Below are 453,519 nucleotides of genomic sequence, written 5' to 3' on the forward strand. Positions count from 1 at the left end.
CGCGGTGGCGCGCACGCCTGCGGCCGCGGGGGCACCGGCGGGTCCGGGCCGGGGCGGGAGCAGGCGGCGGCCGGGCGGTGCGGGGACCGACCGGCGGCGGCGAAGAAGGCGGGTGCTGCGCTGGTCGGCGACGGTGCTGGCGGTGGTCATACTCGGCACCGCGGGCGCCGGATATCTGTACTACCAGCATCTCAACGGCAATCTCCAGAAGGGGCGGCGCGCCAACGGCGACGACTCCAAGGCGCACCGGACCGCGCCGAACGCGGCCGGCCAGACCCCGCTGAACATCCTGCTGATCGGCTCCGACAGCCGTAATTCCGCGGAGAACGTGAAGCTCGGCGGCAGCCGGGACCACGCCGGCGACCCGCCGCTGGCGGACGTGCAGATGCTCATCCACCTCTCGGCGGACCGCAAGAGCGCCGCGATGATCAGCATCCCGCGGGACACCCGGGTGGACATCCCCGCGTGCACGGACCCCGACACCGGCAAGGAATATCCGCCGACGAACGACATCATCAACGTCACCCTGGCCCGTGGCGGGGCCGGCTGCACGCTGCTGACCTGGGAGAACCTCACCGGAGTCTATATCGACCACTGGATGACGATCGACTTCGCGGGCGTGGTGCGGATGGCCGACGCGATCGGCGGCGTCGACGTCTGCGTGAACCAGAACGTGTCGGACCACCCGACGCCCACCGTGCCCGGCGGGTCCGGGCTGAAGCTGACCAAGGGCACGCACAAGGTGAAGGGCGAGCAGGCCCTGCAGTGGCTGCGCACCCGGCACGCCTGGGGCGACGACCTGATGCGGGCCCGCGCCCAGCACATGTATCTGAACTCGATGATCCGCACGCTCAAGCAGCAGAACGTGTTCACCGACACCGGCCGGCTGATGGACCTGGCGGACGCGGCCGTCAAGTCGCTGCACGTGTCCGAGGAGATCACCTCGGTCAAGAAGCTCTACGACCTCGGCATGCAGATGAAGTCGGTGCCGACGGACCGCATCACCTCCGTGACCATGCCCAACCTGAAGGACCCGCGCAACGAGAACCACGTCATCCCCGACAAGGAGAACGCCGACAAGATGTGGCGGATGCTCCGGGACGACGTGCCGTTCGACAAGAACGGCGGGAAGCCGGACGGGAAGGGCGGCAAGAAGGACACCGCCGCGGCCAAGCCGGAGAAGAAGCCCTCGCTGGACCCGGCCGCGCTCGGGGTGCTGGTGCGCAACGCCACCCGGACCTCCGACGAGGCCGCGGTGGGGCAGCGGGCGTCGGCGGTCGCCCAGGTGCTCGTCGGCAAGGGCTACGCCCGGGCGCAGGCCGACGCCTCGGGAAGCCTGGCCGAGGACAAGACGCTGGTGCGCTACCCGAGCGCGGACCTGGAGGGTGACGCCCAGGCGGTGGCCGAGGCGCTGGGCATCCCGATCGCCCAGGTGCAGAAGTCGACCGACGTCTCCGGGGTCACGGTCGTCGTCGGCGCGGACTGGCGCTCCGGCCCGGCCTACCCGAAGAAGTCCGAGCCCGAGGCCGGCGACCTGCCGGAGAACTCCGACGCCGTGAACGGCTCGGACACCTCCAAGTGCATGGACGTGTACGCCCCCTACCGCTGGTAGCGGACCGGCTTCCGGGGCCCTGTGGCAGGGGCCCCGGCGCGGGTTCAGGCGTGGACGGCGGGCCGGCGGGAGGCGATGACCTTGCGCGCCAGCGACTTCGGGCTGGTCAGGAAGCCCCAGCCCCAGGACATGTGCATGGTGGCCAGGGCCACGGGGATGCGCAGCCGGGCCGACAGCGGCAGTCCCTTGCCGGCCGGGACCGAGCCCGCGACGATCGCGGCCAGGTAGCCGCCGGGGACCACCAGGCCCCAGGGGGTCAGCGCGACGCCGACGGCGAGGCCCGCCGCGATCGCGCACACCGCCGCCGGCGGGGCGAGGTAGCGCAGGTTGATGGACCCGGCGTGGTAGCGGGCGACGACGTGCCGCCAGCGGCCGTAGTCCTTGTACTGCCTGGCCAGCGCGCGCACCGACGGCCGCGGCCGGTACGACACCCGCAGCTCGGGCGAGAACCAGATGAGCCCGCCCGCCTCCCGGATCCGGAAGTTCAGCTCCCAGTCCTGGGCGCGGATGAACTCCTCGTTGTAGCCGCCCTGCTGCTCCAGCGCCTCGCGCCGGAACACGCCGAGGTAGACGGTCTCGGCCGGGCCGGCCCGGCCGCCGGTGTGGAAGGCCGCGTTGCCGACGCCGATCTTCGACGTCATCGCGGCGGCCACCGCGTGCTCCCAGGCGTTCTCGCCCTCGGCGTGCATGATGCCGCCGACGTTCTGCGCGCCGGTCTCCTCCAGCAGCCGCACGGCGGTGGCGATGTAGTTCGGCGAGAGCATGCCGTGGCCGTCCACGCGGACCACGATCGGATGCCGGGACGCCTTGATCGCCGCGTTCAGCGCGGCCGGGGTGCGGCCGGTCGGGTTGGGCACGGTGTGCACACGGGGGTCCGCGCGGACCAGCTCGGCGGCGATCTCGTCCGTGCGGTCCGTGGACGGACCGAGGGCGATCACGACCTCCATCTCGCCGGCGTACTCCTGCGCGAGGATCGCTTCGACGGCCCCGCGCAGATGCCGCTCCTCGTTGAGGACGGGCATGATCACGGACACTGCGGGGAGCCGCACGTCGGGCTTGGCGTTCATAGGAGCCTCACGTTACCGCGAACGGGGGACACGGATGCGCGCCACCGGGGCCGCGGCGCGGGCTGGAGATCGTATCGGCCTACTGTGCTCCCGGATCCCGCGTACGGCCTCGTCCGGAGGTGTCCCCCTTGCCCAGCCCGCCCCGGTCCCCGGCGCGTCCGCAGCGCCGCCCGCAGCCGCCCCTCCGTGTGCCGCGCCCGCCCGAGCGGGCCGCGCGGCCGGTCCCGCCGCCGCGGCGGCCCCGCTGGGCCATGCGGGCGGTCACCACCCTGTCGGTCGTGGTGCTCGCCTCCGCCGGGATCGGCCACGCGGTGGTCAGCAGCCTGGACGCGGGCATCGCCCGGATCGACGCCTTCAAGGACATGAAGAACCGGCCCCGGGGCGGGCACGGCATGAACGTGCTGCTGGTCGGCACCGACGCCCGGGACAAGATCAGCGAACGGGACCGGCGCGCCTTCCGGCTGGGCGGCCAGCCCTGCCACTGCACCGACACCATGATGATCGTGCACATCGCCGACGACCTGGAGCGGGCCACGGTGGTGAGCCTGCCCCGCGACTCCTACGCCGAGATGCCGGCGCACACCGACCAGAACTCGGGGCGGCGGCACGGCCCGCACCCGGTCAGGCTGAACGCGGCCTACGCCGAGGGCGGCCCGCAGCTGACCATCCGCACGGTGGAGAACATGACCCATGTGAAGATCGACCACTATCTGGAGGTCGACTTCACCAGCTTCATGCGGACCGTGGACGTGCTCGGCGGGGTCGAGGTCTGCACGCCGACCCCGCTGAAGGACCGGTACACCGGGCTCGACCTCGCCGCCGGACGGCACACCCTGCGGGGCGGGCAGGCACTCCAGTACGTGCGCGCCCGGTACGTCGACGGGGACAGCGACCTGGGCCGGATGAAACGGCAGCAGCGGTTCCTGGCCGCGCTGCTCGACAGGACGACCTCCTCCGGGGTGCTGCTGAACCCGATGCGGTTCCGGGACGTGACCCGGGCGGTGCTCGGCTCGGTCCGCGCGGACGCGGGCTTCGGCACCGACGAGCTGCTCGACCTCGGCCGGGCGATGCGGAACTTCTCGCCGTCCTCCTCGGAGTTCACCACCGTGCCCATCGGGCAGCTGAACTACCAGGTCAAGGGCATCGGCTCGACGCTGAAGTGGGACCCGGCGAAGGCGGAGAAGCTGTTCGCGGCGGTGCGCGACGACAAGCCGCTGGCCGAGGACCGCGCGCACCGCTCCCGGGTGCCCGCGCCGGTGCCGGTGGAGGTGGCGCCGGAGACGATCCGGGTGCAGGTGGCGAACGGCACGGGCACGGTGGGGCTGGGCAAGCGGGTCGACGCGGCGCTCGCGGCGACCGGTTTCGCCACCACCCGCCGGCCGGTGACGGCCCCCGCCCACGTGCCGCACACGCTGGTGTTCTACGACCCCCGCTGGGACCGCTCCGCCCGCTCCCTGGCCGCGGCCCTGCCGGGCAGCGAGCTGCGGGCGGTGCCGGGGCAGGGGCCGCTGCTGAAGGTGACGGCCGGCACCGACTTCAAGGACGTCCGCCGGGTGCGGTTCGACGACCCGGGCCGCCCGGAACAGAGCGTGCTGCGGGGCAACGAGGTGGTGTGCTGAGCGGGGCGGCGGGGTGGCAAGCCGCGCGCCGAGGGGGCGAGGCGGTGGCGGCCCGTGCCGGCGGCGGTGAGCCGCGCGTGCCGGGAGGCGGCTGGGCAGTGGCCTGCCCGGGCCGCCGGGCGGCGAGGCAGTGCGCTCCCCGTACCGCGGGGCAGCGAGCGGCCCGCACCGCACGGCGGCGAGGCGGTGTGCCGAGCGCTCTCGGGGGCGCTCAGTCCTCGAAGCCCTCCGCCGCCCGCTGTTCGCGCAGCTCGCGGATGGCGCGGCGGCGGGCCAGGCGGTGGGTGCGGCGGATCTGCGCCTCCTGGTAGCGGCGGCGGTCGCGGTCGGTCTCGGGTATGACCGGCGGCACCCGGCGCGGCTTGCCGTCGGCGTCCACCGCGGCGAAGACCAGGTAGGCGGAGCCGACCTGGGTGGGCGGGGCGGACTCGTTCCAGCGCTCGGCGAGGACCCGGACGCCGACCTCCATCGAGGTCCGGCCGGTCCAGTTCACCTGTGCCTTCACATGGACCAGGTCACCGACGCGCACCGGCTCCAGGAACGCCATCTCGTCCATGGACGCGGTGACGGCGGGACCGCCGGAGTGCCGGCCGGCCACGGCGCCCGCCGCGTCGTCGACCAGCTTCATGATCACCCCGCCGTGCACCGTCCCCAGCAGGTTGGTGTCGTTGTGGGTCATGATGTGGCTGAGGGTGGTGCGGGAGGCGGAGGTGGGCTTGCCCGGGATCTCCGGTTCCACTTCCGTGGCCTGGTCTGTCATGCCCTCCACCTTATGCCGACGGCGCATTCGCGGAATTTGTGTCGGCTTCGCAACAGCGCCGCCCTGATTTTCCGACAGCACTTGTCCGGCACACCACGGCGCCCGGCACACTGGTGCGCATGAATGACTGGCCCGAGGGATGGTCCGACGACAACCGCGGCCCGCGCTATGGGCGCGGCAGTGCCGGCGCGCAGCCGGAGAGCGCCCGCGTGATGCGTCAGGTGCGGCGCGGCCCGGCGGTACCGCCCGGACCGCGCTCGGGGTACGACGGCTCCGGCCCGGCGGCGCCGCCGCACGGTGCCGGGGTACCGCAGCAGCCGTCGTACGTGGACGGCCGGGGCCATGAACCGGGCGCCGGCGACGGGTACGACAGCGGCTACAACACCGGCCAGGTCTACGGCGCCCCCGGCGGCCGCGGCCCGGGCGCTCCGGGGGGCGCGTCCGCCGGGAGACCGCGTCCTGCGCCGAACTGGCGGCGGCGGATCAAGTGGACGGCGATCACGGTGGCGGGTGTGCTGGTCGTCACGTCGGTCGCGACCTACTTCTGGGCCGACTCCAAGCTGCGCCGCGAGGTGGACCTGTCCAAGGTCATCGACCGGCCGGAGGGCGGCGACGGCACGAACTACCTGATCGTCGGCTCGGACAGCCGTGAGGGCATGTCCAAGGAGGACGAGAAGAAGCTGCACACCGGCGGCGCCGAGGGCAAGCGCACCGACTCGATGATGATCCTGCACGTCGGCGACAACGGCGACACGCTGATCTCGCTGCCGCGTGACTCGGACGTGGTGGTGCCGTCGTACCAGGGGTCGACGTCCGGGAAGGTGTTCCCGGCGCAGGGCCGGCACACCAAGCTGAACGCCACCTACGCCGAGGACGGGCCGACGCTGCTGGTCCGCACGATCGAGGCCAACACCGGGCTGCGCATCGACCACTACGTGGAGATCGGCTTCCAGGGCTTCGCCAGCATCGTGGACGCGGTGGGCGGTGTCGAGATCGACATCGACAAGGGCTTCAAGGACAAGTGGTCGGGCGCCGACTTCGAGGCCGGCAAGCAGACGCTGAACGGCCAGGAGGCCCTCGCGTTCGTCCGCACCCGGCACGCGTTCGCCGCCTCCGACCTCCAGCGGACCAAGAACCAGCAGAAGTTCCTCGCCGCCCTGGCCCACCAGGTGGCGACGCCGTCGACGATCCTGAACCCGTTCAAGTTCTACCCGACCATGGGCGCGGGCCTGGACTCCCTGATCGTCGACAAGGACATGTCGCTGTGGGACCTGGCGTCGATGTTCTGGGCGATGAAGGGCGTCAGCGGCGGTGACGGCACCTCGATGAACATGCCGATCTCCGGCTCCGCGGGCGGGAACCTGGTCTGGGACAAGGCCAAGGTGAAGACGCTGGTGGACGAGCTGAACAACGACGAGAAGGTCACCGTCTCCGGGAACTAGGCACCGGGAAGCGGGGGCCGGGGGCGCCGGACCGGGTGCCCCCGGCCGTGCCGTCGCGGGGACTACATACGGCCCGCGCCCGCCATCGCCCGGCAGCTCTCGGCACAGCGGCGACACGCCTCGGCACAGCGCGTCAGCTGCTGGTCGTCCGGCATGGCGGTACACGCCTCGGCGCACATGTCGCACGCCTTGGCACACAGCGCGCACATGTCGGTGTGCATGGGCGAGCGGCGCATCATCATGTCGGCGCACATCCGGGTGGTCTCGGAGCAGTCCATCAGCGCGCGCATGATCTGCATCTGCTGCTGGCCGCCCTTCTGCATGCAGGAGCTCATGGTCTCCTCGCAGATGCTGTGGCAGTCCATGCAGGCGGCGATGCAGTCCTGCATCTGCCGGGTGAGGGCGGGCATCGTCGGCGACTGGGTCATGGCTCCTCCTGAAAAGGCGGGGGCCCGGGGCGGACCCCGTGTTCTTCCGTCCTACGTCCCCTGCCGCCGCCCCGCACGTCGGCCACGATGTGGACCGGAACGCACCACCGCACAAAGAAGGAAGGCGCCCGGACGGACGCCTTCCGAAGAACCACGAACCCCCCGGCGGTCAGGGCAGGTTGCGCGCCATGACGATGCGCTGGACCTGGTTGGTGCCCTCGTAGATCTGGGTGATCTTGGCGTCGCGCATCATGCGCTCCACCGGGTAGTCGCGGGTGTAGCCGTAGCCGCCGAGGAGCTGGACGGCGTCGGTGGTGACCTCCATGGCGACGTCGGAGGCGAAGCACTTGGCGGCGGCGCCCAGGTAGGTGAGGTCGGCGTCGCCGCGCTCGGAGGCGGCGGCGGCCTGGTAGGTGAGGGCGCGGGCCGCCGAGATCTTCATCGACATGTCGGCGAGCATGAACTGGATGCCCTGGAAGTCGGCGATCGGCTTGCCGAACTGCTTGCGCTCCTGGACGTAGCCCTTGGCGTAGTCGAAGGCGCCCTGGGCGACACCGAGGGCCTGGGCGGCGATGGTGATGCGGGTGTGGTCCAGGGTCTTCATGGCCGTCATGAAGCCGGTGCCCTCCTCGCCGATCATGCGGTCGGCGGGGATGCGGACGTTGTCGAAGTAGACCTCGCGGGTCGGGGAGCCCTTGATGCCGAGCTTCTTCTCCGGGGCGCCGAAGGAGACGCCCTCGTCGGACTTCTCCACGACGAAGGCGGAGATGCCCTTGGAGCGCTTCGAGGGGTCCGTCACGGCCATCACCGTGTAGTACTCGGAGACGCCCGCGTTGGTGATCCAGCGCTTGACGCCGTTGAGCACCCAGTGGTCGCCGTCGCGGACGGCCTTGGTCTTCATGCCGGCCGCGTCCGAGCCCGCCTCCGGCTCGGAGAGGCAGTACGAGAACATCGCGTCGCCCTTGGCCAGCGGGCCCAGGTACTTCTTCTTCAGCTCCTCGGAGCCGGAGAGGATCACCGGGAGCGAGCCCAGCTTGTTCACCGCCGGGATGAGCGAGGAGGAGACACAGGCGCGGGCGACCTCCTCGATCACGATGACCGTGGCGAGCGCGTCGGCGCCGGAGCCGCCGTACTCCTCGGGGACGTGCACGGCGTGCAGGTCGTTGGCCACCAGGGCGTCGAGGGCCTCCTGCGGGAAGCGGGCCTCCTCGTCCACAGCCGCGGCGTACGGCGCGATCTTCGCCTCGACCAGGGAACGGACGGCGTCCCGGAGCATGTCGTGCTCCTCGGACGGGCGGTACAGGTCGAAGTCAGCCGATCCGGCCACGGTCTCTCACGCTCCAAAGACGCAGTGATACTGACGCTAATTACCGTTAAGTAACTCAAATTTTAGAGGTCCGGCCCTCACCCGCCTACGTGACCTACGCGACAGCGGGAAAAATGCCCCGCGAGCGGCCCGGATATGCTCGGGCCCGCATGACCGAGCACGACCGACGGACCCGAGCTGGAGCACCCATGAGCCTGAAGATCACCGTGATCGGCACCGGCTACCTCGGCGCCACGCACGCCGCGGCCATGGCCGAGCTGGGCTTCGAGGTGCTGGGCCTGGACGTCGTACCGGAGAAGATCGCCCTGCTGGAACGCGGCGAGACCCCGATGTACGAGCCGGGCCTCCAGGAGCTGCTGCGCAAGCACGTCGCCGGGATCGGGGGATCGACCGGGCGGCTGCGGTTCACCACGGACTGGGCCGAGGCCGGGGCCTTCGGCGACGTGCACTTCGTGTGCGTGAACACCCCGCAGAAGCACGGCGAGTACGCCTGCGACATGTCGTACGTGGACTCCGCGATCGCCTCCCTCGCCCCGCATCTGCGCGGCCCGGCCCTGGTCGTGGGCAAGTCGACCGTGCCGGTGGGCTCCGCCGAGCGGCTGGCGGCCTACCTGGCCGAGCACGCCCCTGCGGGCGCGGACGCCGAGCTGGCCTGGAACCCGGAGTTCCTGCGCGAGGGCTTCGCCGTCCAGGACACCCTGCACCCGGACCGGATCGTGGTCGGTGTCCGCGGCGAGCGCGCCGAGAAGCTGCTGCGCGAGGTGTACGCGACGCCGGTGGCCGAGGGCACGCCGTTCGTCGTCACCGACTTCCCGACCGCCGAGCTGGTGAAGACGGCCGCGAACTCCTTCCTCGCCACCAAGATCTCCTTCATCAACGCGATGGCGGAGGTGTGCGAGGCGGCCGGCGGCGACGTGGCGAAGCTCGCGGAGGCCATCGGCCACGACGACCGGATCGGCCACAAGTTCCTGCGCGCCGGAGTCGGCTTCGGCGGCGGCTGCCTGCCCAAGGACATCCGGGCGTTCATGGCCCGCGCGGGCGAGCTGGGCGCCGACCAGGCGCTGACCTTCCTGCGCGAGATCGACTCCATCAACATGCGCCGGCGCGGCCAGATGGTGGAGATGGCCCGGGAGGCGCTGGGCGGCGGTTCCTTCCTCGGCAAGCGGGTCGCGGTGCTCGGCGCCACCTTCAAGCCGGACTCGGACGACGTGCGCGACTCGCCCGCGCTGAACGTGGCCGGACAGATCCACCTCCAGGGCGGCCAGGTGACGGTGTACGACCCGAAGGGCATGGCCAACGCCCGCAAGGTCTTCCCGACCCTGGGCTACGCCGACACCGCGGAGGAGGCCGTCCGGGGCGCCGACGTCGTCCTGCACCTGACCGAGTGGCGGGAGTTCCGCGAGCTGGACCCGGCGGCGCTGGGCGAGGTGGCGGCGGCCCGGGTGCTGCTCGACGGCCGCAACGCCCTCGACCCGGAACTGTGGCGCCGGGCGGGCTGGACGTACCGGGCGATGGGCCGGCCGACGGCGTGACACCACGGGCCGCAGGTCTGAGGCGCCCCCGGTTCGGCCGAGGCTCAGTCGGCCGAACCGGGGGCTGTGCGCATTGTGCCCCATCGGGGCCGGGGGTCAGGGGCCCTTCGCGCGGTAGCGGCGCATCTTGGCGCGGGCGCCGCAAACCTGCATCGAGCACCAGCGTCCGCGCCCGGCGGGGCTGCGGTCGTAGTACGCCCAGTGGCAGGTCGCGGACTCGCACGCCTTGAGCCTGGTCCAGGTGCCGGCGACGAGTGCCTCGGCGACGGCGGCGGCGACGCGGGAGAGCAGCGGGCCCTGTGCGGCGGGGGCCAGCCGGGCGGAGCCGTCGTGGTCGTCCACGGCGACGTACAGCGGGGCCCGGGCGAGCAGGGTGCCGAGCGGGGTCACGGCGCGGTGCGGCGGGTGGCCGGCGTGGGCGAGCAGCGTGGCCCGCAGCGCCTCGCGCAGTTCGCGGGCCTCGGCGACGCCGTCCTCGGTGATCCCCAGCCGGTCGCGGACCTCCGGCGTGTCCAGCGCGTCGGTGCCCGCCTCGATGTCGAGCGTGTTCACCAGCGTCTCGACCAGCGCCAGGCCGCCCGGAGCGGCGGATCTCTCGCTCATGCTTGCGACGTTACCGCTTCTGCGGGAGCATGCAGTAACGGTTACCGGTTACCCGTCTCTACGGGTAACGCCTAGGAGGTAGTCATGGCTCTCGCCAAGCTCGAATCCGTGGTCCTGGACTGTCCCGACCCCCGCGCCCTGGCCGGGTTCTACGCCGATGTGCTGGGCGGCACGGTGGAAGGGGACGACGACTGGGTGAACCTGCGGGTGCCCGGCGGCCCGACGCTCGCCTTCCAGCGGGCGCCCGGGTTCGTGCCGCCCCGGTGGCCCGCGGCGGACCACTCCCAGCAGTTCCACCTGGACCTGACCGTGCCGGACCTGGACGCGGCCGAGAAGGAGGCGCTGGAACTGGGCGCCAGGCCGCTGGACACCGCCGACCGGTCCCGCAGCTTCCGTGTCTACGCCGACCCGGCGGGGCACCCGTTCTGTCTCTGCGCCGGCTGAGACACCTCGCACAAGAAACCGGAGGACACATGGCACCCGTGGCCCGTTTCCGCAACGTCGTGCTCGACTGCCCCGACCCGCACGGCCTGGCCGCCTTCTACGCGGCGGTGGCCGGGGGCACCCCGGAGCCCGAGGACGACGACTGGGTCGTCCTCCAGGTGCCGGACGGGCCCCGGCTGGCCTTCCAGCGGGCCGAGGGCTACACCCCGCCGGAGTGGCCGCGCGCCGACCGCAACGGCCAGCAGCTGCACATCGACTTCGACGCGGGCCCGACCTGGGCGGACGTCGACGCCGCCCACGAGCGGGTGCTCGCGCTCGGCGCCCGTCCGCTGGACCTGGAGGACCGGGAGAAGAAGGACTTCCAGGTGTACGCCGACCCGGCCGGGCATCCGTTCTGCCTGTCCCGGATCGAGCGGTCGTAGGCGCTCAAGGGGCGTCCGGGTCCAGGTCGCCGATCCGTAGCGTCGGCGCCTCCCGGCGGTGCTGGGCGGCGCGGGCCGTGAAGTCCGCGCTGCGCAGCACCCGCTGGACGTTTCCCCAGGTCAGCAGGGACAGTTCGGTCTCGGACCAGCCGCGCCGGAGCAGCTCGGCGATCAGGTGCGGATAGCGGGAGGCGTCGGCGAGTTCCCGGGGGTGGACCGCCCCGGAGTCGTAGGTGCCGGACAGGCCGACGCACTCGGGGCCGGCCACGTCCCGGACGTGGTCGAGGTGGTCGGCGACGTCCGGGACGGCCGGGCCGGTCTGCTCGGCGGTCAGCGGCACCATGCACAGGCCCTTGGCCCCGCCCAGGGCGGCCAGCAGGTCGTCGGACAGATTGGCGGGGTGCGGGCGCAGGGCGCGGGCGGCCGAGCGGGTGCACAGCACCGGGGTCTTGGACAGGGCGAGGGTGCGCTGGACGGTGGCCGGGCCGGCGCCGGTGACGTCGGCGAGCACCCCGAGCCGGTTCATCTCGCGCACCACCTCCTCCCCGAACCGGGTGAGCCCGGATTCACCGGCCCAGGCGGTGCCGGCGAGGGTGAGGACGCGCAGGCCGAGGGCGTGCAGGACGCGCAGCACGGCGAGCGAGCCGTCCAGCGCGGCGCCGTGCGCGGGGCCGAGCAGCACGGCGACCCGGCCCCGGTTGCGGGCGTCGATGACCTGCCCGGCGGTGCGCACCAGGCGCAGCCCCTCCGGATGGGTCTCGACGACCGAGCGCACCAGGTCCAGCTGTTCCAGGGTCGCCGCGACCGGCCGTTCGCCGACCGGTCCCTCGGGCAGGTGCAGCGACCAGAACAGCGCGCCGACGTGCCCGGCGCGCATCCGGGGCAGGTCCGTGTCGACGGCGGCCTCGCCCAGCTGGAGGTCGTAGCCGGGCAGGTGGCGCAGGGCCCAGGGCAGGCCGCTGTAGCCGTCGGCGACCGGGTGCCCGGCGAGCAGGGCACGGGCCCGCTCCAGCAGGTCCCCGGCCGACACCTCCCCTTCCGGCACGTCCCCGGCGGGCAGGTCCCCCGGCGGAAGGCGGAAGGGGTCGTCCGGCAGGCCGTCGTCCTCGCCGACCTCGGTCGTGCGGGGGATGTCGTCCTGGAGGTCGGCCATGGCGGGCTCCGTACGTCGTCGGCGGCAACGCCGGTCGTGAGCTGCGACGGGCTGTGGCCGGCGTACCGACACGGTCGCACGGAGCGGGCCGGACCTCCTGGTGAGCGGGGCGTTCGGGGGTAATCCGGTCAGCTCTCGCCGGGTGTGCCGTCCAGTTCCCCGATGGTGGCGAGGGAGGGGCCGCGGGTGGCCTGGAGACCGCGGGCCACGTCCTCCGCCGCGCCCAGCACCCGTACCGCGTTCCGCCAGGTGAGCTTGGCCAGGTCGGTGCGGGACCAGCCGCGGTCCAGCAGCTCGGCGAGGAGGTTCGGGTAGCCGGAGACGTCGTCCAGGCCGTCCGGGGTGAACGCGGTGCCGTCGTAGTCGCCGCCGATGCCCAGGTGGTCGATGCCGGCCACCTCGCGCATGTGGTCCAGGTGGTCGGCCACCACGGACACCGTGGCCACCGGGCGCGGGTGGCGCTCCTCGAAGGCGCGGTGCAGCCGCATCGCCTCGGGGCTGGTGTCCAGGTGGTGCAGTCCGTGGGCGCGCAGGTTCTCGTCGGCGGCGGCCGTCCAGTCGACGGCGGCCTGGAGCACGAACTTGGGCACGAACGTCACCATCGCCACCCCGCCGTTGGCGGGCAGCCGCTCCAGGACGTCGTCGGGGATGTTGCGCGGGTGGTCGCAGACCGCGCGGGCGGAGGAGTGCGAGAAGATCACCGGTGCGGCGGAGGCGTCCAGCGCGTCCCGCATGGTGGTGGCGGCCACGTGGGAGAGGTCGACCAGCATGCCGAGCCGGTTCATCTCCCGGACCACCTCGCGGCCGAAGGCGGTCAGGCCCCCGGCCCGGGGCTCGTCGGTCGCGGAGTCCGCCCAGTCCACGTTGGAGTTGTGGGTGAGCGTCATGTAGCGCACGCCGAGCGCGTGCAGGGCGCGCAGGGTGCCCAGGGAGTTGGCGATGGAGTGGCCGCCCTCGGCGCCCATGAGGGAGGCGATACGGCCCTCGGCGCGGGCCGTCTCCAGGTCGGCGGCGGTCCGCGCGGGCGCCAGGTCCGCCGGGTAGCGCTCGAGCATCCGGCGGACGCAGTCGATCTGCTCCAGGGTGGCCGCGACCGGGTCCGGCTGCTCGGCCGGCACGTACACCGACCAGTACTGGGCACCGACCCCGCCCGCGCGCAGCCGCGGCAGGTCGGTGTGCAGCCGGTCGCGGCGGTCCCCGGCGATGTCCAGGGCGTCGAGGTCGTAGCGGACCTGCTCGCGCAGCGCCCACGGCAGGTCGTTGTGACCGTCGACGACCGGGAACTCGCGCAGCAGTTCCCGGACCTCCTCCAGCGCGCCCATGCCGGTCACTTCCCGAAGCCGAAGCCGCTCGCGCCCTCGACCTTGGCGCGCAGCCGCTTGCCCTTCTCGGTGGCCTGGTCGTTCAGGTCCTGCTGGAAGTCGCGCATCCGGTGCAGCAGTTCCTCGTCGTGCGCGGCGAGCATCCGGGCCGCGAGCAGACCGGCGTTGCGGGCGCCGGCGACGGAGACCGTGGCGACCGGGACGCCGGCCGGCATCTGCACGATGGACAGCAGCGAGTCCATGCCGTCCAGGTACTTCAGCGGCACGGGCACGCCGATGACCGGCAGCGGGGTGACCGAGGCGAGCATGCCGGGCAGGTGGGCGGCGCCGCCCGCGCCCGCGATGATCGCCTTCAGTCCGCGGTCGGCGGCCTGCTCGCCGTAGGTGATCATCTCGCGGGGCATGCGGTGCGCGGAGACGACGTCGACCTCGTAGGCGATCTCGAACTCGTCCAGGGCCTTGGCGGCGCCCTCCATGACGGGCCAGTCCGAGTCCGACCCCATGACGATGCCTACAACTGGGCTCATTCGGTGATCGTGCCTCTCAGGTAGCCGGCTGCGTGACGGGCGCGCTCCAGCACGTCGTCCAGGTCGTCGCCGTAGGTGTTGACGTGTCCGACCTTGCGGCCGGGCTTCACGTCCTTGCCGTACATGTGGATCTTGAGCTTGGGGTCCCGGGCCATGCAGTGCAAGTACGCGGAGTACATGTCCGGGAAGTCGCCGCCCAGGACGTTGACCATGACCGTCCACTTGGCGCGCGGGCGCGGGTCGCCCAGCGGCAGGTCCAGCACCGCGCGGACGTGGTTGGCGAACTGGGAGGTGACCGCGCCGTCCATGGACCAGTGGCCGGAGTTGTGCGGGCGCATCGCCAGTTCGTTGACCAGGACGCGGCCGTCGCGGGTCTGGAACAGCTCGACGGCGAGGTGTCCGACGACGCCGAGTTCCTTGGCGATGGTCAGGGCCAGCCGCTCGGCGTGCAGGGCGAGGTCCTCGGGCAGGTCCGGGGCGGGCGCGATCACGGTGTCGCAGACGCCGTTCACCTGGCGGGACTCCACCACCGGGTAGGCGACGGCCTGCCCGTGCGGGGAGCGGACGACGTTGGCCGCCAGCTCGCGGACGTAGTCGACCTTCTCCTCGGCGAGGACGGGGACGCCGGCGCGGAACGGCTCGGCCGCCTCCTCGGCGTTCTCCACGACCCACACGCCCTTGCCGTCGTAGCCGCCGCGGACCGTCTTCAGGACGACGGGGAAGCCCTCGCCCTCGGCCGCGAACCGCACCACGTCCTCGGGGTCGGCCACGATCCGGTGCCGGGGGCACGGGATGCCGATCGCGTCGAGTTTCGCGCGCATCACGCCCTTGTCCTGGGCGTGCACCAGAGCGTCGGGCCCCGGGCGCACGGGAATGCCGTCCGCCTCCAGGGCCCGTAGATGCTCGGTGGGGACGTGTTCGTGATCGAAGGTGATCACGTCGCATCCGCGCGCGAACTCGCGCAGCGTGTCCAGGTCGCGGTAGTCGCCGATGACGACATCGCTCACGACCTGCGCCGCGGAATCCTGAGGGGTGTCACTGAGAAGCTTGAACCTGATGCCCAACGGGATGCCCGCCTCGTGCGTCATACGCGCGAGCTGCCCCCCGCCGACCATGCCGACTACCGGGAACGTCACACCCCTAGCGTATCGGCCACACGGGGGCGGCCGGAGCGCCTCCCTCCCGGAACTCTTACCCGACGCTTTCCCGTCCCTTTCCGGCCTGTTTTCCGGCCGGTTTCCCGGCTGTGGGCCGGTCCATGGGCATGCCGGGGCCCGCGCGGCTAGCATGGCGGGGTTGTCGAACCCTACCGACGGGAGCTGCCCAGCCATGGAACCTCGTTCCGCGAGGCTGCAACGGCTCGTACGCGAGATGGCCAAATTCGGCGCCGTCGGCGGGGCCGGGGTCCTGGTGAACCTCGGTGTGTTCAACCTGGTCCGGAACATGTCGGACCTGCCGGTGGTACGGGCGAGCATCATCGCGACCGTCGTGGCCATCGTCTTCAACTACGTCGGCTTCCGGTATTGGACCTACCGCGACCGCGACAAGGGCGGGCGCACCCGGGAACTGGTGATGTTCCTGCTGTTCAGCGCGGCCGGCCTGGTGATCGAGAACGGCTTGCTGTACCTGGCGACGTACGGCTTCGGGTGGGACACCCCGCTGCAGAGCAACGTCTTCAAGTTCGTCGGCATCGGTGTGGCGACGCTGTTCCGGTTCTGGTCCTACCGCACCTGGGTGTTCCGGGCGCTGCCGGCCGGGCAGGCCGTGGCGGGTGCGGAATCGATTCTGAAGCAGGAACCGCGGCGGCCCGCGCCCCGGCAGCGGGTTCCGTAATCCCGCTTCTCAGCGGACCGTCGCCCGCTGCTCCCCGTCCCTCTTGGGCGCCGGGGGCGTGCGGGAGAGGAACAGCCCGAAGACCGGGGGCTGCGCCTGGAGCAGCTCCAGACGGCCGCCGTCGGCCTCCGCGAGGTCCCGCGCGACGGCCAGACCGATGCCCGTGGAGTTCCGCCCGCTGATCGTCCGCTCGAAGATCCGCGCCCCGAGGTCGGCCGGCACCCCCGGCCCCTCGTCCGTCACCTCGATCACGGCCTGGTTGCCGGTGACCCGGGTGCGCAGGGCCACCGTGCCGCCGCCGTGCATCAGCGAGTTCTCGATCAGCGCGGCCAGCACCTGGGCGACCGCGCCCGGCGTGCCCACCGCCGTCAGGTGCTGCTTGCCGGAGCTGACGATGGCCCGGCCGGCGCTGCGGTAGGCGGGCCGCCACTCGGCGAGCTGCTGCTGGATGACCTCGTCCAGGTCGAAGGCGACCGCGGAGCCGGTGCGCGGGTCGCGCGAGTTGGTCAGCAGCCGCTCCACCACATCGGTCAGCCGCTCCACCTGCGTCAGCGCGATGGTGGCCTCCTCCTTCACCGTCTCCAGGTCCTCGGTGAGGGTGATCTCCTCCAGCCGCATGGACAGGGCGGTGAGCGGGGTGCGGAGCTGGTGCGAGGCGTCGGCCGCGAGGCGCCGCTCGGCGGTCAGCATGCGCGCGATCCGCTCGGCCGAGGAGTCCAGCACATCGGCGACCCGGTCCAGCTCGGGCACCCCGTACCGCTTGTGCCGCGGGCGCGGGTCGCCGGAGCCGAGGCGTTCGGCGGTCTCGGCGAGGTCGGTCAGCGGGGAGGCGAGCCGATTGGCCTGCCTCAGGGCGAGCAGCACGGCCGCGACCACCGCCAGCAGCGCGACCAGCCCGATGATCAGCAGCGTCCGGCCGACCTCGCGGGTCACCGCGGAGCGGGGCTCCTCGACGGTGACCGTCTCGCCCTCCTCGCCCCGCTGCGTGGAGTGGATGGTGTCGCCCTCGGGCTTCTCGCCGATCTCTATGGGCGCCTTGCCGGGCATGCGGATGATCGCGTACTGGTCCTTGCTGACCGGATTGCGCAGTACGTCCGCGTTGACGTTCTCCGCGGCCAGCAGCCGGCTGTCCACGATGCTGGCCAGCCGCACCGCCTCCGACTCGACCCGCTCCTGGGCGCTGTTGCTGATGGTCCGGGTCTCGACGGCGACGAGCGAGACACCGAAGACGGCGATCACCACCAGCACGACGGCGAGGGTGGACTGGATGAGACGTCGACGCATGGTCCGTTACCTGTGGTGATCGCCGGCCCGGACCGGCTCAGCTCTTCTCGAAGCGGAAGCCCACGCCGCGCACCGTCGCGATGTACCGGGGGTTCGCCGCGTCGTCGCCGAGCTTCTTGCGCAGCCAGGAGATGTGCATGTCGAGGGTCTTGGTCGACGACCACCAGGTGGTGTCCCAGACCTCGCGCATCAGCTGGTCCCGGGTGACCACGCGGCCGGCGTCCCGCACCAGCACCCGCAGCAGGTCGAACTCCTTGGCGGTGAGCTGGAGCTCCTCGTCGCCCATCCACGCGCGGTGCGACTCGACGTCGATGCGCACCCCGTGCGTGGCCGGCGGCTGCTGCGGCTCGGCGGACCCGCGCCGCAGCAGCGCCCGCACCCGGGCGAGCAGTTCGGCGAGCCGGAAGGGCTTGGTGACGTAGTCGTCGGCGCCCGCGTCGAGGCCGACGACGGTGTCCACCTCGTCGGCGCGCGCGGTCAGGATGAGGATCGGCACGGTGTGGCCGTCGGCCCGCAGCCGGCGGGCGACCTCCAGGCCGTCCATGCCGGGCAGGCCCAGGTCCAGCACGACCAGGTCGACGCCGCCCTGCATTCCGGCGTCGAGCGCGGCGGGTCCGTCCTCGCGCACCTCGACCTCGTAACCTTCCCGGCGCAGGGCGCGGGCCAGCGGCTCCGAGATGGACGCGTCGTCCTCGGCGAGCAGTACACGGGTCATGAGGTGATGGTAGTCCGCCCGTGTACGGTGCCGGGCCGTGATCGCCTTCCCGGTCTCTTACCTTCGTACGCTGCTGGTACGAACCATTGACCTGGGGATGGGATCGTAGGAGAGACCTTCGAAACCGGTTGCACGGTTCCCGCGACACCTGTGATCCGCGTCTCAAGACCTTCCATATCCGGCAGTGTCCTGCCGTATGGTGACCTGAACGCCTGTAGTACGCACCGGGGACCTTTGGCGGGCAGTCGACGCTGAAGGTCTCTTTTGTGTACGGGCTGGTCCCCCGATCAGCCTCGAAAGGAATGACCTCTGGCCGGGCTCCGGGCGCAGCGACGCGTGTGGGGCGTGGATCCCGGTGGTCGCCGTCCGCCGCCTCCGTGACCCGGAGCCGGAATCCCCCTGGGCGTGGGGGTGGACGGCCGACCTGCCGGTGCCGGCCGCACCCCCACCGGGCGCGCACCCCCCAAGCTCGGCTTCGCCGAGCAGGGGGGACCCCCAATCGCGCGTCCCGAGCAGCAAGGAACGACCATGGCGTCCAGCCTGACGAAGGACTCGGTCCGACCGGGCACCCCCGGTTCCGAGAAGACCTTCTTCGGCCACCCCCGCGGACTGGCCACTCTCTTCATGACCGAGATGTGGGAGCGCTTCTCCTACTACGGCATGAGGGCCCTGCTCCCGCTGTACCTGGTGGCCCCGGGTGGCCTGCACCTCAACGGTGGCACGGCGAGCGCGATCTACGCGGTGTACCTGTCGCTCGTGTACCTGCTCGCCCTGCCCGGCGGCTGGTTCGCCGACCGCCTGCTCGGTCCGCGCAAGACGGTCGCCGTCGCGGGCGCGGTCATCATGCTGGGCCACCTGTGCCTGGCGGTCCCCTTCGCCGCGAGCTTCTACGTCGGTCTGGTGCTCGTCGCCATCGGTTCGGGTCTGCTGAAGGCCAACATCTCCACGATGGTCGGCCACCTGTACAACGGCCCGGAGGACCCGCGCCGCGACGGTGGCTTCACGCTCTTCTACATCGGCATCAACCTCGGTGCCTTCGTCGCCCCGCTGGTCATCGGCACCATCGGCGAGAACGTCAACTGGCACCTGGGCTTCGCGCTGGCCGCGCTCGGCATGGCACTGGGCCTGGTCCAGTACCTGCTGGGCGGCCGTCACCTGAACCCGAAGAGCAGCGAGGTCCCGACCCCGCTGACCGCCGAGGAGAAGACCGCCACGCTGCGCAAGGGCCTGATCTGGCTGGCCGTCGCCGCGGTGTTCTACGGCGTCGTCGGCGGCACCGGTCACTTCACCCTGAACTGGGCGCTGATCCCGCTCACCGTCATCGGCCTGATCGTGCCGATCCTGGTCATCGCCCGGATCCGGCGGGACAAGGACCTGGACGCGGGCGAGCGCTCGAAGGTGTCGGCGTACATCTGGTTCTTCGTGGCCGCCGCCGTCTTCTGGATGATCTACGACCAGGGCGGCTCGACCCTGTCGCTGTTCGCCAAGGACGGCGCCGAGAACTCGGTCCTCGGCTGGGACTTCCCGGTCTCCTGGTACCAGTCGGTGAACCCGGTCCTGATCATGGCGCTGGCGCCGGTCTTCGCCTGGCTGTGGCTGTGGCTGAACCGGCGCGGCAAGGAGCCGAGCACGATCGTGAAGTTCTCTTCCGGTCTGGTGCTGGTCGGTGTGTCCTTCTTCGTCTTCCTCGCCCCGCTGTCGGTCGCGGAGGGCGGTCACAAGGCCGCAGCGCTGTGGCTGGTCGCGATCTACTTCGTGCAGACCGTCGGTGAGCTGACGCTGTCCCCGGTGGGCCTGTCGGTGACCACGAAGATGGCGCCGCAGAAGTACGCCTCGCAGATGATGGGTGTCTGGTTCCTCGCGGTGACCGCGGGCGACTCCGTCACCGCCCTGCTGTCCAACCCGGCCGTCGGCGGCGTCAACCTCGACAAGAAGGGCTTCGTCGCCCTGGAGGCCGTGCTCGCCGTGATCGCGGGTGTGGCGGTGTGGATGTACCGCAACAAGGTCAAGAAGCTGATGGGCAACGTCAACTAGTCCGTCCGGTCCGTCGGGACCGTGCCGGGAGGGCCGCTGCACCCAGGTGGGTGCGGCGGCCCTTTCGTTCATCGGGTCCCGCGTCGTGGCATCAGCGTGAACACCGCGGTGCCCAGCAGGACCGCCGTGCCCGCCACCGGGCCCAGGGCCCGCAGGGCGCCGTGTCCGACGGTGTCGTGGTGGGCGTGATGGTGGGCGTCGTGGCGGGTGTGCCGCCGCCGTCCGCCGTCACCCGGACCGCCGCCGCCTTCGGCACGGCCTCCTTCCGCCCAGCGGGGCGACCGACCACCCACCGGACCGCGCGACGGCCCGCGGGGCGCCGGACAGCGAGGCGAGCGCCAGGAGGACGGCGAGGACGGCCGGGAGGGACGTACGAGGGGGCGGGGAGGGCGCGCGGCGCGCGGCGGCGGGCGGCGGCACCGGGGCGGTGGTGGCGTGCGGTGCGGCCGGGGCCGACGGGGGGCCTGGCCGGGCCTTCTCGAACTCGTAGCGGTCCGGCCGTGGGCGCGGTCCGTCAGCCGCGGGCGGTGCGGCCGCGCCGGGACAGCCACAGGGCACCCGCCGCGCCGGCCAGGAGCACCGCGCCGCCGAGCGTGCCGAGGGCGACGGCGGAGTCCTGGGGACCGGTCCGCGGCAGCTGCCCGCCGCCGGAACCACCGGGGGAGGCTGTTGGCCGGCGTGCGGGTGGTCGTCGTACCGAAGGCCTTGATGGTGGGCGTGCCGGCCGTGAAGGTGACCGTGCCGCTCTTCCCGGGTGTGCAGGTGCCGCTCAAGTCGCTGATTTGGATCGGGGTGTCGGCGGGGATCGCGGCGGTGTCGGCGGGCCCGGTGACGGTGAGCGTGCCCCTGTCGGCGCCGCCCAGCCGGATGGTGGCGCTCGGGTTCATCGCCCCCTTGCCCAGTTCGATCGGGCTGGAGGAGACGCCTTTCTGCCAGGACATCGTGATCTTGTATCCGGCCCCGCTCAAACGCCCGAGCGCGGCGGTTCGTTTCGGGTACGACACGGTCGGTCCCCCCCCATCCGTTCCTGACGGCATATCAGATGGGGCCGTCAAGGTACGCCGGGGGTCGTGAGGGAGGAAGGAAGACGCGTCACACGCCGGAGTCGCGGCGGTCCGGAGCAAACAGCAGGTACAGCAGGTGCGGAGGCCCGGGCACCCGCCGGCACGGCCGGTCGGGGACACGCGTCGGCACGGCCGGGCCGGGAGGCCACCGGCCACGCCAAGGGCCGGAAGGCCACCGCCCTTCGGCGGGCCAGGGCGGTCACCGGCCGCGCCGCGGTCAGGCCGGCGCGCCCAGTTCCGCCCACACCGTCTTGCCCGGTGTGCCGCTGATCCGGATGACGCCCCAGTCCAGACACAGCCGCTGCACGATGAACATGCCGTGGCCGCCGGGCCGGCCGGCCCGGTGCGGGGTGCGCGGGGCGGGCTGGCCGGCGCCCCGGTCCGAGACCTCCACCCGGATCACCTTGTTGTCACAGGTGAGCCGCAGTTCGTCGGGGCCCTCGGCGTGCAGGCAGGCGTTGGTGACCAGTTCGGAGACGACGAGCAGCACATCCTCGGCGGCGGCTCGCCGGTCGGCGGTGGCGGCGGGCAGCCACTCCCACGCGTACAGCGCCTGACGGGTGAAGTCGCGCGCGAGCGGGACGACCCCGCTCTCGCCTTCCAGGCGGAGTCTGCGCACCTGCCGTTCGCGGCTGCGCGGAGTGCCGTCGGTCGGCACGGACGGCGCGGCTGCCCCCGCGGCCGCGCCGACGGCCGGCGCGACTCCCTCGGACGCCCCGGAAGCGCCGCTGGGCTCCGGGCCGCGCTCGCCCGGCGAGTAAGGCCGGGTGGTGCTCATCAGCGCTTCACCTCACCGATTCACCAGTTCACGATTACAAAAGTCCGGTCAGCGGTCCGAGCGGCACCGCGGCCCGTGGTCCCGGCCGAGGAGCCGGACGACGGGCGCCGGCCGCGTCGGCCGTCGCACCACCCGGGGACCGACCGCCCGTCCGCCGGACGCGCGTCCCGTGCGCGTGCCGGCCGGGCCGTCCCCCGCCTTCTTCTGCCCTCTCCTGCCCGACCGATCCCAGGGAACACCCCTGTGTTCGGATGACCCGCGCAACGCCCGCGGGGGCCGGGCGCGGACCCGTCCGTACGGCAGGACACGGCGGCTCAGTCGGCACCGTCGGCCAAGGCGGCCTCCACGGAGTCGTGGACGGTGAAGACCGTCTCGGCCCCGGTGATCTCGAACACCCGGGCCACCACCGGCAGCATGCCTGCCAGGTGGACCCCGCCGCCGGCGGCGTCCGCCTTCAGCCGGGCGCCGAGCAGGACGTTCAGTCCCGTGGAGTCGCAGAACTCCAGGCGGGAGCAGTCCACGACGAGCCGTGAGAAGCCCTTGTCCAGCAGGTCGTCGAGGGGCTCACGCAGAAGATCGGCGGTGTGGTGGTCGAGTTCGCCGGCCGGTGTCACAACGGCGCTGGAGCCCTCTTCCCGCACCTCCACCAGAAGCCGGCCCGACTGTGCGCTGCCGACCGTCCCGTGGTCCATGCCGTCTCTCTCTCCCGAGGTCGTGGCTGCTGATGCCCTCGAACATTACGCCTTCCCTGCGCACTCCGACACCCGAACATCCGCACACAATCGGACATACCGCAACAGAACGCACTTGCGACCCGCTCGGTGCAGCGGGTAGGGCTAGTAAGGACACACACCCCTACACGCCGGCTTCGGAGGCGCCGCACACCGCAGTGCACGTACTGGCTTCGGCAGCCATATGCCGAGAACGATGGAGGACACCCATGTCACCCCGGCTCGACGCATCGCCTACCCCGATCGCGACGTCGACACCCCCACCGGTACAGCTGGATCATCCCATCGACCCCCTCGACCCCTTCGAGGGACTCCCGGAGATCCCCCCCTACGACGAGATCGGCCCGGTCGACGCGCGGGCCCTGTCCAAGACCCTCTTCGAGCGGCTGGAGTCGCTGGAGGAAGGGACGTACGAGCACGCGTACGTCCGCAACACCCTCGTCGAGCTCAACCTCGCGCTCGTCAAGTTCGCCGCCTCCCGCTTCCGCTCCCGCAGCGAGCCGATGGAGGACATCATCCAGGTCGGCACCATCGGCCTGATCAAGGCCATCGACCGCTTCGAACTCTCCCGCGGTGTCGAGTTCCCCACTTTCGCGATGCCCACCATCATCGGCGAGATCAAGCGGTTCTTCCGTGACACCTCGTGGTCCGTGCGGGTCCCGCGCCGGCTCCAGGAGCTGCGCCTGGACCTCGCCAAGGCGGGCGACGAGCTGGCGCAGCAGCTGGACCGCGCGCCCACGGTCGCGGAACTCGCCGAACGCCTCGGCATCTCCAGCGAGGAGGTCGTCGAGGGCATGGCCGCCTCGAACGCCTACACCGCCTCCTCGCTGGACGCCCAGCCCGAGGAGGACGACTCCGAGGGCGCGCTCGCGGACCGCATCGGCTACGAGGACCACGGGCTCGAGGGCATCGAGTACATCGAGTCCCTCAAGCCCCTGATCGCCTCGCTGCCGTCCCGGGACCGGAAGATCCTCTCCCTGCGCTTCGTGGCGAACATGACCCAGTCCGAGATCGGCGAGGAACTGGGCATCTCCCAGATGCACGTCTCCCGGCTGCTGTCGCGCACGCTGGTACGGCTGCGCAAGGGGCTGACCCTGGAGGAGTGACCCGCGCGGCACTTCGCGTGCCCCGATGGGCGGTCCGGCGCCTCGAGGCCGGACCGCCCATCGGGGTCCCCGGTCGCGGGCGGGCCGCCCGACGGCCGGTCAGACGACGCGTACGCCCGCGCGCCACACCCCGGCGACCAGCGGGACGCCCGGGCGGTAGGCCAGGTGGACATGGCTCGGGGCGTCGAGCAGGAGCAGGTCCGCGCGGGCGCCCGGGGCGATCCGGCCGATGTCGGTGCGGCGCAGGGCGGCGGCGCCGCCCGCCGTCGCCGACCACACCGCCTCGTCCGGGGTCATCCCCATGTCCCGGACGGCCAGGGCGATGCAGAAGGGCACGGACGAGGTGAAGGACGAGCCCGGGTTGCAGTCGGTGGACAGGGCGACCGTGACACCCGCGTCCAGCAGGCGGCGGGCGTCCGGCCATTCGGCGCGGGTGGAGAACTCGGCACCGGGCAGCAGGGTGGCGACCGTACGGCTGTGCGCGAGCGCGTCGACGTCCGCGTCCGTCAGGTGGGTGCAGTGGTCGGCGCTGGCCGCGTCGAGTTCCACGGCCAGCTGGACGCCGGGGCCGTGGCCGAGCTGATTGGCATGGATGCGCGGGTGCAGGCCCTTGGCCCTGCCCGCGGTGAGGACGGCGCGGGCCTGGTCGCCGTCGAAGGCGCCCTTCTCGCAGAACACGTCGATCCAGCGGGCGTGCGGCGCGCAGGCGTCCAGCATCTCGCCGGTGACCAGGGCGACATAGGCCGCCGGGTCGTCGGCGTAGTCCGGGCTGACGACGTGTGCGCCGAGGTACGTCACCTCCTCGGTGTGCCGGGCGGCCAGGCGCAGGGCGCGGGCCTCGTCCTCGACCGTGAGGCCGTAGCCCGACTTGGTCTCGAGCGTGGTCGTGCCCTGGCGCAGGGCCTCGGCGAGGTAACGGGTGAGGTTGGCCTCCAGTTCCGCGTCGCTCGCGGCGCGGGTGGCCGCGACCGTGGTGCGGATGCCGCCCGCGGTGTAGGGGCGGCCGGACATGCGGGCGTTGAACTCCTGCGTCCGGTCACCGGCGAAGACCAGGTGGGAGTGGGAGTCCACGAAGCCCGGCAGCACCGCACGGCCGGCCGCGTCGACCCGGTTGTCAGTGGCGGGTGCTTTGCTTGACTCACCGGTCCACACGACCCGGTCGCCGTCGATGACGACGGCCGCGTCCCGGACCAGTCCGAGAGGGGAACTGTCGGCGAGGGAGGGGTCGTTGGTGACCAGCGTGGCGATGTTGGTGATGACGGTGCTGCTCATGGTGTCCTCGTGGGTGGTCGTCAGGCGCGGAGGGCATCGACGGCCCGCGCCAGGGCTTGCGGCACATCGGGGACGCGCGTGTGCACCCCGTCGCGCACGATCTGCCGGCCCCCCACGACCGTGTGCCGTACGTCCGCCGCGCTCGCCGCGAATACGGCCGTCTCGGCGCCCAGCCGGGGCAGTGGTCCGGCCGTCCTGACCGAGTCCAGGGCGATCGTCGTCAGGTCGGCGAGCGCGCCGGGCTCGATGGTGCCGGCCTCGTCCCAGCCGAGGGCGGCGTGGCCGTCGGCGGTGGCGGCCCGCAGCAGGGCGGCGGCCGTCCAGTGGCCCCGGGTGCGGCTGCGCAGCCGCTCGTTCAGCTCCATCGCGCGCGCCTCTTCGAGCAGGTCGATCACGGCGTGGCTGTCGGAGCCGAGACAGAGCGGGGAGCCGGCCCGCTGGAGGGCGACGGCCGGGCCGATGCCGTCGGCCAGGTCCCGTTCGGTGGTGGGGCACATGCAGGTGCCGGTGCCCGAGCCGCCGAGCAGGGCGATGTCCTCCTCGGTGAGGTGGGTGTTGTGCACGCCGGTGGTGCGCGGCCCGAGGACGCCGTGGTCGGCGAGCAGCCGGGTGGGGGTGCGGCCGTGCGCGGCGAGGCATGCCTCGTTCTCGGCGGGCTGCTCCGACAGGTGCACGTGCAGCGGGGCCCGCCGCTCCTCGGCCCAGTGGGCCACGGTCGCCAACTGACCCGCGGGCACGGCCCGTACGGAGTGGATCGCCGCTCCGATCCGTGCGTGATCCCGTTCCTTGAGAACTCCACAGCGTTCGGCCCAGTCCGCCGCGCTGCCGTCGGAGAAGCGCAGCTGGTGGGCGTCCGGCGGCTCGCCGAAGCCGGCGGAGAGGTAGCAGGTGTCCAGGAGGGTGATCCGGATGCCGGCCTCGGCGGCGGCCTCGATCAGCGCCTCGCCCATGGCGTTGGGGTCGGCGTAGCGGGTGCCGCCGGGGGCGTGGTGCACGTAGTGGAACTCGCCGACGCAGGTGATGCCGGCGAGGGCCATCTCGGCGTACACCGCGCGGGCCAGGGCGTGGTAGCCGTCCGGGGTCAGCCGGGCGGCGACGGAGTACATCACCTCGCGCCAGGTCCAGAACGTCCCGGAGCCGACCTGGACCACGCCCCGCAGGGCCCGGTGGAAGGCGTGGCTGTGGGCGTTGGCGAGCCCCGGCAGGGTCAGCCCGCGCAGCACCTCGGCGCCCGGGGGCGGGGTGGCCACGCCCGTGCGCACGGCGCCGATGCGTCCGCCGGCCACGTCCACGGCCACGCCCGGCTCGACGCGGTCGCCGAGCCAGGCGTGCTCCAGCCAGTAGGTTCCCTTGGTCACCGGCAGGCCAGCCCTTCCAGTACGTCGGCGAGTGCGCGCACCCCGGCCACGCAGTCGTCCTCGGCCGCGAACTCGGCCGGGGAGTGCGAGACACCGGTGGGGTTGCGCACGAACAGCATGGCGGTCGGGACGCTCCCGGACAGGATTCCGGCGTCGTGTCCCGCTCCGGTCCCGAGGACGGGCACGGTCAGGCCGGTGTCCTTGCCGAGGATCCGGGCGAGTTCGTCGCGCAGCGCGTGGTCGAACTCGACGACCGGGGTGAAGGACTCCCGGACGACGTCGAGGTCGATGCCGTGCGCGGTGGCGTACTCGCGCGCGGCCCTCTCCACTCCCCCGACGACCTCGTCCAGGGTCTCCTGGTCGGCGGCGCGGGAGTCGAGCCAGCCGCGCACCAGCGAGGGGATCGCGTTGACGCCGTTCGGTTCCACCGCGATCTTTCCGAAGGTGGCGACGGCACCGGCGAGTTCGGCCTCGCGGCGGGCGGCGAGCACGGTCTGGGCGTACGACAGCATGGGGTCGCGGCGGTCGGCCAGCCGGGTGGTGCCGGCGTGGTTGGCCTCGCCCCGGAAGTCGAAGCGCCAGCGTCCGTGCGGCCAGATGGCGCTGGCGACGCCCACCCGGTCGCCGGACAGGTCCAGCGCCCGTCCCTGTTCGACGTGCAGTTCCACGAAGGCGCCGATCCGGGCGAGCCGTTCGGGGTCGGGTCCGATGGCCTCGGGGTCGTACCCGGCGGCCTCCATGGCCCGGGGCAGGGTGACCCCGTCGCCGTCGGTGAGCCGGTGCGCCTGCTCGGCGGTCAGCTGCCCGGCGGTGAGCCGCGACCCGACACAGGCGAGTCCGAACCGGGCCCCCTCCTCGTCACCGAAGTTGACGATGGCGAGCGGTCTGGTGAACCGCGCGCCCCGGCCGCGCAGTTCGTCCAGCGCGGCGAAGGAGGAGACCACGCCGAGGGGCCCGTCGAAGGCCCCGCCGTCCGGCACGGAGTCCAGGTGCGACCCGGTGACGACGGCGTCCCCGGCGGCCGGGTCCCCCAGCCAGGCCCACTGGTTCCCGTTCCGGTCGGCCTCGTACGTCAGCCCGCGCGCCTCGGCCTGCTCCCGGAACCAGTCCCGGCACTCGGCGTCGGCCCCGGTCCAGGCGTGGCGCCGGTAGCCGCCGGAGCCGGGGTGCCGGCCGATGGGGAGCAGCTCGCGCCACATCTCGTGAAAGGAACGCCCGCCGGGCACAGACCCTGGGCCGTGACCCGGGACGGCGGAACCCCCGGACGGTGCCGAGAGGCCGGCCACCACCGGCGCCGGACCCCCGTGTCCGCCCTGACCCGCCGTCACGCCTCGTCACCCTCACGCATCGGCACCCGGACCCCCCGCTCGCCCGCGACGGACTCGGCGATGTCGTACCCGGCGTCCACGTGCCGGATGACGCCCATGCCGGGGTCGTTGGTGAGCACGCGCCGGATCTTCTCGCCGCCCAGCTTCGTGCCGTCGGCCACCGTCACCTGGCCGGCGTGGATGGACCGCCCCATCCCCACGCCGCCGCCGTGGTGGAGGGACACCCAGGACGCGCCCGAGGCCACGTTGACCATGGCGTTCAGCAGCGGCCAGTCGGCGATCGCGTCGGAACCGTCGAGCATGGCCTCGGTCTCGCGGTACGGGGAGGCGACCGACCCGCAGTCCAGGTGGTCCCGCCCGATGGCCAGCGGCGCGGCCAGCTCCCCGCTCGCGACCATGTCGTTGAACCGCTCGCCGGCCTTGTCCCGTTCGCCGTAGCCGAGCCAGCAGATGCGCGCGGGCAGGCCCTGGAAGTGGACCCGTTCGCCGGCCATCCTGATCCAGCGGGCGAGGGACTCGTTCTCCGGGAACAGGTCCAGGATCGCCTTGTCGGTCTTGGCGATGTCGGCCGGGTCGCCGGACAGCGCGGCCCAGCGGAAGGGGCCCTTGCCCTCGCAGAACAGCGGGCGGATGTAGGCGGGGACGAAGCCGGGGAAGGCGAACGCCCGGTCGTAGCCGGCGAGCTTGGCCTCGCCCCGGATGGAGTTGCCGTAGTCGAAGACCTCGGCGCCGGCGTCCAGGAAGCCGACCATGGCCTCCACGTGCCGGGCCATGGACTCGCGGGCGCGGGTGGTGAAGCCGGCCGGGTCCTTCGCCGCCTCGGCGGCCATGTCCTCGAAGGCCACGCCGACCGGGAGGTACGACAGCGGGTCGTGGGCGGAGGTCTGGTCGGTGACGATGTCGATCGGGGCGTTCATGGCGAGCAGCCGCGGGACCAGGTCGGCCGCGTTGCCGAGGACGCCGATGGACAGCGGCTTGCGCTGGTCGCGGGCCTCGGTGGCGAGCTGGAGCGCGTGGTCGAGGGAGTCGGCCCTGACGTCGAGGTAGCGGTGCTCGATGCGGCGCTCGATGGCGCGCGGGTCGCAGTCGATACAGAGGGCGACGCCGTCGTTCATGGTGACGGCGAGCGGCTGGGCACCGCCCATGCCGCCGAGGCCGGCGGTCAGCGTGATGGTCCCGGCGAGCGTGCCGCCGAACTTCTTGGCGGCGACGGCGGCGAAGGTCTCGTAGGTGCCCTGGAGGATGCCCTGGGTGCCGATGTAGATCCAGGAGCCGGCGGTCATCTGGCCGTACATGGTCAGGCCGAGGGCCTCCAGGCGGCGGAACTCCTCCCAGTTGGCCCAGTCGCCGACGAGGTTGGAGTTGGCGATGAGGACGCGCGGGGCCCACTCGTGGGTCTGCATCACGCCGACCGGGCGGCCGGACTGGACCAGCATGGTCTCGTCCTGCTTGAGGGTCCTCAGGGTGCGGACCATGGCGTCGAAGGAGCGCCAGTCGCGGGCGGCCTTGCCGGTGCCGCCGTAGACGACGAGCTTGTCGGGGTGCTCGGCGACCTCGGGATCGAGGTTGTTCTGCAGCATGCGCAGGGCGGCTTCCTGCTGCCATCCCAGGGCGCTGAGTTCCGTGCCGCGCGGTGCTCGTACGGGGCGGGGTCCCGACATCTCTGTCTCCTCCTATGCCTACGACTATTCACATCCTGTAGTCCTGAATAGAGCTAGTCAATACAGGGGAGTGGTCCCGTCCGGGCGTGGCGGGTATCCGGCTGGAGACACCGGAAGCCGGGACAGGACGGAGAGGCCCGTGAAGGACATCGGGGCCGCGCAGGACGTGGGGGCCGGGGCCGCACAGGACCTCGAGGGCGGGGTGGCACCGGAGCCCGGGGGCGAGGCCCGGGAGCGGGCGGCCCGGCGGGACCGGGCGGTGCGGGCGGCCGTCGAGCAGGGGCTACTGGGGCCGGACGCGGCCGTGGTGGGGCTGCTGGACGTCACCGGCATCCGGGAGTCGGCGGCGGCGCTGCGGGCGGCGTTCGGGGCGGTCGTGGCGCCGGGGACGCCGGTGCTGCACGCCTTCGCGGTGAAGGCGTGCCCGCTGGTGCCGGTGGTGCGGCTGCTGCACACGACGGGTCTCGGCGCCGAGGCGGCGAGCCCCGGGGAGCTGGCGCTGGCCCGCGCGGCCGGGGTGCCGGCCGCGCGGACAGGTGCTGGACTCGCCGGCGAAGACCCCGGCGGAGCTGCGCGAGGCCCTCGCCCTGGGGGTCGCGGTGAACGCGGACAACCCGCAGGAGCTGCGCCGGCTCGACGCCCTGGTGCGCGCCGCCCCGTCCCGGTCCCCGCTCGGCCTGCGGGTCAACCCGCAGATCGGCGCCGGCGCCATCGGCGCGACCTCGACGGCGACCCGGACCTCGAAGTTCGGCGTGGCCCTGCGGGACGAGGGGGCGCGCGCCTGGGTCGTGGAGGCGTACGCGCGGCGGCCGTGGCTGTCCCGGCTGCACACGCACACCGGCTCGCAGGGCGTCCCGCTGCCGCTGCTGGCCCAGGGGGTGGCGGAGGTGTACGCGCTGGCGGAGGAGATCAACGCCGCCGTCGGGCGCCGCCAGGTCGACACGATCGACATCGGCGGCGGGCTGCCGGTGAACCTCGCCTCCGAGGAGACCGCGCCGACGTTCGCCGAGTACGCGCGGCTGCTGGCCGCGCGCATACCGGGGCTGTTCGACGGGCGGTACGGGCTGGTGACCGAGTTCGGGCGGTCGCTGCTGGCCCGGCACGGGGCGGTGGTGGCCCGGGTGGAGTACACCAAGGACGCGGGCGGGCGGCGGATCGCGGTCACGCACGCGGGCGTGCAGGTGGCGGTGCGGACGGTGTACGCGCCGGGTGTGTGGCCGCTCAGGATCGCCGCGTACGACGCCGGGGGGCGGCCGAAGGCGGGGCCGAAGACCGTGCAGGACATCGCGGGCCCGGCCTGCTTCTCCGGCGACCTGCTCGCCGAAGGACGCGCGCTGCCCCCGCTGGAGCAGGGCGACTACGCGGTGGCGCTGGACACGGGGGCGTACGGCTTCGCCCACCACTACGCCTACAACTCCCTCGCGCGGCCGGGGATCTACGGCTACGCCCCGGACGGGTACGGGGGCACGGCCTTCGCGACCGTGCGGCGGGCCCAGACCGTCGCCGAGGTGGTGGCCGACTCCGGAGGGGCGCACGCGTCGGCGCTCACCACCCTCCGGGCTCCCGAAAGCCGGTGACGCGCCCCGGCCGCCGGCCGCACGGACGGCGCAACCGCCTTGGAACACACGTCAGTTGACCAACACTAGTACGTCGGACGCATGTTCCACCGGAAAATGCCAAAGGCCCCACCTCCCGCACACACGTTGCGTAGTGTCGGCGTCACTCAGCCGGAGTCCCAGGCGGGAGGAAGCCACGGTGCCCGGAATCGACGAGTGCTTACTGGAAGCGATGCGCCTGCCCGGTGCCCGGGGAGCCGCGCTGGTGGACTGGACGAGCGGACTGGCGCTCGGCGCGGTCGGGGAGGCTCCCGGCGGCGACCACGAGACGAGTGCCGCCGAGGCCGCCGAACTGGCCCGGCTGGCCGCCGAGCACGGCACCTTCGCCGCAAGCCGCGCGGGGCTGCCACCCGTGGAGGACCTGATCGTCAGCAACGGTGACAGCTACCACCTGCTGCGGTTCGTGGACACCTCCTTCGACAGCAGCGTGTTCCTGCACCTGTGGCTCGGCCGCGAGGAGGGCAACCTCGCGCTGGCCCGGATCCGGCTCGGCGAGATGGCCGCCCGGCTGGTGCTGGGATGACCATGGTGCGGATCCCTCCGCCGGCCCTGCCGGTGCGGGACAGACGGGCCGCGCGCGCCCTGTCCCCGATGCTGACCCGGCTCGCCGAGGAGCGGGCCACCGGCGTCCTGGTCCGCGAACACGGCGTCCTGCATCTCGCCGAGGGCCGGGTGGTGCACGCCGAGAGCCCCCTCGCCCCGGATCTCGGCGTGCTCCTCACGGCCCACGGCACCCTCGCGGCCGCCGCCTGGCAGCGGGCCGCCGCCCGGGCCCCGGACCCCGCGCGGGCGGCGGAGGCGCTGCTGCGTTCCGGGGTGCTGCCCACCGGCGCGCTGGAGCTGTGCCACCTGGACGCGCTGTACGACGCGGGGTACTTCGCGCTGGCGCCGAGCGGCACGCCGGGCCGGTTCCGGTACGGCGCCGGGCCCCGGCTCGGCCCGCTGCCCTCGGTGCCGGTGGTCGCGCTGGAGCGCGAGACGCTGCGCCGCCGGCTGCTGCTGCACCGGCTGTGGCCGGACCCGGCCGCCGACAGCGCCCCGCTGATCCGCGCCGACCCGCCGCCCGGCGCCGCTTCCGCCCTGCCGGTCACCCCCCGGCAGCGGGCCGTCCTGGACCGCGTGGACGGCGTCCGCACGGCCGCCGACCTGGCCCGGGACCTGGGCCGGCAGGCCTTCCACACGCTGGTCGACGTCCGCCGGCTCACCGCGGCCGGCCGGATCGCGCCGGTGTCCGCCGGCCCCGCCCCGCCGCCCGCACCACCCCCTCTCCCGGTCACCACCGACCCCGACATCGCGCTGCTGAAGAGGCTCAGGGATGCGCTGGAGGCGCTTTGAACGGCACCGCCCCGCCGAAAGGAGACAGCTGATGGTGACCGAGGACGACCTGCGGGCCGTGCTGGCCGAACTGCACCGGCTGCGCACCCGGGTGCCGCGGCTCACCGGCGCCCTCGCGGCCGGCGTCGACGGCCTCGTCATCGCCCACGACACCCCCGGCGTCGACCCCGAGGGCCTGGCCGCGCTCACCGCCGCCGCGCTCGGGGTCGCCGTACGGACCTCCGACGCCACCGGGAACGGGGCCCTGCGGGAGCTGCTGGTACGCGGCGAGCGCGGCTATGTCGCCACCTACGCGGCCGGCCGCACCGCCGTGCTGACGCTGCTCGCCCAGGACCGGGTCAACGTGGGCCGGCTGCACCTGGAGGGCCGCCGGGCCGGCGCCCGCGTCGGGGAGCTGCTGGACGCCGCCGAGGCCGTACGCCCGCTCCCCGGCACCACCCCCGCACGCCCCCCGGGCCCCCCGGGCCCCCGCGCGCCGCGTACCCCGGCCGCCGATGCCCGTACCGCAACCGACAGCTGAGAGGACCCCCATGTCCGACACCGCGACCGCCCTGAAGCAGGCCCTCACCACCATCGCGGGCGCCACCGGAGCCGCGCTCGTCGACTACACCAGCGGGATGGCGCTGGGCACGATGGGCGACAGCACGGGCTTCGACCTGAACGTGGCCGCCGCCGGCAACACCGACGTGGTCCGGGCCAAGATGCGCACGATGGAACTCCTCGGCGTCAAGGGCGAGATCGAGGACATCCTGATCACCCTGACGGACCAGTACCACCTGATCCGCCTGCTCAAGGGCCGGGGCGGCAACGGACTGTTCCTGTACCTGGTCCTGGACTCCTCCCGGGCCAATCTGGCGATGGCCCGGCACCAGCTGCGCAGGATCGAGGAGGAGCTGGAGGTCTGACGGCGGCGGCTCAGACCAGGGCGGCGGTACGGCGGCGGGCCCCGCCCGGGGCCGCGTCGCCGGCCGCGATGCCCGTGGCCCGCAGGCTCTTGACGGCCTTGCCCGCCGGGCTTCCGCCGCCCCGGCCGAGCCAGTCGACGCGCACCCACAGCAGGGCCTCGGCGGACCGCTCCAGCCGTCCGATCCAGGCGGCCTTCAGCCACAGCCCGGCACCCAGCCCGGCCAGCAGCAGCCCGCCGGCCACGGGCACCGCGAACGCCGAGCCGAGCGCGAGCGCCCAGCCCAGCAGCAGCCACCAGCGGTGCCCCCGGCGCCAGCCGCGCACGGTCACCGCCCGGTCCTGGAGCACGTCGTACTTGCCCGCGCGGGCCGCCCCTCGGGCGAGAGCCGCGTACCGGCCCCGGCGGGCCAGCAGCACACCGGCCGCGCCCAGCAGGAACAGCGCCGCCCCGGCCGTCGTCCCGATCCGCCGCCCGGTCAGTCCCTCGGGCACGGCCCCGAGCCCGGCGGCGACGACCCCGAGCCACCACAGCGGCGCGGCGCCCGCCCGTACGACGACGGCCACCCGTGCCAGTCCCTGCCCTCCGCGTCCTCCGCGCGCCACGTCAGCCTCCCGTGTCACGTGTCCACACAGCGCTTGTGTCTCGCTGGGGAAGCTAATAGCAGAACGTGAGACGAATCTGAGAGCGGCGGGGCCCGGTCACTCCACGAACAGCCCCCGGGCCGCCGCCTTGGCGTCGAACTCCTCCAGCCGGGCCTGGGCGTCGGGCAGGTCGTCGCACAGCGCCTCCAGCAGCACCCGGCCGAGCAGCATCGGCGCGCACGCGGTGTCGAAGGCGAGCCCGGTGCCGACGGCGGCGGGCAGCAGCAGGTCGGAGTGCTTGGCGACCGGCGCGAACGCCGAGTCGGCGACCGTGACCACGGTCAGGCCCGCGTCCTTGGCGTGGGCGAGGGTGTCCACGACCTCGCGCGGGTGCCGGGGCAGCGCGAAGCACAGCAGGGCGGTGGCGCCGGCCCGGACGGCACCGTCGATCCGGTCCTGGATCATCGTGCCGCCCTCGTGCAGCAGCCGGACGTCCGGGTGGACCTTGGCGGCGAAGTAGGCGAACCCGTAGGCCTGGGAGGCGGCGGCGCGCAGGCCCAGCACCGGCAGCGGCCGGGAGGCGGCGAGGATCCGGCCGGCCCGCCTGACCGGGCGCGGGTCGGCGAGCAGCTCGGCCAGGTGCCTGAGGTTCTCGATCTCGGCCTCGACGGCCTGCTGGTACTCGTTGTAGGCGCGGGCGCCGGCGCCGGTGGCCGGTTCGGCCGGGACGACCTCGCGCAGGTGCCGGCGCAGGGCGGGGTAGCCGTCGAAGCCGAGGGCGACGGCGAACCGGGTCACCGACGGCTGGCTGACCCCGGCCAGTTCGGCCAGCTCCACACTGGACAGAAAGGGCACGTCGGCGGCGCGGCGCACCATGCTGTGCGCGATGCGGCGCTGGGTCGGCGTGAGCCGGTGGCCCTCGAAGAGCGCCTGCAACCGGTTCGCAGGGCTGTCGCTCGCGCTCATGCGGTACTCCCCCTCCAGATCTCCTCGACGCCCCGGGAGAGTACAGCGCCGGGGCATTGACAAACACCGGCCACCTATTCAGACAGTGTGTCGCTGCATACCGTTATACAGCCCGGTGTGGGGAGAACGCATGGCACAGTTCGTCGAACCGCGCTCCATCGACGCCGTCCCGGACGAGGAACGGCACGGCAGGGCCTTCGGCCAGTTCACGCTGTGGCTGGGGGCGAACCTCCAGATCACGGCCGTCGTCACCGGCGCCCTCGCGGTCGTCTTCGGCGGTGACGTGGTCTGGTCGGTGCTCGGCCTGCTGCTCGGCAATCTGCTCGGCGGCGCGGTGATGGCCCTGCACTCCGCGCAGGGCCCGCGCCTCGGCCTGCCGCAGATGATCCAGTCGCGGGCCCAGTTCGGGGTGCGCGGGGCGGTCGTCCCGCTGCTGCTGGTGGTCGTGATGTACGTCGGTTTCTTCGCCTCCGGCAGTGTGCTCGCCGGGCAGGCGGTGGGCGAGCTGACGCACACGGACGACACCACCGGGATCGTCGTCTTCGCCGCCGTCACGGGGGTCATCGCGACCGCCGGGTACCGGGTCGTGCACGCCCTCGGCCGGGTGGCGAGCACGGTGTGCGCGCTCGCCTTCGTCTTCCTCGCCGTACGCCTCCTGGAGCGCGCCGACACCTCCGCGCTGCTGCACGACGCGCACTTCTCGCTGCCGATGTTCCTGCTGGCGGTGTCCCTGTCGGCGTCCTGGCAGCTGGCGTTCGGGCCGTACGTGGCCGACTACTCCCGCTATCTGCCGCGTACGACGTCCCCGAAGGCGACCTTCTGGTGGACGCTGTCCGGCTCGGCGCTGGGCTCGCAGTGGTCGATGACCTTCGGGGTGCTGGTCGCGGCCACGGCCGGGGAAGCGTTCCTGGACAGCCAGGTCGGCTATGTCGTCGGTCTCGGCGGCACCGGACTGGTCGCGTCCTTCCTGTACTTCGTCATCGCGCTCGGCAAGCTCACCGTCAACGTCCTCAACACCTACGGCGGTTTCATGTCGCTGGTGACCGGCGTGAGCGGCTTCCGCGGGCAGCGGCGGCTGCCCCGGGCGGGCAGGGTGGCGTACATCGCGCTGGTGATGGCGGCGGGCACCGCGGTGGCCCTGCTGGGCAAGGACAGCTTCCTGTCCTCGTTCAAGGACTTCCTGCTGTTCCTGCTGACGTTCTTCACGCCCTGGTCGGCGATCAACCTGGTCGACTACTACCTGATCTCCAAGGAGCGCTACGACCTCGCCGCCCTCGCCGACCCGCACGGCCGCTACGGCGCCTGGCGCTGGGACGCCCTCGCGGTGTACGCGGCCGGCCTGCTGGCGCAGCTGCCGTTCCTCGCCACCGGCTTCTACACCGGACCGCTGGTGGAGCCGCTCGGCGGCGCGGACGTCTCCTGGATCGTGGGCCTCGCCGTGCCGGCGCTGCTGTACCGGCTCGTCGCCCGCCGGGTCCCGCTGCCGGACGTACCGGCGCCGGAACCGGGGGCCAGCACCAGTGCGGCCGGGCCCACCGCTTCCTAGGCTGACCGACATGGACACTCGCGATCCGCGCGCCACCGGCCCCGGGGAGGAGACCTCCCCCCGTCAGGACCCCGGCCTCGGCAAGGACCCCGACCTCAGGAGGGAACTGGACGCGACCGTGCGGGCCCGCGCTGAGCTGGGCGACGAGTACGACTCCGCCCTGGCGGACTCCTTCCTGGAGCGGGTCGAGCGGCGGATCGACGACGCGGTGGACCGCCGGGTGCGCCGGCAGCTGGCCGAGCGGCAGCTCGCCGACGCCCGCGCGGCCCGGCGGCCGGGCACGGCCGGCTCCTGGGCCGAGCGGTACGGCTTCGCGCTGATCACGCTGGTGCTGGCGATCCCGCTGTCCGCGATCGCGGGCGGCATGGCCGGGCTGTCCGGGCTGGTGGTCGCCTGGCTCGGCATCATCGGCGTCAACGCGGCCCAGTCCGTGCGCCTGAACCGGGAACCCCCGCCCGGCCGCGACCGCCCCGCGCCCGGGGACTGACCCACCGCCGGGGTCTCACGCCTGCCGGGTCGGCAGCACCATGACCTGGCGGAGGTTGACGTGCCGGGGGCGGCTTGCCACGTAGGCGACGACGTCCGCCACCTCCGCCGCCGACAGCGCGCCGATCTCCTCGAACATCCCCGCCAGCTGCCCGGACAGCTCCGGGTCGCGGACGAACGTCTTCAGCTCGGTGTCGGTCAGCCCCGGCTCGATGTTGGTGACCCGGACGTCCCGCGGTCCGAACTCGGTGCGCAGCGACTGCGACAGATGCGTGACGGCCGCCTTGGTCGCCCCGTACACCGTGTAGTTCGGGAAGGACAGGTGGGCGGCGACGGAGGAGACGTTCACCAGGTCGGCGGTGCGTCCCGCCGCCGCGGCGGCGACCAGGTCGGCGGAGAAGGCGCGGATGACCCGCAGCACTCCGGTGACGTTGGTGTCCAGCATCCGCCGCCACTCCTCGATCCGGCCCTCCTCCACCGGGCCCGGCAGCATGACTCCGGCGTTGTTGACGACCAGGTCGACGGCTCCGAACGCCTCGTGGATCCGGTCCCGGGCGGCCGTCACGGACGCGTCGTCGGTGACGTCGGCGGCCACGGCGAGCGCCTGCCCGCCGTCCGCGCGGACCTTGTCCACCAGCGCGTCGAGGCGGTCCGCGCGGCGGGCGAGCAGCGCCACCCGGGCCCCCTCGGCGGCCAGTTGGAGGGCGACGGCCTCGCCGATGCCGCTGGCGGCTCCGGTGACGACGGCGGTACGGCCGGACAGGCTCTCGTACGACATGGGTGCTCCCTCGGCGGTTGCCGTCCGGGGCGGCTCCCCGGCGGTCGGCACCACCCTCGCCGGATCCGGGGACCGTACCCAGGGATGCGCTTTTCCTGGGTCTGCCAGTACCAGGACGGACCGGCGGCACTCCCCTACGATCGCCGCATGGACGGTGACCGCACCGAAGCAGAGGTGGGCGACTTCCTGCGCTCACGCCGCGCCCGCATCAGGCCAGAGGAGGTGGGGCTGCCCGCGCACGGGCGGCGCCGCGTGCCGGGCCTGCGCCGCGAGGAGGTGGCCCAGCTCGCGGGCGTGAGCGTCGACTACTACATCCGGCTGGAACAGGGCCGGGGCGCGAGCGTCAGCGACTCCGTGCTGGACGCGGTCGCGCGGGTGCTGCGGCTGGACGACACCGAGCAGGCGTACCTGCGCGCGGTGGCGCGCCCCGGCCGGCGGCGCGCGAGGCCCGCCGCGGCGCCTGGGGTCCGCCCCGGCGTCCAGGCGCTCCTCGACGGCATGGAGCGCAGTCCCGCCTTCGCGGTGGACCACCGCATGAACGTGCTGGCCTGGAACGCGCTCGCCGACGCGCTGAGCGGCTACGGCCGGATGACGCCGGCCGAACGGAACGTGCCCCGGCACCTCTTCCTCGACCCGGGCGCCCGGGAGCTGTACCCCGAGTGGGCGGCGGTGGCCTCGTCGGCGGTGGCCCATCTGCGGCTGGGCGCCGGCCGGTACGCCGACGACGCCGAGTTGTGCGCGCTGATCGGCGAACTCTCCGTGAAGAGCGAGGACTTCCGCCGGCTGTGGGCGGACCACGAGGTCCGGGAGTGCTCCTACGGCGTGAAACGCGTCCGGCACCCGGTCGCGGGCCTGCTGACCCTGCCGTACGAAACCCTGACGGTGCCGTCCCAGCCGGACCAGACCCTCGTCATCTACACCCCGGAACCGGGCTCGGAGACGGCGGAACGCCTCGCGCTGCTGGGGAGTTGGGCCGGCGTCTGACCGCCGGGAAGACTGTCGCGGGGACCGCCGCACCCCCGTAGCCGGGGGGCGGGACGACGGCGGTCCCCGCGAGGGACGCGAGCCGGTCAGGACCGGACGTGCGCGTCCTTGGCGTCCATGGAGGTCCGGGAGCCGCTCCGGAGGTCCTGGCGCCGTTCGGCGCCGGCCGGGGCGGGGAGCCGATCCCGCCCTGCCGACGCCCACCAATCTGCCGGACGCGTGTTAAGCGGGTGCTGCGCGCACGTGACACCCTCGTACCACTTGCGCGAACCCCGGCCCCGCGCCGGCCTCGGCTACTTGTTGCCGCCCTTGGCCAGGAAGGCGAGCAGGTCCTGCCGGCTGACCACACCGGTCGGCTTGCCCTCGACCAGGACGATCGCCGCGTCCGCCCCGCCCAGCACCTGCATCAGGTCGCCGACCGGCTCGCCGGAGCCGACCTGCGGCAGCGGGGGGCACATGTGCTTCTCCAGCGGGTCGTCCAGCGAGGCCCGCTTGCTGAACAGGGCGTCGAGCAGCTCCCGTTCCACCACGGAGCCGACGACCTCGGCGGCCATCACGTCCGGGTGACCGGCGCCCGGCTTGACGACGGGCATCTGCGAGACGCCGTACTCGCGCAGCACCTCGATGGCCTGGCCGACGGTCTCCTCCGGGTGCATGTGCACCAGGGACGGGATGGCACCGGCGGCCTTGTCGTTCAGGACGTCGCCGACGCGGGCGCTGGGGCCCTCGTCCTCCAGGAAGCCGTAGTCGGCCATCCATTCGTCGTTGAAGATCTTGCTGAGGTAGCCGCGCCCGCTGTCCGGGAGCAGGACCACCACGACGTCGTCCGGACCGAGCCGCTCGGCGACCTTCAGCGCGGCCACCACGGCCATGCCGCAGGAGCCGCCCACCAGCAGGCCCTCCTCCTTGGCCAGCCGGCGGGTCATCTGGAAGGAGTCCTTGTCGGAGACGGCGACGATCTCGTCGGCGATCTGACGGTCGTAGGCGGTCGGCCAGAAGTCCTCGCCGACGCCCTCGACCAGGTACGGCCGGCCGGAGCCGCCGGAGTACACCGAGCCCTCCGGGTCGGCGCCGATGACCTTGACCTTCCCGTCGCTGGCCTCCTTCAGGTAGCGGCCGGTGCCGGAGATGGTGCCGCCGGTGCCGACGCCCGCCACGAAGTGGGTGATCTTCCCCTCGGTCTGCTCCCACAGCTCGGGGCCGGTGGAGTGGTAGTGCGAGAGCGGGTTGTTGGGGTTGGAGTACTGGTCGGGCTTCCAGGCGCCCGGCGTCTCACGGACGAGCCGGTCGGAGACGTTGTAGTACGAGTCCGGGTGCTCCGGCGCCACGGCGGTCGGGCAGACCACGACCTCGGCGCCGTACGCGCGCAGCACGTTGATCTTGTCGGTGCTCACCTTGTCCGGGCAGACGAAGATGCACTTGTAGCCCTTCTGCTGGGCCACGATGGCAAGTCCGACGCCGGTGTTCCCGCTGGTCGGCTCGACGATCGTGCCGCCCGGCTTCAGCTCCCCGCTCTTCTCGGCCGCCTCGATCATGCGCAGGGCGATGCGGTCCTTCACGGAGCCGCCGGGGTTGAAGTACTCCACCTTGGCCAGGACGGTCGCCCGGATGCCCTTGGTCACGTTGTTGAGCCGCACCAGCGGGGTGTTGCCGACGAGGCTGATCATCGAGTCGTGGTATTGCACCGTTGTCTCCGGTCGCTGCAAAAAAAGGTGTGTTCGTAGTGGTGTCGCCAGCCTAAGGCCAGCGGTGCGGCGAGCGCGGCCGTTCACTCCCCGTTGAGATTGACGCACGGTCCGTACGGGGCAAGGAGTGGGTACGGCTACGAGGAGGTGGCGGCGACGCATGACGAGCATGTCGAGGGCGCGGGTGGCCCGGCGCATCGCGGCCGGGGCGGCGTACGGCGGCGGCGGGGCCGGTCTGGTCGGCGCCGCCGTCGTCGGACTGGTGCTGGCGGAGGTGCGGCTGGCCCGGCGGCAGCTGGGCAACGGGCTCAGCGGCCGGGTGCCGGCGGCCGACGGCGTGTACGGGCACGCCTACGAGATCCCGGGCGAACCGGCGCTGCGGCTGGCCGTGCTCGGCGACTCCACGGCGGCGGGGCAGGGCGTGCACCGGGCGGGCCAGACACCGGGGGCGCTGCTGGCCTCGGGGCTGGCGGCGGTGGCGGAGCGCCCGGTGGAGCTGCGGAACGTGGCGGTCACCGGTGCGCGGTCGGACGACCTGGACCGTCAGGTGGGGCTGCTCCTGTCCGCCCCCGGGCCCGTCCCCGACGTGTGCGTGATCATGATCGGCGCGAACGACGTGACCCACCGGATGCCGCCGGCCCAGTCGGTACGGCACCTGTCGACGGCGGTACGGCGGCTGCGCACGGCCGGCGCGGAGGTGGTGGTCGGCACCTGTCCGGACCTCGGCACGATCGAGCCGGTGCAGCAGCCGCTGCGGTGGCTGGCCCGGCGGGCGTCCCGGCAGCTGGCGGCGGCCCAGACGATCGGGGTGGTGGCGCAGGGCGGGCGCACGGTGTCGCTGGGGGATCTGCTCGGGCCGGAGTTCGAGGCGCATCCGCGGGAGTATTTCGGGCCGGACAACTACCACCCGTCGGCGGAGGGGTACGCCACGGCGGCGATGGCTCTGCTGCCGACGGTGTGCGCGGCGCTGGGGCTGTGGCCGGCGGAGGAGGAACGGCCGGACGTGTCGCGCCGCGAGGGTTTCCTGCCGGTCGCCCGTGCCGCGGCCGAGGCGGCACAGGAGGCGGGGACGGAGGTCACGGCGGCGATGCCGGCGGGGCCGCGGGGACCGTGGGCGCTGCTCAAGCGCAGGCGCCGCCGGCGCCTCCCGGAAGCCGAGCCGGCGACTCCGTCGGTGTGACCGAGTCCCACCCGGCCAAGCAAGCGCTTAGAAAACTGCGGTCAGTGTCACACCGCGACACCGGTGACCTGGACCATACGGCCGGGTAACTTCCGAACCGGCCCTGCCCAACCCCCTTTCACTGGAGCCGTGATGCCCGAAGCCGTCATCGTCTCGACCGCCCGCTCCCCCATCGGCCGCGCGAACAAGGGCTCCCTGAAGGACCTGCGCCCCGACGACCTCACCGCCACGATCATCCAGGCCGCGCTCGACAAGATCCCCGAGCTCGACCCCAAGGACATCGACGACCTGATGCTCGGCTGCGGCCTCCCCGGCGGCGAACAGGGCCACAACCTCGGCCGGGTCGTCGCCGTGCAGATGGGCATGGACCACCTGCCGGGCTGCACGATCACCCGCTACTGCTCCTCCTCCCTGCAGACCTCCCGCATGGCACTGCACGCCATCAAGGCCGGCGAGGGCGACGTCTTCATCTCGGCCGGCGTCGAGATGGTCTCCCGCTACGCCAAGGGCAGCTCCGACGGCCTGCCGGGCACGCACAACCCGCTGTTCGCCGAGGCCGAGGCCCGCACCGAGGCCGTCGCGCAGCAGGAGGGCTCGACCTGGCACGACCCGCGCGAGGACGGCCTGCTGCCCGACCCGTACATCGCGATGGGCCAGACCGCCGAGAACCTCGCCCGCTGGAAGGGCGTCACCCGCCAGGAGATGGACGAGTTCGGCGTCCGCTCCCAGAACCTCGCAGAGCAGGCCATCAAGAACGGCTTCTGGGAGCGCGAGATCACCCCGGTGACCCTCCCCGACGGCACGGTGGTCAGCAAGGACGACGGCCCGCGCGCCGGCGTCACCCTGGAGGGCGTGGCCGGGCTGAAGCCGGTCTTCCGCCCCGACGGGCTCGTCACGGCCGGCAACTGCTGCCCGCTCAACGACGGCGCCGCCGCGCTCGTCATCATGTCCGACACCAAGGCGCGCGAGCTGGGCCTGACCCCGCTCGCCCGGATCGTGTCCACCGGCGTCTCCGGCCTCTCCCCCGAGATCATGGGCCTCGGCCCGGTCGAGGCCAGCAGGCAGGCCCTCAAGCGCGCGGGCCTGACCATCGACGACATCGACCTGGTCGAGATCAACGAGGCCTTCGCCGCCCAGGTGATCCCCTCCTACCGGGACCTGGGCATCGACCTCGACAAGCTGAACGTCAACGGCGGCGCCATCGCCGTCGGCCACCCCTTCGGCATGACCGGCGCCCGGATCACCGGCACGCTCATCAACTCGCTGCAGTGGCACGACAAGCAGTTCGGTCTGGAGACCATGTGCGTCGGCGGCGGCCAGGGCATGGCGATGGTCATCGAGCGCCTCAGCTGACCCGTGCCCCACGGTCCGTAGCGGGCCTGGCACGGTACGTCGCAGAAGGGCCCAGAACCGGGGAAACACCACGGTTTTGGGCCTTTCCGTGACCCAATCTCCCCCAGGATGTGACCTATCTCGCTCGCCGTACACATCGCCGCAGGTCAGCGCCGATCAGTCCGGCGCACGGCCAAACCGTGTGCCGTACGTCCTGTCCGATTCGTGACGTTACGCACTGACAGCTGGTTAGTCCGCCCTTCAAGCTGATGTAGGAAGTCGGGGGTCGACTTTGAACCGGGAGTACGTCAGTGAGCGCCATGCCGATCGCCCTGCTGCTCACCACGGCAGCCACCGGCGCCGTGGGCGTCGCCGTCCTGCGCACCGTCCTGAAGCTGCGCCGCCAGCTGACCGAGTTGCAGCGGCAGCTCGCCGACGACCAGGCGGCCACCGCGCGCGCCCTGCTGCCCGGCGCCCGTTCCGCCGCCGACGCCGACCGGATACGGGCGGCCGTGGCCGAGGCGCTCGCGGAGGAGCGGGAGCGGGAGCTGGCCGAGGCGCGGGCCTTCTGGGCCGCCCAGGAGGCGCGGGACGCCTCCGACGCGCCGATGCTGTTCGGTCTGCCCGAGGGTGATCTCTTCATGCCCCGGCAGGCGGACTTCGCGGGCCTGGAGTCGCTGGAGCCGGTGTCCGAGCCGACCGCCGACGCCGAGGACTTCTCCGGGGGCGACTCCCCGGAGCTGGCCGCCGCCCGCCGCCGGCACCCCTCGCACCCGGACTTCGTCCCGGCGCAGTCCCCGGCCGTGGGCGACCACGAGCGCACGGTGGCCGCCCTGGAGGAACTGGCCGCCGGGCAGGTGCGGCTCGCCGATGTGCGTCCCGGCCCGCTGGGCACGCTCGACGTCTACGTCTTCGCCGACGGCACCACGCTGTGCATGACCCCGGGCCACCGGGAGACGGCGGAACGGCTGGCCGCGGCCCTGGAGTCGGGTGAGACGCCGTACCTCCTGGGCGGCTCGGGCGTCTCCGGCTCGTACACCCTGACCTTCGCGTGCGGCGAGGACATGGTGTACATCCTGGCCGACCGGGTGATCGCGTCCCTGTAGTCCCGTAGGACCCGTAGGACCCGTAGTCCTCGCACTACCCGTAACCCCGTAGGCGTAGGGGCCGGGAGCCTCAGACCCCGGCCCGCTGCCGCGCCTCCTCCACCAGGCGCACCGCCTCGGCGACCTGGTCGTCGCCGTCCAGCACGACCGCGAGGTCATGGGCGGCCACCAGGATCTGGTCGGCGGCGGCGAACATCCCGGCGTCCGGCATCACGCGGGGCTCGGCACCGGGCGATTCCTTCCGCTGGGCCCACCCGGACAGCTCCCGGGCCAGCGCCAGCGCCTCCGCCGCGGCGCCGCGCTGGAGCCGGCTCTGCGGCGCGGCCCGCAACCGGTCGGCGAAGTGGTCCACTGCTTGGGTCAAGGGCGTCGTATCAACCACCCGCCGAGCGTAACGTGCCGCACTGTTGCCAATACGCGAACGCTCAGGCACGGTGACGTGAAGGACCGGCTTACATCCCCTTTGTGTCCGGAGGCGCCGATGTCCCACGTCTTCTCCGAGGAGACCCACCGCAATCTGCTCGCCCGTATCCCGCACTGCACCGGTCGTGAGGTGTCCGACTGGCTGCGTGCCGTAGAAGAAGGCCCGGCCCTGTTCCGCTTCGAGGAGAAGGTCAGCTGGCTCCGGCACGAGTACGACCTGGCGTACGGCCACGCCAAGGCGATCGTGCACGAGTACGACCTGAGGAGGGCGGCGCGCAGGCTGCTCTGAACGCCGAAGTGCCCCGGGTGTGTCACCCGGGGCACTTCGCCGTTTTTCGTGACCGTCGCTAGTCGTTGCTGCTGAAGATGGCCACCAGGCGCAGCATCTCGACGTAGATCCACACCAGGGTCATGGTGAGGCCGAACGCGGCGAGCCAGGACTCGCTGCGCGGGGCGCCGTAGGCGATGCCGTCCTCGATCTGCTTGAAGTCCAGCGTCAGGAAGAACGCGCCGAGCACGATCGCGATGATGCCGACGAGCGCGCCGAGCGGGCCGAAGCTGCGCAGCCCGCCGTCCTCGGCGACGCCGAACGCGACCAGCAGCAGGTTGATCGCCATGACGACCATGAAGGCGATCGCGATGGACAGGCCGATGCGGGCGTAGCGGGCGGTGACCCGGATCCAGCCGGCCTTGTAGATCAGCAGGGTGGCGCCCGAGACCGCCATGGTGCCGAGCACCGCCTGGAACGGGGCTCCGCTCCAGCGGCTGTTGAACATCTCGCTGAAGACGCCGAGGAAGACGCCTTCGAAGGCGGCGTAGCCGAGGATCAGCGCGGGCGACGGGGTGCGCTTGAAGCTCTGGACCATGGCCAGGACGAACGCGATCAGCGCGGCCCCGACGGCCAGGCCGTAGCTGGTGCCGGAGACCGGCAGCAGCGCCCAGGCGAGGACGGCGCCGATGGCGACCGTGCCGAGCGTGAGGGCCGAGCGGACGATCACGTCGTCCATGGTCATCCGACCGGTGGTGGCCGGGGCCTGGACGTCCGCCTGCGCGTACGGGTTCTGGGCGTAGGGATTCTGCGCGTACGGGTTCTGCGCGTACGGGTTGCCCTGTGCGGACCCGGCCTGCGGTGCGGTGTTGAAGCCGGCGTAGCCGTTGTCGCGGCTGAAGCCCCGTCGCGAGAAGACCGGGTTGCTGCTCCTCATTTCACTCCTCCATGACTGCCGAGTGCAGTCTTGGCTCAAGAGTAATGGATTGGCAAAGGACCGACCATGATACTTGAGGAGGATCCTTCCCCTTGCATGCTGCGCAACACGCTACGCGCACGTCCGATTCCCGGCCACGGGCGTACCGCTAGGCGAGCGGGAACCCGGTGTACGCCTCGGCGAGGTCGGTCTCGGCCGCGCGGGAGGAGGCGATCCGCTCCAGCCGGGCGAGCTGGAGCCGGGCGTCGAAGGGGGTGGCGTCCGGGGCGCGGTGCAGCAGGGTCGTCATGTCGTAGGAGAACCGTTCGGCCTGCCAGACGCGGCGCAGGCAGGTCGCGGAGTAGGCGTCGAGCAGCTCGGGGGAGCCGGTCTCCCGCTCGTGGACGAGGGCCCGGGCGAGGGTGACGACGTCGCCGGCGGCGAGGTTCAGGCCCTTGGCGCCGGTCGGCGGCACGATGTGGGCGGCGTCGCCGGCGAGGAAGAGCCGGCCGTGCCGCATCGGCTCGTGCACGAAGGAACGCATGGGGGTCACCGACTTCTGGGTGATGGGGCCGCGCTCCAGCCGCCAGTCGTCGTCCGTCTCCAGTCTCCGCTCCAGCTCGTCCCAGATCTCCTCGTCGCCCCACTGCCCGGCGTCCGTTCCCGCGGGGACCTGGAGGTAGAGCCGGGAGACGGCCGGGGACCGCATGGACAGCAGGGCGAAGCCGCGCTCGTGGCGGGCGTAGACGAGCTCGTCGTGCGAGGGGGCGACGTCGGCGAGGATCCCGAGCCAGGCGTACGGGTACGACCGCTCGAACACCCGGGAGACCCCGTCCGGGAAGGCCTTGCGGGCCACCCCCCAGAACCCGTCGCAGCCGACGGCGTACTCGCACTCCAGCACGTCCTCGCGCCCCTGGTACCGGAACGGGATCCGCGGCCGGTCGCCCTCGGCCCCCTCCACCGCCAGGGCCTCGGCCTCGAACAGCAGCGGCCCGCCCTCCTCCAGCTGGAGCGCGATGAGGTCCTTGCAGACCTCGGTCTGGGCGTAGACGGTCACGGACCGCCCGCCGGTGAGCCCGGGGAAGTCGACGCGGTGCCGGCGCCGGTCGAAGCGCAGCTCGATCCCGTCGTGCCGCAGCCCCTCCCGGTCCATCCGCTCCCCGGCCCCGGCGGCGCGCAGCACGTCGACCGTGCCCTGCTCCAGGATCCCGGCGCGCTGCCGCCGCTCGACGTAGGCACGGTCGCGGCTCTCCAGGACGACCGACTCGATCCCGGCGCGATGCAGCAGCCGCGCGAGCAACAGCCCGGCCGGCCCCGCCCCGATGATCCCCACGGTGGTACGCATCGACCGTCCCCTTCTCTCCACGTTGTTCGCCAGGTGAACTTTCCTTCACCAACTGCCCGCGAGTCTCGGCCTCACCGGACCCGACTGTCAATGGTCGGGCCCGCATCGAGCGATCAGGGGTACACCGGCGGCCGGCGATACGGTGACAGCGGTCGCGGGCGGATGCCGGCGGCGGAGGGGCTTCCAGGGAGCCGGCCAAGCCGACGGAGCGTCCTCATACTGAGGTCATAGCCGTACAAAACGCGCCAAGAGGCGGAAAGTGCCCGGAGCCGGACTCGAACCGGCACGCCCGCGAAGGGGCAGCGAGGTTTAAGCTCGCCGTGTCTGCATTCCACCATCCGGGCTTGCCAGGGGCTCCGCATCGAGGGTCCGAGCCTATCGGGACCCATCCCCCGAACAGCGGATGGGTGGACCGATGTTGTCTTATTTTATTGACGTCTGAGTGGGCATCAGCGGACGGAACTAGCCATCCGCACTTGCCAATAGCCTGCCGTGACAGGTGGGCGCGTGTACGCGAAATGACGGAATTTCACCGCTCGAACAAGACCGGTCCACCGGTTAACGAGATCCCGGACAGCCGTCGGCGCGCCCCGCGGTCCCTCAGGGTCGGCCGTCCTCCCCAGGTATGACACGACGGCCCCGCGTCCGACCCCAGTCGCCCCCCGGAACCGGAACAGCGTCTGACTCCAGGCGCACACCGCGCCGGGACGATGGAACGGTCCCCAGGAAACACGTCGTCCCGAGTAGGAGCACCGTCCCGTGACCACCACACCCACCGCCGGCCGGACCACCGCCGTCGCCGCGCGCGCCATGGAGCTGTCGAAGATCTACGGGCAGGGTGAGACCCGGGTGGTCGCCCTGGACCGGGTCTCCGTCGACTTCCGGGCCGCCGAGTTCACCGCCATCATGGGTCCGTCCGGTTCCGGCAAGTCCACGCTGATGCACTGCGTGGCCGGTCTGGACACCTTCTCCTCCGGGTCCGTGCGGATCGGTGACACCGAACTGGGCTCCCTGAAGGACAAGCAGCTCACCAAGTTGCGCCGGGACAAGATCGGCTTCATCTTCCAGGCGTTCAACCTGCTCCCGACGCTGACCGCGCTGGAGAACATCACCCTCCCGATGGACATAGCCGGGCGGAAGCCGGACAAGGCGTGGCTGGATCAGGTCATCCAGATGGTGGGTCTGTCCGGGCGCCTCGGCCACCGGCCCTCCCAGCTGTCCGGCGGCCAGCAGCAGCGCGTCGCCGTGGCCCGAGCCCTCGCCTCCAGGCCCGAGATCATCTTCGGCGACGAGCCCACCGGCAACCTGGACTCCCGCTCCGGCGCCGAGGTCCTCGGCTTCCTGCGCAACTCCGTGCGAGAGCTGGGCCAGACGGTGGTCATGGTGACCCACGACCCGGTGGCCGCCGCCTACGCCGACCGGGTGATCTTCCTGGCCGACGGCCGGATCGTCGACGAGATGTACGGCCCCACGGCCGAGTCCGTCCTCGACACGATGAAGCAGTTCGACGCGAAGGGCCGTACCAGCTGATGTTCCGCACCGCCCTGCGCAACGTCCTCGCGCACAAGGCCCGGCTGCTGATGACCGTGCTCGCCGTCATGCTCGGCGTGGCGTTCGTCTCCGGGACGCTGGTCTTCACCAACACCCTCTCCGACGCCTACCAGAAGAGTTCCGCCAAGGGCTTCGACCAGGTCGACGTCGCCGTACAGCCCAAGTACCAGGACTCCAAGGGAAATCGGGTCGGCAAGACGCCCGAACTGACCCAGGCGCTGCTCGACCGGGCCGCCAAGGTCCCCGGGGCCGCCTCCGCCACCGGTGTCGTCACCGGCTTCACCGCCGTCGCCGGCAAGGACGGCGAACTCGTCGGCGGTGACTGGCAGTCGGCCGGCGGCAACTACTGGGGCACCGAGGACCCCCGCTACCCCCTGGTCAGCGGCCACGCCCCGCGCGGCAAGGGCGAGGTGCTGATCGACTCCGCGACGGCCAAGCGGGCCGGCTTCAAGGTCGGCGACACCGTGCGCCTCTCCGTCGACGGCCCGGTCCTCACCCCCACCATCAGCGGCATCTTCACCACCGACGACGGCAACGTGGCCGCCGGCGGCAGCCTCACCCTCTTCGACACGCCGACCGCACAGGCCCTGTTCGGCAAGAAGGGCACGTACGACGAGATCGACGTGCGGGCGGCGGCCGGAACCAGCCAGGAGGCGCTGAAGTCCGCGCTGGACAAGGCCCTGCCCGCCGAGCTGGTGGAGACCACCACCGGCGAGCAGCTCGCCGACGACCAGGCGACGGCGATCGCCGAGGCCATGAGCGGCATGAAGCAGATGCTGCTGGTGTTCGCGGGCATCGCCCTGTTCGTCGGCACGTTCATCATCGCCAACACCTTCACCATGCTGGTCGCCCAGCGCACCCGTGAGCTGGCCCTGCTGCGGGCGGTCGGCGCCTCCCGCCGCCAGGTCACCCGCTCGGTGCTCGTCGAGGCGTTCGCGGTCGGCACGGTCGCCGGCGTGGCCGGTCTGGTCGCCGGCATCGGCATCGGTGCCGGCCTGCGCTCCCTGCTGGGTTCCCTGGGCGAGACCGTGCCCGACGGGCCGCTGGTGGTCAGCCCCGGCACGGTGGTGGCCGCCCTCGCGGTCGGCATCCTCGTCACCGTGCTGGCCGCCTGGCTGCCCGGCCGCCGGGCCGCGAAGATCCCGCCGGTGGCGGCGATGAGCAGCCTGCACGCCCAGGCCACCACCAAGTCCCTGGTGCTGCGCAACACCCTCGGCGCGCTGTTCTCGGCGGCCGGCGTCGCGGTGGTCCTCATGGCCACGAACATGGACGCCGACGCCGCCCAGGGCCCGATGGGCATCGGCGCGGTCCTGCTGATCATCGGCGTGTTCGTGCTCACGCCGCTGCTGTCCCGCCCGCTGATCGCCGCCGCGGCGCCGGTGCTGCGCGCCTTCGGGGTGTCGGGCAAGCTGGCCCGCCAGAACTCGGTGCGCAACCCGCGCCGTACCGCGGCCACCGCCTCCGCGCTGATGATCGGCCTGACCCTGATCACCGGCATGACGGTGATGGCGGGCAGCCTGCAGACGTCCATCGACCGGATGGCCAGCTCGGCGATCCGCGCCGACTACGTCGTCTCGATGGCCAACCGCGGCCCGCTCTCCCCCGACGTGGCGAAGAAGCTCGCCGCCGCCGACGGGGTCACCGCCAGCAGCCCGCTGCGCAACGGCGAGTCCCGCATCGACGGCGGCACCCAGTGGCTGACCGGCGTCGACGGCGCGGCCATCAACAAGCTGACCGACCTGAAGGTGACCGACGGCTCCTTCACGGTGGGCGGCACGCGGATCGTCGTGGACGAGGACCGGGCCAAGGAGCACGGCTGGAAGCCCGGTTCGCAGCTCACCGCGCACTTCGAGGACGGCGCGGCCCGCCGGCTGACCGTCGCCGGGGTCTACGAGGGCAACGACATGCTCAACGGGATCATCCTCGACAACAAGGTGCTCACCCCGCACCTGGCCGACCCGGCCGACATGCAGGTCATGGTCAAGATGGCGGACGGCGCGTCCGACGCGGCCCGGGACGGGCTGGTGAAGACCCTCGGCGTCAACCCGGCGATCAAGATCCAGGACAAGCAGGACATCTCCCGTGAGATCGGCAAGATGTTCACGCAGGTGCTGAACATGGTCTACGGCCTGCTCGGCATGGCGGTGATCGTCGCGGTGCTCGGCGTCGTCAACACGCTGGCCATGTCCGTCTTCGAGCGCGCGCAGGAGATCGGCATGCTCCGCGCGATCGGTCTGGACCGCCGGGCGGTCAAGCGGATGGTCCGCCTGGAGTCCCTGGTGATCTCCCTGTTCGGCGGGGTGCTGGGGCTCTCCCTGGGCGTGTTCTTCGGCTGGGCGGCCGGCGAGCTGATGGCCACGAAGCTGCCGACGTACGAGCTGATCCTGCCGTGGGGCCGGATGACGGTCTTCCTGCTGCTGGCGGGCGCGGTCGGCGTCCTGGCCGCGCTGTGGCCGGCCCGCCGCGCGGCCCGGCTGAACATGCTCACGGCGATCAAGGCCGAGTAACCGGTCGTACGACGGTGAAGGGGGCCCCTCGGGAAGGGGCCCCCTTTGCCGTGCGTACCGGCTGTCCGGTGCGGGCGGTCAGCCGTGCCAGGTGCGGGGCCGCAGCGAAAGCCCCGAGGCGCCGGAGACGGGGGTGCGGATCGCGAGGACCTGGTTGACACCGATCCGGTTGCGTTCGAAGGCGAGCGCGGAGGCGGCCATGTACAGCCGCCACACCCGGGCCCGGCCCGGGCTGGTGAGCCGGACCGCGCGGTCCCAGTCGTCCTCCAGGTTGGCCACCCAGCGGCGCAGGGTGCGGGCGTAGTGCTCGCGGATGGACTCCACGTCCCGGACCTCGAACCCGGCCCGCTCCAGCTGGGTGACGGTGGTGCCGACGGGGGCGAGTTCGCCGTCGGGGAAGACGTAGGCGTCGATGAACTCGTCCACCTCGTACGCCGACTCGTCGCGCTGCGGGCGGCGGGCGATCTGGTGGTTGAGCAGCCGGCCGCCGGGCTTGAGCAGGGCGTACAGCTGGCGGGCGTACTCCAGGTAGCGTTCGGCGCCGACGTGTTCGGCCATGCCGATGGAGGAGATCGCGTCGTAGGGGCCGTCCACGACGTCCCGGTAGTCCTGGACCCTGATCTCCACCCGGTCGGTCAGCCCCGCGTCGGCGACGCGCTTGCGGGCGTAGGTGGCCTGCTCCTGCGACAGGGTGACCCCGACGACGCTCACCCCGTGCTCGCGGGCCGCGTGGATGGCCATGGAACCCCAGCCGCAGCCGACGTCGAGCAGCCGCTGACCCTCTTTCAGGCCCAGCTTGCGGCAGATCAGTTCGAGCTTGTCGCGCTGGGCGGTCTCCAGGGTGCCGTCCTGCTCCCAGTAGGCGCAGGAGTACACCATGGAGGGGCCGAGGACGATCTCGTAGAAGTCGTTGCCGACGTCGTAGTGGTGGCTGATGGCCCGCTTGTCGGTGCGGCGGGTGTGCAGGTGCCGGCGGGGTCTGCGCATCTCCTCGCGCGGCGGGGTGGGCGGGATCGGCGGGCCGGCCAGTTTCAGCAGGTCGCGGACGGCGGCCCGGACGGCGGGGTCGCGCACGGCCTGGCGCAGGGTGCGGGCGTCCTCGCCGCGCTCCCAGATCAGGCCGGCCATCGCGTCCAGCACGGTGTACAGGTCGCCCTCGACGTCCAGGTCACCGGAGACCCAGGCGCGGGCGAGGCCCAGTTCACCGGGTTTGAAGAGCATCCGGCGCAGGGCGCGGCGGTTGCGCACCACGAGTGCCGGCGCGTCCGGCGGGCCGGCCTGCGATCCGTCCCAGGCCCTCAGCCGCACCGGGAGCGGGGCTCCCAGCACCTGTTCGGCAAGACTCCTCAGCCGCTGCGCGGCGTCGGCCATGACGCACACCTCCGTGACGGACGATCCCGGAATGCCAACACCACGTAAACACACGCGGGGCCCGGCCGTAGTCCCCACGCCGTGTTGTGACTGGGTAAAAAGCAGGTACGCGTCAGAAGCCCCCCGCCCGGCGGCACTTGGGTGCCGGACAGCCCGAAGGGGCCGCCCGCACCACGGATGGCAGGCGGCCCCTTCGGGCTCGGAACGGGTGACCGGGAGGTCAGGAGGCCTTGGCCTTCTCCTCCGGCTTGGCGGCGGCGACCGGCGCCGGCTTGGCGGCCTCGTAGAACTCCTCGCGCGGGTTCTCCATGGCGCCGAGGGAGACGACCTCGCGCTTGAGGAACATGCCGAGGGTCCAGTCGGCGAAGATCCGGATCTTGCGGTTCCAGGTCGGCATCGCCAGACCGTGGTAGCCACGGTGCATGTACCAGGCGAGACGGCCCTTGAGCTTGATCTTCATCTTGCCCATGACGATCATCGCCACGCCCTTGTGCAGGCCGAGGCCGGCGACGGCGCCCTTGTTGGCGTGCTCGTACTCCTTCTGCGGGAAGCCCCGCATACCGGAGACCACGTTGTCGCCGAGGACCTTGGCCTGGCGCAGCGCGTGCTGGGCGTTCGGCGGGCACCAGGCGTTCTCGTTGCCCGCCTTGCGGCCGACGAGGTCCGGGACCTGTGCGTTGTCACCGGCGGCCCAGATGTAGTCCGTGCCCTTGACCTGGAGCGTGGGCTCGCAGTCGACGTGGCCGCGCGGGCCGAGGGGCAGGCCGAAGCGGGCGAGGGCCGGGTTCGGCTTGACGCCGGCCGTCCACACGATGGTGTTGGCGTCGACCTCAAGGCCGTTCTTCAGCACCACGTGGCCGTCGACACAGGAGTCCATGGAGGTGGAGAGGTAGATCTCCACGCCCCGGCTCTCCAGGTGCTCCTTGCCGTACTGGCCGAGCTTGGGGCCGACCTCGGGGAGGATCTTGTCGGCGGCGTCGACGAGGATGAAACGCATGTCCTCGCGGGACACGTTCTTGTAGTACTTGGCCGCGTCCCGGGCCATGTCCTCGACCTCGCCGATGGTCTCCGCGCCCGCGAAGCCGCCGCCGATGAAGACGAAGGTGAGCGCCTTGCGGCGGATCTCCTCGTCGGTCGTGGAGTCGGCCTTGTCCAGCTGCTCCAGAACGTGGTTGCGCAGGCCGATGGACTCCTCGATGCCCTTCATGCCGATGCCCTGTTCGGCGAGGCCGGGGATCGGGAAGGTGCGGGAGACCGCGCCCATGGCGATGACCAGGTAGTCGAAGGGCAGCTCGTACGCCTCGCCCACCAGCGGGGCGATCGTGGCGACCTTGCGGTCCTGGTCGATGGTGGTGACCCGACCGGTGAGGACCTCCGCCTTCGGCAGCACGCGTCGCAGCGGGACGACGACGTGGCGAGGGGAGATGCTGCCGGCGGCGGCTTCGGGGAGGAAGGGCTGGTAGGTCATGTACGACCGGGGGTCGACGACCGTGACGGTCGCCTCGCCGTAGCGCATCTTCTTGAGGATGCGCCGAGCTGCGTACAGGCCTACGTACCCACCGCCTACTACGAGGATCCTGGGACGCTCCGTGGTGCTCATGCCATCGAGTATCCACCCGCCCCAGGGGGGTCGCTCGTGCGCCCCTTCACAAGAACCGACAGGCCCTGTGTTAAACTCCGCGACCCGCGTGACCGAGGTCATGCGGCCGGGCGGGAACCGCGCGGCGGTTCGCCCCGTTGTCAAGGCCGCGTGAGCAGCCTCTCCGGAGTCGCGGGGTGGTCGTGAGCGTGTCGTGACACCTCCGGGACAACCTCCTCCAGGGCCCGTTCGCGCCCTTCATCTGAACATGTTCAAACGGCCGTTAACGCCCCGGAAGGGCCAACCGGCCCCGTTCGGGGGACCCCCGGGCCCCAATTCCTTGTGAAGAACTTCACGAACTTTTCCGGCCGCACGCGACGGAGGGCCCCCGAGGGGGCCCTCCGGGCCGCTCAAACGTTATCCAACCTGCTCAGCGGTCGGCTACCGGTGAGTAACAAAAGAGACCTACGCCACCGACCAGGCGATGCCGTCCAGGATGTCGTGCTCGCTCACCACGACCTCCTCGGCGCCCGTGCGCTCCATGATCGCGAGCAGGACGAGGGCGCCCGCGCCGATGACGTCGACCCGGCCCGGGTGCATGGACGGGACGGCGGCGCGCTCGGCGTGCGTGGAGCGCAGCAGCCACTCGGTGATCTCCTGGACGCGATCCCGGGAGATCCGGGAGTGGTGGATGCGCGCCGAGTCGTACTCGGGCAGCTCCTGGGCGATCGCGGACACCGTGGTGACGGAGCCGGCCAGGCCCACCAGGGTGCGCGCCTCGCGCAGCGGGACCGTCCGCTCGGCGAGGTCCAGGGCGGTCTCCACATCGGCCCGTATGGCGGCGATCTGCTCCCCGGTGGGCGGGTCGGAGACCTCGCCGCCGTGCACCAGGTGCCGCTCGGTCATGCGCACGCAGCCGATGTCCACCGACCGCGCGGCGCGCACCCGGTCGTCGCCGACGACGAACTCGGTGGAGCCGCCGCCGATGTCCACCACCAGGTAGGGCCGGGCGAGGTCGGTGCGGCCGGTGAGTTCCTTCGTCGCGCCGGTGAAGGAGAACTCGGCCTCCTGGTCGCCGGTGATGACCTCCGGCTCCACCCCGAGGATGTCCAGCACGCCGCGCACGAACTCCTCGCGGTTCTCGGCGTCCCGGGAGGCGGAGGTGGCGACGAAGCGGATCCGCTCGGCGCCGTGCTCCTTGATGATCCCGGCGTACTCGCGGCAGGCGGCGAAGGTGCGCTCCAGCGCCTCCGGGGCGAGCCGGCCGGTGCGGTCGACGTCCTGGCCGAGCCGCACGATCGTCATCCGGCGGTCCAGCTCGGTCAGTTCCCCGGTCGCCGGGTCGGCGTCGGCGACCAGCAGCCGGATGGAGTTCGTACCGCAGTCGACGGCGGCCACACGGGTCACTTCGCGTCCTCCTCGGGGGTGTCGGCGGTCACGCACGCGCCCTTGCGCCACCACTCCGGCAGCATCGCCAGGGCCTCGTCGCCGAGCGGGTTCACGCCCGGGCCGGCGGCCAGCGAGTGGGCGACGAGGACGTGCAGGCACTTCACCCGGTCGGGCATGCCGCCCGCGCTCGGGAAGCCCTGCAGGACCTCGATCTCGTCCCGGCGCCGGATGTAGTCCTCGTGCGCGGCCCGGTAGGCGGCGGCCAGCTCCGGGTCGCTCTGGAGCCGCTCGGTCATCTCCTTCATCACGCCGTTCGCCTCCAGCGTGCCGATGGCGGAGGACGCCTTCGGGCACGTCAGGTAGTACAGCGTCGGGAAGGGCGTGCCGTCGGGCAGGCGCGGCGCCGTCTCCACGACGTCCGGCTGACCGCACGGGCAACGGTGCGCGATGGCCCGAAGGCCCCGCGGCGGGCGGCCCAGCTGCTGCTTGAAGGCCTCTACGTCCGCGTCGGTGGGCTCGGTGCGCGGAGTGGGCGGCGGAGGGGTTTCCATGACTGGCTGTCGGAGACTTTCTGTCGGTTCACTGGTCGGAGGCGTCGGACTTGTCGACGCCCTCCCAGACGTTCGCGTACCAGGGCCGGCCGGCGGCCCCGAGGTCGGCGCGGGACTGCTTGGCCGCGCCGGGGTCGACGACCACGTACCCGGTCTCGCCCGGCCGTACGTAGTGCAGCCGGCGGCGGATCTGCTGCTCGGCGTAGGCGTCGTCCTGCCAGCGCGCCTTGAGGTCCCGCAGCTGCTCCACCCGTTCGCGGGCCTGCCGCTGCTCGCGCTGGAGGTCGGCGATCTCCGCCCGCTGGGAGACGTACTGCCGCATCGGGTAGGCGAGGGCGACGACCATCGTGCACAGCACCAGCGCGAGCAGCGCCGCCCGGCCGGTGAGCCGGGAGCGGCGGGCCTGCCGCTTGGTCTGCGAGCGGTAGACGCGGGCCGCGGTCTGCTCGCCGAGCAGCCTGATCCTGGTCGCGGTGGAGAACCGGTCACGGTCCTTCACGCCCATCTTCCCCGCCTCCCGTCACACGCGCGTACGTCCCCGGACACGGTACGGGACCGGGTACGGGGACGTACGTACGACTGGCTAGGACTTAGCCCAGGTTGGGTCAGCCCTTGAAGCGCGGGAAGGCGGAGCGGCCCGCGTACACCGCGGCGTCGTCGAGGATCTCCTCGATGCGCAGCAGCTGGTTGTACTTGGCGACGCGCTCGGAGCGGGCCGGGGCGCCGGTCTTGATCTGGCCGCAGTTGGTGGCGACGGCCAGGTCGGCGATGGTGACGTCCTCGGTCTCGCCGGAGCGGTGGGACATCATGCACTTGAAGCCGTTGCGCTGGGCCAGCTCGACGGCGTCCAGGGTCTCGGTCAGCGAGCCGATCTGGTTGACCTTGACCAGCAGGGCGTTGGCGGCGCCCTCCTCGATGCCCCGGGCCAGGCGCTCCGGGTTGGTGACGAACAGGTCGTCGCCGACGAGCTGGACCTTGTCACCGAGCTTGTCGGTGATGGTCTTCCAGCCCTCCCAGTCGTCCTCGAAGAGCGGGTCCTCGATGGAGACCAGCGGGTACGCCTCGACCAGCTCGGCGTAGTACTCGGTCATCTCGGCGGCGGTGCGGTTCTTGCCCTCGAAGACGTACGAGCCGTCCTTGTAGAACTCGGACGCGGCGACGTCGAGCGCCAGGGCGATCTGCTCGCCGGGGGTGTAGCCGGCCTCCTTGATCGCCTCCAGGATGAGGTCGAGGGCCTCACGGTTGGAGCCGAGGTTCGGGGCGAAGCCGCCCTCGTCGCCGAGGCCGGTGGACAGGCCCTTGTTCTTCAGGACCTTCTTCAGGGTGTGGTAGACCTCGGTACCCCAGCGCAGGGCCTCGGAGAAGGACTCCGCGCCGATCGGGGCGATCATGAACTCCTGGATGTCCACGTTGGAGTCGGCGTGCGAGCCGCCGTTCAGGATGTTCATCATCGGCACCGGCAGCAGGTGCGCGTTCGGGCCGCCCAGGTAGCGGAAGAGCGGCAGGTCGCTGGCCTCGGAGGCGGCGTGGGCGACGGCGAGCGAGACGCCGAGGATGGCGTTGGCGCCGAGGGAGCCCTTGTTGTCGGTGGCGTCCAGGTCGAACATGGCCTGGTCGATCAGGCGCTGCTCGGTGGCGTCGTAGCCGACCAGCTCGGGGCCGATCTGCTCGATGACGGCGAGGACGGCCTTCTCGACGCCCTTGCCCTGGTAGCGGTTCGGGTCACCGTCGCGCAGCTCGATGGCCTCGAACGCGCCGGTCGAGGCGCCGGACGGCACGGCGGCACGACCCGTGCTGCCGTCGTCGAGGCCGACCTCGACCTCGACCGTGGGGTTGCCTCGGGAGTCCAGGATTTCCCGGGCTACGACGACGTCGATGGACGGCACGAGCATCTCCTTCTTGGATGTGACGCTGGAAGTGCGGGGCTGGTGTGCCTTGCGACTAGAGCCTAACCGTCCCGGGCCGCTCGGCCGTCGACCGACCGCCCCGTGGACAGAGCGACGGTACCTTTTGTTTCTACTCGAAACAAAGGGGGTCGGGGCATTTCCCGGCCGGGAACACCGGGCCGGACGCGGAAAACCCCGCCCCGGCGCGTACGGGGGAACACGCGCCGGGGCGGGGAGCCCTTGGGGACGGGGGTGGCCCGCACGGGGCCTTGGGGGACCGCCCGCAGGTGCGGGGCCTGGGGGCCTCGGGGGGCGCCCTGGGGGGCCCGGGCGCCCGCCGGGATGTGCGGGCCGTGGCCCCGGAGGGTTACTTCAGGTGGAGCTGCTGGCCCGGGTAGATGAGGTCGGCGTCCTGGACGATGTCCTTGTTCAGCTCGAACAGCTTCTCCCAGCCGCCCGCGACCTTGTGCTCCGCGGCGATGGTGCTGAGCGTGTCGCCCTCGACGACCTTGTACTCGCCGTCGCCCTTCTTGACCTTCTTGCCGGTCGGGGTGGTGACGGTCTTGCTCGCGCCGCCGGTGCTCTTGCCCGAGCCCGTGCCGTTGCTCGTGGTCGTGCTGTTGCTCGTGCTCTTGCTCGTGGCGGCCGGGCGCTCGGCGGAGCGGGAGGCGGCCTGCTGGTCGGCCGAGCGGGTGGTGGTGCCCGAGTCCTGGGTGGACGGGGCGGACGGCGCCGGGGCGGAGCCGTTGTAGGGGGTGCTCGACAGGCCCGTGCCGCAGACCGGCCAGGCGCCCTTGCCCTGCGCGGCGAGGACCTTCTCGGCGACGGCTATCTGCTGCGACTTGCTCGCCTTGTCGGCGGTGGCGGCGTACTGCGTGCCGCCGTACGCGGCCCAGGTGGAGGCGGAGAACTGCAGACCGCCGTAGTAGCCGTTGCCGGTGTTGATGGACCAGTTGCCGCCGGACTCGCACTGGGCGACCGTGTCCCACTGGGAGGCGGTGGCGGCGGAGGCGTTGCCGGCCGCCATCAGCGGGGCGGCGACGGCGGCGCCGGTGACACCGGCGAGCGTGACGGCGCGGACGGCCTTGGACGGACGACGGTGCTTGCCCTTGCCGGAAAACAGCATGGATCGATTCCCCTCACCGACGCCTACGAGGTGAGCTGTCGGGTTCGGGCCGGTTGAGTTGCCCGGCCGCGTCCGACGCTTTCGCGTGAACGCGGCTTCACCCCCAGCCGGTCCCAGCCTCAACTGCTGGGCCCGGCACTTACCTTGGGTCCCCCGCTCCTGCCTACGGCGCTTGACGCGACGACTGTTCCCGGGCGACCGCCGGCAGGATTCGGCGTGGCGGAAGCCGGGGCTCGCGGTGACGAGCGGCCTCGACCGTAGACAGGTGATCGCCGAGATTTCAAAGACGATCAGGGCTTCTGAGACTCATCCCACACTTTCGCCAAACCGGACATTAGGGCGTTAAGCGGGACGTCAATTCCCGCTACTTCGCGCCCGTTTCGCCCTGGACATCCAGGGTCTGACCGGCGGTGATGTGGTTCGGGTCGGCGCCGATGGCCTTCTTATTGCCGTCGTACAGCGCGCGCCATCCGCCGTCGACGTCAAGGGAGTCGGCGATGGAGGACAGCGAGTCGCCCTGGCGGACGGTGTAGGTGTCCGGTTCGCGGGAGGCGTGACGTCCGGACGTCGTCCCGTTCTGACCGTTTGTCAGGCTTTCGTCCGCGCTCGGACCCCGGTGACGTCCGCCGGTGGCGACCGCGCCGGTGTCGACCAGGCTCCAGGACCCGGCCGCCTGCTGCGGGTTGCTCACGGTCCCGGCGTCCGGGGTGGCCGTCGGGGAGCCGCCGGGGTACCGGGTGTTTCCGGTGCCGGGCGTGGGGAACTTGTCGGACTCGGTGGTGTCGGTGCCGGTGGAACCGGGGGTCTCGCCCGCGCCCTTGTCCGCCGCCTTGCCCGCGTCTTCGCCGGTGTCCTTGCCCGTGCCCTTGTCACCCTTGTCGGCCTTGTCGCCCTTGTCCTGCTTGGTGGACGGCGTGCCGGTCGGGGTCGAGGAGGGGGCGGTCTCCGGGTCGGCGGTGGAGCCGGTGGAGGGCGACGCGTCCGGCGTACCGGACGGATCGGAGGTTCCGGGGGTTCCGGACGTACCGGAGCCACCGGCCGATCCGGACGCATCCGACGAACCGGTGGTGTCGCCGGAGCCGCCGACGCCCGTGTCGACGTCCATGGACCCCGAGTTCCGCGTGAGGCCGGACAGCAGGGCGCAGGTGGCCCAGGGGGCGGTGCCCCGGGCGGCCAGGATCTTCTCGGCGACGGCGATCTGCTGCTGGCGGCTGGCCTGGTCGGGGCTGGCCGCGTACTGGCCGCCGCCGTACTTGTCCCAGTCGTCCTGCGAGATCTGCAGGCCGCCGTAGTACCCGGTGCCGTTGTCCGCGCTCCAGGAGCCGCCGCTCTCGCACTCGGCCACCTTGTCCCACGTGGTGCCGTCGGCCGCGTTGGCGCTCGCCGCGCCGAGGAGCGGGATGGCGATGGCGGAGCCGGTCACTCCGGCCGCGACGAGGAGGGCCGGAGCCTGGCGGGGGCGACGGTGTCGACCGTTCCCGGAGAGCATGCAGAAGCCTTTCGAGCGACAGCAGGACCGGCGCGGCGGTTGGAGCCGCTCGCCGCGCTGATGGGTGAACGTATCGGCAGACGATCACTTGTCACAAGTTCATGCCGCACAGATCACGTGAAGATCACAGAGTTGAGAAAGTGTCACCTTCCTCTGGAGGGCCTGTGTTCAGGCGGGCGGCGTGAACTCCACCGGCAGGGTGCGCAGGCCGCGCATGATGAGCCCCCCGCGCCAGCGCAGATCGGCCGGATCGGCGGCCAGCCGCAGGTCGGGCAGGCGGGTGAACAGGGTGGCCAGCGCGGCCTGGCCCTCCAGCCGGGCGAGCGGCGCGCCCAGGCAGTAGTGGATGCCGTGGCCGTACCCGAGGTGCTGGTTGTCGCGGCGGCCGAGGTCCAGTACGTCCGGGTCGGCGAACCGCTCCGGGTCCCGGTCGGCGGCGGCGAGGACGACGAGCACCGGGTCGCCCGGCGCTATGTCCTGCCCGCCGATGGTCAGCGGCTCGGTGGCGAACCGCCAGGTGGCCAGCTCCACCGGGCCGTCGTAGCGCAGGAGTTCCTCGACGCCCGTCTCCAGCAGGTCCCGTTCGCCGCGGGCCAGGGAGTCCTGAAGCCGGGCGCGCTGGCCGGGGTGGGTGAGCAGGGCGTAGGTGCCGTTTCCGATGAGGTTGACGGTCGTCTCGAAGCCGGCGAACAGCAGGATGAAGGCCATGGCGGCGGCCTCGTTCTCGGTGAGGTGCTCGCCGTGGTCGGAGGCGCGGATGAGGCCGGAGATGAGGTCCTCGCCGGGCTCGGGCGTGGCGGACAGCGCCTCGCGCTTCTTGTGGATCAGCTCGGCGAGATAGCCGCGCATCTTCTTCACGGACCGCGCGACCCCTCCCCTCGGTCCTCCCCCGTGCCGGATCATCATGCCCGCCCAGTCCCGGAAGTCGTCCTGGTCCTCGCGCGGGACGCCGAGCAGGTCGCAGATGGCGTAGATGGGCAGCGGGAAGGCGAACTCGTGGATGAGGTCGGCGGAGCCGGTCTTCTCGAACCGGCCGATGAGCTGGTCGGTCAGCTCCTGCACCCGGGGGGCGAACTCGGCGACCCGGCGCGGGGTGAACGCCTTGCTGACCAGCCTGCGCAGCCGGGTGTGGTCCGGCGGGTCGATGTTCAGCAGGTGCGTCATCAGCTCGGCCTTGCGCTCGCCGGGGATGCCGGTCTTCCCCTTGGCGTGCGCGGGCTCGTCGTGGTGGGCCGGGTTCTTGCTCAGCCGCTGGTCGGCCAGGGCCTGCCGGGCGTCGGCGTACCGGGTGACCAGCCATGCCTCGACTCCGCTCGGCAGCCGGGTGCGGTGCACGGGGGCGTGTTCGCGCAGCCAGGCGTAGGCGGGGTAGGGGTCGGCGGCGAACTCCCACGTGAAGAGGGCGGGGGCCGGCTGCTCGGCGGGGGCCGGCTGGTCGGGGTGGTGCTGGTCGGTCACTCCTCGACCGTATCCGGCGCGGCGGGTGTCCCGCCGGGCGCCTTCCGGGCGGCGGGGCGGCCCCGGCGGGCGGCCTTGCGGTACCGGGGGGAGTCCGGGGTGCCGGAGGGCGTTCCGCCTACGCCTCGTCCTCCTGTCCGCCGTCCGTCGTGCGCGCCGCCTCGGTGTCCTTGATCGCGTCCCGGTACACCCGGGCCGCCGCCCGCAGCGCCGCCTCCGGGTCGACGCCGTCCGCCTCGGCGGCGACCGCCAGCGCCAGCAGCTCGTACCCGATGCCCTCGCCGCGGGGCAGGGGCACCTCCAGGCCCGCCGTACGGACGCGGGAGGCGAGCTTGGCGGCCAGGGCCAGGCCGGGCTGGCCGAGCGGGACGCCCTCCGTTATGGAGGTGCGCCGCTTCTCCTCGGCCTTGGTGCGCAGCCAGTGCTCCGCGACGTCCTCCGGGGTCTCCGCCCGCTCGTCGCCGAAGACGTGCGGGTGGCGGTGGATCAGCTTGGCGACGATGCCACCGGCCACGTCGTCGACGGAGAACGGCGCGTCCGGGTCCTCCTCGGCTATCCGGGAGTGGAAGACGACCTGGAGGAGGACGTCGCCCAGTTCCTCGCGCAGCTCCTCGCGGTCGCCAGCCTCGATCGCCTCGACCAGTTCGTATGCCTCCTCGATGCCGTACTTGGCCAGGCCCTCGTGGGTCTGCCGGGAGGACCAGGGGCACTCGGCGCGAATGCGGTCCATGACCTGCACCAGGTCCAGCAGGCGGGCACCGGGCAGGTCGTAGGAGGCGGGGAGCAGCTCCAGCTCCGGCATCGCGACCCGGCCGGACCCGGCCAGCCGGGCGAGGCCGTCGGTGAGCTCCGGTTCGCCCTCACCGGTGGCCACGACCACCACCGTCCGTCCGCCGGCACAGGCGTCGACCAGTTCCCGCGCGGTGGGGGACGCCTCCGTGACCGCTATCCCGGCCTCGCGCAGATACGGCAGCTGCGGGTGCGCGCCGTCCGCGCACAGCACGGTGTCGGCGGTGCGCAGGGCCTGCCAGGCGGGCCAGGACAGCAGGCCGGGGGCGACGCGGTGGCTGGTGGTCAGCAGGACCACGCGGCCGGGGGCGGATTCCCGGCCGGGGGCGGGGCTGGGCTCGGGGCGGGCTTCGGCGCTGGATTCGTTCACGATCCGAACGTAACCCACGCCGCGCAAGGGTGGACCGAGTTATCCACAGGGCCCAGACACTCGTGCGATCGTACGACCGGAGATTCCGCTTCCGGTTCCGCTTCCGCTTCCGCTCCGCTTCCGCTCCGGTTCCGCACCGGCTCTGGCTCCGGTTCCGCACCGGGCCGCCGCCCCGCCCGCTCCCCGCCTACGTCGTCACCGGCTGTCCGCCCGCCGCCGTGACCTCCCGTACCCAGGGCGTCTTGGCGTCCACCCGGCTGCTCTTCTGCACGTCCCAGGAGCCGTAACGCGGGTTGAGGTCCACGTGGAGCTCCGTGGACGCCTTGGACAGGGCCTGCCAGAACGCGGGCTGGCTGGTGTCGGTGCCGAGCTCGGCGGCGAGCTTCTGCGCCTCCAGTTGCAGGCGCAGATTGTCGTCGAGGCGGGCCGGTGCGATGCCGTACTTCTGCAGCCAGGCCGTCTCCAGGCCCTTGCCGCCGCCGGCCTGCTGCTCCAGGCCCGCGCGCATCCGCTGGATCTCCGCGCGGGTGACCGTGACGCCCTTGTCCCGGGCGGCGCGGTGCAGCACCCGGTCGAGCACCATGTTGTGCAGGGTGTCCCGGGTGAGACTGCTGGTGGAGGAGACGACCTGCTGGTACTGCGTCTCGTCCGGTACCGCGGCCCGCTGGGCCCGGCGGACCTCCTCGACCCGGCTCTCCAGCTGGGCCACGGTGATCCGCTGCCCGCCGACGACGGCCGCGGCGCCCGGGTGCGCCTCGCTTCCGCAGGCGGTCAGCAGGGGGGCCGCGGCGACGATCGCGGCGGTGAGGACGAGCGCGGTGCGACGGCGGCGGTGCAAGGTGAACCTCCTGGGGGGAGATTGTGCGACGGTGCACAAGGTCTTGCGGTGATCGATGGTAGGCAGTGGGCAGGCCGCGGCCAACCCATTCGACCAACGATTCGCACCCGCTTCGGGCACCGCCGCGCCGCTCGGGGAACGGACCGCCGGGTCAGCCGATGATGGCCACCGGCGCGTCCCAGGAGTCCCGGTCGACGGTCAGCGTGACACCGCCGCGCGTCTCCTTGCTGTTGACCAGGTACTGGTGGCCGCGGCTGTGCGGGGTGAACTGACCGGCGCCCCAGGGCCAGTCCGCCGTCGTCGTGTCCTTCTTGTCGTACAGCGCGTACCAGAGGTTTCCCGGCAGGTCCTTCTTGTCCGCGGCGGTGGCGACGGCCTTGGCGCTGGAGCTGGTGAAGCCGTAGTAGCCGCCGCGGTAGGTCTTGGCGCGCAACGTCTTCGTGAAGGAGCGCACGTACGTCAGAACGGCGTCGTTGCACGCCTTATTCTTGATGTCGTACGCCTCCATGTCGAGGTAGATGGGGCTGCCGGCCTTCATGCCGAGCGCGGACGCCTTCGCCACGGCGTCGTTGGCGTCCTTCGCGCCCAGTGAGGCGGCCGTCGCGGCGGTCAGCTTCTCGGGGCTGGAGCCGGTCTGGCAGGGCGGCTGCGCACCGACGTAGATCGGGATGAGCTTCCAGCCGAGGGAGTTCACCGACTTCACCCACGAGGCGGTGAGGTTCGGCTGGGCGCAGCCCCGGTTCTTGCCGCCCACGTAGACGGCGGCGGCGCCGTAGTAGCCGGTGTGCCATGCCTTCATCGCGGACAGCGACGGCGCGGTGCAGGTGTCGAAGGCGCGGCCGGTGAACGTCTTCTGCGCGGGCCAGGTGGTGGCGGCCATGGAGGTCTGGGCGGCGATGCCGGCCCCGGCGGCCACCACCACGCCGACCGCTCCCCACGCGATGTATCTGCGCTTCTTGGACTGCCGGTGTCCGGCCATGATCCCCACCCCTGTTCGTGTACGGCGGCTCGCGCGCGTGCGCGCGTGCCTGACGAAGCCGACGGACAATCTATCCGCGCACCTGTCCGAGCCACTGGAGGGTGCGCCGGATCTCCACGGCCAGCGGATGACCTGGGCCGTGCAGCCGCTCGACGTCCATCACCAGCCGCGCGAGCGTGTCGTGGGCGGCCGGCCGGTCGCCGAGCGCGAGCAGCAGATGACCGACGCGCCGGCGCACCTCGTGGGCGAGCCCCGGGTCCCCGGAGACGTACTGGTTCTCGTAGTACGGCAGCAGCGCGCGGTACTCGGCGAGCGCCGCCGCCGGTTCGCCCAGCTGCTCCAGGCACTGCGCGGCCTCGTAGCGGTAGCGCAGTGCCTGCGCGTCCGCCTGGCCCGCCTCGGCGGCGCGCTCGTCGGCGAGCCGGCGCAGTTCGGGCAGCGCGCGCCGGTACTGGCTGTCGTCCAGGAGCGTGGCCGCGTACTGCTTGCGCAGGGTGCGTACCACCGGGGAGCGCTCGCCGTGCTGTTCGGCGGCGGCCGGCAGGATCGCGCCCAGGATGTCCACGGCCTGCGTGATACGGCCCTCGCCCAGCAGCCGCTTCACCTCGTCCACGGCGGCGGCGACATCGGGCTTCTCGACCGCCTGCGGCGCGGGCGCGACCGGGGCGGGCTGGTGCGCGGGGATCCGCGCGCGGTCCGGCCAGGGGGCGTGCGGACGCAGGAAGGGGCGCGTGGGATCCAGGGGCGCCCCGGTGGGGGTGCCGCGCTCCGGCAGCAGCAGCGCCAGGTCCTCGTAGACCTCCTGCGCGGACGCGGGCCGGTGCTGCGGGTCCTTGGCCAGCAGGCGCAGCACCAGGGCCTCCAGCGCCTCGGGCACCTCGGGGCGGATCCGGCGCACGGGCAGCGGCGGCTCGTACAGATGCCGGTGCAGCACACCGAGCGCCGTGGAACCGGCGAACGGCACCTCCCCGCTGAGCAGTTCGTGCATCAGCACACCGAGCGCGTACAGGTCGGTGTACGGGCCGACCGCGCCGCCCATCGCCTGCTCGGGCGCCATGTAGGCGGGCGAGCCGATCGGGGAGCCGGTGTGCGTGAGCCGGGTGGTGTCGGTGTCCATCACCGAGGCCACGCCCAGGTCGAGGACGGTGACCGTGCCGTCCTGCTTCACCATCACGTTGCGCGGCTTGAGGTCGCGGTGCACGATCGGCACGGCGTGCACGGCGCTCAGCACGGCGCACAGTTGTGCGGCCACCGCGACCGCCCACGGCCACGGGTACGGGTCGTGCTCGGCGAGGTGGTCGGACAGGTCGGCGCCGTCGACGTACTGCATGACCAGGAACAGCTCGTCGCCCTCGCTGCCCGCGTCGTGCACCGTCACCAGGCCGGGGTGGTCCACCTGCGCGGTGATCCGGCACTCGCGCAGGAACCGGCGGCGCAGCTCGTCCGTCTCCTGGCCCGCCACCTTGTCCGGGCGCAGCAGCTTCACCGCCACGCGCCGGTCCAGCCGCTGGTCGTACGCCGTCCAGACCTGGCCCATGCCGCCCTGCCCGATGAGCGTGGACAGTTCGTAGCGGCCGGCGACGACTCGTCCGGTCGCCACGCTCATCGACCGCCCTCGTGGCCGTCCTGCCGGCGCAGGTAGTCGCTCAGCTCGTCCAGCTCCGCGCGCACCTGCTCGATCCGCGCGGGCGCCGGGGGCCGCGGCAGCGGGGCGGCCGGCGGGGGCGCGGGCACGGGCGCGTACGACGCCGGGGGCGGGGGGTGCGACACCGGGGGCGGGGTGTACGGCGCGCCGGACGCCCGGGGCGGGGCCGGGGCGGCGGGTACGGCCGGGGTGGGTGCGGCGGACGCGCTGGGTACGGCCGGTACGGACGCCGTCGGTGCCGGTGGCGCGGTCGGTACCGTCGTCGCGCCGTAGGCCGCCGCGGGGGGCGGACAGCCGTACGCCGGCACCCCGGGCACCCCCGCGTACACCTGCCGGCGCAGCGCGAAGTGCTGGATGTCCGCGGCCAGGTAGTACGCGATCGAGCCCACGAGGCTGCCCAGCACCAGTATCAGGCCCACATAGCCGCCCGTGGTGTGGATCTCGTCGCCCGGCTCCAGCCCCAGCAGGACGACGGCCAGGATGTCGGCGACCAGCACCGCCACGAACAGCCCCCAGTCCAGCGACCGGCGCGTGACGATCGCCAGCCGCAGCAGCATCGCCCAGGACAGGAAGCCGAGGGTGAGGATCCCGACCGCCACGAACAGCACACGCAGGCAGACCAGCCACGCGGTGTGCGGCGGCTGCGTCACCGGCTGTCCGTAGCCGTGGCCTTGCATGGCTGCTCCCGGTCCTGGAAGGGGGCGTACCGCCCGCCCGGCGGGTCGGCGGGCGCGCGGACCACGCCCCTCGTGCGATGGTCGCTTCGAGCATATGGCCCGGCACGGACAAATGATCGAGGCTGTACCGAACCGTTGTCCGGCCGTCGGCACCGGGATCAGTCCGGTGCCACCGTGCCGTCGGTGAGCCCGTCGTACATCCCGCGCACCAGCTGCTCCCCGAGCCGGCTCGCGTGCCTGAGCGCCCGCTCGAACTCGTCCAGGGCTCGGAAGCGCGCGCCGTAGCGGCGCTGTTCCTCCAGCGGGAGCCGGGGCAGGTGCAGCCGGCGCACGTCCAGCCGGGTCGCCGTGGAGGCGTAGCTGCTGGCCTGCCGGTTGTTGGCGGTACCGCGCAGGAACCCGGCCAGGAACCACGGATCGAGCGCCGTGCGATCGGGGCGCAACAGCACCAGGTTGCGCCCCAGGGCGGCGCCCCCCGTCGCCCCGTCGATCACGCGCGCCACCGCTCCCCCGCCGAGCACGGGTACGACGACGTCGCCCGGCTCGGTCAGCACGGCCTCCTCCTCGCTCTCGGGCAGCGCCCCGGAGGGCGCCGTCCCGGCGAGGACGTCGTGGTCGGTGAGCACCGGCACGCGCGCGTGGCCGCCGTTTCCGCCGGTACGCATCACCAGCGCGCCCCCGCGCGCGAGTTCACCGACCGTGGTCAGCGTCCAGCGCGCGGCCGGTGCCGGGTCGGCGGGCGGCGGGGTGAGGTCCGCGGTCAGGCGCAGGGTCTCCCCCAGGCGTTCGCGCACCCGCGTGAGCTGCTCCGCGCCGTCGGCCACCGCGGCCGGCGGCAGATGACGGGCGGGCGCGAGGTCCACGTCGTCGTCGAGGAGTTCGATCACCGGCACGGAACGGGCGAGGCCGGGCCGCTCCGCGAGCCGCCCCTCGCGCGCGAAGGCACGCCAGGCGTCCAGTACCGCCTCCCGTACCGCCTCCCAGTCCGGACCGCCCCGCGTCTCCCCGGCGAACCTCCCGGTGTCCACGAGCAGCACCTCGGGCGCCGCCGGCGTCCGGTCGGGGCGGCGCAGCACCCACAGGTGCAGCGGGATGTTGTACGGCGGTGCCGCGCCGACCGGCAGCGCGACCACGGCCCTGAGCGCGCCCCGGCGCAGCAGATCGGCGCGGATCCGGCGCCCGGAGCGGCGGGAGGCTGCGGCCGGCGGCATCAGCAGGACGGCGGTCCCTCCGTCGGTCAGCCGCGCCAGCGCGTGCTGCACCCAGGCCAGCTCCGACTCCGTGCGCGCCGGGAAGCCGTACTCCCAGCGCGGGTCGTAGGCGAGTTCGTCGTGGCCCCAGTTGCGCTCGTTGAACGGCGGATGGCACAGCACCGCGTCGGCTTGCAGCCCGGGGTGGGCGTCGGCGCGCAGGGTGTCGCCCACGGCGGCGCGCACGGTGGCCCGGCTGTGCAGCGCCAGCCGCAGCGCGCTGAGCGCGGCGAGTTCGGGCGCGCTGTCCTGGGCGTACAGCTCCTGGCCGGGGCGGGGGTCCACGGCGCGCAGCAGGGCGCCGGTGCCGCAGGCCGGGTCCAGGACGGTACGGGCCGGGCCGGCCAGGTCGGCCATGAGACCAGCCAGCTCGGCCGGGGTGAGCGTGTACTGGCGGGGGTTGGCGTCCAGGTGCCGGCCCAGCAGGAACTCGAACGTCTGCCGGGCGCCGATCTCGGCGGCGAGTTCGGCGGCACCGCGGAGGAGGGGGACGGAGGGGAGGAGTTGGGGGCCGGTGGGGGTGGTCAGGGCTGGGGTGGGGGGTGTGGTGGGCGTGGTGGGTGTGGTGGGGGTGAGGGACGCGGTCGGAATGGTCGGTGTGGTTTGGGGTGGGGTGGGGGCGCCGAGGGTGGTCGGGGTGCTGGGGCTGTCGGCGATGGCTGCCGGGGTGCCGGGGACGGTGCTGTGAACAGTGGATCGGTTGTGAACGGCCGACGCGTTGTGAACCGTTGATTCGCCGTGGGTGGGTGGGGCGTTGTGAACGGATGAGTCGTTGTGCACGGTTGGTGGGGTGTTCACAGTCGGCGCCGCCGGCGAGGAGTTCGCGGCGGGCGCGGTGGATTCGGGATTCACACCAGGGACCACGGGATCCGAGTTCACACCGGCCACCGCCGAACCTGAGTTCACACCGGCTGCCGCCGTACCCGAGTTCACGCCGGAAGCCGTCGGCCCCGGGTTCACACCGGTCGCCGCCGAACCCGAGTTCACAGCGGTCGGCGCGGAACCGGCGTTCACAGCAGGCGGGTTGCTCGGCCCGTTCACACCGGCCTGCTCGAACACTCCGTTCACACCGGCCCGCCCGAACGCCGCGTTCACACCACCACCGGCACCCGCGGCCGCCCCCGCGCCCGCTCTCCCCCTCGCGCCCGCACCGGCACTCGCACTCGCACCCCCAACACCCGTGCCCCGGCGCCCCCGTACGCCCCCCACCCGCGGCGTCAGCACCTTTTCCAGCGCGCCCGGCAGCATCGCGGCCAGCCTCGCGTCGGAGCCGGCGCTCGCGTCGAGCCAGACCGTGGGGCGCTCATGGATCAGCAGCAGCGCGCAGCCGGTGTGCACCAGGGCCGTCAGCGGGCCCTCCGGATGGCCGGCGAGTTGCTGCCAGACACGCTCACGCAGCGGTACTTCCGCGAGTTTCCCCTGCTTGCGCAGCCAGGCCTCGACCTCGGCGAGGGCGAAGGACGGGCTGGTCTCGGTGCCGCCGACCGGCTTGGGGAAATCGGCGTGCCGACGGCGCCAGTTGCTGACGGCGGCCCGGCCCACTCCCGCGAGCCGGGCGATCCCCGCTGCGGTCACCTCTGTCGCGTTGTCCTGCACCGGCTTCGCTCCCCTCGTCCCGTGTGTGCGCCGAGCATACCGGCGTACACAAAGATCCAGGGGTTCACGGGCGTGTACACACCCTCAAGTGTGAACCGTGTTGACTCGGTTCACACGCTCTGCTGTTATTGACCCAGCGAACGAGCGGTCGCCGGAGGGGGAGACCGCCCGCATTCGGGGAGGGATACGTCATGGGCATGAAGGCCAGGCTCGCGGTCGGCGCGATGGTGGGGCTCGCCGTCATCGGGACCGTGTCCGCCACCGTCGGCAGCCATTCCAAGGGCGGCGGTCCGGGTGACGGCGCCCGGGCCGGCTCCTCGCCCTCGGCCCTGCACAAGCCCGGCGGTGCAAGCGAGAATTCGGGCGGCTCCGCTGACTCGAGGGGCGCCCGGGCGGCCGAGATGAAGACCGCCTTCGGGGACAACGGCGACTACCAGGTGGGCACCGACATCAAGCCGGGGACATACCGCACCACCGGCAACCCCGATGACACGTGCTACTGGGAGCGCGCCAGGGACGCCTCCGGCCAACCGGACGCCACACTCGCCGGCGACCGTGTCAACGGCACGGGATACGTGACCGTCATGCCCACCGACAAGGTGTTCCGGATCTACGGCTGCGCCGACTGGGAGCTCGTGGACCCGACCGTCCCCACGGCAAAGGGCACTCCCGCCACCTCCATGGACGGCGACGCGGGCATGTTCAAGGTGGGGACGGACATCGCGCCGGGCACCTACAAGTCGACCGGGAACACCGGCGGCTCCTGCTACTGGGAGCGCACCAAGGACGCCGAGCACGGCCCGGACTCGTTCCTCGCCGGTGACCATGTGACCGGTACGGCCGTCGTCACCCTCAGCGCCTCGGACGGCTACTTCAAGACCGACGACTGCGGTGACTGGAAGAAGGCCTGACCCGTTTGCCCACCCCGGCGCGGGGACACCCACACCCAGCGCCGTGACGGCACCCCACCCCACCACCCCGTAGAACCCCCGTACCACTCACCCCCCACGGAGCCGTCCGGCTCCCCGCTCACCAGAACACCTCTCTCACCAAGGAACCCCCATGCGTCGTACCGCTTTTGCCGCTCTCTGTCTCGCCGCCGTGGCCACCGCCGGTCTCACCACCGGCTGCCAGTCCGGGGACGACTCGGCCGGCAGCAAGCCGAAGGGCCCGTTCGCCGGGCTGAGCGGCGGTCAGATCGTCGAGCGGTCGATGAAGACCACCACCGGTTCCTCGTCGCTGCGCATGAAGGGCCGGGTCCCCGACGACGAGAGCAAGGGCTTCATCGACATCGACATGGCGCTCGACAAGCAGGGCCGGTGCGCCGGCTCGATGAGCTTCAGCGGCCAGGGCAAGGCCGACCTGATCAGGTCCGGCGGCACGATCTACATGAAGTACGACGAGAAGTTCCTGCGTGCCCAGAGCGAGGAGTCCAAGGAGGACACCGACGCGGCGGTCGACATGCTCGCCGGGAAGTGGACCAAGACGGCCGCCAAGGGCCAGGACGCCAAGGACATCGCCAGCTTCTGCGACCTGGACACGATCCTCGGTGACATGAAGGACGGCGACACGGAGGCCACCCGCGGCAAGACCACGACGGTCGACGGCAAGCCCGCGATCGTCCTGCACGAGAAGGACGGCGAGGACGACTACACGGCGCACGTGGCGACCGAGGGCAAGCCGTACCTGCTGCGGATCGACAGCGGCGCCAAGGCCAAGGAGCAGATCCACCTGGCCTTCAGCGACTTCGACCGGCCGGTCCCCGCGGACAAGCCCACCGGGGAGATCGTCGACCTGGACGCGCTGTAAGGGCCGGTACGGGGCCGGGCCCGGCGCGGGGTCACAGCGGGTGCCGCATCCAGACGTTGGGTTCGACGTAGACGGCGTACCCGCGCTCCGGTTCGCAGCGGACCGGGACCAGCGCGCCGGGCACCTCGATGTCACCGGGGCGGTCGAAGGGCAGCCCGGTCCAGCGGCGCCACTCCTCCAGCGAGGCGCCGACGGTCATGGAGGCCGGCGCGATGCAGTCGATGGTGGCGCCGGCCCGGGCGTGGACGCGCAGCCACGGGTCCTCGGGCAGCCCGTCGGGGCGGACCCGGTGGGCGTACTCGGTGATCGGGGTGTGCGGTTCGCGGTGCTTGGCGCTCGGCCGGACGGGGGCGACGACCTCGCGGAAACCGCGCTCGCGGGCGTTGTCCCGCATCGCGGAGAGCAGGACGGCGGACAGGCCGAGGCCCTGGGCGTGCGGGGCGATGGTGACCGAGACGGCACTCACCGTGTCCGGGCGGGTGCCGCGGCGCAGATCGGCGAAGGCCCACGCCAGGACCTGGTCCCAGCCCCGGGCGGGCAGGGTGCCCCGGCCCGGGGCGTCCAGGGCGAAGGGCACGCTGTAGGCGTGGGCGACGACCCGGCCGTCCTCGTCCTCGGCGAACAGGGCGTATTCCGGCAGTTCGGTGGGGATGCGGCCGTAGTGGGTGGCGCCCACGGGATCGTGGGTGACGAACTCGGGCCAGGTGTCGGGCATGTCGAACACCGCCGGCAGCCGGTCGGGCCGCTCGGCGAGGCTGCTCACCTTGATCTCCATGCCGGTCACGGTAGGCGGGGCGGGCCCGCCAGGACAGTGAATTACCCGGTCACCGGGCCCGGAAGCGTTCGGGGGCCCGGGTCGGGTTGCCGCCGGTGGGCAGCTTCTGGTCCGGGCAGCCGGCGAGGACCTTCTTCATGGCCGACTGTTCGGCGGCGGTGACCCACAGGCCGTACTTCTTCTTGACCGCCACCTGGGCGGCGACGTACTCGCACCGGTAGGCCTTGTTGGGCGGGAGCCAGGTGGCCGCGTCGCCGTCGCCCTTGCCGCGGTTGGTGGGCGCGTCCACGGCGAGGAGGTTGAGCGGGTCGTTGGCGAGGGCTATGCGCTTGCTCGGGTCCCAGTACTTGGCGCCCTTCTGCCAGGCGTCGGAGAGGGCCACGACGTGGTCGATGTCGACCTGGCTGCGGCCGCGCCGGTAGGTGATCTCCTTGCCGGAGTAGGGGTCGGGGTCCAGCAGTCCGTAGGTGACCTTGCAGGTGCCGCCGGTGAACTTCACTTCCTTCAAATCGCGTTTGAGGATGTCGTCGCGGGTGTCGCAGGAGTTGGAGTCGGTGTCCGCCCAGGCGGTGCCGAACCGTTCGCGGGAGTAACCCGTTTTCGGCGCACGCCCCTTGACGGTCAGTGAGTCCACGGCGGCCAGGGCCGCACTGCCGCCCTTGGCCTCCCCGGGCCCGGCGGACCCCTTGTCCTGCTCGGCCGTGCAGCCGGTCACGGCGACCAGCGTGGCCACGGCGGTGATCATCCCGCCCCTCAGACGCGTCACGGTGCGCCCCCCCTTGCTCGTGCTGGTCCGCCCTTCAAGCGGGGCGGGTCGTTCCGCTCTCCACGGTAACTTCCCGTCGCCGCCCAGCAGATGGGGCGTTGTCCCCTGATGCCATGACAAGTGCCGTTTCGTCCGGTGGACAGACGTCGCTTGACCTTGTCATTGGCGTCAGGGTCCGACGATCCCGGCATGAGCGAGAACAGCACCTCCCGCACCAGCCCCTCCGATCACCCTCGTACCGTCCTCGTGACCGGTGCCGGCACCGGTATCGGCCGGGCGACGGCGCGCGCGTTCGCCGCCGAGGGCGCCCGGGTCGTCGCCGTCGGCCGCCGCCGCGCGCCGCTGGCCGAGACCGCCGAGGGGCACCCCGGGATCACGCCCCTGTCCGCCGACCTGACCGCCGAGGACGGGCCCGCTGCCGTCGTCCGGGCCGTGCTGGAGCGCTACGGCCAAATCGACGTGCTGGTCAACAACGCGGCCGTCGTCACGGCCGACTCGCTGCGCAGCTACACCCGCGCGTCGGTACGGCCGCTGCTGGAGACCAACCTCCTCGCGCCCGTGCTGCTCACCCAGGCCGCGCTGCCCGCGCTGGAGGAGAGCCGGGGGGTCGTGGTGAACGTGACGACGGCGGTGGGACAGCGCGGCTGGCCCGGCAACTCGCTGTACGCGGCGGGCAAGGCGGCGCTGGAGGTGCTGACCCGCAGCTGGGCGGTGGAACTGGCACCGCACGGCATCCGGGTGGTCGCGGTGGCCCCGGGCGCGATCGACACGCCGATCGCCGACCACTCCGGCTACACCCCCGAGCAGCGGGCCACGATCAGGCAGTGGCAGCTCGCCCACACCCCGCTCGGCCGGATCGGCCGTCCCGAGGAGGTCGCCTGGGCCATCACCCGTCTCGCCTCGCCGGGGGCGTCGTTCGTGACCGGGGTCGTGCTGCCCGTGGACGGCGGCGCGGTCGTCTCCTGACCGGGCCCTCGTCAGCGGACCCCGGTCACGTCAGGGAACCTCGGCGCCCGCCTCCCGCAGGGCCGCCGCCAGCCGGTCCCGCAGCTCCGTCTGGGCCGCGATGCGGGCGTCCAGGACGGCCAGCCGGTCCCGGGCGACCTTCAGCGCCTCGGCGGAGGCGGGGCCGGCGGTGACGTCGCCGTCGAGGCAGGGCAGGAACACCAGGACGTCGTCCAGGGTGAGGCCCGCCGCGAGCAGCCGGCGGATGTTGCGCACCCGTACGACCGCACCGGCGTCGTACTCGCGGTAGCCGTTGGCCGCACGGGTGGAGGTGATCAGGCCCTGCTGTTCGTAGTGGCGCAGGGCGCGCGGTGTCGCTCCGGTCGCCTCGGCCAGCTCACCGATCCGCACGCGCGCCCCCTCCCGTTCCCGCCCGCCTGTCCCGCTCCCGGTCCCCTTCCCGTCCACGCGTCCCGCTCGAGGCCCGGTTCCCGTCCACCGTCCCCGCCCCGGCGGCCGTCAGCCCAGGACCGAGGTGAGGAACTCACCGACCCAGGCCAGCAGTTCCCGGCCGACCAGCGGCTTGCCGCCGACCTTGGCGGTCTTCGGGCGCGGGACCAGCACCTGGTGGGCGGCCGGCTTGATGACCGTGCCCGGGTAGAGCCGCTTGAGCCGCAGTTCCTGCGACTCGCGCAGCTCCACCGGCGCGAAGCGGATGTTGGTGCCCTGGAGCACGATCTCGCCGACGCCGCAGGCGCGCGCGAGCATCCTCAGGCCGGCCACCAGCAGCAGGTTCTCCACCGGTTCGGGCAGCTTGCCGTAGCGGTCGGTGAGTTCCTCGCGGACGGCCTTGATGTCCTCCTCGCTGTTGGCGGAGGCGATCGAGCGGTACGCCTGGAGGCGCAGGCGCTCGCCGGGCGCGTAGTCGTGCGGGACGTGCGCGTCGACGGGCAGCTCGATCTTGACCTCGAGCGGCGCCTCCTCCTGGATCTCGCCGGTCTCCAGCTGGCGCCGGTAGTCGGCGACGGCCTCGCCGACCATGCGGACGTACAGGTCGAAGCCGACGCCCGCGATGTGCCCGGACTGCTCGCCGCCGAGGAGGTTTCCGGCGCCGCGGATCTCCAGGTCCTTCATCGCCACGTACATGCCCGCGCCCATCTCGGTGTGCTGGGCGATGGTCGCCAGGCGCTCGTGCGCGGTCTCGGTGAGCGGCTTCTCCGGCGGGTACAGGAAGTAGGCGTACCCGCGCTCGCGGCCACGGCCGACCCGGCCGCGCAGCTGGTGCAGCTGGGACAGGCCGAAGGTGTCGCCGCGCTCCACGATCAGGGTGTTGGCGTTGGAGATGTCGATGCCGGACTCCACGATCGTGGTCGACACCAGCACGTCGAACTTCTTCTCCCAGAAGTCGACCACGACCTGCTCCAGCGCGGACTCCGACATCTGGCCGTGGGCGGTGGCGATGCGCGCCTCGGGGACGATGTCGCGGAGTCTGGCCGCCGCGCGGTCGATGGACTCGACGCGGTTGTGGATGTAGAAGACCTGGCCCTCGCGCAGCAGTTCGCGGCGGATGGCGGCGCCGATCTGCTTCTCCTCGTACGGCCCGACGAAGGTGAGCACCGGGTGGCGCTCCTCGGGGGGTGTGGTGATCGTGGACATCTCGCGGATGCCGGTGACCGCCATCTCCAGGGTGCGCGGGATCGGGGTCGCGGACATCGTCAGCACGTCGACGTTGGCGCGGAGCTTCTTCAGCTGCTCCTTGTGCTCGACGCCGAAGCGCTGCTCCTCGTCGACGATGACCAGGCCGAGGTCCTTGAACTTGGTCTCGGAGGAGAACAGGCGGTGGGTGCCGATGACGACGTCCACCGAGCCGTCCTTCAGACCCTCCAGGACGGCCTTGGCCTCGGTGTCGGTCTGGAAGCGGGACAGGGCGCGCACGTTGACGGGGAACTGCGCGTACCGCTCGGAGAACGTGCCGTAGTGCTGCTGCACCAGCAGGGTGGTGGGCACCAGGACGGCCACCTGCTTGCCGTCCTGTACGGCCTTGAAGGCGGCCCGCACCGCGATCTCGGTCTTGCCGTAGCCGACGTCGCCGCAGATCAGCCGGTCCATCGGGACCGACTTCTCCATGTCCTCCTTGACCTCGGCGATGGTGGTGAGCTGGTCCGGGGTCTCGGCGTAGGGGAAGGCGTCCTCCAGCTCGCGCTGCCAGGGGGTGTCGGCGCCGAAGGCGTGGCCGGGGGCGGCCATGCGGGCGCTGTACAGCTTGATCAGGTCGGCGGCGATCTCCTTGACGGCCTTCTTGGCGCGGGCCTTGGTCTTGGTCCAGTCGGCGCCGCCGAGGCGGTGCAGGGTGGGGGCCTCGCCGCCGACGTACTTGGTGATCTGCTCCAGCTGGTCGGTCGGGATGTACAGCCGGTCGCCGGGCTGGCCGCGCTTGGCGGGCGCGTACTCCACGACCAGGTACTCGCGGGTGGCGCCCTGCACGGTGCGCTGCACCATCTCGATGTAGCGGCCGACGCCGTGCTGTTCGTGGACGATGTAGTCGCCCGGCTCCAGGGTGAGCGGGTCGATGGTCTTGCGGCGGCGGGCCGGCATGCGGGCGCCGTCACGGCCGGCGGTGCGCTGCCCGGAGAGGTCGGTCTCGGTGAGCACGGCGAGTTCGAGTGCGGGGTCCACGAAGCCGTACTCGATGGAGCCGCAGGAGACGTGCACCACGGAGGGGGCGAGTTCGCCGAGGTCGGCGTCCAGGCGGGCGGCGATGCCCTCGCCGCCGAGTACCTCCACGGTGCGGGCGGCCGGGCCGTGGCCCTCGGTGACGAACACCGTGCGCCAGCCGTCGGCGAGCCAGCCCTTGGTGTCGGCGAGGGCGCGCGCGGTGTCGCCGCGGTAGGTCTCGGGCGCGTGCATGCCGAGCTTGAGGGTGTCGGCGTCGCCCGCGGCGTCGGTGTCGGCGGCGAACGGCGAGACCGACCACCACATCATGTCCAGCTCGCGGGCGCGGTCGCGGACGTCGGCGAGGGACCACAGGGAGGCCGCGCCGACGTCGATGGGGGCCTCGCCGCCGCCGGCGGTGGCCGCCCAGGACGCCTGGAGGAACTCCTGGCTGGTGGCGACGAGGTCGGCGGCGCGGGTGCGGACCCGCTCCGGGTCGCAGACGACGGCCATGGCGCCCTTGGGCAGCACGTCGAGCAGCAGCTCCATGTCGTCCACGAGGACGGGGGCCAGGGACTCCATGCCCTCCACCGCGATGCCCTCGGCGATCTTGCCGAGCAGTTCGCCCAGCTCGGGGTGGTCCTCGGCGAGGGCACGCGCGCGTGCGCGGACGTCGTCGGTGAGCAGCAGCTCGCGGCACGGGGGTGCCCACAGGCCGTGTTCGGCGACTTCGAGGGAGCGCTGGTCGGCGACCTTGAAGTAGCGGATCTCCTCGACCTCGTCGCCCCAGAACTCGATGCGCAGCGGGTGTTCCTCGGTGGGCGGGAACACGTCCAGGATGCCGCCGCGCACGGCGAACTCGCCGCGCTTCTCGACCAGCTCCACGCGCGCGTAGGCGGCGGCCGCGAGGGCTTCGACGATGTCGTCCATATCGGCGTTCTGGCCGGTGCGCAGGGCCACCGGTTCCAGGTCGCCGAGGCCCTTGACCTGCGGCTGGAGTACGGAGCGCACGGGGGCCACGACGACGGAGACGGGGCCGGTCTCGGGGTCGTCGGGGCGGGGGTGGGCGAGGCGGCGCAGGACGGCGAGGCGGCGGCCGACGGTGTCGCTGCGGGGGCTGAGCCGCTCGTGCGGGAGGGTCTCCCAGGAGGGGTACTCCACGACGCCCTCGGGCGGCAGCAGGGAGCGCAGGGCGGCGGCCAGGTCCTCGGCCTCGCGGCCGGTCGCGGTGACCGCCAGCACCGGGCGGCCGGCGTCCCGGGCCAGGGCGGCGACGGCGAAGGGCCGGGCCGCCGGGGGGCCGACCAGGTCGACGTGCGGGCGGTTGCCGTCCGCTGCCGCGCGCATCGCTTCCGCGAGGGCGGGGTCCTTGACGACGGCGTCGAGCAGACCGTGCAGGCTCATGGAGGCTTTTTCCGTCCAGGGGTCGGCAACACGAAGGGCCCGACTCGTGTGACGGGCCGGGGCTGTCCAGCGTACGACGGTGTCGGCGACGCCGCTGGAGCCTGTGGACAACCCCGCGCCCCGGGGCACGGGCCCTGTGGACAACTCCCGGACCGCCCGCACACGACCCGGCGCCGGGAAGCCCCGAGGCTCCCCGGCGCCGGATGCTCCCCCGCAACCCCCGTGTGCGGTGGCCGGGCGGGCCGGTGTCAGTCGGTGGCGATCGCGCGCAGCACGTTCATCCGGGCCGCCCGGAACGCCGGGACCAGCGCGGCGAACAGGCCCACGAAGGCCGAGCCGATGAACACGCCGGTGATCGTCGGCCAGGGGATGTCGAGGACCTTCAGGCCCTCCAGGGAGAGGAGCTGCTGCGCGGTGGCGCCCCAGCCCATGCCGAGGCCGAGGCCCAGCAGGGCGCCGAAGACGGCGATCACCACGGACTCCAGGCGGATCATGCGGCGCAGCTGGCGGCGGGAGAGGCCGATGGCCCGCATCAGGCCGATCTCCCGGGTCCGCTCGACCACGGACAGCGCCAGGGTGTTCACCACGCCGAGGACCGCGACGATGATCGCCAGCGCCAGCAGGCCGTAGATCATGTTCAGCAGCTGGCCGATCTGGTCCTTCAGTTCCTGCTTGTAGTCGGTCTGGTCGCGCACGGTGTACTGCGGGAACTCGTGCAGCGCCGACTTCAGCGCCTGGTAGGCGGCCTTCTCCTGGCCGTCCTTGGCGGTGGCGAACAGCAGGTCGTCCAGCGGCATCCGGTCGGCGGGGACGTACTTGGCGACGGTGGCGATGGAGGCGTACATCGCGCCCTTGTCGACGACGGCCTCGTCGCTGGTGATCGCGCGGACGGTCAGCCTGGCCGTCCCGCCGTCCTTGAAGCGGACGGCGACCGTGGAGCCGAGCTTGATGCCGTGCTCCTTCGCGAAGCCTTCGAAGACGGACATGGAGTCCGGCCGGTAGGCGTCGGCGAGGCTGCCGGCGACGGTCTTGGTGCGCACGTCCTGGGCGTACGTCGGGTCGGCCGCGTTGATCGTCTCCTTCGGCACGGTACGGCCGTCCGGCGTGGTCAGGGTGGCGTCCAGGAGCTTGTACTCGGTGACCCGGGCCAGTCCCGGGGTGTCCTTGACGGCCTGGACCGCCTGCTTGGTGATGACCTGGCCGTTGTCCTCCTGGACGATGAAGTCCGTGCCGACGGTCTTGTCCAGCTGGTCGGTGGCGGAGGCCACCATGGAGGAGCCGACCACCGACAGGCACGCCACCAGGGCCAGGCCGATCATCAGGGCGGCGCCGGTGGCACCGGTGCGGCGCGGGTTGCGCAGCGCGTTGCGCTCGGCCATCCGGCCGACGGGTCCGAAGACCCGCAGGAGGACCGCGCCGAGGACGCGGACCAGCGCGCCGGCGAGCAGCGGGCCGACGACGACGAAGCCGATCAGGGTGAGCAGTACGCCCAGGCCCAGCCAGCCGGAGCCGGTCTTGGCCTTCTCGGCGGTGGCGGCCGCGTACAGGCTCCAGCCGCCGGCGGCGGTCAGCAGCAGGCCGAGGACGGCGCGGACGGCCCCGGAGCGGGCGTCGGCGGGGGCGCCGGCGTCGCGCAGGGCGGCCATCGGGGAGACCTTGCCGGCGCGCCGGGCGGGCAGATACGCGGCGAGGACGGTGACGACCACGCCGAGGAGCAGGCCGAGCGCGGGGGTGGTCCAGGCCACCGTCAGGTCATCGGTGGACAGCTTCATGTCCATCTGCCCCATGAGCTTCATCAGGCCGATGGCGAGGCCGACGCCCGCGCCGACGCCGAGGACGGAGCCGGCCACACCCAGCAGCAGGGCCTCCACCAGCACCGAGCGGTTGACCTGCTTTCGGGAGGAGCCGATGGCGCGCAGCAGGCCGATCTCCCGGGTGCGCTGGGCGACCAGCATGGAGAAGGTGTTGACGATCAGGAAGATGCCGACCAGGAAGGCGATTCCGGCGAAGCCGAGCATCGCGTACTTCATGACGTCCAGGAAGCTCTGGAGCTGCTTCTGGTTGGCGTCGGCGACCTCCTTGGCGGTCTGCACCTTGTAGTCGTGGCCGAGGACGGCGACGACGTTCTTCTTCAGCTGCTCGTCGCTCACGCCCTTGGCGGCGGTGACGTTGACGCTGGTGTAGACGCCGGTGCGGCCGACGAGGGTCTGCTGGGCGGTCCTGGTGTCCAGGTAGAAGATGGCCGCGCCGGGGTTGGTGACCTTGAAGGCGGCGATGCCGGACACGCGCGCGTGGTGCGTGCCGACGGCCGTGATGAGGCCGATCTCGTCACCGCGCTTCAGTCCGTGCCGGTCGGCGGTGTCGGCGTCGACCATCACCTGACCGGGGCCCTTGGGGGCCGTACCGGAGGCGATCTCCATGGTGCGGGCGTCGTTGCCGTTCCAGCTGCCGACGATGGTGGGCCCGCCGCTGCTGGGCGACAGCTTGTCCTTGTCGGCGTCCACGACGGTCACCGAGGTGGAGAACACCGTGCCCTCGGCCGACCGCACGCCCTGGGCGCCGCGGACCTCGCCGACGACCGAGGCCGGCAGGACGGGCGGCTTGCCGGTGCGGGAGGTGGTCTCCCCGGTGTCGGAGGCGCTCTTGGCGCTGACCTGGACGTCGGACGCCGTGGCCTGGAACAGCTTGTCGAAGGTGGTGTTCATGGTGTCGGTGAACACCAGCGTGCCGCAGACGAACGCCACCGACAGCAGCACGGCGACCGCCGACAGCGCCATGCGTCCCTTGTGCGCGACGAAGTTGCGCATCGAGGTCTTCAGAACGGTCACGACGTACGCCCCCGGGCGTCGAAGTCCTTCATGCGGTCCAGGACCTGTTCGGCCGTCGGCTGGTACATCTCGTCGACGATGCGGCCGTCGGCGAGGTAGAGCACCCGGTCGGCGTAGGAGGCGGCCACCGGGTCGTGGGTGACCATGACGATGGTCTGGCCGAGTTCGTCCACCGAGCGGCGCAGGAAGCCGAGCACCTCGGCGCCCGCGCGGGAGTCGAGGTTTCCGGTCGGCTCGTCCCCGAAGATGATCTCCGGGCGGGCGGCGAGGGCACGGGCCACGGCGACGCGCTGCTGCTGGCCGCCGGAGAGCTGGGTGGGGCGGTGCTTGAGGCGCCCGGTGAGCCCGACGGTCTCCACCACCCGCTCCAGCCAGGCCCGGTCGGGCTTGCGGCCGGCGATGTCCATGGGCAGCGTGATGTTCTCCAGGGCGTTCAGTGTGGGCAGCAGGTTGAACGCCTGGAAGATGAAGCCGATGCGGTCCCGGCGCAGCTGGGTGAGCTTCTTGTCCTTCAGGCCGGTGATCTCGGTGTCGTCCAGGTAGATGTGACCGCTCGTCACCGTGTCCAGGCCGGCCAGGCAGTGCATCAGGGTCGACTTGCCGGACCCGGAGGGGCCCATGATCGCGGTGAACCGGCCGCGGGCGACGTCCACGTCCACGCTGTCCAGTGCGACGACACGGGTCTCCCCGGACCCGTACGCCTTCACGACCTGCCGCGCCCGTGCCGCGACGGCCGTACGCCCTCCAGTACCCCCGTGCCTGGGAATCGTTACAGCCGATGTCACGGTATGTCTCCTATGTCGGTCGACAGGTCGGTGCACGGCGCCCGGTGGTGCCGGGTCGTCGTCTGAGTACGTCGATGAGTCTCGCGGTCGGCGAGGGCGTCGCGCGCTGGTGCGGAGCCCCGTCTTTCCGGGGGGAAAACCCCACCCCCGCCGGTGCGGTCCGCCGCCCCCCAGCGGCGTATGACCAGGTTAAGGAGCGCCCTGGGCCGGGCTCCTCCTCCGCCGGGACGAACCGTCCCCGAGCCGGGGTACGGAGGAACCCTTAGGGGGTCTCCACCGAAGGGTGGAGGCATTCCCGGGCATGCCTCCACCCTTCGGCGTGCGCCGCCTCCACCCGACGCCACGCCGGAACCCCGGCCCGCCCCCGTGGAAAGCTGTCGTCGCAGACATGGGTGCAGGGGGCACCTGGGTAGCTTCCGACGGGAAGCAGGGGAGGGGTTTGCGGTGGGGAGTACGACACCCGCGATACGCGGCGGCGCGGCCCGGCGCCAGGGGGAACGGCGCCGGGGGGCGGTCGTGGCCGCCTTGATGCTGGCGATGGCACTGGCCGCGCTGGACTCCACCGTCGTCTCCACGGCGGTCCCCCAGATCGTCGGCGACCTGGGCGGGTTCTCCGTCTTCTCCTGGCTCTTCTCCGGCTATCTGCTCGCCGTCACCGTCACGCTCCCCGTCTACGGCAAACTTTCCGACACCTTCGGCCGCAAACCGGTGCTGGTGGTGGGCGCGGCCGTGTTCCTCGCGGGATCGCTGCTGTGCGCGGTGGCCTGGAACATGGGCGCGCTGATCGCGTTCCGGATCATCCAGGGCCTGGGCGGCGGGGCGTTGCAGGGCACCGTGCAGACACTCGCCGCCGACCTGTACCCGCTGGCGGAACGCCCGAGGATCCAGTCCCGGCTGTCCACGGTGTGGGCGGTCAGCGCGGTGGCCGGCCCCGGACTCGGCGGAGTGCTCGCCGCCTACGCCGACTGGCGCTGGATCTTCCTGATCAACCTGCCGATCGGCGCGGCCGCCCTGTGGCTGATCGTGCGTCACCTGCACGAGCCCGAACGGGAAACCGCCCGCCACGCGCGCGTGGACTGGGCCGGCGCGCTCACGGTGTTCGCGTGCGGCGGGGTGCTGCTGACCGCGCTGGTGCAGGGCGGGGTCGCCTGGCCGTGGCTGTCGGCGCCGTCGCTGACCCTGTTCGGCTCGGGTCTCGCCCTGGTCGCCGTGGTGGTGACGGTGGAGCGGCGGGCCGCGCAGCCCATCATCCCGGGCTGGGTGTGGCGGCGCCGGACCATCGCCGCCGTCAATCTGGCGCTCGGCGCGCTGGGGCTGCTGATGGTGGCGCCCGCGGTGTTCCTGCCGACGTACGCCCAGTCGGTGCTCGGACTCGGCCCGGTCGCCGCCGGGTTCGTGCTGTCGGTGTGGACGCTCAGCTGGCCGGTGTCCGCCGCGCTCAGCCAGCACGTCTACCGGCGGATCGGCTTCCGGGACACCGCGCTGCTCGGCATCGGCCTCGGCACGCTCATCCTCCTGGCGTTCCCGTTCCTGCCCTACCCCGGGTCCTGGTGGCAGCCGACGCTGCTGATGCTGCTGCTCGGCGGGGCGCTGGGTCTGTTCCAGCTGCCGCTGATCATCGGGGTGCAGTCGACCGTGGGCTGGTCGGAGCGGGGCACCACGACCGCCTCGGTGCTGTTCTGCCGGCAGACCGGCCAGACCCTCGGCGCGTCCCTGTTCGGCGCCGTCGCCAACGGCGTGCTGGCCGCGCGGCTGGGCGGAGTCGGCGACCTGGACTCCGTCACCCGCGCGCTGGACGCCGGCACGGCCCCGGAGGCGACCCGGCGGGCCATCGCCGACGCGGTCCACGCCGTCTACCTCGGCGCGGCGGGCGCGGCGGCCCTGGCGTTCGTGGTGCTGCTACTGGTGGCACCCCGCCGGTTCCCGGTGCTCCCGGAGTGAACCCGGCGGGGATCGCCGACGCCGCCGGAGTGAACCCGGCGGGGGTTCCCGGTGCTTTCGGAGCGGACCCGGCGGGCCGGCTCACTCGGTGACGACTCGTCCGGTCAGCGTCATCAGGTTCTCGCGCGCGCAGTCCATGTGCGCCTGCACCGCGTCCCAGGTGTCGCCGTGCTCGCGCAGCACCCGCTCGGTCTCCTGGGCGATGCGCTCCTCGCGCACGCGCGCGTCCGCGACGATCTCGGCGGCACGCGCGCGTGCCCGCTCCTCACAGCGGCGGGCGTACCGCCCGGCCTCCTCCACGGCCCGCCCGGCCGCCGCCAGCGCGGCCTCGGCCCGGCTCGTCCGCTCGGCGTACCGGGCGTCCAGCTCGGCCGCCCGCCCGGCCGCCTCGCGTTCGGCCGCCGCCCAGCGTCCGGCGTTCTCCCGGGAGTGCTCGGCCAGCATCCCGGCGGCGCGCTGCCGTGCCTCGCGCACCAGGGCGAGGGCCTCCATGCGCGCCGTCCGCACCTCGCGCCGGGCCCCGACCCGGATGCCGTTGGCCTCGGCCCGCGCGGCCAGGATCCGCCCGCGGGCGTGCTCGTCGGCCGCCGCGCGGACCGCGTCCGCCGCCTCCCGCGCCCCCCGGCGGACCCGCTCGGCCTCCGCCTCCGCCCGCGCGACGTGCTGCGCGGCCGCGCGCCGCGTGCGCTCCCTGAGGTCGGCCGCCTCGCTCTGCACCCGCTGGAACAGCCGCTGGGCGCCCTCCCCCAGCGCCTCGTACGTCTGCGGCTCGAGCTGGGCGACCACCTCGCCCAGCCGTGCCGCCTCCGCCTCCATGTCCTTGGCGAGCACGGTCAGCCGGGCGGCCCGCTCCCAGGCGGCGTCCCGGTCCTCGGACAGCGCCTCCAGGCAGGCGTCGACCTGGTCGGGGCGGTAGCCGCGCCCCCGGACGGTCGCGAAGCCGTGCGGCGGCATCGATGCGCTGCTCACCCTGGGACTCCTCTCCACCGGACCTACACGACAGAATGATTTCGTGCATATCTTGCTGGATCGGACATAAGGGGTCATAATCCGACACTCCGCAGAACGGCGCACGGACACGGAACGCGCGCCGGGCAGCACATCGGGCACGCGACAGACACGCGTGGGGCCCTTCACGCGCGCGTGAAGGGCCCCACGAAGGCAAACAGCGGATACGTCCGCGGCGGAAGGGCTACAACAGCCCGTCCCACATCTGCTCCAGCAGCACCGACCACCAGCTCTCCGGCGAACCGAGCGCCGCCGGGTCCAGGGCGGCCAGCTGCGCCTGGAAGTCGACGGTCCAGCGGCCCGCCTGCTCCTGGTTCAGCCCGTACCTCAGCCGCCACATCCGGCCCAGCAACGCCAGACACCGCGCGAACTCCGGCAGCCCGGAGTTCACGAACTGCGGCGGCACCGGCGCACCGCCCGGCCCCGCCTCCACCGGTACGGCCACGATGTTCGCCGTCCCGTACTGCACACAGATCGCCTTGCCGAAGTCGGTGCCCATCACCAGGTACGAGCCCGCGTCCGGCGCCGCCGTCACCCCGCGCTCGGCCGCCAGCTCCGCCAGCGTCGGCACCGGACGGCCCGGCTGCGCCTGCGCCCAGAAGAACGGGCCCATGTCCAGCGGCAGGCCGGCCACCACCAGGGTGTGCGCCACGACCGGCGGCACGCCCTGCCGGGACACCGCCTGCTGCTCGAACCGGAAGATGCCCGGCCCGAACGCCGCCGCCAGCTCCTGCGCCACCCCCTCCGGCGGCACCGGCGGCGCGGCCTGCACCGGCGGCAGCGGCGCCCGCACCGGCGCCGGCCGCGCCGGACCGTCCGCCACCTGGTGCAACTCGCCCTGGTGCGCCAGCAACTGATGCATGCCCTGACGCCGGCTCGCGTGATCCGTGCCGTACGGCGCGATGCTCGTGATCCGCGCCTGCGGCCACTGCTCCCGGATCATCCGCGCGCAGTAGGCACCCGGCAGCTCACACGACTCCAGCTCGGTGTGCAGCTCCAGCACCTGGCCCGGCGGCACGTTCATGGCCCGCAGCTCGTGGAAGATCTGCCACTCCGGGTGCGGCATGCCCGGCGCCGAACGCCGGATCAGCTGCTGCTCGGAGCCGTCCTGCGCGCGGTAGCGCAGAACGGCCTGATAGCCCGGACCCACCATCGGCTGCCCCTGCGGATACCCGTACGCCGGCCCCGGCCCCGGCACTGGCGCACCCGGAGGCGGCATCGCACCCGGAGGCGGCATGGCGCCGGGCGGCATGGGGGGCGGGGTGCCCTGAGCGCCCGGGGGCATGCCGGGGGCGCCGCCCGGCGCACCGGGAGCGGGCGGGGGCGCGGCGTGCGGGGCGGCTCCCGGAGGCGCGACGGCACCCGGGCCGCCGGCCACAGGGGGCGCGGCCAGCATGGTTTCGGCTTGGTGCACGGCGCCGGGAGCCCCGGGGGCGCCTGGGGCATGGGGCGCCGCAGGAGGCTGCGGGGCGCCCGGCGCCGGGGGCATGCCGGGGGCACCCGGCGCGGCTTGGGCACCTGGCGCACCGGGGGAACCCGGAGGCTGGGGAGCACCGGGCGGCTGCGGCGCCCCCGGAGGCCGGGACGCGCCCGGCGGCTGCGGCGTGCCTTCGCCCGGTCGGCTCGGGTCGGCCAGCATCGTGGCCGCCTGGTGCACACCCCCCGGAGGCGTACCTCCCGGGGCACCCGGCGGCGCGGCGGGCGGATTGGGGGCTCCCGGAACGTTCGGCGCGCCCGGCGCCCGCGGTCCCTCCACGCTCCCCGGACCGGCCTGCCCCTCGGGACCCTCCGGCCCGAGCGCCGACACCAGCTGCGTCGGCACGTACCCGCCCGCGGGAGCGCCCGGCGCGGGCGGCGGCGTCGCACTCCCCGGGCGCGCCCCCGGCATGCCCGGGGCGCCCGGCGGCGGAGGCGGAGGGGGCGTACCCACTCCCCCGCGCCCCTTCTTCGGCGGCGGTGCCGCCTTGCTCGTCGCCGCGTCCGCGATGTCCCCCGCGTGCGGCGGCAGCGGACGCGCGGGCGCACCCGGTACCGCCGGAGGCTGCGGCGCACCCCCCGGCGCCTGCGGATAGCCGTACGACGGAACGGGCGGCGGAGGCGTGCTGCCCTGCGGGGCGCCCGGCGCCCCCGAGGCCATGGGAGGAGGCGGGGTGCCGTGCGCGGGAGGGTACGGCGGTACGCCCGGCGCGGGCGTGCCCGGAGTCGCCGGCGCCTGCGGATGACCGTACGCCGACGCACCCGGTACCGGCGGGGGCGTGTCGCTCCGGCCGGCGGTCGGCGTGCCCGACGTGTCCAGCGCCGGTGCGACCGCCGTCGGCGGCAGCTGGCTGCCGCCCGACATCAACGCCGTCGGCGCGTCGGCCGCCACCGCCGGGGGCCGCGGCCCGTCGTCCGAGTCGCTCAACGGCGGCGCGAACACCGTCGCGGGCAGCGGCACGGAACGGTCGTCCTCACCGGCCTCCGCGTTCGTGTCGGTCCCGGCCCAGGGCGTGGCACCCTCGGGCACCTCCGCGGAAGCGGGCACCCCCGGCTCACCGGGCGCGCCCGGAACACCCGAAGCCGCCCCACCACCCGGCTCCACCGAGGCGGAGGCCGGAACCGAACCTGAAGCCGGACCCGGAGCCCCGGCCGAACCCGGCGCCCCCGATCCCGACGGAACCGAACCCGACGAGGCGGGCCCCGCCCCCGGCACCCCGGCACCCGCCGAAGCCGCCCCCACCGTCAAGTCCGCCGAATCCGCCGACCCGCTCGAACCACCCGAAACGCTCGGCCCCGCCGAACCTGCCGGCCCCGCCGAATCCCCCGCCCCGCCTTCCGCGTTCCCCAGCTTGTCCGCCGCCTCCTGCAACCACTCCGGAGGAGTCAGCAGGAACGACGTCTGATTGAGATCCAGCCGCGCGGGCGCCGGCACCGCGTCCTGCGGCTCCCCGGCACGGCCGTACTCCTCCTCGTACCGGCGGATCACCTCACCCACCGGCAGCGCGGGCCACAACGTGGCCTCCCCGCTGTCTCGGGCGATCACCAGCCGCTGGCCGCCCGCGTCCGAACGCGGACCCTCCGCACGGTCCTCGCCCCACACCACGAACCCCAGCCCGAACTCCCGCACCCGCACCTCACGGTGCTGGTACACGGGCACGTCGCCGTTGATCCACTCCTCGGCGCGCTCCTGCGCCTGCGCGTACGTCACCATCGCGTGCAGCTCACTCCCCCACCGGGCCGGAAGACACCGGGACGACCCGGACGAAGCCGCCGTCCACCATCAGACCGGCCACCGTCTCCAACTCCGGCGGATTGCCGGCCAACCGGGACAAGAACGCGTCGAAATCGTCACCGCACGGCAGCAGCAGACGCTCCACCCGCTCCGCCGGCGACCACGACGGATCCACGTCCCGCACATCGTCGTACGCGCAGAACCACACCGAACCGACCCGCTCGCCCTTCACCTTCACCGCGAGCAGCCCGCCCTGCACGAACCCCACCCCGAGGTAATCCTTCGTCAGATGGTCGCGCAGACACTTGTTCACGTACACCAGGTCGTTGACCGCGGCCTCGTCCCGCACCGTGAAGAACGGCTGGTCCACCAGCAGCCCCAGCCCGGCGTCCAGCGCCGCGCCGACCGGCGCACAACCGCCCGCCGCCTTCAGGAACGAACGATAGGCACCCGGCAACCGGTAACCCAGGTCCTCCTCGATCCCCTGCACCTGCGCCTCCGGCACCGCCACACCCGACTTCGGCAGCCCGAAGTGCGCCGGCCGCGACTCCTGCAACGGCCGCGTCCCACGCTTGGCATGGTCCACCACCGCCGTCGCCACCCCGCCGTGATGCCTCAGCAACGCCTTCACCTCGACCGGGATCAGCTCCAGCCGCCGCGTGCCCGCCACGTGATGCCACGTCCAGCCGTGCGGCGTCGCCACATTCGGCACCGTGTCCCACAACTCGTGCCCCGCCGCCGCCAGCGCCGCGTTCGCCGACACATAATCCGTCAGCCGCAGTTCATCGACCCCGAAACCCTCCGGCGGCTCGGCGATCTCCACCGCCACACGCGCGTACGGCGAGAAATCCGGGTAACCCCGCTCATCGACCCGTACCCCCCTCGGGTGACGAGCCGCCCGGACCGGATCCGGGAAATGCACGACCTGCCCGGCGTAGGCCGCGTTCGGCGGCACGGCTCGCTGCCCGAGCCGACCTGTCGTCATGGCGGATGCCCCCTGCGGCGTTCTCTCTGGCCGTAAACGGCGGTGTCGATCGCGGATGCCGCCCAGCCTATGCGGAACACCCACCCCGGTCACCGGCCCGCCGCCACCCCGCCCACACCCCGCACCCGCCCACGGCCACACCCGCACCCACCGCCGTGACCAGCCGTCACCCCACCGTCACACCCCGCCCCGCACCAGACGTGTCACACCGCCCCAGCTTCCCCACCAGCCACGGCATTTGGCACCCTAAGTCCTTCGGGGGGATGCCCCAGGGGAGGGACAACGATCATGACGACCTTGCAGACCGGAGGTGCCGACGTGCGGGCCGGCGACCCTCGCATCGACTGGAGCGGCACCGAAACACCCCCCACCCCCACCCTCCGGCACCGCCGCGACGGCATCCTGCCCGCCATCGCCGCCGCCCTCTCCGTCCGCGGCACCACCCTCACCTGCACCGCCGCCCGCGGCGACCAGCCCCCCGCCCTGCACCCCCTCGTCCAGGACTTCCTCGACACCCTCACCAGCGCCCAACGCGACCGCTTCACCGGCCGCTGCGCCGAGACCATCCTCATCTCCCGGCACCTCACCACCGCCGACGCCGCCCGCAGCAAACGCGCCTCCCGCAGACCCATGACCAACGGCGAGGCCCGCAAAGCCCTCAAACACGCCAAACTCACCACCCGCCGCATACGCGAGGACGGCGACCCCCTGCACGGCCGCTTCGCCACCCCCTGCCGCGCCTGCACCGCCCTCAGCGCCCACTTCGGCGTCCGCATCGTCGACCCCACCCCCACCGACGGCTGACCCCACCCCCACCCACCCGGCAAGCTCGACGAACGAACGGCAGATGCACCCCGACCGCACCTCCACCACGCGCTTCCCCGTACCCGTCGACGCCGCCCTGCGCGCCGCCGGCTGGCAACCCGGACGCTGGGACATCAAACAAGCCGAGATCTGGGCCGACGCCCTGCGCACCCACACCTCACCCGCCGGACACCGGCACACCGTCTTCCCCGCCGCCGTCGAAGCCTGGGCCGAATTCGGCGGCCTCACCATCACCCCCACCGGCCCCGGCCGCCAGATCGCCCCCGCCACCCTCCACCTCGACCCCCTGCACGGCCTCCACCTCGCCCGCACCCTCGGCGACCTCGGCCACGCCCTCGGCACCCAGCTGTGCCCCCTCGGGGAGGACACCGGCACCGCCGCCCTCCTCGCCATCGACGCCGAAGGCCGCGTCTACACCATCGACCACACCGGCGACTGGTACACCGGCCCCGACATCGACCACGCCCTGACCACCCTCATCACCGGCATCCAGCCCGTACGCCTCACCGCCGGCTGACCCCCGGACGGACACCCCACGGGCTCACGCCGCCGGAATCACCGCCGACACCCGGAACCCACCCGCGTCCGTCGGCCCCGAAACGAACACACCACCCAGCGCCACGACCCGCTCCCGCATCCCCACCAGGCCGTTACCGCCCGACGGCAACCCCGCCGCCGAGGCCGACGCCGGCTCCGGCGGCGGCTCGTTCTCCACCTGCATCGCGATCTCCGACACCCGATGCGCCAACCGCACATACGTCTTCGCGCCCGCCGCGTGCTTGTGGACGTTCGTCAACGCCTCCTGCACCACCCGGTACGCCGTCTGCTCCACCTCCGCCGGATACGACCGCGCCTCCCCCTCCACCGACAGGTCCACCACCATCCCCGCGGCGGCCGACTGCCCGACCAGCTCCTCCAGCTCCGACAGACACGGCCCCTCCACCGCCCCCGCCTCGACCGCCGCACGAGACTCCGCCGCCCGCGACGCCGCGGCCTGTGCCGCCTCCCCCACCGCCGCCAACGGCACCCCCGACGGACGACGCACCGCGTCCCCACCCGCCCGCAGCACCCCCAGCATCTCCCGCAACTCCGTCAACGCCTGCCGCCCCATGTCCCCCACCAGAGCCGCGTTCCGCACCGCCTTCTCCGGATCCTTCCGCGCCACCGCCTGCAACGCCGCCGCGTGCACCACCATCAGACTCACCCGGTGCGCCACCACGTCGTGCATCTCCCGCGCGATCCGCGTCCGCTCCTCGTTACGCGCCCACTCGGCCCGCTCCTCCGCCCGCTCCGCGAGCAGCTGAAGCTCCCGCTCCAACGAATCCGCCCGCTCCCGCAGACTCTCCATCAACCGCCGCCGCGCCCCCACGTACAACCCCAGCAGCACCGGCGGAGCCGTCAGCCCCAGCGACGTCGTCACCGCGGCGAACGGCAGGAACCAGTCACCCAGCGTGAGATCACCACGCGCCATGTCCTGCCGCACCCGCACGAACGTCACCACCGCCGTGCCCAGCAACGACATCCCCGACAACGCCCCGATCACCCGGCGCGGCAGCTCGCACGACGCCAGCGTGTACAGGCCGACGACGCCCATCAGGAAGCCCATCTCGGCCGGCGTCACCGCGATCGCCACCAGCACCACGGCGATCGGCCACTTCCGCCGCACCAACAGCACCGCACCGGCGATCAGCCCGAACACCACGCCCACGGACACCGGGACCCCCGCCTCCCGGGCGAACGGCACCCCCTCCGCGGCACACTCCACGGCGGACAGCAGCGCGAGACCCCCGTCGAGCACCGCGCTGCGCCGCCTCGCCCACCACCATGGCCCGGTCAAGGCCCTGGCGTGCTCTTCCCCCGTCGTGGTCATGCCTCCAGCCTACGGGCGACGGGTGCGGCATTTCCGGTGACTTTCACCTACCTCCACACACCACACTCCGTAACCGAACGACATCGAAACCTCCCCCTATCCCTCGAACTGGTGAACCTTTCCCGTTCGACCCCGGAACCTCCCATTCCGGCCGGACGGTATGCCCATGGCACAGACACACGGCAAATACGCCGACTTCGAGGGACTGCGGGAGCGGGCGGTGGCGCTGCGGCGGGAAGGGCTGAGCCGACGCCAGATCCGCGACCGGCTGCACGTCGACAACAACGACATCCTCAACCGCCTCCTGGAAGGCGAGCCGCCACCCGCGTGGACAAAGCGCCCGAACGCCAAGGACGACCTACGGGACCGTGCGAGGGAGCTGCGCCTCCAGGGCTGGACGTACGACCGGATCCAGCTGGAGCTGGGGTGCTCCAAGGGCTCGATCTCGCTGTGGGTACGGGATCTGCCGAATCCGGAGGGACGCGACCCGGCCGAGCAGGCGAAGCTCGCGTCACGGAAGAGGTGGGAACACGAGCTGGCGGTCCGCGACGAGGAACGGCGCGAGACCAAGAGGGCGGCAAGGGAAGAGATCGGTGCGCTCTCCGACCGCGAACTGTTCCTCGCCGGTGTCGCGCTGTACTGGGCCGAGGGCGCGAAGGACAAACCGCACGCCCGCCGGGAACGAGTCGTCTTCGTCAACAGCGACCCCAATATGATCCGCTTGTTCCTGGCCTGGCTCGATCTGGTGCGAGTGCAACGGGACCACGTGAGTTACCGGCTGATGATTCACGAGTCGGCCGACGTGGAAGGCGCCGAGAAGTACTGGGCCGGCCTCGTCGGCGTCGGTCTCGACCGCTTCGGAAAAACCACCCTCAAGCGGCACAACCCGAAGACGGTGCGCAAGAACACCGGGGAGAGCTATCGGGGATGCTTGGTCATCGTCGTACGGCAAAGCGCCGATCTGTACCGTCGCATCGAGGGCTGGTGGACGGGCATGGTGGATGCAACGGCAGGGATCACCACGCGGCTCCCCTCCGGTAAGGTCTGACGCAGCCATCCGCCATGGGGTAATCGGTAGCCCGCGGGACTTTGAATCCCTGTAGTGCTGGTTCGAGTCCAGCTGGCGGAGCTGCTCGGCGCGGGCCCTGACACCACCGTCAGGGCCCGCCCCCATATCCCCCACCCCTCCCCCCGGTATCCTGCGGCTGTCACCCACCCACCCCCAGCCGAAGGGCAACCCCGTGAGTGCCATCCGCCCGGCAGCCGTCGTCGTTCTCGCAGCGGGTGAGGGCACCCGTATGAAGTCGGCCACACCCAAGGTCCTGCACGAGATCTGCGGCCGCTCCCTCGTCGGCCATGTGCTGGCCGCCGCCCGCGCGCTGACCCCCCAGAACCTCGTCGTCGTGGTCGGCCACGCCCGCGAGCAGGTCACCGCCCACCTCGCCGGAATCGACCCGGACACCAGGACCGCCGTGCAGGCGGAGCAGAACGGCACCGGGCACGCCGTGCGGATGGGCCTGGAGGAGCTGGGCGGTGCCGTGGACGGCACCGTCGTCGTGGTGTGCGGGGACACTCCGCTGCTGACCGCCGAGACGCTGCGGCGGCTCACCGAGACGCACCACGCGGACGGCAACGCCGTGACCGTGCTGACGGCCGAGGTGCCGGACGCGACCGGTTACGGCCGGATCGTGCGGGACGAGGCGACGGGTGCCGTCACGGCGATCGTGGAGCACAAGGACGCGTCCGACGCCCAGCGGTCGATCCGGGAGATCAACAGCGGTGTGTTCGCGTTCGACGGGCAGCTGCTGGCGGACGCGCTGAAGAAGGTGCGCACGGACAACAGCCAGGGCGAGGAGTACCTGACGGACGTGCTCGGGATCCTGCGGGACGCCGGGCACCGGGTGGGCGCGTCGGTCGCGGAGGACCACCGGGAGATCGCGGGCATCAACAACCGGGTGCAGCTGGCCGAGGCGCGCCGGATCCTGAACGACCGGCTGCTGACGCGGGCGATGCTGGACGGGGTGACGGTGGTCGACCCGGCCACCACGTGGGTGGATGTGACCGTGACGTTCGAGCGGGACGCGGTGGTGCTTCCGGGTACGCAGCTGACCGGGTCCACGCATCTGGGCGAGGGTGCCGAGGTCGGGCCGAACAGCCGGCTGAAGGACACGCACGTGGGTGCGGGGGCGCGGGTGGACAACACGGTGTCCGACGGGGCGCGGATCGGCGCGGGGGCGAGTGTGGGGCCGTACGCGTATCTGCGTCCTGGTACCCGGCTGGGTGCGAAGGGCAAGATCGGGACGTACGTGGAGACGAAGAACGCGTCGATCGGGGAGGGCACGAAGGTGCCTCACCTGTCGTATGTCGGGGACGCGACGATCGGTGAGTACACGAACATCGGCGCGGCGAGCGTGTTCGTGAACTACGACGGTCAGGACAAGCATCACACGACGATCGGGTCGCACTGCCGGACGGGTTCGGACAACATGTTTGTGGCTCCTGTCACGGTCGGGGACGGTGCGTACACCGCCGCCGGGTCGGTGATCACGAAGGATGTGCCGCCGGGTTCGCTGGCCGTGGCCCGTGGTCAGCAGCGGAATATCGAGGGTTGGGTGGCCCGGAAGCGGCCGGGGAGCGCGGCGGCGAAGGCGGCCGAGGCGGTGTCCCGGCGGGGCGAGAGCGAGGACTGACCGGAAACGTGTGCGCCAAAGTCGGCGTACCGTGATAAGTGCACATCCGCACATGTGCACCCCGCACCCTTACCAGCTGATTCGGCCTCTCCTGCCCAGCCGAGAGGTCGCCGAGCAGCCGGCTGGCTGAGACAACCTCTGAGGAGACTGTGCTGTGACCGGGATCAAGACGACCGGCGAGAAGAAGTTGATGTTCTTCTCCGGCCGCGCCCACCCCGAGCTTGCCGAGGAGGTCGCCCAGCAGCTGGGTGTCGGGGTCGTCCCGACGAAGGCCTTCGACTTCGCGAACGGGGAGATCTACGTCCGTTACCAGGAGTCGGCGCGTGGTGCGGACTGCTTCGTGATCCAGAGCCACACGGCTCCGATCAACCAGTGGATCATGGAGCAGCTCATCATGATCGATGCGCTGAAGCGTGCTTCGGCGCGGTCGATCACCGTCATCGTGCCGTTCTACGGTTACGCGCGGCAGGACAAGAAGCACCGGGGTCGTGAACCGATTTCGGCGCGTCTGATCGCGGATCTGATGAAGACGGCGGGTGCCGACCGGCTGCTGACGGTGGATCTGCACACGGATCAGATCCAGGGCTTCTTCGACGGTCCGGTGGATCACCTGTTCGCGCTGCCGCTGCTGGCGGACTACGTGGGCAAGAAGGTGGACCGGGACAAGCTGACGGTCGTGTCTCCGGACGCGGGCCGGGTGCGGGTGGCGGACCGGTGGTGTGACCGGCTCGGTGCGCCGCTGGCGATCGTGCACAAGCGGCGCGACAAGGACGTGGCGAACCAGGTGACGGTCCACGAGGTCGTGGGCGAGGTCAAGGGTCGCGTGTGTGTGCTGGTGGACGACATGATCGACACCGGTGGCACGATCTGTGCCGCGGCGGACGCGCTGTTCGCGCACGGTGCGGAGGATGTCATCGTGACGGCGACGCACGGTGTGCTGTCGGGTCCGGCGGCGGACCGGCTGAAGAACTCGCGGGTGAGTGAGTTCGTGTTCACGAACACGCTGCCGACGCCGGCGGAGCTGGGCCGGGATCTGGACAAGATCACGGTGCTGTCGATCGCTCCGACGATCGCGAGTGCGGTGCGTGAGGTGTTCGAGGATGGTTCGGTGACGAGCCTGTTCGACGAGCAGTGAGGTTTCTGCTGGTCCGTGGTGCGGGCTAGCGGGTGATCCTTTTGGGTACGGCCTCCCCCTCCGAGTAGACTGCTGGAGTTGCTCGGCGAGGGAGGCCGTACTCGCGTTCTGCGAATACGGTGGTCCGTTATCGACGCGCTCTTCGTAGCAGGCCGTTCGTGGCCGGGTGACCACGTCCGTTCCGAGTTCCTACGAGGAGTGATTGATATGTCCGAGGTGAAGCTCGCCGCCGAGTCCCGTACCGAGTTCGGTAAGGGTGCGGCCCGTCGTATCCGCCGTGACAACAAGGTGCCGGTCGTTCTGTACGGGCACGGCACCGAGCCGGTGCACCTGACCCTGCCGGGTCACGAGCTGCTGCTGGCGCTGCGTACGCCGAACGTCCTGATCTCGCTGGACATCGACGGCAAGACCAACGAGCTGGCGATTCCGAAGGCCGTGCAGCGTGACCCGCTGAAGGGCTTCCTGGAGCACGTGGACCTGCTGCTGGTCAAGCGTGGCGAGAAGGTCCAGGTCGAGATCCCGGTGCACACCGAGGGCGAGCTGGCCCCGGGTGGCAACCTGCTGGAGCACGTCCTGGACGCGCTGCCGGTCGAGACCGAGGCCACGCACATCCCCGAGTCGGTCACCGTGTCCATCGAGGGTCTGGAGGCCGGTGCCTCCGTCCTCGCCAAGGACATCACCCTGCCGTCCGGCACCACGCTGGCCGTCGAGGAGGACGCGGTCGTGCTGCAGGTCCTGGCCGCTCAGGCCGAGGAGACCGAGGGCGAGTCCGCCGAGGGTGAAGAGGCTGCCGAGGCCTGAGCCTCGTAGTCGTCGTTTCGTCAGCCGCTGTTCCCGTGGGGGGCAGCGGCTGGCGCGTATTCGAGGAGAGATGGACGTGACCACTCCCGCCAGTGCCCCTTGGCTGATCGCCGGGCTCGGCAATCCGGGGCCGGAGTACGCGATGAACCGGCACAATGTCGGTTTCATGGTGGCGGATCTGCTCGCGGAGCGGATCGGGGGGAAGTTCAAGCGGGCGGGCAAGGCGCAGGCGCAGGTGCTGGAGGGCCGGATCGGTCCGGCCGGGCCGGCGAGCCGTCGGGTGATCCTGGTGAAGCCGATGTCGTTCATGAATCTGTCCGGTGGTCCGGTGAACGCGCTGCGGGATTTCTACAAGGTTCCGGTGGGGAACATCGTGGCGGTCCATGACGAGCTGGACATCGACTACGGCACGCTGCGGCTGAAGCTGGGCGGCGGGGACAACGGGCACAACGGTCTGAAGTCGATGACGAAGGCGATGGGGCCGGATTACCACCGGGTGCGGTTCGGGATCGGCCGGCCGCCGGGGCGGATGCAGGTGGCGGATTTCGTGCTGAAGGACTTCTCGTCGGCGGAGCGCAAGGAGCTGGACTGGTTCGTGGACCGTGCGGCGGACGCGGTGGAGTCTCTGGTGACCGAGGGGCTGGAACGGGCGCAGGGCGCCTACAACTCGTGAGGATGTCCTCCGGGTGGGCGGGGCGTCGTACAACTCGTGACTTGTCCGCCCAGGCCGCCCACCGGAGTTGACCGCTCGTAGGGGTATGGCCAATGATCCCGGCCATGCCTGCCACCGCCAGTACCGCTCGTCAGGCGTCCGGGACCGCGCTGCGGTTCGGCCGGATCGCCGTGATGGGCGCGCTCGCCGCGCTGATCCTGTTCGCCGGGGTGTGGGGTTCCTGGGGGACCGCACAGCACGTGATGCTGGCGAAGGGGCGTGAGTCCGGCACGGTGCGGGTGACGCGGTGTGCCGGGGACACCTGTACGGGGCCGTTCACGCCGTCGTCGGCGGGGGCGCGGACTCGCGCGCACGTGGAGCTGGACTCGTCCGTGGCGGTGCGCGCGGGGGCGGTGTACGAGGTGGTGCTGAAGCCCGGCACCGGGGAGGCGGTGCGCTCCGGTCCGGCGGGGATCCTGCTGGCGTGGCTGCCGCTGGGCGGGGCGCTGCTGCTGGCGTCGGTGGTGGTCGCGGGCGGGATGCGGCTGACGCGGCCGGCGTGGCTGCTGGGGCTGGCCGGTGCGGGGCTGCTGACGGCGGCGTTCGTGGCGGTGCAGTGAGCCGAGCAGAAAGAAAAAGGGGGTGCCCCCGGGGTCGTACGGCCTCGGGGGCACCCTCTTCTCGCGCTGGTCGGCGGCTGGTCAGCCGGTGTTGCGCAGGCCCGCCGCCACGCCGTTGACGGTGAGGAGCAGGGCGCGCGAGAGCAGCGGGTCGGGGTCGACGCCGGCCGCGACCGCTTCGCGCTGGCGCTTGAGCAGGGCGACCTGGAGGTAGGAGATGGGGTCCAGGTAGGCGTCGCGGATGGCGAAGGTCTGCTTGAGGACGGGCTGGGCGTCCAGCAGCTCCTTCTCGCCGGTGACCTTCAGAACCTCGGCGACGGTCAGCTCGTGTTCGGCCTCGATGGTGTCGAAGACGTGCTTGAGCTCGTCGGGGACGAGGGTGTCGACGTAGTGCCGGGCGATCCGCAGGTCCGTCTTGGCGAGGGTCATCTCGACGTTGGAGATGAAGTTGCGGAAGAAGTGCCACTCCTGGTGCATCTCGTCGAGGACGGTGTCCAGGCCGGCCTCGCGCAGGGCCTTCAGGCCGGAGCCGACGCCGAACCAGCCGGGGACGATCTGCCGGGACTGGGTCCAGCCGAACACCCAGGGGATGGCGCGCAGGCCGTCGAGCGAGACGCCGGAGCCGGGGCGGCGGGAGGGCCGGGAGCCCAGGTGCAGGTCGGCGAGCTGGTCGACCGGTGTCGAGGCGAGGAAGTACGTCGGCAGGTCCGGGTCCTCGACCAGGCGGCGGTAGGCGGCGTGGGCGGCGTCGGAGACGACGTCCATGGCCGCGTCCCAGCGGGCGAGGGCCTCGTCGGACTGGCGGGGGGCGGTGTGCAGGGCGGAGGCCTGCAGGGTGGCCGCGACCGTCAGTTCCAGGTTCTCCCGGGCGAGGGAGGGGATGAGGTACTTGTCGGAGATGACCTCGCCCTGCTCGGTGACCTTGATCTCGCCCTCCAGGGTGCCCCAGGGCTGGGCGAGGATGGCGTCGTGGGAGGGGCCGCCGCCGCGGCCGACGGTGCCGCCGCGGCCGTGGAAGAGGCGCAGCCGGACGCCGTAGCGGTGGGCGACGTCGCGCAGCCGGCGCTGGGCGCGGTGGATCTCCCACTGGCTGGTGGTGATGCCGCCGAACTTGGAGGAGTCGGAGTAGCCGAGCATGACCTCCTGGACGTCGCCGCGCAGCGCGACCAGGCGCCGGTAGGACGGGTCGGAGAGCATGTCCTCCAGGATGGTGTCGGCGGCCTTCAGCTCGTCGGTGGTCTCCAGCAGCGGGACGATGCCGATCTTCGCCCAGCCGGCGTGCAGGTCGATCAGGCCGGCCTCGCGGGCGAGGACGGTGGCGGCGAAGACGTCGTCGGCGCCCTGGCACATGGAGATGATGTAGGACTCGATGACCTCGGGGCCGAAGACCTCCAGGGCCTTCCTGACCGTCTGGAAGACGCCGAGGGTCTTCTGTCCGGCGGCGTCGACGGGGGCCGGGGTGGGGGCGAGCGGCCTTCTGGAGCGCAGTTCCTTGGCGAGGAGCTTGGCCCGGTACTCGCGGGGCATGTCGGCGTAGCGCCAGGACTCCTCGCCGAGCCGGTCGAAGAGCTGGCCGAGGGCGTGGTGGTGGGCGTCGGCGTGTTCGCGGACGTCCATGGTGGCGAGCTGGAGGCCGAAGGCGCCCAGGGTGCGGATGGTGCGGGCCAGGCGGCCGTCGGCGAACAGACCGCCGCGGTGTTCGCGCAGGGAGGCCTGGATGATCCGCAGGTCGTTCAGCAGCTCGGCGGTGCCGAGGTAGTCGCGGCCGTCCTCGTGCGGGGTGCCCTTGGCGAGGCGCTGCTTGGTGTTGACCAGCTTCTGCCGGATGCAGGTGGCCTTGAGCCGGTAGGGCTCCTCGGCGTTGAGGCGCTTGTAGCGGGGGCTGATCTCGGGGAGCAGCTCCAGGTCCTTCTGGAGGGAGTCGAGCAGCTCCTGGGTGGCTCCGGTGTAGCGGATGGAGTTGGAGAGCAGGCCGCGCAGTTCGTCGATCGTCTCCAGGGCGTCGTTGATGCCGTGTTCGTGCTGGAGGATGAGGATGTCCCAGGTGACCTGGGGGGTGACGTTGGGGTTGCCGTCGCGGTCGCCGCCGATCCAGGTGCCGAAGGTGAGCGGGCGGGTGTCGTCGGGGAGCTTGACGCCGACGCGCTCGAGTTCCGCGGTGAGGTCCTCCAGGACGTCGCCGACGGCGCCGGCGTGGAGTTCGTCCAGGTAGTAGATGGCGTTGCGGGCCTCGTCGGCGGGTTCGGGGCGTACGACGCGCAGCTCGTCGGTCTGCCAGACGAGGTCGATGTTCTCGGCGAGGCGGACGTCGTGGCGGCGGCGGTCGGTGTCGAAGACGGGGGTGTCCAGGAGGGCCGCGATGCGCCGCAGCTTGTTGAGGACGGACCGGCGGGCGGCCTCGGTGGGGTGGGCGGTGAAGACCGGGCGGACGTTGAGGTTCTGCACGGTCTGGCGCAGGTGCTCGGGGTCGGCGTCCTTGAGCCGGTCGGCGGTGCGGGAGAGCAGGCCGCCCTCGGCGGCACGGCGGGCGCGCAGCTCGCGGCCGCGGTGCACCTGCTCGGTGACGTTGGCGAGGTGGAAGTAGGTGGAGAAGGCGCGGACCAGCTTGGCCGCGGTCTCCAGTTCGGTGCCACGCAGCAGCTCGGCGGCGGCTTCGCCGTCCTCGCGGGTGAGGCGGCGGACCTTCTCGACCAGTTCGAGGAGTTCGGGGCCCTCCTGCCGGACGAGGGTCTCGCCCAGGAGGTCGCCCAGCCGGCGGATGTCGGCGCGCAGCTCGCTGCTGGTTGTGGTGGTCTGGTCGTCGGCACTGCTCACAGGTTGCGGCTCCTTGCAGTGTTGAAGCTCGGCTGGCGGGGAACCCGGCCGGCCACCGCGCGCGGCGGGGCGCCGCATACGGGCCGTGGCGTCCGGGAAGGAAACTTCAGCGGACCGCGCTGTCCGACCGGTTCCAAGGATAGGTGGCGATGTGGACGCGCAGGGTCTGGGGCTCTTGCCGCAGCATGACGCGCTGACATACTTACGATGCCGTAGGTTACGGAACCGTAGGGAAGTACCGTCGAGTCCCGTCCGGTCCCGGCGGCCCCGGCAATCCGACTCGATTCTCGACCCCACAGGGGACGCGTATGACCTCAAGCTCCGATGTGATCGCAGAGGCCCGTGAGGCCACCGACACAGCTGTTCCTTCCGCCACGCTGGGCGGTGAGCAGAAGCGTTCGATCGAGCAGATCACGCTGCTGCTCTTCATCACCGTGCCGTTCCTGGCGCTGGTGGCGGCCGTGCCGCTGGCCTGGGGATGGGGGGTGAGCTGGCTCGATCTGGGCCTGCTGGTGTTCTTCTACTTCCTCGGCTGCCACGGGATCACGATCGGTTTCCACCGGTACTTCACCCATGGCTCGTTCAAGGCGAAGCGGCCGCTGCGGATCGCGCTGGCGATCATGGGGTCGCTGGCGGTGGAGGGTCCGCTGGTGCGGTGGGTGGCCGATCACCGCAAGCATCACAGGTTCTCCGACGCCGAGGGCGATCCGCATTCTCCGTGGCGGTTCGGGGAGACGGTTCCGGCGCTGATGAAGGGCCTGTGGTGGGCGCACATCGGCTGGATGTTCGACGAGGAGCAGACCCCGCAGGAGAAGTACGCGCCGGATCTGATCAAGGACCCGGCCATGCGGGCGATCTCCCGGCAGTTCGTGATGTGGACGCTGGTGTCGCTGCTGCTGCCGCCGCTGATCGGCGGTCTGGTGACGATGTCGTGGTGGGGCGCGTTCACCGCGTTCTTCTGGGGTTCACTCGTCCGGGTGGCGCTGTTGCACCATGTGACGTGGTCGATCAACTCGATCTGCCACGCGGTGGGCAAGCGGCCGTTCAAGTCGCGGGACCGTTCGGGCAACGTGTGGTGGCTGGCGATCCTGTCCTGCGGCGAGTCCTGGCACAACCTGCACCACGCCGACCCGACCTCGGCGCGGCACGGGGTGATGCGCGGCCAGCTGGACTCCTCGGCGCGGTTCATCCGCTGGTTCGAGCGGCTGGGCTGGGCGTATGACGTGCGCTGGCCGTCACGCTCGCGTATCGATTCGCGGCGGAACACCGACGACGGCGGCTCCCGGCGCCGGAGGGAAACCGCCGAGGCGGCATGATTGACGCCGTGGCGACCGACTCCAGCAGCACTTCAGGCAACGACAAGCAGCGGCGGACCCGCCGGACCCGTATGACCGGTGCCGAGCGCCGCCAGCAGCTGCTGGAGATCGGTCGCACCCTTTTCGCGGCGAAGGGCTTCGAGGGCACGTCGGTGGAGGAGATCGCGGCGAAGGCCGGGGTGTCCAAGCCGGTGGTGTACGAGCACTTCGGCGGGAAGGAGGGGCTGTACGCGGTGGTGGTGGACCGGGAGATGCGCCGTCTGCTGGACATGGTCACCAGTTCGCTGACCGCCGGCCATCCGCGTGAGCTGTGCGAGCAGGCGGCGTTCGCGCTGCTGGACTACATCGAGGAGTACACGGACGGGTTCCGCATCCTGGTCCGCGACTCGCCCATCCCGCAGTCCACGGGGTCCTTCGCGTCCCTGATCTCCGACATCGCCACCCAGGTGGAGGACATCCTGGGCCGCGAGTTCAAGTCGCGGGGCTTCGATCCGAAGCTCGCCCCGCTCTACGCCCAGGCGCTGGTCGGCATGGTGGCGCTGACCGGGCAGTGGTGGCTGGACGTGCGCCGGCCGAAGAAGGCGGAGGTGGCGGCGCACCTGGTGAACCTGGCCTGGCACGGCCTGGACGGCCTGGAGCCGAAGCCGCGGCTGATAGGTCACCGCAAGGCGTAGGGCGGGATCATCGCGTGACGGACATACCGGTGATCCTGAGCAGGGTCGAACTCGCGGACTGGCGGGCCGTCCATTCCTGGGCCTCCCTCCCCCAGGTCTGCCGTTTCCAGACCTGGGGGCCGAACACCGAGGAGCAGACCCGCGCGTTCGTGGCGACCGCGGTGCAGGCCTGGTCCGAGTCGCCTCAGCGACGGTTCGCCTATGTGGCGCGTGTCGGGGGTGAGGCGGTCGGCATGGGAGAGCTGCGCGTCCGGAGCCGGGAACAGCGTCAAGGGGAGATCACCTATGCCGTGCATCCCCGGGTCTGGGGCCAGGGCGTCGGCACGGCCATCGGCAAGGCGCTGCTGGTGCGGGGGTTCGAGGATCTCGGACTGCACCGCGTCTATGCCACCTGCGACCCGCGAAACCTCGGATCGGCCCGGGTACTGGGGAAGCTCGGCATGACGTGGGAGGGGCGCCATCGTCATACCGCGTTGATCCGGGACGGCTGGCGGGACTCCGAGGTGTTCGGCGTCCTGGAGGACGAGTGGCGCACGCTCGCCTCACGCCCACCGCGCGACTGAGCCGCCGGCCGGCGGCTACGGCTTGACCGCGACCGTGAAGAGGCGGCGGAAGGGCAGGACCGTGCCGTAGGGGGCGGGTGGGTAGGCGGTGCGCAGGAGGGTCCGGTACTCGGTGAGGAAGGCTTCGCGGGCCTCGGGGTCGTCGGCGAGGGCGGTCAGGGCGGGGCGCAGCGCGGTGCCCTTCGCCCAGTCGAGCACCGGGTCCTCGCCGTGGAGGACGTGCTGGTAGGTGGTCTGCCACACGTCGGCCGCGCAGCCCAGGCGGGCGAGGCGGTCCAGGTAGAAGCCGGGGGTGTGCACGGAGTCGGTGGCGCGTACGGCGCCGGCGAGGCGGGAGCGCCAGCGGGGTGCGGTGACGAGGTCGCGCAGCAGGGTGTGCAGCGGGGCGTCGAGGTTGTCGGGGACCTGGAAGGCGAGGGTGCCGCCGGGGGTGAGGGCGCTGATCCAGTCGGCGAACCGGTCGGCGTGGCCCGGCACCCACTGCAGGGTGGCGTTGGAGACGATCAGGTCGTACGGCTCCCCGGGCGTCCAGGTCGTCACGTCGGCGTGGGCGAAGTCGAGCCGGCCGCCGCCCGGCGTGGGCCCCTGGTGTCCGGTGCGGGCCCGGTCGAGCATCTCGGGGGAGTTGTCGTAGCCGGTGATGCGGGCGGTGGGCCATCGTTCGGCGAGCAGGGCGGTGACGTTGCCGGGGCCGCAGCCGAGGTCGGCGACGCGGGGCCGGTCGCGGGTCGGGTCCGGGACGCGCGCAAGGAGGTCGGTGAAGGGGCGGGTGCGGTGGCCGGCGTGGCGGAGGTACTGGGCGGGGTCCCAGCGGGGTGTGGTCATGGGTCCACTGTCCCTCGCAACTTATCTCTACATCAAGAGGCTCGATATCAAGAGACTTCATGTCGACACAACCACTACACTGATCTCCATGGAGGACGAGGTCGATCGGCTGGTCGCAGCGTGGCGCCGGGAGCGCCCGGACCTCGACGTGGAGCCGCTGGAAGTGCTGAGCCGGGTGAGCCGGCTCGCCCGGCATCTGGACCGCGCCCGCCGGCTCGCCTTCTCCGAGCACCAGCTGGAGCCCTGGGAGTTCGACGTGCTGACCGCGCTGCGCCGCGCGGGCACGCCCTACCAGCTCTCCCCCGGCCAGCTGCTGACGCAGACCCTGGTCACCTCGGGCACGATGACCAACCGCATCGACCGGCTGGCGAAGAAGGGCCTGGTGGAGCGGCTGCCCGACCCCAGCGACCGGCGGGGCGTGCTGGTCCGGCTGACCGACGAGGGCCGGGACCGCGCGGACCAGGCGCTGGCGGGGCTGCTGGAGCAGGAGCGGGCGATCCTCGCCGAGCTGTCCCGCGCCCAGCGCGCCGAACTGGCCGGGCTGCTACGCCAGCTGACCGCCCCGTTCGACAACATCCCCGGCTAGGTCCACCGGCCCCACCCCGGCCCGCCGGGCCAGCGCGACGGCCGCCAGCGTGGAGTGGACGCCCAGCTTGCCGAGGACGTTCTGCATATGGGTGCGGACGGTGTGCGGGGAGAGGAACAGCCGCTCGGCGACGGCCTTGCGGCCCAGCCCGGCGACCATGCAGCGCAGCACCTCCCGCTCCCTGGGGGTGAGGGACTCCACCAGCCGCTCGCTCTCCGTGCGGTGCCGGCGGGCCGCCGTCAGCTCCTTGAGCACCCCGGTGAGCAGCGCGGGCGGCAGATGCGTCTCGTCGCGCAGCACGCCCCGTATCACCGTCAGCAGCCGGGACAGCGAACAGTCCTTGGCGACCCAGCCGGAGGCGCCGGCCTGGAGGGCGAGGGCCGCGCGGCGCGGGTCGTCCTTGTCGGCGAGGACGACGGTGCGCACGCCGGGCTGGGCGGTGCGCACCCCGGCGACCAGGGAGATGCCGTCGACCAGGCCCTCCTCGTTGCCGTCCCGCACCGGTACGGCCGGACGGGCGCCGGGCGGGGGGCCGCCGAGGTCGGCGTCGACCAGCAGCACGTCGTAGCGGCGGCCCTCGCCGGCCGCCCGCTCCAGGCAGCGCAGCGCGGCCGGGCCGCTGCCGGCCGCGAAGACGTCGACGTCCGGTTCGGCGGCCAGGGCGGCGGCCAGCGACTCGGCGAAGATGCGGTGGTCGTCGACGACCAGGACTCGGATACGAACCACGTAACCCCCTTCCCCGGGCTCCGCGTGGAGCCGGGGATGTCCAAGGTCCGGAAAGCTCCGGAATGAGCCGGCTTCCGGGACGTACCCGGAGAATGTCCGCAGAACGACGACGGGCACGGGCACGAACACCGGCGGACAGGGGCGAGACGCCGCACGGCCGCCGCCGTCGCGAAGACTGCCACCCCCGACCGCGGGCGCCGTACCCGCGTGTCTCGCCCCCTGAGCGGCACCGGCCCCCACCGGTGCTGTTCCACAGAGTACGGATGCGGGCACGCAGCGGAAGGAGATTTGCAGAACTGACCCTCCGGCACGTTTATGGTGTGCCGCATGTTTCGTATCGAGACGGAAGTCGACAAGGCGCGACGCGATCTGCTCCGCTCACGCTTGCGGGACACCAACACGGCGGCGTCCCCGGTGCTGGCCGCGCTGCGCGGCACCCCCGGCGAACGCGAGGCCCCGCTGCACGTGTGGGGGCTGGACGCCGCCGGGGACCTGGCGGGCGGGCTGGTCGGCCACACCTGGACGACCTGGCTGCACGTCACCTACCTGTGGGTCGACACCCGGCACCGCGGCGCGGGCCTCGGCTCCCGCCTGCTCGCCGAGGCGGAACGGCTGGCCGCCGCCCGCGGCTGCACCGCCGCCCGCCTGGAGACCTGGGACTTCCAGGCCCCCGCCTTCTACCGCAGACAGGGCTACGAGGTGGTGTGCGTGATCCCCGACTACCCGCCGGGGATCACGGAGTACACCCTGACCAAGCGCCTGCGCTGACGGCGGGTCAGACGAGCCGCCGGGCACCCGCCGACGGAACCGCCTCGAAGACGCGGGGCGCGGTGAGGCCCGCCGCGGCGAACGCCTCCTCGACGGACTTCGTCAGCGTCTCGACGTCCGCGGCCTCCGCGAGGACGATCGCCGAGCCGCCGAAGCCGCCGCCGGTCATCCGGGCGCCGAGGGCGCCGCCGACCAGCGCGGTGTCGACCACCAGGTCCAGCTCCGGGCAGGAGATGCGGAAGTCGTCGCGCAGGGAGGCGTGGCCCTCGGTGAGGACCGGGCCGATGGCGCGGGGGTCGCCGGACCGCAGCAGGGCGACCGTGCGTTCGACCCGCTCGTTCTCCGTCACGACGTGGCGGACCAGGCGGACGACCTCCTCCTCGTCGCCGAGGCGGGCGAGGGCAGCGTCCAGGCCGTCGTACGGGATGTCGCGCAGGGCGTCGACGCCGAGCAGGGCCGCGCCCTTCTCGCAGCCGGCCCGGCGCTTGCCGTACTCGCCGCCGCTGTGCGCGTGCTTGACCTGGGTGTCCACCACCAGCAGGCGCAGGCCCTGCGCCGCGAGGTCGAAGGGGATCTGCTGCTGGGACAGGTCACGGGTGTCCAGGAACAGCGCGTGGCCGGCCTCGCAGCAGGCCGACGCCGTCTGGTCCATGATGCCGGTGGGCGCGCCGACGTAGACGTTCTCGGCGCGCTGGCACAGCCGGGCCAGCCGCCAGCCCTTCAGGCCCAGGTCGTACAGGTCGTTCAGGGCGAGCGCGATCACCACCTCCAGGGCGGCGGAGGAGGACAGGCCCGCGCCCGTCGGGACCGTGGACGCCAGGTGGACGTCGGCGCCGGTGATCTCGTGACCCGCCTCGCGCAGCGCCCAGACCACGCCCGCCGGGTAGGCCGTCCAGTCGTGGTCGCCGCCGGGCGCGAGGTCGTCCAGGCGCAGCTCGGTGATATCGCCCCCGATGTCCGCCGAGTGCAGGCGCAGGACGCCGTCGGTGCGGCGGGAGACCGCCGCGACCACCTGGTGCGGCAGGGCGAACGGCATGACGAAGCCGTCGTTGTAGTCGGTGTGCTCGCCGATCAGGTTGACCCGGCCCGGCGCCGCCCAGACGCCCTCCGGACCCGCCCCGTACAGCTCCGCGAAGCGGTCCGCGACCTGCTGTGCCCCCACTAGTGCTCCCTTGTGATGCTCTGCGCGAACTCCCACGCGTCCGCGACGATGCCCGCGAGATCCGCGCGGGTCGGGTTCCAGCCCAGCTTCTCGCGGGCGGTGTCCGCGGAGGCCACCAGGACCGCCGGGTCGCCGCCGCGGCGCTCCGCGGTCACCTCGGGGATCGGGTGGCCGGTGACCTCGCGGACGGTCTCGATGACCTCGCGCACGGAGAAGCCGTTGCCGTTGCCGAGGTTGCAGATCAGGTGCTCGCCGGGGGCGGCTGCGCCCAGGGCCAGCAGGTGGGCCTCGGCCAGGTCCGCCACGTGGATGTAGTCGCGCACGCAGGTGCCGTCGGGGGTCGGGTAGTCGTCGCCGTAGACCGAGATGGCCTCGCGGCGGCCCTGGGCGACCTGGAGGACCAGCGGGATCAGGTGCGACTCGGGGTCGTGGCGCTCTCCGTACGCGCCGTAGGCGCCGGCCACGTTGAAGTAGCGCAGGGAGACCGCGGCCAGGCCGTGGGCGTGCGCCTCGCCGGTGATCATGTGGTCGACGGCGAGCTTGGAGGCGCCGTAGGGGCTGGTGGGCCGCGTCGGGGCGGTCTCCCGGATGGGGGTCTGCTCGGGCTCGCCGTAGGTCGCCGCGGTGGAGGAGAACACCAGCTTGCGCACGCCGGCCTCGCGCATCGCGGCGAGCAGCGCCATGCTGCCGCCGACGTTGTTGTCCCAGTACTTCTCCGGCTTCAGCACCGACTCGCCGACCTGCGAGAACGCCGCGAAGTGCAGCACGCCGTCGAAGGAGGGGTCGAGCCACTTGGCGGCGTCGCGGATGTCGCCCTCGATGAAGGCGGCCCCGGCGGGCACCCCGGCGCGGAAGCCGGTGGAGAGGTTGTCGAGGACGGTGACCTCGTGCCCGGCCTCCAGCAGGTGCTGGGCCACGACACTGCCGACATATCCGGCGCCACCCGTCACCAGGTACTTCATGAACTCGCTACCTCTCGCAGTCGCTCGGCCGCGCGCTCCGGCGGCACGTCGTTGATGAACACGCTCATGCCGGACTCGGAACCCGCGAGAAACTTCAGTTTGCCGGAAGTGCGGCGGATGGTGAAAAGCTCGAGGTGGAGCGCGAAGTCGTCGCGCGTCACACCGTCGAACTCCTCCAGCGTGCCGAACGGGGCCTGGTGCCAGGCCGCGATGTACGGCGTCGGAGGCTCGCCTTCGCCGAAGATCCGGTCGAACCGCTTCAAGAGTTCCAGATACACCTGGGGGAACTCTGTGCGGGCCGCCTCGTCCAGCGCGAGCAGGTCGGGCACCCGGCGCCTGGGGTACAGGTGGACCTCGTACGGCCAGTGGGCCGCGTACGGCACGAAGGCCACCCAGTGTTCACCCTCCAGGACGACCCGCTCGTCGGCCAGTTCGCGTTCCAGGACCGCGTCGAACAGGTTCTCCCCGCCGGTGGCCTCCTTGTGCGCGGCGAGCGAGCGGAGCATCAGCGCCGTGCGCGGGGTGGTGAAGGGGTAGGCGTAGATCTGCCCGTGCGGGTGGCCCAGGGTCACGCCGATCTCGGCACCGCGGTTCTCGAAGCAGAACACCTGCTCGACGGAGGGCAGATGGGACAGCTCCGCGGTGCGGTCCGTCCACGCGTCCAGCACCAGGCGGGCCTGCTCCGGAGTGAGGTCGGCGAAGGAGGCGTCGTGGTCGGGGGTGAAGCAGACGACCTCGCAGCGGCCGGAGTCGCCGGCGAGGGAGGGGAAGCGGTTCTCGAAGACCACCACGTCGTACGAGGAGTCCGGGATCTCGCTGAGCCGGTCGCCGTGCGTGGGGCACAGGGGGCACTCGTCGGCCGGCGGGTGGTAGGTGCGGCCCTGGCGGTGCGAGGCGATGGCGACGGCGTCGCCGAGCAGCGGGTCGCGGCGGATCTCGGACGTGGTGACCGTACGGTCCAGGGGACGCCGGTCGGCCGCGTCGCGCACGGTGTCGTCCCGAAGGTCGTAGTAGATCAGCTCACGACCGTCGGCAAGCCGGGTCGGGGTCTTCTTCACGCCGGACTCCTCCACACCCTCACTCCATCACTCAACACAATCAAACATAACAGACCACAACTCGACACCCTCGCGCTCGATCACAATCAAACAAAGAACACCAGTCAAAGTGTTCAAATAACGAACACGGCGGCGTAGGTTCCGCTTGGATCAGTTCGCGCAACGAAGCGAGTGCTCATGCAAACCCCCACATACGCCCCCACCTCCCTGGCGGCGGAGCTACGGCTCCCCACCAACTGGCTGGACTACACGATCCTGGCGATCTACTTCGTCGTCGTCCTCGGCATCGGTCTCGCCGCCCGCCGCTCCGTCAAGACCAGCCTCGACTTCTTCCTCTCCGGACGCTCGCTGCCCGCCTGGATCACCGGCCTCGCCTTCATCTCGGCGAACCTGGCGGCCACCGAGATCCTGGGCATGGCGGCCAACAGCGCCCAGTACGGCGCCTACACCGTCCACTGGTACTGGATCGGCGCCATCCCCGCCATGGTTTTCCTCGGCCTGGTGATGATGCCCTTCTACTACGGCAGCAAGGTCCGCTCGGTCCCCGAGTTCCTGCTGCTGCGCTTCGACAAGGCCGCCCACCTGCTCAGCTCCGCCCTCTTCGCGTTCGCCGCGGTGCTCATCGCCGGCGTCAACCTCTACGCCCTCGCGCTCGTCGTCGAGGCGCTGCTCGGCTGGCCGCAGTGGGTCGCCATCGTCGTCGCCGGCGCCCTGGTGCTCGGTTACATCACCCTGGGCGGCCTGTCCTCGGCGATCTACAACGAGGTGCTCCAGTTCTTCGTGATCCTCGCCGCGCTCATCCCCATCACCGTGCTCGGCCTGAAGAAGGCCGGCGGCTGGGACGGACTGACCGACAAGCTCACCGCGCAGCACGGCGCCGACTTCACCACCGCCTGGGGCGGCACCGGCATCGGCGAGGCCAACCCGCTCGGCGCCAACTGGCTCACCATCGTCCTCGGCCTCGGCTTCGTGCTCTCCTTCGGCTACTGGACGACCAACTTCGCGGAGGTGCAGCGCGCCCTGTCCGCGAAGAACCTCTCCGCCGGGCAGCGCACCCCGCTCATCGCCGCCTTCCCGAAGATCTTCATCGTCTTCCTGGTGATGATCCCCGGCCTGGTCGCCGCCGCGCTCGTGCCGAACATCGGCAGCGAGAAGTCCGGGCTCGAGTACAACGACGCCATCCCCTACCTGATGCAGGAACTGCTGCCCAACGGCGTGCTCGGCATCGCCGTCACCGGTCTGCTGGCGGCCTTCATGGCGGGCATGGCGGCGAACGTGTCGTCGTTCAACACGGTGTTCACCAACGACATCTGGGCCAAGTACGTGGTGCGGGGCCGCGAGGACGAGTACTACGTGCGGTTCGGCCGGCTGATCACCGTGATCGGCGTCTGCGCCTCCGTCGGCACGGCGTTCCTGGCGTCCTCGTTCTCGAACATCATGAGCTACCTCCAGACGCTGTTCTCCTTCTTCAACGTGCCGATGTTCGTCGTCTTCATCGTCGGCATGTTCTGGAAGCGCGCGTCCGCCAAGTCCGGCTTCTGGGGCCTGCTCGCCGGCACCACCGCGGCGATGATCAACTACTTCGTCTTCTACAAGAAGGGCGTCATCTCCATCCCCTCCGACCAGGGCGCCAACTTCGTCTCCGCCATCGCGGGGTTCGTCGCCGGCGCGGTCGTGATGATCGCGGTGTCCCTGTTCACCAAGCCGAAGCCGGCGGAGGAGCTCCAGGGCCTGGTCTACGGCACCCGCTCCCCCGGCATGTCCGAGCCGCCCGCCGAGGGCGACGACGCGTGGTACCGCAAGCCGGCCCTGCTGGGCTGGGGCGCGGTCGTCCTGGCCGCCGCCTGCTACATCCCGTTCTCGTTCTGACGCGGGAGGATCGAGGAAACCATGACCGAGCATCCTGAGCACCGTCCGGAGCACTACACCGAGCAGGACGTCCAGCGGGAGGTCTCCGAGCTGGAGACCAAGTCCGCGACGGCGGCCCGCATCTTCGACCTGCGCCGCATCATCGGCGGGCTGTTCGTGGTCTACGGCGTCATCGTCACCCTCACCGGGATCACCGACTCCCAGGCCGCGATCGACAAGGCCGAGGGCGTCAACATCAACCTGTGGACCGGGATCGGCATGCTGCTGCTGGGGATCTTCTTCCTGGCGTGGCTGAAGCTGCGGCCCACGGTGCTGCCCCCGGAGGACGACCGGACGGAGTAGCGCGCCCCTCCGGACGCCTAAGCCGGGCCCGTGTTCCGACGTGGCCCGGCCCGTTCCAGCAAGCCCGTGCGGGCGGCCAGGGCCGCTGCCTCCAGGCGGGAGCCGACGCCCAGTTTCATCAGGACCCGCTGGACGTGGGTGCGGGCCGTGCTGGGGGCGATGCCCATGCCCGCCGCGATCAGACGGGTGTCCTCGCCGTCGGCCACCCGGATCAGCACCTCCACCTCGCGCGGCGTCAGCATCTCCAGCAGCCGCTGGGCCTCGTCGTCGGGCTGCGCGGCCGGGTTCAGCAGCTCCGCGAACGCGCCCTGGAGCAGCTGCGGGGCGACGGCCGCCTCCCCGGCGCGGGCCTTCGTCATGGCCCGCTCGACGCCCTCGATCCGCTCGTCGTGCCGTACGTACCCCGACGCGCCCGCCGCGAAGGCCGCCGCGATGCCGCGCGGCGACGGCACCGGGCCGAGCACCACCACCGCCACCTGCGGACGCTCCCGCTTGATCTTGACCACCGGGTCGAAGGCGCCCGGCTCGGCCGGAGCCGCCGTCCCCAGCAGGCACACCTCGGGTGCCCGCGCGATCACCAGGTCCGCCGCGCCCGCGGCCGGTGCCGCCGCGGCGACCACCCGGTGCCCGCGCAGCTTGAGCGCCGACGCCAGCGCCTCCGCGAGCAGGCGATGGTCGTCGACGACCACGAGCCGCACTCCCATTGAGCAACCCCCCAGTCCCCCCGGCACCCCCCGCGCTTCATGCCCCCGGAAGCTACACGCTTGTTCGACGTCGCGCTGCCCCTCCAGAAGAGAAGTGCCCCGGATCGATGAAATCCGGGGCACCACTGGGCAGTTCACTCGTTCGGGCGAGTCCGGCGAGGGCGCCGGCGGCCGGTCAGCCGTCCGTGCCGAACGCCATCACCAGGTACTCCTGGTCGTACGTCCGGTTGCGCTTGTGGGCGAACTGGGCCGACATGTACAGGCGGCCCTTGCCGAAGAGCACCTCGGCGTACTCGGGCAGCAGGCTGGTCTCCGCCGTGTGCACGCTGCGCTCGGCGGGGTTCTCCAGCAGCTTGGTCACCTTGAAGGTGCCGCCGTCGATGCTGACGACCTGGCCGCCCTTGTTGTACGGCGGCGCGTTGTAGGCCAGCAGGTTGCCGCCGTCCATGCGCAGCGGGGAGAGCGTGTAGCCGTCGCCGGCCTCGGCGCGCTGCCCGGTCGGCTTGCCGGTGCGCAGGTCGAAGGCGACGATCTCGTTCGTCCTGCTGTACTGGGCCTGGCCGTCGTGCGACTCGGTCATCAGGTACAGCCTGCCGTTGCCGGCGACGACCTGGTTGCAGCCCTCGACTCGGGTGATGCCGTCGCAACGGCCCCCGTAGGTGTCGCTGGGCGCGGCGATCCGGGCGAGCAGCGCGCCGGTCCTGCCGTCGATGGAGAAGTAGTCCGAGACACCGCTGCCGTCGCCCGCGGCGTCGCCGACGTCGGCGGCGACCACGAGGGGGTCGGTGGAGACGACGGACGCGTACTCGACGCCGTCGGGCATCGTGTACTCGGAGATCACCTTGCCGGTCTTCGGGTCGATGTTCTGGATGTGCAGCTTCCGGCTGTCGGACACGCCGCACTTGCGCACCGCGACCAGCCGGGCGCCGCCGCCGTATCCGTCGTCGGAGCAGGAGTCGCCCGCCTTGGGCTGCCACAGCACCTTGCCGGAGTCGATGTCGAACGCGGCACCGCCGTCGGTGCTGCCGAGCGCGACCGTGTGCTGGGCGACCGTCACATTCTCGAAGGTGACCGGGTAGTCACCGGAGTTGACCGACTTCGTCCACAGCCGCTTGCCCGCGGCGAGGTCGATCGCGGCGACCTGGCTGCACCCCTCGGAGGAGCCCTTCGCGGGCATCTTCGGCTGGAAGGTGACCGCCGTCCGGCCGTCCTCGTTCACATGGTCGCTGGCCGCGCAGATCGGGCCGGGCAGCTTGACCGTCCACAGCCGGGTGCCCCGGACCGGGTCGTAGCCGTTGATCTCCGCGATGCCGCTCTTGGCGTACACCGTGTCGGTCAGCCAGGAGCCGGAGGTGACGACCGTGTCGTCCGTCGTGGGCAGCTCCACCTTGAACAGCACCTTGGCGGCCGGGTCGGCCGGCACCTTCTCCTTGCCGCCGCCCCCGCTCACCGGGCCGCCGGAGCCGCCGCCCGCGGAGCCGGTCTGGCCGGCGGAGGAGACGGGGTCGTGGGAGTGGCCGTCGTCCCCGGCGGAACCGGCGTACCAGATGCCGCCGCCGACGATCAGCGCGATGGCGACGACCGCCGCCACCACGATGAACAGGGTGGTGTTCCGCCGGCCGCCGCCCGGCACCGGCCGGGGCGTCATCGGCGCGGTCGGCGGCTGCCCCGGGCCCGGATAGCCGTAGCCCGGCTGCGGGCCCGGCACGGGCGGGGCGGGCTGGGCGTAGGGGTTGTTCGGCTGGGGGGCGTACCCGGCGGGCGGCTGGGGAGCGTACGCCGGGGGCTGGGCCGGCGGGGCCGGCGGCTGCTGGGCGTACGGGTTCGGCTGCGCGCCGGGCGGGCCGTAACCGGGCGCCGGCGGGGGCGACGGGGGCGGCGGGTAGCCGTAACCCGGCTGCGGGGGCTGCGGCGGATAACCGTAGCCCGGCTGCGGGGGCTGGTGGGGCGGTGGCGGGGGCGGCTGGGTCATGGCGACGGGTACCTCGGTGACGCTCTGCGGGCGGACGGCAAAAGGGGACGCGGGAAGTCGGGAGCCGGCGCCCGGCTCAGTCGCCGAAGGCCATGATCAGCTTCTCCTTGGAGTCGTCGTCGCCGGACAGCCGGCCCGAGGAGATGAACAGCCGACCGCCGGACCAGTCCAGGACCCCGTCGTAGAAGGTGTTCTCGACACCGGCGGCGCCCCGCGGGTTGCGCAGCAGCGCGGTCGTGCCGTGGGAGGACCCGGACGTCGGCACCGACACCACCTGGCCGCCGCTGTCGTACGACGGCTGCACATACGCGATGAGCTTGCCGCCCTCGGTCTTCACCGGGTACATCGGCCGGTCGCCCGGGGACTTCACCCGCCACTTCTCCTTGCCGTCGGCGAGGCCCACGGCCACGATCTCGTTGGCGCTGACGGTGGCGTCGGTGGGCAGGTAGAGCGTGTCGCCGTCGACCGCGACGCCCTGGCAGCCCTGCAGCTCGCGCTCGAGGATCGCCCAGCCGCAGCGGGGGGCGAACTTCTCGTCCACCACGACCTGCGAACGGACCTTGCCGTCGTCGGCGATGACGGAGATGTTCCAGGTCTTCTTCTCGCGGTTGGTCAGATAGACCACGAGAGGGTCGACCGAGTAGGTACGGCTGACCTCCCAGCCCTTCTTGAGCTTCTGCGTCCAGCGCACGGTGCCGTTCGCCGGGTCCAGCTCCTGGAGCTCCTCGTGCTCGTCGGAGCCGCCGACGCCGCAGGAGGCCACCTGGATCAGCCGGTCGGTGCCGCCCGCGTAGGCGGCCGGGAAGCAGGCCGAGCCGTACCGCTTCTTGTCGTACAGCTTCTTGCCGCTGTCGATGTCGTACGCCGTGCCCGACTGCGACCGGCCCACCATCAGCGTCCTGCCGCTGACCGTCAGCTCGATGGTGAGGGCGCTGTCGAACAGGCCGCCGTCGGCGACCTCGCCGCTCCAGCCCTTCTCGCCGGTGCGCAGGTCGAGCTGCTGGAGCTGGTTGCACTTGGCGTGCTCGCCGCCACCGCTCATGTACGCCACGACGATCTTGTCGTCGGCCGACTTGTGCGGGGTGACCGCGCAGATCTTCTGCGGGAAGGAGACCGGCCCCCAGGCGGTGCGGCCGTCCGCGGCGCCGAAGGCGAAGACCTGCTTGTAGGCCGCCTTCACCGCGGTGTCGCCGGCGATCCACATGCCGGGCGCGTCGGCACCGGAGGCGGGGGCGTCGGGGGGCGGCGCGTACCAGAGGACCTTGGCCTCGCCGGGGCCGCGTCCGTCGTTGAGGTGGTCCGGGTCCGCGCCGCCGGAGGTCGTCGGCGAGGCGGTGGCGGAGTGCCCGGGGCCGTCGCTGCCCTGGGCGACGGGCTTCTTGCCGCCGCCCTCGTCGTCGCCGCCGGCGGTGACCGCGAACACCGTGCCGCCGATGACGAGCAGCGCGGCGACCGCGGACCCGACGACCAGCGCCGTCTTCTTCTTCGAGGCCGGTCCGCCGGCCGGGGCCCCGGGTATGCCGGGCGCGGCCCCGGGCATGCCGGGGTACGGCGGCTGCGGCGGCTGTCCGTAACCGGGCTGCGGGGCGCCGTACGGGCCCGGCTGCTGCGGAGCCTGCTGCGGGTACCCGTAGGGGCCCTGCTGCGGCTGACCGTAGGGGCCCGGGGCGTTGCCGTACGGGCCCGGCTGCGGGTAGCCGTAGCCCGGCTGGGGCTGCGGGGGCCCGGCGGGGGGCTGGGGCGCGCCGAAGCCGCCCTGCGCCGGAGGCGTCTGCGGGGGCGGAGGGGCGCCGAAGCCGCCCTGGGCGGGCGGGGTTCGAGGCGCGCCGAAACCACCCGGCCGCGGCGGCTGCTCCTGTGGTGCTCCCGGTGCTCCGAACCCGCTCTGCGGCGGCTGGTCGGGCGGCTGGGTCATCAGCGCTCTTCCCCCTCGTTCACTGATTTTTAGCCACGCCCCGAAGCACGCGACGGACGGCTCTGGGCCGTTTATCAGACGGTTTTCAGACGGCTCTTTCTATCACCCGGCGGTGACAGCACAGGGGGCCGTGCCCTCCCCGGTTCCCAAGGGAGGACCGGCCCGTGACGCCGTCGTTACGCGTCTTCACGCCCCCTTCACCCGGCGCACGCGCCCCCTCCGCGCGCCGGGTCGAGGGTCAGGCGTCCTCCGCCAGTTCCAGCCAGCGCAGCTCCAGTTCCTCCCGCTCCCCGGCGAGGTCCCGCAACTGGGCGTCCAGTTCGGCCACCTTCGCGAAGTCGGTGGCGTTGTCGGCGATCTGCGCGTGCAGCTTCGACTCCTTCTCGGAGATCTTGTCCAACTGGCGCTCGATCTTCTGGAGTTCCTTCTTCGCGGCGCGCTGGTCGGCGGCGCTCTTCTCCGCCGTGACCGGCTTGGGCGCCGCGGCGGCGGTCCGCTCGGCGACCGCCTCCTCCATGCGCCGGCGCCGCTCCAGGTACTCGTCGATGCCGCGCGGCAGCATCCGCAGGGTGCCGTCGCCGAGCAGCGCGAACACCCGGTCCGTCGTCCGCTCCACGAAGAACCGGTCGTGGGAGATGACGATCATCGAGCCGGGCCAGCCGTCGAGGACGTCCTCCAGCTGGGTCAGGGTCTCGATGTCGAGGTCGTTGGTGGGCTCGTCCAGGAAGAGCACGTTGGGCTCGTCCATGAGCAGCCGCAGCAGCTGGAGCCGCCGCCGCTCGCCGCCGGAGAGGTCCCCGACCGGCGTCCACTGCTTCTCCTTGCCGAAGCCGAACGTCTCGCACAGCTGCCCGGCCGTCATCTCGCGCCCCTTGCCGAGGTCGACGCGCTCCCGGACCGCCTGCACGGCCTCCAGCACCCGCCAGGTGGGGTCGAGTTCGGCGACCTCCTGGGAGAGGTAGGCCAGCTTGACCGTCCTGCCGACGGTGATCCGGCCCCCGGCGGGCTGCTCCTCGCCGTCGGTGCGGGCGGCGGCGGCCATGGCGCGCAGCAGCGAGGTCTTCCCGGCGCCGTTGACGCCGACCAGACCGATCCGGTCGCCCGGTCCGAGCTGCCAGGTGACGTGCTTGAGCAGGACCTTCGGCCCGGCCTGGAGGGTGATGTCCTCCAGGTCGAAGACCGTCTTGCCGAGCCGGGAGGAGGCGAACTTCATCAGCTCGCCGCTGTCCCGGGGCGGCGGCACGTCCGCGATCAGCTCGTTGGCGGCCTCCACCCGGAAGCGCGGCTTGGAGGTCCGCGCGGGGGCGCCGCGCCGCAGCCAGGCCAGCTCCTTGCGGATCAGGTTCTGCCGCTTGGCCTCCTCGGTGGCGGCGATCCGCTCGCGCTCGGCGCGCGCGAAGACGTAGTCCGAGTAGCCGCCCTCGTACTCGTACACGTCACCGCGCTGCACGTCCCACATGCGGGTGCAGACCTGGTCCAGGAACCAGCGGTCGTGGGTGACGCACACCAGCGCCGAGCGCCGGTTGCGCAGGTGCTCGGCGAGCCAGGCGATGCCCTCGACGTCGAGGTGGTTGGTGGGCTCGTCCAGGACGATCAGGTCCTGTTCCTCGATGAGCAGCTTGGCCAGCGCGATCCGGCGCCGCTCACCGCCGGAGAGCGGTCCGATGACGGTGTCGAGCCCCTTGGGGAAGCCCGGCAGGTCCAGCCCGCCGAACAGTCCGGTGAGCACGTCCCTGACCTTGGCGTTGCCGGCCCACTCGTGGTCGGCCATGTCGCCGATCACCTCGTGGCGGACGGTGGCGGCGGGGTCGAGGGAGTCGTGCTGGGTGAGCACGCCGAGCCGCAGCCCGCCGGAGTGCGTGACCCTTCCGGTGTCGGCCTCCTCCAGCTTGGCGAGCATCCGGATGAGGGTGGTCTTCCCGTCGCCGTTGCGTCCGACGACCCCGATCCGGTCCCCTTCCGACACGCCGAGCGAGACGCCGTCCAGCAGGGCACGGGTGCCGTAGACCTTGCTGACGTTCTCGACATTGACCAGGTTGACGGCCATTTCACTCCTGTGCGCGGGGCGGTATCGACATGCGGCTCCACCGTGTGGGTCAGCCTTCTAGCGTAGGGCTTCGGGGGTGAGGGGCGGGGCGCGAGGGGGTTGTCACTCTTTGTGATGACGTGATCGGGATGGGGCCGCTACGGTGGGGAAGCAGGTCGCAGGATCCCATCCATGGGAGGAACCATGACTGCCGAGCCGATCTCCGAGGCCGCCGCGCCCGACGCCGAGCCGACCTCACGGTGGCCCGTGCCTCCGGCGGATGGCTGGAGCGTGGACGACCTGTTCACCCTGCCCAACCTCCCGCCGCACACCCAGTTGATCGACGGGAGCCTGGTCTTCGTGAGCCCGCAGCGGGATTTCCACAGCATTGTCATCGACCTGCTGGTGAGCGGCCTCCGCCGGACAGTGCCTCCGAGGTTTAAGGTCCGCCGCGAGATGACCGTCGTCATCGATCGCAAGAACGCGCCCGAGCCGGACGTCTCCCTGCTTCGCGCGGAGGCCGTCACCGAGCGCCGCCAGACGTCGTTCCGAGCCGCCGATGTCGTCCTCGCCGTGGAGGTCGTTTCGCCGGAATCGGAGTCCCGCGACCGCGACACCAAGCCACGCAAGTACGCCGCTGCGGGGATCGCCCACTTCTGGCTGGTGGAGATGGTGGGAGAGGACGCGCGGCCGGTCGTCTACGTGTACGAGCGTGATCCGGTCACCAAGAGCTACACGGTCACCGGAATTCACCACAACCGTTTGAAGGTCTCCGTCCCGTTCGACATCGACATCGACCTGACCGCCATCGACAACCTCTGAGCCTCAGAGAACCGTAGCCCCCGTCACCGGCCCCGCCGCCGTCCGTACCGCCCCGCACGTCCCCGACACCCGCAGGGCCCCGGCCACCTTCTCCGCCGCCCCGGCGTCCCGCACGAGGAACGCCGTCGTAGGGCCGGACCCGGAGACCAGCGCGGCCAGCGCCCCCGCCTCGCGCCCCGCCGCCAGCGTGTCCGCCAGCTCCGGGAACAGGGACAGCGCCGCCGGCTGGAGGTCGTTGGAGACGGTCGCGGCCAGCGCGTCCGCGTCACCCTTCGCCAGCGCCGCCAGCAGGTCCGCCGACGCCACCGGCTCCGGGATCTGACGACCCTCGGCCAGCCGGTCGAACTCGCGGAACACCGCCGGGGTGGACAGCCCGCGCCCGGCCATCGCGAACACCCAGTGGAAGGCGCCGCCGACCTCCAGCTCCGTCAGCCGCTCACCGCGCCCGACGCCGAGCGCCGCCCCGCCGACCAGGCTGAACGGCACATCGCTGCCCAGCTCGGCGCAGATCTCCAGGAGTTCCTCGCGCGAGGCGCCCGTACCCCACAGCGTGTCGCAGGCGAGCAGCGCGGCCGCGCCGTCCGCGCTGCCGCCCGCCATGCCGCCGGCGACCGGGATGTCCTTGGCGATGTGGAGGTGCACGTCCGGCTCGATGCCCCGGCGCCCGGCGAGGGCGATCGCCGCGCGCGCGGCGAGGTTGGTGCGGTCCAGGGGGACCTGGCCGGCGTCCGGGCCCTCGCAGGTGATCCGGAGTTCCGCCGCCGGGGTCGCCGTCACCTCGTCGTAGAGGCCGACGGCGAGGAAGACGTTGGCGAGGTCGTGGAACCCGTCGGGGCGGGCGGCGCCCACCGCGAGCTGGACGTTGACCTTGGCCGGGACGCGTACCGTGACGCTCACTTGCCGCTCTCCTTGTGTTCGGCGATCCGCGCGAACTCCTCGACCGTCAGCGACTCCCCGCGTGCCTGCGGCGAGACCCCGGCCGCGACCAGGGCCGCCTCGGCCGCCGCCGCCGAGCCGGCCCAGCCGGCGAGCGCGGCCCGCAGGGTCTTGCGGCGCTGGGCGAACGCCGCGTCGACCACCGCGAAGACCTCCCGCTTGGAGGCGGTCGTCCGGATCGGCTCGGTCCGCCGGACCAGGGACACCAGTCCGCTGTCGACGTTCGGCGCCGGCCAGAACACGTTCCGGCCGATGGCACCGGCCCGCTTGACCTCGGCGTACCAGTTGGCCTTCACGGACGGCACGCCGTACACCTTGTTCCCGGGCCCGGCGGCGAGCCGGTCGGCGACCTCGGACTGCACCATCACCAGCGTCCGCTCGATGCTCGGGAAGGTGTCGAGCATGTGCAGCAGCACCGGCACGGCCACGTTGTACGGCAGGTTCGCCACCAGGGCCGTCGGCGCGGGGCCGGGCAGCTCGGTGACGTGCATCGCGTCGGAGTGGACCAGCGCGAACCGGTCGGCGCGTTCCGGCATGCGCGCGGTGATGGTCGCGGGGAGAGCCGCGGCGAGTACGTCGTCGATCTCGACGGCGGTGACCCGGTCGGCGACCTCCAGCAGCGCGAGGGTGAGCGAGCCGAGCCCGGGGCCGACCTCCACCACCACGTCGTCGGGGCGGACGTCGGCGGTGCGGACGATCCGGCGGACGGTGTTGGCGTCGATCACGAAGTTCTGGCCGCGCTGCTTGGTGGGGCGGACACCGAGCGCTGCCGCGAGCTCACGGATGTCGGCCGGGCCGAGGAGGGCGTCGGGGGTGGGGCTGGTCACGGGACAAGGGTACGGGGGTGCGGGGGGCCGGGGTGCCGGGGGAGGCGCGAGCGGCGGGCCGGGGGGCTACCCCCGCAGCCTCGCGCCGCAGTGCGGCCACGGGCTCGCCCCCCGCTGCACGTACAGCTTCTTCGCGCGGTACGTCTGTTCCTCCGGGGAGGCGTCCTGGGGCCGGCCCTTGCCGCCGAGGCTGTGCCAGGTGCGGGTGTCGAACTGGTAGAGGCCGCCGTAGGTGCCCGAGGGGTCGACGGCGTCCGGGCGGGCGCCGGACTCGCAGACGGCGAGGGCGTGCCAGTCGAGGGGGCCCGTGTCGTGCACGGAGGCGGGCCGCGGCCGGGTGCCGACCTTCACCACCTGGGTGCGGGGCGCGCGCACCAGCTCGGTGCTCTCCGGGCGCGGGCGCTGCCGGACCCCGTTGACGGTGCGCACGTAGTAGACGGTGCGGCGCAGTCCGGGCCGGCCGGGCTGGGTGACGACCTCGGTGCCCTGGAAGAGCGTGCGGTCGGTGATCCGTACGGCCGGGAACGGGATCGGCTCCTCGTGGACCTCCCGCCGGCCGGTCACCCGCAGCACGGTCACGGTCTGTCCGTCGCGCGGGAAGCTGTCCCCCGGGACGGAGAGGGTGTCCTGGCCGCGCAGGATGACCCCGGCCTCCTCGACCACCTCCCGGACGGTGGCCGCGTTGGTGCGGACGGTCCGGGTCCGGCCGTCCGCCATGACGGTGACGGCGCGCTCGGTGCGTACGTCGAGCGCGAGCCCGGCGCGTGAGATGCGCCGGGAGCGGGAGGCCGACAGATAGGCGCCCTCGGCGCGCACCCCCAGCTGCTCCAGTGCGCCGGCCACGGTGTGCGCCGTCGTCCACACCTGCTGCCGGTGGCCGTCCAGGGTGAGCCACAGGGGGCGGCCGTAGCGCACCGCGACCTCGTCGCCGCTGGTGAGTTCCGTGCCGGGGGCGGGCGCGACCATGTCGTGCGCTCCCACCCGTACGCCCTCCTCGGCGAGCAGCTCGCCCACGTCGTCGGCGAAGGTGTGCAGGGTGCGCCGGTTGCCGTCGACGCTCAGCTCGATCGCCTTGTCCTTGGCGACGAAGGCGGTGGTGCCGCCGGCGAGGAAGGCCACCACGAGCGCCTGCGGCAGCAGACGGCGCACGGCGGATTCCGGGCGCTCCCCACCGCGGACCTTGCGCCGGCGCGCGGCCCGCCCGTCCGGTTCCCCGCCGTCACCGTCCACCGGGAGGTCTGCCGAGCCGTGGTCGCGGTGCTCGCGTGCCTCCTCCGCCGGCGGCGGGGCGCCCGCGCCCTGCCGTGGCAGGACCGGCTCGCCCGCCCGCGCGTGCGCCGCCGGCTCCACGTCGTACCGGACCGGCAGCGCGCCGCCGGGTGCGCCGGGCGGTGCGGCGCCGAGGCCGTACGCCTCATACGTCTCGTACTGCGACTTGCTCACGGCCGACACGCTCCAGAGGGCCAGAGGGGTCCGGATCGGGCCCCCAGAACCTAGCGGAGCGCCGGTCACTCTCCAAAGCGGCGCGACTACGTACCGTCGCCACCCGCGAGGCGGGGATGACCGTCAGTAGTCGAAGGCGCGGGCGGTGTTCGCGGCCAGGGCCGTCGCCAGCGTGTCCTCGTCGGTGCCGCGCACGGCGGCCATCGCGCGGACCGTGACCGGAACGAGATACGGCGCGTTCGGCCGTCCGCGGTACGGCGCCGGGGTGAGGAACGGCGCGTCGGTCTCCACCAGGACCAGCTCCGGCGGGGCGACGGCGAGGGCGTCCCGCAGGTTCTGGGCGTTCTTGAAGGTGACGTTGCCGGCGAAGGACATGAAGTAGCCCTCGCGGGCGCAGATCCGGGCCATCTCGGCGTCACCGGAGTAGCAGTGGAAGACGGTGCGCTCCGGGGCGCCCTCCTCCTTCAGGATCCGCAGCACGTCGGCGTGGGCGTCGCGGTCGTGGATGACGAGCGCCTTGCCGTGCCGCTTGGCGATCTCGATGTGGGCCCGGAAGGACCGTTCCTGGGCAGCCTTGCCCTCGGGGCCGGTGCGGAAGTAGTCCAGGCCCGTCTCGCCGACGCCCTTGACGTGCGGCAGCGCGGCCAGCCGGTCGATCTCCGCGAGGGCCTCGTCCAGCGCCGCGTCCCCGCCCGCCGCCCGGGCCCCCTGCCGGGACCACCCGTCGGGGTCGCCGTGGACGATGCGCGGCGCCTCGTTGGGGTGCAGGGCGACGGCGGCGTGGACGCTGTCGTGCGCGGCGGCGGTCTCGGCCGCCCATCGCGAGCCCTCGATGTCGCAGCCGACCTGGACGACCGTCGTGACACCCACCGAGGCGGCCTTCGCCAGGCCCTCCTCGACCGTGCCGGACTGCATGTCGAGGTGGGTGTGGGAGTCGGCGACGGGCACCGCGAGGGGTGCCGGAAGCGGCGGCGCGGCGTTCTTGTCGTTCTTGGCGTCGGAGCTGTGGCCGGCGTTCGAAGGCATGCCCCGATCCTACGAAAGGGGCGTGCCCCGGCCGGCCGGTGCTCCGCTCAGCCGGCCTTGCGGTGGAACGGGTGCAGCAGGTCGGACAGGTGCCAGTGGTGCGGCCGCCCCGCCTGCCCCGGCACCCGCTCCGCCTCGACCGGGCCCGCCGCCGGCACCCGGTGGGGTTGCCCGCCGGCCGCCGCGCGCACGGAGGCCACCTGGCCCGCGCGCATGATCCGCACGAGGTGACCGTCACAGTTCCGGCAGACCGGCCGGCTCAGCGGCGACGGCACCACCCGGCCGTCGGCCACGTACCGCACGACCCGTTCCCCCTCGGCGTTCGTGCGGTGCTCGATCACGTACGACTGCTCCCAGCCGTGCCCGCAGCGCATGCAGGCGAAGGCGTACGACGCTATGTCACTCATGTGCCAGCTCCCTGTCGGACGGGTGCGTCCTTGCGCCCAGTGGACGCCTCCCGTGGCGCGAAAGCATCCGACCTGCCGACTGTTGGCCCCGATTTGGCCACGGCTTGCCCGAGCGTGCCGATTGGGACGGCTGGGCTTTGCCATCGAGGCCGGCCTTTTGCCGGCGTATGGGAGGCCCGCCTCGTCAGTCACTCACCGGCCCGCTTGGCGGCGACGACGGCGTCGAAGACCACCCGCTTGGGCAGCCCCGCCTCCACCGCCACCGCCGCGATCGCCTCCTTGCGCCGCTCCCCGGCCTCCTCCCGCACCCGGACCCGGCGCACCAGCTCCTGCGCGTCCAGCTCCTCCGGCCCGGTCTCCGGCGCCCCCTCGACCACGACGGTGATCTCCCCGCGCACGCCCTCCGCGGCCCACCGCGCCAGCTCGGCCAGCGGGCCGCGCCGCACCTCCTCGTACGTCTTGGTCAGCTCGCGGCAGACGGCGGCCCGCCGGTCGGCGCCGAAGACCTCGGCCATCGCGGCGAGGGTGTCGTCGAGCCGGTGCGGGGCCTCGAAGTAGACGAGGGTGCGCCGCTCGGCCGCCACCTCGCGCAGCCGGGACAGCCGCTCGCCGGCCTTGCGCGGCAGGAAGCCCTCGAAGCAGAACCGGTCCACGGGCAGCCCGGACAGGGCGAGCGCGGTGAGCACGGCGGACGGGCCGGGCACGGCGGTGACCCGGACGTCCCGCTCCACGGCGGCGGCGACCAGCCGGTAGCCGGGGTCGGAGACGGACGGCATGCCCGCGTCGGTCACCAGCAGCACGCGCGCGCCGCCGAGCAGCTCGGTGACCAGCTCGGGCGTGCGGGCGGCCTCGTTGCCCTCGAAGTAGGAGACCACGCGGCCCTTGAGGGTGACGCCCAGCGCCTGGGTGAGCCGGCGCAGCCGCCGGGTGTCCTCGGCGGCGACCACGTCGGCCGCGGCCAGCTCCTCGGCCAGCCGGGGCGGCGCGTCCGCGATGTCGCCGATGGGGGTACCTGCCAGGACAAGGGTTCCAGTCACGCCCCCATCCTCCCAGGGCCCGCGCCGGAGGAGGAAAACGCGCACCCGACGACCGGTACCGCACATGCGCGGGACTCCCACAGAACGGTTCCCTACGATGGCGCGGTGACCAGTACCGCGTCCTCCATGGACCTCCGGCAGGGCCAGGCACCGCACGAGGGGCGGCCGTCGTGGCAGCGGCGGCTGCGCCGATTCGGTTACGCGCCGGGCAAGGACGCGCCGGCCGGCGACGTACGCGACCTGCTGGTGCCGCCGTACGCGCAGCCGAGCCCCCGGCTGTGGCGGGTGCTGGGCGCCTCGCCGGTCCTGGCCGAGCGGCTGACGCGCTGGTCGGGCTGGGGCGGGCCGCTGTTGGTGACGCTGCTGGCGGGCCTGACGCGGTTCTGGAACCTGGGCAGTCCGCGGGCGGTGATATTCGACGAGACGTACTACGCCAAGGACGCCTGGGCGCTCGTCCACCGCGGTTTCGAGGTCAGCTGGGACCAGTACGGCAAGAACGCCAACGACATGGTGCTCCAGCAGCACGGCGGCCTGGCGGTGCCGACCGACGCGGCGTACGTGGTGCACCCGCCGGTCGGCAAGTACGTGATCGGGCTCGGGGAGCTGCTGTTCGGGTTCGACCCGTTCGGCTGGCGGTTCATGACGGCGCTGCTCGGGACGCTGAGCGTGCTGCTGCTGTGCCGGATCGGGCGCCGGATGTTCCGCTCGACGTTCCTGGGCTGTCTGGCGGGCGCGCTGATGGCGGTGGACGGGCTGCACTTCGTGATGAGCCGGACGTCCCTGCTGGACGGCGTGCTGATGTTCTTCGTGGTGGCCGCGTTCGGCGCCCTGGTCGTCGACCGGGACCGGGCCCGGGAACGGCTGGCCGCCGCGCTGCCGGCCGGGCCGGACGGCCGGGTCCGGCCGGACGCGTCCGTCGCCGACACCTTCCGGTTCGGCTGGCGCCCGTGGCGCTGGACGGCGGGCGTGCTGCTGGGCCTGGCCGTGGGCACGAAGTGGAACGGCCTGTACGTCCTGGCGGCGTTCTGTGTGATGACGGTCCTGTGGGACGTCGGCACCCGCAAGGTGGCCGGCGCCCGTCACCCGTACCTCGCGGTCCTCAAGTACGACACCGGTGCCGCGTTCGTGGCGACGATCCCGGTGGCGCTGGTGGTCTACGTGGCCTCCTGGACCGGCTGGATCCTCTCCCCCACCGACGGCACGGGCGGCTACTACCGCGACTGGGCGGCCACCGACGGCAGGGGCGGCACCTGGTCGTTCCTGCCGGACTGGCTGCGCAGCCTGTGGCACTACGAGCACGAGGTGTACAAGTTCCACGTCGGCCTGGACCAGCCGCACACGTACCAGTCCAACCCGTGGAGCTGGATCGTGCTGGGCCGCCCGGTGTCGTACTTCTACGAGTCCCCCGGCCCCGGCACCGACGGCTGCCCGGCGGACGCCGGGGAGAAGTGCGCCCGGGAGGTGCTGGCGATCGGCACGCCGCTGCTGTGGTGGGCGGCCTGCTTCGCGATCGCCTACGTGCTGTGGCGCTGGGCGCTGCGCCGGGACTGGCGGGCCGGTGCCATCGCCTGCGGGATCGCGGCCGGCTATCTGCCGTGGTTCCTGTACCAGGAGCGGACGATCTTCCTCTTCTACGCGGTCGTCTTCCTGCCGTTCCTGTGCCTGGCGGTGGCGATGATGGCCGGCGCGATCATCGGCCCGCCACGCTCCACCGACACCCGCCGGGTGATCGGCGCGACGGCGGCGGGCGTCCTGGTCCTGCTGATCGCCTGGAACTTCATCTACTTCTGGCCCCTGTACACGGGCACGGCCATCCCGATCGACTCGTGGCGGTCGCGGATGTGGCTGGATACGTGGGTTTAGCCGTCACGGTTCGAACAACTCCCGCCCCAACCGCACCGCAACCGCTTACAGTTCCCCCCGCACGTTGAGTTGAACATGTTCAACAGGCTGAACGGGAGGGGGAACCGCGCCATGCGCAACGGGGTCAAGGCGGCCGTGGTGGGCGGCGTGTGCGTCACGCTGCTGAGCGGCGCCGGCTACGGGCTCTACAACTTCGCGTCCGCGATGAGCGGTGACAGCGGCACGGCGGCCGGCGTGGCGCCCCCGCGCACCGGGCCACCCAGCGGCACGGAGGTGCAGGAGACCACCAAGGCGTTCTTCGCCGCCTGGGAGAAGGGGGACGCGGCGACCGCTGCCTCCTACACGAACTATCCCGAGTCCGCCGAGGCGCTGCTGACGGCCTACGGCCAGGACGCGCACATAGGCAAGGTGCGGATCACACCGGGCACGCCCGACGGCGACACGGTGCCCTTCGCGGTGACCGCGACGGTGTCCTACGACGGCGCTTCCAAGCCGCTGTCCTACCGCGGCACGCTCACCGTCGTACGCGGCGTCACCTCGCACCGGGCGCTGGTCGACTGGCGGCCCTCCGTGGTCCACCCGCGGCTGCGCCAGGGCGACACCCTGACCACCGGGAAGTCGTCCGCCCCTCCGATCGAGGCCGTGGACCGCACCGGGAAGGTGCTGGACCGGGAGAAGTACCCCTCGCTCGGCCACCTGCTGGACGAGCTGCGCGGCCGGTACGGCGACAAGTCCGGCGGCAGGCCCTCGGTGGAGCTGGTGATCCGGCACCAGGCCAGCCCGGACGGCAGCCAGGCCGCGGACACCCCGCTGGTCACCCTGGCCAAGGGCAGACCGGGCCGGCTCCCCACCACGCTCAGCGCGAGCGTCCAGGCTGCGGCCGAGGCGGCCGTGATGAAGTACCCCGAGTCCTCCGTGGCGGCCGTCAAGCCGAGCACCGGCGAGATCCTCGCCGTCGCCAACAACCGCACGGACGGCTTCGACGCGGCCCTCCTCGGCGAACGCGCCCCCGGCTCCACCATGAAGATCGTCAGCGCGGCGGCCCTCATCGACAACGGCCTGACCACGGCGGACGGCCCGGCGCCCTGTCCGCCCTCGGCCGTCTGGCAGAGCCAGACCTTCCAGAACCTCAAGGGCCTGGCGCCCGACGAGCACGCCACCCTCGCCGACAGCTTCGCCCGCTCCTGCAACACGGCGTTCGTGAAGTTCGCCGACGAGGTGAGGCCCGACTCCCTCACCCGGGAGGCCGAGGACCGGTTCGGGCTGGGCCGGAACGACTGGCAGGTGGGCGTGCCCACCTTCGACGGCCGGGTCCCCGCCTCCGGCGGCCCGGACACCGCCGCGAGCCTGATCGGCCAGGGCCAGGTGCAGATGAGCCCGCTGAACATGGCCTCCGTGACGGCGACCGCGATGACCGGCGCCTTCCGCCAGCCGGTGATCGTGCCGCTGAGCCTGGACGGCCGCGAACCGGCACGCGCGCGCGGCCTCGCGCCGGGCACCGTCCGGCAGCTGCGCGCGATGATGAACCGCACCGCGCGCTCCGGCACCGCGGCCACGGTGATGGCCGGGCTGGGCGGGGACGTCGGCGCGAAGACCGGCTCCGCCGAGACCGACGGCGCGGCCCGCTCGGACAGCTGGTTCACCGGGTACCGGGGCGATGCCGCCGCGGCGGCCATGGTCCAGGACGGCGGGCACGGCGTCGACGCCGCCGGGCCGATTGTCGCAACCGTGCTACGGAACGCCGGTTGAGATCACCCGTGAAGACGGGGACCTTAAGGTGAAAGCCGTCGTTGGGAGTGTGAGGGCTTAGGAGAGCCTGGGAAGCGCGCGGAGGAACTGAGGCTGTGGGCAAGAGAAGGCGCGTCGCGGAGCGACGGAAGACCCGACCCGCCGTGCTCGGCGGGATGCTCGCCGTGGTCGTCGGCGGCGCCGGGGTCGGCCTCTACGCGCTCTACGACGGCGGGGCCGCGGCCGACGAGGGCACCGCGGCCACGGCCGCCCGCAAGAACGTGAAGACCGGCCCGCTCACCGCCACCGAGGTCCGCACGGCCACCACCCGCTTCCTCACCGCCTGGCAGCACGGCAAGGCCGCCGAGGCCGCCGCCGCCACCGACGACCCCGCGGCGGCGGCCCCGCTGCTCACCGGCTACGCCAAGGACGCCCACCTGAAGGACGTCACCCTCGCCCCCAAGGCGGCCAAGGGCGCCACGGTGCCCTTCGACGTCCGCGCCACCGTGGCCTACAAGGGCGTCAGCAAGCCGCTGGCCTACGGCAGCTCGCTCACCGTCGTACGCCGCCCGGGTGACGGCGAGCCGCGGGTCGACTGGCACGCGGCCGTCGTCCACCCGGACCTCAGGGACGGCGACCGGCTGGTGACCGGCGCCTCCGGCACCCCTCCGGTCAAGGCGCTGGACCGCGACGGCGGCGAGATCACCACCGCCCGGTACCCGTCGCTGGGCACGGTGCTGGACGGGCTGCGGGAGAAGTACGGCAAGACCGCCGGCGGCACGGCGGGCGTCGAGCTGCGCGTGGTGCGCGGCAAGGAGTCCAAGGCCGCCAAGCTGTCCGACAAGACGCTGCTGGAGCTGAGCGAGGGCACCCCGGGCACGGTGCGCACGACGCTCAGCCCGGCCCTCCAGGCGGCGGCCGAGCGGCAGGTGGACAAGCGGGCCAAGGCCTCGGTGGTCGTGCTGCGGCCCTCCACCGGCGAGATCCTCGCGGTCGCCAACAGCGGGCACGGCTTCAACACCGCCTTCCAGGGCTCCCTCGCCCCCGGCTCCACCATGAAGATCATCACGTCGTCGCTGCTCATCGACAAGGGCCTGGCCTCGGCGGACAAGCAGCACCCCTGTCCGAAGACGGTCACCTACGGCGGCTGGAAGTTCCACAACGACGACGACTTCGAGATCAAGGGCGGCACGTTCAAGGCGAGCTTCGCCCGCTCCTGCAACACCGCCTTCATCAGCCAGGCGAAGAAGCTGGACAACGACGACCTGACCAAGCAGGCCCAGCAGGTCTTCGGGCTGTCGATGAACAACTGGGCGATCGGCGTGCCCAGCGTCGACGGCTCGGTGCCGGTGCAGTCGGCGGCGCAGATGGCGGCCGAGCTGATCGGGCAGGGCGGGGTGCGGATGAACCCGCTGAACATGGCGTCGGTCGCGGCCACCGTGAAGGCGGGCTCCTTCCACCAGCCGTACCTGGTCTCCCCGTCCGTGGACCACCGGACGCTGGCCACCGCCGCGCGCACCCTGTCCCCGAAGACCCTCTCCCAGCTGCGCGAGCTGATGCGGTACACGGCCGCCTCCGGCACGGCGGCGGAGGCGATGGCGGGGCTCGGCCCGGACTACGGCGCGAAGACCGGCTCGGCGGAGGTCGACGGCCAGAAGAAGCCGAACGGCTGGTTCACCGCCTACCGGGGCGACCTCGCCGCCGCGGGCGTGGTCCAGGCGGGCGGCCACGGGGGCGACACGGCCGGTCCCATCGTGGCGTCGCTGCTGAAGCTCGGGGGCTGATCAGCCGCGGACCGGCTCGGCGGTGTAGGTGCGGCGCAGGAACCGCAGCAGGGTCTTGGAGTCGAACTGCACGACGTCCACGCCGTGGTCGCCGTGGAACTCCACGACGGCCTGGACCCGCCCGCAGGGCCACACCCGGACGTCGCCGGTCCCGGCCGGCGCGCGCAGCCCCCGTTCGAGCAGGGCGCGGGAGAAGGTCCACTCGTGGGGTCCGGGCAGTCCGATGCGGACGGAGCGGGGATCGCGGTCGGGGTCGTAGCGCAGCACGACGGGTACGGCCCCCGGGTCCTCCTCGTCCGTGACGATATGAGCGCGTGCGTACTGTTCGACCACAGACATCGGACCGCCCTTTCACGCACCGTGACCTATGTGAAAGCTGTTCTTCCGCTTCCATCCAGAGTGGCACATTTTCCGGTTCGCGCCCCGGTGGGAGACGAGACTTTGTCTCTCTTGCAAGAGGTTCGCAACAAGGGCCTAAAATCGTCGGGTGCATGTACCTGACGGATTCATAGACGCCCCGACCTCCGCGGTCACCGGAGTGGTCGCCGCCGGCGCCCTCGCGGTGAGCCTGCGCGGCGCCCGCCGCGAGCTGGACGAGCGCACCGCACCGCTGGCCGGTCTGGTCGCGGCGTTCATCTTCGCCGTACAGATGCTCAACTTCCCCGTCGCCGCCGGGACCAGCGGGCACCTGCTCGGCGGGGCCCTGGCGGCGATACTCGTCGGACCGTACACGGCCGTGCTGTGCGTGTCGGTGGTGCTCCTGATGCAGGGCGTGCTGTTCGCCGACGGCGGGCTGACCGCGCTCGGCGTGAACATCACCGACATGGCACTCGTCACCACCGTCGTGTCGTACGCCGTCTTCCGCGGGCTGCTCGCCGTGCTGCCCCGCAAGCGGCGCTCGGTGACCGTGGCCTCCTTTGTCGCCGCGCTGGTCTCCGTGCCCGCGGCCGTGGTCGCCTTCACCCTGATCTACGCGGTCGGCGGCACCGCGGACGTCCCCATCGGCAAGGTCGCCACCGCGATGGTCGGTGTGCATGTGCTCATCGGCATCGGCGAGGCGGTCATCACCGCGCTCACGGTCGGCGCCGTCATCGCCGTCCGTCCCGACCTGGTGCACGGCGCGCGCGGTCTGCGCCAGCGGCTCCAGCTGCGGGTGAACGGCGCCCTGGTGGACGCCCCCGCGGCCGAGCCCGCGACCCCGGTGCCCGCCGCGGCCCGCACCTCGCGGCGCACGCTGTGGGTGACCGGCCTGGTCACCTCCCTGGTCCTGGCCGGCTTCGTCAGCTTCTACGCCTCCGCCGACCCCGACGGCCTGGAGAAGGTCGCGCACGACAAGGGGATCGACAAGAAGGAGAAGGAGCACGCCGCCGCCGACTCGCCGCTGGCCGACTACGGCGTGAAGGACATCTCCGACGCCCGGCTGTCCGGCGGTCTCGCGGGCGTCATCGGCGTCGGCGTCACCGTCGTCGCGGGCAGCGCGGTCTTCTGGGCGCTGCGCCGCCGGCGCACCGACGACGCCTCCCCCGTGAACACGAGCGTCTGACGTGGGAGCGGGACACGCGCACCGGCTGTACCGGCACGGGCACTCGCCCGTGCACGGGCTGCCGCCGCACACCAAGCTCGCCGCCGCGTTCCTGTTCGTGGTGGTCGTGGTGTCCACCCCGCGCGAGGCGATGTGGGCGTTCGCGGCGTACGCCGTGCTGCTCGCGTCCGTCGCGTACCACGCGCGCGTGCCCGCCGGTTTCCTGCTGCGGCGGCTGCTGATCGAGGTGCCGTTCGTGGCGTTCGCGGTGCTCATGCCGTTCGTCGCGGAGGGCGAGCGGGTGCACGTCCTCGGGCTCTCGCTCAGCGTGAACGGGCTGTGGGGCGCCTGGAACGTGCTCGCCAAGGGCACCCTCGGCGTCGCCGCCTCCGTGCTGCTGGCCGCCACCACCGAGCTGCGCGAACTCCTGCTCGGCCTGCAACGGCTGAAGCTGCCGCCGCTGCTCGTGCAGATCGCCTCCTTCATGATCCGCTACGGCGACGTCATCACCGACGAGATGCGCCGGATGCGGATCGCCCGGGAGTCGCGCGGCTTCGAGGCGAAGGGCGTGCGGCACTGGGGCGTGCTCGCCAAGTCCGCCGGCGCGCTGTTCATCCGCTCCTACGAACGCGGGGAGCGGGTCCACCTGGCCATGGTGAGCCGGGGGTACGCCGGGTCGATGCCGGTCATCGACGAGGTGACCGCCTCCGGCGCCCAGTGGCGGCACGCCCTCGCCCTCCCCTGTGCCGCCCTCGTCGTCTGTCTGCTGGGATGGTTCCTGTGACTGCTTCTCTGGAGGTCTCCGGCCTCGCCTTCGCCTACCCGGACGGACACCAGGCCCTGTTCGGCGTGGACTTCTCGATCGCGCGCGGCGAGCGGGTCGCCCTGCTCGGCCCCAACGGCGCCGGCAAGACCACCCTGGTCCTGCACCTCAACGGCATCCTGAGCGGCGGCACGGGCACGGTGACCGTGGCCGGGCTGCCGGTCGGCAAGCAGCACATGGCAGCGATCCGGCAGAAGGTCGGCATCGTCTTCCAGGACCCGGACGACCAGCTGTTCATGCCGACCGTGCGGGAGGACGTGGCGTTCGGCCCGGCCGCCGCGAGGATCAAGGGGGCAGCACTGGAGGAACGGGTGAACACCGCGCTGGAGCGGGTCGGCATGCGGGACTTCGCCGACCGGCCGCCGCACCACCTGTCCTTCGGGCAGCGCCGCCGGGTCGCGGTGGCCACCGTGCTCGCGATGGAACCGGAGATCCTGGTCCTGGACGAGCCGTCGTCCAACCTGGACCCGGCCTCCCGCCGCGAGCTCGCCGACATCCTGCGCTCGCTGGACGTCACGGTCCTCATGGTCACGCACGACCTGCCGTACGCGCTGGAGCTGTGCCCCCGCTCCCTGATCCTCAGCGACGGCGTGATCGCGGCGGACGGCCCGACCGGCGAACTGCTCTCCGACGAGGACCTGATGCGGGCGCACCGGCTGGAGCTGCCGTTCGGCTTCGACCCGAAGTCCGTGACCATGGGCGCGTGACGCCCCGTCCCACCCCGGCAACGTCGACGTAACGATTCCGCCGGGCCGGTCCCGCCGAGGAATCGCAGGCGTGCGCGCCCTGTTGCACCCACTGTCGCAGGCGATCGGGAAGGGACGGCGGACGTGGACGTGAACGGCACAGTGGCCGAGGGCTTCGAGCCGGTCAGGGAGGCGTTCGCCGAGAACTTCGCGCGGCTCGGCGAGCGCGGCGCGGCCGTCGCGGTCTACCGCGACGGACACCGCGTGGTGAACCTGTGGGCCGGCACCCGGGACATCGACGGTACGGCGCCCTGGGAGCCCGGCACCGCCCAGATCGTGCGCTCGGCCACCAAGGGCGTGGCCGCCGCCGCCCTGCTGCTCCTGCACCAGCGCGGCGAACTGGACCTGGACGCCCCCGTCGGCGCGTACTGGCCGGAGTTCAAGGCGGCCGGCAAGGACCAGGCCCGGGTGTGGCACCTGCTCGCGCACCGGGCGGGCGTACCCGTGCTGGACCGCCCGCTGACCCCCGCCGAGGCCGCCGACCCCGACCTCGGCGCCGCGGCCGTGGCCGCCCAGGCGCCGGTGTGGGAGCCGGGCACGGAGCACGGCTACCACGCCCAGACCTACAGCTGGCTCACCGGCGAACTGCTGCGCAGGGTCACCGGGCGCCCGGTGGGCGAGTGGGTGGCCGAGGAGATCGCGGGACCCGTCGGCGCGGACCTGTGGCTCGGGCTGCCGGAGGCGGAGCGGGCCCGCGCGGGCCGGGTCGGCCGGGCGGAGACGCCCGAGACGGCGGGCGGTCTGAAGACCCGTCCCAAGCGCGCGGTGGCCGAGGCCTACGCCGACCCGGACTCCCTCACCCGCCGCGCGTTCGCCGCGATCACCCCGCTGCCGGACGAGAACGACCCCGGCTACCGCGCCGCCGCCCTGCCCGCCTCCAACGGCATCGCCACGGCCGACGGACTGGCCCGCTTCTACGCCGCGCTGATCGGCGAGGTGGACGGCGGCACCCGCCTGTTCACCCCGGACACCATGGAACTGGCCCGCACCGAGCGGTCCGCCGGGCCGGACCGGGTGCTGGTGGTAGGCACCCGCTTCGGGCTCGGCTACATGCTGCACGGCACCGCGTCGCCGCTGCTCTCCCCCGGCTCCTTCGGCCACCCCGGCCGTGGCGGGGCCCTCGCCTTCGCCGACCCGGAGTCCGGCATCGCCTTCGGCTATGTCACCAACGGCTTCCGCGCGAGCGTGACGGCGGACCCGAGGGCGCAGGCGCTGGTACGGGCCGTCCGCACGGCGCTCGCCTGATCCACGACCGCGCCCGGCGCACGCCGGGCGCGGATCAGACGTGGATCGGGTGGGAGGTCCGCCCGGACGCCGAGTCGATCTCCTCGTGCGCCTTGCTCAGCAGTTGCATGGCCAGGTCGTTCAGGGCGCGGGCGCCGGCGATCTCCTCGCCGACCCGGGGCTGGTTGGGGTCGACCTGGTGCCTGCTGGCCCGGCCGTGCGCCCGTACCTCGCTGCCGTCGGGCAGCCGCACCAGGGCCGCCGCGCGCGTGTGCTGGTCGTCCTCCTCCTTGAACTCCAGCTCGACGTGCCAACCGACAGTGGTGTGCGTCATCGGGACCACCTCCGAGAATCGCTGCTTCCAGGGTGCGCCCTGTCACCCCGGCCCGTCATGTCGGCGGTTCAGGCCCCGCGTTCGCGCACGTCCGCGACGGTGGCGCCGGCGTGCACGACGAGGTCCTTCGGCGCCACGGGGAAGACGGTGTACGGCGTCCCGGCCGCCGCCCACACCACGTCGTGCTCCAGCAGCGCCCGGTCGGCGAGGACCCGGGTGCGGGTGCGGTGCCCGAAGGGCGGCACACCGCCGATGGCGTACCCGGTGGTCTCCCGCACCACCCGGGCGTCGGCCCGGCCGACCTCCCCCGCGCCCAGTTCCTCCCGCACCCGCTCCACGTCCACCCGCGAGGCCCCGTCCATCAGCACCAGCACCGGCTCGCCGTCGGCGGCGAAGACCAGGGACTTGCAGATCTGGCTCAGCCCGCACCCGATCGCGGCGGCGGCCTCGGCCGCGGTACGGGTGGCCTCCGGGAACCGGCGGGTGCGCGCGAGGACGTCCTCCAGCCCGAGCGCCCGCAGCGCTTCGGCGAACCGGGGGTGGGCTCCGGAGTCTTCGGCGTTGGCGTCTGTCGTCGTCATGCGGGGCACGCTACGACACACCCGGCCACCGCTCACGGGGATTTCGGTACCCGGAACCGGGTGGGCCCCCGGATCGTCGTCATGATTGTCTGACTGCGCGACGGAACACCACCGCGCAAAGGAACGAACACCGCAAGAGGCCTGGTGGCCGCATCGGCTGCCGGGTGACGGGGGATCTCGCATGAGCGACCGCAAAGCCGTACACGGGGACGACAAGCTGCCCGAACCAGGGCAGTCGAAGCTGCCGCTGTCCCCGGACGAGATCAAGCGGCACGGCGTCCTGCCGGGCTTCGAAGGGCACTACACGGCACCGCCCGCCGGCAGCACCGCCGACCCGCTGGACCGGCCGCAGCTGCGTCCGGACCCGCCCGGGATCATCAAGCCGCCGGCGGCCCCGGGCGGCCCGCCGGACCTGAAGATCGCGCCGGGCGTGCTCAAGAAGGCCGCCGGCCAGGTGGACGACATCCACGACGCCTTCTACAAGCCGGCGGCCTCGCTGGAGGAGCCGTCGCTGACGGCCGTGCGCGCGCTGGAGGGCTTCGAGTCGGCGCGGGCCGTGCGGCTCGCCCACCGGCAGTGGGAGCGGCAGGCGGGCACGGTCACGGGATGGCTGACCCACATCGCCGAGAGCCTGCGGTCGAGCGACGGTACCTACACCAAGACCGATGTGGCCGTCGGGCAGACGTCGAACCAAATCCGCATCCGTTCGGCGCTGGAGGGCTACTGAGATGGCCGACGCCTTCTACCAAGCCCTGCTGGCCGCGGACCTGTCGGCCCTGGACGACCTGGCGGACCGCTGGGAGAGCATCCACCGCGACATCAAGGGCCTCGGCAAACGCATGCGCGACGAGGTGCTCGGCCCGCTGCGCGACAAGGGGTACTGGGAGGGGGCCGCGGCCCCCTATGCCTGGCGGATGATCGACGATGTGCAGCGTCAGCTGGAGAACGCCGCGAAGGTGGCGGACTCGGCGCGGCGCGTCGTCGAGGACGCGGTGGGCGATCTGAAGTCCGCGCAGAAGGATCTGAAGGACGCCGCCCGCAGGGCCGCGGAAAAGGGGTTGTACGTCAACGCGACCGGGACCCTGGCCCAGGACGTCATCGGCGGCGCCTGCAGAACCGACCTCACCGACGAGGAACGCAAGACCATCAAGGCGGCGGAGCAGGAGATAGCGCAGATCCTCAAGCGGGGCGTCACGGCCGACCGCAACCTGGCCTACAGCCTGATGTCGGACATCGGACTGGGCCAGTGGTTCAACGACGATCCGAGGCTCACGGACATCGACTCCACCCGGAGGATCGGCGAGGACGAGTACAACGCGCTCGACCTCGCGATGCAGGACAGGAACCCCTATCCCGGGCTCAGCTCGGACGACCCGTACTCGCTCGGCTGGGACTGGGTCACCGGCGACGGCCCCCGGCACCGGGAGTACCACGGCGGGGACGAGATGACCGAGCTGATCCGGTCCAGCGAGAGCATGAAGCAGCTGCGGCTGGACACGCTCCGGCAGTTCCAGGCCGACGGGCAGCCCCAGGGCAGCGTGTCGTACTCGATCTCGGAAAGCGGCAAGCTGGGGGCACTGAAGAAGCTCGTCACCACGGACCTGCCCGCGATCGTCACCGGCGACGAGGACCACCTCGGCGAGGCGTTCACCGGCTCGTACAACCTGCGCTACAAGGTCAAGGGCCAGGATGCCGACGGCTCGCTGGTGGTCGAGTACACCCTGCACAACAACACCAGCAACTCGTCGTTCCTGCACTATGTCGGCTACTACGACTGGCTCGAGAAATTCAATCGCGACGAAGGCGTCTTCTCCTCGGTGGACCAGGAGATCGTCTGGACCGAACGCATCCCGGCGAAGGAGAAGTGACGGTGACCCGGGTTCCCCTGACGGGCGGCGGAGCACGCCTGGTGACGGCCGCCGCCGCCCTGGTGCTGCTGTCCCCCCTGGCCGGCTGCTCCTCCGCGGCCACCGCCGTCGAGGCCTGTATGGGCAAACAGGCCCTCTCGGCCACCTCGGGGGAACTCGCCGGCACCTACGTGGGGGAAGCCCACGCCAAGGGGGTGACGCTCACCCTCGAGGCGTCGGACGACAGCACCGGCGGGAAGGTGACCGTGCGCAACTGGCCGACCGGCTCCTGGTACCGGAGCGAACTCGGGTCCACGTTCGACGGGTCCGGCACCTGGGACGTGCTGAGCGGAACCGGCTCCGACGAGTTCGGGCACGTCCAGCTCTCCTTCACCGAGCCGGAACGGTTCCTTCAGGACGACACCCTGGACAGCCTGTCCATCGCCAAGGACTCCCAGCGGACGTACCTCTACGAGGACTACGACCCCGACGTGTGCCCCACGTTCCGTCTGCGGCGCACCTGAGCGGCCCCGGAAAGCGAAGAGCCGGTGAGGGTGCGTCCCCGTCCCCACGGGCACCCTCACCGGCTGGTCAGCGGAGGCGGTACGTCAGGCGCGTACCAGTTCCTTCTCCTCCTCCGGGTCGGCTTGGGCGCGCAGGCCCTCGCCCTCCACGTCCACGTTGGGCAGCGCGCGGTCCAGCCACTTCGGCAGCCACCAGGCCCGCTTGCCGAGCAGCGCGAGGACCGCCGGGACGATGGCCATGCGGACGACGAACGCGTCGAAGAAGACGGCGATCGCGAGGCCGAAGCCGATCATCTTGACCATCGACTCGCTGGAGCCGATGAAGCCGGAGAAGACGGCGATCATGATGACGGCGGCGGCGGTCACCACCCGGGCGCCGTACTTGAAGCCGGTCACCACGGCCTGGCCGGGCGTCTCGCCGTGGACGTACGCCTCCCGCATCCGGGTCACGAGGAACACCTCGTAGTCCATCGCGAGGCCGAAGACGACGCCCACCATGAAGATCGGCATCATCGACATGACCGGGCCGGTCTGCTCGACGCCCATCAGGCCGGACAGCCAGCCCCACTGGAAGACCGCGACGACGGCGCCGAGCGCGGCGAGCACCGACAGCAGGAAGCCGAGCGCCGCCTTCAGCGGGACCAGCACCGAGCGGAACACCACGATCAGCAGCAGGAACGCGAGTCCCACCACCAGGGCCAGGTACGGCAGCAGCGCGTCGTTCAGCTTCTGCGAGACGTCGATGTTCATCGCCGTGGAGCCGGTGACGAGCACCGTGGCGCCGGTGTCCCGGGTGATCTCCGCGCCCTTGTCACGGATGGCGTGCACCAGGTCCTCGGTGGTGACCGAGGAGGGCTTGGAGTTGGGCACGACGGTGATCGTCGCGGTGTCGCCGGCCTTGTTGGGCGCGGCCGGGGTGACCGTGACGACGTCCTTCAGGCCCTTGATCTCGGCGCCGACCTCGGCGAACGCGTCCTTGGGCTTCGCGCTGTCCTTGGCGTCGACGACGACCATCAGCGGGCCGTTGAAGCCGGGACCGAAGCCTTCGGAGAGCAGGTCGTAGGCGCGGCGCTGGGTGGTGGAGACGGGCTGGGAGCCGTCGTCGGGCAGGCCCAGCTCCAGGGAGGCGGCCGGGAGCGCCGCCGCGCCGAGGCCGAGGACGCCGAGCAGCAGCACGGCGACCGGGCGGCGCACGACGAACCGGGCCCAGCGGGTGCCCATGTTGGGGCGGCCGGGCCGCTTGGGCGTACGGCCGCCGCCGAGCAGCCTGCTCTTCTCCCCGGCCGGCTTGATCTTGCGGCCGGCGTAGCCGAGCAGCGCCGGGATCATCGTCAGCGCGATGAGGACGGCGATGGCGACCGTGCCCGCCGCCGCGATGCCCATCTTCGTCAGCATCGGGATGTTGACGACGGACAGGCCGACCAGGGCGATGACCACGGTCAGGCCGGCGAAGACCACCGCGGAGCCCGCCGTGCCGACGGCGCGGCCGGCCGCCTCCTCACGCTCGCGGCCCTCGGCGAGTTCGGCGCGGTAGCGGGAGACGATGAACAGGGCGTAGTCGATGCCGACGGCGAGGCCGATCATCGTGGCCAGGGTGGAGGTGGTGGAGCCCAGGTCCAGGGCGGAGGCCAGCGCGGTGATCGAGGCGACGCCGATGCCGACGCCGATGATCGCGGTCAGCAGCGGCAGCCCGGCGGCGAGCAGCGAGCCGAAGGTGATGACGAGGACGACGGCGGCGATCGCGATGCCGATGATCTCGCTGGAGCCGGTCTCCGGCGTCGCGTTCAGCGCGTCACCACCGATCTCGACGGTCAGCCCGGCGTCCCGCGCGTGCTGCGCGGCCTCCTTGAGGTCGTCGCGGGTGCTGTCCTCCAGCTCCATGCCGGAGACCTTGTACTTCACCGACGCGTACGCGACGGTGCCGTTCTTGCTGACGGCGTGCCCGGTGTAGGGGTCGGCGACGGAGGCGACCTCGGGGCCGCCGCCCAGTTCCTTGACGGTCTTCTCGACGGCCGCCTTGTTGCCGGCGTCCGTCATCTTCTCGCCGCTCGGGGCCTTGAAGACGACCCGGGCGGTGGCGCCGTCGGCGCTCATCCCGGGGAAGCGCTGCTCCAGCAGGTCGAAGGCCTTCTGGGCCTCGGTGCCGGGGATGGAGAAGGAGGTGGTGCCGGGGGCCGGCGCGGAGGCCGCGCCCACCCCGGCGAGGGTGAGCAGCGCGACCCATATCAGGGCGACGAAGTGCCGTCGCCGGAAGGCGAGGCGGCCGAGTTTGTAGAGGAATGTGGCCACTTAGGGCGTACTCCCGGTCAAGTCGTGGGTTCAGCTGGGCAGGGGTGATCAGCCCGACGACGTGAGCGGTGACGTCAGGTGGTGGGCTTGCTGGGGAGGTGGGTGTCGCGTCGGTTTCAGACGCCGAGGGCGGGGAGGACCACGGCGTCGATGTACGAAAGGAGGAAGTCCTGTGTCGGCGGCTGTTCGTCGATCAGGGTGCGGGCGGCGAACGCGCCGATCATCATGTGGAGCACGAACCCGGTCGCGGGGTTGTCCGCACGGACCTCGCCCCGCTCGACCGCCCGCTGGAGCACCCGGCGCAGCTCGGCCAGCTCCGGCTCGATCAGATGTTCCCTGAACGCCTGGAGCAGGTCCGGGTTGCCGTGCACCGCCATGGCCAGGCCCCGCATCAGCGCGGAGTTCTGCTCCATCTCGCAGTCGTCGGCGTGCAGGATGAGGGCGTGCAGGTCGCCCTTGAGCGATCCGGTGTCGACCTCCGCGACGCGGCCCGGCTTGCCGTGCCGGACGGCTTTCGCGACCAGTTCGGCCTTGCCGCCCCACTGGCGGTAGAGCGTGGCCTTGCTGGAGCGGGTGCGGGCGGCCACGGCGTCCATGGTGAGGGCGTCGTAGCCGACCTCCCGGAGCAGGTCGAGCACGGCCTCGTACAACTCGGCCTCGCGCTCGGGCGTGATCCGACTGCGGCGCGTCGTCGCGGCGCCTTCGGTCATGCCACTCACCTCCGCTCCGGGTCTTCCGCCTTCGTATCACCGAAGATACCCCGGGCGCTCTGCGAAACGAAACGGTTTCGTACGTGTGCTGGGTCACGAAGATGAAGAGCCCATAAGGAGACCCGGCCGGCGCGGACGTCCCGGCCACGAGTTGCCGGGCCCGTACGCCCGGAAAAGCATGGGGAGGGTGAGCTATCTGCGCCTTCCCCACCTCAGCGGCGACCTGCTGTGCTTCGTGGCCGAGGACGACCTCTGGCTGACCCGCCTCGGCGCCCCGGAGCGCGCTTGGCGGCTCACCGCGGACCGCACCAAGGCCGGCCATCCGCGCTTCTCCCCCGACGGCCGCCACATCGCCTACACCTCCTGGCGCAGCCTCGTCCCCGAGATCCACCTCGTCGACGTGGACGGCGGCGGGCCCGCGCGCCGGCTGACGTACTGGGGCAGCGTCGACACCCAGGTCTGCGGCTGGACCCCGGACGGCGACATCCTGGCCGTCGCCTCCCACGGCCAGCCCTTCTCCCACTTCACCTGGGCCTACAAGGTGCCGCCCGACGGCGACCCGGGCGGCCGGCTGCCCTGGGGACCGGTCTCCGACATCCAGGTCACCGGCCTCGGCGCCGAGCGCCGGACCCTGCTGCTCACCGGCACCCCGCCGCACGAACCGGCCTCCTGGAAGCGCTACCGCGGCGGCGCCACGGGCCGCCTGTGGCTGCACGGGCAGCGACTGCTGGCGGACCTCCACGGCCATCTGGCCTGCCCCATGTTCGTCGCCGGCCGGATCGCCTTCCTCTCCGACCACGAGGGCGTCGGCAACCTCTACTCCTGCGCCCCCGACGGCACCGACCTGCGCCGCCACACCGACCACGACGCCTTCTACGCCCGGCACGCCGCGAGCGACGGCAACCGGGTGGTGTACCAGTGCGCGGGCGACCTGTGGCTGGTGGACGACCTCTCCCCCGGCGCCGGACCGCGCCGGCTCGACGTCCGGCTCGCCGGACCGCGCACCGGCCGCCGCCCCTACCAGGTGCCGGCCGCGCAGCACGTCGACGGCATCTCCGTGGACGAGACCGGCCGGGCCAGCGCGGTCGTCGTCCGCGGCAGCCTGTACTGGCTCACCCACCGCGACGGCCCCGCCCGCACCCTCACCGAGACACCCGGCGTACGGGTGCGGCTGCCGGAGATGCTGGGCTCCACCGGGCAGATCGCCTACGTCACCGACGCCGAGGGCGCGGACGCCGTCGAGATCGCCCGGCTCCCCCGCGCCACCGGCGACCGCGCCCCCCGCCGGCTGGCCTCCGGTGCCCTCGGCCGGGTCCTGGAACTGGCCTCCGACCCACTGGGCGAACGGCTGGCGGTCGCCTCCCACGACGGACGGCTGCTGCTCATCGACGTGCCGGACGAGCCCGAAGAGGCGGCCGCCGAGGACACGGGCGCGGTCACCGAGCTGATCCGCTCCGTCAACGGGCCCGTCCGCGACCTCGCCTTCTCCCCGGACGGCGCCTGGCTCACCTGGTCGCACCCCGGCATCGGCCGCTCGCTGAGGCAGATCAAGCTGGCCCGCATCAAGGACCGGCTGATCGTGGACGTCACCAACGGCCGCTTCGAGGACGAGAACCCGGTCTTCACCCGCGACGGCCGCTACCTCGCCTTCCTGTCCTGGCGCGGCTTCGACCCGGTGTACGACGTGCACACCGGCGACCTGTCCTTCCCGCTCGGCTGCCGCCCCTACCTGGTCCCGCTGTCCTCGGCGACCCCCTCCCCCTTCGCGCTCAACCCGGAGGGCCGGCCGGCCGCCGGCGGGCTGGACCCGCTGGAGGACGAGGAGACCGGCGAGGCCGGCACGGTCACGGTCGAGGTGGAGGGGCTGGCGAACCGGGTCACCCCGTTCCCGGTGATCGCCTCCAAGTACTCCGGGCTGGCCCCGGTCGCGGGCGGCGGCCTGGTCTGGCTGCGCTGGCCGATCTCCGGCGCGCTCGGCGAGACCTTCGTCAACCCGGCCGACGTCAGCGGACGCCCGACCCTGGAGTACTTCACCATCACCAAGGCGAAGAAGTCCGAACTGGTCGACCACCTGGACTGGTTCGCGGTCAGCGGCGACGGCACCCGGCTGGTCGTGGTGGACGAGGGAGACCTGCGGGCCGTGCCGTCGACCGAGGTGGGCGACGGCGACACGACCGTGTGGATCGACCTGCGCCGCATCCTGCGCGAGGTGGACCCGCCCGCCGAGTGGCGCCAGGCGTACGACGAGGCGGGCCGGCTGATCCGCGCCTACTTCTGGGAACCGGGCATGTGCGGCATCGACTGGGACGCGGTCCTCGACCAGTACCGCCCGCTGGTCGAACGCGTCGCCTCCCCCGACGAGTTCGCCGATCTGCTGCGCGAGGTCCTGGGCGAACTGGGCACCTCCCACGCCTACGTCACCGCCGCCCGCCGCAACGAGGGCCCGGCCCACTACCAGCGCTGGCAGGGCCTCCTCGGCGCCAACTTCGTCCGCCACGACGGCCGTTGGCTGGTACGCCGGATCCTGGCCGGCGACTCCTCCGACTCCCGGGCCCGCTCGCCGCTGGCCGGCACGGGCATCCGCGAGGGCGCCGTCCTCACCCATGTCGACGGCCGCCCGGTCGACCCGGTGACCGGCCCCTACCCGCTGCTCGCCGGTTCCGGCGGTACGACCGTGGAGCTGACGTTCACCCCGCCGGACGGCGAGCCCGGCGGACCCCGGCGGGTCGCCGCGGTCCCGCTGGTCGACGAACGGCCGCTGCGCTACCAGGACTGGGTGGCCAAACGCCGGGACGTGGTCCGTGAGTTGAGCGACGGGAAGTGCGGCTATCTGCACATCCCCGACATGGGCGGCTCCGGCTGGGCCCAGTTCAACCGCGACCTGCGCATGGAGATGTCCCGGCCGGCGCTGATCGTGGACGTGCGCGGCAACGCGGGCGGCCACATCAGCGAACTCGTGGTGGAGAAGCTGACCCGTACGATCCTGGGCTGGGACCTGACCCGGGACGCGCAGCCGGTGTCGTACGCCTCCAACGCCCCGCGCGGGCCGGTGGTGGCCCTGGCCGACGAGGCGACCTCCTCGGACGGCGACATGATCACGGCCGCCTTCAAGCTGCTGGACCTCGGGCCGGTCGTCGGCCAGCGGACCTGGGGCGGAGTCGTCGGCATGACCGGGCGGCACCGCCTGGGCGACGGCACCGTCATCACCGTCCCGATGAACGCGGCCTGGTTCGACGCCTACGGCTGGTCCGTGGAGAACCACGGCGTCGCCCCCGACGTGGAGGTGCTGCGCACCCCCGTGGACTGGGCCGAGGGCCGCTACCCGGTGCTGGGCGAGGCCGTCCGGCTGGCCCTGGAGCTGCTGGAGCGCCACCCGGCGGCGGTCCCCCCGGACTACAGCGACGTGCCCGACCGGACCCGCCCCAAGCTGCCCCCGCGGACGGCCGGGTAGACGGCGGGCGGACAGCGGGCGGCCGGGCGGACAGGGGCGCGGGGCGCCCTCCGCCAGGGAGGACGCCCCGCGCCTTCGGGCCGGACTAGGCGTCGTAGTCCTGGTTGAACCGGTCCCGCACCTGCTGCTCCGTGTCCTCGATGTCACGGTGGTTCTGGGTGCCGCGCTGCGGCTGGCCCTGCCGGCCCTGCTGACCGGCCTTCTGACGGGCCTGGCCCGCCTTCTCCTGGGCCTTCTCCTTGGCCTGGCGGGACTTGTCCTGCATCTGGTCCTTCATACCCATGTGGGTTCACTCCCGTGGTGGGTGGGGGTTCGGCCCCTCGCTGGGGCCTCGACCAGATTCACACGGGCCAACACCCTCCGCATGTCGATCAGTTACGGTGCGTGGCGCGAGCCGCCTCGTCGGCCGCCCCACCTGCGCCGACGAGCCCGGAGGACATCCCCCGCAGCCGGGGCGCGAACCGCTTCATCTCCCGCTGCCCGACCGTCCCGATGAGCGCCGGCAGATACCCGCGCACCCCCTGCATGCCGCGCAGCCACCACTGCCCGTACACATGCGCCGAGCGCCGCTCGATCCCGGCGACGAGCCGGTCCACCGCCGGACCCAGCGGGTAGGTCTTGTTCGACGGCCAGGGCAGCCGCTGCCGCAGCTCGCGCATCACGTCGTCCTGGTCGGCGCCGCGCACCATGTCGGTGTCGGTCCACGACAGGTAGGCCACGCCGACCCGCACGCCCTGGTAGCCGACCTCGGCGCGCAGGCTGTGCGCGTACGCCTCCACGCCCGCCTTGGAGGCGCAGTACGCCGTCATCATCGGCGCGGGCGTGAGCGCGGCCAGCGAGGCGATCTGCAGCAGATAGCCCCGGCTCTCCGCCAGCACCGGCAGGAAGGCGCGCGCGGTCACCGCCGACCCGATCAGGTTGACCTCGATCACCCGCCGCCAGGCCACCGGATCGGAGTCCGTGAACGGACCGCCGGTCGCCACACCGGCGTTGGCGACCACGATGTCGACCTTGCCGAAGCGCTCCTTCACCTCCCGCGCGACCCGGCTCATGGTCTCGTGGTCGGTGACGTCGGCGTACCAGTAGGCGCTGTCGTGGTGCAGCCGCCCGGAGACCTCCTTGAGCGCCTCCTCCTCCAGCCCGACCAGCGCCACCCGCGCCCCGCGCGCGGACAGTTTGCGCGCCAGCAGCTCGCCGACGCCGCGCGCGGCTCCCGTGACGACCGCGACCTGTCCTTCGAGGCTCACCCTGCTCATGCGCCCTCCTTGATCCGCACGGGGGCGGGCCCCGTGACATACGTGCCGACGAGTTCACGGATGCGGCCGGTCACCGTCTCCGGCGCCTCGACGGGGGTCATGTGGCCGACGCCGGTCAGCTCGGTGACGCCGAGACAGTGCGGCAGCGCGGCGGCCAGCGCGCGGGCGTGCACCGGGGGCGTGAGCCGGTCGGAGGTGCCGCACAGCACCGCGGTGGGCACGGTCAACCGCCTTACGCCGTGGTCGAGATCGAGCGTGGCCAGCACCTTCGACCACGCGTGGCGCACCGCGCGCGGACAGGCGTGCACGATCCGCGCGCACGCCTCGACCCGGTCCGGGGCGCAACCGGGGCCCATGGTGGCGTACTTGAGGATGCTCCTGGCCACCGGCGTGACCGGTCCGAGCGGGGCGCGCGAGCCGAGGACGCGCCCGGTGAGCCAGGTGCGCACGCGCCCGGCCCGCAACGGCACCACGCGGGACTCGGCGACCAGCCGTGAACTGCCCGTGCTGCACAGCAGGACGGCGGCGGCGTGCTCCCGGAAGCCCGGGCGCCCGGCGGCGGCCATGACCGTCATGCCGCCCATGGAGTGACCGGCGATCACCGCCTTCTCCCCGGGCGCGAGGGTCGCCGCGAGCACCGCTTCCAGGTCGTCCGCGAGCGCCTCGGCGGTGCACACGGGACTGGCCGGACTGCGCCCGTGCCCCCGCTGGTCGTAGGCGATCACCCGGTGACCGGCGGCTGCCAGGTCCCGTATCTGCGCCGCCCAGAACACCGTCGAGCAGGTCCAGCCGTGGGCGAGCACGACGGCGGGCGCGTCCTCGGGGCCGTGCGCCTCGACGTGCAGCCGGGCGCCGTCGGCGGAGACGGCGGTCAGGGTGCGGGCGGGGACCGGCGGGTCGTACGGGCCGGTGACGGCAGGGGTGCGGCGGCTCACGCGAGGGCCTCGCTCTTGCGGCCGGTCACCGGCGCGGGCTTGCGGATCACCTCGTACTCCGCGAGGTCCACCCGCCGGGTCGCGCGCCGGAACTCGGTGGTCGTGCCGGGCCAGATGGTGGTGTTGCGGCCGCTCGGGTCCAGGTACCAGCTGGTGCAGCCGCCGGTGTTCCACACGGTCCGCTTCATCCGCTCCTGGACCCGCTCGTTCCAGGCGTCCACGGCGGCGGGCCGGGCGTCCAGGGCGGTCCGGCCGCCGAGGACGTCGAGCTGGCGCAGATAGTCGGCCAGGTAGTTCAGCTGGGACTCGATCATCAGGATCATGGAGGAGTTGCCCAGGCCGGTGTTGGGCCCGATGACCGTCATGAAGTTCGGGAACCCGGCCGCCGAGGCGCCGCGCAGCGCCCGCATGCCGTTCTTCCAGGTCTCCGCGAGCGTGGTCCCGTCCGCGCGGGCCACCCGCTCGGCGATGGGCATGTCCGTGACGTGGAAACCGGTGCCGAAGATGATCGCGTCGACCTCGGCCTCGGTGCCGTCGGCCGCCACGAGCGTGGAGCCGCGGATCTCGGCGAGCCCGCCGGCGACGACGTCCACGTTGGGCCGGGCGAGCGCCGGGTAGTACTCGCTGGACAGCAGGATCCGCTTGCAGCCGATCCGGTAGTCCGGGGTGAGCTTGGCGCGCAGGGCGGGGTCCTTGATGGAGCGGGCCATGTTCCGCTTGGCGAGCTGTTCGACGAGCCCGAGCTCGTCGGGGTGCTTGGTGAACGCCTGCACCTGCAGTTCCCGGATGCCCCACAGCAGCCCGCGCCGGGCCTGCGCGGTGACGGGCAGCCGCCGGTGCAGCCAGCGCTCGGCCCCGCTGATGGCGCGGTCCACGCGGGGCATCACCCACGGCGGGGTGCGCTGGAAGAGGGTGAGCCGGCCGACCTTCGGCTGGATGGCGGGCACGATCTGGATCGCGGAGGCGCCGGTGCCGATCATGGCGACCCGCTTGCCGCGCAGGTCGTAGTCGTGGTCCCAGCGGGCGGAGTGGAACACCTTCCCCGGGAAGGAGTCCAGGCCCGGGATCTCGGGGATCTTCGGGTCGGACAGCGGCCCGGTGGCGGAGACGACGACGTCGGCGCGCAGGGTGCCGCGGGTGGTCTCGATGGTCCACCACAGGTTGTCGTCGTCCCAGGTCATCAGCTTGACCTCGGAGTCGAACCGGATGTGCGGGCGCAGCCCGAACAGGTCGGTGACGTGCTCCAGGTAGGCGCGGATGTGCCGCTGCCCGGAGAAGGTGCGCGGCCAGTCGGGGTTGGGCGCGAAGGAGAAGGAGTACAGGTGCGAGGGCACGTCACAGGCGCACCCGGGGTAGCTGTTGTCCCGCCAGGTGCCGCCGACGCTGCCGGCCCGTTCCAGGACCACGAAGTCGGTGACTCCCTCCCGGCGCAGCCGCACGGCGGCCCCCAGCCCGCCGAACCCGGACCCGATCACCGCCACCCGTACATGCTCGTGCTCGGCCATCCCGAAGCCTCCACGCATCACCTAGGAACTGTGCCAGTGAACACTGGCGCAATGGGACTGTAGAGCAGCTCCGTACCGAGCGGTAGGGGGCGGGGAAGGGAAAGTTACCGGGGGTACACCTTAGGCTGCGGGCGTGGCAGAGGACGCAGAGCACAGGGAAGGCCCGCGCGAGTACCGCATGGAGGAGCTGGCCCGGCTGGCCGGCATCACCGTGCGCACCCTGCGCTTCTACCGCGAGCGGGGGCTGCTCGCGCCGCCCCGGCGCGAGGGGCGTATCGCCTGGTACGACGACCACCACCTGGCCCGGCTGCGCACCATCGCGGCCCTGCTGGAGCGCGGGCACACCCTCAGCGGTATAGCGGAACTCGCCGAGGCCCTGGACCAGGGCCGCGATGTCGCCGACCTGCTGGGCGTGGGCCCGCCCACCGAGGAGGAGCCGGTCCGCCTCACCCCCGAGGAACTCGCCGCCCGCTTCGAGGGCGAGGTCACGCCGGAGAACCTGGCCGCCGCGATGGAGCTGGGCTACCTCGGCACCGACGGCGACGAGATCGTGCACATCAGCCGGCGGCTGCTGGACGTCTCCTCGGCGCTGGTGCGCGAGGGCATCCCGCTCGCCGAGGTGCTGGCCGCCGCCGCCCGCGTCCGCGAGCACGCCGAGGCGCTGGCCGACCTGTTCGCCGACGTGATCTCGCGCCACGCCCCCGAGGACGACCTGCGGCGGCTGCGCCCGCTGGCCCGCAGCGTGGTGGAGGCGGAACTCTCCCTGGCCCTGGACCGCCGGCTGAACAAGCGGGACTGAGACGGCCCCGAGGCCCCCTGGCGCCCGAGGTCCCCTAGAGGTCGTAGACGACGGTCACCGGCGCGTGGTCCGACCAGCGTTCGGCGTGCGTGGCGGCCCGCTCCACGAATCCCTTGACCGCCCGGCCGGCGAGCCCGGGGGTGGCCACGTGGTAGTCGATGCGCCAGCCGGAGTCGTTGTCGAAGGCCCGCCCGCGGTAGGACCACCAGCTGTACGGCCCCTCGATGTCCGGGTGCAGCGCGCGCACCACGTCGACGTACCCGCCCTCCCCGGCGGCGAACACCCGGCCGAGCCAGTCCCGTTCCTCGGGGAGGAAGCCGGAGTTCTTGGTGTTGCCGCGCCAGTTCTTCAGGTCGGCCTCGCGGTGGGCGATGTTCCAGTCGCCGCAGACCAGCACCTCGCGCCCGTCGGCGGCGGCACGCTCGCGCAGCTCCTGGAGGTGGACGAGGAACTCGGCCATGAAGCGGACCTTCTCGTCCTGCCGTTCGGTGCCGACCTCGCCGGAGGGCAGATAGAGCGAGGCTACGGTGACGCCGGGCAGCTCGGCCTCCACATACCGGCCGCTGCCGTCGAACTCGGCGGAGCCGAAGCCGACCCGGACCCGGTCGGGCTCGCGCCGGGTGTAGAGGGAGACGCCCGCGCGGCCCTTGGCGGCGGCCGGGGCGTGCACGACGTGCCAGCCGTCGGGCTGCCGGACCTCCTCGGGCAGCTGGTGCGGCTCGGCGCGCACTTCCTGGAGGCAGACGACGTCCGCGTCCGTCCCGGCGAGCCACTCCACGAAGCCCTTCCTGGCGGCGGCCCGCAGCCCGTTCACGTTCACGGTGGTCACAGTCAGCACCCCGGCACGATACCGGCACACTGGTCGGGGTCCGAAAACCCGGGACCGCCCCCGACTGCATAGAAGTACGATGCCCAGCATGAATATACGTCGCGTCCGTTTCGATCACCCCGACGCCGTCAAGCTCAACGACGAGGTCCAGGCCGAGTACCACGTGCGCTACGGCGACGGGGGCGACGCCACGGTCCTGGCCCCCGAGGACTTCGACCCGCCCCGGGGCGTGTTCCTGATCGCGTACGACGAGCGGGACCGCCCGGTGGCGACCGGCGGCTGGCGCAGCCAGGACCACAACGACGAGGGCAACGAGGACGGCGACGCCGAGCTGAAGCGCATGTTCGTCATCGAGGAGATGCGCGGCCGGGGCCTGGCCCGCCGCATCCTCGCGGCCCTGGAGGAGGACGCCCGCGCGGCCGGCCGGGTCCGCATGGTCCTGGAGACGGGCACCAAGCAGCCGGAGGCCATCGCCCTGTACACCTCCAGTGGCTACGAGCCGTGCGCCAAGTTCGGCTACTACCGCCACCACGAGGAAAGCCTCTGCTACGCCAAGCGCCTGTGAACCACGGCACCCTGGGCACCGGGGGTGCCATCCGGCACCCCTGGCCCCGGCCCTGGAAACGACGAAGATCCCGCCGGTCGTGATGACCGACGGGATCTCATCGTGCAGTGGACCTGAGGGGATTTGAACCCCTGGCCCCCTCGATGCGAACGAGGTGCGCTACCGGACTGCGCCACAGGCCCTTGCAACGAGTGAAACTCTAGCATCCCGATCCGGGTGCTTGGAAATCCGCTCCCTGACTGGTCAGGGCGGGGGTGACCGAGGTCACTCGTTGGCGGCGCGGGGCCGGTCGCCGTCCTCGTACTGGTCGAACAGCGGCGTACGGCCGCGCTCCCGTGCCCGGCGGGCCGCGGCGGGGCCGCCGCCGCGCGAGCGGGTCCGCGACTGCGGGCGGGCCTCCCCGCGGCCGTCCGCCGGCTTGTCCGCCGCGGTCGGCTCGGGGCGTTCGCCCGTCCCGTCCCGCGGCGCACGGCCCGCCTCCTGCCCCGGCACGACCGCGCTGGACCGTGCCGAACTCCAGGTGTCGGGCGCCCCGAGGTCCACGTCGGAGGTGGCGCGCGGGGCGACGGGCGCGGTGACGTACGTCGGCAGGGGCACCGGCACCGGGTCCCAGCTCTCGCCGTGCCCGGGCCGCCGCTGCCGCTCGCGCTGCTGGTCGACCCACTCGGCGTGGTCGGTCTGCTCCACGAGCGCCCGCCGGTCGGCGGCGAGCGCGGACAGCTCCGCGTCGTCCGTGCCCGCCTCCTGGCCCGGGTCCGCCTCGTCCGCGCCGGTGTCCTCCTCCAGGGACGCCCGGGTGCGCGGCCGGCGTTCCCGCAGACGCTGGGCGGCGGCCTCGGCGCGGCGGCGGTCCATCTGGTAGGCGAAGCGACGCCGTTCCTGCGCCCGCAGATAGGCGATGTAGGCGCTGAGCAGCACGGCCGGGACGCCGGGCGCCCACAGGAAGGCGAGCCCGCCGACGGCGGCGATGACCGTGCCGAGGGTGAAGGCGAGGAAGAGCATCACCGTGGTGCGCCGGCGGCGCGCGAGTACCTTCGTGCGCCGGGCGCGTGCGGCGGCCGTCTGCGCCGAGGGTGCGCGCCGTGCCACCGGTTCACGCTGCGGGGCGGGCACGGAGGCGGGGTCGGGCGCGGGTGCGGGGGGCTCGTCGCGGGCCGGCTCGGCGTCCGCGACCGCCTCCGGCCCGTCGTCCAAGGGCTCGGCGTCCGGGCTCTCCTGACGGCGGGTCGGAGGCACGGCGAAGGCCCGGACGTCCACCGAGTCGGTGACGGCGTCCGGGTCGACGGCGTCCGGCTCCCCCTCCTGGGCGGAGCGCGCCCGCAGGTCCCTGGCGTACCGGCGCTCCATGCCCGCCCGTCCGGAAAGCAGCCGGATGGCGGTGCTGAAGCGTTCCGTCGGACGGGCCTCGTTCAGCTCGTCCTGCCTACGGAGCCACATCGGCACCAAGTAGGCGGCCCAGGCCCCGACAATGACTGCGTAGATGAGGCCGCTGCTGCTCACGCCTCACACGGTAGAGGGGTTTGCGTGAGGCCATCCGCCAATTGGGCCGGTGTGTCGCACGATCTGGCTGATATTTCCAGCATTTTTCGCGACGATGCGATTTTCAATAATCGAACATATTTTCAATTCATGGGCTCTCGGTGCGCTGAGCCCGCTGGGAGCGTGCCCGGTGCCACCGCGTGAGCAAACCGTCGGGCACCTCTTCCGCGGTGAGCGCGAAGACGAGATGGTCGCGCCAGGCGCCGTCGATGTGCAGATAGCGCGGCCGCAGCCCCTCCTCGCGGAATCCGAGTTTCTCCACCACGCGCCGGCTCGGCCGGTTCTCGGGGCGAATGCAGACCTCGACACGGTGCAGGCCGACGGTGCGGAAGCAGTGGTCCACCGCGAGGGCGACCGCCGTCGGCACCACCCCGCGCCCGGCCACCGCCTCGTCCACCCAGTACCCGATGTGCCCCGAGCACATCGAGCCCCAGGTGATCCCGGCGACCGTCAACTGCCCGGCCAGCCGCCCCTGGTACTCGATGACGAACGGCAGCATCCGGCCCGCCCCCGCCTCGGAGCGCAGGTGACGGACCATCTGACGGTAGGTCGGCCGGTGCGCCACCGGCCCGCTCGGCGCGGGCGGCGGGATGGTCGCCTCCCAGGGGCGCAGCCAGTCGCGGTTGCGCCGGTTCACCTCGCGCCAGGCCCGCTGGTCGCGCAGCTTTATCGGCCGGAGGACGACCTCGCCGTCCGCCAGCACGACGGGCCAGGAAGGGCTGTTCAGCTCGCACCCCCACTGCCGGGTCTGGGGTGGTCGCCGCCGCGGACCTGGTCGACGGCGTGCACCAGCAGCGGCTCCAGCACGGCCAGGCCGTCGCGCACCCCGCCGGTCGACCCGGGCAGGTTCACGATCAGCGTCCGGCCGGCCACGCCCGCCAGGCCCCGGGACAGCGCGGCGGTGGGCACCTTCTGCCGTCCGTGGGCCCGGATGGCCTCGGCGATGCCGGGCACCTCGTGGTCGATCACCGCTCGGGTGGCCTCCGGGGTGCGGTCGGTGGGCGAGATGCCGGTGCCGCCGGTGGTGACCACGACGTCGTACCCGTCCGCCACGGCCGCCCGCAGGGCCTCCTCCACGGGGGCGCCGTCGGGGACGACCCGCGGCCCGGCCACGTCGAGACCGAGGCTCATGAGGCCGTCGGCGACCAGCGGGCCGCCCTTGTCCGGGTAGACGCCGGCGGCGGCCCGGCTGGACGCGGTGATCACCAGGGCGCGGTAGCTCATGCCCGGCTCCAGTCGCCCGACTTGCCGCCCGTCTTCTCCTCCACGCGCACGTCCGTGATGACCGCCCCCTTGTCGACCGCCTTGACCATGTCGACCACGGTGAGCGCGGCGACCGTCACCGCCGTGAGGGCCTCCATCTCGACGCCCGTGCGGTCCGTGGTCTTCACGGTGGCCCGGATCTCCACGGCGTCGTCCGCGACCGACAGATCCAGTGTCACACCGGACACCGACAACGGGTGGCACAGCGGGATCAGGTCCGGGGTCCGCTTGGCCCCCATGATCCCGGCGATGCGCGCGGTGGCCAGGGCGTCGCCCTTGGGCATCCCCTCGCCGCGCAGCAGCTCGACCACGCGCGGTGAGACGAGGACCCGGCCGCTGGCGCGGGCGGTGCGCGCGGTCACGTCCTTCCCGGATACGTCGACCATGCGGGCCCCACCCGCCTCGTCGATGTGCGTCAGCCGTTCCTGCGTACTCATGCTGTGGCGCTCCCGGTCCGGGCCCGCGCGGTGCGGAGCGCGGGCCTGCTGTGCGCGCAACGGTACCGCCAAGCCGGACCGGACAGCGGACCAGGATCGTCCTGTGGACGGCACGCGCGCGTGCCTCAGCCGAGCAGCACGACCTCCACCTCGCCGCCGGGCTCCACGGACTCCGTGTCCTCGGGGACGACGATCAGCGCGTCGGCCTTGGCGAGCGCCGCGATCAGGTGGGATCCGGCTCCGCCCACCGGGGTGACCTCGCCGTCGGCGTACCGGCCGCGCAGGAACTGGCGGCGGCCCCGGGGCGAGCGCAGCGCCGCGTCCGCCTTCAGCGTGGCCCGGGTGCGGGGCCGGTGGAGTCCGGTCAGGCCCATCAGGGCCCGGATGGCGGGGCGGACGAACAGCTCGAAGGAGACGTACGAGGACACCGGGTTGCCGGGCAGGGCCAGCAGCGGGGTGTGGTCGGGGCCGATGGTGCCGAAGCCCTGCGGCTTGCCGGGCTGCATGGCGAGCCTGCGGAACTCCACGCCGCCGCCCGCCTCGTCCTCGTCGCCGACGGAGGACAGCGCCTCCTTGACGACGTCGTAGGCGCCCACGCTGACCCCGCCGGTGGTCACCATCAGGTCGGCGCGGATGAGCTGGTCCTCGATGGTGGTGCGGAGCGTCTCGGCGTCGTCGGCGACCGCGCCCACCCGGTAGGCGATGGCGCCCGCGTCCCGCGCGGCGGCGGTGAGGGCGAAGCTGTTGGAGTCGTAGATCTGCCCGGGGGCCAGTTGCTCGCCGGGCTGGACGAGTTCGCTGCCGGTGGACAGCACGACCACGCGCGGGCGCGGGCGGACCCGGACCGTGCCGCGGCCGATCGCGGCGAGCAGCGCGATCTGCGGCGCGCCGAGGACCGTACCGGCCTCCAGGGCGAGCTCGCCGGCCCGTACGTCGCTGCCCTCGGCCCGCACGTGCGCGCGTGCCTCGGCGGGCCGGTACACGTGCACCTGCCCCTCGGCGCCCTCGGGGGCCAGGCTGCGCGCCCGCATGCCGCTCGCCGGGCCCTCGCCGAGCCCGCCGTCGGTCCACTCGACGGGGACGACGGTCTCGGCGCCGGGCGGCAGCGGGGCGCCGGTCATGATGCGCGCGGCCTGCCCGGGACCGACCCGCACCGGATCGGCGGCGCCGGCCGCGACGTCCCCGACGACCTCCAGGGCGGCCGGGAACTCCTCGCTGGCGCCGGCGACGTCCGCGACCCGCACCGCGTACCCGTCCATGGAACTGTTGTCGAACGGGGGCAGGGAGACCGGCACCGTGACGTTCTCCACCAGGACGCAGCCCTGGGCGTCGAGCAGTTGCAGCTCGATGGGCTCCAGGGGGCGGACGGTGGCGAGGATGTCGTCCAGGTGCTCGTCCACCGACCACAGGTCGTCCGGGCCGGCGGGACGGGTCGCGGCGCTGCTCAAGACTGCTGCATCTCCTCGGCTACGTAACTGCGGAGCCAGGTCCGGAAGTCCGGGCCCAGGTCCTCACGTTCGCACGCGAGTCTGACAATGGCACGCAGATAGTCGCCGCGGTCGCCGGTGTCGTAGCGGCGGCCCTTGAAGACGACGCCGTGCACGGGGCCGCCGACCTTCTCGTCCTGGGCGAGCTGCTGGAGGGCGTCGGTGAGCTGGATCTCGCCGCCGCGGCCCGGCTCGGTCTCGCGCAGGATGCCGAAGATTCCCGGGTCGAGGACGTAGCGGCCGATGATCGCGTAGCGGGACGGGGCGTCCGCCGGGTCCGGCTTCTCCACCAGTCCCGTGACCTTCACCACGTCGCCGTCGGCGGTGGCCTCCACGGCGGCGCAGCCGTAGAGGTGGATCTGCTCGGGGGCGACCTCCATAAGCGCGACGACGCTGCCGCCGTGCCGCTCCTGGACCTCGATCATGCGCCGCAGCAGCGGGTCGCGGGGGTCGATCAGGTCGTCGCCGAGGAGGACGGCGAAGGGTTCGTGGCCGACGTGCGGGGCGGCGCACAGCACGGCGTGACCGAGTCCCCTGGGGTCGCCCTGGCGGACGTAGTGCATGGTGGCCAGGTCGCTGGACTCCTGCACCTTCGCGAGCCGCTCGGCGTCGCCCTTCTTCTCCAGCGCGGATTCCAGCTCGTAGTTGCGGTCGAAGTGGTCCTCCAGCGGGCGCTTGTTGCGCCCGGTGATCATGAGGACGTCGTCGAGCCCCGCCGACACGGCCTCCTCGACCACGTACTGGATCGCCGGCTTGTCTACGACGGGCAGCATCTCCTTGGGAGTGGCCTTGGTCGCCGGCAGGAACCGGGTGCCGAGGCCGGCTGCGGGAATGACAGCCTTGCTGATCCTGGGGTGGGACTGAGTCATGCCCGCCACAATATCCGGTGCCTTTGTGCGGAAACTGTGGCTCGGGCGACTAACCGCTCATATGAGCGGCACGACGAGAGGTGCGAGGACGGCCGGTGGAACACGACGGGGCCGCGAGCGATCCCGGCAAGCGCGCGCTGCGGCGGGAGTTGCTCGGCGCGAGGATCGGATTGACGGCGGCGGACATCCGCGAGGCGGGCCGCGAGCTGGCCGCGCACGCCCTGGAGCTGCCCGAGCTGGCCACGGGGCGGACGGTGGCGGCGTACGTCTCGGTGGGCGGGGAACCGGCCACCCTCCCGCTGCTGGAGGCGCTCCGCGCCCGAGGGGTGCGTGTACTGCTCCCCGCGCTGCTGCCCGACAACGACCTGGACTGGGGCGAGTACACCGGTCCGGACTCGCTCGAACGAATCCGGCACAGCGGGAAGATGGCGCTTTTCGAACCCTCCGGTACGCGCCTCGGCCCGGACGCCGTGACAGGCGCGGACGTCGTCCTGCTGCCCGGTCTCGCGGTGGACACGCGCGGGATGCGCCTGGGGCGCGGCGGCGGCTCCTACGACCGGGTGCTGGCCCGGCTGGAGCGCGCGGGCGCGCACCCCCTGCTCGTGGTGCTGCTCTACGACACGGAGGTCGTCGCCCGCGTCCCGGCCGAGGCGCACGACCGGCCGGTGCACGCCGTGGTGACGCCGTCGGGCGTGCGCCGCTTCCCGGGCGGCTGACCCGGAGTACCCGCCGTGTGTGACGGAAACGGCCCTCCACGCGCGCGTGGAGGGCCGTTTTCAGCGGGGTGCCGTCAAGGTCACGGCTCGAGGACGAGGGTGTCGCTCGTGCTCTTGTCCACCGCCTTGCCCGAGAACGACCAGGGCAGCAGTTCGCCCTCGGCCCACTTGCCGGTCTGGTCGGTGTAGTGCGCGTTGAACGCGTGCCCGGAGGCGCCGGCCAGGTTGATCCACTTCGACTTGTCCAGGTCGGCGAGGTTGACGACCATCCGCATGGACGGCACCCAGACCACGTCGTAGCCGCCGGCCGCGTTCCAGCCGGTCGCGTTCACCGCGGCCTCGCCGCCGCTGAGCTTCCAGGGGCCGCGGTTCAGCAGGAGCTGCAGGGCCTTGGGGCCCTCGGTGCCGAGCGTCTGGTTCTTCAGGAACAGCCGGTGCAGCCGGCCCCAGCTCCAGGTGTCGATGTCCTTGCCGAGCTTGGCGGTCAGCTCCCAGCGGGCGTCGATCATGGCCCGGGCGAAGAGCTGGTCGCGGTTGGCCGCGCCGGGGCGGGTGCCCGACTTGGGCGCCTTCCACCAGTCGCTGTCCGGCTTGTCCATCAGGGTGCGTACGACCTCGAACCAGCGGTCGCCGCCGTCCGGCTGCGCCTGGTCGGCGTCGCGCTGACCGCACTCGCGCACCTTGGTGTCGTCGTCCACCGGGCCGGTGCTGTCGATCTTGTCGACCCACAGGCACTGTCCCTTGACCCGCAGCTCCTTGGGCATCTTGTTGCCGAAGGCCAGCTTGAGGACGTTGCGCCAGACGGCGTTGAAGTACGCCGCCGCCGCCGAGTCGGCGTCCTGGGTGTAGTCCCAGCCCTCCAGCAGCTTCTGCGCCTGACGGACCTCGGGGTCGGACAGGTTGATCTTCAGCAGCTTGGGCACCAGGAGCTTGGCGATCTCGCTGCTGTTGTCCAGCTGCATCTGCCGCATGTCGTCGGTGGAGATCTTGCCGCCGCCCTTGATCTTGGACTCGATCAGGTCGGTGATGCGCTGGCTGCGGGTGCCGTAACCCCAGTCGGTGGTCAGCGTGTACGGGTACTTCTCCGGGTCGACCACGGCCTGGTTGGCGGTGACGATGTAGCCGCGCTCGGGGTCGTACTCGTAGGGCAGTTCGTCCTGCTCGATGAAGCCGGTCCAGCGGTACTGGGGGTCCCAGCCCGGTGCCGGGAGGGCGCCGGTGTCCTTCTGCGAGCGGGTGGGGATCCGGCCGGGCAGCGTGTAGCCGATGTGGTTGTCCGTGCTGGCGTAGACCAGGTTCTGCGAGGGCACGTCGAACTGGGCCGCCGCCGCGCGGAACTCGCTCCAGTCGGACGCCTTGTCCAGCGCGAACACGGCGTCCATGGTGGTGCCCGGGTCGAGCGCGGTCCACCGCAGCGCGATGCCGTAGCCGTCGCCGCGGTCGGGCGCGGCGGTGTTCACGGTGGCCTTCTTGCCGACCTGGACGAGTTCGTCGTCACGGTCGGACAGCAGCGGCATCCCGTCCTGGGTCTGGCGGACGACGATCGTCTTGGACTTGCCGCCGGCGACCTTGATCGTCTCCTCGCGGGTCTTGAACGGGCGGACCTTGCCGTCGTAGAGGTAGCCGTTCGCGCTGACCTTCTCCAGGTAGAGGTCGGTGACGTCGACCCCGGAGTTGGTCAGGCCCCAGGCGATCTTGCCGTTGTGGCCGATGATCACACCGGGCATGCCGGCGAAGGTGTAGCCCGAGACGTCGTACTGGCACTTGTCGGAGACGCTCCGGCAGTGCAGGCCCATCTGGTACCAGACGGACGGCAGGGACGCCGACAGGTGCGGGTCGTTGGCGAGCAGCGGCTTGCCGGTGATGGTGTGCTTCCCGGCGACCACCCAGGAGTTGGAGCCGATGCCCTGGCCGTTCACGCCGACGGCCGTGGGCAGGTCGTCCAGGACCTCGGTGAGGCCCCCCAGCTGGCCGCTGAGCGTGGACCCGCCGCCGGTTCCGGTGGCAGTGCCGGAGGTGCCCGCCGTGCCCTGGGAGGAGCCGGTGAGGCCGCCGGTGGTGCCGGTCGCGCCCGTGGTGCCGGTCGTCCCCGTAGTACCCGTAGTACCCGTGGCGCCGGTCGTACCGGTCGTGCCCGTGCTGCCCGTCGTGCCCGTCGTGCCCGTGCTGCCGGAGGTGCCCGTGGCGCCGCTCTGCTCGAAGGCCTGGGTCAGTTCGTCGTACTGGCCCTCCTGCACGATCGGCTTGTTGCGGCCGGCCGGGTAGGCCGGGTACAGGTCCTGGATCTGCTGCGGGCCGAGGCGGCTGGTCATCAGGGCGCGGTCGATCTCGTCGCGCATGTTGCCGCGCAGGTCCCAGGCCATCGCCTTCAGCCACGCCACGGAGTCGACCGGGGTCCACTTCTGCGGCTTGTAGTCGTTGGTGAGGCCCAGGGCCGCGTACTCCAGGGAGATGTCCTTGCCGTTCTTGCCCTGGAGGTAGGCGTTGACGCCCTTGGCATAGGCCTGGAGGTACTTCTTCGTGGCGGGCGACAGCTTGGTCTCGTACTCCTGCTCGGCGATCCGGTCCCAGCCGAGGGTGCGCAGGAACTCGTCGTTCTCGACCTGGCTCTTTCCGAACATCTCCGACAGGCGCCCGGAGGTCATGTGCCGGCGCACGTCCATCTCGTAGAACCGGTCCTGTGCCTGGACGTAGCCCTGCGCCATGAACAGGTCCGCGTCCGAGGAGGCGTAGATCTGCGGGATGCCGTAGCCGTCCCGCTTCACGTCGACCGGGCCGGACAGGCCGTCGAGCCGGAGCGTGCCGGTGGTCTGCGGGAAGGAGGCGCGGACGGTGCTGATCGTCCAGTACGCCCCGTAGGCGATGCCTCCGATGACGGCCAGGACCAGCACCAGCACGATCAGTCGGGCTTTGCGCCCCTTCTTCCTGCCGGACTTGACGGACGTGGCACCCGTGGTGGCGGTGTCACCCGTTGTGGCGGTGGTGTTGGGGGGCATCGCTGTCCTTGCTGTCCTAACGCGAGCGGCAGGTCGGGCTGTGACTTTGAATGAGCGCTGGAGCAACCATAGGCGCAGCGCCCCGTCCCGCTTGACGCGGAGTCGGGAACCAGCGCGCACGAGCGTTCGATCTTGCCCTGCCGAACGTCAAGAAAGCGTCAAGAGTTAGGTAAGGTAACGAAGTAACCGGAGGCATCAGTCCCGGATACGGAGGCATCAGCCCCGGATGCGGAAGCATCGGCCGCCATACGAGGGAGGAACGCCCGCTGACTGTTCACCACCTCAACCAGCTCCTGCTCGTCTGCTCCGCCGTCCTGCTCGTCGCCGTCGCGGCCGTCCGGATCTCCTCCCGCAGCGGGCTCCCCAGCCTGCTCGTCTACCTCGGCATCGGCGTCCTCATGGGCCAGGACGGCATCGGCGGCATCCACTTCGACAGCGCCGAGGTGACCCAGGTCATGGGGTACGCGGCCCTGGTCGTGATCCTGGCCGAGGGCGGCCTGGGCACGAAGTGGAAGGAGATCCGGCCGGTCCTCTCCTCCGCCTCCGTGCTGGCCACGGCGGGGGTCGCGATCAGCGTCGGGGTCACCGCGGCGGGCGCGCACTACCTGGTGGGGCTGGAGTGGCGGCAGGCGCTCATCATCGGCGCGGTGGTGTCGTCGACGGACGCGGCGGCGGTCTTCTCGGTGCTGCGCAGGATTCCCCTCCCCGCGCGCGTGACGGGCACGCTGGAGGCGGAGTCCGGCTTCAACGACGCACCGGTGGTCATCCTCGTCGTCGCCTTCTCCACGGCCGGCCCGGTCGAGCACTGGTACCTGCTGCTCGGCGAGATCGTCCTGGAGCTGGCCATCGGCGCGGCCATCGGGCTCGCCGTCGGCTGGTTCGGGTCCTGGGGGCTCAGGCACGTGGCACTGCCGGCGTCCGGCCTCTACCCGATCGCCGTGCTCGCGATCACCGTCTCCGCCTACGCCGCCGGCGCCCTGGCGCACGGCAGCGGCTTCCTCGCCGTCTACCTGGCCTCGATGATGCTCGGCAACGCGCGTCTGCCGCACTGGCCGGCCACCCGGGGCTTCGCCGAGGGGCTCGGCTGGATCGCCCAGATCGGCATGTTCGTCGTCCTCGGGCTGCTGGTCACCCCGCACGAGCTGGGCGACGACATCTGGCCCGCCGTGGTCATCGGGCTGGTCCTGACCATGGTGGCCCGCCCGCTGAGCGTGGTGGGCAGCCTGGCGCCGTTCCGGGTGCCGTGGCGGGAGCAGGCCCTGATGTCGTGGGCGGGGCTGCGCGGCGCCGTGCCCATCATCCTGGCCACCATCCCCATGGTGAACGGCGTCGACGCCAGCCGGCGCATCTTCAACATCGTCTTCGTCCTGGTCGTCGTCTACACCCTGGTCCAGGGGCCGACGCTGCCCTGGCTGGCGCGCCTGCTGCGGCTCGGCGAGCAGGGCGAGGCGTCCGACCTCGGCATCGAGTCGGCGCCCCTGGAGCGGCTGCGCGGGCATCTGCTGTCCGTCACCATCCCCGAGGGGTCGCGGATGCACGGCGTGGAGATCAGCGAGCTGCGGCTGCCCCCGGGCGCGGCCGTCACCTTGGTCGTCCGCGAAGAGGAATCGTTTGTCCCACTGCCCACGACGGTGCTGCGGCGCGGTGACGAGCTGCTGGTCGTCGCCACCGACCCGGTCCGTGACGCGGCGGAACGGCGCCTGCGCGCGGTCGCCCACGGCGGCAAGCTGGCGGGGTGGCTGGGGACGAACGGCTCGCGGTGAGCGGCGCGTTTCTTGGCGTCCGCCTCCCGTGGAAACCCAGGCGGCCGGCCGGATGGTGCTCGTTTTCACAGTCGCGCAAGCGGTGATCCCTGTACGATTGGGGCGCACCCTGATCGAACCAACTCTGCCTGACGCAGAGCTGGCGCGACCGTATGGCGGCCGGGTCGCCCCCACCTGAGCGGGCACCGGCATCTACCGCAGTCCGCGCAAGAGGACAGCTCTCGGCGCGCGGCCCGCACGGGGCCCGCGCGCTACCAGGCGGCAGAAAGGCACGGGCCGTGGGATCCACGGTCACCACCACCGAACCGGAGAAGACCTCGCCGGCGTCCTCCCGCCCCGGATACGGACAGCTGCTGCGCACCCGCGGCGCCTGGACGTTCCTGCTGCCCGGCTTCGCGGCGCGCCAGCCGTTCGCGATGCTCACCCTCTCCATCGTGCTGCTCGTCCAGCACACCACCGGCTCGTACGGCGCCGCGGGCGCCGTCGCCGCGGTCACCGGCGTCTCCATGGCGCTGTTCGCGCCCTACAGCGGCCGGCTGGCCGACCGCTACGGCCAGCGCGCGGTCCTGGTGCCCGGCGTGCTGGTGCACACGGTCTCCGGCCTGTCCCTGACGGCGCTCGCGCTGGCGCACGCCCCGCTGTGGGCGCTGTTCGTCGCGGCCGTCCCGACCGGCGCCTCGGTGCCCCAGGTCGGCCCCATGGTGCGGGCGCGCTGGGGGGTCAAGCTCCAGGGCTCGCCCCTGATGACCACCGCGGCGGCCTTCGAGTCGGTCACGGACGAGCTGACCTTCGTCTTCGGCCCCCTGCTGGCGACCGCGCTGTGCACCGCCGTGGCGCCGGCCGCCGGCCTGATCACCGAGGGCGCGCTGACCCTCGTCGGCGGTCTCCTCTTCGCCGCCCAGAAGAGCACCCAGCCCTCGGTGTCCCAGGAGAACGGGCACGCGCGCGTACGGCACGCCTCGGCCCTGCGCGTCCCGGGCGTGCGCGTACTGGTCGTGACCTTCCTGGGCATCGGGTCGGTCTTCGGCGGCATGCAGGTCTCCCTCGCGGCCTTCACGGAGTCGATCGGCGAGCCCGGCCTGAACGGCGTCCTGTACGGCGTCTTCGCCGCCGGGAACATGCTGTCCGGCATCGTCTGCGGCGCGATCGCCTGGAAGACCGCGCCCCAGAAGCGTCTGCTGATCGGCTACGCGGCGCTCGCGGTGGCGGCGTCGGCGTTGTGGACGGCGCACTCCGTCGCGCTGCTCGCCGCGCTCGGCCTGCTGGTCGGCATGTGCATCGCCCCGTCCCTGATCACCGGCTACACGCTGGTCGACGGCCTGGTCCCGGCCGGCGCCCGCACCGAGGCGTTCACCTGGCTGACCGGCGCGGTCGCACTCGGTCAGGCCGCCGCCGTGACGGTCGCCGGACAGCTGGAGGACCGGCTGTGGGACGGCGCCGGGTTCCTGGTTCCCATGGGGGGCACCGTGCTCGCGCTGATCACCCTCGTGGCCCTGCGCTCGCGGCTGGCCACGCCGGACCGGAACCGCACCGTGGCACGTGGCGTGGGTCACCGCGCCCCGGTAGCGGTGGACTGATCCCCGGGAATACGTCACTATGGACCGTCGTTAGCACTCATTGAGTGAGAGTGCCAGGAGGAAGACAGTGCCGACCTACCAGTACCAGTGCACCGAGTGCGGCGAGGGCCTTGAGGCGGTGCAGAAGTTCACCGACGATGCCCTGACCGAGTGCCCGAGCTGCAAGGGGCGCCTGAAGAAGGTGTTCTCCGCGGTCGGCATCGTCTTCAAGGGCTCCGGGTTCTACCGCAACGACTCCCGCGGCTCCACGTCGAGCAGCAGCCCGGCGTCGAAGCCGGCCGGCTCGTCGTCCGACGCGAAGTCCTCGACCTCGTCCTCTTCGACGTCGTCGTCCTCGTCTTCGTCGTCCTCGTCGAGCTCCACCAGCAGCTCCGCCGCCTGAGATCTCTCATCCGTGACCCTGCCGTCGCCCGACGGCGGGGTCTTCGGCGTCCCGGCACCGGCCCGGTGGTCCGCGCGACGGCTCCCCCGCCGTTTCGCGGCCCGCTAGTGTGCTGGTCATGGCGAACGCAGAGATCGGCGTAATCGGCGGTTCGGGGTTCTACTCCTTCCTGGACGACGTGACCGAGGTCCAGGTGGACACCCCCTACGGAGCGCCCAGCGACTCCCTCTTCCTCGGCGAGGTCGCCGGGCGGCGGGTCGCCTTCCTGCCCCGCCACGGCCGCGGCCACCATCTGCCGCCGCACCGCATCAACTACCGCGCCAACCTCTGGGCGCTGCGCTCGGTCGGCGTCCGGCAGGTGCTCGGCCCGTGCGCGGTGGGCGGACTGCGCCCCGAGCACGGCCCGGGCACCCTGCTGATCCCGGACCAGCTGGTGGACCGTACGAAGTCCCGGGCGCAGACCTACTTCGACGGGCTGCCGCTGCCCGACGGCACCGTGCCGAACGTGGTCCACGTGTCCATGGCCGACCCCTACTGCCCCACCGGCCGGGCCGTCGCGCTGAAGGCTGCGCGCGGACGGGACTGGGAGCCGGTGGACGGCGGCACGCTGGTCGTGGTGGAGGGCCCGCGCTTCTCCACCCGTGCCGAATCGTTGTGGCACCAGGCCCAGGGCTGGTCGGTGGTGGGCATGACCGGCCACCCCGAAGCGGCGCTCGCCCGGGAACTGGAGCTGTGCTACACGTCGCTGACCCTGGTCACCGACCTCGACGCGGGCGCCGAGACCGGCGAGGGCGTCTCGCACGAGGAGGTCCTGCGGGTCTTCTCGGCCAACGTCGACCGTCTGCGCGGCGTCCTGTTCGACGCGGTGGCGGCCCTGCCGGCCCCCGACGCCCGCGACTGCCTGTGCGGGAACGCCCTCGGCGGGATGGACCCGGGGTTCGCGCTGCCGTAGGGCGGGGTGGGCGGGGGCGCGCCGGCGGGGCTTGCCGGCGCGGGCTCGGCGGGCGGTGGGCGGAATCTCTCGTTCGGGTGAGCGAGTTATCCACAAGCCGTTCGTCGTCCACCGGTCCCGGCGGGATCCGGCGGGAGCCGTCATCGTGGCACCGCAAGCCGGAATCCCTCGTCGCAGGCGGTGATCCCATGCCCTCGCCCGTACCTCCCCTCCCCCTCGGCCCGGCCCCGTCCCCCCGCCGGCCTTTCCCCCACCCGCACTCGCCCGCCCGCTCCTCCTTCCCACCCCCCTTCCGGCTGCCGCGCCCGCTGGGTACGGACGCCCCGGCGACCCGCGAGGTGCCCCCCTTCGATCCGGTGCGGGTGCGCGGCGGGCGGTATCAGCTGCAACGGCTGGTACGGCACCGCAGGCGCGCCCTGGCCGTCGGCCTCGCGGTGACCGCGGCGGCACTGGTGGCCGCGGGCCCCGGGACGGGACCGGAGCCGCCCGGGCCGCAGCGGCCGCGCGGGCACCCCGTCGCCGGCCCGGTACGGCCGCGCCCGGCGGCGGAGCTGGTGACGGCCCCGGTGCGGATCGCCGACGCCGCCACGGTGCGGCTGCTCCGGCCCGGCGACCGCGTCGATGTCATCGCGGCGCAGGATCCGCCCGCCGACGGCGCCCGGGTGCTCGCGCGCGGGGTCAGGGTGACGAAGGTGCCCGAGCCGCCGGACGGCGCCGCCGAGAGCGGAGCCCTGGTGGTGCTGTCGGTGCCCCGGGCCGCGGCCGCCCGGCTGGTCGGCGCGAGTGCCACCGCGCGACTGGCGGTGACGCTGTGCTGAACCAGCTTGTACGCCCCGTCGACGGATTGCTGTCAAGTCGCTCGATCGAGTTACCGAAATGGACACCGGGGTCGCACCCTGCCGTAGGTTGCGGAGCGTTTTGTTCCACACCCTGTGCATGCGAGGAGAGTCCCCGAGGTGAGCGCGAAGAAGGAACCGAGCGTCTGGCAGGGCTTCAAGGCCTTCCTGATGCGCGGCAACGTCGTCGATCTGGCAGTCGCGGTGGTCATCGGCGCGGCCTTCACCAACATCGTCAACTCGGTGGTGAAGGGGGTCATCAACCCGCTGGTCGGAGCGATCGGCACGCAGAACCTCGACCACTACAGCTCCTGTCTGAAGGACCCGTGCAAGGTGGCCGCCGACGGCACCGTGCAAAGCGGTGTGCCGATCCTGTGGGGCTCCGTCCTGGGTGCCACGCTCACCTTCGTGATCACCGCGGCGGTGGTCTACTTCCTGATGGTCCTGCCGATGTCGAAGTACCTGGCCCGGCAGGCGGACCGGAAGGCGGCGCGCGAGGGGACCAAGGAGATCGTGGAGGTGAGCGAGCTGGAGGTGCTCAAGGAGATCCGGGACGCCCTGGTCGCCCAGCGCGGCCCGGGACGCGCCGACGAGCGCTAGCGGCACTCCCACGGCACGCCCGGAGGCGGCGGCCCTTTCAGAAGTGGCGGCCCGTTGAGAAGTGGTGGGGCGTTCAGAGGTGGTGGGGCGGCTTCTCGTCCAGGAAGCGCCTGAGGTCGGCGGCGCTGTCGCCGTCGGGCCGCTCGCCCCACCCGCGGTCGGTGTCGTCCGAGGACTGCTGGTCCAGCGGGTCGTCGAAGACCAGCGCGGGCTTCGGGGCGCGCGGCTCGGGGGCGGGTTCGGGAGCGGTGCTCATGCCACCAGGGTACGGCTCCCGTGCCGGCGGCCCGGCGGACTGCCCGCCCCCGGCCCCGGACGGCAGGCCCGCCCCTCGTGCGCACGAGAGCGTGAACAGGATTTCCCGGCGGGTTTCTGATGTCCTGGGAATCATGACGTCCCCTTCCGCTCCCCCGCCCGCCCCCTCCGGCGCACCACGGCCCCCGGGTCACCTGCGACGACTCACCGCACGCGGGCGGGAGGAGGCGCACCGCGTCGCCTCCCCGCTGGAGCTGTTCTTCGACCTGTGCTTCGTCGTGGCGGTCGCGCAGGCGGGCGTACAGCTGGTGCACGCCGTCGCGGAAGGACACGCGGGCACCGGGATCCTGGACTACGCGATGGCGTTCTTCGCGATCTGGTGGGCCTGGATGAACTTCACCTGGTTCGCCTCGGCGTACGACAACGACGACGCGCTCTACCGGATCGTCACCCTGGTGCAGATCGCCGGCGTGCTGGTCCTGGCGGCCGGTGTCTCCCGGGCCTTCACGGACCACGACTTCCTGCTGGTCTGGCTCGGCTACGCGATCATGCGGCTGGGGATGGTCTGGCAGTGGCTGAGAGCCGCCAGATCGGCCGAGGGCACGGAGCGGGCCACGGCCCTGCGGTACGCGGGCGGGGTGCTGCTGTGCCAGGTGGGCTGGCTCGGCCTGGTGCTGCTGCCGGAGCCCGCGCGGCCCTGGGTGTTCCTGGTGATGGCACTCGTGGAACTGTGCGTGCCGCTGTACGCCGAGCGGAAGCAGATGACTCCCTGGCACCCGCATCACATCGCCGAACGCTACGGACTGTTCACGATCATCGTGCTCGGCGAGACGATCGCCGCGGCCACGGTCGCCGTGAAGTCGGCCCTGGCCGAGCACAGCACCCCGGCCGAGCTGCTGCCCATCGCGGCGGGCGGACTGCTGATCGTCTTCGCCGCGTGGTGGATCTACTTCGTGGTCCCCATCCACGGGCATCTGCGCTCCAGCAGACGGGCGTTCGTCTGGGGCTACGGCCACTACGTGGTGTTCGCCTCGGCGGCGGCCGTCGGCGCGGGGCTGGAGGTGGCCGTGGAGCAGGCGACCGGCAAGGCGCACATCTCCGCCCTGGCCGCGTCGGCCGCCGTCACCCTGCCGACGGCGCTGTATCTGCTGACGGTGTGGGCGCTGCACTCCCGGCACTTCAAGGTGGGCCTCGCCCAGCAGCTGGTGCTGCCGGTCACGGCCCTGCTGGTGATCTGCTGCACGTTCCTCGGCGACTGGGCGGTGCTCGCGGCGGGGCTGGTGTCCGCGGCCTCGGTGGTGACCGGGGTGGTGCTGACGGCGCGCCCGGCCGCCCGGGAGCACCGGCCGGGCTCCGCCGCCCCGGCGGGCTGAGCCCTCCGGGGAGGGCACTCGGTCACACTGGCGTCCATGACAGCTGACGCTTTGACGGATGTCGCCGGGCTGCGGGTGGGTCACGCCACCCGGGTCGGCGACGGCTGGCTCACCGGCACCACGGTGGTCCTCGCGCCCGAGGGCGGCGCCGTCGCCGCCGTGGACGTGCGCGGTGGCGGACCCGGCACCAAGGAGACCGACGCGCTCGACCCGCGCAACGTGGTCCAGAGGGTCGACGCGGTGGTACTGACCGGGGGGAGCGCGTACGGGCTCGACTCGGCGTCCGGGGTGATGGCCTGGCTGGAGGAGCGGGGCCGCGGGGTGCCCGTGGGGCCGGACCCGGCGCAGGTCGTGCCGGTGGTGCCCGCGGCGTGCGTCTTCGACCTGGGGCGCGGCGGGGACTTCCGGGCCCGCCCGGACGCGGCGACGGGCCGGGCGGCGGTGGAGGCCGCGGCGGCGAGCGCGCCGGGGGCGCCGGTGCCCGAGGGGTGTGTGGGCGCCGGCACGGGCGCGGTCGCCGGGCAACTGAAGGGCGGGGTGGGCACCGCGAGCACGGTGCTCGGCTCGGGGATCACGGTGGCGGCGCTGGTGGTCGTCAACGCGGCGGGAGCGGTGCTGGATCCGGAGACGGGGGTGTTGTACGGGGAGTTGTTCCAGGGGCGGGTGGCCTACCCGGAGGAGCGGGTGCACGAGGCCGCGCGGGAGCGCCTGGCGAAGGCCGCCGCCGGCAACGCGCCGCCGCCGCTCAACACGACGCTGGCGGTGGTCGCGACGGACGCCGCCCTGACCAAGGCGCAGGCGCAGAAGCTGGCGGGCACCGCGCACGACGGGATCGCGCGGGCGGTGCGGCCGGTGCACCTCCTGCACGACGGGGACACGGTGTTCGCGCTGGCGACCGGCGACCGTCCGCTCGACAAGCACCCGTTGGCGCCGAACGACATCCTGGCGGCCGGTGCGGACCTGGTGACGCGGGCGATCGTACGGGCGGTGCGGGCCGCGGAGTCGGTCGAGGGGCCGGGCGGAGTCTGGCCGTCGTACGCGGAGTTGTACGGGAGGGGGTAGCGCGGGCGGGCCGGATTGTCGCGGTTCTGTCACGTGATGGCGTCAACGGGGGCCGGTGGGAACCTTCCCCGGCGCCCGCGCCCTCTTCCCTCACGACCGGAACGGATCCCGCACATCACACGAACCTGGAGCAGCCCGTGACAACGCCGGACATTGCAGCGCGGCGCGCACTGGTGGCCTGTGCCGCCCTGATGGTCGGCGCCCTCACCCTGACCGCCTGCGGCGGCGACGCCAGTGCCAAGAACGACGGCAAGGGCGGCGACGCCCCCAAGACGTCGGCGGCGAAGATCGCGATATCGGCCAAGGACGGTTCGACCGGGGCGTCCATCAACGCCACCGGGGTGAAGGTCAGCGACGGCAAGCTGACCGAGGTGAAGATGACCGTGGCGGGCTCGGGGCAGGCCGTGCCCGGGGCGATATCGGCGGACGGCCACACCTGGAAGCCGGAGCGGCGGCTGGAGCGCGGGACGAAGTACGAGATAAACGCGACCGCGAAGGACTCCGAGGGGCGCACGGCGGCGGCGAACGCCATCTTCACCACCGTCAGCCCGGCGAACAGCTTCATCGGCACCTACACCCCGGACGACGGCGCGACGGTCGGGGTGGGCATGCCCGTGTCGTTCACCTTCGACAAGTCGATCACGGACAAGAAGGCCGTGCAGTCGCACATCACGGTCAACACCAGCAGCGGCCAGCAGGTGGTCGGGCACTGGTTCGGCGACCGGCGGCTGGACTTCCGGCCGCAGGAGTACTGGAAGGCCGGCTCCAAGGTCACGATGAACATCGACCTGGACGGCGTACAGGGCGCGCAGGGCGTCTACGGCGTGCAGAAGAAGTCCGTCTCCTTCACCGTCGGCCGGTCGCAGGTCTCCACGGTCGACGTCAACACGCAGACGATGACGGTCGTACGGGACGGGCAGACCATCAAGTCGGTGCCGATCTCGGCGGGCAGCCCGGAGCACACCACGTACAACGGGCAGATGGTCATCTCGGAGAAGTTCACCCAGACCCGGATGAACGGCTCGACGGTCGGCTTCGGCGGGGAGTACGACATACCGGACGTGCCGCACGCGATGCGGCTGACGACGTCGGGGACGTTCATCCACGGCAACTACTGGTACAACAAGGGCAACCCGCCGTTCGGCCGGACGGGTACCAGCCACGGCTGCGTCGGCCTCGCGGACGTGCAGGGGGCGCAGGGCGCCACGTCGGCCAAGTGGTTCTACGACAACACGCTCATCGGGGACGTGGTGATCGTGAAGAACTCCCCGGACACCACGGTCGCACCCGACAACGGCCTCAACGGCTGGAACATGCAGTGGAGCGCCTGGACCGCCGGAAGTGCCGTCTGACCGGCGGATTTTGACTCAGCGGCGGGCCGCGCGGGAACTCTTCGCGCGGCCCGCGCGTTTTCCCGGCGTACGTTTTCGCGGTTCCCGGACATGACGTCCGGGGAGGGGCTACGGTATGCACCCACAAGGTGACATGCAGCAACGCAGCCGGGAGAAGCCTTGAGCGTTCCGTACGAGACCGAAGCGTACGAACCAGCCGAGTCGCCCGAGTCTCCTGAGGAGCATCTCGAGCGACTCCTCGGCCGTGCCCTGAACTCCTTCGAGCTGCCGGACGAGGTGATACGGCAGCTCGACTGCGCGCTGGCGCACGACAGTTCGCTGCACTCGGCCTACCACAGCTCGGGGCTGCGCCGGGAGACCTACCGGCACACCTGGCTGCTCGCCGACGGCTCGGCGGTCACGCTGTGGGAGCTGGCGCACAACTCCAGCCCGGGCAGCGCGCCGGAGCACGAGGTGTATCTGGACGAGGAGGAGCTGCGGACCGCCGCGGCCCGGCTCGGGATGCCGACGGACACCCCGGAGGCGGAACTGCCCGCGCTGATGCGGCTGTGGGCGATCCCCGAGCCCCGGCACGTGTTCGCCTCGGACGACTCGGCGGACCACGCGCGCCGGCTGCTGCGCCGGGCGGAGAACCCCGACCGTCCCGGCGCCGAGACGGCGGCGCTGCTGGCGACGGCGACCGCGCACGAGATCACCCAGGCGTTCGGCCGGCCGGGGCGGGCCGGCCGGGCGGGTCTGAGCTACGCGCTGTACGAGCACGCCTTCCTGCTGCCGGACGGCACCGAGATCTCCCTGTGGGAGGTGGAGCACACGGCCACGCCCGACGGGCGGCACATGTGCGAGGTGTACATGTCGGAGGAGGCGGCCCGGGAAGCGATGGAGCGGCGCGCGGCACGGCAGGGGTGACGCGGGCGGCCCCGGTGTCCGCCGGGCGCGGCGGCGGCCGGGTGGTGCGGCGGGTCAGCCGTTGGCGAGGTGTCGTACCAGGCCCGCGAAGGCGTCCTGTTCGGCGGGGGTCAGCTCGACGGACTCCCGGGGCGGGCCGACCCTGGTCTGGCGCGGCACGGCGGGGAGTGGCGCGGTGCGGCGCCGGGCGCCGGTCGCCCCGGCGGCGAGACCCGCGCGGCGCAGCAGGCGCAGCAGGACGCCGGCCCACACGACGGCCGCCACCGCGAGGACGGTCACGCCGATCAGCTGGAGAATCGGGGCGTGCTCAGGCATACACCCCAGTACACACCACGGTCCGGGACTTCCGCCCCGGACCGTGATGTATCTCGCAGGTGCCGTGAACAACTCACAGCGGTGCAAAGGGACAAGACGCCGTGAAGGGTCACGGCCGCGCGGTCAGGCGGCCACCGGCTGCCCGGTGTCCTCCCGGGCCCCGGCCGGGTGCGCGGCGGGGCCCGCGGTCCCGGACTCGGAGACCTGCCCGCGCATTCCCTTGAGGAGGACCACCAGGGCCGTGGTGACGCACACCCCGGCCGCGATGGCCACCAGGTACAGCAGCGGGCTGCCGATCAGCGGGACCACGAAGACGCCGCCGTGCGGGGCACGCAGGGTGGCGCCGAAGGCCATCGACAGCGCGCCGGTGAGCGCGCCGCCCGCCATGGCGGACGGGATGACCCGCAGCGGGTCGGCCGCCGCGAACGGGATCGCGCCCTCGGAGATGAAGGACGCGCCCAGCACCCAGGCGGCCTTGCCGTTCTCGCGCTCGGCCGGGGTGAACAGCCGGCCGCGCACGGTGGTGGCCAGGGCCATCGCCAGCGGCGGGACCATGCCGGCCGCCATCACCGCCGCCATGATCTGCATCGCCGAGTCGCTGGGGTCGGTGACGGCGATACCGGCGGTGGCGAAGGCGTAGGCGACCTTGTTGACCGGGCCGCCCAGGTCGAAGCACATCATCAGGCCGAGCAGGGCGCCGAGCAGGACGGCGTTGGTGCCGGTGAGCCCGCTCAGCCAGTCGGTGAGGCCCTTCTGCGCGGAGGCGATCGGCTTGCCGATGACGACGAGCATCAGGAAGCCGGTGACCGCCGAGGAGAGCAGCGGGATCACCACCACCGGCATGATGCCGCGCAGCACCGCCGGGATCCGCACCCGCTGGATCGCCAGCACCACGCCACCGGCGATCAGACCGGCCGCCAGGCCGCCGAGGAAGCCCGCGCCCGCGTCCAGCGCTATCGCGCCGCCCACGAAGCCGGGGACGAGGCCGGGCCGGTCGGCCATGCCGTAGGCGATGTAGCCGGCCAGGACCGGGACGAGGAACTTGAAGGCGACGCCGCCGATCTGGAAGAGCAGCGCGCCCCAGCTGTCGGTCTGCGTCCACACGAAGTGGTCCATGACCGAGGGTGCCTTGTCGACCTGCCAGCCGCCGATCGCGAAGCCGAGGGCGATGAGGAGACCGCCCGCGGCGACGAACGGGACCATGTAGCTGACGCCGGACATCAGCCAGGTGCGGAGCTTCGTGCCGTAGCCCTCGGTGGCGTCGCCCGCGCGTTCGACCGGCGTGCCCGCCGGTGCGTGCGCCGGAGCGCTCACCTCGCCGCGCGCCGCCTTCTCGCGGACCTCGGCGATGAGTTCGGCGGGCCGGTTGATGCCCGCCTTCACGCCCACGTCGACGGTCGGCTTGCCCGCGAAACGGTCCTTGTCGCGTACGGGGACGTCGTGCGCGAGGATCACGCCGTCCGCCGCCGCGATCACCGCCGGGTCGAGCCGGGTGAAACCGGCCGAGCCCTGCGTCTCGACGACCACCTCGACCCCCGCCTCCCGGCCCGCGTTCTCCAGGGACTCGGCCGCCATGTAGGTGTGGGCGATGCCGGTGGGACAGGAGGTGACGGCCACGATCCGGAAGGGCCGGGGCTCACCTGAGCCGGGGGCGGCGGTATCGGTGGCGGGCCCACCAGGCGCAACGGGCACACCCGGCTCGGCGGGAGCACCGGTCCCGGTGGAGGTACCAGGCTCGGTAGACGTACCAGGCCCGGTGGACGTACCGGGCTCGGCGGCGCTCGCGGCCGCCGTCTCCCCCGTACTGCCCGCTGTGGCTCCGGCGGAGGCCGCCGCCGGGGCCACAGCGGTGTCTTCGGCGGCGCCCGGGACGCTCGCGGGCCCCGCTTCCTCCCCCGCCGGCGGCTCGTCGCCCCGGATCAGGGCCGCGGCCGTCCCGGCGCTGTCCGCCGCCCGCAGCGCGGCCGTGAACTCGTCGTTCATCAGCTTGCGGGCGAGGGAGGAGAGGATCGTGAGGTGGGCGTCGTCGGCGCCGGCGGGTGCCGCGATCAGGAAGACGAGGTCGGCCGGGCCGTCCGGGGCGCCGAAGTCGATACCGGTGGCGCTGCGGCCGAAGGCGAGGGTCGGCTCGGTGACATGGGCGCTGCGGCAGTGCGGGATGCCGATGCCGCCGTCGAGCCCGGTCGGCATCTGGGCCTCGCGGGCGGCCACGTCGGCGAGGAAACCCTCCAGGTCGGTCACCCGGCCCCGGGCCACCATGCGTGCGGCGAGGGCGCGGGCCGCCGCCTCCTTGGTGTCGGCGGACAGGTCGAGGTCGACCAGGTCCGCGCTGATCATGTCGCTCATCGCGGGCTCCTTCGCGCGCGTGCCGCCGGGGGGCAGGGGACGGCGGGGGTGGGGACGGGGGTGCGGTCAAGGGGCGGGGTGGTGGTACGGGGGACGGGGCCGGTCTGTCCGCCCAGCCGGCGAAACCCCGGGCGGGTGCCGTGGCGGACGGGCGGGATCATGGGACCGGCTCCGTCAGTTCGCGGACGGGCGGGGTCATCGGACCGGCTCCGTCAGTTCGCGGTCGAGCGGGATGTCCGCCGTGACGGTCACCGCCGCCGGATCCAGGTCGGCGGGCGTCGGCATCACGCTGCCGGGGAGCCCGACCGCGGCGGCGCCGTGGGCGACGGCGGAGGCGAGGGCCTCGGGACCGGTGCCGCCGGCGATGAGGAAGCCGGCCAGGGAGGCGTCCCCGGCGCCGACGTTGCTGCGGACGGCGGGCACCCGGGCGCTGCCGAACCAGGCACCGGCGTCCGCCACCAGGAGCTGTCCGTCGGCGCCCAGGCTCGCCAGGACGGTGCGGGCGCCCAGCGCGCGCAGTTCCTCGGCCGCCTTGAGCGCGTCGCCCACGGTGGCCAGCGGGCGGCCGACGGCTTCCGCCAGTTCCTCGGCGTTCGGCTTCACCACGTCGGGCCGCGCGCGCAGCGCCTCCAGGAGGGCGCGCCCCGAGGTGTCCAGCGCGATCCGGGCGCCGGCGGCGTGCGCCCGGGTGACGAGGTCGGCGTACCAGGAGGGCGCGAGCCCCCGGGGGAGGCTGCCGCAGCAGGCGATCCAGTCGGCGGCGCGGGAGTGCGACCGTACGGTGTCCAGCAGGAGTTCCTGTTCGGCCGCCGACAGCTCGGGGCCCGGAGCGTTGATCTTCGTGAGCACCCCGTCGGCTTCCGCGAGCGCGATGTTGGAGCGGGTGGCGCCGGCGACCGGGACCGGCGCGACCTCGATGCCCTGCGCGTCCAGCAGGTCGGCGACGAGCGCGCCCGGCGCACCGCCCAGGGGCAGGACGGCGAGCGTGCGCCGGCCGGCGGCGGCGACGGCCCGGGAGACGTTCACGCCCTTGCCGCCGGGGTCCATGCGCTCGCCGTCGGCGCGGATGACCTCGCCGCGCTCCAGGGCGGGCACCTCGTAGGTGCGGTCGAGGGACGGATTGGGGGTGACGGTGAGGATCATGCGCGCACTACTTCCGTGCCGCCGCGCTCGATGGCGGCGGCGTCGTCCGGGCTCAGCCCGCTGTCGGTGATCAGCAGGTCCACATCGCCGAGGCCGCCGAAGCGGGCGAAGTGCTCCTGGCCGTGCTTGCCGGAGTCGGCCAGCAGCACCACCCGCCGCGCGGCGCCGACCGCGGCCCGTTTGACCGCGGCCTCGGCGAGGTCGGGGGTGGTCAGGCCGTGCTCGGCGGAGAAACCGTTGGCGGCGACGAACAGCGCGTCGGCGCGGATCTCGCCGTACGCGCGCAGCGCCCAGGCGTCCACGGCGGCGCGCGTACGGTGCCGTACCCGGCCGCCGACGAGGTGGAGCTGGATGCCCGGGTGGTCGGCGAGCCGGGCGGCGATGGGCAGGCTGTGCGTGACGACGGTGAGGGACGCCTCCAGCGGGATGGTGGCGGCGAGGCGGGCCACCGTCGTACCGGCGTCGAGGATCACCGTGCCCCCGGCGGGCAGTTCGGCGAGGGCGGCCTTGGCGATGCGGTCCTTCTCGTCGGCGGCGGTGGACTCGCGCTCGGCGAGGTCGGGCTCGAAGTCGAGGCGGCCGACCGGGATGGCACCGCCGTGCACCCGGCGGACCAGGCCGGCGCGGTCGAGGGCCTTCAGGTCGCGGCGGATCGTCTCCGCGGTGACCTGGAACTCCTCGGCCAGCGACAGCACGTCCACCCGGCCGCCGTCCCGGGCGAGCCGGAGGATCTCCTGCTGCCGCTCCGGTGCGTACATGTCCGTTCGCCTCCGCCTCATGCCCGAACGTGTGGTTTCTCAAGGAGGCTACGTCCGGATTCCCGGAAAGTAAACAGGTTCAGACTTCGATCGGGCATGAACGGACTTCCGGCCCACCTGTTGGCGTCCGGTCGTACGAGGAGGGGCCCGGCACCTGATCGGCGCCGGGCCCCTCCTCGTACGCGGTCAGCCCGCCGGCTGCGGCTCGAGCTCTCGTTCCGGCGCCGGCGTCGCCTCCGCCGGCGTCTCCTCCCCCGCGCCCTCCACGTGCTGGGCCGGGCGCTTCGGCAGGGCGCACATCAGCAGGAAGATCACGCCCATGATCCCGGCGACGTACCACAGCGCGTGCTGGAAGGCGTGCACGAAGGCCGGGCCGATCTCCGCGAGGGCGAGCCGGTCGCCGATCTGCCCGTAGAAGACCACCGACACCAGTCCCAGCCCGAGCGCGTTGCCCATCTGCTGCACGGTGTTGATCAGCCCGGACGCGGAACCGGCGTGCTCGCGCGGCACCTCCGAGAGCACCGCGTCGGTCAGCGGGGCGACGATCAGGCCCATGCCGAGTCCCATCACGACCAGCGGCAGGGCCATCTGCCAGGAGGTGATGGCGAGGCCGTAGCGGTCGGCCTCCCACAGGTAGAGCAGCACGCCCGCGCCCATCACCAGCGCGCCCGTCTGGAGCACCTTGCGGCCGAACCGCGGAACCAGCTGCTGCACCGACAGCCCGGCCGCCGTGGACACCGCGAGCGAGAACGGCACCCCGGTCAGCCCGGCCCGCAGCGCGCTCCAGCCCAGGCCGATCTGCATGTACAGCGTCCAGACCAGGAAGAAGATGCCGAGCGCGACGCCGAACACGGTCTGTACGGCGATACCGGCGGCGAAGCTCTTCACCCGGAACAGCGACAGCTCGACCAGCGGCGAGCCGTCCCGCGCCGCCTTGCGCCGCTCGTACGCCACCAGCCCCGCGAAGACGACGAAGGCGCCGGCCATCGAGACGTACCCCCACAGCGGCCAGCCCAGCTCCCGCCCGCGGGTCAGCGGGTAGAGCAGCATGAGCAGGCCCAGCGTGACCAGGGCGACCCCGACGAGGTCCAGCTTCAGCGCCTTGGGGGCGCGGGACTCGGTGATGAACCGGCGGCCCAGCAGCCAGGCGAGCACGCCGACGGGCAGGTTGATGAGGAAGATGGGCCGCCATTCCAGGCCGAACAGGTTCCATTCCGTCAGCAGCGCGCCGAGCAGCGGGCCGGACACCGCGCCGAGGCCGACGATCGCGCCGAACAGGCCGAAGACCTTGCCGCGTTCGTGGGCCGGGAAGGTGGCGTGCACGATCGACAGCACCTGCGGCACCATCAGCGCGGCCATGCCGCCCTGCAGGAGGCGGGAGGCGACGAGCATCTCCGGGTTCGCCGCGAAGCCGCACAGGGCGGAGGCGAGGGTGAAGCCGCCGATGCCGACGAGGAACAGCCGCTTGCGGCCGTGGATGTCACCGAGCCGGCCGCCGATGATCAGGCCGGCGGCGAAGGCGAGGGCGTAGCCGGCGGTTATCCACTGGATCTGGCCCACCGAGGCGTGCTCGTTCCGCTGGATCGACGGGATGGCGATGTTGACGATCGTCACGTCCACGAGGTCCATGAAGGCCGCGGTCATGACGATGGCCAGGGCCAGCCAGCGGGTTCGGTCGGAGGGTGGGGCGGAAAGCGCCGTCGGAGTGGTCATGAGGGAAACCTAGGGCCGCTATAGGTCAGATCTTGACCTATAGGCGCGGCATGCTCGTAGGCATGACGACCGACACACCGGCCCGGCTGCTCCAGCTGCTGTCCCTGCTCCAGACGCCCCGTGAGTGGCCCGGGGGTGAGCTGGCCGACCGGCTGGGGGTGTCCCGGCGGACCGTGCGGCGGGATGTGGACCGGCTGCGGGAGCTGGGGTATCCGGTGCAGGCGACGAGGGGCGCGGACGGCGGGTACCGGCTGGTCGCGGGCAAGGCGATGCCGCCGCTGGTGCTGGACGACGAGGAGGCCGTGGCGATCGCGGTGGGGCTGCGGGCCGGTGCCGGGCACGCCATCGAAGGGGTGGACGAGGCGGCCGTACGGGCCCTGGCCAAGCTGGAGCAGGTGCTGCCGTCCCGGCTGCGCCACCGGGTGTCCACGCTCCAGGCCGCGACGACACCGCTGACGCTCGGCGACGGGCCGGGCATCGCGCCGGAGACGCTGACCGTGATGGCGTCCACGGTGGCGGGCCACGAACGGCTGCGGTTCGCCTACCGCGACAAGGACGGCAGCGCCTCCCGCCGGCTGACCGAGCCGCACCGGCTGGTGTCGACGGGACGGCGCTGGTACCTGGTGGCCTACGACGTCGACCGGGCGGACTGGCGCACCTTCCGGGTGGACCGGGTGAGCGAGCCGTTCGCGACCGGCGTCCGGTTCGCTCCGCGGGAACTGCCCACGGGGAGCGCCGCCGAGTATCTACGGCAGTCCATCCACCGGCGGCAGGAGACGTACGCCTTCGAGGTGCGGTTCGCCGCGCCGGCGGACCAGGTCGCCGCGCGGGTGCCCGCCTGGCTCGGGGTGCCCGAGGACGACGGCACGGGCGGCTGCGTCCTGCGGGGCACCACGGGCGACCCCCTGGAGTGGCTGGCGGTCCGGCTGGCGATGACGGACGTCGAGTTCGCGGTGCGCGGGCCGGGCGGACTGGTGGAGTGCGTACGGCGGTTGGGCGACCGCCTGACCAGGGCCGCGAACGCCGGCCCGGAGGGGGCGGAAGGGGCGTACGTGCCCTAGGGACCCTCAGGGCTGGGGGACGGGCGGGGTCCCGGGCCACTCGAAGTCCCGCAGCGCGCGCAGGTTGCGCACGGCCAGGCCCGCCGGGCCCTCGGGGCCGGTGGGGTGGGTCGCCGTGGCGGCCCAGGACTCCACGGCGACGCGTACGGCGGCCCCGGCCACGGCCGCCGCGAACCGCAGCCGCGGGGTGAGCGGCGCCGGGTCCTGGGTGCCGCACTCCACACCGGGCCGCGCCGGATCCTGGGCGCCGCACTCCACACCGGGCCGCTCCGGATCCGGGGTCCCCTGGGGCGCCGGAGTCGCCGGAGTTGTCGGTGTCGCCGGAGTCCCCGGTGTCCCCGGAGTCGCCGGAGTCGCCGGAGTCGCCGGAGTCCCCGGTGTCCCCGGTGTCCCCGGAGTCGCCGGTGTCCCCGGAGTCCCCGATGTCGCCGAGGCGTTCTCCCGGGCCGCAAGGATCTCCGCCAGCGCGCCCTCGGACGCCTGGCACACCTCGGCCCAGACCTTGCGCAGGGCCGGACTGGTGTCGGCCAGGCGGACCAGGGTGCGCAGCCACTCCCAGGACGCGGCGGAGACGCCGAGGCCGGGGGTGAGGGTGTGGCGGACGGCGTGTTCCAGGGCCTGCGGAACGGGCAGGCCGGCCGGGGCCGTGCGGACCGCCTCGATCCAGCGCTGGGCGCCGGCGGCGTAGAGGGGGGCGACCGCCTCCTCCTTGGTGGCGAAGTAGCGGTAGAACGTGCGCGGGGCGATGCCCGCGGCCTGGGCGATGTCCTCGGCGCGGGTCGCCCGCAGGCCCTGCCGGACGAAGAGGGCCGCCGCCGCCCGGGCGATCTCCATCCGTGTCTCGGCCTTCCGGCGTTCGGTGAGGGACACCGGCGCGGAGGCGGAAAACGGCTGGTGGGCGGGGGTTTGGGTGGTGCTCATGCCCGGCAGGCTATGCCCGTGTGGCAGAATCTGCCATCCGGCGGTCCACCCCGGGGTTCAGGTACGGGGTGGGCCGCCGTTCCAGTACCCGGGACCCTTACGGGACGGGCGCGGAAGTGCCCTCGGGGACAGAACCGCGCCGGGGCAGAAGAGGCCGGGCCCCGGCGCCCGGGGGGGGATAGGCGCCGAAGCCCGGCTCGGGAGGTCCCGGCGCCGGGGGGGGATTGCGTCGGGACGTGGCTCTTTCGTGGGTCGGCCGACGGCATTGTCGGCCAGGGGTGCGGTGTGGGGGTGTGGGGAGTGCCGGCCCCGGGCCCGCTTGCGGGCCCGGAAGGGTTGTTCCCTCGGGTCCGGCCGTTGAAGCGACGGGACCGCGCCATGTTTGCGCCGTCTTTCGCCACCCGCACCCCCGGCGCGCGCACCACACCGCGCGGTGCGCCCCGGAACGCTTCCCCTACGGCGAGCCCAGGGATCCCGGCCGTTACGCGGCCGCGTCGAACCCCGTGTCGCGGGCCAGCTTCTTCAGCTCCAGCAGCGCGTGCTTCTCGATCTGGCGGATCCGCTCACGGGTGAGCCCGTGCTCCTTGCCGACCTCGGTCAGGGTGCGCTCGCGGCCGTCCTCGATGCCGTACCGCATCTTGATGATGGAGGCCGTGCGCTGGTCCAGGCGGCCGATCAGGTCGTCCAGCTCCTCGCTGCGCAGCAGGGTGAGGACCGACTGCTCCGGGGAGACCGCCGAGGTGTCCTCCAGCAGGTCGCCGAACTGGGTCTCGCCCTCGTCGTCCACCGACATGTTCAGCGAGACCGGGTCGCGGGCCCAGTCCAGGACGTCGACGACGCGCTCCGGCGTCGAGCCCAGCTCCGCGGCGATCTCCGCGGGCTCCGGGTCGCGGCCGTGCTCGCGGTTGAACTCGCGCTGGACGCGGCGGATGCGGCCCAGCTCCTCCACCAGATGGACGGGGAGCCGGATCGTGCGGGACTGGTCGGCGATGGAACGGGTGATGGCCTGACGGATCCACCAGGTGGCGTACGTCGAGAACTTGAAGCCCTTGCGGTAGTCGAACTTCTCCACGGCGCGCACCAGGCCGGCGTTGCCCTCCTGGATCAGGTCCAGCAGGGGCAGACCGCTGCGCGGGTAGCGCCGGGCGACCGCGACGACCAGGCGGAGGTTGGAGCGGATGAAGACGTCCTTGGCGCGCTCACCGGCGGCCACCAGGGCCTCGAGCTCCTCGCGGGTGGCGTCCGTACGGGACTCCTCCTCGCCGTCGAGCACCTGCTGCGCGAAGACACCCGCCTCGATGGTCTGGGACAGCTCGACTTCCTTGGCGGCGTCGAGCAGCGGCGTACGCGCGATCTCGTCGAGGTACATGCCGACCAGGTCGCGGTCTGCGATCTCGCCGCCATGAGCGCGAACACTGCTTGCCGAGTCGGCCGTCTCGCCGGTGGCGGACTGACGACGGGCGACGGCACGGGTTGCCATGCGTGCTCCCTTGCGATGGTGGTCGGGCGGGTGGTCCTGCGAACGCGCGGCACTGAAGGGGCTGTCTCTGGGACTCTCTTCGAGTGCCCTGCATCCGTGGGAAACAACGACTGGAATCAGGACAGAATTCCCAACCCACCCCGCGATTTTTCTGATCATGCAGTACCCTGTCCGCCACACGGGGAGGCGAGATGCCGCCGGAAGATGCCGAAGTGCAGGTCAGGCCGGGAATCGAGGGGGACCTCGACGCCCTGACGGCGATCTACAACCACTACGTCCGTGAGACGGCCCTCACATTCGACACCGCGGTGTTCACTCCTTCGGAGCGCCGCCCCTGGCTGCTCTCCCACCCGGAAGACGGCCCGCACCGGCTGATGGTTGCCGCGGACGCCCGCTCACAGCGGATCCTGGGGTACGCCACCTCCAGCCCCTACCGGCCGAAGCCGGCGTACGGGACGTCCGTGGAGACCTCGGTGTACGTCGCACCCGACGCGGGCCGGCGCGGCGTGGGCACGCTGCTCTACGGCGCCCTGTTCCAGGCCCTGGCCGGACAGGACGTGCACCGCGCCTACGCCGGGATCGCCCAGCCCAACGAGCCCTCCGAGCGGCTGCACGCCCGCTTCGGCTTCCGGCACGTCGGCACGTTCCGCGAGGTCGGCCGCAAGTTCGGCCGCTACTGGGACGTGGCCTGGTACGAGAAGGAACTCTGAGCGGCGCGCTTCACCCGCGCCGCCCTTCTCATCCGAACTGCACGGACCGCTTCGCCATTCCCATCCAGAACCCGTCGATCACCGATTTCTGCGCGTCGAGCTCGCCGCCGGCCTCCGCCGCGCCCATGGCGACGAAGAGCGGGGCGAAGTGTTCGGTGCGGGGATGGGCGTAGCGGCCGGCCGGGGCCTTGTCCAGGAAGTCGAGCAGGGCGTCCCAGTCGCGGGCCTCCAGGGCGCGCCGGCCCCAGTCGTCGAACTCCGCCGACCAGCTCGGCACGCCCGGCCCGGTGTGCCGCAGGGCGGCGAGGTTGTGGGTGAAGAATCCGGAGCCGACGATCAGCACGCCCTCGTCGCGCAGCGGGGCGAGCCTGCGGCCGAGGTCCATCAGGCGGACCGGGTCGAGGGTGGGCAGGGAGATCTGCAGGACGGGGATGTCGGCGTCCGGGTACATCTCGACGAGCGGGACGTAGGCGCCGTGGTCGAGGCCCCGGTCGGGGATGTCCTGCACGGGGAGCCCGGGGGCGCGCAGCAGCTTGCGGACGGAGTCGGCGAGCGCGGGGGCGCCCGGTGCGGCGTAGCGGACCGTGTAGTAGCGCTCGGGGAAGCCCCAGAAGTCGTAGACGAGCGGGACGGTCTCGACCGCGCCGAGGGCGAGCGGGGCCTCCTCCCAGTGGGCGGAGACCATGAGGACGGCGCGGGGGCGGGGCAGGGCGGCGGACCAGGCGGCCAGCTGGCCGGGCCAGACGGGGTCGTCGGCGAGCGGCGGGGCGCCGTGGCTGAGGTACAGGGCGGGCATGCGCTCCTGGACGGTGGCGGACATCGCGGCGGCTCCCGGGGATCTGGCCTTGCTTGAAGTCTCAAGTTTCAGCCCGGAACCCTACCCGTCGCTTGTTCAAAGTTCAAGAAGCCGCCTCGTAGAGTGGATACATGAACAAGGCACCGGACTTCGCCGCGGAACCCCGCTGGCTGACCGCCGAGGAACAGCACGTCTGGCGCGCCTACCTGCACGCCACCACCCTCCTGGAGGACCACCTCGACCGGCAGCTCCAGCGTGACGCGGGGATGCCGCACGTCTACTACGGCCTGCTCGTCGGCCTCGCCGAGGCCCCGCGCCGCCGGCTGCGGATGACCGAGCTGGCGATGCAGGCGAAGATCACCCGCTCCCGGCTCTCGCACGCCATCGCCCGGCTGGAGAAGAACGGCTGGGTCCGCCGGGAGGACTGCCCCGCCGACAAGCGCGGCCAGTTCGCCGTACTCACCGACGAGGGCGCCGAGGTGCTGCGGCGCACCGCGCCCGGCCATGTGGCCGCCGTGCGCCAGGCGCTGTTCGACCGGCTGAGCCCGGAACAGCAGAAGGCCCTCGGCGAGATCATGGAGATCGTCGCCGAGGGCCTCCAGCCCAAGGAAGCGGGTGCGGACCTGCCCTGGCTCCGCTAGCTCACCGGGGCGGTCAGTGGGCCACCACCGGCACCGGGACCTCGTCCTCGGCGCCCTCGCCGCTCATCACGGCGGTCGGGTTCGGCCGGCCGGCGTTGACGAAGGTGAAGGCGATCAGCGAGGCGAGCGCCAGGATGCCGACGGCCACCCAGATCGCGGCCGTGTAGCCGTGGACCATGCCCTGGAGCCCCACCAGCTGCTGCTGCGGCTTGCCGGTGGCGCCGGCGATGTGGTCCTTGACGTACGAGGTGGTCGCCGAGGAGGCGATCGTGTTCAGCAGGGCGGTGCCGATCGCGCCGCCCACCTGCTGCGAGGTGTTGACCATCGCGGAGGCGACACCGGCGTCCCGGGGCTGCACACCCTGGGTGGCCAGGGACATCGCCGGCATGAACGCCGTACCCATGCCGAGGCCGAGCAGCAGCATGGCGGGCAGCAGCAGCGCCGGGTACGAGGAGTCCATCTCCAGCTGGGTCAACAGCAGCATGCCGACGCCGGCGACCAGGAAGCCGGGGCCCATCAGCAGCCGGGCCGGCAGCCGGGTCATCAGCCGGGCGCCGATCTGGGTGGAGCCGGTGATCATGCCGACCACCATCGGCAGGAAGGCGAAGCCGGTCTTGACCGGCGAGTAGCCCTTCACGATCTGCAGGTAGTAGGTCAGGAAGAGGAACAGGCCGAACATGCCGATGATGGCGAGGCCCAGCGAGAGGTAGATACCGCCGCGGTTGCGGTCGGTCACCACGCGCAGCGGCAGCAGCGGGGCCTTGACCTTGGCCTCGACCAGCACGAACGCGAGCAGCAGCACGACGGACGCGACGAACATCGACACGGTCAGCGTGTCGCTCCAGCCGTCGGACTCGGCGCGGGTGAAGCCGTAGACGAGCGCGACCAGGCCGAGGGTGGAGAGCAGGACGCCCGGGATGTCGAGCGGGTTGCGGTTGCGGCCGCCCTCCGGCTCACGGATGACGAAGTAGGCGCCGGCGGCGGCGACCACGGCGAACGGGATGTTCACGAAGAAGGTCCAGCGCCAGTTCAGGTACTCGGTGAGGAAGCCGCCGAGGATCAGGCCGACGGCACCGCCGCCGCCCGCGATGGCGCCGTAGATACCGAACGCCTTGGCACGCTCCCTGGCATCGGTGAACATCACGGCGAGCAGGGACAGCGCGGCCGGGGCGAGCAGCGCGCCGAAGACACCCTGGAGGGCGCGGGCGCCGAACATCAGCGGGCCGGTGGTGGCGGCACCGCCGAGCGCGGAGGCGGCGGCGAAGCCGACCAGGCCGAGCACGAAGGTGCGCTTGCGGCCCCACAGGTCGGCGATCCGGCCGCCGAACAGCAGCAGACCGCCGAAGGCGAGCGCGTAGGCCGTGATCACCCACTGCTTGTTGCCGTCGGATATGCCCAGGTCCTCCTGGGCGGCGGGCAGGGCGATGTTCACGATGGTGGCGTCCAGGACGACCATCAGCTGGGCGAGCGCGATGAAGACGAGCGCCTTCCAGCGGTTGGCGTCACCGCTCGGGGCGGCGAGGCCGGCAGCCTTGCGGGCTGTTTCGGACATGGGGATACCCACTTCGGGACTTCGGAGCCTTGGAACTCAGGGCTGGTGACGGACAGCGTGGTGAGGATCGGCGTGGTGAAAAATGCTGAGAAAACGGAGTAAGGCGGGATGGTGAACAGGAAGGGAACGGCCGTACGAACCGCCGTACTGTCGTGGGACCGGGCGCGGGAGCTGAACTAATCGGTCAGGAGGCGCGCAGCTCCTTGATGCTGAGGGACTGACCCGGCAGGGCGGAACGGGCGGGCGCCCGCAGGCCGTCGAGGAACAACTGCAGCAGGCGGTGGGCGAAGCGGTCGCCGCGCGGGCAGTCCGTGCCGGCCGGGGGCCGGCTCAGCTGGCCCACGCCGATCATCAGATCGCCCACGCCGACGTCCGGCCGGAGCTGCCCGGCCGCCTTGGCCCGGCCCATGACCTCCTCGATGAGCCGCTCGACGCGCTCACGGGAGGCCTCCAGGTCGGGGTGGTGCTGGTCGAAGGTGCCGGACACCATGGGGCACAGCGCGCCGATCCGCTCGTCCGCGGCGGCGTGCACGAAGTGCTCCAGGGCGGTGAAGGCGTCCCCGCTCTCCGCGAGGGCCAGCTCGGCCGCCGCGGCCGTGCGGTCCATGACGGAGCAGACGACCTCGCGCACGAGGGCGTCCCGGTCGGGGAAGTTGCGGTACACCGTGGCGTTGCCGACGCCGGCCCGGCGGGCGATCTCGTCGATCGGCACGTCCGGGCCGTGCTCGACGATCATCTCCCGGGCGGCGGCGACGATCCGCTCCCGGTTGCGCAGGGCGTCGGCGCGCGGCCGGGTCACCTTGCGCTCGGCGGGGGCGGTGGCGGCGGGCACGGCGTACTCCTTGGATCGAGGGGGCGATCCGGGGAAGGGCTCCCCGTTTCGCTCGGACACAGGGCTAAACGGGGAAAGCGTCCCCGGTTATTTCCCGTCCCGGCGAAGAATCGCTGTGACCTGGGGCACAATCACCGGCCGCCGGGTTTCACCCGGTCGCGGACCCGGTTTCCCACCATCGGTCTCCTCCAGCGCGCGCCCGCCTCCCCGCCGCCCCAGGGTGAGCGCAAGGGTGCAGCCGACAGACCGGCGGCTGCCGTGGCGCGAAAGGTCCCTGCATGCAGCCGCAGCCGCAGCCCCGCCGCCGCATACGCCCGCGCCGGGTGGCCGCCCTGACCCTGGTGAGCGCGCTGACCCTCGCGGTCGGCACCTCGGCCGGGACCGGACACCTGACGGCGCCGACCACCGCCGGGCCGCTCGGGCCGGCCCGCTCCTCCGCGCTCCTGCCCTGCATGATCCGTGGCGGTCTGGACGTGCAGATGACCGAGGGCCTGCCCACCCCGCCCGGCTACTCCCGCTCCACCGGCACCGTCCACGCCCTGACCCTGATGGTCGACTTCCCCGACGCGCCCGGCGAGGGCGACGCGATGGACCGCTTCCACGAGTTCTTCCCGCGCACCCAGGACTGGTTCCACACCGCGTCGTACGGCCGCCTCGACTACCGTCCCGAGACCCCCGTCACCACCTGGCTGCGCATGCCGAAGCCGTTCCACGAGTACGGCATAGAGCGCGGCGCGCCCTTCGACCCCGGCTACCGCAGCCTGGTGCAGGACCTCGTGGCCGCCGCCGACCCGGCGGTGGACTTCCGCGACTACGACCTGCTGAACGTGCTCGTCACCCCGAACGCGGGCCCCTCCGCCCTGGACACCGTGCTGTCCGTGACCTTCGCCGGCAACGACGACGCCCCGGTGGCCGACGGCGTGCGCATCTCCAACGCCTCCTTCGTCTACTCCCGCCAGGACGACGGCTCCGGGTCCTACGACCGCACCGGGTACCGGGTGCTGCCGCACGAGAACGGCCACACCTTCGGCCTGCCCGACCTGTACACGCAGGACGGCGGGGGCGCGGTCGGGCACTGGGACATCATGAGCGAGGACTGGGGGGCCAACAACGACCTGCTCGGCTGGCACAAGTGGAAGCTGGGCTGGCTGGGCGGCGGCCAGGTCGGCTGCGCGGCGGCACCGGGCAGCACGGAGTTCGCCCTCTCCCCGCTGTACCAGCAGGGCGGCGGCAAGCTGGTCCTCATACCGGTCACCGCGCGCACCACCTACGCGCTGGAGGTCCGCGCCCAGGGCGGCAACGACGAGGCGGTGTGCCGTCCCGGCGTCCTCGTCTACCGGATCGACGCGGCGGTGGACACCGGCCGCGGCCCGGTCACCGTCTTCGACAGCCACCGCGGCAGCGGCGGCTGCACCCGCAGCCCCAACGTCCACGCGGAGCTCTCCGACGCCCCGTTCGCCCCCGGCGAGACCTTCCAGGACCCGCGGCACGGCATCAGCGTGCGGGTGCTCTCGACCGACGCCGAGGGCAATTACCGGGTCCGGGTGAGCCGGGGCGGCAAGGTGGTGCAGGCCGCGGACGACTCCTGAGGGGGCGCGGGCGGTACGCGCCCGGTTTACCGTAGGCGTGCCCCGACGCCGTACCGGAGAGACGATGCCCGCCATGACCGCAGTGGATGCCGACACCCGCGCCGGGGCCGGGGTACCGGCGGAGGCCGTGGGGCCGCTGGTACGCGGGGTCGGGGTGCTGCGCCGGCTGGCCGAGGCGGGCGGCACGCTGAGCCCGAGCGCGCTGGAGCGGGCCACCGGACTCGCCCGCTCCACGGTGGACCGGATCACCGCGACCCTGGCCCACATGGGCTACGTACGCCTCGACGGCCGGGACGTCGTCCTCACCCCCGGCGTGCTGGAGCTGGGCAACGCCTACCTGGCCGCCCTGCGGCTGCCCGCCCTGCTCGGCGCGCGCGCCGACGCCCTCGCCGACGAGCTGGACGAGTCGGTGTCGCTGGCGGTCGCCGACCGCGACGGCGTCCGCTTCATCCACCAGGCCACCCGCCGCCGGGCGCTGTCGGTCAGCTTCCGCATCGGCGACCTGCTCCCGGCCGAACGGACCGCGCCCGGCGCGCTGTTCGCCACCGAGTGGACGGAGCGGGACTGGGCCCGCTGGCGGACCCGCCGGTCCGAGGACCCGCGGGACACGGCGTTCCCGGCCGTCCCCCCGCGCCCGGAACCCGCCCCCGGCACGGCCCATGCCACCGCCGACGCCGTCGACGCGGCCTTCGCGGACCGGGTACGGGCGGCCCGCCGGGACGGCTGGGCCCTGGACGACCAGCTGATCGAGCCGGGCCTGGTCGCGGTGTCCGCCCCGGTGCGCGACCCCCGCACCGGCCGCGTGGCCTGCGTGGCGAGCGTGGTCAGCCACACCAGCCGGCACCCGGCGGCGGAGCTGCCCGCGACCCTGCTGCCCCGGCTGCGTACGGCGGTCGCGGCGATGGAGGCCGACCTGCGGACCGCGCCCCCGCCCGAGCCTGGGCCCGCGCCCGCCGGCCTCGCGACCTGGACCACGGCCTCCAAGCAGGAACTCGGCCGGGACTTCGTGGAGTCGCTGGCCCGGGGCCTGACCGTGCTGACGGCGTTCGGCGAGGGCCGCCCCGCGCTGTCCCTGACGGACGTGGCCCGGGCGACCGGCCTGTCCCGGGCGACCGCCCGCCGGGCACTGCTCACCCACGAGCACCTGGGCCTGGTGGCCGCCGCCCCGCACGAGGACCGCGCCTTCACCCTCACCCCGCGCGTCCTGGACCTGGGCTTCCCGCCGCTGTCCCGGACGACGCTGCCCCGCCTGGCGGAACCGCATCTGCGGGCGCTGGCGGACCGGGTGCGCGAGCCGGCCGCGCTGGCGGTGCTGACCGCCGACGGCACGGAGGTCCAGTACACGGCGGGCGCGGCCACGAGCGGTGTGCTGACCGTACGCATACCGGTCGGCGCGCGCCTGCCGGCCGCCGCGACCTCACTGGGCCGCGTCCTCCTGGCGGACGCGGACGGTCCCCTGTCCCCGGAACTGACCGAGGTCAGAGCCCAGGGGTATGCCCTGGCCGACGCGGAACTGGAGTCGGGCCTGCGCTCGGTCGCCGTACCGGTCCGGGACCGCACGGGCCGCGCGGTCGCCGCCGTGAACGTGGCCACGCACGCGGCCCGCCGCACCCTGGACGACTGCGTCCGGCACCTCCTGCCCGCGCTCCGCGCGACCGCGGACGACATCCAGCGCGACCTGCGCCAGGTGTCCCGCTTCACCCAGGTCCCTACGACCTGAATCCCTTGCCGGGCATCTTCCGGCGAGCACGCAGAAGCACCTTGAGGGCGGCCACCGGCGACGGGCTCACCGAGCCGCGCGACACCTGCGCGCCACGGGACCGCACGGCCGCGGCGGTCAGCAACTCCACCTCGACCAGCGCCTCCAGCAAGGGCCGGCTGCCCGCCGGGACGAGGCCGGACACCGCCCGGGCCTGCCGCAGGGCGGCCTCCGCCAGCCCGACCTGGTCCCGGACCAGCTCCCGCACCCCGGGCACCACCCGCCCGGCCGCCAGATCCTCCCGCTTCACCGAGAAGCGCTCCAGCGCCCCGTCCGGGATCCCCAGCCGGCCCTCGGCCAGGTCCTCGGCGATGTCGTTGACGAAGTCCAGCCGCTGACTGCCGTCGATGAACGCCCGGCAGGCGGCGCGATAGCGGCCGTCGTCGGCATCCGGACCGAGCAGACAGCCGACCAGCATGAAGGCGGGCAGGGAGTAGGCGTCCACGTAGGTCTGGTAGTCGTCCTCACCGGCGAACCCGGCGAACTCCAGCTCGGCGGGCGCGCGGTCCAGGTACTCGTCCAGCGCCGCGCGCAGCCGCGGATGAGCGGCAACGGTATGGACGAGCGCCCGGAGCAGCGGATCATCCCCACGCCCCGTCTCCAGCGCCGCCCGCACCCGCCGCTCCCAGACCGCCCACGCTTCCGCCCGCTGTGCTCGCGACCCGGTGTCCAGCAGGTTGTCCCCGTGGTGCATGACGGCGGTCGCCACGACCACGTGGGGCAGCAGCGCCCGAGCCGCGAGATAGGAGGTCCGCCGAAACCGCGCGACCCAGCTCCCGCTGGACCCCGTAGTCCCGCCGCAACCCCGGCTCCAGCACACCGGCGGCGTCCAGCCCACGCTTCCACCCACTCACGGGGCCCCACCCTAACGGCGCCCCGACAAGCCCCACCCCTCGCGCGACCGCACCCCCGGTACACCGAGCACACCACCCGCTACACTGACGACGGCGACCCGACCCTCACCGGTCGATCACCACCCCGCCTTCGTAGCTCAGGGGATAGAGCACCGCTCTCCTAAAGCGGGTGTCGCAGGTTCGAATCCTGCCGGGGGCACAAAGAGAAGGGCCAGCTCAGGAGGAGTTTCCTCCCAGGCTGGCCCTTCGTCGTGTTTGGGGTCGTGCCACAGGCGTGCCACTACGGGCCCGCAGGGTCCTTCTCGGGAGTCTCGGAGGCCGCTCCCCCACCGCTCCGGATCATGGCTCCGAGCCGATCGGCGATGGCCCGGTCACGGTCGCTGGTCATGTGCTGGTAGATCAGCGCGGCCCGCGAGCTGCTGTGTCTCATCCGCGTCATCAGCTCCCGCGTGCTGGCCCCGGCCGTCGAGGCCAGCGTGTTGCCCGTGTGTCGAAGATCGTGGAAGTGCAGCTCGGCCGTGACGCCCGCAGCGTTCCGGGCCTTGACCCAGTCGTCTCCCTACTTCCTGACGGGCGTCATGACGGCGAAGACGTGTTGTCTTCCTCTCGCGGGTCGACGTTGGCGGGGTCGGGGTCCTGCATCAGCTCGAAGCGACGCCGCTGGTTCAGCTCGTGCTGGGCGGCTCTGCGCTGCTTCTCCTCTGTCCGCTCGGAGAAGGACGGGAGGGGGTCGGAACGGATGTAGGCCGACAGGAGGTCGGTCAGCTCGTCCGTTAGCTCCGCGAGCCAGCTCACCGCGAAGAAGTGCCGGACACCGGCAGCCTTGAACCGTCTCATCACGATGAGGAGGGACTTCACGCGCTCGCGGAGTTCCCGGTTCGGGATGCGGGCCACAGCTCTCTCGACGTTCTCCATGCGGCCAAACACGGTGTCCAGGTATGACGCCCGCTCGTCCGTGGGCATCGCGGCGACGTCGCTCCTGACTGATGCCAGAAACTCCCCGAGCGTGATCAGCTCGCTCAGGGCCCTGTCCGCTGCTTCTTGGCCGATCTCCGCGAGGCGGGCCTCCCGGGCCAGCTTCCTCTGATGGGACAGGGTGAGCCACACGCCACCGAAGGATGCGGCGCCACCGACCAAGGCGCCGCCGAAGCCGATGAGACCTGAGAGAACTTCTGGTTGCATGCCGATCATCATGCCGATGGGACCAACCCAATGGGGCGGATCCTGTCAAGTCCTCGGCGGCCGACTCAGGATGGAGCCATGGCACCCACTGACCTGTCTCGCCTGCAGTTGCCGCGCACGTGCCGTGAGGCTCTTGTCAAGCAGCGATCAGAGCGGATCGACGGTCACACCATCCCCATCGCCACCGACTGGTGGAACACCGAGATAGCCGCCGCTCACCTGCCTGGTGCGCCCGTGACCGAACCAGATGTCACGCAACTCAGTCGCGGTGACCTATTCAGGGATGCGGCCAACCTTGATGCGGGCCGCGAAGAGGAGCTGCTTCGATTTCTGTGGCGAGTCCTCGCCTGGGGCAGCGGCATGAGGCTCCGCCTCAACCGCCAGCGCATCCGAGCGGTTGCGGATAACCCGTCCTCAGCCGTGGCGGCTCTGCGCCAGGCTCTGCAGGCGGCTCGCGAAGATCCGGCGCATGCGTACGAAGCTCTGCGCCCGGGAGGCCGCAACGCCATTGCGTATCTGGGTCCGGCGTTCTCGACCAAGGTCTTGTATTTCGCCGGCAGTGGCGCTCTCGACCACCCGTGCGTGATCCTCGACTCCCAGGTAGCCGCCACGCTCAGGGACATCTGCAAGTGGGACTCACTTGGTGAGGACGGATGGCCCACCAGCACCTACGTCCGGTACTGCGCGCTCCTGGACCGCTGGGCCCACGAGGAGAGCAGGCAGCTCGGGCGCCGCATCGGCATCGACGAGATCGAACGCTGGCTGTTCAAGCCCAGACCGACCGATCTCTGTAGAGCTATGGATCACGTGGTTTCTGACATCCATTGCTGACATCAACAACGCCGGACAGGGACGTACACCAGCGTCTCTGTCCGGCCGTCGCACCAGTCGCCGACACCAGTTGGAGCGGGAGCGGATCGAACTCCTAAAGCGGGTGTCGCAGGTTCGAATCCTGCCGGGGGCACAGTGTCTGACCAGGCACGGAGCTTCAAACAGCCCCCTCGGAGTGATCTCCGAGGGGGCTGTTTTCGTGTGTGCGGGGACGTAACGCTAGGCGGCGTCCTGGTTACAGGGTTTTCTACCGACCCCACGGGGGCATCGGCGGCCTCCTGCTCGAACTGAGGCATCAGCGAGGTGCAGGTGTCCGTGTGGCTCGCGATCACCCCAACCGGAGAAGTGACCGCTCACCTCGCGGCGGGAAGTACCTCCAAGGTCACCTGGATCAGTCTGGATGGCGCCGCCTGCCGTCTGGACCACCCGACGAGGTTGACTGAGTCGAGCCCGTCACCGCCCGGCAGCGGTCTGGCTGGCCCTCCATTCAGAAGCCTCGGGCGTGTCCTGGAACTCCAGGAGGTGCTGTCCGGCGTGCCGCTGCAGGGCAGCGCGTACGTCTGCCGGTGTGACGTAGAAGAACTCCCGGCGTAGGTTGACCCGGTTGACGCGGCGGGACTCGAACTCCTGGTGCAGGCGGCGTTCCAGGCCGACGGCGTCCTCACTGAAGATCAGGGCGTGTACGTCGAAGCGGAAGGGGACGGAGGCATCCCCGAGTTCGATGACGCGGTCCATGGGATCGAGGCGCCGGGTCATACCGATCTTGACCATGCGTTCGCCGAACGCTCCGACGTTGGAGATGACGTAGACATATCCGGCCCGGATGTTGGCCTCGCGGGCCTCGACCGTCTCCAGTTCGGCGCCCAACTCGGCGAGCTTTCCTTCAAGTTCGGCGATGGCGGCCTCATCTCCAGTGCCGGAGCGCAGGCGGCGCAGGGCGCCCTCGTAGTGGCTGCGTTCCTTCTCCAGCCGCTGCCGCTCGCGCTCGATCTCGCGCTGCAGGCGCTCCTCCTCGCGCTGCTGGGCTCGTAGCTCTCGCTGCTCCTCCCGCTCGGTCTCCTTCCTCACCAGGTAGTCCGCCGTCAGCTCCAACTCCTGTACCCGCAACTGGTGGTAGTCATCGCCGATGCGGATCTGCATGGTGGCGCCGAGCCGGGCGATCGACTCCCGCGTCTTGCCGAGTCGGTCGATCAGCGAGTCGAGCCGGTGCGGCTTCATGCCGCGCACTGCGTTGTCCGCCTCGGCGTTGTACGCGCGCAGCATCAGCTTGGAGAAGTCACGGACCATCTTGCGGCCCTTGGCAGCTGAGCCGTCCACCATCCAGTACTGGTTCCCGAGCACTGCCCGATCGTCCCTCGCCAACTGCTTGTAGCGGGCCTTGAGACTGTCGAGCCGGTCCTTGTAGGCGAGCGCGTCGGCGAGCGGATGGCGGTACTCGTAAATGCCGGCCTCTTGCAGCATCCGCGTCTCATCGGTGAGCACCAGGTCCCGGCGCGCGGCCGTGAGGCGCTGTTCGGCCTCTGCCATCTGGCGAGCCATGTCGTCGGCTTGGCGGCGCACGTCAACCAGGGACTGCGCGGCGCTCGCGGCAGCGTGCTCTATCTTCTCGTCGAGGAGAGCGTCGATCCGTCCGATCTCTTGGAGCTTCTCCTCATGCGCGCGGCGCAGTCGCTGCTGCTCGGCGGCTATCTGAGCGCTGTCGGCTCCGATGAGACGACTCAATTGCTCCGTCAGGTGACGGTTGTCTTCCTGTAGACCGCGTACCTGTGTTTCCATCAGCGCCAGCTCGCCCGCCAAACGCGCCGCCTCGGACTCCGCTTGCTTACGGCGCCGGCCGAACAGACCCCCACCTGTGGCCGGGACCGTCGCCTGGGGACCGTAGGGGGACTGCTGAGGAACGGGTGCGCTCGGCTGCGGCACGGCCCCTTCCGGGATCCAGATCTGCCAGCCTGGGGGTGTGGGCCATGCGGGATCCGGTTCCCAGCCCGGTGGCGGGCTCCACCCCTCCGGCGGGGCGGGCCAGGTGGGCGGCGGGTTGAACCGATAGGTCATGGGGCAACGACTCCTGTCGCGAGGGCGAGAGACGGCCGGCGTAACCCCGATGCCGTCCGGCAGCCAGCGGGCCGAGTCGAACGTACTCGGCCTTGTGGACCTTCGTCCTGCCATCTCCTGTTTTTGGCCCTCCTGGCAGCAGATACGACGAGGTGGATGAGCAGCAGGGAGCAGTTAGACTCCCGCCGCTGTCAGGATGGCTCTCCGTCGGCAGCGAAGTGCCTCGCGGCTCCGATGAGGGGGCGGCCCGATCTACACCTGGTGCAAGGCCAGCACGCCGTGCTTGTTTCTGGTGACGGTGCGAAGACGCGCATGCAGGAGGAAACCGGTGAGTGATCGCAGCGCCGCCGAGGGGACTGAGGCGACGTGGAATCCGACCACTGGGAGCGATCGTGTGCCGGCCGGCTGCGAGACCCCACTCCACAAGCGGATGTCGCCGGTTCGAATCCTGCCGGGGCACAGACAAGCGCCTGTTCAGTGGCCCTTCCGTCCATCGGACGGGACCTGAAGGACAGCCGGCATGCTGCCCGGGAAGCGGGTCATTGCCTCGGCTGGAAGCCGGCCTGACTCGCCGGGACCGACTCTTCATCCAAGAACAGGGAGCCATCGGTCACCGGGGGCTGCGGGCCTGATTGACAAGGGCTTGGCTCATCGCATGGTATTCCGCCACCGATTCCGCTTGCCGAGAAGGAAGCGATGCTAAGTCACCGTTGTCACGCGCCGACCCGTACGCTACCGTGACACGCGTAGGAGTGTCACAATTCCCGGGGGGGCAAGTGGCGACGACTAAGCAGCTGATCTGTTTAGCGAATTCCAGGAAGCATCGCGGGCGATGCATCGCGGGCATCGACATCAAATCGAACACGTGGATCCGACCCATAAGCAGCCGACCAGGTCACGAAGTCTCGGAATCAGAGCGGACATACCAAAACGGCGCGGAGCCACGCATGCTTGATGTCATATCAATGCAGCTTCTCCGGCCACGACAGTCCGGGTACCAAAGGGAGAATTGGATCCTTGATTCCAGCGTCCGGTGGACGAAGCTGGGACAGATCGGATGGGCCGATCTGTATCGCATGGAACAGCACCCCACACAGTTATGGATCAACAGCGGAGACAGCACGGCACGAGGCTTGAATGATCGCGTCCCAGTAGAACGCGAAGGAGAAATAACGGACTCCCTCAAGCTCATACGAGTCGATTCCTTGAGGATAACGGTGGGTCGACCTTACGACGCAAACAGGGACCTCGATGTACGGGCCGAATTCCGTCACGCGGGATCCGATTACATATTAAAAGTAACCGACTCCATCTACGAAGAAAAGTTCAGAAAGCGAGGCATAGGCACTTACAGGCTGGGCGAGTCCTTCCTGACAGTGAGCCTGGGCGAGGAATTCAAGGGATATCTCTACAAGATGGTGGCGGCTATAATTGAACGCCGCCAGGCGAACGTAGGCAGCAGGTGAATCTCAGTACAATGATGACCATCGGTCATTCCACGCACGATTTTGCGACGTTCATCGAGCTGCTGCAAAAGAACCAGATTACGGCTGTCGCTGACGTCCGATCAACTCCCGCCAGCCAGTTCGCACCCCAGTTCAACAGGAGAACACTCGAGCCCGGCTTGCACGAGTCGGACATAAAGTACGTTTTCTTGGGTGAGGAACTCGGTGCGCGCACGAAGGATCCCACTTGCTATGTAGACGGACGAGTGCAATACAGTCGCCTTGCGCAGACGCGTGCGTTCGCCAGCGGAATTGAGCGCCTCACCAAGGGGGCACTGCGCGAGCGCATTGCCATCATGTGCACCGAAGGTGAACCATTGAACTGCCATCGCACGGTACTCATTTCACGGGTCCTTGTGCAGCGCGGCGTCACCATTCACCATATTCATGGCGACGGACGGGTCGAAAGTCACGATTCGGCGATGGAGCGCCTCATGGCAAAGTTCGGACTGGCGGACCCGGAACTGTTCCGTACCCCCGCCGAGCGCCTCGACGAAGCACTGAGTCGCCAGGAAGACCGCATCGCCTACGTCAACCAGGACCCCCCTTCCGAACGGACGGCAGATGCATGAAGATCTACACCATCGGCTTCACGAAAAAACCTGCCGAGAAGTTCTTCAACCTCCTGCGGAATTCGGGAGCATCGACACTTGTCGATGTCAGGCTCAATAATGTGTCACAACTTTCAGGTTTCGCGAAACGCGACGATCTCAAATACTTCCTCGCCGAGCTTTGCTCGATGGCGTACGTTCACCGCTCCGACCTGGCACCGACGCAATCGATTCTGGATGATTTCAAAAAACAGGGATCCGGTTGGGCAACCTACGAGGAAAAATTCCTGACCCTCATAAGGCAGCGAAGGGTCGAAGAAGCCGTCCCCAAGGAACTTCTCGCGAACGCAGTGCTGCTCTGCAGCGAGGATCAACCCCATCACTGCCACCGCCGTCTGGTCGCGGAGTACTTCGCAGAATGCTGGGGCGGCGTCACGATTGAACACCTGGTGTGACACATTTTGCCCGACGCCCCACGATTCATTCCGGCTCAGCTTGAGGGCAGGGGGCTTTCCTTCTGTCGGGTTTCGGGGCGCCGGGCCGCCATGGCCAACGACAAGGTGACGCACACCGAGCCCGCCGCCATCGTCGTCATCGCCGTCGCGGGCGTGGTGAGTTGGGCCAGGGAGCCCGCCGTTGTCGCGCTGAGGCCCTGGAGGGTCAGCATGCCCGCCGAGTGCAGGCCGAGGGCCTGGCCGGCCATGGTGTCGGGGGTCAGGCGCATCAGCCGCTCCTGCTGTACCAGGCCCGCCCCGAAGCCGGCCGATGCCACGGTCACGCAGGCCGCCGCCACCGGCAGCGGCGGGTGCGCGCAGAAGACCAGGAACGGTGTCGCCAGCAGGAGCAGCAGCGGGGTGGCCAGGCGGGCGCGGACGGTGGCGGGGAGCAGCCTCCCGACCGTCAGGTCCCCGGCGAACATGCCGAGCGCCCCGCACGCGAACAGGGTGCCGGCCGCGTGCGGGGCGTACGACACGTACAGCGACTCGCAGCCCACGACGAGGCCGTTGGGCAGCCACAGGCCCAGGTACGTCAGGCGGCGCGGCCGGGACGACCACAGCGCGGCGTTGACGCGCCAGGTCGCCGATACCGAGGGGCGGCCGGCCGCGCGGGGCGGGCGGGCGGTCAGGCCGAGCCGCAGGACGAGCGCGGCCGTCAGGTACAGGGCCGCCGCCAGCAGCAGGCCGGTGCGCGGGGACACGGCGGCCAGCAGGGCGGCGCCGGTGGCGAAACCGGCCACCTGCGACAGCCCGTTCACCATGTTGAACAGCGAACGCCCGGGCAGGTAACCGTCCTTGGTGAGGATCTCGTTCAGCAGGCCCCAGCGGACCCCGCCGCCGAGCGACGCGACCAGGCCCAGCAGTACGAGGACGGCCAGGAGCGCACCGGCCGGAAGGCCGGGCAGGGCCTGGGCCGCCGTACCGGCCGCGAAGGCCAGCGCGATCGCCGTCAGTGCCGTACGCGGGGGCAGCCGGTCGGCGCCGGAGAGCAGGACGGTGGCGCCCAGCGCCTGGGCGAGCGACTGGCCGAACATGCTCACCGCCGACAGCAGCGGGGAGCCCGTCGCCCGGTACACCAGCGTGCCCAGCGCGAGGCCGCCGATGGTCTGGGCCGCGGTCTGCGCGGCCGTGCCGAGGAAGAGCGGGGTGAACTCCGGGGTGCGGAACAGGGATCGGTAGCCGGTCATGGTCCGGAGTCTCGGCCGGGCCGCCGAGCGCCCGTTATTGTTTCGCCCGCACGCGAAAGGTCATGCCTGGTACGGAACGTCGGGCGCGGAACGTCGTACGCGCGGAGTCCCGGGGAGGTACGGCTCGCATGGGGTGGTGGCAGCTCGACGCCGACACGCTCGCCCGGAGCCGGTTCGTCGTCTCCCCGCTCGCCGAGACCTTCGGGTGCCTGAAGCTGCTGCACTCCGGGCAGGGGGCGCATCCCGGGGAGCATGCCTGGCTGGGTGCCCATCTGCCCGCCTACCGGGCCCGGCTCGCGGCCGACCCCGTGACCGCGCGGCTGGTGCGGGCGGGGCTGGGCCGGGAGTGGATCGCCGACTTCCTGACGCCCGCCCCGCGCCCCGGGGAGGACTTCGCCGCGGAGGTCGGCCGGGTGCGCGCGGTCGGTCCCGGCGCCGCCCGCGCCCATCTGCGGCTCTCGCTCGCCGGGCCGCTGCCCGCCGTGCTCGACCGGGACGACCTGGCGGAGCGGGCGGCCACGCTGCTGCAGTGGGTGTGGGAGGAGACCGTACGGCCCTCCTGGGAGCGGCGCCGGCGGGTGCTGGAGGCGGATGTGCTGGCGCGGACCGCGCAGGTGAGCCGGGGCGGCTGGGCGGGCGCGCTGGGCGGGCTGCGGCCGGGCGGGACACGCTGGCTCGGGGACAACCGGTTCCAGGTCAACCTGCACGAGTATCCGCCGCGTGACATCTCCGGTGCCGAGCTGCTCTTCGTGCCGGTGACCCCGCAGCGGCAGGGCTGGGTGTCCTGGGCGGAGCGGGAGCGGTACGCCGTGGTCTACCCCTGCGCCGGTGTGCTGGCCGGGGACGGCGGGCGTACGGTGCCGGCGGGGCTGAGCGCGCTGCTGGGGCCGGCCCGGGCCGGGGTGCTCGTGCTGCTCCGCTCGCCGATGAGCACGACCCAGCTGACCGCCGTCACCGGGCAGGGTCTCGGCTCCGTCGGGCGGCATCTGAAGGTGCTGCGGGAGGCGGGTCTGGTGGAGCGGCGGCGGGCCGGACGGGCGGTGCTGTACGTGCGGACGACGGCGGGGGACGTACTGGTCGAGGCGAGCGGGCCGGACGGGTGAGGGCGGGAGCGACGGATACGGGAGGGCCGGGGGCTAGCATCCCGTGGCATGACGACTACTGAGCACAGCGGCTCCCCGCTGGACGTCGAGATCGGTGCCCTCCAGGGCGGTTCCGCGGATCTGGCGCGGTTCGCGGGCAACGCCGTCCTCATCGTGAACGTGGCCTCCAAGTGCGGCCTGACCCCGCAGTACTCGGCGCTGGAGGAGCTGCAGAAGCGGTACGCGGCACGCGGCTTCACCGTGCTGGGCGTGCCCTGCAACCAGTTCCTCGGGCAGGAGCCGGGCAGCGCCGAGGAGATCGCGCAGTTCTGCTCGGCGACCTACGGCGTCACCTTCCCGCTGACCGAGAAGGTGGAGGTGAACGGCCCGGGCCGGCACCCGCTGTACGAGCGGCTCGTCGGGTTCGCCGACGCCGAGGGCCACAGCGGGGACATCCGCTGGAACTTCGAGAAGTTCCTGGTCGGCCGGGACGGCCGGGTCGTCGCCCGGTTCTCGCCGCAGACCGAGCCGGACTCGGCCGAGGTCGTCGCCGCGATCGAGTCCCAGCTGGGCTGAGCCCGGCCGCCCGTGTCGAGCACCGGGAGACCGGGACATGGGGAGAGCCCTCTCGGCTAGGACGGCGACTGGTCGAGAGGGCTCTTCGGTGGTGCGTATGCGGTTGTCGTGCCGGGCGGTGCCGGGAAGAACCCTTACCGCCTCGCCGGAGGGCCTTACGCCTTGACGGAGGCGACGAAGGCGTTCCAGGCGTCGGCGGGGAAGGCCAGCACCGGGCCCTCGAGGTCCTTGGAGTCACGGACGGCGAGCTCGGCGGCGGTCGGCGCCTTGACCTCGACGCAGGCGCCGTTGCCCCCGGAGTACGACGACTTCATCCACGTCTCCGAAGCGCCCTGAATCAGTGCCATGTCCACTCCTGTTGCGGTTGCGGTGGTCCGGTACGCGCCAACCGTGTCGTCCGATTGGCATGATCGACGCTAGCGGGCAACTTCCTTCGGTGGAGGGGCCGTTCACTCGACCGGATGGCATATTCAGGGCGAGCCTTCCACTGCGGCGAACCGGGGGTGTACGATCCCGCGCCCGTGCGCCTCTCGTCTCAGTCGGCGTACCTTTTCGCCGCTTCCGCGATGAACTGCCGGGACACCTCGACATTGTGCGACTGTGCCCGCAAGTGCTCGTACATCACGGCGTACTTCTGCACGTCCTGCGCCTTCTCCAGGTACAGGTCGCTCGTGACGCCCTCCAGGTACACCACGCTGGAGTCGGCCGCGTCGGCGAACTCCAGGATCGCGTACTGGCCGTTGATGCCCGGGTGCGCGCCCACCTCGAACGGCAGCACCTGCACGGTGACGTGCGGCAGCTCGGACAGCTCGATGAGGTGCTCCAACTGCTCGCGCATCACCAGCCTGCTGCCCACCACCCGGTGCAGCGCGGCCTCGTCCAGCACCACCCACAGCCGCAGCGGGTTGCGCTCGGTGGTGATGCGTTCCTGCCGCCGGATCCGCACCTCGACGCGCTTCTCGATCTCGTCCGCCGAGGTCTCCGGCAGCGCGCCGCGCACCAGCGCCTCGGCGTAGGGGCGGGTCTGCAGCAGACCGGTGACGATCTGCGGTTCGTACACCCGCAGCGACTCCGCGTCGGTCTCCAGGCCGATGTACACGCTGTACGGGATGTCCCCGAAGGTGTGCCACCAGCCCTGCTGCCGCGAGTCCCGGGCCATCTCCATCAGCGAGTCGACGATCCGCTTGTCCTCGACGTCGTACACGCCGCACAGGTCGCGCACATCGCGCTGGCTGATGCTCCTCCGGCCGTTCTCCAGCCTGCTGATCTTCGACTGCGACACCAGCAGTCGCTCCGCCACCTCCTCCGCCGTCATGCCCTTGAGCTCGCGGAGTCTGCGCAGCTCCTGGCCCAGTCGGCGTCGCCTTACGGTGGGATTGACATTGGACGCCACGGGACGTGCACCTCCGGCTGCCTGCCTGCCACTCAACACTTTGCGTATGTGCTGTTGAGCAGACTGCCACCAAGGTGCTTCGCCGCGCTGGGAAACGGCGGATATGCAACGCCCATCGACGACGTCCTTCGAAGCCCGTCGAACGGGTGGACGCAGTCGAGCGGGACGGCGGGACCACGACAGCGGTCCCACCGTCCCGCTCCGACCAGCGGCTCCCGAACCGGGTCTGTGCGTACCGGGTGGGCGCGCGCCGGGCCTTGTGGCCCGGCTCGCGGTCGTGCGTGCGGCTCAGTGGGCCACGGCACGGGCCATGGACCCGTGGCGCGGCTGCATGGGAACCCCGCGTGCGGGTTCCGCCGCGGCCCTGGCTCCGGAAGCGGCCTGCCGGCCGGCCGGGGCCGAGCCCCGGCGCGGCTGGGCCGCCGCGCCGTTCTGTACGTCCATGACGGCGTGCGCGACGAGCCCGCCCATGGGGTCGTGCCGGATCAGATCCCGCAGCCGGGAGCGGGACGAGCGTCCCTCGTTCCCCGGATACAGGTGCTTGCCGAGCCCGACGGCGTGCGCCAGGGCGGCGAGCGCCGCGGTCCGCGGGTCCGGTGGTACGCCGGTGCGGATCGCGGAATCCAGCCGGGCCCGGATCTCCCGGCTGATGGCGGTGTCGGTCGCCTGGTAACGCGTGGTCGGCAGCACCCCGCACATCTGGCCGGCCACGGCGGCGACCATGCCGCACCGCTCCAGATGCGAGAGATAGGTCTGCCTGAGCCCCAGCCGGGGCCCGCCGATCCAGTGGACGGCACGTACCGGAGCGCCACGCCTGCGCAGCAACTCCAACGCGCTGTCCAGAGTCGGATCTCCTGTCGGCCGTGGCACCACCACGGCGATACGATCCCCGTCTGGGGCTATCCGTCCGGCCAGCGCCAGCTCCACTAGCTGTGCACCGGCCAGACCGAGGTCGAGCGACTGCGGCTGCGCAGTGGTACCCGTGGCCGGGTCCAATGCCAGCAGCAGAAGCTCCTCCGGAAGTGTTCTGCGGCTCCTGCCCATCCATGCCTCCCCGCGTGGATGAATGACAGGGTGACCCCTCTCACATTGGTCTGTCGAGGGTGCGTGACCGGTTCGTAAGGGAACCGGTAGGTATGTCGTTCTCGTCTACCGCAGGGGCCATGCCCTCACACAGGACACTGGTACATGGTTCGGACAGGGCGCGCGCGCAAGCGTGCGGCGCATGGAGGAGGCATCGGTGGCGGGCGAGTCCCCCGACAGGTCGAAGCAGCGCGAGTCGTCGGCGGAACCGACGTCCCAGAGCGCGGGTCCGGTTCCCGAGACGCGCGATCCGCGGCTGACGGTGGCCCGCGAAAAGGATTCCCCGGCCGGCGGTACGGACACGGCGACGAAGGTCCTGACGGTACGGCCCGAGACCCCGGCCGGGTCCGAAGAGCCGTCCGGCGCGGAGGACTCCGTCCCGGCCGATGGGGACAAGGAGCTGCGCGCGGCCGTCTCGGCGTGGACCCGGAAGCCGGGGACCGACGCGACTGCAAAGGAAACCGGCGGCGCGGGGGGCAAGGACGAGGGGTCGTCCAACGAGGAGGCGGTGAGCGGGGGTTCGTCCGACGGGAAGGACGGGGGCTCGTCCCGCCCTGCGGCCGACGCGGATGCGGACGCGGACGCCGACGACTCGCCGAGCGGGAACGCCGAGGACGAGAGCGGGGGCGACGGCGACGAGTCGTCCGACTCGCGTGCCGAGGCCCGTTCTGAGGGGTCGTCCGACACCGGTGCCGGGGACGGCGACGGGACGGATGCCGAGGCGAAGGCCGAGACGAAGGCCGACGCCGACGACCACGACGACCACGACGACGCGCACGTCGACGGCAAGGCCGACGCCGACGGCAAGGACGAAGTCGCCGGCAAGGATGCCGCCGGGAGCGGCGCTGACGGGGACTCCGCTGCCGACGCGAAGGACGAGCCGGAGGCAGAAGCCGACACCGACACCGACGCCGACGTGAAGGGCACGGCGGACGCGAAGGAAGAGGCCGACGCCGAGCCCGGGGCTGACGCCGGCACCGGCGCGGACGCGGACACGGACGCCAAGGCCGACATAGACGCAGACGCAGACGCAGACGCAAAGAACGACACCGGCGCCAAGGCCGGCGCGACGAAGGACGCCACCCCCGGCACCAAGCCCGGCGCCTCCGGCAAGCCCGCTGCCGCCGCCGCGGGCGTCGATCAGCCGACCACCGTCTTCAAGGCCGTACAGCCCAAGAAGCCCGCCGTCGACCAGCCCACCACCATGCTCAAGGTCGGCGACACCGGTAAGCCCAAGTCCGCCGGCCCCGGGTCCGCCGAGTCCGAGTCCGAGCGCACCAGCAAGTTCGTCGCGCTGAAGGACGACATGCGCCCGGCCGGCAAGGCCCCCGCGCCGAAGGACGGCACGCCCCCGGCCGGCAAGGCCCCCGCGTCGGAGGCCACCACCGCCGTCCCCCGGATCGGTCCCGAGCGCACCACCCAGCAGCCGCTGCCGCCCAAGCCCCCGCTGGACCTGCTGGCGGAGCTGACCAACACGCCGCCGCCCCCGGAGACCCCGGTCCGCACGCTCGTGCGCCGGATCAAGATCTGGACCCCGCTGGTCCTGCTCCTGGCGATCATCTTCGCGGTCGTGCAGACGTTCCGTCCGCTGCCGGAGCCCGCCCTCGCGCTCACCGCCGAGGACACCTTCACGTTCGACGGCGGCGCGACGCGGCTGCCCTGGCCGGACGAGGGCCAGGGCTGGGTGGACGGCGACGGCATCGGCACGATGGGTCACTTCGGTGACCAGAAGCCGGTGGCCATCGGCTCCGTCGCCAAGACCATGACCGCCTACATCATCCTCCGCGACCACCCGCTGAAGCCGGGGCAGGAGGGTCCGAAGATCAAGGTGGACGCGAAGGCGGAGAAGGAGGGCGGCTACGACAAGGACGGCGAGTCGACGCTGAACACCGTCAAGGCCGGCGACCACCTCACCGAGAAGCAGGCCCTGTCCGCCGTCATGATCCCCTCCGCCAACAACATCGCGCGGCTGCTCGCGCGCTGGGACGCGGGCTCGGAGGCGGCGTTCGTCAAGAAGATGAACGCCACCGCCAAGGAGCTGGGGATGACCGGCACGACGTACACCGACCCCTCGGGCCTGAAGGAGACCACCGTCTCCACGGCCGAGGACCAGGTGAGGCTCGGCCGCGCGGTCGTCAAGAACCCGGCCCTGGTCGCCATCACCAGCGCGGCGAGCTGGACGGACCCCTCCGGCCGCAACTGGCCCAACTACAACGAGCTGCCCTACCGCATCGGCGCGATCGGCATCAAGACCGGCAGCACCACCAAGGCCGGCGGCAATCTGCTCTTCGCCTCCCGCAAGAAGGTCGGCGGGCAGACGGTCACGATCGTCGGCGCCATCCTCGGCCAGAACAAGACGCCGATCCTCGGCACCGCCAACGCTGTCAGCAAGACCGCGCTGCTCGCCGCCGAGGAGGCGCTGACCTCGGCGAAGGTCCTGAAGAAGGGCGATGTGGTCGGCTATGTGGACGACCGGCTCGGCGGCCACACCCCGGTCGTGGTCACCGAGGACGTCACGGCGGTCGGCTGGGCGGGTCTGAAGGTGCGGCTGACCTTCGCCTCCGGGTCGGTGCCGCACACCGCGAAGGCCGGCACCCGGGTCGGCACGCTCACCGTGGGTGACGGCACGGCCGCCGCGGTCAAGGTCCCGGTCGCCCTCCAGAAGGATCTGGCCGAGCCCGGATTCGGCGCCAAGCTGACCCGTCTGGGCTGATCACCGGCCCGCCCCCAGCACCGCACCCCGTCGCCGGAGCAGAACCCGGGAGCCTTTGCGACGGGGTGCGTGCTAGCGTCACGAATCGGGGCAGGTCGCCGGTCACGCGGGACAGGGCCGCGAACTGGAAGAAATCGGAAAGCGGCCGGGTACACCGTGGAAGCGGCCGAGAACAGAAGACGGGACACGGGGAGTGCCTTCAGTGGCCACAGCGGAGCCGACACGCGCCGACGACGCCGAACCGGGCCCGGGAGCCGGCGCGCGAATACGCCTGTCCGGAAGCGGCGCGGACAGCGGCGCCCCCGAGGTGCCCCCCGGCGAGGCCGCGCAGCCGCACACCCGGCTCGGGGCACTGCGCCGGCGGCTGCTGCGGCATCCCGTGCTGTCGGTCACGGCCCTCGCGGGTGTGCTGCACATCATCTGGTTCTTCACCTTCGCGAACAGCGGTGGTGATCTCGCCGCCCAGGACGCGTGGGCGGAGTTCGTCGGCCGCCACCCGGACTCGGCGTACAACCTCGCCTGGTACGGGGGCATGCACCCGGTGTCGTACAGCGTGGTGTCGCCGTATCTGATGTCGGTGCTCGGCGTCCGTACGACGATGATGGTCGCCGGCACGGTGTCGGCGGGCCTGCTGACGCTGGTGCTGATCCGCTCCCGGGTGGTGCGGAACCCGCTGTGGGCCTCGCTCGCCGGGGTCTTCGCGCTCCTGTGCAACGCGATCTCCGGCCGGGTGACCTTCGGGCTCGGCACGATGTTCGCGCTGGGCGCGGTCGCGGCGGTGTTCTGCTGGCCGCACCGGTGGCGGACCAAGCGCTGGGCGAAGGCCCTGGTCACCGCCCCGCTGGCCGCGCTCGCCACGATGTCCTCGCCGGTCGCGGGGCTGTTCGTGGGGCTGGTCGCGGTCGCCCTGTTCCTGCAGAAGCGGCGGCCCGGCGCCTGGGCGCTGGGGCTCGCGCCGTCGGCGGTGGTCGCGGTGTCGGCCTGGCTGTTCCCGTTCTCCGGCACCCAGCCGATGGGGTTCGGCTCGGTGGTCATGCCGCTGCTGTACGGCCTGCTGTGCCTGTTCCTGGTGCCCAGGCGGTGGGTGACCGTCCGGCTGACGGCGGCCGTCTACAGCGTCGCCGTGGTGCTGGTGTGGCTGATCAGCTCGCAGATCGGGTCGAACATCTCGCGGCTGCCGATGCTGTTCGCGGGCGCGGCCCTGATCGCGGCGCTTCCGTACACCGTGCCGAAGTCGCGCAAGTGGTATCTGACCGTGCTGGCCTTCCTCGGCTTCGTCGGCTGGATCGGCTACAAGTCGGTGGACGACATCATCCACACCACCCCGGCCGCGTCCTGGGCTCGGGAGCTGGCCCCGCTGGTGAACGAGCTGCAGAAGGGCGGCGCCGAGAAGGGCCGCGTCGAGGTGGTCCCGGCCCGCTCGCACCGTGAGGCCTCCGCGCTCGCGCCGTACGTCAACCTGGCCCGCGGCTGGAACCGGCAGGCCGACATGGAGCGCAACCCGCTCTTCTACGACGACACGCTGAACTCGGCGAACTACCACGAGTGGCTGAAGCGCTGGGCCGTGCACTACGTGGTGCTGCCCAAGGACGACCTGGACGGGTCCGGCGGCCAGCGGGAGCGGGAGCTGCTGCGCAGCGGGATGCCGTATCTGAAGCAGGTCTGGGGCGACGCCAACTGGCAGCTGTTCAAGGTGACCGACCCGGCGCCGCTCGCCGAGCCGAACGCGGTGGTGGACCGTGCCGACCAGGTCGAGATGACCCTGCGGGTGCGCAAGCCCGGCCGGGTGCTGGTGCGGATCCCGTACTCGCCGTGGCTGAGCGTCGTGGACGAGCACGGCAAGAGCGTGAAGCCGCCGCAGGAGTCCTCCGGTGCGCCCAAGACATACCGGAACGTCAATGGATGTCTTACGCACACACCGGAGGACGCGAACGGGGACCGGTGGACGGTGCTGGTGGCGCCGAAGGCCGGGACGTACCGGCTGGCCGCGCCGTACCAGCTGCCGCGCGGTACGCCGTGCCCGGACGAGCTGAAGTGAGGCGGACGTAGGCCACGCGGTCGCCGGGCAGGGGGATGGGCCGGAAGACCGTCACCATCGCGGCCGGTGAGCCCGCAAGCCAAGACAGGTGGCGGGTACGCAGCCCGGCCCGGCCGGGTGGCGGCCGAGCCCTCTGGGTGGCGCAGGAGCTGGAGCTTCCGGGTCGCCACCCAGCGCCGGCTCTCGTAGGCGATCAGGGCGGGTCCGGGGCGGACGCCGTCGGGAACGCGGTGCTCGGGGCGCGCACCGGGACCGCTCCGGCCGGGGTGGCGGCCGCGGTCGCCCCGGAGGGCGCGCGCACGGCGCAGCGGGCGGCCGGCATCACCGACGCGGGCCGGTGCGAGGCGCCGGCGGCGCCGGCGCTGGAGCGGTTCGGCGGGATCGACGCGGTGGTGCACGTGGGCGGCCCTGGATTCCCGCTTCGGCGGGCCGGCGGACGCCGACTTCGCGGCCTGGCGGGCGGTCCTGGACGCGAACCCGCCGGGGACGCCGCGGATGACCCGGGCGGGTCCGCCGGAGCCGCGGGCGATCACGTGAACGCCGGGGAATTGATGAGGTAGTCCGGCGAGGCGGGCGAACGAGCCTGTGCATTCAAGGATATGAATGCAAGTCACCACAACGAACGATTTTACCGTGACTTGACCTTCCCGTTGCTTGTCGCGTTCATGTGAGCGGAACCACGATCGGGCACATGAACAGTCTCGACTGGGCCGTGCTCATCGGCTACTTCGGTGTGATGGTCGCGATCGGCGTCTGGTCGCACAAGCGCGTGGACAACGTCTCGGACTTCTTCACGGCCGGCGGCAAGATGCCCTGGTGGCTGTCCGGCATCTCGCACCACATGTCGGGCTACAGCGCCGTGATGTTCACCGGGTACGCGGGCATCGCCTACACCTACGGCGTCACCTCCTTCATCACCTGGTCCTTTCCCATCGCGCTCGGCATAGCCATCGGGTCGAAGCTGTTCGCGCCGCGCATCAACCGGCTGCGCTCCCGGCTCCACGTGGCCTCCCCGCTGGAGTACCTGAAGAACCGCTACAACCTGCCGACCCAGCAGGCGCTCGCCTGGTCCGGCATGCTGCTGAAGATCGTGGACGTGGGCGCCAAGTGGGCGGCGATCGCCACGCTGTTGTCGGTGTTCACCGGGGTCTCGCTGAACCAGGGCATCCTCATCACCGGCGCGATCACCGCCGTCTACTGCACGATCGGCGGCCTGTGGGCGGACGCGCTGACCGAACTCGGCCAGTTCGTCATCCAGTTGCTGGCCGGGCTGTCCATGTTCATCGCGGTCGTGGTGAAGCTGAACGAGAAGAACATCGGCTTCCTCGGCGCCTGGGACGAGCCCGCGCTGCACGGCCATGAGAAACCGCTGGTCGGCCCGTACGGCACGGTGTTCCTGCTGGCGTTCCTGTTCATCAAGCTGTTCGAGTACAACGGCGGCATGCTGAACCAGGCCCAGCGCTACATGGCCACCGGAAGCGCCCGACAGGCCGAGCGCTCGGCCCGGCTGTCGGCGATCCTGTGGCTGGTCTGGCCGGTCGTACTGTTCTTCCCCATGTGGATGTCCCCGCTGCTGGTGCACGCGCAGAAGCCGGACGGCTCCGACTCCTACGCGCTGATGACCGAACAGCTGCTGCCGCACGGGCTGCTGGGCCTGGTCATCGTCGGGTTCTTCTCCCACACCATGGCCATGTGCTCCTCCGACGCCAACGCCATCGCGGCGGTCTTCACCCGGGACCTCGCGCCGGTGCTGTCGGCCAGGGCGCGGGGCTGGGGCGAGCGTTCGGGGCTGATCGCGGCCCGGGTCACCACGGTCGTCTTCCTCGGCCTGTCCATGGCGGTCGCGACCCAGGTCAACTCCCCCGCGTTCAAGGACATCATCACGGTCGTCATCAAGTGGGTGGCGGGGCTGATGGGGCCGATCGCGATCCCGATGATGCTCGGGCTGCTGCGCGCCTTCCGCCGTTCCGGGCCGACGGCGGCGCTCACCAGCTGGGCCGCGGGCCTGCTGGCCTTCTGGCTGGTCAACTATCCCATCAGCTGGCAGGTGGACGGCGGTGTGCCGCTCCAGTACCAGGTCTCGGTGCCGCTCGCGGTCTCCCTGGTCCTGTACATCCTGATCGGCTACCTGAAGCCGGAGGACACACCGGAGCGGCTGGCGGTCATCGAGAAGGTGAACACCGACGGCGACGGGGCGGCGGCGGTCCCGGTGCCGGCCAAGGCGGGGGACGACGTGGTGGGGGCGCCGTAGGCGGTCTCACGCCCGGGGGTAGCGCGCCAGCCACCCCGGTGACGCCCCGGCGGGTCCGTGCAGGGCCGGGCCCTGGGTCATCTCCATCGCGAAGTCGTCGGCGAGTTCGAGGAGCGTGGGGCGGCCCTCCAGTTCGGCCAGCCAGGCCGGGGGGAGGGCCGTCTCGCCGTGCAGGGCGCCGAGGAGGCCCCCGGTCAGGGCGCCGGCCGCCGCCGACGGACCGCTCTGGTTGACCGCGAGGCACAGCCCGTGCCGTACGTCCTCCCCCACCAGCGCGCAGTACACGGACGCGGCCAGCAGCCCGTCCGCCCTGCCGTCGCCGGCCAGCTCCTCCACCCGGGCCGGGGTCGGCATGCCCTGCCGTACCGCGCCGAGGGCGTGCTGGAGGGCGTCGCACACCGGCTGGTGGCCGGGGCGGGCGGTGAGCAGGGCGAGCGCCCGCTGCACGGCGCCGTCCAGGCTGTCGCCCCGGGCCAGCGCGTGCACGATCACGGCGTACGCGCCCGCCGAGAGGTAGGCGACGGGATGGCCGTGGGTCTGGGCCGCGCACTCCACGGCCAGCTGGACGACGAGCTGCGGCTCCCAGCCGACGAGCAGCCCGAAGGGTGCCGAGCGGGCGACCGCCTCGGGGCCCGGCTCGTCCGGGTTCTTCGGGGACTCCAGCGTGCCCATGGTCCGGTCGCCGAACCCGATGAGCAGGGCTCGGGTGGGGTCGCGGCGGGCGTACAGCCACTCCTCGCGGGCCAGCCAGCCGTCCTCCGCGCGGCGCTCGTCCGGGCCCCAGTCCCGCTGGGTGGCCGCCCAGCGCAGATACGCCCGGTGCAGATCGGTCGGCGGGTGCCAGGCGCCGGTGTCCCGCCGTACCTGGGCGCGTATCAGCCCGTCCACGGTGAACAGGGTCAGCTGGGTGTGGTGGGTGACGGTGCCGCGCCGGCCGTGCGCGGGGGCCAGGTCGAGCAGCCCCTCGGCGCCGTACGCGGCCCGTATCCCGTCCAGGGAGAGGGTGTCGGCGGGTCCGCCGAGCGCGTCGCCCACCGCCACCCCGAGCAGGGTCCCGCGCACCCTGCTGCGATAGTCCTGCTGTTCGGCACGGCCCCAGACGGCACCGGTCGTCACCCTCACCAGACCTCCCCTGGCACCGCCCGCCTGTACGACGCGCAGCACTGTAATCGACCGGGAACGGCCCGTTCAGCGGGACAAAACCGCCCCCACGGGTCGTTGTCCGGCGGACCGGCCGCGTTCGCCCCCGCGATCGCCGGAGTTCACCGGTCCTCTGGCTCAATACCCGTGGACGAGGCCGGTGTTGGACGGGAGAGAATCCAGCCATGACCACCACTCCCACCCGCCCCACCGGCCTCCGGCTCGCCGCCGGGGTGCTCACCGGCATACTCGCCCTCTACATCACCCTGGTCGCGTTCGGGAACATCACCGACTTCGGGACCAATCAGAGTTACGTCCGGCACGTGCTGTCGATGGACACGACGTTCAAGGACAGCGACCTGAAGTGGCGGGCCGTGACGAGCACGGCCCTGGAGGACACCGCCTATGTGCTGATCATCGTCTGGGAGAGCGTGGCGGCCCTGCTGCTGATCTGGGGGACGTCGCTGTGGGCGCGGGGCAGGGACGATTCCGCGCGGCGCTGGTCCACCTACGGGCTGCTGATGCTGATGCTGCTGTTCGGCGGCGGGTTCATCGCGATCGGCGGCGAGTGGTTCGCCATGTGGCAGTCGGAGGCGTGGAACGGACTGGACGCGGCGACCCGGATCTTCCTGATCAGCGGGGTCGCGCTGATCGTCAACCAGCTTCCCGCCCGGCAGCCGCGGACGGGAAGCGACGCTAGTTGACGACCGCGACGCGCGTGCCCTGGTCGCCGAAGGACCACAGCGCGGCCCCGTCCTCCTTGTGCAGGCGGATGCCGCCCAGCTTCTGGCCGTTCGCGGGGGGCGGGGAGGAGCCGTCCAGCGCGTTGGAGAAGGCCACGTTCACGCCGTCCGCCTTGGTGAAGTACATGACGTGCTCGATCTCCACGCCGTCCGAGCCCTTGAGGGACTGGGTGCGCAGGGTGATCGAGTAGCGGCCGGGCCGCGGGGCGACCGTGCCCGGCCACACCGGGAACGTGCGGATCGGCTTGCCCGTCGCGTCGACCAGCCACACCCGCTTGGCGCCCAGCGAGTAGACGATCCGGCGGCCGTCACCGGAGTCGTCCGGCAGCTCGGGTGCCTGCGGGGCGTGCGCCGAAGCGGACGGGTGCGGGCTCGCCGACGCCGACGGGCCGGGCCGGGCCGCGGCGGCGGCCGTGGGATGCGGCCCGGCGTCCGCCTGTACGGCGAGGGCGACGACGACCGCGGTCGCCCCCGCCGTCAGACCGGTGACCCAGGCCCACGAGGGCAGTCGGGCAGCCACGGGACGCATCTCCTCCGCTACGGGGCCCCGTCCAGCATCGGGGGTCGGACAATCGTACTCAGTCCAGGACCGGCAGCAGATCGGGCAGGTGCCCGTCGGACGCCTCGGCGACCCGCTGCCGCTCCTCGGGGACCTCGCCGTAGAGGGTGGTGCGCGGCCTGGCCGGGCGGCCGGCCGCCTCGGCCACGGCGATCAGGTCGCGGATCGACTTGTACGAGCCGTAGGAGGAGCCCGCCATGCGGGAGATCGTCTCCTCCATCAGGGTGCCGCCGAGGTCGTTCGCGCCGGAGCGGAGCATCTCCGCCGCCCCCTCCGTGCCCAGTTTGACCCAGCTCGTCTGGATGTTGGGGATCCAGGGGTGGAGCAGGAGCCGGGCCATCGCCGTCACCGCCCGGTTGTCCCGCATGGTCGGGCCCGGGCGGGCGATCCCCGCCAGGTACACCGGGGCGTTGGTGTGGATGAACGGCAGGGTCACGAACTCGGTGAAGCCGCCCGTCTCCCGCTGGATGCCGGCCAGTGCCCGCAGATGGCCGAGCCAGTGCCGGGGCTGGTCCACATGGCCGTACATCATCGTGGACGAGGAGCGGATGCCCAGCTCGTGCGCGGTTCTGATCACCTCGATCCAGGTGGCCGTGGGCAGCTTGCCCTTGGTGAGCACCCAGCGGACCTCGTCGTCCAGGATCTCCGCCGCCGTGCCGGGGATGGAGTCCAGGCCCGCCTCCTTGGCGGCCGACAGCCACTCGCGGATCGACAGGCCGGTGCGGGTCGCCCCGTTCACCACCTCCATCGGCGAGAAGGCGTGCACGTGCATGCCCGGGACGCGCTCCTTGACCGCCTTCGCGATGTCGAAGTACGCGGTGCCCGGCAGGTCGGGGTGGATGCCGCCCTGCATGCACACCTCGACCGCGCCGACCTCCCACGCCTGCTGGGCGCGGTCCGCCACCTGCTCCAGCGACAGCGTGTAGGCGTCGGCGTCCGTGCGGCGCTGGGCGAAGGCGCAGAACCGGCAGCCGGTGTAGCAGACGTTGGTGAAGTTGATGTTGCGGGTGACGATGTAGGTGACGTCGTCGCCGACCACCGACCTGCGCACGTCGTCGGCCACCCGGCACAGCGCGTCCAGCGCCGGGCCGTCCGCGTGCAGCAGGGCCAGCGCCTCGGCGTCGGTCAGCCGGGTCGGGTCGTCGGCGGCCGTGCGCAGCGCCTCGCGCACATCGGCGTCGATCCGCTCCGGGGCCATGCCGGGGGCCGCCGCCTCGCGCAGCGCCTCCCAGTCGCCGTAGACCTCGTCGAAGTCGGCGCGCCGGTCGCCGGTGCGGCCCTCGCTGTCGATGGCCGTGTGCAGGTCGGTGCGGCCGGTGGCGGTGAACACCTCCTCCGGCTCCTGCCAGGGGCGGCCCTCCACGACCGCGTCCGGCAGGGCCAGGCCCGTCTCCGGGTCGGCGAGGGCGGACACGTGCGGGCGCAGCCGCGGGTCCAGCCAGGGCTCGCCCCGGCGCACGAACTCCGGGTAGACGCACAGGCGTTCGCGCAGTTCGAAGCCGGCCGCCCGGGACCGCTCGGTGAGTTCCTCGATCTGCGGCCAGGGGCGCTCGGGGTTGACGTGGTCGATGGTCAGCGGGGAGACCCCGCCCCAGTCGTCGATGCCGGCGCCGATCAGCCGCTCGTACTCGGCGTCGACCAGGTTCGGCGGGGCCTGGAGGCAGGCGCTCGGGCCCATGATGTGCCGGGCGACGGCCACCGTGGCGACCAGGTCGTCCAGTTCGGCGTCCGGCATGCCGCGCATCGCCGTGTCCGGCTTGGCGCGGAAGTTCTGGATGATCAGCTCCTGGATGCCGTGGTAGGCGCGGGCCACCTTCCGCAGCGCGAACAGCGACTCCGCGCGCTCCTCGTACGTCTCGCCGATGCCGATCAGCAGGCCGGAGGTGAACGGCACGGAGGAGCGGCCGGCGTCCTCCAGGACGCGCAGCCGGACGGCCGGTTCCTTGTCCGGGGAGCCGTAGTGCGGTCCGCCGGGCTCGGACCACAGCCGGGTCGCGGTCGTCTCCAGCATCATGCCCATGCTCGGCGCGACCGGCTTCAGCCGCTGGAAGTCCGTCCATGTCATGACGCCCGGGTTCAGGTGGGGCAGCAGGCCGGTCTCCTCCAGGATGCGGATGGAGATGGCGCGGACGTAGGCGATGGTGTCGTCGTAGCCGTGCGCGTCCAGCCACTCGCGCGCCTCGGGCCAGCGGTCCTCGGGCTTGTCGCCGAGGGTGATCAGGGCTTCCTTGCAGCCGAGGGCGGCCCCCTTGCGGGCGATGCCCAGCACCTCGTCGGGTGACAGGAACATCCCGTGGCCGGCCCGGCGCAGCTTGCCGGGGACGGTGGCGAAGGTGCAGTAGTGGCATTTGTCCCGGCACAGCCGGGTGAGGGGGATGAAGACGCTCTTGGAGTACGTGATGACGCCGGGCCTGCCCGCCGCCTCCAGGCCCGCGTCCCGCACCCGGGCGGCGGAGGCGGCGAGGTCGGTCAGATCCGCACCGCGCGCCTGGAGAAGCACCGTCGCCTCGGCGACGTCGAGGGCGACGCCGTCCCGGGCACGTTTGAGGGCGCGACGCATGGAGTTCTCGGTGGGGCCGGTTCCGGAGGTCGCGGAAGTCGTCATCCCTTGAGCATACGGTCGCGGTGATCAATGCCGACGGGGGTGGGGCGCCGCGGTGGGGTGCTCGCCGTGGGTACGTGCGGGTTGTCCGTGGCTGGTCGCGCCCGCGCGGCGGAGCCGCGAATTGATACTTTCCCGGGCCCCTTTGGTGCGCCTACGTTGGGCGGGTGACGACCTTGCGCGGCACCTTCGCACCCGGCTCACCCGACTTCGCGTATCTCCCCTTCGAAGTCCCGCCGGGCACAGCAGAGTTGAAAGTCGCCTACACCTACGACAAACCCCCCGTCCCGCCCGGTACCCCCGGCAACGCGCTCGACATCGGGCTGTTCGACCCGCGCGGGACCGAGGTCGGCGGGCGGGGGTTCCGGGGCTGGTCGGGCGGGGCGCGGAGCGAGTTCTTCGTGCGGGCCGACGCGGCGACCCCCGGGTATCTGCCCGGGCCGCTCACCCCCGGCACCTGGCACATCGCCCTCGGCCCCTACACCGTCGCCCCGCAGGGGCTGGCCTACGAGGTGACCGTCACCCTGACCAAGGGGGCGGCCGGTGAGACACCCGAACCGGTGTATCCGCCCAGCCGGGCCCGGGGGCGGGGGCGGGACTGGTACCGGGGCGACTGCCACCTGCACTCCTGGCACTCCGACGGCCGCCGCACCCCCGCCGAGATCGCGGCGCTGGCCCGCGCCGCCGGGCTGGACTTCGTCAACAGCTCCGACCACAACACCAACGCCGCGCACCCCCACTGGGCCGACGCGGCCGGTGACGACCTGCTGGTGCTGCTCGGCGAGGAGGTCACCACCCGCAACGGGCACGTGCTCGCGCTCGGCACCGACCCGGGCACCTTCGTCGACTGGCGCTACCGGGCCCGCGACGGCCGCTGGGCGCACTTCGCGCGGGCGATCCGGCGGGCCGGCGGTCTGGTCGTACCGGCCCATCCGCACGGTGACTGCGTGGGCTGCTCCTGGCGGTTCGGGTTCGCGGAGGCGGACGCCGTCGAGGTGTGGAACGGGATGTGGACGCCCGACGAGGAGCTGGCGCTCGCGGGCTGGGACGCGCGGCTGGTGGCGGCGGCGCGGGGCGAGCGGGCGTGGCTGCCCGCGATGGGCAACAGCGACGCCCACCGGGACCCGGACGTGGTCGGGCTGCCGCAGACGGTCGTCCTCGCCGACGGCCTGACCCGGGAGGCGATCCAGGAGGGCCTGCGGGCCGGGCGGTCCTACGTGGCCGAGTCGCGCCATGTCTCGCTGGACTTCTCCGTCACCGCGGAGGGAGGCGGGCGGGCCGGGATCGGGGAGCGGCTGGCGGTGGCCCCGGACACCCCGGTGACCGTGCGGCTCCAGGTGTCCGGCGCGCCGCGCTGCGCGGTGCGGTTCCTCACCGACCAGGGCCTGGTGTTCACCGGCGAGCCGCTGCCGGTGTCCGGCACGGGGACCGTGGAATGGCGCACCTCCCCGGCCCGCGCGGCCTATGTCCGCGCCGAGGTGCGGCACGAGACGGCGCCGGGTCCGGTGCCGGGGGCGATGGCCGCGTTCACCAACCCGGTGTTCCTCGGGCCGGTCAGCGGCGGATGGCCCGGCGCAGCGCGATGATCTCGGCGACCGCCTCCAGCCAGCGGGCGGCGCGTTCCTCGGCCTGAGGGGTGGCGGCGGCCGGCGCGGCGCCGGCCAGCCACTGACGCAGCAGGGCGGCCGGTTCCGGGGAGGGCAGCGGCTCGGGCAGCTCGGCGGCGTACCCGAGCCCGCCCGCCCGGACGATCCCGGCGAGGAACACCAGGGAGCGGGGCAGTACGCCGAGCCGGTCCAGGGTGACCGCGGCGGCCACCGCCCCGTCGCCGAACAGGGCGGTGCGGGAGGCGTCCTGGGTCAGGCCGTGGCGCAGCAGGGCGGCGACGTCGGTGGCGGCCAGGACCTCGTCGTCGGTGCGGGAGTCGGGCGCAGGGGGCATACGGGCCTCGGTTCCGGTCCGGTCAGCGGACGGTGATCGTGAAGACGTAGAAGCCGGCGCCGGTGCCGTGGGCGTGCGGGTCGGCGGTCAGCGTGGGGTACGGGGACGGCGACCCGCCGGGGCTGGGGCCCAGGGTGGAGCGGTCGCCGGGGCCGGGGCCGGTGCACGTGTGCAGCGGGCAGTGCAGCAGCCGTACCCTCGTACGGCCCTCGGCCAGCGCGGTGAAGTCGAAGGAGCGGGTGGAGCCGGTGCTGCCGTCGGCCTCTCTGTTGTCGCCGGTGGTGTGCTCGCCCCGGGAGGCCAGCACCGCCTTGTCGGGCCGCGGGTCGGCGAGGTACCAGTGCTCGCCGAGGGTGGGGGCCGAGGGGACGGTGAGGGAGAAGCGCTCGCCCGGCCGTACGGTGATGTCGCGCCGCTCGATGCCGTACTCGGTGCCGCCGCCCGGTGTGGCCCGCAGGGTGCTGGTGCTGCCGACGGTCGGGGCGGGCGCGCCGGTGGTGCCGCCGTCCGTGCCGCAGCCGGTGAGGGCGAGCAGGGCGAGGAGCGCGGCCGGGGCGAGCCGGGTGGTGCGGGAAGTCATGGTCGGTCTCTCAGTCCTGGGGCAGGTGCACCGCGTAGGCGTCGGGCAGCTGGCTGTTGCTGGCCTTCGCCATGCCGCCGTTGACGAAGTCGTCCTCGCTGACCCAGGTGGTCTGGCCCCACGGGTTGTAGATCTCCAGCTTGTCACCCTCCTGGCCGATGATCATCATGGCGTGTCCGTGCCGGGTGCCGTCCGCCTCGTAGCCCTCGACGCCGATCGGCACCGGCCTGCCCTCGGCCACCGCCTTCTCTATCTCCGGCAGGACGTTGCGCCGGGCGTCCGCGCTCTTGACCTCGTGCAGCTCGTAGGCGCTTCCGGTCTCGGGGCTGATCTCCTTGTTGACGACCTCGGTCTTGCCCTCGAGGACCATGCCGTCCCAGTTGGCGCCGCCGTGGCCCTCGGTGTGCACCCGGTGCTGTTCGTCCACCAGGCGGCGGCGGAAGGCGGCGGGGTCGTTCTCCTGGCCGCTGGGGCCGCCGGTGAGCGAGAGGGCGTAGACGGGGTCGACCATGGCGCGGGCGGTGACCGTGGAGGAGGCCACACAGGTGCCCTCGCGGCCGTCGCCGCCCTGCGCCCACTGCTGGCCGCGGAAGCTCTGCAGGTCGGTGTTGACGTTGGCGCCGCTGCCCGCGTCGACGCCCTCGTCCTTCAGGCTGTCGCCCTGGGTGACGATCGGGGACAGGTGCTGCTGGAGCCAGGCCGGGTCCTTGCCGTGGATCTTCCGGCCGAACGTCTCGATGTCGTCCACGCTGTGACCCGCGGCGAGCGCCTTCATCAGGTACGCCTTCTCCTGCGGGGACCCGGCGCCGGCGAGGAGGTGCTCCATCCGGGCCCGGTCGGCCGCCGGCAGCCGGTCCATGGCCTGCCCGGAGCGCTCCAGGTCGCCCGCGGTGAGGATCTCGTTGTAGTCGGCGGCGCCGGCCTTTCCGCTGGTGTCGGCGAGCATCAGCCGGTCCACCGCGGACAGTCCGCCGGTGCGCATCTTCCCGGCGCGGGCCTCGGCCGCCCACTTGTTCAGGTCCCGGGTGGCGGCGCGTACGGCGTCGTCGGCGGCGACGGCGGCCTTGTGCATCAGGTCGACGCCGTCGGTGGCGGCCGACCGGGCCGCGGCCAGGGCCTGCTTCTCCTCGTCGGTCTCGATCATGCGGTCGACGACGTCGAAGAAGCCCTCCCTCGGGCCGAGTCGCTGTCTGGCCTGGTCCAGGCGGGCGCGGCCGTCGGCGTCCTGCCGCCGGGCGTGGCCGAGGGCGTCGGCGAGCGCGAACAGCGCCTTGGCGCCGCCGTCGAACGCCTCGGCCATGTCCGTCGCGGCCCGCGCGGCGGCGGCCACCCCGTCGGAGGCGAGGACGCTCGTCTTTCCGGTCCACACCTCGGGCAGGCCCTTGCGGGCCACCTTGTTCACCCGGTCGTGCAGATCGCCGGCCTTGTCGACCTGGCCGCGGTAGCGCTTGCCCAGCGCCTCCAGGGTCGCGGGGTCGCCCTGCGGCGCGGGGACGAACAGGGCGCCGTCGATCTGGTCCAGCAGGTCGTTCTTGGAGGCGGCCTTGGGGATGCTGTCGCGCAGGCCGGACAGCCAGGAGCGGCGGGCCGCCGGGGAGTCCAGCGGGCCGAGGAATCCGGTCATCGTCGGCCTCTCAGTAGCGGGAGAGGGCCGACGGCCGCTCGGCGTACACGGGCATGGTGGTCACGGCGCCGCCGCCGGCCGGGGTGGGCATCGTGGTGACGGCCCCGCCGCCCGCGGGGGTCGGCATCGTGGTGAGGCCGCCGCCGGGGACGGCCGCGGCGCGGGTCGCCACCGTGTGGTCGGCGCCGCCGTACGCGCCCTTGGCGAGGCGGACCTTGCCCGCCAGCTCGTGCAGCGCCGACTCCAGCGTGGTCGCCTCCGACTCCCAGGCGGCGGCGAACGCGTCGAACGCCGCCGCCGACTCGTCGCCGCCCAGCGTGTCCGCGGACTGGTTCCCGGCGGGGCGTACCGCCTCGGCGACGTGCCCGGCGTCGTCGCCCGCGCCGTCCAGTTCCGTCGACTGCCCGGCCATGCCGGACCTGACCGTGTAGCCGTCCGTGGACGCGCCCATGAAGCTCCCCCGTCGCGTTGATCCCTGGCTGCGGGAGGCTAACACGCCTGGTCCGGGGGGCCGTCGGGGTGTCACAGGCCCCGCACGGGCCCGCCACACCCTTCACGCGCGGGCCGGGTCGGCCCGGCCGCACCAGCGTCTGGACCTCGGTCTCCTCCATCAGCGCCTTGTGCTGGGTCGGTGTCGCACCGGCCGCCGGGACCGTCAAGGGACGACGGCCGGTTCAGCGGTATCAGCCCGGCTGGACACCGCAGTCGGCTACGCCAGGGACGAGGTCCGGCTGGAGGTCATCACGTACGAGCGGATACGGGCCGGGTCGTACGACGTGTCCGCGCGCCTCGCCGACACGGACGTCACGTACGTCCGGTCCGCCCTGTGCTTCCCCACCTTCCCGCGCTTCTGCGGGCAGCCCTTCGCCGAGGCCGCCGACAAGGAGCAGCCGGCCCTGCTGTGCGTGCGCGCCGATCAGGGGCCGGCACAGGTTCTCGTGGGTCCACCGGTCGCCGACCGGCCCGTCGTCCCCCCGGGGTGCCCATGACGGGCTTGGAACGGCCGCCCAGGACCGCGTACGGGCCGTCCTCGGCGGGCGAAGGGGTGTGAGAACCCTGTGGAACGCGTGAGGGCCTTGTGACCCGTGGCCGCGCCCTTGTGATCGGTGTCTCGCACGGCTGACGCAACCGCCCGGAACAAGGCAAACTGACGGGGTTGTTCGTGACGCCGAGGGGGACGAACGCATGGACGGTGGGCCGCGAGTACCCGAGCAGCGGCGCGCCGGCTCCGCGGGCACCGCGGAGACCGGCACGCTGCGCTTCGGCGTGCTCGGTCCGGTGCGGGCCTGGCGCGGCGAGAAGGCGCTCGGCACGGGCTCTCCGCAGCAGCGCGCCCTGCTGGCCGCGCTGCTGCTGCGGGAGGGCCGTACGGCCACGGCGGCCGAGCTGATCGACGCGCTCTGGGGATCCGAGCCGCCGCCCCAGGCGCTGGCGGCGGTGCGCACGTACGCGTCCCGGCTGCGCAAGATCCTGGACCCCGGGGTCCTGGTCAGCGAGTCCGGCGGGTACGCCGTGCGCGGGCTCGGCGAGGGCGCGCTGGACATGTCGAGGGCGCAGGACCTGGCGGCGGAGGCGGAGAAGGCGCGGGGCGCCGGCGACCTCGGCACGGCCCGGGGGCTGCTGCGGCAGGCGCTGGCGCTGTGGGACGGCGAGCCGCTGGCCGGGGTGCCCGGCCCGTACGCGGAGACCCAGCGGGCCCGCCTGGAGGAATGGCGGCTGCAACTCCTCGAATCCCGCCTGGACATGGACCTGGAGCAGGGCGGCCACGCCGAGGCGGTCTCCGAACTGACCGCCCTGACGGCGGCGCACCCGCTGCGGGAACGGTTGCGCGAACTCCTCATGCTGGCGCTCTACCGCAGCGGCCGGCAGGCGGAGGCGCTCGCGGTGTACGCGGACACCCGCCGCCTGCTGGCCGAGGAACTCGGGGTCGACCCGCGCCCCGGCCTCAGCGACCTCCAGCAGCGCATCCTGCGGGCCGACCCGGCCCTGGCCGAGCCCTCGGCGCCGGTGACGGAACAGGCGGCGGCGCCGGTCCGGCCCGCCCAGTTGCCCGCGACCGTGCCCGACTTCACGGGCCGCGCGTCCTTCGTCGCCGACCTGAGCGCCGTGCTGTCCTCCGCGTCCGAGGCGGAGGGCCGGGTGATGGCGGTGTCCGCGCTGGCCGGCATCGGCGGCGTCGGCAAGACCACCCTGGCCGTGCACGTCGCCCACCGCGCGCGGTCCGCCTTCCCCGACGGGCAGCTGTACGTCGACCTCCAGGGCGCCGGTCCGCGTCCCGCCGAACCGGAGACGGTCCTCGGGTCCTTCCTCCGGGCGCTCGGCACGGCGGACTCGGCGATCCCGGACTCCCTGGAGGAACGGTCGGCGCTGTACCGCTCGGTGCTGGACGGCCGGCGGGTGCTGGTCCTGCTGGACAACGCCAAGGACGCGGCCCAGGTACGGCCGCTGCTGCCCGGCACCGAGGGGTGCGCGGCCCTGGTGACCTCGCGCGTGCGCATGCTGGACCTCGCGGGCGCCCATCTGGTCGACCTCGACGTGATGTCCCCCGACGAGGCCCTGTGCCTGTTCACCAAGATCGTGGGCGAGGAGCGGGTGGCGGCGGAGCGGGAGGCCGCGCTCGACGTCGTGGCGGCCTGCGGCTTCCTGCCGCTGGCGATCCGCATCGCCGCGTCCCGCCTGTCGGCCCGCCGCACCTGGACCGTCTCGGTCCTCGCCGCCAAGCTCGCCGACGAACGCCGCCGCCTGGACGAACTCCAGGCGGGCGACCTCGCGGTCAAGGCCACGTTCGAACTCGGCTACGGCCAGCTGGAGCCGGCCCAGGCCCGCGCCTTCCGCCTCCTCGGCCTGGCCGACGGCCCCGACATCTCCCTCGCCGCCGCGGCAGCGGTCCTCGACCTCCCCCCGGAGGACACCGAGGAACTCCTCGAATCCCTGGTCGACACGTCCCTCCTCGAATCCGCGGCCCCCAACCGCTACCGCTTCCACGACCTGGTCCGCCTCTACGCCCGAGCCTGCGCGGAACGCGACGAGGCCCGCCCGAGCGAACGGGAGGCGGCGATGTCGCGGTTGCTGGACTTCTATCTGGCGACGGCCGCACGGGTGTACGCGATCGAACGCCCGGGGGACCGGACGGTGGATCACCTTCAGGTGACCGAGCAGTCGGGCCAGGCGTTCAGCGACGACGGAAAGGCCCTGGACTGGCTGCACGCCGAGGCCGCGTGCATTCTCGCCTGCGCCCAACAGTCCCTTGCCCAGGGAAACCTGCGACGAGGAGTCGACCTCCTGCTGGCTTCCAAGGACTTGGCGGAATCGGGTGCCAGTTCGCTTCACTACGAGACGGCGACCCGGGCGGCCCGTGACGCCGCCGACGCATTGGGCGATGCCCTCGCAGCCGGCCGTGCTCGCGTGACGCTGACGCAAGTACTGATCAAGTCGGGACAGTTCGATGAGGCAGCTGTCCAGGCCCAAGAAGCCATCGCCTTGGGCAAGGCCGCGAACGACCCGTGGACGAGTGCCAACGCACCGAACGAACTGGGCATCATCGCCATCTGCAGGAACGACCACGCCGCCGGTGAAGCGCATCTCCTCAGAGCCATCAGTGCCTTTCGTGATGACGACAACCGCCCCGGAGAGGCCAGCGCCCTGTGCAACCTCTCGCGCGTGCTCGTCTCCATGGACCGGGTCTCCGCGGGAATCGACCTGGTCCAGCAGGGGATCGCCATATACGACGAGTTGGGGCTGAGCGTGCGGCTTGCCAACGCGCGGTACGCCCTGGGTATTGCCCTGGGTCATACAGGTCGCAGCGAGGAGGCGTTGGAGCAGCTCACTGAAGCGCTTCGCATCTTCGTCGAGAACCGACAGCGCCTGTGGGAGGGCACGACCCACTTCCGTATCGCCCAGGTCCACCTGTCGGCTCAGAGAGCCACCCAAGCGGCCCTGCACGCGGAACAGGCACTCAGTACCGGATGCATCGGCGGTGACTGGATGCGCGCCAACGTCCTGACTCTCCTCGGCAAGTCGCTGCACGCACTCGGGCAGGTTGACCGCGCCCGGGCCTGCTGGAGAGAAGCGCTCAGCATTCATGAGGCGTCGGAGGCGGTCGAAGCCATGGAAGTCCGTCGTCTGCTCAACCCCTTGGCGACGGCCTGACCAGCCAGTCCATGACGTTCATCGAACGTTTATGGCGTGCTGCCACTCTCATCGCATCGACCCGTCGCGTCGGGGGGCAGACGGATCGGAATGGGCCCCACAGCTATGGTGAACGGCCCAGAACGCTCGCTCGGCGACCCACGGGGGAGTTGCCGGGGGAGCGTTCCCCGAATCTCTGTGCACGAACTTCTGGGGAGGTCCCAGCCATGAGCGAAGCCAAGACCACCGAAGCGGACATCACGACGCTGGACAGTCACGCACCGGCCCCGCCCATCTCGGACAAGCCGGCAACCACGAACGACAGCCACGCGCCCGCACCGAGTGAGGACGCCATCACGACGCTGGACAGCCACGCACCGGCCCCGCCGGCGCTGGACCTGAACAGCAAGTAAGCCACCAACCCGACGGGGGATCGGCCGCGGCGGCGCGGAGGGGGAGTCGTCGTGGCCGGGGTGTGAACGGGGGGTCGAGGGGCCGGGCCTGGGGGGGGCTCGGCCCCTTGGCGCGTGCGCTTTCGGGGGGGGCAGGGCCTCGTTGGCAGTTGTCCCTTCAGTACCTTTCCGCTCGCGTTCCGGGGGAGGGACGGGAGGAATGGCACTGATCTCGGGATGTTGTAGTTGGCCATTTCGTGGCGGGACCAGGTGGTCAAGGTCTCCGGGGTCAGGGGCGAGCCGGGGCGGGGGACCACGTAGGCCTTGGCGACCTCGCCCAGGCGGGGGTCGGGGACGCCGATGACCGTCGCTTCGGTGACGTGGGGGTGGGTCAGGAGGCGGCGTTCTCTTTCGGCGGGGTAGGCGTTGAAGCCGCCGACGATGAACATGTCCTTCAGGCGGTCGGTGATGCGCAGGTTGCCCGAGGGGTCCAGGACGCCCACGTCGCCCGTGCGCAGCCAGCCGTCCGGGGAGATCGCCTCGGTGGTGGCCCGGGGGTCGTCGTAGCCGCGCATGACGGTGAACCCGCGGACCAGGACCTCGCATGGCGGCCGCGGGGTGCCGTCGGTGTCCGCCACCCGCACCTCGGTGCCGGGGATCGCCCGTCCGGAGGTGGACGCGATCACGGACGGCTCGTCGCCGCGGCGGCACAGGACCGGCTCGACGCCGTCGGCCTGGGGATGGCCGACGGATCGCGGGAAACCTGGCGGACGCTGCGGTTCGCGGAGCGGGTGCGGGCCGTCGTGCTCACCGGGGCCGGGGAGCGGGCCTTCCGCACGGGCATCGACCGGGACGCCGTCGTACCGCAGCCCCCGTCGCCGTACATGCGGGACGATCCGCTGCTGGACGTCGCGCCGAAGGCGAACGGGCTGTGGAAGCCGGTGGTGGCCGCCGTGCGCGGGATGGCCTGCGCCGGGGCCTTCTACCTGCTGGGCGAGAGCGACTTCGTCGTGGCCGACCCGACGGCCGTGTTCTTCGACCCGTACACCACGTACGGCATGGTCAGCGCGTACGAGTCCACGCTGATGGCGCTGCGGATGCCGTACGGGGAGGCCCGCGGATGATGCTGATGGGGACGGCCGAGCGGATCTCGGCGCGGCGGGCCCACGAGATCGGCCTGGTCTCCGAAGTGACCGAGGAGGGCGGGGCGTTGACCGGTGCGGCCCGCTGTGCCGCCGTACTCGCCGGGTATCCGCCCGAGGGGGTGCAGGGGACCGTGCCGGCCGGCGGCAGGCGGAGCTGTTCGCCGGCCGGCGGCGGGAGTACCGGGTGCGCCAGCCGGCGACGGGAACACCCGGTGCCGCCCGGGGGCGTCAGGTGGTCCGCGCCGTGCCCGTGCCCTTCTCCGCGTCCAGCGCGTACACGCACCGGTCCTTGCTGCACGCGTAGACCACACCGTCCCTGACCACCGGGGAGCCGGTGATCTCGCCGCCGGTCGCGAGCTTCCAGCGCAGCCGGCCGTCGTCGGCCTTCAGGGTGTACAGGAGGTGGTCGGTGGAGCCGAAGTGGATACGGCCCTCGGCCACCGCGGGCGCGCCCACGACGTCGCCGCCCGCCTGGAAGCGCCACTTGGGGGTGCCGGTGACCGCGTCCAGGGTGTACAGGCCCTTGCCGCTGCCGACGTGCACATGCCCGGCGGCGACCAGCACCGGATCCACCGAGGAGCGGGCCTCGGTGGCGATGCGCCAGCGGTCGCGGCCGTCGGCGGCGTCGAGGGCGTAGACCGTGCCGAGGTAGTCGGCGAGGTAGACACCGCCGCCGGTGACGGCCGGGCCGGGGGCGAAGGCGGGCGGGCTGAGGAAGACCGCCGGGGCCTCGAAGTGCCAGCGCACCCGGCCGCTCACCGCCTCCACGGCGAGGACGCGGGTGCCGGCCGAGATGTAGACGCACCCGTCGGGCGCCGGGGCCAGGCGCACCGGGACCCCGCCGCAGGAGGCCGCGTCGCCGATGGGGTACGACCAGCGCTCCTCGCCGGTACGGGCTTCCAGCGCGCGCAGCCGGGCGTCCTGCCAGACGTAGACCGTGCCGTCGTGCACGACCGGGCCCGCCTCGGGGGACTCGAAGTCGGTCTGGCAGCCGGTGATCTCCCACAGCTTCCGCCCGCTGGACGCCTCCCACGCCTGGACGCCGCCGCCGCGGGTGCCGGTGACGACCGTGCCCCGGTCGGCCTTGAGGCAGTACACCCAGGCGTCCGTGGACAGCCGCCACAGGTCGGTGCCCTCGCGGGCGTCCAGCGCGTACAGGGTGGGGCCGTCGGAGGCGTGGATACGGCCGTCCGCGACCGCCATCGACCAGGCGACGTCCCGGGTCTTGAAGCGGCGGCGGCCGGTGGCCACGTCCAGGGCGTGCACCTCGAAGGAGGTGACGTAGACCAGGTCGCCGGCCACGGCCGGGGTGCCCCACACGTCGTTCGACATGCGGAACCGCCAGGGCCGCCAGCCGCTCGCGGGCTCCGGGGGCACGGGCGGGGCGGGCGGTACGGCGGGGTCGGCGGTGGCCGTGCCGGGGCGGGGCCGGGACCAGCTGGCCACCAGGCCGGCCTCGGGCGGCGGCGCCTTGACGGCGGCGGCGCGGGCGTCGGCGACCCGGGGTCCGGGGCCGATGGGGACGGAGGCGCCGGCCAGCCGGACCGGGCCGGTGTCGGGGGCGCCGACCGGGACCGGGACGGGGGCCGAGGGCGCCACCGGCATGGGCGCGGGGCCCGGCATGGACACGGGCGCCGAGGGCGGCACCGGGACCGGGGGGTCGTACGGCGGGGGCGGGGGCACCGTCTGCCGGACGGCGGCGCGCGGGCCACCGGTCGGGGCCGGGGCGGGCGGTACGGCGGGGCGTCCGCCGCGGCGGGCCTCGATCAGCGCGACGGCCTTCTCCGGCAGCCAGGCGGAGGCGGTGCCGCTGTCGTCGGAGCCGGAGCCGAACAGGTGCGGGGCGAGCTGGGCCTGGAGGTCGGCCGGGGTGGGCCGGGCGGTGGCCTCCATCTGCATGCACGCCTCGATCAGCGGGCGCAGCTCGTCCGGCAGGCCGGTGAGGTCGGGGCCCTCGCGCAGCAGCATGAAGACGGTCTCGACCGGGTTGGCGCCGTGGAAGGGCGGGTGTCCGGTGGCCGCGAAGACGAGGGTGGAGCCGAGGGAGAAGACATCGCTGGCGCCGGTGACGCTGCGGGAGTCCTTGGCCTGCTCCGGGGACATGTAGGCGGGGGTGCCGACGGCGACGTTCGTCATGGTCAGCCGGGTGTTGGAGACCCCGGAGGCGATGCCGAAGTCGATCACCCGGGGGCCGTCCTCGACCACGAGCACGTTGGAGGGCTTCAGGTCGCGGTGGACCAGCCCGGCACCGTGGATGGACTGGAGGGCCTCGGCCACGCCCGCGGCGAGCCAGCGTACGGCCTGCGCCGGCAGCGGCCCGCACTCGTTCACTATCTCTTCCAGCGAGGGCGCGGGGACGTAGGCGGTGGCCAGCCAGGGCACGGCGGCGCGGGGGTCGGCGTCGACCACGGCCGCGGTGTAGAAACCGGAGACCGCGCGGGCCGCCTCCACCTCACGGGTGAAGCGGACCCGGAAGAGCTGGTCCTCGGCCAGTTCGGTGCGCACCGTCTTGATCGCCACGCGCCGGCCGGACGCCGAGCGCGCGAGATAGACCAGCCCCATGCCGCCGGCCCCCAGCCGGCCCAGCACCTCGAACGGCCCGATCCGCCGCGGATCGTGCTGCGTCAGCTGATCCACCACTTGCCTGCCACCTCCCCGTACGAGCCGCGCCACCCCATATGTACGCGACCGAAGTGCAGCGTCTCACCACCGCACCGCCATGGCGGCACGCACCCCGATTCTTCCTGGCCGGGCGGCTGGTTGCGAACCCGGTGACAGTCGGGGTGTCTCACATTAATTCATCCCAAAAGCGGATGGATCACCGCTGGAGCAGCGCGAACGACGCCCCCTGATTGTCGGTGACGACGGCCACCCTGCCGTACGACGCGGTGAAGGGCGGCGCCTGCACCCGGCCGCCGAGCCGCCGGACGGTCCCGAGGGCGTCGTCCAGGTCCGCGACCCCGAAGTGGGCGACGAAATGCGGGGGCATCTCGGCCGGGAACACCTCGGTGACGTCCGCGCGGCCGAAGTCGGGCGCGGCACCGGAGCCGAACAGGGCGTCGTGGAAGAGGTCGCCGTAGAAGGCGTTGGCGGCGGCCGTGTCCCGGGTGTACAGCTCGGCCCATACGAAGGTGCCCGGCGCGCGCCGCCGCCCGAAGCCGCGGTGGGTGCCGGGCTGCCACAGCCCGAACACCGCGCCGCCGGGGTCGGTGGCCAGGGCGGCGGTGCCGAGGTCGCCGACCGGGTACGGGTCCGTGATCAGCCGGCCGCCGGCCGCCGTGAGCCGCCGGGCGAGGGCCTCGGCGTCCGGGGTGGCGAAGGAGACCGTCCAGACGGTGGGCATACGGCCGTCCGTCTTGGGGGCCAGCGCCGCGACCCGGTCCCCGTCCAGCAGCGCCCACACCGCGGAGCCGTACGCCTCCTGGAAGGTCCACCCGAAAAGCTCACCGTAGAACCGCTTGCCCGCCTCGACGTCGGGCAGCTGGGCGTCGACCCAGCAGGGGACGCCCTCCCCGTATGTCTCTTCGTTCGTGGATGCCCTGTTTTCGGCCATGCGGCAAAAGTAACCGGGACGCGCGCAAGCCGCAGACCAGGCACACCACCCCCGATCCCCCCGCGCACCCCATTTGCAGTCGGCCGAATCGCGCTCCCATCACCCCTCGGTAAGCTGACGGCATGACAGGACAAGTGCGTACCGTCGACGGCCGCGTGGCCGGCCGGCGTGGGCAGGCGACCCGGCAGAAGCTGCTCGACTGCCTCAGCGAGATGCTCAGCTCCTCCCCCTACCGGGACGTCAAGGTCATCGATGTCGCCCGGAGGGCGGGCACGTCGCCCGCGACCTTCTACCAGTACTTCCCCGACGTCGAGGGCGCCGTCCTGGAGATCGCCGAGCAGATGGCGGCCGAGGGCGCGGGGCTGACCGAGCTGCTCGAAGGGCGCGCCTGGACCGGCAAGTCGGGCTGGCAGACCGCGCAGGAACTCGTGGACGGGTTCCTGGACTTCTGGCGCCGCAACGACGCGATCCTGCGGGTCGTGGACCTGGGCGCGGCCGAGGGGGACAAACGGTTCTACAAGATCCGTATGAAGATCCTGAACTCGGTCAACAACTCCCTGGCCGACTCCATCGCGGAACTCCAGGCCAAGGGCCGGGTGGACAAGGACGTGAACCCGGCGGCGGTGGCCGGTTCGCTGGTCGCGATGCTCGCGGCGGTGGCGGCCCACCAGAAGGGGTTCACCTCCTGGGGCGTGAAGCAGGCCGAACTCAAGCCGAACCTGGCGCTGTTGGTGCACCTGGGCGTGACCGGCAAGAAGCCGTCCAAGTAGGCGCCCCACGTCCTTCGCAGCCCTTTGCCCCCTTTACACAGTCCAAGTCCTGTCACGCGGGCGGTGGTTCATCCCCTGAACCACCGCCCGCCGTCTATGCGGGCAGCGGACGGTCCCGCACCACGTGCTTCATCACCAGCGTCGAGGTGAGCCGCTGCACCCCCGGCAGGGTCGCGAGCCGCTCGTCGTACAGCCGCTGGAAGGCGGCCAGGTCGGCGGTGGCCACCCGGAGCAGATAGTCCGGTTCGCCGAACAGCCGCTGCGCGTCCAGCACATGCTCCAGTTCACCGACCGCCCGCTCGAACTCGGCGACCGTGTCCCGGTCCTCCTGGCGCATGGACACGAAGACCAGCGCCTCGAAGTTCAGGCCGAGCGAGGCCGGGTCCACCACCGCGCGGTAGCCCCGGATGGCGCCGGCCCGCTCCAGCTCGCGCAGCCGCCGGTGGCAAGGGGAGACGCTGAGCCGCACCCGGGCGGCCAGCTCGGTCACGGTCAGCCGCCCGTCCTGCTGGAGCTCGGCAAGGATTTTCCGGTCTACGTCGTCCATGGAGAAGATCTTTGCGCACAACTCGCGATCATGAGCAAACTTCGGGAACACTTTCGGGTAATTCGCGCCTAATGTGCCCGACATGGACTCGGGACTGCTCTTCTCCTTCCTCGCCGTGGACCTGTTGCTGGTGTGCGTACCGGGCGCCGACTGGGCGTACGTCATCACGACCGCCCTGCGCGGCGGCCCGATACCGCGCGCGGTGGCGGGCCTGGTCTGCGGCTACGCCCTCCACACCGCCCTGGCCACGGCGGGCCTGGCGGTCCTGGTGGCCGGCTCCCCCGGCCTGCTGACGGCCGTGACGGTGGCGGGCGCGGGATACCTGCTGTGGCTGGGCTGGGGAGTACTGCGCCGGCCGGCGGTGCCGGGGGCGACGGGACCGGCGGCCACGGGGACGGCGCCCGGGGCGACGGGCCCGGCGGCCACGGGGACGGATGCGGCGGCGGCCGACGGCCGGCCCTTCCTGCGCGGTGCGACGATCAGCGGCCTGAACCCCAAGGGCCTGCTCCTCTATCTCTCCGTACTCCCCCAGTTCCTCACCCTGCGCGGCGCGCACCTCCCCGTCCCGGCGCAGACGGCGGCGCTCGGCCTGCTCCACATGGCGTGCTGCGCGGCCGTCTACCTCACCGTCGGCGCCCTCGCCCGCGCCCTCCTCGCGGCCCGCCCGGCGGCGGCCCGCGCGGTGACCCGGACCTCGGGCGCGGCGATGCTCGGCATCGGAGCGTTCCTGCTCGTGGAACGGCTCGCGACGCTCTAGGGTTCCCGCGCCTCCGGCTCGCGCCGCGTGAGCCGGAAGAGACGGATCTCGCGCTCCACCCGGGACTGGTACACCGCGTACGGCGGCCAGAAGGCGAGGGCCGTCTGCCAGGCCGTCGCGCGTTCCGCTCCGGTGAGGAGACGGGCCGTGACCGGGATGTCCCGGACCTGCCGGTTGATCGTCGCGTCGGGGTGGGCGAGGAGGTTGCGGGTCCAGGCGGGGTGGTCGGGCCGGCCGAAGTCGGACCCGATCAGCAGCCGGCCGCCGCCCTCCTCCGGCACACAGGCCAGCGGAGTGCGGCGGGGCAGTCCGCTGCGCGCACCGGTGGAGGTGAGGAGCGGGTACGGGGCGGGGAGCTGCCGGTGAACACCGACGGGGGCGGCCTGGCGGCCCGGCATCCGGGGATGCGGGGGCTGTTCCTGCTGGTGGAGGCGGTACGGCGGCTGCGGGGCGAGGCCGGGGAGCGCCAGGTACGGGCCCGGGACGGCGCCCTGCCCCGGCTGGGCGTGGCCTCGGGCACCGGCGGCTGGTTCTGCTCCTCGGGGACGGTGGTGCCGGGCCGGGAGTGAGCACGGGGCTGTGAGAGAGTCCACCGGTGCCGGCGGGACTGGGCGGGGCACCGGCGGTGATACTCCCCCCATGGCACAGCACGATCTTCACGAACTGCTCCGCTCGCTGCGGGTCTGGGACCCCGAGGTCACCCGGCTGCCGCCGTTCGACCCGGACACCGCCCCGCCCACCCCGCTCGCCCTGTTCACGGACTGGTTCGCCGACGCGGTGGCGGCGGGGCAGCCGGAGCCGCACACCATGTCGCTGGCGACCTCGGACGAGGAGGGCCTGCCGGACGTGCGGATCGTGATGCTGCACGGCGCCGACGCGGACGGCTGGTCGTTCGCCACGCACGCCACCAGCCGCAAGGGCCGCGCGCTGGCCGCCCGGCCGTACGCGGCCCTCGCCTTCTACTGGCCGGTGCTGGGCCGCCAGGTACGGCTGCGCGGACCGGTCGCCTCCGCGCCGGCCGAGGAGAGCCAGGCCGATCTGCACGCGCGGTCCACAGGCGCGCTGGCCGCCGCGCTGACCGGCCGGCAGAGCGAGGAGCTGGACTCGCTCGCGGAGCTGCACCGGGCCTCGGAGGCGGCCTGGGAGCGGGCCCGGGAGAATCCGGCGGAGCCGTCGCCGACCTGGACGCTGTACCGGCTGCGCCCGCAGACGGTGGAGTTCTTCCAGGGCGACCCGGAGCGGCGGCACGTACGCCTGGAGTACCGCAGCACCGGGTTCGGCTGGAGCCGGACACTGTTGTGGCCGTGAGGAGTGCCCGCCTCTGCGGCCGATGCGCGCGCCCTCCGTCAGGACGGTGACACCGCCGGCCGGAACACCGGGATGCCGTCCCGGAAGGTCACCGTCAGCGGTATCCCGGCCCGTACCGCGTCCGGCGGGCAGTCCACCGGTTCCGTCATCATCCGGGGGCCCTCGGCCAGGTCGACCACCGCGGCCAGGTAGGGGGTCCGGCCGGTGAACGGGGGGAGGTCGTTGTGGTGGACGGCGGACCAGGCGTAGAGGGTGGCCCGGCCGCAGGCCCCGCAGCGGCGGATCAGCAGCCGCCCCGCGCCACCGCCTCCCAGTAGGGGCGGGTGAGGGCGCCGGGCTCGGGCAGGTCGGGGCGCGGGCCGGTCGTCACAGCCACCCCAGCGCCGCGTCGAGCGACCAGGTCTGCCAGGACATGCCGAAGAGGCCGACGGCGGAGATCAGGGCCATCATCGAGTTCTGGCCCTGTTCCGTCCAGTCGTGGATCATCAGCACGAAGTAGACGTCGTTCAGCAGCAGGCCGCCGATCAGGGTGGCCGGGGTCGGGAACCCGGTGATCAGGCCGAGTCCCAGGGCCAGTTCGGCGTAGGCGACGACGCAGGCCATCAGTTCGGACGAGGGCGCACCACCGTCTCGAAGCCCGCGCGGACCGGCGCCCAGCGGTGTCTCGCCGCCACGTCCGCCGCGCAGGCGATGCCGCCGCCCCGCTCGAACCAGGCCCTCTTGTCCTTGTGCCGCCAGCTCTCCAGCCACCACAGGCAGAGACCGATGCGTCAGATAATGGGGGAAGCCGCCCACCCGTGAGTCGACCCGCCCAAGAAGCCCCGGACGCGGGCCCGTTCACGTCCGGCGCACCCTTCCCGCACACCCGTGATCAATCCGCAACCAATTCCGGTCTTGACCGAGACCCATCAAGCGGGCGGGTGATTACGCTCCCGCTCATGGCCGCCTCCCGTCCCGCCGACGCCCCCCGCCCGCCGCTCCCCGCCGACCCCCCGGTCTATGTGATCGGCGCCGGACCGGGCGGCCTGGCCGTGGCCCGGGAGCTGCGGGAACGGAACGTACGGGCCGTGGTCCTGGAGAAGTCCGACCGGGTCGGCGCCTCCTGGCGCGGCCACTACGACCGGCTGCGGCTGCACACCACCCGGCGGCTGTCCGCGCTGCCCGGCCTGCCCATGCCCCGCAGGTTCGGGCGCTGGGTGTCCCGGGACAACGTGGTGCGCTACCTGGAGAAGTACGCCGAACACCACCGGCTGGAGATCGTCACCGGGGTCGAGGTGCACCGCGTCGAGCGGACCGCGGACGACGGCGGATGGCTGCTGCGCGCCTCCGGGGGCCGGGAGCTGACCGGCAGCGCGGTGGTCGTCGCCACCGGCTTCAACCACACCCCGCGACTGCCCGACTGGCCGGGCCGCACGGAGTACGCCGGGGAGCTGCTGCACGCCGCCCGGTACCGCGACGCGGCTCCGTACCGGGGGCGGGACGTGCTCGTCGTCGGCGTCGGCAACACGGGCGCGGAGATCGCCGTGGACCTGGCGGAGGGCGGGGCCGCGCGGGTGCGGCTCGCGGTACGCACGCCCCCGCACATCCTGCGCCGCTCCACCCTCGGCTGGCCCGCCCAGTACACCGGCGTCCTCGTCCGGCGGCTGCCGGTACGGCTGGTCGACCGGCTCGCGGGGCCGGTGGGGCGGCTGAGCACGCCCGACCTGTCCGCGCACGGGCTGCCGCGCCCGGTCACCGGCCTGTACAGCAGGGTGAAGCAGGGGGCGATCCCGGTGCAGGACGTCGGCCTGGTCGACGCCGTCCGCACGGGCAGGGTGGAGGTCGTGGCCGCCGTGGAGGCGTTCGAGGACGGCGCGGTCGTCCTCGCCGACGGCAGCCGGATCACACCGGACGCGGTGATCGCGGCCACCGGGTACGTCCGCGCGCTGGAGGGGCTGGTCGGGCACCTGGGGGTGCTGGACGGGCGCGGCCGGCCGGTGGTGCACGGCGGCCGTACGCACCCGGGGGCGCCCGGCCTGTTCTTCACCGGGTTCACCAACCCGATCAGCGGGATGCTGCGGGAGCTGGCGATCGACGCGGGACGGATCGCGAAGGCGGTGGAGAAGACGGTCACGAAGGCGGCCGGGAAGGCGGTCACGAAATCGGCCGCCAAGTCTGCCGCGAAGCCGGCGGGCACATCGGCGGCGAAGTCGGTCTAGACGGCGGCCGCGAGAACGCGGGCGCGAAGCCGGGGGGCGGGCCGGGGGGCGTGTCGGGCGCGAAACCCGGGGTCCGACCCGGTACGAAGTCCGGTGCGAGCAGCCGCCCCGGCCGGCGCCGACAACTTTGCCCTTCCGGCCCACTCCTGACTTTTTGTCAGTTCAGTGACCTGACACCGCGTCAGTCAGTGCTGTCTCACGGGGAGGCGGCCGGAACGATGCTCGGATCGACCCACGGCACCCTCACCACCGCCTCCCGCCAGGCCCGGGTCATCGCCTGCGGCGGGCAACGGCCCGGCCCCGCCGCCCACGACCGCGTGGCGGACATCGACGTCAGCGGGTGCCCGCTGCACGCGGACGTACCCGACCTCGCCCGGCTCTTCCGGCCCGGGTCCGTCGCCGCGATCGGGGCCTCCGACGCGGAGGGGCGGCCGGACACCGGCATCACCCGGCAGCTGCTCGACTGGGCCGGCCGGGTCGGGGCCCGGGTGCACCGGTGCACCCACCCGCAGGTCCGTCTTCGGCCTGCCCTGCGTGCCCTCCGTCGCCCGGTTGCCCGAGCCGGTCGACACCAACCTCAACGCCTCCGAACGGTTCCGGGAGGACCTGACCGGGCCGGCCATCGCCCTGATCACCCAGTCCGGGCACCAGGGCCGGCCCGTCTTCGCCCTCCAGGAGCTGGGCCTCCGGCTCTCCCACTGGGCGCCCACCGGCAACGAGGCCGACCTGGAGACCGCCGACTTCCTGTCCTGGTTCGCCGAGCGGCCCGAGGTCGGCGCGATCGCCTGCTGTCTGGAGGGGCTCAAGGACGGCCGCGCCTTCCTGCTGGCCGCCGACCGGGCCGCCCGGCGCGGGTGCCGGTGGTCGCCGTGAAGGTGGGCCGGACCGAGGCCGGCGCCTCCCACACCGGCAAACTCACCGGCGCCGACGACGTGGTGGACGCGGCCCTGCGGCAGTACGGCGTGATCCGCGTCGACGCCCTGGACCAACTCCAGGTCGTCGGCCGGGTGACCGCCCTCGGCACCGACGGCACGGACCGGCCCCTGCTGTTCCACCGGGGCCGGTTCGCCCGGCTCGCCGACGACTGAGCCCCGCTCAGCGCGGTACCAGCCGCCACAGGGACGTGACCTCGGCGGCGCGGGCCGCGTGCAGCGGGTCTTGCGGATCGGCCGCCCGGGGATGGCGCGGGCGGGTGTCGATCCGGCCGGTGATCCGCAGCCCCGCCGCCTCGATCGCCGTCAGCAGGTCGGCGCGGCTGCGCAGACCGAGGTGTTCGGCCAGGTCGGAGAGGATCAGCCAGCCCTCACCGGCCGGCTCCAGATGCTCCGGAAGGCCCGCCAGGAAGGCGCTCAGCATCCTGCCCGACGGGTCGTACACCCCCTGCTCCAGCGTGGAGACGGGGCGGCCCGGCAGCCAGGGCGGGTTGCAGACGACGAGACCGGCCCGGCCGGGCGGGTAGAGGGCCGGGCCGGTGACCGTGATCCGGTCCGCCAGCCCCAGCCGGTGCGCGGTGTCCCGGGCGCAGGCCAGGGCCCGGTCGCTGATGTCCGTGCCCACCACCCGGCCGATCCCGCGCCGGGCCAGGACGGCCGCGAGGACACCGGTGCCGGTGCCGAGGTCGAAGGCGGTGCGCACGGGCGGCAGCGGGGCCCGCGCCACCAGGTCGACGTACTCTCCGCGCACCGGCGCGAAGACTCCGTAGTGCGGGTGGACACGGGCGCCCAGCGCGGGGACCTCGACACCCCGTTCCCGCCACTGGTGGGCGCCCAGGATGCCCAGCAGTTCACGCAGCGGGATCAGGCGCGGGCCCTCGGGCGGGCCGTAGGCGGCGGTGCAGGCGGCCCGGACGTCGGGGGCGCGGCGCAGGCCGAGGCCGTGGTCCGGCTCCAGCAGGACGGTGAGCCGGCCCAGCACCCGGGCGCGGTGCGCGCGGAAGCGGCGCTGGAGACGGAAGGTCTCGGCCGGCGCGGCGGCGGGCCCGGGCGCCGTCCGGTCGACGCGGCGCTCCAGGGCGCGCAGCAGACGGCGCGCGCCCTGGTAGTCGCCCCGCCACAGCAGTGCGGTGCCCTCGCAGGCGAGCCGGTAGGCGGTGGCGGCGCGGATACGGTCGTCGGCGACGACCAGGCGGCGGGGTGCGGGCAGTCCGCTCTCAGAGTGCCAGCGGGCGGGCAGGGGTTCGTCGGTGATCGGGTCGTTCGTCGGCACGGTGTGCTCCTCGGGGTGTTCCGGCGTGGGCGGGCACGAGGAACACGTCGAAGAGGACCATGCCGAGTGTCACTGAACTGTCCTTTCGCTGACGGTGGGTTCAGGATACGGCGGGTGCCACAGCCGGGGCCGCGCGCCGTATGACCAGGGACATCAGGGCGGCCGCCGCGCACAGGGTGCCGGAGGCGTACCAGACCAGGTCGTAGGAGCCGAAGACGTCCCGGGCGACGCCGCCGAGGTAGGCGACGAGGGCCGCCCCGATCTGGTGGGCGGCGAGCACCCAGCCGAAGACGATGGCGCTGTCCTCGCCGAACTGCTCGCGGCACAGGGCGAGGGTGGGCGGGACGGTGGCGACCCAGTCCAGTCCGTAGAAGATGATGAAGAAGATCATCGACGGCTTTATGGAGGGGCCGAGCAGCATCGGCAGGAAGAGCAGGGACAGTCCGCGCAGGGCGTAGTAGACGGCGAGCAGGCGGCGCGGTTCGAAGCGGTCGGTGAACCAGCCGGAGGCGATCGTGCCGGCGACGTCGAACACGCCGATGACCGCGAGCAGCGAGGCCGCCGTCGTCACGGGCATGCCGTGGTCGTGCTCGGCGGGCACGAAGTGGGTCTGCACCAGGCCGTTGGTGGAGGCACCGCAGATCGCGAAGGTGCCGGCCAGCAGCCAGAAGGTGCCGGTGCGCACGGAGCCGGACAGCACGGTGAGCGTACGCCGCGCGGCGCCGGTGACCGGCGGCGGCTTGGGCACGAACTCGCCCGCGCCGTACGGCTTCTCGCCCACGTCGGCCGGATGGTCGCGCAGCAGCAGCCAGACCAGCGGGACCACGGCCAGCGCGGTCAGCGCGACCGTGACGGCGGCGGGCCGCCAGCCGTGGTCCTCCACGACCCAGGACAGCAGCGGCAGGAAGATCAACTGGCCGGAGGCGGAGGCCGCGGTGAGGATGCCGCTGACCAGGCCGCGCCGCGCGGTGAACCAGCGGTTGGTGACCGTCGCGGCGAACGCCAGCGCCATGGAGCCGGTGCCCAGCCCCACCAGCAGACCCCAGCACAGCAGCAGTTGCCAGGCCGCCGTCATCCATACGGTCAGCAGGGAGCCGAACGCGATCACGGTGAGCGCGGCGGCGACCACCCGGCGGATGCCGAAACGATCCATCAGAGCGGCGGCGAACGGCGCGGTCAGCCCGTACAGGGCCAGGTTGACGGAGACGGCCGCGCCGATCGTGCCGCGCGACCAGCCGAACTCCTGGTGCAGCGGGTCGATGAGCAGACCGGGCAGCGAACGGAAGGCTGCCGCGCCCGTGATGGTGACGAAGGTGACGGCGGCGACGAACCAAGCGCGGTGCACTCGGCGGCGCCGGGCGGGCGGGGCCTGGACAGGGGCGGCGGCTGGGCTTGTCTGAGTCACCTCACGAGACTCCGATTCGCACGCCTGTCACATCGAGTGGCCCGAAGGACAGCCTTCGTTAGGATCGGGCCATGACCTACGAAGGCGATTTCCGCCCGCACCGGGTCGCCGTTCTCGCCCTGGACGGCCTGCTGCCCTTCGAACTGGGCATCCCGCACCGGATCTTCGGCCGGCCCCGGGACGCGCACCGCCGCCACCTGTACGAGGTCGTCACCTGCTCCGTCCGCCCGCCCGGCCGGGTCGACACGGACGCCGACTTCGCCCTCCACGTCCCGCACGGCCCGCAGACGCTGGCGACCGCCGACACGGTGATCATCCCGGCCTCGTACGAGCTGGGCCCGGTCTACGAGGAGGGCCGGCTCACCGACGAACTCGCCATCGCCCTCTCCCATGTCCGCCCCGGCACCCGGCTCGCCTCCATATGCACCGGCTCCTACGTCCTGGCCGCCGCCGGCTATCTGGACGGCCGCCCGGCCACCACGCACTGGGCCGACGCCGAACGGTTCCAGCGGATGTTCCCGAAGGTCGAGGTGGACGCCAACGTGCTGTTCATCGACGACGGCGACGTGCTGACCTCGGCCGGGGTGGCCGCCGGGATCGATCTGTGCCTGCACATGGTCCGCCGCGACTTCGGCTCGGCGGTCGCCAACGAGGTCGCCCGCATCACGGTCGTACCGCCGCACCGCGACGGCGGCCAGGCCCAGTACGTCCAGCGTCCGGTGCCCGATCCCCAGCTCGCGACGACGGCGACCGCCCGCGCCTGGGCGCTCGGCCGGCTGCACGAACCGATCCAGCTGCGGGACATGGCCGCGCAGGAGGCGATGTCGGTGCGCACCTTCACCCGGCGCTTCCGCGAGGAGGCCGGCATCAGCCCCGGCCAGTGGCTCACCCAGCAGCGCGTGGAGCGGGCCCGGCAACTGCTGGAGTCCACCGGGCTGTCGATGGACCAGGTGGCCCGGGAGTCCGGCTTCGGCACGGCCCAGTCGATGCGCCAGCACCTACAGGCCGCGCTGGGCGTCACCCCCACCGCCTACCGGCGCACCTTCCGCACCGGCACCACCACCGAGCGGCCCGGCCGCACCGGCGGCATCGGCGACAACACCGGCACCCCGCGCTGACCGGCCGACGCGTATCTCACCCCACCAGCCGACCGCCGTCAGCAGCAGGGTCAGGGCCACGCCCGCCAGGATCGCCGTCGAGGGCGTGGTGTGCGGCAGCAGGGCGCCGGCCAGCGAGCCGGTGGCCGCGTATCCGGCGCTGACGGCGGCGTACATGAGCGAGTAGCCGGCTGCCAGCGCGTGCGGCGGGAGCGCCTCGCGCAGCGACAGGTTGCGGGTGAGCAGCGCCCCGGACTGGAGCAGTCCCGCCACGGCCAGCGCCACCGCCATGCCCGGCGCCGCCGGTATCAGGGCGACCAGGCACACCGCGGCCGACATGCCCGCCATCAGCACCACGCTGCGGGTGGCGAGCCGGCCCGGCCAGGACCGCAGCCCGTACCCGAAGGCGCCGGCGGCGGAGGCCACCGACATCACCGTGAGCAGCGGGCCCGCCCAGCCGACGCCGATGCCGCGCTGTTCGAGCAGGGCGGGCAGGATCAGTTCGGCCAGCGACAGCAGGGACAGCCCGGCCGCGCCCGTGACGTACACCGGCCAGGCGCGGGCCAGCACCCGCAGCTTCGAGGCTCCCCGCCCGCCGGGCCCGTCCGGCTCCGCCGCCCAGCCCGCCGGCAGCAGCCACAGGCCCAGCGCCGCCGCTGCCATCAGGGCGGCCTCGAGCAGCAGCGGCAGGCGGGGGCCCACCCCGAGGGCGAGGCCGGTGACGGCGGCCGGGGCGACGGCCCAGACGCCGAACGTGAGCATCGACTCGACGGACAGCGCCTGGGCCGCCGCGTGCCGGGGGACCAGGGAGGTGAGCAGGGCCCGCAGCCCGCCGGACACCGCGGCGGGACCCGCCCCGGCGAGGAGGGCGAAGGCGGCGAGCAGCGCGTCGGGCGCGTCGGCGAACGTCCCGAGGCCGGCGAAGCCGACGGCGCCCGCGACCAGACCGGCGGCCAGCTGGGGACGGGCCCGGCCGGGGTCCAGGCGCATGCCGAGCACCGGGGCGCCGACGATCTCGCCGATGACGTAGGCGGCGGCCAGGGCCGCGCCCAGGGCGTAGCCGCCGGGCCGCTCGCGGGCCAGGAAGACCAGCGCCAGCGGCGCCATGGCCACCGGCATCCGGGCGCCGACGGCCACCAGGGCCCAGGTCAGGACCCGCCGGGAGACGACATCGCGGTAGCTCATGCCTCGACGGTAGGGGGCGGCACCGACAACCGCCTCCCCCATTTCCGGCGCCTGTGGACAACTCCGCCCGGCCCCTCGTCCGTTGCGCCTCCGGGACCTGACGTCCACTCACAAGCGGCCCTCAGAAGGTGAGCACCGCCCGGCCCCTGGTCTCGCGCGGGGTGCTGCTGGACGTGGCGGGGGCGCGGGACGTGGATCGGCCGGCCGGGCGCCACGCGGTGACGCCGGAAGACCTGGCGGCGGCCGAGAGTTCGGCCGGGTCCGGGTGCGGGCCGGGGACGTCGCGCTGCTGCGGACCGGGCAGGTGCGGGTGTATCCGGCCGGGGACCGGCACGGGTACGGCCATCCGTCGCCGGGGCTGTCGGTGCGCTGCCCGGTCACATGTGAGATCTTTCCGCCCGAGATCGAGAATCTGTGGCTGCCCGTGCACGCCCTGCATCTGGTGGAGATGGGCATGCCGCAGGGCCAGAACTGGAATCTCGAAGAATTGTCCACAGTCTGTGGAGAAACCGGCCGGTGCGCGTTTCCGCTGTCGGCGATGCCCGAGCCGTTCGTGGGGGCGACGGGCACGTCGGTGGCACCGGTGGCGGTCCTGTGACCGGCGGCACCGGTCCTGTGACCGACGGCACCGGCGCGTCCGCAGCGGTCCATGACCCGCGGCGCCGGTGCGCCGGTGGCCGTCTCGTGAACGGCGGCACCGGTGCGTCCGCGGCCGTCGCGCGATCGGTGGCGTCCGGGCCGCTACACCGCTTCGAAGGCGAACCCCTCGTACGCGGGCAGTCCGCACCCGTACGCCAGCGCCGCGTTCTGCCGGGGCGGTGAACAGCGGTCCAGTTCGCACCAGATGCTCTTGCCGGCGCCCTCGGGGCTCCAGCCCCAGCGGTCGGCGAGACACTCCACGAGGGCCAGGCCCCGCCCGCCGGTGGCGTCGTCGCCGGCGCACCGGGGCTGGGGCGCCCGGGTGCTGGTGTCGGCGACCTCCACCCGCACCGGGGCCGGCGCGCCGCTCCCGGCCGCCGCACCCGGCAGGCACAGCCGCAGCACGGCCGGCCGGCCGGTGTGCACCACGGCATTGGTCACCAGCTCGGAGACGAGCAGGATCAGGGTCTCGGCCAGCGGCTCGTCGGCCGTTATGCCCGACCCGGCGAGCCGCGAGCGGGCCCACCGCCTGGCCCGCCCCACCTCCGCGGGGTCGGGCCGGATCTCCAGCTGCACTCGAAGCACCTGCACCGCTCACACCATCCGAACCGGCGGACACATGACCCCGCGCCGTCCGCGCGCCACGACGTCCGCCGCGGCGACGATCACGACGAGGGCCACGATCGTAGCCATTTTCTGCATGGCCAGGACAACGACCAGAGCCGGGAGTCACGGACTGTGACTCCCTTACTGCACAGCATGGTTGACTGACAGTCACGCCAACAAGCGCTTCGGGCATATTCCCGCGTGAAGGAGTACGTATAGGGGATACTGTGCGACGCTCGTGACGCCGAGTCGAACAAACCCGGAGCGCGATCCCGCAACCACCATACGAGCAGCGGCGGGCGCAGCTTGGCCCGAAATCGCCCCGACCCGGCCCGGCCGCACAACCCGGCACCGCGCCCTCACGTCACCGGAGCGGCATGGCAACTACGAAGCGTGACGAGTCCAGGGAGGGCGTTACCGATCGTGGGCGCCGCGCTACCCAAGAATGCCACGATCGGTAACATCGATGGCCAACGCTTCACCGTCGACGGCCACGGAAACCGCCACCGGTTCAGTCCGTCAGCGCCCCGGTCAGCCGTTCCTCGCTCCACGCACTCCCCCGGCCCGCCGCGCCCGCACCGAGGCACGCTTCAGGTGCGGATGCACATCCGCCTCTCCTTCCTCCGGGCGGCGGGGCTGTCCGTGCACAAGCTGCCGGAACGGCTGGAGGTGCCGGACGGGCTGCCGCGCGACGGCACGCTGCGCAAGGTGCTCAAGTACGAGCTCCGCGAGCGGTTTTCGCCCTCCTGAGCAAGACGGCGCGCGGCCGGTCGCGGTTGTCCTCCTCCGGGACCATTCGCCCTGCCGTGTCTCCAACCCCGGGACCGGCAAGCGCGACTTCAGGGAGGATTCGCTCGACTCCCGCGCGCGCGAGGGTGGATGGGTTGCCTGTCCACCGACCCGAGGACTCCTTTCGTGCGAAGCAGTAGAACCGCCTCCCTGCTGGCGGCCGGTGCCGCCGCCGTCATGGTGCCCGTGCTTCTCCCGGCCACCGCCTCCGCCACACCGTCCGCCACCACCGATCCCCTCGGCCGGTACGTCACGCAGAAGCCGGCCTGGCACCGCTGCGACCCGGACACGCCGGCCGCCTTCCAGTGCGCCACGATCAAGGTGCCGCTCGACTACGGCCGGCCCGGCGGCCGGAAACTCGACCTCGCGATATCGAGGTGGAAGACCAGCACCAAGAAGCAGCACCGGGGCGCGCTCCTGCTCAACCCGGGCGGCCCGGGCGGCTCCGGCCTCGACATGCCGCTGTACATGGGCGGCGTACTGCCCGCGTCCGTGAAGAACACCTACGACCTCGTCGGCTTCGACCCGCGGGGTGTCGGCCAGAGCTCCCCGGTCGGCTGCGGTCTGACCGACAAGGAGCTGAACTGGGAACGCCCCTACAAGGAGGCGACGTTCGCCAAGGACGTGGCCTGGGCCCGGACCGTCGCCGAGAAGTGCCACGCCAGGCAGGGCGACAAGCTCCGCCACATCTCCACCCGCGACACCGCCCGGGACATGGACGTGATCCGTGCCGTGCTCGGCGAGAAGAAGATCTCCTACCTCGGCTACTCGTACGGCACCTACCTCGGCGCGGTCTACACGCAGATGTTCCCCCACCGCACCGACCGGTTCGTCCTGGACAGCGCCGTCGACCCGGCCCGGGTCTGGCGCGGCATGATCCAGGTCTGGGCGGAGGGCGCCGAACCCGCCTTCACCCGGTGGACCAAGTGGACCGCCGAGCGGAACTCCGCCTACCGGCTGGGCGCGACCCCCGAGGCCGTCCGCAAGACCTTCTACGACCTGGTCGCCCAGGCCGACCGCAAGCCGATCGACGTCGACGGCACGCGGATGACGGGCGACGACATCCGCCTCTCCAGCCGCGCCGTGTTCTTCAGCGTGCGGGACGCCGCCGAGTGGGTCGTCACGCTGAAGAAGGCCGCCGCGGGCACACCCGCCGGCCGGGGCCTCAAGGCCCCGGCGCCCGTCGCGCCGTCGTTCGCCCGTGCCGTGCCCGAGGACAACGGCGACGCCGCCTTCTGGTCGGTCCTCTGCGCCGACCAGCGCGACTGGCCGCGCGACCCGGAGCAGTACCGCGCCGACGCGATCCGCGACAAGAAGAAGTACCCGCTGTACGGCGACTTCGGCTCCACCATCAAGCCGTGCGCCTTCTGGAAGACCGGCGGCGAGCGCACCACCAAGGTCGACAACAAGGTCCGCGCGCTGATCCTGCAGAACGAGTGGGACTCCCAGACGCCGCTGACCAGCGGGCAGGGCCTGCGCCGTGCCATGAAGGGCGCGAAGATGGTCACCGTCGCCGGGGGTGTCGGACACGGCGTCTACGGCAACAAGTCGTGCGCCGACAAGACGGCCACCACCTACCTGACCACGGGCAAGCTGCCGTCGAAGGACATCACCTGCAAGGCCACGCCCCAGGCGGCCGAGCGCGGCAGCCTGCTCCCGCTGCCGCTCCCGGGCTCCCGGGGGCTGCCGGGTCCGGGCGGCCGTTTCTGACGCCGCTCACATCCGGCTGAGGCGCGTGCCGTTCACATCCGGCTGAGGCTCGCGCCGCTCACATCCGGCTGAGGCTCGCGGCCGCGTACAGCACGTCCCGGATCGCCCGGCGGTCGCCCTCCTGGCCCGCCGCGGCGTCCTCCGGGGACACATGGCCGGCCGCGAGCTTGCAGAACTCGACGCCGTCGAGCACCACACGGGCCACCTCCAGTTCCGCAGAGCCCCGGGCCGCCGGCGAGTCCAGCGGGATCAGCCACTCGCCTCCGGCGTCGCCCTCGATCTCCAGCCGCAGGCTGCGGCCGGGCGCGCCGGCCGGCACCAGGTGCGGGGTGTGCCGGGCCGGCTCGGACAGGCCCGCGCGGCGGCGCTCGGCGAGCACCGTCGGCAGCACGCGGGCCGCGAGCTCGATCATCCGGTGCAGATGCCGGGGCGTCGGCACCGCGTACGGGTAGTCCACCGCCTTGGCGATGTCCTCGGCGTGCACCCAGCACTCGAAGGCCCGGTCCAGCATCGCGTCGTGCAGCGGCAGCGTGAACTCGCCGTAGGACACCGGGAGTCCGCCCGTGCGGCCGCCGGTGAAGGACACCGTGCGCACCAGGGCGTGGCTCTGCTCCCGCCAGGCTCCGCGCACCGCGTGCGCCGGCGGCAGGTGCGCGGAGCGCCAATATGCCTCCGTGCGGCCGGCCGGTCCCGCCGCGGCGGCGGCCCGGGCCAGCGGGTCCGCGAGGCCGAGCGCGGCGGCGATCAGCCCGTCCACCGCGAGCAGGTGCGCTATGACCCCGGCGACGGTGGTACGGCGGCCTGCCGGGAGGTCGTTCTCGAACCAGCGCAGTTCCACCGGCGCCCGCCACTCCGCGTCCCTGAAGTCCTGGAGCAGCGCGTCCAGCCGGGCGGTCTCGGCGTCGTACGGCGCGGCCCAGTCGGGGACCGGGATGCGCGGCGGCCGGCGCCGCAGGCAGCTCTCCAGGACCCGGGTGCGCAGACCGGGGTCCAGGTCCAGGCTCTCCGGCTGGTGCAGCAGGCCGACCGCCTCGCGCAGCCGGCGGGCCTCGTCGGCGCAGGCACCGCAGCCGCCCAGGTGTTCCTCCACGGCCGCCGTCTCCGCGGCCGAGCAGGCGGTCAGCGCCCAGGCGCCGAGCAGCGACTTCAGGACGTCGTGCGACAGGTCGAGCGGCGGCACGGGTGCGAGGTCCCCCAGGTCGGCGCGGGCGGGCAGCGGAAGTCCGGTGTCCTCCACGGAGGTTCGGGGCGTCGGTATGCGCGGGCCGGGAACCGCCCCGGACCTGTCCGGCGCCCGCGGCGACACCGCCCGGCGGCCCGAAGCGCCCTCCGGAGCCGGCCGGGCCGCGGTGGCCTCCGGAGCCGGCCGGGCCGAGGTGCCCGCCGGTGCCGCCTTCCCGGTGCTCCCCGGGCTCTTCGTCGTCCCGGCGGCCGTCCGCCGCGCCGTGGGCGTTCTCGTGCGCCCCCTCGAAATCGTGCGCCCCCTCGGAGCGGTGCGGGCCGTTCACACCGCACCCCGGTATCCCGGCGGGGTGCCGGCGTCGTGGGCGGTGGCCAGGAGCTGGAGGCCGAGACGGAGCCGGCGGCGCGCCTCGTCCTCGGTGACGCCGAGGTCGGCGGCGGTCTGGCGGTAGTCGCGGCGCTGGTTGTAGGCCAGGTCGAGGGCGGCCCGCAGCGGGGCGGGCATGGAGTGGACGATGTAGTCGGCGCGGGCGGCGACCGAGGCGCGCCGCACCGTGCTCTCCCGTTCCTCGCGCAGCGGCTGCTCCAGTGCCTCCCGGTCCCGCAGCCGCTGTACGGCGACCCGCTGGGTGACCTCGGCGAGCCAGGAGCGCAGCGGGCCCTCCTTGGGGTCGTAGGTCTCGGGGTGCTCCCAGACGTGGGCGAAGACCTCGCGGGTGACGGAGTCGGCGGCCCGCTCGTCGTCCAGGACGCGGTGGGCCAGGTTGTGCACGAGGGAGGCGAACCGGTCGTACATCTCGCCGAGGGCCGCCGCCTCACCGCGGGCGAGCCGCTGTTGCATCTTGCGGTCCCACCGGGCGACAGATCGTTCCTGGCCATGCGGTCCCCTCCCCTCACCGTCTGGCGGTCACCGGGCCGGTCGGCCCCGCCTTCTCGAATGTAGTCGGCCCCTCCGACAGCGCACGCCCCTTTGTGCCAATGTGCGCCCCCGAAGCCACCTCCCGTGATAGTGCCCTCTTCACACAACCTTCACGCGAGTCACGCGCACACTTGATCAAAGACGATCGTTGATGACTGGAATAAGCCCCTTATTGATCACCCGCCGTTTGCGGCATCACGTTTCAGGGAACGGCCGCTGGGCAGCCGCGCGACAGGAAACGTAGGAACTGCTTCCGTTTCCGGGCGGTTCCGGGACATCCCGCGAGCGGAGGGGCATGGCCGTGGCATTCAAGGTGACCGGCGTCGAACAAGGCCGGTGGGCCGTGCTCCGGGTCTCCGGGGAACTGGACCTGATGACCTCGCCGGTGCTGCGCCAGCACGTGCACGACGCCGTCGCCGAGGGACACCACAGCCTCGTGGTGGACCTCTCCGACGTGTTCTTCTGCGATTCCAGCGGGGTCGGCGTGCTCATCGCCGCCCGCCGGCTGATCCGCTCCTGCCAGGGCCGGCTGCGGCTGATCCTGCCGGACCGGGGCGCCGTCGACGGCTCCCACGTCAACCGCGTCCTCGGCGCGCTCGGCGTCCGCCGCCTCTTCGACGTGCACCCCGACCTCGACTCCGCCACCACGGACGATGCCGGACCGCTGTCCGCCTGACCCCCGCCGGGTGTGACAACGTCCCGGCCGGGACACGGCGTTGTCGCGGAATTCCCCCGGTCTTGGCACAGTCGTCGGTTTTCCGCCATCCGACGGCCATCCGCGTCGTACGCTCCCAGCCAGGCCCACGGACCCGCCCGGTCCCGCGGTCCCCCCATGGACGACGCACACGTAAGGCGGCCCCCCACATGGTCAGCACCGAGTACGAACGCCGGATCGCCGCCCGGTTCGCCGGATTCGACCAGGACGGCAACGGCTACATCGACCGCGAGGACTTCAGCGCGGCGGCCAAGGCCCTGCTCGCCGAGTTCGCCGTGCCCGCCCGCTCCGCCACGGGCCAGGCGCTGTACGCCGGCGCGGAGGCGTTCTGGCAGGGCATGGCCGGCATCGCCGACCGGGACGGCGACCAGCGCATCACCCGCCAGGAGTTCGTCACCGGCGCGGTCAAGCGGCTGCGCGACAACCCCGGCCGGTTCGCCGAGATCGCCCGCCCCTTCCTGCACGCGGCTCTGGCGGTCGCCGACACGGACGCCGACGGGCGGATCACCGTCCCCGACGCCGCCCGCGTCCTGCGCGCCCTGCGCGTACCGGCCGGCCCGGCCGAAGCGGCCGCCGCCGCGCTCGACACCGACGGCGACGGAAAGATCGACGAGCGGGACGTCGTCCCGGCCTTCGCCCGCTACTTCACGGTGCCCGAGCAGGCGTGAGGGCCGCCCGGAGCACCCGGATCCGGGGGCTCAGGGCTCAGGGGTTCAGCGGCTCAGGCGAACACCACGGTCCGGCGGCCGTTGAGCAGGATGCGCCGCTCGGCGTGCCATTTGACGGCCCGCGCCAGCGCCTGGCACTCCACGTCCCGGCCGATGGCCACCAGCTGGTCCGGCGTCACACCGTGCCCGACCCGCTCGACCTCCTGCTCGATGATCGGCCCCTCGTCCAGGTCCGCGGTGACGTAGTGCGCCGTCGCGCCGATCAGCTTCACGCCCCGCGCGTGCGCCTGGTGGTACGGCTTCGCGCCCTTGAAGCTCGGCAGGAACGAGTGGTGGATGTTGATGATCCGGCCGCTGAGCTGCTTGCACAGGTCGTCCGAGAGGACCTGCATGTAGCGGGCTAGGACCACCAGTTCGACCCGCTCCTCGCGCACCAGCTCCAGCAGCGCGCCCTCGGCCTCGGGCTTGGTGTCCTTGGTGACCGGGATGTGGTGGAAGGGAATGTTGTACGAACCCACCAGCTCTTCGAAATCGGTGTGATTCGACACCACGCCGACGATCTCCACCGGAAGCGCGCCGATCCGCGCCCGGAACAGCAGGTCGTTCAGGCAGTGCCCGAACTTGCTGACCATGAGCAGGACGCGCATCTTCTCGTCGGCCCGGTGGATCTGCCAGTCCATGTGGAAGGAGTCCCCGACCGCGGCGAAGCTCGCCCGCAGCTTCTCCACCGTCACCGGAGCCTCGGCCGAGAAGTGGACGCGCATGAAGAACAGTCCCGTGTCGTGGTCGCCGAACTGCTGGCTGTCCTCGATGTTGCAACCGGTCATGAACAGGTAGCTGGACACGGCGTGCACGATGCCCTGCTTGTCCGGGCAGGAGAGCGTCAGGACGTACTGGTCGGCCGGGGCGGCGGCGGATGCGGACTGTTCTGTCATGCACTACAGGTTCCCATACCGGGCGACCCGCGCGTGCCGCCGTCCGCTAGGCGGAGCGCGTGAGGATGCGCAGGACCTCCAGGCTCTTGGGGGCCTCGTCCGGGTCGTCCCCGTCGCTCACCGACATCCGTACGTGCGCGTCCCGCGCCGCCCGCACCGCGTCCGGCCAGCCGGGGTTGTCCAGGTAGGCGGCGACCGGCGCGTCCGGGCCGACCTGGTGCATGATCCGCAGCAGCCGCAGCACGGCGGTGTCGACGAGCGCCGCCTCCTGCGAGTCGCGGAATATGGTCCCGACGTACTTCTCCGCCGACCAGTTGTCCAGCCAGGTGTCCTCCACCAGCCGGTACACGGCGTCCGTGACGTCGCCGTAGCCGTCGACCCCGGCCAGCCAGACCTCGCGCTGGAACACCGGGTCGGAGAGCATGTGCAGCGCCGAGCGCACATTGCTGCGCCACCGCCACCACGGCATGTCGTTGAGGGGCATGCCGCCCATGGTGGAGGAGCGGCGGCCGCGACGGGAAGAGTTCTCCGAACCTTGCACGGTCACCGATCGTACGTTCCGCGCCCGCCACCGCCCACCGGCCCCCGTAATTCACCTCGCCGTCACCCTTCGTTGACCAAGGGTCACTCAGGGGTTAGCGGTGTGAGGGAATCGTGCGTGTCCATGACCGGCAGGCGACGCACTCGCACCACCCCCGTTCCCGCCTCTTCCCGCTCCTCCCGCCCCGTCCGGGCCACCGTGCTCGCCGCGTGCGCCGTGGCCCTGTGCGCGTCGCTCACCGCCGCGTGCGGACTCGTCCCCGGTGCCACGGGGGGCTCCGGGGACGCCCCGGTCACGGTGATGACCTGGGCCCCGCAGGACACCGACGCGACCAACAAGCCCGGCATGCCCGCCATGGCCCTCGCCTACGCGAAGTGGGTCAACGCGCACGGCGGCATCAACGGCCGCGAGCTGAAGGTGCTGACCTGCAACGACCACAACGACAGCGTGGGCGCCGCGAAGTGCGCCAAGCGCGCCGCGGCCGAGAACGTGGTCGCCGTCGTCGGCTCCTACAGCCAGTTCGGCGACTCCTTCCTCGCCCCGCTGGAGGGCGCCGGCATCCCCTACATCGGCGGCTACGGCGTCACCAACGACGAGTTCACCGGCACCATGTCCTACCCGGTCAACGGCGGCCAGCCCGCCCTGCTGGCCGGCCTCGGCAGGGCCCTCGCGGCCGGCTGCGGCAACGTCGTCCTGGTCCGCCCCGACAGCATCGCCGGCGACCAGCTGCCCGCGCTGCTCGACTCGGGCCTCCGGGCCGGCGGGCACGCGGACGCCGGTGACCAGCTCGCCGCCGAGGACGCCACCGAGTACGGCGACCAGGCCGAACAGGCGCTGCGCCACGCGACCGCCGACCCGGCCCGCGAGGGCTGTGTGGTGCCCGCGCTCGGCGACCGCACGGACACCTTCATGGACTCCTTCCGGCGGGTCCGCGCGAACCACCCGGACGTGCGTACGGCGACCGTGCTCGGCAGCGTCGACCAGACGGTGATCAACGCCACGGGCGGGGCCTCCGGACCGTACGAGGGGGCGTACGTCACCGGCTGGTACCCGGCCGCCTCCGATCCGCGCTGGGCCCCGATGCGGAAGGTGATCAGCGAGGCGGCCTTCGACGACGACCGCATCGACCCCGCCGACGCCGGGGTGCAGACCACCTGGATCGCCTACACCGTGCTCCGGGCCGTCCTGGAGAAGATCGGCGACGGCGAGGTGAGCGCCGACGCCGTGCGGCGCACCCTCAACGACGGGCTGCGGGTCTCCACCGGCGGCCTCACCCCCACCCTGAGCTGGCCCTACGCGGGCAGGCTCGCCGCGGTCGGCTTCCCGCGGCTGGTCAACGCCGACGTCACCCTCCAGGTGGTCCGGGGCGGCCGGCTGGTCGCGGCCGGACAGCGCGTCGGCGACAAGAAGGGGGTCGCCGACATGACCCCGGTCCTGGCGCGGGCCGAGGTGCCCTGACGGGCCCCGGCGCCGGGGCCCGCCCAGGGCGTCACAGCTGGGTGGGCTGGCGCTGGGTCAGACCGTACTGCCGGGCGATGGCGTTCCACAGCGGGGCCGCCTTGCCCTTCTGCTCGGTCGCGGTCTTGCTCTCCCGGTTGCCCGCCTGGGTCTCGCCGGTGGAGCGGGCCTGCCCCTTGTGGCAGCCCTTGCGCCCCTTGACCTGGTCGGCCCAGGCCGCGTAGTGGTTGTCGGCCGCGGCGGACGCCTGCCAGGCCCTGGTCAGGGCGTCCCTGAGGTGGCCCTGGGAGTGCAGCTTGTCCGTGGGCAGCTTGTTCAGCCGGGTGACCAGCTCACCGCGCTGCCGGGCCGCGTCCCGCAGGTCGGCCGCGGCCTGGTCGAGGTTGTCGCACTTGCGGACGTCGGCCACCGCCTGGATCACCGCGGCCCGGCTGCTGCCGCTGTCCGCGAGCAGCTTGTCCAGCTCCACCGCCTGCTGCCGGGCGGGGTCGGCGCTGGGCGAGGCGGAGGCGGAGTCCGTACCGGCCGGGGACGCGGCCACGACCGGCGTGTCGTCCCCGCCCGCGTCCTTGCCGTCGCCGCCGCCGGCGCTGAGCAGGGCGCCGGCGCCCACGCCGACCACGATCAGGCCGACCGCGGCGGCGGCGATCAGCGGCACCCGCGACCGGCCGCCGCGCCGCCCGCCGCCGTCGTCCGGCCCGTGGTCGTACGACGGCTGCGCCGGGCGGTACGCGGACGGCTCCGGGCCGGGGTAGGCGTCCGGCCGCTGGACGGCCGGGAGCTGCTGGGTGGAGCCGGCCGGGCCGTCGTCGCCCGCGGGGCTCCCGCGGAAGAGGTTGTCGAACTCGGCGGGCGGCTGCCGGTCCGCGGCCGGCACCGGCGCCTGGATCTGCGTCTCGGCGGCGTAGGGCGGGATGTACTGCGTGGCCTCCGCGTCGGCGGGCGCGGGCCCCGGCTGCCGGGGCGTCCGGCCGAGGTAGCGGGTCTCCTCGGCGCCCGACTCCGGCGGGAGCGCGCCGGAGGCCACCGGCGGGATGTACTGGGTGGCCGCCTCGTCACCGGGGCCGGCGGGACCCGCGGCGACCGGCGGGATGTACTGCGTGGCGCCGTCGGCCGGGGCGGCCTGCACGGGCGGTATGTACTGGGTGGCGCCCTCGTCGGCGCCGCCCCGGGCGGTGACCGGCGGGAGGTACTGCGTCGCGGCGTCGGCCGGCGGCGGCAGCGGGGCGCCCGCGGCGGACGGCATCGGCGCGGCGGGCGACGCCGGATACGGCTGCCCCGGGTACGGCTGCTGGTTCTGCTGGGGCTGGTACGGCTGCTGGGGCTGTTGTCCCGGATACGGCTGCTGGGACTGCTGTCCCTGGTACGGCTGCTGGTACGGGTCGGGCGCGCCGTAGCCGGGCTGCGGGGGCGTGCCGTAGGCGCCGGGGCCGGCGGCCTGGGAGTCGCCGTAGCCGGGGGCCTGGCCGCCGTACGACGGGGCCGGGGCGCCCTCGGGGGGCAGCGGGCCGGGGCCCGCGGCGGACGGGGGCTGCTGTCCGGGGCCGGTCCACTGCTGGGCCGCCGCCGGGGGCCAGCCCTGGCCCGGCGGGGGCGTCTGCTGCCCGGGGCCCCAGGAACCGTCCCAGGACTGTCCGCCGGCCGGGGCGGCGGGCTCGGGCGGCGCGGTCGTGCCCGGCAGCAGGGGCTCGCCTCCGTCCGAGGGCAGCACGATGCCTTCGCGCGCGGGCCGCGCCGAGGGCTCCTCGCCCTGTCCACTCTGCGTCACCGGGACTCCTACTAATGGGGGACCTTGTGAATCGTCGGCACACGCTACCGGGTCCCCCGAGCCGGGTGCCACGCAGCTCAGGACGTGATCTGCCGTGCTGTGACGGCGATAACAGGGCCGGCCCCGCGGCGCGTCGCGCACGGCACCCGGCGTCCACCGGGTGCCGTTCCCGTGCGTTCACCTTGCCGCGAGGCCGTTGTTCACGCGGCCTGCTGGAGTTCGAGGCGGGCCCCGAACTCCCGTACCACCGCCTCCTCCCGGAACGGCTCCAGGCGCTGCTGGAGGTCGTCCAGATACTCGGCGCCCCGGTTGGAGCGCAGTGTCTCCAGCAACTCCACCGCTCTCAGGCCGGTGTTGCAGGCCTGCTCGATCTCGCGCTGCTGCACCTGGGCGGTGGCGAGCAGCACATAGCCGATGGCGCGGCGGCGGGCCCGGGAGGCGGGGTGCCCGGCCAGCGACTGCTCGGCGTACCGAGCCGCCTGCTCGGGCTGCCCGAGGTCGCGGTGGCAGTGCGCCAACTCGTCAGCCAGATACGCCTGGTCGAAGTGCGCGATCCACGCCGGGTCGTCACCGTCGGCGGCGTCGGCGCGTTCCAGCGCGGCCACCGCGCGCCCGCCGGCCGCCTGTGCCGAGCGGGCGTCGCCGAGCAGGGCGTGCCCGCGCGCCTCGGCGGCGTGGAACATCGCCTCCGCGCGCGGGGTGACATGCCCGCGCGCGCCCTCCTGCGCCGCCCGCGCCAACTGGGCGATCTCGCGCGGGTTCCCGAGCTGCGCGGCGAGGTGGCTCATGGAGGCGGCCAGGACGTACCCGCCGTACCCGCGGTCACCGGCGGCCTGGGCGAGGCGCAGCGACTGGATGTAGTACCGCTGGGCCAGGCCCGGCTGGCCGGTGTCCACCGCCATGTACCCGGCCAGTTCGGTCAACCGGGCGACGGTGGCGAAGAGTTCTCGGCCGACCGCCTCCCGGTAGGAGCCCGCGAGCAGCCCGGACACCACGCTGTTGAGGTAGTGCACGACGACCGGGCGGACGTGTCCGCTGCCGTACTGGTGGTCGAGGTCCACCAGCGCCTGGGTCATGGACCGCACGGCGGCCACGTCGGACTGGCCCACGCGCGGGCCCGCCTGCCGGGCCACCTGGGTGTCCGGCGCCGAGATCAGCCAGTCCCGGCTGGGCTCGACCAGCGCGGAGGCGGCGACGGAGGAGCCGGACAGGAAGTCCCGGCGCCCCACGTCGCTGCGCCACAGCTCGCAGACCTGCTCGATGGCTCCCAGTACCGTCGGCGAGAACTGGAGGCCGACCCCCGAGGCGAGGTTCTTGCCGTTGGCCATGCCGATCTCGTCGATCGTGACCGTCCGGCCGAGCTTGCGCCCGAGCGCCTCGGCGATGATCGCCGGGGCCCTGCCCCGCGGCTGCTGTCCGCGCAGCCAGCGGGCCACGGACGTCTTGTCGTAGCGCAGGTCGAGGCCGTGCTCGGCGCCGCACATGTTGACCCGCCGGGCCAGCCCGGCGTTCGAGCACCCCGCTTCCTGGATGAGTGCTTGCAGCCGTTCGTTCGGCTGCCTCGCCACGAGAGGCCTTGCGGCCATGTGTGTACCCCCTGCGTTGCGGTCCCCTTGGAGCGTGTTGTCCGACCCTGCGGAGCCCGCGGCTCCGTCCCGGTCGGTCCGGTCGGGACGATCACTGCCCAGTAGACATACCGTCAATGCGCGACATATGCGGTTTGCCGGAAGTAATGGAGGATGCCGGCCCACTCCCTGGCTACCCCGCCCACGCCCGGCTTCCTCGCGCGCGCCCCCGACCGTGCCTCCATGCGCCCCGACCGCCGGAACGATGCTCCTCCCCGCGCGCGCCCCGGGGCCGTAACTCCAGGTGGACAGGGGAGTTGAGAGGAGCGTGGAAGAGACGATCGCGGGCGCCGAGAACACGCAGATGGCCGGTCAGATTCCGCGGCAGCGCGGGACATCGCTGCTGGAGACCGCCGTACGCTACGCCGAGGAGCGGCACTGGGACGTGGTGCCGGGCACCTGGCTGGAGACCGCCGGCGGCACGCAGCGCTGCTCTTGTGGTGAGGCCGCCTGCCCCGCGCCGGGCGCGCACCCCGCGCGCCCCGACTGGGCGACCCAGGCGACCGGCAGTGCGACCGTCGCGCGCCGGATGTGGCAGCAGCAGCCGGCGGCGTCGATCCTGCTGCCGACGGGCCGGACGTTCGAGGCGCTGTCCGTCCCGGAGAGCGCCGGCTTCCTGGCGCTCGCCCGGATGGAGCGGATGGAGCTGACGCTCGGTCCGGTCACGCTGACCCCGGACCGGCGGATGCAGTTCTTCGTGCTGCCGGGGGCCTCCGCGAAGGTGGCCGACCTGGTGCGGCGGCTGGGCTGGTCGCTGCCGTCACTGGACGTGGTGGCGCTGGGAGAGGGCGCGTACGTGGCGGCGCCGCCCACCCGGTTCGGGTCCCGGGGCGCCGTGCAGTGGGCCCGCCGCCCGACCCCGGCGAACCGCTGGCTGCCGGACGTGGAGGAACTGATCTCTCCGCTGGCCTACGCCTGCGGAAGGGACCGCTGACCCGTTCCCCTGTCGAACACGCGCCCTGAAACTCCCTTTTCGCGGTCAACACCCCTCATATGAGTGACACCGCGCGATGAATGATCGCCGTGTGTGAGGGGATCTTCCTGGCAGGAGGCGGACCGCTCGGGGAAAAGCCGGTCCGAGGGGGATGACCCTGAGAGCTCGGGGCTCCGGGTCAGCACCAGGGGAGGACAGGCCCCGGCGCCACAAGGCGCCGGGGCCCCTGCTCGTACCGGACCGGGCTCAGCGCTTGGCCACGAACACATGGGAGGCGACGTCCGCCTCCAGCTCGGCCGCCTCGCCGCCGCTGCCCACGAGCACACCGCCGGGCGACTCGGTCACGCTCACCACCGAGCCGGGCTGCACGCCCGCCCGCCGCAGCGTGTACATCAGCTGGGCGTCCGTCTGGATCGGCTCCCCGATACGGCGTACGACGACCGTCTTGCCGTCCGTGCCCGCGTCCAGGTCGGCCAGCGAGACCATTCCCTCGTACAGGAACGGGTCGGCGCCGTCCTTCTCGCCCAGCTCCTCCAGGCCCGGGATGGGGTTGCCGTACGGCGACTCGGTGGGGTGCCGCAGCAGCTCCAGCACGCGCCGCTCCACGGCCTCGCTCATCACGTGCTCCCAGCGGCAGGCCTCCGCGTGCACCTGCTCCCACTCCAGCCCGATCACGTCGACGAGCAGGCACTCGGCCAGGCGGTGCTTGCGCATCACGCGCGTCGCCAGCCGGCGTCCCTCCTCCGTGAGCTCCAGGTGCCGGTCGCTGGCCACGGACACCAGGCCGTCGCGCTCCATGCGCGCCACCGTCTGGCTCACCGTCGGCCCGCTCTGGTCCAGCCGCTCCGCGATGCGGGCGCGCATGGGGACGACGCCTTCCTCTTCGAGTTCGAGGATGGTGCGGAGATACATCTCCGTGGTGTCGATCAGTCCGGACATACGTGCCCCTCGATTACCTCTGCCGGCAGCCCGGCGCGTGCGCGGCCCCCCTGTACGTCAATTCTGCCGGATCCCACTGACAACCGGGCTGCACCAGGGAAACGGGGCTGTTCGAAGGGGGCACGGGCCGTTGTTGGAGACGAGCGCGCGGGGCGGTCGCGCCCACGCGGGCCGATCGTAGCGCGGCACCGTCCCCGGCGCCGGGTCCCGGCCACCCGGCCGACCACGGGCACGGGGACGCGGGTCGCCCCCGCGAAGCCACCTCCGGGTCCGGGCCCGGGACCGGACGCCGTCGCGCGGGGCGGCCGTCGGGTGGGGCGGAGGGCGCCGGTCGCCGACCGCGCGGGGCGGCCGTCGGACAGCGGACGCGTGGGGCGGGCACCCAGCGTGCGGAAGGCGCTGCTCCCGCCCCCCCCGGGCGCGGGCGGGCACGGGGGGCGGGAACGGTCGCCTCCGCGCGGGACACGACGCGGGACGGCCGGGGCCGTCCCGGCGGGGAGAGCCGTCGTACGCCGATGCGAGCCCACGACCAGTCGCCCGCACACAGGGCAACGCGCCGGACGACCAGGGCCGCCCCGACAGGCGGTGCCGTCATACGCCGATGCGGCCCCACGACCAGTCACCCGCACCCAGGCCAACGCGCCAGACGACCAAGGCCGCCCCGACAGGCGGTGCCGTCATACGCCGATGCGGCCCCACGACCAGTCGCCCGCACACAGACCAACGCGCCGGACGACCAGGGCCGCCCCGACAGGCGGTGCCGTCGGGCACCGTCGTGGGTCCCCGTCGGGCGCGTGCTCCCGGCCGTATTGACACCGCGATGGTCCAGACCGCACCGTGATCCGCGACACAGACGCTGCGAAGGGGCACCGCATGAGCGACGGCACGCCTGCCGACCTGTTCTTCGACGCCGCCATCGGACTGCTGCAACGGGTCCGCGACGAGGAGGCCGAGGCGATCGCCACGGCCGGCGCCCTGCTCGCCGACACCGTCGCGGCCGGCGGCCGCCTGTTCGCGTTCGGCGCCGGGCACTCCTCGCTGGCCGCCCAGGACGTCGTCTACCGCGCGGGCGGCCTGGCCCTGATGAACCTGCTCGCCGTCCCCGGAGTCGTCGGCGTCGACGTCACCCCGGCCACCCTCGGCTCCGCCCTCGAACGGGTCGACGGCCTGGCCGGTGCCGTCCTGGACACCTCACCGGTGCGCGCCGGGGACACCCTGGTGATCGTCTCCCTGTCCGGCCGCAACGCCCTGCCCGTGGAGATGGCCCTGGGCGCCCGCGCCCGCGGTCTGAAGGTCATCGGCGTGACGTCGGTGGCGTACGCCGCCGAGACCTCGTCCCGGCACGCCTCCGGCACCTTCCTGAAGGACCACTGCGACATCGTCCTGGACTCCAAGATCGCCGTGGGGGACGCGGAACTCACCCTGGACACCATCCCGGCGCCCTTCGCGCCCGCCTCCACGGTCGTCACCACCGCGCTGCTCCAGGCCGTCATGGCGACCACCGCCGCCGCCCTCGCCGACCGCGGCATCGAGCCGCCGCTGCTGCGCTCCGGCAACGTCGACGGCGGGCACGAGTGGAACGGCCGGGTGATGGCGCAGTACGGCGACCGGATCTTCTACCGCCGCTGACCCCCGGCCCACCCGGGGTGGCCTACCCGCGTACGGCCTCCGCCAGGTCCAGGGCCGCCGCGATCCGTACGGCGACGTCCTCGGCGTAGGCCGTGTCGGCGCGCTCGAAGCGGCTGCGGCCGGCGCCGCGCAGGAAGGTCAGCACGCCCAGTGTCCGCCCCCGGCTGCGCAGCACCGCGCAGAGCGCGTGCACGGCGTCGTCGGGCCACTGCCGCTCGAGCGCCCACTCGCGGGCCCGCTCGGCCGGCACCTCGCCGGCCTCCGCGCGCACGGTCCCGGCGCGCCGCACGCACTGCCGCGCCGGGTGGTCCTCCGGGTAGCGCACGGGCAGTCCGGCCGCGCCCGTCAGCAGGCTCGGGCCCGGCGCCCCGGCGGGCGTGGCGGCGAGCCGGACCAGCCGGACCGGCTCCGTGTCGCCCTCGCCCCGCGCGCTCGGGCCGTCCGTCAGCCGGTCGACCAGGGCGTGGTCGGCGAACCCGGCGAGGGCGAAGTCCAGATGGACGGTGGCCGCCTCCACCGGGTCCTCGCACTCGGCGGCGGCCCGGGCCGCGCGGTGCAGCTGGTTGGAGCGGAACCGCAGCAGGGCCGCCTCCTGCTGGTCCTGCCTGGCCTCGGTGACGTCCTGGAACAGCCAGCCGACGCCGAGCGGCACCGGCTCCTCGGCGAGCGGCGAGGCCAGCCGCAGGAACCCGTTGCGCCAGCAGCGGCGCCGTTCGCCCTCGGGTGTGCGCACGACGACCCACATCTCGGCGGGGGCGGGCGGCGCGCCTTCGGCCAGGACGTGCGTCAGCGCGGCCTCCAACTCCTCGGCGCCCTGCGCGAGCAGCTCGCCGAGCGGGCGGCCCAGCGCCGAGGTCCGTCCGACGCCCAGGGCCCGTGCCGCGTAGGCGTTGACCACGGCGGGCCGCAGATCGGCGTCGACGAGGACGACCCCCCAGGCGGCGTCCTCGAACAGCGCCTCGCTCAGCGCGATGGACCGCTCCAGGTCGATCTGCGCGTGCACCTCGCTGAACGCGCAGTACACCCCCGCCGGTTTCCCGTCGGGCCCGCGCACGGCGGCCGACTGGGTGCGGACGAGGATCCGCCCGCCGTCCTTGGTCACCAGCGCGAACTCGTGCACCTGACGGCCCGGCGCGTGCATCGCCGACATCAGCCGGGCCTGCACCTCCTCGGCGTCGGCGCTGCGCACCGCCCACCCGGCGAACCCGCGCCGCCCGACGGCCTCGGCGGCCGTCCAGCCGAGGATCCGCTCGGCCTCGCGGTTCCAGTGCGTGACGACCCCGTCGGCGTCGAACGCGCACAGCGCCGCGTCCATCCCGTCGAGCAGTGCGGCCAGCAGGTCGGAGCCCGGCTCACCCGGCTCGTCCGGCCCCAGCTCGTCCGTGGCCCCACTCCGCCGCGAAGCACTCACCTGGACCCCCTGGAAACTGCCTGCGCGCCTGTGCATACGGCGCCCGGTTCCCTCACCGGCCTTCATTCAACTGGAACGTGACCCAGCCCACACCCTGTTCCCGCAAGAAAAAACAGTTGAGTGCGTCCCGGGTGCTTCCTAGGCTGTCGGTACACGAGAAGGGAGGTGGTTCGGCAGATGTATGACAACCGGACGCGTGAGGTGGCTGCGGGCTAGCGGCCCGACACCACAGCATGTGCGGTGCCGGACCAGCGTGTGAGAGATGCGCGCAGCCGGCCCAATCCCAAGCAGTCACCCGACCCGCGGGCTGCCGGTACGTCCGGCCGGCTCCTCCTCGGAGGAACCCAGCCCGCGGGTCGTCTGCGTTTCCCGCGTACGTCGCCCCTGGGGGTCAGGGGCTGAGGCGCTCCACCGTCCAGGTGCCGTCCGGCCGGGCGGTGTACCGCAGCCGGTCGTGGAGGCGGTTGGCGCGGCCCTGCCAGAACTCGACCGTCTCCGGGGTGATCCGGAAACCGCCCCAGTGCGGGGGCACCGGGACCTGTTCGCCCTCCGGGTAGCGCGCCTCCAGTTCGGCGTAGGCCGTGTCCAGTTCCGAGCGGGAGGCGATCACCGTGGACTGGGCGCTGGCCCAGGCGCCCAGCTGGGAGCCGTGCGGGCGGGTGCGGAAGTAGGCGGCGGTCTCGTCGCGGCCGGTGCGCCGGGCGGTGCCGGTGACGATGACCTGGCGGGCCAGCGGGTGCCAGGGGAAGAGCAGCGAGACGTGCGGGTTCCCGGCGAGGTCGAGCGCCTTGCGCGAGCCGTAGTTGGTGTAGAAGACGAAGCCCTCGGTGTCGTACTGCTTCAGCAGGACCGTGCGGGCGCTGGGTCGGCCGGCCGCGTCCACCGTGGAGACGACCATGGCGTTGGGCTCGTAGAGCGTGCCGTGCAGCGCGGCCCGGGCGGCGTCCTCGAACCAGCGGGCGAACTGGTCCATCGGATGGGTGGCGAGGTCTTCCTCGGCGAGGCCGTCGGCCCGGTACTGCTTGCGCATGGCAGCGGGGTCGAGAACGGGGTCCGGAAGCGGGTCGCGATCGGTCACGCGGTCATCTTGCCGTATAGAACGGGTATGGCACTCGGTGTCGTGTGGTCTCCCCAACCGTGACACCGGGCGTTATCGTGCTGCTCCCTTTGCGGTTGGGTTGACCATGGGTGACCGTCGTCGGCGCGCCGAGGCATCACCGGGATGACCGCCGCCCCACTTCACGAGGAGCCGCCTGATGTCCGATTTCGTACCCGGACTCGAAGGAGTCGTCGCGTTCGAGACGGAGATCGCCGAACCGGACAAGGAGGGCGGCGCCCTGCGCTACCGGGGCGTCGACATCGAGGACCTGGTCGGTCACGTCTCGTTCGGCAACGTGTGGGGGCTGCTGGTCGACGGCGCCTTCAACCCCGGTCTGCCGCCCGCCGAACCGTTCCCGATCCCGGTGCACTCCGGTGACATCCGGGTGGACGTGCAGTCGGCCCTCGCCATGCTCGCCCCCGTGTGGGGCCTCAAGCCGCTGCTCGACATCGACGAACGCCAGGCCCGCGACGACCTGGCCCGGGCCGCGGTCATGGCCCTGTCCTACGTCGCCCAGTCCGCGCGCGGGCAGGGCCTGCCGATGGTGCCGCAGCGGGAGATCGACAAGGCGGCCTCGGTGGTGGAGCGGTTCATGATCCGCTGGCGGGGCGAGCCGGACCCCAAGCACGTCGCGGCCGTCGACGCCTACTGGACCTCGGCCGCCGAACACGGCATGAACGCCTCCACCTTCACCGCCCGGGTCATCGCCTCCACGGGCGCCGATGTCGCCGCCGCGCTGTCGGGCGCGGTGGGCGCGATGTCCGGTCCGCTGCACGGCGGCGCGCCCTCCCGGGTGCTCGGCATGATCGAGGAGATCGAGCGCACCGGCGACGCGCAGGCGTACGTCAAGGGGGCCCTGGACCGGGGCGAGCGGCTGATGGGCTTCGGGCACCGGGTCTACCGGGCCGAGGACCCGCGGGCCCGGGTGCTGCGGCGCACGGCGCGGGAGCTGGGGGCGCCGCGGTTCGAGGTGGCCGAGGCGCTGGAGAAGGCCGCGCTGGAGGAGCTGCACAACCGGCGGCCGGACCGGGTGCTGGCCACGAACGTGGAGTTCTGGGCGGCGATCGTGCTGGACTTCGCCGAGGTGCCGGCGCACATGTTCACCTCCATGTTCACGTGCGCCCGCACCGCGGGGTGGTCCGCGCACATCCTCGAGCAGAAGCGCACCGGACGGCTGGTGCGGCCCTCCGCCCGGTATGTGGGGCCGGGGCCGCGCAGCCCCCGGGACATCCAGGGGTACGCGGACATCGCCCACTGAGCCGCGGCCCCCGGCCCGGGGAACCGGTCAGGCGGGCGTCAGCAGGTTCCCGTGGTGCCGCTCCGCCACCAGCGGGTGGGCCCTCAGCTTGCCCTTGAGTTCGTTGTAGCCGTACTCGGCGTACAGCGGGTTCGCCGGGTCGGTGGTGATGCCGGGGGCCTTCGCGGCGTGCGGGAAGGGCAGCGGGTCGATCCGCGCGTCCAGGCGGGGGTTGTAGAAGAACGGCACCGAGTAGCGCTCGGTGGCGCCGGGCGGGCTGACGACACGGTGGTTGGTGGCCAGCAGATAGCCGTTGGTCGCCACCTCCAGCAGTTCGCCGAGGTTGACGACGAAGGCGCCCTCGAGCGGCGGCACGTCGTGGAAGCGGCCGTCCTCGCGCTGGACCTGGAGGCCGCCGACGGTGTCCTGGAGCAGCAGGGTCAGGAAGCCGTAGTCCTTGTGGGCGCCCACGCCCTGCTCGGTGCCGTCGGCCGCGCTGCCGGGGTAGCGGACGAGCTTGAGGTGCGGGTGGGCGTGCTCGCCGAAGACCGGGTCGTAGAAGCCGGCCGGGGCGCCGATGGCGGTCAGCAGTTCGCGCAGCAGCCGGTGCGCGACCGCGCTGAGCCGGTCGATCCAGGCGAGGGCGGCGGTGCGCAGCCCGGGCAGGGCGGCGGGCCACTGGTTGGGGCCCTGCAGCCACCAGTACGGGGGCTCGCCGGGGCCGGGGATCCGGGCGGGGCGCTCGGCGCCGATGTCGAGCTGGTCGCGCCAGTCGCGGGCGCCGCCGGTGCGCTCGTCGCCGGTGCGGGTGTAGCCCCTGAAGTGCGGGGAGTTGACGTTGTCGAGGGCGAGCCGGTCGGCCTCGGGGAGGGCGAAGAAGGCGCGCATGGCGGTGAGCAGCGCGTCCGTCTCGGCCCGGGTCACGCCGTGCCCGACGAGCTGGAAGAAGCCGACGTCGTGGGCGGCGCTGTGCAGCTGGGCGTGGAGCAGGGCGCGGGCCTGGGGGCCTCGGTCGGCGGCCGACAGGTCGATGATCGGGAGCTGGTCGTACGACATCGCTGTGTGCGTGGTCATGGTGCGTCCGCGGGTGTACGGGGCACGGCCGGCCGCCGAGGGGTACGGGCGGCCCCCGGTGCCGGAAAAGGGAGAAAAAGGGAGATACAGGGGGCTGTCAGGCGGAGAGGTGCCGACAGCCCATGCTCGTGACGCGCACGTAGTCCACGTGGCGGCGGCGGACGAGCATCGGAAGCATGGGCCAAGGGTAACGCGCCGCGTGAGAAGTGCCGCCGTACGGTCTTCTCAGCCCAGCGCGCCGTCCAGCAGGGCAGCCCACTGGGCGACGACCCGTTCGCGGCGGGCGGTGTCGTCGGTGAGCAGGTTGGCCAGGCCCAGGCCGCGGGCCATGTCGAGGAGGCCCTGGACGGTCTCGCGGACGCCGGGGCGGGACTCGTCGGCGCCGAGGAGTTCGACGGCTATGCGGTGGGTCTCGCGGCCCACCCGGGCCTCCAGCTCGGTCACCCGCGGGCGCAGCTGCTCCTCGTCGGAGGCGGCGACCCACAGGTGCAGGGCGGCGCGGAAGAGCGGGCCGGTGTAGAGGTCGACGAGGGCGGACACGACGGCCCGGCGGTCGGCTGGGCCGTCCGGGAACAGGGCGCGCAGGGCCAGCGAGCGTTCCTCGGAGACGTACTCGACGGCCGCGGTGAAGAGGTCCTCCCGGGTCGGGAAGTGGTGCTGGGCGGCGCCCCGGGAGACACCGGCGCGTTCGGCGACGACGGCGACCGTGGAGCCCGCCCAGCCGCGCTCGGCGAGGCAGGCCACGGCGGCCTCCAGGAGCCGCTGCCGGGTGGCCCGGCTGCGGTCCTGCTTGGGTACGCGCTCGCGTTCGGTCGTACTCACACCACCCATGCCGCATCACGTCTTTCCAGGAAGGCCGTCATCCCCTCCCGGGCCTGGCCGGAGGAGAACAGCCGGGCCGTCAGCGCGGTCAGCCCGTCCGCGTCCCGGTCGAATGTCTCCAGCACCCTAGCCGTGAGCAGCCGTTTCGTCTCGGCCAGGGCCTCGGGGGAGGCCCGGCGCAGGCCGTCCAGGACGGGGGCGAGGGCGTCGTCCACGTCGTCCGCCGCCGTCGTCAGCAGGCCCAGCGTCACGGCCTCGGCCGGGCCGAAGCGTTCGCCGGTGAGGTAGTAGCGGGCCAGGGCGCGGGGGTCGGCGCGCGGCAGCACCGGCAGGGAGATCACGGCGGGGGCGACGCCGATGCGCACCTCGGTGAAGGCGAAGGTGGCCGCGGCGGAGGCGGCGGCGATGTCGCAGGCGGCGAGCAGGCCGAGGCCGCCGGCGCGGACATGGCCGGTGACCCGGGCGACCACCGGTTTGGGCAGCTCCACGATCCGCCGCAACAGGGCCACCAGGGCCTCCGGGGCGGGCGGGTCGCGCAGGTCGGCGCCTGCGCAGAACGTCGTACCGGTGTGGGTGAGGACCACGGCCCGCACCCCGGGGTCCTCGCCGCAGTCGGCCAGGGCGTCGGCGAGCCCGGTGACGAGGGCCGCGGACAGGGCGTTGCGGGTCTCGGTGGCGTCGAGGCTGAGCGTCTCCACGGCACGCGCGCGGGTGCGGCCGATGGGCACGGCGGGGTCGGTCATGTGAACTCCCTGAACTGCCGGCCGGTCATGTGGACTCCCTGAGCTGCCGGCGCAGGATCTTGCCGGAGGCGGCACGGGGGACGGTGTCGGTGAAGGTGATCCGGCGGACGCGTTTGTAGGGGGCGACGCGTTCGGCGACGAAGTCCAGGACCTCGTCCCCGGCCGGGCCGTCGGCGCCGGGCCGGCGGACGACGAAGGCGTGCGGGATCTCGTTGCCGTCCTCGTCGCGGGCGCCGATCACGGCGGCGTCGGCGATACCGGGGTGGGTGAGCAGCAGGGCCTCCAGTTCGGCGGGGGCCACCTGGTAGCCCTTGTACTTGATGAGTTCCTTCACCCGGTCCACCACGAACAGCCAGCCGTCCGCGTCGGTGTGCCCGACGTCCCCGGTGTGCAGCCAGCCGTCGGGGTCGATCAGGGCGGCGGTGGCGTCGGGGCGGCCCAGGTAGCCCTTCATCACCTGGGGACCGCGGATCAGGATCTCGCCGGGCTCGCCGGGGCCGAGGTCGCGGCGGGGGTCGTCCAGGGAGACGATCCGCATCTCGGTGCCGGCGATGAGCCGTCCGACCGTGCCGGCGGGGGCCTCGCGCAGCCGGTCCAGGGGGACGGCATGGGTGCCGGGCGACAGCTCCGTCATGCCGTACGCCTGGCCGATCGGGGGCAGGCCGAGCCGTTCGGAGCAGGCGCGGGCGAGCCGGGCGTCCAGCGGGGCGGCGGCGCTGATGACGTACTTGAGGGAGGAGAGGTCGTAGCGGCCGACCGCCGGGTGCTTGGCGAGGGCGAGGACGATCGGCGGGGCCACGTACAGGCTGGTGATGCGGTGCTCGGCGATGGCGGCGAGGAAGGTCTCCAGCTCGAAGCGGGGCAGGACGACGACGGTGGCGCCCTTGCGCAGCGGCCCGTTCATCAGCGCGGTGAGGCCGTAGATGTGGAAGAACGGCAGGACGGCGAGGACGCGGTCGTCGGGGCCGGCCGGGACGGCGGAGTCCAGCTGGGCGAGGTTGGTGGCGATCTGCCGGTGGGTGAGCAGTACGCCCTTGGGGGTGCCGGTGGTGCCGGAGGAGTACGGCAGCACGGCGATGTCCTCGGCCGGGTCGATGGCGACCTGTGGTTCGGGATCGGTGGTGGCGAGCAGGCCGGTCAGCGAGCGGTGGCCGGGCGCGCTGTCGCACACGAGGATCTCCCGGATCCCGCCCGCGAGTCCGGCGGCCCGGCGGGCGGTCCGGAGCAGCGGGGAGACGGTGACGATCCAGCGGGCCGCGCTGTCGCGCAGCTGCCGGGCGAACTCCTCGGCGGTGGCGAGCGGGTGCGCGGTGGTGACGGTGGCACCGGCGCGGGTGGCGGCGTAGAACGCGAGCGGGAAGGCGAGGGTGTTGGGGCTGTGCAGGGCGAGGACGTCGCCCTTGCGCACGCCGGTGCCGGCGAGGGCGGCGGCCAGGCGCCGGTGGAACCGGTCCAGCTGCTCGTACGTGAGGGTGGTGCCGTCCGTGCCGTCGACGAGGGCGGGCCGGTCGCCGAAGCCGGCGGCGTGGCCCAGGACGGCTTCGTGGATGGGGAGTTCTACGGGCGGAACGTCTGCGTACTCGCTGCGGAACACGGTTCCTCCTCGCGCGGGGCCGCTCAGTACGACTTGGGCAGGCCCAGGCTCTGGTGGGAGACGTAGTTGAGGATCATTTCCCGGCTCACCGGGGCGATACGTGCCACGCGGGCGGCGGTTATCAGCGAGGCGAGCCCGAACTCCCGGGTGAGGCCGTTGCCGCCGAGGGTGTGCACGGCCTGGTCGACGGCCCGCACACAGGCCTCACCGGCCGCGTACTTGGCCATGTTGGCGGCCTCGCCCGCGCCGATGTCGTCCCCCGAGTCGTAGAGAAGGGCCGCTTTCCGCATCATCAGCCGGGCCAGCTCCAGGTCGATGTGGGCCTGCGCCAAGGGGTGGGCGATGGCCTGGTGGGCGCCGATGGGGGCCTTCCAGACCGTGCGCTCGCGGGCGTACTCGACGGCCCTGGCGAGGGCGTAGCGGCCCATGCCGATCGCGAACGCGGCCGTCATGATCCGCTCGGGGTTCAGTCCGGCGAACAGTTGCAGCAGCCCGGCGTCCTCGTCGCCCACGAGCGCCTCCGCGGGCAGCCGGACGTCGTCCAGGGTCAGTTCGAACTGCTTCTCGGCCGCGTTGAGTTCCATGGCGATGGGGTGCTTGTGGAAGCCCTCGGCGTCCGTGGGGACGATGAACAGGCAGGGCTTGAGGGTGCCGGTGCGGGCGTCCTCGGTGCGGCCGACGACGAGGACGGCGTCGGCGATGTCGACACCGGAGATGAAGACCTTGCGGCCGGTGAGCAGCCAGTCGGTGCCGTCCCGGCGGGCCGTGGTGGTGATGCGGTGGCTGTTGGAGCCGGCGTCGGGCTCGGTGATGCCGAAGGCCATGAGGCGGGTGCCGTCGGCGAGCCCGGGCAGCCATTGCCGCTTCTGCTCCTCGGTGCCGAAGCGGGTGATCACCGTGCCGCAGATGGCGGGTGAGACGACGAGCATGAGCAGGGGGGAGCCGGCGGCGCCCAGCTCTTCGAGCACGATGGAGAGTTCGGTTATGCCGCCGCCCCCTCCCCCGTACTCCTCGGGGAGGTTGACGCCGAGGTAGCCCAGCTTGCCCGCGTCGGACCAGAGTTCGGCGGGGGGTTTGCCTTCGGCGACCGTGCGGGTGACGTAGTCGCGGCCGTAGCGCTTGCCGAGTGCGGCCACGGCGGAGCGCAGGGCCTTGTGCTCTTCGGACTCGATGACGGCGGTCATGGGGCTCCTAGGAAGGGATTTCCTGCACTACTGCCAGGACGGTGCCCGGCTCGACCTGCTGTCCGGGCCTGGCGTGCAGGGCGGTGAGGGTTCCGGCGGCCGGGGCCGAGATCAGGTGCTGCATCTTCATCGCCTCCACCCATATGAGTCCCTGGCCGGCCCGAACCGTTGCCCCTTCCGCCAGCCCCTCGGCGATCCGGACGACCGTGCCCGGCATCGGGGCCACCAGGGAGCCGGGGGCGAGCCGGGCGACCGGGTCGGGGAAGCGGGGCAGGGCGGTGAGGCGGGTGGTGCCCACGTGTACCTGGTCGCCGTAGCGGGCGACGGTGAACTTCCGCCGTACGCCGTCGATGTCCAGGACGACCAGCCGGGCGTCGGCGTGCACGACCCGCACCCCGTCGGCGGCGAGGCCGTCCCGGGTGTGCCGGTAGCGGACCTCGTGCTCCTCGCCGCCCATCTCGTACCGCTTCACCTGCGGCTGCGAGGGGACGTTGCGCCAGCCGCCGAACCGGGAGCGACCGTGGGCGTCGGCGAGGGCGGCGGCCAGGGGGGCGTACGGGTCGTGGGCGGGCGTGGTCAGCGCGTCGAGGTGGCGGTCGTAGAAGCCGGTGTCCATGCGGGCCGCGGTGAACTCCTCGTGCCGCAGCGAGCGCACCAGCAGGTCCCGGTTGGTGACCGGGCCGTGGAGCACGGCCGCCTCCAGCGCGCCGGCGAGCCGGCGGATCGCCTCGGCCCGGGTGGGGGCGTGGGCGACGACCTTGGCGAGCATGGCGTCGTAGTGGACGCCGATGGTGTCGCCGTCGGCGCAGCCGGTGTCCAGGCGGACGCCGTCCGGTACGGCGATCCGGTGCAGGGTGCCGGTCTGGGGGGCCCAGTCGCGGGCCGGGTCCTCGGCGTAGAGGCGGGCCTCGACGGCGTGGCCGCGCGGGTGCGGGGGCTCGGTCCCCAGAGCGTGGCCCTCGGCGATCCGGATCTGCTCGGCGACCAGGTCCAGCCCGAACACGGCCTCCGTGACGGGGTGTTCCACCTGGAGGCGGGTGTTCATCTCCAGGAAGTGGGCGCGGCCGTCGGCGACCAGGAACTCGACCGTGCCGGCGCCGGTGTACGACACGGCGCGCGCGGCGCGTACGGCCAGCGCCCGCAGCTCCTCCGCGAGCCCCTGGGTGAGCCCGGGCGCCGGGGCCTCCTCGATGACCTTCTGGTGCCGGCGCTGGAGGGAGCAGTCGCGGGTGCCGAGCGGCCAGACGGTGCCATGGGTGTCGGCGAGGATCTGCACCTCCACATGGCGGCCGCGCTCCAGGTACGGCTCCACGAACACCTCGCCGTCACCGAAGGCGCTCGCGGCCTCGGCGCGCGCGCTCTCCAGGGCGGCCCGCAGCTCGTCCAGACGGCGCACGATCCGCATCCCGCGCCCCCCGCCGCCCGCCGCCGCCTTCACCAGGACCGGCAGGTCGGCCTCGGTCACCTGGTCCGGGTCCAGCGGGGCGAGGCCCATCAGCCGTTTGGCGCGGGTCTTGGACGCCATGGCCTCGATGGCCTCCGGCGGCGGGCCGATCCACACCAGCCCGGCGTCCCGCACGGCGCGGGCGAAACCGGCGTTCTCGGAGAGGAAGCCGTAGCCCGGGTGCACGGCGTCGGCCCCGGCGGCCAGGGCCGCCTTCACCACCAGGTCGCCGCGCAGGTAGGTGTCGGCGGGCGCCGCGCCCGGCAGCCGTACCGCCGTGTCGGCCACGCGCGCGTGCAGCGCGTCCGCGTCGGCGTCGGAGTGCACCGCGACCGTCCCGATGCCCAGCTCACGGCAGGTGCGGAAGACCCGGCAGGCGATCTCGCCCCGGTTCGCGACGAGCACACTGGAAATCATGTGATCCCTCACATCCGGAAGACGCCGAAGCCGCCGCGCGCGCCCTCGTAGGGCGCGGTGTGCAGGGCGGACAGGCACAGGCCGAGGACGGTGCGGGTGTCGCGCGGGTCGATGACGCCGTCGTCGTACAGCCGCCCGGACAGGAACATCGGCAGCGACTCGGCCTCGATCTGCTGCTCCACCATCGTGCGCAGGGCCGCGTCCGCCTCCTCGTCGTACGGCTGCCCCTTGGCCGCCGCCGACTGCCGGGCGACAATGGACAGCACGCCCGCGAGCTGCTGCGGGCCCATGACGGCGGACTTGGCGCTGGGCCAGGCGAACAGGAACCGGGGGTCGTAGGCCCGGCCGCACATGCCGTAGTGCCCGGCGCCGTACGACGCGCCCATGAGCACCGAGAGGTGCGGCACCTTCGAATTGGAGACGGCGTTGATCATCATCGAGCCGTGCTTGATGATCCCGCCCTGCTCGTACTCCTTGCCGACCATGTAGCCGGTGGTGTTGTGCAGGAACAGCAGCGGGATGTCGCGCTGGTTGGCGAGCTGGATGAACTGGGCGGCCTTCTGCGACTCGGCGCTGAACAGCACGCCCTGGGCGTTGGCCAGGATGCCGACCGGGTAGCCGTGCAGGGCGGCCCAGCCGGTGACCAGGCTCGTGCCGTACAGCGGCTTGAACTCGTCGAAGTCGGAGCCGTCCACGATCCGGGCGATCACCTCGCGCGGGTCGAACGGGATCTTCAGGTCGTCCGGGACGATGCCCAGCAGTTCCCCGGGGTCGTACTTCGGCGGCTCGGCCGGGCCGGGGTCGGGGTACGCCTTGCGGTGGTTGAGGCGGGCCACGACGCGGCGCGCCTGGCGCAGCGCGTCCGGCTCGTCCAGCGCGAAGTAGTCGGCGAGGCCCGACACGCGCGCGTGCATCTCGGCGCCGCCCAGCGACTCGTCGTCGCTCTCCTCACCGGTGGCCATCTTCACCAGCGGCGGCCCGCCGAGGAACACCTTCGCCCGCTCCTTGACCATGATCACGTGGTCGGACATGCCGGGGATGTAGGCGCCGCCGGCGGTGGAGTTGCCGAAGACGACGGCGATGGTCGGGATGCCCGCGGCGGACAGCCGGGTGAGGTCGCGGAAGATCGCCCCGCCGGGGATGAAGATCTCCTTCTGGGACGGCAGATCGGCGCCTCCCGACTCCACCAGGCTGATGCAGGGCAGCCGGTTGGCCAGGGCGATGTCGTTCGCGCGCAGCGCCTTCTTCAGGCTCCAGGGATTGCTGGCGCCGCCGCGCACGGTCGGGTCGTTTGCGGTGATCAGGCACTCCACGCCCTCGACCACCCCGATCCCGGTGACGAGGGAGGCACCCACCGGATACTCGCTGCCCCAGGCGGCCAGCGGGGACAGCTCCAGGAACGGGGTGTCGGGGTCGAGCAGCAGCTCGATCCGCTCACGGGCGAGCAGCTTCCCCCTCCCCCGGTGCCGGGCGACGTACTTCTCGCCGCCGCCGGCCAGCGCCTTGGCGTGCTCGGCCGCCAGGTCGGCGAGCTTGGCGAGCATCGCCTCGCGGCGGGCCCGGTACTCGGGGGCGGTGGGGTCGACAGCGGTCTGCAGGACCGTCACAGCAGGGCCTCCGGGATGTCCAGGTGGCGGGAGCGCAGCCATTCGCCGAGGGCCTTGGCCTGCGGGTCGAAGCGGGCTTGCGCGGCGACGCCGGCGCCGAGGATGCCCTCGACCACGAAGTTGACGGCGCGCAGGTTCGGGAGCAGGTGCCGGGTGACGGGCAGGTCCCGGCTCTCGGGGATCAACTTCCGGAAGGTGTCGGCCGTCAGCGTGTGGGCGAGCCACCGCCAGGCGTCCTCGGACCGGGCCCACACCCCGACGTTGGCGTTCCCGCCCTTGTCCCCGCTGCGGGCGCCGACGACCAGGCCGAGGGGCGCCCGCCGGGTCGGTCCGGGCGGAAGGGGTTCCGGAAGGGGCGGGTCCGGTACGGCGGCCAGGGGGCTTGTCTCCTGGGGCGGGGGTACGGGGACACGGCGGCCGTCGTGGAGGACGGCCACGTGGGAGACGGACACGTGGGCGGTGGGCACGTGGGCGGTGGGCACGTGGGGGGCGGGCCCGTGGGGGGTGGGCACGTGGTCGGTGTCCACGTCGGAAGCGCCGGCCCTGTGTGTGGCGCCCACATGGGGGACGTACACATCCTCGAAGACCCCATAAGGTGCGCCCTTTCCGGGTGGGGCCAGCACATGGAAGCCGGGGTAGCTGGCCAGTGCCAGCTCCACCGCGGCCCCGCTCAGCGCGCGCCCCACGACCTGCTGGTCCGGGTCGCGTACGACGAGCCGCAGCAGCGCGCTGGCCGTCTCCTCGGTGTCCGCGTCGGCCCGGTCGGTGCGCACCAGCTCCCAGCGCACCTCGCTGGGCGGCGTCTTGGCGAGCGCGTCCGCGAGCTGCTCGCGCACCAGCGCCGCCTTGGCCTCGATGTCGAGCCCGGTGAGCACGAAGACGACCTCGTTGCGGAAGCCGCCGAGCCGGTTGAGCCCGACCTTGAGCGTGGGCGGCGGCGCCTCCCCGCGCACCCCCTCGATCCGCACCCGGTCCGTCCCCTCCTGGGCGAGCCGTACGGTGTCCAGCCGGGCCGTGACATCGGGTCCGGCGTACCGGGCGCCGCCGGTCTCGTACAGCAGCTGGGCGGTGACCGTGCCCACGTCCACGAAGCCGCCCGTGCCGGGGTGCTTGGTGATCACGCTGCTGCCGTCGGCGTGGATCTCGGCGAGCGGGAAGCCGGGCCGGCGTACGTCCCCCTCGGCGAAGAAGGCGTAGTTCCCGCCGGTCGCCTGGGTACCGCACTCCAGCACGTGTCCGGCGACGACGGCACCGGCGAGCCGGTCGTGGTCGTCGGGCCGCCAGCCGAAGTGCGCGGCGGCCGGCCCGGTGACCAGCGCCGCGTCGGTCACCCGGCCGGTGACCACCACGTCGGCGCCCGCCCGCAGGCACTCGGCGATGCCGAAGCCCCCGAGGTAGGCGTGGGCGGCGAGGGTGCCGGGGTAGGCGGCGGTCAGGTCGTCGCCCTCGACGTGCGCGACCCGCACCGGGATGCCGAGCCGGTCCGCCAGCCGCCGTATCTCCCCGGCGAGCCCGGCGGGGTTGAGGCCGCCCGCGTTGGTGACGATCCGTACGCCGCGTTCGTGGGCGAGGCCCAGGCAGTCCTCCAGCCGGCGCGGGAAGGTGCGGGCGTATCCGGCGGACGGGTCCTTCAGCCGGTCCCGGGCGAGGATGAGCATGGTGAGTTCGGCCAGGTAGTCACCGGTGAGGACATCGACCTCGCCGCCGGTGAGCATCTCGCGCAGGGCGTCGGAGCGGTCGCCGTAGAAGCCGGAGAAGTTCCCGATGCGCAGCGGTTTCACCGGCCGGCCCCCTGAGGCGAACGGCCGGACTCCTCGGCCGGACGGCCGGTCCCCCGCGCCGGCCCGTCGGCCGCCTCGCGCGGGCGGCCGGTGCCCGGTGGGCCCGCGAAGGCCTGGGCGATGTCCAGCCAGCGGTCGGCGTCCGGGCCCGTGGCCGTCAGGGCCAGGCCGGCGCGGTGGGCACGCTGGGTGACCAGGAGGCAGAAGTCGAGAGCGGGGCCGGTGACGCGCTGCGCGGCGCCCTCCGGGCCGTACGTCCACACCTCGCCGGAGGGCGCGAGCAGTTCGACCCGGAACTCCTCGGCCGGCGGGGTCAGTCCGCGCACCCCGTAGGCGAAGTCACGGGTGCGTACCCCGAGCCGGGCCACATGCCGGAGCCGGTCGGTGGGTGGGCGCACCACACCCAGGGCGTCGGCGATGTCCTGGCCGTGGGCCCAGGTCTCCATGAGCCGGGCCGTTGCCATGGAGGCTGCCGACATGGGCGGGCCGTACCAGGGGAAGCGGGCGCCGGGCGGGGCGCCCAGCAGTGCCTCGCGGAGGGCGGTGCGTCCGGCGCGCCAGGCGGCCAGCAGGTCGGCCGGCGGGAGCGCGGCGCCCTCCTCGGCCCCCTCGTCCACGAACGAGGCGGGGGCGGCGAGTGCCTTCTCCACCAGTGCCCCGAAGGCACCGGGGTCGGTGACGGCGAGCAGTGCGGAGCGGTCGGTCCAGGCGAGGTGCGCGATCTGGTGGGCGACGGTCCAGCCGGCCGCGGGAGTCGGCAGCTCCCACTGCTTCGGGCTCAACTCGGCTACGAGCAGGTCGAGTTCACCACTCTCGGCACGCAGGTCGTCGATGACGGGCGTCGGGTCGGCCATGGGGGGAGCATGGCAGCGCCGCCAGAAACAATCAAGCGTGCTTGCATTAATTGGGTCGCCGTCCTACCGCTCCGGGCGCCGCCGTCACACCGCTTCCAGCGGCGGGTAGACCGGCTCCCAGCGGGCCGCCCGTACCGCCGCCTCGACATCGTCCAGGTCGGCCCGGGCGACTCCTTCGTCCACCGCGGCGCGGGCCACGGCCACCGCGACCGCCTCCGAGGTGGCGCGCAGCTCGCGGATCGGCGGGAGGAGCGGTGCGTCCAGCCGGGAGACCTCCGCGTCGGCGGTCCGGCGGGCCACCGCGTCGGCGGCCGCGCGCAGCATGCGGTCGGTGACGCGGGAGGCGCGGGCGACGATCGTGCCGAGTCCGAGGCCGGGGAAGACCAGCGCGTTGTTGGCCTGGCCGATCTCGTACGTCGTGCCGTCCCGCTCCACCGGGGCGAACGGGCTGCCGGTGGCCACCAGTGCCCTGCCGCCGGTCCAGTCGAGCAGGTCGGCGGGGGTGGCCTCGGCCAGGTCGGTCGGGTTGGACATGGGCAGGATGATCGGGCGTCCGGTGTGCCGGGCCATCTCGCGGACGATCTCCTCGCGGAACGCGCCGCCCTGGCCGGAGGTGCCGATGAGGACGGTCGGGCGGACCCGGCGGACCACTTCGGCCAGCGGGATGCCGGGCAGGTCCTCGTCCCGGTGCCAGCCGTCGGTCTCGGCGGCGGGGCGGGCGTACGGCCGCTGGACGTCGCTGAGCCGGTCGCCCTGATCGTCGGTGAGCAGGCCGTACCGGTCGACGCACCAGAACCGGGCGAGCGCCTCGGCCTCGGACAGGCCCTCGGCGATCAGGGCGTCCCGCAGCTGGTCGGCGACACCGATGCCGGCGGTGCCCGCGCCGAAGACGACGATCCGGTGCTCGGGCAGGGGCACGCCGGCCGCGCGCACCCCGGACAGGACGGCGGCGAGGTTGACGGCGCCGGTGCCCTGGATGTCGTCGTTGAAGGTGCAGACCCGGTCGCGGTAGTGGTCGAGGATGCGCCGGGCGTTGGCGTTCCCGAAGTCCTCCCAGTGCAGCAGGGCGCCGGGGAAGAGCCGGGTGGCGGTGGTGACGTAGGCGTCGATAAAGGCGTCGTACGTGTCGCGGTCGACGCGGGGGTGGCGGTTGCCGAGGTAGAGGGGGTTGTCGAGGAGCTCCCGGCGGTTGGTGCCGACGTCGAGCATGACGGGCAGGGTGCGGCGCGGGTCGATGCCGGCGGCGGCGGTGTAGACGGCGAGCTTGCCGACCGCGATGTCGATGCCGCCGACGCCCCAGTCCCCGATGCCGAGGATGCCCTCGCCGTCGGTGGCCACGATCAGGTCGACGTCGTCGGCGCCGAGGCCGCTCGCGCGCAGGGAGCGTTCGATGTCGCCGGGGGCGTCCACGGAGAGGTAGATGCCGCGCGGGCGGCGGTACTCGGTGCTGTAGCGGCGGATCGCCGTGCCCACGGTGGGGGTGTAGACGATGGGCAGCATCTCTTCGAGGTGGTCGCCGACGAGCCGGTAGAACAGCACCTCGTTACGGTCGTGCAGCGCGGTCAGGTTCACGCTCTTGGCCAGGTCGTCCGGCTGTTCGCGGAACTGGCCGTAGGCGCGCTCGGCCTGCTGGTCCTGGGTGAGCACGCGGGGCGGGACCAGCCCGACGAGGTCCAGGGCCCGGCGCTCCGCCTCGGTGAACGCCGTACCGCGGTTGATCCGGGGGTCGCCGAGCACGGCGCGCCCGCGGGCGGTGACCTTCATGAGCCCACCTTCGCACAGGGCGGATCCCCGTGCGCAGGCGAACGATTACGGACTGTGACGGCGGGGTCTACTGACCCTCGGCCGGCAGAGCGGCCTTGCCCCGGCCCATCTGGGTGCGGACCGCGCCGATGCTCGCGGCGATGACCAGGGCGATGGCCGCCGCCTCGGCGGGGTGGAGGGACTGGCCCAGGACGAGGAAGCCGGCCGTGGCGGCGATGGCGGGTTCCAGGCTCATCAGGATGGCGAAGGTGGAGGCCGGCAGGCGGCGCAGGGCCAGGAGTTCGAGGGTGTAGGGCAGGACCGAGGAGAGCAGGGCCACCGCCGAGCCGAGGGCGATGGTGGTGGGGTTCAGCAGGCGCGTGCCGGCCTCGGCTATGCCGAGGGGGAGGAAGAGCAGGGCGGCCACGGCCATGGCCAGGGCCAGGCCGTCGGCCTGGGGGAAGCGGCGGCCGGTGCGGGCGCTGAAGACGATGTAGGCCGCCCACATGGCGCCGGCGCCCAGGGCGAAGGCGACACCTACGGGGTCCAGATCGCCGAAACCTCCGCCACCGAGCAGGAACACGCCCGCGAGCGCGAGACCGGCCCAGAGCGCGTTGAGCGCACGGCAGGAGGCCAGGACGGACAGGGTCAACGGGCCGAGGACTTCGAGGGTGACCGCCGGGCCCAGCGGGATACGGTCCACCGCCTCGTAGAACAGGCCGTTCATCGCGCCCATGGTGATGCCGAAGACGATCACCGTGCCCCAGTCGGCGCGCGAGTGGCCGCGCAGCCGGGGACGGCAGACGATGAGAAGGACGACCGCCGCCGCGACGAGGCGCAGGGTCACCACGCCCAGCGCCCCCGCCCGGGGCATCAGGGTGACCGCCAGCGCGCCGCCGAACTGCACAGAGATCCCGCCGGCCAGCACCAGCCCGACCGGTCCGAGAGAGGTCAGCCGGCCGGGACTGCGCGGAGCGGGCGCCCCCGGTGACGGGGAGGACGCCGGTGACGTCGAGTTCGCGGCGCTGGGGGTGTTGACGGTGCTCACGGCGGTCCCGGTGCTGGATCGGATCAGATCATGTACATCTCCATGTACTACCGAGTCCAGGGTAATAGACTCCGTCAGGAGTGTGAACCCTTTATGGAACTGACCTGGAGGGTCGGTCTCCCGGCCGAGGGGGAGCCGTGCCGCGTTCACCGGCTGCCGTCCGCCCGGTCCAGGGCCTCCGCCAGTACCTCCGCCAGGTGGCGGCCCCGGACGCCGGCCAGCTGGTCCAGCTGGGTGCGGCAGGAGAAGCCGTCGGCCAGGATCACCGCGTCCTCGGGCGCCTGCCGTACCGAGGGCAGGAGCTGGTCCTCCGCACAGGCCCGGGAGACGTCGAAGTGGCCTTTCTCGAACCCGAAGTCGCCCGCCAGGCCGCAGCAGCCGCCGCTCAGTTCGCCGGTGAGGCCGGCGGCGGCGCGCAGCCGGCGGTCCGGGCCGTCGCCGAGCACCGCGTGCTGGTGGCAGTGGGTCTGGCCGGCCACCGGACGGTCCACGGCGGGCGGGGTCCAGTGCGGGGCGTGCCGCTCCAGGGTTTCGGCGAAGGTGAGGACCGTGGCGGACAGCCGGGCGGCCCGCGGGTCGTCGGGCAGGAGTTCCGGAAGGTCGGTGCGGAGGGCGGCGGCGCAGCTCGGTTCCAGGACGACGACCGGTGCCCCTGCCCGCAGCACCGGTTCCATCAGGTCAAGGGTGCGGCGCAGTACCGTACGGGCGCGGTCGAGCTGGCCCGTGGAGACGTAGGTCAGGCCGCAGCAGACCCGGGCCCGGCGGGCGGTGAGCAGCGCGGCGGCCGAGCGGGTCCTGCCGTCGCCGATCGCCCCCTTGCGCGGCAGCAGCGTCGGCGGGAGCGCCACCCGCAGTCCGGCCGCCTCCAGTACGCGGACGGCGGCCTGGCCGACGGACGGCGCGAGGTGCTCGGTGAAGGTGTCGGGCCAGAGGACGACGAGGTCGCCGGGGGTGGAAGTGGGTGCGCTCTCAGTCGGCGACGCACCCGGCGTCGTCGGCTTTCGCTTGCGCCACCAGGTGGTGAACGTCCGGGGCGCCAGGCGGGGGATGTCCCGTTCCGGGGCTGTTCCGGCCAGGTGTTTGCCAAGGCCGGCCAAGGGGCGGGTGGCGGCCAGCGTGTTGAGCAGCGGGGCCAGGTGTGCGCGGGACGCCCAGCGGAGCCATTCCGGGAGGCGGCCCATGCTGTAGTGGGCGGCCGGGCGGCGGCGGCCGGCGTAGTGGTGGTACAGGAACTCGGCCTTGTACGTGGCCATGTCGACGCCGGCGGGGCAGTCGGAGCGGCAGCCCTTGCAGGACAGGCAGAGGTCGAGGGCGCCCAGGACTTCCCGCGACTGCCAGCCGTCGGTGACCAGGTCGCCCGCGAGCATCTCGTGCAGCAGCCGGGCCCGCCCCCGGGTGGAGTGCTCCTCCTCGCCGGTCGCCCGGAAGGAGGGGCACATCACGGCCGGGCCGGAGACGGTCGTCGTACGGCACTTGGCCACACCGACGCAGCGGCGGACGGCCGCGCGGAAGTCGCCGCCGTCGGACGGGTAGGCGAAGGCCACGTCGACCGGCCGGCGGGGCAGCACCGAGAAGCGCAGGTTCTCGTCCAGCCGGGCCGGGCGGACCAGCATGCCGGGGTTGAGGAGGTCGTCCGGGTCCCACACCGCCTTGGCCCGCTCGAACAGCCCGACCATCTCGGCGCCGTACATCCGCGGCAGCAGTTCCGCGCGGGCCTGGCCGTCGCCGTGCTCCCCGGACAGGGAGCCGCCGTGGGCCACGACCAAGCCGGCCAGTTCCTCGGAGAAGCGGCGGAAGCGGCCGACGCCGGCCTCGGTGAGCAGGTCGAAGTCGACGCGGACGTGGATGCAGCCGTCGCCGAAGTGCCCGTACGGCGTGCCGCGCAGTCCGTGGGCGGCCAGCAGCGCGCGGAACTCGCGGAGGTACCCGCCGAGGCGGGCGGGCGGGACCGCGCAGTCCTCCCAGCCGGGCCACGCTTCGGAGCCGTCGGGCATCCGGGTGGCGGTGCCCGCCGCGTCCTCGCGGATGCGCCACAGACTCCGCTGGGCGGCCGGGTCGGTCACCACCAGGGAGTCCACGACATCGGCCGCGCGCACGATCTCCTCCGCACGCGCGCGTGCCTCAGCCGCCGTCTTTCCGCCGGTCTCCACGAACAGCCAGGCGCCTCCCCCGGGCAGCCCCGCCCCGGCCGGGACCAGATCGGCGGCCATGCCCTCCACCGTGAGCGGGCCGAGCGGCAGCAGGCCCGCGGCGGCCTCGGCGGCGGCGCTCTCGTCGGCGTACGCCAGCACGGCCAGCGCCCGCGCGCGGGGGCTGTCGACCAGGCGGACCACGGCCTCGGTGAGGATGCCGAGGGTGCCCTCGGAGCCGCAGAAGGAGCGGGCGACATCCGCGCCCTTCTCGGGCAGCAGCGCGTCCAGCGCGTACCCGGAGATCCGGCGGGGCAACTCCGGGAACCCCGTCCGCAGCCGCGCCAGCTCGCCCTCGGCCAGCTCGCGCAGCCCGTCCGGGGCGCCCGCCCACCCCTGCCCGAGCCGCAGCCGCCGCCCGCGCGCGGTGATCACGGACAGCTCCCGCACGCTGTCCGCGGTCGTGCCCCAGGCGACCGAGTGGGAGCCGCAGGAGTTGTTGCCGATCATTCCGCCGAGCGTGCACCTGCTGTGCGTGGAGGGGTCGGGGCCGAACCGCAGTCCGTGCGGTGCGGCGGCCTCCTGGAGCCGGTCCAGGACGAGCCCCGGCTGCACGACGGCCGTACGGCTGCCCGGGTCCAGCTCCACCAGGGCGGTCATGTGCCGGGTGAAGTCCAGCACCACGCCCGTGCCGGTCGCCTGCCCGGCGATGGACGTGCCGCCGCCGCGCGCCACCACCGGCACCCCGCGCTCCCGGCACACCTCCAGCACGGCGGCCACGTCGTCCGCGTCCCTCGGGGCCACGACGCCCAGCGGGACCCGCCGGTAATTGGACGCGTCCATGGTGACCAGTGCCCGGGCGGTCACATCGAACCCGACCTCGCCCCGCACTGCCTTACGCAGCGCCCCCGCGAGCGCGGCGACATCCGCGTCCCTGACGTCCCCCGCGACTTCTTCCCCACGATCCGTCATGCGTCCAGGATGCATCCGGCCACGCACAGTCACCGAAAGTTTTCCACAGGTGCGCACTAATAGTCGTACGACATCACAAGTCCACGACCCGGTGATCTCGTCTCATCGAACGGACAGAACTCCACCCGGGCTTCTTCCAGCGGCTAACCTCCTCCCGTGGCCGACATCCAGATTCCCGCTGACATCAAGCCCGCCGACGGACGTTTCGGCGCGGGCCCCTCCAAGGTGCGGACCGAGGCGCTGAACGCCCTCGCCGCCACCGGCACGTCCCTGCTGGGCACCTCCCACCGTCAGGCGCCGGTCAAGAACCTGGTCGGCAAGGTCCGCGAGGGCATCTCCGAGCTGTTCTCGCTGCCCGAGGGCTACGAGGTCGTCCTCGGCAACGGCGGCTCCACCGCCTTCTGGGACATCGCCACGCACGGCCTGATCGAGAACAAGTCACAGCACCTCACCTTCGGCGAGTTCTCCTCCAAGTTCGCCAAGGCCGCCAAGCTCGCCCCCTGGCTGGCCGAGCCGACCGTCGTCGCCGCCGACCCCGGCACCCACCCGGAGCCGCAGGCCGAGGCGGGCGTCGACGTCTACGCCTTCACCCACAACGAGACCTCCACCGGTGTCGCCATGCCGATCACGCGCGTGGCCGGCGCCGACGAGGGCGCGCTCGTCCTCGTGGACGCCACCTCCGGCGCGGGCGGCCTCCCGGTCGACATCGCCGAGACCGACGTCTACTACTTCGCCCCGCAGAAGTCCTTCGCCTCCGACGGCGGCCTGTGGATCGGCGTCTTCTCCCCCGCCGCGATCGAGCGCGCCGAGCGCGTCCACGCCTCCGGCCGCCACATCCCGGAGTTCTTCTCGCTCCCGACGGCGATCGACAACTCCCGCAAGAACCAGACGTACAACACCCCGGCCCTCGCCACCCTCTTCCTCCTCAACGAGCAGCTGGAGTGGCTCAACGGCCAGGGCGGCCTCGCCTGGTCCACGGCCCGCACGAAGGACTCCTCGACGCGCCTGTACACCTGGGCCGAAGAGTCCAAGTACGCCACCCCGTTCGTTTCCGACCCGGCCAAGCGCTCCCAGGTCATCGGCACGATCGACTTCGCCGACGAGATCGACGCCGCCGCCGTCGCCAAGGTGCTGCGCGCGAACGGCATCGTGGACACCGAGCCGTACCGCAAGCTCGGCCGCAACCAGCTGCGCATCGCGATGTTCCCGGCGATCGACCCGGCGGACGTCGAAGCGCTCACGAAGTGCGTGGACTACGTGATCGAGAAGCTCTGACCTTCTGAGTACGACGCGAAGGGCGCCCGGTGCTTGCCGGGCGCCCTTCGCGTGTACGGGCCGTTATGCGAACTGGCGGATGAAGGCGTGCCAGCTGTCGCGGGAGACGGTGAGAAGGGGGCCGTCGTGCTGCTTGCTGTCGCGGACGGCTCGGCCGCCGGGAGCCGTGTCGGCGACCTCGACGCAGGCGTTCTCCTGACCCGAGTACGACGACTTCCAGAAGGGACTTACAACCTCGGTCACGATGGCTCTTCCTTCAGGCTCCGCAGTATGCCCCGGATGAGCTTCGCGCTCGCTTCCGGCGCCAACGCCGCTGATCGTAGTAGGTCGAACGCGTTGGCGTAAGCGGCCAGGTCCTCGGGCCCTTCGAGGACCGACGTGCCCCGCAGATTGTCCATGGCGACTGCCTCGACCGTCGGCTCCTCGTCGAAGCTGAAGGAATAGAAGGGAGCCGAGTAACCGGCCAACGCTCCCGCGCTGAACGGCAGGACCTGCACGGTGACGTTCTTCCGCTTTCCGATCTCAAGAATGGCGGCCAGCTGCTCCCGGTGGACCTCCGCGTTCATCAAGGGATGGGCGATGACCGCCTCCCAGAGGATGGCCGTGTACGACGCTCCGCCTTCCTCGATCTTCGCTTGCCGTGCGAGCCGCACCTTCACCAACTGGGCGACGCGTTCCGACTCGATGTAGTGCGGCCCATCGGCGATGACGGCTTCCGCGTAAGCCGGAGTTTGCAGGAGTCCTGGCACCATGACCGGCTGCCACTCACGGATGTATGTCGCATCGTCCTCGAGCGCGATGTGGTCCAAGTAGTCAGGCCGAAGATGCTCTGCGTGCTCGAGCCACCAGCCTCGATTCTTGGAGTGCTTGGCCAAGTCCGCCAGTTTGGCGCGTACGTCCGCATCAGTGATGCCGTACGCGTCCAGCAGCAGGCGCACTTCGATCACGCGCGGCGTGGCATGTCCGCTCTCGATGCGGCTGATTCTGGCTTGGCTTGTGGCGATCGCCTCGGCGGCCTGGGGCTGGTCGAGCTTGGCGGCCTGCCGGTACTGCCTGAGGGCTGTGCCAAGTCGCCTGCTGCGTACGGTCGGTCGTCCACCTGCGGGCATGGGATCTCCCCTCTCCTTCCGGAAACCCTGCCACACCGATTGACCGCGCGGGGCGTGCATAACTCGATCGAGTGAAACTCATGCATACATTTCTCGATTTCCATTGCAGAAACCTGCATGTATTTCTACGTTCAGGCCCATGCCCTCAACCGAGACATTCCACATCCCCACGCACCGGCGGCACGTACCGACCGCTCGGCACTACGTCCGCAAGGCCCTCGCCGACTGGGGAATCACCGATGAACTCGCCGACCGAGCCACCCTGTCGGCCAACGAACTCGTCACCAACGCCGTGAGCCACTGCCGGGTTTCCGACGCCCGGGTCCGGGTCACGCTCGCCCTCTGCCGCTGCGAATTGGTCCTGGAGGTCTCCGACCCGGACCGGGACCGGCTTCCCTCGCCCCGCTGTCCCGGGCTGGACGAGGAGGGCGGGCGCGGACTGGCCCTGGTGGACGCGTTGGCCGACGCGTGGGGGCATCGGCAGGGGCCGTACACCAAGACCGTCTGGGCCCGCTTCACCCTCCCCCTCCCGGAGACCCCCCATGTTCTGGACCACCCGTAACACAACAGGTGCGGCACAGCCCCACGCCCGGCGCCTGCCGAACCCCCACGACGCCCGCTGGCGCCGCTGGGCCAAACGCTTCCGCGCCGCCGGCCACCGGCTCCCGTTCCCCCGCGACGAGGAGTGCTGGCAGACCCCGGCCCCCGCACGAACGCCCTTGTGGGAACCCTCCGATGACGTCGTACGGCCGTACGTCCTCAGACCTTGATACTCCGCCGCACCCGGGCGATCACCTGCTGCGCCTCGGCCCCGAACACCGCCGACTCCGCGAAGGTGTCCCACACGCGGCGATACAGAGCGATCGTTTCGGCGTCGTCCAGCCAGAGTTCGGCGTGCCAGTCCTCGACCACGACCAGACGCTCGTCCAGGACGCAGAACCCGTTCGCCGGATTCAGACCCAGCTTCGCGTCAAGAGGCACAATCCCCAGGTGCACGGTGTCCATCCCCACGACACCAAGCAGACGGTCCAGTTGTGCCGCCAACATGTCCGGCGGACACACCCGGGCCCACAGCGCCCCTTCCCACACCAGCAGATGCAACTGCTTACCCGGACGGTACAGCCACTCCTGCCGTTTCATTCGGGCGCGCACCGCATCCTCCGTGTCACGCGGGGAATTCTGGAGCTGCGAGTGACCCTGGAAAACGTGTCGGGCGTAGTCGGCGGTCTGGAGCAATCCGGGGACGAGGCTGGTCTCCCACTCACGCACAATCGTGGAGTTGGAGATGACGGTGTTCCAGGAATCCTGAACAGGGCGGTGCCCCGCCGCGAGCTGGCGTCGCCAGGACCGGATCTGGCTCTCGAAGCCCTTGAGGCGGGCACACAGCTCGTCACCGGCCGCCGGCTGCCCGGTGGCGTCGGCCCACGAGCGGAGATCCTCGACCGTGGGGGTCTGCCTGCCGTTCTCCAGCTTGCTCACCTTCGACTGGGGCCACCCCAGCCGCTGGGCGAGTTCCGTACCGGTGAGCCGACCATCAGGGTTTTCGATGCGCAGTTCTCTGAGCCTGCGGCCCAGTTCCTCGCGCGCCCTCTGATAGTCCGTGCTCACCGGTACCCGCTCTTGTCCTTACACGTCGCTGCGCATCCCAGCCGCGAACTGCTCCCGCGGTACAGCGTGATGCCAAGCAGCATCTCGCACCATGGAGTAACGCACCACCTCTGCGGGCTCGGTGATCAGGTCCACGTGCGTGAGCTGGTCGTCGTCATCGAACCGGAGAAGCGCGACGAGGCGGCTGTCGAACAGCCAGAAGTCCTCGGCGGGAAGCCGAAGCCGTTCCGCGTCGGCACGCCACACGTTGCGAATGTCCTCGCCGAGGCCGATGTTCCACTTGGCGCTCTCGAAGAGGTACCGCTGGCCGAGGGTGGCGGGCCGGTCCACGATGCGCACCCGTTCGACCCGCTTGCCCTGCGCGACCTGCGTGCGGATCTTGTCACTCCAACGGCGACGGCCGGACACGGCCGTGACAGTGGAGCAGGAAGGTACAGCGATGGTGAACGGAAGTGACCTGTACGCGCTCGACCTCAACGGCGCCTCGTTCCTCAAGGCGTGCGGCGGGAACACCCACCCGGACGGCGAGGCCTGCGTGACCCTCGCCCGTATCGGCGAGGACGCCTGGGCCCTCGGTGACAGCAAGCGGCCCGACCTGGAGCCGCTGCGGTTCACCACGAACGAGTTGAGCGCCGCCGGGATCGACCCGGCCCGCTTCGGCCTGGCCCGCTGAGCCCTTATCCGAACAGCCTGCCGGTTCCGGCCCGTTGTCGTTCGGGCCGGAACCGGCCGCGCAGCGCACTGAAGAGGACCCGGGTGCACCACCACGCCTACCTCTGGACCGGCCCCAAATCCCGCTTCGACGAGGAAGCCTTCCGGCGCCCGCCCCACCCCGAGCCGCCCCCGCCCACCGGCAGCCCGGAACTGATCCAGCGGTACCGTCTCGCCACCGTCGAGTTCCCCAGCTCCGACCTGCCACCGCTGGAGACCGCGTACTGGCTGGTCAAGCCCCGCGCGATCGTCAAGGGCACCTGGTCCGAGCCGTCGGCCGCCGCCGCCTGGCTCGGGGACCGGCTCACCGAGTACGCGCCCCGGTTCGCCGCCGAGGCGCACCGCGCCCCCGGCCGCCTGGCCGCCCTCCTCGCCTCCGCCGCCGAACGGCTGACGGCGGGCGGTGACATCTCGCTCGGGTTCTACCTCGAACAGCCCGCGTTCCTGTCGCTCGCCCTCGTGACCTGCGCCCCCAACCGCGCGCTCCCCGAGGTGCCCTGCCCCCTCCTGGGCGCGCCCGGAACAGCGGGAACCTAGCGCCGCTCCTCCAGCGCCCGCGCCGCCGCCGACCCGAGCCGGGCGAGCGTGTCGCGGTCCGACGCGGACAGGGTGGCGCACTTCTCGGCCACGACGCCGGCGAACGTCTCGCGCAGCCGCCGGCCGGCCTCGCGCCCCTCGTCGGTCAGGGTGACGCGGCTGACCCTGCGGTCGGCCGGGTCGGGGGCGCGCCGCACGAGACCGCGCCGTTCCAGGCGGTCGACCATCCCCGTGACGTTCGTCTTGTCACAGCCGAGCAGCCGGGCCAGCTCTCCGAAGGAGGGCGTGGAGTGCTCCAACTGGCACAGCAGTTCGGCCTGCTGGAGGGTGAGCCCCGCCTCGCGGGCGCCCGCGCCGTAGCGCAGCGCCACCTGCCGGTGGAGCACGGAGAGAGCGCGGGCGAGGTCGTGGTCTTCGGTGCCGGGCCGCATGTCCCGATCGTAACCGCCCGCGGACATTTGGTTGACATCATCGACCAAATTGGTCGAGTGTATCGACTAACGAGCTGGTCAACTTTTGGGAGTGCCGCATGGACCGTCGTGTCGCCGTCGTCACCGGAGCCTCGCGCGGAATCGGCAGGGCCGTGGCCGAACGCCTGGGCGCGGACGGCGCGGACGTCGTCGTCAACTACCTCTCCGACGCGGACGCCGCGGCACAGGCCGTCGCCGCGATCGAGGCGGCGGGCGGCCGGGCCACCGCCGTACCCGCCGATGCCACCGAACCGGACGGGCTGCGGCGGCTGTTCGACACCGCCGAGCAGGTGTACGGCGGCCTGGACATCGTGGTGTGCAATGTCGGCGTGGCCCGCTTCTCCCCCCTCGCGGAGACCACCGACGACGCCTTCGACCTGATGTTCCGCACCAACACGCGCGCCACCTTCCTCGCGCTGCGCGAGGCGGCGCTGCGGATCCGCGACGGCGGCCGGATCGTCGTCGTCTCCAGCGGTACGGCCGTCACCCAGCGCCCCGGATCGGGCGTGTACGGAGCGTCCAAGGCCGCGGGCGACGCGCTCGTGCGCACCCTCGCCCAGGAACTGGGGCCGCGCCGCGTCACCGTCAACAGCGTGCTGCCCGGCGCCACCGACACCGACGCCCTCGCCGGCCAGCTCACCCTCCCCGAGCGGGAGGAACTGGCGCGCCGGATTCCCCTGGGCCGCCTGGGCCGCCCCGACGACATAGCGGACGTGGTCGGCTTTCTGGCCTCCGACGCGGCGCGCTGGGTGACGGGTCAGGCGATCCGGGCGGGCGGCGGAATGTTCTGACCCTTCTCTTTCGCCGGGCGTTCACTCTGATTTAACCGCACCCCCGCACCGCATTTCCGGGCACGACAGCGGAGATCAGGATTCCAGTTCCTGTCGAAATTCCGTGACAATAGGAAGACAGTGGTGTCGTATACGCCTACTTATCGTTTTCTCGTCGCCGCTCCGACGAATCCTGTCTTCCGCTGTTCGCGCACGTTTGAGGAGCCTTTTCCATGTCCGCGTTCGCACGCCACCGCCGCGCACTCCTGACCGCCTCGGTCCTTCTGACCGCTCTCGGCACCACCGCCGTCCTGCCGGTGGCGACCGCCTCCGCCGCCCCCACCCTCAAGGCCGGCAACACCGCCAAGGCCGCCAAGACCGCCCCCAAGCCCAACCCCGCCGGCCGTTACGCCGGCAAGGCCGTCGCCGTCGGCAAGGACATGGTGGCCGTCCTGCGCAACGACCCCAAGGCGGGCGGCCCCGAGGCCTGGATCCGTGCCGTGCCGAAGAACTGGCGCTCGGGCGACCCCTACATGGGCCGCACCCTGGCCAAGCTCGACCGCGGTCACGTCACGGCCGCGCAGCGCGGTCTCTCCCTGCGGCTGGTCGACCCCACGGGCTCCAAGCCCGCGCTCCGGGTGACCGGCGCCAAGGGCGGCCCGCGCACCTACGCACTCCCGAAGGTCGGCACCCCCGATGCCCGGGGCTGCACGATCATCACCGAGCACTTCATCGGAGCTGGGACCGTCGCCGTGCTGAGCAACGGCCTGAGCGGTCCGTCGGCGTTCTTCAAGGACGCCGGTGACGGCACGCGCTTCGCCGGAGTCGTCAACCGCGCCCACCCCTCGCTGCCCAAGAGCGCCGGGTTCCTGGCCCAGATCGTCGACCCCAACGGGGCGGCGCCCAAGCTCCGCACCAACATGGAGGGCGGCGGCCACCCCGCGTCCACCACTCCGTTCCCGGCTCCCGGGTGCGTGAAGTAACCACTTCGGGCCGCAGCCACTCCCCTCCTACGACGACGAAGGGCGCCCGGTGCTCGCCGGGCGCCCTTCTCTCATGCCACCGCGCGGGTCAGCTCATGCCGCCGTGCAGGTCAGCGTCGGTGTCGCCGCCCCGCCCGGCGCCGCTCCGAAGCCGAAGCTCGCCGAACCCCCGGCCGCCAGGCCCCCGTTGTGAGCCGCGTTCACCACCGTCACGCTCGCACCGCTCTGCGTGTAACTCGCGTTCCACATGGACGAGATCTTCTGGGCACCGCCCCACGTCCACGTCACCTTCCAGGACTTGAGGGCGACCGTGCCGGTGTTGCTCACCTTCACCTCGGCGTTGAAGCCGCCGCCCCAGTCACTGCTGACGGTGTAGGACGCGGTGCACGCGGGCGTGCTGCCGCCCCCGCCGCCGTTGTCCCCGCCACCGCCACCGCCGCTCCCGCCGCCCGGGAACAGCGGCGCCTTGATCCCCGCCAGATACCCGTCCTTGACCGTGTCGACGGTCGTCCAGTCGTCCTTCAGGATGCCGCCGGTGTCACCGGAGTTGGGGTTCAGCGACCAGTAGGTCCAGTGGAAGGAGTCCGCGCCGTACGTCGACGTCGGCCTCAGATAGTCCGCCAGCGCGGCCAGCCACTTCTGGTCGACGGCCGACTGGAGCGTCGTACCGAACTCGCCCACCCACACGGGGGCGATGTTCTGCTTGAAGATGTAACCCCAGTACTTGTCCCAGACGCCCGGCATGTTGGCCGGGAAGGACGGGTCGCTGAACCAGCTCTGCTGGGCCACGCTCGTGGCGTAGTCGTGGGCGGAGTAGACCACCCGGCCCGGCACGCTGAGCTGCACAGGGTACTGGGCGACGCCCATCAGGTTGCCGCCCCACCAGCCGGACACGCCGTTGTACGTCTGCACGCCCTCGACGAAGACGAGCAGGTCCGGGTTGACCGAGAGCACCGCGTTCCCGGCGCGCTGGGCCGCCAGGCGCCAGTCGGTGGCCTGGTCGCCGCAGCCCCAGCACGCCGGGTCGTGCGGCTCGTTGTGCAGGTCGATGCCGATCACCGTGTCCTGGCCCTGGTAACGGGCGGCCAGCGACTTGAGATTGGCGATCCACGTCGACTCCGGGACGGACGCGGTGTACCAGAGCGCCGACTGGCCGGCCGAGTCCGGGCGGTGCCGGTCCAGGATGACCTTCAGCCCGTCCTGGCCCGCGTACGCGACGATCCGGTCCAGTACCTGGAGCGAGGTCAGGCCCTGGAGGTCGGCGTTCTTGCCGGCGGAGACGTCGATGCCGCTGGGCGTGGCACCGGCCTTGAAGATGTCGTCGCTGTACGGGATCCGGAGGGTGTTGTAGCCCAGCGACTTCACCTGGTCGATCATGCTCTTGTAGTCGCGGGACCACAGGCCGTGGACCACCAGGTTGCTGGTCTCGAAGCCGAACCAGTTGATCCCGGCGATGCGCACCGGCTGGCCGGCCGCGTCCAGGATCTGCCGGCCGCTGGTGTGCCAGTAGCCGGCCCCGGGGGCGGCGGCGGCCGTGGGCGCGTCGGCCGCCTGTGCCGCGTAGGCCCCGGTCAGAGGCAGGAGGAGCGCCGCCGCAGCGGTGCACAGCGCTCTTCGGAGGGTGCGGAACATGTGTCGGTTCCTCTCGGCAGGCGCGGCGGCCTACTTGGAATGGGAGCGCTCCCAAGCGCCGCGCACCGCACAGGAAACCCAGATCAACATGAGCACGTCAATACCTGCGGCGCACCTCGGTACACACGGCCGGCCCGCCGCGGCCGACGCCCGCCCGGTCAGCTCCGCCGCAGCCGGCGCAACCCCAGGAACGCCGCCACCCCGACGGCCAGGATCACGGCGCCCACCTTCAGGCTCGGAGTGCCGCCCTTGTCCCCCGACCCGTCGGAACTCCCCTCCCCCGACGGCGACTCGGCAGCGGACCGTTCGGGAGCGTCGGCCGCCTGTACGGAGCTGTCCGCGCCCTCGCTGCCGTACATCAGCTTCGTACCGTCGGCGGAGTACGACACGGACTCGCCCTGCCCCTGGAACGGCACGTCCAGCCGCCCCCGCCGCTTGATCCGGCCGTCGTTCCAGTCGTAGTAGACGCCCCCGAAGTAGCCGCGCACCGCGAGCTGCCGGCCGTCCGGGGAGAACGCGGCGTCGGTCGCCCACAGATCGACCGGCGCGACCTGACGGAAGACGTTCGCACCGGATGTGGAGAGGGCGGCCGGACCCTCGTACAGGTGCCCGCCCTCCTCGTTCTTGTCGACGATGTACACGCGCCCGGTCTTCGGGTGGACGAGCAGCGACTCCGCGTCGCGCGGACCGTCGGCGTACTTCACCACGTACTGCGTGGCCGTGACCGTCTGGTCCGTCAGCCGCTCCGGCTCGGGCAGCTTGTAGATCCACACGTACGGCCACTTCCCGCCGAAGTTGTCGCCGATGTCACCCACGTAGATCTGGTTGTCCGGTCCGATGGAGATGGCCTCGACATCGCGCGGCGTACCGATCCCGCGCAGGGTGATCCGGGCGACGGTCCGGCCGGTGGCACTGTCCACGGCGTACAGGTACGGCCCGTCGTCGCTGTCGTTGTGCGTCCAGTAGACGCCCGGGTGCTGCCGGGAGGCGGCGAGCCCGCTGGACTCGGTTATCCGCGGGTCCTTGATGGTGAACCCCTTGTCCCCCGCGCCCTCGGCGGTCCCGGTGGCGGAGGCGGGCAGCGCGCAGGCACCGGCGAGCAGCACCCCGGCGAGTACGGCGAACGATCGACGCATGAGCCAAGCCTGCCATCCCCGCAGGGGGACCGGGGGAGGTGGTCGGCCTCACACACCCCGGCGGTCCACGGGCCCCGGCCATCGTCCATGATGAGCCGATGCTTAGGTTCATGCCCGTGGGCGACTCCATGACGATCGGGAGCGCGGGCGAACACACGTGGCGTTACCGGTTGTGGCGGCACCTGTGCGAGACGTACGGCGGCCCGTTCACCTTCGTCGGGCCGCGCGAGACGCTCTACGACCAGCAGGCCGGCGCCCCGACGTCCCTCGCCTACGCCGAACCCGGCTTCCCCCGCGGCCATCTGGCGGGCTGGGGCGAGGGCTGGCAGCACATGACCCCGCTGATCGGCGAGGCGGTGCGCGCCCACCGGGCCGACGTGCTGCTGGTCTCCCTCGGCCTGATCGACCTGGGCTTCTACACCAACGCCGAGCAGACGGACGAGAACGTACGCGTGTTCGTCGCGAGCGCGCGGGAGGCCCGCCCGCGGATACGGATGGTGCTGCTGCCGGTCATACCCAACGTGCGGGCCGCTTCGGACGCGCCCTTCGCCGAACAGGTGGACCACTTCAACGCCCTGCTCGCCAAGACCGTCGCCGACCTGGACGAGGCACGGTCGCCGCTGCTGCTGGCCTCGCTGCCCGAGGAGTGGGACATCCACACCGACACCTACGACGGCACCCATCCCAACGCGAACGGGGAGCACCGCATCGCGGGGGCGTTCGCGGGGGCGATGTGGGAGGCGTGGGGGGTCGGACGGCCGTACGGGGACTGATCAAGTCGGCGAAAACCGGCGTTCCGTGGGCGTGGTGCCTATCGTTGTACTGCGCGGCCGCACCTGTTCATGGGGCGGCCGGGGAGGAGCGCCAAGTGACCGTCCTCGAAGACAGGATCTCGATGGCCGAGCGCGACAACGAGAGCATGCTCGACGAGATGTTCGACCGGCTTGAGCCCACCCCCGAGGGATTCAAGGTCGAGATCGTCGAGGGGAGCGTCTACATGTCGCCGCAGCGGGACACCCATTGGGACATCACCCTGGACATCATCCCGCAACTGAACGCCAAGTTCCCGCGAGGGCGGTTGAAGTCCGATGTACGGATCGACTACCCGGGCCGCCTCAACGGTTTCGCCTCCGATGTGACGATCGTCAGGGAAGGCGCGACCCTGAACGCGAAGGGCCGCTGGCAGCACCAGGACGTCGAATTCGTCGCCGAGGTCATTTCCAAGGGCACCGCCGCGAACGACTACGGCCCGAAGAAGGCCGCCTACGCCGCCGCCGAAGTCCCCTTGTACCTGATCGCCGACCCCTACAAGGGCATGTGCTACGCCTACACGCAGCCCAAGGAAGGCGACTACATCACGCGCACGAAGATCGCCTTCGGCGAGGACATCGACCTGACCGGCACCGTGATCGACCTCGTCCTGAAGACCGACGGCTTCCCCCGCGACTAGTCCCGGCGCCAGACGTACAGCCCCTCCCCCGACTCCGCCGGCGTGGCCCACATCCCCTCGCCCAGAGCGGTCGGCGGCCGGTGTCCGACCGGCAGCGGGTAGGTGATCTCCTCCGGCGTCCGCTCCCCCGCCGTGTCGACGAGCCAGTGCCGCCCCTCCCCCCACTCCTCGTCGCCCTCGACGGTCGAACCGAGCAGCGTCGCCTCGTCCAGGAAGCCCCCCTCCCAGTCCCAGTAGGGCAGCGCCTCGTCGTTCTCGGGCTCCGCCCCGGGATGCCGGGGCACGGCGGTCTCCGCCTCCCACTCCAGACCGTCCAGCACCGCGCCCCCGGTGTCACGCACGGCCAGCACGTCCTGGTCGTGGGTCACGGTCAGCAGCCGCTCCCCCGACGGGCTCACCCCCACCAGCGTCAGGTCCCCCTCGACGTACCGGACGGACAGCTCCCGCCCGTCCCAGCGGCCCCAGCGCAGCGGCGCCCCGTCCTGGCCCTCCCCGATGCTCAGCCCCATCTGGCCGGGGTCGGAGGGATGCGGCACATGGAAGCTGCCGGCCGCCGCGGCCCGGGCGTCGGCGCGCGCGAGCAGCCGCCCGTCCGCCGCGTCCAGCAGCAGCCACTCGTCCACGGCCTCCGGGTCCGGCTCGCCCGCCGCCAGCGGCCCGCGTATGTGCGCCCAGACGAAGGCGCCGTCCACCGAGAACCCGGCGGAACCGCCGTCCGGGTACCGGTGGTCGGCGCGGTCGCCGTACTCCTCGTACGAGCCGTGCGACTCCCGGCAGGCGCCGTACCAGCACCCGTGCCGGACCTCCCAGCGGGTCCGTCCCGACGGCTCCACCGCCCGTACGGCGTGCACGCCCGCGAACACGGCCAGGCTCGCGTCCGGCGCCACCGCCCACGTCCCGCGCCGCCGGGGCCAGGGCGCGGGCACCCGCACCGGCTCCCCCACCGGGGCGAAGGCGTCGTCCAGCCGCTGGACCAGCAGCGCGTCCTCGCCCCGCTGGGCCAGCAGACGGCGGCCCGGCAGGCCGAGCAGCTCGGGATGGTCCGCCTCCGCCAAGGGCAGCAGCGCGGGAACGTCGGCGACGAGCCGGGCACGAACAGACATGTCGGTCTCCAGGAGTGATGCTGCTCCGCAGGGTAGGGGACGCCTCTGACAATCCGTCGGGAGCGGTCCGGCCGCGGCGATCCGTCGGGAACGGGCCGGTCGCCCGGTGACGCGGGTCACACGCCCCGCCCTGTCACACCGGCGGACCGGCCGGCGTCTCGTGGGCGACAGGACGCCGCGCCCCACGACCGCGCGGCACCCACTCCCTCGTAAGGACGGCACACCATGACCGGCACCATGACCACGGCACCCCGTATCGACCTGACCGCGAACGACCTCGGCGCCAGGCTCGGCAAGCGGTTCGCCGCCCTCGGCCTCGGCGTCATGCAGTCGGCGCTGCCCCGGAGCACCCAGGAGCTGGTGATGCTGCGCGCCAGCCAGATCAACGGCTGCGGTTTCTGCACCGACCTGCACACCAAGGAGGCGACGGCGGCCGGCGAGACCGCGACGCGGCTGCACCTGGTGGCCGCCTGGCGCCACTCCACCGTGTTCACCGAGGCCGAGCGGGCCGCGCTGGCGCTCGCCGAGGAGGGCACCCGGCTCGCCGACGCCCACCAGGGCGTGTCCGACGCGACCTGGCGGGAGGTCCGCGAGCACTACGACGACGAGCAGACCACGGCGCTGGTCTACCTCGTCGCCGTGATCAACGCGGCCAACCGGCTCGGCGTGATCGCGCACCACCAGGGCGGCTCCTACGAACCCGGCATGTTCGACCGGCCGCAGGACTGACCGGCACCTCGCGCGCGCCCGGTTCCGGGTGCGCGCGACGGCAGGAGCTTGCCTTGAGCGCACTCCAAGTCGTTGGCTTGTGGACCATGGAGTACACGCAGCTCGGACGCACAGGACTCAAGGTCAGCCGGCTCGTCCTCGGGACGATGAACTTCGGTCCGCAGACCGACGAAGCCGACAGCCACGCGATCATGGACGCGGCGCTGGACGCGGGCATCAACTTCTTCGACACCGCCAACGTGTACGGCTGGGGCGAGAACAAGGGCCGGACCGAGTCCATCATCGGCAACTGGTTCGCCAAGGGCGGCGACCGGCGTGAGAAGACCGTCATCGCCACCAAGGTGTACGGCAACATGGGCCCCGACGGCGGGACGGTGTGGCCCAACCACGACAAGCTCTCCGCGGTGAACATCCGGCGCGCGGTGGACGCCAGCCTGAAGCGGCTCCGGACCGACTACATCGACCTCTACCAGTTCCACCACATCGACCGCGACACGCCGTTCGAGGAGATCTGGCAGGCGATCGACGTCCTGGTCCAGCAGGGCAAGATCCTCTACGTCGGATCCAGCAACTTCCCCGGCTACAAGATCGCCCAGGCCAACGAGGCCGCCGCCCGCCGCGCCGGCACCATCGGGCTGGTCAGCGAGCAGTGCCTGTACAACCTGTACGAGCGGCGCGCCGAGATGGAGGTCATCCCGGCCGCGCGGGACTACGGCCTCGGGGTCATCCCGTGGTCGCCGCTGCACGGCGGTCTGCTCGGCGGGATCATCAAGAAGGAGGTCCAGGGCGGTCGCCGTGCCTCCGGCCGGGCCGCCGACACCCTCAAGGACCCGGCGGCCCGCGCGCGGATCCAGGCCTACGAGGACCTGCTCGACAAGCACGGACTGGAGCCCGGCGAGGTGGCCCTGGCCTGGCTGCTCACCCGCCCCGGCGTCACCGGCCCGATCGTCGGCCCGCGCACCGCCGAACAGCTCGAGTCGGCCCTGCGCGCCGTCGAACTCGAACTGAGCGAGGACCTCCTGAGCGGCCTCGACGAAATCTTCCCGGGCCCGGGCCCGTCCCCGGAGGCCTTCGCCTGGTAACCCCAGAGGGGACAGCGCCCCGAAAGGGGCGCGGGGAACTGCGCGCCCATCCACAACCGGCTCGCAGCCGAAGCACAGGCCCGCAGTTCCCCGGCCCTCTCCCCCACGTCCACCAAAGGCGCCTGTCAAGGGCTCGGGGAACTGCGCGACAAGCCACAACCGACCCGCAGCCGAAGAACGGCCCACAGCCTCCGTCGGCGTACTCCTACCGCATGGCCGACGCCACAGCCACCACCACGAACATCAACACAAGCGCACCGGCCATGATCCGGTTCCGGGTTTTCGGGTCCACGTATTCGAGACTAACCGCCCCCGCCCAGCGCCCACCGCCCGACCACCTCGTACCGCGGCTGCTCCCCCGGCACCCCGGACTCCGGCAGTCGGCTGCGCACCAGCGCCAGGTCGGTCACGTCCCAGCCGCCGCCGGCGAACTCCGCGAGCGCGGCGACGTACGGCCGTACGTCCAGCGCGTGCCGGCTGCGGGCCAGCGTGAGATGGGCCTTGTACGGCCGGTGTTCCCCCATCGGCAGCCCCTCCTTCCGCGCCGCCGCCTCCGCCCGCCCGGCCAGCAGCCGCAGCTCCGCCACGTCTCCCCGGGCGCCCACCCACAGCGTGCGGCCCTGGCCGAACTGGCCGCCGCCCGCGAGGGCGAGGGTGAACGGCGCCGCCCGGCGGGCCGCGCGGCGCAGCCGGTCCGCCAGGGCGGGTACGACGTCGTCGGGGACCTCGCCGTAGAAGGCGAGCGTGAAGTGCCAGCCGGGGCGCCCCGTCCAGCGCAGCCGGCCGGCCCCCGGCAGCTGCCGCAACCGGTCCACCTCGACGGCGAGTTCGTCCGCGATGTGCTCCGGGGGCAGGACGGCGGCGAAGAGTCTCATGACCCTCACGATCCCAGACCCGGGCGGGCATGATGGGGCGATGACGATCACCATCCGGGAAGGCGGCCCCGACGATCTGCCCGCGATACTCCGCATGCTCGACAGCAGCGTGGAGTGGCTGGTCTCACAGGGCCGCACCCGCCAGTGGGGCAGCGAGCCGCTGTCGGGGACCAGGACCGCCGAGGCCGTCGAGCGGGCCATGGCCGAGGGCACCACGTACATCGCGGAGATCGACGGGGAGCCGGCGGCCACCCTCACCCTCACCGACGGGCCCGGCGCCTATCTGTCGCATCTGCCGGCGCCCGGCGAGCCCGAGCGGTACATCCACTGGCTCGCCTCCGACCGCCGCTTCAAGGGCCGGGGCGCGGGCGGTGCGCTGCTGGCGCACGCCGCCGAGGTGACCCGGCGGGCGGGCGTGGGCCTGCTGCGGGTGGACTGCTACGCCGGTGACGACCGCAAGCTGGTGGCCTACTACGAGGCCCACGGCTTCACCCCGACGCACGCCTACACCCACGGCCCGGACGCCTGGCCGGGACAGGTGCTGGCCCGGAGGGTCGACTAGACCCTCCGGGACCGCGGAACCTCATGCCCGCGCGAGACCTACGCGGCCGTGGCCAGCCGCTCCCGCTCGCGCGGGACGAAGCGGACGCTCGGGTGGCCGTGGTGCCAGCCCACCGCCAGCCGCAGGCCGCCGATCCGGGCCAGGACCAGGCCGATGGCACCGGCCGCGAGCGCCGACACCACACCGCCGGCGGCGAAGCCGGCCCGGGCGCCGTAGGTGTCGGTGATCCAGCCGACCACCGGCGCGCCCAGCGGTGTGCCGCCCATGAACACCATCATGAACAGGGCCATCACCCGGCCGCGCATGGCCGGGTCGGTGCCCATCTGCACGGCCGTGTTCGCGGTGACGTTCACCGTGAGGCCGAACACCCCGATCGGCACCATGAGCAGGGCGAACAGCCAGTACGACGGCGCGGCCGCGGCGACGATCTCCAGCGTGCCGAAGGCCAGCGCGGCGGCGATCAGCACGCGCAGCCGGGCCGTGCCGCGCCGGGCGGCCAGCAGGGCGCCGATGAGGGAACCGACGGCCATCAGGGTGTTGAAGAGGCTGTAGGCGCCGGCGCCCGCGTGGAAGACGTCGTCCGCGTAGGCGGTCAGCCACACCGGGAAGTTGAAGCCGAAGGTGCCGATGAAGCCGACCAGGACGATGGGCCAGATCAGCTCCGGCCGCTTGGCGACGTAGCGCAGGCCCTCGCGCAGCTGGCCCTTGCCGCGCGGCGCGCGCTCGACCACGTGCAGTTCGCGGGCGCGCATCAGCAGCAGGCCGGTGATGGGCGCGGCGAAGGACAGGCCGTTGGCGAGGAACGCCCAGCCGGTGCCCACGCCGGTGATCATCAGGCCGGCCACGGCGGGGCCGACGAGCCGGGCGGACTGGAAGTTCGCCGAGTTCAGGCTGACCGCGTTCTGGAGCTGGTCGGGGCCGACCATCTCGGAGACGAAGGACTGGCGGGCCGGGTTGTCCACCACCGTGGCGAGGCCGACGGCGAAGGCGGCGACGTAGACGTGCCAGACCTGGACCTGCCCGGAGAGGGTCAGGGCGGCGAGCGCGAGCCCGGTGACGGCCATCGCGGACTGGGTGACCAGCAGGGTGGGCCGTTTGGGCAGGCGGTCCACGAGGACCCCGCCGTACAGGCCGAACAGCAGCATCGGCAGGAACTGCAGGGCCGTGGTGATGCCGACGGCGGCCGAGGAGCCGGTGAGGCTGAGGACCAGCCAGTCCTGGGCGATGCGCTGCATCCAGGTGCCGGTGTTGGAGACGACCTGGCCGGCGAAGAAGAGGCGGTAGTTCCGGATCCTCAGCGAGCTGAACATCGAGGACTTGCGCGAGTCGGGCGTGGTGGTGGTAGGGGTCGGTGCGGGGGCGGAAGGTGTTCCGGATCCCGTACTCAACAGGATTCGCCTCCTTGGATGGTTCGCTTACAGGTGTGCGAGTTTCTCCAGCACGGGGGCGGCGGCGCGCAGGGCGGCCCACTCGTCCTCGTCCAGGCCCTCGGCCAGGCCGGCCAGGAAGGCGTTGCGCTTGCGGCGGCTCTCCTCGAGCATGGCCTCGGCCTGCTCGGTCTGGGTGACCACCTTCTGGCGCCGGTCCTCGGGGTGCGGCTCCAGCCGGACCAGCCCCTTGGCTTCGAGCAGCGCGACGATGCGGGTCATCGACGGCGGCTGGACGTGCTCCTTGCGGGCCAGTTCGCCCGGGGTGGCCGAGCCGCAGCGGGCGAGGGTGCCGAGCACCGACATCTCGGTGGGGCTCAGCGACTCGTCCACCCGCTGGTGCTTGAGCCGACGGGACAGCCGCATCACGGCGGAGCGGAGAGCGTTCACGGCGGCAGCGTCGTCGCCATGGGTAAGATCCGGCATGTTCTTTAGCGTAACTCATTACTCTTACTAAAGACCACTTGGGCGGGCCGTCCCGCCCGTGACGCCCACCACTGACTCCGCCGCCGCCCGGCGGAAAAGCAAGGAGCGCCCGGACCGTGGTCCGGGCGCTCCTTCCTGCTGGATCTCTACGCGGTCACGTGAGGCCCAGGGCCGGCATCAGGTAGTAGAAGGCGAAGACGGCCGAGACGACGTACATCGCCGACGGGATCTCCCGGGCCCGTCCGGCGGCCAGGCGCAGCACCGTGAAGGCGATGAAGCCCATGCCGATGCCGTTGGTGATCGAGTAGGTGAACGGCATCATCAGCATCGTCACGAAGGCCGGCATGGCGATGGTGTAGTCCGCCCAGTCGATCTCCTTGATGGAGTTCGACAGGATCAGGAAGCCCACCGCGAGCAGCGCCGGGGTGGCCGCCTGGGACGGGACCATCGTGGCGATCGGCGTGAGGAACAGCGCGACGGCGAAGAGGCCGCCCGTGACGACGTTCGCGAGACCGGTGCGCGCGCCCTCGCCGACGCCCGCCGTGGACTCCACGAAGGCGGTGGTGGCCGAGGCGGAGCTGGCACCGCCGGCCGCGACCGCGAGGCCGTCCACGAAGAGGACCTTGTTGATGCCCGGCATGTAGCCCTCGGCGTCGGTCAGCTTGGCCTCGTCGCTGATGCCCATGATCGTGCCCATCGCGTCGAAGAAGCACGACAGCAGGACCGTGAAGACGAACAGGATGCCGGTCAGGATGCCGACCTTGTGGAAACCGCCGAACAGGCTGACCTGGCCGAGCAGGCCGAGGTCGGGGGTGGAGACCGGGTTGCCCGGCCACTTCGGGACGGTCAGGCCCCAGGACGGCACGGTGGCCACCGCGTTGATGATCACCGCGACGACGGTCATGCCGACGATGGAGAGCAGGATCGCGCCCGGCACCTTGCGGACGATCAGCGCGAAGGTGAGCAGCGCGCCGAGGACGAAGACCAGCACCGGCCAGCCGGTGAGGTGACCGCCGACGCCCAGCTGGAGCGGGACGGTGGTCTGGGCGGCGTCCGGCATCCGGGTGACGAAGCCGGAGTCGACCAGGCCGATCAGCATGATGAACAGGCCGATACCGATCGAGATGGCCTTGCGCAGGCCGAACGGCACGGCGTTCATCACCCGCTCGCGCAGCCCCGTGGCGACCAGCAGCATGACCACGAAACCGGCCAGCACGACCATGCCCATGGCGTCCGGCCAGGACATGCGCGGCGCGAGCTGGAGCGCGACGACCGAGTTCACGCCGAGGCCGGCGGCGAGCGCGATCGGCACGTTGCCGATGACGCCCATCAGCAGCGTGGTGAACGCGGCCGACAGCGTCGTGGCCGTCACCAGCTGGCCGTTGTCCAGCTGGTGACCGTACATGTCCTTCGCGCTACCGAGGATGATCGGGTTCAGCACGATGATGTACGCCATCGCGAAGAAGGTGGCGAGACCGCCCCGGACCTCACGGGCGACGGAGCTGCCGCGCTCGGAGATCTTGAAGTAGCGGTCGAGGAAGCCGAAGGCGGGAGCGCCACCCGGCCTCTCGGGGGTGGGGACCTTGGCAGGTGCCGAGGTGGACATGCGTGACCTCATCACCAACGGGGTTCCCCCGAGCCCTGTTGGAGTTTCATACGAGCGGAAGCGGCCAAAGACAAACGGCTCCAGTATGAACGTATGAGTCATAGATCGCTATCTCCGCGCGTAGACAGCGGCGGCGCATAAGCTGTGCGCATGGCTAAGTGGACCCCCAAGCACGAGGCGCCGGAGCCCCTGGAGGGCCCCGTGGTCGCCACCATCACCGGCGGCACGATCGTGTGGTTCGTCCTCTTCCTGGTCCAGCTGCCGCTCTACGGCTGGTTCGACGAGCACGGCCACACCTGGTGGCTGTGGACCTGCCTGGCCGGGGGCGGCCTGGGGCTGATCGGCGTCTGGTACGTCCGCAAGCGGGACGCGGCGATCAAGCGGGCCGCCGCGCCGGACCCGGCCGCCCGGTAACGGCCGGCGCCGGTGGGCGGGCGGGCGCGTCCGCACGTACCGTCGAATGCATGAGCCACATACGCGCGGGCGCGGAACTCGATCCGGCGCGTCCGGCGCCGTCACCGAGAACCCGCCCGGCCGGGCTCGGCCCCGCCGAGGTCGCCGAACGCGTCGCGCGCGGCCAGGTCAACGACGTACCCGTGCGCAGCAGCCGCTCGCTGGGGGAGATCGTCCGGGCGAACGTCCTCACCCGGTTCAACGCGATCATCGGCGTGCTCTGGCTGATCATGCTGTGCGTCGCGCCGATCCAGGACAGCCTGTTCGGCTTCGTGATCCTCGCCAACACCGCCATCGGCATCGTCCAGGAGTGGCGGGCCAAGCAGACCCTGGACTCCCTCGCGGTGATCGGGGAGGCCCGGCCGACGGTACGGCGGGACGGCGTGGCGGTCCAGGTGGCCACCCATGAGATCGTCCTGGACGACCTGATCGAGATCGGCCCCGGCGACAAGGCCGTGGTCGACGGGGTGTGCGCGGAGGCCGACGGGCTGGAGATCGACGAGTCACTGCTCACCGGCGAGGCCGACCCCGTCGTCAAACGCCCCGGCGACCAGGTCATGTCCGGCAGCTTCGTGGTCGCGGGCAGCGGCGCCTTCCAGGCCACCAGGGTCGGCCGCGAGGCCTACGCGGCCCAGCTCGCCGAGGAGGCCTCCCGCTTCACGCTGGTCCACTCCGAGCTGCGCGGCGGCATCTCCACCATCCTCAAGTACGTCACCTGGATGATGCTCCCGGCGGCCGCCGGGCTCGTCGTCACCCAGCTCGTCGTCAAGAACAACGACCTCAAGGACGCCGTCGCCCGCACGGTCGGCGGGATCGTCCCGATGGTCCCCGAGGGGCTGGTGCTGCTCACCTCCGTGGCCTTCGCGATCGGCGTCATCCGGCTGGGCCGCAGACAGTGCCTGGTGCAGGAGCTGCCGGCCATCGAGGGCCTGGCCCGCGTCGACACCGTCTGCCTGGACAAGACCGGCACCCTCACCGAGGGCGGCATGGACGTCACCGAGCTGCGACCGCTGAACGGGGCGGACGAGACGTACCTCCGCAAGGTGCTCGGCGCGCTCGGCGAGTCCGACCCGCGGCCGAACGCCTCCCTCCAGGCGATCATCGACGCCTTCCCGGACAGCGAGGAGTGGCGCTGCGTGGAGTCGCTGCCGTTCTCCTCCGCCCGCAAGTACAGCGGCGCCGCGTTCAGCGAGGGCGACGGCGAGACCAGCACCTGGCTGCTGGGCGCCCCGGACGTGCTGCTCGCCCCCGACGACCCGGCCCTGGCCGAGACCGGGCGGCTCAACGAGCGGGGGCTGCGGGTACTGCTGCTGGCCCGCGCGCACCGGGACCTGGACGACCCCGAGCCGGCCCGGGGCGCCCGCGCCACCGCCCTGGTCGTCCTCGAACAGCGGCTGCGGCCGGACGCCTCCGACACCCTGCGCTACTTCGCCGAGCAGAACGTGCGGGCCAAGGTCCTCTCCGGGGACAACGCGGTGTCGGTCGGCGCCGTCGCCGCGAAGCTCGGCCTGGAGGGTAAGGCGGTGGACGCGCGGCGGCTGCCCGCCGACCTGCCGGCGATGGCCGAGGCACTGGACACGGGCACGGTGTTCGGGCGGGTCACCCCGCAGCAGAAACGGGACATGGTGGACGCGCTCCAGTCCCGTGGCCGTACGGTGGCGATGACCGGGGACGGCGTGAACGACGTGCTCGCCCTGAAGAGCGCGGACATCGGTGTCGCCATGGGCTCCGGTTCCGAGGCCACCCGGGCGGTCGCGCAGATCGTGCTGCTGGACAACAGCTTCGCGAGCCTGCCCTCGGTGGTCGCCGAGGGCCGCCGGGTGATCGGCAACATCACGCGGGTGGCGACGCTGTTCCTGGTGAAGACCGTCTACTCGGTGCTGCTGGCGGTGCTGGTGGTGTGCGCGCGGGTGGAGTACCCCTTCCTGCCCCGGCACCTGACGCTGCTGTCCACGCTCACCATCGGCGTCCCGGCCTTCTTCCTGGCCCTCGCGCCCAACACGGAACGGGCCAGACCGCACTTCGTGCGCCGGGTGATGCGGTACGCGGTCCCCGGCGGGGTGGTGGCCGCGGCGGCGACCTTCCTGACGTATCTGCTCGCCCGGCACCACTACTCCGGTCCGGGCGCGCTGGACGCGGAGACCAGCGCGGCCACCCTGACCCTGTTCCTGGTCTCCATGTGGGTGCTGGCGATCATCGCCCGCCCCTACACCTGGTGGCGGGTGACCCTGGTGGCGTCGATGGGCGTGGCCTTCCTGCTGGTCCTCGCCGTCCCCGCGCTCCAGGACTTCTTCGCGCTGAAACTGGTCGGCGTGACGATGCCGTGGGCGGCGGTCGGCGTGGCGGCGGTGGCGTCGGGGGCGCTGGAGTACCTGTGGAGATGGGTCGGCCGCCGTTTCCCGGTGTAGGTCGTCTCGCCCTGCCGGCTCATGTGGCCGGAAATCTCCTCACCGGAATCACCTATCAGGGTGACGGCCGTATGGGTGACCCCGCGGGCGGGGCAGAGCGACCGGTGCCATGCCCCGGGTCACCTTCCCGACGCCGTTCCCGGCCGGGTCGACGGTGGTCGTGGTGACCCAGACCCAGCACCGTCCAGCGCATGCGCATGGGTGCCCCGGCTGTGGCTGGGGCACCCATGCGCGCGGCTGTCACCGCACGTCGACGTGGTCGGCCGGGGCGCTGACGGCCGAGGTGGTGGACGTGCCGGCGAAGCGGTAGCGGTAGGAGCCGGCGGAGCCGGCCGTCACCGTCGTCCTCAGGGTGCCCGTGGAGGACGAGGTGACAGTCTTGACGGTGGTGTAGGTGCTGCCGCCCGCCTTGCGGAACTGGAGCTCGACGGGCCGGCCGCCGAAGGCGACCCAGGTGCCGTGCGGCCAGTCGGCGCGGGTCAGCTTGCCGGTCACGGTGATCGTCCTGCCCTTCTTCACCGGCTCCGGGGCGGCGTTGGTGGTGAGCTGGGCGGCGCGACGGACCGGGAGGGTGCCGAGGTCGTTCTGCCACTTGTCGGCGCCGGTCTTCCGGTCCACCGCGACCCCGCCCTGCTTCCAGGTGCCGGCGTCGGAGTTGTACAGCTCGCGGGCGGGGACGGTGATCGTGGCCGAGCAGTGCGCGGTGGTGGGGTCCACCTTGGCGCAGGTGCCCGGGTCGTCGCTGGTGACCTGGGTGTCGGGGTACTTCGCCGAGTCGCCGCGGTAGAGCACCGGGCCGGTGAGGACGTCGGACATCGACACGGTCGCGGGGTGCGTCACGGTGTAGGTCGCCTTGATCTTCACGGTGGAGGTGGCACCGAGAGTGATCGCCTTGCCGTCGTTGACCTTCATGTGCGAGAAGGTGACGTTCGGCGCCGCTGGGGCCGCGTGGGCGGCGGGCACGGCGAGGGCGGAGAGGGCCAGGGCGCCGGAGACGGCGGCCGCGGTGGCACGGATGCGCATGTGTGTTCCCTTGGAGGGAGAAGTGATCGCGGAGTCGGTCGACTCACGCGATCACATCCCCGCCCCGGGACCCGGTTTCCACGGGTCAGGGCTCTTCACGGCCGGAATACCCCCGGGTGGCGCAACCCGGGGGTACGGCGGCTTACTTCACGTCGATGAAGTCGGCGGCGGAGTTGACCGCGGCGGTGCCGGAGTTGCCCGCGAAGGAGAAGCGGTAGTAGCCGTCGGCCGAGGCCTTGACCGTCGTCTTCAGGTTGCCCTTGGAGTCGGCCTTGATGGTCTTGACCGTGGTGTAGCCGGTGGTGCTCTTCTTGCTGTACTGCAGCTTCACGGACTGCGAGCCGTAACCGGCGTACTTCAGCGACTCCCAGTCGGCGCGGGTGAGGGCACCGGTGACGGTGATCGTCTTGCCCTTCTTCACCGGCTCCGGGGTGGCGTTGGCGGTCAGCTTGGCGGCGCGCTGGAAGGAGAAGGAGCCGGCCTTCTCCTTCCAGATGAAGTCGCCGTCCTTGGCCTCGACCATCGCGTCCACGTACCAGGTACCGGCGTTCTTGTTGCTGAGGTAGTCCGTCCTCGGGTCGATCTTCACCGAGGCGGTGCAGGTGGAGGTCGTGGCGTTGACCTTGGCGCAGGCGGGCTTGCCGGTGGTCTCGATGCCGTAGCCCGGACCGAAGAGGTCGAACTCGTCGGCGCCCTTGATACCCGAGTTGTCCGTCGCGGTCACGCTGACCTTGACGGTCACCGCGCCGGAGGTACCGATCTGCACCTTGTTGTCGCCGTCCACGACCACCTTGGTGATCTTGACGTTGCCGACGCCGATGTCGGCCTGGGCGGCCGGAACGGCGAGGGCGGACAGGGCCAGAGCGCCGCTCACGACGGCGACAGAGGCACGGATGCGCATGTGTTTCCCCACGTTCAGATCAGGGAGTCGGGATGACTCCGCTGATCTGACCCGGGGCAGATGTGAAAGGTTGTACTACTGATGTGAATTTTCTGGGGATCCGGTGGACAGGGCCGCTCCCGGGGTCAGTCGAACCACCGGTCGCGGGCCAGTTCCTCCGTGCGCGACGGGTCCTCCAGCAGCGCGGCCACCTCGAACCGGCGCGGCCACTGCCCCGCCGCCCAGGCCAGCCCCGCCGCGACCCCCTCCAGGGTGGCCGCGTGCAGCACGCCGTCGTCGGTCAGCCGCCAGTCGATCTCCACGCCGTCCACGACGAGTTCCTCGTGCTCGACGTAGGCCGAGGGCGTACGCGGTCCGAGCAGCACCCGCACCGACTCGGGCACGTCGTGCTCGGTCCCCTCGGAGTGCACCTCGCCGGTGACGGACTCGCTGAGCCGGCGCACCTGGAACAGCTCGGCCAGGTCGGCGGCGCGCGCGGGCCGCACCGGCAGCAGCGGCACCCCGGAGGTGAACGGCAGCAGATCCGGGGAGTCGACCACCACGGCCGAGGCGGCGTCCACGACCTCCACCCGCCCGTCGACCACGGCCCGCAGCTCGTCCGGCAGGGTCACCCGCTCGGGGTCCAGCTCCGCCAACGCGCTGTAGAGACCGTGCAGTTGGGCGGGCGTGACCGAGCGCTCCGGGTCGGCGAGCCGGTCCAGCAGCTCGGCCGCGCCGCCGGGCTCGTCCAGCAGCGCGCCGACGGAGGTGCGCACCCCGAGCGCCCGCAGCACCTGCTCGTCCTCGAACCCGGTCGCGTCCGCCTCGTCGTACAGCCCGCGCAGCAGCGGGTCCCCGCCGGCCGCGAGCAGCCCGGCCGGGCGCCGCCCGTCGAGCACCGGGTGCCCGCGCAGCCACCACGCGGTGTACGGCCGTACGACCTCGTGGGTGCCGTCGGGCAGCAGGACGCGCACGGGCTGGGTGAGGGCGTCCCGCAGCGGCGGCCGGGCCAGCAGGGCGAGCGCCTCGGGCCAGTGGTCGTCGTCCACCAGCTCCAGGTCGCGTACGGCGACGAGTTCGGTGGCGACGGGCGGCACCGGGCTGTCCGGGAACCGGTCGAGGATGTCCTCGCACCACACGTCCACGGCGTCCAGCAGCCCCGCGTCGTCGGGCTCGGCGAAGTCGCCCTCGCGGGGCTCCAGTTCGTCCGGGTCCAGGACGACATCGGTGGCGCGGACCAGCGCGAAGTCCGCCAGCACGCCGCACGCGGTGAGCGGCTGCTCCCCCCACCGCTCGGCCAACTCGGCATCCACGGCGGCGAGTTCGCCCTCGCGGATGATCCGGGCGAAGGGACTGCCGGGAAATACCAGTTCACCGGCGGGCGCGAGTTCGCCGTCCTCGTCGGGCAGCGCGAGCGCGCCCAGCCAGGGCTCGTCACCCGGCTCCAGTCCCGCGTCCCGCACCAGACCGAGCACGGCCTCGGCCAGCTCTTCCGCGTCCGGCGCGTCCTCCTCCCAGCCCAGAGCGCCGTCCTCCTCCAGGGAGCCCGCCACGGCGGCCCGCACCTGCGGGGTGGTCAGCACGGCACGGGGAGTCGCGGGCAGCGCGCCCAGCTTCTCCAGCAGCGGGTGCGTGGCGTCCGGGTGGGCGACCTTCAGCCCGAGCCGTCCGAGGAGGTCCGGGTCGATCCGGGTGGCGTCGGGGGTGGGCAGCAGCACCTGCCGGGGCCCGATGGTGGTCCGGTTGTCGGCGAGCGGCACCGGCAGCCCGGTCAGCCGCTCCGGGTCGACCCCGGCGAGACTGTCGTACAGCCGCCACCACCACTGCGGCTCCTTCTCCAGCCCGGCGAGCCGGTCGACGGCGTCGGCGAGCGGCAGCCGGGCGACACCGAGGGTGCGCAGCTCGGCGCGGCGCTCCAGCCCGGCCGGCAGCAGGGTGGGCAGCACCTCGGCCAGCACCCGTACGGTGTCGGCGCCGGCGCCCTCCACGATTTCGGCGTCCCGGGGGCGCAGCGCCTCGGGAAGCTCCTCGTCACCCTTCGGCGCGACGGCCGGCGGCAGGAACGCGGTACGCGGCAGCCGCTCCAGCACGGCCTGCCGCAACGCCCCGTCCAGCGCGCCCTTGCCGAGCGGACCGGGCACGAGGTCGATGATCCCCTCCCCGACCGGCCGCCACTCGGCGAGCAGGGCGGCGTAGGCGTCGGCCGCGCGCTGCACCAGGAAGTCGGTGAGCGGTCCGGGCGCCGCGTGCCGGCGGGTGGTGTCCAGCGGGAAGGAGGCGATGAGCAGGGCGGGCACGCCCAGCGGCTCGTCGCTCGGGGTCGGCGCGTGCACGACCGGGCTGGTACGGGGCCGGGCCGGGGCGCCGTACGTGTCGACGGGTACGGCCCAGGTCACCGACCAGTGGGGGCGCAGCCGCTCCTCCACGGGCCGGTCGGCGAGCAGGTCGGGGGTCAGCGTCCCGTGCGCGGACGCGGTGCGCCAGTGGGTGATGCCGTCCCGGGAGTCCTCCACGACCGTGAAGGCACCGTCGGTACGGCGGCCGAGGGTGCGCGGCTCCTGGCCCTCGATCTCCACGACGACCTCCGTCAGCCCCGGCAGGGCGAGCAGCAGGGCGTCGTCCACACCGGCGAGCAGCCGCTCGGCGAGATCGGCGGCGGCGGCGTCGCGCAGGGGCAGGATGACGGCGGTGTCGTACGGCTCGGGGGCGGTGCCCTCGGCGGCGAAGGGCAGCCGCAGCAGGGGCACGTGGCCCTCCCGGCGGCGCACCTCGTCACCCAGTCCCGGGCTGTGCCGGGCGACGTCGGCCGCCAGCTCCCGGGCCTCGGCGAGGGACCACCGGACGCCTCCGTGCCGCCCCACGATCGCCGGTTCGTCGGTCACGGCGAGTACGGCGGCGAAACCGACCCCGAACCGGCCGACGGCGGCGTGCGTGGCCGCGGCGTCCCGTTTCGCGGAGGCGCGCAGTGTGGACAGCGACTCGACACCGGCCGCGTCCAGCGGGGCGCCGGTGTTCGCGGCCACGAGCACGCCGTCGCGGAGGGTGAGCCGGAGCCGCCCGGTCGTCCCGGCGCGTGCGGCGGCGTCGGCGGCGTTCTGTGCCAACTCGACGACGAGCCGGTCCCGGTAACCGCCGAGGGCGAGATCCTCCTCGGCGTTGGCGTCCTCCCGGAACCGGGCGGGACTGGTCGCCCAGGCGTCGAGGACCCCGCGCCGCAGCCGGGCCGTCCCGAACGGATCGGCCCCCTCCACCGCCGGCCGCACGAACTTGCTCACGATCACTCTCCATCCTCCGCGTGAGGACGAAGGTACAGCGCGGAGGGGTCGGGGGCCGAAGGGAAGGTGAGTCGGGGTGCTTGCTCGGGGTGCCAGGGGTGCACGGCGGGGAGTCGGAGCGGGCGGTGTGGTGACGTGGCCGTCGGGCCGCTCGCTTCTCCGCCAGTGTCGTGCTTCCACGGGCCGCCTCAAGGGCGCTACGCGTCGCCTTCGGCGATGGGCCTCCGGCCCACCCTTGACCCACCCCGCTCCAGCACGGGTAAGAAGCGAGCAGAGTGAGCGGGGCGGCTCGCGGAAAGGGTGGCGGGCGATCCCCCCATAGGGCCTGCCTGCGCCAGCTGATCCAGAAGCGAGGGCGGGCTACTGCCACGACGGCCCTGACCGCGAGGGGCAAGGAGGCGGGGAGGCAAAGGGGCTAGTTATGGACAAGCATTCCAAAACAACCCACCCACCGAGCCCACCGCCCAACCACCCGGAAGCCGCTAAGCCCACCCGGCGTGCAGGCGAAGCGCCGACGCGCATCCCCCGACCCACGATGCGAACGCAGCCCACCGCACGGGCCGAAGAACCTGAGCCGGCCACTTTCCCCCGGCCGCCCGCTCGCTTCTCCCCCGTGCTGGAGTGAGGTGCGTCAAGGGTGGGCCGCAGGCCCATCGGCGCAGCCGACGCGGAACGCGCCCTTGACTCAGCTCACGGAAGCACGACACTCACCGAGAAGCGGGCGGCCCCACGGCAACCTCCCGACACCGTCCCGTATACGACCCCAACTCCCGGACACCACCGGACATGCGCGGACAGTGACTCTACGCAACCACCCCGTCACTCTTCAGAAGTGCCGGAAATGGACACGCTGAGTACGTGAACCGCGAATCCCCCACCCCTGACCCGAACTTCTCGATACAGCTGTCCACCACCCCGCGAGGGGCCCGGCTCGCCCGTCTCCTCGCCACGGAGCAACTCCGCTCCTGGGGCCTGCCCATGGACCCCGCCGCCCTGATCGTCGCCGAGCTGGCCGCCAACGCCGTCGTCCACGGCCGCACAGCCGGGCGGGACTTCCGGCTGACGCTGTACCCCGTAGGGGACGTGCTGCGGATCGAGGTGACCGACATACGGGGTGACCGGCTGCCGGAGCGGACCCGTCCCGCGCCGGACGCCGACTCCGGGCGCGGGCTGCTGCTCGTGGACGCGTTCGCGGACCGCTGGGGCACCACGCCTGGGCCCGCGCCCCGCAAGACCGTGTGGGCCGAGGTGCGGCTCGGCTCAGGGGACGTGGCGGCGGTACACCTGCCGGGAGCCGCCCTCCGGACCGGGGGCCGCCGGCTCGGCCGGAGTGAAGCCGAGCCGCTCGTAGAACACGCGCGCCCCACTGGCCACCGCACCGGGGTGGTCCGCGCCGAACGTGACCACCTCCACGGTGGCCGGCCCGCGGACCCATCTGCGGAACGCGTCCGACAGCAGCGCGCTCCCGACGCCCCGCCCCCGCGCCCCGTCCGAGACGACCAGCCAGTGCACATGGTGGACCGGCGGGGCCGCGCCGAAGAGGACGGCGCCGAGGAGACCGGAGGAGGACTCCTCCGACGCCACCAGCGCCGTACCCGTGCCGATGCTCTGCCGTACGGCCCGGGTGAAGCCGGGGTCCGCCACCATGGGCCCGAACCAGTGCTCCACCTGGGCCGCCAGCCCGAGGAAGCCGGGAAGGTCCTGTTCCTGCGCCGTTCTGATGATCACCGGGGCAGTCTGGCAGCGGAGGCCGCCGTTCAGGAGTGGCCCAGCTCCGCCGTCTCGTCGTCGCCGGTCTCCGGGACCGAGCCGGAGTCACGGGCCGGGCGGAGCGGGAAGGGGTCGACCCGGGTCTCGTCGATGACCGGCGCGGCGGGCTGCGGGGGCTTGGGCATGACCGCCGCCTCCGAGTGGCCGCCGCAGCCGTAGGACAGGGAGACCACCCGGCCGTCCGCCGGGGAGAACTCGTTGGCGCAGACGCCGAAGGCCTGGCCGAGGGAGCCTCCGATGCGGGCGAGGAAGCCGCAGGACACACAGGTGGCGGGGGCCGCCTGGGCCATGGGGGACTTCGGGCCGAACTCCTCCTCCCAGCGGTCGGCGGCGATGCGCAGGCCGTAGCGGGACAGCACCCGCGCACGGCGCAGGCCCAGTTCCTCGGCGACGGACGCGATCGTGCCCCGGGAGGGCGTCGCCGGCTGGACGGCCGGGGTGCCGGGGGTGACGTCGGCGTCCTCCGCCTCGGCCAGTTCCCGCATCTCCTCGGAGACCACCGAGTTGGGCGGCGGCTCCTCGTCACCGGTGTAGCCGGGCTCCAGGCGCAGGTCGTCCTGGTCGGTGGGGAGCAGGTCGCCGGGGCCGAGGTCGCCGGGGCGCAGGCGTTCGCTCCACGGCACCCACTCGGGGGCGAGGAGGGCGTCGGGGCCGGGCAGCAGGACGACCTCGTCGAGCGTGACGATCTTGGCGCGGGAGGCGCGGGCGACCGTCACCGCCCAGCGCCAGCCCCGGTAGCCCAGCTCCTTGCACTCGAAGAAGTGCGTGACAACGCGGTCACCCTCCGACACCAGGCCCGTGTGCTCACCGATCACCCCGGGCGCGGCGGCCTCCTCGGCGGCGGCGCGGGCGAGGTCGACGGCCTCGGCGCACAGGCGGTCGGGGGTGCGGCTTCGCGTTGTCGCTGCGCTCACAGGTATCGCTTCTCTCCTACGCCGTCTCGTCGAGTGCGGCTGCCTCCGGCGGTTTCGCCTACGGAGCGGACCTGGGGACCGCATCGACGTCTGCATCCGCGCGCCCGGGCGCACCTCTGCCATCCATTCTGCGTTATGGCTGAGACAGGCACGCTACACCGGGCGGGATTCGTGCAATTTCCCACCCGGTCCGTACCCGGCCCCCGCACCGTCCGCCGCTCCCTCACGCCGTACGCCGCCGTCCGTGCCGTACCGCACTATCCGGCCCGCTCCCGGGGCACTATGAACGTCGTGGCAGCCACGGGCAAGGCGAGTGGTCGGGGCGGCGGTTCGGGCCGGGTGGGCGGGGCCGTCCGCGCGGTCGGCCGTGCCCTGCACCTTCCGGTCACCGGCACGGCGCGCGGGATCCGCAGGGCCACGCACGCGCACGGCGCGGGCGAGTCGGGCCTCGGCAAGCTGATCGAGCTGCACGCGGTGAACGGCGCCGGGGACGTCATGGTCACCGTGGCGCTGGCGTCGACCGTGTTCTTCTCCGTGCCCACCGACGAGGCGCGCGGCCGGGTCGCGCTGTATCTCGCCATCACCATGGCCCCGTTCACCGTGCTCGCCCCCGTCATCGGACCGCTCCTGGACCGGTTGCCGCACGGGCGGCGGGCCGCGATGGCGGGCGCGATGCTGGCGCGGGCGCTGCTCGCGCTGGTCATCTCGGGGGCGGTGGCGAGCGGCGCGCTGGAGCTGTATCCGGCCGCGCTGGGCGTGCTGGTGGCCTCCAAGGCGTACGGCGTCATCCGCAGTGCCGTCGTGCCGAGGCTGCTGCCACGGGGCTTCTCGCTGGTGAAGGCCAACTCCCGGGTCACCCTCGCCGGGCTGCTGGCCACCGGGGCCGCCGCGCCGGTGGCGGCCGGGCTGCACGCGCTCGGCGATCCCTGGCCGCTGTACGGCGCCTTCGTGATCTTCGCTGCCGGGACGTTTCTGTCGTTCTCCCTGCCGCCCAAGGTGGACTCGGCCAAGGGCGAGGACGTGGCGCTGCTCGCGGCCGGCACCCGGCGTCCGCCCGGGGAGCGGGCCAGACGGCCGGGGCTGCGTTCGGTCGGGCCCGCCGTCACCTACGCGCTCGGCGCCAACGCCTCCTTGCGCTGTCTGTCCGGCTTCCTGATCTTCTTCCTGGCCTTCCTGCTGCGCGAGCATCCGCTGGCCGGGCAGAGCGCGGCGGTCTCGCTCGGCATCGTGGGCGTCGCGGCGGGCGCGGGCAACGCGCTGGGGACGGCCGTGGGCGCCTGGCTCAGGTCCCGCGCCCCGGAGATCATCATCGTGACCGTCGTCGCGGTGGTGCTCGGCGTGGCGGTGCTCGGCGGCCTGTTCTTCGGGGTGTTCCCGGTGGCCTTTCTCGCGGCGGTCGCCGGGTGCGCGCAGGCGCTGGGCAAGCTGGCGCTGGACGCGCTGATCCAGCGGGACGTGCCGGAGGCGGTGCGCACCTCGGCGTTCGCCCGCTCGGAGACGCTGTTGCAGATGGCGTGGGTGTTCGGCGGCGCGGTGGGCATCGTGATGCCGCTGGACGGCACGGTGGGGCTGCTGGTCGGCGCCGTCTTCGTGGCCGCCGGCTGGCTGACCACCCTGCGCGGGCTGCTCGCCTCGGCCCGGGGCGGCGGCTGCCCGGCACGCGCGACCTGACGAACCGGCCGTCCGGCACATCCGATCCGACGAACCGGCCGCCGGCGCACGTGGCGTAACGAACCGGGCACGCCGTACCCCACGTGGGCGGACGGCTCGGGCCGCCCGATAGCCTTCGGCCATGACCACGCTGCAATCCGCTGTGCGACGCCGCCGCGCCGTCGCCGTTGCCGGCGCCGTTTCCGCCGGACTGCTCGTCCTGTCGGCCTGTGACAAGCCGACCCCCGTCGCGACGATCACCGTCGGCGGGAACTCGGTCAACTCCGAGGCCCTCTGCTACAACGACGGCGACAAGCTGACCGCCGACTCGCTGAAGGACTGCGTCAAGAACTCCGACGACGTGAAGTCGATCGAGGTCGGCCAGGACGCACAGGTCCGCATCGGCGTCGACCCGAAGATCGCGGACGAGGGCTGGTTCGTCCTGGTCAACGGCCGCCCGTTCACCGAGCCCAGCAAGAACACGTACCGCACGATCCCGAGCGGCGCGTTCTTCAGCGCCCAGTACGGCACGCAGGGCGAGACCAACACGCTCACGATCCAGATGGGCCAGAAGGCGAACAAGGGCATGTGGTCCTTCAAGCTGAAGAACGCCGACGAGTTGAAGAAGGCCGAGGGCTGACCACGCCCCCCGCTCCCGTGCTCGTCGCCACCGCGGTCCCCGTCGAGCGGGACGCGGTGGCGAAGGCGCTGCCCGCGCCGGCCGAGGAGGTACGGCTGCCGGGCGCGGCCCTGTGCCGTACCGGCGCGGGCTGGGACCTGCTCGCCGCCGGCGTCGGACCGGCGCTCGCCGCCGCCTCCACCGCCGCCGCGCTGACCGCCGCCGCACTGGCCGGCCGGCCCTACGGCCTGGTCGTCTCGGCCGGGATCGGCGGCGGCTTCCAGCCCGACGCGCCCGTCGGCTCGCTCGTCGTCGCCGACGCGATCACGGCGGCCGATCTGGGCGCCGAGACCGCCGACGGTTTCCTCCCGGTCACCGAACTCGGCTTCGGGACCGTCACCCACCGCCCGCCGGATTCAGCCGTACGAGTCGCCGCCGAGGCCCTCGGCGCCCGTACCGGCACCGTCCTGACCGTCTCCACGGTGACCGGCACCGCCGCCCGCGCCGCCGCCCTGCGGACCCGGCATCCCGGCGCGCTCGCCGAGGGCATGGAGGGGTTCGGGGTGGCGGAGGCCGCCGCCGCGCACGGGGTGCCCGTGCTGGAGATCCGCGCCGTCTCCAACCCGGTGGGGCCCCGGGACCGCGCCGCCTGGCGCATCGGTGACGCCCTCGCCGCCCTCACCGAGGGCTTCGGGAAGCTGGCGCCCGCATTGGAGAGTTGGAACCCACATGACCACCAGTGAGCAGCGGTCCCTGCCGATCGCGTACTCCCCCTGCCCGAACGACACCTTCGTCTTCGACGCCCTCGCCCACGGCCGGGTGCCCGGCGCGCCCGCGCTGGACGTGACGTTCGCCGACATCGACATCACCAACGGCATGGCCGAGCGCGGCGAGCTGGACGTGCTGAAGGTGTCGTACGCCGTGCTGCCGTACGTCCTCGACGAGTACGCGCTGCTGCCGTGCGGCGGCGCGCTGGGACGGGGCTGCGGACCGCTGGTGCTCACCCGGGAAGCAGAGACCGACTTGACGGGCCGTACGGTCGCGGTGCCGAGCGAGAGGTCGACCGCCTACCTGCTGTTCCGGCTCTGGGCCGCGGACACCCTGCCCGGCGGGGTCGGCGAGATCGTGGTCATGCCGTTCCACGAGATCATGCCGGCCGTGCGGGACGGCAAGGTGGACGCGGGCCTGGTCATCCACGAGGCCCGGTTCACGTACCAGGGCTACGGGCTGCACAAGCTCGCCGACATGGGCGAGCACTGGGAGCGGACCACCGGGCTGCCGATCCCGCTGGGCGCGATCATCGCCCGGCGGTCGCTGGGCGCGGAGACGCTCACCCGGCTGGCCGAATCGATCCGTACGTCCGTGCGCATGGCCTGGGACGACCCGGAGGTCTCCCGCCCGTACGTCATGGCGCACGCCCAGGAGATGGACCCGGCCGTCGCCGACCAGCACATCGGGCTGTACGTCAACGAGTTCACGGCGGACCTCGGCGAGGACGGCTACGCGGCGGTCCGCGGGCTGCTCACCCGTGCGGCGGCCGAGGGGCTGCTGCCGCCCCTCGGCCCGAGGGCGCTGGACTTCCCCTGAGGGAGTCCGGGCCGGGTCAGACGTCCAGTTGGTCGGCGACCGCGCGGAGCAGGCCGGCGATCTTCTTGCCGGAGGCCTTCTCCGGGTAACGGCCCTTCTCCAGCATCGGGGTGATGTTCTCGAGAAGGGTCGTCAAATCCTGCACGATCGACGCCAGCTCGTCCGGCTTCTTGCGCTGGGCGGCGGCGACCGAGGGCGTCGGGTCGAGCACGTTCACCGACAGCGCCTGGTCACCGCGCTGACCGGCGACGACCCCGAACTCCACGCGCTGTCCCGGCTTGAGTGAGTCGACTCCGGCGGGGAGAACCGAGGAATGGACGAAGACGTCACCGCCGTCGTCGCGGGAGAGAAAGCCGAAGCCCTTCTCGCTGTTGAACCACTTGACCTTGCCGGTAGGCACGTCTGTCCTCGTCCTCGTACTCGTTGGGAAAACTACTTCGGAAACTGCTCTTGATAGCACTAGAGCGGGTCGACCATGACCCGCCGATACCAAGGCTAATGGTCTTCGGGCGGGTGACAAGACGTCCCCCGGTTGTTCTCTCGCGCAGGGAACTACCCTGGTCCGGTGCGTGACAAAACCCAAGCGAATTCCGCCGCGCCCGGTGACCGACTGATCCGGGCCGGTGCCGTCGTCTTCTTCCTCGGGGCGGTGGCCACCCTGGTCACGGTGGCCCCGCTGTTCCTCGGGGCGAAGCCTTTTCCGACCTACATGTTCGGTCTGAGCATGCTCATGGCCGTCGGATTCCTCGTCGCCGGTGCCGGTGTGCTGCGCTCGGTCACCGCCGGACGGCGTCAGGCGCGGGAGGCCGCCCCGGGCGCCTCGCGGTAGCCGTCCAGCCATTCCGGGAAGGCGGTCAGACCGGTCAGGACGACGTCCGCGCCGGCCGCGTCCAGCTCCTCGGCCGGGCACGGCCCGGTCGCGACGGCGACCGAGTACGCACCCGCGGCGCGGGCCCCGCGGACGTCTCCGACGTGATCGCCGACGTACACGGACGCGCCGTACTCGCGCAGCGCCTCCGCCTTCTGCTCGGCCCACAGGTCGCCGACGACCACGTCCGGCTCGATGCCGAGGTGGGACAGGTGCAGCTTGGCGTTCGGCTCGTACTTCGCCGTCACCACCATCGTCCGCCCGCCGGCCGCGCGCACCGCGTCCACCGCCTCCCGGGCGCCGGGCATCGCGGCCGACGCGGCGATGGCTATGGAGGGGTACATCGCCCGGTACACCTCGGCCATCTCGGGCACCCGCTCCGGCGGGAACCAGTGGGCCAGCTCCTCCACGAGCGGCGGGCCGAGCCGGGTCACCGCCAGATCGGCGTCGATGAACGTGCCGGTTCGCTCCGCCAGGGCGCGGTAACAGGCGCGGATGCCCGGGCGGGAGTCGATGAGGGTCATGTCCAGGTCGAAACCGACGGTCAGGGTGGAGGCCATGGGGGACATTCTGCCGGGTGCGGACGGGCGGGCCCGGGCGGGTCCGCGCCATTGTGGGCGGCTGTGGATCGCCGGGTGCGGGCGGGTGGGGCCGGTCCGCGCCGTGCGGGCGGCTGGCGTGCGCCGTGCGCGGGTCCACGGGTGGCTGGTCGCGCGGTTCCCCGCGCCCCCATGCGGGCACGCCGCGGCTTGGCCGTCACCGCCCAGGCGCTACCCCTTCCGCTGTGAGCGCCACACCAGGTACAGCGCCGAGGCCACCGCCGCGCCCCGGACCACCCACGGCCAGGTCTCGCCGATCGCGTCGCTCATGTGGCCCTGCGGAATCGGGGTGCCCCAGCGGCCGTCGGTGCGGCCCCACAGCCAGAGCAGACCGGCCGCGACCGCCGCGCCGGGCAGGATCATCACGGCCCACTTGGTCTCCGCGGGGGTCAGCCGCCGGGAGCCGTAGGCGATGGCCCAGCCGAGGAGCAGGGCGAACCAGTTGCCGAGGACGGCGCCGGCGACCAGCGCGGCGGCGGCCAGCAGCAGAAGGGGATTGGACCAGCCGGACAGCGGCCCACGGGCGGCGGCCCCGGAAGCCCCGGCAGCCCCGGCAGCCTCGGCCGGGGCGGTCTTGCCGCGGGCCGGCAGCAGTCCGCCCAGCCGGCGGCGCGGGGCGGGCCCCGGCTCGGTTCCCGGCGTGGCCTCGGTCCCCGAGGGGGCCTTGGCCCCCGGCACGGCCTCGGTCCCGGCGTCGGCGGTGGCCGGCCCGGCCTCCCGCGGAGGACGTTTGAGCAGCTCCGGGATCTCCACCCCGCCGACGAACCCCGGCACCGGGTCGGCGTCCGCCACCGGACCGCGTACCCGCCACCAGTCGGGCGGTGCCGAGCCGTCGCCGAGTTCGTGCGCGGGGGCGAGGTGCGGCGGGGCCGCCCCGGCCGGTGCCGCGGCGGGCGGCTCGGGCTCGGCCGGGCGCGGGCGCGGTACGGCCCGGCGCAGTCCCCTGGGCCGCTCCCGCCGGGGCGCCTGCTCCTCGGCGGAGGGCTGGGCCGGTACGGCGGTGGCGGGCGGCTGCGGGGCACCGCCGGCCGTGCCCGCCGCCGTGACCACCTCGTCCGGGCTGCCCAGGCGGTCCAGGATGCGGCGGACGGCGGCCGGCGAGTCCACCGTCGCCTTCGCCCGGTGCCGGTCGATCTCGTTGCGCAGCTCCGACACGAGCCGCATGCGTGTCGCCGACGGCAGCTGCCGCTGCTGGGCGATGTCACCGACGCGGCTCAGATACTCGTAGACGACCTGATCGCTCTCGATCCCCACGGAACCCCTCCGGGGTGCGCCGACTTGAAACCCCGGGAGGGACGGTACCGCTTCCCGGTGGATGCCCTCGGCATATGGTTGTCCGCTAACGTTGACCGGATGAGCCCCGAGGCCCACTCAGCCCCTCGGTCCCTCGCGGAGGCACTGCGCGCGCGGGACGACTCCTCCCTCGCCGCGCTGCTGCGCAGCCGCCCGGACCTCGTCACCCCCGTGCCCACCGATCTCACCCAGCTCGCCACGCGCGCCGGCACCCGTGCGTCGGTGCTGCGCGCCCTGGAGCGGCTGGACCGGTTCGCGCTCCAGACCGCCGAGGCGCTGGCCGTCGCCCCGGACCCGGCGTCGTACGACACCCTGCTCGGACTGATGGCCGGGGACGCGGGCGACCCCGTCGTGGCCGGCGCGCTGCCGCGGGCCCTTCACACCCTGCGCGAACAGGCGCTGGTGTGGGGCGGGGACGACCGGCTGCGGCTGGTGCGGACCGCCCGCGAGGTGCTGGCCCCCTCGCCGCAGCACCCGTCCCCGACCGGGCTCGGGCCGACCGTGCAGGAGGCCACCTCGGGCATGTCTCCGGGGCGGATCCAGGAGATCGTGACGACGGCCGGGCTGCCGTCGACGCACGACTCGGTGTCCGCCGTGGCCGCGCTGACCGCCCTGTTCACCCACCGCAAGAAGCTGGCCCGGCTGCTCGCACAGGCCCCGGAGGCCGCCCGCGAGGTGCTGTCCCGGCTGGTGTGGGGGCCGCCGTACGGGCAGGTCACCGCGGATCCGGCGGCGCATCTGCGCTGGCTGCTGGACCGTGGTCTGCTGCTGCCGACCGCGCCCGGCACGGTCGTGCTGCCCCGCGAGGTCGCGCTGCATCTGCGCGCCGGCCGCGCCCACCGGGTCACCGAGCCGCTGCCGCCCGCCGTGGTACCGGCCGCGACGCACAGCCCGCGGGTGGTGGACGCCACCGCGGCCGGGCAGGCGTACACCGCGCTGGCCACGGTGGAGGAACTGCTGAAGGAGTGGGACGAGGGCGGCCCGGCCGTGCTGCGGGCGGGCGGGCTGAGCGTCCGCGACCTGAAGCGGACGGCCGTGGCCCTGGACGTCTCCGAGCCGGTCGCCGCCTTCTGGGTGGAACTGGCGTACGCGGCCGGGCTGATCGCCTCCGACGGCGAGGCCGACGAGCGGTACGCGGCCACCCCCGCCTACGACGAGTGGCTGGAGCAGCCTCCGGCCGAGCGCTGGGTCCGGCTCGCCCAGGCGTGGCTGGCGGCCACCCGGACCCCGGGGCTGGTCGGCGGCCGGGACGCCAAGGACCGGACGCTGTCGGCGCTCGGGCCGGGGCTCGACCGGTCCGCCGCGCCCGAGGTACGGCACCGGGTGCTGTCCCTGCTGGCCGGGCTGGCGGCGGGTGCCGCACCGGACACCGAGTCGGTGCTGGCCCGGCTGCGCTGGGAGCGTCCGCTGCGGGGCGGCCGGCGGGACGGCGAGGAGGGCCGGCGGGAGGGCGAGGAGGACCTGCGGACCCGGCTGGCCCGCTGGACCCTGTCGGAGGCGGAACTGCTGGGCCTGACCGGCCGGGGCGCCCTCTCCTCCCAGGGGCGCGCACTGCTGGGAGCTCCCCCCGCCGCCCATTCCGGCCCCTCGGCGGCCGAGGCCCCGGGAACGGGATCGTCTCCCGGCGCCGGACCTGGTGCCGCAGCCACGCGGGCCGGCACGACCGGGACCGGCGCCTCCGGTCACCCCGCCTCCGATGCCCCCGGTCACCCCGCCGCCGATGGTCCCGGGGACAAGCTCCCCGTGCATCGCCACCGGGTCCCCGACCGGCTCGTGCCGCTGTCCGGGCCCGAGCAGGCCGTCGCGGGGGCCGAGGCGGCGCGGCTGCTCGCGCCGTTGCTGCCCGAGCCCCTGGACCACGTGCTGCTCCAGGCCGACCTGACGGCGGTCGCCCCCGGCCCGCTGCGACGCCCGCTCGCGGACATGCTGGGCGTGCTCGCGGACGTGGAGTCCAAGGGCGGGGCAACCGTGTACCGGTTCACCCCGGCGTCCGTCCGCCGGGCCCTGGACGCCGGCCGGACCGCCGCCGACCTGCACGCCTTCCTCACCGAGCACTCCCGCACCCCCGTACCGCAGCCGCTCGCCTATCTGATCGACGACGTGGCCCGCAGGCACGGCCATCTGCGGGTCGGCGCCGCCTCGGCATACGTCCGCTGCGACGACGACGCCCTGCTGAACGAGATCCTCGCCGACAAGCGCGCCGCCGCCCTGCGACTGCGCCGCCTCGCCCCGACCGTGCTGGCCGCGCCGACCGACCCGGCGACGCTGCTGGAGGGGCTGCGCGCGATGGGCTACGCGCCCGCCGCCGAGTCCGCCGAGGGCGATGTGCTGATCGCCCGCGCCCACGCGCACCGGAGCCCGCCGCGCACCGCGCCCGAGCCGGTGCCGGACGGGCCGCCGGTGCCCGACGCCACGCTGCTCACGGCGGCGATCCGCGCGATCCGGGCCGGTGATCTGGCCGCCACCACCCCGCGCAAGCCCGTCGGCGAGCCCCTGGCGGGCGGCGAGCTGCCCCGCACCTCCTCCGCCGAGACCCTGGCCACCGTGCAGGCCGCCGTCCTGACCGGCGACTCCCTGTGGATCGGCTACGTCAACGCCGAGGGCGCCGCCAGCCAGCGGGTCATCTCGCCGGTCCGGGTGGAGGGCGGCTTCGTCACGGCGTACGACCACACGGCGGACGAGATCCGGACGTACCCCCTGCACCGGATCACGGGGGTGGCCGAACTGGCGGAGGACTGAGCCGCCCCCATCGACGCCCCGCCCGCCCGGGTCCCTGCCGTCGGCGCGTCCGCCCCGGCGGCCCGCGGCCGGCGCACCCGGCCCACCCACCGAGCCGGGCAACCCCGCCGCACGCTCCGCACGTGGCAGCCGCGCCCCGCAGGCCCGGCCGGCGCGCCGACCCCACGAGCCCGGCCGGGCCCCCTCCCGCCCCGTACGGGCGAACCCGTGGCCCCCGGCCGCGCCCGTCCCCCCTCAGCAGTCCCCGACCGGAGTGTCCTCGCGCAGGCCGTAGCGGGTGCGGGCCGCTTCCTCCAAGGGGGTGGAGGAGATCTCGTCGCGCAGGGCGAGCGTGCGGCGGCCGAAGTGGGACTCGGTCCAGTCCGCGTGACCCGCGCCGTCGGGAGCCTGCTCGCGGGAGACCACCCGGTAGCGGCCGTCGGCGGCCCGCGCCAGCCGCAGCACCTGCGGGACCCGTCCGCCGCCGCACTCCACCAGGCCGCCGTCGCGCACCCCGTACTCGACGCACAGCGTGTCGACGCCCGCCCGGACCTCGTCCCCGTGCCGCTCCAGGCCGACCGGCTCGGCCCGGCAGAACCAGTGCGCGTCCAGCGCGGGCACCTCCTCGCCGTACCCGGTGCCCCGCTGCTCCGCCGCCAGCCGGGCCTCGATCACCGGCCGAACCTCCTCCCACAGCCGGGCATCGACCTGGCCCGGCCGCATGGCCCAGACACCGCTGCCCACCAGCACCACCACGGCCCCCGCGCCGGTCGCCCATCTGACCGCTGCCATTCCACGCCCTCCCCTCGGCCCCCGTCGCAGGCGTAGACCCACGGGGACGGGACGGGGTTGCACAGCGCACGGCCCCGGGACAAACCCGCTCGATGAGGCACACTGGACGTTTGGCCGTTGTGGAAAGGGTGTGCCGCGCGTGAATGGTCCACTGATCGTCCAGTCCGACAAGACCCTGCTGCTGGAAGTCGACCACGAACGGGCCGACGACTGCCGGCGGGCCATCGCGCCCTTCGCCGAGCTGGAGCGGGCGCCCGAGCACATCCACACCTACCGGGTCACCCCGCTCGGCCTGTGGAACGCGCGCGCCGCCGGGCACGACGCCGAGCAGGTCGTGGACGCCTTGGTGGAGTACAGCCGGTACCCCGTGCCGCACGCGCTGCTCGTGGACATCGCCGAGACGATGGACCGCTACGGCCGGCTCACCCTCTCCAAGCACCCCGCGCACGGACTCGTCCTGACCACCACCGACCGGCCGGTGCTGGAGGAGGTCCTGAAGTCCAAGCGGATCGCCCCGCTGGTCGGCGCCCGGATCGACCCCGACACGGTCGTCGTGCACCCCTCCGAGCGCGGGCAGATCAAGCAGACGCTGCTGAAGCTGGGCTGGCCGGCCGAGGACCTCGCCGGCTACGTCGACGGCGAGGCGCACCCCATCGAGCTGCTGGAGGACGGCTGGGCGCTGCGCCCCTACCAGAAGCAGGCCGTGGAGAACTTCTGGCACGGCGGCAGCGGTGTGGTCGTCCTCCCTTGCGGCGCCGGGAAGACGCTGGTCGGCGCCGGGGCCATGGCCCAGGCGAAGTCGACCACGCTGATCCTCGTCACCAACACCGTCTCCGCCCGGCAGTGGAAGCACGAGCTGGTGAAGCGGACCTCGCTGACCGAGGACGAGATCGGCGAGTACAGCGGCACCAAGAAGGAGATCCGGCCGGTCACCATCGCCACCTACCAGGTGCTGACGACCAAGCGGAAGGGCGTCTACCCGCACCTGGAGCTGTTCGACTCCCGGGACTGGGGGCTGATCGTCTACGACGAGGTGCATCTGCTGCCCGCGCCCGTCTTCAAGTTCACCGCCGACCTCCAGGCGCGCCGCCGGCTGGGGCTCACGGCCACCCTGGTGCGCGAGGACGGCCGGGAGTCGGACGTGTTCTCCCTCATCGGGCCCAAGCGGTTCGACGCGCCGTGGAAGGAGATCGAGGCGCAGGGCTACATCGCGCCCGCCGACTGCGTCGAGGTCCGGGTGAACCTGACCGACTCCGAGCGGCTGGCGTACGCGACGGCCGAGGCGGAGGAGAAGTACCGCTTCTGCGCGACCACCGCCACCAAGCGGAAGGTCACCGAGGCGATCGTGCGCCGGTTCGCGGGGCAGCAGGTCCTGGTCATCGGCCAGTACATCGACCAGCTGGACGAGCTGGGTGAGCATCTGAACGCTCCTGTCATCAAGGGGGAGACCTCCAACGCCCAGCGCGAGAAGCTCTTCGACGCCTTCCGTGAGGGCGAGATCAGCGTGCTGGTGGTGTCGAAGGTCGCGAACTTCTCCATCGACCTGCCCGAGGCCACGGTCGCCATCCAGGTGTCCGGCACCTTCGGCTCCCGGCAGGAGGAGGCCCAGCGGCTCGGCCGGGTGCTGCGCCCCAAGGCCGACGGCCACCAGGCGCACTTCTACTCGGTGGTCGCCCGCGACACCATCGACCAGGACTTCGCCGCGCACCGGCAGCGGTTCCTGGCCGAGCAGGGCTACGCCTACCGGATCCTGGACGCCGACGAGATCCTGGCGGAGGGCGCGGCCTGACGCCCCGGGCGGCGGGCCACCGCCGCCCCCGCCAGCAGGACGAGCACCAGCAGCGGGTACGGGGACGCCGCCGGCTGCTGCCACCACGGCAGGTGCAGGTCCCGGTCGCCCGCGTGCGGGACGAGCCACAGCGTGCGGGCGGTGAAGACCGCCGCCGTGGCGGCCGCCGCCCACCGGTGGCCGTCGCCGAGCAGCACCGCGAGCAGCGGCACGCACCACACCCAGTGGTGGGACCAGCTGATCGGGCAGACCAGCAGGGCCGTGCACGCGGTGAGCAGGATGCCGTGCCGCTCCTGCCGGGCGCGCGCCGCGAGCCACAGGCCGACGGCACCGGTGCCCAGCGCCGGCAGCACCCAGCCGAGGCCCGGCGCGGGATCGCCGAGCATCCGCGCGATCAGCCCCTGGAGGGACTGGTTGTCCACGATCCAGGCCTTGCCGACCCGGCCGGTCTCCCACAGCCGCCGGGTCCAGAAGGAGACGCTCGCCGAGGGCAGCAGCACGGCACCGAACGCGACCGTCCCCGCGAAGGCCGCGAGCGCGGTCGCCGCCTCACGTATCCGGCCGCGCAGCAGCAGCCAGGCCACGAACACGGCCGGGGTGAGCTTGATCCCGGCCGCGATCCCCAGGGCCGCTCCCGCCCACCGGGCGCCGGGGGGCCGGGTCAGGTCCCACAGGGTCAGGCAGGCGACGGCCAGGTTGACCTGCCCGAACAGCAGGGTCTGGAAGACCGGTTCGAGCCAGAGGGCGAGGGCGGTGGCGGCGCAGACCACGGGCGGGGCCGGGGTGCGCCGGGCCAGGCGGGCGGACAGGACGACGAGGACGGCGAGCAGGAGCACGTTGGCCGCGAGGAACGCCGTTTTCAGGAGGGGAACGGGGAGCCAGGCCGCCGGGACGAACAGGATCGCGGCGAAGGGCGGGTAGGTCGCGGGGAGCCGCCACTCGGTGGCGGTGAAGCCGTACAGGTCGGTGCCGTGGGCCACGGCGGCGCCCTCGGCGCGGTAGACGAGGAGGTCGGCCATGGGCGCGCCGCGCAGGGCGCAGAGCGTGCCGAAGGAGGCGAGGGAGAGGGCGAGCAGGATCAGGGCCGTCCGTTTCCGCACGGAGCCGACCCTATGTCGTCATCTGCGGCGTATGCCCGCTTCCTCGCCGTACTCGCCGTACTCGCCGAGGATGACGACGCTGAACGCGGCCTCGGCGAACACCTTGACGGCGCGCAGGGCGTTGCCCAGCGGGTGGTGGTGGGTGCCGTCCAGGGCGGTGGCGCCGGACGGCGGCCGGAAAAGGGCGGAAGTGAGGGTCGCTGCGCTCATGTCCCCATGGTGGATCGCCGCCCACCTCCGGCACATCGGCCCCCGGGTAGAGTTTTCGGCCGCCCCGCGTAGGCCCCCGGGTGGAGGCCACCCCTGAGACCAAGCGGCCTCTGCCCCCTAGGGGACGCGCGGACCCGGATCGGCCGGGACCCGGAACGGCCGGGACCCGGAACGGCCAGGGCCCGGAACGGCCAGGGCCCGGAACGGCCGGGGCCCGGAAATCCGTTGGACGTTTCCCGGCACCCCGCCTAAGATCTCCGCCCTTGCCCGCCTCCCTCCCGGAGTGCCGTCGTCCGGCCGGAAACCGGACGACACCGTCGAAGCCACGCCCACGCCCACGCAGCAGGCCCACCGGAGGCACCCCCTTGTCCACGCCCGTCCCCGACCCGCACGACCCGCTCGACGACCCCCTGGCCCGGGAGCGCGCCCACCTCGCCGCCTCCCGTGCCGCCCTGCGCGCCATGCGCGAGGACGTGGAGGCGCTCGACATCCAGGACGTCGCCGCGAACTGGGTCAACGCCCAGGTCCTCTCCCGCCAGATCGACGAGCGCATCAAGGCGCTGGCCGACCTCAGCGACACCCCCCTGTTCTTCGGCCGCTTGGACTACCTGCACGCGCCGGGCGCCGAGCGGGCCGAGGGCGCCGGGGGCGAGCGGTTCTACATCGGGCGGCGGCATGTGCACGACGCCGACGGCGACCCCATGGTCATCGACTGGCGCGCACCGGTGTCGCAGCCGTTCTACCGGGCGTCGAAGAAGAACCCCATGGACGTCGGGCTGCGCCGGCGCTTCGGCTACACCGGCGGCGACCTGACCGCGTACGAGGACGAGCACCTGTCCGACCCGGCGGAGGCCGCCGCCACCAGCAAGCTGCTCCAGCAGGAGATCGAACGGCCGCGCGTGGGCCCGATGCGGGACATCGTCGCCACCATCCAGCCGGAGCAGGACGAGATCGTCCGGTCCGGCCTGTCCGGGACGGTCTGTGTGCAGGGTGGTCCGGGCACCGGGAAGACGGCCGTCGGCCTGCACCGGGTCGCGTATCTGCTGTACGCCCACCGGGAGCGGCTGGCCCGCACCGGCACCCTGGTCATCGGGCCGAACCGGTCCTTCCTGCACTACATCGAGCAGGTGCTGCCCGCGCTGGGCGAGCTGACCGTGCGGCAGGCGACGGTGGACGACCTGGTCGCCCATGTGGAGGTGCGCGGCACGGACGAGGCCGCCGCCGCGATCGTCAAGGGCGACGCCCGGATGGCCGAGGTGCTCCGGCGGGCCCTGTACGCGCACGTGACCCCGCCCACCGAGCCGGTGGTGGTCGTGCGCGGCTCCCGGCGCTGGCGGATCCCGGCGTACGAACTGGAGGAGATCGTCGCCGAGTTGCTGGCCCGGGACATCCGTTACGGCGCGGCCCGGGAGGCGCTGCCGCAGCGCATCGCGCACGCGGTGCTGGTGCGGATGGAGCAGGCCGGGGAGGCCCCGGACGACCGGGTGCAGGACGCGGTGGCCCGCAACAGCGCGGTGAAGGCGGCCGTGAAGGCGATCTGGCCGGCCGTGGACCCGGCGAAACTGGTGCTGCGGCTGCTGTCGGACGCGGAGTTCCTCGCCGAGCACGCCGCGGGGATCCTGGACGAGGACGAGCAGAAGACGATCCTGTGGACCAGGCCGGCGCGCAGCGTGAAGTCGGCCAAGTGGTCGGCGGCGGACGCCGTGCTGATCGACGAGGCGGCCGATCTGATCCAGCGCACGCACTCGCTGGGGCACGTGGTGCTGGACGAGGCGCAGGATTTGTCCCCCATGCAGTACCGGGCCGTCGGCCGCCGCTGCAGCACCGGCAGCGCCACCGTGCTGGGCGACCTGGCGCAGGGCACGACCCCGTGGGCGACCCGCAGCTGGGCGGAGGCGCTCGCGCACCTGGGCAAGCCGGAGGGTGCGGTGGAGGAGCTGACGGCCGGTTTCCGCGTGCCGACGGACGTCATCGCGTACGCCTCCCGGCTGCTGCCGCACATCGCGCCCGGGCTGACCCCGGTCGCCTCGGTCCGGGAGAACCCCGGTTTCTTCGAGGTGCGTACGGCGGCCGGGGCGGCCGATGTGGTCGACGCCTGCGCGCGGCTGCTGCGCAACGAGGGCTCGACGGGTCTGATCGCCGCCGACGCCCGGATCCCGGAGCTGGCCGAGGCCCTGACGGCCGCCGGGATCTCCTACCTGGCGCCCGGCGAGGAGACCACCCGCGAGACCCGGCTGACCCTGGTCCCGGCCTCGCTCGCCAAGGGTCTGGAGTACGACTACGTGGTGCTGGACGAGCCGCGGGCCGTGGTGGACGGCGAGCCGGACGAACGCACCGGACTGCGGCGGCTGTACGTGGCGCTGACCCGGGCGGTGTCGGGTCTGATCGTGACGCACGCGGCACCGCTGCCCCCGCAGCTCGCCGAGTAGGGTGCTGATCCGTTCCGGCATGTCCCCCTGGAGAGGCCACCGTTGAGTACGCCGTACCCGCATTCCCCGTATCCCGCGTACCCGTACCAGCAGCCCGGGGCGCCGTACCCGCCCGTCCCCGGGTCGGTGTGCGAGGTGTGCGGGGCGCTGCCCGCCGCGCCGGTGACGGTGCGCGGGCACCAGGGCATGGTGGTGATGATGCGGCTGCTGCGGCGGCGGGAGGCACTGTGCCGCACGTGCGCGCTGGCCGTGTTCCGCCAGATGCAGCGGGACACCCTGGTACGGGGCTGGTGGGGGCCGCTGTCACTGTTGATCACGCCGGCCACCCTGCTGCTCAACCTCGGTGCGCTGGTCCGGATCCGGAAGCTGCCGGCACCGGTCACGGCCGCCTGGCGCCCGCCGCTGGACCCCGGCCGCCCGCTGCTGCGTCGGCCGTCCGTGCTGATCCCGCTCGCCGTCCTGGCCGCGCTGGTGGTCGCCGTGACCGTCCTGATCGCCGCCGACGGCTCCGACGAGCCGTCCCGGGTGCGCTTCCAGCCCCGGAAGAACACCGAGCCGCTCTCGGTCGGGGCGTGCGCGCACAACGACCGCGAGTGGCCCCACCAGGACCTCAGGAACGTGCCCTGCGACTCGCCGGACGCGCAGTACCTGGTCACCGAGCAGCACAACGGGTACTGCGCGGACGGCGACTACTACGCCTACCTCCAGTACAGCGCGAACGGCGTGACCCCGCTGTGCCTGCACCCGGTGCGGAAGCAGCCGGCGGCGTCCCCGTCCGGCGCGGTGCGGGACTAGGCCCTGTCGGACCTAGTCGGCGTCCCCGTCCAGGGCGGTGCGCCACTGGGCGACCACCTCCGCCGAGACCGGTCCCTGCCAGCCGGCGGGGCGGGCCGCGCCGCCGATGTGGAACGCGTCGATCCCGCCCTCGCGGAGCCGGGCCACATGGTCGAGGCGCAGCCCGCCGCCGACCATGATCTGCTGCTCGTAGCCCGGGCCGCCGCCCTGCGCCGCCTCGGCGAGCAGCGTGGGCAGGCCGTCGTCCACGCCGGAGGCGGCGCCCGCGGTGAGGTAGGTGTCCAGGCCGGGCAGGTCGGCGAGCTGCTTGCGCAGGGCGTCCCGGTCGGCGGCCCGGTCGATCGCCCGGTGGAAGGTCCACGGGCAGCCGTCGAGCGCGTCGACGACCCGCTCCACGGCGGCGAGGTCGGCGCCGCCGTCCTCGGCGAGGAACCCGAGCACGAACTGGTCGGCGCCGGCCTCCCGCAGCTCGCCGGCCAGGCCGACCAGCCGGTCCAGGTCGCCGGCCGCGAAGCCGTCCGCGATGCGGAGCATCACGCGCAGGTCGATGTCGACGGCGGCGCGGATCGCGGCGACGGTGGCGGGCGCGGGGGTGAGCCCGTCGGCCGCCATCTCGGTGACCAGCTCCAGCCGGTCCGCGCCTCCGGCCTGGGCGGCGACCGCGTCCTCGAGGTCGAGGGCGATCACCTCCAGGACTGCACGCTTGCTCATGGCACCCCATTCATCGGCATTCGTCGGGCGACTACAGGTCTAGTCCAATTCAAGAGTATGCCCGTCCCCCGGCGCCAGCCGTACGAACGGGGGCCAGCGGTACGAACGGGACGGCCGTACGGACGGGACGGCCGGCGGACCACCGGCACGCAGGAGGCGGCGGGCACGCGAGAGGCGGCGGGCACGCGGGAGGCGGCGTTCCAAGACCGGCGCGGAAGAATGGGGGCATGGCCGACCTCGACGCCCTGCGACTCCGCTTCACCCGCGCCCTGGAGGCCGCCCGCGCCCCCGGCGGCGGCCCCGACCCCGCCCCGTACGCCGACAACCTGCTGGCCCGCTGGCAGGAGCCGCAGCGCCACTACCACACCGTGGCGCACCTCACCGCCGTACTCGACCACGTCGACACCCTGGAGCGGTACGCGGCCGACCCGGACGTGGTCCGGCTGGCCGCCTGGTTCCACGACGCCGTCTACCTCCCGGAGCGGTCCGAGAACGAGGAGCGGTCCGCGCGGCTGGCCGAGCGCGCCCTGCCGGAGGCCGGCCTGCCGGACGCGAAGACGGCCGAGGTGGCCCGGCTGGTCCGGCTCACCGTCGGCCACGACCCGGCCGCCGACGACCCCGACGGCCAGGTGCTGTGCGACGCCGACCTCGCGATCCTGGCCGCGCCCCCGTCCGCGTACGCCGTCTACACCGCCGGGGTCCGCGAGGAGTACCACTTCGTGCCCAACGACGCCTTCCGGGACGGGCGTTCGGCGGTTCTGCGCCAACTCCTCGGCCTGCCGCGCCTGTTCCACACCCCCTACGGCCGGGAGCACTGGGAGGCCACCGCCCGCTACAACCTCTCCTCCGAACTGGAAATGCTGTCGACCTGAGGGAAGCGGGCCGCCTAGGGTGCGCCCATGCGATCGATGAACGGCGATGACGTGACCGAGGCCGTCGCGGGCTGCCTCGCGGCCCTGCGCCCGGCGGTGGACCGCGACTGGACGGCCGTCCCGGCCGGGAGACTGGAGTGGGACTGCCGCACCACGGCCGTGCACGTCGCCGACGACCTGGTGGCCTACGCCTCCAACCTGGTCGCACGCGCCCAGGACGACTACGTCCCCTTCCTGCTGACCCCCGACGAGGGCACCGGCAACGCGGGCCTGCTCCAGGTGATCAAGGCCACCGGCGGCCTGCTGGCGGCGGCCGTCGACACCGCCCCGCCCGGGGTGCGCGCCTACCACAACTACCCGTACGGCAGCGCCGACCGCGCGGGCTTCGCCGCGATGGGCATCGCCGAGGTGCTGCTGCACACCCATGACATGACCCAGGGCTTCGGCCTGCCCTACGAGCCCTCCGCGGACCTCGCCGAATCCGTACTGGCCTGGCTCTTCCCGCACGTCCAGCCGGGCCCCGAGCCCTGGCCGACCCTGCTGTGGGCCACCGGCCGCGGCGAACTGCCCGGCCGCGCCCCGGTCACCGAGTGGCGCTGGCGCAACAACCTGGTCATCCCCTCCGAGCGCCTCGACCTCGTCGGCATCCGCCCGGCCGTCGCCGAGGACCTGTCCCTGGGCGGCGACGGCGGGTTCGAGTGGGTCGACGGAGGCCCGTACGAGGGCACGCGCGAGGCCGCCGGCTTCATGCTCAAGGCGTACCGGACGGGCGTACACCGGCCGGAGTTCGGGGTCTTCACGCTGGTCCGCCGGGCGGACGGCCGCGCCATCGGCGGCATGGGCTTCCACTCCGCCCCGGACGAGGAGGGCCGGGTGGAGATCGGCTACGACCTCGCGGAGTCCGCCCGCGGCAACGGCTACGCCACGGAGGCACTGCGCGCGCTGGCCGAGTGGGCGCTGGCCCGCGAGGAGGTCCGGACCCTGTTCGCGACCATCGAGCCCGCCAACACCGCCTCCCAGGCGGTCGTCACCCGCGCCGGTTTCACCAAGGTGAGCGAGGACGAGGAAGGGCTGGCCTACGAGTTGCGCCGCTGAGCCGGGCCCTTGGGCCGGCGCAGCCCCGACTCCCGCAGCAGCCGGACCACTTCCCGGCTGCTGACCTCCACCGCCCCGGCCGCCACCGCGTCCGCGTACCGGCGCTCCGGGAGGTCGTAGTGGTCGCCGTCGAAGGCCCGCCGGGGCAGGCCCAACCGGGCGGCGAAGGCGTGCAGTTCGTCGTACGAGGCGTCGCTGACCAGGTGCGACCACAGGCGGCCGTGACCGGGCCAGGCGGGCGGGTCGACGTACAGGGTCACGACGAGACCGTTCCGCCGGTGGCCGAGCCCAGCGAGCCCACCGACGCGACCTTCACGCCCGCCTTGTGGCACACCCAGTGCGGGTCGGGGCCCAGTTCGGGTTCCACGTCCAGCGCGTGCGGGTCGCCGGAGCCGCACACCGGGCACAGCGGCCAGCGGCCGTACCGCTCCAGCAGGGCGTCCTGCACGTCCTGGGCGACCAGCCCGGCGACGAAGGCGGCGCCGTCCGGCCACTGCTCGACCCACCAGCGCCGCTGGGCGATGGACTCCTCCACCAGCGAGACCACGTCCGCCTCGGCGACCTCGCGCGCGACCAGGTCCGCGAGCACCAGGGCGCGGGCCGCGTGCAACGCCTGTTCCAGGGGGCTGATGGGGTCCATGCACCCATTGTGCGCACTCTTGACCGGGACACCGAACCGAAAATATCTTTCACGTGTGACCCAGGACGTGAAGGAAATTTTCGGCAGTCCGGTCGGCTCCCTCGCCGCGAAGGTGCGCACGCTCGCCCCCTCCATGACCCGGTCCATGCAGCGGGTCGCCGAGGCCGTCGCCAACGACCCGGCCGGCTGTGCCGCCCTCACGGTCACCGGCCTCGCCGAACTCACCGGCACCAGCGAGGCCACCGTCGTGCGCACCGCCCGGCTGCTGGGCTACCCCGGCTACCGGGACCTGCGGCTCGCCCTGGCCGGACTCGCCGCCCAGCAGCAGTCCGGCCGCGCGCCCGCGATCACCACCGACATCGCGGTGGACGACTCCCTGGACGACGTCGTCGCCAAGCTGGCCTACGAGGAGCAGCAGACCCTCGCCGACACGGCCGCCGGACTCGACACCGGGCAGCTCGGCGCGGCCGTCACCGCGCTGGTCGCGGCCCGGCGCACCGATGTGTACGGCGTGGGGGCGTCCGGGCTGGTCGCCCAGGACCTCACCCAGAAGCTGCTGCGGATAGGCCTCATAGCCCAGGCGCACAGCGATCCGCATCTGGCGGTGACCAACGCGGTGCAGCTCCGTTCGGGCGATGTGGCGATCGCGATCACGCATTCCGGGACGACGGGGGATGTCATCGAGCCGCTGCGGGTCGCCTTCGAGCACGGGGCGACGACGGTGGCCGTCACCGGGCGGCCGGACGCGCCGGTCACCCAGTACGCCGATCTCGTGCTGACCACGTCGACCTCGCGGGAGACGGAGCTGCGGCCCGCCGCGATGTCCTCCCGGACCAGTCAGTTGCTGGTGGTGGACTGTCTGTTCGTCGGGGTGGCGCAGCGGACGTACGAGACGGCGGCACCGGCGCTGGCCGCGTCCTACGAGGCGCTGGCGCACCGGCACCGGAGCGCTTCGCGATAGACCGTAGGGACAGCACGTCCCCGTACCGGAGAGAGCCACCCCCCTTATGACCTCTCACGACCTGCGCAGTCAGCTGGCCTCCCTGACCACCGAGGCCTTCCGGCCCGAGCTGGCCGGCATCGATCAGTTGCCCACCCTCGAGATCGCCCGGCTGATGAACGGCGAGGACGCGGGCGTGCCCGGCGCCGTGGCCGGGCAGCTGCCGCGGATCGCCGCCGCCGTCGACGCCGTTGCCGAGCGCATGGCCCGCGGCGGCCGGCTCGTCTACGCCGGGGCCGGCACCGCCGGGCGGCTGGGCGTACTGGACGCCTCGGAGTGCCCGCCCACCTTCAACACCGACCCGGACCAGGTCGTGGGTTTGATCGCGGGCGGGCCCGCGGCGATGGTCACCTCCGTGGAGGGCGCGGAGGACTCCGCCGAGCTGGCCCGCCGGGACCTGGACGCGCTGAAGATCACCCCGGACGACAGTGTGGTGGGTGTCTCCGCCTCCGGCCGCACCCCGTACGCCGTCGGCGCCGTCGAGCACGCCCGCGCTCTCGGCGCGCTGACCGTCGGCCTGGCCTGCAACGAGCACAGCGCGCTGGGGGCCGCCGCCGAGCACCGTATCGAGGTGGTCGTCGGTCCGGAGCTGATCACCGGTTCCACCCGGCTGAAGGCGGGCACGGCCCAGAAGCTGGTGCTGAACATGCTGTCGACGATCACGATGATCCGGCTCGGCAAGACGTACGGGAACCTGATGGTCGACGTGCGCGCCTCCAACGCCAAGCTCCGGGCCCGCTCGCACCGGATCGTCGCCCTGGCCACGGGCGCCGGGGACGCCGAGATCGACCGGGCCCTCACGGAGACCGGCGGCGAGGTGAAGCACGCGATCCTGGCCCTGCTCGCCGACGTCGACGGCCCCACGGCCGCGCGTCTGCTGGAGGAATCGGGCGGCCACCTGCGCGCCGCCCTGGCCCACGCGTCCGACTGACCCACTTCCGGCCTCGAGACCACCGGCCGAGGGCCACCAGGCCGAGGGCCACCAGGCCGAGGGCCACCAGGCCGAAGGCCGCCAAGCCGAGGGCCGCCAAGCCGAGGGCCGCCAAGCCGAGGGCCGCCAAGCCGAGGGCCGCCAAGCCGAGGGCCACCGGACCGAAGGCCACCGGGCCAAGGGCCACCAGGCCGAAGGCCACCGGACCGATGGCCGCCGGGCCGAGGGGCACCGACTGAGAGCCACCAGCCTGAGAGCCACCGGACCGGAGGCCACCGGGCTGATCGTCACCGACTGAGAGCCACCAGCCTGAGAGCCACCGGACCGAAGACCACCAGGCCAAGGGCCACCAGGCCGAAGGCCACCGAGCCGAAGACCACCAGACCGATGGCCGCCGGGCCGAGGGGCACCGACTGAGAGCCGCCAACCTGAGAGCCACCGGACCGAAGACCACCAGACCGATGGCCGCCGGGCCGAAGACCACCAGACCGAAGACCACCAGGCCAAGGGCCACCAGGCCGAAGGCCACCGAGCCGAAGACCGCCGGACCGATGGCCGCCGGGCCGAGGGGCACCGACTGAGAGCCACCAGCCTGAGAGCCACCGGACCGAAGACCACCGGACCGGAGGCCACCGGGCTGATCGTCACCGGCTGAGAGCCACCGGACCGAAGGCCACCGAGCTGAGGGCCACCGGGCCGAAGGCCGACGGCCTGAGAGTCGCCGGCCTGTGGGTCACCGGGCTGAGGGCCGTCCGTCCGAGGGTGCCCGCCACACCAGCGTGTAGCGCCAGAACAGGCGGCGTCGCAGCCGGGCGCCGGGCAGGAGGTGGCGGGCCGTGCGGGAGATCTCGGCGTAGGTCTCCCGCGGGTCCCGGGTGGCGGCCGTCATGGACAGGGGCCGGCGCGGGGCCGGCCGGCCGCGGTTCTTCGCCCAGCCCGTCAGCGCGTTGAGCGGTACGGCGACGAGCCCGAGCGCGTGGTCCAGCGGGTCCGACGCCCGCGCACAGCCGATGACGACGAGCGTGCCGCCGGGCGCGAGCCGGTCCCGCAGGCGGGTCAGGGTTTCGGCGAGGGGGAGGTGGTGGAGCACGGCGACGCAGGTGATCACGTCGTAGGGCCCGTCGGGGAGTTGCCGGGAGGCGTCGGCGACGCGGTAGGCGACGGGTGCGCCGCCGGGCGTCGACTCCCGGGCCCGGGCCAGGATTTCGACGTCGGAGTCGACGGCGTGCACCTCCCGGGCACGCCGGGCGAGCAGCCGCGCCAGCTCCCCGCTGCCGCAGCCGACGTCCAGCGCGGTGCCGAAGCGGCGGGGCAACTGCCTCAGCAGCCAGGGGTGGTAGTGGGCGTTGTGGTCCCAGGGGTGGGCCGCGTTGAAGCGATGGAGGGCCTCCGGCAGGCGGCCCGCACGGCGCGTCGTCATGGCGCCCACTCCACCACGGCCCGCGCCCGGGCCGCGGGCCAGGGCACCATGGAGGGGAGGAGGCGACCGACCGATATGAACCACGCCCAGCTCACCGCCCTCGGACGGGCTCTCCGGCTGCTCGGGGAGCACGGCGAGGCCCTGACCGCCGACACGCCGGACGCCCGGCTGCACGAGATCAAGGACGACCTGCGGCGCGCCCTGGACCTGCTGGAGGACAGCGTGACCACAGGGGCGCCCGCCACCCGGTGTCCCGAGCATCCACAGGGCCCGGTGGACGAGAGCGCCCCCGATCTGTGCCTGCTGTGCGAGACCCGGCGCCGGGCCGCGCGCCGCTCGGAGTACCAGGGCACCCGGCCGCGCCCGGAGCCCGCCCCCGCCGCGCCCTCCCGGTACGGCGTGCGCGGGGACCGCCCGCAGGCCCAGCAGCGGTGGCTGCCGGAACTGTGGAACGGGCAGGAGTGGCAGCTGTGCGGCACGCCCCGCCGGGACCGGCGCGAGGCGGAGGCATATCTCGCGGCCCAGCGGCGCGGCTCCCGGCCCGCGATGGCGTACCGGCTCGTCCACGAGTTCACCGACTACGAGGTGCTGCGGGTGTGGGGGACGCCGGTGCGGGTCGGGATCGAGCCGCTGGGCAATCTGTAACGACGGTCCGGCTCAGCTCAGGGTGGCGAGGGCCGACGCGTCGTAGGACTTCAGCTCGTCGAAGCGGTCGGTGAGGACCTTGGCCGCCCACTCGGGGTCCTGGAGCAGCGCACGGCCGATGGCCACCAGGTCGAACTCGTCGGCCTCCAGACGGTCCAGGAGGTTGTCGATGCTCTTGACCGAGGAACTCTCGCCCTGGAAGGCGTTGATGAAGTCGCCGTCGAGGCCGACCGAGCCGACCGTGATGACCTGCTTGCCGGTGAGCTTCTTGGTCCAGCCGGCCAGGTTCAGATCGGAGCCGTCGAACTCGGGCTGCCAGTACCGGCGGGTGGAGGCGTGGAAGACGTCGACACCGGCCTCGGCGAGCGGGGTGAGGACGGCCTCCAGCTCGCCGGGGGTCTCGGCGAGGCGGGCGGTGTAGTCCTGCTGCTTCCACTGGGAGTAGCGGAAGATCACCGGGAACTCGGGGGAGACCGCCTCGCGGACCGCGGCGACGACCTCGGCCGCGAACCGGGTGCGGGCCACCGCGTCGCCGCCGTAGGCGTCGGTACGGCGGTTGGTGCCCGCCCACAGGAACTGGTCCAGCAGATAGCCGTGGGCGCCGTGGATCTCCACGCCGTCGAAGCCGATGCGCTCGGCGTCGGCCGCGGCCCGCGCGAAGGCGGCGATGACGTCGTCGATGTCCTTCTGCGTCATCGTCACACCGGTGGGCTCCGCGCCCGCGGTGACCAGGCCGGAGGGGCCGATGGCGGGGGCGTCCGGGTAGGGCCGCTGGCCCGGCTTGCGGACCATGCCGATGTGCCACAACTGCGGGACGATGGCGCCGCCGGCCGCGTGCACCTCCTCGGCGACCTTCGCCCAGCCCGCCAGCTGCTCCTCGCCGTGGAACAGCGGGACGCGGCCGCTCTCGCCGGCCGACTCGTGGCCCACGTAGGTGCCCTCGGTGACGATGAGGCCGACGCCCGCGGCGGCACGGCGGGCGTAGTACGAGCGCACGTCCGCGCCGGGGATGCCGCCCGGGGAGAACTTGCGGGTCATCGGCGCCATCACGATGCGGTTCGGGACGGTGAGGCCGTTCAGCCGGAGGGGGCGGGACAGGACGCGGGCCGCGCGGGAGGCGGCGGGCGCGAAGGCGGTCATGGGGGGCTCCTAGCTACCAGGGGCGACCAGCTGGTATGTGCGGCTGCATTGTTGCAGCTTCTTAAGTAATGCGGGAACCCCGGGGCCTCATTCCCGGACCGCTCCACACGCCCGTGTGAACCCCGCCATACGACCCGTCCGCCGACAACCGGGTGAATTGCCCGCACTTCCCTGTCGCGCCGCCCGGAAGATCGAGCTACGAGCCTTAAATAACACAGCGTGACTATTACGCAACACAACGCGAGCAGCGGAGTGACCTGGGCGCCCGTCGCCGGCCCCGGCGTCACGCGGTGGACCGACCGCCTCGACGCGGCCGGCGAGCACACCCCCACCCCCCTGCAAGGACTGACCGTCGCGGTCGTCGGCCTCGGTTACGTCGGCCTGCCCACCGCCCTCGGCCTGCTGGACGCCGGCGCCACCGTCCTCGGCATCGACATCAGCGAACAGCGGCTGGCGGACATCCGCACCGGCAGCGTGGACCTGCTCCCGGCCCAGCACGCCGCCCTGGCCTGCACCCAGAACACCGGTGACTTCCTGCTCACCACGGACGTCGACACCCTGCCCCGCGCGGACGCCGTCATCGTCTGCGTACCGACCCCGATCACCGAGGACTACCGGCCCAACCTGCGCGCCCTGCGCGCCGCCTGCGCCACCGTGGTCGAGCGGGCCGTACCGGGCCAGCTGATCGTGCTGACCTCCACCAGCCACGTCGGCACCACCCGGGACCTGCTGCTGGCCCCGCTCGCCGCCCGCGGCCTGACGGCCGAGCAGGACGTCCTCGTCGCCTTCGCCCCCGAGCGCATCGACCCGGGCAACGAACGCCACACCCCGGAGACCACCCCGCGGATCGTCGGCGGCGCCGGACCGGTCAGCTCCCGGGCCGCCGCCTTCGTGCTGCGGGCCACCGCCTCGCGCATCCACCAGGTGTCCGGCCCGGAGACCGCCGAGATGGCCAAGCTCTGGGAGAACATCTTCCGCGCGGTCAACATCGCCCTCGCCAACGAACTGTCGGAGGCCTGCGCGCACCTCGGCCTCGCGCCCGTCGAGGTCATCGACGCCGCCGCCACCAAGCCGTACGGCTTCATGCCGTTCTACCCGGGCCCCGGGGCCGGCGGCCACTGCATCCCCTGCGACCCGTACTACCTGCTGCACCAGCTGCCGCCCGGCGGGCCGTCCGCCCCGGTGCTGAGCACCGCGATGACCGCCCTGCGCGAGCGCCCCGCGCAGATCGCCGCGCAGGCCGCCGAACGGCTGCGCGCCGACGGCCGCCCGCTCGACGGCGCCCGCGTCCTGGTCCTCGGGGCCGCCTACAAGCCGGGCGTGTCCGACATGCGGGAGAGCCCGGCGCTGCGGCTGCTCGCCCTGCTCGCCGAGCAGGGCGCCGACGCCCGCTACAGCGACTGCCACGTGCCGCGCCTGACCGTGGAGGGCCGGGAGCTGCGGTCCGTGGCGGACCCGCACGAGGAGCCCTGGGACCTGGTGATCGTGCACACCGTGCACCCCGGCACCGACCTCGGCTGGCTGGACACGGTGCCGCGGGTGCTGGACACCCGGCACCGCATCCGGCCCGCTACCCCCGCCGCGGTCCGGTGAGCGCCGCACTCGACTCCCTGCCTACGGCGTCCGCCGCGGCCGGTTCCCCCCTCCGCCGCCGGCTGCGGGCCCGCCTGGGCGGGGCACTGGAGACGATGAACCCGCGCGAACGGGCCGCCCTGGTACGGCTGCTCGGCCTGATCGCGCTGGTGCCGGTGCTGCTGCTGATCGCCCGGCGCTCGGTCCGGCTGCCGTACGAGCCCAGCCTGATCACCTGCTACGGCCTGGCCGTGCTGACCGGCACCGCCGGACTGCTCTACCTCGCCTACACCCAGTACGACGACCCGGCGGTGCGCACCCTGCGCCGCCGGGCGCCGGGCCACGAGACGTTCCCGGCGCTGCCGGAACGGCCCAGGGTCAGCTTTCTGCTCGCGGTCAAGGACGAGGTCGGCAACGTCGAGGCCTGCGTCCGCTCCATGGCCGCCTCCGACTACCCCGACCTCCAGATCATCGTCGTCGACGACGGCTCCCGGGACGGCACCGGCGCGGTCCTCGACGGCCTCGCGGACGAACTCGGCATCACGGTCATCCGGCTGGACCGCAACATCGGCAAGAAGGCCGCCCTGGTCCGCGCCTGCGCGCTGGCCGACGGCGACATCCTGATGTTCACCGACTCCGACTGCGTCCTCGCCCCGGACGCGATCCGGCAGTGCGTACGGGCCATGGTCCGCCATCCCGACCTGGGCGCGGTCAGCGGGCACTGCCGCGCCCTCAACCCGCACCAGAGCACCCTGACCCGCGTCCAGGACGTCTGGTACGAGGGACAGTTCCGGATCGCCAAGGCGGCCGAGGCCGCGTACGGGGCGGTCACCTGCGTCTCCGGTCCGCTGGCCGCGTTCCGGCGCGAGGCCGTCTACAACTACCTGCCCGCCTGGGCGGAGGACCGGTTCGCGGGCGCCCCGTTCCGGTTCGCCACCGACCGGCAGCTGACCGGGTACGTGCTCGGCCAGGCCTGGCGCGGACGCGCCCTCAAACAACGGCACGCCGGCTCGCCGTTCATCGCCGGACAGGACCACCCCGAGCGGCGCTGGCTGGTGGGCTACACCAAGTCCGCCCGGGTGTGGACCAACGTGCCCGCCCACTGGCGCCCCTTCATCCACCAGCAGGTCCGCTGGAAGAAGAGCTTCATCCGCAACCTGTTCTTCACCGGCGGCTTCATGTGGCGCCGGGGGCCGGTCCCGGCCCTGCTCTACTACGGCCACGCCCTGTGGGTGCTGGCCGCCCCCGCCCTGGTCTTCCTGCACCTGGTGTGGGCCCCGCTGCACTGGGCGGCCGGGCTCACCGCGCTCTACGTGGCCGGGATGCTGCTCAAGGGCAGCATCTGGGGTCTGGCGTTCCGGTTCGACAACCCGGGCGACAGGCGCTGGCGCTACCGGCCCCTGATGAGCCTGCTGTCCTGCTGTGTCCTGGCGTGGCTGCTGCCGTACGCCGCTCTCACCCTCCGCCGTGGAATCTGGACGAGGACTCCCGCATGAGCATCACCGCAAGCCCGTCAACCCCGCACCCGCCCCGGCGAGGCCGGGTCCGCAAGGGCATCGGCTACCTGTTCCGGCTGACCGTCGCCGTACTCTCCGCCGCCGCCGTGCTCGCCCTCTACTACGTGGTCCTCACCCGGGGAGGCTCCCGATGAGCCCGCGCAGCGACTCCCGTACGACCGCCACCGGCCGCGGGACGGGCCGCCGGCTGCCCGGCCCCGCCGTGCGCAGTGCGCTCGGTGCCCTCGCCGCCATGGTGGTGGTGACGCCGTTCCTCGGCGCGTGGAGCTACGACAGCGCCCGGCGCGCGGTGTCCGCGCAGGCCGCCGCGCCCCGCGTCGAGCCGGACGCGCTGCCCGGGGAGATCGTCAAGGCCCGCGCGAGCGCGCCGATCGTGCTCGCGTACCACGACATCAACCCCGAACCCACCAACGAATACACCCTCACCCCGCAGCAGTTGGACACCCAGCTCGCCAAGCTGGAGGCGGCGGGCTACCGCTCCCTGACCACCGAGGAGTTCACCCGCTACCTGACCACGGGCAAGACACCGGCGCCGCACACCGTCTACCTCACCTTCGACGACGGCACCCGGGGCCTGTGGGCGCACGCCGACCAGGTCCTCGCCAAGCACAAGATGCGCGCGGCATCCTTCCTGATCACCGGCGCCGTCGGCACCCACCGCCCGTACTACCTGTCCTGGGCCGAGATCGACCTGATGAAGGCGTCCGGGCGCTGGGACTTCCAGGACCACACCCACCTCAGCCACGAGCGGGCGGCGATCGACGCCGCCGGACACCAGGGGTCGGTGCTCGCGAACCGGCTCTGGCTGGCGAAGGAGAAACGGCTGGAGACCGAGGAGGAGTACCGCACCCGGGTGCGCACCGACCTGGACAAGTCGCTGCGGGCGTTCTCCGACCACCACCTGCCGGCGCCCCGGCTGTTCGCCTACCCGTTCTCGGAGACCGCCGGGCCGACCAACCTCGCCGCCCGCAACACCTCCGTGCTGGAACGGCTGCTGCGGGAGCGGTTCGCCGCGTCGCTGACCAACGTCTCCTCGCGCCCCCTGCCGGCCGGGCCGCGCGCGGCCGCCGTCCGACAGGTGCAGCGCCTGGAGGTGATGCGGGCGACGTCCACCGACACCTTCGTGAAGCAACTGAACGAGTGGGTCACCCGCTCGCCGGCCGAGATCCCCGAGCCGCTGCGCAACCCCGAGCAGTGGCGGTTCCCGGGCAGCCCCTCGGGCACCGGCCTGGCGGCGCTGACCGGCAAGGGGGTGGCGAACGGCACGTACGTGTCGGCCGTCCACCTGCCGATGGGTACGGCGGACTGGAACACCTACCAGGTGAGCGCGACCGTCGCCGGGCTGAGCGGGACCAAGACCAGCGCGTCGGTGGAGGTCGGGCACGGCAGCCTGGTGCCGGTCACGGTCACCGTCTCGGAGGCGGGGCTGCGGGTGACCGAGCGGCCGGCCGACGGCACGGCGCGCGTCACGACCGGCAAACTCACCCCGGCGGCGACACACCGGCTGGACCTGGAGGTCTCCCCCGGCGGCGTCCGTATCACCGTGGACGGCGGTCACGCGGTGGTGGCCCGCGCCACGAAGCAACTCGACCCGGCGCGTACCAGTGGGGGCGTGTCCCTGGCGGTACGCAACGAGGCGGACAAGGCGGCCAAGGTTGCCTGGCCCCGCTTCACCGCGCTGCGCGTCAAACCCTGAACGTCGCCTGTTCTCCGAAAGGCCGCCCCCTCTTCGGTGGGCGGCCTTCCGTACGCGCGGCGGAGCTTTCCAGTGGCCGTCGGGCCGCTCGCTTCTCCGCCAGTGTCGTGCTTCCACGGGCCGCCTCAAGGGCGCTACGCGTCGCCTTCGGCCCACCCTTGACCCACCCCGGCACCGGGCCCATAGGTGGGCTGCACCCTCCCGTAGGCAGGGGAGCGCAACAGCACCTCGCCGGCACGCCGGGCCGGCTTGGCGGCCTGCGGCCCGGTGGGGACCCTTCGGGCAGGGAGCCAAGGGGGCTAGTTATGGACAAACATTCCAAAACAACCCACCCACCCAGCAACTCCGGCGCCACCACACACCACCCACCGGGCCGCAAGCCGCCGACCACCCGGCGTGCAGGTCGGACGCGAGCGCGCATCCCCCGACCCACGATGCGAACGCAGCCCACCCCAGGGGCCGAAGAACCCGAGCCGGCCACTTTCCCCCGGGCCGCCCGCTCGCTTCTCCCCCGTGCTGGAGTGAGGTGTGTCAAGGGTGGCCCGAAGGGCCATCGGCACAGCCGACGCGGAACGCGCCCTTGACTCAGCTCACGGAAGCACGACACTCACCGAGAAGCGGGCGGCCCCACGGCAACCGTGACAACCCCGGAAACGCCCGAGGGCGGTACCCCGGCCGGGAAGCCAGGAGTACCGCCCTCGTTCGCAGGACAGGTGATCAACCCTCAGGTCGATCAGAAGTCCATGTCACCGCCCGGCATGCCGCCGCCGGCCGGGGCCGCGGCCTTCTCCGGCTTGTCGGCGATGACGGCCTCGGTGGTGAGGAACAGCGCGGCGATCGACGCGGCGTTCTGCAGCGCGGAACGCGTCACCTTCGCCGGGTCGATGATGCCCTCGGCGACCAGGTCGACGTACTCGCCGGTCGCGGCGTTCAGGCCGTGGCCCGGGGTCAGGTTGCGCACCTTCTCCACCACGACACCGCCCTCGAGGCCGGCGTTCACGGCGATCTGCTTCAGCGGGGCCTCCAGGGCGATGCGCACGGCGTTGGCGCCGGTCGCCTCGTCACCCTCCAGCTCCAGCTTCTCGAAGACCTGGGAGGCCTGCAGCAGGGCCACGCCACCACCGGCGACGATGCCCTCCTCGACGGCGGCCTTCGCGTTGCGGACGGCGTCCTCGATGCGGTGCTTGCGCTCCTTGAGCTCCACCTCGGTGGCGGCACCGGCCTTGATGACGGCCACGCCGCCCGCGAGCTTGGCCAGGCGCTCCTGGAGCTTCTCGCGGTCGTAGTCGGAGTCGCTGTTCTCGATCTCGGCGCGGATCTGGTTGACCCGGCCGTTGACCTGCTCGGAGGAGCCGGCACCGTCGACGATGGTGGTCTCGTCCTTGGTGATGACGACCTTGCGGGCGCGGCCCAGGAGGTCCAGGGTCGCGTTCTCCAGCTTGAGGCCGACCTCCTCGGAGATGACCTCGCCGCCCGTGAGGATGGCGATGTCGCCGAGCATGGCCTTGCGGCGGTCGCCGAAGCCCGGGGCCTTGACGGCGACGGACTTGAAGGTGCCGCGGATCTTGTTGACGACCAGGGTCGACAGGGCCTCGCCCTCGACGTCCTCGGCGATGATCAGCAGCGGCTTGCCCGACTGCATGACCTTCTCCAGCAGCGGGAGCAGGTCCTTGACCGCGGAGATCTTGGAGTTGGCGATGAGGATGTACGGGTCCTCGAGCACCGCCTCCATGCGCTCCATGTCGGTCGCGAAGTAGGCGGAGATGTAGCCCTTGTCGAAGCGCATACCCTCGGTGAGCTCGAGCTCCAGACCGAAGGTGTTGGACTCCTCGACGGTGATGACGCCTTCCTTGCCGACCTTGTCCATGGCCTCGGCGATCAGCTCGCCGATCTGGGTGTCGGCGGCGGAGATGGACGCGGTGGAGGCGATCTGCTCCTTGGTCTCGACGTCCTTCGCCTGCTCCAGCAGGGCGGCGGAGACGGCCTCGACGGCCTTCTCGATACCGCGCTTCAGAGCCATCGGGTTGGCGCCGGCGGCGACGTTGCGCAGGCCCTCCTTGACCAGGGCCTGGGCGAGCACGGTCGCGGTGGTCGTACCGTCACCGGCGACGTCGTCCGTCTTCTTGGCGACTTCCTTGACCAGCTCGGCGCCGATCTTCTCGTACGGGTCCTCGAGCTCGATCTCCTTGGCGATGGAGACACCGTCGTTGGTGATCGTGGGCGCGCCCCACTTCTTCTCGAGGACGACGTTGCGGCCCTTGGGGCCGAGCGTCACCTTCACGGCGTCCGCGAGCTGGTTCATGCCGCGCTCGAGGCCGCGCCGCGCCTCCTCGTCGAACGCGATGATCTTGGCCATGTGAAGTGGTCCCTCCAGGACTGGGGGTGATTCCTTCGGACCGCGCCCGCGCCCGCGACGGACGGCTCGCCGGCCTCGTGGTTCCTTGCCCCACCCGGCCCGCGGGCCTCACCGACCCGGTCCTTCACTGTCACTCTCACCTTCAGAGTGCTAACGCAATGATTAGCACTCGGCATGGTCGAGTGCAAGCGCCCGGCCGGGTGGGGAGGTGCCCGTCAGCCGCCCGCGAACGCCGGAACCGGGACCCGGCGGCGGGCATGGCGAAGGGCCCGCACCCTCTGCGAGGTGCGGGCCCTTCACACAAAACATTCAGGCGGTGACGCGAACCATGTCGGCCTGCGGACCCTTCTGGCCCTGCGAGATCTCGAACTCGACCCGCTGGCCCTCTTCCAGGGTGCGGTAGCCGTCCATCTGAATCGCGCTGTAGTGGACGAAGACGTCCGCACCACCGTCGACCGCGATGAAGCCGTACCCCTTCTCCGCGTTGAACCACTTGACGGTGCCCTGAGCCATGCCTAACTCCCCTATTACTGGCCCTTGCACAGATCCACACTTCGCGGACCCGGGTCAGACCTCACCCCCCAACTGGTCGGGGGCGTGCGCCGGAACGCGTCGACCGCGGCCGAATGTATCTGTCCAACTGCCGTCTGCAACAGGTCAATCGGACGAGAAATCTGGACGTCAGAGGTCCGGAATATGGCGAGAATTCACCCGACGTCAGGGCAAGTCGGGCCCCATAAAAGCCACAAAAGCCGCGCAGAACCCGCACAACTTGGCTGTTTCTTATCGGGCGCGCAGCATGTTTCCCGGGCTCGCGACCACCCGATCGCGACCGTGTTCCCCAACTCTACCGCGTTCAATCACACAGAATTGCCCCCTCCGTTTCTCTCACGGAGGGGGCAATCGAGTGGACGGTCAGTGACCGGGCCTACCGTCGGTAAAGGGTCAGCCGCCGGCGACCGCGGGGATGATCGAGATCCCGGCGCCGTCGGGGGTCGCGGTGTCCAGGCCCTGCTCGAAGCGCACGTCGTCGTCGTTCACGTACACGTTGACGAACCGGCGCAGCTTGCCCTGGTCGTCCAGGACGCGGGCGGCGATCCCCGTGTGGTTCTTCTCCAGGTCCGCGATGACCTCGCCGAGCGTGCCGCCCTCGGCCGGGACCTCGGCCCGGCCGCCGGTGTAGGTGCGCAGGATGGTGGGGATGCGAACGGTCACGCTCATGCGAGGCCAGCCTCTCGGAAGGAGTCCAGGGTCGGGCGGATGGTGGCGGTCAGGCCGGTGCCGGCCACCGCGTCCAGGGTCTTCAGGCCGTCGCCGGTGTTGAGGACGACCGTGGTCTTCGCCGGGTCCAGCACGCCCGCCTCGAGCAGCTTGCGGGTCACGCCGACGGTCACGCCGCCCGCCGTCTCCGCGAAGATGCCCTCGGTGCGCGCCAGCAGCCGGATGGCGTCGACGATCTCCGGGTCCGTGACGTCCTCCACGGCACCGCCGGTGCGGCGGGCGACGTCCAGGACGTAGGGACCGTCGGCCGGGTTGCCGATCGCCAGGGACTTGGCGATGGTGTCCGGCTTCTGCGGCCGTACGACGTCGTGGCCGGCCTTGAAGGCGGTGGAGACCGGGGAGCAGCCCTCGGCCTGGGCGCCGAAGATCTTGTACGGCCGGTCCTCGACCAGCCCGAGCTTGATCAGCTCCTGGAGCCCCTTGTCGATCTTCGTGAGCTGGGAGCCGGAGGCGATCGGGATGACGATCTGGTCGGGCAGCCGCCAGCCGAGCTGCTCGCAGATCTCGTACGCCAGCGTCTTGGAGCCCTCGGCGTAGTACGGCCGCAGGTTGACGTTGACGAAGCCCCAGCCCTCGCCGGCCGGGTCGCCGATCAGCTCGGAGCAGAAGCGGTTCACGTCGTCGTAGTTGCCCTCGATGCCGACGAGTTCACCGCCGTAGACCGCGGCCATGACGACCTTGCCCTGCTCCAGGTCGTGCGGGATGAACACGCAGGAGCGGAAGCCGGCCCGGGCGGCGGCGGCGCCGACGGCACCGGCGAGGTTGCCGGTGGAGGAGCAGGACAGGGTGGTGAAGCCGAAGGCGCGGGCGGCCTCCAGGGCCTGGGCGACGACCCGGTCCTTGAAGGAGTGGGTCGGGTTGCCGGAGTCGTCCTTGACGTACAGGCCGCCGGTCACGCCCAGTTCGCGGGCGAGGTTGTCGGCCTTGACGAGCTTGGTCCAGCCGGGGTTGAGATTGGGCTTTTCGGCGACGTCGGCCGGGACCGGCAGCAGCGGGGCGTAGCGCCAGATGCTGGCGGGGCCGGCCTCGATGCGCCGCCGCAGTTCCTCGGTGTCGTAGGCGGAGAAGTCGTAGGCGATCTCCAGCGGGCCGAAGCACTCCTCGCAGGCGAAGACCGGTCCGAGGGGGACCCGGTGGCCGCATTCGCGACAGCTGAGGGCCGCTGCGGGACCGAGGTCCACGGTGGAGTCGCTGGAGGTGGCAACTGTCTGCACAGCCATGTGAGGCGAGGCCCTTTCTCCTCATCTTCCTCACGACGCATCTCGCCGTGAGACGGATTTGGCACCTTCCCTAGCCGGGAGCCTCGCTCGGAAGAAGACGAGAATCGGCTGGAGGGTTGCCGGGGCTTCATCGGGCCGTGTCCCTCTGCCCCTCTGGATGAGCTGTATGTGGTTGTCAACGCCGCTTGACCACCCGACATGCGATGGTCATCGGCGTTGTTCAAGACTGTAACCGAAGGCCAGGACAGTTGAGATAGTCGTCCGAACCGCGAGATGCATCACACGGCGACGTGTGGTGGTGACAGTGAGGAGCCGCCGACCGTGCTGGAAGAAGTCGAGCGCTGGCTGAGCCGCCGCTCCTGGTCCGTGGCCGACCGTCCGCCGCACCAGGTGCTGGCCGCCAAGCAGCGCACGGGCCAGACGATCAGCGTCGTACTGCCCGCCCTCAACGAGGAGGAGACGGTCGGCGACATCGTCACCGTCATCCGCCACGACCTCGTGGAGCAGATCCCGCTCGTCGACGAGATCGTCGTCGTCGACTCCGGCTCCACCGACCGCACCTCCGAGGTCGCCGCGCGGGCCGGCGCCCGGGTCGTCCACCGCGACGAGATCCTGCCCCGCATCCCGGCCGTCCCCGGCAAGGGCGAGGTGCTGTGGCGCTCGCTGCTGGTGACCGGCGGGGACATCATCTGCTTCGTCGACGCGGATCTGCGGGAGTTCTCCTCCGACTTCGTGCTCGGCATCGTCGGGCCGCTGCTCACCGACCCCGACGTGGACCTGGTCAAGGCGATGTACGACCGTCCGCTCGCGGGCTCCGCCGGGCAGGGCGGGCGGGTCACCGAGCTGATGGCCCGGCCGCTGCTGAACATGCACTGGCCGCAGCTGGCCGGGTTCGTGCAGCCGCTGGGCGGCGAGTACGCGGCCCGCCGCTCGCTGCTGGAGCAGCTGCCGTTCCCGGTGGGGTACGGCGTGGAGCTGGGCATGCTGGTGGACGCGCTGCACCTGGTCGGCCTGGACGCGCTGGCCCAGGTCGACGTGGGGGTGCGCAAGCACCGCCACCAGGACGGCCAGGCCCTCGGCCGGATGGCCGCCGCGATCTACCGCACGGCCCAGCTCCGGCTGGCCCGGGGGCATCTGGTGCGGCCGGCGCTGACCCAGTTCGAGCGGGGCGAGGACGGTTTCGAGCCGCGTACCTACTCGGTGGACACCGAGGAGCGTCCGCCCATGGTGGAGGTCGCGGAGTACGCGGAGCGGAAGGTGGCGTGAACGGTGCGTACACGGCCTGCTTCGCAGGTGGATCGCACGTTTGAGGGTTTACGGGCCGGGCTAGGTTGAGGCGTATGGCTTCCACGCGCACTGCTGTCGGCAACGCTCGGGTCCTGGTCGCCTCCAACCGCGGCCCGGTCTCCTACCAGCTACGCGAGGACGGTTCGCTCGGCGCCCGGCGGGGCGGCGGCGGGCTGGTCTCGGGACTGTCCGCCATCGGGCCGGACGCGGACTCGGTGTGGGTGTGCGCCGCGCTGGGCGACGGCGACCGGGCGGCGGTCCGGCGGGCCGACGGCGGGCTGCTGCCGGTGGAGGAGACCGGCGGGCAGCGGGTGCGGATGCTCGACATCGACGCGTCCGTGCACGCCGAGGCGTACAACGGCATCGCCAACTCGGTGCTCTGGTTCGTCCACCACCTGCTGTACCAGACACCGCTGGAACCGGTGTTCGACGCGGACTTCCGCCGCCAGTGGGCCTCGTACCGGGCCTACAACCAGGCGTTCGCCGAGGCGCTGGCCGAGGAGGCGGGCGAGGGCGCGGCGGTGCTGATCCAGGACTACCACCTGGCGCTGGCCCCCCGGATGCTCCGCCGGCTGCGGCCCGACCTGCGCATCGGCCACTTCTCGCACACCCCGTGGGCCCCGCCGGACTACTTCCGGCTGCTGCCCGACGACATCGCGGCCGAGCTGCTCGGCGGCATCCTGGGCGCGGACCGGGCCGGGTTCCTCACCCGGCGCTGGGCGGACGCCTTCACCGCCTGCTGCCACCAGGTACTGGGCCCCGGCATCCCCTCCGGCACGGACATCGGGGTGCACGGGCTGGGCGCCGACGGGGACTTCCTGCGCGAGCGGGCGCACCGGGATGACGTGGCCGAGCGAATGGCGGCGCTGCGCGAGGAGATCGGCGAGGGCCGCCGGACGATCGTCCGGGTGGACCGCACCGAGCTGTCCAAGAACATCGTGCGCGGGCTGCTGGCGTACGAGCAGCTGCTCACCGACCACCCCGAGTGGCGGGAGCGGGTCGTCCACGTGGCGTTCGCCTACCCCTCCCGCCAGGACCTCGCCGTGTACCGCGACTACACCGCCGAGGTGCGGCGGGTCGCGGACCGGATCAACGAGCGGTACGGCACGCCGGGCTGGACCCCGGTGGTGCTGCACGTGAAGGACGACTTCGCGCGCTCCCTGGCCGCCTACCGGATGGCCGACGTGGCGCTGGTGAACCCCATCCGGGACGGCATGAACCTGGTCGCCAAGGAGATCCCGGTGGTCTCCGACGAGGGCTGTGCGCTGGTGCTGTCCCGGGAGGCCGGGGCGCACGAGGAGCTGGGCGAGGACGCCTTCACGGTCAACCCGTACGACATCACGGGCACGGCGCGGGCGCTGCACGAGGCGCTGACCCTGCCGGCGGAGGAGCGGGCGGCCCGCTCCAAGCGGCTGGCCGCCGCCGCGACCGCGCTGCCGCCCGCCCGCTGGTTCCTGGACCAGCTCGAGGCCCTGACCGCTCAGCCGAGCTAAGCCTCCAGGCCCGGACCGCTCAGCCGAGCTGAGCGGCGAGCGCCCGCAGCAGTCCCACGACCCCCTCCGGGCCGTCCACCACCAGGTCGGCCCGTTTGGCCAGTTCGGTGACCTCCGTGCTGCCGCTGCACACCAGCAGGCCGGGGACGCCCTCGGCGCGGAGGGTGTCGACGGCGGCGAAGGCGGGCAGGTCGCCGAGGTCGTCGCCGGCGTAGACGACACAGCCGGCGCCGACGGCACGGGCGTGGTCGAGGAGGGCCACGCCCTTGTCCATGCCGGGCGGGCGCAGCTCCAGCACCAGGCGGCCGGGCTCGACGATCAGTGCGTGCCGGGCGGCGAGGCCGGCGAGGGGGGCGCGCAGCGACTCGAAGGCGCCTTGGGGGTCGGCGGCCCGGCGGGTGTGCACCGCGAGCGCCCGGCCCTTCTCCTCGATCCAGATGCCCTCGCCGGTGCCGGCCCGCTCCAGCAGGCGGGGCAGTTCGGCGCGGGCGGCGGCCACGCCGGGGTGCGGGGGCGGTGCGGTGACGGTGCCGGTGGCCGCGTCCCAGCGTTCGGCGCCGTAGTGGCCGAGGACGGTGAGGTGCTCCAGGCCGGGGACGCCGGCGAAGCCGCCGTAGCGGACGGCGACCTCGGGCGGGCGGCCGGTGATCACGGCGACGGAGGCGATCCCGGGGGCGAGGGCGGCCAGCGCGGGGACGGCGCCGGGGTGGGCGCGGGCCTGCTCGGGGTCGGCGACGATGGGGGCGAGGGTGCCGTCGAAGTCCAGGCCGATCAGCGCGGTGCGGGGCCGAGCGAGCAGCGCGGCGAGCCCGTCGCGGCCGGACTGGGTCTGCGGGGTGGGCAGAGGATCCATACCGCGACAGTATCCGGCGCGGGCGGGGCTCACGCCTGAGCCGAAGCTCACGCCTGAGCGGGGGCCCGGGTCAGCGCTCCGCCCGCCGGGCCTCCCGGATCCGGCGCAGGCGGTTGACCGTGACCGGATCGTGGGCCAGGGCGCGCTCGTCGTCCAGGAGGGCGTTGAGCAGCTGGTAGTAGCGGACCGGGGAGAGGTCCAGTTCCTCGCGGATGGCGCGTTCCTTCGCGCCGGGCCCGGGAAAGGCCCGGCGCTCCAGCGCGAGGATGGCTTTTTCGCGGCTGCCCAGTTCCATGCCGGCCACCGTAGCGGCCGGCGGGGCGGCGGTGCTCAGTTCGCGGTGGTGCTGTCGGCCGCCGTGGCCGTCGCCTGGATCCGGGTCAGCACGCCGTTGGGGCTGCCGTTCGGGGTGACGGCCTGGCCGATGTTCTGCTTCACGGCCGCGCTGACCGCCGCCCAGGAGGTCTTGCCGACCGGGTACAGCTCGGTGCTGGGCAGCTCTTCCAGGAAGGGGCGCAGGGACTTGTCGGTCGCATCGTTCGACGCGCTCATGGCGTTGGAGGCGGAGCTGGTGACCGGCAGCAGCCCGTAGGTGCGGGAGAAGTCGAGGACGTTCTTGTCGTTGTAGACGAAGTCGAGGAAGTCGCCGACCTGGTCGCGGTGCCCGTTCTTGAAGGCCATCATCCAGTCGGTGACGCCCATGGAGGCCCTGGCCTTGCCGGTGCGGCCCGGCATCGGCACGGTGCCGAACTTCACGCCCTTCGCGGCGGCCTGCTGGATCAGCGTGGGGTGGCCGTTGAGCATGCCGACCTGGCCGTCGGCGAAGGCGGCGAAGGCATCGGCGCGGTTGAGCTTGCCCGGGGCGACCGGACCGGTGAGCCCCTTGCCGACCAGGTCGTCCTTGAGCCAGGTGAAGGTGGAGACGTTGGTGGCGGAGTCGATGGTGTAGGTGCCGATGTCATCGGTGTAGCCGCTGCCGCCGTTGCCGCCGGCGAGCAGCCACTGCATGGTCTCGGCCTGCGCCTCCTCCGGGCCGAGCGGCAGCGCGAAGGGGTACTTCACGCCCTTGTCCTTGAGCGCCGCGGCGTCGGCGGCCAGCTCGGCCCAGGTGGTGGGCGGGGTGATGCCGGCCTTGGTGAACAGGGTCTTGTTGTAGAAGAGCACGCGGGTGGAGGCGGCGAACGGGATGCCGTACTGCGTGAACTTCCACTGGCCGGCGTCGGAGAGCTGGGAGAGGAAGTTGGCCTGGGTGCGGATGGAGAGCAGTTCGGAGGCCGGGTAGAGCTTGCCGGCGGCGGCGTAGTCGGCGTAGGCGCCGATCTGGGCCAGGTCGGGGGCGTTCCCGGCGTCGACCATCTCCTTGACCTTGCGGTCGACGTCGTTCCAGGAGTAGACGCTGACCTCGACCTTCACGTCCGGGTGCGTGGACTCGTAGTCCTTGACGAGGTCGTCCCAGTACTTCTTGGAGCTGTGGGCCCGCGAGTCGCCGTAGTCGGCGGCCACCAGTCTGAGCGTGACGTCGGAGGACCCCGTGCTCCCGCAGCCGCCGAGGACCGCCGCCATGCCCAGTGCGGACACCACCGCGATCGTTCCTGCCGTACCCCGACGCACTCTCAAAGCCCCAACCCTGCCGTCTGACCGTTCAACATATGGACACATAAGGTCTACACCACGTGAGTGGACTAGACCTCTCGCGGGTGGGAGGGTCACACTAGCCCCGTGGTGAGACATGTCATCGCCCTGGACGTGGGCGGTACCGGGATCAAGGCCGCCCTCGTCGGCGCCGACGGCACGCTGCTGCACCGCGCCCGCCGCTCCACCGGCCGGGAAGGCGGCCCCGAGGCGGTCGTGGCGGGCATCCTCGACTTCGCCACCGAGCTGCGCGCCCACGGCGTGAAGGAGTACGGCGAACCGGCCGGCGCGGCCGGCATCGCCGTCCCCGGCATCGTCGACGAGGCGGACGGCACCGCCGTCTACTCCGCCAACCTCGGCTGGCGGGACGTACCCCTGCGCTCGCTCCTCGCCGACCGGCTCGGGATGCCGGTCGCCCTCGGCCACGACGTGCGCACCGGCGGCCTCGCCGAGGGCCGGATCGGCGCGGGCCGGGGCACGGACCGGTTCCTGTTCCTGGCACTGGGCACCGGGATCGCCGGCGCGATCGGCATCGGCGGGCGGGTGGAGTCCGGCGCGCACGGCTTCGCGGGCGAGATCGGCCACATCGTCGTACGGCCCGGCGGCACCGACTGCCCCTGCGGGCAGCGCGGCTGCCTGGAGCGGTACGCCTCCGCCGCCGCCGTCGGCGCGGCCTGGGCGGCTGCCTGCGGCGACCCGGACGCGGACGCCGCGGACTGCGCGCGGGCCGTCGCGTCCGGTGACCCGAACGCCGTCCGGGTCTGGCAGGAGGCGGTGGACGCGCTCGCCGACGGACTGCTCACCGCCGTCACCCTGCTGGACCCGCGCACGCTGATCATCGGTGGCGGGCTGGCCGAGGCGGGGGAAGTGTTGTTCCGGCCGCTGCGGGAGGCCGTCCGGCGCCGGATCACCTTCCAGAAGGCACCCGCCCTCGTCCCCGCCGCCCTCGGCGACAGCGCCGGCTGCCTGGGCGCCGGGCTGCTGGCCCGCGATCTGCTGACGATCACTCCTACGACTCCGGAGGTAAGCACCTGATGGCAACCGAGCGGGAAACTCCGGCCCCGGACGGCGCCCCGAGAGGGGCGCGGGGAACTGCGCGCTCCGCCACGACGACGCCGCAGGTGCTCACCGGCGCGCACGTGGTGCTGCCCACCGGGACCGTGGAGAACGGCCGGCTGGCGATCGACGGCACCCGCATCGCCGCCTCGGCCCCGGCCGGCGCCGAGGTCGTCGACGTCTCCGGGCACTGGCTGGTCCCCGGCTTCGTGGACATCCACAACCACGGCGGCGGCGGCGCGTCCTTCGCCGGTACGGCGGAGCAGGCCATGACGGCCGTGCGCACCCACCGGCTGCACGGCACCACCACGCTGGTCGCCTCCACCGTCACCGACGAGATGGACCTGCTGGTCCGCCAGGCCGGGCTGCTGAGCGAGCTGGCCGAGCAGGGCGAGATCGCGGGCATCCACTTCGAGGGCCCGTTCATCTCGCCGTGCCGCAAGGGCGCGCACTCCGAGTCGCTGCTGCGCGACCCGGACCCGGCCGAGGTCCGCAAGCTGATCGACGCGGCGCGCGGCCACGCGAAGATGGTCACGCTCGCCACCGAACTGCCCGGCGGCATCGACTCGGTGCGGCTGCTCGCCGAGCACGGGGTGATCGCGGCGGTCGGGCACACGGACGCCAGCTACGAGCAGACGGCCGAGGCCATCGACGCGGGCGCCACCGTCGCCACTCACCTCTTCAACGCCATGCCCGCGCTGGGCCACCGCGCGCCCGGCCCGATCGCCGCGCTGCTCGAGGACGAGCGGGTCACCGTCGAGCTGATCAACGACGGCGTCCATCTGCACCCGGCGGCCCTGGAACTGGCGTTCCGGCACGCGGGCGCGGGCCGGGTCGCGTTCATCACCGACGCGATGGACGCGGCCGGCAGCGCCGACGGCCGCTATCTGCTCGGCCCGCTGGAGGTCGAGGTCAGCGACGGCGTGGCCCGGCTGGTCGAGGGCGGCTCGATCGCGGGCTCCACGCTCACCCTGGACCGGGCGTTCCGGCGTGCGGTGACCGTCGACAAGCTGCCGGTGGAGGACGTGGTGACCGCGCTGTCGGCCAACCCGGCGCGCCTGCTCGGCCTGGACGACCGGATCGGCTCGCTGGAGCCCGGCAAGGACGCGGACCTGGTCCTGCTGGACGCGGACTTCGTGCTGAAGGGCGTCATGCGGCGGGGTGAATGGGTGGTAGCGCCCCAACTGCCCTGATCCGTAACCCTGTCGGGAAGACGGTGGCCGGTCCGCGCACTGGGCCGGTGGCCGTCTCTTTGGCATGATCGAGGCCCCGGACACCCAAGACACCGCAGGGACTTCGAGGGAGGTCGGCCCGGGTGATCCTCACGGTCACACTGAACACCGCTCTCGACATCACCTACCGCGTACGGTCGCTGCGGCCGCACGCCACCCACCGCGTCTCGGAGGTCGCCGAACGCCCCGGCGGCAAGGGCGTGAACGTGGCCCGGGTACTGGCCGCGCTCGGCCACGACGTGACGGTCACCGGCTTCGCGGGCGGCCACACCGGCGCGGTCCTGCGCGCGATGCTGGCACCGGCGCCGGCGGCCCCCGTGGCGCGGGAGCGAGGGGGCGCGGACGCGCCCGGTGCCCTGGTGGACGCGCTGGTGCCGGTCTCCGGGGCGACCCGGCGCACGGTCGCGGTGGTGGACGAGCGCACCGGTGACACGACCCAGCTGAACGAGCCGGGCCCACAGATCTCCCCGGCCGAGTGGGCGGCCTTCCTCGGCCGGTACCAGGAGCTGCTGCCGGGCGCCGAGGCGGTGGCGCTGTGCGGGAGCCTGCCGCCGGGGGTGCCGGTGGGGGCGTACGCGGGCCTGGTCCGCGCGGCCCGCTCCGCCGGTGTGCCGGTGCTGCTGGACACCAGCGGGGAGGCGCTGCGCCGCGGGGTCGCCGCCCGGCCGGACATCATCAAGCCCAACGCCGGAGAACTCGCCGAACTCACCGGCTCGCACGAGCCGTTGCGCGCCACGCAGGACGCCCGTCGGCGCGGGGCGCACGCGGTGGTCGCCTCCCTCGGCGCGGACGGCCTGCTCGCCGTCACCCCGGAGGGCCACTGGCGCGCCGCCCCGCCCGCCCCCGTCCGCGGCAACCCCACGGGCGCCGGCGACTCGGCGGTGGCGGGCCTGCTCTCCGGCCTGGTCGACCACCTCCCCTGGCCGGACCGGCTGGCCCGCGCGGCAGCCCTGTCGGCGGCGACGGTACGGGCCCCGGCGGCGGGCGAGTTCGACCATCCCGCGTACACGGAACTCCTCGGCCGGGTACGGGTCACGGCAGCGGTCAGCGCGGCCTGACCGGGGCGGCCCGACCGGCCCTGTCCGGCCCTAGCTGGTGACGCGGCCCTTCTTGATCCACATCTGGTCCAGCAGGACGTTGCACTTGTCGCCGGGCTGGCAGGAGATCGAGATGGTGTTGCGGCCCTTGTCGAGGGTGGGCCACACGTAGGAGTGCGTCCAGCCCTTGGCGAAGTCGCCGTCGGGGGCACTGCGCCAGTTGCGGAACCCGATCTTGCTGCCGAACTCCTTGCCGTTGACGGACACCGTCATCGACTGGTCCTCACCGGTCACGCTGTACCGCGTGAAGATGGTGTACGCGCCCGCCTCGGGGATGTTGTCGACCGTCCAGGTCACCGACGCGCCCGCCGTGTTCAGACCGCCCACGTAGGTGCCGCCGGCCGCCTGCGCGCCCTGGACGTCCGAGGCCGCGGCCGCGCCGCCGGACAGCTGGACCGAGCCGCTCGCGGCGTCGGTCTTCGGCAGTTCACCGGCCGTGGGCGAGCTGCTGCCCGTCGGGCTCGGGGACTGGCTCTGGGACTGGGTGGGGGCCGGGGTGGCCTGGTTGCCGGCCTTGTCGTCCTCGGTGTTGTCGTTGATCATCGCGACGCCGATGCCGATGACGACCGCGGCGACCACGGCTATCGCGCCGATCAGCAGGCCCTTGGTGTTCGGGCCGCGGCGGCCGGGCGCGGGCGGCGCGGACCGGTGGCCGGCCGGGGGCGCGCCGCCGGGCAGCGTCTCCGGGGCCTGGTAGTGGGCGTTCGGCTGGCCGTAGCCGCCCTGCTGCGGGACGCCCTGGCCGTACGTGCCCTGCGGCTGCTGGCCGTAGGGCCCGGGCTGCTGGCCGTACCGGCGCTCGCCGACCGTGCGCACCCTGCTGACCGAGTTCGGGTAGCCGTAACCGCCGCCGGACGGCGGCTGGGCTCCCCGGGCCTGGCCGTCTGCGTACAGGTAGCCGAACGGGTCGTCGTCCTCGGGCGTGCTCGCGCCGTTGTCGCCGGGCGTCATCCCTTGGTACTCCTCAACAGGTGCGTGCGGATGGGGTACGGGTTGGAATGGCGAGCCTACCCGCTCTCCGTCCCCCAAACGGGTGACCGGGATCGCGTCAACCCGCTGACCTGCGGTTCATCCCGCGCGGCGATGCTGTTTGGGACGAGATCGTTTCTCTACGTACATCCGCTCGTCGGCGGACTTCAGCACCTCGTCCGCCGTCATGCCGCAGTGTGCCCAGCCGATGCCGAAGCTCGCGCCCACCCGGACGGACCGGCCCTCGGCCCGGATCGGCTGGATGATCTCGTTGCGCAGCCGTACGGCGAGGTCCTGGGCGTCGGCCCGGCCGAGGCCGTCGGCGAGGATCACGAACTCGTCGCCGCCGAGCCGGGCCACCGTGTCCCCGTCGCGGACGCCGTTGCTCAGCCGCCGGGCGACCTCGATGAGGACCGCGTCGCCCGCGTTGTGCCCGAACCGGTCGTTGATCGACTTGAAGCCGTCGAGGTCGCAGAACAGGACCGCGAGGCCCTTGGCGCCGTCGTCGCGACCCTCCTCGGGGGCGACGGTGTGCACATGGTGGTCGTAGGCGTCGTACGCCTCGGCGCCCGGCGCGAAGTCGAAGCCGTGGCCGGCCGGGATGTCGTAGGCGGGGTGGCCGTAGGCCGCGTCCAGGGAGTCCGGGGCGCCGGCGTGGGCGGGGCGCCGGCAGAGCCGGGCCGACAGGCGTGAGCGCAGCTCGGCGGAGTTCGGCAGGCCGGTCAGCGAGTCGTGGGAGGCGCGGTGCGCGAGCTGGAGTTCGCGCCGCTTGCGCTCCTCTATGTCCTCCACGTGGGTGAGCAGGAAGCGCGGCCCGTCGGCGGCGTCCGCGACCACGCTGTTGCGCAGCGACACCCAGACGTAGCTGCCGTCGCGGCGGCCCAGTCGGAGTTCGGCGCGCCCGCCCTCGGCGGAGGTGCGCAGCAGGGTGCCGATGTCCTCGGGGTGGACGAGGTCGGCGAAGGAGTAGCGGCGCATCGCGGAGGCGGGGCGGCCGAGCAGCCGGCACAGCGCGTCGTTGGTGCGCAGGATGCGGCCGTGCTGGTCGCCGCCCATCTCGGCGATGGCCATGCCGGAGGGGGCATATTCGAACGCCTGTCGGAAGGATTCCTCGCTGGCGCGCAGGGCCTGCTGCTCGCGTTCCAGACGGATCAGGGCGCGCTGCATGTTGGAGCGCAGGCGGGCGTTGCTGATCGCGATGGCGGCCTGGAAGGCGTACATCTGGAGGGCCTCGCGGCCCCAGGCGCCGGGACGGCGGCCGTTGCGCGGCCGGTCGACGGATATGACGCCGAGCAGCTCGCCGCAGGCGCCGCCCTGCACGCCCGGGGTGTACATGGGCGCGAAGAGCCGGTCGGAGGGGTGCCACTCGTCCTCGAAGCGCGGCTCGGGGCCGTCGGTGAACCACTGGGGGACGTCGTCGTCGTCCAGGACCCAGCCCTCGGTGTGCGGTATGAAGATCAGGTCGCCCCAGCGTTCGCCCATGGTCAGCCGCCGCTCCCAGGACTCGCGGGAGCCGACCCGGCCGGTGATCAGGGCCTCGGCGGCGGGGTTGCCGGAGAAGGCGGCGACCACCAGGTCGCCGTCGGGGCGGACCATGTTGACGGCCGCCATCTCGTAGCCGAGGGCGTTGACGGCGCCGTCGGCGACGGTCTGCAGTGTGTCCGCCAGGCTGCGTGCCGTGTTGATGTCGGCCATGACCTGGTGCAGCTGTCGCAGGGACGCAAGACGGACATACGGCTCCGACTCGGTCTCCATGCTCGCCCTCCCCCCGAGACCTCGCAGCGAATCAAGGGTTGCCTTCGGCGCTTCTCCCGCGTGGTCAGCGGTGGCTCTTCGTCGTGCTGTGCGCGTTGTCCTTGCGGCTCCCCGCCACTGAATCACAGCGCGCTGCCCACTCGGTACACAGGGTCAACAATTCCCGCCTCTTGTGACTCAAGTCACAAGGAAACGTGAACAATTGAGTGCAGTTTCTGCGTTTGCCCCCTGTGATTCCCGAAGACACACGGTGCGCGCTCGTTCACATCATGCACGCGCCGAGCGCGCCGCTGGTCCTCGCGACCTAGGACCCGGCTCGGGCCAGGGCCCGATGCCCGCCGCACCGGGCGAAGACTAGCGTTTCCGGCGTGCTGAAGACTCCCTCCCCCACCACCCCCCTGCCTTCCGGGCATGCTGAGGGGGTGAGCAACGACGAGTTCCGGGCCGCGATGTCCCGGCTGGCCGCGGGCGTGGTCCTGGTCACCGCGCAGGAACCGCCGCTGGACCCGGACGACCCCCACGCACCGGGGGTGGAGGACGTCGGCATGACCGCCACCGCGTTCCTGTCGGTCTCCCTCGACCCGCCGCTGGTCATGGTCAGCCTGCGCGAGGGCGCCCGGATGGACGACCTGCTCGCCGAACAGCCGCTGTGGGCGGTGTCGGTCCTCGCCGAGAGCCAACGGCACATCGCGGGCCGCTTCGCCATGAAGGGCCGGATCAGCGACCGGCTGCTCTTCGAGGACATCCCCTACCGCCGTGGCGAGGTCACCGGCGCCCCGCTGGTCGGGGGCGCGCTGGCCACCCTGGAGTGCCGTACCGAGCAGCGGGTGGCCGCCGGGGACCACACCCTGGTCATCGGCCGCGTCCTCACCGCGCACGTGCCCAGCGCCGAGGGCGGCCCGCTGCTGTACTTCCGCGGCCGCTACCGGCAGCTGGGCTGAGCCGGGAAATTCCGTGGCCGGGGCGGGGCCGGCGGGCCTACGGTGCGCCGATGACACCTCGCCTGGAAGTGGTGACCCCACGGAACTTCGAGACCGCCGTCGCCCTGCGCGTCCGCCCCGACCAGGAGCACGCCGTCGCACCGGTGGTGCGGTCGCTCGCCGAGGCGTACGTCCACCCGGACGGCGTCGCCTGGCCCCGGCTGATCACCGACGACGGCCGGACGGTCGGCTTCGTGATGGCCTACTTCGGCATCGACTGGCACGGCGACGGCAGCCTGTACCGCTCCGGGCTGTGGCGGCTGAACATCGCGGCCGGTGAACAGGGCCGGGGCTACGGCCGGTTCGCCGTGGACGCGGTGGCCACGGAGATCCGCCGCCGCGGCGGCACCCACCTGTACGCCAGCTGGCACCCCGGCACCCACGGCCCCGGCGACTTCTACACCCGCCTGGGCTTCCACCCGACCGGGGAGACCGACGGGGACCAGGTGGTGGGGGTACTGGAGCTGTGAACGGGCGCTACGCCTCCTCCACCGTCAGTTCCGCCAGGCGGGACGGGGCGGTGATGATGTCGATCTCCGTGATGCGGTCGGCGATGAAGGTGAAGGCCAGGACCTGCGTGACGCGGCCGTCGGCGAACAGGGCCAGGCCCGTCGCGCCGTCGATCAGCGCCGGCCGTGCGAGCCGTGCCAGGTGGGCGAAGCTCGCCGCGCCCGCGGCGACCCGGGCCGCGCCGCTGTTCACACCGGACTCCGAGCGGGCCACCACATCCGGGTCGAGCACCGCGAGCAGCCCCTCGAAGTCCCCGTCCCGCGCCGCGGCCAGGAAGGCGTCCACCACCCGCCGCTGCCGGGCCAGGTCGGCCTCCGGCGCCTCGACCCCCCGCACCCGGCGCCGGGCCCGGCTGGCGAGCTGCCGCGCCGAGGCCGGGGTACGCCCGAGGATCCCGGCGATCTCCTCGAACGGCACGCCGAACATGTCGTGCAGCACGAACGCCAGCCGCTCGGCCGGCGAAAGGGTGTCCAGGACGACCAACAAGGCGAGCCCCACCGAGTCGGCGAGCAGGGCGCGCTGCGCGGGGTCCGGCTCCTCGGACGGCGCCGGCAGCCGGCTCTCCAGCGGCTCCTCGCCCCGCGTGCGGCGGGAGCGCAGCATGTCGAGGCAGACCCGGCCGACCACGGTCGTCAGCCAGCCACCGAGGTTGGTCACCTCCCCCGTGTCCGACCGGCTCAGCCGGACCCACGCCTCCTGGACGGCGTCCTCGGCCTCGGCGGCGGAGCCGAGCATCCGGTAGGCGACGGCCCCCAGATGCCCGCGGTACGCCTCGAACCGCTCGGCGAGAAAGTCGTTGTCGGTCGTCATGGCGGGCCCGGCCTCTTCCGTCGTCGTCCTCGGTGCTGTCACCGCCTTGACGACGGAGCGGCCACGGATGTGACAGCGGCCCGCCCGCTACCCCCACTCGCGGCCCGACCGGCCCCGCTTCGTCTCCGAGCGCTGCTTCTTCTCCCGCAGCCGGCGTTCGTTGATGCCACGCGGGATACGGGTGGGCTTGCGGGGCTTGGGCGGAGGCGCGGTGGCCTCCGCGAGGAGCGCGGCGAGGCGTACGGCGGCGGCCTCCCGGTTGCGCCACTGCGAGCGGTGCTCGGAGGCCCGTACGGTCACCACCCCGTCCACGAGGCGGCCGGCCAGCCGGTGCAGCGCCCGCTCCTTCCACACGGGCGGGAGCGCCTCGGTGCGCGCGAGGTCGAAGCGCAGCTCCACCTGCGAGTCACTGGTGTTGACGTGCTGTCCGCCGGGCCCGGACGACCTGGAGAAACGCCACATCAGCTCGGCCTCGGGCAGCGAGACCGAACCACGGATGAGATAGGGCCCGGACATGCCCTCCATGTTCCCGGTCCGGCCCGGCGCACGTCACCTGGATTTCCGGCCCCCGGTCCGCCCCGCCGGGAGCGCCCTGCTCCGGGCTCGGTAAAAAAGGTAAAGCGATCCGGAACCCAGGGGACACCCCGCGTCGTTGTCACGGGTGACGGTAGCTTCGTCGGCATAGCTCCGTCGGCACAGATGTGCGCACATACGCACGGGTATCCAAGGAAGGGACTCCCAACATGGCTGTAAGCCTGTCCAAGGGTGGCAACGTCTCGCTCACCAAGGAGGCTCCGGGCCTGACCGCCGTCACCGTGGGCCTCGGCTGGGACGTCCGCACGACCACCGGCACGGACTTCGACCTGGACGCCTCCGCCATCGCGGTGAACACGCAGGGCAAGGTCTACTCGGACGCCCACTTCGTGTTCTTCAACAACAAGCAGACCCCGGACAACTCGATCGTCCACACGGGTGACAACCGCACGGGCGAGGGCGCCGGCGACGACGAGGCGATCAACGTCGACCTGGCCGCGCTCCCGGCCGACGTCGACAAGATCGTCTTCCCGGTGTCCATCTACGACGCCGAGAACCGCGGCCAGAACTTCGGCCAGGTCCGCAACGCCTACATCCGCATCGTCAACCAGGCCGGCGGCGCCGAGATCGCCCGCTACGACCTGTCGGAGGACGCGGCCACCGAGACGGCCATGATCTTCGGCGAGCTGTACCGCAACGGCGCGGAGTGGAAGTTCCGCGCGGTCGGCCAGGGCTACGCCTCGGGCCTGGTCGGCATCGCCCAGGACTTCGGCGTCAACGTCTGACAGTAGGCACACGTCCGAAGACCCCCCGAGTCGCCTTCGGGGGGTCTTCTTCATGGGCGGACGAGACCGTCGCCGGGGAACTCGCCCGCCGATCGCGCCGGCGCTTCGAGGTCCACGTGATCCCACTCGCACTTCCCGGGATGGCCTTTGTAGATCGTGCAGGACGATCCCAGGGGCGTTTTGGTCCTCAGGCACACCTCGGCATCGACGATCCACTGCGTTCCCGGGTCATCGCGCCAGCACAGGTACACGTCCTTCTCGAGTTCCGAGCCGCTTCGCAGCCACGTGGCATGGAACTCGTGCTCTTCTTCACCCAGCACACACCGGAGGTCGTCCAGGAACGCCCAGTCGACTTCACCGTGGTCGGCGCAGGGCAGTCGTTGAGCCAGCCGGAAGGTGTGATCCTTGATTTCGCAGGTGCTGGTGCAGCGGAAGGTCATCCCCTCACCACCCTTGCCTGCACACCGGCCTCGATGGTGAGCGCCAGTTCTTCGGCCGCCTCGATCCCGATGCACTGGATGGCCAGGAAGCCGCCCGCGGGGTCGATCAGCACGTCCACGATGGCGCCGGCCCGCATGATGGCCTTTTCGAGGTGGGCCCGTGTCCTAACTGTCCTTGGCGGATGTTCCATTGATCGCCTCCTCCGGGTGCCGCTCGCGGAGGGTCAGCCCGTCCTTCAGAAGGTCGAGGAGGCCGCGGGCCTGGACCACGTTGCAGTCGCCGAGCCGGACCACCCAGCGGCGGTTCTCGGCGGGGGCCAGCCGGGTGTGGAACTGCGGAAGCCTGATGCCGGCCTCCGCCAGCACCGCGTCCAGGGCGAAGGTGATCTCGCCGACCTCGAGTGTCTGCCGGATGCCCAGCGTGGGGATGTGTTCGTCGCCGGGGCTCTCCGGGCTCTTCTCGCCGTCAACTGGGGCCAGTTCGTTCAGTCTTTCGGGCACGAAAGTTCCTCTCCGTAGCACTGCGACTACCGGACGGGTTCAGCATGGGACCACGCCTGGGAACCGTTCAACGTGTTGGAAGAGAACGAAAGGTCGGTGAAGCGCCCTTGAACCGCAAGGAGTTGAACCCCGACGCGTCGCCGCAGGCGGCGTACGGAGCACGTCTGCGCAGCCTGCGGGAGGCACGCGGCTGGACCCAGGAAGACCTGGCCACCCTGACGGAATATTCCAGCGTGCATATTTCGGCCGTGGAAACCGGTCGGAAACCTCCGACCCTTCGCTTTTCGCGTAGCGCGGACAGAGCATTCGGCCTCACGGGCAGCGCGGACTCGTTCGAGCGCGAGTACCGGCAGATCCGGCACGGCAACCTGCTGGAAGGCTTCCCCGAGTTCGTCAAGCACGAGGGCAGGGCGGCGGAAATCCGGTTGTACGAGATCGGGATCATCCCCGGCCTGCTCCAGACACCGGAGTACGCGCGTGTCCTCGCGGACAGTGCCGTGCACCGAGGGACCATCACGCCCGAACAGGCGGAGGAAAGAGTCTCGTTCCTGGCGGAACGGCAGGCGGCCCTGGAACATCCCCGCCTCCCCACGATGCTGGTGGTGATGGATGAGAGCTGCATCCGCAGACAGGTCGGCGGACCGAAGGTCATGAGGGCCCAGCTCGACCGGTTGATGCAGTTCGCCGAGCTGCCTAACACCGTGCTCCAGGTCGCTCCCTTCGACATGGGGGAGCGTCGCCCGTTCGACCTGCCCATGACCTTACTGACGATGCCGGACCTGTCCGTGATCGCGTACGCGGAATCCCAGACGCGAGGCCACTTGGAGCGTGAAACGGCAGCGGTGCTCCCCCTGTTGGCGGGCTACCATCAGTTGCAGGCAGATGCTCTGCCCCAGGCTGCATCGGTGGCCATGATCAAAGAGGCATGAAAGGGCACCCCGTGACGACCGAGTCCCCCCGCTGGTTCAAGTCCTCCTACAGCAACAACGGCGGCCAGTGCATCGAGGTCGCCACCAACCTCGCCGCCAGCCACGACATGGTCCCCGTCCGCGACTCCAAGGACGCCGACGGCGCCGTACTGAACTTCACCACCGGCAGCTGGGCCTCGTTCATCGCGTATGCCGCCGCCCAGAGCGTCTGAAACCCCGCTCACGACCGCCTCCTCCTTCCGCTGTAGTGGGAGGAGGCGCACTCTTCACCGAAGCGGCATGAAAGGGCACCCCATGACGTCCGAGGCCCCCCGCTGGTTCAAGTCCCCCTACAGCAACAACGGCGGCAACTGCATCGAGGTCGCCACCAACCTCGCCCCCACCCACAACGTCGTCCCCGTCCGCGACTCCAAGAACACCGACGGCGCCGTACTGAACTTCACCACCCGCGCCTGGGCCTCCTTCATCGCGTACGCCGCCGACCAGCGCCTCTGAGGGAAGGGCACCCATGACGTCCGAATCCCCCCGCTGGTTCAAGTCTTCCTACAGCGGCAACGGCGGCCAGTGCATCGAGGTCGCCACCAACCTCGCCGCCAGCCACGACACGGTCCCCGTCCGCGACTCCAAGAACACCGACGGCGCCGTACTGAACTTCACCACCCGCACCTGGGCCTCCTTCATCACGTACGCCGCCGCCCAGCGCGTCTGAATACACCCGCCTCGTACGGCTGTCGCGTCGGCCGGGCCGATCGTGTGCGGGCCGTCCGCGTGACAGCCGCCCGGCCCGGGAATGTCATCCACGCCGCACCGGCCCCGGCGGCGAAGCCTTTGGGGCATGCACTCCATCGGAAACCGTGTGGCGGCGCTCCGGTCCGGACTGGGCCGGGCCGGGCTGGCCTGCGCACTCGTGGCGGGCCTGGCCCCCGCCCTGATCCTCGGGGTGGGAGCCGGCCAGGCCCAGGCCGCCCCGCTGCCGGGCGGGCTCGGCCCCTGCGTGCCGGGGGACTGCCCGGACCCGTTCCCGGGCATCAACAACGGCCCCTTCGCGGGCCGGGACAACGGCATCAACATCTTCGTCGGCAACGACTTCCTCGTCCGGGGCAGGGCCGCCGAGGCGGAGGGCCGGGTCGTCGTCCTGGACGACTTCGACATGGCCAAGGACACCGCCGGCAGCGCCGTCTACAACGTCGGCATCGTCGGGGTCGGCTCGCGGGTGCCACCGCCCGACGGCGCGGACTTCCTGACCACCGGCGACGACATCACCGTCGCCCCCGGCCAGCGGCTGCTCGCCGAGGGCGGGGTCGTCCGGTACGGCGGCACGGTGACCGGCACGGTGGAGGGCACCCTCGTCCACGACCCGGACGCCGCGCAGCCGTACCTGCCGCTGCGCGACCAGCTGACCGCCGCGAGCCAGTGCTACGCCCGCGTGGACGGGACGCCCCGGCCGGCCACCGGCACGGCGGTGAACCAGGGCTACCAGACGCTGTTCACGGGCGACGGCACCTCCGCGCTCCAGGTGTTCAACGTCGACTTCGACCTCACCGGCCCCGGCGGAGGACAGCAGGGGATCGCCTTCGCGAACATCCCGGACGACGCGACGATCCTGGTCAACATCGTCGGCGACAACCGGGTCATCAACACCTACAGCGGCGGCATCGACGACGCGACCGACCCGTTCAACGCCTACCGCGAACGCCTGCTGTGGAACTTCCCCGACGCCACCTCGGTGAACCTGACCGGCACGGGCCAGTTCCAGGGCAGTGTGCTGGTGGGTCAGCAGGCGTCCATGACCACGGTGTCGCTGCCCGGGATGGACGGCCGCTTCCTCACCACCGGTTCGCTCACCCACACCAGCGCCCAGACGGGCGTCGAGTTCCACTCGTACCCGTTCGACGGCGACCTGCCGGACTGCGGCGGCGAGCCGCAGCCGGTCACCGGCGAGGTACGTGTCAACAAGACCGACGCCGAGACCGGCAACCCGCTCGCGGGCGCCGAATTCGAGCTGTGGCAGGAAACCAACGGCACGCCCGGTCTCCAGACCGGCGGCGCCGACCCCGACACCCGCGTCGGTGACACCTGCACCACGGGCACGGACGGCCTCTGCGCGCGGACGGTGGAGACCGGCACGTACTACTGGCGCGAGACGGCAGCCCCCGACGGCTACGACCTCCCCGCCCCCAACGTCTTCGGCCCCCTGACCCTCACCGAGGCCAACGCCGACGACGGAGTCCAGACCACCGCCGCGAACATCCGCACGGAAGAACCCGAACCGGTCACCGGCGAGGTCCGCGTCGAGAAGACCGACGCCGAGACCGGTGATCCCCTCGCGGGCGCCAAGTTCGAGCTGTGGGAGGAGACCAACGGCATCCCGGGCCTCCAGACCGGCGGCGCCACCCCCGACAGCCAGGTCGGCGGGGTGTGCACCACCGGCACGAACGGCCTGTGCACACGGACGGTGGACCCGGGCACGTACTACTGGCGCGAGACGGCGGCCCCCGACGGCTACGACCTCCCCGACCCCAACGTCTTCGGCCCCCTGGTCCTGACCCAGGCCAACGCCGACGACGGCGTACAGATCACCGCCGCGAACACCCCCACCGAAGAACCCCAGCCGGTCACCGGTGAAGTCCGCGTCGACAAGACCGACTCGGAGACCGGAGCGCCGCTGGAGGGTGCGGTGTTCGAGCTGTGGGAGGAGACCAACGGCATCCCCGGCCTCCAGACCGGCGGCGCCAACCCTGACACCCAGCTCGGCGGCACCTGCACCACCGGCACGGACGGAGTGTGCGCGCGGACGGTGGAGCCGGGCACGTACTACTGGCGGGAGACCTCGGCCCCCGACGGCTACGACCTCCCGAACCCCAACGTCTTCGGCCCCCTGACCCTCACCGAGACCAACGCCGACGACGGCGTACAGATCACCGCCGCGAACACCCCCACCCAAGAACCCCAACCGACCACCGGCGAAGTCCGCGTCAACAAGACCGACGCCCAGACCGGCCGACCCCTCGCGGGCGCCGTGTTCCAGCTGTGGAGGGAGACCAACAACATCCCCGGTCTCCAGACCGGCGGCTCCACCCCCGACACCCAGGTCGGCGGCACCTGCACCACCGGCACAACCGGCCAGTGCACACGGACGGTCGCACCCGGCACGTACTACTGGCGCGAGACGGCGGCCCCCGACGGCTACGACCTCCCCGACCCCAACGTCTTCGGCCCCCTGGTCCTGACCCAAGCCAACGCCGACGACGGCGTGCAGGTCACCGCCGTGAACTTCCGGACCGAGGAGCCGGACACAGAGGGCACCCTCACGATCAAGAAGACCGATGCCCAGAACGGCAAGCCCCTCGCGGGCGCGGTCTTCGAGCTGTGGAAGGAGACCAACGGAACTCCCGGCCTCCAGACCTCCGGCACCGGCCCCGACACCCGCATCGGCCCGAGTTGCACCACCGACGCCCGGGGCGACTGCACCTTCGACGACCTCCCGCTCGGCGAGTACTACGTGCGCGAGGTCGCCGTGCCCGACGGCTACCGGCTGCCCGACGACCCGGTCAGCGGTCCGCACGAGCTGACCGAGGACAACGCCGAGGACGGCATCACCGTCCGGCTCGGCAACAGCCGCTGCGAGCCCGGCCACCACGGCTACGGCGACGACGACGGCTACGGACACTCCGGCGGCTACGGCGACTCCGGCACAGGCTGCGGGGTCCCGGACGGCGACGGCGACTCCGGCAAGGAGTACGGAGACAAGTAGCGGCACGTGCCAGCGCGCCCCCTCCGGATGCCGTGAGCCGGAGGGGGCGCTCTCATGTCCGGCGCCCTACGGCACCCGGGGGAAGCGGGCCTGGAGGGTCCAGATCACCGGGTTCTCCGCCAGGTCCTCGTGCAGGTCGGTGAGGTCCGCCAGCAGGTCGTGCAGGAAGTCCCGGGCCTCCCGGCGCAGTTCGGCGTGGGAGAAGGACAGCGGGGGCTCCTCGGCCGGGGACCAGTCGGAGGTGATGTCGACCCAGCCGAAGCGACGCTCGAACAGCATCCGGTCGGTGGACTCGGTGAAGTCCAGCTCCGCCCGCTGCGGCCGGGCGGCCCGGGAGCCCATCGGGTCCCGGTCCAGCTGCTCGGCGATGTCGCACAGCGCCCACGCGAAGTCCAGCACCGGCACCCATCCCCAGGCTGTGGACAGCTCCCGGTCGGTCTCGGTGTCCGCGAGATAGACGTCCCCGCAGAACAGGTCGTGCCGCAGCGCGTGCGCGTCCGCGCGCCGGTAGTCGGTCTGGGGCGGATCCGGGAACCGGTTGGAGAGGGCATAGCCGATGTCGAGCACGGGGAGATGGTGTCACGCCGGTCCGCCCGGAACCGCTGTCGGCCCTCCCGGACACCCCCACGCCCACCTGGGACCACCCGCCGTACACCCCACGGCCCCGCTCCACCGGGCCCGTATAAAGGGAAGGCAAAGAACATCACGTGCCGTTCCTGGCCGACACAGCGCTGAGCCAGGATTGAAGCGCACAAGGGCCGACTTTCCCGCCCGACGGGGCAGTTGCCTCACCGTTCGGGATGAACCCCGGCTCACGCAGCGTGCCCGACCCCTCAGGGAGATGTCACATCGTGCCCACCGCCAGGAAGACCACCCGGAACCTGTTAGCCGTAGCGTTACTGACCGCGGGCCTCGCCGTCGCGACTCCGGTGAACGCCGCGCACGCCATGAACCAGACGCCTTGCACCAGTGACGACCTGTTGCACATCTGGGGCCACTACAGCCGTCCGATCATTGTCGGCCCCAACGGGCCCTTCGAATACTGCGCCGCCAACGCGGGAACCATGAGTCTCGGAGCCGGCGCCTGGGTGGACAAGATCTCCACCGGGAACAACGACATCCAGATGAACGACGCCAACGGCTCCACCGTCAAGATCAGCCGCTGGAACATCGTGACCTACCCCACCCGGCCGCCGAACATCACGTCCATTCAGATCTTCTGAGGCGCCGACACGTTCACCGGTGGCACGCCCCACCCGCCGTACGCCCCACCGCCGTACCCCCCGCCCGCCTAAGATCACTGGCATGTCCAGATCGGTACGCCTTGTCCCGGCCCTCGCGGCGCTGCTGGCCCTCGCCCTGACCGGCACGGCGTGCGACGCCGGTGTCCGGGGCGCCCCGGGCGGCTCCGGTGTGGGCGACCCGTACTTCCCGAAGGCCGGCAACGGCGGCTACGACGTCGGGCACTACAGCCTCGCCCTGGACTACACCCCGGCCACCCGCCGGCTCACCGGCACCGCGGTCATCACCGCCCGGGCCACCCGCGACCTGTCCGCGTTCGATCTCGACCTCGCCGGACTCCACGTCGACTCGGTCGACGTGGAGGGCGAGAAGGCCCGCTGGAACCGCACCGGTCAGGAACTCACCGTCCGCCCGCACACCGACCTCAGCAAGGGCGAGACCTTCCGCACGACCGTCCGCTACTCGGGCACCCCGCGCACCCTCACCGACCCCGACGGCTCCAAGGAGGGCTGGCTGCCCACCACCGACGGCGCCCTCGCCCTCGGTGAACCCGTCGGCTCCATGGCCTGGTTCCCCGGCAACCACCACCCCTCCGACAAGGCGACCTACGACATCGCGGTCACCGTCCCCACGGCCTTCAAGGCCGTCTCGAACGGCGAGCAGACGGACCGGACCACGAAGGGCGACCGCACGACCTACCGCTGGCAGTCGGCCCAGCCCATGGCGAGCTACCTCGCCACCGTCGCCGTCGGCCGCTACGACATCGCCCGCACCACCGGCCCGCACGGCCTGCCGGTCGTCACCGCCGTCGACCCCGGCCAGGCCGAGGCGAGCGCCGGCGTGCTCGCGAAGATCCCGGAGATCCTGGACTGGGCGGAGTACAACTTCGGGCCGTACCCCTTCTCCTCCGCCGGCGTGATCGTGGCCCGCCCGGGCGACGCCGGTTACGCCCTGGAGACCCAGACCCGCCCCGTCTTCCCCGGCCCGCCCGACGTCTCCACCCTGGTGCACGAACTCGCCCACCAGTGGTACGGCGACTCGGTCGGCCCCGCGTCCTGGCGGGACATGTGGCTCAACGAGGGCTTCGCGACGTACGCGGAGTGGCTCTACGACGAGGACCACGACGGGCCCACCGCCCAGGAGACCTTCACCAGCCTCTACGAGGACGGACCCGACGACATCTGGGCCTTCCCGCCGGCCCGGCCGACGAGCGCCGCGCACATCTCCGGCGCCCCCGTCTACCAGCGCGGCGCGATGGTCCTGCACAAGATCCGCCAGACCGTCGGCGACGACACCTTCTACGACCTCGTCCAGGGCTGGGCCGCCGCCCACCGCCACGGCACCGCCGACACCGCCGACTTCGTCCGATACGTGGAGCGGAAGGCCCCGGGGAAGGACTTCGGCACCATCTGGAAGGACTGGCTGTACGGGGACGGCAAGCCCGCCCACGCCTGAGGCCCCGCCACGGCCGCCGTGGCTCAGTCCGTCACCCGTATGCCCAGCTCCGCCGCCAGCAGCGGGGCCAGGTCCAGCAGCTGGCCCGTGCCGATCACCGCGCCGGACAGGCGGTCCAGGCCCCGGACGATCTCCAGCGGCGCGGCACCGCGCAGATCGACGTCCGCCAGCGTCGCGCTGCCGAAGTCCGCCCCCTTCAGGGCGCAGTCGGTGAACTCCACCCGCTCCAGCCGCGCCCCCGCGAAGTCCGGCTCGACCAGCACACAGGACTCGAACACGACGTCCTTCAGCCGGGCCTCGCGCAGATTCAGGAAGTCGATCTTCCCGCCCCGGACCACGACCCGCTCCAGCACCGCCCCGTGCATCTGGGTGCCGCCCAACCGCGCGTCGACCAGCTCGACATCGCGGAACGTGGACTCCGCGAGCCCGGTGCCGACCCCGCGCAGGCCGGTCAGGACCGAGTCCAGCACCCGGGCTCTGCCCAGCGCCGTCTCGTCCAGGACGCAGCCCGTCAGCGCGCAGTCCATGAACCGGGCGCCCCGCGCGTCCTGCCCGGCCAGGTCCCGTTCCCGGAACTCCAGCCCGTCGTAGTCCCCGTCCGGCTCCAGTGCGCCGTCGTCCCAGGGAGCCAGGGCCGGCAGCCGCAGCTCCGGCCGCCGCGCGCCCCGCACCGCCGTCCGGCCCCCGGGCCGGCCCTCCGTCGCTCGCCTCACCATGCCCCCATGCTGCACCCCGCCACTGACAATCCGCCTGAGCTGCGAAAAGGCCGGAATGCCGGATGCGGCGAGGCGCCGTACGCCGGATCCGCGAAAGGAGACGGAGCCCCGGTCAGTGGCGGCCCGCCACCCGGTCCGCCAGACGGGCCAGCCTCGAGGACCGGGTGTCCGGGTAGCGGCGTTCGCGCCGGTCGGCGGCGCGGTAGGTGGCGTACATGCCCTGCACGCCCAGCCAGCGGAAGGGTTCCGGCTCCCATTTGCGGACCCGGTGGCCCACCCAGGGAAGCTCCGTCAGCTCGGTGCGTCCGCCCTGGCCGGAGTCCTGCCGGACCAGGTCGCGCAGGGTGCGGGCGGCCAGGTTGGCGGTGGCGACGCCGGAGCCGACGTAGCCGCCCGCCCAGCCGAGCCCGGTGGAGCGGTCCAGCGTGACGGTGGCGCACCAGTCGCGCGGCACGCCGAGCACCCCCGACCAGGCGTGCTCGATCCGCACGCCCGCCAGGGACGGGAAGAAGCGGGTCAGGATCTCGCGCAGCGCCGCTACGGTCGTCTCCTGCGTGCGGCCGTCGTTGTCGGTGCGCGAGCCGAACCGGTACGGCACCCCGCGCCCGCCGAGCGCGATCCGGCCGTCGGCGGTGCGCTGCGCGTACATGTAGGCGTGCGCCATGTCGCCGAGGGTCTCGCGGCCCGCCCAGCCGATCGCCGCCCACTGCTCCTCGGTCAGCGGTTCGGTCGCGATCATCGAGGAGTTCATCGGCAGCCAGGTCCGCCGCTGGCCCTTGAGGGCGGCGGTGAAGCCCTCGGTGCAGCGCAGGACATAGGGCGCGCGGACCGTGCCGTAGGGGGTGACCGCGTGCTTGGGGCGGATCTCCGTCACCGGCGTCGACTCGTGGATGGTCACCCCGAGCGCCTCCACGGCCGCCGCGAGCCCCTTCACCAGCTTCACCGGGTGCAGCCGGGCACCGTGCGGGGTCCAGGTGGAGCCGACCGCGTCCGCGACCCGGATCCGCTCGGCGGTCTGGCGGGCACCGTACAGCTCCCGGTCCGTCTCGCCGTGGGCCAGCTCGTGCGCGTGGAACGCCTTCAGCCGCGCCAACTGCGCCGGAGTGGTGGCCACTTCCAGGACACCGCCGTGGTGGATGTCGGCGTCGATGCCCTCCGCGCGGGCGACCGCGACCACCTCGGCGACCGTGTCGTTCATCGCCTTCTGCAGCCGTACGGCGGCCTCGTGGCCGTGCAGCCGGGCGTACCGGTCCCGGCCCGCGATGCCGTTGTACAGCCAGCCGCCGTTGCGGCCGGATGCCCCGTAACCGCAGAACTTCTGCTCCAGCACGGTGATCCGCAGGAAGGGCGCCGCCTTCTTCAGGTAGTACGCCGTCCACAGGCCGGTGTACCCGCCGCCGACGATGACGACGTCCGCGGACGCGTCCCCGGTCAGCGGCTCGCGCACCGCCGGGAGCCCGTCGTCCGCGTACCAGAACGAGACGCCGCCGTTGACGGCACTGCTAGCCGAGCTGTTCATGGCCGGGACGTTAACCCCTGAGCCCGGCCGGTGTCTCCTTCGGATTCCATGCTTTTCCCCGCCCCCTGACCAGCGGAAAGCAGGCCAGGCCGAACAGCGCCGCGAGGAGGTGGCCGACGTCCGTGACGGTCGGGCCGGCGGCCAGCGGCAGCGTGAACACGGCGAGCACCGCCACCAGATACCCGTACCGCCAGGGCACCGCGATCCGGTAACCGAGCACCGCGATCACCCCGGCCAGCGCGTAACTCACCCCGATGTCCAGGGTGTCGACGGCGGTGAGCGGGGCACGGCCCGTGCGGATCGCCGCCAGCAGCAGGGCCTCGCTCGCCAGCGACGCCGGCACATGGGCCAGCGCGCACACCGCCAGCCAGCGGGCCGTGCCCAGCCAGCGCTCGGCCGGCGCGTGGAACACCGTGTACAGGAAGGCGTACGGCAGCCAGTGCCCGCTCTCGATCCACATCGCGCTCGCCACCAGCACCCGCACGGGGTCACGCGACAGCTCGTGCAGGTTCGTCGACCGGTGCCGCAGGAAGTTCTCCTCGAACTCGGGCGGCATGGAGTGCAGCGCGACGGTCGTGGCGAACAGCACCGCCAGCCACACATGGGTGCCGGGAGCACCGCGGAGGTACGCCCACACCCCGCTCAGACCCCGGTTAATTCGCATGAACCGATTGACGCACGCCGGTATGGTCCGGGTCGTGATCGACATCCCCGCGGAACTGGCCGAGACACAGGAGATGTACAACGGTGCGGCGGGAAAGGCGTTCATCGCCGCGCTGCCGGACCTCGCAGCGGACTTCCTGGACCGCTGGGGGCTCCGGCTCGACGGGCCCTCGATGAACGGCGTCAGCGCCCTGGTGCTGCCGGTGGTCCGCGCCGACGGCGTCCGCGCGGTCCTCAAGCTCCAGCTGCTCGACGAGGAGAGCGAGGGCGAGCCGGTCGCGCTGCGCGCCTGGGACGGCGACGGAGCCGTACGGCTCCTCGACCACGACCCGGCCACCGGCACCATGCTCCTGGAGCGCCTGGACGAGAACCGGATGCTGGCCCACCTCGCCGACACCCGCGAGGCGGTCCTGGTCATCGCCCGGCTGCTGGCCCACCTGACGTCCTTCCCGGCCCCGCCCGGACTGCGCCGCCTCGGCGACATCACCGCGCGCATGCTGGAGCGCACCCCCCGGGCGCTGGACCGCATCCCCGACCCCGAGGCCCGCCGGATCGTCGCCGACTGCGCCGCCGCCGTCCGCGAGGTCGCCGACGAGCCCGGCGACCGGCTGCTGCACTGGGACCTGCACGACGAGAACGTACTGGCCGCCGAGCGCGCCGACTGGCTCGCCATCGACCCCAAGCCGCTGGCCGGCGACCCCGGCTTCGAGCTGTGGCCCGCCCTGGACAACCGGTACGAGGCGGCCGAGGTCCGCTGGCGCTTCGACGCGATGACCGACGTCCTCGGCCTGGACCGGGCCCGGGCCCGCGCCTGGACCTACGGCCGGCTGCTGCAGAACGCCCTGTGGGACGTGGAGGACGGCCGCCCCATCGACCCCCGCCAGCTGGAGATCGCCCGCCTCCTGGCATGAAAAGGCCCAGGTGGGAGCGGATCCCACCCGGGCTTGCCGGAGCCCCCTGTCGGATTCGAACCGACGACCTTCGCTTTACAGGTCCGGTTCCACCGGGGGCCGTGGCGTGCCGCGACCGCGGTGACCGGGCAGGCGGGCGGCGCTGTACCGGTACACGGCGATGGTGCCGGCGTGCCGGATGTCGAGCCGGTGGATCAGACACGCCGCCGCTGCGATGAGGACCAGTAAGGCAGCGGCTGCCGGAAAGGTGTCCACGGCGGCCACCTCACATACCGATGATCAGTCGGCTGGCCCGGCGGGAAACGGGTGCGGACGCCCTGGAACCGCCTTCGTGCTCCCGTGCCCCGTCCGGGTTCGGTGGCTGGTCGGCCGCCAAGGCGCCGTGCCGGGCCTCTTCCGTGGCGATGAGCGCGCTCGCCGTCAGCGCCGGGCCGTCGTAGTCGGACGCCGCAGCCATCAACCGGGCCGCCGGCTCCGCCCCGGCCCCGGGCGGGACGACCAGGAGATCCCAGCGGCCGGTGCCGTAGGAGAGCAGCAGTAGCTTGTGCGGGTCGATCTCCGGGGTGAACCAGCCGACCTTGACGATGTGGCCGTTCACGGGAACCTCGCGGGGGATGACCGGCCAGTGCTCCGGGTTGACGGCGATGCGGGTGATGCGGCCCCACAGGGAGTCCAACGCATCGGTGAGCGCCGGCAGTTCGCTCAGCAGATCCCGGGACCGGGGCCACCAGGCTCCGTCCAGGAGTCCCCGGGAGATACCGTCGGCCTTCAGTGCGAGACGCGCGGCCGGGGCCGCTGCGGGCTCGCGCTGCGACAGGGGTGGAAGCAAGGTCGCCGACATGATGCGGACCCGTCTCCGGGCCGCTTCTACGGCGGCCCGGGTTTCATCTTTCGCCGAGAACGACCCGGCGTGACAGCCGGTGTGCGGAATGCCCTCGGTACTGTCCACACTACTCCGCGCTGCGCCGCGGCGCGGAGTAGTGCCCGCATGGATGTGGGGTACCGGCACGTTCACGAGCTGGGCGGTGGTTGCTACTCAGCGGGTCCACGCGGCTTCTACCGGGTCCCCGTCGGGCCGGACGGTGCCTGCCCACCGCGACCGCTTGCCGGGCGGGACACCGGCCTGTACTCCTCCGGACCGTCCGGGTGACCGCCCTGCGCGGGGACGCATCCGAGCCCCGTTCCCTGCCTCGGCGTCCGCACGCCGCCTCGCCTGGTACCGCGCCGAAGGAGGTGGGGCAGAAACGCGTAGAAGCGGTCGGGAAGGAACACGGCGTCCGCGATGATCATCGCGCCCGAGAAGAGGGGCAGGCCCAGGAGCACCGCGATGCCGGCATGCATGCTCAGCAGCATGACGAGAACGGGGTACTTGAGCCTGCCGAACAGTACGAAGGGGAAGGCGACCTGGGTGAGAACGGTCAGGTAGCCGACGGCCGCGATCACGATCGGGTACTGGTCCATGGCGTGGGACAGCGCGGGCCAGGGCTGGAAGAGTTCGAGGTTCAGCACGTAGTGAAGCGCGGTGCCGTCACCCCAGAACGAGCCCTGGACCTTGTACAGACCGGCCGATCCGTACAGGAAGCAGACCTGTGCCGCGATCACGAAGACGCCGCAGTTGTGCACCACAGTGACCACCGTCCGGCGGGCCGCACGCAGTTCCCGCGCGACAAGGCTCCGCGCCCGCACTGGCACCCCGTCCGCACGCGTCGTCTTGATCCGCTCTCTGCGCGCGTCCAGGGACCAGCGCCGACCGCACGCGGTGAGCACGAGGTACAAGGCCATCAGCAGGATCAGGTTGTCGCCCCCGTCCGTCATGAAGATCGCTCTCGCATGGAACGACGTCACCACGACGGCGAACAGGACGGACATGGCACGGGTCCGCCAGCCCAGCATGAACAACGCGGACGTCATGACAGCCAGTGCGTAGCACAGTTCGAAGTAGGCACGGCTGTCCGACAGGATCAGGACGCTGTACCAGCCCGTCTGGTCGAAGAGCTGTGCCGCCAGCGTGGGTGTCCACGGGGAGCCGGGGCCCCAGATCTCGTGCCGGTGCGGGAACTCACGCAGGAGAAAGACCAGATAGAGCGACCCGTAACCGATGCGCAGGACCGACCTGGCGTACAAGGACACCGGGCGGCTGGTGAGAACGTTCCAGAAGGCATCGGCCCGTGCGCGAAGCGGACGGCGGACTGTACCGGGAGGCCGTGCCCCGCCCACCGATCCGCCCGGTGCGACCGTCGTGGCAGGGAGCTCGCGGGCCTGCTCATTTCCCATGGACGGTCACCTTCCACCAGGGCAGCAGCCGGTTCTCGACCGGCGTCGGCGGCCGGTTGACGACCCTCGCCCCGGGCGCGGCGACGGGCCGCGTGACGACCCGGAGCTGAATGAAGTCGAATCTGCGGCCCTTGTCGTGGCCGGTGACACGGTCCACGGCGACGTTGCTCAGATACGTCTGCATCATCGCGGCCCGTTCCGAGCGTGCCGTGTCGTCCGCGCCGTGTGTGTCGACGTAGGAGGACCAGGCACGGCGCAGGAGGTTCTGAGCCGTGTGGCTCGGAAACACGTGGTGCTTGACCGCGGCCCGGTCCACGGCGCTCAGGTCGAGCCATGGGCTCACCCGCATCGACCCGTCCGGGGCGGTGCGCGCGGTTCTCGCCAGGATCTGCCGATTGAAGGAGTCGGGATTGGGGGCGAAGAGCCGCCAGTTCTGTTCGAAGAGGGGGTACACCCATGCGTTGATCTGCTGGCCGTACCGCCGTGAGAAGGAATTGGAGGGAGCCACGGCAAGGAAGACGACGGCGACATGGACCAGAGCCACCACCAGACACAGGCCCACGGCACTGTGCAGCCCGGTTCTCAGCACGCGGGGGCCGATGGCCATGGTGGCGGGCGGGTCCGCGTCGTCATGACCCTCCCCCGAGAGCGGTCCGGAGCCGGACTGCTCACGTTTCCTCACACCCGCTGATCCGATTCCGCTCGACAACGTCCACCCTGCCTTCTGATCTGTCGCTGTCCGGCGCCTGGGATCGCGTGACTCGCGCCGGCGGTGCGCGACGGGACCGAGGTCCCGCCGCGCACCGTCATCCGAGGAAGGAACCTCGCGCGGTCTGTCGCCTAGTCCTCGTGGCTCTTGCGGCCCTCGGATCCGTCGGAGCCCTCGTGGCCCTCGGAGTCCCCCCCGTAGTCCATGTAGTCCTCGATCTTCGGCTTGCTGCCGTAGCCGTAGCCGTTGTGCGCGTCCGGCTTCTCGCCATGGCCGTGGCCCGGTTTGCCCTGGTGGGAGGCGCCACCATGGCCCGGTCCGCCCGGCGCGCCGCCGTGCCCGCCACCGGCGGTGTTGCCCGCGGTGTTCCCGGTGGTGACGTTGTTGCCGGCGGTGTTGCCCGCGGTGTTTCCGGCGGTGCTGCCCGCGGTGAGGGTGCCCCCGGTGACGAGGGGACCGCCCAGGAGGCCCCCACCGGTCGCGCCGAGGATGGTGCCGCTTGTCAGTCCACCCGTGCTGGTCCCACTGGTGGTGCCGGTGGTGGTGCCGGTCGTGGTTCCGCCGGTCGTGGTGCCGGTGGTCGTTCCGGTCGTGGTGCCGGTGGTCGTTCCGGTCGTGGTTCCGCCGGTGGTGCCGGTCGAGCAGGAACCGAGGAAGATCCGGTTCGTGTCGAGCGTCACGGCACCATTGCGGGCCAGCGCCCGGCCCTCGATGTTCGTGCCCGTGGTCACGTGGATGTCCGTCAGGGCCATGATGGTGCCGACGAAGGTGGAATTGGTGCCTAGTGTGGCCGAACTCCCGATCTGCCAGTACACGTTGCAGGGCGAGGCGCCGTTCGTCAGGAGCACCCGGCTGGAGGACGCCGTCGTCAGGGCCTCCGGAATCTGGAACACCCAGACGGAATTCGGGTTGCCCCCGGCGTCAAGGATCAGATCACCGGTGAGCCCGACACCGGAGGAAGCGGTGTAGACGCCCGGGAGCAGGGTGGTCCCGTTGCCGATTCCCGCCGCGAGCGCGAAGTCCGTGGCCTGGCCCGCCGCGTTGTTGTACGCGGTGACCAGGTCGGACTTGGCTTGAAGCGCCACGGCGTCAGCGGCGTGCACCGCACCGAGCACCTCACCGGGGGGGGAACCCGGTGATGGCCGGGTTCGGGTGCGTCCCGAGGTCGTGGCTGATCACCGTGGGGCCGGTGTTGGTGACTCCCGCGCCCGCCAGAACGGAGAAGCTCGCCGCGGTGGCCAGCGGTACGGGGGTGGCAATGGCGACTGCTTGAACGGGCGACAGGACGACCATCGTGGCGGCGACCGTTGCGGCGAGGGCCGAGGCGAGCAAACCCGGCAAGGTACGGCGGCGGCCCATTTCAGGGATCTTCAGCTTCATCAAGAGGCCATTCTGTGAGGGTCATGGCGTACCGGGCCATAACCAAACGCCCGGAGATACCGATCTGGTGGCGCATATTACGGAGGAATCTTCCAGAGGCCATTGCAAGCGATGACGATTTGCAATTTCCCGGCTCTGAACCCCCGAATGCAGGGCAATAATCAGGGGATGCAAAATTCCGATTATCCGGCACATTCACCTGGATGCGCGGATCGGGTCGCTCCTGCCTGCCCTGCGGTTCTCCGGTACGCAGGGGCCGGAGGCCGGCAACCGAGCCGGTCTCGGCGATCAGGTCAGCGCCTCCGGTCCCTCATCGGCCTCGACACCCTGCGCACACCTCATGGCTACCGGTCATTTCCTCCGGCCCTGTCGCGTCCCCGGGCGGGAACACGGGCCTGCCGGAGCGGTGCTCCGGCCTGATGGAGGCTGGTGAGGGCCAGTCGGTAGGAGGTGATCAGCCCGGTTTCCACGTAGTCCACGCCCAGGTTCTCGCAGTAGCGCCGGACGATGGTCCGGGCCTTGCGCAGGTTGGGGCTGGGCATGCTGGGGAACAGGTGGTGCTCGATCTGATGGTTCAGCCCGCCCAGCGCGATGTCGGTGAACCAGCCGCCGCGCACGTTGCGTGAGGTGAGCACCTGGCGGCGCAGGAAGTCCGGGCGGTCTTCGCCCGTCAGGATCGGCATGCCCTTGTGGTTGGGAGCGAAGACGGAGCCGAGATAGACGCCGAACAGGCCCTGGTGGACTGCGAGGAAGGCGATCGCCATACCGGGCGGCAGCAGCCAGAGCAGGACGGTCACGTAGACCGCGAAGTGCGCGAACAGCAGGGCGCCGTCGAGCGTTCGGTGTTTGAGTGAGCGGTTGGCCAGCGCCTTCACGCTCGACACGTGCAGGTTGAAAGCCTCCAGCGTGAGGAGCGGAAAGAACAGGAACGCCTGCCAGCGGCCGATCAGACGAGGGAGCCCCTTGGCGGCCCGCGCCTGGCCCTGGGACCAGACCAGCAGGTCGGGGTCGAGGTCGGGGTCGAGTTCCTCGTGATTGGGGTTGGCGTGATGGCGGGTGTGCTTGTCCTGCCACCACCCGTAACCCATCCCGATACCGGCACCGGCGATCCGTCCGCATACCTCGCTGCCCCTGCGTCGGCGGAACACCTGGCGGTGGGCTGCGTCATGAGCGAGTAGGGCGACCTGGCCGAAGACAAGGGCCAGGAAGGCGGCGGCCGCAAGCGACCACCAACTGCCGCCTGTGAGCGCGACGGCGGCCCACCCGCCGACGTAGAACACGGCCACCACTGTGATCCGAGCCGTGTAGTAGCCGGGACGGCGTTCCAGCAGGCCGGCCTCGGCGATCTTTCTCGACAACCGGGCGAAGTCGCTGCCGGACGTCTCCGAGAGAGGCGGGCGGACCGTGGTGCGTCTGGTCATGATCGTGAAACTCTCTCCGAAGGAGGCAAACGGCTCGGCACCGGAGGCGGACACCGCCGGGGGCAACGAATTCCGGGACTTGTCCGGACACGTTTGCGAGCGAAAGGGGCCCGGAAAGAGTCAGCGTCGGAGGAGGCGCAAGAGACGACCGTGGCCGTTCTCGCGATGTTTCTTCTCACCATCGGGGCGATTACCTGCGGGCCGGGTGGTGGCCGCGGTTCCGCCTGCGCCGAGGGCGCCCCTCGGTGTTGTCCTGGAGGGTTTACGGGGTGGTCAGTGTTTGAAGGCGTCCTTGATCTTCTGTCCGGCTTGTTTGAGGTTGCCCTTGACCTGGTCTCCACGGCCCTCCGCCTGCAGGCGCCGACTGCCGGTGGCACGGCCGGTTGTCTTCTTGGCGCCGCCCTTCATCGCTTCGGCTCTGTGGGCGATTTTTTTCCCGATACTCATGGTGGCCGCCTTGGGCGCATTGTCTCGTGGGATGTGACGGGAGCACGGCCCGGCGGGCCGGTGCGCAATCACGCGTGCGGTCTGCTCGACGACCGCCATCCGGGGCCGGAGGTAGATCACCGTTGGGTGGGTTCCCCCGCGCTTCCGCGTTCTCCGCGCGGGGAAACTCGCGTAGGGACGAAGACCTCGCGGCCCTTCCTGGTGGAGGCCGTGTCGCGAGGATCTGCCTGCTCCCACAGTAGAACCACGCCGTCCACAAGGCCACGGGGACCGAGACGCAGGGTGCGGGTGCGGAGTCTTCCCCGCGTGTGCCGAAGTCACAGCAGGATGGACGCGACCGCCGGCTCCCGGACGCCGGCCGGACAGCATGGGGGCTGGAGCAGCGGGGACTTCGCCGTCCACATCCGTGGCGGGCGTTCGTGCCACTGGGTACGGTCCACCGGGCCCGGCCCGCGACCGCCGTCGTCCAGGCCGGCCGGGACCTGGTGACGCGGTCGCACACGCACCGCTCACACAAACGGCCCCGGACGCGGAGTCCGAGGGCCGAGTGAAGCGCCTCCCTGGGAAGAAACCACAGGTCAACACGGCGTTCGAAGAGCCCCCTGTCGGATTCGAACCGACGACCTTCGCTTTACAAGAGCGGCGCTCTGACCAGCTGAGCTAAGGAGGCGCGCACCTGGGTGCTCGTGCAGTGTACCCAGGTCTGGCGGTGGGCCTGTCGAAAATTTCCGCGAAGTTCACCGGGGCCGGGGTACTGACAGGGCCGGTGATCGCCAGGTAGCGTCTCGGTCCAGTTCACCCCGGTGGACTACACCAACCACCTTCCTACAACGGATCGTCCGGCACGTTCCTGCCGGTAGAAGGGGGCCCATTCACCATGGCCACAGTCACGTTCGACAAGGCGACCCGGATCTACCCGGGTTCCGACAAGCCCGCCGTCGACGCACTCGACATCGCGATCGAGGACGGCGAGTTCCTCGTCCTGGTCGGCCCGTCCGGTTGCGGCAAGTCCACCTCCCTGCGGATGCTCGCGGGCCTGGAGGACGTCAACGGCGGCGCCATCCGCATCGGTGACCGCGACGTCACGCACCTGCCGCCCAAGGACCGGGACATCGCCATGGTGTTCCAGAACTACGCCCTCTACCCGCACATGACGGTCGCCGACAACATGGGCTTCGCGCTCAAGATCGCCGGCGTGCCGAAGGCGGAGATCCGGCAGAAGGTCGAGGAGGCCGCGAAGATCCTCGACCTGACCCAGTACCTGGACCGCAAGCCGAAGGCGCTCTCCGGCGGTCAGCGCCAGCGTGTCGCCATGGGCCGCGCGATCGTGCGCGAGCCCCAGGTCTTCCTCATGGACGAGCCGCTGTCCAACCTGGACGCCAAGCTCCGCGTCTCCACCCGTACGCAGATCGCCTCGCTCCAGCGCCGGCTCGGCATCACCACCGTCTACGTCACCCACGACCAGGTCGAGGCCATGACGATGGGCGACCGGGTGGCGGTCCTCAAGGACGGTCTGCTCCAGCAGGTGGACTCGCCTCGCAACATGTACGACAGGCCCGCGAACCTCTTCGTCGCCGGCTTCATCGGCTCCCCCGCCATGAACCTGGTCGAGGTCCCGATCACCGACGGCGGCGTGAAGTTCGGCAACAGCGTCGTCCCGGTCAACCGGGAGGCCCTGAAGGCCGCCGCCGACAAGGGCGACCGTACGGTCACCGTCGGCGTCCGTCCCGAGCACTTCGACGTGGTCGAGCTGAACGGCGGCGCCGCCGCGTCCCTGTCGAAGGACTCCGCCGACGCCCCGGCCGGCCTCGCCGTGTCGGTCAACGTCGTCGAGGAGCTGGGCGCCGACGGCTACGTCTACGGCTCCGCGGAGGTCGGCGGCGAGGACAAGGAGCTGGTCGTCCGCGTCAACGGCCGGCAGATCCCGGAGAAGGGCTCCACGCTGCACGTCGTGCCGCGCCCGGGCGAGATCCACGTGTTCTCCACGACCACCGGCGAGCGGCTGTCCGACTGACGGCCCACGGCACCGGGAAGGGCTCCGCACGCTCGGCGTGCGGAGCCCTTCGCATGGGGCGGACCTGGCGGTCCCCGGCGGGTGGTTCGTCAACCCGCTACCCGGAAATCCCCGCCTTCTCATCCCCCAAAGGAGTGACGCAGTGTCTCCTTGTCGTTACCGGGCGCTACCCTCACACGCGTGAAGCACTCCACCACCCCACAGACGCGACGCGGCCACCGGGGCGGCCCTGCCCGCCGGATCGGCCGTACTCTCGCCCTCGTCCTGCCCGTCTTCATGGTGCTCTCCGGGACCCTCGCGGTCACCCGGGTCAACTGGACGGGCAGCCCCGCCGACTCGGTGCTGGCCGCCTCCGACGTGACATCGGCGGCGATCCCCGCCCGGGCGGCCGCCCGCGCGCCCGAGGAGGTGCTCCGCGAGCAGCTCATGAGCGAACTCCAGCACAAGGACCCCGGCGCGGTGCTCACCCACCTCCAGCGGGCCGTCAACGGACGCCCCTCGCTCGCCCGGCACTGCTCCTCCATCGCCCGCACCCTCGGCACGGCCGCGGTGCGCATCTACGGCGCCTCCCGCGCCCAGTCCTACGCCCGCCCCGTGTGCGACACGTCCTTCGCCACGGGCGTCCTGGCAGCACACAGCTGACCCGCACCACCGCGCGTACACCCGCGCACACCCAGGCGTATCCGACCGACCCGGCCGGCCGGCAGCGGCTCCGCGCGGGCCGCTGCCGCCGCCACACCGCGCCGGGGCGCCACGTACAGTGCGGTCATGACCCATCCGAGCGCCGCGTCGCGCCCCACTCAAGCCGTGGTCCTGGCCGGTGGCCAGGGCTCGCGGCTGCGTCCGTACACCGACGACCGGCCCAAGCCGATGGTCGAGATCCCCGGCACGGGCACGCCGATCATCGGCCACCAGCTCACCTGGCTCGCCGAGGAGGGTGTCACGGACGTGGTCGTCTCGTGCGGCCACCTCGCCGACGTCCTGCAGAAGTGGCTGGACTCGGCCGACCTGCCCGTCTCCGTCACCACCGTCGTGGAGAACGAGCCCCTCGGCCGCGGCGGCGGCCTGCGCTACGCCGCCGCGCATCTGCCCCACCCCGACCGGCCCTGGTACGCCACCAACGGTGACATCTGGACCCGGTTCTCGCTGCGGGACATGGCCGACTTCCACACCGAGCGGGACGCCGTCGCCACCCTCGCGCTGGCCCGGCCGCGCATTCCCTGGGGCGCGGTGCAGACCGACGGGTTCGGGCACATCACCGACTTCATCGAGGCACCACCGTCCACGTTCGAGATCAACGCGGGCGTGTACGTGTTCTCCCCGGAGTTCGCCGCGCTGCTGCCGGAGCGCGGGGACCACGAGCGCACGACGTTCCCCCGCCTGGCCCGGGAGCACAAGCTGGCCGGGTTCCCCATCCCGCAGGGGGCGTACTGGCGGGCCATCGACACGGCGAAGGACCTGACCGAGGCGGCCAAGGAGCTGGCGGCACTGAGCCGGTAGACCGCCCGGCGAACCCGCTGCCACCCATACGGCGAAGGGGCCCTGTACCTCCCCGGTACAGGGCCCCTTCGTCGTCTCCGTCAGCCCAGCAGGCCGCCCACCAGGCCCGGCTGGCCGGTGGCCGTGCTGCCACCGCCGTCCGACGTGCTGCCGGTGGTGCCGCCGCCGGTCGACGCCGTGCCTCCGGTGCCGGTCGTACCGCCCGTGCTGGTCGGGCCCGCCGTGGTGCTGGGGGCGCCGCCCGTCGGCGCGGACCGGCGGGGCGGGACCTGGCCCGTGGTGCCCGTGGTCTGCGTCGGGGCCGCGGTGGTGGCTCCGGCGGTGGCACGGCTGGTGCCGGGCGGGGTCGCCGCTCCGGACGGGCTCGTGCCGGCCGTGGCGCCCTCCGTCGGCGCGGCGGAGGGCGACGCGGTCTTCTTGGGCCGCTTGCCGGGCTCCTGCGGGAGCGGGGAGCCGGGCAGGTGGTTGCGGGGGGCCTCGCCGGGACCGGGGACGACCACGCGCCCGGAGTCGCGGACCGCGCCGCCCAGCAGGGAGCCGATCAGCAGGGTCAGGCCGACGGTGACCGCCGTGATCAGCGCGCCCCGGCGCAGCACGTAGCGGCGCAGTTCCCAGATGTCGGAGCGCGGGCCGAGCCGCCGCCAGGCGCTGCCCGCGAGCCGGCCGTCCACGGAGTACACGGGGGCGCCGGCGATGATCAGCGGGGACCAGGCGGCCAGGTAGATGATGTCCGGGGCGTCGTAGGCCGGGACCGTCTTCCAGCTGACGGTGACGATCAGGGCGGCCGAGAGCAGCGCGCCGACGACCGCGGCCACGCGCTGCCAGCAGCCCAGGATGGTCAGGACGCCGACGACGACCTGGAGGAAGGCGATCACCAGACCGGAGCCGACCGGGTGCTGGAGGGCGAACTGGCGCAGCGGCTCGGCCACGTCCCACGGGTGCAGGGTGTTGAGCCACTTCACCATGGAGCCGCGCTCGCCGCCGTCGAAGTAGACGGGGTCGCACAGCTTGCCCATGCCGGCGTAGATGGAGATGAAGCCCAGGAAGATCCGCAGCGGAAGCAGGACCACGCCCAGGTTCATCCGGCGGCCGGGGTAGTAGGCGTGCCGGGACGGGTCGTCGCCCTGGCGGCGGGAGGGGCGGGGGCCGTCGGCGTCCTCGTCGTAGCCGGGGTCCGCCGGGTACGTCTCGTACGCCCCGGTGTCGGCCTCAAGGTCGTCCGGGGGGTCGTAGGCGCCGGTGACCGTGCGCATGTGCGGCAGCAGACGGGGGGCGCCGGCGGCGTCCGGAGCAGTGCGCTGATGGCCCACGACCGGGGTCTCGACGGTCTGGTCGAGTTCGGTGTAGGTGTCGGCGTAGCCGGTCTGGACGCGCGGGATGACCTGGGTGGCGCCGGCCTCGGGCTCGTCGGCGTGGCGGACGCTGCTGCCCCGCACGGCCTGGAGGAGCCGGTGGGCGCCGGTGTCGTCGGGGGCCGACCGGCCGCTCCAGACGACGGGGCGGCGGCGGCCCGAGGCGTCGGCCGCCCGGCCCGCCGGGCCCAGGACCGGCTTGCGGGCGGCCCCCTGGCCGGTGGCGTGCAGATGCCGGGTGATCCGGGGGGACTGGGTGCCCTTGGCCGACGCGCCCAACTGCACGCGGAAGCTGGCGTGATTGACGATGACCTGCGCCGGATCGCTCGGCACCTTCACCATGCTCAGCGCGGGAGCGTCGTCGAAGCCCGACGAGCGGTCCCCCGTGGGTGTGCGGGGTGTTCTGGTGTCCACACTCATCTAACCGAGTGACGTGGTGTTAGGACACTGCTTTGACCGCCCGGATGTGTCCGGACCCCGTCAAAGCCGTGCCCACCGCCGTACGGCCACCCGAATCACCCCGCAAGGGTGAGGCCCTGGACGGGTGTTCAGCCCGCCCGGGCCGTCGGTCAGCTCCGCCTGCGCGCGGCCTCGTAGAGCACGATCCCGGCCGCCACGCCCGCGTTGAGCGACTCCGCGCCGCCCGGCATCGGGATGCGCACCCGGTAGTCGCAGGTCTCGCCGACCAGGCGGGACAGGCCCTTGCCCTCGCTGCCGACCACGATGGCCACCGGGCCCGCGAGGGCCTCCAGCTCGCCGAGTTCGACCTCGCCGTCCGCCGCCAGGCCGACCACCGTGAGGCCGGCCTTCTTGTAGGCCTCCAGGGTCCGGGTGAGGTTGGTGGCACGGGCGACCGGCGTCCGGGCCGCCGTACCGGCGGAGGTCTTCCAGGCGCCTGCGGTCATGCCGGCCGAGCGGCGCTCGGGGACGACCACGCCGTGGCCGCCGAAGGCGGAGACCGAGCGGACGACGGCGCCGAGGTTGCGCGGGTCGGTGACCCCGTCCAGGGCGACGACCAGCGGGTCCTCGCCCTCCTCGGCGGCGGCGTCGAGGAGGTCCTCCGGGTGCGCGTACTCGTACGGCGGGACCTGGAGGACCAGGCCCTGGTGGTTGAGGCCGTTGGTCATGCGGTCCAGCTCGGGACGCGGGGCCTCCATGAGGTTGATGCCGCCGCGCTCGGCGGCGAGCTGGAGGGCCTCGCGGACGCGCTCGTCGTTGTCGATGAACTGCTGGACGTAGAGCGTGGAGGCGGGGACGCCCTCGCGGAGCGCCTCCACCACCGGGTTGCGGCCGACGACCAGTTCGGAGGTCGACCGGCCGGCGCCCCGGCGCTGCGGCGTGCGGCTCTGCGCGCGGCGGGCCTTGGCCGCGGCGGCGCGCTGCTTGGCGTGTCCCTTGCGCATCTCGGCGGGCGGGGTCGGGCCCTTCCCTTCCAGGCCCCGGCGCCGCTTGCCGCCGCTGCCGACCTGCGCGCCCTTCTTGCCGGACATGCGGCGGTTGTTCGCGGCCATGAGTTACCTGTCTCCGTGAGGCGTCGTACGTACGTCTTATGCAGTGTGCCGCCCGGAGGGCCGGGCGGCACAGTCGATCAGTCGCGGGTCAGCGCGCGCCGAGGCTCCAGCGCGGGCCCTGGGGGCTGTCCTCGATGACCAGCCCGGAGTCCTTGAGCTGGTCGCGGATGGCGTCGGCGGTGGCCCAGTCCTTGCGGGCGCGGGCCGACTCGCGCTGGTCGAGGACCAGGCGGACGAGGCTGTCGACCACGCCCTGGAGGTCCTCGCCCCGGTCGCCGCTCTCGCCGGCCCAGTGGGCGTCGAGCGGGTCGAGCCCGAGGACGCCGAGCATGGCCCGCACCTCGGCGAGCCGGGCGACGGCGGCGTCCTTGTCGTCGGCGGCGAGGGCGCTGTTGCCCTGCCGGACGGTGGTGTGCACGACGGCGAGGGCCTGCGGGACGCCCAGGTCGTCGTCCATCGCCTCGGCGAAGGCGGGCGGGACCTCGGCGGCCGGCTCGACGGTCTTGCCGGCCAGCTCGGTGACCCGCTGGACGAAGCCCTCGATCCGCGCGAACGCGGACTCGGCCTCGCGCAGGGACTCCTCGCTGTACTCGATCATCGAGCGGTAGTGCGGGGTGCCCAGGTAGTAGCGCAGCACGATCGGGCGCCACTGCTTGACCATCTCGCTGACCAGGACGCTGTTGCCGAGCGACTTGGACATCTTGTCGCCGGCCATGGTGACCCAGGCGTTGTGCACCCAGTACCGGGCGAACTCGTCGCCGTAGGCCTTGGCCTGGGCGATCTCGTTCTCGTGGTGCGGGAAGATCAGGTCGAGGCCGCCGCCGTGGATGTCGAAGGCGCTGCCCAGGTACTTGTGGGCCATCGCCGAGCACTCCAGGTGCCAGCCGGGGCGGCCCGGGCCCCACGGGGTCGGCCAGCTCGGCTCGCCGGGCTTGACCGCCTTCCACAGGGCGAAGTCGCGCGGGTCCCGCTTGCCGGTCTCGCCCTCGCCGGACGGCTGGAGCAGGTTGTCCAGCTCCTGCCGGGACAGCTCTAGGTACTGAGGGAAGGAGCGGACGTCGAAGTAGACGTTGCCGTCGGCCGCGTAGGCGTGCCCGCGGTCGATGAGGCCCCGCATCATCTCGGTCATCTCGGTGATGTGACCGGTGGCGCGGGGCTCGTAGGTCGGCGGGAGGCAGCCGAGGGCGGTGTAGCCCTCGTTGAAGGCGCGCTCGTTCTCGTACCCGATCGACCACCAGGGCCGGTTCTGCTCGTGGCTCTTGGTGATGATCTTGTCGTCGATGTCGGTGACGTTGCGGATGAACGTCACCTCGTAGCCGCGGTAGGCGAACCAGCGGCGCATGATGTCGAAGTTGAGGCCCGAGCGGATGTGGCCGATGTGAGGGGCCGCCTGCACGGTGGCGCCACACAGGTAGATCGAGACACAGCCCGGCTTGAGCGGGGTGAAGTCACGGATCTGCCGGGCGCTGGTGTCGTACAGGCGAATAGTCACCACTCCAGAGTAGTGGGCGCGGGAGAGTGCCTCACGCCCTTCTCCTGGATGCGTGATCTCAGAGGCGGCCGACGACCTTCCGCGGCGTGATCCGTACGACGACCCGCTGGGCGTCGTCCTTCGACGCCGGGTTGAAGTCCGCGTAGTCCTTGCCGGTGTACTTGCGGCTCAGTTCGTCGATGAGTTCCTGGCCGCCCTCGGTCGTGATCTGCGCGGTGCCGCGGATCTCGGCGTACGTGTACGGCGCGTCGAAGGGCTGGAGCAGGACCGTCACACGGGGGTCGCGGCGCAGGTTCCGCTCCTTCCGACGGCCGACCGTCGTGGAGAAGAGGATGTCGTCGCCGTCCCGCGCCACCCAGACGGGGGAAAGCTGCGGGCTGCCGTCGGGCTGGATGGTGGCGACGGTGACGAACACCGGGGTGTCGAGCCGGGACTTGAGCTCGTCGGACAGTGCGACGGACATGGGTACCCTCCGGAGTCCAGGGATGACTGGTGATCGTGAGGGTACCCTCGCACGCCGTCAGCGCACCCGCACCACCAGGGCCGTCGCCACCGCCATCAGCCCCTCGTCGCGGCCGGGAAAGCCCAGGCCGTCGGTGGTGGCGCCGGACACCGACACGGGGGCGCCGGCCGCCTCGGAGAGGATCTTCTGGGCCTCGTCACGGCGCTTGCCGATCTTCGGGCGGGGGCCGATCACCTGCACCGCGATGTTGCCGACGGCGAAGCCGGCCGCGCGCACGATCCGGGCGGCCTCGGTGAGCAGGGTGACGCCGGAGGCGCCGGACCACTCGGGGCGGCCGGTGCCGAAGTGCTGCCCCAGGTCACCGAGCCCGGCGGCGGAGAACAGCGCGTTGCAGGCCGCGTGGGCGACCACGTCGGCGTCGGAGTGGCCGGCCAGTCCGGGCCCCTCCCCCTCCCACTTCAGGCCCGCGCACCACAGCTCGCGGCCCTCCTCGAAGGCGTGGATGTCGGTGCCGATGCCGACCTGGGGAAGCGGCGGTGCCTCAGAAGCCATCGGTGAGCCTCCTGCGGGCCAGTACGGCCTCGGCGAGGACCAGGTCCAGCGGGCGGGTGACCTTGAACGCCTCCTCGTGACCGGGGACGGCCACGACCGTGAGGCCCAGCTGCTCGACCATGCTCGCGTCGTCGGTGACGTTCTCGGTGACGGTCTCGTGGGCGCGGACCAGGGCCGCCCGGTCGAAGCCCTGCGGGGTCTGGACGGCGCGCAGCCGGGCCCGCTCGGGGGTGGCGACGACCGGCTCCGGGTCGCCGGCCGCGGCGGCGGGCTCGACCTCCTTGACCGTGTCGGCCAGCGGCAGCGCGGGCACCACGGCGGGGGCGCCGTCGCGTACGGCCTCCACGACCGCGTCGACCGTCTCGACCGGGACCAGCGGACGGGCCGCGTCGTGGACCAGGACGACGCCGTACTGCGGCGGCAGGGCGTCCAGGCCGAGCCGGACCGACTCCTGCCGGGACTCGCCGCCGGGGACGACCAGGAAGTCCGTCCTCCCCCAGCTACCGCTGGGGGTACCCCCAGGCAGCGCGTGCGCGTCGAGCAGCGACTTGACCTCGGCGGCGCCGTCCGGCGGGGCCACCACGATCACCAGGGAGACATGGCGGGACGCGGCGAGGGCGCGGACCGCGTGGATGAGCATGGGTGTGCCGCTCAGCGCGCGGAGCGCCTTGGGGGCGCCCGGACCGAGGCGCACGCCCCGGCCGGCGGCGGGAATCACGGCGGCGACGGGGGTCTGCGCGGGCGTGGGGCGCGATTCGTCAGACATCGGTTCCTGTCAGGTTTGTGTGCTCGACCTACGTGGGTATGGCCTTCAGGAGTGCCGGGCGCGACGCCTTGACCGGACCCTTTCCGTGACCCTGGTCGAGCCATCCGCCCGGGCCCGGCACGCCGAGTATCGGGGGGTCGCACCACAGGCTTCCCGGGGTACGCCCCGCAGGGGACGAACATGCCGCAGCGCCCGGCGACAGGGTCAGTGTCAACGGGCACCGCGGCATTTCACTGCTGTGCTGGGCGTGCCGGAAGCGATGGTTCGCTGCCTCTGCGCGTCAGGAGGCGAGCACCTCGTCGAGCAGGGCCTCGGCCTTGTCCTCGTTCGTGTTCTCCGCGAGCGCCAGCTCGCTCACCAGGATCTGGCGAGCCTTGGCGAGCATGCGCTTCTCACCGGCGGACAGTCCGCGCTCACGCTCGCGACGCCACAGGTCGCGCACGACCTCGGCGACCTTGATGACATCGCCGGAGGCGAGCTTCTCCAGGTTTGCCTTGTAGCGACGGGACCAGTTCGTGGGCTCCTCGGCATACGGCGCGCGCAGCACCTCGAAGACCCGGTCCAGTCCGTCCTGACCGACCACATCACGCACGCCGACGAACTCCGCATTGTCCGCTGGCACACGTACCGTCAGGTCACCCTGGGCGACCTTCAGCACCAAGTAGGTCTTGTCCACGCCTTTGATCTGGCGAGTTTCGATGGCCTCGATCAGCGCGGCCCCGTGATGGGGATAGACCACGGTGTCGCCAACCTTGAACGTCATGTGACAGGTACCCCTTCCGTGGCTATCCAGGGTAACACGGATACGGCGTCTTCTGAATGGCGTTTTCGCAGGTCAGGGCATATCTCAGGGCTTGACAACAGCAACCGGGACGTGCTGCGAGGGTCTCGCGGAAGCGGGTATTCGCAGGTGGGAGGGGCTCTTCGGGCGAGGTGAAACGCGTACGTTACACGCCCCGGGAGGCCGCTCCAAGTGGCAGAACATCCCGGTTTGTCCGCCCTCGGGAGTGCGACTTCCGCTACTCCGTTCGGTGCCCACAGGTGGATGTGAGACGAATCCGAAATTGATCACCGGCAGCCGGACGGGCACGCCGTGATCAATTTCGGGGGCATGGCGCATTCCATCACGGAAATTTCGCGGCGGTCGCCGAGAGGCGGACACCGTCGCGTTATACGAATGGCAGACGAGCGCCTTCGCAATGTGACCGGCAGGTCGCTTGGGCCCGCCGAGGTACCCCCACCTGGAGGGATGGACGGTGCTTGGGGGAGGGTCGGGTGCGGTGGCCCGGGAACGGCTCGGTAGCCTAAGGCCGCTGACAGACACTTAGGGCGGCTTTATAAGGGGAGCCGCCCGCGCGTTCAAGGAGTTGCCGCCGCCGTGAGCAGCAGCCTTCGACGCGGCGCCCTCGCCGCCTCCGCCATCGTCTTCTCGATCGCCTCGCTCGCCGCCTGCGGCGCCGGCAATGACTCGCAGACCCTGGAGATCAAGCCGGACAACGCGGCGACCAGCGTCGGCGCCATCAAGATCCAGAACGCCTTGGTCATCACCCAGCCCGACCTGAAGTCGACGGGTCCCGCGGTGATCTCCGCGACCCTGTTCAACTCGGGCGACACCGCCGAGACCCTGGAGTCCGTGACCCTCGAGGGCAGCGGCACGTCCGCCGACCTCAAGCCCGCCAAGGGCAAGAACGTGACCGTCCCCGCGGGCGGCACGCTGGTCCTCGGCGGCAAGGGCAACGCCACCGCGACGCTGCCCAGCGGCCGCGAGGCCGTCAAGGACGGCGACGCCCAGAAGGTCACCTTCACCTTCAGCAAGACCGGCAAGGTGAGCCTGAGCGCCTTCGTGGTCCCGGCCACCAGCTACTTCGACAAGTGGGGCCCGGCTCAGGTCCCGTCCGGCAAGGCGTCGGCGCCGGCGTCGCCGACCAAGTCCGGCGCGCCGGGCGCGAACCCGTCGGCGAGCGGCAAGCCCGAGGAGGGCGGCGAGCCGGTGAAGAGCGGCGAGCCGACCCCGTCGGACCACGCTTCCGGTGAGGCCGTCACCCCGAGCGACTCGGCCTCGCAGTCTGCCGCCGGTCACTGACCGCCGTAGCCACACCGCCGAGCCGACGGCCGCCGCAGGGCACACCGCCGAGCCGACATGACGCCGAAGGGCGGCACCCCGTATCCCGGGGGTGCCGCCCTTCGGCGTGGCTGTGGACCTGTGGCTGTGGACCGCTCGCGGCCTACGGCTCGAACTTGTAGCCCAGCCCGCGCACCGTCACCAGGTAGCGCGGCGCGCCCGGGTCCGGCTCGATCTTGGCGCGCAGGCGCTTGACGTGGACGTCCAGCGTCTTGGTGTCGCCCACGTAGTCGGCGCCCCAGACGCGGTCGATGAGCTGCATGCGGGTGAGCACCCGGCCCGCGTTGCGCAGCAGCATCTCCAGCAGGTCGAACTCCTTCAGCGGAAGGTCGACCTTGGAGCCGGCGACGGTGACCACGTGGCGGTCGACGTCCATGCGGACCGGGCCCGCCTCCAGGGCGGCCGGGGCGACCTCCTCCGGCTCCCCGCGCCGGCGCAGCACCGCGCGGATGCGGGCGACCAGCTCCCGGGAGGAGAACGGCTTGGTGACGTAGTCGTCGGCTCCTATTTCGAGACCGACGACCTTGTCGATCTCGCTGTCCTTCGCGGTCACCATGATCACGGGGACGTTGGAACGGCCGCGCAGTTGGCGGCAGACCTCGGTGCCGGGCAGGCCCGGCAGCATCAGGTCGAGGAGGACCAGATCGGCGCCGTTGCGCTCGAACTCGTCCAGACCGTCGGGACCGGTCGCCGCGACGGCGACCTCGAAGCCCTCCTTGCGGAGCATGTACGACAGGGCGTCGGAGAAGGACTCCTCGTCCTCGACGACGAGCACACGGGTCACGGAAGGACCTCCGGGGCGGGAAGCGAAGCGTACGGGGATGAGTCGGTGGGGCCGGCCTCGTCGTCGAGGCCGGGGTGCTGCTGTGCGCGGTCGCGGGCCGCGCCCGCCTCCGGCAGCCTGAGGGTGAAGGTGGAGCCCTGGCCCTCGGCGCTCCAGACCGTGACCTCCCCGCCGTGCGAGGCGACCACGTGCTTGACGATCGCGAGACCGAGACCGGTGCCGCCGGTGGCGCGGGAGCGGGCCGGGTCGACCCGGTAGAAGCGCTCGAAGATGCGCTCCTTGTCCTTGTCGGAGATGCCGATGCCCTGGTCGGTGACGGCCAGCTCGATCATGTCGCCACCGGGCGCGGAGACCCTGCGGGCGGCTATGCCGACGCGGGTGCGGGCCGGGGAGTAGTTGACGGCGTTCTCGACCAGGTTGCCGAGGGCGGCGGCCAGCTGTCCGCGGTTGCCCCAGACGTGCAGGTCGGCGGCGTCGCCCTCGCGTCGCCCGCCCTGGTCGGTCCCGTCGGGCGACCACACGTTCGAAGCCATCGTGATCTGCTTGGTGCCCGCCTGGTGGCGGCAGCGGTCGATGGCCTCGGCGACCAGCTCGTCCACGCGGACGGGCTCGGCGTCCTCCAGCGGGTCGTCGTTCTGCACCCGGGAGAGGTCGATCAGCTCCTGGACCAGGTTGGTCAGGCGGGTCGCCTCGATCTGCATCCGGCCGGCGAAGCGCTGTACGGCCTCGGGGTCGTCGGAGGCGTCCATGACGGCCTCGGAGAGAAGGGAGAGCGCGCCGACGGGCGTCTTCAGCTCATGGCTGACGTTCGCCACGAAGTCGCGTCGTACCGCCTCGATCCTGCGGGCCTCCGTCAGGTCCTCGACCAGCAGCAGGACCAGGCGGGAGCCGAGCGGGGCCACGCGCGCGGAGACTGCGAGGGCCTCGCCGCGTCCGGTGCCGCGCCGGGGGAGATCCAGTTCGACCTGGCGTATCTCCCCGTCCCTGCGGGTGTCCCGGGCCATCTGGAGCATGGGCTCCACCGAGAGCGTGCCGCCGCGCACCAGCCCGAGGGCGTACGCGGCGGAGCTGGCCTTGACGACGGCGTCGGCCTCGTCGAGGACCACGGCGGAGGAGCGCAGCACCGACAGCACGGTGTCCACGCCGGGCGGGAGTACGGGATCGGTATGCAAAGAAGTCCTGGTCGGTCGCTTCTGGTCGCGTTCGCTCCAGCGGAACGCCAGCATGGCGATGACGCCGGTGAGCACCCCGGCGATCGCTGCCGCTGCGGCGACCGCCGCGTTCACGTCCATGGCTCCAGGTTAGGCATGGGGTACGACATGCCCACAGCCGTCCGGGTGCGACCTCGAACACTCGTCGCCCAGAGTTCACCTTGGAGCCAGCATTGGTTCATTTGGGGTGGCGGAAAAGGACGCGTACGGGGCACAGCGTGGAACGTGGGGCACGTACCGCCGGTTTCGCCAGGGGGCGCACGTGTGATGTGACGGCCCCCGAGATCCCCGGACGACCACGCACGAGAGGGAACCCACAATGCGGGACGCGTACCACGAGGAACTGGACTCGATCGGCGACGGACTGGTGGAGATGGCCCGGCTGGTCGGGTCGGCCATCGGGCGCGCCACGACCGCGATGCTCGACGCGGATCTGAAGCTGGCCGAGAGCGTGATCGAGGCCGACCAGAAGGTGGACGAGCTCCAGCACGACCTGGAGGCCCGGGCGATAGCCCTGCTGGCCCGGCAGCAGCCGGTGGCCACGGACCTGCGGATAGTCGTCACGTCGCTGCGGATGTCCGCCGACCTGGAACGCTCCGGCGACCTCGCCCAGCACGTGGCGAAGCTGGCGCGGCTGCGGTTCCCGCAGCGGGCGGTCCCGCAGGACCTGCACGCCACCATCCTGGAGATGGGCCAGCTCGCGCAGCGCCTGATGGCGAAGGCGGCCGAGGTGATCGTGACCAAGGACGTCGACCTCGCCCTCCAGCTGGAGCAGGACGACGACGAGATGGACCTGCTGCACCGCACCCTCTTCCAGCACCTCATCGACGACCGCTGGAAGCACGGCATCGAGACGGCGGTCGACGTCACCCTGCTGGGCCGCTACTACGAGCGGTACGCCGACCACGCGGTGGCCGTGGCCAAGCGGGTGGTGTACCTGGTGACCGGCGAGCACGCGGACGAGCTGCAGCCGGACATCCAGGCGGTCACGGGGGTGGAGGGGGCGTAGCCCTCCGGCGGTTCCGCAGGGGTTCGGGGCCTGCGCGTGGACGGAGGGCCGGCGTGGCCGAACGCCTCCGTGCGCCGTTGATGCGCCCGGCCGAATGGGCATGAAATGGGCGAGGGCATCCCTGCCCCGAGGTATTAGGAGGGGACCCATGGCCGAATCCCTTGGCAGCACCACGCCCGACCCCACGCAGGAGCGCGAGACCGAGCAGCCCGCCGAGATCAGGAGCCTTCCGCTGGTAGCCGCTTGCGGCTGCGGGTCGGGCTGCGGCTGTGGGTGCCAGTCGGGCAACCCCTGCCAGTGCGGCTGAACGACGACCGGGGCCGGCGCGAACACGCTTCGCGCCGGCCCTCCGCCGCTCCGGGTGCCCACCCCGCCGGCGAGGCGCAGCATGGAGATGCGGGGAGCGTCCGGTCGTAAGGAGGCGCGGGATCATGGCCAGGTTCATGGACATCCACCGCGGCATGCAGGGCATCACGGCCGACCAGCTGATGGCGGCCCACCAGGCCGACCTCGCCATCGAGCAGGAGGAGTCGGTCCACTTCGAACACGCGTGGGCGGACCCGGAGTCCGGCACGGTCTACTGCCTCTCCGAGGCCCCGTCGGCCGAGGCGGTCCAACGCGTCCACGAACGCGCGGGGCACCGGGCGGACGAGGTACATCCGGTGCCGTTCGAGGTCTGACCCCGTCGTCTCACTGATCCGGGGCGCATGCCTCGGCGATCGACAGACTGTTCTCGTAGAGATGGTGCCGAACGATCCGCCCGCCCTCGACGGTGAGCCGCAACGCGAACGGCCCCGCGAAGGCCTTGCCCGTGGCGCGTACGGTCCCCGACACATGCCCCATGAGCACGGCATCGGCACCATCGACAAGAAAGGCGTCGACGGAGGCACGCGCGTCCTCGGGCACGGTGTACTCCATCAACTCCGAGAACTGAGCGGCACACTCGACCCCGGTGGACCTCGGCCGGATCCAGGGGACGCCCGGATTCTCGGCGAGCATCCAGTCGACTTCGTCGGCGAACAGCTCCACGAGTCGCGCGGTGTCTCCGGCGAGGCGGGCGGCGAGGAACTCCTGCACGACGGCCCGGGTGGTCTCGGCAACGGCATCTGCACGTGCCGTGGTGACGCTGGACTGGTCGGACATGAAGCTCTCCTCACGACTGCGGGGCCGGCTCCCTATGGGGGTTCCTGCCGATGGGCTCGACCTTGCCAGGGGTGGAGCGGGACGGTCGATTACCCAGCAGGTAATGACGCCGACCGAGTTCGTCGCAGATGTCCGCCCCTGGGCGAACGACTCCTGGCGGAAGGCGTTGCGGACGTCTCTCTCAGCCGGCGATGCGGGCCGCCCGCTCACGAAGCTCCTCGGCTTCTGGGACTCCGCTGTACCGGCGCAGGCGTACGCGCATGTCCCGGAGTGCGGCCTGGACCTTCACGGAGCGGATGCCGTCGGCGCAGTCGAGGAAGTCGCGCCAAGTGGCCAGGGCGCCGTCGACGTCGCCTTGGCGGAGGCGGACGCCGCCGAGGTCGGCGAGGACGATGGCGCGGGTGCGGCGGCGGTCGAGGCCGTGGATGTCGAGGGCGAGGTGTAGGTGTTCCTCGGCGGCGGCGAGGTCGCCGAGGCGGGCGAGGATCATGCCGGATTCGTGGGCCCAGCGGCCGGGGGAGTAGTGGGCGGCCCACGAGTCACCGGGTGCGGCGGCCTGCTTGCCGATGGCGGTCTCGGACAGGGCGAGGTGTTTGGTGGCCGTGCGGCGGTCGTCGTCCTGGGCGGCGGCGTTGGCGAGGGTGGCCTCGTAGTAGGCGACGGCGCGCGGGTTGTCCAGGTTGCGGCCGTAGTCGACACAGGCTTCGCCAAGCTGGACGGCTTCGGCCCGGTAACCGAGGTCGACGCACTGTACGGCGAGGCCGCGGAGGGCCGTCGCCGACAGTTCCGGGTCTCCAGCTTCGGCGGCCAAGCGGTAGGAGTGGGCGTAGTAGCGCTGGGCGAGTCCGCGGAGTTCGGGGGTGTCGCCTTCGTCCTGGGTCATCCAGCCGGCGAGGTGGACGAGCTGGGAGGTGGCGGCGAACAGGTCGCGGCCGGTGGCTTCGGTGAAGCGGCCCTCCAGCCAGGGGGCGACGTCCTGGGTGAGGTAACGGACGGCCAGGTGGCGGGCGTGGCCGCCGCCGAGTTCGGAGGCGGAGTCGCCGAGGGCCTTGACCATGTGGCGTACGGCAGCCACCTCGCCCTGGCCGACGCGGACGGCTCCGGGAAGAGCGGTCTTGGTCCGCCGCGTGATGCTGTCCATGTCGGGCAGCCCGAGTGCGGACAGCGCGTATCCGCTGGAGGCGAGGATGAACTCCCGACGTTCCACGTCGCTCCTTCCCAGATGCAGGACTGATGCCACGGTATCCGTGTGAAGGGCTGCAGGCGCGGGCTCCGGAAGGTTGATCGCCTCGGGGTCCAGCCCTAACACCTGCGCGATATAAGGCCACCAGTGTCCAGGGGTCCGTTCGCCCTCCATCCACCGTCGGGCGTGCTGACGCTGCAAGCGGCGCGGGTCACCGCACTCGGCGAGGCCGAGTGCGCGTGCCAACTCCGAAGGCCCCCAGCCACGTTCCTGGCAGGCTCGCTTGATCAGTTCCGCGACGGCCGGGTTCCTAGGCACCCCGTCACCCTCCCCACCTGGATTACGCGGGATTACGCAGGACTACATCCTGGGCCCTGTCCCGGGAGTACGGACCGCCGTTCACTGAACATCACCCCGCAGACCTCCGAATTGCTCGAACGGGTCCCGTTCAGCGTGGTGTTGGCGCCTGCCCGGACACGTGAGAGGAACCGACGGTGGCAATGCCCACGAACAGCGCACGAACCCGTGTGATCCCGCTCCCCCGACGGCCTCCGATAAGCACGCCGGCCCGCCGCTCTGCCCGCCCCGACCGGGCCGGAGCTCCATCCCCATCTCGCCGCAGGTCGTCACCGGCTCTTCGCTGGCGTACCCGCAGCGCATCACAGTGAAGGGAAGCCGATGTCCATTCCGCCCAACAGCGACACGTATCCCCTCCCCGTGTCGGTCGCGTTCAGCGGCCCCGACAACACCGGGAAGACCAAGCAGATCGGAATCCTCGCCCGACGCATGGGCCCGGCCGCGACCTCCGCAGGCCCGCTCGACCACTACGACCCGCGCTGGGCCGCCATCAAGGCTGGCGGCATGGCCCGCTGGTGGTTCGAGACCGGACCCGTCGAGGAGGTGGCCGACGTCCTCGCCACCTCCTACCTCGAACGCTCCCGGCACCCCTTCTCCGGGCCGGTGCGTCTGCTGGACCGGGGCATCCCGATGCTGGAGGCATCCGTCGCCGCGACGGCCGCCGTACGGGAGGACCTGGGTGCCGAGCAGGCCGCGGACCGGGCCCGGCACCTGCTGTCCTCGTACGAGACCGACCTGCGGGCCGCCGAAGAGGGCGAGCACGCCCTCGTCCTCCTGCACTGCGACGACCCGGAGGAAGGCACCCGCCGGAGCCTGGCCCACGAGGTCACCGTCACCAAGATCTACACGGCGTACCAGCGCCGGCTCCACGAGCAGATCAACCGGCTCGTCGACGACGGCCGCTTTCCGATGGCGATCCGCATCGGCGACCGGCCCACCGTCGCCGTCCAGGACGAGGTGCGTCGGCTTCTGGCGCCCCTGCACCCGAAGGTGCCCGGCAGGGCCTTGGCCGGAGTGCACGTCACCGCGCTGGGCGGCATGTCGGAGAGCGGCAAGAGCACGGCCGGCGAGTACCTGCGCACCCAGCACGGCCACGCCCGGCTCAAGGTCGGGTACCTCATCGAGGATGCGGCCGGCCGGGCCGGGAATCACGACCCGTACCGGCTCGGGCCGGTCGTGCAGGCCGAGCTGATCGTGGACGCCCTGGACCGCTACTGCCAGGCCCACCACTTCCTCGACTCCGTCAGCATCGAGTCATTGCACGACTTCGATTCGACCGCCGAACTCGCTCGGATGCTCGGACCACAGCTCACCATCGTCTACCTGGACGCCTCCGAGGCCACGCGCACGCGTCGGGGCACCGCCGGGGCCTTGGACGTCGTCGACCGGGACCTCGTCAAGGCCGCACGGGGTGCGGACAAGATCGTCTCCCTCACCCACGAGGTCATCGCCAACGACGGTCCGCGCTTGAAGCTGGAGCGGCGGCTGGACCGCATCGTGCTCAACCGCCGCTGGCCGGAGCACCAGCCCTCCACCATGCCGGTCAACGCGCTCGGGCTCCCCGTCAACCTGGAGTCGTACCTGGCCGAGTTCCTCGACCGCACCACCGGACTGCGCCCGCTGATCGACCTGCTGGTCGTCACCGGAAGCGGCGCCCGGGGCAAATACCAGCACGGCTGGAGCGACCTCGACGTCCTGGTCGTCGCCGACACCTCCTCCCTCGACGAGCTGCGCCAGATCCTCGCGGACCTGGAGGCGGAACTCGGCGGAGTCAAGCTGGGCATGACCGTGCTGACCCGGGCCGAGTGCCGTGCCGGCGCTGTCACCTCCCGGCTCCTCCACGTCCTTGCTCTCATCGGCAGCGGGGTGCTGGTCCCCCTGTGGGCCACCCCCGGGCTGGCCCTGCCCGCTCCGGACGCCGCCACCGACATCACCGCCAGCCTGCGCGACGGCATCCAGGCCGCCATCGAGATCCGCCGCCAGCTCCTTAAGGGAACCCCCGACCTCCGCGCCCTCTACAAGGTCGCCGCGCTCCTCGCGAAGATCCAGCTTCGGTTCAGCGGAATCGAATGCCCCTCCGACAGCGACGCCCTCACTGTCCTCCTCGACGCCACGCGGCACGACACGAGCCTGGTCGTCACCGCCCGTACCGACCGGCCCGCCGCCGAAACGCTCGCCCGTCTCGTTCTCCAGGCTTGGCTGGACACCCTCCCCGAGGAGACGCGGTGAGCACTCGACGGTTTTCGACGACAGCGGGCGTCTTCCACAAGCCGGTGGCGACCCGTGAACGGGCCGAAGCCGAGGCGAAGGGATGGGCACGGCTTGCCTCCCGTATCGCGGTCCCGGCTCTTCACGGGCAGATCGCACTTCCGGACAGCCAGCTCCTCGCCTACGAGGACGTCTTCGCTACCGGTCGGTGCGAGCTACTCATGGGCGACGTGATCGCGCTCGCCGACCGCGATCCGGCCGTGCAGCCCCGCCTGGACCGCCTCGTGGACGGCGTCTGCGCCGATCTGCGGGCGGCGGCCGAGGAGACCGGAGAGACCGTGCCGCTGGCCGAGTGCGTCCCGGACCTCTACCTCGACCGCATTCGCCCCGGTGGCCGCCTGGACCGCTGGTACCTGCTCCGGGATCTGCCGTTCGCTCTGCCCCACACCGGTACGGTCCTCACCCTGCGGGAACTGGCCGATTTCACACTCACCGCCAACGGCAGGCCATTGACGCTGAACGTCGCTGACACCATCGAGCGCCTCCGTGATGCCCTGGCGCCTGACCGTCGACGGCGCACTGGCCTGACGCAGGGCGACCCGACGGAACCGAACATCGCCGACCCGCTGTGTTGGCTCGACTTCGACTTCGCCGGCCGTAACACCGTCGCGGGTGAGGCCGCGAACCTGCTCTGGTACCTGATGGGGTTGGGCGGCTGGCTCGTCCCCCGCTACCAGCCCGACGTGTACGCCCGCACCCTCCGCCTCGCCTTGTCTCCCCGGTCAGGCCCGCGCATCGATCACCTGGAACTGCACTGGAGCAGTCGGCACATCGATGTCCGGTACTCCTGGCACACCGGCCCCGGCCGCACCGCGGCCCTCACCCGCGCCCTGGACGGCCTTCTCAGGGGGAACGGCAGCGGCTTGGAGGAGGTCCGTGCCTTCCTCGCCCTGCGCATCCTCGGCGTCATCCCGCCCGCCCGGCTGACCGGACACGACCTTCTGCTCGTCTTGGTCAAACTCGCCGAGAGCCAGCACCCCCACACGACGCTCGACACCTTCTTCACCACCACACCGGCCCCTCACCCCGGCCCCGGCGAACGGAGCGGTGATGTCCCTGCACCTGCTTGAGACCCCTCTCCAGACCCGGCCGCTCCAGGGCCGCAACGCCCTCGTCACCGGCGGCGCCACCGGCATCGGCGCCGAGATCGGGCGGGCGCTCGCGGCCGCCGGGGCGACCGTCGCGGTCAACCACCTCGGCCGGGACCCTGAGGCCCACGCCCTTCTCGCCGCCTTCGAGCGCGCGGGCAGCCCCGGGATCTCGGTCAACGCCGACCTGACCGACCCGGGCTCCGTCCGGACCATGGCCGACCGCGTCCGCGACGAGATCGGCCCCGTCGACATCCTGGTGAACAACGCCGGCGCCTACCCCCGTGTCGCCTGGCAGGACACCGACGAGACCGCCTGGCACTACTCCCTCGACGTGAACCTCACCGCCCACTACCGCACCTGTCACGCACTCACCCTCGACATGATCGAACGCCGCTGGGGCCGGATCGTGAACATCGGCAGCGTCAACGCCCGCGCCGGCCGGACAGACCTCGTCGCGTACAGCACCGCGAAGGCCGGACTGATCGGCCTGACCCGCTCCCTCGCCCGCGAACTGGGCCCTTACGGGATCTGCGTCAACACGGTCATGCCCGGAGCCATCCAGGTCGAGGCCGAGAACGCCCTTCCCGCACAGCACCGTGCGCGGCCGGAGGACCAGATCAAGCGCCAGTGCGTCCCGCGCCGTGGTCGGCCCGAGGACGTCGCAGCCCTGGTGGCGTTTCTCGTGGGTCCCTCCGCCTCGTTCATCACCGGGCAGTCTGTCCACGTCGACGGCGGCTGGCTGCTCCACTGAGACCGACAACAAGCAAGGAGACGAACCGAAATGATCGAACGAGTCCGTGCCATCCTCATCACCGCCGACGACACGATGCTGGTCATCCGCCGCACCAGGCCCGGCATCCCCGAGTACTGGGTTCTGCCCGGGGGCGGCGTGGAACCCTGCGACGAGTCCCGCGAGGCCGCCCTCCACCGGGAGATCCACGAGGAGATCGCGGGGAAGGCCGACATCGTCCGCCTCCTCCACACGATGGAGTCCGACGACGAGCGTCAGCTCTTCTACCTCGCCCGGATCGCGACCTGGTCCTTCGAGGATCGCACCGGGCCCGAGTTCAGCGCCGAGGGACGCGGCGAGTACGCGCTGGAGGAGATCCCGCTGACCACGGAGGGGCTCGACGGCATCGACCTCAAGCCCGAGGAGATCGCCCACGTCCTGCGGGAAGCCATCACTACGGGAAACCTCGGAGTCGAGGCATCGCTCTGAGCCGTCGAGCACGTCAGCACGCCATCGGGGCCGCCTCTGAGACGAGCCGGCCCTGATGACGTCGCTCCGTCTTACTGGTTACTGGCTTGGCGCCCGCAGTTGCTTCCTTGCCGGCCAGCAGGGGGTCATGGAGCGCGAGGTCGCTGCGAGGTCCCGCGGTCCTCGTCCTGAGGCTTCTCCGCCGATCCCGGAGGCTCCGTGCGACACCCCGTGCCCAGCTCGGGGTGTACCCGTACACCGTGGGCGACAGTGGGCTCCCGCATGCGTTGCCCTCTCAGGGACCGAGCATGCCCAACCCGGCGAGTACGAGGCAGGCGGTACCGAAGAGGAAGAACCCGCCCATGCCGATCATGGCCGCCCCGAGTGTCCGGACGCCGGTGCTGCGGCCATCCTGGGGCACCAGCGTGCCCAGCGCCTTCTGCTTGAGGTCCAGATACGCAGGCAGCCGTCCGGAACGCCACAGCATCCGCCCGACACTGATCAGCGCTATGCCGAAGACCAGCGTGAGCAGGCTCGTCCTAAGCTGGTAGGCCGGGTCGTACCCGTCTGAAACAGCGATGATCACAGAGGCCCCCCAGGACAGGCCGGGCAGCGGCGCTGTCCGGCGGAAAGAAGCGCCCCATCCTGACGTACGGCCACCCCCACAGCAACAAGCCCCCTACCTGCACGGAGAAAGCGCAGGCAGAGGGCTTGAACAGTCGGCGCTTACTTCTTCTTGCCCTGGGTCTTGCCGGGGATCTTGGTGAGCTGGGTTTTTGCAGGTCGGAGGCGGTGGGCTCGTGCGCCTGGTGGCCGTCGTTGGTCGTCATTGGCCACTGTCGAGCGACCTCGGACGGCCCAGGGACGGCCCAGCTTTGCCGCGCTCGTCTGGCGGCCGACACCTTCGACGCGCCCAGCCCGAATCCCAGCCGACGACAGCCCGCCACGATGGCGGGTGCGCCGACCGACCACGCACGCGTGTGCCTCGCTGTACCCCCGCCGGCCTCAGCCACGCTGCCTGTTTCGACGGCCAGCGCCTGACGGCGGCAACCGGCCGAGCCCTCAGCTTGGGAAGCTGCGATCGTTTGCGGTCGGTTCGACTACTGACCTGCGCTGATGGTTGAGCTGTGCCGTCGCTGGCGCTGCGGGCTTTCACCGTGATTCCCCGCTGTTCCCCGTTCGATCTGGTGCTCGTGTGGTGCAGCCGCGGAGCACCGGCTCCGCGCGGCCTCGTGCCGGGAGGGCACCGGAAGGTCTCAAGGCGGCTAACGATCATCGATTTGCGGAGGTCGTTCCCTACCCGGTCCAGTGGGGGCCAGCCTTGCGCCCCGTGCCACACGCGGCCGCCGATTGCCGCCACTGTCCACTGCCGTTGATGTCACTCGTGGATGGCAGAGGCTCAACACTGGGAAAGGGCTAACCTCCAGTGACTCGCCCGGTCGGTCGGCCAAGCCTCACTAAACATGCTGACCGGCACACCGCCGTAGCGTCCCGCAAGTCCTCCGGCCGTCGTCCTCCTGCCCGAAGCGCACCCTCGTCACTGTCAGGGAACGAGGCACCCGCCCAGGGCCTGTTGCGCAAACCCCCTGACTCGGGAGAGGACATCTGGGACGATCTCTCTATGCTGCTCATGATCTCCAAGAGTGCCCAGCCAGACAAGCACCCGGTTGACGCGCTAAAGAAGCTGACAGACAGCCTCTCTGATCAGTACCACCCAACAGTCAACCCCCTTCTCTCGCGGCAGGCCGAGCTATTCGGTGTCCCGGTGAGATCGCTGCAATCGACGCCACGCGACGGGTTCCGCAGAACTAGCTATATCGACGAGGATGTAGTCGGTGCGGAGCTTTACGCAAAAGGCAGCACGCTGATTGCAATCCGCCTGATCGAGATCACGCGGGCACGCGCGCACCGAGATGAGAACGGGAAGATAGTAAGCAAAGAATCGACCGCGTGCTATCTCTCGGTGGCATACGCGGGTCCGACACTCGATGATAACGTGATGGATGAATTTGAAGGACACGTCAAGGCTGTGTGGGGAGTCGAGCTACGCGAAGACAACCAACCTTCCCGTAAATTGAGTGAGATTGAAAACCTAGGCCAGGGAGGGAAGGCCGAAGAGCCAACCGAGCAAGATGTGAAATGTGCAGCTATCCTGTCAGACAAGGCTACGAGGGTCTTGGCCATCGCAATTAAGTCATCGAGCGGTCTCCTGCTAAGTGACGCACCGAAGCAAATTCCCCAAAAGGACCGAGGCCGCCTCGATGAGGTTGTGCAGAGTTTGATCGCTGCGGGGGTGGTCGAGACGGAGATCGTTGTCATTTGCTCCAAGACCGGATCTCAGGTCAACAGGCTTCCCAACATGGGAGTTTTGCAAAGGCTCGATGAGCAGAACGTCCGCTGCTCATGCGGAAAGAGCCTTTCTCTTGAAAAGGCCGAGGAAGCGTTGAGTGTCACTGAATATGGGCGCACCATGCTTGACGGAAGTAGATGGCTCTCCGTTCTGGTCCTACAGAACTTGACCGACCTCGGGGTCTCCATCGAGAACATTCGAATGGAGCAGGAGTATGCAGGAGAGGAAGTGGATTGCGTTGCCGAGGTCTACGGCAGGCTGGCCCTTTTTGAACTGAAGGACAAGCAATTCAACCTCGGCAACGCCTACTCCTTCGGCGCCAAAGTAGGAATTTTTAGGCCCGATTATCCGGTAATCGTGACCACGGAAAAGGTGGGTTCTGACGCACGCGACCACTTCGTGAGATCCGCCCAGCGCGGAAAGCGTAGCCAGCGATTTTCCGTCTCCGATTCAGAAACAGTCAACAATATTCGTTTCATTGAGGGGATGTCGGCATTGCGTCGAGGCCTGGAAGAGATTGTCACCTCGATTTCGATTGAGGCTTTCGCTCCTTTTGTTCAGTCTGCCCTTAACTTCTCGACAACCTCTCCAGGTGCGATTCTCTCCGCATGGGCCGGTAAGGATCATTAGGTCGGTGGAGCGGCTTTGGGCTGGAGCTGCTTTGGCGTGAGCGATCAGGGCCCATTACGCTGGCCCGCGAATCGGGCAGGCTTGTGGACCTGCCCGTTAGTGCCCGATTTTGGGCCCTGATCTTCGAAGCTCGCGCCAAAGTGGCTGCCTAAGACACCATCTCATTTGGCTGCCTGGGTAGGCTGTCGGCCGTGGTGGGGATCGTTGAGCGGCTGGTGCCGGACGAGTTGTGGGAGCTGTTCCAGCGAGTGGTGCCGGAGGCGCCGGTGCGGCCTCAGGGTGGTGGCCGTCGCCGGCATGGCGACCGGGAGGTGCTGGCCGCGATCGTGTTCGTGGCCACGTCCGGCTGCACGTGGCAGCAGTTGCCGTCGGCCTCGTTCGGGCCGTCGGGTGCCACGGCCCATCGGCGCTTCGCGGAGTGGACGAAGGCCAGGGTGTGGGCCAGGCTTCATCGCCTGGTCCTGGACGAACTCGGCGCACGGGGCGAGCTCGACTGGTCCCGCTGCGCGATCGACTCGGTGAACATGCGGGCTCTGAAAAGGGGGACCTGACAGGCCCGAATCGTGTCGACCGGGGCAAGTACGGCTCGAAGATCCACTTGATTACCGAGCGGACCGGTCTGCCCATATCCGTCGGAATCTCTGGGGCGAACCTCCATGACAGCCAGGCCCTGATCCCGCTGGTGAAAGGCATACCGCCGATCCGCTCCCGCCGTGGTCGGCGACGGCGCAAGCCGGGCAAACTCCACGCCGACAAGGGCTACGACTACGACCACCTGCGGCGATGGTTACGGAAGCGAGGGATCACCCACCGCATCGCCCGCAAGGGAATCGAGTCCTCGCAGCGGCTGGGCCGCCACCGGTGGACCATCGAACGCACCATGTCCTGGCTCGCCGGCTGCCGCCGCCTACACCGCCGCTACGAGCGCAAAGCCGAGCACTTCCTTGCCTTCACCAGCATCGCCTGCACCTTCATCTGCTACCGTAGACTCACCAAATGAGACGGTGCCTAAAGCCGTGGAGCCGACCGCCCCAGCCACGACGTACCTCTTCTCTGACGTCAGGCGGCTGATTGCTGTGCGCGCGGCACGGGCGCCGGCCGGGCTGGAGCGGGGCGGAGACACGAGCGCAGGCCCGGCCGGGGGTCGGGCCGCGCGCGGGGAGCGGAGCGAGCCGCCTTGAACCAGTAGAGAAAGTTGTTACTCACTCTTCCGAGTGGGGCGTGAAGTCGTGCGTGCATGCCGGGAGTTCGGTGCTCTGGCGATGCGCGAGGGGCAGGAAGAGCACTGGCTGGATCGCCCAGGTGATCCGAGTGCTGGCGTGGGTCAGGGACAGCGTGCAGGGCTCGGCCCGCAGCAGGGCTCGTCTCGTGTCGATCCGGCCGTCATACATCCACTCCCACGCTGCGCTGGAGGCGTCCGCGTCCAGTGCCGGGGAGGTCGTTTCGAGGGCGACCGCTACCCAACGGTCCGCCTGTGGGGCGGAGTAGGCGTCGAACGATGCCACCAGTGCCGGCGGGCCTTGCTCGGTCAGGCTCTCCGTCCAGCATTCACACCAGAAACCCCACCGGGGCAGCTTCATCAGCATCGCCGGCCTCCCAGCCGTGCGTCGGCGTACAGCTCGGCGGTGACCGTGTGGCCCTGGTCGGTGTCGTGGACGACGACCCGGTGGGCGAGGGCACTGACCATGCCCAGTCCCCGGCCGCGTTCGGCGTCGTGAGCGTACCCTCGCCTCGGCTGGCGTGATCCCCGAGCGGAAGCCGGGCGGGTCGTACGTCGAGTCCCGCGAGAACGGCATGCACGCCCTCCGCCACTTCTACGCCTCGGTGCTCCTGGACGCGGGCGAGAACATCAAGGCCCTCGCCGAGTACCTCGGCCACTCGGGCCCGGGGTTGACATTGCGGGTGTACGCGCACTTGATGCCGTCGAGTCAGGAGCGCACACGAGCAGCGATCGCTCACGCTTACGAAACGCTCGACCTGTAGATCCGCCGCCTTCTATCGGCGGCACCCGTTTCATCCCGCAATACTTCCTTGCTTCCATGAAAGGAAGTTTTCTGTCTAGCAAGAAACTTCCTGGCTGACGGTAAAGCCCCAGCCCAGGTCAGCAATCTCCCTCACGAGGGAAAGTATCGGCCGTTCAGCACACGGGCCGTTTCGTTCCATCAGTGGAACAACCTGTCGCGGGGGGCGATGGAGGACAGACGGAACCCGTGGACAAGCCGGGGTAACCCTAGGTAGATCTGGGTAGCTCCGGGTACCCCAGGCCGGCAGGAAAGGAGAGGAAGAAACTGGAAAGCCAACCGAACCTAGCGGGCCCCGGGAAGCTCCCCTGTCCCTGACTTAGAGACGAAACGTCTACCGGACAGGGACAGCGCCCTCTATCCATCTGCATGTTTGTGTATGAGGCGGCGCCTATGGGAAAGTTCCAGCGCATGCGAATGCCGCCCGTGCAGGGGCGGCATTCGTTTCCATTTCCGCGTTCGGAAGCCCCAACAAGGAACCGACCACAGATGGAGGACCCATGGTCCCACGCGCAGGTGTCACCGTCGACATCCGTCCCCGCGACTTACCGCTCGCGCTCATCGGCACGGCCGGCGGCGCGCTCGCCCTCTGGGCCGATGCACCCGTCGAGATCGCCGTCCCCGTAGCACTGCTGATCGTCCTGGACATCAGAGTCCGTCGCTGGCACCGCCGCACCTGACGGCCCCGGGACGGCCCAGCCCCACCAAAAAGCCCCCGCCCCGCGAGAAACTCGCAGGTCGGGGGCTTGATCAGTACCGCTTACTTCTTCTTGCCCTGGTTCTTGACCGCCTCGATGGCCGCCGCGGCCGCCTCGGGGTCCAGGTACTTGCCGCCGGGGGTGACCGGCTTGAAGTCGGCGTCCAGGTCGTAGGACAGGGGGATGCCCGTCGGGATGTTGAGGCCCGCGATGTCGGCGTCGGAGATGCCGTCCAGGTGCTTGACCAGGGCGCGCAGGCTGTTGCCGTGGGCGGCGACCAGGACCGTGCGGCCGGTCAGGAGGTCGGGGACGATGGCGTCGTACCAGTAGGGGAGCATCCGGATGACGACGTCCTTCAGGCACTCCGTGCGCGGGCGCAGCTCCGGCGGGATCGTCGCGTAGCGCGGGTCGTGGGCCTGGGAGAACTCGGAGTCGTCCGACAGCGGCGGGGGCGGGGTGTCGTAGGAGCGGCGCCAGAGCATGAACTGCTCCTCGCCGAACTCGGCGAGCGTCGCCGCCTTGTCCTTGCCCTGGAGGGCGCCGTAGTGGCGCTCGTTCAGGCGCCACGAGCGGTGGACCGGGATCCAGTGGCGGTCCGCGGCCTCCAGCGCCAGCTGGGCCGTGCGGATCGCGCGCTTCTGGAGGGACGTGTGGACCACGTCGGGCAGGAGACCGGCGTCCTTCAGAAGCTCGCCACCGCGGACTGCCTCCTTCTCGCCCTTCTCGTTCAGGTTGACGTCCACCCAGCCGGTGAACAGGTTCTTCGCGTTCCACTCGCTCTCGCCGTGGCGGAGGAGGATCAGCTTGTACGGTGCGTCGGCCATGGTACTGAGCCTACCTAAGGAAAATCCGGGATGGGACGCGGACGGCGGTCTGCCGCACCTCGCCGCCGGCCCTCGATTGACATGTTCCGCTAATTGAGTGGCGGGGCCCGGCCTGGCGTTCGTAAGGTGTCCTAGCCGGTTGAGCCACTTACTGCTGCGGGGGAACCTCGATGTCGTCAGGCCGTGTCGGACGTGCCGTCCGGGAGTCCGTCTCCGGGCTGCCGCGCGAGTTCTGGTGGCTGTGGACGAGTACGCTCGTCAACCGGCTCGGCGCCTTCGTCGCCACGTTCATGGCGCTCTACCTCACCCTCGACCGCGGCTACTCCGCCTCGTACGCCGGTCTCGTCGCCTCCCTGCACGGGCTCGGCGGGGTCGTCTCCTCGCTGGGCGGCGGGGTGATGGCCGACCGGCTCGGCCGGCGGCCCACGCTGCTGATCGCGCAGACCGCCACCGCCGTCTCCGTCGCGCTGCTCGGGTTCATGACCCACCCCGTCGCCATCGCCGGTGTCGCCTTCCTCGTCGGCATGGCCTCCAACGCCTCCCGGCCCGCCGTGCAGGCGATGATGGCCGACATCGTGCGCCCCGAGGACCGGGTGCGCGCCTTCTCCCTCAACTACTGGGCGATCAACCTCGGGTTCGCCGTCTCCTCCATGGCGGCCGGGTTCATCGCCGAGTTCAGCTATCTCGCCGGGTTCCTGATCGAGGCCGGCATGACCCTGGCCTGCGCGGTCGTCGTCTTCGCGAAGGTGCCCGAGTCGCGGCCCGCGCCCTCGGCACGGCAGGAGGAGGCGGCGGTCGGCCTCGGCACGGTGCTGCGCGACGGGCGGTACATGGCCGTCGTGGGGCTGTCCTTCCTCGTCGCCCTCGTCTTCCAGCAGGGCTCGGTCGGGCTTCCCGTGGCCATGGGGCGGGCCGGGTTCTCCCCCGCCGACTACGGCCTGGCCATCGCCGTCAACGGCGTTCTGATCGTCGCCCTGCAGATCCCCGTCACCCGGTTCATCGAGCACCGCGACCCGCGCACCCTGCTGGTCGTCTCCTCGCTCCTCGCCGGGTACGGCTTCGGGCTGACCGCCTTCGCCGGGTCGGTCGGCGTCTTCATGCTGACCGTCTGCGTGTGGACCCTGGCCGAGATCGTCAACGCCCCGACCCAGACCGGCCTGGTCGTCCGGCTCTCCCCGGTGCACGGCCGGGGGCGCTACCAGGGCGTGTACACCCTGTCCTGGTCCGTCGCCGCGCTGGTCGCCCCGCTGATGGCGGGCGCGGTCATCGACCGTCTCGGCGCGGGCTGGCTGTGGGGCCTGTGCGCGGTGGTGGGGACTGGGGCCGGTCTCGGGTACGGCGTGCTGATGCGCCGGCTGCCGCCGGAGCGGGCCGTCGGCACCGCGGCTCCGGCCACGGCCGGCACAGAGGCGGCGGCTGGAGCGGGGGCCGACGTCCCTGCCACCTGAGCCGCCCCCGGTGAGACCCACGTCACACCCATCCATGTCACATCCCCGCGTTCGCGTCCGTCAGTGAGGTGGAAGCAGCCACTACCCACCAGGAGCACACCATGGACGCTCGCCTCAACCTCTTCGCCAACCCGGTCATCGGCAAGGTCATCCGGCACTTCAACGCCGCCGGGCAGGCGCTCGCGGAGTCCTCGCTGCCGGCCGCCACGCAGGAGCTGGTGAAGATCCGCGCCAGCCAGATCAACGGCTGCGGGTTCTGCACCGACATGCACACCAAGGACGCGGCGGCGGCCGGGGAGAGCGCCACCCGGCTGCACCTGGTCGCGGTCTGGCGGGAGGCCACCGTCTTCACCGAGGCGGAGCGGGCCGCGCTGGAGCTGGCGGAGCAGGGCACCCGGATCGCCGACGGCTCCGGCGGGGTCCCGGACGAGGTGTGGGCGAACGCCGCCCGGCACTACGACGAGGAGCAGCTCGGCGCCCTGGTCGCGCTCATCGCCCTGATCAACGCCTACAACCGCGCGAACGTCATCGTCCAGCAGCCCGCCGGCGACTACGTGCCCGGCATGTTCGGCTGAGCACGAGCCGGACACCGGCCGAGGCCCGCTCACGGGTGCGCCCACGCGCTGCTGGCGCGTTCGGCCGGGCACGCTCACGGAGGCGCCCACGCGCCGCCCGGAGGTCCGGCCATCGCGCACTGACGGCTGCGGCCCGGCAGGTCCGGCCATTGCCCGCGCACGGGTACGCCCACGCGCCGACCGGCAGGTTCCGCCGAGGCACGCTCACGGGTGCATCCCCGCGCCACCAGGCAGGTCCGGCCATCGCCCGCTCACGGGTACGCCCGCTCCGCAGGCTTTGCCGAGGCCCGCTCACGGATGCATCCGCGCGCCCTTCAGGACCTTGTCCACGGCGTTCTTCGGGCCGTACACCGCGAGTCCCACCAGGTCCAGGCCGTCCGTCGGGACGGCCCGGACCGCCGCGCGGTTGTCGCGGTCGTTGCCCGTGGCGAACAGGTCCGAGGTGAACACCGCGCGCGGCAGGGCGCGGCTCAGCGCCCTGCCGTGGGCCGCCTTCAGGGTCTCCTTCGCACCCTCGAAGACCAGCACGGGCTGGCGGAACATGGGCAGGTACGGCACGGCGTCCGCGTCCTCGTAGGGCTCCCCGATCACCTCGGGGGACGCGGTGCCCAGGCCGCTGACCAGGAAGGCGGTGACGTTCAGGCGCTGCCAGGGCTCCAGGTCCTCGCGCAGCAGTACGGCGATCTTCGTGTCGAAGCGGAGGGGTTCGGTGTTCATGGACCGAGACTCGCCTCCGGAGCGCGGCCGGGTCTTGTACGTTTTTTGCATGGCCGCCGGTCAGGACCTCGTCACCGCGTGGCGCCCCGTGGTGCCGGGCGTCACCGAGGTCTTCCACGCCCGCTTCACCGAGTACGCCTATCCGATGCACGTCCACGACGCGTGGACGCTGCTGATCGTGGACGACGGGGCCGTACGGTACGACCTCGACCGGCACGAGCACGGCACCCCGCACGACACCGTGTCGCTGCTGCCGCCGCACGTGCCGCACAACGGCTCCCCCGCCACACCGGGGGGTTTCCGCAAGCGGGTCGTGTACCTCGACGCCGGCCGGCTCGGGGAGGAGCTGATCGGTCCGGCCGTGGACTCCCCCGATCTGCGGGACCCCGTGCTCCGGGTGCGGGTCGCCCGGCTGCACTCCGCGCTCGCCCGGCCCGGTGACGAACTGGAGGCGGAGAGCAGGCTGACGCTGGTCGCGGAGCGGCTGCGGCTCCATCTGCGGCCGCGCGCCGGTGCGCCGCGCCGGTTCCGGGACCCGGTACTGGCCCGCCGGTTGCGGGAGTTGCTGGACGCCCGGGTCGTACCCGGCGTCTCCCTCGAGGAGGCCGCACGGTCGCTGCACGCCCATCCGGCCCATCTGGTACGGGCGTTCAGCGGTGCGTACGGCATCGCACCGCACCAGTACCTGATGTCCCTGCGGGTCGGGCGGGCCCGGCGGCTGCTGCTCGACGGGGCGCCGCCGGGCGAGGTCGCGTCCGCCACCGGCTTCTACGACCAGGCTCATCTCACCCGGCACTTCCGGAAGTTGGTCGGCGTCACCCCGGGGCGCTACCGGAACAGCGCCCGCTGAGCCCCGGGGACGCGGGGCGGTGTGCGAGGGGTTCGGCGGAAGCCTCCCGTCCGCCGATCACCGCTGGTTAGCCTCCCCGCATGGCTGACACACCTGAAGCACAGGACACACAGACCACCGGCGAATCCCCCGTCCCCGCCCGCGCGTTGCGGTTCAGACGCGTCTCGGTCGCCGTGGCGGGTGCCGCGGCCCTGGTCGCCGTCGGCGTCGGCGTGGCGCTCGCGGCCCCTTCGGACGAGGCCCCCCGTCAGGGGCGCGGCGTCGCGGCCACCCTCCCGCCCGACTCGGACACCGGGGGCACGTCCGTCGGCGTCACGTCCTCCGGCGGTACGTCCGACGGCACGTCGACCGACGGCGGCATGTTCGACGGCGGTACGACCGACGGCGGTACGGCCGACGGCGGGAGCAGCACCGAGGGCGTCCCGGAGGACGGCACCGTCACCGGCTCCGGCGGCAACAGCGGTGTCGTCGACGGGGGCAGCTCCGACGGAAGCGCCAACGCGGGCGCCGACGGCGGCACCGAACCGAGCCCGGGCGGCACCGGCTCCACCGGGACGGCGGGCCTGGAGGAGCTGAACCGGCGCATCATGGAGCTGGACAAGAAGGTCGACCAGCTGCCGACCAAGAAGGAACTGGCCGACGCCCTGCGGGCGTTCGCCGACGAACTCGACCACGGAGCCGGGACCCCGGCCCCCTCGCCCGACCCGTCCTGAGCCCCCGGGCCGCGCCCGTCAGCCCTCCGGGCGTTCGATCAGGTGCCTGAACGCCGCCAGGTTCCCGGTGGACTCGCCGCGGGACACCCGCCAGGCGTACTCCTTGCGGATCGAGGAGGCGAAGCCCAGCTCCAGCAGCGTGTTGAAGGCGCCGTCGGCCGCTTCCAGGACCTGGCCGAGGAGGCGGTCGACCTCGTCCGGGGTGACCGAGGCGAGCGGCAGGCGGGCGGTGACGTAGATGTCGCCGAGGCGGTCCACGGCGTAACTCACGCCGTACAGCTTGAGGTTGCGCTCCAGCAGCCAGCGGTGGACGCCGGGTTCGTTCTCGTCGGGGTGGCGGATGACGAAGGCGTTCAGCGACAGGGAGTGGCGGCCGACGAGGAAGGAGACCGTCGTGGACAGCTTGCGGGTGCCGGGGAGGCGGACGACGTAGTTCCCGGGCGCGGGGCTCTCCCACTCCAGCTCCGCGTCCTTGAAGACGCCCTCCAGGACCTGCCCGGCCTTCTCGACATCAGCCATGGTGGGAGCGTACGCGACGGCGGTGGGACTGGGTCGCGGCCGTGTAGACGTCGGCGGTGGCGGCGGCGGCCGTGTCCCAGCCGAAGGACTGGGCGTGCCGGGCGGCGGCCCGGCCCATGTGCTCGGTGAGGTCGGGGTGGTCGGCGAAGCGGCCGAGCACACGCGCGTAGTCGGCCGGGTCGTGGCCCTGGACGAGGAAGCCGGTCTCGCCGTCGCGCACGGCCACCGGAAGTCCGCCGACCGCGGCCGCGAGCACCGGTGTGCCGGTGGCCTGCGCCTCGATGGCGACCAGGCCGAAGGACTCGCTGTGCGACGGCATGACCAGCACGGACGCGGCCCGGAACCAGTCGGCCAGCTGCTCCTGCCCCACCGGCGGCCGGAACCGGACCACGTCGGTGATGCCCAGCCGGGCCGCGAGCTTCTGCAGCCCCTCCGGTTTGGCGAGGCCGCTGCCGCTGGGGCCGCCGACGACCGGGACGACCAGCCGGGAGCGCAGCTCGGGGCGGTGCTCCAGCAGCACGGCCACGGCGCGCAGCAGCACGTCCGGTGCCTTCAGCGGCTGTATGCGGCCCGCGAAGAGCGGGACCAGGGCGTCCTGGGGCAGTCCGAGGCGGGCGCGGGCGGCGGCGCGGCCGTCGGCGGCACGGAAGCGCCGGAGGTTGACGCCGGGGTGGACCACGGCGACCTTCGCGGGGTCGGCCGCGTAGTGCCGGACCAGTTCGCCGGCCTCCTCGTCGGTGTTGGCGATGAGCCGGTCGGCGGCGGCCACGATCTGGGTCTCGCCGATCACCCGGGCGGCGGGCTCGGGGGTGTCGCCCTCGGCCAGGTTGGCGTTCTTGACCTTGGCCATGGTGTGCATGGCGTGCACCAGGGGCACGCCCCAGCGCTGGGCGGCGAGCCAGCCGACGTGCCCGGAGAGCCAGTAGTGGGAGTGGACGAGGTCGTAGTGGCCGGGGCGGTGGCCGGCCCACGCCTGCATCACCCCGTGGGTGAAGGCGCACAGCTGGGCCGGGAGGTCCTCCTTGGCCAGGCCCTCGTAGGGGCCCGCGTCGACGTGCCGGACGAGGACGCCGGGGGCCAGCTCGACGGCGGGGGGCAGGCCGCCGGTCGTGGCCCGGGTGAAGATCTCGACCTCGATGTCGATCTCGGCGAGCCGCTGGGCCAGCTCCACGATGTAGACGTTCATGCCGCCCGCGTCGCCGGTGCCGGGCTGGTGGAGCGGGGAGGTGTGCACGGAGAGCATGGCGACCCGCCGGGGTCTGCGGTACAGCCGGAGCCGGGAGGCCGACGGGGAGCGTCGCCCGAGCCTGCTGACGTACTGGCTCACGTGGCGGACCTCCTTGATGCGGGCATGCCGTAGGAGGGCCCACCTGCGCCCTCCCCAGGACTCCAACAGCGGGCAGGTGCCCTGCCATTTCCCGATCAAGCGGCTTTGCCGAATCATTACCAATTATCGCTCAACGGTTCGATTACGGGCCGCGTCGGCCGGTGCGATTCCGGAGGAGCGGCGCCCCTTACCCTCGTACCCATGAGAACCCCCGCAGCGTCCCGGCCGGTGGGCACGGTGACGCGCGGGACCACCAACCCCAACCGGTTGCGCCGCATGGACCGCTGGATCGCGGCCACGCACGGCGCCACGCTGCGCCGCGCGAGCGACCCCCTGGCCGTCGACCTGGGCTACGGGGCCGCGCCCTGGACCGCCGTGGAGCTGCTGACCCGGCTGCGCACGGCGGCACCCCGCACCCGCGTGGCCGGCATCGAGATCGATCCCGTCCGGGTCGCGGCGGCGCGGCCGTACGAGCGCGAGGGCCTGGTCTTCCGGCACGGCGGCTTCGAGGTGCCGGTGCCCGGGCGGCCGGTGCTGATCCGGGCCGCGAACGTGCTGCGCCAGTACGACGAGGCCGAGGTCGCCCCGGTGTGGCGGCAGCTGTGCGCGCGGCTCGACCCGGGCGGGCTGCTGGTGGAGGGCACCTGCGACGAGATCGGCCGCCGGCACGTGTGGGTGGCGCTCGGCCCCGAGGGCCCCCGCACGGTCACCTTCGCCACCCGGCTGGGCTCGCTGGAGCGCCCCTCCGACCTCGCCGAGCGGCTGCCGAAGGCGCTGATCCACCGCAATGTCCCGGGCGAGCCGGTGCACGCCTTCCTGCGCGACTTCGACCGCGCCTGGGCCGCCGCCGCGCCCTACGCCTCCTACGGCGCCCGCCAGCGCTGGATGCGCGCGGTGCGGGACCTGACCGCCGACTGGCCGGTGACGGACGCCCCGGTTCGCTGGCGGCAGGGCGAAGTCACCGTGGAGTGGGCGGCGTTGGCGCCGGTGGGCTGACGGCGGGCCGGATACGCGCGCGGGGAACGCTTCCCGCGTCCCGTTCGTCACACCGGCGAGGTGATCGCCGCCCCCGGCGGCCCGCCGGGGGCATCCGGTGACCGACGGCCTCTGTCGCTTTGCGCGCGACCGTGGCACGATCCCTCAGACGACCGTAAGTTACTGACGGTAAATCAGTTTGGGGGAAACAGGTATGGGTTCGGGCAAGCGCGGCCTGCTCACGGCCGCCCTGACCGTGGTCTGCGCGGTGACCGTCCTCGCGGCACCCGGCACGGCGTTCGCGGCCCCCGCGCCCATACCCGCGCCCACGCGGACACCGGCCCCGACTCCCCTGCCGGACAAGGACCTCGAGGAGGTCCGCGCCAAGCTCGACAAGCTCTACCACGACGCCTCCGTGGCCACCGACGCCTACAACGCGGCCGAGGAGAAGGCCGAGAAGCAGTCCGCCGAGATCGCGGAGCTGGACCGGAAGATCGACCAGGGGCAGCGGCGGCTGGACGAGCTGAAGGACCGGGCGGGCGCGGCGGCCCGGGACCAGTACCGCACGGGCGGCCTGTCCTCCACCGCCCGGTTCCTGCTCACCGACGACCCCGGCCGGTTCCTCGACGGCGCCGGCCGGATGCTCCAGGGCCAGCGGGCGGCGACCGGGCTGGTGGCCGACATGACCCGCACCCAGAAGGAGTTGCGGGCCTACGCCGACGACGCCTCCGCGCAGTGGAAGCGGCTGGAGGGCAACCGCAAGGCCAAGGCCGCCGCCAAGAAGAAGATCGAGCAGCAGATCGACGCGGCGGAGAAGCTGCAGTCCCGGCTGGAGAAGCAGGAGAAGGAGCGGCTCGCCGAGCTGGAGCGGGAGGCCGCGCGGAAGGCGCAGACCGCCTGGCTGGACACCGGTGTCCTGAAGGACGCCCACGACCAGGCCTCCGCGCCGGGCGAGAAGGCCGTGAAGTACGCCACCGAGCAGCTCGGCAAGCCGTACGTGTGGGGCGCCGAGGGCCCCGACTCCTTCGACTGCTCCGGCCTGACCTCCCAGGCCTGGGCCGCGGCCGGGCACCCCGTCCCGCGCACCTCGCAGGAGCAGTGGCGGCAGCTGCCGCACGTGGACGTCAAGGACATGCGCCCCGGCGACCTCGTCATCTACTTCGACGACGCCAGCCACGTCGCGCTGTACATCGGCGACGGCACGATCATCCACGCCCCGAGACCCGGCCGTACGGTGACGGAGGCGGGCGCCGGTTCGATGCCGATCCTCGGCGTCGTACGACCGGACGCGTGACCGGCGCCGCACCCGCGCGGCGCCCCGGTGACCCGCGTCACGTGACCCACCGCACGGCCAACTCCCGCCGGACGTGAGCTTCGTCATCCCGGGCGGTCCGCCGGCGTGTCCAACTGCGGTACGGAACGCGGCATATGACGACCGCGGGCGGCGGAGCGACCCGGCTCACACCATTCCGCCGGGGCGGTCCCAGCCGCTATGGTCACCGGTCGGTGGGTCGAGACCCTCGATGCCGCCGTGCCCTCGGGGGGAGGGAAGGAACCCAAGACGATGCCCGTACCCGTACCGCGGCAGAGAGCGATCCCGGCCGTGGAGAGTGGTCAGGCGCAGGCCCCGCAGACCGTCGGCGGCCCCCTCAAGGAAGAGGCGCACCGCGACGCCACGCCCGCGCACGGCACCGGCGCCGCCACTCTCACCCTGCTGCTGATCGAGGACGACCCGGCCGGCTCGCCGATCGTGCCCGACCTGCTGGACTCGGCCGGCAAGCCGATCCGCGTGCGCACCGCCCGCAACCTCACCGAGGCCGAGCGGCTGCTCACCGACGACGTCCACTGCATCCTGCTGGACCTGGCGCTCCCGGCGCCCGGCGGCGACGACACCGACGACGAGCTGGCCGTGCTCCGGCACGTGCTGCGGCTCGCGCCCCGGCACGCCGTGCTCGCGCTGACCGCCTCCGGCGACGCCGAGCGCGGCGCCGAGGCCGTGCGCGTGGGCGCCCAGGACTATCTGTTCCGGGACGAGCTGGACGGCCGGCTGCTCAGCCGCGCCATCCGCTACGCCGTGGAGCGCAAGCGTTCCGAGACGGCCGAGCGGCGGCTCGCCGAGGGCCGGCTGCGCGCGCAGGAGAACCGCCGCCTGGAACGCGGACTGCTGCCCACCCCGCTGCTGGACGGCTCCTCGCTGCGGTTCGCCGCCCGCTACCGGCCGGGCCGCTCCCGGGCCCTGCTCGGCGGCGACTTCTACGACGCCGTGCGCACCCCGGACGGCACCGTGCACGCCATGATCGGCGACGTCTGCGGGCACGGCCCGGACGAGGCCGCGCTGGGCGTGGAGCTGCGCATCGCCTGGCGGGCGCTGACCCTGGCCGGGCTGTGCGGGGACGAGCTGCTGAACACCCTCCAGCAGGTGCTGGAGCACGAGCGCGCCGACGAGGAGATCTTCGCGACGCTGTGCACGGTGGACATCGCCCCCGACGGCCGCCGCGCGGGCCTGTGCCTGGCGGGCCACCCGGCCCCGCTGATCGCCCGCCCCGGCCGGGCGCCGCGGCTGCTGCCCTACGAGAACAACGGCCCCGCTCTCGGCCTGCTGCCCGGCGCCCGCTGGCCCCGGATGCAGGTGGAGCTGGGCGCCGAGTGGAGCCTGATGCTCTACACCGACGGCCTGATCGAGGGGCGGGTCGGCGTGGACGGGGAGCGGCTCGGGCAGGACGGCATGGTGGAGATGATCCGCCGGCAGCTGGCCGAGGGGCTGCGCGGGGAGGAGCTGCTGCGGGCCGCGGTGCACGAGGTCCGGGAGCTGAACGGGGGCGAGCTGACGGACGACGTGGCCGTGGTGCTGCTGGACCGGGCGGCGTAGAGGTTTCGCCGCGGGGCCGGCGCGCCGTTGCCGGGTGCGGGTGGAGAGCGGCGAACGGCCCCGGCGCCCCGCAGGCGCCCGCCCCCTTCGGTCGCCGCTACCGGCCGCCGTTCCACGGCCCGTACGGACCGTCGCTGCTGCTCCCCCGGCCGCGGCGGCCCCAGCCGCGGCCGCCGCCCACCTGCTGGAGGGCGGGGCGGACGTCGACGAGGTAGACGATGCTGGCGACCGCGCCGGCGATCGGCAGGATGGACAGGATCGAGAACAGGTAGCTGACCACGAGCGCGATGCCGAGGATGATCAGCCAGAAGACCTTGTTCTGCTTGTCGGCGGCGCGGAAGGCGTCCTCCCGCCGGAACGCGGCGTCGAACAGCCCGACCGCGGCCAGGGCCATGAGGATGATCTTCAGGATCCCCATGAACCCCGCGAAGCCCAGCATCAGCATGTCGCCCACCATCCGTTGATTCGCGAACCCCTGCTACGCCGCCACCGTACCCATAGAACGGGCCGGACACCCCAAAGGTGCCCGGCCCGTGCCCGTCCGGCCGGTCACTCTCCCTTGGCCGACGGCGTGGTCTTCTTCGCGGTGGTGGTCTTGCGGGCGGCCGGCGCCTTCTTCGCCGCGGGCTTCTCCTCCGCGGCGGGCTCGGCCTTCGCCCCGGCCGGCTTCGGCTCGTCGTCGCGGACCTCGACCGGCTCGGGCTTGCCCTCGACGGCGATCGCCAGGTCCTCGATCTCCTCGGCGGCCTCGCCACGCCAGGTCTTCACGGCCTGTTCGCCGTGCTCGGCGACCTTCTCGTAGGTCTCGCGGGCCTTGACGGCGTACTCGGCGGCGACGCCGACCCCGCGCAGGGCGAGGTCCTGCGCGGTCTCGCCCAGCTTCTTCACGTCGAGGGCGCCGATGAACTCGCCGACCTTGGCCTGAAGGGTCGCCTGCGCCTCCTTGGCGCGGGAGGCGGCCTTCTCCTGCACGGCCTTGGGGTCGGTGTTGCGTACGGCGTCGATGCGGGCCGGGGCCTCGGCGCGCAGCTGCTCGACCAGGGCCGGCACCTTCTTGGCCTGCTGAAGCGCCAGATCGGCGGTGCCGGCGGCGAAGTAGAGCGGGGTCGGGTCGCTGAGGGTCTTGCGCAGGTCGTCGGTGATGGCCATGGTGGGGATCCTCCCGGATCGGATTCGCGTTCGGCTGGGTTGACGAGGTCCGCGGCGGGCGTCCGAGCCCTGGTCCGGCGTTATCCGGCCGTCCGCCGCCGGCCTGCGCCGGTGTCGCTTCCGGCGGCATCGCCTCCGCCGTCCGTACTGCTGCCGCCGCCGGTCGCCTGGTCCGCGGTGCCGTCCCCGTCCCGCGCCGGCCCGGCCGCCTCTCCGGTCCCGAATCCGTTCTCCTTGCGGAAGGACTCGTAGATCTGGAGCAGCACCTGCTTCTGCCGCTCGTTGAGCGAGGGGTCGGCGAGGATGACGGCGCGCGTCTCGGCCTCGTCCCGGTCCCGCTCGGCGTCGAGGATGCCGGCGCGCACGTACAGCGTCTCGGCGGAGATGCGCAGGGCCTTGGCGACCTGCTGGAGCACCTCCGCGCTGGGCTTGCGCAGTCCGCGCTCGATCTGGCTCAGGTACGGGTTGGACACCCCGGCGGCGTCGGCGAGCTGCCGCAGCGACAGCTGGGCGTTGCGCCGCTGCTCGCGCAGGTACTCACCGAGATTGCCGACGTTCAGCGATGCCATGCCTCCACCATGCCCACCCTCGCTAACTTTTGCAAGCACCCGCTTGCAAAAGTGTGTCGCAGGCGGGGGTGCACTCAGGCCTTGGCCTGGCCGGCGCCGCCGTAGTGGCCGTCTCCGACCGGCCTCAGCGCCCGCGCGAGCGCGTCGACGGTCACGCCGACGATCGCCCGGAGTTGCTCCGGGCTCGCCCCGGCCCTGCCCATCACCGCGAGGGACTGGTTCACGGCCGCTACGTGAACGGCGAAGTCCTCGGCCTCCTCGTCGGACATTCCGCCGGCCTTCAGCGCGGTGCGCAGGCGCGGGCGCTGGAGGCCGAACAGCTCTTTGACACGCTCCGCGACGCCCGGGCTCAGCGCCGGACTCGCCATGACCGACTGGGCCATCAGGCATCCGTCGGGCACGGCGGGATCGGCGATGCGCCCCAGGGTGACGTCGAAGAACGCGCGGACGGCGGCGACGGGGTCCTCGGCCGCGCACGAGAGGGCGGCGTCGTACTTGGCGCCGTAGCGCGTGGCGTATCGATCCAGGCAGCGGAGGAAGAGCGCGTCCTTGTCACCGAGCGAGGAGTAGATCGAGCTGCGGTTCAGGCCGGTCGCCCGGGACAGGTCAGTACGGTGTGTATTCGGGGTAGTAGGCCGCGGCGGCGGTGGCCGTGTCGATGTTCCGCGGGAAGAGCGCGGCTTCGTAGGCGCGGATGGCCGCGTCCACATTCTCGGGCTGTCGGCCGATGGCGTTGCCGAGCTGACCCGCGTCGAAGAGTGCCCAGTTCGCCCCTTCGCCGTCCGGCGGGGCCAGATGGGCGGCGTCTCCGATGAGCGTGGCCCCGGGTACGTGTTCCCAGCGGTGTCCGATCGGCAGCCCGTACAAGGGGCGGAAGACCGGCGGGACGTCGCTGTCCGCGACCAGGGCGACGAGCTCCGGCGCCCACCCATCGAACATCGCCGCGACCGTACGGGCGGCCGCAGGGCCGTCATCGAAGTCGATGCCGTCGAACCAGTCGAGCGGCTGGTCGAACATGGCGTAGGAGTGCAAGGTGTCCGCGCGCTCGCGCTGCACGCCGAGACCGATGCGAGTGGTTTCGTCGTAGGCGGTCATCGACCCGCTACCGACCAGCGCCAGGGTGGCGGGGTGCCGGGTGTCGCTCTCGTACAGGTACGTCTCGATCATCGAGCGTCCGGCATAGGCCGGCGTGGCGTCGGAGAGCAGCGGCCGGACCTTGGACCAGGCGCCGTCGGCACCGACGAGGATGTCGGTGGCGATCGTCGATCCGTTGGCGAAGGTCACTTCGTGACGGCCGTCGGCGAGGGTCCGGACGCTCCGAGTCCTGTGGCCCCAGACGACCGTGCCGGGGGGCAGGGATTCCAGCAGCAACTGCCGGAGCTCGCCACGCTGCACCTCGGGGCGGCCTCCGGCGGGGTCGTCGGGCCGGTCCGCCAGGATGGTGCCGTCAGGCGCCACATCGCGGGACGCCTGGCGGCCTTCGAGGACGAGGGACCGGAAGCCGTTCATCAGACCGGCGGCACGGATTCCGTGCTGTCCGTTGTAGTCGTGGATGTCGAGCATGCCGCCTTGGCCCCGGGCCCGAGCGGACGCCTCCGCTTCGTACACCGTGGAAGCGATGCCATGAACCGCCAGGGTTCGTGCCAGGGTCAGTCCCGCAAGACCGGCACCGATGATCGTGATCTGGGTCATACCTGGATTCCTTACTGCTGCTGGAGGAACCGGCGGTCCTGCCCGCAAGGCTTCCGGCCGCCGTGCGGAGCAGTGGAGCCGGGTCAGGGAGAGCCGGGTGGCTCGATCCGGGACGCGAGCTGTTCCAGCAATTCATGGAGCCGCGCCCGCCCTGCGGCACCCAGCGGCGCGAGGATCGACTCCTCGACACCGTCCATTGCCTCTTCGAAACCCTGGATCAGCTCGGAGCCCGCTGGAGTGACACGCACCCGGCGGCTGCGCGTGTCGTCCTCCTGCGTCTGGCGCTCCACGAGTCCGCGCCGCTCGAGTCCGGCCAGGAGCCGCGAGACGCTCGGCGCACTGGTGCGCATGGCCCGCGCGACGTCACGCTGAATGGCGTCCGGGTTCTTCGACAGGTACGCCAGCACTGCACTCTGCTCGTGCGTGAGGCCGCGTTCCCGTATCCAGTCTTCAGCGATGCGCCGCTGTCCCCACACCACCCACCGCATCAGCTCCAACGTGCTCTCTCGGTTCGCTCCACCCATAGTTAGTACACTAACTGTTGTCGGGTTAACTATCAAGCCGGGCATGGTCTCGACGTCGACACCAGCAGCCTGTTCCAGGACACTTCGGTCGGCCCGCTGCGGGTCCGGCCGCACGGCCGGTGACCCGCCGGCCTTGGAACCGGGAGGATCTCTACGGTGGACATCTCGGACGACGGTCCGGAACTGGCTCCCGAGTGGCGGGACGCCGGCCACAACGTGTGCGGGATTCTTCGGGGCCACGGCGTCTCCGCCGTGGCCGAGCTGTTCGTCCGGGCGGGGTGGAGGTCGGACTCCTCGTCCTGGGAGGGGTACGAGGTCCAGACGCGCTGGTGCCGGGTCGAGCTCGATCCGCTCGACCGGGCGGAGACCCTGCTGAACGGCGTCGTCGACCCCGGCAGGCTCGACGTCCTCGCCTCGCTGCTCTCCCGGTTCGGGGTGGGCTTCGTCCTGGAGCTGTACGACGAGAGCGGTGGCCTGCTCCGGGAGGTCACCGGCTGAGCCTCCCGGGGCCCGAGGGGCGGATAATCGGTTGCCCGCCGACGGGGGCCGTGGCTGGAATGACCCGCATGATCAACCGTGTGGGCCCTCCGGGGCGGGGCGAGACGGGCGGGGGCGTCGCCGTATGAGTACGTCGCTTGGGATGGGCCGGGCCGACGGGGTGGTCCGGGTCGGGGCCCTCGCCCCACTGACGCCGCCCGGCTGGGTCGGGGCGGGTCGGCATCTGCTCGCCGGGCTCGAACTGGGCGTGCGGGACGTCAATGACGCCGGCGGGGTCGGCGGGCGACCGCTGGAGCTGGTGGTGCGGGACACCGCGGCCGATCCACAGCGGGCCGCCGCGGCCGTGGACGAACTGGCCCGGCTGGGCGTGGCCGCCGTGGCGGGCGAGTACCACAGCGTCGTCGCCCGTGCCGCCGCCGCCCGGGCGGACGCCCTCGGCCTGCCCTTCCTGTGCTCGTCCGCGGTCCTCGACGCGCTCACCGCACAGCCGACGGAATGGGTGGCCCGGATCGCCCCGGCGCAGTCCCACGGCTGGCGCCTCTACGCGGACTTCCTGCTCGGCGCGGGCCACAGCCGGATCGCCGTGGCGACCCAGCCGAGCGTCTACTGGGCGTCCGGGACCGGCATCCTGCGCGAGCACATCGCGCCGCGCGGCGGCAGCGTCGTGGAACTCGACATGAGCGCGCTCGGCCCCGCCGCCCTGTGCGACGCGCTCGCCGTCCAGGGCGCGACGGCCCTGCTCCTGCTGGTCGGCCACCCGGAGCCGGCCGCGTCCGTCGTCAGGTCCGTGCGCCGCGATCCCCGCCTCGCCGGCGTCCTGATCGGCGCCCCGGCCGGGCAGCCGGAGTTCGCCGAGTGGGCGACGCTGCTGGGCGCCGACGGCGCGGGGATCCCGTTCCTGCGCTATCTGCCCGAGCGCCTCACCCCGCTCGGCGCCCGCGTCGAGGCGGCCCTGCGCGAGCGGCTGGCCGAAGCGCCCTCCTTCGTCGCCTTCGAGGGCTACGACACGATCGCCGTACTCGCCGACGTTCTGCGCGCCCACGGCACGGACCGGGCGCGCACCGCCGCGTCCTGGCCGCGGGTCGCGACCGACGGCACCCGGGGACCGATCCGTTTCTCCCGCGCGCCGGGCATCAGCGTCCGGCAGTGGGCCTGGCCGCCGGTCCAGATCGTGGACCGGGACCCTGCGGCTCCGGACCGCTTCCGGGTCCTCCACACGGGTTGAGGGGCAGCGGGGCAGCAAGGCGGTTGCCCGGTGGCATCCGGTCTCACGTGAAGTCGTGCACCGTGAACTCGGCGACCGGGTCGTACCCGAGGCGCTGGTACAGCGCGGTGCTGGTGGGGTTGGCCGGGTCCGCGAACAGGACGACCGTGTGCGCGCCGGCGGCCAGCGCGGCCCGGCCCACCTGCGCCGTCACCGCGCCCGCGTAGCCGCGACCGCGCAAGTGGGCGGGGGTGTAGACGGGGTCCACCCGCACGTGACCGGCGACGATCGGGGTCGCGCCGGCCATGGAGACGGGTGTGCCGTCCGGGGTCTCCCAGAAGGTGAAGCGCTTGGCGGCGAAGCGGGTGCCGGGCCAGTCGGCGTCGTCCGCGGGGAAGTCCTCCCCGACGTCCGCCGTGAACGCGTGGCACCAGCGCACGACGTGCTCGTGGTCGCGCTCGCCGACGGCCCGGGCCCGGCCCTCCGGGTGCGGGTCCGGCGGGGCAGGGGTGCCGAGCCGGTACAGCCGGACCCGCTGTGCGCGCAGGGCCGGCGTGGCGCCCGTGTGCCGCCGCCACGCCTCGGCGAAGGCGGCGGCGGTGTGCTGCTCGGCGCTGACCCCGGGAAGGACATGGCGGAGTCCGGCCAGCCGGGCGGCGAGGGTGCCGGCCTGCTCCGGGGTGAGGACGGTGGGGCTCAGCAGACCCCGCGCCCTGCGGTGGAAGGCGGCACGGACCTCGCCCGACTCCTCCAGGTATCCGAAGAGCGGGGCCGGGGACGAGGGCGGCGAGGGCCGGGACGCGGTCACCGTCAGCGCCATGGTGTGCAGATCCGGGCGCGAGCGCAGGAAGCCCCCGGCCCGGGCGAGGAAGGCGTCGACGTCTTCGGTGAGGTGCCAGTCATCCGGTCGCATGCCGGAAACTTCCGCCGCACGGCCCGCCCCAAACCCACCGCATCGCGAAGCCGCCGGGCCCGGAGAGGAGTGTCAGTGGCATGCGCGAGGATCTCCCCCATGACCACGACGACCGCCGCCGACTACACCTGGTTCGAGGACCGCTTCCCGGACCTCGCGGAGGCGTACTGCTTCACGCTGGTACGCGGCCTGCGGCCCGCCGAGGTGCTGGACCGCCTGGGCGGGCGCGCCGAGCCCGCGCTGACCGGCCCGGACGCGGTGGTCGAGGCCGCCTTCGACCTCGTCCGCGCGTCGGACGGCAGGCGGCAGCTGCTCGCCATGACGTCCGTCGGTGCCTGGACCCTGCTGATCGAACCCAACGGCTGCACCGGCGTCACCGAGGACCGGGCGCGGCCCGCCTCGGCCGGGACCCGCTGGGTGTCGCACTTCGTCAACATCAACGGCCTCGACGCGTTCTTGTGGGCCGAGGACACCGTACGGCGCCTCTGGTTCGAGCCCGGGTTCCCCGACGAGCGCTGGGGCACCACGCCGGACGAGCTGCTGGACGCGATGCACGGCGTCGGCTTCCGCTTCGGGGACGACGAGGAAGCCGACGAAGCCGAGGAAGCCGACGACCCCGGGCCCGACCTGTCCGCACCGGCCGCCTTCGCCCTCGCCGAGCACCTGACCGGCGTCGCCGTCACGCCGGAGCTGCTGGAGAGGACCACCTTCGCCTGCGGCAGCGTCGGGACCCGGTGATCCGAGCAGCACGCCGGGCTCCCGTAACAGGGTCAGGAATGGAGAAGCGGGCGGGCGGGGTGCGCCGCTAGCGTGGCGGGGGTTTCACGGACGAGAGGCGATGAGCATGACCACGAGGACGGACGACACGCCGGTGCCGGTGCCGCACGCCGCCGACAGCCACGAGCTGATCCGGGTCCACGGTGCTCGGGAGAACAACCTCAGGAACGTCACCGTGGAGATACCCAAGCGCCGGCTGACGGTGTTCACGGGCGTCTCCGGCTCGGGCAAGAGCTCCCTGGTGTTCGACACCATCGCCGCGGAGTCGCAGCGGCTGATCAACGAGACGTACAGCGCGTTCGTCCAGGGGTTCATGCCCACCCTGGCGCGGCCCGACGTGGACGTGCTCGACGGGCTGACCACCGCGATCATCGTGGACCAGCAGCGGATGGGCGCCGACCCGCGTTCCACGGTCGGCACCGCCACCGACGCCAACGCGATGCTGCGCATCCTGTTCAGCCGGCTCGGCACCCCGCACATCGGCTCGCCCAAGGCGTTCTCCTTCAACGTCGCCTCCATCAGCGGGGCCGGCGCGGTCACCCTGGAGCGCGGCGGGAAACAGGTGAAGGAGCGCCGCGAGTTCAGCATCACCGGCGGCATGTGCCCGCGCTGCGAGGGCCGGGGCACGGTCACCGACATCGACCTGACCCAGCTCTACGACGCGGACAAGTCCCTCAACGAGGGCGCGCTCACCATCCCCGGTTACAAGCCCGGCGGCTGGAACCACCGCCTGTACACCGAGTCCGGCCTCTACGACCCGGACAAGCCGATCCGCACCTTCAGCAAACAGCAGCTGGACGACTTCCTGTACCGCGAGCCGACCCGCATGAAGATCGCGGGCATCAACATGACGTACGAGGGTCTCGTCCCGCGCATCCAGAAGTCCATGCTCGCCAAGGACCGGGAGGCGATGCAGCCGCACATCCGGGAGTTCGTGGACCGCGCGGTCACCTTCACCACCTGTCCGGACTGCGCCGGTACCCGGCTCAGCGAGGCCGCCCGCTCCTCGAAGATCAAGGGGATCAGCATCGCCGACGCCTGCGCGATGCAGATCAGCGACCTGGCCGTGTGGGTGCGGGAGCTGGACGAGCCGTCCGTGGCGCCGCTGCTCGCCTCGCTGCGCGACACCCTCGACTCGTTCGTGGAGATCGGCCTCGGCTATCTCTCCCTGGACCGTCCCGCGGGCACCCTCTCGGGCGGCGAGGCGCAGCGTACGAAGATGATCCGCCACCTCGGCTCCTCGCTGACCGACGTCACGTACGTCTTCGACGAGCCGACCGCCGGTCTGCACCCGCACGACATCCGGCGGATGAACGACCTGCTGCTGCGGCTGCGGGACAAGGGCAACACGGTGCTCGTGGTGGAGCACAAGCCGGAGGTCATCGCGATCGCCGACCATGTGGTGGACCTCGGTCCGGGCGCGGGTACGGCGGGCGGCACCGTCTGCTTCGAGGGCACCGTCGCCGGGCTGCGCGCGGCCCGCACGCTCACCGGCCGCCATCTGGACGACCGGGCCGCGCTGAAGGACACGGTGCGCGACCCGTCCGGAGCGCTGGAGATCCGCGGCGCCACGACCCACAACCTGAAGGGCGTCGACGTCGACATCCCGCTCGGGGTGCTGACCGTGGTGACCGGGGTGGCCGGTTCCGGCAAGAGTTCGCTGGTGCGCGGGTCGGTACCGGCCGGCGCGGGCGTGGTCTTCGTCGACCAGGCCCCGATCCGCGGCTCGCGGCGCAGCAACCCGGCGACGTACACGGGGCTGCTGGAGCCGGTCCGCAAGGCGTTCGCCAAGGCCAACGGGGTCAAGCCGGCGCTGTTCAGCGCGAACTCGGAGGGCGCCTGCCCGGCCTGCAACGGCGCCGGGGTCGTCTACACCGACCTGGCGATCATGGCCGGGGTGGCCACGACGTGCGAGGAGTGCGAGGGCCGGCGGTTCGACGCCTCGGTGCTGGAGTACCGGCTCGGCGGCCGGGACATCAGCGAGGTGCTGGCGATGACGGTGGAGCAGGCCGAGGAGTTCTTCGGCAGCGGTGAGGGCCGTACCCCGGCCGCGCACCGGATCCTGCGGAACCTGGCCGACGTGGGCCTCGGCTACCTCACCCTCGGCCAGCCGCTCACCACGCTGTCCGGCGGCGAGCGGCAGCGGCTGAAGCTGGCCACGCACATGACCGACAAGGGCGGGATCTACGTCCTGGACGAGCCGACCACCGGCCTGCACCTGGCCGATGTGGAGCAGTTGCTCGGCCTGCTGGACCGGCTGGTCGACGCGGGCAAGTCGGTGATCGTCATCGAGCACCACCAGGCGGTCATGGCGCACGCGGACTGGATCATCGACCTGGGCCCGGGCGCCGGCCACGACGGCGGCCGGATCGTCTTCGAGGGCACCCCGGCGGAGCTGGTCGCGGCCCGCTCCACGATCACCGGCGAGCACCTGGCGGAGTACGTCGGCCGCTGAGCCTCGTCCGGGTCTCAGAACGGCGTACGCCGGCCGCTGAGCCCGTCCGGGGTCTCAGAACGGCAGCGGGCGGGCGTGCACCACGTCCAGGCGGGACACCGCCCGGGTCAGCACCACGTACAGCCGGTGCATGCCCCGCTCCTCCGCCTCCGCCACGGCGGCCGGTTCCACGGCGATGACGTGGTCGTACTCCAGGCCCTTGACCAGGCCGGCGGGGACGACGGCCAGCCGGGCGCCGAGCGCCTCGGGGCCGGCCGCGTCCAGGCCGGCCCCGGTCAGGGCGGCCCGTACCCGGTCGGCGTCCGCGTCCGCCGTGATCACACCGACCGAGCCCTCCCGGGCGAGGGCCTCGCGGACGGCGGTCACGGTGGCGGCGAGCACGTCCTCGGCGGGCCGCAGGGTCAGCTCGCCGTCGGTGCGCAGCGAGGTGGCCGGGGGGACGGCGACATCGAGGCGGGCGAGCAGCCGGTTGGCCAGGTCCAGCACGGCGGCCGGCACCCGGAACCCGGTGGTCAGCGGCACCACGGCCGCGTCGGGCCGGCCCAGGTGGCGCAGCTGGACGGACCAGTCGCGGGCGGCCCACGGGGTGGTGCCCTGGGCGAGGTCGCCGAGGACGGTGAGCGAACCGAAGGCGGCCCGGCGGGCGATGGCCCGGCACTCCATCGGGGAGAGGTCCTGCGCCTCGTCCACGACGATGTGACCGTAGCCCTCGGGGTGTTCGATCAGCCCGGCCAGCTCGTCCAGCAGGACCAGGTCGGCGGCGGACCAGCGGGCGGACTTGTACGAGCGGGGCGGGCGCGGCCACAGCAGCGCCGCCCGCTCCCCGGGGTCCAGCAGGCCGTCGGCGGCGCGCGCCAACGCCTCTGCGTCGCTGAGGAGTTCGGCGAGGACCTCCTCGGGGCGGACCTTCGGCCACACCGCGTCGAGCTGCGCGGTCAGCGGCCGGCACCGTTCGATCCGGCGGACCCAGGCGGCGGGCTGCACCCCGGAGCGCCGCTCGGCCTGCTCGCGCAGCCGTCGTACGACCCGGGTGCGCACCCGTTCCCGCCCGATGGCGTACGGGGGTTCCTCGGCGCGGACCTCGGCCACGATGCCGGCCAGTTCCCCGGCGGACACCCGCCAGCGGTAGGAGCCGTCGGGGACGGCGAGGTCGGTGACGCCGTCGGTGGTGACCCGCGCGTACAGCGCCCGGCGCAGCACCTCGGCCATGCGCGGGTCGTGTTTGACGGTGGCCGTGGGCAGCGGGTCGGTGCCGGTGACCGGGTGGCGGGCCAGCTCGTCCAGCAGGGTGCTCTGGCGGTAGCCCTTGTCGGCCGTGCCGCGCCGTGCGGTCTCGCCGAGGGAGGGCAGCACCTCGGCGATGTACCGCAGGAAGGTCGGGTTGGGGCCGAGGATCAGCAGGCCGGAGCGCTGGAGCCGCTTGGGGTGGGTGTAGAGCAGGTACGCGGCCCGGTGCAGGCCGACGGCCGTCTTGCCGGTGCCGGGCGCGCCCTGCACGCACACCGAGTCGGTGAGGTCGGCGCGGACCAGGTCGTCCTGCTCGGGCTGGATGGTGGCGGCGATGTCCCGCATGGGGCCGACGCGGGGCCGCTCGATCTCGCGGGCGACGATGTCGCTGGTCCGGGCCTCGCCCCGGCCCAGGTGCTCGTCCTCCAGCGCGGTGAGGTCGGTGGCCTCGCCCCGGCTGCCCGGGGCCCAGCCGAAGCGGCGGCGCACCTCGACGCCCTGCGGGTCGGTGGCGTCGGCCTGGTAGAAGGCGCGGGAGACGGGGGCCCGCCAGTCGACGACGAGCGGCGGGGCGGCCGGGTCCTCGGTGATGCGCACCCGGCCCACGTGGTAGCTCTGCCCGCCGTGCTCGGGGTGGCCGTCGGTGAAGTCGAGCCGGCCGAAGAACAGCGGGCCGGGCGGCAGTTCGCGCAGGGCCTTGGCCTGGCTGCGCAGCCGGTAGCCGAGGACTTCGGCGTCGGCTCCGGAGGCGGAGACGTCCTCGCCCACGACGACCTGTTCGGCGGCGCCGTCGACCATCGCGGCGAGGGCGGCGCGGCAGGTCTCGTGGTAGGCGCGCTCGGTGTGCAGGGCTTCCGTGAGGGCGGGGTCGGTCGACGTCATGCCGCCAGCGTACGACAAAACATTACCGAGTTAAATTTCTTACCGAGTCTCAGCGAGCGGGCCGCAGCTCCGGCAGCGCCTCGGCCAGCCGCCCGAACGCCCGCTCGGCCGCCCGTACGGCATCCGGCGCGACGTCCTCGACCGGCTCCCCCGCCGCGATCCGCCGCCAGTTCTCCTGGGCGAGGACCCGCTGGACGGCAATGATCTGCCCGGCGGCCAGCCGCGCGTCCAGACCGCCGCCGAGCGCCTCGGCGAGCGCCGCCTCCGACCGCTCCTGATGGGCGTAGGCCCGCGCCACCAGGGAGGGGGTGCCATAGAGCAACCGGTGGAAGGCGAGCACCTCGGGGTGGTCGTTCAGGCCGGTCACCGGGTCCCGCCGGTCCAGCCCCGCGAGGAAGTGCCGACGCAGCGCGCCCACCGGGTCCGCCGCCCCGGCGACCACCCGGGCGGCCTCCGCCTCGTGGTCCGCGATCCGGTGCAGGACCAGGTCCTCCTTGGCCGGGAAGTACCGGAAGAGGGTCGGTTTGGAGATCCCGGCCGCGGCGGCGACCTCCGCCACCGACACCGCGTCGAAGCCCCGCTCCAGGAACAGCCGTACGGCGATGTCCGACACGTCCTGGTACATCCGCTGCTTCTTGCGCTCGCGCAGACCCATCTCACCCATGGTGGGGAGCCTACGCAGACCGGACCCGGCCGCGCTCAGGTCAGCAGGTCGTCCACCTGGGCCTCGCCCTCCCGGTACCGGCGCGCGATCTCCCCGCTGCAGTCGTCGGCGGTGCGCTGGAGGCGCTGGCGGCAGCGGGACACCTCCTGCTCGTAGCGGACCAGACGGCCCATGGCGGCGGTCAGCTCCGGGTCGGTGCGCGCCGTCAGGTCGGACAGCTCCACCTCGGCGAGCATCTCCGCGGCCAGCCGCCCGTACTCCTCGTTGTGCGGGGTGCCGAGCGTGACATGGCGGGCCGAGGACCGCTGCCGGGCCGGGGCGTCCTTCAGGATCTCCGCGAGCCGGTCGACCACGGAGCCGTCGGCCGGCGCCGGCACGGGTACCCGGCCGCGCCGCCCCAGCTCGGCGCGCAGGATGTCGATACGGCCCTGGAGCAGCCGCCGCACATAGCTGAGGTCCGCCTCGTCCCGCTGGGCGTCCCGGCGCAGGGCGCGCAGCTCGGGCAGGCTCAGCCGGGCCAGGCCGGGCTCGCCGGACCCGGGCTCCGGGGGGCCTTCGGTGCGCTGCGCGGGCGGCCGGTGCGTCCCCTCGGTCCCCAGCCGCCCGCTCGTGCTCGGTGTGCTCATCTGCGTGACCGTCCCCTCGACCGGCGTGTGGGAAGCATCGTGCCACCCCAACCGACCGCTATGTGACCGAGAGCCCCCGAACGGCCCCAGATGGGGGGTAACGGATCCATATTGGTCCCCGTGCGGGCGGCGGCGGGACACCGGGCATCATGGTCGGCATGCGTGCGGTGGTACAGAGGGTGGACGGCGCGAGCGTCGTCGTGGACGGCGAGACGGTCGGCGCGATCGAGGGCGAGGGGCTGTGCGTCCTGGTGGGGGTGACCCACGAGGACACCAAGGAGAAGGCGGCCCAGCTCGCGCGCAAGCTGTGGACGATCCGGATGCTCCAGGACGAGCGGTCGTGCAGCGACACCGGGGCGCCGCTGCTGGTGATCAGCCAGTTCACCCTCTACGGCGACGCCCGCAAGGGCCGCCGCCCCACCTGGAACGCGGCGGCCCCCGGCGACATCGCCGAGCCCCTGGTCGACGAGGTCGTGGCCCAGCTGCGCGCCCTGGGCGCGACGGTGGCGACGGGCCGCTTCGGCGCGCGGATGAGGGTGAACCTGACGAACGACGGACCGTTCACAGTGCTGCTGGAGATGTGAAGCGCCCCGAAGGGGCGCGGGGCTGTGTCCGACATGCGGCTCCGCCGCGTGGGCGCGAGCAACCACAACGGCGCCGCACCCGGCTACGGCTCGACCACGACCTCCTGAGCAGCCGCCGTCTCTCCGGCCAGGAGCCGCGCGTCGATCGGCACGTTCCGCTTCACCAGCGCCAGCGCCACCGGACCCAGCTCGTGATGGCGTACGGACGTCGTCACGAACCCGACCTTGCGGCCCTCGGCCCCCTCGTCGGCGACCCGGATCTCGGTCCCCGGCACCGGCAGGTGCACCTCGCTGCCGTCCAGGTGCAGGAAGACCAGCCGGCGCGGCGGCTTGCCCAGGTTCTGCACGCGGGCGACCGTCTCCTGCCCGCGGTAGCAGCCCTTCTGGAGGTGCACGGCCGTACCGATCCAGCCCAGCTCGTGCGGAATGGTCCGGTGGTCGGTCTCGAAGCCGAGCCGGGGCCGGTGCTGCTCAACCCGCAGCGCCTCGTAGGCGAGCAGCCCCGCGGCGGGACCGTGGGACGCGGCGAAGGACTCCAGCTCGGCGCGCGGCAGGAAGAGATCACGGCCGTACGCCGTCTCGCGTACGACGACCCCGTCCGGCACCTCGGCGATGGAGCCGGCGGGCAGGTGGACCACGGCGATGTCGGCGGTCCGGTCGGCGACCTCGACCCGGTAGAAGAACTTCATCGACTCCAGGTACGCGATCAGGGCGTCCTGGGTGCCGGGTTCGACGTGCGCCCAGACGGTCGTACCGTCGTCCACCAGATACAGCGCGTGTTCGATGTGCCCGTGCGCGGAGAGGATCAGGGCCTCGGTGGCCTCGCCCGCGGGCAGTTCGCTGACGTGCTGGGTGAGCAGCAGATGCAGCCAGCTCAGCCGGTCGTCACCGCTGACGGTGACGACACCGCGATGCGACAGGTCGACGAAACCGGTGCCGTCGGCGAGGGCGCGCTGCTCGCGGAACAGGTCGCCGTAGTGGGCGGCGACACCTTCGTCCACACCCTCGGCGGGAACTGCGCCGGGCAGGGACAGCAGGGGGCTCTTCATAACGCAAGCCTACGACGTGGTACTTGAACCCTTCAGGGAGCAGTCCCGGCACCGGCCGAAGATCGCGAAGTGCTTCATGTCGGTGTCGAACCCGAACTGCTGCCGCAGCTTGGCCGTGAACTCGGCGGCCACCTCCACGTCCGCCTCGATCACGTCCTCGCAGTCCCGGCACACCAGGTGCAGGTGGTGGTGCCGGTCGGCGAGGTGGTAGGTGGGCGCGCCGTGCCCCAGATGGGCATGACTGACCAGGCCCAGCTCCTCCAGCAGCTCCAGCGTCCGGTAGACGGTGGAAATGTTGACCCCCGACGCCGTCTTCCTCACTTCCACGAGGATGTCGTCGGGGGTCGCGTGCTCAAGGGTGTCGACGGCTTCGAGGACAAGCTGCCGCTGCGGCGTCAGCCGGTAGCCGCGCTGCCTGAGATCACTCTTCCAGTCGGTGCTCACCACACCGACGAGTCTAGGACTACTTGAAGAAAGCGATGCCGTCGTCCGGCATGTCGTCCGGGAGGGCCTTGGCCCAGCGTTCGACGTCCTCGGGGGTGACGACCTTCTTCAGCTGGGCCGACATGTAGGGGCGCAGCGCAACCTCGGGGGTCTGCTTCTCGCCCACCCACATCAGGTCGCTCTTCACATAGCCGTACAGCCGCTTGCCGCCGCTGTACGGAGCCGAGGCGGGGGTGCGGGCGACGGCGTCCGTCACCAGGTCGATCTGCGGCTTCTTGTCGGCCATCTCGCCGTACCAGATCTCGATGACACCGTCGTCGCGGGTCATCGTGACCTCGACCTTGCGGTCCGCGTCGATCCGCCAGAAGCCGGTCTCCGACTCCAGCGGACGGACCTTGTTGCCGTCCTTGTCCAGCACCCAGGTGTGAGAGCGGTACTCCAGGAAGTCCCGGCCGTCGTGGGTGAAGCTGACCTCCTGACCGAAGTTGCACTTCTCCGAGCCGGGGAAGTCGTGCACGCCCGCGCCGGCCCAGTTGCCGAGCAGGAAGGCGAGCGGGACAAGGTCCTTGTGCAGGTCGGACGGGATCTCGATCATGAGCGGAGGCTTTCCTAGAGGGGGGTCAGCGCTGGCCCTGGTACAGCTTCTTCACGGTCAGACCGGCGAAGGCGAGCACGCCGACGCAGACCAGGACCAGCAGGGTTTCGAAGAAGATCTCCACGGGTGCTCCTTGAGCGAGGGTGGGCATACGACAGAGCCGGAGCCCAGCTTACGCGGCCAGGCCCCGGCCCTCCTGAGGAGGTCCGCTCAGCTGAGCAGCTCGGTCTGCAAGGTCACCGTCTGCCGGAACGGAACGGCGTCCACCCCGCCCTCGCGGGTCTGGGTGATCACCGCGATGGTGTCCCCGGCCGAGAAGTACGCCTGCCGCACCTGCTCGGCGCCGTACGGCTCGGCCTCCGTGTACGGGAAGAGCGTCACGCCCTTCATATGGGCTTCCGGCGGAAACGTCTCGTCCAGTGCGTAGTACTCGGCACCGCGCACCGGGTAGGCGGGTGCCCCGGTGTTGGCGAGATCTCCGGCCAGCAGGGTCTCGGAGACGGCGGCGGTGCCGAACCGCAGCAGCCGGATCGTGGTGCGGGTGCCGTCCGGGGTGGTCCAGCCGCGGCCCGCGATGTGCCGCAGACCGTGGTCGGTGAGCTTCTGGGCCAGCTCCCGGCGCTTCTCCACGTCCGCGTAGTCGGCGAGGAAGTCCTTCACCGGCACCCACCCGTCCGTGCCGCGCGCTCCCGGTTCCACCGTCGCCCCGCGGGGCGCGGGCAGCACCAGCGCGCGCAGGTCGGCGTAGTGCGTGCCGGCGTGGTTGCCGGCTTCGAGGGGCCCGGGGCTGCCGGGCGGCAGCGGCGGCCGGACCAGCTCCGGGTAGTCCCATCGGCCGTCGGAGGCGGTGGCCAGGCCCGGCAGGTCCGTCCGCTCCATCCGGCTGATCCCGTACGCCGTCCCGGCCCCGACCAGGCAGAACACGGCCGCGACGGCGGTCCACCGCAGCGCCGCCCGCAGCGCCCGGCGGTCCTTGCGCACGGCGGCGGGCGGCGGCGGAAGGGCAGGGAGCGGCGATCGGCCGGGCACCGCGTCGGGCGCCACCGTCTCGGGCGCCACCGTCTCGTGGGTCACCACCTCGTGTGGGACCGCCTCGTGCGCGACCGCTTCCTCCGGGCCCGGCTGCTCCACCGCCGGTCGCTGTGTCTGCTCGGTCATACGGCCTTCCCCGGGTCCTCGATGCGGTCGAACTGGGCGGCGACCATGTCCGCCGCCTCCTGCCGGTCCAGCGGCCCGACCGTGGTCGCGGTGGCGAGGACCAGGACGTCTCCGACGGATCCGAGGCACACCATCGTGCCGATCTGCTCCTCCGTACCGGCCGGCGGCAGGAAACACGCGGCGTCATCCTCGTGTCCCTTCACCGCCGGGCCCTCGCGCAGGGACTCCACGGACCCCAGGAGCCGCCGCTGGAGGGCGGCTTCGGAGTCCGCTGCCGGCCGGTCCGCCACGCGCACCAGCATGACCTGCGCCGTGAACGCCTCGCCGGATTCGGAGGAGACTCCGGCAGTACCCACATAGCTGCGCATCGCGATGCCCTTGACCGGTTCCCGGTCCATCCGGCGCTCCATCAGCAGCCGCTGGGACCGGGGCAGCCCGGCCAGCGACCGCTTGCGCTGAGCGGTTGCCTGAGCGCCGGTCAGTTCGGCGTCGGAACCGAATTCGTTCATGTCCGGGCCGGGCGCGTACCGCCCCTCTTCGTAGGGCAGCAGCAGCGTGCTCATTCCGGTGTCCTCGGCGGGCTCGCCCACCGATGCCTTGGGCATCCGCCAGACAGGGGCGCCCGGGTCGCGGTCGGCCCCCTGGACGACGACCGCGGTCCAGCTCACCCCCGCGACGACGGCGAGCGCCACCACGGCACCGCCCAGCACGCGGCCGGCCCGGCGACGAGGGCGCCCTGCGGCGGACGCGGCCGGCTCGGGAGCGGGGTTGTCGGGGCTCTCGGTCATCACAGCCGCTCCACCTGCCTCTTCGCCAGGTCCACGATCGCCTTCTTCGGGATCGGCTTGGTGTCGTACATCCGGACCGACACGTAGACGTCCCCGCGCCATGCGTCCGCCTCCGCCCGGTACACGCTCACTCCGTCGCGGCTACGGGGTTTGCGGTGGGTGTACGCCTTGCCGTCGCCCGTGCCGGGAATCGCCCAGACGTCGGCGTCGGCAAAGTAGTTCTGGAGGTTGCCCTCCTGCACCTGCTCCTTCGCGCCGAGCACCTCCTCCTGCCGGAACTGCAGCAGCCGGATCTCGACCGCGCGGGTGCCGCCCTCGATCCAGCCGACGGCGGTGCCGCGGCGGAACTCCTGGTCGAGCAGCCAGTCGTAAGCGACCGCCGGGTCGTCGTACGCCTGCGCCAGTGCGGGCAGGCTCACCCAGCCGCCCACGGCCACGGACCCCGCCGCGCGCGCCCCGTCGGGTTTCCTCAGCAGCAGCCGGCGCAGGTCACCGTCGGTCCTGGCCTCGCGGTCCCGCGCGGCGGGCAGCGGCGCGGAAGCCCCTGCCGCGGCCTGCTCCAGCCTCGGCTGGGACAGCGGGGGCAGTTCGGTGGGCTCCCGGCCGGCCTGGATCAGATAACCAGCGCAGAGACCGCAGACCAGGCCCAGCACTGCGGCGCCGGCCAGGAGTGCCGGCATCCGCCCCCGTCGCCGTACCGGCTCTAAGCCGGACCCGTCCGGGCCGGCCGGACCGTCCGGGGCACCGGTGTCCGCCGGCTCCGCACCGGTGTCCGCCGGCTCCGCACCGGGTCTCGCGTACACGTCCAAAGGACTCCCCCCAAGGGATAAGGAAGCGCGGCTTCCGTGGCCGCGCCGTCACAGCAAGACTCATGGCATGCACACGGAGTTGCGGGCAAGCGGATTACGATTCGGGCATGGCGAAAAAGCTCGTTATCAAGGTGACGGCCGGTGCGGACGCCCCCGAGCGGTGTTCTCAGGCGTTCACGGTCGCCGCCGTGGCCGTGGCCAGCGGGGTCGACGTGTCGCTGTGGCTGACCGGGGAGTCGTCGTGGTTCGCGCTGCCGGGGCGGGCGGCCGAGTTCGAGCTGCCGCACGCCGCGCCGCTGCCCGACCTGCTCGAGTCGATCCTCGCGGCCGGGCGGATCACGCTGTGCACGCAGTGCGCCGCGCGCCGGGAGATCACCGAGAAGGACGTCATCGAGGGCGTGCGGATCGCGGGCGCGCAGGTGTTCGTGCAGGAGGCCCTGGGCGACGACACGCAGGCGCTCGTCTACTGAGGGACACTCTCACGGGCGCGGGCGCTTCTTGCCGTCCAGTTCGTCCCACCACTCGTCCGACTCCGGGTCGCCCGAGGGGTCGTCCCACCAGCGGTCCTCCGGGCCCCGCCGGTTGGCGACCATCGCGGCGACCGGCGGGATGACCATGGCCACGACGCACAGGCCCACGGCCGCGGGCACCGACCAGATGCGTACGACTCCCCAGGCCAGGACGAAGAGGCCGATACACGTCCCCATCATGGCGAAGTAGATGTGCCGTCGCCGGGCGTACATAGCTCCAGAGTAGGTCCGGCCGGCCCTGTCACAACTGATCCACAATTTCCCGGCGGCCGGGCCCGGCGGGGTTACCGTGGCGTATCCGCAACCGACGCCCGTCACCACCGCCACCACCACCGACCCGGGGGAACCCCATGCGAGGCCTGCGCATACTGCTGATCGTCGTCGTGATCCTGGGCGCGCTGTTCGTGATCGCGGACCGGGTCGCCGTCCACTTCGCCGAGGGCGAGGCCGCGGACAAGCTGAAGGCCAACGAGCAGCTGACCACGACCCCGGACGTGGACATCAAGGGCTTTCCCTTCCTGACCCAGGTCGCGGGGGGTTCCCTGGACGACGTCGAGGTCGGGATCAAGGAGTACGACGCGGCCACCGGCGACGCCGGCCGGACGATCCGGGTCGAGGACCTGAAGGCCCATATGAAGGGCGTGGAGTTCTCCGGCGACTACAGCTCCGCCACCGCGGCCACCGCGACCGGCACCGGGACGGTCTCCTACGCCGAGCTGCTGAAGACCGCCAAGCCGGAGCCGACCGAGGTCGCGCCGGGTGCCAGCGCCCGGGTCACCGGCCTCTCCGACGGCGGCAACGGGAAGATCAAGGTGGCGGTGGAGCTGACCGCGCCCGCCCTCGGGATCAAGCAGACGGTGTCCGTGCTCAGTTCGGTGAGCGTGGTGGACGGCAAGGTCGAGGTGCACGCGGACTCGCTGCCCAGCCTGGCCGGTGCCGCGTTCGCCGAGGACCGCATCCGCGCGATCACCGACTTCCAGCAGGCCATCGACCAACTGCCCGGCGGAATCAAGCTGGACAAGGTGCAGGCGGCGCCGGAGGGCGTCGAGATCAGCGTCAAGGGTTCGGACGTCCGGCTGGCGGGGTAGGCGCCCCGGCACCCCACACGCCTCCCCACCCGCCCGGAATCCGGGGATGGACAGCGGGCGTCCGACTGGCGAGACGGGTGCGTCCGCAGCGTAGCCACGGCCCGGTGCGCGAACGTCCGGCCGCCCTCGGAGGGCCCGTCGGACGCTCGCCTCGTACCGCGATTCGGACGATCGCGTCTCGCGATATGACACACCGGTGACACGCCCGCCCCGTCGTCCCTACGATCGGCCCCATGCGGTATTCGACGAGCGTCCTCCAGCCGCGGGGACAGGCGGATCTCACCAAGCGGCGGGCAGTGGACCTGTGCCGCGTGGCCGCCATGCTCTGTCGCCCCTTCTGAGCGGAAGCCCCCGGCTCCCGCGTCCCTCATCCGCCCTGCCTCAGGGCATCCGTGTGCCGCTCGGGCACCGAGCGCACCGCTTTCCACCCCGCACGCCCCGCCGCGACTGCCCCGGAGGAGAAAGAGCATGAGCCGCAGCGACGTCCTGGTCGACGCCGACTGGCTCCAGGAGCACCTGGACGACCCGACCATCGCCATCGTGGAAGTGGACGAGGACACGTCCGCCTACGAGAAGAACCACATCAAGAACGCGATCCGCATCGACTGGACCAAGGACCTCCAGGACCCGGTCCGCCGGGACTTCGTCGACCAGGAGGGCTTCGAGAAGCTCCTGTCGGAGAAGGGCATCGCCAACGACCACACGGTGGTCCTCTACGGCGGCAACAACAACTGGTTCGCGTCGTACGCCTACTGGTACTTCAAGCTCTACGGCCACGAGAGCGTCAAGCTCCTCGACGGCGGCCGCAAGAAGTGGGAGCTGGACGCCCGCGAGCTGGTGGCCGGCGACGAGGTGCCGCAGCGCCCGCGGACCGAGTACAAGGCCAAGCCGCAGGACACCTCGATCCGTGCCTTCCGTGACGACGTCGTGGCGGCCATCGGCGCCCAGAACCTGGTCGACGTCCGCTCGCCCGACGAGTTCTCCGGCAAGCTGCTCGCCCCGGCCCACCTGCCGCAGGAGCAGTCGCAGCGTCCCGGCCACGTGCCGACCGCGCGGAACATCCCGTGGTCGAAGAACGCCAACGACGACGGCACCTTCAAGTCCGACGAGGAGCTGAAGGCCCTCTACGCCGAGGAGAACGTCGACCTCGCCAAGGACACGATCGCCTACTGCCGCATCGGTGAGCGCTCGGCCCTGACCTGGTTCGTGCTGCACGAGCTGCTGGGCGTGGAGAACGTCAAGAACTACGACGGCTCCTGGACCGAGTACGGCTCCCTCGTCGGCGTGCCGATCGAGCTCGGCGCCAACAAGTAAGCCCGCCCCCCTCTCAACCCCTCAGGAGTACGACATGTGCGGAGCGAAGGCCGGCGGCCCGGACGCCTCGGCGATCAAGCCCGGTGAGACCACGATCCAGGGTCAGGTGACCCGCGACGGCGAGCCGGTGACCGGTTACGTCCGGCTGCTGGACTCCACCGGCGAGTTCACCGCGGAGGTGCCCACCTCCGCGACCGGCCAGTTCCGCTTCTACGCGGCCGAGGGCACGTGGACGGTGCGCGCCCTCGTGCCGGGTGCGACCGCGGACCGTACGGTCGTCGCCCAGAAGGGCGGGCTCGCGGAGGTCGCCATCGCGGTCTGAGCGGGCCGGCCGGGCTCGTACCGGCAGGACTCACAGTGACGGCTGAAGGGCCGCATCCCCGGGGTTGGACGCCGACGGGGGTGCGGCCCTTCGGCATGCGCGCACCTGTCGCGAAAAAGCGTGAAATTGATTATGAGATGACAGGGGTGAATTCCGGCCACCACCGGAACGGGCGATTCCACTACCATTTCCCGGACGTCACCCCTAATCTCCCCGTATGGCAGATTCCGGTTACACACAGATCCTGATCTACGCGCTCAACTACGCCGATCGCATGCTGGAAGAGGTGCCGTATCTGCGTTACTCCGCCGAGCGGAGCCTGGGTTTTCTGTGGAGCCTTCGCGACCCGGACGAAAGGGCCGTCGTCGTCACCTCGGAACCCGTCGACCCCTACACCCTCGAATATCATTTCCGGGATGTCTTCGGTTTTGACGACCGAATGATCGAAAGCGTGCGCGACCGGCTGACCCTGCTCACCCCCGGCACCCGCCGCCCGCGCCCCCTGGACGACCTGGTCCTCGGCGACGACGGACTCGTGGCCACGCTGCGGGACGCCGTCGGCAAGACCGCGCGGGCCGACATCGTGCACTTCATGGCGTCCGAGGCGCTGGACGAGCTGGCCCGCAGGATCGGCGCGGGCCTGGACGAGGGGCACGCCTCCCTGGCCGCCCGCTGGGGCAGCAAGGCGGGCAGCAAGGAGATCCTGCTGCGGGCCGGGGTGCCGGTGCCCGGCGGCGGGGCCGAGGCGCTGCGCGGCGAGGCGGAGGTGGCCGCCGCGATCCGCCGGCTGGCCGGCGGCCCGGACCGGCCGCGGCACGTGCTGGTCAAGGTCAGCGCGAGCACCTGGGCGGCCTCGGTCGGCAATGTGCTGATCGACTGCGAGAAGTACGCCCGGACCGGTGACCTGCTCGGCTCGGCCGAGGTCCTGCGCATGTCCGCCGACGAGTTCCACCGGGAGCTGGCCGGCGAGGGCGTGATCGTGGAGGAGTTCCTGGAGGACGTCACCTCCTCCCCCAGCGGCCAGGGGTACGTCACCGCCGACGGCACGGTGCAGGTGCTCGCCTGCCACGACCAGGTGCTCTCCGGGGGCCAGTACTGGGGCTGCCGGTACCCGGCCGAGGAGCGGTGGCGGCCCGCCCTGATGGACGCGGTGGCCCGGACGGGCGAGGTGCTCGCCTCGCTCGGCCACCGGGGCAGCTTCGGCGTGGACTTCGTGATCGCCGGGGACCGCGGGCCGCTCGCCGTGGAGATCAATCTGCGCAAGGTCGGCCCCAGCCATGTGCTGCGCTACGCCGAGGCCCTGGTCGGCCGGGACGTCGGCGCCGACGGACGGCTGCGCCGGCCGGACGGACAGGCCATGTGCTACGTGCACGGGCGCATCCTCGACCCCGAGGCGCTGGGCCGGCTCGACCCGCGGACCGCGGTGGCGCGGCTGCGCGCCGAGGACCTGCTCTACCGCCGGGACCGGGGCGAGGGCGTCGCACTGCACGTCCTGGGTGCCCTGAAGACCTGCGGCTTCGTGGAACTGACCGCGCTGGCGCCGACGTTCGACGCGGCCGAGCGCTACACCGAGGCCGCCCGGACGGCGCTGCTGCGGCCCGCCGAGGCGTGACGGCGGGGCGGGCCCCGGCTGTCCCGGGGGCCCGCCCCGCCCTCTCCCTCCGGCGCCGGTCAGTCGGGGCGCAGGGCCCGCTCGAAGGTCTCCGCGATCAGCTCCGGCGGCTCGGTGCCGACGGAGACCCGCAGCATGTCCCGGTGCAGCCCCCGCTCGCGCAGCGCGGCCCGCCCCGCCGGGGTGGTGAGCAGGTCGTAGTGCGCGATGAAGACCTGCGGGGACGCCATGGTGAACTCCGCGCCGAAACTGGGCCCCTTGGCCACCGCGAGCCGGTCGTAGACCAGCTCCAGGGGGACCTTGAGATCCACCATCAGCAGCCCGCCGGGCCCGCCCGAGTCCCGCGCCACCTTCCGGTAGTTCGCGGCCGACCGGGCATCGAGCGCCCAGCCGATGTCCCGGACCACGTCCGGGTGGCGCTCCAGGCACTCGGCGAGGGCCAGGGCGTTCGCGTTCACCCGCGCCATCCGGTCCGCGTAGCCGCGGATCCGGGCGGCCACCCGGGCCGTGTCCCGGCGGTAGGGCTCGTCGCCGTACCGCGGCAGCACGCTCAGCAGGTCCGCCGCGAACGGCGAACCGGGGGCGACCACCACCGCGCCCGCCAGCACGTCCGCCGATCCGGTGGCGTACTTGGTCAGACTCTCGCAGACCACGTCGGCGTACGGCACCACGTCGACGTTGTGCGGGGTGGCGATCGTGGCGTCCACCACGAGCGCGCAGCCGGCCCGGTCGGCGATCTCGCGCAGCGCCGGCAGGTCGGGCACGCCCATCCCCGGGTTGCTCGGGATCTCCGCGATGATGCCGGCCAGTCCGCCCGCGTGCGCGGCGGCCACCCGGGCGACCTCCGCCAGGTCGAAGGGGTCGGGCACGGTGGTGTGCCCGGCGTTCACGACCTTCTTCTCGAACAGGTGCATGGTGTCGAAGAAGATCCAGCCGAGCTGGAGCCAGTGGCGCCGGCCGCTGTCCCGCTGGATTTCCGTGACCGCCTCGACGGCCGCCATCACCGCGTTCATACCGCTGTTGCGCAGCGCCACGTACCGCGGTCCGGGCACCCCGTAGGCCCCGGCGAGGGCCTCCGCGACGGCCCGCGCGGGCGAGTCGTCCGCCGTCTCCTCCACCTGCCGGCCGTCGATCAGGCCCGCGTCCCACAGCACGTCCTCCGCCTGCCGCGAGGACAGATGCCCGCCGGTGTGCATGACGTGGGCCCGCGCCCGCGCGGCCCCCGGCCCCCGGTCGGGCAGCCGCACCCCGGACAGGACGTGTCCGCCGAGGGTGAGGTCGCGCGCCGCGCGGGGCGGCAGGCCCGCGTAGGCCGCGGCGGCCCGCGCGGCCCGCGCCGAGCGGGTGAGCAGCAGCTCCCCGCCCGCGTCCTCCCGGGCGGCCAGCTCCGCCACCCGGACCACGTACGGGTGGGGGCGGAAGCGCGGGTAGCCCCAGGAGATGCGGTTCAGGGTGGCCGCGTCGTTCGACTCGTACCCGATGACCGACGCCACGTCGGGGATCGAGACGGACACCGAGTGCACGGAGCCGGGGACGGGCCGGCCGGCGGCGATGTGCCGCAGGCCGTCGGCCGACCCGGTGGTGCCGGATACCGCTTGGCTCATGCGTCGAGGCCCACGAGCCGCTGCACGCCGTCCCAGTAGTCCTCCACCAGCCCGAGGAACTCGTAGGCGCCCGCCTCGAACTCGGCGCGGGTGGCGGGCGAGTGGACGTAGGGCGCGATCGCGTTGAAGACGGAGTTGCTGTGCCCCACCTCGACGTCGATGTGCAGCTGCCAGAAGTGGCGCAGGTCGTCGTCGTACCCCTGGTTGCGCAGCCCGTCGTTGATCTTCGAGACCATGATGGACGACATGGTCTCGTCGGCGTACAGCGCGCCGAGGGCCTTGTGGATCGGCGACTCGGTGTACAGCACCCGGATGCCGTCGTTGAGCCGCTTGGTGACCTCCAGCGGCTCGTAGGCGTCGAGGTGCTCCTTGTCGATGCCGATCCGGGCGAGGAAGTCGGCGAAGAGCGTGGAGTGCGTGACCTCGCCGCCGACCTCGTCGGCGACGTTCAGGATGATCTCCCGCAGGATCATCTCGTCCCGCGTCTTGACCGCCATTCCCGTGATGTAGAACGGGAGGTAGCGGAAGAAGTAGTAGCACTCGCTGTACATCAGGCGCTCCTGCTCGGGGGTGAGCGCCGTGGTGCGGTAGGCGTTCAGGTACGGGTGCTCGACGCCGCGGTGCGAGGCGATTTTCGCGAGCACTCCGTCCAGATAGTCCTTGATCTCCGGGTCCTGTACGGCGATCCGCCGGCGGATTCCCGGCTCCACGTTGTCGAAGTGGTCCGTCAGCGGCTTGGTGTCGGGGGTGTTCAGATCGGTCATGGTGATCCCTCGTCGCGGGGGAAAGCGGGGGAAAGCTCTGCTTCAGGCCCTTGCCGGGCCGCGGGTACGGTGGCCGGTCAGTCGTCCAGGGCGGCGGCCGCCGGCACGTCGGCGTCCTCCCACCAGCGGTCGTCGCCCTTGAGCTCGCGCCGCAGGTCCCGCTCGCCCGCCCAGGTCATGTTCAGGATGATGCGGGTGGTGTCCTCGCGCAGCGGGACCGTGCGGTGGAGCGTGGTGTCGGTGCGCAGGAAATACACGTCGCCCGACTGGAAGTGGTACGTGTGGATGGGATTGTCGACGAGATACTGGTGGATCCGCGGATCGGACTTGTCCCACTCCGTGTGCGGTACGCACTGGAGCATGCCGCCGATGTCGATGGGCGGGGCCTGGAGCACCCAGATGAGGGCGAAGCTGAAATCGCCCCAGTGCCAGCCGTGCGTGTCCCCGCTCCGTTCCTGCCGGGTGATGAGGAATTCCTCGTCGGCCTTGGGGCAGGGGTGCAGTTTCTCGCCGGCTATGCGCTCCAGCGCGCCGAGCAGTTCCGGATTCGCGTAGATCGAGGTGACCAGCTCGCTGTTGCCCGCGATCGTCTCGCTCTGCACCACGGACATCGAGCGGCGGGTGTATCCGGTGGTCTGGAGGCGGAGATCACGCCGCTCGGCGTATTTCTCCAGCAGCCGGTCCGCCTCCGCCCGCACGTTTTTGCGGACGTCTTCCCGAATCAGATCGGTGACGGTGGCGATGCCGTACCGGTGGTAGTGATGCGCCATACGGCGCAGTGCGCCCTGCTCCAGAGGATTGACGACGGTGCTTTCCTGCCCATTGCTGCTCACGGTGATCTCCCATGCTCGGCTGGGGATTTCGTGCTCGGCGAAGACGACGCGCGTCTGGGCCCGGCGAAGACTCCTGAAGAGGCTAGATAGGCCCCAGAGCCTGATCAACGGGTCCTGAATCGGAAGGCGCGATTTACGGCCAAGAGCATCTGCGGAAACAGAAACGATCAGAGAAAACGCAGGCCGGCGGACCGGCGGCGGCGCTATGGATCTCCGGGCGAATTCACCCGGACCGCCGGCCGCTCCGCACAGTCGGCACCGCCCGGGACGGAAGGGGCCGGTGTGACCGGGTTGATTGGCCCGATGCGTCCGGCCCCCATATGCCGAGGGCAAAGGCAGGGGCCGGCCTCAGATGTGCGCCTCGGGAGGGAAACCCGTCCAGCGCAGCTCGGCGGGCAGGTGCCGCATGTCGTTGGAGACGAGGACGGAGGCGGGCCGACCGGGCGCGTAGCGGATGACCGTGAGTGCCGCGTTGCCCTGGTTGAGGCCGAGCCAACGCCACTTCGGTGCCTGCATGGCATCGCGGACGAACCAGGCGACCAGGAAGCTGTGGGTGACGACGAGTTCGTACCGGTCCTCTTCGGCCGCCACCGCCCCGGTGAACAGCTCCAGAGCCCGGCGGGCCAGCGCGGGTCCGCGCTTCCGCTCCTCGTCGGTGGCTCCATCGAGAAAGCGGAGACAGAAGTCCGCCGACTCGGCCGGCAGCTCGTCCTTGTCCGGCAGGTAGGGCACGTAGTCGCCGGCGGCTTCCGAGACGCGCAGCGGAACGCCCTCCATCTGGTCGCCGATCAGGCGCGCGGTCTGTTCCGCCCGGGGCAGCGGACCGTGGTGGACAGCGGTGAAAGGGACGTCCCGGAGGCGCCGGCCGAGCAGTGTGGCCTGCCGTCGGCCGCGCTCCGTCAGGCCACTCTCGTCCGGCAGCGCCTCGCCGTGCCGGACGAGATACAGGTAACGGGTGGCCGTGCCGGTCATCTCGAATTCCTTCGCGCCCGCCAAAGATCTTGTACAGCGACGGACGCCACCCCCTGAGCCCCGGTTCCCCGGTTCTCAGGGGAGACGGGTTCTAGCCCAGCGCGCGGCCCAGCACCCACACCACCGGGGCCGCCGCCGACAGGGGCAGGGCGACGCCCGCCGTGAAGTGCACGAAGCGGGACGGGTAGTCGTAGCTCGCCACCCGGTGGCCGATCAGCGCGCACACCCCGGCCGCCGCGCCGAGGACGGCGCCCTTGGTGCCGAGGCCGGTCATGCCGCCCACCACGACGCCCGCGCCCGCCGCCGCGAGCAGTCCGGCCACGACCCGGGCCGGGCCCGGCAGCGGCAGGGCGCGGGCCACGACCGCCGCCGCGACGGCCGCCGCGCCCACCGACACCTCGTGGGAGCCGGCGGCCAGATAGCCGGTGGCCAGCACCGCGAGGGCCGCCGAGACCACCGTCGCCATCAGGCCGTACATCCGCTCGTCCGGCGAGGCGTGCGAGCGCAGCTGGAGCACGAGGGAGAGCAGGACCCACAGGCCGAGCGAGCCGAGGATGGCCACCAGGGCGTGGTCGCGGCCGGCCGCCAGGACCGCCACGTCGGCCGTCAGCGCGCCCGCGAAGGCCAGCGCGATGCCCTGCCGGGCGGGCCACATGCCGTTCAGCCGGAACCAGCCCGCGGCCGTCACCGCCTGGAGCACCACCAGCGGTACCACCAGGGCGTACGACGCGATGGGCGCCGCCGCGGCCAGCAGCAGGCCCAGCAGCGCGGTGAGCGCCGCCGGCTGCATGCCGGGCTCGATGATCGGGGACCGGCCCTCCAGGCGGGCCCGCTGGGCGTCGGTGATCCGCGCGTTCCCGGCGAGGGTGGCGGGGCCGTAGGCGGGCTCGTCGGAGCCGGCCGCAGAGGGTGTGGGGGGTGCGGAGGCGGCCGGGGCCGGCGTCGGTGCCGGGGCGGGGGCCGGCTCGGGTTCCCGCACCGGCGCGTAAGCCCCGTACGAGTCGCCGTACGAGTCGCCGTACGAGCCCGTATGCGCCCCGGTGTGCGCCCCTTCATAGGCTCCCGCGTACGGATCGGCGTACTGCTGGGGCTGCTGCGGCTGGGGCTGCGACTGCGGCTGCTGATAGCCGGAGTCCTCGTAGTACCCCTGCGGCTGCTGGTACCCCTGCTGCTGATACGCCTGCTGCTGCTCCTGCCGCGGCAGGTACGACGTCTCCTCCGCCGGTACCGCCGCGTGCGTCTGGGTCTCCCAGGTCTGGCCCTGCCACTGCTGGGTCAGCTCGGGGTCGTGGCCGTACTGCTGCTCGTGTCCGGGCCACTGCTGATGGGGCTGCTGATAGGGGTCGTAGCCCTGGTGGGGGCCGCCCTGGTACGGCTGCTCGGTCATGCTCACCCTCCTGCGAACGGCGGGAGCACCTCGACCGTGCCGCCCTCGGCCAGCCGTACCGTCTCATGCGCGCGGGTCCCGACGGGGTCGCCGTCGACGAGGAAGGAGCAACGCTGGAGCACGCGGGTGAGTTCGCCGGGGTGGCGCTCGCGGACGGCGGCCAGCGCGCCGGCCAGCGTGTCCGCCTCGTACGGCTCCTCGGCGACCTCGGCCGCGGCCTTGGCGGCGGCCCAGTAGCGCACCGTGACCTTGGGCATCTGAATCCTCAATCGACGGCAAGAAACAAGAAAAAGTCAAAGACAGTGTGAGTCAGGCTAGCCCGCCGCGGACACCGCCCAGTCCGCGATCCGCGCCACCAGGGCGTCGTCCGCCGCGTGCTCGGCGTGGCCCATGCCCGCCTCGATCCACAGCTCGCCGTGGCCGCCGGCCGCCTCGGCGAGCATCCGGGGGTGGTCGAGCGGGAAGTAGCCGTCGCGGTCGCCGTGCACGATGAGCAGCGGCGTCGGGGCGATCCGCGGCACCGCCCGCACCGGGGGGAGCGGGACCGGGTCCCAGTCGCGGTGGTGGATGCGGGTGCGCAGGCCGTAGCGGCCGACCAGGCGGCCCTCGGGGCGGGTGACCAGCCAGTGCAGCCGGCGCATCGGGGCCGTTCCCCGGTAGTACCAGCGGGCGGGCGCGCTCACCGAGACCACGGCGTCCACCGTGCCGGGGCGCAGCGCCGCGTGGCGCAGGACCACCGAGCCGCCCATGGAGAAGCCGACGGTGACCACGCGCGCGTGCCCGAGGCGGCGGGCCCACGCCACGGCGGCGTCGAGGTCCAGCACCTCCTTGTCGCCGACGGTGGACCGGCCGCCGGAGCGTCCGTGGCCGCGGAAGGAGAAGGTGACGACCGCGCCGTGGCCGCGCAGCACTCCGGCCACCCGGCGGACGTGCGGCCGGTCCACGTCCCCGGTGAAGCCGTGCGCGATCACGAACACCAGGTCACGGGAGGGCGAAGAAGAGGCTGCCAAAGGATCGGCAAAGGCTTCGTATACGGCGGCGCCCGGATCGTATACGGATTCGATCGGAATGCCGTCGGCAGTGCGCAGAAAAGTCCGTATAGGACCGCCTGCGCCCGTCTCACCCTTCGGACGAACGGTGGAACGCGCCACATCACCTGCCGGTCGGTTGCTCATGTGGGCTATTCTGCTGGGCAGAGGACTCGGGCAGCGTAGCCCCCGGGTCCTTTTGTGCTTTCGGAAGCGTTGTATACGAAGCGGGAAACCTCAGGTGACCGCGGGTGTACGGGGCCTTCGGGATCGCAGAGCAGTGCCCGTCCGCACAGCGTCCTCGCAGGGACCGAGGAGGAACCAGACATATGAGTTCTCTGCTGCTCCTGACCAACGCCCTCCAGCCGTCGACAGAAGTACTGCCCGCCCTCGGCCTGCTCCTGCACAACGTGCGGGTGGCCCCGGCGGAGGGCCCCGCGCTGGTCGACACGCCGGGTGCCGACGTCATCCTCGTCGACGGCCGCCGCGACCTGCCCCAGGTGCGCAGCCTGTGTCAGCTGCTGCGCTCCACCGGCCCCGGCTGTCCGCTGATCCTCGTCGTCACCGAGGGCGGTCTCGCCGCCGTCACCGCGGACTGGGGCATCGACGACGTCCTGCTCGACACCGCCGGTCCCGCGGAGGTCGAGGCCCGGCTGCGCCTCGCCATGGGCCGCCAGCAGCTCGTCAACGACGACTCGCCGATGGAGATCCGCAACGGCGACCTGTCCGTGGACGAGGCCACCTACTCCGCCAAGCTCAAGGGCCGGGTCCTGGACCTGACCTTCAAGGAGTTCGAGCTGCTCAAATACCTCGCGCAGCACCCCGGCAGGGTCTTCACCCGCGCCCAGCTGCTCCAGGAGGTGTGGGGCTACGACTACTTCGGCGGCACCCGGACCGTCGACGTGCACGTACGGCGGCTGCGGGCCAAGCTCGGCCCGGAGCACGAGTCGCTGATCGGCACCGTACGCAACGTGGGTTACCGATTCGTGACCCCCGAGAAGACCGACCGGTCCGCCGACGAGGCCAAGGGCAAGTCCGCCCGGGCAAAGGCGGAAGATGCGGACGCAACCGCCGTGCCGGCCGGCGCCGAGGTGCACGCCGAGGCCTGACCGGTCCCGCGGCCCGGCGCCGCACGCCTGGCCACCTGGTGATACGCCCTGCCCAGGAGGGGTCAATCCGCGTAGACTCCGCGCGTGGCCAAGGTGACTCGGGATGACGTGGCACGGCTGGCTGGGACCTCCACCGCCGTCGTCAGTTATGTCATCAACAACGGACCCCGGCCGGTCGCCCCGGCCACGCGCGAGCGCGTCCTCGCCGCGATCAAGGAACTGGGGTACCGGCCCGACCGGGTGGCGCAGGCCATGGCGTCCCGGCGCACCGACCTCATAGGGCTGATCATCCCGGACGCCCGGCAGCCGTTCTTCGGCGAGATGGCGCACGCGGTGGAACAGGCCGCGTCCGAGCGCGGGAAGATGGTGCTGGTCGGCAACACCGACTACATCGGCGAGCGCGAGGTGCACTATCTGCGCGCCTTCCTCGGGATGCGCGTCTCGGGCCTGATCCTCGTCTCCCACGCGCTGAACGACCTCGCCGCCGCCGAGATCGACGCCTGGGACGCCCGGGTGGTGCTGCTGCACGAGCGGCCGGAGGCCATCGACGACGTGGCCGTGGTGACGGACGACCTCGGCGGCGCCCAGCTCGCGGTGCGCCACCTGCTGGAGCACGGCTACGAGTACGTGGCCTGCATGGGCGGTACGGCCGAGACCCCGGCCGTCGGCGACCCGGTCTCCGACCACGTCGAGGGCTGGAAGCGGGCCATGGCGGAGGCCGGGCTGCCCATCGAGGGCCGGCTGTTCGAGGCGCCGTACAACCGCTACGACGCCTATCGCGTCGCCCTGGACATCCTCTCCGGGCCCCGGCGCCCCCCGGCGATCTTCTGCTCCACCGACGACCAGGCGATCGGCCTGCTGCGGGCCGCGCGCGAGCTGCGCATCGACGTGCCCCGGGAGCTGGGGGTGGCCGGGTTCGACGACATCAAGGAGGCCGCGCTCGCCGACCCGCCGCTGACCACGGTGGCCTCCGACCGGTCGGCGATGGCCCGGGCGGCGGTCGACCTGGTGCTGGACGACGGGCTGCGGGTGGCGGGCTCGCGCCGGGAGCGGCTGAAGACGTTCCCGTCGCGGCTGGTGGTCCGTACGAGCTGCGGGTGCGTGTAACCCGCCGCGGTCCGCCTTCTCCGGCCCCCTGCGGTGCCCGTCTTTATATCGGGCAAACACGGTTCTGCCGGGCTTCTCAGCGTGCGCTCAGGAAGCTCTCATGGTCGCGGGGGACTCTTGTGACATGACCGAGAGCCAGGGCACTTACGAGCAGCCGTACCCTTCCTCCCCCGCCTCCCCCGCGCACGCCGAGTGGCCGCCCCCGCCGCCGTACCGGCCGGGGCCGCAGCCGGAGCCGGGGAAGAAGCGCAGGCGCGGACCGGTGGCCCTGCTCGCGGCCGTCGCGATCGTGGCGGCGGCGGTCGGCGGCGGCAGGGCCTACACCGTGCAGGAGCTGGCCGGCAAGGACGCCACCACCGCCGTCGGCGCCCCCGCGGTACCGACCGCCAAGCGCGGTGACGTCGCCGCGATCGCCGCCGCGGTCGGCCCGAGCGTGGTCGAGATCAACGCGACCCTCGCGGGCGGCTCCTCCACCGGCTCCGGCGTGATCATCAGCTCGGACGGCGAGATCGTCACCAACAACCACGTCGTCTCCGGCGCCTCCTCGGTGAAGGTGCGCACCAGCGACGGCAAGAGCTACACCGCCGAGGTGCTCGGCACCGACAGCTCCAAGGACCTCGCGCTGATCAAGCTGCGGGGCGCCAAGGGACTGAAGGCGGCGGCGCTCGGCGACTCCGACGCCGTGCGGGTCGGCGACCCGGTCGTGGCCATCGGCTCCCCCGAGGGTCTGACCGGCACGGTGACCAGCGGCATCGTCTCCGCCCTGAACCGGGACGTCACCGTCTCCACCGACGAGAACCAGGGCCAGGACCAGGGCGGCGACGACCAGTGGCCGTTCCGGTTCGGCGGCCGCGAGTTCAACGGCGACACCGGCTCGTCCACCACCACCTACAAGGCGATCCAGACCGACGCGTCCCTGAACCCCGGCAACTCCGGCGGCGCGCTGTTCGACGCCAGCGGCCGGGTCATCGGCATCAACTCCGCGATGTACTCGTCCGGCTCGCAGGCGTCCTCCTCCGCGGAGGCGGGCAGCATCGGCCTCGGCTTCGCCATCCCGGTCAACACCGTCAAGTCCGACCTGGCCGCCCTGCGGTCGGGCGGCACCAGCTAGACCACTCACGCGCCCAGCCGGCGCACGAGTCAGCAAGGAGCAGGTCATGATCAAGCACGTTCCGCACCGCATGGCCGAACGCGGCCCCGCCGGCCTCACCCTGGCCCTGTCCATCGTGTCCGAGCTGCATGTCCCCGTTCCGGCGCCCCGCGCCCCCGAGGTGGCGACCCGGGCCGTGACCCCGGTCCCGCAGCTGATGGGCCTGCGCACCTCCCCCGCCCGTCGGCACCGCCGCAAGGTCCCGCTGCACCGGCTGAGCACGGTCCGGGCCTGACCGGCCCGCGCGTCCCTCACCGGCCCGCGTGACGTGGCACGCTGAGAGACGACCGCCACCGTCCCACCGCACCCCGAGGAACCGCGAGCGATGAGCCCCGCCGAAGGCGACCGTGACCCCCAGCGCATCCTGATCGTCGACGACGAGCCGGCCGTGCGCGAGGCCCTGCAACGCAGCCTGGCCTTCGAGGGGTACGACACCGAGGTCGCCGTCGACGGGGCGGACGCCCTGGAGAAGGCGGGCGCCTACCGGCCGGACCTGGTCGTGCTGGACATCCAGATGCCCCGCATGGACGGCCTGACGGCGGCCCGCCGCATCCGGGGTGCGGGGGACACCACCCCGATCCTGATGCTCACCGCCCGCGACACGGTCGGTGACCGGGTGACCGGCCTGGACGCGGGCGCCGACGACTACCTGGTCAAGCCGTTCGAGCTGGACGAGCTGTTCGCCCGGATCCGGGCGCTGCTGCGCCGCAGCTCCTACGCGGCGGGCGTGTCCGCCGAGGCCCGGCAGGACGAGGCGCTCACCTTCGCCGACCTGCGGATGAACCTGGCCACCCGGGAGGTGACCCGGGGCGAGCGGCCGGTGGAGCTGACCCGCACCGAGTTCACCCTGCTGGAGATGTTCATGGCCCATCCGCGCCAGGTGCTCACCCGGGAGCAGATCCTGAAGGCGGTGTGGGGCTTCGACTTCGAGCCGTCCTCCAACTCGCTGGACGTGTACGTGATGTACCTGCGCCGCAAGACCGAGGCGGGCGGCGAGCCGCGCCTGGTGCACACGGTGCGGGGCGTGGGGTACGTCCTCAGGCAGGGCGGCGCCGAGTGAAACGTGTGCTGCGCCGGTACCGGGCGCTGCCGATCCGGGCACGGCTGGCGATGCTGGTCGCCGCGGCGGTGGCGTTCGCGGTGGCCGCGGTGTCGATGACCTGCTGGTTCATCGTGGAACGCAAGCTGTACGACCAGGTGGACGACGACCTGCGCAAGTCGCTGAAGAACACCACGCAGCCCGACCAGGTGCTGCTGGCCCTCGCCCGCTGCACGGACACCCCGCCGTCCGACAACCCGTTCCGGGACCGGTACTCCCAGGTGGTCACCGAGGACGGCAAGGTCTGCCTGTTCGGGGGCGCCTCGGTGAAGATCAATGTCACGGAGGCCGACAAGTCGGAGATCCGGAACCTGGACGTCGGCACGCTCTACTTCCGCAACGGCACCGACAGCGAGGGCAACGACGTACGGGTGCTCACCCGGCCGCTGCTGGCCACCGCGTCCTCGACCGGCGAGCGCGGGCCCAACGTCGGGGTGCTCATCGCCATGCCGCTCAAGAGCACCCAGCAGAACCTCAACGACCTCGCGCTGATCCTGCTGCTGGTGTCGGCCATCGGGGTGCTCGGCGCCGGCGCGGCGGGACTGGCGGTGGCGCGGGTCGGACTGCGGCCGGTGGACCGGCTGACGGAGGCCGTGGAGCACGTGGCCCGTACCGAGGACCTGAGCGTGCGCATCCCGGTGGAGGAGGACAGCGAGGACGAGGTGGCCCGGCTGTCCCGGTCGTTCAACTCGATGACCGCCTCGCTGGCCAGCTCCCGGGACCTCCAGCAGCAGCTGATCGCCGACGCCGGCCATGAACTGCGTACGCCCCTGACGTCGTTGCGGACCAACATCGAGCTGCTGACCCGCAGCGAGGAGACGGGCCGGCCGCTGCCGCCCGAGGACCGCAAGGCGCTGCTCGCCTCGGTGAAGGCGCAGATGACGGAGCTGGCCGCGCTGATCGGCGACCTCCAGGAGCTGTCCCGCTCGGAGGGGCAGCGCGGCGAGCGGGTGCAGGTGGTCTCCTTCCGGGACACCGTGGAGGCGGCGCTGCGCCGGGCCCGGCTGCGCGGCCCGGAGCTGACGATCACCGCCGACCTGGACCCCTGGTACGTACGGGCGGAGCCGTCCGCGCTGGAGCGGGCCGTGGTCAACATCCTGGACAACGCGGTGAAGTTCAGCCCCGGGGGCGGCACGGTCGAGGTGGCGCTGCACGAGGGCGTGCTGACCGTCCGCGACCACGGTCCGGGCATCCCCGAGCAGGAACTCCCGCACGTCTTCGACCGGTTCTGGCGCTCCCCCAGCGCCCGCGCCCTGCCCGGCTCGGGTCTCGGCCTGTCCATCGTGGCCCGTACGGTCCAGCAGGCGGGCGGAGAGGTCACCCTGGCCCGCGCCGAGGGCACCGGCACGGTGGCCACGGTCCGTCTGCCGGGCGCGCCGACCCCGCCGCCGGAGGTCCCGGAGACGGCGGCCGGCTGAGTCAGGCGCCGTCCGCCGCCTGCTCGGGCCGGTCGGCGACCGGTTCTTTCCGGGCTTCCGTGGTGGTGGCGCCGAGGCTGGCGAGGAGCCGCAGGTTGTCGTGGGCGGCGGTGCCGGGGGCGGCGGACTGGATGATCAGTTCCGTGCCGGTGACGTCCGGGAGGGCGAAGTTCTCCTGGTGCAGTTCCAGGTGGCCGACCGCCGGGTGGTGGTACGCCTTGCGGCCGTGGGTGCGGGTGCGGACGTCGGCGCGCGCCCACAGCTGCCGGAAGCGTTCGCTGTGCATGGCGAGTTCGCCGATGAGGGCGGCCAGTTCCCGGTCGCCGGGGCAGCGGCCGGCCGCCAGCCGCAGATGGCCGACGACGTCGAGGGTGCAGTTCTCCCAGTCGGCGAACAGTGCCCGCCCCTCCTCGGTCAGGAAGAGGTGCCGGGCGATGTTCAGGCCCTCGGCCGGCCGGCTGTAGATCATGTCGCCGAGGCGGTTCGCGGCCAGCACGGTCAGCCGGTGGTCGATGAGGAACGCGGGGGCGTCGGTGATCAGCTCCAGCACCCGCAGCAGCTCGGGACGCGGCCGGGCCGAGGTGGCCCGCCGCGGTTCGCCCACCACCCGGCGGGCGAGCCGGTGCAGATGCTCGCGCTCCACGTCGTCCAGGCCGAGGACCCGGGCGAGCGCGTCGAGCACCTGCACCGAGGGCTGCCGCGCCCGGCCCTGCTCGAGCCGGACGTAGTAGTCGACGCTCACCCCCGACAGGTGCGCGACCTCCTCGCGCCGCAGCCCGGTCACGCGGCGGCGGGAGTCGGGCCGGATGCCGACGCTCTCGGGCCGGACCCGGGCTCGCCGTGTGCGGAGGAAGTCGGCCAGATCGTCCATCGCTCCAGTATCCGCGCGGAACGGCCCGGCTGGGTGGCCCCGCCAGTACCAGGAAGTCCGGTCCGACGGAGGAGGCGCCCCTGAATCGCGCGGCCGGATCCCGTGAGGATCGAGGGCATCCCGACCCAAGGTCTCAAGGAGCAGGAGCAGTCATGAAGGTCTTCATCGTGCACGCCCACCCCGAGCGGCGGTCGCTGAACGGCGCGCTCACCGACATCGCGGTGGAGACGCTGACCGGTGCGGGGCACGAGGTGCGGGTCAGCGACCTGTACGCGATGGGCTGGAAGTCCGAGGTCGACGCGGACGACTTCGGCGGCGCCGCCTCCAGCCCGCTGGACGTGGTCCACGACTCCGGCCGCGCCTTCGAGTCCGGCGCGCTGTCCGCCGACATCCGGGCCGAGCAGGAGAAGCTGCTGTGGGCGGACACCGTGATCCTCCAGTTCCCGCTGTGGTGGTACTCGATGCCGGCGATCCTCAAGGGCTGGGTGGACCGGGTGTTCACCTACGGCTTCGGGTACGGCGTCGGCGAGCACAACGAGGTCCGGTACGGCGACCGCTTCGGCGACGGCACCCTGAAGGGCAGGCGCGCCATGCTGTCGGTGACGGTCGGCGGCCCCGAGTCCCAGTACTCCGACCGGGGTATCAACGGTCCCATCGAGGACGTGCTGTTCCCGATCCAGCACGGCATCCTCTTCCACCCCGGCATGGAGGTGCTGCCGCCGTTCGTTCTGTACCGGACGGTACGGATGGCTCCCGAGGTGTTCGCGGACGCGGCCGAGCAGTGGAAGAAGCGGCTGCTGACCCTGGAGGACACCGACCCGATCCCCTACCGCCGCCAGAACCACGGCGACTACGAGATGCCGTCGATGCGGCTGCGCGAGGGCCTGGAGCTGCCGGGCCGCACGGGCTTCGGCCTCCACACAGCGGGCTGACCGCCCGGCAACCTTTCCTCGTCCCGCGGCGACTCCGGTGTGGCACCCCCACACGAACCACACCTGGAGTCGCTCATGAGCACTCGCACTCCCCGTCACCGCAGGAGCCGTGCCGCGTTCGCGGTCGGGCTGCCGCTCGCGCTCGCGGCGGCCGGCGGACTCGGCTACGGCCTGCTCGGCCCCGGCGCCTCGTCGCACGCCTCGGCCGCGACCGCCGTACCGGCGTGGGCCACGCAGGCCGCCGACGGGTTCGCCTCGGTGAACGCGCTCGGGCAGAACGGCACGTACGGCGGGCGCGGCGGCGAGATCGTCACCGTGAAGACCCTCGCGGACCTGGAGAAGTACGCCACCGCCGACAAGCCGTACATCATCGTCGTGGCCGCCGCGATCACGATGGACCCCGTCGGCAAGGAGATCAAGGTCCAGTCGGACAAGACCATCATCGGCTCGGGCACCTCCGGCCAGATCGTCGGCGGCGGCTTCTTCCTCGGCCAGGGCGTCCACAACGTGATCATCCGGAATCTGACGATCCGGGACGCGTACCAGGGCGTCTGGAACGACAAGGAGCACGACTACGACGGCATCCAGATGGACGGCGCCCATCACGTCTGGATCGACCACAACGACATCCGGCACATGGCGGACGGGCTGATCGACAGCCGCAAGGACACCACGTACCTGACCGTGTCCTGGAACCGGCTCGGCCAGGAGAACAAGGCGTTCGGCATCGGCTGGACCGAGAACACCACGGCGGACATCACGATCCACCACAACTGGATCCGCGAGACCGAACAGCGCAACCCGTCCACGGACAACGTGGCCCACGCCCACCTGTACAACAACTACCTGGTGGACGAGCCGGGTACGACGATCACGTCGTCCTACGGCAACTACGCGCGCGGCAACACCAACATGCTGCTGGAGAACTCGTACTTCCAGGGCCTGGCCAACCCGGTGATCAGGGACACGACGGCCACGCTCGTCCAGCGCGGCAACGTCTTCTCGGGCACGAGCGGCCGCAACGAGAGCGGGGGCACGGGCGGGTCGTGGAACCCGAGGAGCTACTACGCGTACACACTCGACAAGGCGGCGGACGTCCCGTCGGTGGTGAAGTCGGGGGCGGGCCCGCGCAGTTCGCTGGGCACGACCACGACGACGGCCAAGGCGGCGGCCACCACGCTGACGGTTGCCAAGGACGGCACGGGCCAGTACACGACCGTCCAGGCGGCCGTGAACGCGGTCCCGGCGAACAACGCCTCCCGGGTGGTCATCGCGGTCAAGCCCGGCACGTACCGCGAGACGGTCAAGATTCCGTCGAACAAGCCGCACGTCACCATCCAGGGCACGGGGTCCAGCCGCAAGGACACGGTGATCGTCTACAACAACGCGTCCGGCACGCCCAAGCCGGACGGTTCGGGCACGTACGGCACCGGCGGCAGCGCGACCGTGGCGGTGGAGGCCGACGACTTCCAGGCCCGCAACCTCAGCATCACGAACGACTTCGACGAGGCGGCGCACCAGGACATCGCCCAGCAGGCGGTGGCGCTCCGCACGGCGTCCGACAAGGTCTTCCTGGACGGGGTGATCGTGTCCGGCGACCAGGACACCCTCCTCCTGGACACGGCGTCCAAGGACCGTCTCGGCCGGGTCTACATGACCAACTCGTACGTGATCGGCAACGTCGACTTCATCTTCGGCCGGGCGACGGCGGTGATCGACAAGTCGGTCATCACCCTGAAGAAGCGGTGGAACGGCACGTCGGCGGGTTACGTGACGGCCCCGTCCACGGCCGCGAACCGCAAGGGCATCCTGATCGCCAACTCCACGATCAGCGGTGACGTCTCCGACCGCACCTTCTACCTGGGCCGCCCCTGGCACGCCGGCGGCGACGCCACGCTGGACCCGCAGACCACGGTCCGCAACACGTCCCTGAGCGCCGCGATCAAGACAACCCCCTGGACCGACATGAGCGGCTTCTCCTGGAAGAACGACCGCTTCGCGGAATACAAGAACACCGGCGCCGGCGCGGGAGCGGCCAGCACGGACCGCCCCCAACTGACCGACGCACAGGCCTCCGGCCAGGAGATCGGCGACTGGCTGGGCGACTGGACTCCTTCGGCGTCCTGAGGCGGGCGCACTCCGTCAGCCGCCTTGGTCACGGGGGCGGCTGACGGGGCTCTCACTCCTCTACCGGCGGTGCCTCGTCCTGCTTGAATCCCTGCCAGAAGAGCTGTTCCACGGTGATCTGAGGATCTTCGGAACGTCGGACGAAGGTGTACTTCAACCAGCCATTGCCGTCATCAAAGAAGAAGAGGCGGGCACCGTGCGGCTGGCTGGACCGGATCGGGACGACCCACATGCCGTCGGGGAGATCGGCATCCGCTTCGACACCTCGGAAGTACGGATCTTTCACCGTGACCAGTTCGGCGCGCGCGGCATAGACCATGTCCTGTGCATGCGCGGGTAGTGCTTCGAGCACAGCAAGAGCATCGAGCCGCCAGTCCATCTGCCACGGCGGCCCCATGAAACCATCGGTCACTCCCCGGGCTCCAACTGCTGCACCCGGTGACGAATCCTTGACGCCTCTTCGAGGAGCGCCTTCGCCTCGGCATTGTCGGTGGCCTCTGAGGCCCGCAGCTCAAGATCCTGCACGTGTGCGTCCAGCTCGGGATCCCGGGCCAAGGCGTACTCGCCCCACCAGAGAGCCATGAAGGCCGGGACGGGGCCGAGGTCGAACGTGTCGGCGATGGCGCGCTTCCAATGCGCGTCAAAGTCGGGAAGCAGCTCGGGGGCGTGCTCGGCGATGGCCTGGCGCAGCGCCTTCGGCGTCCGCTCGGGCATGGGGGGGACCACAGAACCAGGCTCCGCAGCGTGGGCACTCATGCTCGCTGTCCTCCTTCTACATGCCGTGACTACGACCATAGCCGCCTCGCATCTTCCACATGAGTCGTTCGTGCCCCGGCCGTCCATTCGACCGGGAGACCCACCATGCGGGGACGCACGACCCGACACGCAGGGCTCTCGCCCCACGTCACCCGAACGTGTGCACGCCCCTCCCGGCCGAGAGGACCAAGGGCCGGGAGGCGGGGGTTTTGCTGTCGCGGACGGGGACCAGGTGGGGGTAACCGTCCGCTACTCCCACACAGTTGTTGTCCCCACCGTCGCTGTAACTCGACTTGCGCCAGGAGGCAGTGCTGAGGTCGGGCGTCACAAGGACTCCTTCACACCGGCTACGAACGCGGACCAAGACGCGGTGCCGAAGATCAGGGCGCTGCCTGCCGGGCGCTTGCTGTCGCGGACCGGGACGACGCCGAGGTAACCGTCGGCGACCTCGACGCAGTCGTTGGCTCCCCCTTCGCTGTAGCTCGACTTGCGCCAAGTCGCCGTGCTGAGGTTGGGAGTGCGCGTCATGATCTGTGCTCCTCCAGTGCGTCCCTGATGAACGTGAGCGAGTCCGATGGGGACAACGCCATGTCCCGGAGCCGATCGTAGGACAGTCGCTGCCGAAGCACTTCGTCTTGATCTTCGATCA

The 453,519-nt window shown here is 72.3% G+C and carries 418 protein-coding genes, 6 tRNA genes, 17 pseudogenes and 2 riboswitches (2 of these 443 cut by a window edge); of the genes and pseudogenes, 194 read left to right on the plus strand and 247 right to left on the minus strand.

Features of this window, described 5'->3' with window-relative positions; translation table 11 throughout:
- Positions 1-1,612 carry the 3' portion of an LCP family protein gene (locus tag HB370_RS16885; RefSeq protein ID WP_078637675.1) on the plus strand. The gene continues 44 nt to the left of window position 1, outside the view, so the window shows 1,612 of its 1,656 coding nt (coding positions 45-1,656); its start codon lies off the left edge, out of view; its stop codon occupies positions 1,610-1,612.
- Between the two features lie 44 nt (positions 1,613-1,656).
- Here HB370_RS16885 and HB370_RS16890 read toward each other — a convergent pair whose 3' ends face one another.
- Positions 1,657-2,679 (minus strand): glycosyltransferase family 2 protein, encoded by a 1,023-nt coding sequence (locus tag HB370_RS16890; protein ID WP_030788033.1) that lies wholly within the window; start codon positions 2,677-2,679, stop codon positions 1,657-1,659.
- 251 nt (positions 2,680-2,930) lie between these two features.
- Here HB370_RS16890 and HB370_RS16895 point away from each other — a divergent pair, with 251 nt between their 5' ends.
- Positions 2,931-4,298 (plus strand): LCP family protein, encoded by a 1,368-nt coding sequence (locus tag HB370_RS16895; protein WP_030788036.1) that lies wholly within the window; start codon positions 2,931-2,933, stop codon positions 4,296-4,298.
- Between the two features lie 211 nt (positions 4,299-4,509).
- Here the strand turns inward: HB370_RS16895 and HB370_RS16900 are convergent, their stop codons facing one another.
- Positions 4,510-5,085 carry an acyl-CoA thioesterase gene (locus tag HB370_RS16900; RefSeq protein WP_078637676.1) on the minus strand — a complete coding sequence of 192 codons (576 nt, stop codon included), beginning with the start codon at positions 5,083-5,085 and terminating at the stop codon, positions 4,510-4,512.
- Between the two features lie 92 nt (positions 5,086-5,177).
- Here HB370_RS16900 and HB370_RS16905 point away from each other — a divergent pair, with 92 nt between their 5' ends.
- On the plus strand, positions 5,178-6,500 hold the full coding sequence (locus HB370_RS16905) for an LCP family protein (protein WP_030788042.1): 1,323 nt from the start codon (positions 5,178-5,180) through the stop codon (positions 6,498-6,500).
- Positions 6,501-6,562: 62 nt separating this feature from the next.
- On the opposite strand, the gene HB370_RS16910 is transcribed toward HB370_RS16905, so the two are convergent.
- Together HB370_RS16910 and HB370_RS16915 are read right to left on the minus strand one after the other, a co-directional pair.
- Complete coding sequence (locus HB370_RS16910; RefSeq protein WP_030788045.1) at positions 6,563-6,928, minus strand: four-helix bundle copper-binding protein; 366 nt, start codon at positions 6,926-6,928, stop codon at positions 6,563-6,565.
- Between the two features lie 169 nt (positions 6,929-7,097).
- Entirely contained in the window at positions 7,098-8,255 is a 1,158-nt protein-coding gene (locus tag HB370_RS16915) for an acyl-CoA dehydrogenase (protein ID WP_030788049.1), read from the minus strand.
- Between the two features lie 188 nt (positions 8,256-8,443).
- Between HB370_RS16915 and HB370_RS16920 the strand changes: the two genes are divergently transcribed.
- Positions 8,444-9,787 carry a UDP-glucose/GDP-mannose dehydrogenase family protein gene (locus tag HB370_RS16920; RefSeq protein WP_030788051.1) on the plus strand — a complete coding sequence of 448 codons (1,344 nt, stop codon included), beginning with the start codon at positions 8,444-8,446 and terminating at the stop codon, positions 9,785-9,787.
- Between the two features lie 96 nt (positions 9,788-9,883).
- On the opposite strand, the gene HB370_RS16925 is transcribed toward HB370_RS16920, so the two are convergent.
- The gene (locus HB370_RS16925; RefSeq protein ID WP_030788053.1) at positions 9,884-10,390 is read right to left on the minus strand and encodes a CGNR zinc finger domain-containing protein; all 507 of its coding nucleotides are present in this window, start codon (positions 10,388-10,390) and stop codon (positions 9,884-9,886) included.
- Between the two features lie 84 nt (positions 10,391-10,474).
- On the opposite strand from HB370_RS16925, the gene HB370_RS16930 reads away from it, so the two are divergent.
- Positions 10,475-10,834, plus strand: coding sequence for a VOC family protein (locus HB370_RS16930; RefSeq protein ID WP_030788055.1), 360 nt, complete (start codon positions 10,475-10,477; stop codon positions 10,832-10,834).
- Between the two features lie 29 nt (positions 10,835-10,863).
- Positions 10,864-11,256 carry a VOC family protein gene (locus HB370_RS16935; protein ID WP_030788057.1) on the plus strand — a complete coding sequence of 131 codons (393 nt, stop codon included), beginning with the start codon at positions 10,864-10,866 and terminating at the stop codon, positions 11,254-11,256.
- A gap of 4 nt (positions 11,257-11,260) precedes the next feature.
- On the opposite strand, the gene HB370_RS16940 is transcribed toward HB370_RS16935, so the two are convergent.
- The 4 genes from HB370_RS16940 to HB370_RS16955 all read right to left on the minus strand — a co-directional run bounded on the left by HB370_RS16940 (position 11,261) and on the right by HB370_RS16955 (position 15,394).
- Positions 11,261-12,409 carry a dipeptidase gene (locus HB370_RS16940; RefSeq protein WP_030788059.1) on the minus strand — a complete coding sequence of 383 codons (1,149 nt, stop codon included), beginning with the start codon at positions 12,407-12,409 and terminating at the stop codon, positions 11,261-11,263.
- A 128-nt stretch (positions 12,410-12,537) separates the two neighbouring features.
- A complete protein-coding gene (locus HB370_RS16945) occupies positions 12,538-13,740 on the minus strand; it encodes a dipeptidase (RefSeq protein ID WP_037702548.1) in 1,203 nt (400 codons plus the stop codon).
- Positions 13,737-14,258: a 5-(carboxyamino)imidazole ribonucleotide mutase gene (gene purE / locus HB370_RS16950; RefSeq protein ID WP_078637677.1), complete on the minus strand. Its 522-nt coding sequence runs from the start codon at positions 14,256-14,258 to the stop codon at positions 13,737-13,739. The genes HB370_RS16945 and purE overlap by 4 nt, the downstream gene beginning before the upstream one ends.
- Positions 14,255-15,394: a 5-(carboxyamino)imidazole ribonucleotide synthase gene (locus HB370_RS16955; protein ID WP_030788070.1), complete on the minus strand. Its 1,140-nt coding sequence runs from the start codon at positions 15,392-15,394 to the stop codon at positions 14,255-14,257. Before HB370_RS16955 ends, purE begins: the two co-directional genes overlap by 4 nt.
- Positions 15,395-15,587: 193 nt before the next feature.
- On the opposite strand from HB370_RS16955, the gene HB370_RS16960 reads away from it, so the two are divergent.
- Positions 15,588-16,091, plus strand: a complete 504-nt coding sequence (locus tag HB370_RS16960) for a GtrA family protein (RefSeq protein ID WP_030788073.1) — start codon at positions 15,588-15,590, stop codon at positions 16,089-16,091.
- Between the two features lie 9 nt (positions 16,092-16,100).
- On the opposite strand, the gene HB370_RS16965 is transcribed toward HB370_RS16960, so the two are convergent.
- Together HB370_RS16965 and HB370_RS16970 are read right to left on the minus strand one after the other, a co-directional pair.
- On the minus strand, positions 16,101-17,375 hold the full coding sequence (locus HB370_RS16965) for an ATP-binding protein (RefSeq protein ID WP_030788076.1): 1,275 nt from the start codon (positions 17,373-17,375) through the stop codon (positions 16,101-16,103).
- 37 nt (positions 17,376-17,412) lie between these two features.
- Positions 17,413-18,090, minus strand: a complete 678-nt coding sequence (locus tag HB370_RS16970) for a response regulator transcription factor (protein WP_030615631.1) — start codon at positions 18,088-18,090, stop codon at positions 17,413-17,415.
- A 528-nt stretch (positions 18,091-18,618) separates the two neighbouring features.
- On the opposite strand from HB370_RS16970, the gene HB370_RS16975 reads away from it, so the two are divergent.
- Positions 18,619-20,124 (plus strand): oligopeptide:H+ symporter, encoded by a 1,506-nt coding sequence (locus HB370_RS16975; RefSeq protein WP_030788078.1) that lies wholly within the window; start codon positions 18,619-18,621, stop codon positions 20,122-20,124.
- Positions 20,125-20,638: 514 nt separating this feature from the next.
- Here the strand turns inward: HB370_RS16975 and HB370_RS16980 are convergent.
- The 3 genes and pseudogenes from HB370_RS16980 to HB370_RS16990 all read right to left on the minus strand — a co-directional run.
- Positions 20,639-21,089: pseudogene (locus HB370_RS16980) on the minus strand (LPXTG cell wall anchor domain-containing protein); the annotation flags it as partial.
- Between the two features lie 316 nt (positions 21,090-21,405).
- Positions 21,406-21,966, minus strand: a complete 561-nt coding sequence (locus tag HB370_RS16985; RefSeq protein ID WP_030788086.1) for an ATP-binding protein — start codon at positions 21,964-21,966, stop codon at positions 21,406-21,408.
- Positions 21,967-22,280: 314 nt separating this feature from the next.
- Positions 22,281-22,658, minus strand: coding sequence for an STAS domain-containing protein (locus HB370_RS16990; protein WP_030615625.1), 378 nt, complete (start codon positions 22,656-22,658; stop codon positions 22,281-22,283).
- A gap of 248 nt (positions 22,659-22,906) precedes the next feature.
- On the opposite strand from HB370_RS16990, the gene HB370_RS16995 reads away from it, so the two are divergent.
- Positions 22,907-23,803 (plus strand): RNA polymerase sigma factor SigF, encoded by an 897-nt coding sequence (locus HB370_RS16995; protein ID WP_030788089.1) that lies wholly within the window; start codon positions 22,907-22,909, stop codon positions 23,801-23,803.
- 99 nt (positions 23,804-23,902) lie between these two features.
- On the opposite strand, the gene hutI is transcribed toward HB370_RS16995, so the two are convergent.
- From hutI to hutU, 4 genes are all read right to left on the minus strand, one after another.
- Positions 23,903-25,075, minus strand: a complete 1,173-nt coding sequence (gene hutI, locus HB370_RS17000) for an imidazolonepropionase (RefSeq protein WP_030788091.1) — start codon at positions 25,073-25,075, stop codon at positions 23,903-23,905.
- 20 nt (positions 25,076-25,095) lie between these two features.
- Positions 25,096-26,433 carry a formimidoylglutamate deiminase gene (locus HB370_RS17005; protein ID WP_030788095.1) on the minus strand — a complete coding sequence of 446 codons (1,338 nt, stop codon included), beginning with the start codon at positions 26,431-26,433 and terminating at the stop codon, positions 25,096-25,098.
- Positions 26,430-27,632 carry an allantoate amidohydrolase gene (locus HB370_RS17010; RefSeq protein WP_030788100.1) on the minus strand — a complete coding sequence of 401 codons (1,203 nt, stop codon included), beginning with the start codon at positions 27,630-27,632 and terminating at the stop codon, positions 26,430-26,432. The genes HB370_RS17005 and HB370_RS17010 overlap by 4 nt, the downstream gene beginning before the upstream one ends.
- 125 nt (positions 27,633-27,757) lie before the next feature.
- The gene (hutU, locus tag HB370_RS17015) at positions 27,758-29,422 is read right to left on the minus strand and encodes a urocanate hydratase (RefSeq protein WP_030788102.1); all 1,665 of its coding nucleotides are present in this window, start codon (positions 29,420-29,422) and stop codon (positions 27,758-27,760) included.
- Between the two features lie 202 nt (positions 29,423-29,624).
- Here hutU and HB370_RS17020 point away from each other — a divergent pair.
- From HB370_RS17020 to HB370_RS17040, 5 genes and pseudogenes are all read left to right on the plus strand, one after another.
- A pseudogene (locus HB370_RS17020) lies at positions 29,625-30,999 on the plus strand (diaminopimelate decarboxylase).
- Between the two features lie 178 nt (positions 31,000-31,177).
- Positions 31,178-31,561, plus strand: a complete 384-nt coding sequence (locus tag HB370_RS17025) for a hypothetical protein (protein ID WP_078637678.1) — start codon at positions 31,178-31,180, stop codon at positions 31,559-31,561.
- The gene (locus HB370_RS17030) at positions 31,558-32,373 is read left to right on the plus strand and encodes a hypothetical protein (RefSeq protein ID WP_030788111.1); all 816 of its coding nucleotides are present in this window, start codon (positions 31,558-31,560) and stop codon (positions 32,371-32,373) included. Before HB370_RS17025 ends, HB370_RS17030 begins: the two co-directional genes overlap by 4 nt.
- Positions 32,374-32,404: 31 nt before the next feature.
- Entirely contained in the window at positions 32,405-32,893 is a 489-nt protein-coding gene (locus tag HB370_RS17035; RefSeq protein ID WP_030788114.1) for a roadblock/LC7 domain-containing protein, read from the plus strand.
- A 10-nt stretch (positions 32,894-32,903) separates the two neighbouring features.
- Positions 32,904-33,278, plus strand: coding sequence for a hypothetical protein (locus HB370_RS17040; RefSeq protein ID WP_030788117.1), 375 nt, complete (start codon positions 32,904-32,906; stop codon positions 33,276-33,278).
- A gap of 10 nt (positions 33,279-33,288) precedes the next feature.
- Here the strand turns inward: HB370_RS17040 and HB370_RS17045 are convergent, their stop codons facing one another.
- Entirely contained in the window at positions 33,289-33,882 is a 594-nt protein-coding gene (locus HB370_RS17045; RefSeq protein ID WP_106980748.1) for a hypothetical protein, read from the minus strand.
- A gap of 96 nt (positions 33,883-33,978) precedes the next feature.
- Positions 33,979-34,827 carry a MurR/RpiR family transcriptional regulator gene (locus tag HB370_RS17050; protein ID WP_030788122.1) on the minus strand — a complete coding sequence of 283 codons (849 nt, stop codon included), beginning with the start codon at positions 34,825-34,827 and terminating at the stop codon, positions 33,979-33,981.
- 130 nt (positions 34,828-34,957) lie between these two features.
- On the opposite strand from HB370_RS17050, the gene HB370_RS17055 reads away from it, so the two are divergent.
- Together HB370_RS17055 and HB370_RS17060 are read left to right on the plus strand one after the other, a co-directional pair.
- On the plus strand, positions 34,958-36,373 hold the full coding sequence (locus tag HB370_RS17055; RefSeq protein WP_030788125.1) for a cytosine permease: 1,416 nt from the start codon (positions 34,958-34,960) through the stop codon (positions 36,371-36,373).
- A gap of 10 nt (positions 36,374-36,383) precedes the next feature.
- Positions 36,384-36,860: a hypothetical protein gene (locus HB370_RS17060; RefSeq protein WP_051816016.1), complete on the plus strand. Its 477-nt coding sequence runs from the start codon at positions 36,384-36,386 to the stop codon at positions 36,858-36,860.
- 15 nt (positions 36,861-36,875) lie between these two features.
- On the opposite strand, the gene HB370_RS17065 is transcribed toward HB370_RS17060, so the two are convergent.
- Positions 36,876-37,637, minus strand: a complete 762-nt coding sequence (locus tag HB370_RS17065; RefSeq protein ID WP_030788130.1) for an SDR family oxidoreductase — start codon at positions 37,635-37,637, stop codon at positions 36,876-36,878.
- Between the two features lie 147 nt (positions 37,638-37,784).
- On the opposite strand from HB370_RS17065, the gene HB370_RS17070 reads away from it, so the two are divergent.
- On the plus strand, positions 37,785-38,621 hold the full coding sequence (locus tag HB370_RS17070; RefSeq protein ID WP_030788133.1) for a helix-turn-helix transcriptional regulator: 837 nt from the start codon (positions 37,785-37,787) through the stop codon (positions 38,619-38,621).
- A 293-nt stretch (positions 38,622-38,914) separates the two neighbouring features.
- Here the strand turns inward: HB370_RS17070 and HB370_RS17075 are convergent, their stop codons facing one another.
- A complete protein-coding gene (locus HB370_RS17075) occupies positions 38,915-40,306 on the minus strand; it encodes a cystathionine beta-synthase (RefSeq protein WP_030788137.1) in 1,392 nt (463 codons plus the stop codon).
- A 160-nt stretch (positions 40,307-40,466) separates the two neighbouring features.
- Between HB370_RS17075 and HB370_RS17080 the strand changes: the two genes are divergently transcribed.
- The 3 genes from HB370_RS17080 (at position 40,467) to HB370_RS17090 (ending at position 43,924) form a co-directional block, all read left to right on the plus strand.
- Positions 40,467-41,486 (plus strand): SGNH/GDSL hydrolase family protein, encoded by a 1,020-nt coding sequence (locus HB370_RS17080; RefSeq protein WP_030788139.1) that lies wholly within the window; start codon positions 40,467-40,469, stop codon positions 41,484-41,486.
- A 132-nt stretch (positions 41,487-41,618) separates the two neighbouring features.
- On the plus strand, positions 41,619-42,839 hold the full coding sequence (locus HB370_RS17085; RefSeq protein ID WP_030788142.1) for an acetyl-CoA C-acetyltransferase: 1,221 nt from the start codon (positions 41,619-41,621) through the stop codon (positions 42,837-42,839).
- A gap of 290 nt (positions 42,840-43,129) precedes the next feature.
- Positions 43,130-43,924 carry a hypothetical protein gene (locus HB370_RS17090; RefSeq protein ID WP_037702551.1) on the plus strand — a complete coding sequence of 265 codons (795 nt, stop codon included), beginning with the start codon at positions 43,130-43,132 and terminating at the stop codon, positions 43,922-43,924.
- A gap of 70 nt (positions 43,925-43,994) precedes the next feature.
- On the opposite strand, the gene HB370_RS17095 is transcribed toward HB370_RS17090, so the two are convergent.
- Complete coding sequence (locus HB370_RS17095) at positions 43,995-44,306, minus strand: hypothetical protein (protein WP_078637679.1); 312 nt, start codon at positions 44,304-44,306, stop codon at positions 43,995-43,997.
- A 99-nt stretch (positions 44,307-44,405) separates the two neighbouring features.
- On the opposite strand from HB370_RS17095, the gene HB370_RS17100 reads away from it, so the two are divergent.
- Positions 44,406-44,636, plus strand: coding sequence for a DUF4287 domain-containing protein (locus tag HB370_RS17100; protein WP_030615555.1), 231 nt, complete (start codon positions 44,406-44,408; stop codon positions 44,634-44,636).
- Between the two features lie 58 nt (positions 44,637-44,694).
- Here HB370_RS17100 and HB370_RS17105 read toward each other — a convergent pair whose 3' ends face one another.
- The 3 genes from HB370_RS17105 to HB370_RS17115 all read right to left on the minus strand — a co-directional run bounded on the left by HB370_RS17105 (position 44,695) and on the right by HB370_RS17115 (position 47,220).
- Positions 44,695-45,552 carry a Bax inhibitor-1/YccA family protein gene (locus tag HB370_RS17105; protein WP_030788150.1) on the minus strand — a complete coding sequence of 286 codons (858 nt, stop codon included), beginning with the start codon at positions 45,550-45,552 and terminating at the stop codon, positions 44,695-44,697.
- A gap of 148 nt (positions 45,553-45,700) precedes the next feature.
- Positions 45,701-46,876: a 4-hydroxybenzoate 3-monooxygenase gene (locus tag HB370_RS17110; RefSeq protein WP_030788152.1), complete on the minus strand. Its 1,176-nt coding sequence runs from the start codon at positions 46,874-46,876 to the stop codon at positions 45,701-45,703.
- 260 nt (positions 46,877-47,136) lie between these two features.
- Positions 47,137-47,220, minus strand: a tRNA-Leu gene (locus HB370_RS17115).
- A gap of 415 nt (positions 47,221-47,635) precedes the next feature.
- On the opposite strand from HB370_RS17115, the gene HB370_RS17120 reads away from it, so the two are divergent.
- The gene (locus HB370_RS17120) at positions 47,636-48,406 is read left to right on the plus strand and encodes an ABC transporter ATP-binding protein (protein ID WP_030788155.1); all 771 of its coding nucleotides are present in this window, start codon (positions 47,636-47,638) and stop codon (positions 48,404-48,406) included.
- Entirely contained in the window at positions 48,406-50,934 is a 2,529-nt protein-coding gene (locus tag HB370_RS17125) for an ABC transporter permease (protein ID WP_030788158.1), read from the plus strand. Before HB370_RS17120 ends, HB370_RS17125 begins: the two co-directional genes overlap by 1 nt.
- 78 nt (positions 50,935-51,012) lie before the next feature.
- Here the strand turns inward: HB370_RS17125 and HB370_RS17130 are convergent, their stop codons facing one another.
- The 15 genes from HB370_RS17130 to HB370_RS41930 form a co-directional block, all read right to left on the minus strand.
- Positions 51,013-52,305, minus strand: a complete 1,293-nt coding sequence (locus tag HB370_RS17130) for a cyclopropane-fatty-acyl-phospholipid synthase family protein (protein WP_030788161.1) — start codon at positions 52,303-52,305, stop codon at positions 51,013-51,015.
- 220 nt (positions 52,306-52,525) lie between these two features.
- Positions 52,526-53,905, minus strand: a complete 1,380-nt coding sequence (locus HB370_RS17135; protein WP_078637680.1) for an NAD(P)/FAD-dependent oxidoreductase — start codon at positions 53,903-53,905, stop codon at positions 52,526-52,528.
- Positions 53,906-54,349: 444 nt separating this feature from the next.
- Positions 54,350-55,291, minus strand: a complete 942-nt coding sequence (locus HB370_RS17140; protein ID WP_030788167.1) for a Ppx/GppA phosphatase family protein — start codon at positions 55,289-55,291, stop codon at positions 54,350-54,352.
- Positions 55,288-55,824: a DUF501 domain-containing protein gene (locus HB370_RS17145; protein ID WP_030788169.1), complete on the minus strand. Its 537-nt coding sequence runs from the start codon at positions 55,822-55,824 to the stop codon at positions 55,288-55,290. The genes HB370_RS17140 and HB370_RS17145 overlap by 4 nt, the downstream gene beginning before the upstream one ends.
- 28 nt (positions 55,825-55,852) lie before the next feature.
- Positions 55,853-56,329, minus strand: a complete 477-nt coding sequence (locus HB370_RS17150) for a septum formation initiator family protein (protein WP_030788171.1) — start codon at positions 56,327-56,329, stop codon at positions 55,853-55,855.
- 100 nt (positions 56,330-56,429) lie between these two features.
- Positions 56,430-57,710 carry a phosphopyruvate hydratase gene (eno, locus tag HB370_RS17155; protein ID WP_030788173.1) on the minus strand — a complete coding sequence of 427 codons (1,281 nt, stop codon included), beginning with the start codon at positions 57,708-57,710 and terminating at the stop codon, positions 56,430-56,432.
- 367 nt (positions 57,711-58,077) lie between these two features.
- The gene (locus tag HB370_RS17160; RefSeq protein ID WP_030788174.1) at positions 58,078-58,836 is read right to left on the minus strand and encodes a transglycosylase family protein; all 759 of its coding nucleotides are present in this window, start codon (positions 58,834-58,836) and stop codon (positions 58,078-58,080) included.
- A gap of 5 nt (positions 58,837-58,841) precedes the next feature.
- Positions 58,842-59,017: riboswitch (cyclic di-AMP (ydaO/yuaA leader) on the minus strand.
- 183 nt (positions 59,018-59,200) lie between these two features.
- A complete protein-coding gene (locus HB370_RS17165) occupies positions 59,201-60,325 on the minus strand; it encodes a transglycosylase family protein (RefSeq protein ID WP_030788176.1) in 1,125 nt (374 codons plus the stop codon).
- A gap of 168 nt (positions 60,326-60,493) precedes the next feature.
- Complete coding sequence (locus HB370_RS17170) at positions 60,494-61,783, minus strand: cytochrome P450 (RefSeq protein ID WP_030788178.1); 1,290 nt, start codon at positions 61,781-61,783, stop codon at positions 60,494-60,496.
- 118 nt (positions 61,784-61,901) lie between these two features.
- Positions 61,902-62,942: a nucleoside triphosphate pyrophosphohydrolase gene (locus HB370_RS17175; RefSeq protein ID WP_051816017.1), complete on the minus strand. Its 1,041-nt coding sequence runs from the start codon at positions 62,940-62,942 to the stop codon at positions 61,902-61,904.
- 187 nt (positions 62,943-63,129) lie between these two features.
- Positions 63,130-63,780 carry a SurA N-terminal domain-containing protein gene (locus HB370_RS17180; RefSeq protein ID WP_030788185.1) on the minus strand — a complete coding sequence of 217 codons (651 nt, stop codon included), beginning with the start codon at positions 63,778-63,780 and terminating at the stop codon, positions 63,130-63,132.
- A gap of 151 nt (positions 63,781-63,931) precedes the next feature.
- Positions 63,932-64,759, minus strand: coding sequence for a glycoside hydrolase domain-containing protein (locus tag HB370_RS17185; protein WP_030788188.1), 828 nt, complete (start codon positions 64,757-64,759; stop codon positions 63,932-63,934).
- 70 nt (positions 64,760-64,829) lie between these two features.
- A complete protein-coding gene (locus tag HB370_RS17190) occupies positions 64,830-66,365 on the minus strand; it encodes a serine/threonine-protein kinase (protein WP_030788191.1) in 1,536 nt (511 codons plus the stop codon).
- Entirely contained in the window at positions 66,362-67,081 is a 720-nt protein-coding gene (locus tag HB370_RS17195) for a hypothetical protein (RefSeq protein ID WP_167512989.1), read from the minus strand. Before HB370_RS17195 ends, HB370_RS17190 begins: the two co-directional genes overlap by 4 nt.
- A gap of 158 nt (positions 67,082-67,239) precedes the next feature.
- On the minus strand, positions 67,240-69,927 hold the full coding sequence (locus HB370_RS41930) for an N-6 DNA methylase (protein ID WP_244405541.1): 2,688 nt from the start codon (positions 69,925-69,927) through the stop codon (positions 67,240-67,242).
- A 191-nt stretch (positions 69,928-70,118) separates the two neighbouring features.
- Here HB370_RS41930 and HB370_RS17210 point away from each other — a divergent pair, with 191 nt between their 5' ends.
- Complete coding sequence (locus HB370_RS17210) at positions 70,119-70,838, plus strand: hypothetical protein (RefSeq protein WP_030794890.1); 720 nt, start codon at positions 70,119-70,121, stop codon at positions 70,836-70,838.
- A gap of 151 nt (positions 70,839-70,989) precedes the next feature.
- Positions 70,990-71,736, plus strand: coding sequence for a hypothetical protein (locus tag HB370_RS17215; RefSeq protein ID WP_030794893.1), 747 nt, complete (start codon positions 70,990-70,992; stop codon positions 71,734-71,736).
- 31 nt (positions 71,737-71,767) lie between these two features.
- Here HB370_RS17215 and HB370_RS17220 read toward each other — a convergent pair whose 3' ends face one another.
- Together HB370_RS17220 and HB370_RS17225 are read right to left on the minus strand one after the other, a co-directional pair.
- On the minus strand, positions 71,768-72,511 hold the full coding sequence (locus tag HB370_RS17220; RefSeq protein ID WP_030794896.1) for a GNAT family N-acetyltransferase: 744 nt from the start codon (positions 72,509-72,511) through the stop codon (positions 71,768-71,770).
- A 49-nt stretch (positions 72,512-72,560) separates the two neighbouring features.
- The gene (locus HB370_RS17225) at positions 72,561-73,277 is read right to left on the minus strand and encodes an HNH endonuclease family protein (protein WP_030794898.1); all 717 of its coding nucleotides are present in this window, start codon (positions 73,275-73,277) and stop codon (positions 72,561-72,563) included.
- Between the two features lie 189 nt (positions 73,278-73,466).
- On the opposite strand from HB370_RS17225, the gene HB370_RS17230 reads away from it, so the two are divergent.
- Entirely contained in the window at positions 73,467-74,243 is a 777-nt protein-coding gene (locus HB370_RS17230) for an SDR family oxidoreductase (protein ID WP_030794900.1), read from the plus strand.
- Between the two features lie 30 nt (positions 74,244-74,273).
- On the opposite strand, the gene HB370_RS17235 is transcribed toward HB370_RS17230, so the two are convergent.
- The 4 genes from HB370_RS17235 to HB370_RS17250 all read right to left on the minus strand — a co-directional run bounded on the left by HB370_RS17235 (position 74,274) and on the right by HB370_RS17250 (position 81,891).
- A complete protein-coding gene (locus HB370_RS17235; protein WP_030794903.1) occupies positions 74,274-74,633 on the minus strand; it encodes a MerR family transcriptional regulator in 360 nt (119 codons plus the stop codon).
- Positions 74,634-74,741: 108 nt separating this feature from the next.
- Entirely contained in the window at positions 74,742-78,278 is a 3,537-nt protein-coding gene (mfd, locus tag HB370_RS17240; protein ID WP_030794906.1) for a transcription-repair coupling factor, read from the minus strand.
- A 248-nt stretch (positions 78,279-78,526) separates the two neighbouring features.
- A complete protein-coding gene (locus HB370_RS17245) occupies positions 78,527-81,106 on the minus strand; it encodes an FtsX-like permease family protein (protein ID WP_030794911.1) in 2,580 nt (859 codons plus the stop codon).
- Positions 81,103-81,891 (minus strand): ABC transporter ATP-binding protein, encoded by a 789-nt coding sequence (locus tag HB370_RS17250; RefSeq protein WP_030794913.1) that lies wholly within the window; start codon positions 81,889-81,891, stop codon positions 81,103-81,105. The genes HB370_RS17245 and HB370_RS17250 overlap by 4 nt, the downstream gene beginning before the upstream one ends.
- Before the next feature lie 444 nt (positions 81,892-82,335).
- Between HB370_RS17250 and HB370_RS17255 the strand changes: the two genes are divergently transcribed.
- Positions 82,336-83,832, plus strand: a complete 1,497-nt coding sequence (locus HB370_RS17255; protein WP_030794916.1) for an MFS transporter — start codon at positions 82,336-82,338, stop codon at positions 83,830-83,832.
- 81 nt (positions 83,833-83,913) lie between these two features.
- On the opposite strand, the gene HB370_RS17260 is transcribed toward HB370_RS17255, so the two are convergent.
- From HB370_RS17260 to HB370_RS17270, 3 genes are all read right to left on the minus strand, one after another.
- Positions 83,914-84,801 carry a cellulose-binding protein gene (locus tag HB370_RS17260; RefSeq protein WP_167512990.1) on the minus strand — a complete coding sequence of 296 codons (888 nt, stop codon included), beginning with the start codon at positions 84,799-84,801 and terminating at the stop codon, positions 83,914-83,916.
- A gap of 223 nt (positions 84,802-85,024) precedes the next feature.
- Positions 85,025-88,030: an SUKH-4 family immunity protein gene (locus HB370_RS17265; protein ID WP_078637863.1), complete on the minus strand. Its 3,006-nt coding sequence runs from the start codon at positions 88,028-88,030 to the stop codon at positions 85,025-85,027.
- 10 nt (positions 88,031-88,040) lie between these two features.
- On the minus strand, positions 88,041-89,036 hold the full coding sequence (locus HB370_RS17270) for an SMI1/KNR4 family protein (RefSeq protein ID WP_030794920.1): 996 nt from the start codon (positions 89,034-89,036) through the stop codon (positions 88,041-88,043).
- Between the two features lie 288 nt (positions 89,037-89,324).
- Between HB370_RS17270 and HB370_RS17275 the strand changes: the two genes are divergently transcribed.
- On the plus strand, positions 89,325-89,840 hold the full coding sequence (locus HB370_RS17275; protein ID WP_030794923.1) for a YwqJ-related putative deaminase: 516 nt from the start codon (positions 89,325-89,327) through the stop codon (positions 89,838-89,840).
- A 43-nt stretch (positions 89,841-89,883) separates the two neighbouring features.
- The gene (locus HB370_RS17280; protein WP_030794927.1) at positions 89,884-90,378 is read left to right on the plus strand and encodes an SUKH-3 domain-containing protein; all 495 of its coding nucleotides are present in this window, start codon (positions 89,884-89,886) and stop codon (positions 90,376-90,378) included.
- A gap of 24 nt (positions 90,379-90,402) precedes the next feature.
- Here the strand turns inward: HB370_RS17280 and HB370_RS17285 are convergent, their stop codons facing one another.
- The gene (locus HB370_RS17285; RefSeq protein ID WP_030794930.1) at positions 90,403-91,731 is read right to left on the minus strand and encodes a histidine kinase; all 1,329 of its coding nucleotides are present in this window, start codon (positions 91,729-91,731) and stop codon (positions 90,403-90,405) included.
- Between the two features lie 166 nt (positions 91,732-91,897).
- On the opposite strand from HB370_RS17285, the gene HB370_RS17290 reads away from it, so the two are divergent.
- The 7 genes from HB370_RS17290 (at position 91,898) to HB370_RS17320 (ending at position 97,629) form a co-directional block, all read left to right on the plus strand.
- On the plus strand, positions 91,898-92,779 hold the full coding sequence (locus HB370_RS17290) for a hypothetical protein (protein WP_030794931.1): 882 nt from the start codon (positions 91,898-91,900) through the stop codon (positions 92,777-92,779).
- A gap of 8 nt (positions 92,780-92,787) precedes the next feature.
- Positions 92,788-92,860 (plus strand) — tRNA-Gln (locus HB370_RS17295).
- 112 nt (positions 92,861-92,972) lie between these two features.
- Positions 92,973-94,421: a bifunctional UDP-N-acetylglucosamine diphosphorylase/glucosamine-1-phosphate N-acetyltransferase GlmU gene (gene glmU / locus HB370_RS17300; RefSeq protein ID WP_078637428.1), complete on the plus strand. Its 1,449-nt coding sequence runs from the start codon at positions 92,973-92,975 to the stop codon at positions 94,419-94,421.
- A 154-nt stretch (positions 94,422-94,575) separates the two neighbouring features.
- Positions 94,576-95,556 carry a ribose-phosphate diphosphokinase gene (locus tag HB370_RS17305; RefSeq protein ID WP_030616084.1) on the plus strand — a complete coding sequence of 327 codons (981 nt, stop codon included), beginning with the start codon at positions 94,576-94,578 and terminating at the stop codon, positions 95,554-95,556.
- A gap of 207 nt (positions 95,557-95,763) precedes the next feature.
- The gene (locus HB370_RS17310; RefSeq protein WP_030778985.1) at positions 95,764-96,357 is read left to right on the plus strand and encodes a 50S ribosomal protein L25/general stress protein Ctc; all 594 of its coding nucleotides are present in this window, start codon (positions 95,764-95,766) and stop codon (positions 96,355-96,357) included.
- 70 nt (positions 96,358-96,427) lie between these two features.
- A complete protein-coding gene (gene pth, locus HB370_RS17315) occupies positions 96,428-97,030 on the plus strand; it encodes an aminoacyl-tRNA hydrolase (protein WP_030778987.1) in 603 nt (200 codons plus the stop codon).
- A 104-nt stretch (positions 97,031-97,134) separates the two neighbouring features.
- Positions 97,135-97,629: a hypothetical protein gene (locus HB370_RS17320; protein WP_244405543.1), complete on the plus strand. Its 495-nt coding sequence runs from the start codon at positions 97,135-97,137 to the stop codon at positions 97,627-97,629.
- An 81-nt stretch (positions 97,630-97,710) separates the two neighbouring features.
- On the opposite strand, the gene ppc is transcribed toward HB370_RS17320, so the two are convergent.
- Positions 97,711-100,443, minus strand: a complete 2,733-nt coding sequence (gene ppc, locus HB370_RS17325; protein WP_030778991.1) for a phosphoenolpyruvate carboxylase — start codon at positions 100,441-100,443, stop codon at positions 97,711-97,713.
- 308 nt (positions 100,444-100,751) lie between these two features.
- Between ppc and HB370_RS17330 the strand changes: the two genes are divergently transcribed.
- Genes HB370_RS17330 through HB370_RS17340 form a run of 3 tightly spaced genes read left to right on the plus strand, consistent with a single transcriptional unit; the run spans position 100,752 to position 102,996 of the window.
- The gene (locus HB370_RS17330) at positions 100,752-101,759 is read left to right on the plus strand and encodes an acyl-CoA desaturase (RefSeq protein WP_030778994.1); all 1,008 of its coding nucleotides are present in this window, start codon (positions 100,752-100,754) and stop codon (positions 101,757-101,759) included.
- Positions 101,756-102,433, plus strand: a complete 678-nt coding sequence (locus tag HB370_RS17335) for a TetR/AcrR family transcriptional regulator (RefSeq protein ID WP_030778996.1) — start codon at positions 101,756-101,758, stop codon at positions 102,431-102,433. The genes HB370_RS17330 and HB370_RS17335 overlap by 4 nt, the downstream gene beginning before the upstream one ends.
- Positions 102,434-102,447: 14 nt before the next feature.
- Positions 102,448-102,996, plus strand: a complete 549-nt coding sequence (locus tag HB370_RS17340) for a GNAT family protein (protein WP_106980609.1) — start codon at positions 102,448-102,450, stop codon at positions 102,994-102,996.
- 15 nt (positions 102,997-103,011) lie between these two features.
- Here HB370_RS17340 and HB370_RS17345 read toward each other — a convergent pair whose 3' ends face one another.
- Positions 103,012-103,821 carry a trans-aconitate 2-methyltransferase gene (locus HB370_RS17345; RefSeq protein WP_030778999.1) on the minus strand — a complete coding sequence of 270 codons (810 nt, stop codon included), beginning with the start codon at positions 103,819-103,821 and terminating at the stop codon, positions 103,012-103,014.
- Between the two features lie 88 nt (positions 103,822-103,909).
- On the opposite strand from HB370_RS17345, the gene tamR reads away from it, so the two are divergent.
- The gene (gene tamR, locus HB370_RS17350) at positions 103,910-104,407 is read left to right on the plus strand and encodes a MarR family transcriptional regulator TamR (RefSeq protein ID WP_030616064.1); all 498 of its coding nucleotides are present in this window, start codon (positions 103,910-103,912) and stop codon (positions 104,405-104,407) included.
- On the opposite strand, the gene HB370_RS17355 is transcribed toward tamR, so the two are convergent.
- Positions 104,366-105,133 (minus strand): response regulator transcription factor, encoded by a 768-nt coding sequence (locus HB370_RS17355; protein WP_030779001.1) that lies wholly within the window; start codon positions 105,131-105,133, stop codon positions 104,366-104,368. The two genes, tamR and HB370_RS17355, sit on opposite strands and share 42 nt — an antisense overlap.
- 315 nt (positions 105,134-105,448) lie before the next feature.
- On the opposite strand from HB370_RS17355, the gene HB370_RS17360 reads away from it, so the two are divergent.
- On the plus strand, positions 105,449-105,901 hold the full coding sequence (locus HB370_RS17360) for a GNAT family N-acetyltransferase (protein WP_030779003.1): 453 nt from the start codon (positions 105,449-105,451) through the stop codon (positions 105,899-105,901).
- Positions 105,902-105,908: 7 nt separating this feature from the next.
- Here the strand turns inward: HB370_RS17360 and galK are convergent, their stop codons facing one another.
- The 3 genes from galK to galT are packed head-to-tail and all read right to left on the minus strand — an operon-like array spanning position 105,909 to position 109,083.
- A complete protein-coding gene (gene galK / locus HB370_RS17365) occupies positions 105,909-107,063 on the minus strand; it encodes a galactokinase (protein ID WP_030779005.1) in 1,155 nt (384 codons plus the stop codon).
- Positions 107,063-108,025, minus strand: coding sequence for a UDP-glucose 4-epimerase GalE (galE, locus tag HB370_RS17370; RefSeq protein WP_030779007.1), 963 nt, complete (start codon positions 108,023-108,025; stop codon positions 107,063-107,065). Before galE ends, galK begins: the two co-directional genes overlap by 1 nt.
- Positions 108,022-109,083: a galactose-1-phosphate uridylyltransferase gene (galT, locus tag HB370_RS17375; RefSeq protein ID WP_030779008.1), complete on the minus strand. Its 1,062-nt coding sequence runs from the start codon at positions 109,081-109,083 to the stop codon at positions 108,022-108,024. The genes galE and galT overlap by 4 nt, the downstream gene beginning before the upstream one ends.
- Before the next feature lie 177 nt (positions 109,084-109,260).
- Between galT and HB370_RS17380 the strand changes: the two genes are divergently transcribed.
- Positions 109,261-110,952, plus strand: coding sequence for a sodium:solute symporter family protein (locus HB370_RS17380; protein ID WP_030779009.1), 1,692 nt, complete (start codon positions 109,261-109,263; stop codon positions 110,950-110,952).
- 21 nt (positions 110,953-110,973) lie between these two features.
- A complete protein-coding gene (locus HB370_RS17385) occupies positions 110,974-111,294 on the plus strand; it encodes a hypothetical protein (RefSeq protein ID WP_030779010.1) in 321 nt (106 codons plus the stop codon).
- 17 nt (positions 111,295-111,311) lie between these two features.
- Here the strand turns inward: HB370_RS17385 and HB370_RS17390 are convergent, their stop codons facing one another.
- From HB370_RS17390 to HB370_RS17405, 4 genes are all read right to left on the minus strand, one after another.
- Entirely contained in the window at positions 111,312-111,998 is a 687-nt protein-coding gene (locus HB370_RS17390) for a LuxR C-terminal-related transcriptional regulator (RefSeq protein ID WP_030779012.1), read from the minus strand.
- A gap of 175 nt (positions 111,999-112,173) precedes the next feature.
- On the minus strand, positions 112,174-113,970 hold the full coding sequence (locus tag HB370_RS17395) for a PQQ-binding-like beta-propeller repeat protein (protein WP_030779014.1): 1,797 nt from the start codon (positions 113,968-113,970) through the stop codon (positions 112,174-112,176).
- Between the two features lie 76 nt (positions 113,971-114,046).
- Positions 114,047-115,885: a PQQ-binding-like beta-propeller repeat protein gene (locus HB370_RS17400; protein WP_030779015.1), complete on the minus strand. Its 1,839-nt coding sequence runs from the start codon at positions 115,883-115,885 to the stop codon at positions 114,047-114,049.
- 238 nt (positions 115,886-116,123) lie between these two features.
- Complete coding sequence (locus tag HB370_RS17405) at positions 116,124-117,932, minus strand: ABC-F family ATP-binding cassette domain-containing protein (protein WP_030779020.1); 1,809 nt, start codon at positions 117,930-117,932, stop codon at positions 116,124-116,126.
- Between the two features lie 183 nt (positions 117,933-118,115).
- Between HB370_RS17405 and HB370_RS17410 the strand changes: the two genes are divergently transcribed.
- Positions 118,116-118,733, plus strand: coding sequence for a Uma2 family endonuclease (locus HB370_RS17410; RefSeq protein WP_037701050.1), 618 nt, complete (start codon positions 118,116-118,118; stop codon positions 118,731-118,733).
- A 3-nt stretch (positions 118,734-118,736) separates the two neighbouring features.
- On the opposite strand, the gene HB370_RS17415 is transcribed toward HB370_RS17410, so the two are convergent.
- The 6 genes from HB370_RS17415 to rsmI all read right to left on the minus strand — a co-directional run bounded on the left by HB370_RS17415 (position 118,737) and on the right by rsmI (position 124,409).
- Positions 118,737-119,630: a 4-(cytidine 5'-diphospho)-2-C-methyl-D-erythritol kinase gene (locus HB370_RS17415; protein ID WP_030779023.1), complete on the minus strand. Its 894-nt coding sequence runs from the start codon at positions 119,628-119,630 to the stop codon at positions 118,737-118,739.
- A complete protein-coding gene (gene rsmA / locus HB370_RS17420) occupies positions 119,627-120,496 on the minus strand; it encodes a 16S rRNA (adenine(1518)-N(6)/adenine(1519)-N(6))-dimethyltransferase RsmA (protein WP_030779025.1) in 870 nt (289 codons plus the stop codon). Before rsmA ends, HB370_RS17415 begins: the two co-directional genes overlap by 4 nt.
- 66 nt (positions 120,497-120,562) lie before the next feature.
- Positions 120,563-121,939: a resuscitation-promoting factor gene (locus HB370_RS17425; protein ID WP_030779026.1), complete on the minus strand. Its 1,377-nt coding sequence runs from the start codon at positions 121,937-121,939 to the stop codon at positions 120,563-120,565.
- 123 nt (positions 121,940-122,062) lie between these two features.
- Complete coding sequence (locus tag HB370_RS17430; protein ID WP_030779027.1) at positions 122,063-122,965, minus strand: TatD family hydrolase; 903 nt, start codon at positions 122,963-122,965, stop codon at positions 122,063-122,065.
- A 47-nt stretch (positions 122,966-123,012) separates the two neighbouring features.
- Entirely contained in the window at positions 123,013-123,372 is a 360-nt protein-coding gene (locus HB370_RS17435; RefSeq protein ID WP_051815491.1) for a hypothetical protein, read from the minus strand.
- Between the two features lie 188 nt (positions 123,373-123,560).
- Entirely contained in the window at positions 123,561-124,409 is an 849-nt protein-coding gene (gene rsmI / locus HB370_RS17440; RefSeq protein ID WP_167512991.1) for a 16S rRNA (cytidine(1402)-2'-O)-methyltransferase, read from the minus strand.
- Positions 124,410-124,514: 105 nt separating this feature from the next.
- Here rsmI and HB370_RS17445 point away from each other — a divergent pair, with 105 nt between their 5' ends.
- The 3 genes from HB370_RS17445 (at position 124,515) to HB370_RS17455 (ending at position 129,784) form a co-directional block, all read left to right on the plus strand.
- Positions 124,515-126,272, plus strand: a complete 1,758-nt coding sequence (locus HB370_RS17445) for a phospholipid carrier-dependent glycosyltransferase (protein WP_030779033.1) — start codon at positions 124,515-124,517, stop codon at positions 126,270-126,272.
- Between the two features lie 111 nt (positions 126,273-126,383).
- Positions 126,384-128,021, plus strand: a complete 1,638-nt coding sequence (locus tag HB370_RS17450) for a penicillin-binding transpeptidase domain-containing protein (protein ID WP_030779034.1) — start codon at positions 126,384-126,386, stop codon at positions 128,019-128,021.
- A 95-nt stretch (positions 128,022-128,116) separates the two neighbouring features.
- On the plus strand, positions 128,117-129,784 hold the full coding sequence (locus tag HB370_RS17455; protein WP_030779035.1) for a penicillin-binding transpeptidase domain-containing protein: 1,668 nt from the start codon (positions 128,117-128,119) through the stop codon (positions 129,782-129,784).
- Here HB370_RS17455 and HB370_RS17460 read toward each other — a convergent pair whose 3' ends face one another.
- A complete protein-coding gene (locus tag HB370_RS17460; RefSeq protein WP_030779036.1) occupies positions 129,785-130,123 on the minus strand; it encodes an SsgA family sporulation/cell division regulator in 339 nt (112 codons plus the stop codon).
- 148 nt (positions 130,124-130,271) lie between these two features.
- Between HB370_RS17460 and HB370_RS17465 the strand changes: the two genes are divergently transcribed.
- The 4 genes from HB370_RS17465 to HB370_RS17480 all read left to right on the plus strand — a co-directional run bounded on the left by HB370_RS17465 (position 130,272) and on the right by HB370_RS17480 (position 134,120).
- Positions 130,272-131,327 carry an energy-coupling factor ABC transporter permease gene (locus tag HB370_RS17465; protein ID WP_030779043.1) on the plus strand — a complete coding sequence of 352 codons (1,056 nt, stop codon included), beginning with the start codon at positions 130,272-130,274 and terminating at the stop codon, positions 131,325-131,327.
- 1 nt (position 131,328) lies between these two features.
- Positions 131,329-132,090: a cobalt ECF transporter T component CbiQ gene (cbiQ, locus tag HB370_RS17470; RefSeq protein WP_030779046.1), complete on the plus strand. Its 762-nt coding sequence runs from the start codon at positions 131,329-131,331 to the stop codon at positions 132,088-132,090.
- On the plus strand, positions 132,078-132,836 hold the full coding sequence (locus HB370_RS17475; protein ID WP_030779052.1) for an ABC transporter ATP-binding protein: 759 nt from the start codon (positions 132,078-132,080) through the stop codon (positions 132,834-132,836). Before cbiQ ends, HB370_RS17475 begins: the two co-directional genes overlap by 13 nt.
- Before the next feature lie 123 nt (positions 132,837-132,959).
- Positions 132,960-134,120, plus strand: a complete 1,161-nt coding sequence (locus HB370_RS17480) for a serine hydrolase domain-containing protein (RefSeq protein ID WP_030779055.1) — start codon at positions 132,960-132,962, stop codon at positions 134,118-134,120.
- 34 nt (positions 134,121-134,154) lie between these two features.
- Here HB370_RS17480 and HB370_RS17485 read toward each other — a convergent pair whose 3' ends face one another.
- Positions 134,155-134,433, minus strand: coding sequence for a DUF1876 domain-containing protein (locus HB370_RS17485; protein ID WP_030779057.1), 279 nt, complete (start codon positions 134,431-134,433; stop codon positions 134,155-134,157).
- Positions 134,434-134,501: 68 nt separating this feature from the next.
- The gene (locus tag HB370_RS17490) at positions 134,502-135,014 is read right to left on the minus strand and encodes a YbaK/EbsC family protein (RefSeq protein ID WP_030779060.1); all 513 of its coding nucleotides are present in this window, start codon (positions 135,012-135,014) and stop codon (positions 134,502-134,504) included.
- A 181-nt stretch (positions 135,015-135,195) separates the two neighbouring features.
- On the opposite strand from HB370_RS17490, the gene HB370_RS17495 reads away from it, so the two are divergent.
- Genes HB370_RS17495 through HB370_RS17505 form a run of 3 tightly spaced genes read left to right on the plus strand, consistent with a single transcriptional unit; the run spans position 135,196 to position 137,385 of the window.
- The gene (locus HB370_RS17495) at positions 135,196-135,741 is read left to right on the plus strand and encodes a hypothetical protein (protein ID WP_030779062.1); all 546 of its coding nucleotides are present in this window, start codon (positions 135,196-135,198) and stop codon (positions 135,739-135,741) included.
- Between the two features lies 1 nt (position 135,742).
- A complete protein-coding gene (locus HB370_RS17500; RefSeq protein WP_030779067.1) occupies positions 135,743-136,882 on the plus strand; it encodes a hypothetical protein in 1,140 nt (379 codons plus the stop codon).
- Between the two features lie 2 nt (positions 136,883-136,884).
- On the plus strand, positions 136,885-137,385 hold the full coding sequence (locus tag HB370_RS17505; RefSeq protein ID WP_030779068.1) for a hypothetical protein: 501 nt from the start codon (positions 136,885-136,887) through the stop codon (positions 137,383-137,385).
- Between the two features lie 84 nt (positions 137,386-137,469).
- On the opposite strand, the gene HB370_RS17510 is transcribed toward HB370_RS17505, so the two are convergent.
- Positions 137,470-139,674: an MMPL family transporter gene (locus tag HB370_RS17510; RefSeq protein WP_030779071.1), complete on the minus strand. Its 2,205-nt coding sequence runs from the start codon at positions 139,672-139,674 to the stop codon at positions 137,470-137,472.
- A 116-nt stretch (positions 139,675-139,790) separates the two neighbouring features.
- Complete coding sequence (locus tag HB370_RS17515; RefSeq protein ID WP_030779074.1) at positions 139,791-140,384, minus strand: TetR/AcrR family transcriptional regulator; 594 nt, start codon at positions 140,382-140,384, stop codon at positions 139,791-139,793.
- 187 nt (positions 140,385-140,571) lie between these two features.
- On the opposite strand from HB370_RS17515, the gene HB370_RS17520 reads away from it, so the two are divergent.
- Positions 140,572-143,835 carry a S41 family peptidase gene (locus tag HB370_RS17520; protein ID WP_030779077.1) on the plus strand — a complete coding sequence of 1,088 codons (3,264 nt, stop codon included), beginning with the start codon at positions 140,572-140,574 and terminating at the stop codon, positions 143,833-143,835.
- An 85-nt stretch (positions 143,836-143,920) separates the two neighbouring features.
- Here the strand turns inward: HB370_RS17520 and HB370_RS17525 are convergent, their stop codons facing one another.
- From HB370_RS17525 to HB370_RS17540, 4 genes are all read right to left on the minus strand, one after another.
- A complete protein-coding gene (locus HB370_RS17525) occupies positions 143,921-144,118 on the minus strand; it encodes a hypothetical protein (protein WP_030779080.1) in 198 nt (65 codons plus the stop codon).
- A gap of 88 nt (positions 144,119-144,206) precedes the next feature.
- Positions 144,207-145,091 carry an SDR family oxidoreductase gene (locus HB370_RS17530; RefSeq protein WP_030779082.1) on the minus strand — a complete coding sequence of 295 codons (885 nt, stop codon included), beginning with the start codon at positions 145,089-145,091 and terminating at the stop codon, positions 144,207-144,209.
- On the minus strand, positions 145,088-146,026 hold the full coding sequence (locus HB370_RS17535) for an alpha/beta hydrolase (protein WP_030779084.1): 939 nt from the start codon (positions 146,024-146,026) through the stop codon (positions 145,088-145,090). The genes HB370_RS17530 and HB370_RS17535 overlap by 4 nt, the downstream gene beginning before the upstream one ends.
- Positions 146,023-147,531 (minus strand): NAD(P)/FAD-dependent oxidoreductase, encoded by a 1,509-nt coding sequence (locus tag HB370_RS17540; protein ID WP_030779086.1) that lies wholly within the window; start codon positions 147,529-147,531, stop codon positions 146,023-146,025. The genes HB370_RS17535 and HB370_RS17540 overlap by 4 nt, the downstream gene beginning before the upstream one ends.
- A 178-nt stretch (positions 147,532-147,709) precedes the next feature.
- On the opposite strand from HB370_RS17540, the gene HB370_RS17545 reads away from it, so the two are divergent.
- Complete coding sequence (locus HB370_RS17545; protein ID WP_030779089.1) at positions 147,710-148,330, plus strand: MerR family transcriptional regulator; 621 nt, start codon at positions 147,710-147,712, stop codon at positions 148,328-148,330.
- A 34-nt stretch (positions 148,331-148,364) separates the two neighbouring features.
- Here the strand turns inward: HB370_RS17545 and HB370_RS17550 are convergent, their stop codons facing one another.
- On the minus strand, positions 148,365-149,168 hold the full coding sequence (locus tag HB370_RS17550; RefSeq protein ID WP_030779092.1) for an exodeoxyribonuclease III: 804 nt from the start codon (positions 149,166-149,168) through the stop codon (positions 148,365-148,367).
- A 79-nt stretch (positions 149,169-149,247) separates the two neighbouring features.
- Here HB370_RS17550 and HB370_RS17555 point away from each other — a divergent pair, with 79 nt between their 5' ends.
- Complete coding sequence (locus HB370_RS17555; protein ID WP_030779095.1) at positions 149,248-149,724, plus strand: GNAT family N-acetyltransferase; 477 nt, start codon at positions 149,248-149,250, stop codon at positions 149,722-149,724.
- Between the two features lie 108 nt (positions 149,725-149,832).
- Here HB370_RS17555 and HB370_RS17560 read toward each other — a convergent pair.
- From HB370_RS17560 to galU, 7 genes are all read right to left on the minus strand, one after another.
- Positions 149,833-149,906 (minus strand) — tRNA-Ala (locus HB370_RS17560).
- Positions 149,907-149,988: 82 nt separating this feature from the next.
- Positions 149,989-151,224: a gephyrin-like molybdotransferase receptor GlpR gene (gene glpR / locus HB370_RS17565; protein ID WP_030779098.1), complete on the minus strand. Its 1,236-nt coding sequence runs from the start codon at positions 151,222-151,224 to the stop codon at positions 149,989-149,991.
- A gap of 127 nt (positions 151,225-151,351) precedes the next feature.
- A complete protein-coding gene (locus HB370_RS17570) occupies positions 151,352-151,966 on the minus strand; it encodes a GNAT family protein (protein ID WP_030779101.1) in 615 nt (204 codons plus the stop codon).
- 20 nt (positions 151,967-151,986) lie between these two features.
- Complete coding sequence (locus HB370_RS17575; protein ID WP_030779104.1) at positions 151,987-152,487, minus strand: MogA/MoaB family molybdenum cofactor biosynthesis protein; 501 nt, start codon at positions 152,485-152,487, stop codon at positions 151,987-151,989.
- Positions 152,484-152,963, minus strand: coding sequence for a cyclic pyranopterin monophosphate synthase MoaC (gene moaC / locus HB370_RS17580; RefSeq protein ID WP_030779107.1), 480 nt, complete (start codon positions 152,961-152,963; stop codon positions 152,484-152,486). The genes HB370_RS17575 and moaC overlap by 4 nt, the downstream gene beginning before the upstream one ends.
- Before the next feature lie 125 nt (positions 152,964-153,088).
- Positions 153,089-154,411 (minus strand): gephyrin-like molybdotransferase Glp, encoded by a 1,323-nt coding sequence (gene glp, locus HB370_RS17585; protein WP_030779109.1) that lies wholly within the window; start codon positions 154,409-154,411, stop codon positions 153,089-153,091.
- On the minus strand, positions 154,408-155,319 hold the full coding sequence (galU, locus tag HB370_RS17590) for a UTP--glucose-1-phosphate uridylyltransferase GalU (RefSeq protein ID WP_030779113.1): 912 nt from the start codon (positions 155,317-155,319) through the stop codon (positions 154,408-154,410). The genes glp and galU overlap by 4 nt, the downstream gene beginning before the upstream one ends.
- A gap of 95 nt (positions 155,320-155,414) precedes the next feature.
- Here galU and HB370_RS17595 point away from each other — a divergent pair, with 95 nt between their 5' ends.
- A complete protein-coding gene (locus tag HB370_RS17595; protein ID WP_030779116.1) occupies positions 155,415-156,035 on the plus strand; it encodes a 5-formyltetrahydrofolate cyclo-ligase in 621 nt (206 codons plus the stop codon).
- Between the two features lie 80 nt (positions 156,036-156,115).
- Here HB370_RS17595 and HB370_RS17600 read toward each other — a convergent pair whose 3' ends face one another.
- Positions 156,116-159,031 carry a penicillin acylase family protein gene (locus tag HB370_RS17600; RefSeq protein ID WP_030779118.1) on the minus strand — a complete coding sequence of 972 codons (2,916 nt, stop codon included), beginning with the start codon at positions 159,029-159,031 and terminating at the stop codon, positions 156,116-156,118.
- A 236-nt stretch (positions 159,032-159,267) separates the two neighbouring features.
- Here HB370_RS17600 and HB370_RS17605 point away from each other — a divergent pair, with 236 nt between their 5' ends.
- From HB370_RS17605 to mscL, 6 genes are all read left to right on the plus strand, one after another.
- Complete coding sequence (locus HB370_RS17605; protein WP_078637430.1) at positions 159,268-160,794, plus strand: potassium/proton antiporter; 1,527 nt, start codon at positions 159,268-159,270, stop codon at positions 160,792-160,794.
- Between the two features lie 278 nt (positions 160,795-161,072).
- Positions 161,073-162,371, plus strand: a complete 1,299-nt coding sequence (locus tag HB370_RS17610; protein WP_030779126.1) for an MFS transporter — start codon at positions 161,073-161,075, stop codon at positions 162,369-162,371.
- Between the two features lie 67 nt (positions 162,372-162,438).
- A complete protein-coding gene (locus HB370_RS17615) occupies positions 162,439-162,753 on the plus strand; it encodes an FmdB family zinc ribbon protein (protein WP_078637431.1) in 315 nt (104 codons plus the stop codon).
- Between the two features lie 118 nt (positions 162,754-162,871).
- On the plus strand, positions 162,872-163,705 hold the full coding sequence (locus tag HB370_RS17620; protein ID WP_030779128.1) for an S-methyl-5'-thioadenosine phosphorylase: 834 nt from the start codon (positions 162,872-162,874) through the stop codon (positions 163,703-163,705).
- 188 nt (positions 163,706-163,893) lie between these two features.
- Positions 163,894-164,523: an RcpC/CpaB family pilus assembly protein gene (locus HB370_RS17625; RefSeq protein WP_244405545.1), complete on the plus strand. Its 630-nt coding sequence runs from the start codon at positions 163,894-163,896 to the stop codon at positions 164,521-164,523.
- Between the two features lie 138 nt (positions 164,524-164,661).
- On the plus strand, positions 164,662-165,141 hold the full coding sequence (mscL, locus tag HB370_RS17630; protein ID WP_030779132.1) for a large conductance mechanosensitive channel protein MscL: 480 nt from the start codon (positions 164,662-164,664) through the stop codon (positions 165,139-165,141).
- A 73-nt stretch (positions 165,142-165,214) separates the two neighbouring features.
- Here mscL and HB370_RS17635 read toward each other — a convergent pair whose 3' ends face one another.
- Positions 165,215-165,397 (minus strand): hypothetical protein, encoded by a 183-nt coding sequence (locus HB370_RS17635; protein WP_030779141.1) that lies wholly within the window; start codon positions 165,395-165,397, stop codon positions 165,215-165,217.
- A gap of 133 nt (positions 165,398-165,530) precedes the next feature.
- Between HB370_RS17635 and HB370_RS17640 the strand changes: the two genes are divergently transcribed.
- The 4 genes from HB370_RS17640 to HB370_RS17655 all read left to right on the plus strand — a co-directional run bounded on the left by HB370_RS17640 (position 165,531) and on the right by HB370_RS17655 (position 170,089).
- Positions 165,531-166,769, plus strand: a complete 1,239-nt coding sequence (locus HB370_RS17640; protein WP_030779144.1) for a low temperature requirement protein A — start codon at positions 165,531-165,533, stop codon at positions 166,767-166,769.
- A gap of 36 nt (positions 166,770-166,805) precedes the next feature.
- Positions 166,806-167,831 carry a P1 family peptidase gene (locus HB370_RS17645; protein ID WP_030779146.1) on the plus strand — a complete coding sequence of 342 codons (1,026 nt, stop codon included), beginning with the start codon at positions 166,806-166,808 and terminating at the stop codon, positions 167,829-167,831.
- 137 nt (positions 167,832-167,968) lie between these two features.
- On the plus strand, positions 167,969-169,183 hold the full coding sequence (locus HB370_RS17650; RefSeq protein WP_208974410.1) for an Ig-like domain-containing protein: 1,215 nt from the start codon (positions 167,969-167,971) through the stop codon (positions 169,181-169,183).
- A 159-nt stretch (positions 169,184-169,342) separates the two neighbouring features.
- Positions 169,343-170,089, plus strand: coding sequence for a DUF6227 family protein (locus tag HB370_RS17655; protein ID WP_030779153.1), 747 nt, complete (start codon positions 169,343-169,345; stop codon positions 170,087-170,089).
- Between the two features lie 54 nt (positions 170,090-170,143).
- Here HB370_RS17655 and HB370_RS17660 read toward each other — a convergent pair whose 3' ends face one another.
- The 5 genes from HB370_RS17660 to HB370_RS17680 all read right to left on the minus strand — a co-directional run bounded on the left by HB370_RS17660 (position 170,144) and on the right by HB370_RS17680 (position 176,364).
- Entirely contained in the window at positions 170,144-170,404 is a 261-nt protein-coding gene (locus HB370_RS17660) for a hypothetical protein (protein ID WP_030779156.1), read from the minus strand.
- Between the two features lie 123 nt (positions 170,405-170,527).
- Positions 170,528-172,750 (minus strand): fructose-specific PTS transporter subunit EIIC, encoded by a 2,223-nt coding sequence (locus HB370_RS17665; RefSeq protein WP_030779159.1) that lies wholly within the window; start codon positions 172,748-172,750, stop codon positions 170,528-170,530.
- A 195-nt stretch (positions 172,751-172,945) separates the two neighbouring features.
- Positions 172,946-173,893 (minus strand): 1-phosphofructokinase, encoded by a 948-nt coding sequence (gene pfkB / locus HB370_RS17670; protein ID WP_030779162.1) that lies wholly within the window; start codon positions 173,891-173,893, stop codon positions 172,946-172,948.
- The gene (locus HB370_RS17675) at positions 173,890-174,651 is read right to left on the minus strand and encodes a DeoR/GlpR family DNA-binding transcription regulator (RefSeq protein ID WP_030779165.1); all 762 of its coding nucleotides are present in this window, start codon (positions 174,649-174,651) and stop codon (positions 173,890-173,892) included. The genes pfkB and HB370_RS17675 overlap by 4 nt, the downstream gene beginning before the upstream one ends.
- 186 nt (positions 174,652-174,837) lie before the next feature.
- The gene (locus tag HB370_RS17680) at positions 174,838-176,364 is read right to left on the minus strand and encodes an MFS transporter (RefSeq protein WP_030779168.1); all 1,527 of its coding nucleotides are present in this window, start codon (positions 176,362-176,364) and stop codon (positions 174,838-174,840) included.
- Positions 176,365-176,426: 62 nt separating this feature from the next.
- Between HB370_RS17680 and HB370_RS17685 the strand changes: the two genes are divergently transcribed.
- Entirely contained in the window at positions 176,427-177,425 is a 999-nt protein-coding gene (locus HB370_RS17685) for a WYL domain-containing protein (protein WP_208974411.1), read from the plus strand.
- 6 nt (positions 177,426-177,431) lie between these two features.
- Here HB370_RS17685 and HB370_RS17690 read toward each other — a convergent pair whose 3' ends face one another.
- Entirely contained in the window at positions 177,432-178,259 is an 828-nt protein-coding gene (locus HB370_RS17690) for a TetR family transcriptional regulator (RefSeq protein ID WP_030779174.1), read from the minus strand.
- A gap of 568 nt (positions 178,260-178,827) precedes the next feature.
- A complete protein-coding gene (locus HB370_RS17695) occupies positions 178,828-179,826 on the minus strand; it encodes a sigma-70 family RNA polymerase sigma factor (RefSeq protein WP_030779177.1) in 999 nt (332 codons plus the stop codon).
- A gap of 191 nt (positions 179,827-180,017) precedes the next feature.
- On the opposite strand from HB370_RS17695, the gene HB370_RS17700 reads away from it, so the two are divergent.
- Entirely contained in the window at positions 180,018-180,536 is a 519-nt protein-coding gene (locus tag HB370_RS17700) for a GNAT family N-acetyltransferase (RefSeq protein ID WP_030779181.1), read from the plus strand.
- A 28-nt stretch (positions 180,537-180,564) separates the two neighbouring features.
- Here the strand turns inward: HB370_RS17700 and HB370_RS17705 are convergent, their stop codons facing one another.
- Positions 180,565-181,356 (minus strand): class III extradiol ring-cleavage dioxygenase, encoded by a 792-nt coding sequence (locus HB370_RS17705; protein WP_030779184.1) that lies wholly within the window; start codon positions 181,354-181,356, stop codon positions 180,565-180,567.
- 107 nt (positions 181,357-181,463) lie between these two features.
- On the opposite strand from HB370_RS17705, the gene HB370_RS17710 reads away from it, so the two are divergent.
- Positions 181,464-181,973, plus strand: coding sequence for a MarR family transcriptional regulator (locus HB370_RS17710; RefSeq protein WP_030779187.1), 510 nt, complete (start codon positions 181,464-181,466; stop codon positions 181,971-181,973).
- 13 nt (positions 181,974-181,986) lie between these two features.
- On the opposite strand, the gene HB370_RS17715 is transcribed toward HB370_RS17710, so the two are convergent.
- Both HB370_RS17715 and HB370_RS17720 read right to left on the minus strand, forming a co-directional pair.
- Positions 181,987-183,525: an MFS transporter gene (locus HB370_RS17715; RefSeq protein WP_030779189.1), complete on the minus strand. Its 1,539-nt coding sequence runs from the start codon at positions 183,523-183,525 to the stop codon at positions 181,987-181,989.
- Between the two features lie 184 nt (positions 183,526-183,709).
- Positions 183,710-184,357, minus strand: a complete 648-nt coding sequence (locus HB370_RS17720) for a TetR/AcrR family transcriptional regulator (protein ID WP_030779192.1) — start codon at positions 184,355-184,357, stop codon at positions 183,710-183,712.
- 278 nt (positions 184,358-184,635) lie between these two features.
- Here HB370_RS17720 and HB370_RS17725 point away from each other — a divergent pair, with 278 nt between their 5' ends.
- Both HB370_RS17725 and HB370_RS17730 read left to right on the plus strand, forming a co-directional pair.
- Positions 184,636-185,946, plus strand: a complete 1,311-nt coding sequence (locus tag HB370_RS17725; protein ID WP_030779196.1) for a M6 family metalloprotease domain-containing protein — start codon at positions 184,636-184,638, stop codon at positions 185,944-185,946.
- 64 nt (positions 185,947-186,010) lie between these two features.
- Complete coding sequence (locus tag HB370_RS17730; RefSeq protein WP_030779200.1) at positions 186,011-187,666, plus strand: IclR family transcriptional regulator C-terminal domain-containing protein; 1,656 nt, start codon at positions 186,011-186,013, stop codon at positions 187,664-187,666.
- On the opposite strand, the gene HB370_RS17735 is transcribed toward HB370_RS17730, so the two are convergent.
- Positions 187,656-188,420 carry a squalene/phytoene synthase family protein gene (locus tag HB370_RS17735; RefSeq protein WP_342450961.1) on the minus strand — a complete coding sequence of 255 codons (765 nt, stop codon included), beginning with the start codon at positions 188,418-188,420 and terminating at the stop codon, positions 187,656-187,658. The genes HB370_RS17730 and HB370_RS17735 overlap by 11 nt on opposite strands.
- Positions 188,421-188,685: 265 nt before the next feature.
- Between HB370_RS17735 and HB370_RS17740 the strand changes: the two genes are divergently transcribed.
- Positions 188,686-188,758 (plus strand) — tRNA-Arg (locus tag HB370_RS17740).
- Between the two features lie 81 nt (positions 188,759-188,839).
- Here HB370_RS17740 and HB370_RS17745 read toward each other — a convergent pair.
- Together HB370_RS17745 and HB370_RS17750 are read right to left on the minus strand one after the other, a co-directional pair.
- Positions 188,840-189,115 (minus strand): annotated as a pseudogene (locus HB370_RS17745) (tyrosine-type recombinase/integrase); the annotation flags it as partial.
- A 20-nt stretch (positions 189,116-189,135) separates the two neighbouring features.
- Entirely contained in the window at positions 189,136-189,741 is a 606-nt protein-coding gene (locus HB370_RS17750; RefSeq protein ID WP_244405547.1) for a hypothetical protein, read from the minus strand.
- Between the two features lie 78 nt (positions 189,742-189,819).
- Between HB370_RS17750 and HB370_RS17755 the strand changes: the two genes are divergently transcribed.
- On the plus strand, positions 189,820-190,572 hold the full coding sequence (locus HB370_RS17755; protein ID WP_051815495.1) for a hypothetical protein: 753 nt from the start codon (positions 189,820-189,822) through the stop codon (positions 190,570-190,572).
- Positions 190,573-191,025: 453 nt separating this feature from the next.
- Here HB370_RS17755 and HB370_RS17760 read toward each other — a convergent pair whose 3' ends face one another.
- The gene (locus tag HB370_RS17760; protein WP_244405549.1) at positions 191,026-192,624 is read right to left on the minus strand and encodes a DUF4041 domain-containing protein; all 1,599 of its coding nucleotides are present in this window, start codon (positions 192,622-192,624) and stop codon (positions 191,026-191,028) included.
- Between the two features lie 947 nt (positions 192,625-193,571).
- Here HB370_RS17760 and HB370_RS17765 point away from each other — a divergent pair.
- From HB370_RS17765 to HB370_RS17775, 3 genes are read left to right on the plus strand one after another with little or no spacing between them, the layout of a single operon-like run.
- Positions 193,572-194,090: a hypothetical protein gene (locus HB370_RS17765; protein WP_208974412.1), complete on the plus strand. Its 519-nt coding sequence runs from the start codon at positions 193,572-193,574 to the stop codon at positions 194,088-194,090.
- An 11-nt stretch (positions 194,091-194,101) separates the two neighbouring features.
- Positions 194,102-194,701: a DUF488 domain-containing protein gene (locus tag HB370_RS17770; RefSeq protein WP_030779209.1), complete on the plus strand. Its 600-nt coding sequence runs from the start codon at positions 194,102-194,104 to the stop codon at positions 194,699-194,701.
- Complete coding sequence (locus HB370_RS17775) at positions 194,698-195,135, plus strand: DUF488 domain-containing protein (protein WP_078637434.1); 438 nt, start codon at positions 194,698-194,700, stop codon at positions 195,133-195,135. The genes HB370_RS17770 and HB370_RS17775 overlap by 4 nt, the downstream gene beginning before the upstream one ends.
- A 35-nt stretch (positions 195,136-195,170) precedes the next feature.
- Here HB370_RS17775 and HB370_RS17780 read toward each other — a convergent pair whose 3' ends face one another.
- Positions 195,171-196,364: a hypothetical protein gene (locus HB370_RS17780; RefSeq protein WP_030779211.1), complete on the minus strand. Its 1,194-nt coding sequence runs from the start codon at positions 196,362-196,364 to the stop codon at positions 195,171-195,173.
- A 128-nt stretch (positions 196,365-196,492) separates the two neighbouring features.
- Between HB370_RS17780 and HB370_RS17785 the strand changes: the two genes are divergently transcribed.
- Both HB370_RS17785 and HB370_RS17790 read left to right on the plus strand, forming a co-directional pair.
- Positions 196,493-197,467: an ArsR family transcriptional regulator gene (locus tag HB370_RS17785; RefSeq protein ID WP_030779212.1), complete on the plus strand. Its 975-nt coding sequence runs from the start codon at positions 196,493-196,495 to the stop codon at positions 197,465-197,467.
- Positions 197,468-197,515: 48 nt separating this feature from the next.
- The gene (locus HB370_RS17790) at positions 197,516-198,022 is read left to right on the plus strand and encodes a glutathione peroxidase (protein ID WP_030779215.1); all 507 of its coding nucleotides are present in this window, start codon (positions 197,516-197,518) and stop codon (positions 198,020-198,022) included.
- 155 nt (positions 198,023-198,177) lie between these two features.
- On the opposite strand, the gene HB370_RS17795 is transcribed toward HB370_RS17790, so the two are convergent.
- The 3 genes from HB370_RS17795 to HB370_RS17805 all read right to left on the minus strand — a co-directional run bounded on the left by HB370_RS17795 (position 198,178) and on the right by HB370_RS17805 (position 200,459).
- On the minus strand, positions 198,178-198,369 hold the full coding sequence (locus HB370_RS17795) for a DUF397 domain-containing protein (protein WP_030779218.1): 192 nt from the start codon (positions 198,367-198,369) through the stop codon (positions 198,178-198,180).
- A gap of 188 nt (positions 198,370-198,557) precedes the next feature.
- Positions 198,558-199,415 (minus strand): helix-turn-helix transcriptional regulator, encoded by an 858-nt coding sequence (locus HB370_RS17800; RefSeq protein WP_030779221.1) that lies wholly within the window; start codon positions 199,413-199,415, stop codon positions 198,558-198,560.
- Between the two features lie 288 nt (positions 199,416-199,703).
- On the minus strand, positions 199,704-200,459 hold the full coding sequence (locus HB370_RS17805) for a GPP34 family phosphoprotein (protein WP_030779224.1): 756 nt from the start codon (positions 200,457-200,459) through the stop codon (positions 199,704-199,706).
- A gap of 181 nt (positions 200,460-200,640) precedes the next feature.
- Between HB370_RS17805 and HB370_RS17810 the strand changes: the two genes are divergently transcribed.
- From HB370_RS17810 to HB370_RS17820, 4 genes and pseudogenes are all read left to right on the plus strand, one after another.
- Positions 200,641-203,211, plus strand: a complete 2,571-nt coding sequence (locus HB370_RS17810; protein WP_030779227.1) for a D-alanyl-D-alanine carboxypeptidase — start codon at positions 200,641-200,643, stop codon at positions 203,209-203,211.
- Between the two features lie 202 nt (positions 203,212-203,413).
- Positions 203,414-205,249 carry a hypothetical protein gene (locus HB370_RS17815; protein ID WP_030779230.1) on the plus strand — a complete coding sequence of 612 codons (1,836 nt, stop codon included), beginning with the start codon at positions 203,414-203,416 and terminating at the stop codon, positions 205,247-205,249.
- A gap of 221 nt (positions 205,250-205,470) precedes the next feature.
- Positions 205,471-205,756, plus strand: a pseudogene (locus tag HB370_RS41935) (short-chain dehydrogenase); the annotation flags it as partial.
- Positions 205,757-205,940: 184 nt separating this feature from the next.
- Positions 205,941-207,500, plus strand: a complete 1,560-nt coding sequence (locus HB370_RS17820; protein WP_030779234.1) for a sodium:solute symporter family protein — start codon at positions 205,941-205,943, stop codon at positions 207,498-207,500.
- 6 nt (positions 207,501-207,506) lie between these two features.
- On the opposite strand, the gene HB370_RS17825 is transcribed toward HB370_RS17820, so the two are convergent.
- Complete coding sequence (locus HB370_RS17825) at positions 207,507-208,622, minus strand: ADP-ribosylglycohydrolase family protein (protein WP_030779237.1); 1,116 nt, start codon at positions 208,620-208,622, stop codon at positions 207,507-207,509.
- Positions 208,623-208,825: 203 nt separating this feature from the next.
- Here HB370_RS17825 and HB370_RS17830 point away from each other — a divergent pair, with 203 nt between their 5' ends.
- Complete coding sequence (locus HB370_RS17830; RefSeq protein ID WP_030779240.1) at positions 208,826-209,344, plus strand: DUF2165 domain-containing protein; 519 nt, start codon at positions 208,826-208,828, stop codon at positions 209,342-209,344.
- Here the strand turns inward: HB370_RS17830 and HB370_RS17835 are convergent.
- Together HB370_RS17835 and HB370_RS17840 are read right to left on the minus strand one after the other, a co-directional pair.
- On the minus strand, positions 209,337-209,912 hold the full coding sequence (locus HB370_RS17835) for a hypothetical protein (RefSeq protein ID WP_189751970.1): 576 nt from the start codon (positions 209,910-209,912) through the stop codon (positions 209,337-209,339). The two genes, HB370_RS17830 and HB370_RS17835, sit on opposite strands and share 8 nt — an antisense overlap.
- Positions 209,913-209,961: 49 nt before the next feature.
- The gene (locus HB370_RS17840; protein WP_030779246.1) at positions 209,962-212,547 is read right to left on the minus strand and encodes a bifunctional FO biosynthesis protein CofGH; all 2,586 of its coding nucleotides are present in this window, start codon (positions 212,545-212,547) and stop codon (positions 209,962-209,964) included.
- 164 nt (positions 212,548-212,711) lie between these two features.
- On the opposite strand from HB370_RS17840, the gene HB370_RS17845 reads away from it, so the two are divergent.
- A complete protein-coding gene (locus HB370_RS17845) occupies positions 212,712-214,130 on the plus strand; it encodes a CehA/McbA family metallohydrolase (RefSeq protein WP_030779249.1) in 1,419 nt (472 codons plus the stop codon).
- Here the strand turns inward: HB370_RS17845 and HB370_RS17850 are convergent.
- Genes HB370_RS17850 through HB370_RS17865 form a run of 4 tightly spaced genes read right to left on the minus strand, consistent with a single transcriptional unit; the run spans position 214,099 to position 217,140 of the window.
- A complete protein-coding gene (locus tag HB370_RS17850; RefSeq protein WP_030779252.1) occupies positions 214,099-214,485 on the minus strand; it encodes a hypothetical protein in 387 nt (128 codons plus the stop codon). The two genes, HB370_RS17845 and HB370_RS17850, sit on opposite strands and share 32 nt — an antisense overlap.
- Positions 214,486-214,507: 22 nt before the next feature.
- On the minus strand, positions 214,508-215,065 hold the full coding sequence (locus HB370_RS17855) for a protease inhibitor I42 family protein (protein ID WP_051815499.1): 558 nt from the start codon (positions 215,063-215,065) through the stop codon (positions 214,508-214,510).
- Positions 215,066-215,075: 10 nt separating this feature from the next.
- Positions 215,076-216,689, minus strand: a complete 1,614-nt coding sequence (locus HB370_RS17860; RefSeq protein WP_030779258.1) for a hypothetical protein — start codon at positions 216,687-216,689, stop codon at positions 215,076-215,078.
- Between the two features lie 10 nt (positions 216,690-216,699).
- Entirely contained in the window at positions 216,700-217,140 is a 441-nt protein-coding gene (locus tag HB370_RS17865) for a hypothetical protein (protein WP_051815501.1), read from the minus strand.
- Positions 217,141-217,378: 238 nt separating this feature from the next.
- On the opposite strand from HB370_RS17865, the pseudogene HB370_RS17870 reads away from it, so the two are divergent.
- The 3 genes and pseudogenes from HB370_RS17870 to HB370_RS17885 all read left to right on the plus strand — a co-directional run.
- Positions 217,379-217,603 (plus strand): annotated as a pseudogene (locus HB370_RS17870) (amidohydrolase); the annotation flags it as partial.
- Between the two features lie 271 nt (positions 217,604-217,874).
- Positions 217,875-220,838, plus strand: a complete 2,964-nt coding sequence (locus HB370_RS17880; protein ID WP_030779268.1) for a BTAD domain-containing putative transcriptional regulator — start codon at positions 217,875-217,877, stop codon at positions 220,836-220,838.
- A gap of 206 nt (positions 220,839-221,044) precedes the next feature.
- Positions 221,045-221,230: a hypothetical protein gene (locus HB370_RS17885; RefSeq protein WP_030779271.1), complete on the plus strand. Its 186-nt coding sequence runs from the start codon at positions 221,045-221,047 to the stop codon at positions 221,228-221,230.
- A 146-nt stretch (positions 221,231-221,376) separates the two neighbouring features.
- Here the strand turns inward: HB370_RS17885 and HB370_RS17890 are convergent.
- Positions 221,377-221,946 (minus strand): annotated as a pseudogene (locus HB370_RS17890) (fatty acid--CoA ligase family protein); the annotation flags it as partial.
- Here HB370_RS17890 and HB370_RS17895 point away from each other — a divergent pair.
- Positions 221,926-222,658: pseudogene (locus HB370_RS17895) on the plus strand (enoyl-CoA hydratase/isomerase family protein); the annotation flags it as partial. The pseudogenes HB370_RS17890 and HB370_RS17895 overlap by 21 nt on opposite strands.
- Here HB370_RS17895 and HB370_RS17900 read toward each other — a convergent pair.
- Together HB370_RS17900 and HB370_RS17910 are read right to left on the minus strand one after the other, a co-directional pair.
- Positions 222,583-224,994, minus strand: a complete 2,412-nt coding sequence (locus tag HB370_RS17900; RefSeq protein WP_030779273.1) for a serine/threonine-protein kinase — start codon at positions 224,992-224,994, stop codon at positions 222,583-222,585. The pseudogene HB370_RS17895 and the gene HB370_RS17900 sit on opposite strands and share 76 nt — an antisense overlap.
- A gap of 178 nt (positions 224,995-225,172) precedes the next feature.
- Positions 225,173-225,907 carry a VOC family protein gene (locus tag HB370_RS17910; protein WP_030779276.1) on the minus strand — a complete coding sequence of 245 codons (735 nt, stop codon included), beginning with the start codon at positions 225,905-225,907 and terminating at the stop codon, positions 225,173-225,175.
- A 134-nt stretch (positions 225,908-226,041) separates the two neighbouring features.
- Here HB370_RS17910 and HB370_RS17915 point away from each other — a divergent pair, with 134 nt between their 5' ends.
- Positions 226,042-226,677: a TetR family transcriptional regulator gene (locus HB370_RS17915; RefSeq protein WP_030779279.1), complete on the plus strand. Its 636-nt coding sequence runs from the start codon at positions 226,042-226,044 to the stop codon at positions 226,675-226,677.
- 94 nt (positions 226,678-226,771) lie between these two features.
- On the opposite strand, the gene HB370_RS17920 is transcribed toward HB370_RS17915, so the two are convergent.
- A complete protein-coding gene (locus tag HB370_RS17920) occupies positions 226,772-227,224 on the minus strand; it encodes an Lrp/AsnC family transcriptional regulator (protein WP_030611911.1) in 453 nt (150 codons plus the stop codon).
- An 82-nt stretch (positions 227,225-227,306) separates the two neighbouring features.
- Here HB370_RS17920 and HB370_RS17925 point away from each other — a divergent pair, with 82 nt between their 5' ends.
- Positions 227,307-227,981: a LysE family translocator gene (locus HB370_RS17925; RefSeq protein WP_030779282.1), complete on the plus strand. Its 675-nt coding sequence runs from the start codon at positions 227,307-227,309 to the stop codon at positions 227,979-227,981.
- Here the strand turns inward: HB370_RS17925 and HB370_RS17930 are convergent.
- A pseudogene (locus HB370_RS17930) lies at positions 227,978-228,319 on the minus strand (nitroreductase family deazaflavin-dependent oxidoreductase); the annotation flags it as partial. The gene HB370_RS17925 and the pseudogene HB370_RS17930 overlap by 4 nt on opposite strands.
- 3 nt (positions 228,320-228,322) lie before the next feature.
- Here HB370_RS17930 and HB370_RS17935 point away from each other — a divergent pair.
- Together HB370_RS17935 and HB370_RS17940 are read left to right on the plus strand one after the other, a co-directional pair.
- Positions 228,323-228,550: pseudogene (locus HB370_RS17935) on the plus strand (acetyl-CoA acetyltransferase); the annotation flags it as partial.
- Between the two features lie 70 nt (positions 228,551-228,620).
- On the plus strand, positions 228,621-229,289 hold the full coding sequence (locus tag HB370_RS17940) for a pyridoxal 5'-phosphate synthase (protein WP_030779288.1): 669 nt from the start codon (positions 228,621-228,623) through the stop codon (positions 229,287-229,289).
- 38 nt (positions 229,290-229,327) lie between these two features.
- Here HB370_RS17940 and HB370_RS17945 read toward each other — a convergent pair.
- A pseudogene (locus HB370_RS17945) lies at positions 229,328-229,659 on the minus strand (OB-fold domain-containing protein).
- Positions 229,656-230,056: pseudogene (locus HB370_RS17950) on the minus strand (DoxX family protein). Before HB370_RS17950 ends, HB370_RS17945 begins: the two co-directional pseudogenes overlap by 4 nt.
- A 171-nt stretch (positions 230,057-230,227) precedes the next feature.
- Here HB370_RS17950 and HB370_RS17955 point away from each other — a divergent pair.
- Positions 230,228-231,487, plus strand: a complete 1,260-nt coding sequence (locus HB370_RS17955; RefSeq protein WP_051815504.1) for an NAD(P)/FAD-dependent oxidoreductase — start codon at positions 230,228-230,230, stop codon at positions 231,485-231,487.
- Positions 231,488-231,705: 218 nt separating this feature from the next.
- Positions 231,706-232,482, plus strand: a pseudogene (locus HB370_RS17960) (CoA-binding protein); the annotation flags it as partial.
- A 100-nt stretch (positions 232,483-232,582) separates the two neighbouring features.
- On the opposite strand, the gene HB370_RS17965 reads toward HB370_RS17960, so the two are convergent.
- Positions 232,583-233,692: a class I SAM-dependent methyltransferase gene (locus HB370_RS17965; RefSeq protein ID WP_051815506.1), complete on the minus strand. Its 1,110-nt coding sequence runs from the start codon at positions 233,690-233,692 to the stop codon at positions 232,583-232,585.
- Between the two features lie 100 nt (positions 233,693-233,792).
- Positions 233,793-235,097, minus strand: a complete 1,305-nt coding sequence (locus HB370_RS17970) for an MFS transporter (protein WP_030779308.1) — start codon at positions 235,095-235,097, stop codon at positions 233,793-233,795.
- Between the two features lie 71 nt (positions 235,098-235,168).
- On the opposite strand from HB370_RS17970, the gene HB370_RS17975 reads away from it, so the two are divergent.
- Complete coding sequence (locus HB370_RS17975; RefSeq protein WP_078637437.1) at positions 235,169-236,215, plus strand: helix-turn-helix domain-containing protein; 1,047 nt, start codon at positions 235,169-235,171, stop codon at positions 236,213-236,215.
- On the opposite strand, the gene HB370_RS17980 is transcribed toward HB370_RS17975, so the two are convergent.
- The gene (locus tag HB370_RS17980; protein WP_030779314.1) at positions 236,096-237,379 is read right to left on the minus strand and encodes an MFS transporter; all 1,284 of its coding nucleotides are present in this window, start codon (positions 237,377-237,379) and stop codon (positions 236,096-236,098) included. The genes HB370_RS17975 and HB370_RS17980 overlap by 120 nt on opposite strands.
- Positions 237,380-237,516: 137 nt before the next feature.
- Between HB370_RS17980 and HB370_RS17985 the strand changes: the two are divergent.
- Positions 237,517-237,977, plus strand: a pseudogene (locus HB370_RS17985) (cyclase family protein); the annotation flags it as partial.
- 143 nt (positions 237,978-238,120) lie between these two features.
- Here the strand turns inward: HB370_RS17985 and HB370_RS17990 are convergent.
- Positions 238,121-238,594, minus strand: a complete 474-nt coding sequence (locus HB370_RS17990) for an ATP-binding protein (protein ID WP_030779317.1) — start codon at positions 238,592-238,594, stop codon at positions 238,121-238,123.
- A gap of 630 nt (positions 238,595-239,224) precedes the next feature.
- Here HB370_RS17990 and HB370_RS17995 point away from each other — a divergent pair.
- Both HB370_RS17995 and HB370_RS18000 read left to right on the plus strand, forming a co-directional pair.
- On the plus strand, positions 239,225-239,374 hold the full coding sequence (locus HB370_RS17995; protein WP_157855548.1) for a hypothetical protein: 150 nt from the start codon (positions 239,225-239,227) through the stop codon (positions 239,372-239,374).
- A 216-nt stretch (positions 239,375-239,590) separates the two neighbouring features.
- Positions 239,591-241,123 carry an alpha/beta hydrolase gene (locus tag HB370_RS18000; protein WP_244406034.1) on the plus strand — a complete coding sequence of 511 codons (1,533 nt, stop codon included), beginning with the start codon at positions 239,591-239,593 and terminating at the stop codon, positions 241,121-241,123.
- Positions 241,124-241,181: 58 nt separating this feature from the next.
- On the opposite strand, the pseudogene HB370_RS18005 reads toward HB370_RS18000, so the two are convergent.
- Together HB370_RS18005 and HB370_RS18010 are read right to left on the minus strand one after the other, a co-directional pair.
- Positions 241,182-242,387, minus strand: a pseudogene (locus tag HB370_RS18005) (zf-HC2 domain-containing protein); the annotation flags it as partial.
- Positions 242,388-242,627: 240 nt separating this feature from the next.
- The gene (locus HB370_RS18010; protein ID WP_167512992.1) at positions 242,628-243,146 is read right to left on the minus strand and encodes a sigma-70 family RNA polymerase sigma factor; all 519 of its coding nucleotides are present in this window, start codon (positions 243,144-243,146) and stop codon (positions 242,628-242,630) included.
- A 373-nt stretch (positions 243,147-243,519) separates the two neighbouring features.
- Between HB370_RS18010 and HB370_RS18015 the strand changes: the two genes are divergently transcribed.
- Both HB370_RS18015 and HB370_RS18020 read left to right on the plus strand, forming a co-directional pair.
- On the plus strand, positions 243,520-243,900 hold the full coding sequence (locus HB370_RS18015) for an STAS domain-containing protein (RefSeq protein ID WP_167512993.1): 381 nt from the start codon (positions 243,520-243,522) through the stop codon (positions 243,898-243,900).
- A gap of 188 nt (positions 243,901-244,088) precedes the next feature.
- Entirely contained in the window at positions 244,089-244,607 is a 519-nt protein-coding gene (locus tag HB370_RS18020; protein ID WP_030779329.1) for an EF-hand domain-containing protein, read from the plus strand.
- 53 nt (positions 244,608-244,660) lie between these two features.
- On the opposite strand, the gene purU is transcribed toward HB370_RS18020, so the two are convergent.
- Together purU and HB370_RS18030 are read right to left on the minus strand one after the other, a co-directional pair.
- Positions 244,661-245,542 (minus strand): formyltetrahydrofolate deformylase, encoded by an 882-nt coding sequence (gene purU, locus HB370_RS18025; protein WP_030779331.1) that lies wholly within the window; start codon positions 245,540-245,542, stop codon positions 244,661-244,663.
- Between the two features lie 46 nt (positions 245,543-245,588).
- On the minus strand, positions 245,589-246,089 hold the full coding sequence (locus HB370_RS18030; protein ID WP_030779334.1) for a hypothetical protein: 501 nt from the start codon (positions 246,087-246,089) through the stop codon (positions 245,589-245,591).
- Between the two features lie 117 nt (positions 246,090-246,206).
- Here HB370_RS18030 and HB370_RS18035 point away from each other — a divergent pair, with 117 nt between their 5' ends.
- Positions 246,207-247,541, plus strand: coding sequence for an ABC transporter substrate-binding protein (locus HB370_RS18035; RefSeq protein ID WP_030779338.1), 1,335 nt, complete (start codon positions 246,207-246,209; stop codon positions 247,539-247,541).
- A gap of 31 nt (positions 247,542-247,572) precedes the next feature.
- Here HB370_RS18035 and HB370_RS18040 read toward each other — a convergent pair whose 3' ends face one another.
- Together HB370_RS18040 and HB370_RS18045 are read right to left on the minus strand one after the other, a co-directional pair.
- Positions 247,573-249,309 carry a hypothetical protein gene (locus HB370_RS18040; RefSeq protein WP_030779341.1) on the minus strand — a complete coding sequence of 579 codons (1,737 nt, stop codon included), beginning with the start codon at positions 249,307-249,309 and terminating at the stop codon, positions 247,573-247,575.
- A 200-nt stretch (positions 249,310-249,509) separates the two neighbouring features.
- A complete protein-coding gene (locus HB370_RS18045; protein ID WP_030779343.1) occupies positions 249,510-250,895 on the minus strand; it encodes a hypothetical protein in 1,386 nt (461 codons plus the stop codon).
- 307 nt (positions 250,896-251,202) lie between these two features.
- Between HB370_RS18045 and HB370_RS18050 the strand changes: the two genes are divergently transcribed.
- Positions 251,203-251,868, plus strand: a complete 666-nt coding sequence (locus HB370_RS18050) for a bifunctional DNA primase/polymerase (protein WP_030779345.1) — start codon at positions 251,203-251,205, stop codon at positions 251,866-251,868.
- A 246-nt stretch (positions 251,869-252,114) separates the two neighbouring features.
- Here the strand turns inward: HB370_RS18050 and HB370_RS18055 are convergent, their stop codons facing one another.
- The gene (locus HB370_RS18055) at positions 252,115-252,807 is read right to left on the minus strand and encodes a metal-dependent transcriptional regulator (protein ID WP_030779347.1); all 693 of its coding nucleotides are present in this window, start codon (positions 252,805-252,807) and stop codon (positions 252,115-252,117) included.
- An 873-nt stretch (positions 252,808-253,680) separates the two neighbouring features.
- On the opposite strand from HB370_RS18055, the gene HB370_RS18060 reads away from it, so the two are divergent.
- Complete coding sequence (locus HB370_RS18060; RefSeq protein WP_030779349.1) at positions 253,681-254,436, plus strand: SIS domain-containing protein; 756 nt, start codon at positions 253,681-253,683, stop codon at positions 254,434-254,436.
- A gap of 22 nt (positions 254,437-254,458) precedes the next feature.
- Here the strand turns inward: HB370_RS18060 and HB370_RS18065 are convergent, their stop codons facing one another.
- Positions 254,459-255,847: a PAS domain-containing protein gene (locus tag HB370_RS18065; protein WP_030779351.1), complete on the minus strand. Its 1,389-nt coding sequence runs from the start codon at positions 255,845-255,847 to the stop codon at positions 254,459-254,461.
- A gap of 391 nt (positions 255,848-256,238) precedes the next feature.
- Entirely contained in the window at positions 256,239-256,925 is a 687-nt protein-coding gene (gene pdxH, locus HB370_RS18070; protein WP_030779353.1) for a pyridoxamine 5'-phosphate oxidase, read from the minus strand.
- A 178-nt stretch (positions 256,926-257,103) separates the two neighbouring features.
- On the opposite strand from pdxH, the gene HB370_RS18075 reads away from it, so the two are divergent.
- A complete protein-coding gene (locus tag HB370_RS18075) occupies positions 257,104-258,204 on the plus strand; it encodes a citrate synthase 2 (RefSeq protein ID WP_030779355.1) in 1,101 nt (366 codons plus the stop codon).
- Positions 258,205-258,231: 27 nt separating this feature from the next.
- On the opposite strand, the gene HB370_RS18080 is transcribed toward HB370_RS18075, so the two are convergent.
- The 12 genes from HB370_RS18080 to HB370_RS18135 form a co-directional block, all read right to left on the minus strand.
- On the minus strand, positions 258,232-259,257 hold the full coding sequence (locus tag HB370_RS18080) for a 2-oxoglutarate and iron-dependent oxygenase domain-containing protein (protein ID WP_030779359.1): 1,026 nt from the start codon (positions 259,255-259,257) through the stop codon (positions 258,232-258,234).
- 225 nt (positions 259,258-259,482) lie between these two features.
- Entirely contained in the window at positions 259,483-260,088 is a 606-nt protein-coding gene (locus HB370_RS18085; RefSeq protein ID WP_030779362.1) for a TetR/AcrR family transcriptional regulator, read from the minus strand.
- Entirely contained in the window at positions 260,076-260,822 is a 747-nt protein-coding gene (locus HB370_RS18090; RefSeq protein WP_030779365.1) for an enoyl-CoA hydratase family protein, read from the minus strand. The genes HB370_RS18085 and HB370_RS18090 overlap by 13 nt, the downstream gene beginning before the upstream one ends.
- A gap of 25 nt (positions 260,823-260,847) precedes the next feature.
- Positions 260,848-262,416, minus strand: a complete 1,569-nt coding sequence (locus HB370_RS18095; RefSeq protein WP_030779368.1) for a 4-coumarate--CoA ligase family protein — start codon at positions 262,414-262,416, stop codon at positions 260,848-260,850.
- A 23-nt stretch (positions 262,417-262,439) separates the two neighbouring features.
- Entirely contained in the window at positions 262,440-263,600 is a 1,161-nt protein-coding gene (locus HB370_RS18100) for an acyl-CoA dehydrogenase family protein (protein WP_030779371.1), read from the minus strand.
- A gap of 7 nt (positions 263,601-263,607) precedes the next feature.
- Positions 263,608-265,461 carry a biotin carboxylase N-terminal domain-containing protein gene (locus tag HB370_RS18105; protein WP_030779374.1) on the minus strand — a complete coding sequence of 618 codons (1,854 nt, stop codon included), beginning with the start codon at positions 265,459-265,461 and terminating at the stop codon, positions 263,608-263,610.
- A gap of 8 nt (positions 265,462-265,469) precedes the next feature.
- On the minus strand, positions 265,470-267,068 hold the full coding sequence (locus HB370_RS18110; RefSeq protein WP_030779377.1) for a carboxyl transferase domain-containing protein: 1,599 nt from the start codon (positions 267,066-267,068) through the stop codon (positions 265,470-265,472).
- The gene (locus tag HB370_RS18115) at positions 267,065-268,849 is read right to left on the minus strand and encodes an acyclic terpene utilization AtuA family protein (protein WP_167512994.1); all 1,785 of its coding nucleotides are present in this window, start codon (positions 268,847-268,849) and stop codon (positions 267,065-267,067) included. The genes HB370_RS18110 and HB370_RS18115 overlap by 4 nt, the downstream gene beginning before the upstream one ends.
- Positions 268,846-269,703 carry a TIGR03084 family metal-binding protein gene (locus HB370_RS18120; RefSeq protein WP_078637439.1) on the minus strand — a complete coding sequence of 286 codons (858 nt, stop codon included), beginning with the start codon at positions 269,701-269,703 and terminating at the stop codon, positions 268,846-268,848. The genes HB370_RS18115 and HB370_RS18120 overlap by 4 nt, the downstream gene beginning before the upstream one ends.
- An 84-nt stretch (positions 269,704-269,787) precedes the next feature.
- The gene (locus HB370_RS18125) at positions 269,788-271,467 is read right to left on the minus strand and encodes an NAD-dependent malic enzyme (RefSeq protein ID WP_030779386.1); all 1,680 of its coding nucleotides are present in this window, start codon (positions 271,465-271,467) and stop codon (positions 269,788-269,790) included.
- A gap of 67 nt (positions 271,468-271,534) precedes the next feature.
- Positions 271,535-272,494, minus strand: coding sequence for an EamA family transporter (locus HB370_RS18130; protein ID WP_030779389.1), 960 nt, complete (start codon positions 272,492-272,494; stop codon positions 271,535-271,537).
- Between the two features lie 146 nt (positions 272,495-272,640).
- Complete coding sequence (locus tag HB370_RS18135; protein WP_063766416.1) at positions 272,641-275,595, minus strand: FAD-binding and (Fe-S)-binding domain-containing protein; 2,955 nt, start codon at positions 275,593-275,595, stop codon at positions 272,641-272,643.
- 156 nt (positions 275,596-275,751) lie between these two features.
- On the opposite strand from HB370_RS18135, the gene serC reads away from it, so the two are divergent.
- Complete coding sequence (gene serC, locus HB370_RS18140; protein ID WP_030779397.1) at positions 275,752-276,870, plus strand: phosphoserine transaminase; 1,119 nt, start codon at positions 275,752-275,754, stop codon at positions 276,868-276,870.
- Between the two features lie 63 nt (positions 276,871-276,933).
- Here serC and HB370_RS18145 read toward each other — a convergent pair whose 3' ends face one another.
- Complete coding sequence (locus HB370_RS18145; protein ID WP_030779400.1) at positions 276,934-277,113, minus strand: DUF397 domain-containing protein; 180 nt, start codon at positions 277,111-277,113, stop codon at positions 276,934-276,936.
- On the minus strand, positions 277,110-277,979 hold the full coding sequence (locus HB370_RS18150) for a helix-turn-helix transcriptional regulator (protein ID WP_167512995.1): 870 nt from the start codon (positions 277,977-277,979) through the stop codon (positions 277,110-277,112). The genes HB370_RS18145 and HB370_RS18150 overlap by 4 nt, the downstream gene beginning before the upstream one ends.
- A 139-nt stretch (positions 277,980-278,118) precedes the next feature.
- On the opposite strand from HB370_RS18150, the gene HB370_RS18155 reads away from it, so the two are divergent.
- The gene (locus tag HB370_RS18155) at positions 278,119-278,541 is read left to right on the plus strand and encodes an ATP-binding protein (protein ID WP_063766417.1); all 423 of its coding nucleotides are present in this window, start codon (positions 278,119-278,121) and stop codon (positions 278,539-278,541) included.
- Positions 278,542-278,738: 197 nt separating this feature from the next.
- Here the strand turns inward: HB370_RS18155 and HB370_RS18160 are convergent, their stop codons facing one another.
- Entirely contained in the window at positions 278,739-279,587 is an 849-nt protein-coding gene (locus HB370_RS18160; RefSeq protein ID WP_030779408.1) for a helix-turn-helix transcriptional regulator, read from the minus strand.
- 18 nt (positions 279,588-279,605) lie between these two features.
- Positions 279,606-279,995, minus strand: a complete 390-nt coding sequence (locus tag HB370_RS18165) for a DUF6879 family protein (protein ID WP_342450962.1) — start codon at positions 279,993-279,995, stop codon at positions 279,606-279,608.
- A gap of 31 nt (positions 279,996-280,026) precedes the next feature.
- Here HB370_RS18165 and HB370_RS18170 point away from each other — a divergent pair, with 31 nt between their 5' ends.
- Both HB370_RS18170 and HB370_RS18175 read left to right on the plus strand, forming a co-directional pair.
- On the plus strand, positions 280,027-280,260 hold the full coding sequence (locus tag HB370_RS18170; protein WP_030779410.1) for a DUF397 domain-containing protein: 234 nt from the start codon (positions 280,027-280,029) through the stop codon (positions 280,258-280,260).
- 83 nt (positions 280,261-280,343) lie between these two features.
- Complete coding sequence (locus tag HB370_RS18175) at positions 280,344-280,835, plus strand: hypothetical protein (RefSeq protein ID WP_030779413.1); 492 nt, start codon at positions 280,344-280,346, stop codon at positions 280,833-280,835.
- On the opposite strand, the gene HB370_RS18180 is transcribed toward HB370_RS18175, so the two are convergent.
- The gene (locus HB370_RS18180; protein WP_030779415.1) at positions 280,832-281,266 is read right to left on the minus strand and encodes a MarR family transcriptional regulator; all 435 of its coding nucleotides are present in this window, start codon (positions 281,264-281,266) and stop codon (positions 280,832-280,834) included. The genes HB370_RS18175 and HB370_RS18180 overlap by 4 nt on opposite strands.
- Positions 281,267-281,364: 98 nt before the next feature.
- Here HB370_RS18180 and HB370_RS18185 point away from each other — a divergent pair, with 98 nt between their 5' ends.
- Positions 281,365-282,096, plus strand: coding sequence for a glucose 1-dehydrogenase (locus tag HB370_RS18185; RefSeq protein WP_030779418.1), 732 nt, complete (start codon positions 281,365-281,367; stop codon positions 282,094-282,096).
- Positions 282,097-282,308: 212 nt separating this feature from the next.
- Entirely contained in the window at positions 282,309-283,058 is a 750-nt protein-coding gene (locus tag HB370_RS18190) for a hypothetical protein (protein WP_030779421.1), read from the plus strand.
- 93 nt (positions 283,059-283,151) lie between these two features.
- Here the strand turns inward: HB370_RS18190 and HB370_RS18195 are convergent, their stop codons facing one another.
- Together HB370_RS18195 and HB370_RS18200 are read right to left on the minus strand one after the other, a co-directional pair.
- A complete protein-coding gene (locus HB370_RS18195) occupies positions 283,152-284,690 on the minus strand; it encodes a cellulase family glycosylhydrolase (protein WP_030779424.1) in 1,539 nt (512 codons plus the stop codon).
- 158 nt (positions 284,691-284,848) lie between these two features.
- Complete coding sequence (locus HB370_RS18200; RefSeq protein WP_030779426.1) at positions 284,849-285,826, minus strand: hypothetical protein; 978 nt, start codon at positions 285,824-285,826, stop codon at positions 284,849-284,851.
- A gap of 98 nt (positions 285,827-285,924) precedes the next feature.
- Between HB370_RS18200 and HB370_RS18205 the strand changes: the two genes are divergently transcribed.
- Positions 285,925-286,599: a GDSL-type esterase/lipase family protein gene (locus tag HB370_RS18205; RefSeq protein WP_030779428.1), complete on the plus strand. Its 675-nt coding sequence runs from the start codon at positions 285,925-285,927 to the stop codon at positions 286,597-286,599.
- Between the two features lie 95 nt (positions 286,600-286,694).
- Complete coding sequence (locus tag HB370_RS18210) at positions 286,695-287,276, plus strand: Uma2 family endonuclease (RefSeq protein ID WP_030779431.1); 582 nt, start codon at positions 286,695-286,697, stop codon at positions 287,274-287,276.
- On the opposite strand, the gene HB370_RS18215 is transcribed toward HB370_RS18210, so the two are convergent.
- Positions 287,273-288,379, minus strand: coding sequence for a hypothetical protein (locus HB370_RS18215; protein WP_030779434.1), 1,107 nt, complete (start codon positions 288,377-288,379; stop codon positions 287,273-287,275). The two genes, HB370_RS18210 and HB370_RS18215, sit on opposite strands and share 4 nt — an antisense overlap.
- A 225-nt stretch (positions 288,380-288,604) precedes the next feature.
- Between HB370_RS18215 and HB370_RS18220 the strand changes: the two genes are divergently transcribed.
- Positions 288,605-289,108 carry a carboxymuconolactone decarboxylase family protein gene (locus tag HB370_RS18220; protein ID WP_244405551.1) on the plus strand — a complete coding sequence of 168 codons (504 nt, stop codon included), beginning with the start codon at positions 288,605-288,607 and terminating at the stop codon, positions 289,106-289,108.
- An 86-nt stretch (positions 289,109-289,194) separates the two neighbouring features.
- Positions 289,195-290,190: an aldo/keto reductase gene (locus HB370_RS18225; protein ID WP_030779439.1), complete on the plus strand. Its 996-nt coding sequence runs from the start codon at positions 289,195-289,197 to the stop codon at positions 290,188-290,190.
- A gap of 302 nt (positions 290,191-290,492) precedes the next feature.
- Here the strand turns inward: HB370_RS18225 and thpR are convergent, their stop codons facing one another.
- Positions 290,493-291,065, minus strand: coding sequence for an RNA 2',3'-cyclic phosphodiesterase (gene thpR, locus HB370_RS18230; RefSeq protein ID WP_030779441.1), 573 nt, complete (start codon positions 291,063-291,065; stop codon positions 290,493-290,495).
- Between the two features lie 40 nt (positions 291,066-291,105).
- On the opposite strand from thpR, the gene HB370_RS18235 reads away from it, so the two are divergent.
- Positions 291,106-291,627 carry a GNAT family N-acetyltransferase gene (locus HB370_RS18235; protein ID WP_030779444.1) on the plus strand — a complete coding sequence of 174 codons (522 nt, stop codon included), beginning with the start codon at positions 291,106-291,108 and terminating at the stop codon, positions 291,625-291,627.
- Positions 291,628-291,665: 38 nt separating this feature from the next.
- Here the strand turns inward: HB370_RS18235 and HB370_RS18240 are convergent, their stop codons facing one another.
- From HB370_RS18240 to HB370_RS18250, 3 genes are all read right to left on the minus strand, one after another.
- Positions 291,666-293,015, minus strand: coding sequence for an MFS transporter (locus tag HB370_RS18240; RefSeq protein WP_106980612.1), 1,350 nt, complete (start codon positions 293,013-293,015; stop codon positions 291,666-291,668).
- A 27-nt stretch (positions 293,016-293,042) separates the two neighbouring features.
- A complete protein-coding gene (locus HB370_RS18245; RefSeq protein WP_030612070.1) occupies positions 293,043-293,480 on the minus strand; it encodes a MarR family transcriptional regulator in 438 nt (145 codons plus the stop codon).
- Positions 293,481-293,634: 154 nt separating this feature from the next.
- Complete coding sequence (locus HB370_RS18250; protein ID WP_030779452.1) at positions 293,635-295,086, minus strand: NCS2 family permease; 1,452 nt, start codon at positions 295,084-295,086, stop codon at positions 293,635-293,637.
- Between the two features lie 150 nt (positions 295,087-295,236).
- Here HB370_RS18250 and HB370_RS18255 point away from each other — a divergent pair, with 150 nt between their 5' ends.
- On the plus strand, positions 295,237-295,500 hold the full coding sequence (locus tag HB370_RS18255) for a DUF2530 domain-containing protein (protein WP_078637440.1): 264 nt from the start codon (positions 295,237-295,239) through the stop codon (positions 295,498-295,500).
- Positions 295,501-295,550: 50 nt separating this feature from the next.
- Entirely contained in the window at positions 295,551-297,947 is a 2,397-nt protein-coding gene (locus HB370_RS18260; protein ID WP_030779458.1) for an HAD-IC family P-type ATPase, read from the plus strand.
- Between the two features lie 240 nt (positions 297,948-298,187).
- On the opposite strand, the gene HB370_RS18265 is transcribed toward HB370_RS18260, so the two are convergent.
- From HB370_RS18265 to HB370_RS18275, 3 genes are all read right to left on the minus strand, one after another.
- Positions 298,188-298,970 (minus strand): hypothetical protein, encoded by a 783-nt coding sequence (locus HB370_RS18265; RefSeq protein ID WP_030779461.1) that lies wholly within the window; start codon positions 298,968-298,970, stop codon positions 298,188-298,190.
- A 142-nt stretch (positions 298,971-299,112) separates the two neighbouring features.
- Positions 299,113-299,871: a hypothetical protein gene (locus HB370_RS18270; RefSeq protein ID WP_030779463.1), complete on the minus strand. Its 759-nt coding sequence runs from the start codon at positions 299,869-299,871 to the stop codon at positions 299,113-299,115.
- A gap of 125 nt (positions 299,872-299,996) precedes the next feature.
- Complete coding sequence (locus HB370_RS18275; protein WP_030779465.1) at positions 299,997-303,125, minus strand: hypothetical protein; 3,129 nt, start codon at positions 303,123-303,125, stop codon at positions 299,997-299,999.
- A gap of 858 nt (positions 303,126-303,983) precedes the next feature.
- Between HB370_RS18275 and HB370_RS18280 the strand changes: the two are divergent.
- A pseudogene (locus HB370_RS18280) lies at positions 303,984-304,379 on the plus strand (ATP-binding protein); the annotation flags it as partial.
- 6 nt (positions 304,380-304,385) lie between these two features.
- On the opposite strand, the gene HB370_RS18285 reads toward HB370_RS18280, so the two are convergent.
- Complete coding sequence (locus HB370_RS18285) at positions 304,386-304,853, minus strand: GNAT family N-acetyltransferase (protein WP_030779468.1); 468 nt, start codon at positions 304,851-304,853, stop codon at positions 304,386-304,388.
- A 29-nt stretch (positions 304,854-304,882) separates the two neighbouring features.
- Positions 304,883-305,809, minus strand: a complete 927-nt coding sequence (locus HB370_RS18290) for a DUF3027 domain-containing protein (RefSeq protein ID WP_030779471.1) — start codon at positions 305,807-305,809, stop codon at positions 304,883-304,885.
- Between the two features lie 282 nt (positions 305,810-306,091).
- On the opposite strand from HB370_RS18290, the gene HB370_RS18295 reads away from it, so the two are divergent.
- The 4 genes from HB370_RS18295 (at position 306,092) to HB370_RS18310 (ending at position 309,665) form a co-directional block, all read left to right on the plus strand.
- A complete protein-coding gene (locus tag HB370_RS18295) occupies positions 306,092-307,480 on the plus strand; it encodes an MFS transporter (protein WP_078637441.1) in 1,389 nt (462 codons plus the stop codon).
- A 121-nt stretch (positions 307,481-307,601) separates the two neighbouring features.
- Positions 307,602-308,099, plus strand: coding sequence for a DUF2771 family protein (locus HB370_RS18300; RefSeq protein ID WP_030779476.1), 498 nt, complete (start codon positions 307,602-307,604; stop codon positions 308,097-308,099).
- Between the two features lie 17 nt (positions 308,100-308,116).
- Positions 308,117-308,821, plus strand: coding sequence for a futalosine hydrolase (locus HB370_RS18305; RefSeq protein ID WP_078637442.1), 705 nt, complete (start codon positions 308,117-308,119; stop codon positions 308,819-308,821).
- A complete protein-coding gene (locus HB370_RS18310; protein ID WP_030779480.1) occupies positions 308,808-309,665 on the plus strand; it encodes a 1,4-dihydroxy-6-naphthoate synthase in 858 nt (285 codons plus the stop codon). The genes HB370_RS18305 and HB370_RS18310 overlap by 14 nt, the downstream gene beginning before the upstream one ends.
- Positions 309,666-309,681: 16 nt before the next feature.
- On the opposite strand, the gene HB370_RS42480 is transcribed toward HB370_RS18310, so the two are convergent.
- Positions 309,682-310,065, minus strand: coding sequence for a cold-shock protein (locus tag HB370_RS42480; protein ID WP_030779482.1), 384 nt, complete (start codon positions 310,063-310,065; stop codon positions 309,682-309,684).
- 165 nt (positions 310,066-310,230) lie between these two features.
- On the opposite strand from HB370_RS42480, the gene HB370_RS18320 reads away from it, so the two are divergent.
- Positions 310,231-310,494, plus strand: a complete 264-nt coding sequence (locus tag HB370_RS18320) for a hypothetical protein (protein WP_030779484.1) — start codon at positions 310,231-310,233, stop codon at positions 310,492-310,494.
- Here the strand turns inward: HB370_RS18320 and HB370_RS18325 are convergent.
- Complete coding sequence (locus HB370_RS18325; RefSeq protein WP_030779486.1) at positions 310,458-311,102, minus strand: HAD family hydrolase; 645 nt, start codon at positions 311,100-311,102, stop codon at positions 310,458-310,460. The genes HB370_RS18320 and HB370_RS18325 overlap by 37 nt on opposite strands.
- Positions 311,103-311,303: 201 nt before the next feature.
- Positions 311,304-312,386 (minus strand): hypothetical protein, encoded by a 1,083-nt coding sequence (locus tag HB370_RS18330; RefSeq protein ID WP_030779488.1) that lies wholly within the window; start codon positions 312,384-312,386, stop codon positions 311,304-311,306.
- Between the two features lie 99 nt (positions 312,387-312,485).
- Here HB370_RS18330 and HB370_RS18335 point away from each other — a divergent pair, with 99 nt between their 5' ends.
- Complete coding sequence (locus HB370_RS18335; protein ID WP_167512996.1) at positions 312,486-315,164, plus strand: helicase C-terminal domain-containing protein; 2,679 nt, start codon at positions 312,486-312,488, stop codon at positions 315,162-315,164.
- Between the two features lie 234 nt (positions 315,165-315,398).
- Here HB370_RS18335 and HB370_RS18340 read toward each other — a convergent pair whose 3' ends face one another.
- Positions 315,399-315,935, minus strand: a complete 537-nt coding sequence (locus tag HB370_RS18340) for a hypothetical protein (RefSeq protein ID WP_030779493.1) — start codon at positions 315,933-315,935, stop codon at positions 315,399-315,401.
- A gap of 139 nt (positions 315,936-316,074) precedes the next feature.
- Here HB370_RS18340 and HB370_RS18345 point away from each other — a divergent pair, with 139 nt between their 5' ends.
- Positions 316,075-317,724 (plus strand): DNA repair helicase XPB, encoded by a 1,650-nt coding sequence (locus HB370_RS18345; RefSeq protein WP_030779495.1) that lies wholly within the window; start codon positions 316,075-316,077, stop codon positions 317,722-317,724.
- Here the strand turns inward: HB370_RS18345 and HB370_RS18350 are convergent.
- Positions 317,676-318,824, minus strand: coding sequence for a glycosyltransferase 87 family protein (locus HB370_RS18350; RefSeq protein WP_030779497.1), 1,149 nt, complete (start codon positions 318,822-318,824; stop codon positions 317,676-317,678). The genes HB370_RS18345 and HB370_RS18350 overlap by 49 nt on opposite strands.
- A gap of 18 nt (positions 318,825-318,842) precedes the next feature.
- The gene (locus HB370_RS18355; protein ID WP_030779503.1) at positions 318,843-319,034 is read right to left on the minus strand and encodes a hypothetical protein; all 192 of its coding nucleotides are present in this window, start codon (positions 319,032-319,034) and stop codon (positions 318,843-318,845) included.
- 365 nt (positions 319,035-319,399) lie between these two features.
- On the opposite strand from HB370_RS18355, the gene HB370_RS18360 reads away from it, so the two are divergent.
- A complete protein-coding gene (locus tag HB370_RS18360; RefSeq protein WP_030779504.1) occupies positions 319,400-321,463 on the plus strand; it encodes a UvrD-helicase domain-containing protein in 2,064 nt (687 codons plus the stop codon).
- A 42-nt stretch (positions 321,464-321,505) separates the two neighbouring features.
- A complete protein-coding gene (locus HB370_RS18365; protein WP_244405553.1) occupies positions 321,506-322,258 on the plus strand; it encodes a hypothetical protein in 753 nt (250 codons plus the stop codon).
- 12 nt (positions 322,259-322,270) lie between these two features.
- Here HB370_RS18365 and HB370_RS18370 read toward each other — a convergent pair whose 3' ends face one another.
- On the minus strand, positions 322,271-322,969 hold the full coding sequence (locus HB370_RS18370) for a copper homeostasis protein CutC (RefSeq protein WP_030779506.1): 699 nt from the start codon (positions 322,967-322,969) through the stop codon (positions 322,271-322,273).
- A 227-nt stretch (positions 322,970-323,196) separates the two neighbouring features.
- Here HB370_RS18370 and HB370_RS18375 point away from each other — a divergent pair, with 227 nt between their 5' ends.
- The gene (locus tag HB370_RS18375; RefSeq protein WP_030779508.1) at positions 323,197-323,841 is read left to right on the plus strand and encodes a hypothetical protein; all 645 of its coding nucleotides are present in this window, start codon (positions 323,197-323,199) and stop codon (positions 323,839-323,841) included.
- Positions 323,842-323,868: 27 nt separating this feature from the next.
- The gene (locus tag HB370_RS18380; RefSeq protein WP_030779511.1) at positions 323,869-324,936 is read left to right on the plus strand and encodes a GNAT family N-acetyltransferase; all 1,068 of its coding nucleotides are present in this window, start codon (positions 323,869-323,871) and stop codon (positions 324,934-324,936) included.
- Here HB370_RS18380 and HB370_RS18385 read toward each other — a convergent pair.
- Positions 324,918-325,196 carry a DUF4031 domain-containing protein gene (locus HB370_RS18385; RefSeq protein ID WP_030779514.1) on the minus strand — a complete coding sequence of 93 codons (279 nt, stop codon included), beginning with the start codon at positions 325,194-325,196 and terminating at the stop codon, positions 324,918-324,920. The genes HB370_RS18380 and HB370_RS18385 overlap by 19 nt on opposite strands.
- Positions 325,193-325,576: a hypothetical protein gene (locus HB370_RS18390; protein ID WP_030779518.1), complete on the minus strand. Its 384-nt coding sequence runs from the start codon at positions 325,574-325,576 to the stop codon at positions 325,193-325,195. The genes HB370_RS18385 and HB370_RS18390 overlap by 4 nt, the downstream gene beginning before the upstream one ends.
- Before the next feature lie 55 nt (positions 325,577-325,631).
- Between HB370_RS18390 and HB370_RS18395 the strand changes: the two genes are divergently transcribed.
- Both HB370_RS18395 and murQ read left to right on the plus strand, forming a co-directional pair.
- Complete coding sequence (locus HB370_RS18395) at positions 325,632-326,537, plus strand: MurR/RpiR family transcriptional regulator (protein WP_030779521.1); 906 nt, start codon at positions 325,632-325,634, stop codon at positions 326,535-326,537.
- Between the two features lie 46 nt (positions 326,538-326,583).
- Positions 326,584-327,507: an N-acetylmuramic acid 6-phosphate etherase gene (gene murQ, locus HB370_RS18400; protein ID WP_030779524.1), complete on the plus strand. Its 924-nt coding sequence runs from the start codon at positions 326,584-326,586 to the stop codon at positions 327,505-327,507.
- Positions 327,508-328,240: 733 nt separating this feature from the next.
- Here the strand turns inward: murQ and HB370_RS18405 are convergent.
- Positions 328,241-328,927, minus strand: coding sequence for a class I SAM-dependent methyltransferase (locus tag HB370_RS18405; RefSeq protein ID WP_030779527.1), 687 nt, complete (start codon positions 328,925-328,927; stop codon positions 328,241-328,243).
- 75 nt (positions 328,928-329,002) lie between these two features.
- Here HB370_RS18405 and HB370_RS18410 point away from each other — a divergent pair, with 75 nt between their 5' ends.
- Entirely contained in the window at positions 329,003-329,572 is a 570-nt protein-coding gene (locus tag HB370_RS18410) for a hypothetical protein (protein ID WP_030779531.1), read from the plus strand.
- A 12-nt stretch (positions 329,573-329,584) separates the two neighbouring features.
- Here the strand turns inward: HB370_RS18410 and HB370_RS18415 are convergent, their stop codons facing one another.
- Complete coding sequence (locus HB370_RS18415; protein ID WP_030779534.1) at positions 329,585-330,712, minus strand: NADH:flavin oxidoreductase; 1,128 nt, start codon at positions 330,710-330,712, stop codon at positions 329,585-329,587.
- 219 nt (positions 330,713-330,931) lie between these two features.
- Here HB370_RS18415 and HB370_RS18420 point away from each other — a divergent pair, with 219 nt between their 5' ends.
- The 4 genes from HB370_RS18420 (at position 330,932) to HB370_RS18435 (ending at position 335,497) form a co-directional block, all read left to right on the plus strand.
- Complete coding sequence (locus HB370_RS18420) at positions 330,932-332,305, plus strand: nucleotide sugar dehydrogenase (RefSeq protein ID WP_244405555.1); 1,374 nt, start codon at positions 330,932-330,934, stop codon at positions 332,303-332,305.
- A gap of 62 nt (positions 332,306-332,367) precedes the next feature.
- On the plus strand, positions 332,368-333,780 hold the full coding sequence (locus HB370_RS18425; RefSeq protein WP_037701160.1) for a glycosyltransferase: 1,413 nt from the start codon (positions 332,368-332,370) through the stop codon (positions 333,778-333,780).
- Positions 333,777-333,935, plus strand: a complete 159-nt coding sequence (locus HB370_RS18430; protein ID WP_157855549.1) for a hypothetical protein — start codon at positions 333,777-333,779, stop codon at positions 333,933-333,935. The genes HB370_RS18425 and HB370_RS18430 overlap by 4 nt, the downstream gene beginning before the upstream one ends.
- Entirely contained in the window at positions 333,932-335,497 is a 1,566-nt protein-coding gene (locus tag HB370_RS18435; RefSeq protein ID WP_030779543.1) for a polysaccharide deacetylase family protein, read from the plus strand. The genes HB370_RS18430 and HB370_RS18435 overlap by 4 nt, the downstream gene beginning before the upstream one ends.
- Positions 335,498-336,230: 733 nt before the next feature.
- Here HB370_RS18435 and groL read toward each other — a convergent pair.
- From groL to thrC, 4 genes are all read right to left on the minus strand, one after another.
- Positions 336,231-337,853: a chaperonin GroEL gene (gene groL / locus HB370_RS18440; RefSeq protein WP_030779546.1), complete on the minus strand. Its 1,623-nt coding sequence runs from the start codon at positions 337,851-337,853 to the stop codon at positions 336,231-336,233.
- Between the two features lie 309 nt (positions 337,854-338,162).
- Positions 338,163-338,366: a cold-shock protein gene (locus HB370_RS18445; protein ID WP_004986573.1), complete on the minus strand. Its 204-nt coding sequence runs from the start codon at positions 338,364-338,366 to the stop codon at positions 338,163-338,165.
- A 432-nt stretch (positions 338,367-338,798) separates the two neighbouring features.
- The gene (locus HB370_RS18450; RefSeq protein ID WP_030779552.1) at positions 338,799-339,074 is read right to left on the minus strand and encodes a MoaD/ThiS family protein; all 276 of its coding nucleotides are present in this window, start codon (positions 339,072-339,074) and stop codon (positions 338,799-338,801) included.
- Positions 339,071-340,354, minus strand: coding sequence for a threonine synthase (gene thrC / locus HB370_RS18455; protein WP_030779554.1), 1,284 nt, complete (start codon positions 340,352-340,354; stop codon positions 339,071-339,073). Before thrC ends, HB370_RS18450 begins: the two co-directional genes overlap by 4 nt.
- An 18-nt stretch (positions 340,355-340,372) precedes the next feature.
- Positions 340,373-340,518: riboswitch (SAM riboswitch) on the minus strand.
- 157 nt (positions 340,519-340,675) lie between these two features.
- Here thrC and HB370_RS18460 point away from each other — a divergent pair.
- Positions 340,676-341,620 (plus strand): glucosyl-3-phosphoglycerate synthase, encoded by a 945-nt coding sequence (locus HB370_RS18460; RefSeq protein WP_030779559.1) that lies wholly within the window; start codon positions 340,676-340,678, stop codon positions 341,618-341,620.
- Positions 341,621-341,694: 74 nt separating this feature from the next.
- The gene (locus HB370_RS18465; RefSeq protein ID WP_030779562.1) at positions 341,695-343,134 is read left to right on the plus strand and encodes a trehalose-6-phosphate synthase; all 1,440 of its coding nucleotides are present in this window, start codon (positions 341,695-341,697) and stop codon (positions 343,132-343,134) included.
- 19 nt (positions 343,135-343,153) lie between these two features.
- Here HB370_RS18465 and otsB read toward each other — a convergent pair whose 3' ends face one another.
- The 3 genes from otsB to HB370_RS18480 all read right to left on the minus strand — a co-directional run bounded on the left by otsB (position 343,154) and on the right by HB370_RS18480 (position 345,568).
- Positions 343,154-343,987, minus strand: coding sequence for a trehalose-phosphatase (gene otsB / locus HB370_RS18470; protein ID WP_030779564.1), 834 nt, complete (start codon positions 343,985-343,987; stop codon positions 343,154-343,156).
- A 70-nt stretch (positions 343,988-344,057) separates the two neighbouring features.
- Positions 344,058-344,282, minus strand: coding sequence for a DUF3263 domain-containing protein (locus HB370_RS18475; RefSeq protein ID WP_030779566.1), 225 nt, complete (start codon positions 344,280-344,282; stop codon positions 344,058-344,060).
- Between the two features lie 35 nt (positions 344,283-344,317).
- Positions 344,318-345,568, minus strand: a complete 1,251-nt coding sequence (locus HB370_RS18480) for an extracellular solute-binding protein (RefSeq protein WP_030779568.1) — start codon at positions 345,566-345,568, stop codon at positions 344,318-344,320.
- 141 nt (positions 345,569-345,709) lie between these two features.
- Between HB370_RS18480 and HB370_RS18485 the strand changes: the two genes are divergently transcribed.
- The 3 genes from HB370_RS18485 to HB370_RS18495 all read left to right on the plus strand — a co-directional run bounded on the left by HB370_RS18485 (position 345,710) and on the right by HB370_RS18495 (position 348,965).
- The gene (locus HB370_RS18485; RefSeq protein ID WP_208974526.1) at positions 345,710-346,654 is read left to right on the plus strand and encodes an ROK family protein; all 945 of its coding nucleotides are present in this window, start codon (positions 345,710-345,712) and stop codon (positions 346,652-346,654) included.
- Between the two features lie 86 nt (positions 346,655-346,740).
- The gene (gene nagA / locus HB370_RS18490; protein ID WP_030779573.1) at positions 346,741-347,868 is read left to right on the plus strand and encodes an N-acetylglucosamine-6-phosphate deacetylase; all 1,128 of its coding nucleotides are present in this window, start codon (positions 346,741-346,743) and stop codon (positions 347,866-347,868) included.
- Between the two features lie 122 nt (positions 347,869-347,990).
- Positions 347,991-348,965: a 1-phosphofructokinase family hexose kinase gene (locus tag HB370_RS18495; RefSeq protein WP_030779576.1), complete on the plus strand. Its 975-nt coding sequence runs from the start codon at positions 347,991-347,993 to the stop codon at positions 348,963-348,965.
- A gap of 30 nt (positions 348,966-348,995) precedes the next feature.
- On the opposite strand, the gene HB370_RS18500 is transcribed toward HB370_RS18495, so the two are convergent.
- Complete coding sequence (locus HB370_RS18500; RefSeq protein WP_030779578.1) at positions 348,996-349,955, minus strand: carbohydrate-binding protein; 960 nt, start codon at positions 349,953-349,955, stop codon at positions 348,996-348,998.
- A gap of 117 nt (positions 349,956-350,072) precedes the next feature.
- Entirely contained in the window at positions 350,073-351,728 is a 1,656-nt protein-coding gene (gene cdgB / locus HB370_RS18505) for a diguanylate cyclase CdgB (RefSeq protein WP_030779581.1), read from the minus strand.
- 368 nt (positions 351,729-352,096) lie between these two features.
- Here cdgB and HB370_RS18510 point away from each other — a divergent pair, with 368 nt between their 5' ends.
- A complete protein-coding gene (locus HB370_RS18510) occupies positions 352,097-352,669 on the plus strand; it encodes a flavin reductase family protein (protein ID WP_078637444.1) in 573 nt (190 codons plus the stop codon).
- A gap of 50 nt (positions 352,670-352,719) precedes the next feature.
- Positions 352,720-353,178, plus strand: a complete 459-nt coding sequence (locus tag HB370_RS18515) for a GNAT family N-acetyltransferase (protein ID WP_030779587.1) — start codon at positions 352,720-352,722, stop codon at positions 353,176-353,178.
- A gap of 7 nt (positions 353,179-353,185) precedes the next feature.
- Here the strand turns inward: HB370_RS18515 and HB370_RS18520 are convergent, their stop codons facing one another.
- Together HB370_RS18520 and arfB are read right to left on the minus strand one after the other, a co-directional pair.
- Positions 353,186-354,028, minus strand: coding sequence for a sigma-70 family RNA polymerase sigma factor (locus HB370_RS18520; protein ID WP_030779590.1), 843 nt, complete (start codon positions 354,026-354,028; stop codon positions 353,186-353,188).
- Between the two features lie 87 nt (positions 354,029-354,115).
- Entirely contained in the window at positions 354,116-354,553 is a 438-nt protein-coding gene (arfB, locus tag HB370_RS18525; RefSeq protein ID WP_030612215.1) for an alternative ribosome rescue aminoacyl-tRNA hydrolase ArfB, read from the minus strand.
- A 218-nt stretch (positions 354,554-354,771) separates the two neighbouring features.
- Between arfB and HB370_RS18530 the strand changes: the two genes are divergently transcribed.
- Entirely contained in the window at positions 354,772-355,347 is a 576-nt protein-coding gene (locus HB370_RS18530; protein WP_030779593.1) for a TerD family protein, read from the plus strand.
- Positions 355,348-355,397: 50 nt separating this feature from the next.
- Here HB370_RS18530 and HB370_RS18535 read toward each other — a convergent pair whose 3' ends face one another.
- The 3 genes from HB370_RS18535 to HB370_RS18545 are packed head-to-tail and all read right to left on the minus strand — an operon-like array spanning position 355,398 to position 356,288.
- Entirely contained in the window at positions 355,398-355,787 is a 390-nt protein-coding gene (locus tag HB370_RS18535; protein ID WP_030779595.1) for a hypothetical protein, read from the minus strand.
- Positions 355,784-355,978 carry a hypothetical protein gene (locus tag HB370_RS18540; RefSeq protein ID WP_157855550.1) on the minus strand — a complete coding sequence of 65 codons (195 nt, stop codon included), beginning with the start codon at positions 355,976-355,978 and terminating at the stop codon, positions 355,784-355,786. The genes HB370_RS18535 and HB370_RS18540 overlap by 4 nt, the downstream gene beginning before the upstream one ends.
- Positions 355,953-356,288, minus strand: coding sequence for a hypothetical protein (locus HB370_RS18545; protein ID WP_030779597.1), 336 nt, complete (start codon positions 356,286-356,288; stop codon positions 355,953-355,955). Before HB370_RS18545 ends, HB370_RS18540 begins: the two co-directional genes overlap by 26 nt.
- Before the next feature lie 107 nt (positions 356,289-356,395).
- Between HB370_RS18545 and HB370_RS18550 the strand changes: the two genes are divergently transcribed.
- The 5 genes from HB370_RS18550 to HB370_RS18570 all read left to right on the plus strand — a co-directional run bounded on the left by HB370_RS18550 (position 356,396) and on the right by HB370_RS18570 (position 360,971).
- On the plus strand, positions 356,396-357,217 hold the full coding sequence (locus HB370_RS18550) for a helix-turn-helix transcriptional regulator (protein WP_030779599.1): 822 nt from the start codon (positions 356,396-356,398) through the stop codon (positions 357,215-357,217).
- Between the two features lie 11 nt (positions 357,218-357,228).
- Positions 357,229-357,429 carry a DUF397 domain-containing protein gene (locus tag HB370_RS18555; RefSeq protein WP_030779601.1) on the plus strand — a complete coding sequence of 67 codons (201 nt, stop codon included), beginning with the start codon at positions 357,229-357,231 and terminating at the stop codon, positions 357,427-357,429.
- Between the two features lie 82 nt (positions 357,430-357,511).
- A complete protein-coding gene (locus HB370_RS18560) occupies positions 357,512-357,712 on the plus strand; it encodes a DUF397 domain-containing protein (RefSeq protein WP_030779603.1) in 201 nt (66 codons plus the stop codon).
- 13 nt (positions 357,713-357,725) lie between these two features.
- The gene (locus tag HB370_RS18565; protein ID WP_030779606.1) at positions 357,726-357,926 is read left to right on the plus strand and encodes a DUF397 domain-containing protein; all 201 of its coding nucleotides are present in this window, start codon (positions 357,726-357,728) and stop codon (positions 357,924-357,926) included.
- A gap of 126 nt (positions 357,927-358,052) precedes the next feature.
- Entirely contained in the window at positions 358,053-360,971 is a 2,919-nt protein-coding gene (locus tag HB370_RS18570) for a SpaA isopeptide-forming pilin-related protein (protein WP_051815510.1), read from the plus strand.
- 66 nt (positions 360,972-361,037) lie between these two features.
- Here the strand turns inward: HB370_RS18570 and HB370_RS18575 are convergent, their stop codons facing one another.
- Positions 361,038-361,538 (minus strand): hypothetical protein, encoded by a 501-nt coding sequence (locus tag HB370_RS18575; RefSeq protein ID WP_030779612.1) that lies wholly within the window; start codon positions 361,536-361,538, stop codon positions 361,038-361,040.
- Positions 361,539-361,822: 284 nt separating this feature from the next.
- Between HB370_RS18575 and HB370_RS18580 the strand changes: the two genes are divergently transcribed.
- A complete protein-coding gene (locus HB370_RS18580; RefSeq protein ID WP_051815512.1) occupies positions 361,823-362,194 on the plus strand; it encodes a beta/gamma crystallin domain-containing protein in 372 nt (123 codons plus the stop codon).
- Between the two features lie 82 nt (positions 362,195-362,276).
- Positions 362,277-363,668, plus strand: coding sequence for a M1 family metallopeptidase (locus HB370_RS18585; RefSeq protein ID WP_030779618.1), 1,392 nt, complete (start codon positions 362,277-362,279; stop codon positions 363,666-363,668).
- Between the two features lie 23 nt (positions 363,669-363,691).
- On the opposite strand, the gene HB370_RS18590 is transcribed toward HB370_RS18585, so the two are convergent.
- The 3 genes from HB370_RS18590 to HB370_RS18600 all read right to left on the minus strand — a co-directional run bounded on the left by HB370_RS18590 (position 363,692) and on the right by HB370_RS18600 (position 366,567).
- Positions 363,692-364,384, minus strand: coding sequence for a pentapeptide repeat-containing protein (locus tag HB370_RS18590; protein WP_208974414.1), 693 nt, complete (start codon positions 364,382-364,384; stop codon positions 363,692-363,694).
- A gap of 112 nt (positions 364,385-364,496) precedes the next feature.
- Positions 364,497-365,903 carry an FAD-dependent oxidoreductase gene (locus HB370_RS18595; RefSeq protein WP_167512997.1) on the minus strand — a complete coding sequence of 469 codons (1,407 nt, stop codon included), beginning with the start codon at positions 365,901-365,903 and terminating at the stop codon, positions 364,497-364,499.
- Positions 365,904-365,913: 10 nt separating this feature from the next.
- A complete protein-coding gene (locus HB370_RS18600) occupies positions 365,914-366,567 on the minus strand; it encodes a rhomboid-like protein (protein ID WP_030779624.1) in 654 nt (217 codons plus the stop codon).
- A 34-nt stretch (positions 366,568-366,601) separates the two neighbouring features.
- Here HB370_RS18600 and HB370_RS18605 point away from each other — a divergent pair, with 34 nt between their 5' ends.
- A complete protein-coding gene (locus tag HB370_RS18605) occupies positions 366,602-367,477 on the plus strand; it encodes an aminoglycoside phosphotransferase family protein (protein WP_244405557.1) in 876 nt (291 codons plus the stop codon).
- Positions 367,478-367,517: 40 nt separating this feature from the next.
- Here the strand turns inward: HB370_RS18605 and HB370_RS18610 are convergent.
- The 10 genes from HB370_RS18610 to HB370_RS18650 form a co-directional block, all read right to left on the minus strand.
- Positions 367,518-367,577: transfer RNA gene (locus tag HB370_RS18610), tRNA-Ser, on the minus strand.
- Positions 367,553-367,732: a hypothetical protein gene (locus HB370_RS18615; RefSeq protein WP_157855551.1), complete on the minus strand. Its 180-nt coding sequence runs from the start codon at positions 367,730-367,732 to the stop codon at positions 367,553-367,555. The genes HB370_RS18610 and HB370_RS18615 overlap by 25 nt, the downstream gene beginning before the upstream one ends.
- A gap of 10 nt (positions 367,733-367,742) precedes the next feature.
- Positions 367,743-368,426 (minus strand): DUF5994 family protein, encoded by a 684-nt coding sequence (locus HB370_RS18620; protein WP_030779633.1) that lies wholly within the window; start codon positions 368,424-368,426, stop codon positions 367,743-367,745.
- A 107-nt stretch (positions 368,427-368,533) separates the two neighbouring features.
- On the minus strand, positions 368,534-369,751 hold the full coding sequence (locus tag HB370_RS18625; RefSeq protein ID WP_078637447.1) for an HTTM domain-containing protein: 1,218 nt from the start codon (positions 369,749-369,751) through the stop codon (positions 368,534-368,536).
- Positions 369,741-370,433 (minus strand): DUF5819 family protein, encoded by a 693-nt coding sequence (locus HB370_RS18630; RefSeq protein ID WP_244405559.1) that lies wholly within the window; start codon positions 370,431-370,433, stop codon positions 369,741-369,743. The genes HB370_RS18625 and HB370_RS18630 overlap by 11 nt, the downstream gene beginning before the upstream one ends.
- Positions 370,434-370,591: 158 nt before the next feature.
- Positions 370,592-371,563 (minus strand): ice-binding family protein, encoded by a 972-nt coding sequence (locus tag HB370_RS18635; protein WP_342450963.1) that lies wholly within the window; start codon positions 371,561-371,563, stop codon positions 370,592-370,594.
- 13 nt (positions 371,564-371,576) lie between these two features.
- The gene (locus tag HB370_RS42690; RefSeq protein WP_342450964.1) at positions 371,577-371,840 is read right to left on the minus strand and encodes a hypothetical protein; all 264 of its coding nucleotides are present in this window, start codon (positions 371,838-371,840) and stop codon (positions 371,577-371,579) included.
- A gap of 344 nt (positions 371,841-372,184) precedes the next feature.
- Positions 372,185-373,261, minus strand: coding sequence for an acyl-CoA desaturase (locus tag HB370_RS18640; protein ID WP_037701189.1), 1,077 nt, complete (start codon positions 373,259-373,261; stop codon positions 372,185-372,187).
- A 273-nt stretch (positions 373,262-373,534) separates the two neighbouring features.
- The gene (locus HB370_RS42695; RefSeq protein WP_037701078.1) at positions 373,535-373,828 is read right to left on the minus strand and encodes a CsbD family protein; all 294 of its coding nucleotides are present in this window, start codon (positions 373,826-373,828) and stop codon (positions 373,535-373,537) included.
- A 476-nt stretch (positions 373,829-374,304) separates the two neighbouring features.
- Positions 374,305-374,378: transfer RNA gene (locus tag HB370_RS18650), tRNA-Thr, on the minus strand.
- 207 nt (positions 374,379-374,585) lie between these two features.
- Between HB370_RS18650 and ugpC the strand changes: the two genes are divergently transcribed.
- The 3 genes from ugpC (at position 374,586) to HB370_RS18665 (ending at position 377,222) form a co-directional block, all read left to right on the plus strand.
- Positions 374,586-375,722 carry a sn-glycerol-3-phosphate ABC transporter ATP-binding protein UgpC gene (gene ugpC, locus HB370_RS18655; RefSeq protein WP_030779646.1) on the plus strand — a complete coding sequence of 379 codons (1,137 nt, stop codon included), beginning with the start codon at positions 374,586-374,588 and terminating at the stop codon, positions 375,720-375,722.
- A 180-nt stretch (positions 375,723-375,902) separates the two neighbouring features.
- The gene (locus tag HB370_RS18660; protein WP_030779650.1) at positions 375,903-376,364 is read left to right on the plus strand and encodes a hypothetical protein; all 462 of its coding nucleotides are present in this window, start codon (positions 375,903-375,905) and stop codon (positions 376,362-376,364) included.
- Positions 376,365-376,490: 126 nt separating this feature from the next.
- Entirely contained in the window at positions 376,491-377,222 is a 732-nt protein-coding gene (locus tag HB370_RS18665; protein ID WP_030779653.1) for a nucleotidyltransferase family protein, read from the plus strand.
- An 80-nt stretch (positions 377,223-377,302) separates the two neighbouring features.
- Here the strand turns inward: HB370_RS18665 and HB370_RS18670 are convergent, their stop codons facing one another.
- The 7 genes from HB370_RS18670 to HB370_RS18700 all read right to left on the minus strand — a co-directional run bounded on the left by HB370_RS18670 (position 377,303) and on the right by HB370_RS18700 (position 384,121).
- Positions 377,303-378,994, minus strand: coding sequence for a DoxX family protein (locus HB370_RS18670; protein ID WP_208974415.1), 1,692 nt, complete (start codon positions 378,992-378,994; stop codon positions 377,303-377,305).
- 149 nt (positions 378,995-379,143) lie between these two features.
- Entirely contained in the window at positions 379,144-380,085 is a 942-nt protein-coding gene (gene rlmB, locus HB370_RS18675) for a 23S rRNA (guanosine(2251)-2'-O)-methyltransferase RlmB (RefSeq protein ID WP_030779658.1), read from the minus strand.
- An 88-nt stretch (positions 380,086-380,173) separates the two neighbouring features.
- Entirely contained in the window at positions 380,174-381,577 is a 1,404-nt protein-coding gene (gene cysS, locus HB370_RS18680) for a cysteine--tRNA ligase (RefSeq protein WP_030779661.1), read from the minus strand.
- Positions 381,578-381,635: 58 nt separating this feature from the next.
- On the minus strand, positions 381,636-382,040 hold the full coding sequence (locus tag HB370_RS18685; RefSeq protein ID WP_030779664.1) for a PPOX class F420-dependent oxidoreductase: 405 nt from the start codon (positions 382,038-382,040) through the stop codon (positions 381,636-381,638).
- Between the two features lie 57 nt (positions 382,041-382,097).
- The gene (gene ispF / locus HB370_RS18690) at positions 382,098-382,592 is read right to left on the minus strand and encodes a 2-C-methyl-D-erythritol 2,4-cyclodiphosphate synthase (RefSeq protein ID WP_030779667.1); all 495 of its coding nucleotides are present in this window, start codon (positions 382,590-382,592) and stop codon (positions 382,098-382,100) included.
- Positions 382,582-383,358, minus strand: a complete 777-nt coding sequence (gene ispD / locus HB370_RS18695) for a 2-C-methyl-D-erythritol 4-phosphate cytidylyltransferase (RefSeq protein ID WP_030779669.1) — start codon at positions 383,356-383,358, stop codon at positions 382,582-382,584. The genes ispF and ispD overlap by 11 nt, the downstream gene beginning before the upstream one ends.
- 280 nt (positions 383,359-383,638) lie before the next feature.
- Entirely contained in the window at positions 383,639-384,121 is a 483-nt protein-coding gene (locus HB370_RS18700) for a CarD family transcriptional regulator (protein WP_003953493.1), read from the minus strand.
- Positions 384,122-384,736: 615 nt separating this feature from the next.
- Between HB370_RS18700 and HB370_RS18710 the strand changes: the two genes are divergently transcribed.
- Positions 384,737-385,441 carry a hypothetical protein gene (locus HB370_RS18710; RefSeq protein ID WP_030779672.1) on the plus strand — a complete coding sequence of 235 codons (705 nt, stop codon included), beginning with the start codon at positions 384,737-384,739 and terminating at the stop codon, positions 385,439-385,441.
- A gap of 142 nt (positions 385,442-385,583) precedes the next feature.
- Here HB370_RS18710 and HB370_RS18715 read toward each other — a convergent pair whose 3' ends face one another.
- Positions 385,584-386,264: a response regulator transcription factor gene (locus tag HB370_RS18715; protein WP_030612283.1), complete on the minus strand. Its 681-nt coding sequence runs from the start codon at positions 386,262-386,264 to the stop codon at positions 385,584-385,586.
- Positions 386,261-387,556 carry an ATP-binding protein gene (locus HB370_RS18720; protein WP_030779676.1) on the minus strand — a complete coding sequence of 432 codons (1,296 nt, stop codon included), beginning with the start codon at positions 387,554-387,556 and terminating at the stop codon, positions 386,261-386,263. The genes HB370_RS18715 and HB370_RS18720 overlap by 4 nt, the downstream gene beginning before the upstream one ends.
- Positions 387,557-387,794: 238 nt before the next feature.
- On the opposite strand from HB370_RS18720, the gene phoU reads away from it, so the two are divergent.
- Positions 387,795-388,484, plus strand: coding sequence for a phosphate signaling complex protein PhoU (phoU, locus tag HB370_RS18725; protein ID WP_030779678.1), 690 nt, complete (start codon positions 387,795-387,797; stop codon positions 388,482-388,484).
- A 431-nt stretch (positions 388,485-388,915) separates the two neighbouring features.
- Complete coding sequence (locus tag HB370_RS18730) at positions 388,916-389,164, plus strand: SCO4226 family nickel-binding protein (RefSeq protein ID WP_030779681.1); 249 nt, start codon at positions 388,916-388,918, stop codon at positions 389,162-389,164.
- Positions 389,165-389,174: 10 nt separating this feature from the next.
- On the opposite strand, the gene HB370_RS18735 is transcribed toward HB370_RS18730, so the two are convergent.
- Positions 389,175-389,627, minus strand: coding sequence for a nuclear transport factor 2 family protein (locus HB370_RS18735; protein ID WP_030779684.1), 453 nt, complete (start codon positions 389,625-389,627; stop codon positions 389,175-389,177).
- A 181-nt stretch (positions 389,628-389,808) separates the two neighbouring features.
- On the minus strand, positions 389,809-390,834 hold the full coding sequence (locus HB370_RS18740) for a transcriptional regulator (RefSeq protein ID WP_106980614.1): 1,026 nt from the start codon (positions 390,832-390,834) through the stop codon (positions 389,809-389,811).
- A gap of 654 nt (positions 390,835-391,488) precedes the next feature.
- Between HB370_RS18740 and HB370_RS18745 the strand changes: the two genes are divergently transcribed.
- The 4 genes from HB370_RS18745 to HB370_RS18760 are packed head-to-tail and all read left to right on the plus strand — an operon-like array spanning position 391,489 to position 395,745.
- Positions 391,489-393,396 carry a nucleotidyltransferase domain-containing protein gene (locus HB370_RS18745; protein WP_030779688.1) on the plus strand — a complete coding sequence of 636 codons (1,908 nt, stop codon included), beginning with the start codon at positions 391,489-391,491 and terminating at the stop codon, positions 393,394-393,396.
- The gene (locus HB370_RS18750; protein WP_157855552.1) at positions 393,393-394,505 is read left to right on the plus strand and encodes a hypothetical protein; all 1,113 of its coding nucleotides are present in this window, start codon (positions 393,393-393,395) and stop codon (positions 394,503-394,505) included. Before HB370_RS18745 ends, HB370_RS18750 begins: the two co-directional genes overlap by 4 nt.
- A complete protein-coding gene (gene fabG, locus HB370_RS18755; protein WP_051815514.1) occupies positions 394,486-395,277 on the plus strand; it encodes a 3-oxoacyl-ACP reductase FabG in 792 nt (263 codons plus the stop codon). The genes HB370_RS18750 and fabG overlap by 20 nt, the downstream gene beginning before the upstream one ends.
- A gap of 30 nt (positions 395,278-395,307) precedes the next feature.
- Positions 395,308-395,745, plus strand: coding sequence for an NUDIX domain-containing protein (locus HB370_RS18760; protein WP_030779695.1), 438 nt, complete (start codon positions 395,308-395,310; stop codon positions 395,743-395,745).
- Positions 395,746-396,019: 274 nt separating this feature from the next.
- On the opposite strand, the gene HB370_RS18765 is transcribed toward HB370_RS18760, so the two are convergent.
- Positions 396,020-396,310 (minus strand): hypothetical protein, encoded by a 291-nt coding sequence (locus HB370_RS18765; protein WP_030779696.1) that lies wholly within the window; start codon positions 396,308-396,310, stop codon positions 396,020-396,022.
- Positions 396,311-397,345: 1,035 nt separating this feature from the next.
- Between HB370_RS18765 and HB370_RS18770 the strand changes: the two genes are divergently transcribed.
- On the plus strand, positions 397,346-398,704 hold the full coding sequence (locus HB370_RS18770) for a hypothetical protein (RefSeq protein WP_157855553.1): 1,359 nt from the start codon (positions 397,346-397,348) through the stop codon (positions 398,702-398,704).
- Between the two features lie 200 nt (positions 398,705-398,904).
- Positions 398,905-399,704 (plus strand): IS5 family transposase gene (locus tag HB370_RS18775; RefSeq protein ID WP_244406035.1). Its coding sequence is split into 2 segments (ribosomal slippage): positions 398,905-399,240 and positions 399,243-399,704, totalling 798 coding nucleotides; the frame shifts between segments, so codons are not numbered across the junction.
- Between the two features lie 202 nt (positions 399,705-399,906).
- Here HB370_RS18775 and HB370_RS18780 read toward each other — a convergent pair.
- Both HB370_RS18780 and HB370_RS18785 read right to left on the minus strand, forming a co-directional pair.
- On the minus strand, positions 399,907-400,290 hold the full coding sequence (locus HB370_RS18780) for a hypothetical protein (protein ID WP_030779706.1): 384 nt from the start codon (positions 400,288-400,290) through the stop codon (positions 399,907-399,909).
- Positions 400,284-400,418: pseudogene (locus tag HB370_RS18785) on the minus strand (ATP-binding protein); the annotation flags it as partial. The gene HB370_RS18780 and the pseudogene HB370_RS18785, both read right to left, overlap by 7 nt.
- Before the next feature lie 11 nt (positions 400,419-400,429).
- On the opposite strand from HB370_RS18785, the pseudogene HB370_RS18790 reads away from it, so the two are divergent.
- A pseudogene (locus HB370_RS18790) lies at positions 400,430-400,687 on the plus strand (tyrosine-type recombinase/integrase); the annotation flags it as partial.
- Positions 400,688-401,225: 538 nt separating this feature from the next.
- The gene (locus HB370_RS18795) at positions 401,226-401,405 is read left to right on the plus strand and encodes a hypothetical protein (RefSeq protein WP_030779710.1); all 180 of its coding nucleotides are present in this window, start codon (positions 401,226-401,228) and stop codon (positions 401,403-401,405) included.
- An 80-nt stretch (positions 401,406-401,485) separates the two neighbouring features.
- Here the strand turns inward: HB370_RS18795 and HB370_RS18800 are convergent, their stop codons facing one another.
- Entirely contained in the window at positions 401,486-402,247 is a 762-nt protein-coding gene (locus tag HB370_RS18800; RefSeq protein ID WP_030779713.1) for a phosphoglyceromutase, read from the minus strand.
- Between the two features lie 170 nt (positions 402,248-402,417).
- Here HB370_RS18800 and HB370_RS18805 point away from each other — a divergent pair, with 170 nt between their 5' ends.
- Both HB370_RS18805 and HB370_RS18810 read left to right on the plus strand, forming a co-directional pair.
- Positions 402,418-403,695, plus strand: coding sequence for an MFS transporter (locus HB370_RS18805; protein WP_037701091.1), 1,278 nt, complete (start codon positions 402,418-402,420; stop codon positions 403,693-403,695).
- 101 nt (positions 403,696-403,796) lie between these two features.
- Entirely contained in the window at positions 403,797-404,270 is a 474-nt protein-coding gene (locus HB370_RS18810; RefSeq protein ID WP_030779717.1) for a carboxymuconolactone decarboxylase family protein, read from the plus strand.
- A gap of 291 nt (positions 404,271-404,561) precedes the next feature.
- Here HB370_RS18810 and HB370_RS18815 read toward each other — a convergent pair whose 3' ends face one another.
- Complete coding sequence (locus HB370_RS18815) at positions 404,562-405,038, minus strand: DUF2000 domain-containing protein (protein ID WP_208974416.1); 477 nt, start codon at positions 405,036-405,038, stop codon at positions 404,562-404,564.
- Between HB370_RS18815 and HB370_RS18820 the strand changes: the two genes are divergently transcribed.
- Positions 405,037-405,837: an AraC family transcriptional regulator gene (locus tag HB370_RS18820; protein ID WP_030779723.1), complete on the plus strand. Its 801-nt coding sequence runs from the start codon at positions 405,037-405,039 to the stop codon at positions 405,835-405,837. The genes HB370_RS18815 and HB370_RS18820 overlap by 2 nt on opposite strands.
- Before the next feature lie 80 nt (positions 405,838-405,917).
- Positions 405,918-406,550 (plus strand): hypothetical protein, encoded by a 633-nt coding sequence (locus tag HB370_RS18825; protein ID WP_157855554.1) that lies wholly within the window; start codon positions 405,918-405,920, stop codon positions 406,548-406,550.
- 18 nt (positions 406,551-406,568) lie between these two features.
- On the opposite strand, the gene HB370_RS18830 is transcribed toward HB370_RS18825, so the two are convergent.
- Positions 406,569-407,069 carry a YbjN domain-containing protein gene (locus HB370_RS18830; RefSeq protein WP_030779728.1) on the minus strand — a complete coding sequence of 167 codons (501 nt, stop codon included), beginning with the start codon at positions 407,067-407,069 and terminating at the stop codon, positions 406,569-406,571.
- Positions 407,062-408,396, minus strand: coding sequence for a D-inositol-3-phosphate glycosyltransferase (gene mshA / locus HB370_RS18835; RefSeq protein WP_030779730.1), 1,335 nt, complete (start codon positions 408,394-408,396; stop codon positions 407,062-407,064). The genes HB370_RS18830 and mshA overlap by 8 nt, the downstream gene beginning before the upstream one ends.
- 201 nt (positions 408,397-408,597) lie before the next feature.
- Here mshA and HB370_RS18840 point away from each other — a divergent pair, with 201 nt between their 5' ends.
- From HB370_RS18840 to HB370_RS18850, 3 genes are all read left to right on the plus strand, one after another.
- Complete coding sequence (locus HB370_RS18840) at positions 408,598-409,392, plus strand: hypothetical protein (RefSeq protein WP_030779732.1); 795 nt, start codon at positions 408,598-408,600, stop codon at positions 409,390-409,392.
- 193 nt (positions 409,393-409,585) lie between these two features.
- Positions 409,586-410,665, plus strand: a complete 1,080-nt coding sequence (locus tag HB370_RS18845; protein ID WP_030779734.1) for a C40 family peptidase — start codon at positions 409,586-409,588, stop codon at positions 410,663-410,665.
- A gap of 270 nt (positions 410,666-410,935) precedes the next feature.
- Positions 410,936-412,240: a fused response regulator/phosphatase gene (locus HB370_RS18850; RefSeq protein ID WP_030779736.1), complete on the plus strand. Its 1,305-nt coding sequence runs from the start codon at positions 410,936-410,938 to the stop codon at positions 412,238-412,240.
- A 97-nt stretch (positions 412,241-412,337) separates the two neighbouring features.
- Here HB370_RS18850 and HB370_RS18855 read toward each other — a convergent pair whose 3' ends face one another.
- The 6 genes from HB370_RS18855 to HB370_RS18880 all read right to left on the minus strand — a co-directional run bounded on the left by HB370_RS18855 (position 412,338) and on the right by HB370_RS18880 (position 416,174).
- On the minus strand, positions 412,338-412,694 hold the full coding sequence (locus HB370_RS18855) for a DUF2516 family protein (RefSeq protein ID WP_037655358.1): 357 nt from the start codon (positions 412,692-412,694) through the stop codon (positions 412,338-412,340).
- Between the two features lie 95 nt (positions 412,695-412,789).
- Positions 412,790-413,389, minus strand: a complete 600-nt coding sequence (locus tag HB370_RS18860) for a hypothetical protein (RefSeq protein WP_030779738.1) — start codon at positions 413,387-413,389, stop codon at positions 412,790-412,792.
- A gap of 80 nt (positions 413,390-413,469) precedes the next feature.
- Entirely contained in the window at positions 413,470-413,958 is a 489-nt protein-coding gene (locus HB370_RS18865; RefSeq protein ID WP_030779741.1) for a helix-turn-helix transcriptional regulator, read from the minus strand.
- A 74-nt stretch (positions 413,959-414,032) separates the two neighbouring features.
- Complete coding sequence (locus HB370_RS18870; protein WP_244405561.1) at positions 414,033-414,668, minus strand: TetR/AcrR family transcriptional regulator; 636 nt, start codon at positions 414,666-414,668, stop codon at positions 414,033-414,035.
- On the minus strand, positions 414,565-415,650 hold the full coding sequence (locus HB370_RS18875; RefSeq protein ID WP_030792070.1) for an NAD(P)/FAD-dependent oxidoreductase: 1,086 nt from the start codon (positions 415,648-415,650) through the stop codon (positions 414,565-414,567). The genes HB370_RS18870 and HB370_RS18875 overlap by 104 nt, the downstream gene beginning before the upstream one ends.
- Before the next feature lie 83 nt (positions 415,651-415,733).
- Positions 415,734-416,174, minus strand: coding sequence for a MarR family transcriptional regulator (locus tag HB370_RS18880; RefSeq protein WP_030792067.1), 441 nt, complete (start codon positions 416,172-416,174; stop codon positions 415,734-415,736).
- A 156-nt stretch (positions 416,175-416,330) separates the two neighbouring features.
- Here HB370_RS18880 and HB370_RS18885 point away from each other — a divergent pair, with 156 nt between their 5' ends.
- The gene (locus HB370_RS18885; RefSeq protein ID WP_030792064.1) at positions 416,331-416,672 is read left to right on the plus strand and encodes a hypothetical protein; all 342 of its coding nucleotides are present in this window, start codon (positions 416,331-416,333) and stop codon (positions 416,670-416,672) included.
- A 124-nt stretch (positions 416,673-416,796) separates the two neighbouring features.
- Positions 416,797-417,897 carry an ABC transporter substrate-binding protein gene (locus tag HB370_RS18890; protein WP_030792062.1) on the plus strand — a complete coding sequence of 367 codons (1,101 nt, stop codon included), beginning with the start codon at positions 416,797-416,799 and terminating at the stop codon, positions 417,895-417,897.
- Between the two features lie 43 nt (positions 417,898-417,940).
- On the opposite strand, the gene HB370_RS18895 is transcribed toward HB370_RS18890, so the two are convergent.
- The gene (locus tag HB370_RS18895; RefSeq protein ID WP_030792059.1) at positions 417,941-418,789 is read right to left on the minus strand and encodes a GNAT family N-acetyltransferase; all 849 of its coding nucleotides are present in this window, start codon (positions 418,787-418,789) and stop codon (positions 417,941-417,943) included.
- Between the two features lie 99 nt (positions 418,790-418,888).
- Between HB370_RS18895 and HB370_RS18900 the strand changes: the two genes are divergently transcribed.
- Together HB370_RS18900 and HB370_RS18905 are read left to right on the plus strand one after the other, a co-directional pair.
- Positions 418,889-419,527 (plus strand): DUF6461 domain-containing protein, encoded by a 639-nt coding sequence (locus HB370_RS18900; protein WP_030792055.1) that lies wholly within the window; start codon positions 418,889-418,891, stop codon positions 419,525-419,527.
- A gap of 100 nt (positions 419,528-419,627) precedes the next feature.
- Positions 419,628-422,021, plus strand: coding sequence for an excinuclease ABC subunit UvrA (locus HB370_RS18905; protein WP_030792052.1), 2,394 nt, complete (start codon positions 419,628-419,630; stop codon positions 422,019-422,021).
- A 54-nt stretch (positions 422,022-422,075) separates the two neighbouring features.
- Here HB370_RS18905 and HB370_RS18910 read toward each other — a convergent pair whose 3' ends face one another.
- From HB370_RS18910 to HB370_RS18920, 3 genes are read right to left on the minus strand one after another with little or no spacing between them, the layout of a single operon-like run.
- A complete protein-coding gene (locus HB370_RS18910) occupies positions 422,076-424,130 on the minus strand; it encodes an ATPase AAA (RefSeq protein ID WP_030792049.1) in 2,055 nt (684 codons plus the stop codon).
- 49 nt (positions 424,131-424,179) lie between these two features.
- Positions 424,180-424,794 (minus strand): TetR family transcriptional regulator, encoded by a 615-nt coding sequence (locus HB370_RS18915; RefSeq protein ID WP_030792046.1) that lies wholly within the window; start codon positions 424,792-424,794, stop codon positions 424,180-424,182.
- 35 nt (positions 424,795-424,829) lie between these two features.
- Complete coding sequence (locus HB370_RS18920) at positions 424,830-425,420, minus strand: hypothetical protein (RefSeq protein WP_030792043.1); 591 nt, start codon at positions 425,418-425,420, stop codon at positions 424,830-424,832.
- Between the two features lie 158 nt (positions 425,421-425,578).
- Here HB370_RS18920 and dtd point away from each other — a divergent pair, with 158 nt between their 5' ends.
- Positions 425,579-426,004 (plus strand): D-aminoacyl-tRNA deacylase, encoded by a 426-nt coding sequence (gene dtd / locus HB370_RS18925; protein ID WP_030792040.1) that lies wholly within the window; start codon positions 425,579-425,581, stop codon positions 426,002-426,004.
- A gap of 83 nt (positions 426,005-426,087) precedes the next feature.
- Here dtd and HB370_RS18930 read toward each other — a convergent pair whose 3' ends face one another.
- The 6 genes from HB370_RS18930 to HB370_RS18955 all read right to left on the minus strand — a co-directional run bounded on the left by HB370_RS18930 (position 426,088) and on the right by HB370_RS18955 (position 430,718).
- The gene (locus tag HB370_RS18930) at positions 426,088-427,053 is read right to left on the minus strand and encodes a folate-binding protein YgfZ (RefSeq protein ID WP_030792037.1); all 966 of its coding nucleotides are present in this window, start codon (positions 427,051-427,053) and stop codon (positions 426,088-426,090) included.
- Positions 427,054-427,062: 9 nt separating this feature from the next.
- Positions 427,063-427,500 carry a transcriptional repressor gene (locus HB370_RS18935; RefSeq protein ID WP_030792035.1) on the minus strand — a complete coding sequence of 146 codons (438 nt, stop codon included), beginning with the start codon at positions 427,498-427,500 and terminating at the stop codon, positions 427,063-427,065.
- A gap of 16 nt (positions 427,501-427,516) precedes the next feature.
- On the minus strand, positions 427,517-428,092 hold the full coding sequence (locus HB370_RS18940) for an FABP family protein (protein ID WP_030792032.1): 576 nt from the start codon (positions 428,090-428,092) through the stop codon (positions 427,517-427,519).
- Between the two features lie 210 nt (positions 428,093-428,302).
- Entirely contained in the window at positions 428,303-429,250 is a 948-nt protein-coding gene (locus tag HB370_RS18945; protein WP_030792026.1) for a hypothetical protein, read from the minus strand.
- Positions 429,247-430,038: a hypothetical protein gene (locus tag HB370_RS18950; RefSeq protein WP_030792023.1), complete on the minus strand. Its 792-nt coding sequence runs from the start codon at positions 430,036-430,038 to the stop codon at positions 429,247-429,249. The genes HB370_RS18945 and HB370_RS18950 overlap by 4 nt, the downstream gene beginning before the upstream one ends.
- Positions 430,038-430,718 (minus strand): hypothetical protein, encoded by a 681-nt coding sequence (locus tag HB370_RS18955; protein WP_030792019.1) that lies wholly within the window; start codon positions 430,716-430,718, stop codon positions 430,038-430,040. Before HB370_RS18955 ends, HB370_RS18950 begins: the two co-directional genes overlap by 1 nt.
- Positions 430,719-430,954: 236 nt before the next feature.
- Here HB370_RS18955 and HB370_RS18960 point away from each other — a divergent pair, with 236 nt between their 5' ends.
- Entirely contained in the window at positions 430,955-431,317 is a 363-nt protein-coding gene (locus HB370_RS18960) for a DsrE family protein (protein ID WP_030792016.1), read from the plus strand.
- A gap of 9 nt (positions 431,318-431,326) precedes the next feature.
- On the opposite strand, the gene HB370_RS18965 is transcribed toward HB370_RS18960, so the two are convergent.
- Positions 431,327-431,590 (minus strand): DUF3099 domain-containing protein, encoded by a 264-nt coding sequence (locus tag HB370_RS18965; RefSeq protein WP_030792013.1) that lies wholly within the window; start codon positions 431,588-431,590, stop codon positions 431,327-431,329.
- 137 nt (positions 431,591-431,727) lie between these two features.
- Here HB370_RS18965 and HB370_RS18970 point away from each other — a divergent pair, with 137 nt between their 5' ends.
- From HB370_RS18970 to besA, 5 genes are all read left to right on the plus strand, one after another.
- Positions 431,728-432,465 (plus strand): DUF2993 domain-containing protein, encoded by a 738-nt coding sequence (locus tag HB370_RS18970; RefSeq protein WP_030792010.1) that lies wholly within the window; start codon positions 431,728-431,730, stop codon positions 432,463-432,465.
- Positions 432,466-432,698: 233 nt separating this feature from the next.
- Entirely contained in the window at positions 432,699-432,806 is a 108-nt protein-coding gene (locus tag HB370_RS42700; RefSeq protein ID WP_348273507.1) for an Ms5788A family Cys-rich leader peptide, read from the plus strand.
- 127 nt (positions 432,807-432,933) lie between these two features.
- Positions 432,934-433,779: a sulfurtransferase gene (locus HB370_RS18980; protein ID WP_030792007.1), complete on the plus strand. Its 846-nt coding sequence runs from the start codon at positions 432,934-432,936 to the stop codon at positions 433,777-433,779.
- A gap of 34 nt (positions 433,780-433,813) precedes the next feature.
- Positions 433,814-434,101 (plus strand): DUF1416 domain-containing protein, encoded by a 288-nt coding sequence (locus HB370_RS18985; RefSeq protein WP_030792004.1) that lies wholly within the window; start codon positions 433,814-433,816, stop codon positions 434,099-434,101.
- A 217-nt stretch (positions 434,102-434,318) separates the two neighbouring features.
- Positions 434,319-435,713, plus strand: a complete 1,395-nt coding sequence (besA, locus tag HB370_RS18990) for an L-propargylglycine--L-glutamate ligase BesA (RefSeq protein WP_037703010.1) — start codon at positions 434,319-434,321, stop codon at positions 435,711-435,713.
- 59 nt (positions 435,714-435,772) lie between these two features.
- Here the strand turns inward: besA and besB are convergent, their stop codons facing one another.
- From besB to HB370_RS19025, 7 genes are all read right to left on the minus strand, one after another.
- A complete protein-coding gene (besB, locus tag HB370_RS18995) occupies positions 435,773-437,317 on the minus strand; it encodes an L-2-amino-4-chloropent-4-enoate dechlorinase/desaturase BesB (protein ID WP_078637771.1) in 1,545 nt (514 codons plus the stop codon).
- Positions 437,314-438,081, minus strand: coding sequence for a 4-chloro-allylglycine synthase BesC (besC, locus tag HB370_RS19000; protein ID WP_030791984.1), 768 nt, complete (start codon positions 438,079-438,081; stop codon positions 437,314-437,316). The genes besB and besC overlap by 4 nt, the downstream gene beginning before the upstream one ends.
- 77 nt (positions 438,082-438,158) lie before the next feature.
- On the minus strand, positions 438,159-438,914 hold the full coding sequence (gene besD / locus HB370_RS19005) for an L-lysine 4-chlorinase BesD (RefSeq protein ID WP_030791981.1): 756 nt from the start codon (positions 438,912-438,914) through the stop codon (positions 438,159-438,161).
- Between the two features lie 348 nt (positions 438,915-439,262).
- The gene (locus HB370_RS19010; protein WP_030791980.1) at positions 439,263-439,886 is read right to left on the minus strand and encodes a histidine phosphatase family protein; all 624 of its coding nucleotides are present in this window, start codon (positions 439,884-439,886) and stop codon (positions 439,263-439,265) included.
- A 91-nt stretch (positions 439,887-439,977) separates the two neighbouring features.
- A complete protein-coding gene (locus tag HB370_RS19015; protein WP_030791977.1) occupies positions 439,978-441,273 on the minus strand; it encodes a hypothetical protein in 1,296 nt (431 codons plus the stop codon).
- A gap of 2 nt (positions 441,274-441,275) precedes the next feature.
- Positions 441,276-441,530 (minus strand): MoaD/ThiS family protein, encoded by a 255-nt coding sequence (locus HB370_RS19020; protein WP_030612461.1) that lies wholly within the window; start codon positions 441,528-441,530, stop codon positions 441,276-441,278.
- Between the two features lie 57 nt (positions 441,531-441,587).
- The gene (locus HB370_RS19025) at positions 441,588-442,448 is read right to left on the minus strand and encodes an alpha/beta fold hydrolase (protein ID WP_208974417.1); all 861 of its coding nucleotides are present in this window, start codon (positions 442,446-442,448) and stop codon (positions 441,588-441,590) included.
- Positions 442,449-442,630: 182 nt separating this feature from the next.
- On the opposite strand from HB370_RS19025, the gene HB370_RS19030 reads away from it, so the two are divergent.
- The 6 genes from HB370_RS19030 (at position 442,631) to HB370_RS19055 (ending at position 448,184) form a co-directional block, all read left to right on the plus strand.
- Positions 442,631-443,410 carry a response regulator transcription factor gene (locus HB370_RS19030; RefSeq protein WP_030791972.1) on the plus strand — a complete coding sequence of 260 codons (780 nt, stop codon included), beginning with the start codon at positions 442,631-442,633 and terminating at the stop codon, positions 443,408-443,410.
- Between the two features lie 84 nt (positions 443,411-443,494).
- Positions 443,495-444,517: a LacI family DNA-binding transcriptional regulator gene (locus tag HB370_RS19035; protein WP_030791970.1), complete on the plus strand. Its 1,023-nt coding sequence runs from the start codon at positions 443,495-443,497 to the stop codon at positions 444,515-444,517.
- 124 nt (positions 444,518-444,641) lie between these two features.
- A complete protein-coding gene (locus HB370_RS19040; RefSeq protein WP_167512998.1) occupies positions 444,642-445,628 on the plus strand; it encodes a trypsin-like peptidase domain-containing protein in 987 nt (328 codons plus the stop codon).
- A gap of 46 nt (positions 445,629-445,674) precedes the next feature.
- On the plus strand, positions 445,675-445,902 hold the full coding sequence (locus tag HB370_RS19045; RefSeq protein WP_030791966.1) for a hypothetical protein: 228 nt from the start codon (positions 445,675-445,677) through the stop codon (positions 445,900-445,902).
- A 90-nt stretch (positions 445,903-445,992) separates the two neighbouring features.
- A complete protein-coding gene (locus HB370_RS19050) occupies positions 445,993-446,727 on the plus strand; it encodes a response regulator transcription factor (protein ID WP_030612487.1) in 735 nt (244 codons plus the stop codon).
- Positions 446,724-448,184 (plus strand): HAMP domain-containing sensor histidine kinase, encoded by a 1,461-nt coding sequence (locus HB370_RS19055; protein ID WP_030791963.1) that lies wholly within the window; start codon positions 446,724-446,726, stop codon positions 448,182-448,184. Before HB370_RS19050 ends, HB370_RS19055 begins: the two co-directional genes overlap by 4 nt.
- Position 448,185: 1 nt before the next feature.
- On the opposite strand, the gene HB370_RS19060 is transcribed toward HB370_RS19055, so the two are convergent.
- Complete coding sequence (locus tag HB370_RS19060) at positions 448,186-449,055, minus strand: helix-turn-helix transcriptional regulator (protein ID WP_030791960.1); 870 nt, start codon at positions 449,053-449,055, stop codon at positions 448,186-448,188.
- A 152-nt stretch (positions 449,056-449,207) separates the two neighbouring features.
- Here HB370_RS19060 and HB370_RS19065 point away from each other — a divergent pair, with 152 nt between their 5' ends.
- Together HB370_RS19065 and HB370_RS19070 are read left to right on the plus strand one after the other, a co-directional pair.
- The gene (locus HB370_RS19065) at positions 449,208-449,987 is read left to right on the plus strand and encodes an NAD(P)H-dependent oxidoreductase (protein WP_030791957.1); all 780 of its coding nucleotides are present in this window, start codon (positions 449,208-449,210) and stop codon (positions 449,985-449,987) included.
- A gap of 75 nt (positions 449,988-450,062) precedes the next feature.
- Positions 450,063-452,114, plus strand: a complete 2,052-nt coding sequence (locus HB370_RS19070) for a pectinesterase family protein (protein ID WP_030791953.1) — start codon at positions 450,063-450,065, stop codon at positions 452,112-452,114.
- A gap of 52 nt (positions 452,115-452,166) precedes the next feature.
- Here the strand turns inward: HB370_RS19070 and HB370_RS19075 are convergent, their stop codons facing one another.
- From HB370_RS19075 to HB370_RS19095, 5 genes are all read right to left on the minus strand, one after another.
- Complete coding sequence (locus HB370_RS19075) at positions 452,167-452,526, minus strand: hypothetical protein (RefSeq protein WP_030791950.1); 360 nt, start codon at positions 452,524-452,526, stop codon at positions 452,167-452,169.
- A complete protein-coding gene (locus HB370_RS19080; RefSeq protein ID WP_244405563.1) occupies positions 452,523-452,828 on the minus strand; it encodes a DUF6247 family protein in 306 nt (101 codons plus the stop codon). The genes HB370_RS19075 and HB370_RS19080 overlap by 4 nt, the downstream gene beginning before the upstream one ends.
- 190 nt (positions 452,829-453,018) lie before the next feature.
- Positions 453,019-453,198 (minus strand): DUF397 domain-containing protein, encoded by a 180-nt coding sequence (locus tag HB370_RS19085; protein ID WP_030791943.1) that lies wholly within the window; start codon positions 453,196-453,198, stop codon positions 453,019-453,021.
- The gene (locus HB370_RS19090; RefSeq protein WP_030791940.1) at positions 453,195-453,398 is read right to left on the minus strand and encodes a DUF397 domain-containing protein; all 204 of its coding nucleotides are present in this window, start codon (positions 453,396-453,398) and stop codon (positions 453,195-453,197) included. Before HB370_RS19090 ends, HB370_RS19085 begins: the two co-directional genes overlap by 4 nt.
- Positions 453,395-453,519 carry the 3' end of a helix-turn-helix transcriptional regulator gene (locus HB370_RS19095; RefSeq protein WP_030791937.1) on the minus strand. It continues 700 nt past the right edge of the window, so only the last 125 of its 825 coding nucleotides appear in the window; the start codon falls outside the window, past its right edge — the gene reads right to left on this strand; the stop codon is at positions 453,395-453,397. The genes HB370_RS19090 and HB370_RS19095 overlap by 4 nt, the downstream gene beginning before the upstream one ends.

It is taken from the genome of Streptomyces sp. DSM 40868, assembly GCF_011820545.1.
Taxonomy (GTDB): domain Bacteria; phylum Actinomycetota; class Actinomycetes; order Streptomycetales; family Streptomycetaceae; genus Streptomyces; species Streptomyces eurythermus.

Bases quoted from the DNA above. Each gene is read 5' to 3' on its own strand.
- HB370_RS18955 (WP_030792019.1), bottom strand. From the start codon at position 430,718: ATGCCGGCACTCCTGGCCGGCGCCGCAGTGCTGGGCCTGGTCTGCGGT.
- HB370_RS17500 (WP_030779067.1), top strand. From the start codon at position 135,743: ATGGCCGACGCCTTCTACCAAGCCCTGCTGGCCGCGGACCTGTCGGCC.
- HB370_RS17880 (WP_030779268.1), top strand. From the start codon at position 217,875: ATGGACGGTGGGCCGCGAGTACCCGAGCAGCGGCGCGCCGGCTCCGCG.
- HB370_RS18910 (WP_030792049.1), bottom strand. From the start codon at position 424,130: ATGACGTCGACCGACCCCGCCCTCACGGAAGCCCTGCACACCGAGCGC.
- HB370_RS17620 (WP_030779128.1), top strand. From the start codon at position 162,872: ATGGCGAACGCAGAGATCGGCGTAATCGGCGGTTCGGGGTTCTACTCC.
- dtd (WP_030792040.1), top strand. From the start codon at position 425,579: ATGCGTGCGGTGGTACAGAGGGTGGACGGCGCGAGCGTCGTCGTGGAC.
- HB370_RS17485 (WP_030779057.1), bottom strand. From the start codon at position 134,433: ATGACGCACACCACTGTCGGTTGGCACGTCGAGCTGGAGTTCAAGGAG.
- HB370_RS19010 (WP_030791980.1), bottom strand. From the start codon at position 439,886: ATGACCGGCACGGCCACCCGTTACCTGTATCTCGTCCGGCACGGCGAG.
- HB370_RS17100 (WP_030615555.1), top strand. From the start codon at position 44,406: ATGTCCCACGTCTTCTCCGAGGAGACCCACCGCAATCTGCTCGCCCGT.
- HB370_RS18810 (WP_030779717.1), top strand. From the start codon at position 403,797: ATGGACGCTCGCCTCAACCTCTTCGCCAACCCGGTCATCGGCAAGGTC.
- HB370_RS18100 (WP_030779371.1), bottom strand. From the start codon at position 263,600: ATGACCGCCGTCATCGAGTCCGAAGAGCACAAGGCCCTGCGCTCCGCC.
- HB370_RS17190 (WP_030788191.1), bottom strand. From the start codon at position 66,365: ATGAGCGTGGCGACCGGACGAGTCGTCGCCGGCCGCTACGAACTGTCC.
- HB370_RS17765 (WP_208974412.1), top strand. From the start codon at position 193,572: ATGCTTGATGTCATATCAATGCAGCTTCTCCGGCCACGACAGTCCGGG.
- HB370_RS18960 (WP_030792016.1), top strand. From the start codon at position 430,955: ATGGCGAAAAAGCTCGTTATCAAGGTGACGGCCGGTGCGGACGCCCCC.
- HB370_RS18310 (WP_030779480.1), top strand. From the start codon at position 308,808: ATGACCACCAGTGAGCAGCGGTCCCTGCCGATCGCGTACTCCCCCTGC.
- HB370_RS17475 (WP_030779052.1), top strand. From the start codon at position 132,078: ATGGTTCCTGTGACTGCTTCTCTGGAGGTCTCCGGCCTCGCCTTCGCC.
- HB370_RS17160 (WP_030788174.1), bottom strand. From the start codon at position 58,836: ATGCTGTTTTCCGGCAAGGGCAAGCACCGTCGTCCGTCCAAGGCCGTC.
- HB370_RS16920 (WP_030788051.1), top strand. From the start codon at position 8,444: ATGAGCCTGAAGATCACCGTGATCGGCACCGGCTACCTCGGCGCCACG.
- HB370_RS17040 (WP_030788117.1), top strand. From the start codon at position 32,904: ATGTCCGACACCGCGACCGCCCTGAAGCAGGCCCTCACCACCATCGCG.
- HB370_RS17215 (WP_030794893.1), top strand. From the start codon at position 70,990: ATGCGTCGTACCGCTTTTGCCGCTCTCTGTCTCGCCGCCGTGGCCACC.
- HB370_RS18860 (WP_030779738.1), bottom strand. From the start codon at position 413,389: ATGGCCATCACCGACGACCTGCGCAAGACCCTCAGCGACCCGACCCCG.
- galE (WP_030779007.1), bottom strand. From the start codon at position 108,025: ATGAAGTACCTGGTGACGGGTGGCGCCGGATATGTCGGCAGTGTCGTG.
- HB370_RS16995 (WP_030788089.1), top strand. From the start codon at position 22,907: ATGTCACCCCGGCTCGACGCATCGCCTACCCCGATCGCGACGTCGACA.
- HB370_RS16925 (WP_030788053.1), bottom strand. From the start codon at position 10,390: ATGAGCGAGAGATCCGCCGCTCCGGGCGGCCTGGCGCTGGTCGAGACG.
- HB370_RS18820 (WP_030779723.1), top strand. From the start codon at position 405,037: ATGGCCGCCGGTCAGGACCTCGTCACCGCGTGGCGCCCCGTGGTGCCG.
- HB370_RS17320 (WP_244405543.1), top strand. From the start codon at position 97,135: ATGCCTGCCACCGCCAGTACCGCTCGTCAGGCGTCCGGGACCGCGCTG.
- HB370_RS18560 (WP_030779603.1), top strand. From the start codon at position 357,512: ATGACGTCCGAGGCCCCCCGCTGGTTCAAGTCCCCCTACAGCAACAAC.
- thrC (WP_030779554.1), bottom strand. From the start codon at position 340,354: ATGGCTGTGCAGACAGTTGCCACCTCCAGCGACTCCACCGTGGACCTC.
- HB370_RS18180 (WP_030779415.1), bottom strand. From the start codon at position 281,266: ATGCGGCCCGGCACCGAAGACCACGACCTCGCCCGCGCTCTCTCCGTG.
- ispD (WP_030779669.1), bottom strand. From the start codon at position 383,358: ATGTCTGACGAATCGCGCCCCACGCCCGCGCAGACCCCCGTCGCCGCC.
- HB370_RS18815 (WP_208974416.1), bottom strand. From the start codon at position 405,038: ATGCAAAAAACGTACAAGACCCGGCCGCGCTCCGGAGGCGAGTCTCGG.
- HB370_RS16905 (WP_030788042.1), top strand. From the start codon at position 5,178: ATGAATGACTGGCCCGAGGGATGGTCCGACGACAACCGCGGCCCGCGC.
- HB370_RS18135 (WP_063766416.1), bottom strand. From the start codon at position 275,595: ATGACGGATCGTGGGGAAGAAGTCGCGGGGGACGTCAGGGACGCGGAT.
- HB370_RS18875 (WP_030792070.1), bottom strand. From the start codon at position 415,650: ATGACCCAGATCACGATCATCGGTGCCGGTCTTGCGGGACTGACCCTG.
- HB370_RS17290 (WP_030794931.1), top strand. From the start codon at position 91,898: ATGGCACAGACACACGGCAAATACGCCGACTTCGAGGGACTGCGGGAG.
- HB370_RS17980 (WP_030779314.1), bottom strand. From the start codon at position 237,379: ATGAGCTACCGCGATGTCGTCTCCCGGCGGGTCCTGACCTGGGCCCTG.
- HB370_RS18445 (WP_004986573.1), bottom strand. From the start codon at position 338,366: ATGGCTCAGGGCACCGTCAAGTGGTTCAACGCGGAGAAGGGGTACGGC.
- murQ (WP_030779524.1), top strand. From the start codon at position 326,584: ATGACCTCTCACGACCTGCGCAGTCAGCTGGCCTCCCTGACCACCGAG.
- HB370_RS17490 (WP_030779060.1), bottom strand. From the start codon at position 135,014: ATGACGACGACAGACGCCAACGCCGAAGACTCCGGAGCCCACCCCCGG.
- HB370_RS17525 (WP_030779080.1), bottom strand. From the start codon at position 144,118: ATGGGTATGAAGGACCAGATGCAGGACAAGTCCCGCCAGGCCAAGGAG.
- HB370_RS18730 (WP_030779681.1), top strand. From the start codon at position 388,916: ATGGCCAGGTTCATGGACATCCACCGCGGCATGCAGGGCATCACGGCC.
- HB370_RS17380 (WP_030779009.1), top strand. From the start codon at position 109,261: ATGCAAACCCCCACATACGCCCCCACCTCCCTGGCGGCGGAGCTACGG.
- HB370_RS16965 (WP_030788076.1), bottom strand. From the start codon at position 17,375: ATGCGTCGACGTCTCATCCAGTCCACCCTCGCCGTCGTGCTGGTGGTG.
- HB370_RS17715 (WP_030779189.1), bottom strand. From the start codon at position 183,525: ATGTCCGAAACAGCCCGCAAGGCTGCCGGCCTCGCCGCCCCGAGCGGT.
- HB370_RS18190 (WP_030779421.1), top strand. From the start codon at position 282,309: ATGTCCGCGTTCGCACGCCACCGCCGCGCACTCCTGACCGCCTCGGTC.
- HB370_RS16990 (WP_030615625.1), bottom strand. From the start codon at position 22,658: ATGGACCACGGGACGGTCGGCAGCGCACAGTCGGGCCGGCTTCTGGTG.
- HB370_RS17435 (WP_051815491.1), bottom strand. From the start codon at position 123,372: ATGAGTGACATAGCGTCGTACGCCTTCGCCTGCATGCGCTGCGGGCAC.
- HB370_RS18045 (WP_030779343.1), bottom strand. From the start codon at position 250,895: ATGGCCGCAAGGCCTCTCGTGGCGAGGCAGCCGAACGAACGGCTGCAA.
- HB370_RS17710 (WP_030779187.1), top strand. From the start codon at position 181,464: ATGAACAAGGCACCGGACTTCGCCGCGGAACCCCGCTGGCTGACCGCC.
- HB370_RS17390 (WP_030779012.1), bottom strand. From the start codon at position 111,998: ATGGGAGTGCGGCTCGTGGTCGTCGACGACCATCGCCTGCTCGCGGAG.
- HB370_RS18980 (WP_030792007.1), top strand. From the start codon at position 432,934: ATGAGCCGCAGCGACGTCCTGGTCGACGCCGACTGGCTCCAGGAGCAC.
- thpR (WP_030779441.1), bottom strand. From the start codon at position 291,065: ATGAGACTCTTCGCCGCCGTCCTGCCCCCGGAGCACATCGCGGACGAA.
- HB370_RS17835 (WP_189751970.1), bottom strand. From the start codon at position 209,912: ATGCGTCCCGTGGCTGCCCGACTGCCCTCGTGGGCCTGGGTCACCGGT.
- HB370_RS18805 (WP_037701091.1), top strand. From the start codon at position 402,418: ATGTCGTCAGGCCGTGTCGGACGTGCCGTCCGGGAGTCCGTCTCCGGG.
- HB370_RS17515 (WP_030779074.1), bottom strand. From the start codon at position 140,384: ATGACCGAAGGCGCCGCGACGACGCGCCGCAGTCGGATCACGCCCGAG.
- HB370_RS18120 (WP_078637439.1), bottom strand. From the start codon at position 269,703: ATGGCCGACCCGACGCCCGTCATCGACGACCTGCGTGCCGAGAGTGGT.
- HB370_RS18015 (WP_167512993.1), top strand. From the start codon at position 243,520: ATGGCCGTGGCATTCAAGGTGACCGGCGTCGAACAAGGCCGGTGGGCC.
- HB370_RS18685 (WP_030779664.1), bottom strand. From the start codon at position 382,040: ATGTCCGTCGCACTGTCCGACGAGCTCAAGTCCCGGCTCGACACCCCG.
- HB370_RS18890 (WP_030792062.1), top strand. From the start codon at position 416,797: ATGAGTACGTCGCTTGGGATGGGCCGGGCCGACGGGGTGGTCCGGGTC.
- HB370_RS17035 (WP_030788114.1), top strand. From the start codon at position 32,405: ATGGTGACCGAGGACGACCTGCGGGCCGTGCTGGCCGAACTGCACCGG.
- HB370_RS18915 (WP_030792046.1), bottom strand. From the start codon at position 424,794: ATGGGTGAGATGGGTCTGCGCGAGCGCAAGAAGCAGCGGATGTACCAG.
- HB370_RS18985 (WP_030792004.1), top strand. From the start codon at position 433,814: ATGTGCGGAGCGAAGGCCGGCGGCCCGGACGCCTCGGCGATCAAGCCC.
- HB370_RS19040 (WP_167512998.1), top strand. From the start codon at position 444,642: ATGACCGAGAGCCAGGGCACTTACGAGCAGCCGTACCCTTCCTCCCCC.
- HB370_RS18075 (WP_030779355.1), top strand. From the start codon at position 257,104: ATGTCCGATTTCGTACCCGGACTCGAAGGAGTCGTCGCGTTCGAGACG.
- HB370_RS17310 (WP_030778985.1), top strand. From the start codon at position 95,764: ATGTCCGAGGTGAAGCTCGCCGCCGAGTCCCGTACCGAGTTCGGTAAG.
- HB370_RS18465 (WP_030779562.1), top strand. From the start codon at position 341,695: ATGGCTTCCACGCGCACTGCTGTCGGCAACGCTCGGGTCCTGGTCGCC.
- HB370_RS17070 (WP_030788133.1), top strand. From the start codon at position 37,785: ATGGACGGTGACCGCACCGAAGCAGAGGTGGGCGACTTCCTGCGCTCA.
- HB370_RS17395 (WP_030779014.1), bottom strand. From the start codon at position 113,970: ATGACCCAGCCGCCCCCGCCACCGCCCCACCAGCCCCCGCAGCCGGGC.
- HB370_RS18080 (WP_030779359.1), bottom strand. From the start codon at position 259,257: ATGACCACGCACACAGCGATGTCGTACGACCAGCTCCCGATCATCGAC.
- besC (WP_030791984.1), bottom strand. From the start codon at position 438,081: ATGACCGATCTGAACACCCCCGACACCAAGCCGCTGACGGACCACTTC.
- HB370_RS18255 (WP_078637440.1), top strand. From the start codon at position 295,237: ATGGCTAAGTGGACCCCCAAGCACGAGGCGCCGGAGCCCCTGGAGGGC.
- HB370_RS17700 (WP_030779181.1), top strand. From the start codon at position 180,018: ATGCCGCCGGAAGATGCCGAAGTGCAGGTCAGGCCGGGAATCGAGGGG.
- HB370_RS17105 (WP_030788150.1), bottom strand. From the start codon at position 45,552: ATGAGGAGCAGCAACCCGGTCTTCTCGCGACGGGGCTTCAGCCGCGAC.
- HB370_RS18565 (WP_030779606.1), top strand. From the start codon at position 357,726: ATGACGTCCGAATCCCCCCGCTGGTTCAAGTCTTCCTACAGCGGCAAC.
- HB370_RS18435 (WP_030779543.1), top strand. From the start codon at position 333,932: ATGAGCCCGCGCAGCGACTCCCGTACGACCGCCACCGGCCGCGGGACG.
- HB370_RS16900 (WP_078637676.1), bottom strand. From the start codon at position 5,085: ATGCGCCGTCGGCATAAGGTGGAGGGCATGACAGACCAGGCCACGGAA.
- HB370_RS18150 (WP_167512995.1), bottom strand. From the start codon at position 277,979: ATGCCCGCAGGTGGACGACCGACCGTACGCAGCAGGCGACTTGGCACA.
- tamR (WP_030616064.1), top strand. From the start codon at position 103,910: ATGGAGGACGAGGTCGATCGGCTGGTCGCAGCGTGGCGCCGGGAGCGC.
- HB370_RS18840 (WP_030779732.1), top strand. From the start codon at position 408,598: ATGAGAACCCCCGCAGCGTCCCGGCCGGTGGGCACGGTGACGCGCGGG.
- HB370_RS17680 (WP_030779168.1), bottom strand. From the start codon at position 176,364: ATGACCACTCCGACGGCGCTTTCCGCCCCACCCTCCGACCGAACCCGC.
- HB370_RS17060 (WP_051816016.1), top strand. From the start codon at position 36,384: ATGGACACTCGCGATCCGCGCGCCACCGGCCCCGGGGAGGAGACCTCC.
- HB370_RS17495 (WP_030779062.1), top strand. From the start codon at position 135,196: ATGAGCGACCGCAAAGCCGTACACGGGGACGACAAGCTGCCCGAACCA.
- HB370_RS17675 (WP_030779165.1), bottom strand. From the start codon at position 174,651: ATGTACGCACCGGAGCGGCAGCAGGAGATCCTCCGGCTCGCCCGGGAC.
- HB370_RS18335 (WP_167512996.1), top strand. From the start codon at position 312,486: ATGAGCCCCGAGGCCCACTCAGCCCCTCGGTCCCTCGCGGAGGCACTG.
- HB370_RS18155 (WP_063766417.1), top strand. From the start codon at position 278,119: ATGCCCTCAACCGAGACATTCCACATCCCCACGCACCGGCGGCACGTA.
- rlmB (WP_030779658.1), bottom strand. From the start codon at position 380,085: ATGGCCGCGAACAACCGCCGCATGTCCGGCAAGAAGGGCGCGCAGGTC.
- hutI (WP_030788091.1), bottom strand. From the start codon at position 25,075: ATGAGCAGCACCGTCATCACCAACATCGCCACGCTGGTCACCAACGAC.
- HB370_RS18585 (WP_030779618.1), top strand. From the start codon at position 362,277: ATGTCCAGATCGGTACGCCTTGTCCCGGCCCTCGCGGCGCTGCTGGCC.
- HB370_RS18880 (WP_030792067.1), bottom strand. From the start codon at position 416,174: ATGGGTGGAGCGAACCGAGAGAGCACGTTGGAGCTGATGCGGTGGGTG.
- HB370_RS18920 (WP_030792043.1), bottom strand. From the start codon at position 425,420: ATGAGCACACCGAGCACGAGCGGGCGGCTGGGGACCGAGGGGACGCAC.
- HB370_RS19020 (WP_030612461.1), bottom strand. From the start codon at position 441,530: ATGCCCAAGGTCACGGTGCGCTACTGGGCCGCCGCCAAGGCCGCGGCC.
- HB370_RS18780 (WP_030779706.1), bottom strand. From the start codon at position 400,290: ATGCTGATGAAGCTGCCCCGGTGGGGTTTCTGGTGTGAATGCTGGACG.
- HB370_RS18950 (WP_030792023.1), bottom strand. From the start codon at position 430,038: ATGACCGAGAGCCCCGACAACCCCGCTCCCGAGCCGGCCGCGTCCGCC.
- HB370_RS17230 (WP_030794900.1), top strand. From the start codon at position 73,467: ATGAGCGAGAACAGCACCTCCCGCACCAGCCCCTCCGATCACCCTCGT.
- HB370_RS18450 (WP_030779552.1), bottom strand. From the start codon at position 339,074: ATGAGCGTGACCGTTCGCATCCCCACCATCCTGCGCACCTACACCGGC.
- HB370_RS18945 (WP_030792026.1), bottom strand. From the start codon at position 429,250: ATGACCGAGCAGACACAGCGACCGGCGGTGGAGCAGCCGGGCCCGGAG.
- HB370_RS18850 (WP_030779736.1), top strand. From the start codon at position 410,936: ATGCCCGTACCCGTACCGCGGCAGAGAGCGATCCCGGCCGTGGAGAGT.
- HB370_RS17545 (WP_030779089.1), top strand. From the start codon at position 147,710: ATGGAGGAGCTGGCCCGGCTGGCCGGCATCACCGTGCGCACCCTGCGC.
- HB370_RS17330 (WP_030778994.1), top strand. From the start codon at position 100,752: ATGACCTCAAGCTCCGATGTGATCGCAGAGGCCCGTGAGGCCACCGAC.
- HB370_RS17050 (WP_030788122.1), bottom strand. From the start codon at position 34,827: ATGAGCGCGAGCGACAGCCCTGCGAACCGGTTGCAGGCGCTCTTCGAG.
- HB370_RS17265 (WP_078637863.1), bottom strand. From the start codon at position 88,030: ATGGTGACGTACGCGCAGGCGCAGGAGCGCGCCGAGGAGTGGATCAAC.
- HB370_RS18900 (WP_030792055.1), top strand. From the start codon at position 418,889: ATGACCACGACGACCGCCGCCGACTACACCTGGTTCGAGGACCGCTTC.
- HB370_RS18745 (WP_030779688.1), top strand. From the start codon at position 391,489: ATGTCCATTCCGCCCAACAGCGACACGTATCCCCTCCCCGTGTCGGTC.
- pth (WP_030778987.1), top strand. From the start codon at position 96,428: ATGGACGTGACCACTCCCGCCAGTGCCCCTTGGCTGATCGCCGGGCTC.
- HB370_RS18225 (WP_030779439.1), top strand. From the start codon at position 289,195: ATGGAGTACACGCAGCTCGGACGCACAGGACTCAAGGTCAGCCGGCTC.
- HB370_RS18370 (WP_030779506.1), bottom strand. From the start codon at position 322,969: ATGAGCAAGCGTGCAGTCCTGGAGGTGATCGCCCTCGACCTCGAGGAC.
- HB370_RS17080 (WP_030788139.1), top strand. From the start codon at position 40,467: ATGACGAGCATGTCGAGGGCGCGGGTGGCCCGGCGCATCGCGGCCGGG.
- HB370_RS17750 (WP_244405547.1), bottom strand. From the start codon at position 189,741: ATGCAACCAGAAGTTCTCTCAGGTCTCATCGGCTTCGGCGGCGCCTTG.
- HB370_RS17995 (WP_157855548.1), top strand. From the start codon at position 239,225: ATGCACATCCGCCTCTCCTTCCTCCGGGCGGCGGGGCTGTCCGTGCAC.
- HB370_RS16895 (WP_030788036.1), top strand. From the start codon at position 2,931: ATGCGGGCGGTCACCACCCTGTCGGTCGTGGTGCTCGCCTCCGCCGGG.
- moaC (WP_030779107.1), bottom strand. From the start codon at position 152,963: ATGAGTACGCAGGAACGGCTGACGCACATCGACGAGGCGGGTGGGGCC.
- HB370_RS18220 (WP_244405551.1), top strand. From the start codon at position 288,605: ATGACCGGCACCATGACCACGGCACCCCGTATCGACCTGACCGCGAAC.
- HB370_RS18735 (WP_030779684.1), bottom strand. From the start codon at position 389,627: ATGTCCGACCAGTCCAGCGTCACCACGGCACGTGCAGATGCCGTTGCC.
- HB370_RS18270 (WP_030779463.1), bottom strand. From the start codon at position 299,871: ATGCGCATCCGTGCCTCTGTCGCCGTCGTGAGCGGCGCTCTGGCCCTG.
- HB370_RS18940 (WP_030792032.1), bottom strand. From the start codon at position 428,092: ATGATCGAGATCCCGTCCGACCTGCACAAGGACCTTGTCCCGCTCGCC.
- HB370_RS17065 (WP_030788130.1), bottom strand. From the start codon at position 37,637: ATGTCGTACGAGAGCCTGTCCGGCCGTACCGCCGTCGTCACCGGAGCC.
- HB370_RS42700 (WP_348273507.1), top strand. From the start codon at position 432,699: ATGCGGTATTCGACGAGCGTCCTCCAGCCGCGGGGACAGGCGGATCTC.
- HB370_RS17830 (WP_030779240.1), top strand. From the start codon at position 208,826: ATGACCACCACTCCCACCCGCCCCACCGGCCTCCGGCTCGCCGCCGGG.
- HB370_RS18205 (WP_030779428.1), top strand. From the start codon at position 285,925: ATGCTTAGGTTCATGCCCGTGGGCGACTCCATGACGATCGGGAGCGCG.
- HB370_RS17865 (WP_051815501.1), bottom strand. From the start codon at position 217,140: ATGGGCGCGTCCACGGACGGCTACACGGTCAGGTCCGGCATGGCCGGG.
- HB370_RS18055 (WP_030779347.1), bottom strand. From the start codon at position 252,807: ATGTCCGGACTGATCGACACCACGGAGATGTATCTCCGCACCATCCTC.
- HB370_RS18000 (WP_244406034.1), top strand. From the start codon at position 239,591: ATGGTGCCCGTGCTTCTCCCGGCCACCGCCTCCGCCACACCGTCCGCC.
- HB370_RS19050 (WP_030612487.1), top strand. From the start codon at position 445,993: ATGAGCCCCGCCGAAGGCGACCGTGACCCCCAGCGCATCCTGATCGTC.
- HB370_RS16970 (WP_030615631.1), bottom strand. From the start codon at position 18,090: ATGACCCGTGTACTGCTCGCCGAGGACGACGCGTCCATCTCGGAGCCG.
- HB370_RS18215 (WP_030779434.1), bottom strand. From the start codon at position 288,379: ATGTCTGTTCGTGCCCGGCTCGTCGCCGACGTTCCCGCGCTGCTGCCC.
- HB370_RS19065 (WP_030791957.1), top strand. From the start codon at position 449,208: ATGAAGGTCTTCATCGTGCACGCCCACCCCGAGCGGCGGTCGCTGAAC.
- HB370_RS18870 (WP_244405561.1), bottom strand. From the start codon at position 414,668: ATGTGGACGCGGCCATCCGCGCCTACGAAGCCGCGCTCTTCCCGCGGA.
- besB (WP_078637771.1), bottom strand. From the start codon at position 437,317: ATGAGCCAAGCGGTATCCGGCACCACCGGGTCGGCCGACGGCCTGCGG.
- HB370_RS17785 (WP_030779212.1), top strand. From the start codon at position 196,493: ATGGGGTGGTGGCAGCTCGACGCCGACACGCTCGCCCGGAGCCGGTTC.
- HB370_RS16935 (WP_030788057.1), top strand. From the start codon at position 10,864: ATGGCACCCGTGGCCCGTTTCCGCAACGTCGTGCTCGACTGCCCCGAC.
- phoU (WP_030779678.1), top strand. From the start codon at position 387,795: ATGCGGGACGCGTACCACGAGGAACTGGACTCGATCGGCGACGGACTG.
- HB370_RS17810 (WP_030779227.1), top strand. From the start codon at position 200,641: ATGGAGGAGGCATCGGTGGCGGGCGAGTCCCCCGACAGGTCGAAGCAG.
- HB370_RS17460 (WP_030779036.1), bottom strand. From the start codon at position 130,123: ATGTCTGTGGTCGAACAGTACGCACGCGCTCATATCGTCACGGACGAG.
- HB370_RS17790 (WP_030779215.1), top strand. From the start codon at position 197,516: ATGACGACTACTGAGCACAGCGGCTCCCCGCTGGACGTCGAGATCGGT.
- HB370_RS18640 (WP_037701189.1), bottom strand. From the start codon at position 373,261: ATGACCAGACGCACCACGGTCCGCCCGCCTCTCTCGGAGACGTCCGGC.
- HB370_RS17125 (WP_030788158.1), top strand. From the start codon at position 48,406: ATGTTCCGCACCGCCCTGCGCAACGTCCTCGCGCACAAGGCCCGGCTG.
- HB370_RS16985 (WP_030788086.1), bottom strand. From the start codon at position 21,966: ATGAGCACCACCCGGCCTTACTCGCCGGGCGAGCGCGGCCCGGAGCCC.
- HB370_RS17755 (WP_051815495.1), top strand. From the start codon at position 189,820: ATGGCACCCACTGACCTGTCTCGCCTGCAGTTGCCGCGCACGTGCCGT.
- HB370_RS17130 (WP_030788161.1), bottom strand. From the start codon at position 52,305: ATGGCCGACGCCGCGCAGCGGCTGAGGAGTCTTGCCGAACAGGTGCTG.
- HB370_RS18245 (WP_030612070.1), bottom strand. From the start codon at position 293,480: ATGCCGGATCTTACCCATGGCGACGACGCTGCCGCCGTGAACGCTCTC.
- HB370_RS18520 (WP_030779590.1), bottom strand. From the start codon at position 354,028: ATGACGACCGACAACGACTTTCTCGCCGAGCGGTTCGAGGCGTACCGC.
- HB370_RS17555 (WP_030779095.1), top strand. From the start codon at position 149,248: ATGAATATACGTCGCGTCCGTTTCGATCACCCCGACGCCGTCAAGCTC.
- HB370_RS18590 (WP_208974414.1), bottom strand. From the start codon at position 364,384: ATGGTGAGGCGAGCGACGGAGGGCCGGCCCGGGGGCCGGACGGCGGTG.
- HB370_RS18825 (WP_157855554.1), top strand. From the start codon at position 405,918: ATGGCTGACACACCTGAAGCACAGGACACACAGACCACCGGCGAATCC.
- HB370_RS17660 (WP_030779156.1), bottom strand. From the start codon at position 170,404: ATGCCTGAGCACGCCCCGATTCTCCAGCTGATCGGCGTGACCGTCCTC.
- HB370_RS18405 (WP_030779527.1), bottom strand. From the start codon at position 328,927: ATGACGACGCGCCGTGCGGGCCGCCTGCCGGAGGCCCTCCATCGCTTC.
- besA (WP_037703010.1), top strand. From the start codon at position 434,319: ATGGCAGATTCCGGTTACACACAGATCCTGATCTACGCGCTCAACTAC.
- HB370_RS18430 (WP_157855549.1), top strand. From the start codon at position 333,777: ATGAGCATCACCGCAAGCCCGTCAACCCCGCACCCGCCCCGGCGAGGC.
- otsB (WP_030779564.1), bottom strand. From the start codon at position 343,987: ATGGATCCTCTGCCCACCCCGCAGACCCAGTCCGGCCGCGACGGGCTC.
- HB370_RS18325 (WP_030779486.1), bottom strand. From the start codon at position 311,102: ATGTCCCCCATGGCCTCCACCCTGACCGTCGGTTTCGACCTGGACATG.
- HB370_RS17280 (WP_030794927.1), top strand. From the start codon at position 89,884: ATGCACCCCGACCGCACCTCCACCACGCGCTTCCCCGTACCCGTCGAC.
- arfB (WP_030612215.1), bottom strand. From the start codon at position 354,553: ATGGAGGGCATGTCCGGGCCCTATCTCATCCGTGGTTCGGTCTCGCTG.
- galU (WP_030779113.1), bottom strand. From the start codon at position 155,319: ATGACTCAGTCCCACCCCAGGATCAGCAAGGCTGTCATTCCCGCAGCC.
- HB370_RS18170 (WP_030779410.1), top strand. From the start codon at position 280,027: ATGGTGAACGGAAGTGACCTGTACGCGCTCGACCTCAACGGCGCCTCG.
- HB370_RS17625 (WP_244405545.1), top strand. From the start codon at position 163,894: ATGCCCTCGCCCGTACCTCCCCTCCCCCTCGGCCCGGCCCCGTCCCCC.
- HB370_RS17530 (WP_030779082.1), bottom strand. From the start codon at position 145,091: ATGAGCAGGGTGAGCCTCGAAGGACAGGTCGCGGTCGTCACGGGAGCC.
- HB370_RS18185 (WP_030779418.1), top strand. From the start codon at position 281,365: ATGGACCGTCGTGTCGCCGTCGTCACCGGAGCCTCGCGCGGAATCGGC.
- HB370_RS18340 (WP_030779493.1), bottom strand. From the start codon at position 315,935: ATGGCAGCGGTCAGATGGGCGACCGGCGCGGGGGCCGTGGTGGTGCTG.
- HB370_RS17635 (WP_030779141.1), bottom strand. From the start codon at position 165,397: ATGAGCACCGCTCCCGAACCCGCCCCCGAGCCGCGCGCCCCGAAGCCC.
- HB370_RS19015 (WP_030791977.1), bottom strand. From the start codon at position 441,273: ATGACCGAGCAGCCGTACCAGGGCGGCCCCCACCAGGGCTACGACCCC.
- HB370_RS17275 (WP_030794923.1), top strand. From the start codon at position 89,325: ATGACGACCTTGCAGACCGGAGGTGCCGACGTGCGGGCCGGCGACCCT.
- HB370_RS18895 (WP_030792059.1), bottom strand. From the start codon at position 418,789: ATGCGACCGGATGACTGGCACCTCACCGAAGACGTCGACGCCTTCCTC.
- HB370_RS17430 (WP_030779027.1), bottom strand. From the start codon at position 122,965: ATGCCTTCGAACGCCGGCCACAGCTCCGACGCCAAGAACGACAAGAAC.
- HB370_RS18105 (WP_030779374.1), bottom strand. From the start codon at position 265,461: ATGATTTCCAGTGTGCTCGTCGCGAACCGGGGCGAGATCGCCTGCCGG.
- HB370_RS17850 (WP_030779252.1), bottom strand. From the start codon at position 214,485: ATGCCCCCTGCGCCCGACTCCCGCACCGACGACGAGGTCCTGGCCGCC.
- HB370_RS17685 (WP_208974411.1), top strand. From the start codon at position 176,427: ATGACGACCGACACACCGGCCCGGCTGCTCCAGCTGCTGTCCCTGCTC.
- HB370_RS17270 (WP_030794920.1), bottom strand. From the start codon at position 89,036: ATGACGACAGGTCGGCTCGGGCAGCGAGCCGTGCCGCCGAACGCGGCC.
- HB370_RS17780 (WP_030779211.1), bottom strand. From the start codon at position 196,364: ATGACCGGCTACCGATCCCTGTTCCGCACCCCGGAGTTCACCCCGCTC.
- HB370_RS18970 (WP_030792010.1), top strand. From the start codon at position 431,728: ATGCGAGGCCTGCGCATACTGCTGATCGTCGTCGTGATCCTGGGCGCG.
- HB370_RS19090 (WP_030791940.1), bottom strand. From the start codon at position 453,398: ATGACGCGCACTCCCAACCTCAGCACGGCGACTTGGCGCAAGTCGAGC.
- HB370_RS17360 (WP_030779003.1), top strand. From the start codon at position 105,449: ATGGTGTGCCGCATGTTTCGTATCGAGACGGAAGTCGACAAGGCGCGA.
- HB370_RS18010 (WP_167512992.1), bottom strand. From the start codon at position 243,146: ATGCAACAGCGGCTCGCCCGCGGTGAGGCGGCGGCCCTCGGCGAGATG.
- HB370_RS17540 (WP_030779086.1), bottom strand. From the start codon at position 147,531: ATGGCCGAGCACGAGCATGTACGGGTGGCGGTGATCGGGTCCGGGTTC.
- HB370_RS18530 (WP_030779593.1), top strand. From the start codon at position 354,772: ATGGCTGTAAGCCTGTCCAAGGGTGGCAACGTCTCGCTCACCAAGGAG.
- HB370_RS18965 (WP_030792013.1), bottom strand. From the start codon at position 431,590: ATGTACGCCCGGCGACGGCACATCTACTTCGCCATGATGGGGACGTGT.
- pfkB (WP_030779162.1), bottom strand. From the start codon at position 173,893: ATGATCCTCACCGTCACCCCCAATCCGTCCCTCGACCGCACCTACGAG.
- HB370_RS17135 (WP_078637680.1), bottom strand. From the start codon at position 53,905: ATGAGCACCACGGAGCGTCCCAGGATCCTCGTAGTAGGCGGTGGGTAC.
- HB370_RS17725 (WP_030779196.1), top strand. From the start codon at position 184,636: ATGCAGCCGCAGCCGCAGCCCCGCCGCCGCATACGCCCGCGCCGGGTG.
- HB370_RS17405 (WP_030779020.1), bottom strand. From the start codon at position 117,932: ATGGCCGTCAACCTGGTCAATGTCGAGAACGTCAGCAAGGTCTACGGC.
- HB370_RS18595 (WP_167512997.1), bottom strand. From the start codon at position 365,903: ATGAACAGCTCGGCTAGCAGTGCCGTCAACGGCGGCGTCTCGTTCTGG.
- HB370_RS18265 (WP_030779461.1), bottom strand. From the start codon at position 298,970: ATGCGCATCCGTGCCACCGCGGCCGCCGTCTCCGGCGCCCTGGCCCTC.
- HB370_RS18700 (WP_003953493.1), bottom strand. From the start codon at position 384,121: ATGACGTTCAAGGTTGGCGACACCGTGGTCTATCCCCATCACGGGGCC.
- HB370_RS17450 (WP_030779034.1), top strand. From the start codon at position 126,384: ATGCGCAACGGGGTCAAGGCGGCCGTGGTGGGCGGCGTGTGCGTCACG.
- HB370_RS16960 (WP_030788073.1), top strand. From the start codon at position 15,588: ATGGAACCTCGTTCCGCGAGGCTGCAACGGCTCGTACGCGAGATGGCC.
- HB370_RS18085 (WP_030779362.1), bottom strand. From the start codon at position 260,088: ATGGGTGGTGTGAGTACGACCGAACGCGAGCGCGTACCCAAGCAGGAC.
- HB370_RS17055 (WP_030788125.1), top strand. From the start codon at position 34,958: ATGGCACAGTTCGTCGAACCGCGCTCCATCGACGCCGTCCCGGACGAG.
- cdgB (WP_030779581.1), bottom strand. From the start codon at position 351,728: ATGGAGACCGAGTCGGAGCCGTATGTCCGTCTTGCGTCCCTGCGACAG.
- HB370_RS17010 (WP_030788100.1), bottom strand. From the start codon at position 27,632: ATGTGGCGCGAGCTGCTCCCCATCGGCCGGCACCCCGGCTCCGGCGGC.
- HB370_RS17345 (WP_030778999.1), bottom strand. From the start codon at position 103,821: ATGACCACACCCCGCTGGGACCCCGCCCAGTACCTCCGCCACGCCGGC.
- HB370_RS16890 (WP_030788033.1), bottom strand. From the start codon at position 2,679: ATGAACGCCAAGCCCGACGTGCGGCTCCCCGCAGTGTCCGTGATCATG.
- HB370_RS17840 (WP_030779246.1), bottom strand. From the start codon at position 212,547: ATGACGACTTCCGCGACCTCCGGAACCGGCCCCACCGAGAACTCCATG.
- HB370_RS18200 (WP_030779426.1), bottom strand. From the start codon at position 285,826: ATGCGTCGATCGTTCGCCGTACTCGCCGGGGTGCTGCTCGCCGGTGCC.
- HB370_RS18500 (WP_030779578.1), bottom strand. From the start codon at position 349,955: ATGACGCCCGGCGACAACGGCGCGAGCACGCCCGAGGACGACGACCCG.
- HB370_RS18295 (WP_078637441.1), top strand. From the start codon at position 306,092: ATGAACGTCGTGGCAGCCACGGGCAAGGCGAGTGGTCGGGGCGGCGGT.
- HB370_RS17335 (WP_030778996.1), top strand. From the start codon at position 101,756: ATGATTGACGCCGTGGCGACCGACTCCAGCAGCACTTCAGGCAACGAC.
- HB370_RS18830 (WP_030779728.1), bottom strand. From the start codon at position 407,069: ATGGCTGATGTCGAGAAGGCCGGGCAGGTCCTGGAGGGCGTCTTCAAG.
- HB370_RS17730 (WP_030779200.1), top strand. From the start codon at position 186,011: ATGCCCGCCATGACCGCAGTGGATGCCGACACCCGCGCCGGGGCCGGG.
- HB370_RS17775 (WP_078637434.1), top strand. From the start codon at position 194,698: ATGAAGATCTACACCATCGGCTTCACGAAAAAACCTGCCGAGAAGTTC.
- HB370_RS18375 (WP_030779508.1), top strand. From the start codon at position 323,197: ATGGCCGACCTCGACGCCCTGCGACTCCGCTTCACCCGCGCCCTGGAG.
- HB370_RS17220 (WP_030794896.1), bottom strand. From the start codon at position 72,511: ATGGAGATCAAGGTGAGCAGCCTCGCCGAGCGGCCCGACCGGCTGCCG.
- mfd (WP_030794906.1), bottom strand. From the start codon at position 78,278: ATGAGCCTGCACGGTCTGCTCGACGCCGTCGTCAAGGACCCCGCCCTC.
- HB370_RS17210 (WP_030794890.1), top strand. From the start codon at position 70,119: ATGGGCATGAAGGCCAGGCTCGCGGTCGGCGCGATGGTGGGGCTCGCC.
- HB370_RS18390 (WP_030779518.1), bottom strand. From the start codon at position 325,576: ATGGACCCCATCAGCCCCCTGGAACAGGCGTTGCACGCGGCCCGCGCC.
- HB370_RS17110 (WP_030788152.1), bottom strand. From the start codon at position 46,876: ATGCGTACCACCGTGGGGATCATCGGGGCGGGGCCGGCCGGGCTGTTG.
- HB370_RS18905 (WP_030792052.1), top strand. From the start codon at position 419,628: ATGAGCATGACCACGAGGACGGACGACACGCCGGTGCCGGTGCCGCAC.
- HB370_RS17820 (WP_030779234.1), top strand. From the start codon at position 205,941: ATGAACAGTCTCGACTGGGCCGTGCTCATCGGCTACTTCGGTGTGATG.
- HB370_RS17925 (WP_030779282.1), top strand. From the start codon at position 227,307: ATGGACTCGGGACTGCTCTTCTCCTTCCTCGCCGTGGACCTGTTGCTG.
- HB370_RS17640 (WP_030779144.1), top strand. From the start codon at position 165,531: ATGACGTCCCCTTCCGCTCCCCCGCCCGCCCCCTCCGGCGCACCACGG.
- HB370_RS18300 (WP_030779476.1), top strand. From the start codon at position 307,602: ATGACCACGCTGCAATCCGCTGTGCGACGCCGCCGCGCCGTCGCCGTT.
- HB370_RS18035 (WP_030779338.1), top strand. From the start codon at position 246,207: ATGACCGGCAGGCGACGCACTCGCACCACCCCCGTTCCCGCCTCTTCC.
- HB370_RS17285 (WP_030794930.1), bottom strand. From the start codon at position 91,731: ATGACCACGACGGGGGAAGAGCACGCCAGGGCCTTGACCGGGCCATGG.
- HB370_RS18380 (WP_030779511.1), top strand. From the start codon at position 323,869: ATGCGATCGATGAACGGCGATGACGTGACCGAGGCCGTCGCGGGCTGC.
- HB370_RS18020 (WP_030779329.1), top strand. From the start codon at position 244,089: ATGGTCAGCACCGAGTACGAACGCCGGATCGCCGCCCGGTTCGCCGGA.
- HB370_RS19060 (WP_030791960.1), bottom strand. From the start codon at position 449,055: ATGGACGATCTGGCCGACTTCCTCCGCACACGGCGAGCCCGGGTCCGG.
- HB370_RS17600 (WP_030779118.1), bottom strand. From the start codon at position 159,031: ATGCCCCCCAACACCACCGCCACAACGGGTGACACCGCCACCACGGGT.
- ispF (WP_030779667.1), bottom strand. From the start codon at position 382,592: ATGGCTTCTGAGGCACCGCCGCTTCCCCAGGTCGGCATCGGCACCGAC.
- HB370_RS17795 (WP_030779218.1), bottom strand. From the start codon at position 198,369: ATGGCACTGATTCAGGGCGCTTCGGAGACGTGGATGAAGTCGTCGTAC.
- HB370_RS17705 (WP_030779184.1), bottom strand. From the start codon at position 181,356: ATGTCCGCCACCGTCCAGGAGCGCATGCCCGCCCTGTACCTCAGCCAC.
- purE (WP_078637677.1), bottom strand. From the start codon at position 14,258: ATGAGCCCAGTTGTAGGCATCGTCATGGGGTCGGACTCGGACTGGCCC.
- HB370_RS17645 (WP_030779146.1), top strand. From the start codon at position 166,806: ATGACAGCTGACGCTTTGACGGATGTCGCCGGGCTGCGGGTGGGTCAC.
- HB370_RS17910 (WP_030779276.1), bottom strand. From the start codon at position 225,907: ATGGCCGAAAACAGGGCATCCACGAACGAAGAGACATACGGGGAGGGC.
- HB370_RS17165 (WP_030788176.1), bottom strand. From the start codon at position 60,325: ATGCTCTCCGGGAACGGTCGACACCGTCGCCCCCGCCAGGCTCCGGCC.
- HB370_RS19025 (WP_208974417.1), bottom strand. From the start codon at position 442,448: ATGAGCAACCGACCGGCAGGTGATGTGGCGCGTTCCACCGTTCGTCCG.
- HB370_RS17760 (WP_244405549.1), bottom strand. From the start codon at position 192,624: ATGACCTATCGGTTCAACCCGCCGCCCACCTGGCCCGCCCCGCCGGAG.
- HB370_RS18570 (WP_051815510.1), top strand. From the start codon at position 358,053: ATGCACTCCATCGGAAACCGTGTGGCGGCGCTCCGGTCCGGACTGGGC.
- HB370_RS17030 (WP_030788111.1), top strand. From the start codon at position 31,558: ATGACCATGGTGCGGATCCCTCCGCCGGCCCTGCCGGTGCGGGACAGA.
- HB370_RS16930 (WP_030788055.1), top strand. From the start codon at position 10,475: ATGGCTCTCGCCAAGCTCGAATCCGTGGTCCTGGACTGTCCCGACCCC.
- HB370_RS17975 (WP_078637437.1), top strand. From the start codon at position 235,169: ATGACCTACGAAGGCGATTTCCGCCCGCACCGGGTCGCCGTTCTCGCC.
- HB370_RS18125 (WP_030779386.1), bottom strand. From the start codon at position 271,467: ATGAAGGTCACCGCCCGCGGGCGCGCCGTGCTCGGCGACCCCCGGATC.
- HB370_RS17410 (WP_037701050.1), top strand. From the start codon at position 118,116: ATGACTGCCGAGCCGATCTCCGAGGCCGCCGCGCCCGACGCCGAGCCG.
- HB370_RS17805 (WP_030779224.1), bottom strand. From the start codon at position 200,459: ATGGGCAGGAGCCGCAGAACACTTCCGGAGGAGCTTCTGCTGCTGGCA.
- HB370_RS17150 (WP_030788171.1), bottom strand. From the start codon at position 56,329: ATGGGCGTGAAGGACCGTGACCGGTTCTCCACCGCGACCAGGATCAGG.
- HB370_RS17690 (WP_030779174.1), bottom strand. From the start codon at position 178,259: ATGGAGATCGCCCGGGCGGCGGCGGCCCTCTTCGTCCGGCAGGGCCTG.
- HB370_RS17955 (WP_051815504.1), top strand. From the start codon at position 230,228: ATGGCCGCCTCCCGTCCCGCCGACGCCCCCCGCCCGCCGCTCCCCGCC.
- HB370_RS18760 (WP_030779695.1), top strand. From the start codon at position 395,308: ATGATCGAACGAGTCCGTGCCATCCTCATCACCGCCGACGACACGATG.
- HB370_RS18535 (WP_030779595.1), bottom strand. From the start codon at position 355,787: ATGACCTTCCGCTGCACCAGCACCTGCGAAATCAAGGATCACACCTTC.
- HB370_RS17695 (WP_030779177.1), bottom strand. From the start codon at position 179,826: ATGGCAACCCGTGCCGTCGCCCGTCGTCAGTCCGCCACCGGCGAGACG.
- hutU (WP_030788102.1), bottom strand. From the start codon at position 29,422: ATGTCGGGACCCCGCCCCGTACGAGCACCGCGCGGCACGGAACTCAGC.
- HB370_RS19080 (WP_244405563.1), bottom strand. From the start codon at position 452,828: ATGCCCGAGCGGACGCCGAAGGCGCTGCGCCAGGCCATCGCCGAGCAC.
- HB370_RS18060 (WP_030779349.1), top strand. From the start codon at position 253,681: ATGAGCGACGGCACGCCTGCCGACCTGTTCTTCGACGCCGCCATCGGA.
- HB370_RS18625 (WP_078637447.1), bottom strand. From the start codon at position 369,751: ATGGGAAATGAGCAGGCCCGCGAGCTCCCTGCCACGACGGTCGCACCG.
- HB370_RS18720 (WP_030779676.1), bottom strand. From the start codon at position 387,556: ATGGACGTGAACGCGGCGGTCGCCGCAGCGGCAGCGATCGCCGGGGTG.
- HB370_RS18665 (WP_030779653.1), top strand. From the start codon at position 376,491: ATGACCCATCCGAGCGCCGCGTCGCGCCCCACTCAAGCCGTGGTCCTG.
- HB370_RS17195 (WP_167512989.1), bottom strand. From the start codon at position 67,081: ATGCAAGGCCACGGCTACGGACAGCCGGTGACGCAGCCGCCGCACACC.
- HB370_RS18260 (WP_030779458.1), top strand. From the start codon at position 295,551: ATGAGCCACATACGCGCGGGCGCGGAACTCGATCCGGCGCGTCCGGCG.
- ugpC (WP_030779646.1), top strand. From the start codon at position 374,586: ATGGCCACAGTCACGTTCGACAAGGCGACCCGGATCTACCCGGGTTCC.
- HB370_RS17885 (WP_030779271.1), top strand. From the start codon at position 221,045: ATGAGCGAAGCCAAGACCACCGAAGCGGACATCACGACGCTGGACAGT.
- HB370_RS17855 (WP_051815499.1), bottom strand. From the start codon at position 215,065: ATGACTTCCCGCACCACCCGGCTCGCCCCGGCCGCGCTCCTCGCCCTG.
- HB370_RS18670 (WP_208974415.1), bottom strand. From the start codon at position 378,994: ATGAGTGTGGACACCAGAACACCCCGCACACCCACGGGGGACCGCTCG.
- HB370_RS17185 (WP_030788188.1), bottom strand. From the start codon at position 64,759: ATGGCCGGACACCGGCAGTCCAAGAAGCGCAGATACATCGCGTGGGGA.
- HB370_RS19045 (WP_030791966.1), top strand. From the start codon at position 445,675: ATGATCAAGCACGTTCCGCACCGCATGGCCGAACGCGGCCCCGCCGGC.
- HB370_RS18540 (WP_157855550.1), bottom strand. From the start codon at position 355,978: ATGGAACATCCGCCAAGGACAGTTAGGACACGGGCCCACCTCGAAAAG.
- HB370_RS16975 (WP_030788078.1), top strand. From the start codon at position 18,619: ATGGCGTCCAGCCTGACGAAGGACTCGGTCCGACCGGGCACCCCCGGT.
- HB370_RS18250 (WP_030779452.1), bottom strand. From the start codon at position 295,086: ATGTCCACCTCGGCACCTGCCAAGGTCCCCACCCCCGAGAGGCCGGGT.
- HB370_RS17400 (WP_030779015.1), bottom strand. From the start codon at position 115,885: ATGACCCAGCCGCCCGACCAGCCGCCGCAGAGCGGGTTCGGAGCACCG.
- HB370_RS18930 (WP_030792037.1), bottom strand. From the start codon at position 427,053: ATGAAGAGCCCCCTGCTGTCCCTGCCCGGCGCAGTTCCCGCCGAGGGT.
- HB370_RS18800 (WP_030779713.1), bottom strand. From the start codon at position 402,247: ATGGCCGACGCACCGTACAAGCTGATCCTCCTCCGCCACGGCGAGAGC.
- HB370_RS18515 (WP_030779587.1), top strand. From the start codon at position 352,720: ATGACACCTCGCCTGGAAGTGGTGACCCCACGGAACTTCGAGACCGCC.
- HB370_RS16940 (WP_030788059.1), bottom strand. From the start codon at position 12,409: ATGGCCGACCTCCAGGACGACATCCCCCGCACGACCGAGGTCGGCGAG.
- fabG (WP_051815514.1), top strand. From the start codon at position 394,486: ATGTCCCTGCACCTGCTTGAGACCCCTCTCCAGACCCGGCCGCTCCAG.
- HB370_RS18415 (WP_030779534.1), bottom strand. From the start codon at position 330,712: ATGACCGCCTTCGCGCCCGCCGCCTCCCGCGCGGCCCGCGTCCTGTCC.
- HB370_RS17575 (WP_030779104.1), bottom strand. From the start codon at position 152,487: ATGAGCTACCGCGCCCTGGTGATCACCGCGTCCAGCCGGGCCGCCGCC.
- HB370_RS17920 (WP_030611911.1), bottom strand. From the start codon at position 227,224: ATGGACGACGTAGACCGGAAAATCCTTGCCGAGCTCCAGCAGGACGGG.
- HB370_RS18475 (WP_030779566.1), bottom strand. From the start codon at position 344,282: ATGGAACTGGGCAGCCGCGAAAAAGCCATCCTCGCGCTGGAGCGCCGG.
- HB370_RS17085 (WP_030788142.1), top strand. From the start codon at position 41,619: ATGCCCGAAGCCGTCATCGTCTCGACCGCCCGCTCCCCCATCGGCCGC.
- HB370_RS42690 (WP_342450964.1), bottom strand. From the start codon at position 371,840: ATGAAGCTGAAGATCCCTGAAATGGGCCGCCGCCGTACCTTGCCGGGT.
- HB370_RS18355 (WP_030779503.1), bottom strand. From the start codon at position 319,034: ATGAGCGCAGCGACCCTCACTTCCGCCCTTTTCCGGCCGCCGTCCGGC.
- HB370_RS17665 (WP_030779159.1), bottom strand. From the start codon at position 172,750: ATGAGCGACATGATCAGCGCGGACCTGGTCGACCTCGACCTGTCCGCC.
- purU (WP_030779331.1), bottom strand. From the start codon at position 245,542: ATGACAGAACAGTCCGCATCCGCCGCCGCCCCGGCCGACCAGTACGTC.
- HB370_RS18090 (WP_030779365.1), bottom strand. From the start codon at position 260,822: ATGACCGACCCCGCCGTGCCCATCGGCCGCACCCGCGCGCGTGCCGTG.
- HB370_RS17770 (WP_030779209.1), top strand. From the start codon at position 194,102: ATGATGACCATCGGTCATTCCACGCACGATTTTGCGACGTTCATCGAG.
- HB370_RS17860 (WP_030779258.1), bottom strand. From the start codon at position 216,689: ATGACCGGATTCCTCGGCCCGCTGGACTCCCCGGCGGCCCGCCGCTCC.
- HB370_RS18795 (WP_030779710.1), top strand. From the start codon at position 401,226: ATGGTCCCACGCGCAGGTGTCACCGTCGACATCCGTCCCCGCGACTTA.
- HB370_RS18865 (WP_030779741.1), bottom strand. From the start codon at position 413,958: ATGGCATCGCTGAACGTCGGCAATCTCGGTGAGTACCTGCGCGAGCAG.
- HB370_RS19030 (WP_030791972.1), top strand. From the start codon at position 442,631: ATGAGTTCTCTGCTGCTCCTGACCAACGCCCTCCAGCCGTCGACAGAA.
- HB370_RS18235 (WP_030779444.1), top strand. From the start codon at position 291,106: ATGACGATCACCATCCGGGAAGGCGGCCCCGACGATCTGCCCGCGATA.
- HB370_RS16910 (WP_030788045.1), bottom strand. From the start codon at position 6,928: ATGACCCAGTCGCCGACGATGCCCGCCCTCACCCGGCAGATGCAGGAC.
- HB370_RS17145 (WP_030788169.1), bottom strand. From the start codon at position 55,824: ATGGAAACCCCTCCGCCGCCCACTCCGCGCACCGAGCCCACCGACGCG.
- HB370_RS18195 (WP_030779424.1), bottom strand. From the start codon at position 284,690: ATGTTCCGCACCCTCCGAAGAGCGCTGTGCACCGCTGCGGCGGCGCTC.
- groL (WP_030779546.1), bottom strand. From the start codon at position 337,853: ATGGCCAAGATCATCGCGTTCGACGAGGAGGCGCGGCGCGGCCTCGAG.
- HB370_RS18410 (WP_030779531.1), top strand. From the start codon at position 329,003: ATGAACCACGCCCAGCTCACCGCCCTCGGACGGGCTCTCCGGCTGCTC.
- HB370_RS17940 (WP_030779288.1), top strand. From the start codon at position 228,621: ATGGCACAGCACGATCTTCACGAACTGCTCCGCTCGCTGCGGGTCTGG.
- HB370_RS18600 (WP_030779624.1), bottom strand. From the start codon at position 366,567: ATGCGAATTAACCGGGGTCTGAGCGGGGTGTGGGCGTACCTCCGCGGT.
- HB370_RS18770 (WP_157855553.1), top strand. From the start codon at position 397,346: ATGCTGCTCATGATCTCCAAGAGTGCCCAGCCAGACAAGCACCCGGTT.
- HB370_RS17385 (WP_030779010.1), top strand. From the start codon at position 110,974: ATGACCGAGCATCCTGAGCACCGTCCGGAGCACTACACCGAGCAGGAC.
- HB370_RS18845 (WP_030779734.1), top strand. From the start codon at position 409,586: ATGGGTTCGGGCAAGCGCGGCCTGCTCACGGCCGCCCTGACCGTGGTC.
- HB370_RS19070 (WP_030791953.1), top strand. From the start codon at position 450,063: ATGAGCACTCGCACTCCCCGTCACCGCAGGAGCCGTGCCGCGTTCGCG.